This is a genomic window from Cellulomonas sp. P2_F12 (assembly GCF_056403775.1).
Map to the genome: position 1 here is coordinate 509,508 of NZ_JBFUEV010000001.1, position 457,247 is coordinate 966,754.

The window sequence follows — 457,247 nt, forward strand, 5'->3', positions numbered from 1 at the left end:
TCGAGCAGCTGGCGCTGCAGGTCGCTGATGTGATGTCCCAGGTCCATGGCACCAGCATGACACCACGATGGTGTCACGTCAACACCATGTGGTGTCGCGGCGGTGCGCCGCCGACACCAAGCTCTTTCAGGCCGAGCGGACGGCCCCACCCGCGACGTGCGCGGGCCCGAGCAGGCGCAGCACCGACGTCCCGTACTCGTCCTGGTGCTCGAGGCTCACCGAGAGCACGCGGCCGCGTTGCCGGCTCCGCGCCCACTCGACGACGTCCTCCACGTCGACGGCGTCGAGCAGCCGCCAACGTTCGGCGGGACCGCCGTGGGTCCAGAGCTCGACGACGTAGACGGGCTCGGCGACGGACGTCCACGAGTAGTGCGCGAGGGCACGTTCGACCCGCACGGCAAGCTCCCTCCAGCAGGATGCGCCGCCATCGTGGTCGGCCTGCGTGAACGCGTGGAGGATGGCCGGCGACGCCCGCGTGACCGGCACCGGGCCGCGCGTGGTCGAGGGGCTCAGGCCGAGCGCAGCACCAGAAGGAACTGCCCGCCGCCGGGCTCGACGTCCGCGGTCACCCGCAGGTCGGGCGCGAACCGCGAGAGCCGGTCGACCAGCCAGGCCGCGGCCTCGTCACCGTCCGACCGCGTGGGGCAGCGCGCCACGACCTCGCGGCCGCTCTTGCGGGTCAGCCGCTCGACGGTCGCGACGATCGGGGCCGGGTCCACGACGAACAGCGACGGCGACCACGCCACGACGGGCTTGACCGCGCCCTTACGGGTGTTGCACGCCCGGTGCGCGAGCCGCTCGGACCCCGGGGCCGGCTTCTTGCCCTTCGGTGCGGCGCCGCCGTCGATGCTCGGGCCGCGGTCGGAGTTGACGGACGCGTCGGGGTCGACGGGCTCGTCGCACAACCAGCATCGCCACGCGTCGCGCTCGCCGACCTCGTCCAGGGTGCTCATGCCCGGAGCCTACGGGTCAGGCCGTGCCCAGCTTCTCGTCGAAGAAGTCCAGCACCCGGAGGACCGCCGTCTCGTCGCGGTGCTCGGTGAGCGTGGCGTGCTGCGAGCCCGGCAGGTCGACGGCGAGGAAGTTCTCCCCCAGAGCGTGACGCAGGGTGTCGAACCGCGTCCCGACCGCACGGTCGTCGACGTACCGGACGCCGAGCACCTGGCAGCCGGCCGCGACCTTGGCGCGCACCGCGGCGACGTCGCCGGGGCTGAGCCCGAGGTCGGCGGCGCGGCGGCGGCCGACCGGGAACGGGGACGCGGGCTGCGCCAGCACCGGCGCGGCGATCGGGGCGTCGGCCAGCATCGCCAGCGCGAACCCGCCGGTGAAGCACATGCCGACCGCGCCGACCCCCGGCCCGCCCAGCTCGTCGTGCAGGTCACGGGCCAGGGACCGGAGCCACCCCGCCACCGGGCTGGTCCGACCGAGCGCGAACGCGTGGAACTCGCGGCTGACGCACACGGTGGCGAGCGAGCTCGCGATCGCCCTCGCCGAACCTGGCTCCCCCGGCGCCCCGAAGAGCACCGGCATGACGACGGTGTGACCGCGCGCCACGATCTCCTCGCCGAACCGGATGCACGCCGGCGTCAGGCCCGGGAGCTCGTGGATCATGACGACGCCCGGACCCGTCCCGGCGCGGTACGTGGGGTGCGTGACGCCGTCGGCGGTGTGCTCACCGGCGACCCAGCCGTCGAGGTGTCTCATGCCCGCACAGTAGGCGCGCCCGAGCCATGGCGTCGGGCGCGTGGCGCGGCGTAGCGTCGCTGAGGTCAGGAACGAGCGGGCGGGGAACGAGGGCGGAGACCACCGATGAGCATGATGGCGGACATGATGAAGACGATGCCGATGTCGGGCACGACGGGCATGGACATGTCGATGATGCAGGGCTGCATCGAGGCATGCTCGGCGGCGTCGATGGCGGCCACGATGTGCGCGGACGCCGACAGCGGCGAGGGCATGGGGCGATGTGCGTCCATGTGTATGAACACCGCGGACGTCGCCATGACGATGATGCGGATGATGATGCGGCCGGCCGGCTACGACATGGCCGTGATGACCTCGATGATGACGGCGTGCATGGCGATGGGCGAGGCCTGCGCGACCGAGTGCGAGATGCACGCCTCCATGTCCGAGCACTGCCGCATCTGCGCCATGGCCTGCCGCGCGATGGTCGACTCGTGCAGGTCGATGATGGCGGGGATGCAGTCCGCCTAGCCCTCCAGGCGGCGCGCCGAGTACCAGGCGCCCCCGATCGCGACGACACCGGCGACGGGGTGCACTGCGACGGGCTCGCCCGGCTCGGGTGAGGCCGACGTGGTCAGGACCGAGACCTGGCCGTCGAGCAGGACGACGGTCAGCTCGTCGGCCTGCCGGGACGCGACCAGGCCGTCGAGCCAGGCGCTCGGAGAGGCGGTCGCGACGATCTCCTGGATCGGGAGGACATCGATTCGGGTGCGGTTCAGCACGTCAGCTCCATCGGTCGTTCTGCGAATGCGTCTGGTCCGCACCGGATCCCGGACGACTTCCGAGACCCGCGGTAGCGGGCTGCGCCGCGTGGCGGCGGGACGGGTCCCCACCCACGGACCAGGCGGATCGCCTGCGGGGAGCTCCTCAGAGCTGCGGGGACGGGGACGACAGGGTCGTCAGCGACACATTCGACAGAGGCACCGGTGCGTCGACGTCACGTCGACGGAACCCGCGTGACGCGGGTCCACGGGCACGGGCCGGGCGATGGACATGCCACGAGTGTGCGCAAGGCGTCCACATGCTGTCAAGGGATCTCACATCGCGGACGGGCGATGTCCGTGGGCCGCCCCCCTTGCCGCGGCACCGTCCGCGGTCGACAGTGAGCGCATGGACGACGCGCTCTCGGCCGAGCTGCACCACAGCCAGATCATCGACCTGACGACGACCGGTCGCCGGAGCGGCGAGCCGCGACGCATCGAGATCTTCCTGCACGAGCTCGACGGTCGGCTGTTCATCTCCGGCACGCCCTTCCCGCAGAAGCGGGCGTGGCTGCGCAACATCGAGGACGACCCGCACGTCACCATCCACCTCAAGCAGCACCGCGCGGTGGACGTCCCGGCGACCGCCCGGGCGATCGACGACCCGGCCGAGCGCCGGCCGTTGATCGAGGCGGCCGCGCGTCGCTGGAGGCGGGACGACCTCGACGACATGATGGCGATGAGCCCGCTCGTCGAGGTGTTCCCCGACCCGTCGTGACCCGCCGCGCAGCTCGTCGCGCGCTCGCCGCGTATCTCGGAGACACGCCGTCAGGACACGTGGGATCATTTGCTGCTCGGGGCATCTGTCGCGGCGGACGAAAGGCTTGATCGGGTGCGACGTTTCACCGTTCACGGGGCGCGCGGGCTGCGCGAGCTGGCGGTGCTCGTGCTGCTGTGGATCGGCTACACCGTCGTGCGGGCCTCGGCCGGGACGGACGTCGACGCCGCGAACCGGTCGGCCGTCGGGATCCTGCACCTCGAGCGGACGCTGCACATCGACGTCGAGCAGGCGCTCAACCAGTGGGCCGTCAGTGTCCGGGGCATCGAGGTGGTCGCCTCGTTCTGGTACGCGTCGCTGCACCTGGTGGTGACCGGGACGGTGCTGCTGTGGCTCTACCTGCGGCACCCCGACGCCTACCGTCCGCTGCGCACGGCCCTCGTCGTCGCCACCGGGTTCGCCCTCGCCTGCTACCTCGCGCTACCGACAGCTCCGCCCAGGCTGCTCCCCGGGTACACCGACGTCCTGCAGCACACCGCCGACGTCGGCTGGTGGCCGGGCTCCGGCGGGACCGGCGCCGTGCCGACCAACGAGCTGGCCGCCTTCCCGTCGATGCACGCCGGCTGGTCGCTGTGGGTCGGTGTCGCCGTGGTGGTCGCCGCACGCAGGCCGGTGGTCCGGTGGCTCGGCGCCTGCTACGCGCTGGGCACGGCCGCGGTCGTCGTGCTCACCGCCAACCACTGGGTGCTCGACGTCCTGGTGGGCTGGGTCGCGGTCGCCGTCCCCGCGATGTGGCTCCTGCACCGCGCAGCCCGGCCGACGGCCCTGTCACGGGACACGTCGACGGGGCCGCGCGAGAACGAGGAGCTCGTCCCGACCACGTCGTGACCCTCAGGACGTCGTCGTCAGCGTCTGCACCGGGCCGTACGTCGTGCCGAGCGCGTTGCGGGCGACCACGCGGTACGAGTACGTCGTCCTCGCGGTCAGCCCCGTCAGCCGGATCGTGGAACCGCGCTCGTAGGAGGCCGCGGCCATCGGCACGTCGACGCTGCGCTGGGCGAGACCCGGTCCCCACTCGACCCACGACGTGGTGTCCAGCAGGTGCGGGTGCACGCGGAGCTTGGCCGTGGCGGCCGTCCGGGTGATCTCGACGGCGGGCGCCGTCCGGACCGTCGGCGGTCCCGGGGTACCGAACGTCCGCGTGAGCACGGTCGAGCCGGCGGCGCTGGTCGCCGTCACCGTCCAGGTGTACTGCGTGCCCGGCGCCAGTCCCGTGACGGCCTGCGTGAGCTTCTGCGTCGAGGTCTGCGCGCCCACGGCGAGGTCGACGGCGCCGCTGCCTGGCTTCCCCGCCTCGGCGGCCCACGCGATCCGGACGCTGGCGGCCAGCCCCTGCGGTCCGACCCACGTCTGCAGCGTGGCGGACGCACTGGTGACGTCGCGCTCCCCCGCCGTGACCGAGGGCGCGCCGGCGGCGCGGACGGGGCGCGAGTCGACGGCCGTCGCGCCACCCGCATCCGTGACCGTCAGCCGCGGCGTGAACGTGCCGGCCCGGTACGTGTGGGTGACCTTGCCGGGCTGCCCGGTGCCCGTCAGCACGGCGCTCCCGTCGCCCGGGTCGAGCTCCCAGCGCACGATGCCCGAACGGTTCACCGACGAGGCCCCGGTGCTGCGCCCCATGTCGAACGTCACCGGGAGCGGGGCGGCCCCGACCTTGGTCGACGGGATGAGCCAGGCCGACGGCCGGGCGTGCGCGGTCGGGTCCGACGCGGCCTTCGCGAACGCGGTCGTCGCCGGTGCCGAGCTGGTGACCGACCAGGGGCAGGTGCCCGTGCCCTGGTAGTACACCGCGGCCTCGAGCTCCGGCCACGAGCGGAACAGGGCGAACGCGTCGGTGAGCCAGGTGGCCTTGCGACCCGGGTCGGCCGCGTCCTCGACCGTGCCGAACTCGGCCAGCAGCGGCGTCTTGCCGCGCGCCTTCGCCCAGGCCCGGAACGCCGACGTGATGGTGTCCAGCGAGCGCCAGTCGGTGATCTTGTTCACCGAGCAGGCGTTCCAGTTGTACGCGTTGAGCCCGACCCGGTCGACCACGTCGTCACCCGGGTAGTAGGCGTCGGCGCCGGCCGTGGAGACCATGCCGTAGCTGCCCGTGGTGGTGACGAAGGTCCAGAGCGCGTTGGTCGCCCCCGCGGCGCGGGACACCTCGACGTAGTGGCGCCACGCCGCCTGGAACTCGGCGGGCGTGCCCCAGGACCTCGAGGTGTCCATCTCCTGGTGGAACGCCACGTACACCGGCACCTTGAGGGACGCGATCCCGGTGGCCTGCGCGCGGATCTGCGCATCGGCGTCGCCGCGTGCGATCGCCGCCCAGGTGACGATCGTGTCGTCCTTCTTCTTGGGCCAGATCGAGAGCAGCGGGGTGCGGCCGCGGGCGACGGCCTGGACCACCGGGGTGACCGGCTGCACGTCGTCCCACCGCGAGTACCACCGCTCGACGTCGAGGCGTCGGTCCAGCGTGCCCTCGAATGCCGTGATCGCCGACTCCGCGTCCGGCTGCGAGCCGGTGGTCACGTGCGCACCGAGCAGCACGGCGCCGGCGTCGGCCCGCAGGGTCACGGCCGGGTCGGGACCGTCCGCGACGGCGGGTGCGGCACCCGCCAGGAGGGTGCCGACGAGCACGGCCGCGACGGCCACCCCCCGGGTGCGGGCATGGGCGAGCAGACGTGACGGCACGGACGAGACCCCCTGGGCGACGATGGAGCGCGACGGACCCGGTGCAGGCACGGGTGCGTCCTCGGGCGCCCACTCGGCGCCCGCTCTGCCCTATCGGTCGATCAGGCCCTCCACATGACATTTCCGGAGAACGTCCTCGAACCGTGCGACTCGGGCTCCGTTCGCCGACAGTCAAAGGCTCCTCCCAGGTGCGGGCCGTACCGTGCACGTGACCAGCCACGACGTGCGGAGGAACCCATGTCATCCGACCCGACCCCCGGCGCCGCCGCCCCCGAGCCGTCGGCGGCCCCCCTGCCTCCGGCCGCACCCGCGGCCGTGCCCGTGATGGCACCCCCGCCTCCGCCCCGTCCGACGATGACGTCGGCGCCCGTCGGCTGGGTCATCGCGGCCATGCTCCTGTTCTGGCCGACCGGCATCCCCGCCCTGCTCGCCTCCCACCGCGCCGCCCGCGCGTTCGGCGCCGCCGACCTCGAGGTGGCCGTCCGGGAGTCCGCGACCGCGCGGCGCTGGGGCATCATCAGCGTCATCGTCGGGGCCGTGCTGATCGTCATGTCCGTGCTCGCGTCGATCGCGTGGTTCCTCGTCGTCGCGTTCGCGGTGCACTCCGGCTTCCGCGACGGAGAGTGGAGCCGCGCACCCGGGTACTCGCACGTGCAGCCGTTCGGCGGCTCCGACCGGCCCGGCATGCCGGACCGCCAGGGCTCCGACGGGTAGACCCCGGACCCCGGTCCAGCATGCGAGAGCACGGCACCCGACCCTTGACCGGGCGGCGGGACCGTGCTGCCCTGTGCCCCTCGACGCCCGGTCGAGCACCTCTCGGCGCGCAGGAAGGGAGCATCCGATGATCCACGTCCCCCCGCTCCCCTGCCCGCTGTCGCCCCTCTCGCTGTCACCTTTCTCGCTGTCACCTTTCTCGCTGTCACCTTTCTCGCTTCGCTCCTGTCCGGCCTGCTGTCAGCAGCACTGACGTCCCACCCGGCTGACGCCGGGAGCAGGCCCGTCCGACCGCGCCCCCTTGATGGCTGAGCGCCGTCGGTCCGCAGACGCACCCGAGAGGCACCGCCATGACCGTCGACCTGTCCCACCGCACTGACACCGTCCTGGGTGTCGACGAGCTGAGCGCCCTGACGCGCTCGATCGCCGCCCGCACCGAGCTCTGGCAGCCGCTGGTCCGCTTCCAGCAGAGCGGTCGCTGGTGGACCCGCCTCGACGGCCCGCCCGGCGTCGACGTCTGGCTGCTCACCTGGCTGCAGTCGCAGGGCACGGAGCTGCACGACCACGGGCTCTCGTCGGCCGCGTTCACCATCGCCGCGGGGACGCTGACGGAGATCCGGCCGGACGGGCACGGGCGGCTGGTGCCGCAGCAGTTCCGCGCCGGCCAGACCCAGACGGTCGACCCGGGCGACCTGCACGACGTGGTCAACACGTGGTCGGAGCCGGCCGTGAGCATCCACGCGTACTCGGTGCCGCTGACCCGGATGACGTACTGGGCGCGCGACGCGGACGGCGCGCTCGTGCCCAGCCGCACCGTCGAGACCGACGAGCCGGAGAGCGAGGGATGAGCGCCGTGCGTCGCCGGACCATCGACGACGTGCTGGCCGAGGCACGCGAACGCCTGCAGCGGCTGTCCCCGCGCGAGGCCTGGGACGCCGTGGAGCAGGGCGCCCTGCTGGTCGACATCCGCCCGGCCGCGCAGCGCGCGCTCGAGGGCGAGGTGCCGCAGGCCGTCGTGATCGAGCGGAACGTCCTCGAGTGGCGGCTCGACCCGGCCAGCGACCACCGGATCCCCGCCGCGACCGGCTACGACCTGCAGGTGGTGGTGCTCTGCTCCGAGGGCTACACGTCCAGCCTCGCCGCTGCCGCGCTGGCCGACCTCGGCCTGGACCGGGCGACCGACGTGGTCGGCGGGTTCCACGCCTGGTCCGCGGCCGGGCTGCCGGTCGCCGGGGCGGTGCTGGTCTAGAGACCGATCGTCGCCAGGACCGGCCGGTGGTCCGAGCCGGGCTTGCCGCGGCGCGCGTTCGGGTCGTCGCCGATCGACGGGACAGGCCCGGCGTCGTTGGTGACGACGCCTCCGTCGGCCACCAGCGTGACCAGGACGTGGCTGACGAGGATGTGGTCGATCAGCTCGCGCCGGCCCTGGTACTCGCGGCTGAACCGCTGCGCCTCCGGGATGCGGGCGGCGAGGTTCCACAGCCGCTGCCGGTCGCCCTTGTCGGGATGGTCTAACCCGCCCGTGCCGATCTCGGAGCCGGTCGGCCCCAGCAGGATCTGCGTCGTCGCCGCCGTGGCCTCGTCGTTCAGGTCCCCCAGCACGACGACCGCGGCGCTCGCGGCCTCGGCCAGCCGGTGGGTCGCCGCCGAGCGCACGGTGACCGCCTCGGCCGCGCGACGGCTCAGCGCGTAGGCGCCGAACCGCGCGCGCTCGCCCTCGTCGTCGGTGGAGAAGCGGCCGCCGGGGAACGTGAGCAGCTTCGACTTGAGGTGGCAGGCGATCACGTCGACCGGGCGACCGCCCACCTCCACCTGCACCTGCAGCGCGGACCGGCCCATCGACGACAGCCTCTCGCCGGCGTCCGAGACCTGGATCGGGCGCAGCCCCGCGGGGAAGTGGCTCCAGTGCCGCACGTGGGTCAGGGGCAGCCGGGACAGGAACCCGACCCGGATCCCCCGCTCGTCCGGGTCGGCCGTCTCGAGATGCCACCCGCCGCCGGCCCGGTCCGCCAGGTCGGCGAGCGCGGCGACCTCGCCGACCTCCTGCACCCCCAGCACGTCCGGGGCCATGGCCTCGATGACGCCGGCCAGCGCGGCCAGCTTCGCCTGGTACTCGGCGTCGGTCCGCGGACCGAACTGGCCGCCGGGAAGGAACAGGTTCTCCAGGTTCCAGGTGCCGATCCGCACCATGGCGACCACCCCCACGAGTCCCCTCGTGTCTACTCCCCCGACGAAACCGTGGGCAAGGGAGCCGCCATGGCCGCGCCCACCTGGTCGGCCAGCAGCACGACGACCCTGCGCTGCTCGAGGCTCGGCCGGGCCACGCGCGTCGAGGCCGTGAGCACGAAGCGTCCGAGCCGGACGCCGTCGTGGCGGACGTCGAGCGCGATCCGGTCGTCCGAGGGCAGCCCGTAGCGCTCGACGTCCACGGCCTGCCCACGCTGGGTCACCGTGCCGTCGGGGCCGAGGACCGTCGTCGAGCGGGACTCGGCCCCGGGCGCCTCGAACCGGCAGTCGTCGATGTCGAGGATCTCCACGATCTGCCGCCCGACCCGCTGGACGAGGGCGCCCGCCTCGGTCGGCCGCGCCGCGACGAGCTCCGCCGTGCTGAGCACGCCGTCGAGGTAGCCTGCGCGCCGGCTCGCGCGCGCCTGCTGGCGGCGTCCCCACAGGGCTATCTCGCTGACCGCCACCCCGACCACCAGCAGCAGCACGGTCGCCTGGATGTCGTCCCGGTCGGTGACCTTGAAGCTGCCGTGGGGCTCCGTGAGGAAGTAGTCGAACCAGGCACCGGCAGACAGTGCGGCGACGATGCCCGCCGAGCGCACGCCGGTCGCGGCCGCGCTGACGACCAGCAGCACGAGCACGAGCGCGGCCGTGGTGGGCGTGACCGCGTCGCCGAGCGCGTGCAGGGCGGCCGCCACGACCAGCGGCGCGACCAGCGCATACCCGATCACCACGGACGGGTGCGTCCGGACGTACGACATGCTGCCCACTCCCCTTCGCTGCTCCCTCTCGAGCATGCGACCGAGGGGCGGCGGTGCGAAGGTCCGGCTGCGTCAAGAACGGGGGTCGGACCGTCAGGGTGTCGTCAAGAGGCGCGCTGCAGCAGCTCGCTCATCGCCTCCAGGGTCGCGGTCGCGGCGGGCAGGCCCGCGACGTTGAGGTGGCCGTGCGGGGCGCCCGCGACGTCGTCCTCGACGACGGTCACGCCGCTCGACCGCAGGTCGGCCAGGAGCCGCTCCCCGGACGGCCTCAGGTCGTCGTACTCGCACACCGAGACGAGCGTCGGCGGGAGTCCGTCGAGCCGGCCGAGGCCGGGGAACGCGTACGGGACCGTCGACGGGTTCGACCCGAGGTAGTTCTGGTTGAGCCACCGGGTCGACTCCGCCGTGAAGCGCAGGACGGACGGCATCGAGGCCATCTGCTCCTGCTGCTCGGGCGTCCCGAAGGGCACCGGGTCGTGCGCCACCGGGTAGGCGAGCAGGACGGCCGCAGCGTCCGGGCCGTCCTCGTCGCGCAGGCGCTGCGCGACCCCGAGCGCCAGGTTGGCGCCGGCGCTCGCGCCGCCGATGGCCCACCGCGACCCCGCCGGCGCCGGGCCCGCTGCCGACGCGGCCCACACGAACGCCGCGTGCACGTCGTCGTGCGGCACCGGGAAGTGCACGCCGCCGTTGCACAGCCGGTAGTCCACCGAGACGACCGTCGCGCCCGTGCGGGCTGCCAGCTCGCGCGCCACGACGTCGGCCTCGGGCATGTCCAGGTGGCCGGTGACGAACGCGCCGCCGTGCATCCAGACCACGCCGAGCGGCTCGGCCGGCCGGTCGACGGGCCGGTAGACGCGGACGTGGACCGGACCGTGCGGGCCCGGGACCTCGAGCTCCTCGACGTCGGCAGGCGGAGCCGTGTAGTCGCCGACGGGCGCGAAGAAGCGGTCCATGCGCGCGATGTCCTCGGGGGCCGGGGGCGCGCCGCCGAGGTCGGACAGTCCCTCGAGCAGCGGGAGGCGGGCGGCGAGCTCGGCGTTGAGGGGCATCAGACCTCCAGGGTGTTCGCGCGGGCGATGGACGCGTAGACGCCGGCGCTCGGCTTAGGTGTGCGGACGAAGGTCTCGCGGTCGACGGAATGGAGCCCCAGCTGCTGGCCGTAGCCGAAGATCCACTCGAAGTTGTCCATCAGCGTCCAGTGCGTGTAGCCCAGGATCGGGACGCCGTCCTCGATCGCGTCCAGCAGACCCGCGAGCGAGGGAGCGATGAAGGCCGCGCGGAACGCGTCGTCGCGGGTGGACATGCCGTGCTCGGTGACCAGGACCGGGACGCCCGCCACCTCGTAGGCGTAGCGCACCGAGCCGGCCAGCGAGAGGGGCTCGATCGCCGAGCCCATGTCGTTGGTCGGCGTGCCCTCGGGGAGCGGCGCGCGGCCGCTCGCGTCGTAGACGACCCGCTCGTAGTTCTGCACGCCGACGAAGTCGTCGTCGCGGGCCAGCTCGAGCCACCGCGCGTACACCTCGGCGCGCTTGCGGTCGCGGACGGAGGCGTCGTCGCCGGCCACCACGTCGTCGACGATCGCGATGCTCAGCCCGACCGGGAGGTCGTGGCGGTGCGCCTTGATGGCCTCCCGTGCCGCGCGGTGACCCGCCGCCATGCCGTCGGCCATGGCGTCCATCTCATCGGGGACCATCACGTTGCCCAGCCGGTAGCGCGGGACGCCTGCGGCCGCGCTCGCGGCGGCCAGGGTGGCTCGCTCCAGCTCCCGGACGACCTCGGGCAGCCCGATCCACGTGAGCAGACGGGCGAGGTTCGGCTCGTTCATGGTCACCGCGTACGCGATGCGGTCCCCGAACGCGGCCATCACGGCGTCGCAGTAGCGCGCGAACAGCGCGGGCGCCTCGGGGTTGAGCCAGCCACCGGCGGCGGCGAACCAGTGCGGCGAGGTGAAGTGGTTGAACGTCACCACGGGGGCCAGACCGAGCTCGAGGCAGCGGTCGACGATGGCCTCGTAGTGGGCGAGCGCGCCGTCGTCGACCTCCCCCTCGACGGGCTCGACCCGCGCCCACTCCACCGAGAACCGGTAGGCGTTCAGGCCCATGCCCGCGACCAGGTCGAGGTCCTCGCGCCACAGCTCGTAGCCGTTGCAGGCCTTGCCGGACGGCTCACGGAACACGGTGGGGCTGACGTTCTCGGCGAACCACGTGTCGCTCGTCGTGTTGTCGCCCTCGTTCTGGTGGCCGGCGCTCGCCACCCCCCAGACGAAGCCGTCGGGGAACTCTCGCGCGGTCATGTGGTCCTCCTCGTGTCGGACGGGTACGGGTCGACGGGATCCGGCGTCGGACGCCGGAGCAGGTGCAAGAGCAGGGGGCCGGCCAGCGCGCTGACGGCGACGACGGCGACGAGCGACCACGGCGAGCCGCCCGCACCGGCCAGCGGGGCGGCGACGGCGCCGACGGTGAACTGGCAGATGCCCAGGACGCCCGACGCGGAGCCGGCGCGACCGGTGGCAGCCGCCATCCCCAGCGTCGTGGCGGCCGGGATCACCAGGCCCAGGCTGGCCACCGCGAGGAACAGGCCGGTCATGACGAGCGGCAGGCTGTGCAGGCCGACGCCCACGCCGAGCACGACCGCGCCCGCGCCGGAGGTCAGGTGCCCGCTCGTGAGCAGCCGGGACGAGCCGGACCTACCGACCAGGTGCCGGCTGAGGTTCGACGCGACGAAGATGCCGACGGCGTTCAGGGCGAACACGAGGCTGTACTGCTGCGGCGACAGCCCGAAGGAGTCCTGCAGCACGAACGACGACGCGCCGATGTAGCCGAAGAGGATCCCGCCGAACGCCGCGGTCGCCGCGAGGTAGGCGAGGAACGTGCGGATCCGCAGCACCGACCCGAGCCCGGCGACGACCGCGCCCAGGTGCGGCGGGATCCGGCGCTCGCGGGGCAGCGTCTCGGGCAGGGCGCGCCAGCTGACGGCCGTGAGGACGGTGGCCGCGACGGCCAGCACGACGAACATGCCCCGCCACGTCATCACGTGCGCCAGGAGGCCACCCGCGACCGGCGCGACGACCGGCGCGATCGCCGTGACGGCGCTCAGCGTGGCGAACGCCTTGGCGGCGGCAGCCCCCGGGTACGCGTCCGCGACGACCGCGCGCGTGACCACCAGGCACGCGGCCGTCGCCAGTCCCGCGAGCACCCGCAGCCCGAGCAGCACGCCGATCGACGGCGCCAGCGCGCTGAGCAGGTGCGCGACGGCGTACCCCAGCCCGCCGAGCAGCAGCGGGACCCGACGGCCGACGGCATCGCTCAGCGGCCCGATGACCACCTGGCCGACCGCGATGCCGACCAGGACCGCGGAGACCGTCGCCGCCGCCGCCGCGCTGGTGGTGCCCAGGTCCGTCCCCAGCTGCGGCAGGACGGGGAGGTAGACGTCGGTGGTGAAGACCACGAGGGACGTGAACGCGGCGAGCAGCGGGACCAGGTGCCGCGGCACGACCACCGCCGGGGACGTCACGCGGCGCCGCCCGACCGGTCGAGCAGCTCGACGAGGTTGCCCTCCGGGTCCGCGACGAACGCCATGCGGACCCCGGGCTCGGGCGACTGCTGCGGCGCCATCACCGCCCGGGCACCGAGCGCGAGCAGCCGGTCGTACGTCGCGTCCAGCGGCACGACGTCGAACGCGAGGTGCCCGAAGCCCTGCGTGAGCGCCGCCTGCCCGGGGTCGGCGGCCCGCAGGCCCGGGCGCGACCCGGAGCGGTGCAGGAGCTCGAGCCGGCCGCCGTCCGTCGGGTGCACCAGCATGACGATGTCCAGGTCGACGGCGTCGACGCGCGCCTCCAGCTCCGTCGCGTAGCCGAACGCGGCGCAGTACCAGGCCTGCGCCGCCGCCAGGTCGGCGACGTTGAGACCGACGTGGTCGAGTCGCTCAGGCACGGGCGTTCAGCCCGGCCCGGTCGGCCGTGAGGTAGGAGGCGATGCGCCCGTCGGGGTCGTGCTCGGCGCGGACCGCCTCGAGCCGCGCGAAGTTCTCGGGCGTGAGGAACCGGTCCTGGCGGCGCGTGAAGTCGGTGTCGCCGAGGTACACGCCCACGCCGCCCTGGCGGGCGATCGCGGCCGTCTGCTCGTGCACCCGGGTGCGGTACCGCTCGTCGTCGGCCTCGTCCGTGTAGATCAGGTACGTCGCCACGTACACCTGGCCCTCGACCGAGAACGCCATGTCCGGCAGGGGTCGCGTCGGGGCCCAGCCGTACCAGATCGAGAACGAGTGCTCGGTGTCCAGCCCGCGCCAGACGTCGAGCAGCAGCGGGGCCAGCACGTCCGCGGGGGCGTCGGTCCACGCGCAGTCGACCGCGTAGCGGTGGCCCTCCGGGTTCTGGCCCGTCTGCGCGACGCTCTCGTCGGCCACCGACGTGGGACCCGTGACGTGGCCGAGCTCGCGCCCGAGCACCGGGCACTCCCCCAGCGCCGCGAGCAGCGCGAGCGCCTCCTCGTCCGAGTCCGCCATGCACGTGGTGTGCAGCAGCAGGAGCGTGCCCCCGGGGTGCGGCACGCCGTCGTACAGCGGCACGTCCGGCAGCCGGGTGGCGGCCATGACCGGTTCGACGCGTCGATCGAGCCCGGGGAGCACCGCGTGCAGCCAGTGCACGACCGCCTCCGCGTCGTCCAGCCGGAACGTCCAGGTGTCCTGCCACATCACGGGCGGCTCGGGGTAGGTCTGCAGGTGGAACCGGGTCACGATGCCGGGGAAGCCCGGGCCGGCCCCGCGGGCCGCCCAGTACAGGTCCACGTTCTGGTCGGCGTCGGCGCGGACCAGCGATCCGTCGGCCGTGACGACGTCGACGGCGACGATCCCCTCGCACGCCCAGCCCCGCGCCCGACCGTTCCAGCCCTGCCCGCCCTGCAGGAGGAACCCGCCGATGCCGACGGTCGCGCAGTGGCCCACGGGGAACGCGCGGCCGCGCTCGGCCAGGAACGGCGCCAGCTCGAGCGCGCCCGTGGTGGCGGGGCCGGCCGAGACCACGCCGCTGCCCTCGTCGTACGAGATCGACCGCAGCGCACCGAGGTCGACCAGCAGCACGTCGTCGCGCACGCTCCACGCCGCCCACGAGTGGCCGCCCGAGCGCACGCTGACCCCCCAGCCGCGGTCGATCGCCAGCCGCACGCCCGCGACGACGTCGTCCTCGTCCAGGGCCTCGAGGATGGCCGCGGGGTACCGGTCGGGGCGGCGCGCGTTGAACACCCGCCCGACCCGCGCCTCCTCGTACCCCTCCTCGCCCCGCAGGACGAGCCGGCCCCTCATCCGACGACCGCCGCACCGCCGTCGACCGGGATGTTCGCCCCGGAGACGTGCGACGACTCGTCGCTCGCTAGGAACAGCACGGCGTTCGCCACGTCCTCCGGCTGACCCCACCGGCGCAGCGGCACCCGGGACAGGATCTGCTCGGCAGGCCCGTCGGGGTCACGCAGCATCGCGTCGGTCTGCGGGGTCTGCGTCATCGCCGGGCTGACCGCGTTGACGCGGATGCCGTGCGGACCTCCCTCGACGACCAGGTGCGAGGTCAGGGCCAGCACCCCGCCCTTCGCGGCGCCGTGCGCGTTCTGCGGCTCGAACCACGCGCCGCGCGACCCGCTGATCGAGCCGATGTTGACGATCGACCCGCCCCCGCGGGCGACCAGGTGCGGCCAGGCCGCCCGGGTCACCAAGAAGACGATGTCGAGCTCGTTGCGCATGGTGAACGACCAGTCGGCGTACGTGAGCCGGTCGATCGCGCCGAACCGGATCGCCGACGCGTTGTTGACCAGCACGTCGACGCCTCCGGCCAGCGCGACGGCCTGCTCGACCCACGCTCGCGCGCCGTCCTCGGTGGCCAGGTCGACCGGCGCGACCGCGTCCATCCGGCCGCCGGCCGCCCTCACCAGGTCGACCGTCTCCTGCGACGGCCCGGGGTTCAGGTCGCACCCGACCACGTGGGCGCCCTCCCGCGCGCAGAGCAGCGCCGTGGCCCGGCCGATGCCGCCGCCCGTGCCCGTGACGAGGACGACCCGGCCTGCCAGCCGCCCCGTCACCCCGCCTGCCGATCCCCGGTCGTCTCCGCCAGCGCGCCGCCGCCGAAGTTCTTGTCGTGCTCCACGGTCATGCGCAGGATCGGGTACGCGGTCGCGCGCATCGTCGCCTCGTAGGCGCCGATCGCGTCGGTGAGCTCCGCCTCGCCGCGGGCGACCCGGTCCAGCTGGTCGACGAGCAGGGCGGCGTCGTTCAGCGCGAGGTTGGCGCCCATGCCGAGGGTCGGGAGCATGCCGTGCGCCGCGTCGCCGATGATCGTCACGCGCGACGGCTCCCAGCTCTCGGCCGGCTCGAGGAAGCCGAACGGGATCGCGAACATGGACGCCGGGTCCATGTTCGCGACGAGCGCCGCCGCCGCAGGGTGCCACCCGTCGATGGCGGCGAGCATGGAGTCGCGCAGGTCGAGCGCCGTCTGCTCGGTCCACTCGCCGGCCGGCGGCACGTCCGTGCCGGGGGCGAGACTGCAGCTCACCATCGCGTAGGCGGGCACAGGGTCGAGCGAGATGTCCGGGGTGAGCTCGTCGGCAGCCTCGTCGGCGGGCTGCCGCGGCCGGAAGTTGGCGACGAGCAGGCGGGACCCCTTACGGTCCACGGCGATGAGGACGCCCTGGTCGAGGATGTTCGGCAGGACCGCGTCGAGCTCCGGCGTGAGCAGCGTCCGGCCGTAGACCCCGATGCCGCGGATGCCCGTCGGGATGACCGGGACCTCGGGCAGGAGCTGGCGGCGGACCGCGGAGCGGATGCCGTCGGCGCCGACCAGCACGTCGCCCCGCGCGGTGCTGCCGTCGGCGAGCGTCACCGTGACGCCGTCGGCGTCCTCGACGTACGACACCACGGGCGCACCCGTGCGCATCGAGTCCCCGAGGCGGCCGGACAGGATCTGCCGCAGCGTCCGACGGTGCACGCCCGTGTGCGGGACGGGCCCGTCGTTGGGCGGCCCCATGTGCGGCTGGGAGCTCAGCTCGTTCAGCTGGTTGTCCAGCACGATCGACTCGGGCCGGTCGTAGCTGCGGCGCGAGGTCTGCTGGTAGAGCGCGTACAGGTCGTCGGGCAGGCACCGGTGCAGGGCCTCGCCGCCGATCGCGTTGAAGTGCAGGTAGTAGCCCTGCTTGCGGTCGAGGTCGGCGTCCCGCTCGAACACCTCGACGGTGTGGCCGGACTTGCGCAGTCCCTGGGCGGTGGCGAGGCCGGCGAGGCCACCACCGGCGATGAGGACGTGCAACGGTCGGGGATCGGTCACGGCGGCACTCCCTTGTGCAAGGCGACACTTTCGTCCTGTGAAAGCGACTTTCGCATCAAGGATATAGCGCGTCCGGCCAGGAATCCAGCACCCTCAGCCCTGCATCGGCCGGCGGGTGTCGCGACCGTCCCAGCCTGCCGCGAGAGCCGTCAGTCGACCGTGCATCCCGAGGATCGGCGCGCCGGCGCGGTGCACCTCGACCGGGTGCGGGAACAGCGCCCCGCCGTCGTGCCACGCGACGGACACCGCCCCCGAGCTCGCCGTGTGGATCAGCCGGCAGCCCTGCTCCTCCAGCCGCGCCGACTCCGCCTCGAGGTCGTCGACCACCCAGCTGACGTGCCCCAGGCCTGGCGAGCCCAGGCCGTAGGCCGCGGCCAGCCACGGGTCGACCGCGTGCACGACGGCGAGCTCCAGCACGACCGGGCCCCAGGAGGCGAACGCCGCCGAGTGGTCGAAGTAGGCGGGGTCGGCCACCGCCGTCCCGTCCGCCAGGGTGAACGTCTCGAAGCGGACGTGCTCGTGGACCAGGAAGGGGCCGACGCCGAGCGTGCGGACCGCGCGGTCGATCCCCTCGTCGAGATCCTCGACCCAGTACCCGAGGTGATGCAGCGGACTCACGGCGTCTCCCGTTCTGTGGAAGTCATGTTCTGAGAGTGAGAGCATGGGGCCATGCAGCTCACCCACCTCGGCCACGCCTGCCTGCTCGTCGAGACCGACGGGGCCCGGCTCCTGCTCGACCCGGGCACCATGTCGACCTTCGAGGACCTGCGCGACCTCGATGCCGTGCTGGTGACCCACCAGCACCCGGACCACGTCGACGCCGGCCGCCTGGGTGCGCTGCTCGCGGCGAACCCGGGAGCCACGCTCGTCGTCGACGCCGACACCGAGGCGGCCGTGTCGGGCCTCGCGGCCACCGTTGTCGTCGCCCGGCCCGGCGACCGCCTGACGTTCGGCGGCTCGGTGGTCGAGGTGCTGGGCGACCTGCACGCACCCGTGTACGCCGACGTGCCGGGGTGCACCAACGCGGCGTACCTCGTCGACGACGGCGCCCTCCTGCACCCGGGCGACTCGTTCGTGCTGCCGGGCCGGGCCGTCGACGTGCTCGCCGTGGCGATCGACGGCCCGTGGCTCAAGCTGGCCGAGGCCGTCGAGTACGTCCGGGCGGTCGCCCCGCGGGTGGCCGTGCCGATCCACGAGGGCGAGACGACGGACCCCGGCAAGTACGCCGGCATGCTCGCCGCGTTCAGCCCCGAGGGAGTCGTGCGGCGGCTCGTCACGGGCGAGGCCACGACCCTGTGACCCGCCGGTGGTGCGGGCCCGGCCCGACCTCCTCGGTCGACCCGTCGGGCAGCACCACCTGCGCGGACGTCCCCGGCGGCACCTGCACGTCGAGCTCGAAGGCGTCGTCGTCGATCCGCCAGGCCACCTCGATCGGGCCGAACGGGCTGTCGTGCCGCAGCGTCGCCCAGGTCAGCCCGCCGCCGGGCAGCGGCCGGACCTGGAACGTGCGGTAGCCCGGCGCGGTCGGCTGCAGGCCGGCGACGTGCCGGTGCAGGAACGACGCCACCGCGCCCTTGCTGTAGTGGTTCAGGGAGCCGTGGGCGTCCCCGTGCTGGTCGACGCCGTCCCAGCGCTCCCAGACGGTCGTCGCGCCGCGGTCGATCATGGTCAGCCACGAGGGCTCGGTGTCCTGGAGCAGCAGCGCGTACGCGGTGTCGACGCGGCCGGCCTCGGCGAGGGTCGGCAGCAGGAGCCCGGTCGACAGGAACCCCGTGCCCAGGTGGCCGCCGGCCTCGGCGACGAGCCCCACCAACCCGTCGGCGACGGCCGGGCGCAGCCCGTCGGGCACCAGGTCGAACGCCAGCGCCCGCACGTGCGAGGCCTGCGTCTGCACCCGCAACGTCCCGTCCGGTCGGACGAACTCCGCCTGCCAGGCGGCTCGGGCCCCGTCCGCGACCCTGCGATACCGGGCGACGTCCTCGCCCAGGAGCTCGCCGATGCGGACCATCGTCGCGGCGGAGCGGTGCAGGTACGCGGTCGCCACCTCGGACTTGTCGGCGCCGACGAACGCCCGGAAGTCACCGACCTCGACGCCGGGCTCGAGCCACTCGCCCCAGTGGAAGCCGGTGTCCCACAGGAACTCCTCGTGCGGCGCCGCATCCGGGCGCCGGGCCGCACGGTCGGGGTGTCGTCCACCTGAGGCGCCGCGGATCGCGAAGTCCAGCCAGCGCGAGGCGGCGGTCCACGACTCGCGGAGCAGGGAGATGTCGCCGTAGGCCTGGTAGAGGTCCCACGGCGTGGCCACGACGACGTCGCCCCAGCCCGCGGAGCCGTTGAGGAACCCGATCGGGCCGTCGAAACCCTCGGCGGGCGGGCACGGCGACATGTTCGCCACGCACCCGTCGGCGCGCTGGTCGAGCGCGACGTCCCGCAGCCACCTCCGGCTGAACCCGAGCACGTCGAACAGCACCGCGGCCGTCGGCGCGAAGACCTGCCAGTCCCCGGTCCAGCCGGCGCGCTCGCGCTGCGGGCAGTCCGTCGGGATGTCGCACACGTTGCCGCGCAGCGACCACACGACCGCGTCGTGCAGGCGCTGCACCCGGTCGTCGCTGCAGGCGAACCAGCCCGTGCGGCGCAGGTCGGAGTGCACGACCACGCCGGTGACGTCGTCGGGCGTCAGGGTCCGCGGATGGCCGTCGACCCGGACGTAGCGGAACCCGTGGGTGGTGAACCGCGGCTCGAACACGTCCCCGGGCGTGCCGGCCGAGGTCACCGAGTCGACCTGACCGAGCGGCAGCGGCTCCGGGAGCATCGGGAGGTCGACGTCGAGGTGGGCGGTCGTGAGGTCGGGGGTGTGGTCGACGTGCTCGCCGTGCCGCAGCACGAGCATGGTCCCCGCCGGCCCGAGATCCGTGACCCGCGTCCACCCGTTGATGTTCTGGCCCAGGTCGACCAGCGACGCGCCGTCGGCGAGCCGGGTGACCGCGACGGGTCGGAGCTCCTGCGTCCGGCGCACGGGCGGCGCGACCGCGCCGACCACCACGACGTCGACGTCACGGACGACCGCCGCGGTCCAGCCGGGCAGCTCGACCGCGGTGTGCACGGCCGCGTCGACCAGACCGCGGTCCTCGCGCTGGCCCCCGATGAGGTCCGCGGCCAGCACGTGCGACGGTCCCGTGCGCCAGTGCTCCCCCGTGGCCGCAACCGTGGTCCACGCTCCGCCGTCCAGGACCTCGACCTGCAGCCGCAGGGCCGTGTCGGTGCCGAACTCGTCGGCGGCGCGCGGCGCGCCCACCTGACCGCGGAACCAGCCGTCGGCGAGCAGCACCGCGACGGCGTTCGGCCCGGGTCGCAGGAGGTGCGTGACGTCGAAGGACTGCCGCTGGACCCGTCGCGCGTACTGCGTGTAGCCCGGGGCCAGCTCGACGTCTCCCACGCGCGCACCGTTGAGGAACACCTCGTACAGGCCGAGCGCGGTGACGTGCAGGCGGGCGTCCGAGGGCTCCAGCTCGACCACGGTGCGCAGCCACACGGCCGGCCGCGAGGCCTTCGGCGCGGGCGTCGGCTCGTCGGCCCCGATCCACCGGGCGGACCAGTCGGCCTCGGCGAGCAGACCGCTCTCGAGCAGGACCGGTTCGCTCCAGTCGCTCTCCCCCAGGTCCGTCCGCACCTGGACGCGGGCGTGACAGCTGCGCCGCGACCGGTCGAACACGGGGACCTCGACGTACGACTGGCGGTCCGACCCGACGACCCCCGAGTCGTACCCGTCGTCGGTGACCACCCGGTAGGCGCCCTGCCGGGTGGCCCCCTGCGGGAGCCACCACGACAGCGCCGGGCGGTCGCCCACCCCGAGGGCGTCGCCGCCGACGACGTCGACCCGGACGGCCCGGGGAGCGGCGGGCACGTCAGACGAACATCGAGGCGCGGGCCCCGGTGATCCACCCGACGAGCTGGTCGTTGTCCGTCTCGGCCGTGGGGAGGTCTGCCACCTTGCGGCCGCGGTTGAGCACCGCGATCCGGTGGCACACCGACGTCGCCAGCGGGAGGTTGTGGGTGACCAGGACGATCGCGATCCCCTGGTCCGCCATCCGCCGGATGAGCGCCTCCACCACCTGCGTCTGCTCGTAGCCGAGGGCGGCCGTGGGCTCGTCGAGCAGCAGGATGCCGTTCTGCTCGCCGGACACGCGCGTGGCGCTGCGGGCCAGGGCGACGACCTGGCGCTGACCGCCGGAGAGCATCTCGACCGGGCGGGTCATCGCCGCCGTCCGGACGCCCAGGCGGTCGAGCTCGGCCTCGGACCGGCGACGCTGCGCCTTGTGGTCCACGAAGCCGATCGTGCCCAGCAGACCCTTGCGGAGGATCTCGCGGCCGATGTTGAGGTTCGTCGCGATGTCCAGCGGCTCCACCAGGGCGAGGTCCTGGTAGACCATCTGGATCCCGGCCCGCGTGGCATCGCTGGGCGCGTGGAACTCGACCTCGGTGCCGTGCACCCGGAGCGTGCCGCCCGAGGGCCGGTGCGCTCCGGACATCACCTTGAGCAGCGACGACTTGCCGGCTCCGTTGTCGCCGAGCAGGCCGACGACCTCGCCCTGCCCCACCCGGAAGTCGATCGAGTCGAGGGCCCGGACGTAGCCGTAGTGCATGTCGACGGCCTCGAGCTCGAGTGCCGGTGTCTGGTCGGTCATGGCGTTCACCGCGTTCCCGTGTGGACGGATGCCTGCGCCGTGGCCATGAGCCGGCGCGAGACCGTCATGGAGATCCAGCGCTCGAGGGCGAGCGAGCCGAGCAGCAGCAGGCCGGTGACGCCCGTCGCCCAGTACGGCTGCACGCCCTTGATGGTCAGGCCGTTGGAGATCGTCGCGAGCACCAGCGCGCCGACGAGGACGCGGGGCAGGCTGCCCCGGCCGCCGACGAGCGAGACGCCGGCGAGGGCGACGGCCGTCAGCGCCGTGAAGATGATGCCCGGGCTGGCCGAGGGGCTGGCCTCGGTGACCGTGGCCGCGGTGACAAGGCCACCGAGGGCCGCGCAGCCGCTGCTGATCATGAACGCCAGCACGCGGTACCGGTTGCTGTGGATGCCGGACCGGCGCACGGCCTCGGCGCTGCCGCCGACCGCCATCAGCCGGATGCCGTCCCGGGTCCGGGTCAGGAAGACGGTGCCGACCAGGAACAGCACGGCGACGATCCAGACCGGCGCCGGCACGCCCAGGTAGCGCTGGGTGCCCATGAAGTCGAGGGCGTCGAGCCCGGGGATCGTGTAGCCGCCTGCGATGATGGCGGCGGCCGCGGACGTCAACGAGAGCGTCGCGATGGTCACGATGATCGGGTTGAAGCCGCGCAGCGAGACGAGCCCGTTGAGCAGACCCACCAGCGGCCCCACGGCCAGACCGGCCACGAGGGCGAGCCAGACCGGCGCGCCGTTGATCATCAGCCAGCCCGTCAGGCAGCTGGCCAGTGCGGCGACGCCCGGGATCGAGAGGTCGAGCGCCCCGCAGATGATCCCGACCGCCACGCCCGCCGCGAAGATCGCGCTGATGGCCGCCGCGTTGGCGATGAGGATCGCGTTGTTCAGGCTCGCGAAGTAGGGGCTGCACCAGAAGCTGAACGCGACGATCAGCAACCCCCACAGCACGAAGATGCCGCGGTCCCGCAGGAAGATCAGGCCGCGCACCCCCGCGCTGTCGCCGACGGGCGACGGTGCGGGTGCGGGCGGGGCAGGCTGTGCCGGCACGGTGGCCCCCGGCTCGTCGGGGGCCACCTGGCCGTGCGCCTCGGTGGGCAGGCTCATCGTCACGTCTCTTCCCTCACGCGTCCGGTCAGCTGCCGGCCGTGATGACCTTCTGCGGAACCGTGAGCATCGGGCCGACGGCGGTCGGGTCCTTCTGCATCTCGACCAGCGTGTCGAACGACTGGGTCATGTCGTCGCCGAACTGCAGGGCGACGGATGCGTAGATCGTGCCGTCCTTGACCAGGCCGAGGACCTCGTCGTTGCCGCCGAACTCGACGATGCAGGGCAGCTCCTTGCCCGCCGCCTTGAAGGCGCCGATGGCGCCGAGCGCGCCCTCGTCGTTCGTCGCGGCGACCGCGTTGGCGTCGGGCTGGCCCTGCAGGATGTTGCCGACGTCGGTCTGCGACGCGGCGCGGTCCGAGATCGTCCAGCTCTGCACGATCTTCGCGTCCGGAGCGGTCTTGGCGAGCGCGTCCTTGAACGCCTTGTCGGACTCCTCCTTGCCGGCCGTGCCGGCCGCCGACTCGCCGTACAGGACGTTCGCGGTCCCGCCCATCTTCTCGTTGATGCACTTGCCCAGCTGCTCGCCGACGGCCGTGCCGCCCGCCGCGTAGTCGATGGTGTCGAACGAGATGCCCGCCTGCGGGCCGTCGAAGCCGTAGTCGGCCGGCACGCCGTTGATCAGCACCGGGATGCCGCTCGACTGCGCCTTCTTGAGCACGTCGCTCATCGACTTGGGGGCGATCGCGATGATCCACGCCGCGCCTGCGCGGCCGGAGTCGAGCACCTCGGTGACCTGCTGGACCTGCTTGGTCGGGTCGAGGCTCGGGTCCTGGACGATGACCTCCCAGCCCTGCGACTTCCCGTACCCGGTCACGCCCTCGGACAGCCCCTTCATCGCGGGGACCTGCAGGCCGATGGGCGAGAACGCGAGGGTCTGCGGCAGCGAGGAGGCGGCCGAGCTGCCGTCCGTGGACCCGGACGTCGCGGCCGTGTCGTCGCTGCCGGAGCCGCTGCACGCGGCCAGCAGGCCGACAGCGGTGGCGAGCGCGAGGCCCGACATGGTGCGTGTGTAGTGCCGGCGGGACAAGCTCACGGGGATCTCCTTTGATGTCCGCGGTGTTATATCGCTCTCACATCGTGAAAGTGACTTTCCAACTAGCGACAACGGTAGTTCGGCGACCGCGCGTTGTCTACGTCCCGCGCGGTCGTGACTCAACTGTGACCGCGCTCAGGCGTCCGGACGGGTGACGGGGAACGCCGCGTAGGCCCGCGCGCGCTCGTCGATCAGGTCCCGCTGGGCCGCGTGCCGCTGCGCGGTCTCGACGATCTCGACGTAGTGCGCCCGCTTCTCCTCCAGGGAGATCACCGACGTCGTGAGGTCGGTCCACTCCACGGCGAAGTCCTCCCCGAGCCGACCCCTGGCCCCGCACGTCGCGCACTCGACGTCCCTCCCGGCGAGCACGACGACGTCGAGCCGGCACATCGGGCACGCTCCCGGCGGACCGAGGTACTCCGCCGCCTGCCAGTCGCGGCCCAGCTGGCTCGCGACGTGGCGGCCCAGGTCGGCGGCCCGGAGGACCGCGTCGGGGTCGAGCACCACCGACTGCGGCGTCCCGGCACCCTCGACCACCATCTGGTCGACGACCTTGATGTGCATCGAGAAGGCCAGCGTGTGCATGACCGGCAGCGCGAGCGCCTTCCACTGCGACGTCAGCGATCCCCCGCACGCGATGAACCCGGCGACGCGCGGCTTGAGCACGCGCTCGTCGACGCGGAACGGGACGTCCGGTCCCTCCCCCGCACGCCGGGCGGCGAGGATGCCCTCGATGATCGCGGCGTCGGCGTTGGGCCCCAGCAGCAGGTCCGCCAGAACCTTGAGGCGACCGGGCACGGTCCGGCTGATGATCGGCGCGCTGACGATCCACCCGTCGCACGCGACGAGCCGCTCCCAGAACCAGTCGGCGGCGTCGGGGGCGTCCAGGTCGCCGAGCCGCACCAGCTCCACGGACGCACCGTCGGCCTGGGCGGCGCGCAACGCCTCGATCAGCAGGATCTCGGCGCTTCCCCCCGGCACCCCGCTGGACAGTCCGAGCACTCGACCAGACATGGCGGTGGTCCTTCCGGGGATCAGTGCGGCGAGTCGACCGTCCACGAGCTCTCGAGCCCGTGGACCAGCGCGACCATGGCGTCGTGCAGAGGCGTCGCGACGCCCACCCGTGCGCCCTCGAGCGCGATGCCGCCGTTGAGGACGTCGACCTCGGTCGCCCGGTGGGCCAGGACGTCCTGCAGCATCGACGGCTTGTGCCAGAACGCCTCGTCGATCGCCTCCCGCACCGACTCGGCCGGCTCCCGGAGCAGCACGATCCCGGCGGCCGCGCACACCGCGAGGGCCTCGTCGATCAGGGCGTCGACCTGGGCACGCAGGCCGGGGTCGGTGCAGACCTGCCCCACGGTCAGCCCGGTGAGGGCCGCGAGCGGGCTGGTGGCGGCGTTGAAGACGACCTTCGTCCACTGCGGGCCGCGCGCGTCGGCCAGCGCGTGGGTGCGCAGGCCGCCCTCCGTCAGGAGAGCGGCGAGGCGCTCGATCTCGCCGGCGGTGGCGGGGCTCGGCTCGAACGGGCCGAACCACGAGTCGCCGGGGGCGTCGTACCGCACGGTCCCCGGCGCCGTGACTGCTCCGGCGGTGATGATGCTGCCGCGCACGACCCTGGGCAGGACCTCCGCGACGACCTCCTCGTTCCCGATCCCGTTCTGCACGCTCACCACCGCGGCATCGCGGAGCGCGTGCCGCGCTGCCTCGACGGCGGCCCGGGTGTGCAACGACTTGGTGGCGACGATCCCGAACGCGCAGTCCGGCAGCCGGGCGGCGTCGGTCACCGCGCGCACCGGCGCGACGAAGTCGGCGTTGCCAGTGACCCGCAGCCCGTCGCGCTCGATGGCCGCGACGTGCTCGGCCCAGGGATCGACGGCCCAGACCTCGACGTCCGGGACCCGGGCCAGGTGGGCCGCGTAGAGGCTGCCGATGGCACCGCAGCCGAGGACGGCGACGCGCACGGTCACCGGGCCGCCACCTCGGCGGCGATCTCTGCGCACGTCACCGGGTCCGCGCCGCCCACGCCGAGCGCGCCGACGACGCGCCCGTCCACCACGAGCGGTACTCCGCCGGGTGCCGCGAGGAACGGCGAGGGCGACAGCGTGCCCAGCGCGTTCGCGGCGGGTCCGAAGTCCGTCGGCAGCTCGCCGCTGGGCCGCCCGAAGCGCGCGGCGGCCGACGCGGTGGCGAGCGCGACGTCGACGCCGCCGGCGACCGCGTCGTCCATCCGGTCCTGCTGCACGGGGTCCCCGCCGCGGTCGACGACGGCGACGGACACGAGCACCCCGCGCGCCCGGGCGCGATCCATCACGGCGTCGCAGAGGGCGAGTGCCCAGGTCAGCTCGTCCTGGGCGCTCGCGCGGGGCGCGTCCTTCATCCCGAGGCTGGCCTCGGGCAGCACCACGAGGTCCCCGAACCGGGCCTCCCACCTCGCGCGGTCGTCGCCGTGCTGCCCGACGTAGCGGCCCGTGCCGAGCGCGTAGGCGATGAGCAGGTCCTCGGGGTTGGCGGGATCGCCGTCGGCGCTCACCACCTCGGGCGCCACGCCGGTGGGCAGGAACGGGCTGACCGTCGCGCCGGACGCGGCGACCCCGCCGACGACGACGTCGTCGCGGAGCACGGGCATGCCCCCGGCCCCGGGGAACACGGCCTCGGGCGAGGCGGCCACGAAGCCGGTCGAGATCGGTGCCGGCAGGTGCGTCATGCGCTGGAGGTGCTCGGCGCTCGGGATCTGCTGGGTGGCCGAGATCCACGCCTTGGACCGGGCCCGCGCCATGCCGCCGGGGCCGCCGTGGTCGAGTCGCGACGCCGTGACCAGCGCGCCGCTGGCCCCGACCACCGCGATGCCACCCCGCAGGCCGAGCTGCTCGGCCTTGTCGACCGCGCGCTGCACCAGCGCGCGCGCCTCGGCGAGCGGGAGGTCGCGCGGGTGGGTGCTCACGCGCCGACCATGTTGTAGCCGCCGTCGGCGACCATGTAGGTCCCGGTGATGTGCGCCGCGTCGTCGGTGGCGAGGAACAGGGCCGCCCCCGCGATCTCGGCCGGCCCGGGGATGTGCCCCATCGGCGTCAGCGACCGCAGCTGGTCGCCGCGGCCCGACTGCCAGTCCTTGCGGCCCAGCGTCGCCTCGGTCTCCATGAACCCGGGCGCGAAGATGTTGACGCGCACGGTCGGCGCGAACGCGTGGGCGTAGGACTTGGTGGCGCCGAGGAGCCCGTACTTGGCCGCCGCGTACTGCGGGGCACGCGCGCTGCCGCGGACGATGACGGTCGAGCCGATGTTGACGATGCTGCCGTGCCCCTGGTCGAGCATCCGCTGCCCGAACTCGTGGATGCACGCCATGGTGCCCTTGATGTCGACGGCGAGGACGTGGTCGATCGACTCCTCGGTGATGTCGCGCCACGACATCTGCTCGCGCGCGACGTCGCCCACGTTGTTGATCAGCACGTCGACCTGGCCGAGCGCCTCGAACGCGGCGTCGGCCATCGCGGCGACCTGCGCCCACTCCACGATGTCGGCCTGGAGCAGGACGGCCTCGGCGCCCTCGGCGCGCACGCGTGCCGCGGTGGCCTCCGCGCCGGCGGCGGAGCTGCGGTAGTGGATGCCCACGGCGCGGGCGCCCTCCTGGGCGGCGCGGACCGCGATCTCGGCGCCGAAGCCGGTGCCGGCTCCGGTGACGACGACGGTGCGGCCCTCGAAGCGCCGCGGGACGGGGAGGGGAGCGAGAGGCACGGCGGTGTGTCCTTTGCGTTCGAACGGATCGGTCGGGTGGCGGTCAGACCAGCGTGCGGCCGCCGTCGATGTAGAGGCACTGCCCGGTGATGAACTCGGCCCGCTCGGAAAGCAGGAACGTCACAGCGTCGGCGACCTCCTCGGGGCGGCCCAGGCGGCGCGCCGGGACGAGCGACTCGAGCTCCTCGCGGTGCCCGTCGCGTGCGAGGTAGGTCCGCGTCAGGTCGGTCTCGACGTACCCGGGACCGACCGCGTTCACGCTGACGCCGTAGGGCGCCCACTCGCGGGCCATCACGCGCATCAGCTGGTTGATGCCGCCCTTGGTCGCCGCGTACGGCGCGTGGTTGGCGTGGGCCAGGAGCGCCGAGACGGAGGAGACGAAGACCATGCGGCCCGTCCCTGCCGCCACCATGCGCCGGCCGACCTCCTGGCCGAGCCACCACGCGGTGGACAGGTTCAGGGTGAGGATCGACTGCCAGTCGTCGTCCGCGAGCTCCAGCACGGGCCGGCGGTCGTTGCGCCCGACGGCGTGCAGGAACAGCTGCGGCGTCCCGACGAGCTGCGCGGCCTCCTCGACCACGGCGCGGGACGACTCGGGGGTGGCCACGTCGGCCTGCACCGTGACGACCTCGACCCCCTGGTCCTTCGCGGCCCGCGCGACGGACTCCAGGGCGTTCCCGTCCCGGTCCGCCACGACGACCCGCGCGCCCTGCACGGCGAGGCTCACCGCGCTCGCCCCGCCGAGGCCACCCGCGCCGACGACGAGAGCGGGCCTGCCCCCTAGACCCAGCCATTCCCCCATGGACTCCGGTGTCCCTTCACTCTCGCATCATGAAAGTCGCTTTCGGATAGGCTACGGTAGACACCGCGAGCCTGTCCAGGCGTCGCAGAGCGTTCCCCCTAGGCTGACGCCGACGAGCCGGGACGACGAGCACGGAGGACATGGATGCCCCCCAAGAACAAGGTCGCCACCGCAGCCGACCCGTCCGACGCCGGGACGGCCGAGAAGCGCGAGTACCGCGTCGAGGCCCTGGCGAAGGGGCTGCGGATCCTCAGCCTGTTCGACGAGCAGCGGCCCGCCTGGCGGGTCACGGACCTCGCGACGGCCGCGGGCCTGCCGATGCCGACCGTGTACCGCGTGGTCCAGACCCTCGCCTCCGAGGGCTACCTCGACCACCTGCCCAACGGCGACTACCGGCCCGGCGTGCGCACCCTGACCCTCGGGTCCGCGGCGCTGCGCAGCCTCGACCTCGTCGGCGTCGCGACCCCCAAGCTGCAGCACCTGGGCGAGAGCACGGGCGAGACGGTCAACCTCGCGGTGCTCTCCGGGGACCACGTCCTCTACCTCGTGCGGCTGCGCAACTCCGACCTCGTCACCGCGAACATCCAGGTGGGCTCGACGCTGCCGGCCGTGACGACGTCGATCGGCAAGCTCCTGCTCGCCCACCTCGACGAGGACGACCTGGCCTCGCGGATCACCCCGGAGTCGTTCGCGGCGCAGCACGGCCCGAACGCGAAGGTGTCGCTGGACGAGCTGCGGGCCGAGCTCGAGCAGATCCGGCAGCAGGGCTGGGCGATGCAGGACGAGGAGCTGGCGTACGGCCTGCGCTCGGTCGCCGGTCCCGTCACCGGCGCCGGCGGGCGCGTCGTCGCGGGCGTCAACCTGGCGGTCCAGGCGCGCGACTGGTCGACGCAGCGCATCGTGCGCGAGCTGCGGCCGACGCTGCTGGACACCTGCGCGGAGATCTCCGCGCTGCTGTCCGGCGGCCACGCGTGACCCGCGCCCCGCGTCTCGACCCGGCGTCGCTCGACGAGGCGCAGCGCGCCGTGTACGACGCCGTCACCGGGGGCCCGCGCGCCCAGGGACCGGCCCTCTTCCGCCTGGTCGACGACGACGGTGCGCTCGAGGGCCCGTTCAACGCCTTCCTCCTGCAGCCCGGCGTCGGCATGGCGCTGCAGGAGCTCGGCGCGGCCGTGCGGTACCGGACGACGTTCTCGGACCGGGCCCGGGAGATCGCCATCCTCGTGGTCGCCGTGCACCGCGACTCGGACTTCGAGTGGTACGCCCACGAGGCCGTCGGGCGCCACGCGGGCCTGACCGACGCCGAGCTCGAGGCCCTGCGCGAGCACGACTACGACGTCCTGACGACGGAGGCGGAGCGCGTCGTCGCCCGCACCACCCACCTGCTCCTGACCGCCGGCGACCTCGACGACGAGGCGTTCGCGCAGGCCAGGGACGTGCTCGGCCTCCCCCAGCTGTTCGAGCTGCTCACGCTCGTCGGCTACTACGACACGCTGTCGCTGCAGCTGCGCGTGCTGCGCGTCGCCGCTCCCCCGCACTGACCGCCGCGTCGCTTGACACGCGGACCGCCGCGTCATCAGAATTGTGAAACTAACTTTCGTAGAGTGAAAGAGGGTCGAGCGATGAAGCTCGTGACGTTCAACGAGGGCCTCGTGGGGTATCTCGACGGTGACGAGGTCGTGGAGCTGGGCGTCGGCTCGACCCGGGAGTTCTTCGAGCGGGGAGGCGCCGCGGGTGACGTCGGCGAGACGGGCCGCCGGTTCGCCCTCGACGCGGTCCACCTGCGGGCGCCGATCGTCCCCAAGAAGTTCTTCCACACGGCCGGCAACTTCGCGGCCCACCACGAGGAGCTCGCGGCGGTGAACTGGTCGCACCCGGTGCACAAGGGCATCGTGTTCTTCCAGAACGTCGACGCGATCATCGGTCCGGACGACGCGATCGTGTACCCCGAGGGGCTCACGCGGGAGATGGACTACGAGCTCGAGCTCGGCGTCATCATCGGCAAGAGCGGCAAGTTCTTCGGGCCCGAGGAGGCCGAGGACTACATCGCCGGCTACCTCGTCTTCAACGACATCACGGCCCGCGACATCCAGCGCCGCGAGATGCAGTCCGGCGTCTTCTCGTTCTCCAAGGGCATCGACACGTTCTGCCCGATCGGCCCGTGGATCGTCACCAAGGACGAGATCCCGGACGCGCAGAACCTGCGCATGGAGCTGCGGGTCAACGGCGACGTCCGCCAGCAGGGCAACACCTCGGACATGATCATCTCGCTGCCCCACCTGGTCGCGTACCACTCGGCGCAGGGCTACAGCGCGGGCGACATCATCACCACCGGCACCATCTCCGGGGTCGCGGCGATCCAGCCCAACCCGTTCGACTTCTACCTGCAGCCGGGCGACCGGATCGAGGCGGAGATCGAGGGCGTGGGCATCCTGCGCAACCACGTCGTGCCGTGGAGCGCCGCGCACGACACGGAGCCGTACACGACCGACCTCTACTCGCCCACCAACGGCTGACGCGATGAGGTTCGGCACCCTCGACGGTCGGTTCACCCTCGTCCGTGGCGACCAGGCGCTCGACGTCGCGACCGCGTCCGGCGGCGACCTGCCGGCGGACCCGGTCGCCGCGCTCGAGCGGTGGTCGGACGTCGTCGCGTGGGCGCCGGGTGCCGACTGGTCCGCCGCGGCGACCGTGAGGGCAGACGAGCTCGGTGCACCGGTGCCGGCGCCGCGCCAGGTCTTCGCGATCGCGCTGAACTACCGGCCGCACGCCGCCGAGGCCGGGTTCGTCGCGCCGGACGAGCCGCTGGTGTTCACCAAGTTCCCCAGCAGCATCGCGGGTCCGGTGACCACGGTCGCGCTGCCCGAGGGGCACGTGGACTGGGAGATCGAGGTCGTCGCGGTGATCGGGCGCGGCGGCTACCGGATCCCGCGCGAGGACGCGTGGGACGCCGTCGCCGGGCTCACGGTCGGTCAGGACCTCTCGGAGCGGGTGCAGCAGCTGCGGGGCACGCCGCCGCAGTTCTCGCTGGCCAAGTCCCACCCCGGGTTCGGGCCGATCGGACCCGTCGTCGTCACGCCGGACGAGCTGCCCGACCGCGACGACGTGGGCTTCGAGTCCCGCATCGGCGACGAGGTGATCCAGCACGGGCGCACGAGCGAGCTCATCTTCCCGGTCGACGACCTCGTCGCGCGCCTCTCGGCGGTGTGCCGGCTGCTGCCGGGCGACCTGATCTTCACCGGCACGCCCGCCGGCGTCGGCAACCGCCGCACGCCGCAGCGCTTCCTGCAGCCGGGCGAGACGCTGGTCAGCACCGTGGACGGCATCGGGGAGATCCGCCAGACCTTCGTCGCCCGGCCGTGAGCCCGACCGTGCAGCAGACGACGAGCGTCGCCATCGTCGGCGCCGGGCCCGCAGGCCTCACACTCGGCCACATCCTCGCCCAGGCCGGTGTGCCGTTCCGGATCCTCGAGGCCACCACGCGCGAGCACCTGCTGGGCCGCGTCCGCGCCGGGGTGCTCGAGCAGGGCACGGTCGACCTGCTCGCGTCGCTCGGGATGGACGACGACCTGCGCCGGCGCGGCCTGACCCACCACGGGATCTACCTGCAGTACGAGGGCGAGCGGCACCACCTCGACTTCCCCGAGCTGGTCGGGCGGACGGTGACCGTCTACGGGCAGCAGGCGCTCGTCGCGCACCTGCTCGCCGAGCACGAGCGCGCCGGATCCGACATCGTGTTCGAGGTGGCCGACGTGCAGGTGCACGACGTGACCGGGAGCAGCCCGAGCGTGCGCTACCGCGACGGGGACGAGGAGGTCGAGCTCGCGTGCGACATCGTCGTCGGTGCGGACGGCTACCACGGCGTGTGCCGGCGGTCGCTGCCCCCGCAGGCCCGGGAAACGTGGGAGCGGTCGTACCCATACGCGTGGCTGGGCATCCTGGCCGACGTGGAGCCCTCGACGGACGACCTCGTCTACGCGCTGCACCGCGACGGGTTCGCGATGCACTCCATGCGGTCGCGGCAGGTCTCGCGCCTCTACCTGCAGGTGGCCGCGGACGAGACGATCGACGGGTGGAGCGACGAGCGGATCTGGGACGCGCTGCAGACGCGCCTCGGCATCGACGGCTGGACCCTGGCGCAGGGCGCGATCACCGAGAAGTCGGTCACCCCGATGCGCAGCTTCGTCGCCTCGACCCTGTCGCACGGCCGCCTCTTCCTTGCGGGCGACGCGGGCCACATCGTGCCGCCGACCGGGGCGAAGGGCCTGAACTCCGCCGTCGCGGACGTCGCGCTGCTGGGCCAGGCGCTGCTCGACCACCGGGCCGGGGACGACACGGGCCTGGAGAGGTACAGCGAGCGCGCCCTCGCCCGGCAGTGGAAGGTGCAGCAGTTCTCGCAGTGGATGACCGAGATGCTGCACGTGCACCACGACGAGCCGGACGCCTCGGCGCGCGGGTTCCGCTACCGCAGCCAGGTGGGCCAGCTGGAGTACGTCACCCGGTCCCTCGCGGCCCGGCAGAGCCTCGCCGAGCAGTACGCCGGCCTGCCCTTCAGGGAGTGAGCATGTCCGAGCTGAGCCAGGAGACGATCTCGGCCGAGATCGCCGACCGTCACGCGCGCGAGCAGGGCAGCACCGCTGTGCACCCGCACCGCGACTTCGCGCCGTACCGGTCGACGGTCCTGCGCCACCCGACGCACGAGCTGGTCCGGGCCGACCCCGAGGAGATCGAGCTGGTCTCCCCCGCGTTCGGGCACACGGACGTGGCCGCCCACGAGTCGGACCTCACCATCCAGCACGCCGGCGAGCCGCTGGGCGAGCGGATCATCGTCACCGGCCACGTGCTCGACGGCGAGGGGCGGCCGGTCCGCAACCAGCTGATCGAGGTCTGGCAGGCCAACTCCTCCGGGCGCTACGTGCACAAGCGCGACCAGCACCCGGCCCCGCTCGACCCGAGCTTCACCGGCGTGGGTCGGGTGATCACGGGCGACGACGGCTCCTACCGGCTGACGACGATCAAGCCCGGCCCCTACCCGTGGCGCAACCACCGCAACGCGTGGCGGCCGGCGCACATCCACTTCTCGTTCTTCGGCACCGCGTTCACGCAGCGGCTGATCACGCAGATGTACTTCCCGGGCGACCCCCTGTTCGGCCTCGACCCGATCTACCAGTCGATCACCGACCCCGCGGCCCGCGCCCGGCTCGTCGCCACCTACGACCACGACGTCAGCGAGCCCGAGTGGGCGCTCGGCTACCGCTGGGACGTCGTGCTGACCGGCCCCCGGGCGACGTGGACCGAGCCCGAGGACGCCGACCATGCCTGAGCAGACCCCGAGCCAGACGGTCGGCCCGTTCTTCGGGTACGCGCTGCCCTACCCGGGCGGCCCGGACGTGCGGGCGCCGTGGCAGCCGGACGCGGTCCGCCTGCACGGCGTCGTCCTCGACGGCGCGGGCGACCCCGTCCCCGACGCGGTCGTCGAGCTGTGGGGAGCCGACGCCGAGGGTCGCGCGTCGACGGAGCGCGGGTCGTTCGACCGCGACCCCCACGGGTTCACCGGCTTCGGCCGGGCCGCGACCTCGGCCGACGGTGCCTTCTCGTTCAGCACGGTCAAGCCCGGGCCCGCCCGATCCGGGTCCGCGCCCTACGTCGTGCTGGCCGTCTTCGCCCGCGGCCTGCTGCACCACCTGCTGACGCGGTCGTACTTCGGCGACGAGCCCGAGGCGAACGCGGCCGACCCCCTCCTGCAGCGGGTCGACGTCGACCGCCGCGGGACGCTGGTCGCCGCCGTGGACGGCCCGCGGTCCTACCGGTTCGACATCCGCCTGCAGGGTGCCGACGAGACAGTCTTCCTCGACTACGGCACGCCGCGATGACGCCAGGCGACTGGGGGCTGCTGCAGCCGGCGACCGCCGGCACCCGCGACGCCGCGGGCGACGACCAGGTGCTCACCGCGATGGTGCAGGCGGAGGCGGCCTTGCTGCGCGCCTGGGCCCGGCTCGAGGGCACGTCGTACGAGGCGGCCGCCCGCGTGCTCGACGCGGTCGCGGCCGACCCGGGCGCACTCGACCGCGACACGCTCGTGGACGGCGTGGCGCGGGACGGTGTCGCCGTCGTCGCGCTCGTCGAGCTGCTGCGCGGGACGCTCGAGGCGGCCGGGGCCGACGCTCGGCGACTGCACGCGGGTGCGACCAGCCAGGACATCCTCGACACCGCGCTCATGCGGGTCGCGGCCTCGACGTTCGACCAGCTGCGGGTGCGGCTCGTGGCCGCCGGCACGGCGCTGGCGGTCCTGGCCGACGAGGAGCGGGACTCCGTGCGGGTCGGGCACACGCTCGGCAGGAACGCCGCGGCGACCACGCTCGGCGTGCAGATCGCCGGGTGGCTCGACGGGATCAGCTCGGCCGTCGCCGTGGTCGACGGCACCCGCTTCCCGGTCCAGCTCGGCGGCGCCGTCGGCACCGGCGAGCAGGCGGACCGCGCGGCTGGGTGCCCCGGCACGATCACCGTGCTGCGCTCCGGCTTCGCGTCCGCCCTCGGACTCGACGACCCCCGCCGCTCGTGGCACACCGAACGGACCCCGGTCCTCGCGGTCGCCACGGCGGCCGCCGCCGTCACGGCCGCGCTCGGTCGCATCGGCCGCGACCTCGTCATGGGCTCCCGCGAGGGCGTCGACGAGCTGGCGCTGGCGGGTGGGGGCGCCTCGTCGGCGATGCCGCACAAGCGCAACCCCGTCGGCCCGGTCGTCATGAGCGCCGCCGCGCTGCAGGCCCCCGGGCTGCTGTCGACGGTGGCCCGCGCCGCGGTCTCGGTGGACGAGCGTCCGGCGGGCGAGTGGCACGCCGAGTGGGCGGCGGTGCGGGACCTGGTGCGGCTCGCGGGCGGCTCGGCCGACGCGGCGGCGCGCACGGTCGCCGGCCTGACCGTCCATCGCGACGCCGCGGCGACGAACCTGCGCGACTCCGGCGTGCCCGCCGCCGACGACGTCACGCTGGCCGCGTGCGGCCTGGTGGTGGACACGGCGATCACCCGGTTCCGGGACACGCTCGACCAGGGGCCCCGCCCGTGAGCGTCCCGCGCCTGCGCGGCGCCTTCGCACCCGGCGCGGTCCCGGCCGCCCACCAGGACCTGCTCGTCCTGCTGCCCTCGCTCGGGACCACCACCGCTCTCTGGGACGGCGTCGTCGCGCACCTGCGCGCGGACCCCGCGACGGCCTCGCTCCGCGTCCTGCGGCTCGACCTGCCGGGGCACGGTGCGGGTCCGGCGGCGCACGAGCCGTTCACCGTCGCCGAGCTGGCCGCGGCCGTGCTCGACGTGGTCGACGAGGCCGGCGGCGGGGCCTTCCACGTGGCCGGTGTCTCGCTCGGCGGCGCGATCGCGCTCGAGCTCGCGGCGGCGCACCCGGAGCGGGTCCTCACCCTGACCCTGTGCTGCAGCGGCGCCCGGATCGGCACGGCCGACGGCTGGGGGCAGCGCGCGGCCGCGGTCCGCTCGGGCGGGACGGCATCCCTCGTGGCCGGCAGCGCCGCCCGCTGGTTCGCGCCGGACTTCCTCGCGAGCGGCGCCCGCGCCGGCGCACGGGCCTTGGACGCGCTGCTGGACGTCGACGACGAGTCGTACGCACGGTGCGCCGAGGCGCTCGCCACGTTCGACCGGTCCGGGAGCGTCGCCGACGTCCCGGTCCCGACGCTGCTGATCAGCGGCGCGCACGACGAGGTGACGACGCCGGGGTCGATGCAGGCGCTGGCGGAGCAGCTCCCGCGAGCGGTGCACGCCACGATCGGGACCGCCGGCCACCTCGCCGTGCTCGAGGAACCCGCGATCGCCGCGGGCCTCCTGCGCGGCCACCTCGCGGGCGACGACGTCGGCGCCCGCGGCATGCGGGTCCGCCGCGAGGTGCTCGGCGACGCCCACGTCGACGCGGCGATCGCCGCGACGACCCCGCAGACGGCCGCCTTCCAGGACTTCCTGACGCGGTACGCCTGGGGCGAGGTCTGGTCGCGCCCCGGTCTGTCGCGGCGGGAGCGGTCGATCGCCACGCTGGCCAGCCTGGTCACCGGCGGCCACCAGGCGGAGCTGCGGATGCACGTGCGCGCCGCCCTGCGCAACGGACTCACCCCGGACGAGGTCGCCGAGGTCGTCCTGCACACCGCGTTGTACGCCGGGCTCCCGCCCGCGAACGCCGCGATGGCGATCGTCCGCGAGGTCGTTGCCGCCAGCGAGAGTCAAGGAGAAGATCATGGACAAGACCGTCGCGACGGCTGACGAGGCCGTCGCCGACATCCCGTCGGGCGCATCGCTCGCGGTGGGCGGCTTCGGCCTGTCCGGCGTGCCCATCGCGCTCATCCGCGCGCTGCTGGCCCACGGGGTCGACGACCTCGAGGTGGTGTCCAACAACTGCGGGGTCGACGGCTGGGGGCTCGGTGAGCTGCTCTCGGCCGGCCGGATCCGCCGGGTGGTGGCCAGCTACATCGGGGAGAACAAGGAGTTCGCGCGGCAGTACCTCGGCGGCGAGGTCGAGGTCGAGCTGACGCCGCAGGGCACGCTGGCCGAGCGGCTGCGCGCGGGCGGCGTCGGCATCCCCGCCTTCTACACGGCGGCCGGGGCCGGCACGGCGGTGTCCGACGGCGGGATGCCGCTGCGCTACGCGCCCGACGGCTCGGTCGCGCTGGCCAGCGGACCCAAGGAGCTGCGCCCGTTCGCGGCGTTCGGCCGCACCCGCGAGTACGTGCTCGAGGAGGCCATCACCACGGACTACGGCCTGGTCCGGGCGGCCGTCGGGGACCGGCACGGCAACCTGCGGTTCGAGAAGTCGACCCGCAACTTCAACCCGCTGGCCGGGATGGCGGGCCGGATCACGATCGCGGAGGTCGACCGGCTGGTCGAGCCGGGCGAGCTCGATCCCGACGACATCCACCTGCCCGGCATCTACGTCGACCGCGTCGTGCTGCTCACGCCCGAGCAGTCGGCCGACCTGCCGATCGAGAAGACCACCGTCCGGCCGCGACCCTCCGTGGAGATCTGATGCCGCTCACCCGTGACGAGATGGCCGCCCGCGCCGCCCGCGAGCTCGAGGACGGCTCCTACGTGAACCTGGGCATCGGGCTGCCGACGCTCATCCCCAACCACCTGCCTCCCGGCGTCGAGGTCGTGCTGCACTCCGAGAACGGCATCCTCGGCGTCGGCCCGTACCCGTGGGAGGGCGAGGCGGACCCCAAGCTCATCAACGCGGGCAAGGAGACGGTCACGGTGCTGCCCGGCGCCGCGTACTTCGACTCGTCCGCCAGCTTCGGCATGATCCGCGGCGGCCGCGTCACGCACGCCGTGCTCGGCGCCATGCAGGTCTCCGCCACGGGCGACATCGCGAACTGGGCCGTGCCCGGCAAGATGGTCAAGGGCATGGGCGGGGCGATGGACCTGGTCAACGGCGCGGCCCACGTGCTGGTCGTCATGGAGCACGTGGCCAAGGACGGGTCGGCCAAGATCGTCCAGCAGTGCACGCTGCCGCTGACGGGCCGGTCCTGCGTCGACCGGATCATCACCGACCTGGCCGTCCTGGACGTGACTGACGACGGCCTGCGGCTCATCGAGCTGGCCCCCGGCGTCACCGTGGAGCAGGTGCGGGACGCCACCGGGGCGCCGTTCGACGTCGCGCTGGCGGATCCCGCATGACCGAGCTGCGCGAGGTCGTCCTCTGCGCACCGGTGCGCACGCCCGTCGGCCGTTTCGGCGGCGCGCTCGCGCCGCTGGACGCCCGGTCCCTCGCGGTCGCGGTGCTGCGCGGGCTGGTCGACCGGACCGGCCTCGACGTCGCGTCGGTCGACTCCGTCATCGCGGCGCAGGGCTACCCGACCATGGAGTCGCCCGCGTTCGGCCGCGTGGCCGCGCTGGACGCCGGCTTCCCCGTCACGACGACCGGCTACCAGCTGGACCGGCGCTGCGGCTCGGGCCTGCAGGCCGTGCTGAACGCCGCGATGGAGGTGCAGACGGGCGTCGCCGACGTGGTCGTGGCCCTCGGCGTCGAGTCCATGTCCAACGCGCCGCTCTACACCGAGCAGGGCCGACGCGGGCTCCCCGCCGGTGGCCTGCTGCTGCACGACGCGCTCGCCCGGGGCCGCGTGACCGTCGGCGGTACCGGCTACCCGACTCCCGACGGCAACGTGGGCACGGCGGAGGTTCTGCGTGCCGAGTACGGGATCAGCCGTCAGGACCAGGACGCACTCGCGCTGCGCTCGCACCAGCGCGCCGTCGCCGCCCAGACCTCCGGGGCCTTCGACGCCGAGATCGTCCCCGTCACCGTGCCGGGCCGCCGCGGGACCGTCGTCGTCGACCGCGACGAGCACCCCCGCGCCGACTCCTCGCTCGAGGTGCTCGCCGCCCTGAGGCCCGTGCTGATCGCCACCGACCCGGACGCCACGGTGACCGCCGGCAACTCCAGCGGCCAGAACGACGCCGCCGCCGCCTGCGTCGTCACCACCCGGGAGCACGCCGACCGCCTGGGCCTGACGCCCGTGCTCCGCCTATGCTCCTGGGCCGTCGCCGGCGTCGACCCCCGCCGGTTCGGCATCGCCCCGGTCCCCGCCGCGCACCTGGCCCTGGCCCGCGCGGGCGCGACCCTCGACGACGTCGACGTCCTCGAGCTCAACGAGGCCTTCGCGGTCCAGGTGCTCGCCTGCCTGGCCGACTGGGACATCGATCCCGAGGACCCCCGCGTGAACCCCCGCGGCAGCGGCATCTCCCTCGGGCACCCCATCGGCGCCACCGGCCTGCGCATGCTCGCCACGCTCGCGCACGAGCTGCCCGCCCTCGACGGCACCCTCGCGCTGGAGACCATGTGCATCGGGGGCGGCCAGGCCCTCGCGGCGGTGCTCGAGCGCGTCTGACGCCGCGCGAGGACGATGGGGTCGACGTCCACGAGCCGACCCCGGGAGCGACGATGACCCGTCACAGCGTGCACACCGACGACGCGCCCGCCGCCCTGGGCCCGTACAGCCAGGCGATCGTCGCGGGCGGCTTCGTCTTCTGCTCGGGGACCGCGGGGATCGACCCGACGACCGGTGAGATCCCGGACGGGATCGAGGCCCAGACGGAGCTGGCGCTGCGCAACGTGGCCGCGACCCTCGACGCGGCCGGCTCCTCGATGGCCCACCTGGTCAAGACGACGATCTTCTACGCGGACGTGGCCGACTTCGCCGCGCTCAACGCCGTCTACGCGCGCCACATGCCGGACCCGCCGCCCGCGCGCTCGGCGCCCGGCAACGTGGTGCTGCCCCGCGGGCTGCTCGTCTCCATCGAGGCGATCGCCCTCCTGCCCGAGGCCTGACCGAGGCCGGCGAGGATCGGGGGCGGACGGCCCTCGCGGCGGTGCTCGACCGCGTCTCATGGCCTCTCACGAGCGGGTCGCGGTCGACCACCCGAACGACGAGCCGAACCGTGTGCCCAGTGCGGTGCGCTCCCGCAGCCAGGTCAGGGTCCGGACCTCGAGCTCGCCCTCGGCGCCCGCCTGGACCAGCGGGTAGATGTTCCCGGTCGACGCGAGCGCCCGGTAGGCGGTCTCGGGGTCGGCGAACGTGGTCGCCGCATCGAGGTGGCCGTCGTCGACCGGCGTGAAGCCGGCGCCGGCCAGGGCGGCCGCACGAGCGCCGGGGTCGGCCATGCGTAGGGGGACCGCGGCGAGGTCGTGGGTGACGTACGGCTCGAGCGCGGCGCCCAGCTGGCTCATCGGCCAGGCGAAGTCACCCGCGTCGGTCCAGTAGCCCAGGCCGAGGGTGCCGGACGGGCGCAGGACGCGCCGGGCCTCCACGAGCGCCCCGTCGTCGGCGTACGCGAAGCTGTTCACGCCGACCACGGCGTCGAACGACGCGTCGGGCCACGGCAGTGCCAGCATCGTGCCGTGCCTCAGGTCCGCGTCCGGGACCCGCGCGCGTGCGAGGTCCAGCAGACCTTGCGCGGCGTCGATCCCGGCGCATCGGGCGCCGTGGTCCGAGTACACCGAGAGGCCCAGCCCGGCTCCGCACCCGACGTCCAGCACCCGCATCCCCGGGCGGACCGGGAGGGCGGCGGCGAGGGCGGCGTAGAGCGGTCGGAAGTGCGGTTCCATCAGGTCGGCCCAGTCCGAGGCTCGCGCGCTCCAGGCGGTTCCGGCGTCCTCCCAGCCCATGGGTGTCTCCTTCGACACCACCACCCTAGCGGCGGGTCGGAGGACAGCCTGATCGGTTGGAAACATCGCTATTGACTCGTGTCACTTGTCGCAATAACGTGGGCCCCGCGAGAGCGCCCGATCACCGCGATCGCCTGTGTCGACAGTGTTGTCCACCCACCCGCGCTCGGCGCCGAGCGCCCTTCTCGAGCACTCCCCGAGCTGCTCGACATGCGCCATGCCGACGACGTCCGGCGCTCCTGTGGCGCGCCCACCGACGGCCCGGCGCCCCGACCGATCACCCACGTTCATCCGCGAAGAGGTGCATTGCCATGCCCACGCCCCACTCCCCCGCGCGCCGCCGTCGGCTGTCGCGCCTCGCGCTCGTCGCCGCCGGCCTCGCTGCGCTCGCGGTCGTCGGCGCCGGCCCCGCCACCGCCGCCGTGCCGCCCACCCCGTCCGGCTGGACCCAGCAGTTCGCCGACGACTTCAGCGGCGCCGCGAACACGGGCGTCAGCACGTCGAGCTGGCTCTACGACCTGGGCACCGGCTACCCGGGCGGCCCCTCGGGCTGGGGCACCGGCGAGATCGAGACCATGACGAACAGCACCGCGAACGTCTACCAGGACGGCGCCGGGCACCTGGCGATCAAGCCGATCCGCGACGGGGCCGGGAACTGGACCAGCGGTCGCATCGAGACCCAGCGCACCGACTTCGCCGCGCCCGCCGGCGGAAGGCTGCGGTTCGAGGCCTCGCTCCAGCAGCCGAACGTCAGCGGCGCCGCGGCCGCCGGGTACTGGCCGGCCTTCTGGTCGCTCGGCTCCGCGGCACGCGGGACGGCTGCCTCCGGATGGCCCGGCATCGGCGAGATCGACATCATGGAGGACATCAACGGGCGGAGCTCGGAGTTCGCCACGCTGCACTGCGGCGTCTCCCCCGGCGGCCCGTGCAACGAGACCACGGGCATCGGCAGCGGCGAGCGGGCCTGCGCCGGCTGCCAGACCGGGTTCCACACGTACGCGATGGAGCAGGACCGCAGCGTCTCCCCCGAGCAGATCCGGTTCTACCTCGACGGCGCCAACTTCTTCACCATCAACGCCAACCAGGTCGACGCCACGACCTGGAACAACGCCACCCACCACGGCTTCTTCCCGATCCTCGACGTGGCCATCGGCGGCGGGTTCCCCGCGGCGTTCGGCGGCGGTCCCACCAGCGCGACCCAGTCGGGCGTGCCGATGCTCGTCGACTACGTCGCGGTCTACACCTCGGGCGGCGGCACCACGACGCCCCCGCCGGCATCGGGCGGTTCCCTGACCAACGCGAACGGCCTCTGCCTGGACAACAACGCCCAGAGCACCGCCAACGGCAACCAGATCCAGATCTGGGGCTGCAACGGCAGCGTCGCGCAGAAGTGGACCTTCGTGCAGGCCGGCACCACGTTGCACGTCCAGGGCAAGTGCCTCGACATCGCGGCCGGCGGCACCGCCAACGGCACCAAGGTGCAGCTCTGGGACTGCAACGGCACGGGTGCCCAGGTCTGGATCCCGCAGAACGGCGGCTACTACAACCCGCAGTCGAACCGGTGCCTCGACGACCCCGCCGCCTCCACGACCGCCGGCACGCAGGTCCAGATCTGGGACTGCAACGCCAGCAGCGCCCAGAGGTGGACCCTGCACAGCTGACGTGAGGCCGTCCGGCGCGGGCTCCACCCCGTGCCGGACGGCGTCAGGGGCCCGCAGTGATCGCCGCGAGCAGCTCCGGCACGTCCACCAGGGCCACCCGGATCGCTGCGTCGCTGCAGCCGTACGGCAGGACGAGCGTGTCGCCGTGCAGCAGGGCGCCGCACGAGTAGACGACGTTCGGCACGTAGCCGTCGCGCTCGTCGGCCGACGGGACGAGCAACGGGGTGGCCAGGCTGCCCAGCACCTGGCGCGGGTCGTCGAGGTCGAGCAGCATGGCGCCGATGCTGTACAGCCGCATCGGGCCGACGCCGTGCGTGAGCACCAGCCAGCCGGCCGCCGTCTCGATCGGCGACCCGCAGTTGCCCGCCTGGATGATCTCCCAGGCGCGGTCCGGGGCGCTGAGGGTGCCGAGGTCGTCCCAGTGCCGCAGGTCGCTGGAGCCGGCCAGCGAGTTGCTCTCCCGGTCCCAGCGCGACAGTGCGAGGTACTGCCCGCCCACCCGCCGCGGGAACAGCGCCATGCCCTTGTTCTTCGCCCCCGGGCCGGTGAGCCGGCTCATGCGGAACGTCGTGAAGTCGTCCGTGGCGAGCAGGTGCGGCGCGACCGACTCCCCGTCGAAGGCCGTGTAGGTGCCCAGGTAGCTGCGTCGGCCGTCCGCGCCCTCGACCTCGACCAGGCGCAGGTCCTCGATGCCGTGGCGCTCGGCAGGGCTGGACGGCAGCAGCACCCGGGAGTCGATCGCGCTGCCCGGCGGGAACGCGACCGTGTAGGTGCAGGCGGCGAGCCACTCCAGGCGGGGGCTCCCCTCGACGGACCCCCGCGGGAAGGACTCCGGCAGGGCGCGCAGCAGCGTGTCGGCCTCCTCGTGGTCGCCGCCGAGCTCGCCGTTCTGCAGCCGCAGGTCGTCGCGTGAGTAAAGGGTCGGCTGCGAGCGGGGCACGGTGGTCGTCGGCCCAGGGACGTCGAACGTGACCGCGTCGGCCCCGTCGACGACCCCGGTGCGCAGCTCGACGCACGAGATGTGCCCCTCCCCGACGCCCCGCACGCTCATCACGAACCGCGTGCTGCCGGCCGGGAGCCCGGACTGGTCGGGGTGGGCGACGAGGGACGGGTTGAACAGCGCCGCCGACTCGATCGCGTACTCCTGGCTCATGCACGCGCCGATGAGCCGGCGGCGCTCGAGGGAGAGCTGCCCAGCGCCCTCGATGTGCCGCTCGACCAGGGCGAAGCGCTCGTCGAGCAGCCCGACCAGGTCGTCGTACCGGGTGCTGAACCACGTGAGGACGTCGATCAGCGCCGCGTCCACCTCGGCGTCGGGCAGCGCCAGCAGCCGTGCGAGGACGACGGCCCGCCGCGAGACGCCCGCGCCGTGGATCTCCTCGCCGGGCAGGAACGGGGTGCTGACCACCCGGGTCGCGTCGGGCCGGAGCACATGGTGCGTGCGGCGGACGAGCGTCACGCGACTGCTTGCACGAGCGCGAGCCGCCCGAGCTGCAGGGTCGACAGGGCCGCCAGCGTCGACTCGGCACCCTGGTTCTGGTTGACCCCGAGCGCGTGCAGGCCGTCACTCCCGCCGCCGGAGACGTCGTCGTAGAGCACCATCCCGGTGTCGTTGTCGCCCAGGAACCAGCCGACGCACCGGTCGAGGTACGTGAGCCAGACCTCGTGCCGCGTCGCCCGGAAGGCGCGCCAGCACGCCTCGGCCAGGGCCGCGACCTCGATGGGCTGCTGGTCGAATCCGGGACGCTCGTCGCCCTCCACCCGTCCGCCCACCGGGGTCATGGAGAGGTGTCCGTCGTGCGTCTCCTGCGCGACGAGCCAGTGCAGGAGGTCCAGGCCGGCGCGCAGCGTGCCGTCGTCGCCGAGCGCCGTGCCGATGGCGACGAGCGCCTCGGGCAGGACGGCGTTGGCGTAGCTCAGCCGGGCGTCCGGCCACGGCCACGACGGATCCGTCGGCTGTGCGAGCAGGGTCCGGGCGTCCGCCAGCATCCCGAGGGCCGCGCGGCTCCCGGGTTGCAGCTCGAGCACCTCGGCCGCGCCGAGCGCCGCGTACGCCATCGCGTGCCACCAGGGCGAACGCCTCTGCAGACCGACCCCGGCCGCATCGAGGGCGGCGCGGCGCACGCGGGGGTCGCCGGTCGCGCGCGCCGCGGTGCCGAGGGCCCACAGCGCCCGGCCCCAGTGGTCCTCGACCGTCGCGCAGTCGGTCCAGCGGCCGGTCTGGTCGCGCCGGTTGTGGAACCGCCCGAGACCGTCCTGGGCGAACAGGGTGAACCGCAGGTACGTCTCCGTCAGGGCCTCGACCTCGGGCGTCGGCCGCGGCTGGCGCGTGGTGACGACGAGCCCCCGCGCGACGTCGTCCAGGCAGTAGCCGTGCTCGGGCCGGGGCTCGGTGAGCAGGGCGTGCTCGAACAGCCCGATCGGGGTGCTCAGGTGCACCAGGTGGTCGAAGACCGGCTCCGGGTACATCAGGCCACCGACAGCGAGCGCGTGTGCAGCAGGCCGGCGCCGAGGCCCACGTACTGCTCGGCCACCGCGGTCCACAGCAGGCTCGGCGCCACGGCGCGGGAGGCGGCCGCCATCGAGGGCGCGAGACCGGGCTCCGTGAGGACGCGGCGCAGCGCGTCCCGGATCGCTGCGGGGTCGCGGCGCGGCACCAGGATCCCGGCGCCGCCGGACAGCAGCTCCACGGCGTGCGGGAAGGCGGTGGAGACCACGGGCTTGCCCGCGACCACGGCCTCGGTCAGCACGCCGGAGGTCACCTGGTCCGGGGAGTCGTACGGCAGGAGCACGACGTCGGCCGAGCGCACGATGCGCTGCAGCGTCGGGACGTCGAGGTACCGGGCGTCGAACTGCACCATCGACCCGATGCCCAGGCGGTCGACCAGGCGCTCGAGACGGTGGCGGTACGCCTCGCCGTCGCGCTCGAGGACCTTCGGGTGGGTCTCGCCGACGATCCGGTACGTGGGCCGCGGGTGCAGGTCGCCCAGGCCGGCGAGCGCCTCCAGCGCCCACTCGATGCCCTTGCCCTCGCCCAGCAGCCCCCACGTCAGCACGGTGGGTGCCGTGCGCGGCGGGGTGACGGTCTCGTCCGGTCCGCGGTTGTCCCGCGCGCCGTGCGCGATCACGGTGACCGACGCGGGGTCGACGCCCCAGCCCTCGATCAGCCGCTGCCGCCCGGCCTCGGTCATGGTCACGGTCATGGACGACGCGGCGACGACCCTGGCCAGCACCTCGTGCTGGTGCGGCGTCGGGTGCGCGAGGACGGTGTGCAGGACCGTGATGACGGGCACGCGCACGCGCGCCAGGACGTCGAGCACGTCGGCGCCGTCGCGTCCGCCGAAGATGCCGTACTCGTGCTGGACCAGCGCGACGTCGCACGCGTTGAGCGCCGCCGCGGCGGCCCGCGCCTCGTCCGGGGCACCGGTCACGAGCTGGTGGGTGACGAGCGGCACGGCGGGCTGCAGGTCGTCGACGACCCGGACGACCGACACGTCCGCGCCGGCCTCGACCAGGTGGGTGGCCAGTGCCGACGAGAACGTGGCCAGGCCGCACTGCGTGGGGGGGAAGGTGGAGAGGACGCCGAATCTGATGGCCACGGAGGCCCTTCGCGCTGGTGATGCTTCGCAGCGGAGTGCGCTACCGACCTCGGGCGGGGCCTGATCGACATCCCCGGGCGTCCTGACCCGCTGGAACCTGTCCGCAGCCGGGCCCGGCACCGCATGGCTAGGCTACCAGTCGCGGTCGGGAGCCTTCCGGGACCTTCCGCCGCGCCAGCCGTGGAGGCACCCCGTCAAGATCGCCGTGCTCGCCTCGATCGCCCACCGGACGCCACCCCGCTCGTACGGTCCCTGGGAGCAGGTGGCGTCGACGCTCGCCGAGGGCCTGGTCGCCCGCGGCCACGACGTCACCCTGTTCGCGACGACCGACTCGCAGACCACCGCCCGCCTGCACGCCGAGGCGCCGACGGGCTACGAGGAGGACCCGACGATCGACGTCAAGGTGTGCGAGTCGCTGCACATCGCGGCGGTCTTCGAGCGGGCGGCGCACTTCGACGTGATCTCCAACCAGTTCGACTTCCTGCCGCTGACGTACAGCCGGCTGACGCCGACGCCCGTCGTGACGACGATCCACGGGTTCTCGTCGGACCGCATCGTGCGCGTGTACCGCGCCTACGACGACATCGCCCACTACGTGTCGATCAGCGACTCCGACCGGCACCCGGACCTCACCTACGACGCGACGATCCACCACGGCCTGGACCTGGCGCAGTTCACCCCCGGCGCCGGCGACGGCGGCTACCTGCTCTTCCTCGGCCGCATCCACCCGGACAAGGGCACGCACCTCGCGATCGAGGTCGCCCGACGCTCCGCGCTGCCGCTGGTGATCGCCGGTGTCGTGCACGACGAGCAGTACTTCCGGACGCTGGTCGAGCCGCACGTCGACGGCTCGCGGGTGCGGTTCGTCGGCTCGGTCGGTCCGGCCGAGCGCGACCGACTCCTCGGTGGCGCGGCCGCCCTGCTGCACCTCATCGACTTCGAGGAGCCGTTCGGACTGTCGGTCGCCGAGGCGCTGGCGGCGGGCACACCGGTCGTCGCCACGCCGCGGGGCTCGATGCCCGAGCTCGTCCGCGACGGCGTGACCGGCTTCCTGGTCGCCGACGAGGACGCCGCCGTCGCGGCCGTCGGCCGGCTGTCGACGATCGACCGGCTCGCCTGCCGGCGCGAGGCCGAGACCCGGTTCAGCGCGGACCGCATGGTCGACGACTACGAACGGCTCTTCGCGTCGATCTCCGACCGGGCCACATCGCGCGAGCGGTGACACAGTGGCGGTATGGCCCCGACCGGAGCGGCTCGGGGCCACGGCGGACGCCACCCCCGACGCCCCGCCTCCGGCACGGCACCAGCACCACCGAGGAACACGCCATGACTGACGAGTACACAGACCCTGAGACCACCGACGCGACCAAGATCCGGGCCGACGGGCTCCCGGCGACGCCGGACGTCCCCGACGTCACCACGGACGCGGAGAAGATCGAGGCCGACGGGCTCCGCGGCCCCGGCACGGGCACCCACGTGCACACCACCGAGGCCGAGGAGATCGAGTCCGACGGCCTGCGCGGCCCCGGGACGGGCACCCACGTGCACACCACCGAGGCGGAGCGGATCGAGTCCGACAAGCTGCGCTGACCCCACCTGTCGAGGGCCGCGCCGGGCGACCGCCGCGGCCCTCGGCATGCCGGGTGGCGCCGGCGCACCGGTGACGCATGATGACGGCAGGGGCATCGCGCGGAGCTCAGACGGAGGCAGCCGTGGACATCCACCTCATCACCGACGACGGCGTGCGCGAGGGCACCGTCGACGAGCTCCCCGAGCTGCTCACCGGGCGGCACGGCATCGTGTGGGTCGACATCCCGCAGTGGGACGCGCAGGCCGCCGACGTCCTGACGAACGTGTTCGGGATGCACCCGCTGGCCGTGCACGACTGCGAGGTGCGCAACCGGCTGCCCAAGCTGCACGCCTACCCGAGCTCGCTGTTCCTGGTCCTGCACGCCCCCGAGCGCGGCACCGCCGGCCACGTCCACCACGTGGAGCTGGACCGCCTGATCGGGCCGCGCTACCTGGTCACCGTGCACGGTCCGGTCAACCCGGCGGTCGCGCCCGACGTCCCCCTGCGCGACACCCGGGAGGTGCTCGAGCGCATCCGGTCCGGTCGCCTGAAGCCCCGCACGTCCTTCGACATCTCGCACGCGATCGTCTCGGCGCTGACGCGCCGCATGGAGAAGTTCGTCGAGGAGCTCACGGCGAACGTCTGGGACCTGGAGCGCCGCGTGACCGACGGCGCGTACGACGACCCCGAGAAGTTCCTCGACGAGATGTTCCGCGTCCGGCACGGCCTGCTGGCCGTCAAGACGATCGCTGCGCAGACCGCCGAGATCTACCGCCGCCTGGTCGGGCTGCCCCGCGCCGTGCCCGAGGAGAGCCGGCACCTGGTCGCCGACCTGGTCTCGCAGTTCGACCGGATCGCGGGGCTGGCCGGCGAGGAGAAGGACTACCTCCAGGGCGTGATCGAGTTCTACCGGACCCGGACGGAGACCAAGATGACGATCGCCGCCGAGCGGCTCGCCGTCATCGCCGTGGTGACGCTGCCCATCACGGCCCTCGCGTCGGTGCTCGGCATGAACATGATCGTGAACAGCCACACGGTCCCGATCCCGTTGAGCATCGCCCTGACGGTCATGGTCGCGATGTCGGCCGGCCTGCTGTGGTGGGCCAAACGCCAGGGCTGGTGGTGACCCGGGAGTCAACGCGCCCGTCACTCGTTCGAGGTGTCGATGTCACCCGAGAGGGGTACCGTGCCCGCTGCACCGCAACCCGGTGCAGAACCGACAGCACGGGAGGACTCCGGCATGGGTATCAACGTCCTGCAGCGCGGCAGAGGCCGGGCGGGTCTACGGGCGGGCACGGTGGCGGCAGCCACGGTGCTCGTCGTCGCCCTCGCCTCACCGGCGATGGCCGGCAACGGGCACGGGAACGGCGGGTCGAACGACTTCCGCCTCACGGTCATGGGCACCACGGACCTGCACGGCAGTGCCCTGAACTGGGACTACTTCAAGAACGCCGAGTACGACGACAGCGCCCACAACGACGTGGGCCTGGCCAAGGTCTCCACCCTGGTGAACCAGGTCCGCGCGGACCGCGGGGACCGCAACACGCTCCTGATCGACGCGGGCGACACCATCCAGGGGACCTCGCTGGCGTACTACTACGCCAAGGTCGAGCCGATCTCGACGCAGGTCGAGCACCCGATGGCGGCCGCGATGAACGCGATCGGCTATGACGCCGCCGCGGTCGGCAACCACGAGTTCAACTACGGCATCCCCTACCTGCGCACCTTCGAGAAGCAGCTGGACTTCCCGCTGCTGGCGGCGAACGCGCTCGACGACGGCACGGGCAAGCCCGCGTTCAAGCCGTACGTCATCAAGACGGTCAAGCCCGCGCACGGCAAGCCGATCCAGGTCGGCATCCTCGGGCTGACCAACCCCGGCATCGCGATCTGGGACAAGGCGAACGTCGAGGGCAAGATGCACTTCGACGGGCTGGTCGAGCAGGCCAAGAAGTACGTGCCCGAGATGAAGCGCGCGGGGGCCGACGTGGTCATCGTCGCCGCCCACTCGGGTGCCGACACCTCGTCGTCGTACGGCGACACGCTGCCGTTCCCCGAGAACGCCTCGACGCTGGTGGCGCAGCAGGTGCCGGGCATCGACGCCATCCTCGTGGGCCACGCGCACCAGGAGATCGCCTCCCGGACCGTCACCAACACGCAGACCGGCAAGCCGGTCGTGCTGTCCGAGCCTCTGAAGTGGGGTGAGCGGCTGTCGGTCTTCGACATCGACCTGTCGTTCGCCCGCGGCCACTGGGGTGTGCAGTCGGTGGGCGCCCAGGTGCTCAACTCGAACACCGTCCCGGAGGACCCGAAGATCGTCAGCCTGCTCCAGGCCGACCACCAGAAGGTCGTCGACTACGTCAACGGCGTGATCGGCACGTCCACCGAGGCCATGTCGGCCGCCACCGCGCGCTACGAGGACACGGCGGCGCTCGACTTCATCAACTACGTGCAGGCGGGCGCGGTGAAGGCCGAGCTCACGGGGGCCGACGCGGCGCTGCCGGTGCTGTCCATCGCGGCGCCGTTCAACAAGGACGCGGCGATCCCCCAGGGCGACGTCTCCGTGCGGGACATCGCCGGGCTGTACATCTACGACAACACGCTGCTGGGCATCAAGCTCACGGGCGCGCAGGTCAAGGCGTACCTGGAGAAGTCGGCGGAGTACTTCAAGCCGGCCGCGACGCCGGGCACGTACGCCGCGGCGGACCTCACCAACGCGGTCACCCCGACGGCGCCCAACGGGACGCCCGACTACAACTACGACGTCATGGGCGGCCTCGACCAGCCGCTGACCTACGACATCGACCTGGCGCAGCCCGTCGGCAGCCGGGTCACGGGGCTCGCCTACGGCGGCGTCCCCGTGACGGACACCCAGGAGTTCGTCGTCGCCATCAACAACTACCGGCAGTCGGGCGGTGGCAACTTCCCGGGCGTGGTGGGTGCCCCGGTCGTCTACAACCGGCAGGTGGAGATCCGGCAGCTGCTCATCGACTGGGTGACCGCCCACCAGGTCATCGACCCGACGGTGTTCTCGTCGACCAACCCCGACTGGCAGCTGACGTCCGGCGGCACGCCGCTGACCGTCACGCCGTAGCACCGCACACGGGCGCCGCACCTCACGGGGTGCGGCGCCCGTGCCGCGTCACGCCCGCGCCACGGCCGCCCGGCCCGCCTCGAGCCGGGCGATCGGTACGCGGAAGGGCGAGCAGGACACGTAGTCGAGCCCCACGTCGTGGAAGAAGTGGATCGACTCCGGGTCTCCGCCGTGCTCGCCGCACACCCCCAGGTGCAGGCCCGGCTTCGTCGCGCGACCGCCCTCGACGCCCGCGCGCACCAGCGCGCCGACCCCGTCGGCGTCCAGCGTCTCGAACGGGGAGATCGTCAGCACGCCGTTCTGCAGGTAGTCCGCGAAGAAGGCGCCCTCGACGTCGTCGCGCGAGAACCCCCACGTGGTCTGCGTGAGGTCGTTGGTGCCGAACGAGAAGAAGTCGGCCTCCTCGGCGATCCGGTGCGCGGTCAGCGCCGCGCGCGGCAGCTCGATCATGCAGCCGATCGGCACGTCCAGGGGGACGCCCGACTCCTCCGACACCTGCGCGAGCACCCGCTCGGCCTCCTCGCGGACCAGCTGCAGCTCCCGCACCGAGCCCACCAGCGGCACCATGATCTCCGGCCGCGGGTCCCGCCCCGCCTGACGCAGCTGCACGGTGGCCTCGGCGATCGCCCGCACCTGCAGGGCGAACAGGCCCGGCAGCGTGAGCCCGAGGCGGACCCCGCGCAGCCCCAGCATCGGGTTCTGCTCGTGCATCCGCCGGACGGCGGCGAGGACCTTCACGTCCTGCGGGTCCGGCTCGGCCGCGACCGCGACCCGCACCGCGAGCTCCGTGAGGTCGGGCAGGAACTCGTGCAGCGGCGGATCGATGAGGCGGATGGTCGTCGGCAACCCGTCCATCGCCTCGAGCAGCCCGACGAAGTCCTCGCGCTGCATGGGGAGCAGGGTGTCGAGGGCGGCCTGCCGGGCGTCGTCGGTGTCCGCGAGCACGAGCCGCTCGATGTACTGGCGCCGCTCCCCCAGGAACTGGTGCTCGGTGCGGCACAGGCCGACCCCCTCGGCCCCGCGGTCGCGGGCCCGACGGGCGTCCACGGCGGTGTCGGCGTTGGTGCGCACCTCCATCCGGCGGACCGAGTCGGCGTGGCGCAGCACGCGGTCGACGGCCGTCACCAGCGCCCTCGCCTCCGGGTCGCCCGCGGCCGCGAGCCCGGCGTCCAGCCCGTCGGAGACGTAGACCATGACGGGCGAGTCCACCACCGGGACGGACCCGCGGAACACCTCTCCCGTGGAGCCGTCGATCGCGATCGTGTCCCCGGCGTGCAGCACCTGGTCGCGGACGCGGACCTCCCCGAGGACCGGGTCGACCAGGAGCTCCTCGGCGCCGACCACGGCGCACGTGCCCATCCCGCGGGCCACCACGGCGGCGTGCGAGGTCTTGCCGCCACGCGCGGTCAGCACCCCGTCGGCGACGATCATGCCCTGCAGGTCGTCGGGGTTGGTCTCGCGCCGGACCAGGATGACGTGCGCGCCGGCGGCGGTCCGCTCGAGCGCCTGGGCGTTGTCCAGCACGATCTCGCCGACGGCCGCACCCGGGGACGCCGGCAGCGCCCGCGTCAGCAGCTGCTTCGCCGCTGTGGGGTCGAACTGCGGGAACAGCAGCTGGCTGAGCTTGTCGCCCGTGCACCGCGTGATCGCCTCGTCCATCGTGATGAGGCTCTCGTCCACCAGCTCGGTGGCGATCCGGAAGGCCGCGGCGGCGGTGCGCTTGCCCACCCGGGTCTGCAGCAGCCACAACCGGCCGCGCTCGATGGTGAACTCGATGTCGCACAGGTCCCGGAAGTGGGTCTCGAGGCGCCGCATGGCCTGGCGCAGCTCGCCGTACGACACCGGGTCGAGCAGCTCCAGCTCCGCCAGCGGCAGCGTGTTCCGGATCCCCGCGACGACGTCCTCCCCCTGCGCGTTGGGCAGGTAGTCGCCGTAGACCCCGGACTCGCCGGTGGACGGGTCCCGCGTGAAGCAGACGCCCGTGCCGGAGGACTCGCCGAGGTTGCCGAACACCATGCTCACCACGTTGACGGCCGTGCCCAGGTCGTTCGGGATGCGCTCGCGGCGGCGGTAGAGCCTCGCGCGGTCGGTGTTCCACGAGTCGAGGACCGCCTCGATCGCCATGTCGAGCTGCTCGCGCGGGTGCTGCGGGAACTCCCGCCCGGTCTGCTCGACGACGATGTCCTTGAACGTCTGCACCAGCACCTGCAGGTCCTGCGCGCCCAGGTCGACGTCCGTCGCGGCACCGACCGCGGTCTTGCGCTCGTCCAACGCCACCGCGAACAGGTCGGAGTCGATGCCCAGCACGGTCTTGCCGAACATCTGGATGAGCCGACGGTAGGAGTCCCACGCGAACCGCTCGTCGCCCGAGAACTCGGTGAGCCCCTTCACGGACGCGTCGTTGAGCCCGATGTTGAGCACGGTCTCCATCATCCCGGGCATGGAGAACTTGGCGCCGGACCGCACCGAGACCAGCAGCGGCTCGTGGAAGTCGCCCAGCCGCCGGCCGATCGTGTCCTCGATCTCCCGTACCGCGAGCGTCACCTCGACCCGCAGCTCGGGCGGGACGCGCCCGTCGCGCATGTACGCCCGGCACGCCTCGGTCGTGATGGTGAACCCCGGCGGCACGGGCAGGTCGAGGTTGGTCATCTCCGCCAGGTTGGCGCCCTTGCCACCCAGCAGATCCTTCTGGTCCTTGTCGCCGTCACTGAAACGGGAGACGTAGCTGGCCATGTCGGGCTCCTTCATCCAGGGCGGGATTGTTCGCTTCCTTCAGCATCCGGCCCCGCCTGGCCCGGATTCAACGATATGCGCGCGCAAAGAACGGTTGTTCTTGCTCTACTGTCAACGCCATGGCGATGAGCTCCCTCCGACCCGTCATCGACCTGCCCGCGGACCCGCGCGGGTCGGCGACGCCCGGCAGCCGGCTGCTCATGCTCGGCCGGCGCATCCGTCACGCGCGGACGGAGCGCGGGCTGACGCTCGACGAGCTCGGTCGCCAGGTGGGCAGCACGGCGAGCCAGCTCTCCCTCGTCGAGAACGGCCGGCGCGAGCCGCGCCTGAGCCTGCTGCAGTCCCTCGCGGACGCGCTGGGCACCACGACGACGGACCTGCTCGACAGCACGCCGCCGTCGCGCCGCGCGGCGCTCGAGATCCAGCTCGACCAGGCTCAGGGCTCCGGCGCGTACGCGGCGCTCGGGTTGCCGACCGTCCGGGCGGCGAAGAACCTGCCGACCGAGGCGCTCGAGGCGCTCGTCGGCCTGCACCGCGAGCTGGCCCGGCGGGACGACGCCGCCATCGCGACGCCCGAGGAGGCCCGCCGCGCCACGACGGCCCTGCGCCTGTGGATGCGCGAGCGGAACAACCACCTGCCCGAGATCGAGGAGGCGGCCGAGGACCTGGTCCGGCGGGCCGGCTACACCACGGGTGCCCTCACCCACAGCGCGGTCGCGCAGATGGCCGCGGACCTCGGGTTCTCGCTGCTGCACGTCGACGACCTGCCGCACTCGACCCGCACGGTCACGGACCTGGCCAACGGCCGGATCTACCTGCCGCCGGCCTCGATCCCCGGTGGGCACGGCCTGCGCTCGCTCGCCCTGCAGGCGATCGCCCACCGCGTGCTCGGCCACTCCACGCCGCGCAGCTACGCCGACTTCCTGCGCCAGCGCGTCGAGATCACGTACTTCGCGGCCGCGTGCCTCATGCCCCGCACGGCGGCGGTGGCCCATCTCAGCGCGGCGAAGAAGCGCAAGGAGCTCGCGGTCGAGGACTTCCGGGACGCGTTCGGCGTGACGCACGAGGCCGCCGCCCAGCGCCTCACCAACCTGCTCACCGAGCACCTCGACATCCGCCTGCACTTCGTCCGTGTCGCCGACGACGGCACGCTGTTCAAGGGCTACGAGAACGACGCGGTCCGGTTCCCCGCCGACGGCACCGGCGCGATCGAGGGCCAGGTCGTGTGCCGCGAGTGGGCCGCCCGGTCGGCGTTCACCCGCCGGAACCGGGCCACGGAGTACTACCAGTACACCGACACGCCGGAGGGCACCTTCTGGTGCACCACGCAGACCGGCTCCACCTCGGCGGGCGGCTTCTCCATCACGGTCGGCGTGCCGTTCACCGCGGCCAAGTGGTTCCGCGGCCGGGACACGTCGACCCGACGCGTGTCCCGCTGCCCGGACCCCTCCTGCTGCCGGCAGGCCGACCCCGCGCTCGCCGCCCGGTGGGCACCCCACGCCTGGCCGAGCGCGGCCGTGCACGCGCACGTGCTCTCCCCGCTGCCCACCGGATCGTTCCCCGGCGTCGAGGACGCCGAGGTCTACGCGTTCCTCGACCGGCACGCCGGTGGCCACACAGCGGCCCCGACGGGTGCACAGTGACCTCATGGCGGTGATCCGGGTGTTCGTGCTGGACGACCACGAGGTCGTGCGCCAAGGGCTGCTGCGCCTGATCGACGCCGACCCGCAGATGACGGTCGTCGGCGAGGCGGCGACCGCGCAGGAGGCGCTCGCCCGGGTACCGCACGCCGACGCCGACGTCGCGCTCCTGGACGTGCGGCTGCCCGACGGCAGCGGCGTGGAGGTCTGCCGCGAGCTGGCGTCGTCGGCACCGCGGGTCCGCTGCCTCATGCTCACCTCCTACGAGGACGACGAGGCGCTCCTCGCCTCGATCACCGCCGGCGCGGCCGGCTACGTGCTCAAGGAGATCCGCGGGCCCCAGCTCCTCGACTCCATCCGGCTGGTCGCCGCCGGGCGGGACCTGCTCGATCCCGCCACCACGCGTCACGTCCTCGAGAGACTGCGGGAGTCACGGCGGCACGACGCCCGGCTCGACCTGCTCACCGCGCAGGAGAGCGCCGTGCTCGACCTCATCGGCGAAGGGCTGACCAACCGGGAGATCGCGGACCGCATGTTCCTGGCGGAGAAGACCGTGAAGAACTACATCTCGAGCCTGCTGGCCAAGATCGAGGTCCGCGGGCGGACGCAGGCGGCGCTGTTCATCGCGGAGCAGCACCGCCAGCACCCGGACCCCCCGAGGCTCAGCGAGTCGTCGCCCTGAGCTGACCGGGGTCGATCGGGCGAAGGCCCAGCAGCAGCCCGGTGAGACCGATCCCCCAGGCCCGGGCCCGGTCCTGCTCGCCGTCGCGCAGGGGCCCCTTGATCCCGGTGACCCAGAAGCTCTCCGCCTCGGCCGCGACCTCGAACCCGGCACGGCTCAGCACCCGCCAGGCGCCGACCGCGGCCGAGCCGGGCACGTGCGGGCTGTGGATCCGGGTGTCGAACGTGGCCGCGTGGACCGGCCGGTCGGGCGGCTCGAGCGCCGAGAGCCACTCCCGCACGCCGACCGTCGCCTCCGCGGCCGTCGCGCCCGCCTGCACCTGCGCGTCCGCCCGTGTGGCCGGCCTGCTCATGCCGAACGCCTGGGTCGGGGCACCGACCACCAGCAGCTCGAGCTCGGGCGGCAGCCGCAGCGGCGCCGAGCCGACCTCGAGGAGGGCGACGTCCTGCATCCGGCTGAACATTCCCTCCCAGACCGCCTGCGCGACCAGACCCGTGTTCCCGAACGACGACTCGTACACCACCAGTGCCCGCATCGTCCCCACCTCCTCGTGCGTCTCGTCCGTCTTGTCCGTCTCGGTACAGCTCCAGGATTCGGGGGCGTGATCCTGCTGCCCAGGGCCGAAGGGCCCTGATGCGCTGCGGGGTCGCACGGCGCACCTATGCTCCGTGCATGCGGTCGGACGGGAGTGGCACGGAGCACGACGACCGGCTCGAGGAGCTGCTGGGCGCGGTCGCGTCCGTGTCCGAGGAGCTCGACATCGCGACGGTTCTCGAGCGGCTCGTCGCGGCTGGGTGCCGGCTGACCGGGGCCCGCTACGGAGCCCTCGGGGTGCTCGGTGAGCACGGCGGGCTGCAGGAGTTCGTGCATCAGGGCATCGACGACGAGACGGCCCGGCTCATCGGCCACCTGCCTGAGGGCAAGGGCGTCCTCGGGCACATCGTGACGAGCCCGCACCCGCTCCGCCTGCACGACCTCGCCGACCACCCCTCGTCGGTCGGGTTCCCCGCGCACCACCCCCCGATGCACACGTTCCTCGGCGTGCCCGTGCGCGACCGCGGCGCGGTGTTCGGCAACCTCTACCTCACCGACAAGGTGGACGCCGACGGCGCCGGGCTCGACTTCACGGCGCGCGACGAGCAGGTCGCCATCGCCCTGGCCGCTACCGCCGGTGTGGCGCTCGGGCACGGGCGCGCCTACCGCCAGGCGCGCGACCACGAGCGATGGCTCGAGACGGCGGCGGCCACCACGGCGCTCCTCACCAGCGGCCGGCCGAAGGACGAGGCCGTGCCGGCGGTGCTCGCCCTCGTGCGGGAGCGCGCCGGGGCGACGGCGTCGACCCTGTACGGGCTCGACGACGGGCTGCCGCTCCCCCTCGCCGAGGACCTCACGGGCCCGTCGCCCGTCCTGCGTCGGGTGGACGGCGCCGAGGTCGACCAGCCCGGCCCGACGTGGGTGCTCGCCCTCCCCCTGCGCAGCGGCGAGCGCTGGGTCGGCGCCCTGGCGGTCCTCTGGCCCGAGGGCGAACCGCCGGCGGAGCCGCAGCTGGACCTGTCGAGCCTCGCGGGCTTCGGGGAGCAGCTGGCGCTGGCCCTCGACGTGGCGGACGCACAGGCCGACCGCGCGCGGCTCGCGGTGCTGGAGGAGCGCGAGCGGATCGCGCGGGACCTGCACGACATGGTCATCCAGCGGCTGTTCGCGATCGGGCTCGACGTGCAGGGTGCCGCGCAGGACGCCGTGCGGCCCGAGGTCGCCCGCCGGCTCGAGGGCGCGGTCGACGACCTCGACGAGACCATCAAGGACGTGCGCACGACGATCTTCCGGCTCGGCGCCCGGGGCGGCACCACCGGCACGGGGCTGCGGCACCGGATCGACGCCGAGGTGGTGAACTCGCGCCACAGCCTGGGCTTCCTTCCGCGCCTGCGCACGGACGGCGTCACCGCGACGGTCCCGGACGACATCGCCGAGGACGCAGTCGCGGTGGTCCGCGAGGCACTGTCCAATGTCGCCCGCCACGCCCACGCCCACGAGGTCGTCGTCCGCATCGACGTCGGCCTGGACCTGCTGGTCGAGGTGCAGGACGACGGGATCGGGATCCCGGCCGACGTCCCCGCGCGCAGCGGCCTGGCGAACCTCGAGCAGCGCGCGACCCGGCGCGGCGGCGTCCTGCACGTGGTCGCGCTGGACCAGGGCGGCAGCCACCTCCAGTGGTCGGTGCCACTGGGCTGAGGGCCGTCAGCCCTGGTCGTGCACCACGAGCACCGGGCCGGTGGCCTCCCGCACGACCGCGCTGCTGATCGATCCGAGCAGCATCCCGCGGAAGCCACCCAGCCCCCGCGACCCGACGACCACGAGCGCCGCGCCGCGGCCGAGGCCGACGAGGGCGTCGGCGGGGTGGTCGTCGACGAGGGCCAGCCTGACGTCGAGGCCGGCGTTCTCCTCCCGGAGCGCGTCGGCCACCACCTGGGCGGCCTTGTGGGTCGGATCGTTCTCGTCGCCGGTCGCCAGCGGCGGCACGCTGCCGCTGCCGAACGGGTCCGGGATCGTCGGGCGGGCGTGCACGACGACGAGCGGCCGCCCGCGCATCCACGCCTCGTGCGCGGCGACGTGCGCCGCGGCCAGCGAGGCCGACGAGCCGTCGACGCCCACCACGACAGGTGCGTCCGGCTGCAGCGGGTGCCCGGCGTCGGCACGGACGACCGCGACCGCGCAGCGCGCGTGGGCGGCGAGGTGGGAGCCGGTGGCACCCGTGCGGGCGCGGCCGTACCGGGGACGTGCGCCGACCACGAGCAGCTGGGCGTCCACGCTCAGCTCGCGCAGGGCCGGGACGACCTGACCGTGCAGCACCCGCACGCGAGCCTTCACACCCGGGTGGAGCTCGTGCACGCGGGTCAACTCCGCCGCGAGGAACTCCTCGACCTCCGCGTCGACGTCGTCGGTCCCGATGACGGGGTACCAGCTCCACGCCATGACCTGCCAGGCGTCGTCCACCACGCGGGTGAGCAGGACGTCGGCGCGACGCCGCACGGCTTCGGCGACGCCCCACTCCAGGGTGTGCGCGCTGTTGGGTGAGCCGTCGAGCGCGACGACCACCGGTCCGTCGGTACGCATGAGATGCCTCCTCGCTCCTCGCGCGCGGCCTGGCGCGAGCCGGTCCGCACACCTCCAGCGTCGACCCGGCGCCGGCCCGGCGTCCCGGGACCTGGGTCCCTGATCCGCCCCGCGCAGGGGGACCTTCGGCCCTGGGGACGACCGCCCGGGCGGAGCAGCGTGGCGTCAACAGAGCCTGACCTACCCGGTCCCAACGGTGGGACCTCGCACGGAGGAGACAATCGACATGGCAACCATCCATCCCGAGACCACGACATCGACCCACCCGGCCGTGCTGGTCGAGGACGACGTCGTCACGCACGCGACGGGCCGCCGCTGGCTCGCCGTCACCCGGCTCGCCACGGGCTTCATCTTCCTGTGGGCGTTCCTCGACAAGGCGTTCGGGCTGCACTACGGCACCGGCGCCGCCGTGGCCGAGGGCGAGCCGGCGCAGGCCTGGATCAACGGCGGTACGCCGAGCCAGGGCTTCATGCAGTTCGCCACCGTCGGCCCGTTCAAGGGCACGTTCGCCTCGATGGCGAGCGTCGGCACCGACTGGCTGTTCATGCTGTGCCTGCTCGGCGTCGGCGTGGCCGTCATGCTCGGCATCGGGCTGCGCATCTCGGCGGTCGCCGGCTCGCTGCTCATGGCCCTGATGTGGACGGCGGAGTGGCCGCTCCTGCAGGGCTCGACCAACCCGCTGGTCGACTACCACGTGATCTACGCCCTGGTGCTGATCACGTGTGCCGTCCTCCTCGCCGGAGACACCTGGGGCCTCGGCCGCCGGTGGGCGCGGATCCCCCTGGTGCAGCGGTTCGGCTGGCTGCGCTGACCAGCAGGTCGCACCATCAGAGCGCCGCCTCGACCACGAGGCGCCGCTCTGACACTATCTGCGGGTGGCGGACATGGACCCCGGCTGGACCGAGAGCACGCTCGACGTGGAGGGCCACAAGGTCTTCTACAGGTTGAGCCCCGCCGTGCCGGGCGCCGTGCCGATCGTGCACGTGCACGGGTTCGGCATCTCGGGCACCTACCTGATGCCGACGGCCCGCCTGCTCGCCGAGCGGGCCATGAACGTCGTGCCGGACCTGCCGGGGTACGGCAAGAGCGAACGCTGGGGCTACACCCTCGGCATCCCCGCGCTGGCGATCGCCCTCCTGAAGATGCTCGACGACGCCGGGCTGGAGAAGGTCGTCCTGGTGGGCAACTCGATGGGGTGCCCCGTGAGCCTCGAGGTGGCGCACGCGGCACCGGACCGGGTGGATCGGCTCGTGCTCGTCTCGCCCGCGGGCGGGGTGCACAACCAGGGGCTCGGCAAGGCGATCCGGCAGCTGGCGCGGGACGGCGCGCGAGAGAGCCCGCGGATGGCGCGGGTGGCCGTCCCGGACTACCTCAGGTTCGGCCCGATCAACACGTGGAACATGTTCGCCGAGCTCACCAGGTTCCCGTCCCTGGAGCGGCTGCTGAAGGCGACCGTGCCCACCCTGGTCGTCATCGGGAGCAAGGACCCGCTGATGGCGCCGCCGCACCGGGTGCGGGAGATCGCCCGCCTCGCGGGCCCCCAGCTCACCGTCGCCCTGATCGAAGGGGCCGCCCACGCGATCAACTTCAGCCACCCGGGCGAGCTGTCGCACGTGATCGGGTCCTGGCTCGACGGCGACGAGATCGTCGACGACCCCGACTCCCCCGGGTTCACCCGGGTGCTGCAGCTGCCCCGGGGCTGAGCAGACGCTCGAGCAGCAAGGCCTCGAGGACCGGGTCCGCCAGCGGCCGGAAGTGCCCCGGTGTCGACAGCACCACGTTCTGCGCCCCGTCGAGCGCGCTGCCGGCCGGGATGTGCGGGTCCCAGTCGCTGTGCACCGAGGTGATCCGGGCGTTCACGGCCCGCTCGCCGGCGAGCGACACGATCGTCGCGTCGTTCGGGATGAAGGCGCGCACCGCCGGCGCGAGGAACCAGCGCGCGTGGGCCGAGCCGGAGAACGGCGTGTTGACCGCGATCATCGAGTCGATCCGCCGGTCGGGGTCGCGCACCATGGCGAGCTTGCCGATGAGCCCGCCCTTGCTGTGCGCCACGAGGACGACGTCCCGCAGGTCGTGGTCCACGAGGTACCTGGCGAGCACCTCCGCCCCGTCCGCGACCGGCCGCCGGTTGGTGCGCAGGTGGGGCAGCACGTGGACCCGGACGCCGTGCCCGTGCAGGAACGTGGCGATCGGCAGCAGGAAGTGCCACGACTCGTAGACGCCGGGCAGGAGGACCACGGGCGGACCGACCGGCTGCTCGGGGTGGCGCAGCTGCTCGGGGTCCACGCGCGACACGATGCCCTCGGCCTGCCACCGGAGCACCGTCGCGTAGTCGCGAGCACGCCACCACGTCTGGCGGAAGAGGCGGCCGGGCTGGCGCGACGCGTCGGGCATGCGGTCATCGTTGCGCACGATCGCTCGCTCGTGTCCGATCTGGCCCCTATGTTGAGCGGGTGCAGCAGAGCGACCCCCTCGAGACCGCGTGAACATCGTCGTCGGCGCGATCATCACGATCGGCGTCACCGCCCTCACAGTCACCGCGATGCTCCTGGTCAGGCGCCGCGCGCCCGAGGGCAGCTACTTCAGCGACGGCGACCGCGCCTCGGGGGTCTTCGGGGTGCTGGCCACGGGCTTCTCGGTGCTCCTGGGCTTCATCATCTTCCTGGCGTTCCAGTCCTACGACGAGGCCCGCTCCGGAGCGGAGACCGAGGCCGTGATCGTCGCCCAGCAGGTGCAGACGGCCCAGTACCTCCCCGCCGACGTGCGCGACGAGCTCACCGGTCAGCTGGTCTGCTACGCCCGGGCGGTCGTGGGCGTCGAGTGGCCGAAGATGCAGTCGGGGACGCTCGGCGACTCGTTCAACCCGTGGGCCGTCGGCCTGTTCCGCACGGTCCACCCGTTCGAACCCCAGACCGACGTCGAGCAGTCGGCCTACGACCGGTGGATGGACCAGACGGCCCAGCGCGAGCAGGCCCGCATCGACCGCGTCCACGGCGCCGAGGGGCTGATCCCGCTCCCGCTGTGGCTGGTGCTCTTCTTGATCTCGGGCGTGATCTTCGTCTACGTGCTGTTCTTCGCGGACTCGTCCGAGGGGGTCGTGACCCAGGGGCTGCTCATGGGCAGCGTGACGGTCGTCATCACCCTGCTGCTCCTGCTGCTCGCGTTCTTCGACCACCCGCACGGCAACGACGTGGGAAAGCTGCAGCCGGTGGCGATGCAGCGGACCCTGCGCCTGGTCGATGCGGAGCTGCACGAGCTGCAGCTCGACGTCACGATCCCGTGCGACGAGGCGGGCGTGGCGAGCTGAGGCCGCGCACCGGCGCCGCCTCGAGCGGGTCGTCGGGCCAGGCGTGCTTCGGGTACCGCCCGCGCAGCTCGGCGCGGACCTGCGGGTAACCGTTCCGCCAGAACGACTCCAGGTCCGCGGTGACCGCGGCCGGGCGTCCCGCCGGGGACAGCAGGTGCAGCAGCACCGGCACGCGCCCGTCGGCCAGGCGCGGCGTCGCCCGCCAGCCGAAGGTCTCCTGCAGCCGCACGGCCAGCACGGGCTGGTCCGCGGAGTAGTCGACGCGCACGCTCGAGCCGCTGGGCACGGTGAGCCGCTCGGGAGCCAGCTCGTCGAGCCGCGCGGCGTCGGGCCAGGGCAGCAACCGGCGCAGCGCCTGGAGCACGTCGACGCGTGGGAGGTCCCGCGGCCCACGGACCCCCGAGAGGTCGAGCCAGGCGTCCTGGTCCGCCAGCAGGGCGTCGTCGGACACGTCCGGCCACGGCGAGCCCAGCGCGGCGTGGAGGAACGCGAGCCGCCGGCGCAGCGCGGTGGCGGCCTCGGACCAGCGCAGCATCGACAGGCCCTCGCGCGCGAGACCCTCGTACACCGCAGCCAGGACGAGCTCGCGGGGCGGGTTCGGGAGCGGCACCGACGTCAGCTCGATCGCGCCCAGCCTGCGCACGCGCCGCGCGACGACGGCGCCCTGCACCCACGCGACCGTCTCCTCGTCCCGCAGCAGCGCCGGCGCGGCCTCCGTCGCCAGGTCGAGATCGAGGGGCGCCGCCGAGCGAATCGTCGCGTCGCGGCGGCCGGCGCCGCGGTCGGCGTCGGCGACCGCGAGCCACGGCAGACCGACGAGCGCCGAACCCGGGGGCAGCGCGGCCCCGGTGCCGGACGTCATGAGGTACGTCGAGCCGCCCGGGCGCAGCCGCGCGATGCGGTCGGGGTGCGCGAGGGCGACGACGAGTCCCACGGCGAGGTCGTCGGTGAGGTCCTCCAGGCCGGGCACGCCCCGTCCCTCCGACGGCGCGGACGATCGCAGCCTGGCGACCTGCGCGCGCCAGCCCGACGCCTGGGGTCCGCCGCGCCGCACCGCCCGGAGTGCCGCGACGAGGTCGCCGCCGGGCGCGCGGGCGTCGTCGGACAGCAGGGCGACAACCTCGGCAGCCCGCCGGGCGCCGACCAGCCCCGACCCGTCCAGCAGCGCCCGGGCCAGGCGCGGGTCGGCCGGGACGGCGGACACGGCCCGGCCCCGGGCGGTCGGACGTCCGTCCGGCCCGACCGCGCCGAGGTCCGCGAGGACCTCCTGCGCCGCGGCCATGGCCGCCTCGGGCGGGGCGTCCAGGAGCGCCAGCCCGGCACCGTCCGGGCTCCCCCAGCACGCCAGCTCGAGCGCGAACGCGGTGAGGTCCGCCGTGAGGATCTCCGGCTGCGGGTGCGCCGGCAGCCGGGCGTCGTCGGCCGCGGACCAGCAGCGATACACCGCTCCGGGCCCCTCCCGGCCCGCGCGCCCGGCCCGCTGCTCCGCGGCCGCCCGGCTCACGCTCACGGTCACCAGGCCGGCGAGGCCGCGTCGGTGGTCCGTCCGCGGCTCGCGCGAGAAGCCCGCGTCGACCACCACCCGGACCCCGGGCACCGTCAGCGACGACTCGGCGACGGCGGTCGACACGACGACCCGGCGCCGCGCGCCCGGGGTGAGCGCGAGGTCCTGCTCGCGCGCCGGAAGCCGCCCGTGCAGCGGACGCACGGCCACGTCGAGGCCCGAGAGCCGTCGCGCGACGCCGTCGACCTCACCGGCCCCGGGCACGAAGACGAGGACGTCGCCGGTGCGCTCCGTCAGGGCCCGGCGCACGGTCACGGCGACGTGGTCGAGGAACCCCGGGGTCACGCCACGCTCGTCGGTCCGCGCGACCCGCGGCGGAGGCGGGCTCTGGACGACGTCCACCGGGAAGAGCGCGCCGGCGACGCTCACCACGGGCGCTCCGCCCAGCAGGGCGGCCGTGCGCTCCGCCTCCACCGTCGCGGACATCGCCACCAGCGCGAGGTCCGCGCGCAGGTTCGCCCGCACGTCGACCACCAGGGCGAGCGCGAGGTCGTCGTCGAGGTGCCGCTCGTGGACCTCGTCGAGGACCACCGCGCCGACACCGGGAAGCTCCGGGTCGCGCTGCAGGCGTCTGACCAGCACGCCCGTGGTCACCACCTCGATGCGGGTCGCGGCGCTCACCACGCGCTCGCCGCGCACCGAGAACCCGACCGTGGCGCCCACCGGCTCCCCCAGCAGGTGCGCGAGCCGGCGCGCGGCCGCACGCGCGGCGATCCGGCGCGGCTGGGTCACGATCACCCGGCCGGTCACCGCCGCCGCGACGGCCGGTGGGACGAGCGTCGTCTTGCCGGTGCCGGGCGGCGCCTGCACGACCGCGGCGCCGCCGGCCCGGAGCGCCGCGACGACGTCCGCCAGGCCGTGCCGCACCGGCAGGTCGGGCGGGTCGGCCAGCAGCCGGCCGATCGGGTCGTCGTCCACGGGTGGAGTCTGCCGTGAGCGACCAGGATGTCCACATGACGACGCTGCCGCTGACCCCCGACGAGCTGCTCACCACGACCCGGTCCGTCCGCAAGCGCCTCGACCTGACGCGCGACGTCCCGCTCGAGCTGGTCCGCGAGTGCATCGAGATCGCGCTGCAGGCGCCGTCGGGCTCGAACCGGCAGGGCTGGCACTGGGTCGTCGTCACCGACCCGGACCTGCGGCACGCCGTGGGTGACGCGTACCGGCGGGCCGTCGACGACTACGTCGCCGCCCCGGGGTACGCGGGGCGGCTGTTCCAGGACGACCCCGGGCGCGCCGGGGTGCAGCAGCGCGTGGGCGACAGCGTCGAGTACCTCGGCCGGCACATGGGGGACGCGCCGGTGCTCGTCCTGCCGTGCCTGACGGCTCCGCGGCTGTCGAGCGGGAGCCAGGCGGGCCTCTGGGGCTCGCTGCTGCCCGCCGCCTGGAGCTACATGCTCGCCGCGCGGGCGCGGGGGCTCGGGACGGCGTGGACCACGCTGCACCTGGCGCACGAGCGGGAGGTCGCCGAGCTCCTGGGGATCCCCGCCGACGTCCGTCAGGGCGCGCTGATCCCCACGGCGTACTACACCGGCCACACGTTCCGGCCGGCCCCGCGCCAGCCGCTCGAGGAGGTCTGGCACCTCGACGGGTGGTGAGTCAGGACCGGTCCTTCGCCGACTCCACGGGCAGCAGCACCGCGCCGAGCAGGAAGCACACGGCGCCGAGGAACGTGCCCAGGTTCACGAGCGCCAGGTTGGCCAGCTCCCCGGTCGAGCGCAGGTAGCGGGCGGCGATCGCGGAGACGCCGAACGCGATGGACCCGACCATGTTCAGCGCGGAGATCCGCCACCCGATCGACCGGTCCGAGCGGGGCAGGATCCCCCGGTTGACCTCGGAGTAGGCCAGCCAGCTGGCGACGAGGAAGCAGATCGAGCCGAGCACGTCGGGCGCCCAGACCAGCCGCTTGGCCTGCTCGGTCGTCAGGTCGCTCTGGATGGCGGCGAAGGTGCTGATGTTGAAGAACACGGTGCCGACCAGCTGGACGAGCACGGCCCAGAAGTCGATCCGCCGCGGCTTCCACCCGACCAGGGACGCCAGCGGCCTCGGCCGCGTCGACTCCGCCAGGACCCCTCCGGGCGCCCGCAGCACCTCGTGGAACTGCAGGTACCCGGCGCTGGTGAAGAAGATCGAGCCGACGAAGAAGGTGCCCGCGACGATCCCGGGGTCGACGGTGTCGAAGTACGCCGGCACGGACCCGAGGGCGAAGCAGACCGAGCCGATCGCGAAGAGCGAGCCGATCCACCAGCTCATCGCGCTGGCCCGGCCGCCCTCCGCGCGGACCCCCGCCAGCCGCAGGCCGAGGCCCTTGCGGTGCCGCCTCGACGTCCACTCGACCTCGGTGCCGTCCGGGCGCGCGAGGACCGCGTGCGTGACGAAGCCGGCCGGCCCGCGGGTGCGCAGGACGCGCCAGCCCGCGGGCAGGTCCGGGACGGTCGAGGTCACTGCCCCAGGCCGGTGCGCGCCTTGCTCTTCGCCGCGGCATGACCGGGTGACGTCCACAGGTCGGGCTTGGCCCTCGGCCGCTGCACGGGCTGCTCGGCGACGAGTGCGTCCCACGCCGCGTGCAGGTCTCGCAGGAGCTGCTCGATCATCAGCCGGCTCAGGTCCAGACGGACGACGACGCGCATGAGGTGCACGTCCTCGGCGTCGGGCGGCAGGCTGTACGCCGGCACGATCCAGCCGTCCTCCCGTAGCCGCGCGGACAGGTGGTAGACGTCGAACCCCGGGTCCCCCTTGATCGTGAACGTCACCACCGGCTCGGCAAGCCCCGGGTTGAGGATCTCGAACTTGCCGCTGGCCTCGAGGCTCTCGTTGAGAAACCTCGCGTTCGCCAGCATGGTCTGGACGATCGACGTGTACCCGCTGCGTCCTAGCCGCAGGAAGTTGTACATCTGGGCCTGGATCATGGCCGAGCCGCGGGAGAAGTTGAACGTATAGGTGGGCTGCGCGCCGCCGAGGTAGTTCACGCTGAACACCAGGTCCTCGGGCAGCCGCGAGGCGTCGCGGAAGATCAGCCACCCGACGCCCGGGTACACCAGCCCGTACTTGTGCCCGGAGACGTTGATCGACGCCACCTGCTCGAGCCGGAAGTCCCACAGCAGGTCCGGCTCGCTGAACGGGGCGATGAACGCGCCGCTGGCCCCGTCGACGTGCAGCGGGATGTCCCAGCCCTTCTCGGCCTTGATCCGCACCAGCAGGTCGTTGATCTCCTCGATCGGGTCCGCCTCGCCGATGTGGGTGGTGCCCAGCACGGCCCCCACGGCGATCGTGTTCTCGTCGATGTGCGCCTCGACGTCCTCGGCGCTCAGCACGAACCGGTCCCGCTTCATCGGGATCTTGCGCATCTCGACGTCGAAGTAGTTGGCGAACTTGTCCCACACGACGTGCGTCTCCGCTCCGAAGACCACGTTCGGCCGGTCGGTGGGCTGTCCGGCGGCCCGCCGGCGGTCGCGCCAGGCCCGCTTGTGGGCGAGCAGGCCGAGCATGATCGCCTCCGACGAGCCGATCGTCGCGACGCCCACCACCTGGGTCGAGTCCGGCGCGTTGAACAGGTCGCCCAGCATGTGCACGCAGGCTTCCTCGATCAGCGACGCCGCCGGGTACTCCTCGTGGTCGATGTGGTTCTTGCGGATGGTGTCGTGAATGAGCCGCTCGGCCTGCGGCTCCATCCAGGTGGTCACGAACGACGCGAGGTTCAGCGTCTCGCGCCCGTCGAGCATGAGCCCCGTGTGCAGGAGCTCGTAGGCCTCGTCGGGCTCGAGCCCGTGCTCCGGGAACGTGCCGCGGTCGATGTGCTCCCGGAAGCTGGGCCGCCCGTGGATCGGGCCGTAGGGGTCGGGCGTCTCGCTCACTGTGCTCCTCCAGTTCATCCGTCCGGAGCTGTGGCTGACTGCCGTCCCCGGCGGGCACCTGCGTGATCGAACCTATCCTCGCCCGGGCCGATCTGTCCGGTTTGTCTTGCGACCCATCCGCGTCGGGCCGCGCTCCGAACCTCACCGGTCAGGCCGCCCCCGCACGGGGACGGCCACGAGACCCAGGAGGTCCTCCGTCATGAAGGCACGCACGCGCTTCGCACTGGCCGCACCCGCACTCGGGTTGGCGACGATGATCGCCCTGGCCGTACCCGCCTCGGCCGCCGACGGATCGGCGCAGGGCACGCTCGCCCCGGTCGCGCTCAACGGTGTCCAGGGCGGCGGGACGGCGATGGCGACCGTCTCCGGCACCACGCTCACCGTCGACCTCGCCGCCTACGGCCTGCTCCCGGACAACCCGCACGCGGCGCACATCCACTTCGGCGCCGACGCGCGGCACGAGTGCCCGGCCGCGAGCGACGACAAGAACGGCGACGTCGGCCACCTCAACACGACGGACGGCGGCCCGGCGTACGGCGACATCGTCGTGTCGCTGACCAAGACCGGCGACACCTCCCCCGCGTCCGGCCTCGCGGTCGACCGGTTCGACACCGCGCCCGGCGGCAAGCTCAACTACGAGCGCGGCTCCATCACGATCGCCCCCGAGGTCGCGGACGCCATCGTCTCCGGCAAGTCGGTCGTGGTCATCCACGGCGTCGACTACAACAACGACGGGAAGTACGACGGGGACACGAAGTCCGACCTGGACCCGTCGCTGCCCACCGAGGCCACGGACCCGGCCCTGTGCGCGGTCCTGGCGTCCTCGCAGATGTCGACCATGCCCGCCGGCGGCGCGCAGACCGGCAGCGGCTCCACGGCCGGCGTCCAGGACGCCGGGCTGCTCGCGGCCGGTGGCATCGCGCTGCTGGCCGGGACCGGTCTGCTGGTCCGCCGTCGCACCGCGTCGGCGACGGCGACGCGCTGATGGCCGACGACGCCCGGTCGGACGGCCCGGGGCCGACGGCCGGGCGTCGTCCTGCGCGCTGGTGGGCGGCGGTCGCCGGTGCGGTCCTCGTCCTCGGCGGCGGCGCCGCGCTCGCCGTGGGGCTGCACGCGCAGCAGCCGGACCCTCCCCGGCCGGTGGCCGTCGCCACGGCGCGCCCGACGCCGGCAGCGAAGGTCCCGGCACCGGCGCCGACGACGGCCGTGCCCGAGCAGCCGCTCCCCGTGCAGGTGAGCATCCCGTCGCTCGGGATCGCGTCCGACCTGCTGACGGTCGGCGTGCAACCCGACGGCACGCTCGAGGTCCCGCCGCCCGGCCCGGACTACGACAAGGCGGCCTGGTTCGACGGCTCACCGCGCCCGGGTGCGGTCGGCCCGGCGGTGATCGAGGGCCACGTCGACGGCGTGCACGGTCCGTCGGTGTTCCACGAGCTCGGACGGCTCGCCGCCGGGGCGCAGGTGCTCGTCACGCGCGCCGACGGCACCACCGCGACGTTCGTCGTCGACAGCGTCCGCGCGTTCCCGAAGGACGACTTCCCGACGCTCGAGGTCTACGGCAACACGGACGGTCCCGAGCTGCGGCTCCTGACGTGCGGAGGGCGGTTCGACCGGAGCACCGGGCACTACACCGACAACACGGTGGTCTTCGCGCACCTGAGCGCCTGAGCGTCGCCCCGGTACCGTCGACTGGTGGACTGGTACGACCAGACGTTCGTGCAGACCGGACGCTCGCCGGCGCTCTGGGCACTGGTCGGGTTCCTGGTGACGTTCGCGCTGGTGCGGACGATCACCCGGCGGATCCACGCCCGGCAGGCGGCGCAGGCCGCCGCGTCGGGACCGGTCAAGGACATCTACATCGGCGGCGTGCACGTGCACCACCAGGTCTGGGGCATCCTGCTCGTCCTGGTGAGCGGCCTGCTCGTCCTCCGGTTCACGCCGGCCTCGCCGTGGATCGACCTCCTGGCCGTCGGCTTCGGCGCCGGCGCGGCCCTGACGCTCGACGAGTTCGCGCTCTGGTTCCACCTGGACGACGTGTACTGGTCGACGGAGGGCCGCAAGTCGATCGACGCGATCCTGGTCGGCGCCGCGCTGGGCGGCGCCATCCTGCTCGGGGTCTCGCCCGTCGGCCAGACGCGCACCGAGGGCACGCCGGGATGGATCTACACCGCCGTCGTCCTGTCGCACATGGCCGCCGCCGCCGTCTGCATCCTCAAGGGCAAGCTGCCCACCGGCGTCCTGGGCATCGTGGTGCCGGTGATCGCCTGGACCGGCGCGGCACGGCTCGCCAAGCCGACGTCCTGGTGGGCGCGCCGGCGCTACCGCGGCACGAAGCTGGCGCGCGCCGAGCACCGGTTCGACGCCGACTACACGGCGCGGCACAACCGCTGGCGGGATCTGCTCGGGGGCACCCCCGTCGAGGGTCCCGCGGGGTCCCCCGGGGCCGACGGGTAGAATCGACCGATCCCCGCGCGCCCGGCTCTCGTGCTCCCCTGCCCGTCGGCCACTTCTCTGACGACCAGCTAGGACACCCGCACGATGACTGCCCCCACGCTCACCAGCCCGCAGACCACCGACGGCGTCGACCCCGCCGAGCTCGAGGTCTTCCTCCGCGTCGCCGAGCAGATCAGCGTGCTCCCCTCGGACCACCCGCACCTCGCGCTGGCCCGCCGCGCGACGTCCGCGCTGTTCAAGGCCGCGAAGAAGCAGCGCCGCGCGGAGAAGCGCGACGCCATCAGTGCCGCGGACCGCGCCGTCATCCACGCCACGGCCACAGGCAGCCCGGGCCGCATCGACGACGAGACGCAGGGCATCCCGCTGGTGTCCAGCGTCCAGGGCGCCAGCGCCGGGACGCTACTCAAGGCCCGGCCCTGCTACATCTGCAAGGAGCCGTACGTCGACGTCGACGCGTTCTACCACCAGCTGTGCCCGGCGTGCGCGGCCCTCAACCACGCGAAGCGGGACGCGCGCACCGACCTGACCGGCAAGCGCGCGCTGCTCACGGGCGGGCGGGCGAAGATCGGCATGTACATCGCCCTGCGCCTGCTGCGGGACGGTGCGACGACGACGATCACCACGCGGTTCCCGCGCGACGCCGCGCGCCGGTTCGCCGCGATGCCGGACAGCGCCGACTGGCTGGACCGCCTGAGCATCGTCGGCATCGACCTACGCGACCCCGCCCAGGTGGTCGCGCTCGCCGACACCGTCGCCGCGCAGGGTCCCCTCGACATCCTCATCAACAACGCCGCGCAGACGGTCCGGCGCTCCCCCGGTGCCTACACGCACCTCGCGGACGCCGAGCTCGAGCCCCTGCCCGACCGCCCGCTGCCGCAGATCACCACGTTCGGCCGCACCAGCAGCGCCCACCCCGTCGCGCTCGCCGGGTCGGTCACCGAGCTGACCAGCATCGCGGCCGCCCCGGGAGTCGACGCGCTCGCGCTCAGCGCCGAGCACGCCTCGCTCGAGCGGCTCGTCGCCGGCACCGCGATCGACGCCGGCGGCCTGGTGCCCGACACGGCGGAGACCAACAGCTGGGTGCACACCGTGGACCAGGTCGACCCGATGGAGCTGCTCGAGGTGCAGCTGTGCAACCAGACGGCGCCGTTCATCCTGGTCAGCCGCCTGCGGGGCGCCATGCGGGCGACCGCAGCCGGCCGCGCGTACGTCGTCAACGTCTCCGCGATGGAGGGGGTGTTCTCCCGCGGCTACAAGGGTCCGGGCCACCCGCACACCAACATGGCGAAGGCCGCGCTGAACATGCTCACGCGCACCAGCGCCACGGAGCTGGCGACCGACGGCATCCTCATGACCAGCGTCGACACCGGCTGGATCACCGACGAGCGGCCGCACCCGACCAAGGTGCGGCTGGCGGAGGAGGGCTTCCACGCCCCGCTCGACCTGGTCGACGGCGCGGCCCGCGTGTACGACCCGATCGTGCGCGGCGAGGCCGGCGAGGACCTGTTCGGCTGCTTCCTCAAGGACTACGTGCGCTCCGCCTGGTGACCCGATTTGTCATCCTTGTCGAGGCGTGATCCACGCGCGCATCATCGAGTCGGGGGTCGGCGTCGACGATGACGCCGCTCCCCCACCAGGGGGCGCGACATGGGCACGTCGGTGTGGATGTTCAGCGGGACCAGCACGATCCGGTACGACCGCGGGGACGACGCCGCGGGCGCGGGGGCGGTGGCCGCGGACGAGTGGCACGGCTTCGCGGAGGCGGGCTTCGCGGACGGCGTCGACGCGGCCGTGAACTGGCAGAACGGGCGGATCTACTTCTTCCGCGGCGACCAGTACCTGCGGTACGACCTGGAGCCCGACCGGGTCGCCGACGGGTACCCACGTCCGATCGCCGGCAACTGGCCGGGCCTCGCCGAGGCGGGCTTCACGTCCGTCGACGCCGCCATGAACTGGGGCAACGGCAAGGCGTACTTCTTCCGCGGCGACCAGTACGTGCGGTACAGCCTGACCGAGGACAAGGTCGACGGCGGCTACCCGCTGCCCATCGCGGGCAACTGGCCCGGGGTGGCCGAGGCGGGCTTCGACGGGGTCGACTCCGCGATCGCGTGGGGCAACGGCAAGGCGTACTTCTTCCGTGGCGAGCAGTACGTGCGGTACGACCTCACGGACAAGAAGGTGGACGACGGCTACCCGCTGCCCATCGCCGGGCAGTGGCCGGGGCTGGCGGAGGCGGGGTTCGTCGGCCCGCTGAAGGCCGTCGTCGACACCTGCTCCGTCGGCGAGGTCTGGCTCCCCACCGCCGAGAAGCGGCCCGCCACCGTCGCGGGACCGGCCTACGTCCCGATGCCCTGGCGCGGGGTCCTGCACACGACCGAGGGAGGCACGATCGCCGGAGCCCTGGCCACCCTCGACGAGAAGAAGTTCTGGCCCACGCTGACCATCGAGCCGCTGACCGGCAGGATCGTCCAGCACTACTCCCTGGCCACCGGGGCGCGGTCGCTCGGCGGCGCCAGCCCGACCCTGGTCAAGAACGCGGCCCGCTGCGTGCAGATCGAGATCGTCGGCAAGGCCGCGGAGACCCCGGGGTGGGCGCCGGCGCAGCTGGACTTCATCCGCGGCGTGCTGCGCTCGATCGAGGCGCTCGTGCCGATCCCGCGGCGGTCGGGCCGGGACTTCCTCGACCTCGCGGGCGTCAACGCCACGCCGGCCAACCGGATGACGGTCGACGAGTGGAACCGGTTCTCCGGCTGGTGCGGGCACCAGCACGTTCCCGCCGAGACTCACTGGGACCCCGGCGCCCTGGACATCGCGACCCTGCTCGCCTAGCAGCCCGACGGGCGCGCGGCCCGGTTCTCCACCACGATGAGCGCGTGCATCGCGACCTCACCGCCCACCTCGCCCTCGACGTCACCTCTCCCGCGACCCTGGCCTTCGAGCTCGCCGTCTCCTCGCAGATCGCCGTCCGGGAGTCGCTGCGCATCACGCTCGACGGCTCGCCGGTCGAGGCCACCGAGGTGCCGGACCACCACGGGACCCGCCTGCACGTCGTCAAGGCGGAGGTCGGGCGTCTCGTCCTCGACTACTCGGCGTCGGTCGACGGGCGGGCCGCCCCCGTGGCCTCCGAGGACTCCGACCTGCTGCGCTACCTCCGCCCGAGCCGGTACTGCGAGTCCGACACCCTGGGGCCGACCGCGTATGCCGAGTTCGCGGGCCTGCACGGGTACGACCTGCTCGCCGCCGTGAGCTCCTGGGTGGGCTCGCGGCTGTCGTACGTGCCCGGGTCCAGCCTGCCCACGGACGGCGCGGTGCAGACGTTGTTGGCCCGCGAGGGCGTCTGCCGGGACTACGCCCACCTCGTCATCGCCCTGCTGCGCGCGCTCGACGTCCCCGCCCGGCTGGTCTCCGTGTACGCGCCGGGGCTCTACCCGATGGACTTCCACGCGGTCGCCGAGGCCAACATCGACGGGCAGTGGTACGTCGTGGACGCCACGACGCTCGCGCCGCGCACCAGCCTGGTCCGCATCGCGACCGGGCGCGACGCCTCCGACACCGCCTTCCTCAACGTCCACCACGGCTACGCCGACCTCGCCGAGCTCGAGGTCACCGCCGTCGTCGACGTCCTGCCGAACGACGACGTGCGGGACCTGGTCACGCTCGGCTGAGCCGGCCGCTGCTAGCCTCCGCAACGTGACGGAAGAGGACGAGGCGGGCACGGACCCGCGGCCCCGCCGGTCGTTCTTCGCCCGCCGGTTCGGCGAGGACGACTTCGGCATCGTGCTCAGCCTGCTGGTCACGGTCTACGTGCTCTACGCGCTGAGCTCCGAGCTCTGGGTACAGCTCACGGTCATGGTGCTGTACCTGTTCACCCTCGGCCTGGCGGTCCGGACCTCCCGGCCGATGCCGGCCCAGAAGCGGTTCGTGCGCATCGTGCTCGTCGCCTCGGCCGTCGTCGCCCTCGTCGCGCTCCTCGTGCTCCCGCGCGACGTCTCCGACGGCGTGCTCGACGCCGTGGTGTGCGTGATCCTCATGACGACGCTCGTGGTCATCCTCGACCGGATCCTGCGGCGCACGGCCGTCACGGTGCAGTCGCTCGCCGGCGCCCTGAGCGCGTACCTGCTCATCGGCATGTTCTTCGCCAGCCTGTTCGGCGTGATGGCCTCGCTGAGCGCCGAGCCGTTCTTCGCCTCCGGGGCGGCCGCCAACCAGCGCTCGTTCCAGTACTTCAGCTACACGACGCTGACCACGCTCGGCTACGGCGACTACACGGCGGCCGCGTTCCCCGGCCGCAGCATCGCGACGTTCGAGGCGATGGTCGGCCAGGTCTTCCTGGCCGTCCTCGTCGCCCGGCTCGTGGCCTCGTTCCGCGGTCGGTCCGAGGCGATCATGCCCGAGCGCCACGACGAATGACGTGACCGGTGCCGGGCGTCCGCTCAGGCCGTGATGCCGCTCGTCGACGCGACGACGTCACCGATCTTGCGCGACAGCGCCTCGTAGAACATCGACAGCGGGAACTCGTCGTCCAGCACCGCGTCGGTGAAGCCCTTCGGCGGACCGTCCAGCGGCAGGTCGCCGCGCGCCCACGCGGAGGCCGGGTGCGGCGTCACCGTGCCGGACACCAGCGCGTAGGCGGCAAGCCAGTGCGCGGCCTTGGGGCGGTCGATCGAGCGCCAGTACAGCTGCTCGATCTGCTCGGCGAGCGCGATCACCGCGTCGGGCACCTGCGGCCAGTCGATGGTCAGCCGCGAGTCCGTCCAGTGCAGCACGTGGTGCTGGTGCAACCAGGCGAACAGCAGCTGGCCGCCGAGCCCGTCGTAGTTGCGCACGCGCGTGCCGGTCACGGGGAACCGGAAGAGCCGGTCGAACAGGATGGCGTACTGCACGTAACGGGCGTGCGGGACGCCCTCGGTCTCGAGCCGGACGGCCGCGCGGAACGCGGTGAGGTCGCAGCGCAGCTCCTCGAGCGAGTACAGGAAGTACGGCATGCGCTGCTTGATCATGAAGGGGTCGAACGGCAGGTCGCCGCGCATGTGCGTGCGGTCGTGGACCAGGTCCCAGAGGACGAACGTCTCCTCGGCCAGGTGCTGGTCGGTCAGCAGCCGGGCGGCGTCGGGCGGCATGGCCAGGCGCGTGGTCTCGGCGGCGGCCTGCACGACACGGCGGAACCGAGCGGCCTCGCGGTCGGCGAAGATCGCGCCCCACGTGAACGTCGGGACCTCGCGCACCGCCACCGTCTCCGGGAACAGCACCGCGGAGTTCGTGTCGTAGCCGGGCGTGAAGTCGAGGAAGGTCACCGGCACGAACAACGCGTTGCTGAACTGCTCGGCCTCGAGCCGCGCGACCAGGTCCGGCCAGCGAACCTGCAGCAGCACGGCCTCGACCCGGCGGTCGGTGCTGCCGTTCTGCGTGTACATCGGGAACAGGACGAGGTGCGGGAGCCCGTCGACGCGCTGCTGCTCGGGGTGGAACGCGACCAACGAGTCGAGGAAGTCGGGCACCTCGAACCCGGCGTCGGCCCAGCGGGTGAGGTCCTTGCCGACGGCGGTGAGGTAGTCCTCGTCGTGCGGCAGCGACGGCGTGAGCTCGTGCAGCGACAGCCCGATCGCGTGCACCAGCCCGCGCGCCCGCTCGTGCTGCTCGGTGTCCGGGACCGAGCCGTCGCGGACCTGCATCTGCTGCAGCTCGGTCACGTCCCGCTTGAGCCGAGACCATGCCGGGTGCGCGACGAGGTCCGAGGGGCCGGCGGTTCGGGCGTCGGCGAGGTTCGGGCGCGCGGCCCAGATCAGCGCGTTGAGCAGCACCTCCGCGGACCCGGTGACGTCGACGCCGAGCGCCAGGACGGCTCCCTGGGAGTCGCGCTGCCCGGCCGCGACCACCGGACCGGGGGCCTGGCTCCCGGTCGAGATCCGCAGCAGCGCCGAACCGGGGGCATCGAGGGTCGCCCGCACCGGCAGCACCGGGTCCGTGGTCCACGCGAGGAGGTCGTCCCCGGTGAGGTCCGCCGGCACGAGGGCGGTCGGCTCCCCTGCGGGCGCCCGGTGGACCACGATGCCGCGGGCCGCCAGCAGCTCGGTCGTCGCGGCGTGCTCGGCCCCGGTGACGAGGACGACCACGCCGGCACCTGCCACGGGGGCGGTCCCGGGGAGCACGAGCACGACGTCCGGATCGTCGTCCGGGCCCACGAACGTCAGGCCGTGGCCCTCGAGGTGGGTGCGGTGCGAGGCCGGGAGATCACCGGTCGCGTGGACGGTCGGGAACAGGCTCATGTGTCATCTCACCATTCGGACGGCAGCGTTACTGCACGGTACGTTCCGCGCGCAGTCCGGTCAACGGTCGTCGCTCCCCCGGCGGCGCCGCGAGACGACCGGACGCCGTCAGTCGCCCCGTCGCCCGACCAGGAGGTGGTGGGGGTGCACCCGCCGCGCGTCCAGGCGACGCAGCTCGACGGTGAGGCCCAGGTCCGTCAGCCAGCGAGCCATGGTGCGCGGGTCGACGAAGTCGAAGCTCGAGCCCTCCGTGATCCGCAGGATCTTGACCGACACGGTCTCCTGGAACGTGTTCCAGCGGACCTTCCAGCGCGGCTCGGTGCCCATCTCCTTGACCACCACCCGCCCGCCCGGCGCCAGCTGGGCCACCGCCTCCGCGAGCAGGCGCCGCTGCTGGTCCGCGCCGAGCAGGTACAGGACGTCGACGAACACCACGGCGTCCCAGGGACCCGCGGGGACGGCCCCGTCTGGGGCGCGCCGGAGCTCCAGCCGCTCGACGCCGCGCGCGGCCACGGCGCCGGCCGCGATCTTGTCGCCGTCGATGTCGACGCCGAGCACCTCCCGCTCCGGGTCGAGCAGGGCGGCGTAGGCGCTGAACAGCCCGTGACCGCAGCCGATCTCGAGCACGCGGCCGGCCGGTGGCAGGGCGGCCGCGACGGCGGGGAACGGCGCCGTGAACCACCGGACGGTCACGTGCGCGCGGACGCCGAGGGACGCCGACCGGTACAGGGCGAGCGCCCGGCGGCCGGCCGCGTCGGGCCGCCGGCCGGTCACGCCGCACCCCCCAGGGCCAGGGCGCCGAACCCGCCGAGCCGGTAGCCGGCCGCGGCGACCGCGCCACGGGTGGCGGGGTCGACGAGCATCGCGAGCTCGTCGGCCCAGCGGTAGTCCCAGCCGAAACGCCCCAGGTCCGGGTCGTCCGGCTCGGCCGGGTGGCAGTTGACCTCCAGGGTCGCGGCGGCCCGCCGGGCCGCGTCCGCCAGGGTCCGTCGGAAGCGTGCGCCGTCGAGCCGTCCCGCCTCGTCCAGGCCGGCGTAGTCCGCCGTCGTCGTGCGGCCGGCGGCCCGCAGCGTGGACCGGGTGCGGCGCGCGAGCGCGCGGACCCCGAGCCCGACCGGACCGTGGCCGTGGCTGCCGGGCAGCCGGACGGCGGGCACACCGGCCGTGCGGGCGAGGTCGGCGACGACCCGGCCGACGGCGGGCCAGAGGTGCGTGTGCTGGTGCGTGTCGACGTGGGTCACCGGCACCCCGACGCCCAGGACGCGCTGGAGCTGGGCGTCGAGCTCGCGGCGGACGTCGTCGGGGTCGATGCGCCCCAGGATCCCGCGCCGCACCACCGTGCGGTAGCTCAGGGGGAACGCACCGGACCGGTCGACCAGCGTCGGGATCTCCCGGGCGGACAGCAGCGGGGGGTCCTCTCCGACCAGCGCGAGGTGGGCCCCGAGCTCGAGCGTCGGCACGCCCCGCAGCATCGCGGCGGCGTCGTCGAACTCCCGCCCGACCGCGAGCAGGGACGTCGCGGTCACCACGCCGTCCTCGTGCCCACGGCGAACGGCGGCGTTGACGCCACGGGTCAGGCCGAGGTCGTCGGCGGTGACGATCAGCAGCCGGCTCATGACCCGCCGACGGGTTCCACGTGCTTGAGCTCGCCACGCAGCTGCAGCATCTCCCGCACCATCGTGCGGATGACGGCGAACGACGAGAGCGTCGAGACGCCCCGGGTGCGCGGGAAGTAGTCGACGCCGATCTGCAGGATCTGGAACCCCGAACGCTGCGCGCGGATCACCAGCTCGGCGTCGATGAACGACCCCTCGCTCTTGAGCGTCACGTGGTCCAGGACCCGGCGGCGGCACAGCTTGAACGCGAAGTTGATGTCCCGCAGGCGGGTGCCGAACAGGAGCCTGATCAGGCCGTTGTAGAAGAACGAGTAGACGGCCCGGCGCGGCCCCTCGCCGGTGCGGTCCAGCCGGTACGCGCTCACCACGTCGACCTCGTACATCTGCAGCACCCGCAGCGCGCGGGCGACCTCCGTCATCTCGAACGGCAGGTCCGCGTCGGTGTAGAGCACGACGTCGCCGGTGGCCGACGCGAAGCCCGTCTTGATCGAGCCGCCGAGCTTGCGGTTGACCGGGTGGTGCACCACGCGGACGTGCCGGTCGGCCGCGGCGAGCCCGTCCGCCAGCTCGGGCGTCGAGTCGGTCGACGCGTCGTCGACCACGATCAGCTCGTAGTCGAGGATCCGACCGTCGGCGACCAGGTCCTCGCAGACCGCCCGGGCCGCGTGGACCGCGCGGTGGATGTACTGCTCCTCGTTCCACATCGGGAAGAAGATCGAGAGCTTCTCGAACGCGTCGGGGGTCTGGGGAGCGACGGTCATGAGACCTCCACCGATCTGCCGTAGAGGTACGTGAGGACGAGCAGGAGCCCGGCCATGAGGACGAGCACCGCGACGCGGATCCACCGGTGCCGCAGCCCGGCGAGGAAGTCGCCCGCGGCGGCCATCACCGGGAACGCGACGAGCACGTACCGCCCGGTGCCCATGAAGTCCTTGGTGCCCAGGAGCGGGATGAGCAGCACGACGACCGTGTACGCGGTGTACCCCCAGCCGAACCGCAGCCACACCCGCCGCACCAGCAGGACCGCGCACAGGCACGCGATCGCCTGCAGGGTGAGCAGCGCGGCGATGTCCCACGGGCCGTGCAGCAGCGTGCCGGCGTACACGAGCTTGAACCACGTGCGCGGCCCGACGCCCTGGTTCCAGCCCGGCGACGACTCGGTCTCGATCCACGCCAGCGGGTGGCCGAACGTCACCCCGAGGTACACGCACCACGCGATCACGCCGAGGACCGACGCGAGCACGCCGACCTGCCGCAGCCGGACGTCCCGCACGGCGCCGACGACGTCGCGCCAGCCGACCCGGGCCGCCCGCTCCCCGCGGTCCTCCGCCAGGAGCTCGAGCGTGCGGACCACCAGCCCGACGGCGACCGCGACGCCCACCGGCCGACCCGCCGTGGCGAGCGCTCCCACCAGTCCCGCGGCGAGGTACCAGCGCCGCTCGAGCAGCAGGAACGCCCCGATCGCGCACAGCAGGAACAGGGAGTCGGCGTACATCGCCCCGTAGAGGAAGAACGAGTACGGGTAGAGCATCAGGACCGCGATCGCGAGCACCGCGGACCGCCGCGGCAGCCGCGCCCACACCCACCGGGCGAACAGCAGGACGGCCGCGAGCCCCGCCAGCATCCCGAGCACCGAGCCCGCCAGCTGGACGTCGCGAAGCACGTCGCCGAGCCCCCGGACCCCGAGCGGGTAGACGGGGAAGAACGCGATGGACGACTGGCTGCCGGGCGTGAAGAAGTACCCGTCGGTGGCGATGCCGTAGTACCAGCCCGAGTCGCCCTGGAACCAGCCGTCGAGCCACGAGGGACCCTGCAGGACCGGCGTGCCGGCGGTGTCGCGGTACGCGTTGGTGAGCCCGAGAAGCACGGAGAGGAGCACCGCGACGGCGACGAACGCCGCGGCGACCACGCCCCAGCGCAGCCGGGCCTGCCGGCCCGTCACCTCGTCGTGCACGTCTGCCCCCTGCGCGCTTCGCCCGCACAACTCCGCGTGGAGCATAGGGTGCCTCCGGCGTGCTCGGAGCGGCTGACACGCGCCGCGGGACGACGGGGGGTCGACGGGTGGGGCTCGCGCTGCTGTGCGTCGCCGCCGCGGCCGTGTGCTCGGGCACCGCGGTCGTGCTCCAGGCGTCCGCGGTCCGGCACCTCCCGGCCGACGTGCGCCTCGGCAGGTCGCTGGTGAGCGGCCTCGCCCGCAACCGTGTCTACCTCGTGGCCCTGGTGCTCGTCGCGCTGGGCGCGGGCCTGTCGTTCGTCGCGCTGCGCACCCTCCCGCTGTTCGCCGTGCAGGCCGGCCGGGCGTCCAGCCTCGCGGTCTCCGCGATGCTCTCCGTGGTCTTCCTCGGCGCCCGGCTGCGCTGGACGGACTGGCTTGGCCTGTCGGGCCTCGGGGTCGGACTGGTCGTCCTGGCGCTCACCGTCGAGCCCGAGACCGCGGCCGCCGTCACCGACGGCACCACGTGGCTGGTGGTCGGGGCCACGGTGGCCATCGGCGTCCTCGCGGCGGTCGTCGCGGCGGGCCGGCCGACCCGGTGGCGCGGTCTGGTGCTCGCCGGTCTGGCCGGCACGGCCTTCGGCGTCACCGCGCTGGGCGCCCACGTGGTGCGGATCAGCAGCGTAACCGGCGTGCTCACCGACCCCGTCGCCTGGTGTGCCGGGCTGTGCGGGGTGCTCGGCCTGGCCGTCGCCGCGCTCGCCCTGCGCCGCGCGCCCGTGGTGCCGGTGACCGCCCTCATGGTCGGCATCGAGACGGTGACGGGCGCGGCGCTGGGCATCGCTCTCGCCGGCGACCGACCCGCGGCCGGCGCCGGCCCGGCCTCCGCTGCCGCGTTCGCGCTCGTGCTCGGCGGCGCCCTCGTCGTCGCGCGCTTCGGCGCCCCGGAGTCCGTGCAGGCCGAGGCGCAGCTCCCGGACTAGCGGGTGCGCCACGCCTCCCATGCGCTCGACACCACCTCGGCGCACCCGAGCTCGGCCACCCAGCCGAGGTCGTCCCGGATGCGGTCCACGACGGCGACCACGGCCGCGGGGTCGCCGGCACGTCGCGGGGCGGCGACGGGGGTCGCGTCCCGCCCCGTCACCTCGCCGATCCGTGCCAGGACCTCGAGCACGGTCGAGCCGCGGCCGGTCCCGACGTTGTAGGTGTCCCCCGGCAGGTCCCCGGACTCGAGGGCCGCGAGCGCCGCCACGTGCGCCCGGGCAAGGTCGAGGACGTGCACGTAGTCCCGCTCGCAGCTGCCGTCGCGGGTCGGCCAGTCGGTGCCGAACACCCGGGGCTGCTCGCCGCGGGCGAGGCAGGCCAGCGCCTGCGTGACCAGGTTGAGCTCGCCGGTGTCGCCCAGCTCGGGCCAGCCGGCGCCCGCCACGTTGAAGTACCGCAGCGAGACGGCGCGCAGGTCGCTCGACCGGGACACGGCACGCACCAGCTGCTCGCCCGCCAGCTTGGTCCGGCCGTACGGGCTCAGGGGCACGGTCTCGTCCTGCTCGCTCACCAAGGGGTGGTCCGGGCAGCCGTAGACGGCGGCGGACGACGAGAAGAGGAACGGTTCCACGGCGGCCGCCAGCGTCGCCCGCAGCACGTTCCCCAGGCCCTCGACGTTCTGCGCGTAGTACCAGAGCGGCCGGGCGACGGACTCGTCGACCCGCTTGCGCGCGGCCAGGTGGATCACGGCGGTGACCCCGTGCTCCACGCAGGCGTCCGTCAGCGGCCCCACGCTCGCGGCGTCGGCGAGGTCGAGCCGCACCAGCGGCACGCCCGGCACCCGCGAGGCGGACCCCGTGCTGAGGTCGTCGACGACGAGCACCTCGCGGCCGGTCTGCCGCAGCAGTCGGACCACGTGTGCTCCGATGTAGCCGGCCCCCCCGGTCACCAGCACTGTCACGGCCTGGACACTAGCGGTTCACAGCGTGCTGACAGCGTCATTTGGTAGAGCGCGGTCCGCGTCGAGGTCCCCCACACTGAGCCGATGCGGACGGTCGGTGTCGAGGAAGAGTTCCTGCTGGTCACGCCCGAGGGCAGGCCGACGTCGGTCGCGGTCGCGATGCTGCGGCTCGCCTCGGCGGACGGGCCGACGGGTGGCGACGAGCCGGGCGGGGACGTCGAGAAGGAGTTCAAGCAGGAGCAGATCGAGACGTCGACGCACCCGTGCACGGACCTCGGCGCGCTGGCAGACGAGATCCGGGAGGGGCGGTCGCGCACGGACCAGCTGGCCCGCCGGGCGGGGGCGCGCATCGCCGCGCTGGCCACCGCCCCGCAGGAGGTCGAGTCGACGGTCCTGCCCGACCGGCGCGCGCACGCGATCCGCGCGGAGTTCGGCCAGACGGCCCGCGACCAGCTCACCTGCGGCTGCCACGTCCACGTCGAGGTCGCCAACGACGAGGAGGGCGTCCGGATCCTCGACCACCTGCGGTCGTGGACGCCCGTGCTGCTGGCGCTGAGCGGCAACAGCCCGTCGTGGCAGGGCACCAGCACCGGCTACTCGTCCTACCGCTCGCAGGTGTGGGGCCGCTGGCCGACCGCGGGACCGACCGCGCCGTTCGGCGACGCGGCGGGCTACCGCGCGGTCGTCGACGACCTCCTGCGCTCGGGCGCGATCCTCGACGAGGGGATGGTCTACTTCGACGCGCGGCTCTCGTCGCGCTACCCCACCGTCGAGGTCCGCGTGGCCGACGTGTGCCTCGACGCAGACGACGCGGCCCTGCAGGCGGCGCTCGTGCGGGCCCTCGCGGAGACCGCGGGCACCGAGCGGGTCGCGCAGCCCCGCACGGAGCTGATGCGGGCGGCGACCTGGCGGGCCGCCCGCTCGGGCCTGACGGGCGACCTGGTCAGCCCCCTGTCGGGCAAGCCCCTGTCGGCCGCCGAGGTGGTCGCGCAGCTGGTGGAGCACGTCCGCCCTGCGCTCGCGGAGTCCGGCGACCTGGCCTGGGTCGAGCGACAGGTGGCCACGGTCCTGCGCCGCGGCAACGGCGCGATCCAGCAGCTGGGCTGGCGCGCCGAGGGCGCCGACGACGACGGGGTGGTCCGCCGGGCCGCCGAGCGCACCCTCGGCTAGGGCAGCAGGTCCGCCAGGGGGACGTCGGGGTCCGCCAGCCGGTCATGGTCGATCACCGCGCCCGAGCGGATGAGCGCCTGCACGTCGTCGACCACGTCCCACACGTTCACGTTCATCCCCGCGAGCACGCGGCCACCGCGCCGCCAGAACGCGATGAGCTCACGGCCCTGCAGGTCGCCACGGATGACGACCTCGTCGTACCCGTGCGACCCCACGTGGCCGGCGTACTCCATGCCGAGGTCGAACTGGTCGGTGAAGAAGTACGGGAGCGCGTCGAACGGCTCGTCGGCGCCGACGATCGTCGCCGCCGCCGTGGCCGGCTGGTTGAGCGCGTTCGCCCAGTGCTCGACCCGGACGTGCGTCTCCAGGAACGGGTGGTAGGCCCGGGCGATGTCGCCGACCGCGAGCACCTGGCGGTGCGACGAGCGCAGGTGCGCGTCCACGACGACACCGTCCTCCACGTGCAGCCCCACGGCCTTTGCCAGCTCCACGCGCGGCGCGGCGCCGATGCCGACGACGACCAGGTCGGCGTCGACCAGGGTCCCGTCGGCGAGCTCGACGGCGCCCACGTGCGTCCCGTCGCCGGCCGCGACGATCTCGGAGATCTCGGTACGGGTCCGCAGGTCGACGCCGTTCTCCCGGTGCAGGTCGGCGAACATCGCCGCGAGCTCCGGTCCCAGGACCCCGAGCAACGGCAGCGGGTCGCGGACCAGCACGCTCACGCTGCACCCGGCGGCCCGCGCCGCGGCGGCGACCTCGAGCCCGATCCAGCCCCCGCCGACGACCACGACGCGCAGGCCTGCGGCGAGCCGGGCCCGGAGGCGGTCGCTGTCGTCGAGGGTCCGCAGGTACACGACGCCGGTCAGCCCCGCGCCGGGCACGTCGAGGCGGCGCGGCGCGGACCCGGTGGCGAGCACGAGGTGGTCCCAGCCCGTCCGCGTGCCCGAGCCGTCGATGACGTCGTGCGAGCCGAGGTCGATCGAGGTGACCGTCGTGCCCAGGCGCAGGTCGACGTCGTGCTCCGCGTACCAGCCGGCGGGGTGCACGAACGCGCCGTCGCGCTCGTCGCTGCCCTGCAGGTAGCCCTTCGAGAGCGGGGGCCGCTCGTACGGGCGCTCGGTCTCGGTGCCCAGCAGGACGACCCGTCCGTCGTACCCACGCCCACGCAGGCCCTCGACGGTCTTGGCGCCCGCCAACCCTGCCCCCACGACCACGACCTGACCGCTCACGGCTGTCCTCCACCTCGTCGGCCCGCCGGCGGGCACAGGGGTGCCGCCCAGCGTCGGCCGAGTGCCGAAGGCCAGCGCACCAGGTCGTACGCCCCGGCGCAACGGGTGGCGGTGTGTCGAAGTCCACCCGAGGTTCCTCGTCGCACCACGCGCCAGATGGACGGCTGACTGGCACGCTGGCATGCATGCTGATGTGGCCGGGACGCCCCTACCCGCTGGGCGCCACCTACGACGGGACCGGGACGAACTTCGCCCTGTTCTCGGAGGTGGCCGAACGAGTCGAGCTGTGCCTGTTCGCCGACGACGGCACCGAGTCCCGGGTGAACCTGACCGAGGTCGACGCGTTCGTGTGGCACGGGTTCCTGCCGGCGATCGCCCCCGGGCAGCGCTACGGCTACCGCGTGCACGGTCCGTACGACCCGGCGCAGGGCCAGCGCTGCAACCCGAACAAGCTGCTGCTCGACCCCTACGCCAAGGCGATCGACGGACAGATCGACGGCGACCCCTCGCTGTACTCGTACCGGTTCGACGCGCCAGACGCGCGCAACGACGACGACTCCGCCGGCCACACGATGACCTCCGTCGTCATCAACCCGTACTTCGACTGGGGCCACGACCGCCCGCCGCAGCACGAGTACCACGAGTCGGTCATCTACGAGGCGCACGTGCGCGGCCTGACGATGCAGCACCCGGCCGTCCCCGAGGAGCTCCGCGGCACCTACGCCGGCATGGCGCACCCCGCGGTCATCGAGCACCTCACGTCGCTCGGCGTGACGGCCGTCGAGCTCATGCCCGTGCACCAGTTCGTCAACGACCCGTCGCTGGTCGAGAAGGGCCTGTCGAACTACTGGGGCTACAACACCATCGGGTTCTTCGCCCCGCACAACGGCTACGCCGCGTTCCAGCACGCCGGCCAGCAGGTGCAGGAGTTCAAGGCGATGGTCAAGGAGCTGCACGCCGCCGACATCGAGGTCATCCTCGACGTGGTCTACAACCACACCGCCGAGGGCAACCACATGGGCCCGACGCTGAGCTTCCGGGGCCTGGACAACGCCAACTACTACCGGCTCGTCGACGAGGACCAGGCGCACTACTTCGACACCACGGGCACCGGGAACTCTCTGCTCATGCGGTCGCCGCACGTGCTGCAGCTGATCATGGACTCGCTGCGCTACTGGGTTCTGGAGATGCACGTCGACGGCTTCCGCTTCGACCTGGCGGCCACGCTCGCCCGGCAGTTCCACGAGGTCGACCGCCTGTCCGCGTTCTTCGACCTCGTGCACCAGGACCCGGTGGTCTCGCAGGTCAAGCTCATCGCCGAGCCCTGGGACGTCGGCGACGGCGGCTACCAGGTGGGCGGGTTCCCCCCGCTGTGGTCGGAGTGGAACGGCAAGTACCGCGACACGGTCCGGGACTTCTGGCGCGGCGAGCCGTCGACGCTCGGCGAGTTCGCCAGCCGCCTGTCGGGGTCCTCGGACCTGTACGAGCACACCGGCCGGCGCCCGATCGCGAGCGTGAACTTCTTCACCGCGCACGACGGCTTCACGCTCACGGACCTCGTGTCCTACAACGAGAAGCACAACGAGGCGAACGGCGAGGGCAACAACGACGGCGAGAGCCACAACCGGTCCTGGAACTGCGGCGTGGAGGGACCCACGGACGACCCCGCGATCACCGCTCTGCGCGCGCGTCAGCGCCGGAACTTCCTCACCACGCTGCTCCTCTCGCAGGGCGTCCCGATGATCGCCCACGGCGACGAGCTGGGCCGCACCCAGCAGGGCAACAACAACGTCTACTGCCAGGACAGCCCGCTCTCCTGGGTCGACTGGGACCTCAACCAGGACAAGACCGACCTGCTGGAGTTCACTCGTCGGCTCGTGCGGCTCCGTCAGGACCACCCCGTGTTCCGACGCCGTCGCTTCTTCGCCGGCCAGCCCGACCTCTCGGACCAGTCCGACCTCCTGGACCTGGCCTGGCTCGCGCCCGACGGCCACCACATGCGCGACGAGGCCTGGGGTGCGGACCACGCGCGCGCCGTGATGGTGTTCCTCAACGGTGACGCGATCGCCGAGCCCGACCTGCGCGGCCAGGAGATCGTGGACGACAGCTTCCTCGTCCTGTTCAACGGGCAGCCCGACGCCGCCACGTTCACGCTCCCGCAGAGCCAGTTCGGGGACGTGTGGACGGCGGTCGTGGACACGGACTCGCAGATCGAGGCCGGGAGCACCGTCACGGCGGGCACCACCCTCGAGCTCCGGGAGAAGTCGATCATCGTGTTCACCCGTCCCTCGATCCTCCCGTCGCCGACGTCGTCGGGCATCGGCGCGGTGGCGACGGCGGCGAGCGAGGCGGCCAAGCAGACCAGGGGCCGCAAGCACGCCGAGTCGGCGGACGAGAAGCCGAAGCGACGCACCACCCGGCCGCGCCCGTCCGCATGAGCGACCCGCGCCCGACGCCCACCCGCCGGCTGCCGACGGCGGGCCGGCCCGTGCCGACGTCGACCTACCGGGTCCAGCTGGGCGAGGACCTCACGCTCGACGACGTCGCGGGGCGGGTGCCGTACCTGGCGTCGCTCGGCGTGACGCATGTGTACCTGTCGCCGATCCTGCGCGCCGCGCCCGGCTCCACCCACGGGTACGACGTCGTCGACCACGACGAGATCGCGCCGTCGCTGGGCGGGCTGCCCGCGTTGCGCCGGCTGGCCGACGTCGCCCACGACGCGGGCCTCGGCCTGGTGCTCGACATCGTGCCCAACCACATGGCCGTGCCCACGCCGGTCTGGCACAACCGCGCCCTGTGGTCGGTGCTCGCCGAGGGCCCGGACTCCCCCTACGCCGACTGGTTCGACGTGGACTGGTCCGCCGGCGACGGCGCCGTCCTGATGCCGGTGCTGGGCGACCGGATCGGGGCCGTCCTGGGGCGCGACGAGCTGCAGCTCGACGAGGTCGAGATCGAGGGCGACGGCGAGGGCACCCGGACCGTGCTGCGGTACCACGACCACGTCTTCCCCGTCCGGCCCGGCACCGAGTCCCTGCCGCTCGGCGAGCTGGTCGAGCGCCAGCACTATCGCCTGGCGTACTGGCGGGTCGCCGACGAGGAGCTCAACTACCGGCGGTTCTTCGACGTCGGCACCCTGCTGGCCGTCCGCGTCGAGGACCCCGCGGTGTTCGACGCCACGCACGCGCTCGTGCTGTCGCTGCTGGCCGACGGGACCATCGACGGGCTGCGGATCGACCACCCGGACGGCCTGGCCGACCCCGCCGGCTACCTGGCGCGGCTGCGGGAGGCGAGCGGCGGAGCCTGGGTGGTCGTCGAGAAGATCCTCGAGGGCGACGAGACGCTCCCGCCCGACTGGGAGACCGCCGGCAGCACCGGGTACGAGGCCCTCTGGCGGATCCAGGAGACGTTCGTCGACCCCGGCGGCGCGGCGGTCCTCGGCGCGGTCATGCACCGGCTCACGGACGACACGTCCGACGCGTTCCCGGCGATCGCCGAGCAGGCCAAGCGGGAGATCGTCGACGGCCCGCTGTACGCGGAGGTGCACCGGCTGACGTCGTTGGCAGCGGACATCTGCCGCGCCGACCTGCGCCTGCGCGACCACACCTGGCGCGCGCTCGAGGACTGCCTCATCGAGCTGCTCGTCGCGTTCGACCGCTACCGCGCCTACGTCGTGCCCGGCGAGACCGTGCACCCCGAGTCGCTCGAGGTGCTGCAGACGGCCGCCGTGCACGCGCGTGCCCGGCTCTCGCCCGAGCGCAGCGCGACCATGGACGTCGTCGTCGACCTGCTGCTCGGCCGCGAGGTGGGCAGCGCCGGGCGCACGCGCGGACCCCGCCGGGACGAGCTGGTGGTCCGGTTCCAGCAGACCTGCGGCGCCGTGATGGCCAAGGGCGTCGAGGACACCGCGTTCTACCGCTGGACCCACCTGACCGGCCTGTGCGAGGTCGGCGGCAACCCGGAGCAGTTCGCGCTGACCCCCACCGACCTGTCCGCGTGGGCCGCCGAGATGCAGGTCTCCGCGCCGCTGGGGATGACGACGCTGTCCACGCACGACACCAAGCGCGGCGAGGACACCCGGTCGCGCCTCGGCGTGCTGAGCGAGCTCCCCCGCGAGTGGTCGGTGCTGGTCGACGCCCTGCGGGCCACCTCGGCCCCCTACCGCAGCGCGCTGCTCGACGGCCGGACCGAGTACCTGCTGTGGCAGACGCTGGCCGGCACGTGGACGGACGAGGGCCCGATCACCGAGGACCGCCTGGTCGAGTACCTCACCAAGGCGATCCGCGAGGCCAAGAACCGGACGACGTGGACCGCTCCCGACGAGGCCTACGAGCGCGCGGTCCTCGACGCCGCGCGGCAGGCGCTCGTCGACCCCGTCGTCGCCAGCCTGCTCGGCGACTGGGAGGTCCGCACGCGGCCCGCGGTCCGGGCCACGACGCTCGGCACCAAGCTCGTCCAGCTCACGCTGCCCGGGATCGCCGACGTCTACCAGGGGACCGAGGTGCCGAACCCGGTGCTCGTGGACCCGGACAACCGCCGGCCCGTCCCGCTCGAGCCGCTGGTGGCCCGGCTCGCCCGGCTCGACGACGGCGCCGGACCGCGGGACCTCGCCGACGAGAAGCTCCTGGTCACGTCCCGGGCGCTGCGCCTGCGCCGGTCGCTGCCGGAGGCGTTCGTCGGACCCGACAGCGGCTTCCTGCCGCTCGCCCACTCCTCCGGGCACTCGCTGACGTACGCGCGCTCCGTGGCCGGCGAGGCCCGGGTCGCCGTCGTCGCCACCCGCCTCGCCGCGTCCGTCGACCGGCTCGGCGGCTGGGCCGACCACACCGTCGCGCTGCCCGACGGCGACTGGCACGACGTCCTCACCGACCGGCCCGTCGCCGGCGGCGTCGTGGACGTCGGTCCCCTGCTCGACCGGCTGCCCGTCGCTCTGCTGGTGCGGGCCGAGGGCTGAGCTCGTGATCCCTCGTGTCTGGGCGCCCGCTGCGGCGCGCGTCGACCTCGTGCTGGGCTCGTCGCGGGTCCCGCTGTCCGCCGAGGACGGCTGGTGGTCCGTCGACCGCGACCTGCCGCACGGCACCGACTACGCGTACTCCGTCGACGGCCGCGACCCGCGCCCGGACCCGCGCAGCGCCTGGCAGCCCGCCGGGGTGCACGGCCCGAGCCGGGTGTTCGACACCTCCCTGTTCGGGTGGACGGACGCGGGGTGGTCCGGGGTCGACGCCCGCGGCCACGTGACGTACGAGCTGCACGTCGGCACCTTCACGCCCGGGGGCACGCTCCTGTCGGCGATCGAGCACCTCGACGAGCTCGCCTCGCTGGGCGTCGACCTGGTCGAGCTCCTGCCGGTCGGGCCGTTCAGCGGCGTGCACGGCTGGGGGTACGACGGCGTCGGCACCTTCGCCGTGCACGAGCCGTACGGCGGGCCGGCGGCCCTGCAGGCGTTCGTCGACGCCGCCCACGCCCGCGGCCTGGGCGTCTGCCTCGACGTCGTGCACAACCACATGGGCCCGTCCGGCAACTACCTCGGGGAGTTCGGCCCGTACTTCACCGACGACCACCAGACGCCGTGGGGCTCCGCGATCAACCTCGACGGCGACGGGTCGCCCGAGGTCCGGCGGTGGGTGTGCGACAGCGTGCTGCGCTGGTTCCGCGACTTCCACGTCGACGCCCTGCGCCTGGACGCCGTGCACGCGCTGATCGACTTCTCGGACCGGCACCTGCTCGCGCAGCTGGCCGACGAGGTCGCCGCGCTGTCCTCCGCCCTGGGTCGCCCGCTGTCCCTGGTCGCCGAGTCCGACCTCAACGACTCCGTGGCGGTGACGCCGACGGCCCTCGGCGGCTGGGGCATGACGGCGCAGTGGGACGACGACGTGCACCACGCCATCCACGCCCTGGTCACCGGTGAGCGGCACGGCTACTACGGCGACTTCGGTGCCCCCGAGACGCTGCACAAGGCGCTGACCAGCGTGTTCGTGCACGACGGCGGCTGGTCGTCCTTCCGCGGCCGCGACTGGGGCCGCCCCGTGCCGCCCGGGACCGACGGCCACCGGTTCGTCGTCGCCGCCTCGACCCACGACCAGGTGGGCAACCGCGCGCTCGGCGACCGCCCGTCCGCCCGCCTCGACCCGGGCCGCCTCGCCGTCGAGGCCGCCCTCGTCCTGCTGTCCCCGTTCAGCCCGTTGCTCTTCATGGGCGAGGAGTGGGGCACCCGGACCCCCTGGCAGTTCTTCACCGACCACCCGGAGCCGTCGCTGGCCGCCGCCGTGCGCGACGGCCGGCGCCGCGAGTTCGGCGGCCACGGCTGGGACGTCCTCTACGGCGGGGACATCGAGGTCCCGGACCCGCAGTCCCCGGCCCCGTTCCGCGGCAGCATCCTCACGCGCGAGGAGCTCGACGACCCTGCCCACCCCGAGCACGCCCGCCTGCGCGACTGGTACCGGGAGCTCATCGCGGTCCGCCGGGCCGTCCCGGACATCGCGTCCGGCGACCTGTCGGCCACCGACCTCGTCTGGGGCGGCGCCTCCGAGCGCGACCAGGAGGACGTGCCGTGGGACGGCTGGATGGTGCTGCACCGCGGGTCCGCACGCGTGGTGATCAACCTGTCCGGCGAGGAGGTCGCCGTCCCGGTGCACACCGACGACCCGCTGGACGTGGTGGCGGCGTGGGACCCGGCCGCCGTCGAGGCGACCCCCGGAGGCGCGCTGGTGCTGACGCCGCCGCGCTCGGTCGTGGTCCTGGCCTGAGCTCGGCGCGTCAGGCGACGAGCGCGGCTCCGTCCGCGGCGAGCGAGCCCAAGCGCGAGAGCGCGCGGTAGTACTTCTTGCGGTACCCGCCGGCGAGCATCTCGGGCGAGAACAGGTCCTTCTCCCCCGCGCCGCCCAGCAGGACGGGCACGTCCCGGTCGTAGAGCCGGTCGACCAGCACGACGAGCCGCAGCGCGACGTCCTGGGTCGGCACGGGCCGCACGCCGGTGAGGGCGACCAGCCCGATGCCGTCGAGGAGGGCGCCGTACCGGCTCGGGTGCACGGTCGACAGGTGCGCGAGCAGGTCGCCGAAGTCGTCGAGCGTCGCGTCGGTGCGCGCGGCGGCCGCGGCGGCCACGGCGTCCTCGGACAGCCCGTCCGCATCGGTCACCACGGACCGGTGCCGGTAGTCGTCGCCGTCGACGCGCAGGACCTCGAACCGGGCCGCGAGCGCCTGGATCTCGCGCAGGAAGTCCTCGGCCGCGAACCGGCCCTCGCCCAGCGAGCCGGGCAGCGTGTTCGACGTGGCCGCGAGCGCCACCCCGCGGTCGGCGAGCTCCCGCAGCAGGCGGGACATGAGGACGGTGTCGCCCGGGTCGTCCAGCTCGAACTCGTCGATGCAGACCAGGCGCCGGGTGGCCAGGGCCTCGACGGTCGGCAGGAAACCGAGGGCGCCGACCAGGTTGGTGTACTCGACGAACGTGCCGTAGGCCGCGTCCGAGACCCCGACCGCGTGCGCGAGCGACGTGAGCAGGTGGGTCTTGCCGACGCCGAAGCCGCCGTCGAGGTAGATCGCCACCGGGGTCGACCTGCCGCGCTTCAGCCACGAACGGGACGGGCCGCGCCGGATCTCCTCGGCCGCGGCGGACAGCCGCGCGACGGCCGCGGCCTGCGACGGGTGCGCGGGGTCCGGTCGGTAGGTGGCGAAGGACTCGTCGGCGAAGTGGCGGGGCGGCACGAGCTCGGCCAGCAGGCGGTCCGGGGGGACGACCGGCCGGCGCTGCGTGAGGCTGGGGGTGCCCGTCGACGCCAGCACGGGGTCCGGGGAGGTCACGATCGAGCAGCCTACGTCGCTCCCGCCGGGCCTCCGAATCACGACCGGATCGGTCCGCTTATCGCGTTCTGGACGCCCGTGCCACATATCGACCCGAACATCTCATGATCCGGACACCCTCTCCCGAGTTCCACGCTCACGTGACAACCTCGTCGGGTGATCGCCCCCCGGTTCCGCCAGTCGTGTCGGTGCATGTGCACCGTCGCCGCGGACCCGTGCGTGTGCTGCTGTCCGCGGAGCAACTGACCCCGCCCCTCGTCCCCCCTCGGGCGCGCGGTCTGCGTCCAGAGAACCGCGTCCCCAGCGGTGGGTGCAGGCGCACGTCCACGTTCTTCCGGAGATAACGCCCCTATGGCGCACACCAGGATCGCCCCGCCCGCTGCTCGTGCCGAGGGTCAGTGGGCGTTCGGCCAGACGGAACCGCTGAACGGCAACGAGCTGTTCAAGCAGCAGGACGACGCCCTCAACGTCCGCCAGCGGATCGAGGACGTCTACTCCCGCGAGGGCTTCGCCAGCATCGCGCCCGAGGACCTGCGCGGACGGATGCGCTGGTGGGGGCTCTACACGCAGCGCAAGCCCGGGATCGACGGCGGCAAGACGGCGACGCTCGAGCCGCACGAGCTGGACGACGAGTTCTTCATGCTCCGCGTCCGCTGCGACGGCGGCGCCCTGAGCCTGCAGCAGCTGCGCACCATCGCGGACATCTCGGTCGAGTTCGGCCGCGGCACCGCGGACGTCACCGACCGGCAGAACATCCAGCTGCACTGGATCCGCATCGAGGACGTCCCGGAGATCTGGCGCCGGCTCGAGGCCGTCGGGCTGAGCACCCAGGAGGCCTGCGGCGACTGCCCGCGCGTCGTCCTCGGGTCCCCCGTCGCGGGCGTCGCGGCCGACGAGATCATCGACGGCACCCCGGCCGTGCGCGCGATCGTCGACAACTACATCGGCGACCCGCGCTTCTCGAACCTCCCGCGCAAGTTCAAGACCGCGATCAGCGGCTCGCCGCACCACGACGTCGCGCACGAGATCAACGACGTCGCGTTCGTCGGCGTGGTGCACCCCGAGCTCGGCCCGGGCTTCGACCTCTGGGTCGGAGGCGGCCTGTCCACCAACCCCAAGCTCGGCGTCCGGCTCGGCGCGTTCGTGACGCTGGAGCAGATCCCCGACGTGTGGGTCGGCGTCGTCAGCATCTTCCGCGACTACGGCTACCGCCGGCTGCGCACCCGTGCCCGCCTGAAGTTCCTGGTGGCCGACTGGGGTCCCGAGCTGTTCCGGCAGGTGCTGGAGGGCGAGTACCTCGGCTTCACGCTGGAGGACGGCCCCGAGCCTCCCCCGCCGCCCACGGGCCGACGCGACCACGTCGGCGTGCACCCGCAGAAGGACGGCAGCTTCTACGTCGGCATGGCGCCCACGGTCGGCCGCATCTCGGGCGAGCTGCTGCAGCAGCTGGCCGATCTCGTCGAGACGGCGGGGTCCGACAAGGTCCGGCTGACCGTCGAGCAGAAGATCGTCGTGCTCGACGTCGCGCCGGCGAAGGTCGACCCGCTGGTCGAGGGGCTCGAGGCGCTGGGTCTCCCGGTCCGGGCGGCGAGCACGTTCCGCCGCGGCACCATGGCGTGCACCGGCATCGAGTTCTGCAAGCTGGCCATCGTCGAGACGAAGGCGCGCGCGACGCACCTGATCGGCGAGCTGGAGGACCGGCTGCCGACGTTCGACCAGCCGATCACCATCAACCTCAACGGCTGCCCCAACTCGTGCGCCCGCATCCAGACGGCCGACATCGGCCTCAAGGGAGCGCTCGCCGGCGGCGAGGACGGCTACCAGGTGCACCTCGGTGGTGGCCTCGGGCTGACCGGCGGGCTCGGCAAGACGCTGCGTGGCCTGCGCGTCCCGGCCGAGGAGCTCCCCGACTACATCGAGCGCGTGACGCGCAAGTTCGACGAGCAGCGCACCGAGGGCGAGCTGTTCGCCCAGTGGGCGCACCGGGCCGACGAGGAGGACCTGCGATGAGCGGAACGTCAGGCGAGCGGGCCGTCCCCTACTACTGCCCGTTCTGCGCCAGCGAGGACCTGTGGCCCGCCGGCGAGACCCACGGCCAGTGGGAGTGCCGCTCCTGCACCCGCGCCTTCGCGCTGAAGTTCGTCGGGCTGGTGGCGCGCTCATGATCACCACCGACCTCCAGCAGCTCGCGGAGCAGGCGGGCCGCGACCTCGACGGTGCCCACCCGGCGGAGATCCTGCGCTGGGCCGCCGAGACGTTCGGCACCGACCTGGTCCTGGCGTCCTCGATGGGCGACGAGGTGCTGGTGCACATCGCCGCCGAGGCCGTGCCGGGCATCGACGTGATCTTCCTGGACACCGGCTACCACTTCGCCGAGACGCTCGGGACGCGCGATTACTACGCCGAGTTCACGGACATCTCACTGCGCACGATCCTGCCGCTGCGCACGGTCGCCGAGCAGGACGCCGAGCACGGCCCGAAGCTGCACGACCGCGACCCGAACCTGTGCTGCGCCCTGCGCAAGGTGGAGCCGCTGGAGCGCGGGCTCGCGCCGTACACCGCCTGGGTCACCGGCATGCGCCGCGAGGACGCCCCGACCCGCACGGACATCGCCGTCGTGGGCTGGGACGCCAAGCGCGGCAAGGTCAAGCTCAACCCGTTGGCCGCGTGGACGCAGGCGGACGTGGACGCCTACGTCGAGGAGCACCAGGTGGTCCTCAACCCCTTGCGCCAGGCGGGCTACGCGTCCATCGGCTGCGCCCCCTGCACGCGTGCCGTCGCCCCCGGCGAGGACGCGCGCGCCGGACGCTGGTCAGGTACCTCCAAGATCGAATGCGGGTTGCACACATGACGGGCACGACCACCCTCACGCAGCTGGACGCCCTGGAGTCCGAGGCCGTCCACGTCATGCGCGAGGTCGCCGGCGAGTTCGAGCGTCCCGTGCTGCTGTTCAGCGGCGGCAAGGACTCGATCGTCATGCTGCACCTGGCCCGCAAGGCGTTCTGGCCGGCCGCCGTGCCGTTCTCGCTGATGCACGTCGACACCGGCCACAACTTCGCCGAGGTCATCGAGTACCGCGACCGGGTCGTGGCCGAGCACGGGCTGCGGCTCGTGGTCGCCAGCGTGCAGGACGCCATCGACGACGGCCGCGTCGCCGAGCGTGCCGACGGCTCGCGCAACGCCCTGCAGACCGTCCCCCTGCTCGACGGCATCACCGCCCACCGGTTCGACGCGGTGTTCGGCGGCGGGCGTCGCGACGAGGAGAAGGCGCGCGCCAAGGAGCGGGTGTTCTCGCTGCGCGACGAGTTCGGCCAGTGGGACCCGCGCCGCCAGCGGCCCGAGCTGTGGGACCTCTACAACGGTCGGCACCGGCCCGGCGAGCACGTGCGCGTCTTCCCGTTGTCCAACTGGACCGAGCTCGACGTGTGGCGCTACATCGAGCGGGAGCAGATCGAGCTGCCCTCGATCTACTACTCCCACCGGCGCGAGGTGTTCCTGCGCGACGGGATGTGGCTGGCGCCCGGGGACTGGGGCGGCCCCCGCCCGACCGAGACGCTGCAGGTCCGCACGGTCCGCTACCGGACGGTCGGGGACATGAGCTGCACCGGCGCGGTCGAGTCCGAGGCGTCGACGATCCCCGAGGTGATCGCCGAGGTCGGTGCCAGCCGCCTCACCGAGCGGGGCGCCACGCGCGCCGACGACCGCGCGTCCGAGGCCGCCATGGAGGACCGCAAGCGCGAGGGCTACTTCTGATGGGCGCCGCGACCAGCCAGCTCGAGCCGACTGAGGAGATCCACCACGTGACCGAGCACGCGACGCGGGACCTGCTGCGCCTGGCCACGGCGGGGTCCGTCGACGACGGCAAGAGCACCCTGATCGGCCGCCTGCTCTACGACACGAAGTCGGTGCTGGCCGACCAGCTGAGCGCCGTCGAGGCCGCCACCCTGGCCCGCGGCGGCGGCGACGTCGACCTGGCGCTGCTGACGGACGGCCTGCGGGCCGAGCGCGAGCAGGGCATCACGATCGACGTGGCGTACCGCTACTTCTCGACCGCCACGCGCGCGTTCGTGCTCGCCGACACCCCCGGGCACGTGCAGTACACCCGGAACATGGTGACCGGCGCCTCGACCGCCGAGCTCGCGATCGTGCTGGTCGACGCCCGCAAGGGCGTGCTCGAGCAGACCCGTCGGCACGCCACGATCACGGCCCTGCTGCGCGTGCCGCACGTGGTGCTCGCGGTGAACAAGATGGACCTGGTCGACTTCGACGAGCCGACGTTCCGCTCGATCGCCGACGAGTTCACGGCGTACGCCCTGAGCCTCGGCATCGAGGACGTGACCGCGGTCCCGCTGTCGGCGCTCGCCGGCGACAACGTGGTGGACCGCTCGACACGGACGCCCTGGTACGACGGCCCGACGCTGCTCGAGCACCTCGAGTCGGTGCCGGTGGGCCGCGACGCGCTCTCCGAGCCGTTCCGGTTCCCCGTGCAGGTGGTCATCCGCCCGCGCACCGCGGAGCACCCTGACTACCGCGGGTACGCGGGCCGGGTCGCGTCCGGGGTGGTGTCGGTCGGCGACGAGGTCACCGTCCTGCCGTCCGGCAAGCGCAGCACGGTCGTCGGGATCGACACGTTCGACGGGCCCCTGACCGAGGCGCACGCGCCCCAGTCGGTGACGCTGCGGCTCGCCGACGACGTCGACGTGGCCCGGGGGGACGTCCTGGTCCCGACCGCCGAGACCGTCGAGGTCGGCTCGGACCTCGAGGGCACCGTGTGCTGGCTGGCCGAGAAGCGCAGCGTCCTGGGTGCTCGCCTGCTGGTCCGGGTGGGCACGCGCACGGTCCGCGCGCTCCTGCGGGAGGTCAACGCGCGGCTGGACGTCGACGCGCTGACGGTCGACGCGTGGGACGGGATCGACACGCGCTACGCGGTCGACGCGACCGACACCTCCTCCGACATCCCGCCGCGCGCCCTCACGCTCAACGCGATCGGGCGGGTCAAGATCCGGCTCGCCGAGCCGATCGTGCTGGACCCGTACGCCACGCACCGGCGGACCGGCGGGTTCCTGCTGGTCGACCCGGCGGACGGCACCACGCTCGCCGCAGGGATGATCGGCCCCACCCTGCTCGACCGGCTCACCCCCGCGCCGTCGGCGCAGGACGACGACGACTGGTTCGCCGGGTCCGGCATATGAGCGCGCCGCAGCACGCCCTGCTGCTCGACGTCCGCGGCCGTCGGGTCGTCGTCGTCGGCGGCGGCCCGGTCGCCGCCCGGCGGGCGACCCGACTGGTCGAGGACGGCGCGGACGTGCTGGTCGTCGCGCCCGCCCTGTGCGAGGACCTCGCGGAGCACGTCGCCGCGGGCCGCGTGACCTGGCGCGCGCGGGACTACCTGTCCACCGATCTCGACGGCGCCTGGCTGGTCCACACGGCGACCGGCGAGCGCGCGGTCGACGACGCCGTCGCGGCCGACGCCGAGGCCTCGCGGCTCTGGTGCGTGCGCGCCGACGACGCGAGCGCCTCGACGGCGTGGACGCCCGCCGTCGCCCGGTCCGGCGACGTCACGGTGGCGGTCGGCGCAGGCGGGGACCCGCGCCGGGCCGCCGCTCTGCGGTCCGCGATCGCGCTCCTGCTCGACACGGGCGCGCTGCCCCTGCGCCACCACCGACCCTCGACGGGCCGCGTGACCCTCGTCGGCGGCGGACCCGGCGACCCCGGGCTCATCACGACCCGCGGCCGGCGTGCCCTCGCCGAGGCCGACGTCGTGGTGGTCGACCGGCTGGCCCCCCGCGCCCTGCTGGCCGAGCTCGACCCCGCGGTCGAGATCATCGAGGCCGGCAAGTCCCCGCACGCGCACACCCTCACGCAGACCGAGATCAACGCGGTGCTCGTCGAGCGCGCCCGCGCCGGACACCGGGTGGTCCGGCTCAAGGGCGGCGACCCGTTCGTGCTCGGCCGCGGCGGCGAGGAGGTGCTCGCGTGCCTCGAGGCCGGGGTGCAGGTCGACGTCGTCCCCGGCGTGACCAGCGCGCTCGCCGTGCCCGCCGCCGCCGGCATCCCTGTCACGCACCGCGGCCTCGCGCGCCAGCTGACCATCCTGTCGGCGCACGACACCGCGCCCGACTGGCCCACGCTCGCCCGCCTCGAGGGCACCCTGGTGCTGCTCATGGGCGTGGCGCAGCTGCCCGGTCACACCCGCGCGCTGCTCGCGCACGGCAAGGACCCGGGCACGCCCGTCGCGATCGTCGAGAACGGGACCCTGCCGTCGCAGCGGACCACCGTCGGCACGCTGGCGGACATCGCGGACCTCGCCCGCGAGCGCGGCGTCGGCAACCCGGCCGTCGTGGTGATCGGCGACGTCGCGGCGCTGGCGGACGTCCTGTCCTAGGTTGGCAGTCGTGCCCGACCTCCCCGCGCTCGACGTCCTGCTCCCCCTCGACGCGACCGTCCGGCACCTGGTTCCGCGCGCCGACGAGGCCGAGCTGCTCGCCCTCTTCGCCGACGTTCCCGCCGCGGGCGTCCACGTGCGGGCCAACATGGTGACCACGCTGGACGGGGCGGCCACGGGCGCGAACCACGTGAGCGGCTCCATCAACGGCCCCGCCGACTTCCGGGTCTTCCGCGTGCTGCGCGCCCTCGCGGACGTCGTGCTCATCGGCGCCGGTACGGCCCGGGGCGAGCGCTACACCGCCCTGGACGTCCCCGAGGAGCTGCGAGAGGCCCGGGCCGCCCTCGGCCTGCCGGAGACCCTCGAGCTCGCTGTGGTCACCGCCTCGGGCGAGCTCCCCCTCGAGCTGCTCGACTCCGAGCGCCCGCCGATCGTGCTCACCACCGGCACCAACCCGTCGCTGGGCGCGCTGCGGGAGCGGATCGGCGCCGACCACGTCGTCGTGGCCGACAGTGGGATCCCGGGTGCCGTCGACCCCCGCGCCGTCGTCGCGGCCCTGGCCGACCGCGGTCTCGTGCGCGTCCTCGCCGAGGGCGGCCCGACCCTCCTGGCCCAGCTGCTCGACGCCGACCTGCTCGACGAGCTCTGCCTGACCTGGAGCCCGCAGCTGGTGGGCGGACCCGCGGGGCGCATCACGCACCTGCCCACCTGGTTCGAGCCGCCGCGCGCGCTGACGCCGCTGCACCTGCTCCACGCGGACGGCGTGCTGCTGGGACGGTGGCGGGTGGCTAGGCTCGGCGCGTGACCGACACGATCATCGTCCTCACGGAGGACACCCTCGCCAGCGCCGACGTCGAGAAGCTGCTCGCCCTGCACGAGGGCGAGACGTACGCGTACCGCGTGCTCGTCCCGGCGGACACGGACCGACCGCTCGTCTCCACGATCATCGACAACCTCAGCCTCGGCGAGCTCAAGGAGGCCTGGCACCGCGCGCTGGGCAAGGAGCCGTCCACGCCCGAGGCGAAGGCGACGGCCGACGAGCAGCTGGCCGGCAGCGTCGCCGCGTTCGTCGCCGCGGGCCGCGAGGCGACCGGCACGGTCGTCGACGACGACCCCCTGCCCGCGCTCAAGGCCGCGGTCGCCGACGGCGACGTGGTCGAGGTCGCCGTGGTGACCTACCCGCACGCCGTCGAGGACACGTTCCACCGCGACTGGGCCTCCCGGGCGCGCGAGGAGCTCCAGGTCCCCGTCCTGCACCTGTACTCGGGCACCAGCGAGATCGGCTGACGGACGACGAAGGGCGGCACCCGCGGGGTGCCGCCCTTCGTCGTGTCCTAGAACCCGGTCTGGGTGACCTCCGGGTACCACCGGCGGAACTTGCGGACCTGGTTGACCAGCGCCATCGCGACGTACAGCCGACGGCGCGGGGAGGCGTCCTTCGCGTACCTCAGCGGGTGCGCCACGGCCTTCGCCTTCACCAGGCGACGCACGCGCGCGTGGAGGTCGGGATCCAGGACGTACCTCAGGAGCAACCGGTGCGGTACGACCGAGTAGAGGATCTCCTTGTCGACGACGACCGGCGGCACCGACCGACCCTCGACCGCGTCCTCGACCACGAACCGCATCGGGTTGGCTCCCGCGGCGGTCACGTAGTAGTTGTTGCGGCCGATCCGCGGGTTGACCTCGAAGAACCGGAACGCCCCGGTGCGCGGGTCCACCTTGACGTCGAAGTTGGCGAACCCGCGGTACCCGGTCGCGGACAGCAGCGTCCGCGCCTGGTCGAGCATCGCGTCGTCGCGCGTGGTGATCATGGCCGCGGGGTTACCCAGCCCGGACGGCGTGTGCTCCTCGAGCAGCACGTGCGCCGAGCAGAGCAGCGTGATCGCCCCGTGCGAGTCCACGTACGCGGTGATCGAGCGCATCTGCGTGTCGTCGCCGGGCACCAGCTCCTGGACGACGAACCGCCCGTGGAAACCGGCACCGCGCAGCGACTCCCAGAGCTGCGCCAGCTCCTCGGGGGTCGCGATCTCGAAGACCTTCTTCTTGCCCTCGAACTCGACGTCCTGGTAGTCGGCGCTGCTGGCCGCCTTCGCGATCAGCGGGTACTCGAGGTCGACCGGGGCGGCCTCCCACGACGAGCCGCCGGAGAACTCCTGCACGATCGTGCGCGGGACCGAGATGCCGAGGTCCGTGCAGATCTCCGCGAACGTCGCCTTGTCGGAGATCCGGTCGAGCAGGTGCTCCGACAGGAACGGGACCACGTAGTACTGCTCGAGCAGCGCGCGGTGCTGCACGACGACCCGGACCAGCCAGTCCGAGTTCGCCATGAGGAGCAGGCGCTTGTCGGGCATCCCCTGCGCGACGGTGACCAGGCGGTCCACCAGCTGGCGGGCGTCGTGGCCGTCGGCGACGATCTCGTGCCGCACGATCTTCGAGTGCGCCACGGGACCGAGCGCCGCCCCGGCGACGACCACCGACGTGACGCCGTAGGCCTCGTGGAACGAGCGGGCCAGGGCGTACACGCCGATGTCGGCGCCGAGGATGACGGGCTGCAGGGCGGTTGTGCTCACGCGGTCTGCTCGGTGCGGTCGCCCGACCACAGCGTGTGGAACGTGCCGTCCTTGTCGGTGCGGCGGTACGTGTGCGCGCCGAAGAAGTCGCGCTGCGCCTGGATCAGGGCCGCGGGCAGCCGCTCCGCACGGACGCCGTCGTAGTACGACAGCGACGACGAGAACGCCGGCGTGGGCACGCCGTGCAGCGCGGCCCCGGACACGATCCGGCGCCAGGACTCGACGCCGTTGCCGACCGCGCCCGTGAAGTACTCGTCGGCCAGCAGCAGCGGCAGGTGCGCGTCGCGCTCGTACGCCTCGGTGATGCGGTTGAGGAAGCGCGCGCGGATGATGCAGCCGCCGCGCCAGATGCGGGCCATGGCGCCCCGGTCGATGTCCCAGCCGAACTCGGCGCTCGCGGCGGCGATCTGGTCGAAGCCCTGCGAGTACGCGACCACCTTGGAGGCGTACAGCGCGAGCCGGACGTCCTCGATGAAGGCGTCGCGGTCGGTGACCTCCCACGGGGTCGTGTGTGCGGGGAGCACGCCCAGCGCGGCCGTCCGCTGCGGGACCGAGCCGGACAGGGCGCGCTCGAACGTCGCCTCCGCGATGCCCGTGATCGGCACGCCGAGGTCGAGGGCGTTCTGCACGGTCCAGCGGCCGGTGCCCTTCTGCTCCGCCTGGTCGAGCACGATGTCGACGAACGCCGACCCGGTCTCGGCGTCGACGTGCTGCAGGACGTCCGCGGTGATCTCGATGAGGAACGACTCGAGGTCGCCCGTGTTCCACTCGGCGAAGATCTGGCCGATCTCCGCGGCCGAGGCACCCAGCCCCTGGCGCAGGAGGTCGTACGCCTCGGCGATGAGCTGCATGTCCGCGTACTCGATGCCGTTGTGCACCATCTTGACGAAGTGGCCGGCGCCGTCGGGGCCGATGTACGTGCAGCAGGGCACCCCGTCGACCTTGGCCGAGATCTTCTCGAGGATCGGGCCGAGCGACTCGTACGACTCCTTGGTGCCGCCAGGCATGATCGACGGGCCCAGCAGCGCACCCTCCTCGCCGCCGGACACGCCGGACCCGACGAAGTGCAGCCCCTTCTCGCGCAGCGCGGCCTCCCGACGGATCGTGTCCGGGAAGTGCGCGTTGCCGGCGTCGACGACGATGTCGCCCTCCTCGAGGAACGGCACCAGCTCGTCGATGACCGCGTCGGTGGGGCCGCCCGCCTTCACCATGACGACGATCTTGCGGGGCCGGGCCAGGGACGCGACGAAGTCCTCGACGGACTCGGACGGCACGAAGGCGCCCTCGTCGCCGTGGTCCGCCACCAGCGACTCGGTCTTGGCGTACGACCGGTTGTGGATGGCCACCGTGTAGCCGTTGCGCGCGAAGTTGCGGGCGAGGTTGCGGCCCATCACCGCCAACCCCGTGACGCCGATCTGCGCGGTTCCGGTGGCAGTTCCTGAGGCGACCATGCGGGAGAGCTCCTTCGATCGACGGCCGGCACGGGCCGCGACCACGACGGCGCGGTGCAGGTGCGGGGCACGTGCAGGCGCAGGTCGGGTGGGGCGACGTCCGGGGGTGCTGGGTGCGCGCGTCAGCCTAGTCCGGTGCGACGGAGACGGGAGCGGCGGGCCGGACATCGAGACGCGGTCCGAGCGTGAACGGGCGGCGGCGTGCCGGACACCCGTTCAGGGCACGCCGTGCGTACGCTCCACCACGTGACACCCGCGGGTCCAGAGGACGTCCCAGTCGAGTTCGTCAGCGCGCTGCGCTCGCTGCGCAAGGTGACGGTCCGCCCGGAGGTGATCCTCGACGAGGTGCCCGGCCCCGCCCGGATCGCCCCGTTCTCGGCCGCGCTCACCGCCGAGGTGCGCACGGCACGCCGGTCGGTCGCGGCCGAGGAGCTGGCGTCGGGCCGGTTCGTCGTCCTCTTCGACCCCGCGGGCCAGGAGGCCTGGGACGGCCACTTCCGCCTGGTGACGCTCGTGCGCGCCACCCTGGAGGCCGAGGTGGGCGCCGACCCGATGCTCGCCGAGGTGGCGTGGACGTGGTTCACCGACGCGCTCGAGGAGTCCGGGCTGGACGCCCACGCGGCCGGCGGGACCGTCACGCGGGTGCTGTCGCAGAGCTTCGGCGCCCTCGAGCGCCGCTCGGAGCAGACCGAGCTCGAGATCCGTGCGTCCTGGACCGCGGCCGACGAGGATCTGGGCCCCCACCTGCAGGCCTGGGGCACGCTGCTGTGCACCGCGGCGGGTCTCGAGCCGCTGCCCGACGGCGTCGTCGCCCTCGGCCCGAGGCGCTGAGCGCAGCTCGCCAGGCTGCGTCAGGCCGTCGACCTCAAGTCCCGAGGCCTCGGTGCCGATGACTGGCACGTGACCATCGAGCCCCTGCGACGAGACCTGGCCCCGGCCCGGAGGCCCGAGCTCAGGCCCGCCGTGCCCAGCTCGCGCACCACCGCACCTCCGTCGACCCAGCAGATGTGCGTCGTCGTGACCGAGGTGGCCGACGGCGACGGCGCTCCCCTGGTCCGTAACCTGCGTCGCCGCGGTGCGCCGCGCGTCGTCGTGCTCACCCGCCGCGCCAGCCGCCCCGAGCTCGCCGTCCTCCTGCAGGGCGGGCTGCGCGGCGTCGTCGCCGGAGCCACGGCACCCAGCCTGCCGCGTGCGGTCGTCGCCGCCGCTCCCCCGCCTCCGCTGCCGGACCTCACCGCCCGGGAGATCAGCGTCCTGCGCCTGGTCGCCGACGGCCGGACCAACCGGCTCATCGGCGAGGAGCTCGGCCTGTCCGCGCTCACCGTCAAGAGCCACCTCGCCCGCATCTCGCGCAAGCTGGGCACGGGCGACCGCGCCGAGCTGGTCGCCATCTCGATCCGCGGCGGCGTCCTGTCCTGAGCCGGGCCGGGCACCCGTCCGAAGCCTGAGCCGAACTGCGCGCCACCCGCGCGGCCTGCACAGATGCGTCCGCGTCGTCGCTTACCGTTGACCACATGCGACCTGAGGCGACCCCCGGCGCCCTGGCCGGGGCATCCGAGCCTGCCGGGACCCCCGAGCCCGACCCGACGGTCGAGGCCGCCCCCGAGGTCGTCATGCTGACCGAGCCGGCCGAGGGCATCCCGCCCGTCGTCGAGACGCCCGAGGCCCTCGCGGCGGTCGTCGCGGCGTTCGGCGCCGGCACCGGACCGGTCGCCGTGGACGCCGAGCGGGCGTCCGGCTACCGCTACGGGCAGCGCACCTACCTGGTCCAGATCCGGCGCGAGGGTGCGGGCACCGCGCTCATCGACCCCATCGCCGTCCCCGACCTCTCCTCGTTGTCCGACGCCCTGGTCGGCGTCGAGTGGGTGCTGCACGCCGCCTCGCAGGACCTGCCCGGGCTGGCCGAGCAGGGGATGCGGCCCAGCCGCGTCTTCGACACCGAGCTGGGCGCCCGGCTGCTGGGCCTCGAGCGGGTCGGGCTGGCCGCCGTCGTGGCGGACGCGCTCGGCCTCGGACTGGCCAAGGAGCACTCGGCGGTCGACTGGTCCACCCGCCCGCTGCCCACCGAGTGGCTCCGGTACGCGGCGCTCGACGTCGAGGTGCTGGTCGAGCTGCGCGAGGTGCTGGCCGAGCGGCTGGCGGTCGCCGGCAAGGCCGAGTGGGCTGCTCAGGAGTTCGAGGCGGTCCGCACGGCTCCCCCGCCGGCGGCCCGGGTCGAGCCGTGGCGCCGGGTGTCGGGGCTGCACGCCATCCGCGACGCCCGCCGGCTCGCCGTGGTCCGCGAGCTCTGGCTCACCCGGGACCAGAACGCCCGGACGCGCGACATCTCGCCCGGCCGCGTCCTGCCCGACCACGCGATCGTCGCGGCGGCCCAGGCGCTCCCCCGGTCGGTCCCCGCGCTCACCGCGCTGCCCGCCTTCGCCGGCAAGGGCACCCGACGCCGCGCCGCGCTCTGGCAGCAAGCCGTCGACCGCGGCCTGGCCACGCCGGACGACCAGCTCCCGTCCGTCCGCGGACCCAAGAGCGACGCCCCGCCGCCGCCCCGCGCCTGGGCGGAGAAGGACCCCGCGGCCGCCGCCCGGCTCGTGGCCGCCCGCGAGGTGGTCACGGACCTGTCGAGCACGCACGACGTGCCCGCCGAGAACCTCCTGCAGCCCGACCTGCTCCGGCGGCTGTGCTGGACCCCACCCGAGACGCTCGACGCCGACGGGATCGGGGAGTTCCTGCGGGCCGGGGGCGCGCGGCCGTGGCAGATCGAGCTCGTCGCGCAGCGGCTCGCCGACGCGTTCGAGGCTCTGCCCGGCGACTGAACGCCGGTGTTACTCTTCGGTAACTTACGGCTGGCACGACCGGGACCACCCCGGTAGCGTCGGCCGTCGCGGGCCCGCTGTCGCGGAGCCTGTCGGACACTGCCGTCCCGCCTGGAGGATCGATGCCCACCGCATCAGCCCGTCCCGCGTCGCTCGTCCGCCGCGTCGTCTTCGTCGACGGGGTCCGCACCCCGTTCGGCCGCGCGCGCAAGGACGGGTTGTACGCCCACACCCGTGCCGACGACCTGTCGGTCAAGACCGTCCGCGAGCTCCTGCGCCGCCACCCCGAGCTGCCGCCCGAGCGCATCGACGAGGTCGCCATCGCCGCGACCACGCAGCAGGGCGACCAGGGCCTGACGCTCGGCCGCACCGTCGGCGTGCTGGCGGGCCTGCCCCGCTCCGTCCCCGGGTACGCGATCGACCGCATGTGCGCCGGCGCGATGACCGCCGTCACCAACACGGCCGCCGCGATCGGCGTCGGTGCGCAGGACATCGCGCTCGCCGGCGGCGTCGAGCACATGGGCCACCACCCGATGGGCTTCGACGCGGACCCGAACCCGCGCTTCCTTTCCGAGCGCCTGGTCGCCAACGACGCCCTCAACATGGGCGTCACCGCCGAGAACCTGCACGACAAGTTCCCGGCCCTGACCCGCGAGCGGTCCGACGCGTACGGCGTCGCCAGCCAGGACAAGTACGCCGCCGCGCTGGCCGCCGGCAAGATCGAGCCCGACCTCGTCCCCGTCGCGCTGCGCGACCCCGAGAACGGCTGGGGACTGGCCACCGCCGACGAGCCCCCGCGCCCCGGCACCACCGTCGAGGCGATCCAGAAGCTGTCGACGCCGTTCCGCGCGGGCGGTCGCGTCACCGCCGGCACCGCAGCCCCGCTCACCGACGGCGCCGCCTCGTGCCTGCTCGCCGCCGAGGACACGGCCGCCGAGCTGGGCCTGCCCACCCGGATGCGCATGGTCTCGTTCGCGTACGCCGGCGTGGAGCCCGAGATCATGGGCATCGGCCCGGTCCCGGCTACGGTAAAGGCCCTCGACCGCGCCGGCCTGTCGATCGAGGACATCGGCCTGTTCGAGATCAACGAGGCGTTCGCCGTCCAGGTGCTCGCCTTCCTCGACGCCTTCGGCATCGCCGACGACGACCCGCGCGTCAACCAGTACGGCGGCGCGATCGCCGTGGGCCACCCGCTGGCCTCGTCGGGCGTGCGCCTGATGACGCAGCTGGCCCGACAGTTCGAGGAGAACCCGGACGTCCGCTACGGCCTGACCACCATGTGCGTGGGACTGGGCCAGGGCGGGACCGTCATCTGGGAGAACCCGCACCACGCCGACTACGAGCCCTTCGAGGGGGACGCCAAGTGAGCACGACCACGGACCTGCGCCCCGAGCGCGTCAGCCACGCGATCGCCCGCGACGTCACCCTGCCCGGAGGCGCCGGCACGCTGGCGCTCGTCACCATCGACAACGGCCTGGACCACACGAAGCCGACCACGTTCGGCGCCCAGGGCATCGCCGAGCTCGCCGCGACGCTCACCGCCGTGCAGGCGCGTGTCGCGGCCGGCGAGATCGTCGCCGTCGCCGTCACCGGCAAGCCGTACTACCTGGCCGCCGGCGCCGACCTGACGCAGATCGGCACCATCCCGGGGCGCGAGACCGCGCTCGGGCTCGGGCAGGGCGGTCACGCGGCCTACGAGCTGCTGCACACCATGGGCGTCCCGACGTTCGCGTTCGTCAACGGCGTCGCCCTCGGTGGCGGCCTCGAGCTGGCGCTGAACTGCGACTACCGCACCGTCGCGTCCGACGTCCGCGCGCTCGCCCTCCCCGAGACCGGCCTCGGCCTGGTCCCCGGCTGGGGCGGCGCGTACATCGTGCCGCGGCTCGTCGGGGTCGAGAAGGCTCTCGACGTCATCCTCACGCGCCCGGCGGCCAACAAGCCGTTCGCCGCCAAGGAGGCCGCGCAGATCGGCCTCATGGACGTCGTGCTCGACCCGGCCGACTTCCTCGAGGAGTCGATCCGCTGGGCCGCCCGCGTGGTGACCGGCGAGGTCGTCGTCGAGCGCCGCGAGCTCGACTCCGCCGAGGTCTGGGACGGCGTCGTCGCCGCCGCGCGCCAGCGGCTCGACGCGGTGATCAACCGCTCGCGCCCGGCGCCGTACCGCGCGCTCGACCTGGTCGCGGAGGCCCGCACGGCGACCCGCGCCGAGGCGTTCGAGGCGGAGGACGAGGCGCTCGCCGACCTGATCATGAGCGACGAGATGCGCGCGTCCGTCTACGCGTTCGGGCTGGTCTCCGGCGGCAAGAAGCCGGTCGGCGCGCCCGACCGCGGCCTCGCGCAGCCGGTCACGCGCGTCGGCATCGTCGGCGCGGGGCTCATGGCCGCGCAGATCGCGATGCTGTTCGCGCAGCGCCTCGGCGTGCCGGTGGTCATGCGGGACCTCGACCAGGAGCGCGTCGACAAGGGCCTGGCCGCGGTCCGGTCCTCGGTCGAGCGCCTCACGTCGACGGGCCGGATGAGCGAGTCCGCCGCCTCCCGGCTGATCGGGTCGATCCACGGCACGACGGACCTGGCCGAGTTCGCGTCGTGCGACCTCGTCATCGAGGCCGTCACCGAGATCCTCGACCTCAAGAAGAAGGTCTTCGCCGAGCTGGAGACGGTCATCGCCCCGACGGCGATCCTGGCGACGAACACGTCGGCGCTGAGCGTGAGCGCCATGGCCGCCGACCTGCAGCACCCCGAGCGCGTCGTCGGTCTGCACTTCTTCAACCCCGTGGCCGCGATGCCGCTGGTCGAGGTCGTGCAGGCCGAGCGCACGTCGCTCGAGGCGCTGGCCACCGGGTTCGCCGTCGCCGCCAAGCTGCGCAAGACGGCCGTCCTGGTGGCGGACCGCCCGGGCTTCGTCGTCAACCGGCTGCTCGTCCTGCTGCTCGGCGTGATCGTCGACGCCGTCGAGAAGGGCACGCCGGTCGAGGTCGCGGACCGCGCGCTGCGGCCCCTCGGCCTGCCGATGCCGCCGTTCGAGCTGTTCGACCTGGTCGGACCCGCCGTGGGCCTGCACGTGCTCACGTCGCTGCGCGAGGAGCTGGGCGACCGGTTCCCGCGCTCCCCCGGCCTGGAGAAGCTGGTCGCCGACGGCACCACCGTCGTCCTGCCGGCGAAGGCCAAGGGTCTGCCCAAGCCGGTCGACCCCGCCATCCAGGCCGTGTTCGACGCCTCGGGTACCGGCGGCACCCCGCTCGACGAGGCCGGCGTGCTCGACAGCGTCCTGTCGGCCCTGACCGTCGAGGTCGGGCACATGCTCGAGGAGGGCGTCGTCGCCACCCCGCAGCAGATCGACCTCTGCATGATCCTCGGCGCCGGCTGGGGCTTCCACCTCGGTGGGCTCACGCCGTACCTGGACCGCACGGGCTACTCCGAGCGCGTGCTCGGTCGGCGCATCCTGCCGGACGGCGTCGCGAACGTGCCCGCCGTCTAGGGGTCAGTAGACGCTCAGCCCTCGGTCCCGGAACGTCGCGCGCACGCGCTCGACGAGCTCCGGGGTCGGGGGCTGGGTCGTCTCCAGCTCGTACCGCATCCCGAGCTCCTCCCACTTGTCCCGACCCATCTGGTGGAAGGGCAGCACCTCGACGCGGTCGACCACGTCGCGGATCGCCTCGACGTGACCCGCGACCGCCTCGACGTTCTCGGGCGCGTCGGTCAGGCCCGGGACCAGCACGAAGCGGACCCAGATCCGGACGCCACGGTCCCGCAGTCGGGCGGCGAAGTCGAGCGTGGGCTGCAGCGCACGACCGGTCACCTGCCGGTAGGTCTCGGGCAGGCCGGACTTGATGTCGAGCAGCACCAGGTCGACGTCGTCGAGCATCTCGTCCGTGCAGTGCGCGCCCAGGAACCCGGACGTGTCCAGCGCGGTCGGCACGCCCATGGCCCGGGCGCCGCGGAGCAGGCGCGCCACGAAGGCGGGCTGCATCAGGGGCTCGCCGCCCGAGATCGTCAGGCCGCCGCCCGTCGCCGCGAACACCCCGCGGTAGCGCTTCACGCGGGCGAGGATCTCGTCGGCCGTCACGTCCGTCCCACGCCGCATCTGCATGGTGTCGGGGTTGTGGCAGTACAGGCAGCGCAGCGGGCAGCCGGCCAGGAACACCGTGAGCCGGGTGCCGGGACCGTCGACCGCCGTCACCAGCTCCCACGAGTGCACGGACCCGAGCTCGCCGGACCGCAGCGCCTTCACGCGTGCCGCGTGGTCGAGCTCGACCGTGGAGAGCCCCTCGGTGCCGCGCCGGGACCTGGGCATGCCCAGGTGCACGGCCGGCAGCGGCGCCGGCTCGTGCACCTGGGTGGTCATCGTCGCACTCACACGGAGCCGTGGAAGGTGCGCGACAGCACGTCGAGCTGCTGCTCGCGCGTGAGCCGCACGAAGTTGACCGCGTACCCGGACACCCGGATGGTCAGCTGCGGGTACAGCTCGGGGTGCTCCATGGCGTCCTCGAGCGTCTCGCGGTTCAGCACGTTGATGTTCAGGTGGTAGCCCGAGGACATCATGTACGCGTCGAGGAGGCCGACCAGGTTGGTCACCTGCTCGTCGCGGGTGCGGCCGAGGCCCGTCGGGACGACGGACGACGTGAGCGAGATCCCGTCCATCGCGTCGGCGTACGGCAGCTTCGCCACGGAGAGCGCGGAGGCCAGCATGCCGTGCGCGTCGCGCCCGTTCATCGGGTTGGCGCCGGGCGCGAACGGCTGACCGGCGCGCCGACCGTCGGGCGTCGAGCCCGTCGACTTCCCGTAGACCACGTTGGACGTGATCGTCAGCACGGACTGCGTGTGCACGGCGTCGCGGTAGGTGGGCGTCTGGCGCAGCTTGGTCATGAACGTCTGCACCAGCCACACGGCGATGTCGTCGGCGCGGTCGTCGTCGTTGCCGTAGGCCGGGTAGTCGCCGTCCACCACGTAGTCGGTGACGAGCCCGTCGACGGTCCGCACGGGGTGGACCTGCGCGTAGCGGATGGCCGAGAGCGAGTCGGCGACCACGGAGAGGCCGGCGATCCCGCAGGCCATGGTCCGCAGCACCTCGCGGTCGTGCAGGGCCATCTCGAGGCGCTCGTACGCGTACTTGTCGTGCATGAAGTGCACGCAGTTGAGCGCGTCGACGTACGTCTCGGCCAGCCAGTCCAGCGTGCCGTCCAGCTTGGCGACGACGTCGTCGTAGTCGAGCACGTCGCCGACCACGGCGGCGGCCGGAGGGGCCACCTGCTTGCCGGTCAGCTCGTCGCGCCCGCCGTTGATGGCGTAGAGCAGCGCCTTGGCCAGGTTGACCCGCGCGCCGAAGAACTGCATCTGCTTGCCCACCCGCATCGGCGAGACGCAGCAGGCGATCGCGGCGTCGTCGCCCCACGACTCACGGATGAGGTCGTCGGACTCGTACTGCAGCGCGGAGGTGTCGACGGAGACCTGCGTGCAGAAGCGCTTGAACCCGACCGGCAGGCGGTCGCTCCAGAACACGGTCAGGTTCGGCTCGGGAGCCGGGCCCAGGTTGTAGAGCGTCTGCAGGTACCGGAACGAGGTCCGGGTGACCAGCGGGCGGCCGTCCTGGCCCATCCCGCCGATGGCCTCGGTGACCCACGTCGGGTCGCCGGAGAACAGCTCGTCGTACTCGGGCGTGCGCAGGAACCGCACGATGCGCAGCTTGATGACCATGTCGTCGATCAGCTCCTGCGCACCCTCCTCCGTCAGGCACCCGGCGGCGATGTCCCGCTGCAGGTAGACGTCGAGGAAGGTCGAGGTCCGGCCCAGCGACATCGCCGCGCCGTTCTGCTCCTTCACCGCGCCCAGGTAGGCGAAGTAGAGCCACTGCACGGCCTCGCGCGCCGTCACCGCAGGACCCGAGATGTCGTAGCCGTAGGACGCGGCCATGACCTTGAGCTCCTGCAGTGCGCGGATCTGCTCGGCGTTCTCCTCGCGGTCCCGGATGATGCCCTCGGACGAGCGCCCGCGGTCCAGGTCGGCGCGGTCCTCGCGCTTGGCGGCGATGAGCGCGTCGACGCCGTACAGCGGGACGCGACGGTAGTCGCCGATGATCCGGCCGCGGCCGTACGCGTCCGGCAGGCCCGTGATGAGGTGCGCGGAACGTGCCGCGCGCACGGCCGGCGGGTAGACGTCGAACACGCCGTCGTTGTGGGTCTTGCGGTACTTGGTGAAGATCTCGCCGACGATCGGGTCGGGCGCGACCCCGTAGGTCTCCAGCGCCTTCTCGACCATCCGGTAGCCGCCGTTGGGCATGATCGCGCGCTTGAGCGGCGCGTCGGTCTGCAGGCCCACGATCAGCTCGTGGTGGCGGTCGATGTAGCCCGGCTCGTGCGAGGTGATCGACGAGGGCGTGTGCGGGTCGATGTCGTAGACGCCGCGCGCGCGCTCCGCCGGGAACATCGCGGTCAGCCGCGCCCAGAGGGCCGTCGTGCGGTCCGTCGGGCCGGCGAGGAACTCCGCGTCACCGGTGTACGGCGTGTAGTTGCGCTGGATGAAGTCCCGCACGTCGATCCGGTCCGTCCACGGTCCGGTGGCGAAGCCGTACCAGGCCGGGTTCGAGGATGACTCGTGGCGCTGGTTCGCGGACAGTGTGCTGGTGGACATCTCGTGCTCCTCCGACGTAGTCGATGTCTCCACGCTACGAAGTCCCGGGGCCAGAAGCACGGGACCTAAGGCCTCGCCGTGGTCAGGTCGTTCGTCCTAGGGCGGCAAGCGTGTCGCGCGCGATGTCCGCCGGGTGCAGCCTCAGCTCGGTCACCAGCTGCTCACGGGTCGCGTGGTCCAGGAACGCCCGCGGGATGCCGAACGCCTCCACCGGGGTCCCGATGCCGGCCTCGCGGGACCGCTGTGCGAGGTGCGAGCCGAGGCCCCCGTCGATGACGCCGTCCTCGATGGTGACCACGTGGTCGTGGTCGCCGACGAGCTTGGTGAGCGCCCCCGAGACCGGCATGACCCAGCGCGGGTCGACGACCGTCACCCGCAGGCCGTGCGCGGCGAGCAGCTCGGCGGTCTCGAGCGCGGTCGGTGCCATGGCGCCGTACCCGATGACCAGCACGTGCGGCGCGTCGACGGGGCCGTCGTGCCGGGCGAGCACGTCGATGCCGTCCAGGTGGTCGATGGCCGGCACGGGGTCGACCAGCGCCCCCTTGGGGTAGCGCACGACCGTGGGGGCGTCGTCGACGTCGACCGCGGTGCGCAGGGCGTCGCGCAGCGTCTCCTCGTCGCGCGGGGCCGCGAGCCGCAGGCCGGGCACCACGCCGAGCATGGCCATGTCCCACATGCCGTTGTGGCTCGCGCCGTCGGAGCCGGTCAGCCCCGCGCGGTCGAGCACGAACGTGACGCCGGCCTTGTGCAGCGCGACGTCCATGAGCACCTGGTCGAAGGCGCGGTTGAGGAACGTCGCGTAGACGGCGACGACGGGGTGCAGGCCGCCGAACGCCATGCCGGCCGCCGACGTCGCGGCGTGCTGCTCGGCGATGCCGACGTCGAACACGCGCTCGGGGAACTCGGCGGCGAACGGCGCGAGCCCGACCGGCTGGAGCATCGCCGCCGTGATGGCGACGACGTCGGGGCGTCGGCGCCCGATGCGCAGCAGCTCGTCGGCGAACACGCTGGTCCACTCGAACCGCGACGGCGCCACGGGCAGACCGGTCTCGGGGTGGATCTTGCCGACCGCGTGGAACCGGTCCGCGACGTCCTGCTCGGCCGGGACGTACCCGCGGCCCTTCTCGGTGATGACGTGCACGATCACGGGACCGCCGAACGCCTTCGCGTTGCGCAGCGCCCGCTCGACCGCCTGCACGTCGTGCCCGTCGACGGGGCCGACGTACTTGATGCCGAGGTCCTCGAACATGCCCTGCGGGACCAGCACGTCCTTGAGGCCCTGCTTCATGGCGTGCAGCGCGTCGTACGTCATCCGTCCCGGCGGTCCCGACTTCCGCAGCGTCCGCTTGCCCCACGACAGCACGTTCTCGTAGCCGCGCGTGGTGCGGAGGGTGTCGAGGTGGTGGGCGAGCCCGCCGATGGTCGGCGCGTAGGAGCGGCCGTTGTCGTTGACGACGACGACGAGCCGGCGGTCCTGGCCGGCGGCGATGTTGTTCAGCGCCTCCCAGGCCATGCCGCCCGTCAGAGCGCCGTCGCCGATCACCGCGACGACGTGCCGGTCCGCACGGCCCTGCAGCTGGTTCGCCTTCGCGATCCCGTCGGCCCAGCTCAGGGCCGTCGACGCGTGCGAGTTCTCGACGACGTCGTGCTCCGACTCGGCGCGGCTGGGGTAGCCCGAGAGGCCGCCCTTGCTGCGCAGCCGGGAGAAGTCGCGGCGGCCCGTGAGCAGCTTGTGCACGTAGGCCTGGTGGCCGGTGTCGAACACCATGGTGTCCAGCGGCGACTCGAAGACCCGGTGCATCGCGATCGTGAGCTCGACGACGCCGAGGTTCGGACCGAGGTGCCCACCGGTGCGCGAGACCTGGTCGACCAGGAACGCGCGGATCTCGGCGGCGAGGTCGTCGGCCTGGCGCGAGGTGAGCCGGCGCACGTCGTCCGGGGAGCTGATGTGGTCGAGCTGACCCATGGTGGTGCCACCTCCTCCGGTGTGCGGCGACGATGCCGCACGGTGCGGACGCCGAAAGCTGTGCCCACACTGTAGGCCGACCCAGCCTCCGGCATCCTCTCGTGCAGGTCAGGCCCGTGTGGAGGCCCCGTGAAGAGCCGCCCCCGAGCGACTACCATGGACCGGAAAGGGGAACACCCATGCGCTTCCTGCCTGGCCACGCGGCCACCTCAGACCTCACCTACGGAGACGTATTCCTCGTCCCGTCGCGTTCCGAGGTCGCCTCCCGCTTCGACGTCGACCTCACGGCCGTCGACGGGACCGGCACCACCGTCCCGATCGTCGTCGCCAACATGACCGCCGTCGCCGGCCGTCGGATGGCCGAGACGGTCGCCCGTCGCGGCGGCATCACCGTCCTCCCGCAGGACGTGCCCACCGACGTCGTGGCCGAGGTGGTCTCGTCCGTCAAGGCGCGCCACACCGTGATCGAGAGCGCCGTCGTCGTCAGCCCGCACGACACCGTGCACACCGCGCTGACGCTCATCGGCAAGCGCGCGCACGGCGCCGCCGTCGTGGTCGAGGACGGCAAGCCGGTCGGCGTGGTCACCGAGGCCGACTGCGGCGGCGTGGACCGCTTCACCCAGGTCTCCGAGGTGATGAGCGCCCAGCCCAGCACCGTCGACCTGTCCGTGGTCGAGCAGGGCGGCCTGCGTGGCCTCGAGGCGGCGTTCGAGCAGCTGCACGCCTCGCGCCGCAAGTTCTCCCCCGTCGTGCGCGACGGCGAGCTGGTCGGCGTGCTCACGCAGGTCGGCGCGCTGCGCTCGTCGATCTACCAGCCGGCCGTCGACGCGGACGGGCGCCTGCGCGTCGCGGCGGCCGTCGGGATCAACGGCGACGTCAAGCAGAAGGCCCTCGAGCTGCTCGAGGCCGGGGTCGACGTGCTCGTCGTGGACACGGCGCACGGCCACCAGCGCAAGATGCTCGACGCGCTCGGCGCGGTCCGCTCGCTCGACCCGCAGGTGCCGGTCGTGGCGGGCAACGTCGTCACCGCCGAGGGCACGCGCGACCTCATCGCCGCCGGCGCGGACATCGTCAAGGTCGGCGTCGGCCCCGGCGCCATGTGCACCACGCGCATGATGACCGCGGTGGGCCGCCCGCAGTTCTCCGCCGTGCTCGAGTGCGCGGCCGAGGCCCGCCGCCTGGGCAAGCACGTGTGGGCCGACGGCGGCGTGCGGCACCCGCGCGACGTCGCCCTCGCGCTGGCCGCCGGCGCGTCGCAGGTCATGGTCGGCTCGTGGTTCGCGGGGACGCACGAGTCCCCCGGCGACCTGCACGAGGACGGCAACGGCCGGCTCTACAAGGAGTCGTTCGGCATGGCGTCGGCGCGTGCCGTGGCCGCCCGCACCCGCGGCGGCTCGGCGTTCGACCGGGCGCGCAAGGGGCTGTACGAGGAGGGCATCTCGTCCTCACGGATGTTCCTGGACCCCCGCCGGCCCGGCGTCGAGGACCTCATCGACACCATCACAGCGGGCGTCCGCTCGGCGGCGACGTACGTCGGCGCGACGTCGATCGACGAGCTCCACGAGCGCGCGGTCGTCGGCATCCAGTCGGCCGCGGGCTATGAGGAGGGGCGTCCGCTGCCCGACGGGTGGTGAGCGCGATGCGTCCCGTCCTCGTGGTCACGCACGCGCCGCACGAGGGCCCGGGCCTCATCGCCCGCGGCCTCGACGCGCCGATTCGGGTCCGCACGGTGATCGACCTCGACGACGCGCGGCTCCCGTCGCTCGACGAGATCTCGGGCGTCGTCGTCATGGGCGGCCCGATGGACGCCGACGACGTGCCTGGTCACCCGGGGCTGGCTGCCGAGCGCGCGCTGCTCGCGGCCGCGGTCGACGCCGACGTCCCGGTGCTCGGCGTGTGCCTCGGCATGCAGCTGCTCGCGCTCGCGCTGGGCGCCCGGCTGCACCTGCGCGCCGCCACCGAGATCGGCTTCGCGCCCGTCGACATCGACGTGGAGGACCCGGTGCTCGGCGCGCTGGGCACCCGGCCGACCGTGCTGCACTGGCACTCCGACGCCGTCGACCTCCCCCCGGGCGCGACGCTCCTGGCCTCGACGGAGGCGACACCCGTGCAGGCGTTCCGCGCCGGCAGCGCGCTCGGACTGCAGTTCCACCCCGAGCTCGACGCCGGGATGCTCGACCTCTGGCTCTCGACGCCGGACATGGTCGCCGAGCTCGGCGAGGACGAGATCGAGGAGATCCGGGCCGCCGGGGCCCGTCACCTGCCGGGGCTGGTCCCTGCCGCCGAGAAGATGTTCGCCGGCTTCGGGGAGCTCGTCCGGGCCCGCGGATGACCGACCCGACCCCGGAGCAGCCTGGGGCGCGCGCCGAGCTGGTCGACCTGTGCACGCGCGGGATCGACTGGCGGATGGACCCGGCGCGCGTGCTCGAGGACCCCTCGACGGCCCGACCGGCCGCGGTGCTGGTGCTCTTCGGCGTGCTGGACGCGCTGCCCGCGCGCGCCGACACCCCCGCGGTGGCCGGCGACCTCGACGTGCTGCTCCAGCGCCGCTCGGGCACGCTCGGCCACCACGCCGGGCAGATCGCGTTCCCCGGCGGACGCCTGGAGCCGGACGACGCCGGGCCGCGCGAGGCCGCCCTGCGGGAGGCGGTCGAGGAGGTCGGGCTGGACCCGTCCGGCGTCGACGTCCTCGGCACCCTCCCGCCGCTGCCCGTCCCGGTGAGCAACCACCTGGTCACCCCCGTGCCGGCCTGGTGGACGAGGCCGTCGGTGGTCGCCGCGGTCGATCATGCCGAGACGGTCGACGTGTTCCGCGTCCCCGTCGCGGACCTGCTCGACCCCGCCCACCGCGCGAGCGTCGAGCACACCCGCTGGGGCCGCGTGGTCCGGACGCCGGCGTTCACCGTCGACGGCCTGCTGGTCTGGGGGTTCACCGGGATCGTGCTGGCGCGCATGTTCGACGCGCTCGGCTGGTCCGTGCCGTACGACGTGCACCGCATCGTCTCGGCCCGCTGAGGTGGTCCATCCCGTCCCCGAGATCGAGGTCACGGAGCAGCTGGCCCGCGCCCTCCTGGCCGAGCAGCACCCCGACCTGGCCGACCTGCCCCTGACCTGGGCCGGCACCGGCTGGGACAACGCCCTGTGGCGGCTGGGCGACCACCTGGCCGCCCGGTTCCCCGTCCGCGAGATCGCCGCTCCCCTGGTCGCCCACGAGCAGCGCTGGCTGCCGGTCCTGGCGCCGCGCCTCCCGGTCGACGTGCCCGTCCCCGTCCGCGTCGGGCTGCCGTCGGCCACCTACCCGTGGTCGTGGAGCGTCGTGCCGTGGTTCGAGGCCGTGGCCGCGCACCGCACCCCCGTGCCCGGTCGCACGCCGTGGGCGACGCACCTGGCCGACGTGTTCGTCGCGCTGCACCGTCCCGCGCCCGACGACGCGCCGGTCAACCCGTTCCGCGGCGTCCCGATCGCGCCCCGCGAGCCCGCGCTGCGCGAACGGCTCGACGCCCTCGCCCTGCCCGACGGTGACCGGATCCTCGAGACCTGGCGTTCGCTGGCAGCCACGCCCGACTGGGACGGGCCGGCCCTCTGGCTGCACGGCGACCCCCACCCGGCGAACCTGCTGGTCCACGACGGCCACCTGCGGGCGGTCATCGACTTCGGGGACGTGACCTCCGGCGACCCGGCGTCCGACCTGTCGACCGCGTGGCTGACGTTCGACGCCGAGGGACGGGCGGCCTTCCGGGACCGGCTCGCGTACGACGACGCGACGTGGCGCCGCGCACGGGCCTGGGCGCTGCACATGGCGGCCATGCTGCAGATGCACCCGGTCGACCACCCGACCCTCGCGGAGATCGGCCGGCACGGGATCGCGCAGGCCCTCGCCGACGGGTGAGTCGGCCTAGGCTCGCACCGAGGGAACGGAGCCGGTCGTCATGAGCACCGCGTTGATCGTCGTGGACGTGCAGAACGACTTCTGCGAGGGCGGCTCGCTGGCCGTCACGGGTGGGGCCCAGGTCGCCGCCGACATCTCCGGGTACCTGAGGGCGAACGCAGACGACTACGAGCTCGTCGTCGCCACCCGCGACTGGCACGCTCCGCTGCCCGACACCAACGACGGGCACTTCGCGGCCGACGGCGTCGAGCCCGACTACGTCCACACCTGGCCCGTGCACTGCGTCGCGCACACCCGCGGCGCCGAGTACCACCCGGACCTCCGGCTGCCGGCCGAGAGCCTGGTCGAGGTGGTCAAGGGCGAGTCCCGCCAGGACTACTCGGGGTTCGAGGGGCGCATCCTCGGCGCCGGGCAGGACACCGCGGACCTGGCGACGACCCTGCGCCGGCACGGGGTCGACAGCGTCGACGTCGTCGGCCTGGCCACCGACTACTGCGTCCGCGCGACGGCGCTCGAGGCCCGGGACGCGGGATTCGGCGTGCGCGTCCTGACCGACCTCGTCGCCGGTGTGGCACCTGACTCCTCGGCCGCCGCCCTCGACGAGCTCGCCACCGCCGGGATCGCCGTGGTGCCGGCCCAGCCCGAGGACTGAGGCCGTGGCGGACACCCCGAACAAGACGACGGCCACCGACGCCGACGTCGCCGCGTTCATCGCGGCGGTGGACCACCCGGTGCGACGGCGGGACGCGGAGCGCCTGGTGGCCCTCATGACCCGCGTGACGGGGCAGCCGCCGCGGATGTGGGGCCCGAGCATCATCGGCTTCGGCACGTACCACTACCGCTACCCGTCGGGCCGCGAGGGCGACATGGCCGCGGCGGGGTTCTCGCCACGCAGGGGTGCGACGTCGATCTACCTCCCCGACGGCGTCGACGCGCACGCCGACCTGCTGGCGGCCCTCGGGCCGCACACCCTCGGCAGAGGCTGCCTCTACGTCAAGGACCTGGACACGGTCGACCTGGCCGTCATCGAGGAGGTCGTGCGCCGCTCGTACGCCACGGTCACGGCAGGCGGGTTCGGCACCCGGCTCTCCTGACGGCCGCGGCGTCGCACCTCGCTCGCTACCCCACCGCGACGGAGACGACGACGTCGTCGACGCCGGCGACGACGCTGACGTCGGTGACGGACACGCCCGCCGGGAGCAGGGCGGCGAGGTCGATCCTGCGGCCTGCCACGGCCGCGATCCTCGATCGGAACGGCGCGACGAGCGCGCTCACGATCGGGTTGCTGCTGGAGATCTCCGCGTCGCGGACCGAGAGCACGAGCGCGTCGTCGATCCGGGCCTCGGCCGTCACCTCGACCGCGGCGCGCACGACGCTCTTCCTCACCGTCGCCTCGGCGCGCACGGACAGCGCGCGCGGCCCGAGGTTCTCGAGCTCGATGTCGAGGGCGGTCAGCGTGAACCCTCGCTTCCTGAGCTCGTCGCCGAGCATCGCCCGCGCCGCGGCCTCGATGTCCTTCCGGGGCGCGGAGAACCGGGCCGTACCCACCACCGGGGCGCTCTGGGACGGTGGCTGCACCTCGATGACCAGCTCGTCCTTGGAGCTGGTGGCCCAGGCGAAGGGCACCTCGCTCATGACGATGTCGACGTCCACGGGAACAGCCGCGACGGACACCGGGTGGGCGGCGACCTCGAGCCTGTGGAGGACCGCCGGCTCGCGGTGCGCGACCTCGACGGCGGAGGGGCGCACGGGGTGCGGTCCGTCGAGATCGATCGCGACGCCGGAGGCATCGACGACCAGTGCCGAGATGTCGGCGCCGTCGAGCGACGCGGTGACGACCACCTGGTCCAGCCCGCGAGCACCGGGCTCGCCGAGGGTGGAGAGGAGCTCTCGGACCCGGCCGGCGATCTCCGCGTCGCTGGTGGGCCGCGGGGCCGGACCGAACGGGACCTGGCGCTCATCGGTCATCCCGCGAGGCTAGGCCGCGCCGTCCGCCCTCACAACGCGTGGCCACCCGTGCCCGAGCACGCCGCGAGCCCGGCCCGACCGGGACCGGGCTCGCGGACGAGTGCGTCAGGCCTTGACGAGCGAGCGCAGGACGTACTGCAGGATGCCGCCGTTGCGGTAGTAGTCCGCCTCGCCGGGGGTGTCGATGCGGAGCACCGCGTCGAAGGCCACGACCGTGCCGTCGGCCTTCGTCGCCGTCACGGCCAGCGTGCTCGGCGTGGTGCCCTCGTTCAGCGCAGTGACGCCGGTGATGTCGAACGTCTCGGTGCCGTCCAGGCCGAGGGAGTCGGCCGACTCCCCCTCCGGGAACTGCAGCGGGAGCACGCCCATCCCGATGAGGTTGGAGCGGTGGATCCGCTCGAAGCTCTCGGTGATGACCGCCTTGACGCCCAGCAGGCTGGTGCCCTTGGCGGCCCAGTCGCGCGACGAGCCCGAGCCGTACTCCTTGCCGCCCAGGACGACCAGCGGGATGCCGGCGGCCTGGTAGGCCTGCGAGGCGTCGTAGATCGACGACTGCTCACCGGTGAGCAGGTTCTGCGTGAACCCGCCCTCGACGCCGGGGACCAGCTGGTTGCGCAGGCGGATGTTGGCGAACGTGCCGCGGATCATGACCTCGTGGTTCCCGCGGCGCGAGCCGTAGGAGTTGAAGTCGCGACGACCCACGCCGTGCTCGGCCAGGTACAGGCCCGCGGGGCTGTCTGCCTTGATCGAGCCGGCCGGGCTGATGTGGTCGGTGGTGACCGAGTCGCCCAGCTTGGCCAGCACCCGCGCGCCGTGGAAGTCGACGACCGGCGCGGGCTGCGCCGGCATCCCGTCGAAGTAGGGGGGCTTGCGCACGTAGGTCGAGTCCTGGTCCCACTCGAACGTGTCGCCCTCGGGCGTCGGCAGCGCGCGCCACCGGTCGTCGCCCGAGAACACGTCGGCGTAGTCCTTGGTGAACATCGCGCGGTCGATCGAGGCGTCGATCGTGGACTGCACCTCGTCCGGCGTCGGCCAGATGTCCCGCAGGAAGATCGGCTGCCCGGCCTCGTCGCGGCCCAGCGGGTCCGACTCGAAGTCGAAGTCCATGGTCCCGGCCAGGGCGTACGCGATGACCAGCGGCGGGGAGGCCAGGTAGTTCATCTTGATGTCGGGGTTGATGCGACCCTCGAAGTTGCGGTTGCCCGAGAGCACGGCGGCCACGGCGAGGTCGTGCTCCTGCACGGTCTCCGAGACCTTCTCGTCCAGCGGGCCCGAGTTGCCGATGCACGTGGCGCAGCCGTAGCCGACCAGGTGGAAGCCCAGCTTCTCGAGGTACGGCCAGAGGCCCGCCTTCTCGTAGTAGTTGGTGACCACCTGCGAGCCGGGCGCCATCGACGTCTTGACCCACGGCTTGGCCGTCAGGCCCTTCTCGACGGCCTTCTTGGCGACGAGCGCCGCGGCGATCATCACCGACGGGTTCGACGTGTTGGTGCAGCTCGTGATCGACGCGATCGCGACCGCGCCGTGGAACAGGTCGAACGAGCGGCCCTGCGTGTCGGTCGTCGGGTACACGCGCATGGCCGACGAGGTGATCGCAGGCGAGTCCGACGCGGGGAACGACTCGCGCTCGGCCTCGTCGACCCCGTTGGTGACCTCGGGGGCGTAGGTGGGCAGGTCGCGCTGGAACTGCTCCTTGGCCCGCGACAGCTCGATGCGGTCCTGCGGCCGCTTCGGGCCGGCGATGGACGGGACGACCGTCGACAGGTCGAGCTCGAGGTACTCGGAGAACACCGGCTGGACGTAGCTGTCCAGCGTCGGGTCCAGCCACATGCCCTGCTCCTTGGCGTACGCCTCGACGAGCGCGACCTGCTCGTCGGAGCGCCCGGTCAGGCGCAGGTACTCGATCGTCACGGAGTCGATCGGGAAGATCGCGGCGGTCGAGCCGAACTCGGGGCTCATGTTGCCGATGGTGGCGCGGTTGGCGAGCGGCACGGCCGCGACGCCCTCGCCGTAGAACTCGACGAACTTGCCGACGACGCCGTGCTGGCGCAGCTTCTGCGTGATGGTGAGAACGATGTCGGTTGCCGTGACGCCCAGCGGGATGGTGCCGGTCAGCTTGAAGCCGACGACCCGCGGGATGAGCATCGAGACGGGCTGGCCCAGCATGGCCGCCTCGGCCTCGATGCCGCCGACGCCCCAGCCCAGCACGCCCAGGCCGTTGACCATCGTGGTGTGCGAGTCGGTGCCGACGCAGGTGTCGGGGTACGCGCGACCGTCGCGGACCATGACGACGCGGGCCAGGTACTCGATGTTGACCTGGTGGACGATGCCGGTTCCCGGCGGGACGACCTTGAAGTCGTCGAACGCCGTCTGGCCCCAGCGCAGGAACTGGTAGCGCTCGCGGTTGCGCTCGTACTCCAGCGCCACGTTGCGCTCGAACGCGTCGGCGCGGCCGGCCACGTCGATCTGCACGGAGTGGTCGATGACCAGCTCGGCGGGCGCGAGCGGGTTGATGCGGCTGGCGTCGCCACCCAGGTCGACGACGGCCTCACGCATGGTGGCCAGGTCGACCACGCAGGGCACGCCGGTGAAGTCCTGCATGATCACGCGGGCCGGCGTGAACTGGATCTCGGTGTCGGGCTGGGCGTCCGGGTCCCACTCGGCGAGCGCGCGCACGTGGTCGGCGGTGATGTTCGCGCCGTCCTCGGTCCGCAGGAGGTTCTCGGCGAGCACCTTGAGGCTGAACGGGAGCTTCTCCACCCCCGGCACGGCCGAGAGGCGGTAGACCTCGTAGGAGGCGTCACCGACCTCCAGTGTTCCCTTCGAACCGAAGCTGTCGACGCTGCTCACGGGGGCTCCTTCGCTGGCGAGTCTGCCGGTGGTGCTGCCGGGGATGGGGGTCACCCGGGCCGCTGGGCGGTGCGACCTCCCAGCCTACGGGGGCCGGGGTCGCGAACTATCTCGACATCAAGATACATGCTCGCGGGCCCCCGCGCACGCGCGTCCACGTCGGCGTGGCGCGCGCCCGCGGGGGCCCGGCGGCGTGCGTCGGTCGTGCTCAGTGCTGGGCGGCCTGCTCCGCGTCGACCGCGTCCTGCGCCTTGCGCTCGGCCTCGATCGCGCGCTGGTGCGACCGCGGGTCGTAGTCGGGCGTGCCCTGCTTGTGCAGCTCCTGGGTGACCAGCCGCTTGGCCTCCGCCAGCCGGCTCACCGCATCCTTCTCGCTCACCGTGCCGCTCCCCTCTGCCGGGCCGCGCGGTCCGGCGTCTCCTCCCACGCTAGCCCGCTGCACCACCGCCCGCACCCACTCATCGGGTCAGGACAGCGACCGCCTCGAGGTGGTGCGTCATCGGGAAGAGGTCGTACGCCTGCAGGTCCGCCAGCGCGTACCCGGCGTCGGCGAACAGGGCGATGTCGCGGGCCAGGGCCGCCGGGTCGCAGGCCACGTAGACCACGCGCTCGGGGCGCAGCTCGGTGATGCCGGCGACCACCTTGCGACCGGCTCCCGTCCGGGGCGGGTCCAGGACGACGGCGTCGGCGTGCACGACGTCGGAGTCGGAGTCCACCCGGCCGGAGAGCACCTGGGCGACGTCACCGGAGTGCAGCTCGACGTTGGCGCGGGAGTGCAGGTTGCGGCGTGCGTCCTTCACGGCGCGTGCGTCACCCTCGACCGAGACGACCTCGCCGGTCTCGCCCACGGCGTCGGACAGCGGCGCCGTGAACAGCCCGGCGCCCGAGTAGAGGTCCAGCACGGCCGCACCGTCGACGTCCCCGAGCCCGGCGAGCACCGCGGCGACGAGCAGGTCCGGCGCCTCGCGGTGGACCTGCCAGAAGCCGGCGCCGGCCACGCGGAAGTCGTAGCCGACCTCGCCGGACTGGACGTGCTCCTTGACGGCCGTGCGGGCGTTCGGGCGCCCGTCCATGCGCCCGCGGCCCACGTCGAAGGGCGCGCCGTCGACCAGGACCAGCGGCGCGTCACCGCTCGACGGCGCGATCGCCTCGACGCGCGCGCCACCGGACCAGCGGCGACCGAACAGGTCGAGCGCCGCGATCGCCTCGTTGGCCAGCGGCATCGAGTCGAGCAGGTGGATGTCGTGCGACCGGAAGCCGTGCATGCCCGCGCGACCCTCGGCGTCGGTCACCAGGTCGATGCGCGTGCGCCAGCCCAGCCCGCCGCGCTCGTCGTCGCCGGGCGCGGCCTGCACCGGGACCTCGAGGTCGAGCTTGGCCAGCCGCCGCAGCTGCTCGGCCAGGACCGCCGCCTTCCACGCCCGCTGCGCAGGCAGGGCCACGTGCGCCAGCTCTCCCCCGCCGACGCCGCCGGGACCCGCAGCCGGCCACGCCGACTCGACCCGGTCCGGGGACGCCTCGAGGATCTCCACCGCATCGGCGCGCCAGAACTTGGCGGTGTCCCCGGCGTCCGTCAGACGCGCCCGGACGCGCTCGCCGGGCAGGGTGTGCCGGACGAAGATCACGCGCCCGTCGTGCCGAGCCACGCAGTGCCCGCCGTGGGCCACCGGCCCGATCTCGAGCTCGACGAGGTCGAGCGAGCGGTCGTCTGCAGTCTCAGTAGCCACGCGGAACGGTACCCCGGACGGGGTCCTCGAGCCCCGTCTGCCCCTCGGAGGACGCCAGCTGCCACGGCACCGAGGCCACGACGACGCCCGGCGTGAACAGCAGCCGGCCCTTGAGCCGCAGCGCGCTCTGGTTGTGCAGCAGCTGCTCCCACCAGTGCCCGACCACGTACTCGGGGATGTAGACGACCACCAGGTCCCGCGGGCTGTCCCGCCGGATCGAGCGGACGTACGTCAGCACGGGCCGCGTGATCTCGCGGAACGGCGAGTCGAGCACGCGCAGCGGCACGGGGATGCTGAGGGCCTCCCACTGCTCGCGCAGCGCGACGACGTCCTCGGGATCCACCCCCACCGTGACCGCCTCGAGCACCTGCGGCCGGGAGGCCCGGGCGTAGGCCAGCGCCCGCATGGTCGGCCGGTGCAGGTGCGAGACCAGCACGATCGCGTGCACCCGGCTGGGCAGGGCCCGGGCCGACTCGGCGTCGGCGCCGAGCGCGAGCTCCTCGCGGACCCGCGCGTAGTGCCGGTGGATCGACTGCATGAGCACGAACACGACGACCATCGCCAGGATCGCGATGTACGCGCCGTGCGTGAACTTGGTGATGAGGACGACGACGAGCACCGTCGCGGTCATCACCAGGCCGACCGAGTTGATGATGCGCGAACGCTTCATCTGCGCGCGGGTCGCCGGGTCCGGCTCGGTGCGCAGGTGCCGGGTCCAGTGCCGGACCATGCCCAGCTGGCTCACCGTGAACGACACGAACACGCCGACGATGTACAGCTGGATCAGGCGCGTGACCTCGGCGTCGAACGCGATGATCAGCACGATCGCGACCAGCGCGAGGGTCACGATGCCGTTGGAGTACGCCAGCCGGTCGCCGCGGGTGTGCAGCTGCCGTGGCAGGTATCCGTCGCGCGCCAGGATCGAGCCGAGCACGGGGAAGCCGTTGAACGCGGTGTTGGCCGCGAGCACGAGGATGAGACCCGTGACGATGGCGACGAACACCGCCATCCACGGGACGCTGTGGAACACGGTGGACGAGAGCTGGCTGATCACGGGGTGCTGCACGTAGGACTCGCCGACGGGCACGCCGTTCTCCAGCAGCTGCGTCTGCGGGTCGTCGGCGAACATCACGCCCGTCGCGCGCGCCAGCAGCAGGATCGCCATGATCATCGTGATCGAGAGCCCGCCGAGCAGCGCCAGGGTGGTGGCCGCGTTCTTGGACTTGGGCTTCTTGAACGCCGGCACGCCGTTGCTGATGGCCTCGACACCGGTCAGCGCCGCACAGCCCGACGCGAACGCGCGCAGGATCAGGAAGAAGCCGGCCAGGCCCGTGAGGCCCTGGTCGAAGGCAGCGGACGGCGCCAGCTCGAACTTCGCGCTCTCCGCCATCTGCAGGTTGCCCGTGAACAGCTGGATCGCGCCGACCAGGGCGACGGCGCCGATCGCGAACATGAACAGATAGACCGGGATGGCGAAGAGGCTCCCCGACTCCTTGACGCCCCGCAGGTTGGCGACCGTCAGCAGGACCACCAGCCCCACCGCGAACGCCGCCTCGTGCCCTCTCAGCGGCGGGAACGCCGTGGCGGCGTACTGGGCGCCCGACGAGATCGACACGGCCACCGTGAGCACGTAGTCGACCAGCAGCGCGCTGGCCACGGTCACGCCGGCGTTCGGGCCGAGGTTGGTCGTGGCGACCTCGTAGTCACCGCCGCCGGAGGGGTACGCGTGCACGTTCTGCCGGTACGACGCGACGACGACCACCATCACGAAGACCACCGCGAGACCGACCCACGGCGAGACGACCAGAGCGGCCGCACCGGCGAGGGAGAGCGTCAGCAGGATCTCGTCGGGCGCGTACGCCACCGACGAGAGTGCGTCCGACGCGAACACCGGCAGCGCGATGCGCTTCGGCAGGAGAGTGTGGCCGAGCAGGTCACTGCGGACGGGACGTCCGAGCAACAGGCGTTTGGCGGCATCCGAGAGGTCCGACACGATGCGCAATGCTAGGCCCGCCGGGAGCCCACCACACCACACGCACCGGCGAGCCCCGTCACGGTATAGCGTGCCGCACTGTGCACTTCGTGATCATGGGATGCGGCCGGGTCGGGGCGACCCTCGCCAAGAGCCTCGAGGACAACGGACACTCCGTCTCGGTCATCGACCAGAACCCTGAGGCGTTCCGACGCCTGGTCGACTTCGGCGGGAACAAGGTCACCGGCCTCGGTTTCGACCGCGACACGCTCACGCAGGCCGGCATCGAGGACGCGTTCGCCTTCGCCGCCGTCTCGGACGGCGACAACTCGAACATCCTGGCCGCGCGGGTGGTGCGCGAGACGTTCGGCATCGAGAACGTCGTCGCCCGGATCTACGACCCCCACCGCGCCGAGATCTACCAGCGGCTCGGCATCCCCACCGTGGCGACCGTGACGTGGACGGCCCACCAGGTCCTGCGCCGCCTGCTGCCCATGGGCGCCTCCGACGAGTACCGCGACGCGTCCGGCCAGATCCAGCTCTCGCAGATCGACATCCACGAGGGCTGGGTGGGCAAGCCGCTGCGCACCCTCGAGGAGGCCAGCGGCGCCCGCGTCGCGTACGTCACCCGCTACGGCGACGGCATCCTGCCGACGTCCACCACCGTCCTGCAGGAGAACGACACCGTGCACGTGCTCATGCGGGCGGACTCGTCCGCCCTGGTCGAACGCGTCCTCACCACACCCCCGGCGGTGGAGGCATGAGGGTCGTCATCGCGGGCGCCGGCTCGGTCGGCCGCTCGATCGCACGCGAGCTGCTCGGGCACGGCCACGAGGTCACGCTCATCGACCGCCAGCCGTCCGCCATGCGGGTGTCGCAGGTCGCCGACGCCGACTGGCTGCTGGCCGACGCGTGCGAGCTCCCCACGCTCCGCCAGGTCAAGGCCGAGGACGCCGACGTGGTGGTCGCTGCGACCGGCGACGACAAGGCGAACCTGGTCATCTCGCTGCTGGCCAAGACGGAGTTCGGCGTCCCCCGCACGGTCGCGCGCGTGAACAACCCGAAGAACGAGTGGATGTTCGACGAGGCCTGGGGCGTGGACGTCGCCGTGTCGACGCCGCGCATCATGACGGCCATGGTCGAGGAGGCCGTGACCGTCGGCGACCTGGTGCGGATCTTCACGTTCCACCAGTCCCGCGCGGACATCCTCGAGCTCACGCTGCCCGAGGACTCGCCGCTCGCGGGGGTCCGCGTCGGTCAGATCGAGTGGCCGGCCGACACCGTGCTCGCGTGCATCGTGCGTGACGCGCGACCGATCGCGCCCAGCGCCGACGACACGCTCGAGGGCCGGGACGAGCTGCTGTTCGTCACGGCTCGGGAAGCGGACGAGGCTGAGCTGGAAGCGCTGCTGACCCGCGGACCACGAGCCAGCTGACCCAGAGCGCCAGCGCGGTCCCCGGCAGGCCCATGACCAGCTTGGCCGTGCCCAGCCACGTGACCTCGGAGCTGAGGTACAGCGGCAGCTGGACGGCCAGGCGCAGGCCGAAGAGGGCGACGAACGGCAGCGTCGCGAGCGCGTAGCGCCTGCGCAGCGGTCGGTCGTGCCGCCAGGCGACGGCCCCCGCCCACGAGCCGCCGTCGTTGAGGGGGCCCGCCTTAGAGAAGAGCCCGACGACGAGGCCGACCAGCGGCCAGCCGACGAGCACGGTGAGCAGCGTCCCGAGGAACCACGAGACGTTCACCCACAGCCCATAGGCGAAGAAGTCCTTCGCGTTGCCGGTCTTCCACGCCCAGAACACGCCGATCGCGACGCCGAGGAAGCCGCCGAACGCCATCGTCGGGGGCTGGCGCTGCACGAGCCGCACGACGACTGTGATCACCGCGGCCGCCAGGGCGACCACGAGCGCCGGCGCGAGCCGCTGCCCGGCCGCGACGAACACGACGACGAACAGCAGGCCGGGCGCGACGGACTCGACGATCCCCCGCGTGCCGCCGACGGCGTCGGAGGCCGAGAACGTGTCCGACGCCAGCACGCGCATGCCCCGCACCGGGCCGTCCTGCGGGTCGACGACGTCGTCCACGGCCTCCAGGAGGCGTTCCGCGTCGTCCGGCTCCCGCGGGTCCCCGGTCCCGGGCTCACTCACCGGGACGCGGCCGCAGCTCGTATCGCGGGTTGAACACGGTGCGCCGGCCGTCGATGAGACACACGAGGCCCTCGATCTTCAGGCGACGGCCGGGCGTGACACCGGCGATCTCGCGGCGGCCGAGCCAGACCAGGTCCAGCGAGCCGCTGCCGTCGTACAGCTCCGCCTCGAGCGCCGGGACGCCCTCGCGCGGGCGCAGCGTGACGGACCGGATGACACCGGAGACGCTCGCCCGCGAGCGGTCCGTCAGCTGGTCGACCGGCGTGCAGCCGACCGAGCGGTGCGCGTCGGCACGCTCCTCGTCGGCCTCGATCTCAGCCTGGGAGGCGACCGCCTTCTTCAGGCGTTCCTTGAGGCTCATCGGATCTCCGTGATCTCGGGGCCGCGGGTCAGCGGGTCGAAGTCCGGCGTCGCGGGCGTGCCCTCCGACGGGGCGGCGGGCTCGAGGTTCGGCGTCCCCGGACCGGGGAGCCGCAGCGTCAGCAGGTCACGCGGCGGGCGGGCGTCCGTGCCGCGCACCACGACGATGCCGGCGAAGAGCTGCTCGAGGGCGGTCGCGGCGGCGGGCTCCACGGCCGCGCGCCCGGTGATCACGCCGCGCACGAACCACCGGGGGCCGTCCGCGCCGATGAACCGGGCCGGCCGGTGGCCGGTGCGGCCCTCGGGGGTGCGAACCGGCAGCCGGGCCAGGAGCTCGCGGCCGAACGGCCCGGGCAGGTCGTCGGCCGAACCACCCTGCTGGGTGACGGACTCGGCGATCTCCGCGCGGATCTCGTCCCAGATGCCCTCGGTGCGGGGCGCGGCGAACGCCTGCACCTGCAGCGAGGAGCCGTCGAGCAGGATCGACGCCGCGGAGACGACGTCGGTCGCCTTGTCGATCTCCATCCGCAGCTCCATGCCCTGGAGCCCCGGCAGCAGGATCGCCCCGAGGTCCACCCGCGGGAGGTCGTCGTCGACCTGCGAGGAGTCCCAGGGGCCGCCCGTGCGTGCGACGGGGGCGGGCGGCTCGACGTCGGTCTCGTCGTCGACCGTGCTCGTCGCGTCGACGTCCTCGGCCTCGGTCACCGCGTCATCGGTGGCGGGATCCTTCCCACCACGCCGGAACAGCGCCACGTGCTCACTCCTCTTCGACGCGCTCGCGCGCATCAGTTGCCTACGTCTCGACAGTAGTCCCGACCTACGCGGTCGGTGCAGCCTTCCAGCCGCCGCTGGAGCCGAAGCCACCCTCGCCGCGGTGCGACCCGGGCAGCTGCTCGACCTCCACGAAACGCACCCGCTCGACGCGCTGGACGACCAGCTGCGCGATGCGGTCGCCCCGGTGCAGCTCGAGCGCGTGCTCGACGTCCGTGTTGAGCAGGGTCACGGCGATCTCGCCGCGGTACCCGGCGTCGACGGTGCCGGGCGCGTTGACGATCGTCAGCCCGTGCCGCATGGCCAGGCCCGAGCGCGGGTGCACGAACGCCGCGAACCCGTCCGGCAGCGCGATGGCCACGCCCGTGGGCACGGTCACCCGGCCCTGCGGCGGGATGACGACGTCGATCCTGGAGACCAGGTCGGCGCCGGCGTCACCGGGGTGCGCGTACGCCGGTGCGGGCAGGTCGGGGTCGAGGCGCAGCAGGAGCACCTCGGTGCTGGGGTCGGCCGTCACGGGGCCAGACCCTACCCGCCGGATGGGATGCTGGGTGCATGCCCCCCGCGCACACCACCGCACCCCCGTACGCCGAGCGGCTGTGGCTCGGTCCGCTCGGCTGGGTGCTGCTCGTCGTCTTCGCGCTGATGATGTCGATCGCGTTCATCCCGGTCGACGTGCGGCTCGCCGCCGTGATCGGGCTGGCGGTCGTCGGCGTCGGCGCTGCGGTGCTCGTCGTCGCCGCTCCCCGGGTCGAGGTGACGGACGGGACGTTCCGCGCGGGCTCCGCACGCATCCCCGTGAGCCTGCTCGGCGCGGCGGTCCCGCTCGACGCCGCCGCCACCAAGGCCGAGCTGGGGCCACGCCTCGACGCCCGCGCCCACCTGGTGCTGAGGGGCTGGATCCACACGGCCGTGCGCGTGGAGCTCCGGGACCCGCAGGACCCGACGCCCTACTGGGTCGTCTCCACCCGCCACCCGGCCGAGCTCGCCGCAGCCCTGCACGCCTGAGGGCCGGTCACCCCGTCGTGCGGGATGACCGGCCCTCAGGTCAGTCGTGGTTCGGTGGAGCTGCTCAGGCGGCGCACTCGGAGCAGACGGGTCGACCGTCGCGCTCGTAGGCGAGCTGGCTGCGGTGGTGCACCAGGAAGCAGCTCGAGCAGGTGAACTCGTCCGCCTGCCGGGGCAGGACGCGCACAGAGAGCTCCTCGCCGGACAGGTCCGCGCCCGGGAGCTCGAACCCTTCGGCCGCCTCGGTCTCGTCCTCGTCCACCACGCCCGAGTTCTTGTCGGAGCGCCGAGCCTGGAGCTCCTGGAGCGAGTCCTCGCTCAGGTCCTCCTCGGTCTTGCGCGGGGCGTCGTAGTCGGTAGCCATGTGTGGCGTCACACTCCGTGTCTGGATGGAATCTCGTACGCGGATCAATGCAGGCGACGTGCTTTTTGTTCCCGCGCGGTGGGATTCTGCACCACTTTCGAGCCACGAGCGAACCGGACGCGCGACCATTTTCGTCACACCTGCCGTGGGAGCGTTTTCAGGCGTCGGAATCGGCGCCGAGGCCCTCCAGGAGGGCGATCAGCTCCGTCACCCGTTCGGCCGAACCGGCCACGGTCATGGACTCCTGCGCCGGCTGCCCGCGCAGGCCCGTGACCTGCGCACCTGCCTCCTGGGCGACCAACGCGCCGGCGGCGAGGTCCCACGGCTGCAGACCGCGCTCGAAGTAGAGGTCGAGCCCCCCGGCCGCGAGGGTGCACAGGTCCAGCGCGGCCGATCCGACGCGACGAATATCACGTACCTGCGGCAACAGTTCTGAGACGATCCGGGCCTGCGACCGCCGCCGGGCGGCTGTGTATCCGAAACCCGTGCCCACCAGGGAGTCGATCAACGGTCGCGCCGGGTTCGCGTGCAGCTCGCGCCCGCCGAGCCGCGCCCCGAACCCGCGCCCCGCGGTGTACGACCGACCGTCCTCCGGGGCGAACACGCAGCCGGCCACGACGGTCCAGGATGCGGGCTCCGGAGGGCCGACGACCGCCGCGACCGACACGGCGTACGCGGGCAGCCCGTAGAGGTAGTTGACCGTCCCGTCGATGGGGTCGACCACCCAGGTGATCCCGGAGGTGCCGCTCTCGAAGCCCTCCTCCTCGCCGAGGATCCCGTCGTCGGGGCGCAGATCGGCGAGCCGGCGACGCAGCAGCGCCTCGGACGCGAGGTCCATCGCCGTCACCACGTCCTGGGCGCTGGACTTGGTCGCCGCGACCGACACGTGCTGCCGCCGGCCCTCGAGGATCAGTGCGCCGGCCTCGCGGGCCAGGGTCTCGGCCACGGCGACGAGCGGGCGGACCTGGTCGGGATCGTCGGGGTTCACCCGCTCATCCTGTCAGCGGACGGTGCCGCGCCACGGACCGGGAGCCTTGAGCTGGTAGCGCAGGGCGAGCACCCGCAGGGCGAAGATGGCGACCACGACGGTGACGCTCGTCGCGGTGGTCAGCGCGCCCTGCCACCAGAGGACGGCCGTCGCCGTCGAGCCGAGCAGGGCCGGGATCGCGTACAGCTGTCGGTGGTGCAGCACCACGGGGACCTCGCCCGACAGCAGGTCGCGCAGCACTCCCCCGCCCACCCCGCTCATCACCCCGACGATGACGGCCGCGGTGAGGGTCGTGCCGTACTCCAGCCCCTTGGTCGTCCCGACGACGCTGAACAGCGCGAGCGCGCCCGCGTCGAGCACCACGATGAACCGCCGCGCGCGCTCGAGCCGCGGGTGGAAGAAGTAGATGAGGGCCGCGCCGGCGACGGCGGTGACGATGAAGCGCCAGTTCGAGATGCCGACGGGCGGCACCGCCCCGATGAGCACGTCCCGCAGGATGCCGCCGCCCAGCCCCGCCGCCCAGCCGAGCACGAGGATGCCGAAGACGTCGAACTGCTTGCGCACGGCGGCGAGCGCGCCGGACATCGAACCGACGAAGACCCCGACGAGCTCGAGGACCGGTTCGAGGGGGATGTCGGTGTCCACGCGGGGAATCATCGCAGCGACGGCCCGGCAGCCGATGCGCGGCGCACCGTCCGGGGTGCGCGCCGTCGCGGCCGATCGGTGGCAGGCTCGTGCCGAGTTACCGGGAGGTCGCATGGGTGAGCTGGAGCTGGTGGGTCTGCACGAGGACGGGGAGCATCTCGTCCTGGTGGCCCCGGACGGGGCGCGTTTCCGCCTGCGCATCGACGAGCCGCTGCGGGCCGCCGTGCGTCGTGACCGACCGCAGCTCGAGCAGCTGCGCGCGGAGAGCGCCGGCACGCTCAGCCCCCGGGAGATCCAGGCGCGCATCCGCGCCGGCGCCACGACGCAGGAGGTCGCGGACGACGCGGGCCTGCCCATCGAGCGCGTGCGGCGGTACGAGGGTCCGGTGCTGGCCGAGCGCGAGCACATCGCCGAGCAGGCCCGGGGCACGCGCGTCGGTCGTGACATCGGCGCGCCGACGCTCGGCGACCTGGTGACGGACCGGCTCGCTGCGCGCGGCGTCGACCTCGGATCGCTCGCCTGGGACGCCGCCCGCGACGCGTCCGGCCCGTGGGTCGTGCTCGCGCGGTTCGCCGTCGGCGACGCCGAGCACGAGGCCCGCTGGACGTTCGACCCGGCCAAGCGCACCGTCGTGGCCGACGAGGACGAGGCCCGCTGGCTCTCCGAGACCGAGATCGCGGACGAGCCCGTCTCGCGGCGACACCTCGCGGCGGTCCGCGACGTCGTCTTCGACTTCCAGGGCGACGTCCCGACGCTGCGCCAGGACGACAACGAGCCCGTGGAGCCCGTCGAGCCGACGCCCGACCCGCACGAGGAGACCGCGTCCCTGCTGGACGACCTGCGCAGCCGCCGCGGCGTCCGCCAGGCCGTCGAGCTCGGCGACGAGGACGACGACGACGCCGAGGCGTTCGAGGGGTTCGGCCCGCAGCACGCGTTCGACTTCGGCCGGCTGGACAGCTCGGTACCGGGCGCGCACCCCGTCGACGCCCCCGACGAGGCCGTCGTCTATCCCCCGCCGGCTGCCGTCCCCGCGCCGGTCACCACGCCCGCCGCGCCCGCGGCCGAGCACGACGAGACCGAACGGCCCCGTGGCCGGCGCGGCCGCGCCAAGGTGCCCAGCTGGGACGAGATCGTCTTCGGCGCGAAGCCCGAGTAGGGCTCAGGGCTCCAGCGGCTCAGCGGCTCAGCTCGACGCTGGTCGACGACGACGCGCGGGCGGCCGCGGCCGTCATCCGACGCATGTGGTGCCGGCGGCACAGGACCTCGTAGGCGACCTCGTCGGCATCGGCCTCGACGTCACCGACCACCACCTGGGCACCCTCGACGACCATGGTGCCGCCGATCGTCCGGGCGTTGTGCGTGGCCCGAGCGCCGCACCAGCACAGCGCGCGGACCTGCAGGATCTCGACCCGGTCGGCCAGCTCGACCAGCCGGGCGGCACCGGGGAACAGGCGGGCCCGGAAGTCCGTCGAGATGCCGAACACGTAGACGTCGACCGCGAGCTCGTCGACGACGCGGGCCAGCTGCTCGACCTGGGCGGCCGTGTAGAACTGCGCCTCGTCGCCGATGAGGTAGTCGACGGGCTGCCCGTGCGTCCGCCGCGAGATGACGTCCGACCAGAAGTCGGTGGTGTCGTCGACCTCGTGGGCGCTCTGGGTCAGGCCGAGCCGCGAGGAGATGGTCGCGGCGCCGGCCCGGTCCTGCCGGGTGAACAGCACGCCGTCCCGGCCCCGGGCCGCGTGGTTGTGGTGCATCTGGAGCGCGAGCGTCGACTTGCCGCTGTCCATGGTGCCCGAGAAGAAGACGAGCTCGGCCATCAGGCGACCACCACGCACGGGACGAGCATCTCGAGGCGGGTCAGGGACCCGTGCACGCCGACGAGGTCGAGCGAGGCCGGCGTCTGGGTCCGCGAGTCCACGACGGTCGCCCGGCCGGTCATCGCGACGACCACGTCGCCGATCACCGGCCGCACGTGCGGGGAGATCTCCCCGAACCACGACTCGGCAGCAGCCTCGGCCCGCGTGACGACGACGGCCGACCCGCCCAGCACGTCGCGCCAGCGGTCGGCCACGGTCACCGGGTCGACACCGCGTGCGAGGTGCAGGTGCAGCGCGCGAGGCTCACCGGCGACCAGCTCGACGCCCTCGCCCAGGGCCCGGTCCGTGGCGACGTCCCAGCGCTCCGCGCGGTCCACGTCGACCATGCCGTGGTCGGCGGTCACCAGCAGCACGGTGTCGCGGGGCAGCATCCGCGCGAGCCGCCCGAGCTCGCTGTCGAGCGCGGCGAGGGCGTCGCCCCACTGCCACGAGCCCCAGCCGTGGTGGTGGCCCGCCTTGTCGACGTCCCCCCAGTAGAGGTAGGCGACGCCCGGCTTGCGCAGCGCGTCCACCGTCGCGTCCACGCGGGCCTCGAGGGACTCGGCCGCCCGGTAGGTCGGGCCGCGCAGGGCGGCCTCGGTCAGCCCCGAGCCCGAGAACCGCGCCGGACCGATGCTGGTCACCGTGGTCCCCGCCGCGACGAGCTGCTCGAACACGGTGAGCTCGCGCTGCCACTCCCGGGCCGGGGGCAGTCCCGTCCAGCTGACCAGGTTGCCCAGCTCGCCCGTCGCGGGGTCCCGGACGGTGTAGCCCAGCATCGCGGTGCGACCGGGCGGCAGCGCGACGCCGAAGGTGCCCATCGCGGTCGCCGTCGTCGACGGGAACGTGCTGGTCAGCGGTGTGGAGTCCCCCAGCCGTCGGCGCAGGAAGGGGGCGTGGCCGGCGCGCTCGGCGAGGTTCGCGTGGCCGAGCCCGTCGACCAGGACGACGCACACCCGGGAGGCCGACGGGAGGCTCAGCATCGCCTGGGACAGAGCGGCGTCCGGCACGGAGTCGACGCCGATCGCGCCGGCGACGGCGGGCAGGACGCGACCGAGGCACGGGTAGAGCGAGTTCGGCGCCACAAGATCGGCAGCCGCGAGCTCCGCACGCAACCGTGGCGACGTGGAGGTCAGCGACGTCGGCGCCTCGAGGTCCGTCATCGCGCCCGGGCGCTCGCCGCCGACAGCTGCCGGGCGAAGGCCGTGGCCGCGCGCACCGAGTCGACCCCCTCGGCCGCGGAGCTCACCCGGACCACGACGTCGTCGGGCGCGAGCGTGCCGGTCAGGCCGTGGTCGGCGTCGCAGCTGGGGTCGCCGCAGGTGGCCGGCTCCAGGTCGACGCGGGAGACGGCACCCCAGCCGATCACGAGCGTGAGCTCCTGGGCGGGCTGGCCGGGCACGTGCTTCTCGGGCAGCGGCACCACGTGCGTCAGCGCCACGGACGTCAGCTCGGCCAGCGGCACGGCCTCGGTCGTCGCGGACGCCGACGCCGACGGGTGCTCGGAGTCGGCCGGGTGGTCGTCGACGTGGGCGACGACGAGGCGCGTGGGCGTCAGGACCAGCACGGTGACGTGGCGGCGCACCTCGGCGGCGTCGAAGGTCGTCTCGGGATGGACCAGGTGAGCCACGATCTCTTCGTCGGCGAGGGCTACGTCGAGCACGTCGACGACGAGCTCCGGGTAGTAGCCGGCACGGTGGAGATCGTGGTGCAGGGCGGGAGCAGCAGCGGGCACCCGCCCATCCTCCCACCTCAGGGGCCGACTCCTGCGAGTTCGCACGGCGTCACACCCTCGACAGCCGTCGGGTGGCGTCCGCACGGTCCGCCCGGGACACGGCAGCGCGGGCGCCGAGCACCACGACACCGTGCTCCCAGACCACCACGGGATTGAGCTCGAGCGAGCGCAGCTCGGGCAGATCGTCGGCGAGGACGGCGACCCGGGCGACCAGGTCCTCGAGCGCGGCGACGTCGAGGGCCGGCAGTCCGCGATACCCGAAGAGCCGGGGCGCGGCCCGGGCCGTGCGGATCAGCTCCGCGACGTCGACGTCGGTCAGCGGCGGCACGCCGTACGCGATGTCGCCCAGCAGGTCCGAGGCGTCGCCGGCGAGCCCGAAGCTGATGATCGGGCCGAACAGGGGGTCCTCGACGCTCCGCACGACGCAGGCGGAGCCGCGCGGCGCCATCACCTGCACCTCCAGCGGCTCGTCGTCGTCGGCGCCCTGGTGACCGGCCGCGAGCGCGAGCACCTGGGTGACGTCGGTGCGCAGCTGGGACTCGTCCGCGATGTCGAGCCGCACGCCGCCCAGGTCGGCCCGGTGGCGCAGAGCCGGGACCGTCGTCTTGAGGGCGACTGGCCACCCGAGCTGCTCGGCGGCTGCGACGGCCTCGTCCGCGTCGTGCACGCGGGTGCTCGGCAGCACGGACACGCCGACCGCCGCCAGGAGCTCGGCCGTCCGGGCGCTGTCGAGCGCGAGCGCCTGCCCCGGCTCCTCCGCGGCCAGCCAGCCCGCCACCAGCCGGCGTGCGACGCGCGTCTCCGCACCGGCCGGGTGCAGCGGCCGACCGCGGTCCCCGGCGCGCCACCCCGCGTACCGCGCGGCGTGTCCCAGCGCCAGCGCCGCGTCCTCGGGGGTGCTGTACGCCGGCACGGTCCACTGCCGGCCGTCGTCGTCCGCCGCGGTGAGCTCCGGCGTGAGCCCGTGCAGGTCGTACATGCAGGCGACGGTCGTCCGCCCCGACCGCGCCGCCGCGCGCGCCACGGCCTCCTGCAGCGCGACGTCCGGGCCGCCGACGGTCGGGATCCGCACCACGACGACCACGTCGCTGTCCTGCGTCGCGTAGAGCTCCTCGACGGCCGCCCGGACGCGGTCCGGCGACGCGTCCTCGGGCAGCAGCTGGACGTGCCCGCTGACCACCAGACCAGCGGCCGCCACGGCCTCGGCGACGAGCGCCGCGACGGACGCGGAGCTGGCCAGGATCGCCGTACGCCGCCCCGCCGGCAGCGGCTGGTGCGCGAGGACCTGGGCGACGTCGAGCATCTGGTGCGTGTTCTCCACCCGGACCACGCCCGACTGCCGCAGCATCTCGGCGAGCGTGCGGGGCGGGGCGTGGGTCGGCCGCACCGCGTGGCCCGGCGGCACGACCTGCCCGGAGCGACCCGCCGTGACCACGATCACCGGCTTGATCAGCGAGAGCCGCCGCGCGACGCGGGAGAACTTCCGCGGGTTGCCCAGGGACTCCAGGTACAGGCCGACGACCTCCGTGCCGTCGTCGTCGGCCCAGAACTGCATGAGGTCGTTCCCCGACACGTCGGCGCGGTGCCCGGCCGACACGAACTGCGACAGCCCGATCCCCCGTCGTCGGACCGCCGCCAGCACCGCGACGGCGAGCGGCGCCGACTGGCAGAACAGGCCGATCCGGCCGGGCGCCGGCGGCGTGCTGGCCAACGACGCGTTGAGCTGCAGGCCGCCGGACCGCGTCGAGACGATGCCGTACGAGCCGGGCCCCACCACCCGCATGCCCGCGCCGTGGGCCGCCCGCAGGAGCGCGCGCTGCCGGTCCAGGCCGTCGGGCCCCTCCTCGGCGAACCCGGCGGTGAGCAGGACGACCCCGCGCACGCCGAGCCGGGACAGGCCGCGCACCACGTCCGTCGCCTCCTCGGCGGGGACGGCGACGACGGCGAGCCCGACCGGCCCGGGCACGTCGGCGAGGCGCAGGTCCGAGGCCGTCCCGTGAACTCCCACTGCGTGCACGGCGACCGACGGGTCCCCCGCGAGCAGGTCGGCCAGGACGCTCGCGGCCAGCCGCCCTGCGAACGTCTCCGCCCGCTCGGCGCCCGGCCCCACGACCACCACCGAGTCCGCGTGCAGGAGGTCCCGCATCGAGCGCGCCTCGGCCCGGTGCTCGCGGTCCGCCATCACGGCGAGCGACCGGTCCGTCGGGTCGATGTCGAACCCGACGGCGACGATGCCGTCCTCGGTGACCTGGCGGACCTCGTAGCCCGCCTCCCGGAACACCCCGATCATGCGGCCGTTCTGCGGCAGCACCTCCGCGACGAACCGGCGCACGCCCCGCTCCCTGGCCGCCGCGGCGAGGTGCTCGAGCAGCACCGACCCGAGCCCGCGCCCCTGGTGCGCGTCGGCGATGTTGAACGCCACCTCGGCCTCGTCGTCGCCGATCCGGTCGTACCGCGCGACCCCGATGATCTGCTCGACCGCGTCCGGGTCGGCCCCGCTGGAGACCGCCACGAGCGCGACGCGGTCGACGTGGTCGACGTTCACCAGTCGCTCGAGGTCCCGCTCGGGGAGCCGCTCGAGCGGGGCGAAGAACCGCAGGTAGGTCGACCGCTCGGACTGCGCGACGTGGAACGCCTGGAGCGCGTCGGCATCGGTGGGTCGCATGGGTCGCACGTGCGTGGTCGACCCGTCGTGCAGCACGACGTCCGCCTCCCACGAGGCCGGGTACGCGGGCACCGGTCGCGGGAGGCCGTCAGCCGTGACGTCCGCCATGAGAGTCACGCTAGTGCGGCGTGCCGCCCCCCGTGGCCTCAAGTCAGCGCGCCGCGGCCCGTCGGAGCGCCGGCACGGTCCACAATGGTCGCCGCACCGCAGACCGGCCCCCGAGGAGCAGCACCCATGGCGCGTCGCCCCGCGACCCCCGACCTCCCGCCCGAGGACCTCGTCGAGCGCATCGTCGACATCGACGTCGCCGCCGAGATGGAGGGCTCGTTCCTCGAGTACGCCTACTCGGTCATCTACTCGCGCGCGCTCCCCGACGCCCGCGACGGCCTGAAGCCCGTGCAGCGGCGCATCCTCTTCCAGATGTCCGACATGGGCCTGCGCCCCGACCGCCCGTACGTGAAGTCGGCGCGTGTCGTCGGCGAGGTCATGGGCAAGCTCCACCCCCACGGCGACGCGGCGATCTACGACGCGATGGTCCGCCTCGCCCAGCCGTTCTCGCTGCGCCTGCCCCTGGTCGACGGCCACGGGAACTTCGGCTCGCTCGACGACGGCCCCGCCGCGCCCCGGTACACCGAGGCCCGCATGGCGCCCGCGGCACTGGCGATGACCACGGGGCTCGACGAGGACGTCGTCGACTTCGTGCCGAACTACGACAACAAGCTGACCCAGCCCGAAGTGCTGCCCGCCGCGATCCCGAACCTGCTGGTCAACGGCGCGGCCGGCATCGCCGTCGGCATGGCCACCAACATGGCGCCGCACAACCTGGTCGAGGTGATCGCCGCCGCCCGCCACCTGGTGATGCACCCCGCCGCGACGCTCGAGGACCTGCTGCGGTTCGTGCCGGGCCCCGACCTGCCGTCCGGCGGCAAGATCGTCGGCCTCGACGGCGTCCGCGAGGCGTACCGCACGGGCCGCGGCGCGTTCCGCACCCGGGCGACCGCCCGCATCGAGAACGTCACGCCCAAGCGCAAGGGCATCGTCATCACGGAGCTGCCGTACACGGTCGGCCCCGAGAAGGTCATCGAGAAGATCAAGGAGGGCGTCCAGAACAAGAAGCTCTCCGGCATCTCCGACGCCGTCGACCTCACGGACCGCCAGCACGGCCTGCGCCTGGTCATCGAGATCAAGACCGGCTTCCACCCCGAGGCCGTCCTCGAGCAGCTCTACCGCTACACCCCGCTCGAGGACTCGTTCTCGATCAACAACGTCGCCCTCGTCGACGGCCAGCCCCGCACGCTGGGCCTGCGCGAGCTGCTCGTGGTCTGGGTGGAGCACCGGCTCGTCGTCGTCCGCCGGCGGTCCGAGTACCGGCTGGCCAAGCGGCTCGAGCGTCTGCACCTGGTCGAGGGCCTGCTCGTCGCGATCGTCGACATCGACGAGGTCATCCAGGTGATCCGCACGTCGGACGACGCCGACACCGCGCGGGCCCGGCTGCGCACCGTGTTCGACCTCTCCGAGCCCCAGGCCGAGTACATCCTCGAGCTGCGCCTCCGCCGGCTGACACGGTTCTCCCGGATCGAGCTGGAGAAGGAGCAGCAGCAGCTGGCCGAGGAGATCGCGGAGCTGCGCGAGATCCTCGGCGACGACGTCCGCCTGCGTGCGCTCGTCTCGGACGAGATGGCCGAGGTGGCCGCGACCTACGGCACGCCGCGGCGCACGATCCTGCTCGAGTCCGCCGGCGGCACGTCCGTCACCGGTGCACCGGCCGCCCGAGGAGCCGCCGCACCGCTCGAGATCGCCGACACCCCCTGCTGGGTGCTCCTGTCCGGCACGGGCCTGCTGGCTCGGACGGCGTCGGAGGACCTGCCGGCCCGCGTCGAGGGCGCCCGCCGCGCCAAGCACGACGTGGTGACGTCGTCGGTGCCGGCCACCGCGCGCGCCGAGATCGGCGTCGTGACGTCCCAGGGCCGCATCGTGCGCGTCTCGGTGCTGGACCTGCCGGGTCTGCCCCCGACCGACGGCGCGCCGTCCCTGTCCGGCGGCGTTCCCCTGGGCGAGGTGGTGACCCTCCTGCCCCGCGAGCGTGTGGTCGGCCTGACCTCGCTCGCCGCCGACGCGCCGACGCTCGCCCTGGCCACCGTGCAGGGGACCGTCAAGCGGGTCTCCTCGGGTGACGTGCCCGGGAACCGCGACGCGTGGGAGGCGATCTCCCTCAAGGACGGCGACGAGGTGGTCGGCGTCGCCGCGGTCACCGACACCGACGAGCTGGTGCTGGTGGCCTCCGACGCGTCCCTGCTGCACTTCCCGGCCTCCGCCGTGCGCCCCCAGGGGCGGGCAGCGGGCGGCATGGCCGGCATCAAGCTCGCCGCCGGTCAGCGCGTCGTCGCCTTCGGCGCCGTGGGGGCCGACGACGTCGACTCCGCGGTGGTCGTCACCGTCGCCGGCGCGTCCGCGGCGCTGCCCGGCACCCAGGCGGGCTCCGCGAAGGTCACCCCGTTCGAGGCCTACCCCGGCAAGGGGCGCGCGACGGGCGGGGTGCGGGCACACCGGTTCCTGCGCAACGAGGACGCGCTCATCCTCGCCTGGGTCGGTGCCGCACCGGCCTGGGCGACGGGCTCGGCCGGACAGCCCGTGGAGCTGCCGCCCCTCGATCCCCGCCGCGACATGTCCGGCACGGCGCTCGCCGCGCCGGTGCAGGCGATCGGCTGATCAGACCAGCGCGACCACGTTGTCGGGCACGGGCCGGCGCTGCGCCACCACCCGGACCGGCCGCGGCGCCGGGGCTCGGCGCTCGGCGCCGTTGCGGACCACCACGGCCGCCGCCAGCAGGCCCTGGCCGACCACGTAGGTGAGCATGACCCAGAAGCCCTGCCCGGCGAGGTCCCACGAGGGCACGAACGCGTCGAGGGCGATGAGGCTGTCGCTCAGCAGGAAGATCGCCCCACCGATCGTGGCGAGCCGGCCCAGCCCCGTGGCGAGCACGGCCATCGCGGTGAGCACGCCGCCGTACAGGGCGACGGGGACGAGCAGGCTGCCTGCACCCGGGGCGCAGAGGGCGACCAGCCCGACCAGCACCGCGGCGTAGGGCAGCAGGAGCAGCGGGTGGCGGTAGACCACGGAGCGCCGCACGTGGGGGGCGAAGGCCACGACGTAGGAGACCTGCGCCAGCATGAAGAAGCCGACCATGACGAGGAACGACGCGTCGTCGCCCACGAACGACGGGACCAGATCGCCCAGCCACGAGAACCCGAGCGCGACCAGCACCCACGTCACCAGGTGACCCCGGGGCCATCGGGTGGCGGACGCGACCACCGCGGCCAGCGTCGGCATGAGGAGCCACTGGGCCACCCGGGCGACCTCCTCGGCTCCCGTCCACTCCGCGGTGAGCTGCACGAGCACCACGACGACGAAGACCGCGACCCACGTGCGCGCGGCCATGGACAACGTGCGTCCCACGGCGACCTCCTCGGGGCCGGACACCCTCGTCCGGCGACAGAAAACGGCCGGACACCGTCGTCCCGCCGCGCCGATGCTAACCCGGCCGGGGGCGTGCGCGAGGCGCTTCGACGCGCGTCCTCAGAGCTCGATCGAGAACATCGCCGAGCTGTGGAACACCGCGTAGCCCAGACCCTCGTAGAGCCGGTGCGCCCCCGATTGGTTCGCGGTGTCGACGCCGAGTTCGGCCATGTCCATCCCGTCCGCCCGGTACGCCGCCATCACGGTCGCGAGGAGCGCCGGGGCGAGCCGACGACCACGCCACGCGCGCCGCACGCCGAGCAGGTCGGTGTAGCCCGCCTTGTAGCCGATGACGGGCCAGTCCTGCTCGTACCGTCCCGACACGAGGTACCCCGCCACCTCGTCGGTCGCCTCGTCCACCGCGACGAAGCTCCACGCGGGGGCGAACATGCTGCGGCCCTGCGCCCAGTCCTCGGCGGTGCGCGGCTCGCTCCCCCAGTGGTCCGCGAACGCCTCGTTGTGCGCGAGCCGCACCTGGTCGTCCCGCTCGTCGGCCCACGGCTCGATCCGCACGCCGTCGGGGACCTCGATCGCCGGCAGCTCGACGTCCAGCGGCCGGCGCATCTCGGCGTAGAACCGCATCGGCGCGAACCCGGCGGCCCGGAGCAGCCGCGCGGTGGCGTCGGCCCCGTCGTCCGTCTGGGAGGCGAGCCGGGCGGGGAGCTCCTTGCCGGACGCCGCGAGCACCTGCCGACCCCGCGCCACCTCCCAGGCCAGCACCTGCCGACCGATCCCCCGCCCGCGCCACTGCGGGTCGACGGCTCCGTCGAGGAAGGCACGGACCACCCGCGTGTCCCCCGGCGGCTGGTTGACGCGCGCGTACGCCCTGATCACGCCGTCGGGCTCGACCCCGGCGAGCGTGTCGCGTGCGTGGTCCTTCCAGTCGCCGTCGAACTCCTCATCGATCTCCTCGGCCGACGTGCGGTACGGCGCGCCGTCCGCCTCCTCGACCGCCGTGACGAGCCTCGTGAGCGCCGCGACGTCGTCCCGTACGAGGGGCCGCCACGTGAGGCCGGGCGTCCCGGTCGGCAGGGGGACGTCCGCGGGCGCGGCGGCGCGGACGGCGATGGGCGCGAGGTCGGTGGTGGTCACGACGGCCACGATCCCCGCCGCGGCACCGTCACGGCAACCGAAAAGACGCTGTGCACCGCCGCCCGGAACCGGCACGATGGCCCGCGTGTCGACCTCATCGCCGCGGCTGGTGCTGATCTGCGGGCTGCCGGCCTCGGGCAAGTCCACGCTCGCCCGCCGGCTGGCCACCCAGCTGCCCGCGATCAGGCTCGACAAGGACGCGTGGGTGGAGCGACTCGGCGGCGACCTGTGGGACGACGACTTACGCGAACGCGTGGAGGGGCTGCTGTGGGACCTCACACTGGAGCTCCTCGAGCAGGGTCAGAGCGTCATCCTGGAGTGGGGACACTGGGCCCGGGCCGAGCGGGACGAGAAGCGGCTCGGCGCGCGCGCTGTCGGGGCGGACGTGGAGCTGCACTACCTGTCCGCGCCGATCGACGAGCTCGTCGATCGGGCCGAGCGACGCACCGCATCGGGCGAGTGGACCGCCGCACCGATCACGCGGGAGCACGTCGAGACGTGGGCCCGGGTCTTCCAGGCGCCCGACGAGGACGAGCTGCGGTTGTACGACGACCCGGCCTCGTGAACGACGCCTCTCGTCCTCAGGCGTCGATGCGGCTGCGGTCCAGGCCCTCGGCGCCGGCCACGATGAAGTCCTTGCGCGGCGCGACGTCCGAGCCCATGAGCAGCTCGAAGATCTCCTCGGCCCGCTGGGCGCCCTCGGCCGTCACCCGGCGCAGCGTGCGGTGGCGCGGGTCCATGGTCGTCTCGGCCAGCTGGTCGGCATCCATCTCGCCCAGGCCCTTGTAGCGCTGGATGTCGTCCTTGTAGCGCTTGCCGGACCGGTCCAGCTTCTTGAGCGTCGCCGCCAGCTCGGCCTCGGAGTACGTGTACACGTACTCGTTCTTGCGCCCGCCTCCGGCGATCACCTCGATGCGGTGCAGCGGGGGCACGGCGGCGTAGACCCGCCCGGCCTCGACCAGCGGCCGCATGTACCGGAACAGCAGCGTGAGCAGCAACGTGCGGATGTGCGCGCCGTCCACGTCGGCGTCCGTCATCAGCACGATCTTGCCGTAGCGCGCGGCCTCCAGGTCGAACGAGCGACCCGACCCGGCACCGACCACCTGGATGATCGCCGCGCACTCGGCGTTCTTCAGCATGTCCGTGATGGACGCCTTCTGGACGTTGAGGATCTTGCCGCGGATGGGCAGCAGCGCCTGGAAGTCCGAGCTGCGCGCCAGCTTGGCCGTGCCGAGCGCGCTGTCGCCCTCGACGATGAACAGCTCGCTGCGCTCGACGTCGTCGGACCGGCAGTCGGCAAGCTTGGCCGGCAACGAGGACGTCTCCAGCGCGTTCTTGCGCCGCGAGATCTCCTTCTGCTTGCGCGCCGAGAGCCGCGCGCGCATCTCCCCGACGACCTTGTCCAGCAGCAGCGACGAGTGCGCCTTGTGGTCGCGCTTGGGCGAGACGAAGATCGCGCCGAGCTCGGTGTCCAGGACCTTGGCGACGATGGCGCGGACCGGCCCGGTGCCCAGCACCTCCTTGGTCTGCCCCTCGAACTGCGGCTCGGCCAGCCGGACGGTCACCACGGCGGTCATGCCCGCGAGCACGTCCTCCTTCTCGATCCGCTCGGAGGTGTCGCGCGCCGAGATCTTCAGGCGCCGCGCGTTCGCGTCGACCGCCTTGCGCATGGTGCGCAGCAGCCCGGCCTCGAACCCGGCCAGGTGCGTGCCGCCCTTGGGCGTCGAGATGATGTTGACGAAGCTGCGGACCTCGGTGTCGTACCCGGTGCCCCACCGCAGCGCGATGTCGACCTCGCAGGTGCGGGACACCTCCTGCGCCGTCATGTGCCCGCGGTCGTCCAGCACCGGGACCGTCTCGGTGAACGCGCCCGACCCGGTCAGGTGCCACGTGTCGGTCACGGCCGTGTCCGGCGCCAGGTGGTCGACGAAGTCGACGACTCCCCCGCTGTGCAGGAACGTCTCCTCGTGCGGGCCGTCGGCGCCGGGGGTGCCCGCGATGCCGCGCTCGTCGCGGACCGTCAGGGTCAGCCCCGGGACCAGGAAGCTGGTCTGGCGGGCGCGGGTGACCAGCTCGTCGTAGGCGAAGACCGCGGTCTTGGGGAAGATCTGCGGGTCCGCCCAGTACCGGACGCGGGTCCCGGTGCGGGCCCGGGCGACCTTCGCGCCGACGGCCAGCTCCGAGCCGGAGACGAAGGGCTCGAACGGGTTCTCGGGGCCGATCACGCCGCGGTCGTCGAACGTGCCGGGCTCACCGCGGTGGAACGTCATCCGGTGCGTGCGGCCGCCGCGGTCCACCTCGACGTCGAGCCGGGCCGACAGCGCGTTGACCACCGAGGCGCCGACACCGTGCAGACCGCCCGACGCCCCGTAGGAGCCGCCGCCGAACTTGCCGCCGGCGTGCAGCTTGGTGAACACGACCTCGACGCCCGTCAGGCCCGTCTTCGGCTCGATGTCCACCGGGATGCCGCGGCCGTTGTCGCGCACCTCGACCGAGGAGTCGGCGTGCAGCACGATCTCGATCCGGTCCCCGTGCCCACCCAGGGCCTCGTCCACCGAGTTGTCGATGATCTCCCACAGGCAGTGCATCAGGCCGCGGCTGTCGGTGGTCCCGATGTACATGCCGGGCCGCTTGCGCACCGCCTCGAGGCCCTCCAGCACCGAGAGGTGCCGAGCCGTGTAGCCGGACTGCGAGGAGGTCGTCGTCACGGGCCGATGGTAGTCGCCGGGGCCGACAGGCCGTCGACACCATGCCGCCGGGCACGGCTGTGTTGCGGGCCGGTTACAGTCCACTACGCGGTGAGCGAACCACCCGCTCCGAGTGCTGGCGAATGGCGGCCGGGATGGTTCTATGGAGTCGTGACCGGGACCATGACGCATCCACTGACCGCGGCCGACCGCTGCGACCGCTGCGGCGCACAGGCCTATGTCCGAGTTGTCCTCCCGGTGGGAGAGCTCCTCTTCTGTGCGCACCACGCGCGCGAGCACGCACCGAAGTTCGCCGAGCTGGCCACCCACGTGCAGGACGAGACCGACCGCCTGCTCGCTGAGCACGGAGCCGGCGCGGGCGCCGCGAGCTGACGCTCCGGCATCACCCACGACTGCGACGAGGCCCGGACCGGATGGTCCGGGCCTCGTCCGTCCTGCCGTCTCAGCCCAGCACGTCCGCCCAGGCGTGCACCCGATAGGCCTGCACGACGCCGTGCACCACGAACGGGTCCGTCGCAGCGAACTCCTCGGCGGCCTCGCGGCTGACCAGCACGCACATCGACCCGTTCACCTCGGGCTGCTCGAACGTGCCGATGCCCGTCAGCAGGCCTCGCGCGGCGAAGTCCTCGTAGTGCGCCGTGTGCTCCGCCATGTGCAGCGGCGCGAGCGCGAGCACGTCCGGGCCGGACTCGTACAGCACGACGTACCTGGTCACGCTCACGGTGCGGACGCCTCGACGTGGTCGACCAGCCGGGCGAAGATCATGCCCCAGCCGCGCACGTACGACCCGCCGCGGTAGCCCTCCGGCAAGGCGCACGCGCCACCCAGCTGCTCCTCGGTCATGCGTTCCCACCCGCGGTGCTCGACGGAGACGCGGGTGAGCCGGGGCCCGAGCGCGCGGAAGGTCAGCTCCACCTCCGTCGGCTCCGGCGTGAGCAGCCACGACATGGTGAACCCGTGCGGCGGGTCCCACGCGACGAGCTGGCCCCACACTCGGGTCGTCCCGTCGTGCCAGGTCTCGACGACGGCGCCGCCGAGCCGGCGCTCCATCGTCACGTCGCGCACCCGGTCCCCGCCGGCGGAGAACGGTTCGACGGGCCACCACGCCCCGATCTCGCGGACGAACACGTCGAACGTCCTGGTCACGTCCGCGCGCACGGTCGTGGCCTGGCGCACCGGCGGCGCGGCGAGGGCGAGCTCAGGCCGACGCACGGTCGTCCCTCTCGGCCCCGTCCGCGTCGACGACGCCGACCTCCGCCTCGACGAGCCGCCGGGCCGAGTCCAGCGACGCCGCCCACGTCTCGTCGAGATAGGCCCGCAGTCCGGCCAGCCCCTCGGGCCGCGACCGGTAGAAGTTCCGCGTCCCCTCGGTCCGGCGGGTCACCAGGCCGGCGTCCTCGAGAACCCGCAGGTGCTGGCTTACGGCGCTCCGCGTGACGTCGAACTCCGCGGCCAGACGCCCGACCGGGACCTCGTCGTGCGCCAGGAGCGTGAGGATCTCCCGGCGCCGGGGTTCGGCCAGCGCCCGGAGAACGGTGTCGGTATCCCTCACGCCCACAGTCCTACCGCATGCCCGTCGGGGTCGGCGAGGACCGCGATGCTGCCGTTGTCGGCCGGGAGCTTCGTCGGCGGGGTCACGGTGGACCCGCCGAGCTCCTGCGCCTGGGCCAGGGTCGCGCCGAGGTCCTCGACCCGGACGTACAGCAGGATCCCCGGCGGCATCCCGTCGGGGTCCGCCGCGCCGATGCCGCCGCCGACCGTCTCCGCCGGCGACCCCGTGTCGAGGAGCGTGTAGCCGCCCAGCTCGGGGGGCGCCTCCCCCGTCCAGCCGAACAGCTGCGTGTAGAACTCGCGTGCGCGGTCGGGGTCCGTGCTGGTGATCTCGAACCACATGACGGGACTGCCCATGATCCACCTCCGGTCGGCCGTTCTGACCGGACAATCGTCAGTCCTGACTAACCGTTAGTCAAGACTGACGGTGCGTCGCTCAGATGAAGTAGCCCATGAGATCGAGCACGACGTGTGTCCGGGAGTAGGCGTAGAGGGACAGACCGCTGGCCGAGAACGACCCGATGGCCGCGTTCGCGGCGGTCTGCCCGGGCGCGTAGTTCACGGACGAGGACGCACCGACCGTGCCGGTCACCGAAGGCAGCAGCTGGAGGTAGCCCGCTGCCGACGCCTCAGTCGCAGTGACGTTGAGGAAGACGGCCGAACCGCCGCCGACGGGAACCTGCGGCGACATCCGTCGGTCGAGCATCGTCAGCGACCTGTCACCCAACGCCGTACTGGACCGCGTGTCGAGCACCCGCTCCGGCAGCACCGGAACGAAGAGACCGGTCGCAGTGGTCGGCGCGGTCGCGTCCGTGAAGTACCCCACGACGTCTGCGATCAGATGCGTCCCGCCCGAGGTGTACAGCGAGATCGCGCCGTCCGGACCGACGGGAACGATGGCGAGGTTGGCCACCGTCTGCCCGGCACCTGTGAGGTTCACGTTCGACGTCTGACCGAACGTGGTCGTGCCACCCGGCACCACCTGGACGAAGCCCGCCCGGGCCGATTGGGTTGCCGTGACCGTGAGCGCGACTGCCGACACGCCCAGGGGAAGAGGGGCGTGGCCTCGCATCGGGAGCGTGACGAACGTCCCGGCCGCGGGCATCGGGTTGTGGTCGTAGGGCGCCTGCGGCGCCTTGGGGGCGTTGGCGAACCACTCACACGGGATCAGGTCATCGTCAGTGTCCAGTCGGCCGATGTCACCGAAGTACGGGTAGTAGTCCCAGAACCACTTGTTCGCGGCCTCCCAGCTGCCGGCGAAGTCACCACAGTCGAGGTCCCGGGGCCGCGCCGGCGCGGGGCCACTCGCGGTCGGCAGCGTGGCGGGCGGAGCGACCGGGGTGAGGCCTGTGCGATCGCGCGAGTCGAGCACCCGCTTGGGCGCGGACAGCGCCGTGTAGCGACCGGCCGCACTCTGCGACGTCTCCAGGAAGTAGCCCGACACGTCGACCACGAGGTGCCCGCCCGCCATGTCGTACAGAGTGATGCTGCCCCCGGCGCCCACCGGGACCGTGATCAGGTTCGTCGCCGTCTGACCCGCCGTCACGTTGATGTTCGACGAAGCGCCGGGCGTCCCACTGCCGGTGGGCAGGGCCTGGACGTATCCGTCGCGCCGGGCACCGGTCACCACGACATTGACAACGACTGCCGTGACTCCGACCTGGGGGATTCCGCGCTGGCCGGCGATCGGGACGTCGACGAGAGCTCCGACGGCGGGGGTTGCCGCGGCGGCTCCGTCCACCACCCGCGTGTCCAGGAACCGCACGGGAGACATCGAGACGTACGCCCCTGCGCCGTCGGCGGCCGCCGCTGTGGCCGATGAGGGCGCTACGGCGACGACGGTCACCGCTGCCACGGCGACCAGGACGAGCCGCGCGACGGCGCGCGCGTAGGGAATTGCCTGCATGGGGATGTGCTCCGGGGGTCGGTCGATCACCGGCCACGACGGCGGCCGAGCGCGAGCGGGCGACACTCGCCGGTGGGAAGCGTACGGGCGTACCGACCCGGAGCGGTGGGACGAACGTCCCGGGTGACGGCGCGCAGGGACGACGGCGACGCCCGGCCTGCCGGCCCGGGCATCGCTCGCTCGACCCGCTCGTCTGTGCGCCCCTACGAGGCGACCGGCAGCGCCGCGACCCGGTCGGCGGTGAGCTCGGCCCAGTCGGCCGACGCCGCCAGCGTCCGCGCCCGGTCGACCGCGTCGGCGATCGCCGCGGCGCGCAGCACGGGCGACGCGTCCATCGGCTGGGCGCTCACGAACTCGACGTCGGTGATGCCGATGAAGCCGAAGATCGCGCGCAGGTACGGCTCCTGGAAGTCGAACGCGTGCATCGGACCGCCGGCCGAGTAATCACTGCCGCGCGAGGACGTCACGACCATCTTCTTGCCCAGCACCAGCGGCATCACGTGCCCGGTCTCGTCGTAGCGGAACGAGTAGCCCGGCTGGACGATGCAGTCGATGTAGTACTTCAGCGCGTACGGGATGCTCAGGTTCCACATCGGCGCGCTGATCAGGTAGGCGTCGGCCGACAGGAAGTGGGCGATCACCGCCTCGACCTGCGCCCAGGCGTCGGCGTGCGCCGGGTCGATCGGGCGGCCGACCATCAGGCTGTACTTCGCCTCGATGTTCTCGCCCTCGATCGCGGGCAGGTCGCGGTCGTACAGGTCGACGACGTCGACGGTGACGTCCGGGTGGTGCTCGCGCAGGCTGGCGATGAACGCGTCCGACGCCTTGAGGGTGTTCGACACCTCATGACGGGGAGAGGCGATGATGTGCAGCAGCTTCATGTCGGAACCCCAGAGCCTCGAAGTGACGTGACGGGCCGTTCCACCGACGAGCTGGTGGTCGGTCACGACGTCGGGACGGACCACCTCTCGTTTCGGACATTACGGACAGCATGTTTCCGACTGGGGTCGCATCGTTTCCGCCGCGTGAACTCGCGCGGGACGCGACTGGCTCCCGTGGGACGCGACTGGCTCCCGTGGGACGCGACGAGGCCCGGACCACCTGGTCCGGGCCTCGTCGTCGTTCGTCGGGATTGCTCGTCAGTCGAGATAGTCCCGCAGGACCTGCGAGCGCGACGGGTGGCGCAGCTTCGACATGGTCTTCGACTCGATCTGGCGGATCCGCTCGCGCGTGACCCCGTAGACCTTGCCGATCTCGTCGAGCGTCTTGGGCTGACCGTCGGTCAGGCCGAACCGCATCGACACCACGCCGGCCTCGCGCTCCGAGAGCGTGTCGAGCACCTGGTGCAGCTGCTCCTGCAGGAGCGTGAAGCTCACGGCGTCCGCGGGGACGACAGCCTCGGAGTCCTCGATGAGGTCACCGAACTCGCTGTCACCGTCCTCGCCGAGCGGCGTGTGCAGCGAGATGGGCTCGCGGCCGTACTTCTGGACCTCGACGACCTTCTCGGGGGTCATGTCGAGCTCCTTGGCGAGCTCCTCGGGCGTGGGCTCGCGGCCCAGGTCCTGGAGCATCTGCCGCTGGACGCGGGCGAGCTTGTTGATGACCTCGACCATGTGCACCGGGATACGGATGGTGCGGGCCTGGTCGGCCATCGCGCGGGTGATCGCCTGCCGGATCCACCACGTGGCGTACGTCGAGAACTTGTAGCCCTTGGTGTAGTCGAACTTCTCGACAGCGCGGATCAGACCGAGGTTGCCCTCCTGGATCAGGTCCAGGAACAGCATGCCGCGGCCGGTGTAGCGCTTGGCCAGCGAGACGACGAGGCGCAGGTTGGCCTCGAGCAGGTGGTTCTTGGCCCGACGACCGTCGTTCGCGATCCACTCGAGCTCGCGCTTGATCTTGGGCTCCATCGTGATGCCCGCGTTCAGCCGCTCCTCGGCGAACAGGCCGGCCTCGATCCGCTTGGCGAGGTCCACCTCCTGCTCGGCGTTCAGCAGCGCGACCTTGCCGATCTGCTTGAGGTAGTCCTTGACCGGGTCGGCCGTGGCGCCGGCGGTGACGACCTGCTGCGCCGGGGCGTCGTCGTCGTCGGCGTCGGAGTAGACGAAGCCGCTGTCCTCGGACTCCTCCTCCTTGGCCGCCGGCTTCTTCTCGTCGCCGTCCTCGGAGTCCTCGTCGTCGGCGTCGGCCGCGTCCTCGACCACCTCGACGGCCTCGACGACGACCTCCTCGATGGCTTCGATGTCGATCTCCTCGCCCTCGACGACCTCGTCCTCGACGGCCTCAGCGGCGCCGGGAGCGGTCGCGGCCTTCTTGGCGGCGGCGGTCTTCGCTGCGGCCGGCTTGGCCGCGGCAGTCTTGGCGGCCGTGGTCTTGGCGGCGGTGGTCTTGGCGGCCGTCGCGCGAGCGGTCGCGGGCTTGGCCGGAGCCGCAGCCGCGTCGTCGGTGGTCACGACGGCCTTGGTGGACGGGCGCGCCTTGGCGCTCGTCGCGGCGACGGCTCGAGCAGGAGCGGCAGCGGCGGCAGGCTCGCGGACGCCGATGCCGGCGGTCGCGAGGCCACGGACGACGGCGCGCAGACGCTTGGCGTCCTGGACGTCCGCCTGCTCGCACGCGGTGCGCAGCTCCTCGGCGCCCACGGTGCCGTGGGTGCGCCCGCGCAGGACGAGGTCCTGGAGGGCAGGGTGCTCGAACTCACGCGGAAGAGCGGGATGCGGGGTCTGGGACGACACGAACGACCTTTCGGCAGCGCGACACCCGGAACGGGGCCGGGAGGTAGATAGACATTGTACCGACCCCACGGGCCGCTCGGCGCTACCACGGGCACGACGACACGACCGTCAGGGACGGCTCTCAGGGGGTCCTCGTGCTCAACGAACGGGGCGCGCGAGAGATTCCCGCCCGTTTCTCGGGTGATCGGCGGGTCGGACCGTGAGACGGTCCGAGCGCCGTCGGGGTCTTCCGTCCGGTCAGGCCGGACCCGGTTTGACCGTCAGGACCGGGCACGGGGCGTCGAAGAGCACGCGCTGGGCGTTGGCGCCCAGGATCAGCTTGCCGACCGGGCTGCGCCGTCGCAGGCCGAGGACGACGAGCTGGGCGTCGACCTGCTCCGCCGTGGCGATCAGGTCGTCCGCGACGTCGCCCCCTCGCAGCAGTCGCACCTCGTGGTCGACGCCCGCCGCGACCAGCTCGGCCCGGACCCGGTCCAGCTCCGCCTCGACAGCGCTGCGCTGCTCCTCCGGCTCGTCGGGTCGCGCACTGACGACGACCACGACGCGGGTGTCGCGCTGCCGCGCCTCGTCGATCGCCGCCCCGAGAGCCGCCCGACCTTCCGGAGTGGCCAGATAGCCGACCACGATGCCCATCGGTCCTCCCCTCGTCCGGCGGCAACACCGCCGTGACCGTGACGCTACCGGAGGCTGCGGGCGGCGACGAGCGCACCGCGTGGGATCTCACCGCAGGTCAGTCGACGTGCCGGACCCAGCCGGGCGGGATGGCGGCGCGGAGCGTGTCGTCGAGCAGCTCGGCCAGCCGGTACCCGGGCTCGGCGTCGAGGGCACCGTCGAGCAGCACGCGTGCACGAGCCCCGTCCCCGCGCCACCACGCCAGCAGGGCCAGGAGCGTCAGCGCCGGCGCCTGCGCCCCTGTCCGCCCGCGGGCGACCATCGCCTCGAGCACCGCCTCGTGCACCGCCGTGGCCCGCTCCGGCGGGACGACTCCCCGGCGCGGGTCGATGATCATCGCCATCGCCCCCGAGAGCGCCGCGTCCAGCTCCGGCGTCGCGTCCTCGCCCCGGACGCACTGCTCCGGGAGGTCACCGGTCCCGGGCACCAGCGACACCAGGACCGCGTCGCGGACCGGCTTGTCGGCGATGCCCACCTCCAGGCGGCCCCACGGCGCGCCACCCGACCCGGGCCCGTCGGTGGCCACCAGCGCGACCGCCGCCCGCCAGGCCGCGAGCGACTCCTCCCGCCACCTCGTCACCTCGTCAGGACCTGCGGCAACGGCGTCCTGCCGGCGCCGCTCCCACCGGCGGCGCACCCGGGCGACCGACCGACGGATCTCCCCGTGCGCCGGGTGGATCCGGGCGATGTCCTCCCGCGAGTCGGCGACGGCCGAGCCGGCCAGCACCAGCGTGGCGCCGACCTGGGTGCTCTCGAGGTCACGGAGCGGCCGGCCGCCCGGCGGGCAGCAGTCGTCGTGGCAGTCGAGCGCGAAGTAGCCCTCCGGGGTGACGACCCAGACGTGGATGTCGCCGAGCGCCTTGCCCGCGGCCTCGCGGAAGTGCCGGGTCGCCCGCTGCTGGGGCCCGTCCTCGCCCCGCGGGTCATGGTCGGTGTAGAGGACGAGGATGCCCCGCCGGGCGGCATCACGGTCCAGGAGCGAGACGAGCGACCGCGCGAGCAGCGGCCCGTCGGACTCGTCGGCGAGGTGCACCAGGTCGACCCGCACGACGAGGCCGACCACGCCGCGGGGTGGCCGGAGGCTGACCGCGACGGCGCTGTCGCGCGGGCGGAAGCCGAGCCGGTGCGGCACGAGCGCGAGGATCTCCCGGGGCTCACTCACCCGGAGCGTGGTGGTCTGCATGGCGCCAGCCCACCCGAGCCGGCGCTCTCGCAGGCCCGTCGCCGACCGATCTGTGCACGAGCCCGTCGGCCGCGGGGCTTGTGGGCGGCTCACCACCTGGGTCGGGCCGCTAGCCTGTCCCGATGCCCAGCCCTGCCGCGATCTCGACGCGCGCCCGATACGGCCTCACGGCCGTCGTCGTGGCGCTCGCCGTCTGCGCGTCGAGCGCTGCGTGCTCGACCAGCGGCCCGGGTCGGGAGTCACCCACCGGCAGTGCGGTCGCCGTCGCGACACCGGCGCCGAGCCCGACGGAGGCCCTCTTGCCCGACGGGACGGACAGCACGAGCTCGGCGGTCGGCGAGCTCGCCGCCGGCTTCCCCGTCACGCTCGTCCCGGTGCCGGAGGGCGCCGAGGTGCTCGTCTCGTCGGCGGAACCGGTCGAGGGGACGGACCTCACCGAGATCAGCCTCAACCTGCGCACCGGCCAGGACGCGGCCGGCCTGCTCGCCGCGGTGAGCGCCCCGCTCGTCGCCGCGGGGTTCACGGAGGGCACGCCGCCCGCGGCGGAACCGGGCCTCGCGGCGCAGTCGACGTTCTCCCGCGGCGACGGCTCGGAGCTGCTCGTCGTGGGCATCCTCGACCGCGACGGCCAGCGCACCCTCACCCTCGGGGGGCGGGTGCGTCTCCCGGCGCCGTAGGCTGCCCCGCGTGAGCGCAGCAACCCCGGCCCTCGTCGACGTCGAGGACGTCCGCACCCGCATCGACGAGCTGCTGACCAGGCACGTTGCCCAGCTGCGCACCGTCCTGGCGGCGGCGAGCGACGACGCCGACGTGCTGGCCGACGCCGTGGCGCAGATGCTCACGGGCGGCAAGCGGCTGCGCGCGGCGTTCTGCTACTGGTCGTGGCGGGCGCACGGCGGCATCCCCGGCACGCCCGAGGCGGACGCGGTCCTCCGTGTCGGGGCGGCGCTCGAGCTGTTCCAGGCCGCGGCCCTGTTCCACGACGACGTGATGGACGACTCCGACACGCGACGCGGGTTCCCCGCCGCGCACCGCGCCTTCGCGGCCGTGCACGACCGGCACGGGCTGACGGGTGACGCCGAGCGGTTCGGGATGTCGGCCGCCATCCTGCTCGGGGATCTCACCCTCATCGCGAGCGAGCAGGAGTTCGCGGGAGCCCTCGCGCTGCAGCCGATCCCCCGCGCGGAGCGCGCGCGGGTCGTCTTCGACCTGATGCGGACCGAGGTCACGGTCGGTCAGTACCTCGACGTGCTGGCGCAGGCCCTGCCGTGGGGCGACGACCCGGCTCGCGACGAGACCCGTGCGCGCGAGGTCATCCGGGCCAAGGCCGCCCGGTACAGCGTGGAGCACCCGATCGTGCTCGGCGCCGCGCTCGCGGACGCCGACGAGGCCGAGCTCGAGGCGTGCCGCGCGCTGGGCCTGCCGCTCGGCGAGGCGTTCCAGCTCCGCGACGACCTGCTCGGGGTGTTCGGCGACCCCGCGACCACGGGCAAGCCCGCGGGGGACGACCTGCGCGAGGGCAAGCGCACAGTGCTGGCCGCGCGGGCGGTCGCCCGGGCCCGCGCCGTCTCCGACGACGCCACCGTGCAGCTGCTGCGCGAGCGTCTCGGCGACCGGACGCTCACCGAGGCGGACGTCGCCGTCCTTGCCGAGGCGATCCGGCGCACCGGGGCTCCCGACGACGTCGAGACCCTGATCGACGACCTCGCCGCCCGCGCGTTCGCCCTGATGGACGGCCGCCCCTGGCGCGAGCCGGCGCGCGCGCAGCTGATCGGCCTCGCGCACGCCGCGGTCGACCGCCGCGCCTGAGCCTCAGAGCTCGGCGGCGGCCCGTCGACGGATCTCGGTCTTGCGGCCCGCGCGCAGCGCATCGATGGGCGAGCCGGGCAGCGAGTCGTCGGGCGTGAAGAGCCACTCGATCGCGGCCTCGTCAGAGAACCCGGCGTCGGACAGCACCGTCAGCGTGCCCTGCAGGGACGCGAGGACCGTCCACGGCTGATCGTCGTCGGGATGCGTGGGCTGAGCGGGGTTGGCCAGGTGGCCCGGGACGAGGAATGCGGCCGGGATCGAGAACACCCGGGGGTCTCCGCGGCGCATGCCGACCAGCTTGCGCTCCTGCACGATCCGGCGGACCTTCGACGCGTCGAGGCCGATCCGGTCGGCGACATCAGGGACGGTGAGCCACTCGTCGACCAGTCGGTCGAGGGCATCTGAGGAATCGTTCACCCGACAAGAGTACGCATCCGGGAATTACACCGGCGCAATTCCCCCACGCGCTTTCGCCCCTTGCGGTATTCGGATACGTTCACATTCTGTCACACCAGTCACACAGGCCACATCCGTTCACTTTCGCACCACGAGGTAGGTCCCATGTCGCAGCACGCCACCGCCCGCGCCGACGGGCTGCGTCGCGTCGCCACCGGCACCGGTGCCACGCTCGCGCTCGCCGCGGTCGCCGTGACCGCGACGGGGGGCGCCGCCCAGGCCGACGACAGCTACACCGTCCGCACCGGGGACACGGTCAGCCACATCGCCGCCCGCAGCGGCACCACCGTCGCCGCGATCACCCGGGCCAACGCGCTCGCGGACGCCTCGCGGATCCGGATCGGCCAGGTGCTCACGATCCCGTCGGCGTCGTCCGCCGCCCCCGCCCCGGCAGCCGCGCCCGCCGCCCCCGCGCCGGCCGCCGGCTCCTACACCGTCGTCTCGGGCGACACCGTGAGCCACATCGCGGTCAAGCTCGGGACGTCCGTCCAGGCGATCGTCGCCGCCAACGGGCTCGACTCGCGCGCGCTCATCCGGATCGGGCAGACGCTGTCGGTCCCGGGCGGCGGGGGCACGTCGTCGGCGCCGGCCCCGGCCGCAGTGGCCCAGGCGACCTCCTCCGTGGCCTACACGGTGCGCTCGGGCGACACGGTCACGGGAATCGCCGCCGCGAAGGGGACGACGGTCGCGGCGATCGTCGCGGCGAACGGCCTGGGCGCGCGCGCCATGATCAAGATCGGCCAGACGCTCACGGTGCCCGTCCCGGTCGCCGCCCCGTCGGCCGTCGGCAGCACCTTCGCCGGCCGCACGTATGCCGACTCGGTGGTCGCGGCAGCCAACGCGAACCTCGCGACCCTGCGCGGGTCGGCCGTGCCCTCGAAGTCCGAGATGCAGGCCAAGGTCGCCGCGACGGCACGGGCGATGGGCGTCGACGCGGCGCTCGCCCAGGCGGTCGCGTTCCAGGAGTCGGGGTTCAACCACGCGGTCGTCTCCCCCGCCAACGCCATCGGCACCATGCAGGTCATCCCGAGCTCGGGCGCGTGGGCGTCGGACCTGGTCGGCCGGCAGCTGAACCTCGTCGACCCGGACGACAACGTCACCGCCGGCGTCGCGATCCTGCGGGCGCTCGTGCAGAACGCCCCCGACCTGCCGACGGCGATCGCCGGGTACTACCAGGGCGCGTCATCGGTGCAGCGCAACGGCATGTTCGCGGACACGCGGCGCTATGTCGCCAACGTCCAGACCCACATGACGCGCTTCCACTGAGGCCCCGCCTGCGGGACGCGCCGCACTCCCGACCGTAGACTCCCTGCCGTGGGAGCCACCGTCACCGATCCGCTCGTCGGCCGCCTGGTCGACAGCCGGTACGAGGTCGTGTCCCGCATCGCCCGCGGCGGCATGGCGACCGTGTACCTCGCGGTCGACCGGCGCCTGGACCGCGACGTCGCGCTGAAGGTCATGCACGCCCACCTGGCCGAGGGCACGTCCGGCACCGACTTCGTCGCCCGCTTCCGCCGGGAGGCGCGCACCGCTGCCCGGCTGACGCACCCCGGGCTGGTCGGCGTGTACGACCAGGGTGTCGACGGCGAGACCAGCTACCTGACGATGGAGTACATCGACGGGTCCAACCTGCGCCGCTACCTCGGCGAGCGGGGGGCGTTGACCGTCGGCGACGCCCTGCGCATCGGGGAGAACGTGCTCGACGCGCTGGCCGCCGCGCACCGCGTCGGCCTGGTGCACCGGGACATCAAGCCCGAGAACGTGCTCCTCGCCACCGACGGCCGCGTGAAGCTGGCGGACTTCGGGCTCGCGCGCGCGGTCACCGAGGTCACCTCGACCACCACCGGCACGGTGCTCGGCACGGTCGCGTACCTGGCTCCCGAGCTGGTCGTCCGCGGCGTCAGCGATGCCCGGACCGACGTGTACGCGTGCGGCATCCTTCTGTTCGAGATGCTCACGGGCCGCCAGCCCTTCACCGGCGAGACGCCGATCCAGGTGGCGTTCCAGCACGTCAACAACGACGTACCCGCGCCGTCGGAGCAGGCCGACTGGCTGCCCATCGAGATCGACGACGCCGTGCGCGCGCTCGCCGCGCGCGACCCCGACGACCGCCCGGTCGACGCCGCCGCCGCGCTGGCCCTCCTGCGCCGCACCCGCGCCGCGCTCGACGAGGAGACCCTCGCCCGGCACGCCGACGTCGCCCCCTCCATCGTGCTGCCCGCGGCCACCGACCCGGCCGAGACGGATCTCGACACGGAGGCCCCGGAGGGCGACGAGCCCGTCGACGAGCTGGCCGAGCCCGACATCGACGAGCGGTCCGACCCGGACCAGGACGAGACCACGCTGATCGAGACGGGCGACGGCCGCGGCACCACGGTCGCGCTGCCCATCGGCCTCGGCGTCAGCGCCGAGGTGCTGCGCACCGGCCCCCACGACGCGCCCCCGCCGGTCCGGCATCACCGCGCCCGCTGGATCGTCCTGCTCGTGCTCCTGGCCGCTCTGATCGGCGGCGGCGCCTGGTGGTACCTGCAGCAGGGTCCGGGCGCCTACACGACCGTGCCGACGATCATCGGCCAGGACGAGGCGCACGCGACCGGGATCCTGACGCGCGCCGGGCTGGGCGCGAAGGCCACCTCCGACTTCGATCCCACGGCCCAGGCCGGCCTCGTCTTCGTGGCCGACCCCGGACAGGGCGAGCGGATCCGCAAGGACGGCACGGTCACGTTCACCATCTCGAAGGGACCGGACTACGTGCAGGTCCCCGACGGGGTGGTCGGGCAGATGCAGGCCGCCGCCGACGCCACGCTGCGGGCCGCCGCCCTGGAGCCCGTCTACACGGACCCGGCCACCAGCGACACGGTGGAGAACGGGAAGGTCATCAGCGCCACGCTGCCGAGCGGAGCCCCGGCGGACCCGGGGGCGCAAGCGCTGCGCGGGGACAAGATCACGCTAACGGTCTCCAGCGGACGCGCGCCGGTCACCATCACCTCCGTGGTCGGTGCCTCCGTCGAGGACGCCACGAACCAGCTCGCGCCGGACGCCCTCACGCTCGCGCCGACCGAGGCGTTCAGCGACACCGTCGGCAAGGGCCTGATCATCGACCAGAACCCGGCCGCCAACACCGCCGGTCACCGCGGCGACGTCATCGCGGTGACGGTGAGCAAGGGTCCCGAGCTGGTGACGGTGCCCGACGTCGTCGGGAAGAACGGCGCCGGCGCCAAGCAGGCGATCGAGGCCGCCGGCCTGGTCTACAAGGCGCAGAAGTACCTGGGCGGCATCCTCGACCGCGTCCGGTTCCAGGACACCGCCGCGGGCTCGCAGGCGCCCAAGGGCAGCACGGTCACCGTCACCATCTGGTGACGACGACGCCCCGGCAGCTCGGGGCGGCCGGGGCGTCGTCGTACGTGCGTCAGCTCGCGCGGAGCAGTTCCACCACCTGGAACGCCATCTCGAGTGACTGCTGGTGGTTCAGGCGCGGGTCCACGAGGGTCTCGTAGCGACGGGCCAGGCCCTCGTCGTCGATCTCCTCGGTGCCGCCGAGCACCTCGGTGACGTCGTCGCCGGTGAGCTCGATGTGCAGGCCGCCGGGAACGGTACCCAGGCCGCGGTGCACCTCGAAGAAGCCCGCCACCTCGTCCATGACGTCGGAGAACCGGCGGGTCTTGTAGCCGGACGCGGACGTGATCCCGTTGCCGTGCATCGGGTCGCACACCCAGGTGACGGGTCGACCGTCCGCGGCGACCTTCTCGACGAGCGCGGGCAGCAGGTCCCGGACCTTGCCGGCGCCCATGCGCGTGATGAAAGTGATGCGACCGGCCTCGCCCTGCGGGTTCAGCTTGTCGATGAGCGCGAGCGCGTCGTCGCCGGTGGTCGTCGGACCCAGCTTGATGCCCAGCGGGTTCTGCACGCGCGAGAAGTAGTCCACGTGCGCCCCGTCGAGCTGCCGGGTCCGCTCCCCGATCCACACGAAGTGGCCGGAGCAGTCGTACGGCAGCCCGGTCCGCGAGTCGATGCGGGTCAGCGGGCGCTCGTAGTCGAGCAGCAGGCCCTCGTGGCTGGAGAAGAAGTCCACCGAGCGCAGCGCGTCGAAGTCGGCGCCGCACGCGGCCATGAACCGGATCGCGCGGTCGATCTCGGCCGCGATCTCCTCGTACCGGGAGTACGCCGGGTTCGCCATGAAGCCGCGGTTCCACTCGTGCACGCGCAGCAGCGACGCGAAGCCACCCGTGGTGAACGCCCGGATCAGGTTCAGCGTCGACGCGGACGTGTGGTACGCCTCGAGCAGGCGCTGCGGGTCCGGCGTGCGGGCCTCGGGCGTGAACTCGTAGCCGTTGATGATGTCGCCACGGAACGCCGGCAGGGTGACCCCGTCGCGCGTCTCCGAGTCGGAGCTGCGCGGCTTGGCGTACTGCCCGGCCATGCGGCCCATCTTGATGACCGGCAGGCTGGCGCCGTACGTGAGCACGACGGCCATCTGCAGGATCGTCTTGATCTTGTTGCGGATGTTGTCGGCGGTGGCCTCGCCGAAGGTCTCGGCGCAGTCGCCGCCCTGGAGCAGGAACGCCTCGCCCCGGCCCGCCGCGGCGAGCTGGGCGCGCAGGTGGTCGGCCTCGCCGGCGAACACCAGCGGCGGCAGCGTGGACAGGCGCGTCGTGACGGCGTCGAGGGCGGTCGCGTCCGGCCAGTGCGGCTGCTGCACGGCCGACATCGAACGCCAGGCGTCGAGCCCTGCGACGACCTGGGGGTCCGGCTCGACGCTCATGAGTGGCTGGCCGGGACGAGGGGCTGACCGATGTCCGCCAGGAGCGCGCCGAACCAGGGCTGCGACACGTCGAACGCCTTGCCACCGGCGATGCGCGGGAACTCGATGGCACGCAGCACGTCGCCCTGCTCCTCGTCGTGCCCGATGACGCCCGACTCCCCGCGCAGCGCGCACTCGACGGCCAGGTCGGTCATCGACTTGATGAGTCGCAGGTCCTCGGCGTTCGCCGCCGCGGCGCGCGAGTAGTAGCCGGACTTCTGCACCATGACCTTCTCGGCGCCCAGCTTCTCGGCGAACTGCTTGGCGAACCACTGGCCCGGGTTGATCGTGTCCAGGCGCACGTGCCCGAACGCGTCGCGCAGCACCTCGGTGCCGGACGACTCGAGCTGATCGACGATCTCGTGCATGCCCGCGCCCTCGGACAGGAAGATGTTGACGTTGCCCTGCTCGTCCATGATCGTCTTGAGGCGCGCGGCCTCGGCGTCGATGTCCAGCGCCAGCTCGGGCAGGAAGACGGCGTGGATGTCCCAGCGCTCGCGCGTGAGGCCGATGCCGGGCACCCACTCCTGCGTGTCGAGCCACTTGCGGTAGTCGGCCGCAGCGGCGGCGGTCAGCCACCCGCAGTGCCGCCCCATGACCTCGTGCACGATGAGCATGCGCGGGCCCGAGCGGTGCTCGCCGATGATGTTCGCGGCGAAGCCGGCGGCCTCCTCGGCCGCGGTCCACGCGCCGAGCGACTGCTTGATGGGCACCACGTCGTTGTCGATGGTCTTGGGCAGGCCCACCACCGTGAGCTCGTAGCCGTTCTCGTGCAGGTAGGCGGCGAGGTCGGCCGCGGTGGTGTTCGTGTCGTCGCCACCGATGGTGTGCAGCACGTCCACGCCGTCCGCCTTGAGGCGCTCTGCGGCCACCTGCAGCGGGTCCTCGCCCTCCTTGACCAGCCCGCGCTTCACGCAGTCAGCCGCGTTGGTGAGCTTGACCCGCGAGTTGCCGATGGGAGACCCGCCGAACTTGTGCAGGATGCCGGCCTTCGCGCGCGTCTCGTCGTCGATGACGATCGTGTCGCCGCGCAGCAGCCCGTAGTAGCCGTGCTCGTACGCGATGATCTCGATGTCGGGAGCGATCTCCGTGTACCGCTCGATGAGCCCGCCGACGGCGGACGACAGGCACGGGGCGAAGCCACCTGCGGTCAGGAGGGCGACGCGACGAACCGACATGAGAAACACCTCTCGTTGACACCGTCGGCGCGCACGTTGCGGCGGCGCGCCCCAAAGTCGGCGCTCAGGCCGACCGCGTCATCCTACTGACGTCTCGGACTCGCCCTCGGGCGGGACCGGAACCTGGACGTCCGGCACGGGACGACCGCCGGGGGCCGCGGGGAGGTGGTCGGCCGCGTCGCCGGCGACGGCCGGGTGGCCGGTGGCGATGCGCGCCTTCTGCGTGGCCGCGTACACGTCGACGTACTCCTGGCCCGACAGGCTCATCACGGCGTACATGATCTCGTCGGTGACCGAGCGCAGGATGAACCGGTCGTTCTCCATGCCCTGGTAGCGGCTGAAGTCGAGCGGCTCGCCGATGACGACCCCGATGCGCATGACCTTGGGGATCCGCCGACCGGGAGGCTGGGCCTCGTCGGTGCCCACCATGGCCACGGGGATGACGGGGGCACCGGACTCGAGCGCGAGCCGCGCGATACCCGTCTTGCCGCGGTAGAGCCGCCCGTCGGGGCTGCGCGTGCCCTCGGGGTAGATGCCGAACAGGTCGCCGTCCGCCAGCCGACGCAGGCCGGTCCGTAGCGCGGCCTCGCTCGCCTTGCCGCCCCCGCGGTCGACCGGGATGGTGCCGACTCCCCGCATGAACCCCGCGGTCAGTCGGCCCTTGACGCCCGAGCCGGTGAAGTACTCCTGCTTGCCGATGAACACCAGCTCGCGGTCCAGCACCAGCGGCAGGAAGAACGAGTCGATCACCGCGAGGTGGTTGCTCGCCAGGATGGCAGCGCCCTCCTCGGGCACGTTCTCGGCCCCGCGCACCCACGGCCGGTAGACCAGGTGCAGCAGCGGACCCACGAAGACCCGCTTCATCAACCAGTAGAACAACGGTTCACCTCTCGACCCGACACACGGACTGTCCGTCCACCCGAGCCCTGTGCTCGCACCCGACATCCCCCTGCGGCAGGCGGAGCCGAGCACGAGCCACCCCGACTGCTCGGTCCGACTCTAGAGTGCTCCTATGGCACCTCGCCCCGACGAGCCCGACGACGGCGTCCAGCCGGCCGGCGCGGACGTCCCCCCGCCGTCGTCCGACGGCGAGCCCGATCACGTGGGACCCACGGACGAGGAGGCCTGGGCGTCGATCGTCGCGCAGCTCAGAGAGCTCGACGGGTACGACGGCACCGAGGATCCGCCGGAGCCCGAGGCCACGCCGGCGGCCGACCCCCCGAGCGGGCTGACGTTCCCCGTCGCCCCCTGGGTGGCCGAGCGGCGCGTCGTGCGACCCGCCCAGGAGGCTGCGCCGGAGCCCGAGCTGAGCGGCCGCGACTGGGACGGCACCTCGCAGTACGACGGCGCGGAGTCGGCGGTCGACGCGGAGGAGCACTTCGTGCCGCCGGACCCGGGCCCTGTGCTCGGCGGCGACCCCCTGCTCACCATGGCGTGGTTCGCCGCGGCGGGCATGCCGCTGTTCCTGCTCGTGGTGCTGGTGGCCTGGAAGGACGCTCCCGCCGCGCTCGTGCAGGCGGCCGCCGTCGTCTTCGTCATCGGCGTGGGCGTGCTCGTGTGGCGGATGCCGCACCGGCGCGACCCCGACGACCACGACTCCGGCGCGGTGGTCTGACCGGCCCGCACCCCCTGGTCAGAGGCGCGCGAGGTCGGCCGCACCGACCATCCCGGCGTCGTTGCCCATCGACGCGACGACGATCGACGCCTCCGGGCGGTGCCCGCGTCCGGAGAGCTGCTCGGCGAAGCCGTTCCGGGCGGACGCGAGCAGCAGGTCGCCGGCGTCCGCGACGCCGCCGCCGACGACGATCAGCGCGGGGTCGAGCAGCGCGGTCGCGGAGGCCGCACCCTCGCCCACCCAGCGACCGAGCTCGGCCAGCAGCTCGACGGCCAGCGGGTCGCCCTCCTGCGCCGCCTGCGTGACCTGCGGCCCGGTGAGCTTGTCGACGTCGCCGCCCGCGAGCTCGAGCAGTCGGGTCGCGCGCTCCGGCTGGATGATGACGGTGGCCTGGGCGTCCCGCACCAGCGCGCTCCCGGACGCGTACTGCTCCCAGCAGCCCTCGTGCCCGCAGCCGCAGTAGTGCCCGCCGGGGACCACGCGCATGTGCCCGATCTCCGCCGCGACGCCCCAGGCGCCGCGGACCAGCTTCCCGTTGGACACGATCGCGCCCCCGAGCCCGGTCCCGACGGTGAGCATGAGCATGTCGTCGACGTCGCGCGCCGCGCCGAACCGGAACTCGGCCCAGCCGGCCGCGTTGGCGTCGTTCTCGACGACGATGAGGACGTCGTCGTCCCCGAGGATCGCCTGGACCTTCTGACGCAGCGGGTAGTCGCGCCACGCGATGTTCGGCGCGAAGAGGACGGAGGAGCGGTCCGCGGACACGAACCCGGCGGCGGCGACTCCCATCGCCGCGACCTCGTAGGACCCGCTGAGCTCGGTGTAGACCTCGGCGATCGCCCGGTCGATACCGGCGACGTCGTCGGGAGACGTGTCACGACGAGTCTGCGCGAGGATCGTGCCGTCCTCGTCGACGACCCCCGCAGCGATCTTCGTCCCGCCGATGTCCACACCGATGGCGTGCATGTTCGTGTGTGCTCCTACGCGCTCGTACCGTGCTCGCTACCGTCCGGTGCGGGCTCCCACGCTAGCCGCCTGCGCACGCCCCTGTGCTCACGTCTGCTCACGTGCCCACGGACGTCGCACCCGGTCCGCCGCAGAGCGTACCCATTCGGGCGCTGCCTTCGGGGCCCCCGAAGTCCCGTATCCTCGGGGCACACTTCGCCCCTCTGTCACTGGAGCCAGCATGGACGAGTTCCACACGCCGTTGCGTCTCGAGGTCGACCCCTCGAACAATCTCAACGACCTCCTCGCCGAGCGTGTCGCCGGGACCCCCGACAAGGTCGTCGTCGAGCTCAAGACGCAGCAGGACGGCCCCTGGATCCCGCTCACCGCTCGCGAGTTCGACGCAGAGATCGTGTCCGTGGCCAAGGGCCTCGTCGCGCGCGGCGTGCAGCCGGGCGACCACGTCGGCATCATGAGCCGCACCCGCTACGAGTGGTCCCTGCTGGACTGGGCCGTCTGGGCCGCCGGCGCCGTGCCCGTGCCGCTGTACGAGACGTCGTCGGCCGAGCAGGTGCTCTGGATCCTCACCGACGCGGACGTGTCCCTGCTCGTCGTCGAGACGGACACGCATGCCGCCGTGGTCGACGAGGTCCGCGCCGAGACGCCGCACCTGCGCGAGGTCCTGATCCTCGACGACGGCGCGATCGACACGATCGTGGCCGCGGGCGCCGACGTCCCCGACGAGGAGATCACGCGCCGCCGCGGGCTCTCGACGCTGGCCGACGTCGCCACCGTCATCTACACCTCCGGGACCACCGGCCGCCCGAAGGGCGTCGAGCTCACGCACGGCAACTTCTACGAGCTGACCGTCAACGCGGTCGCGGACCTCGACGAGGTGTTCGCCGAGCCGAACGCGCGGACGCTCCTGTTCATGCCGCTCGCGCACGTGTTCGCGCGCTTCATCGAGGTGCTCTGCATCCCGGCCGGAGCGGTCCTCGGTCACAGCCCCAGCACGACGACGCTCGTGGAGGACCTCGGGTCGTTCCGGCCGACGTTCATCCTGGCGGTCCCCCGCGTGTTCGAGAAGGTCTACAACTCGGCCGAGCAGAAGGCCGCCGCGTCCGGCAAGGGCGCGATCTTCCAGCGGGCCGCCAAGACGTCGATCGTCTACTCGCGCGCGCTCGACAACCCGCGCGGGCCGAGCCCCTGGCTGCGCCTGCAGCACAAGGTGGCCGACGTCCTCGTCCTGCACCGCCTGCGCAACGCCCTGGGCGGTCAGGCGCGCTGGGCCGTCTCCGGCGGTGCCCCGCTGGGCGAGCGGCTCGGTCACTTCTACCGCGGGCTGGGCCTCAACGTGCTCGAGGGCTACGGCCTGACCGAGACCACGGCGCCCGCGACGGTCAACCGCCCCGGCCGCGGCACGAAGATCGGCAGCGTCGGTCTGCCCCTGCCGGGCAGCGGCGTCCGCATCGCCGCCGACGGCGAGATCGAGGTCAAGGGCGTCCAGGTCTTCCGGGGCTACCACAACAACGACGCCGCGACCGCGGAGTCGCTGCACGACGGCTGGTTCCGCACCGGCGACCTCGGCTCCCTCGACGACGAGGGCTACCTGCGGATCACCGGGCGCAAGAAGGAGATCATCGTCACCGCCGGCGGCAAGAACGTCGCGCCCGCCGTGCTGGAAGACCGTCTCCGCGCGCACCCGCTGATCAGCCAGGTCGTCGTCGTCGGAGACCAGCGCCCGTTCATCGGTGCGCTGGTCACGCTCGACCCCGAGGGCGTGCCCGGCTGGCTCTCGGCGCACGGCAAGCCGGAGATGACCCTGGCCGAGGCGGCCAAGGACGCCGACGTCCTCGCGTCGCTCGACAAGGCCGTGGAGAAGGCGAACAAGGCGGTCTCGCGGGCCGAATCGGTGCGCAAGTACCGGATCCTCGACACGGACCTCACCATCGCCAACGGCTTCCTCACGCCGAAGCTGAGCATCCGTCGGGCCGAGGTCCTCAAGGCGTTCGCCGGCGAGATCGACGCGCTCTACGAGGGCCCGTCGCGCGACTGACGGCTCACACCGCGCGCACCAGACGCAGGGGCGGGACGAGACCCGACGCCGCGAGCACGCCGATGGCGTGCTGCTCCGCGGCATCGAGCTCGACCGCCCCTGCGGCGGTCCCGTCGGCGACGACCACGGGTTCGGGCGTGGACGCGCGGACCGGGATGGTCAGGAACGTGACGACGCAGTCCGCGCACGCGGCCCCGCGCTGGGTGCAGGTGTCGCAGTCGATGATCATGTCGCGGACGCTAGCGACGACCACCGACAGCCACCCTCAGAGGTGCTGCAGCCGCGCGACGAGCGTGCTCGACGGCACCACCCACGCACCGTCGGCCTCGACGTCGCGCACGATCTCCTGGTCGCTCGTCACGACGACCAGCACCCGGCCCGGCGGCTCCGCGTGCACGAGCCGCCGGATGAGGTCGTCGGCGATCTCCCCGACGGCGAAGAGCACGCGGACACCCCGCGCGTACCCGCCCGGCGGTCCCTGCTGCCCCTCCTTGCCGTCGAAGCAGCACGTGACCTCGGCGCCGGTCCGGGCGGCGACCCAGGCCAGCCCGTCGACGAGCCGCCGGCGCTGCTCGGCCAGCGAGAGCTCGCCGAACCCGGACTTCGAGACGTTGTACCCGTCGACCACCAGGTGCGCCCACGGCTGTCGCAGCAGCTCCTCGAGCAGCGCGGGGTCGTCGACGGACCGGCCGCGCGACCCGGGCCTCACGGCGGGCTGCTCCCCCGACGACCCGACCAGGTCGGCGGGGAGGTCCGCGATCGGGGGCAGGGCCAGCTCGGAGCGCAGGCCGCTCGCGGCGTCGACGATCGTGTCGAGCAGCAGGCGCACCCGGACGTCGGCAAGCTTGCGGGCGGCGCGGAGCTCCGCCCGGGCCGCGGTGCGCTCCGCCTGCGAGGCACGCCGCTCCTCCAGGGCGGTCCGCAGGTCGTCCTCGGCACGCGCCTGAGCGAGCTCGGCGGCATCCAGCACCGCGCGCGCCTCCTCGGCCGCCCGGCGTCCTTCGCTGCGGGCCCGGTCGGCGTCCGACCGCAGCCGGCGAAGCTCGCGCTGGAGCGCACCGAGCTGCTCCTGGGCGCTGCGCGCGTCGTCGCGGGCCGCCGCGACGTCGGCGCGCAGCCGGTCCGCCTCGACCTGCGCGCGCTCCAGCCGAGCACGCGACTGGGCGGCGTCCGCGTCGGTGGCGACCTCGACCGGCGGCAGCATCTCGCGCCAACCGGGCGCCTTGAGGAGCCAGGCGCCGACGGCAGCAGACAGAGACGGCTCGGGGAGCTTCTGCGAGTCGGGTCCGACGTCGGCCGCCAGGTCGGGGTTCGCCTGCGCCCAGACGCGGGCCACACGGGCACGGAAGGAGTCGTCCTGCAGGGCCGCCCAGAGGGGACCGGCGCCGGCCGACGCTCGCCGGCGGGGGGCGAACCGGTGGACGGCGCGCAGAGACGGGGGGACCTCCGCGGGCTCGGCAGCGCCCAGCGCGTCGGCCGCGACGGCGACGAGGGCGGTCCGCAGCGGTGCCGGCACGTCGACGGCGTCGTCGCCGGTCCCGTCCACGCTGCGCATGCCCAGCACCCTAGGCGGTCGGTGGGTGCTCCCGGCCGGCGCGCGCCGTGGGCGGGTCTGCGACGCACCGGGCGAGGAGCGGGGTCGTGTCGGTGGGCGTAGGTAGCGTCCCAGCCATGTCGCCCGTCCGCCGCCTGCGCCCCGTCTGGGCGGACGCCACCCCCGACCCGGCGGCGCGCCCCGTGCAGCCGAGCCTGGACGACCTGGGAACCCCGTTGTCGGACGTCGTATTCGTCGTCGTGGACCTGGAGACCACCGGCGGCACACCGGCGGACTCGGCCATCACCGAGATCGGCGCGGTCAAGGTGCGCGGCGGCGAGGTGCTCGGCGAGTTCCAGACGCTGGTCGACCCCGGCGGTCCCGTCCCCGCCTTCATCCAGGTGCTCACGGGCATCACCTCCACGATGCTCATCGGCGCCCCGCCCATCGAGGAGGTGCTGCCCAGCTTTCTCGAGTTCTCCCGCGGCGCCGTGCTCGTCGCGCACAACGCCCCGTTCGACATCGGGTTCCTCAAGGCCGCTGCCGCACGCACGGGCCACGCCTGGCCGGGCAACAAGGTCGTCGACACCGTCCGGCTCGCCCGCCGCGTGGTCACGCGCGACGAGGCGCCGAACCACAAGCTCTCCACGCTCGCGGGCCTGTTCCACGCCACGGTGACGCCCAACCACCGGGCGCTGTCCGACGCCCGGGCGACCGTCGACGTGCTGCACGCGCTGCTGTCGCGGATGGCCCCCCTCGGCATCACGCACCTCGAGGACCTCGCCTCGGCCACGGACCCGGTCCCGGACGACGTACGGCGCAAGCGCACCCTCGCCGACGGCCTCCCGGACGGCCCGGGCGTGTACCTGTTCCGCGGACCCGGCGACGAGATCCTGTACGTCGGCACGTCCACGACGTCGCTGCGCCAGCGGGTGCGGTCGTACTTCACGTCGGCCGAGAAGCGCAGCCGGATGATCGAGATGGTGCGCGTCGCCCACCGCGTCGACCCGATCCCGTGCGCGACGCCGCTCGAGGCCCGCATCCGGGAGCTCCGGCTCATCGCCGCGCACTCCCCCCGCTACAACCGCCGGTCCCGGTTCCCCGAGCGCATGCCGTGGGTGCGCCTGACGTCCGAGCCGTACCCGCGTCTGTCGGTGGTGCGCGACGTCAAGGACGAGGTCGGCGCGACGTACATCGGTCCGTTCTCGTCGGCGTCGACCGCACAGCTGGCCGTCGATGCGCTGCACGAGTCCTTTCCCATCCGGCAGTGCACCCGCCGACTGCCCCTGCTCGCACCCGCCGGCGCGTCCGCCTGCGTCCTGGCCGAGATGGGCAAGTGCGGCGCCCCGTGCACGGGCCACCAGTCGCCGGTGGACTACGCCGACGTCGTCGACCGCGTCCGGCACGCGATGCTCGCGGACGCCACCCCCGTGGTCGAGGCGCACGCCGACCGGATCGCCTGGCTCGTCGCGCAGGAGCGGTTCGAGGAGGCCGCGATCGTCCGGGACCGGCTCGGTGGGTTCCTGCGCGGCGCGAGCCGGGCGCAACGGTTCGCCCCGCTCGCGGCGTGCCCCGAGCTCGTCGCGGCGCTGCGTGCCGACGACGGCGGCTGGGAGCTGGTGCTGGTGCGCTACGGCCGGCTCGCCGGGACCGCACGGGTCGACCGGCGGACCGACCCCCGGCCGGCCATCGCGACCCTGCAGGCCACGGGCGAGCAGGTCGAGGCCCCGGTCGCCCCCGCGCCCGCCGCGCACCCGGAGGAGACCGACCTGGTGCTCGCGTGGCTGGAGAAGCCCGGCGTCCGGCTCGTCGCCGTCGACACGCCCTGGGCCTGCCCGGTCCGCGCCGCCGAGTCGCTCGGCGACCCGGCGACGGCCGTCGCGGCGCTGGTCAGGCCCCACCTCGCCGCTGAGGGTGGCCGGCTCATCCGGCTGGTGACAGCCTCCGCCGAGCGGGAGCTGGACATCGCCGAGGCCCGCCCCGTCACCCTGGAGACCGACGACGCGCGGGTGATCCCGATCGGCATCCGCGCGCCCCGCACGGCATGATGACGAGCATGCTGACCGCCATCGTGCTCATCGACTCGGACGCCTCGCGGATCCCGGAGGTCGCCGCCGCGATCGCCGACATCCCGGGCGTCAGCGAGGTCTACTCCGTGACGGGAGAGGTCGACCTCATCGCCATGGTCCGCGTGCGCGAGCACGACGAGCTGGCGGACGTCATCGCGGACAAGGTGAGCAAGATCGAGGGCGTCCTGCGCACCCAGACCTACATCGCGTTCCGCACGTACTCGCAGCACGACCTGGAACAAGCCTTCGCCCTCGGGCTGGAGGACTGATCCCTAGTGCAGCGAAGGTCGAGGGGCGCGGAGCGTCGCTCGGCCGCAGCGGAACGAAGGATCACTCCGACCTTAAGCACAGGGACTGACCTGCAGGGCAGCAAAGGGTGAGGGGCGCGGAGCGTCACTCGCCCGCAGCGGAGCGGAAGGTCAGCCCGACCACAAGCACAGGGACTGACCCGCAGCGCAGCGGAGGCTGAGGCCCTACGCGCTGCTGGCGGCCCGCCAGCGCGCCAGGACGTCCGCGGCGGCTCCGCTGTCCAGCGACCGACGTGCGTGCTCGCTCCCGGCGGTCAGGCGCTCGACGAGGCTGCCGTCCGCGGTGCCCGGCAACGTGCCGTCCGCGACCAGCGCCGCAGCGGTGTTGAGCACCACGGTCTCGCGCACCGCTCCGGCGCGTCCGGCCAGGAGCTGCCGAGCGACGTCGGCGTTGTAGTCGGCCTTGGCGCCGCGCAGCTCCGCGAGGTCGATCCGCGCGACGCCCAGCTCGGCCTCCCAGTCGACGACGGACTCGGTCACGCCGCCGTCGCGCACCTCCCAGATCCGCGTGGGACCGGTCGGCGCGATCTCGTCGAGGCCGTCCTCGCCGCGGAACACCAGGGCGCTGGCCCCGCGCTGCGCGAGGACCCCGGCCATGAGCGGGGCCATCCGGGCGTCGGCGACACCGATGGCCCCCGAGCGGGGCTGCGCGGGGTTGGTCAGCGGGCCGAGGAAGTTGAAGGCCGTCCCGATGCCCAGCTCGGTGCGCGCCGCGGCGGTGTGCCGGAACGACGGGTGGAACACCTGCGCGAAGCAGAACGTGATGCCGACCTCGGTGGCCAGCTCGGCGACGCGGGCGGGCGGGTGGTCCAGGCGGATGCCGAGCTCCTCGAGGACGTCGGCGGACCCGGACGAGGACGACGCAGCGCGGTTGCCGTGCTTGACCACGGTGATCCCCGCGCCGGCGACCACGAGGGCGGACATGGTCGAGATGTTCACCGTGTGCGAGCGGTCCCCACCGGTGCCGACGATGTCGAGGGTGCGACCGGGCACGGTGATGCGGACGGCGTGCTCGAGCATGGTGTCGGCCAGGGCCGTGAGCTCGGCGACGGACTCGCCCTTGGTCTTCAGCCCGATCAGGAACGCGGCCACCTTGGGCGTGGAGGCCGCGCCGCTCATGATCTCGGCCATGGCCCACGACGTCTGCGCGACCGAGAGGTCCCGCCGGGCCGTGAGCGTCGCGAACAGGTCGGGCCAGGTGGGCGCCGCCGGCGCGTCGGTCATCGGGTGACGGCCTGCGCCTCGACGAGTGCCGCGACGGCCCCGTGCAGCTCGACCGGGTCGAGCGGGCGGCTGACGACGGCGTCGGCGTTGGACCACGAGGCGAGCCACGCGTCCTGCGGGCGGCCGGTGAGCACCAGCGTCGGCGGGCAGCGGAAGATCTCGTCCTTGAGCTGGCGCGCGAGCCCGAGGCCACCGACCTTGTCGGCCTCGCCGTCGAGGATCAGCAGGTCCAGCCCGCCGCCCTCGGTGGTCGCGATGACGGCCGCTGCGGTGGCCACCTCGACCCACTCGATGTCGCCGGCACCGCGCCGAAGTCGTCGGCCGACGGCGAGCCGCACCTGTGCACGGGCGTCGACGTCGTCGCTGTACAAGAGGATCCGCGGGCCGGGGGTGGCCGCTGCGGGACCGGGCTGGGCCGTGCTGGTGGAGCTCATGGAGAGGCGTCCTCACTCGTCGTCGACGTGCGTCCGAGGGCATCTTGGCACGGCTCGTCCCGGCTCGGCGGGGAGGCCCGCGATCGGGTCGCCCGGACGCATAGCACGCAGGCCGCGGCGCGCCGCACGCAGCGACGCGTCGACGGGTCGCGACGGGCTCGTCGACACGCCCGGACGGGCGGCCGTTCCGCATGATTCCCGGCCGTCTTCTCGCGCGCGCGGCCGCCGATCCTGACGGTGTGACATTTACCTGTGGCCACACTGAGGGTCCAACGTCCCATGCGGGGTCGTCATCAGCCATAATGACGAACGTGTCGACCGCAACGGCTGCCCCGCGCACCAGCCCCCACGTGAGCGTCAACCGACCGAACCCCGTCTCGGTGGGGACGATCGTCTGGTTGGCCAGCGAGCTCATGTTCTTCGCAGGCCTCTTCGCCATGTACTTCACGCTTCGTGGAGCGGCGCCCGAGGCCTGGGCGGAGAACACCCCGAAGCTCAACGTCACCTTCGCGGCGATCAACACCACCGTCCTGGTCCTGTCATCGGTGACGTGCCAGATGGGCGTGTGGGCCGCCGAGCGGTTCCAGCCCGTGCGGACCGGATCGATCTTCCAGGTGAACCGCTGGGGCATGAACGAGTGGGTGACCCTGACCTACCTCATGGGTGCCTTCTTCATCGGCGGCCAGATCTACGAATACGCCGGGCTCGTCAGCGAGGGCCTGACCATCTCGTCCAGCCCGTACGGCTCGGTCTTCTACCTGACGACCGGCTTCCACGGCCTGCACGTCGTCGGCGGTCTGCTCGCCTTCCTCTTCCTGCTCGGTCGCTCCTTCAGCGCCAAGCGCTTCGGCCACCACGAGGCCACCACCGGCATCGTCACGTCGTACTACTGGCACTTCGTCGACGTCGTGTGGATCGCGCTCTTCGCGGTCATCTACCTCTTGAAGTAAGGCGTGCCGGGCGGCCTCGCCCGACACTCCCAGACCCCCATCCCCCATGTGCGAGACGAGGATCGATCCGTGAAGGCACTCGCAGCCCGCAGGCAGGACCGGCGTGCGCCGATCGTGCTGCTCCTGCTGGCGCTGCTGCTCACCGGCGGCCTGTACGCGGTGCTGGCACCGACGTCGGCCGACGCGGCGCCCGTGAAGGCGAGCACCGACGACATCGCGACCGGCGAGAAGCTGTTCCAGGCCAACTGCGCCACGTGCCACGGACCGACTGCGTCCGGCACCGACAGCGCCCCTTCCCTCATCGGCGTGGGCGCCGCCGCGGTCGACTTCCAGGTCGGCACCGGGCGGATGCCCATGCAGATGAACGGCCCGCAGGCGCAGGTCAAGCCGGTGCAGTTCAGCCAGGACCAGATCAACCAGCTCGCCGCGTTCGTCGCGTCGCTGGGTGCCGGCCCCGCCATCCCGACGGCGGAGCAGGTCGACCCGAGCCTCGGTGACCCGGCCAACGGCATGGCGATCTTCCGCACCAACTGCGCGATGTGCCACAACGCCGTGGGTGCCGGCGGTGCCCTGTCCCAGGGCAAGTTCGCCCCCAACCTCTGGGCGACGACGCCCACCCACCTGTACGAGGCCATGCTGACCGGCCCGCAGTCGATGCCCGTGTTCAACGACGCGAACATCACCCCCGAGGAGAAGCGCGACATCATCGCGTTCATCGACCTGCAGGGCGGCGCGTCCCCCGGCGGTCTCGACCTCGGCGCCCTCGGCCCGGTGAGCGAGGGCCTGTGGGCCTGGGTCGTCGGCATGGGCCTGCTCATCGGCGCAGCAGTCTGGATCGGAGCGAAGTCCTCGTGAGCAACCACGAACCCGGCCACGAGGCCAGCAACGAGATCACCACCCACGCCGCGGGCACGCTGCCCGACCGGTTCGAGGACCCGGGCCACCCGGAGCACCACGACCGCCTGGGTGACAACGACCCGAAGGCGAACAAGAAGGCGGAGCGGCAGGTCGTCTTCCTCTTCGCCATCTCCGTCATCGCGACGATCGGCTTCCTGGTCGCGTACTTCGCGTTGCCGCCGGGCGAGACCGTCGAGTCGATGCGGCGCTCGAACCTCGCCCTCGGCATCGGGCTGGCGCTCTCGCTCCTGGGCATCGGCTTCGCGGCCGTGCACTGGGCCAAGGCGCTGATGAACGACCACGAGAAGTCCGAGGAGCGTCACCTCCAGCGCAGCGACGACGAGACACGCGTCGCCGCCGTCGAGGTGCTCAAGGAAGGTGCTGCGGACTCGGCCATCGGCCGGCGCGGCGTCCTGCAGGGGGCCATGATCTCGGCGCTGGCGCTGTTCCCGCTGGCCATCATCGTGCCGCTCATCGGCAGCGTCGGTGAGGACTGGAACGTCTCCAAGTTCCGCCACACCATGTGGAAGAAGGGGACGCGCCTCGCGACGGACCCGACGAACCGCCCGATCAAGGCGGCCGACGTGACCATCGGCTCGGTCTTCCACGTGATCCCCGAGGGGCTCGAGGAGGCTGAGTTCCCGCTGGACGAGAAGGCCAAGGCCGTCGTCCTGCTGGTCCGCCTGGACCCGTCGGAGCTCAAGGAGTCCGAAGAGAAGAAGTCTTGGTCCTACAACGGGATCGTCGCATACTCGAAGATCTGTACCCATGTGGGTTGTCCGGTCGCGCTGTACGAGCAGCAGACCCACCACCTCCTGTGCCCGTGCCACCAGTCGACGTTCGACGTGGCGGACGGAGCGAAGGTCGTGTTCGGACCGGCGAAGCGGCCCCTGCCGCAGCTGCCGATCACCGTCGATGACGAGGGCTACCTGATCGCGCAGAGCGACTTCAACGAGCCCGTCGGCCCGAGCTACTGGGAGCGTCTGACGAAATGACGACGACAGCCACCCCCACCCCCGTCGAGAAGCTCGCCGCGGGCACGGCGGACTACCTGGACCAGCGGACCGGCGTCGGCACCGCGGTCAAGACGTTCGCGCGCAAGATCTTCCCCGACCACTGGTCGTTCCTGCTCGGTGAGATCGCGCTCTTCAGCTTCATCACGATCCTGATCTCGGGCGTGTTCCTCACGATGTTCTTCGTGCCGAGCATGAACGAGGTGCACTACGACGGTCCGTGGGCCGCCCTGCAGGGCGTGCAGATGTCCGAGGCCTTCTCCTCGACGCTGCGGCTGTCCTTCGAGGTCCGCGGCGGCCTGCTGATGCGGCAGATCCACCACTGGGCCGCGCTGATCTTCATGGCCGCGATCGTCACGCACATGATGCGCGTGTTCTTCACGGGTGCGTTCCGCAAGCCTCGCGAGGTCAACTGGGTCGTCGGCTTCCTGCTGATGATCCTCGGCCTGGCCGCCGGCTTCTCGGGCTACTCGCTCCCCGACGACGTGCTCTCCGGCAACGGCCTGCGCATCACGGACGGCGTCGTCCGGGCCATCCCGATCATCGGCAGCTACACGTCGTACTTCATCTTCGGCGGCGAGTTCCCCGGGCAGGACCTGATCCCCCGCCTGTTCACGGTGCACATCCTGCTGGTGCCCGGGATCATCCTGGCGCTCATCGGCCTGCACCTGTTCTTCGTCGTGCTGCACAAGCACACGCAGTACCCGGGCTCGGGGCGGACGAACCAGAACGTCGTCGGCTACCCGCTGTTCCCGATCTACGTGGCGAAGGCTGGCGGCTACTTCTTCACCGTGTTCGGCGTCATCGCGCTGATGGCGGCGACGATGACGATCAACCCGGTCTGGAACTACGGACCGTACGACCCGTCGCCCATCTCGGCGGGCGCGCAACCCGACTGGTACATGCTGTTCCTCGAGGGATCTCTGCGCCTCATGCCAGGGTTCGCCGAGGTCGTGATCGGCCACTGGACGCTGTCGCTCAACGTGATCATCCCGGCCATGGTCGTGCCGGGGATCCTGTTCACGCTGCTCGCCGCGTACCCGTTCATCGAGGCGGCGGTCACGGGCGACCGGAGCGAGCACCACGTGCTCGACCGTCCGCGCAACCGGCCGTTCCGCACCGCGTTCGGCGTCTCGCTCCTGACGGCCTTCTTCATCCTGGTGCTGGCGGGCTCCAACGACCTGATCGCGACGCACTTCCACCTGTCGATCAACGACATCACGTGGGCGTTCCGGGCACTGATCTTCCTCGGCCCGTGGTTCGCGTTCTGGGTGACCAAGCGGATCTGCCTCGGCCTGCAGCGCAAGGACCGCGAGCTGGTCCTGCACGGCCACGAGACGGGACGCATCGTGCGCTTCGCCAACGGTGAGTACATCGAGGTGCACAAGCCGCTGGACGCCCACGAGCGCTGGCTGCGGGTGCAGCACGACGCGATCCGTCCGCTGGAGATCGAGCCGGCGGAGGACTCCCGGGGCGTGCGCCGCAAGGGCTATGCGCTCGACCGGATGCGGCAGCGCCTGTCGCAGACGTTCTACGAGGACCGCGTCGAGCCCGTCACTCCGGCCGAGCTGGCGGCGTCGCACTCGCACGGCGAGCACGACGCCATCGGGACCGGCGAGGAACACGCGCCGGCCGAGCTGGCGGGCGCGGTCGGCGGCGGCCAGCACCTGGTGGATCCGCAGGATGAGACGGCCCCCGACGGGCGGAATCGCTGATCCTGAGCAAGAGTTGACCGTGGAGCCGGGCGGCTCGCCTTCGCGGCGGGCCGCCCGTTTCTTCGTACAGAGCGGGCCGCAGCACGCGGTCCTGGACCGACGCAGGAGAGGTGTACTCACGCATGGCTGACTACTCGCTTCCGGATCTGCCCTACGACTACGCGGCCCTCGAGCCGCACATCTCGGGTCGCATCATGGAGCTGCACCATGACAAGCACCACGCCGCCTACGTGACCGGGGCCAACACGGCGCTCGAGAAGCTCGCCGCCGCCCGCGCGGCCGACGACTTCGCCGCGGTGAACCTGCACGAGAAGAACCTCGCGTTCAACCTCGGCGGCCACGTCAACCACTCGGTGTTCTGGCAGAACCTCTCCCCCGACGGCGGCGACAAGCCGACGGGCGAGCTGGGCGCGGCGATCGACGAGTTCTTCGGCTCGTTCGAGGCCTTCCAGAAGCACTTCGCCGCCAACGCGATCGGCATCCAGGGCTCCGGCTGGTCGATCCTCGCGTGGGACTCCATCGGCCAGAAGCTCGTCATCGTGCAGCTCTACGACCAGCAGAGCAACATCGCGCTGGGCCTGGTCCCCGTCGTCGTCCTCGACATGTGGGAGCACGCCTTCTACCTCGACTACGTCAACGTCAAGGCGGACTACGTCAAGGCGTGGTGGAACATCGTCAGCTGGGCGGACGCTGCTGCCCGCTTCGACCGCGCGCGCACGCAGACGGCCGGGCTCATCGTCGCCGTCTGACGCACGTCATGCCGAGGGCCGGCACCCCGACGGGGTGACCGGCCCTCGGCATGCCCGGCTACTTCGTCTTCTGCAACGTGCCGATCGTCTTGCCGCCGTCGTCCAGCACGGTCATCTCGTCCCCGGACACGGTGGCCGACGTGGCGCTGGAGAGCCACGTGTCGACGTCCGCGCAGGCCATCATCGTCGCCGCGAAGGGCCCGAACTCGATGGTCGAGCCGTCGATCTTCCACGTGCCGTTCATCTGGTTGCAGCCGTCCGACCCGTTGAGCTTCCCGCTCTCGATCAGCTGGAGGTAGACGAGCGGCGCCGACTTCGGCTGGGACCACTCCCCCGTGACGTCCTTGGAGGACAGCGGGGCGGCCGAGCCCGAGTCGTCGGAGCTGCTCGCACAGCCCCCGAGCAACGCGACTGCCAGCGCTGCGAGAAGGAGGGGTCGAGTCACGAATGCTGACGAAAGGCTCATTCCGCCGACGCTAGCGCAGACGACGCAAGAACGCCCCCACCGGGACCGGCGGGGGCGTTCTCGTGATGTCGTCAGTGCGCGTGCTGCCCGCGGGAGAACTCGAACACCCAGCCGACCAGGCCGATCACGCCGAACGCGATCCCGATGTACGAGAGCCACCACCCGACGGCGAGGCCGGCGAACGTGATCGCCGCGGACACCCCGAGCACCAGCGGCCACCAGCTCCAGGGGCTGTACACGCCCTGGTCGCCGGCACCCTGCTCGATCTCGCCCAGCGGGTCGTCCTCGGGACGCTCGTCGATGCGGCGCGCGAGCAGCGCGAAGTAGGCGCCGATCATGCCGACCAGGCCACCGACCAGCGGGATGCCGACGGTGCCGACGGGCTCGCCGTGGCTCCAGGCCGCGTAGATGAGGCCGACGGGGACGAAGAACAGCACCCCGTAGAGGAAGAGCTTGGTCTCGAACTTCATCGCGTGCCCTCCTCGTCCGTCTCCGGACGGTCCTCGACGATCGTCGCGGTCGACTGCTCGGGCTCACCCGTGCCGTTCACCACGCGCTCGGTTGCCGTGCCGGTCTCCCCGCGACGGTCGGCCTCCCAGTCGAATGCTCCGGGATTGGGCTCGACATGATCCATGGCGGCGACCTCGGGGTGGTGCAGGTCGAACGCGGGGCGCTCCGAGCGGATCCGGGGCAGCGACGTGAAGTTGTGCCGCGGCGGCGGGCAGCTGGTGGCCCACTCGAGCGAGGCCCCGTAGCCCCACGGGTCGTCCACCGTGACCAGCGGCGCGTTGCGCCACGTCGTGTAGACGTTCCAGAGGAACGGCAGCGTCGAGGCGGCGAGGATGACCGCGCCGATGGTCGACAGCTGGTTCATCCATGTGAAGCCGTCGTCGGGCGAGTAGTCGGCGTACCGACGTGGCATGCCCTTGACGCCCAGCCAGTGCTGGATGAGGAACGTGGTGTGGAAGCCGATGAACAGCATCCAGAAGTGGACCTTGCCCAGGCGCTCGTCGAGCATCCGGCCGGTCATCTTGGGCCACCAGAAGTAGAAGCCCGCGAACATGGCGAACACGACGGTGCCGAACACCACGTAGTGGAAGTGGGCGACCACGAAGTACGAGTCCGACAGCGAGAAGTCGAGCGCCGGGCTGGACAGGATGATGCCGGTCAGGCCGCCGAAGAGGAACGTGACCAGGAAGCCGATCGTCCACAGCATCGGCGTCTCGAACGTGAGCTTGCCGCGCCACATCGTGCCGATCCAGTTGAAGAACTTCACACCGGTGGGCACCGCGATGAGCATCGTCATGAATGAGAAGAACGGCAGCAGCACCGAGCCGGTGACGTACATGTGGTGGGCCCACACGGTCACGGACAGGGCGGCGATCGCGATCGTCGCGTAGACCAGGCCCTTGTAGCCGAAGATCGGCTTGCGGCTGAACACCGGCAGGATCTCGGTGATGATGCCGAAGAACGGCAGCGCGATGATGTAGACCTCGGGGTGCCCGAAGAACCAGAACAGGTGCTGCCAGAGGATGGCGCCACCGTTCTCCGGGTTGAACACCTGGGCTCCGAGGCGCCGGTCCGCACCGAGCGCGAACAGCGCGGCGGCCAGGGGCGGGAACGCCATGAGCACCAGCAGCGACGTCACCAGGGTGTTCCAGGTGAAGATCGGCATGCGGAACATCGTCATGCCGGGCGCGCGCATGGTGACGATCGTGGTGATGAAGTTGACGGCGCCGAGGATGGTGCCGAAGCCGGCGAGCGCGAGGCCGAAGACCCAGAGGTCACCGCCGACGCCCGGCGAGTACACCGTGTTGGACAGCGGTGCGTAGGCGAACCAGCCGAACGACGCGGCGCCCTGGGGCGTGAAGAACCCGGCGCCGGCGATGGTCCCGCCGAAGAAGAACATCCAGTACGCGAGCATGTTGAGCCGCGGGAACGCGACGTCGGGCGCACCGATCTGCAGCGGCATGATCACGTTGGCGAAGCCCGCGAACAGCGGCGTCGCGAACAGCAGCAGCATGATCGTGCCGTGCATCGTGAACGCCTGGTTGTACTGCTCACGGGACTGGAAGATGTCCATGCCCGGCGCGAACAGCTCGGCGCGGATGAGCAGCGCCAGGATGCCGCCGACGGCGAACCAGACGAACGACGTGATCAGGTACAGGTACCCGATGGTCTTGTGGTCGGTCGAGGTGATCCACTTGATCACCGTGCGGCCGAGGGTCTGGCGCGAGGGCGCCAGTCCGGGGATGTGCTCCGCGACGGCGGCCATCACTTATCGCCTTCCTTCGGAGCGCTGTCCAGGTCCTGCTGGCGGCTGTACTCGAGTCCGAGCGAGCCTTCCTGGCCCTTGGCCTTGAGCTCCTCGATGTGCGCGTCGTAGTCCTCGCGTGACACGACCTTGACGTTGAACAGCATCGACGAGTGGTACTCGCCGCAGAGCTCGGCGCACTTGCCCAGGTAGTCGCCGATCTGCGTCGGCGTGACCTGGAACGTGTTCGTCTTGCCCGGGATCATGTCCATCTTGTAGAGGAACGCGGGGACCCAGAACGAGTGGATGACGTCGCGGGAGTCGAGCGTGAACTCGACCCGCTCGTTCACCGGGAGGTAGAGCGTGACCTGGTCCTTGAGGACGCCCGTGCCGGCGCTGCCCACGTTCTGCGCGTGCTGGCCGGTGTCGTAGGCGTCGTCGTCGAGGTAGTTGAAGTCCCAGCTCCACTGCTTGCCGATGACCTGGACGTGGACGTCCGCGTCGGCCGCGGTGTCCTGGATCGCGGTCGTGTCGCGGTTCGTGTAGTAGAAGAGCACCCCGACCATGATGATCGGCAGGATCACGTACATGATCTCGAGCGGCACGTGGTACCGGAGCTGCACGGGGAGGGTGTCGTCACCCTTGCGCTTCCGGTAGACCGCGACGCACCACAGGATCAGGCCCCAGGTGATGAGGCCGACGACGAGCGCGGCGATCCACGAACCGACCCAGAGGTTGGTGATGCGACCGGTCTGGTCGGTGATCTCGGCGTCGGAGTTGCCGGGGAGCCAGCCGCGCTGCACCTCGGCGGAGCATCCGCTGAGCGCGACGGCGACGACGGCAAGCAGGCCGGCCAGCAGCAGGGCTGGTCGTCGCGTGCGACGGGGGGTGTCCGGGTGCAACGGGGGGACCTCTCACTCGCGTCCCGGCGCCGCCCTGCGTTGCTGCAGGCACCACCCGGGACCTTCGTCCTCGACGTGTGCAGCCTAGCGCGCCGTCCCCGTCCTTTCGTCCTGACGACACCCCTTGACGACACCGTGTCAGCACCATCACACCGCTGCTCCTTCACACGACCCGACGGTGCCGAGCGGCCGCTGGGCCCGTCGTCCCGCGCCTGGTCACGGCTCCACGGGGTTACGGTGCCCCGGTGAGCAGCCAGCCCGACCGTGGTCCCGCCGACACCGGGGCAACCGATCCTGTGACGCACGCCACTGCCCGTCGGGTCGTCCTCGACGCCGGCGGCCGCGCGCCCCTGCTGCCCGAGGCCCGCACGGCGTTCCTCGAGGCCCTCGACCAGGGCTGGGCAGACCCCCGCCGCCTGCACGCCGAGGGCCGCCGGGCGCGGATGCTGCTCGACGGCGCCCGCGAGGCGATCGGCGCCGTCGTCGGCGCTCGGACGCAGGAGGTCGATCTCGCCCCGTCGCACACCGCGGCCCTGCACGGCGCGGTGCGGTCGGTGGCACGCGGCCGACGGCGCAGCGGCGCCGACGTCGTCGTCGGCGCGGTCGAGCGGGCGGCCGTGCTGAACGCCGCCGACTTCGCGGGGAACCGGGTGACCGTGCCGGTGGACGCGCTCGGGCGGGTCGACGGTGAGGCCTTCGCCGCCGCGCTGGCACGGCCCGGAGTGGTCGTCGCGGCCCTGCAGCACGCGAACGGCGAGGTCGGCACGCGCCAACCGGTGGCAGCCGCGCACGCGGCCGCCCGTGCGGCCGGGGTCCCGCTGCTGGTCGACGCCGGCGCCAGCCTGGGCCACGTCGACGTCGGGGACACCTGGGACCTGCTGGCCGCGGACGCCGGCGACTGGGGCGGCCCGGGCGGCCTCGGGGTCCTGGTGACCCGCTCGGGGGTCCGCCGCTCGCCGGACTGGCCCGAGGACGAGGACCGGTGGTTCCCGGGCGGGGTGAGCGTCCCCGCGGCGCTGGCCGCGGCCGTGGCTCTCCAGGTGGCGACGTCCACCCGCGCGGCCGACGACGACTCCCGGCGGCGGCTGGTCGACCGGGTCCGGGCGCGGGTGGCCGCCGAGGTGCCCGACGTCGACGTCGTCGGCGACCCGGTGGACCGGCTCCCCCACGTCCTGACGTTCTCCTGCCTCTACGTCGAGGGCGAGGCTCTGCTGACCGCGCTGGACGAGCGCGGGTTCGCGGTGGGCTCGGGGTCGGCGTGCACGTCCAGCGCCCTGGAGCCCAGCCACGTGCTGGCGGCCATGGGCGCGCTCACCCACGGCAACATCCGGCTCGCGCTCCCCCGCGGCACCACGACCGAGGACGTCGAGCGCTTCCTGGACGAGCTGCCGGGGATCGTCGCCGGCGTGCGTGAGGCCTGGGGGGTCGGCGGCCTGTGACCACGGTCGACGCCCGAGGGCTGCGCTGCCCGGCCCCGGTGATCCGGCTGGCCCGCGCCGCCGCGGACGCGCCGCCCGGGACCGAGCTCACGGTGCTCGCGACCGACCCCGCGGCCGTGCACGACGTGCCCGCCTGGGCGCGGATGCGGGGTCACGAGATGGTCGGCGCGACCGAGCACGACGGCGTGCACGCGCTGACGGTCCGGACGCACGCATGACACAGGCCCGGCCCCTGGTGAGGGAACCGGGCCTGCGGAGGTCAGATCAGCTGAAGGAGCCGCCGCACGCGCAGGCGCTGCCGGCGTTCGGGTTGTCGATGGTGAAGCCCTGCTTCTCGATCGAGTCGGCGAAGTCGATCGTCGCCCCCTCGAGGTAGGGCACGCTCATGCGGTCGACGACGACCTCGACACCGTCGTAGTCCTTGAGGGCGTCGCCGTCGAGGACCCGCTCGTCGAAGTACAGCTGGTAGATCAGGCCGGAGCAGCCACCGGGCTGGACGGCGACGCGCAGACGCAGGTCGTCGCGGCCCTCCTGCTCGAGGAGGCTGCGGACCTTCGAGGCGGCGAAGTCGGTGAGGAGCACGCCGTGGGTCTCGGTCGCGGTCTCGGTCGCGGTGGTCTCGCTCATGGGATCTCCTGGGTGCTCACTGGACGGTGCAATCGCTGCGTCAACTCGGTCGTCAACCTCGAGCAACAGCACCGGGCCTGAGGTTGTTCCCGTCCAGGGTACGACTCCTGGGGCGACATCCCCGTCAACGTGACCAGGTTCTCGCCACGCGTGCGGCGCGGGCCGCCAGGCTCCCGGCGGGGTCGGCCAGGGCGGCGGCCACCTGCTCGGGGGTCTCGCCCACGGCGTAGGCCGCGGTGATCCCGGCGGCGGACAGCTCGCGGCGCCCGACCAGCACCTCCCCGGCGAGGACCACGGTGGGCACGGCGTGCGCCAGCGCGCGCGACGCGACCTCCGCGGCGACCTTCCCGTGCAGGGACTGCCAGTCGAACCGCCCCTCGCCGGTGACGACGACGTCGTGGTCGGCGATCAGGTCGTCCAGGCCGACGGCGTCGGCGACCACGACCGCGCCGGGCACCAGCCGGCCGCCGAGCAGCGCGAGCCCGAAGCCGAGACCTCCCGCTGCGCCGGCACCGGGCGCGGCCGTCAGCCGCGAGGTCGCGGAGGCGGTGCGTGCCCCGGCGAGCAGGTCGGGGCGGACCGCGTCGCCGAGGGCGGCGGTCGCGGCGTGGGCGAAGCGCCCGAGCGCGCGCTCGAGGTCCTGCGCCTGCTCCGGGGTCGCGCCCTTCTGCGGAGCGAACCCCGCGCTCGCCCCGTGCAGCCCGAGGAGCGGGACGTCGACGTCCGTGGCCACGACCAGCTCGGTCCCGCGCAGCCGGTCGCGCAGGTCCCGGAGGCCGACGAGGTCCTCGGGCGTGACCGCGCCGAGCGCCCCGCCCCCGGCGTCGAGCAGGTCGGCCGGTCCGTCGAGGCCGAGCGCGCGCGCCAGTCCGACGAGCGCACCGGCACCGCCGTCGTTCGTCGCCGAACCGCCCAGGCCGAGGACGACCCGACGGGCTCCCGTACCGAGCGCCGCCGCGAGCAGCTCACCGGCTCCGCGGCTCGACGTCCGGGTGGGGTCGCGCCGGTCGGCCGGCACCAGGGGCAGGCCGAGCGCCTGCGCCGTCTCCACGTACGCCGTCGTCCCGACGACCAGGACCACCGCGGGCGTCGGGACGCCGACCGGCGACGTCACGGTGACGGGGACCAGCTCACCCCCCAAGGCCGAGTGCAGCGTGGCGACGAACCCCGGGCCGCCGTCGGACAGCGGGCACGCCGTGACCTCGTCGTCGGGCGCGGTGGCCCGCCAGGCGCCGGCGATGGCGGCCGCGGCCTCGGCGGCCGTGAGGCTCGAGCCGAAGCTGTCCGGGGCGATGAGCACGCGCACGGCGTGCATCGTGGCACGAGCAGGCGGGCGACCGTGTGAAAGGATCGCCGCGTGAGTGTGAGCACCTTCTCCGAGCCGGCTCCGTCGGCACTCCTGCTGCTGGGACGCGGCGTCGACCTGGCCTCCGAGCGGGGCGTCGAGTGCGTCGGCGACCTGCCCGCCCCGAGCGACCCGGATCTCGTCGAGCGCGCCCGGGCAGCCCGCGCCGCGCTGGGCTCCCGGGCCTTCGTCCTGGGCCACCACTACCAGCGCGACGAGGTCATCGAGTTCGCCGACGTCACGGGCGACTCCTTCAAGCTCGCGCGCGAGGCGGCCGCCCGGCCCGAGGCCGAGTTCATCCTCTTCTGCGGCGTGCACTTCATGGCGGAGTCGGCCGACATCCTGACGTCGGACCACCAGCAGGTGATCCTCCCGGACCTCGCCGCGGGCTGCTCCATGGCGGACATGGCCGCCATCGACCAGGTCGAGGACGCCTGGGACGTGCTGGTGGACGCCGGGGTCGCGGAGTCGACGGTGCCGGTGACCTACATGAACTCCGCGGCGTCGATCAAGGCGTTCACCGGGCGGCACGGCGGCACCATCTGCACGTCGTCGAACGCGCACGTCGCCCTGCGGTGGGCCTTCGACAAGGTCGGCGGCGTCGACGGCACCGGCAAGGTGCTCTTCATGCCCGACCAGCACCTGGGCCGCAACACCGCGGTGCAGCAGCTCGGGCTCTCGCTCGACGACTGCGTCGTGTTCGACCCGCGCAAGCCCGGCGGCGGCCTGACCACCCAGCAGCTGCGCGACGCGCGGATGATCCTGTGGCGCGGCCACTGCTCGGTGCACGGACGGTTCTCGGTGCGCAACGTCACGGACATGCGCGCGGCCGTCCCGGACGTCACCGTCATCGTGCACCCGGAGTGCCAGCACGAGGTCGTCCTCGCGGCGGACCTGGTGGGCTCGACGGAGTACATCGTCAAGGCGCTCGACGCCGCCGCGCCGGGCAGCTCGTGGGCCGTCGGCACGGAGCTCAACCTGGTGCGTCGCCTCGCGGCGGCCCACCCCGACAAGAACATCCACTACCTCGACTCGACGGTCTGCTTCTGCTCGACCATGAACCGCATCGACCTGCCGCACCTGGTGTGGGCGATGGAGTCCCTGGTGGCGGGCCGGCCGGTCAACCGCATCGTCGTCGACGCCGACGACGCCCACTGGGCCCGGGTGGCCCTCGACCAGATGCTCGCGCTGCCGGGGTACTGAGCATGTCGACCGGGCACCATCTGCGCGTCGGCATCTTCGTCTTCGACGACGCCGAGGAGCTCGACGTCGTCGGGCCGTACGAGGTGCTCTCCTACTGGGCGAACACCTCGGACCTGCGTCCCGAGGTCATGACGTTCTCGGTCGACGGCTTCGGGGTGCGCTGCGCCAAGGGTCTGCGGCTCGTCCCGGACCTCAGCGCGGACGAGCTGGGTCCGCTGCACGTGCTCGTCTACCCGGGCGGCTTCGGCACCCGCGCGCTCCTGCGCGACCCCGAGCACCTCGAGTGGGTGCGCGGCATGCGCGCCGCGACCCCGCTGATGACCAGCGTGTGCACGGGCGCCCTCGTGTACGCCGCCGCGGGCCTGCTCTCCGGGCGACCGGCCACGACCCACTGGGGCGCCTTCGACGAGCTGGCCGTCCTCGACCCGAGCATCCTGGCGGACACCGAGGCGCGGTTCGTCGACGACGGCGACGTCGTCACCTCCGCGGGGGTGTCCGCGGGCATCGACATGGCGCTGCACCTGGTCGCCCGGCTCGAGTCCGTCGACGCCGCGAAGGCCGTCCGGCGCGGCATCCAGTACGACCCCGAGCCCCCGGTATGACGGGACCGCTCGACGCCCCCGTGCTCGAGCACGCCCTGCTGCCTGTCCGGGCGGGCCAGGAGGACGCGTTCGAGCGGGCCATTGCCGACGCCACCCCGCTCGTCGCGAGCATCCCGGGCTTCCGCGGCATCCACGTCTCCCGCGGTGTCGAGACCCCGGGCACGTACCTGCTGCTCATCGGCTGGGACTCGGTCCAGGCGCACGAGGTCGGCTTCCGCGGGTCGCCGCAGTACGTGCGCTGGCGCGAGCTGCTGCACCACTTCTACGAGCCGTTCCCCGTGGTCGAGCACTTCGTTCCCACGGAACCTACCCGCGAGTAACATCGCCGCCGTGACCCGGATGATCCAGCTCGCACTGGCCACCACCCGCCCCCGAGCCGCCGTCCCGGGCCGCGGGCTCTTCGACCCGTCGGTCACCTCCATGCGGGTCCACCCGGGCGACCTGGACTTCTACCGGCACGTGAACAACGGCGTGTACCTGCAGATGATGGACGTGGCGCGCAGCAACTTCCTGGCCGACCTCGGCGCCTTCGGTCCGCTGAAGGAGCACGGCTGGTACCCCGTGGTGGCGTCGTCGACGATGTCCTACCGACGCTCGCTCACGCTGGGCCAGCGCTTCGAGATCTCCACCCGCCTGCTCGGCTGGGACCAGCGCTGCGCCTACCTGGAGCAGACCTTCCGCCGGGGCGGCGAGCACGTCGCGCGCGGGGTCGTCGCCGGGCGGTTCCTCGGCCGGGACGGGTCGCGCATCGCCGCGCCCGACGTCATCGACCTGCTGGGCACCCACGACGGCCCGTCGCCCGAGCTGCCCGACGACGTCCGCGCCTGGGCCGAGGCCGTCGGCGTCGCGCACCGCGGGAGCGCCTGAGGCGCCTCAGCGGGCCGCGAGACGCTCCAGCAGCAGCGCCTCGGCCAGCACGACCTTCTCCAGCTCGCCGAGGTGCACCGACTCGTTCGCGCCGTGCGCGCGGCCGTCCGGGTCCTCGACGCCGGTGACCAGGATCGAGGCGTCCGGGAAGACCTCGAGCAGGTCGGCGATGAACGGGATCGACCCGCCGACCCCGATGTCCACGGGGTCGGTCCCCCACGACTGCGCGAACGCCCAGCGGGCGGCCTGCATGGCCGGGGAGTCCCGCGGCGCCTGGAACGGCTTGCCCTGCTCGCCGTCGGTCACGGTCACGCGCGCGCCGAACGGGGCGTGGTCGACCAGGTGGGTGCGCAGCGCGGCCATCGCGGCGGCGGGGTCCTGGCCCGGGGCGAGCCGGACCGAGAGCTTGGCCGAGGCCCGCGGGGTGATCGTGTTCGAGGCGCTGGCCACGCGGGGCGCGTCGAAGCCGATGACGCCGATCGCGGGTCGCGTCCAGAGCCGTGCGGTGATCGGTCCCGTGCCGGCCAGGCGCACACCGTCCAGCACGCTCGCGTCCGCGCGGAACGTCGCCTCGTCGTAGTCGACGCTCGGGTCGGGCGCGTGGACCAGGCCCTCGACCGCGACGTCGCCCTGGTCGTCGTGCAGCGTCGTGATCAGCCGGGCGAGCAGGGTCGGCGCGTCAAGGATCGCCCCGCCGAACATGCCGGAGTGCACCGCGTGGTCCAGGACGGCGACCTCGACGACGCAGTCCACGAGCCCCCGCAGCGACGTCGTCAGCCCCGGGACGCCGATCGCCCAGTTCGACGAGTCCGCGACCACGATGACGTCCGCCTCGAGCAGGTCGCGGTACGCGTGCAGGAACGCCGTGAAGGTGGGCGAGCCGATCTCCTCCTCGCCCTCGACGAAGACCGTCACGCCCACGCCGAGCTCGTCGCCGAGCACCCGCAAGGCACCGACGTGCGCGATGACGCCCGCCTTGTCGTCGGCCGCACCGCGCCCGTAGAGCCGTCCGCCGCGCTCGGTCGGCTCGAACGGCCGGCTGTCCCAGTCGGCGTCGTCGCCGGGCGGCTGCACGTCGTGGTGCGCGTACAGCAGCACGGTCGGCGCCCCCTCGGGGGCGAGCCGGCGGCCCACCACGGCGGGCGCGCCGCCGGGCACCGACAGCACCCGGACGTCGTCGAGCCCGGCGCCCCGCAGCAGCGCCGCGACGGCGTCGGCGCTGGCGGCCACGTGCGCCTGGTCGAACTCCGCGTTCGACACGCTGGGGATGCGGACGAGGGCCTCGAGGTCGGCGCGCAGCCCACCGAACGCGGCGGCGGCTCGCGAGCGGAGCGCGTCCGTGCGGTCGCCGGGAAGGATGGTCGGGTGCGAGGAGGCGTCGGTCACGGACAAGCACGCTACTCGACTACCCTGGCGGGGTGTTCGGACGCAGCAACGACCCCCAGCCCGTGACTCCCGCCCTGAGCGAGAGCGCACCGCCGCCCACGGACGCGGGCAAGGGCCGTCCGACGCCGAAGCGCAAGGTCTCCGAGGCGGCGAACAAGCGCCCGCTGGTGGCGCCGACCAGCAAGCGGGCCACCCGTGAGCAGGCCAAGACCCAGCGCGACATCGAGTACCGGGCAATGCAGACCGGCGACGAGCGCAACATGCCCGCCAAGGACCGCGGCCCGGTCCGGCGCTACATCCGCGACTCCGTCGACGCCCGCTGGAACCTCGGTGAGTTCTTCCTGCCGATGGCGGCAGTCTTCCTGGTCGCCCAGTTCGCGCTGGCCAAGACCGCGATCGCCTTCTTCGCGATCCTCGCGCTCTACGTCTACATCATCGCCGCGTCCATCGACGCCTGGCTCATGTGGCGCAGCCTGAAGAAGCGCGTGGTCGCCAAGTTCGGGGCCGCCCAGATCCCGCGCGGGGTCGCGATGTACGCCGTCCTGCGGGTGTTCCAGATCCGCCCGGCGCGGCTGCCGAAGCCCCAGGTGAAGCACGGTCAGCACCCCTCCTGAGCCCGCCGTAGGGTTGCGGGCATGGTTTCCTACCGCTACCTGGGCCGTTCCGGCCTGAAGATCACCGAGATCACCTACGGCAACTGGCTCACGCACGGCTCGCAGGTGGAGAACGACACCGCGAAGGCCTGCGTGCGCGCCGCGCTCGACGCGGGGATCACGTCGTTCGACACCGCCGACGTCTACGCCAACACCAAGGCCGAGACCGTCCTGGGCGAGGCCCTGAAGGGCGAGCGGCGCCAGTCGCTCGAGATCTTCACCAAGGTCTACTGGCCCACCGGACCCGGCGGCGCCAACGACATGGGCCTGTCGCGCAAGCACATCCTCGAGTCCATCGACGGCTCCCTGGAGCGCCTCCAGACCGACTACGTCGACCTCTACCAGGCGCACCGGTACGACGAGTCGACGCCGCTCGAGGAGACGATGCAGGCGTTCGCCGACGTGGTCCGCGCGGGCAAGGCGCTCTACATCGGCGTCTCGGAGTGGACCGCGGACCAGATCCGCGCCGGCCACGCCCTGGCCAAGGACCTCGGGTTCCAGCTCATCTCCAACCAGCCGCAGTACTCGGCTCTCTGGCGGGTCATCGAGGGCGAGGTCGTCCCGACGTCCGAGGAGCTCGGGGTGTCGCAGATCGTCTGGTCCCCCGTGGCCCAGGGCGTGCTCACCGGCAAGTACAAGCCGGGCCAGGCGCCGCCCGAGGGGTCGCGCGCGACCGACGAGAAGGGCGGCGCCCGGTTCATCGGCCGCTTCCTCGAGCAGCCCGACGTGCTGCAGCGGGTGCAGGACCTCACGCCGGTCGCGGACGAGCTCGGCCTGTCGCTGGCCCAGCTCGCCGTGGCGTGGGTGCTGCAGAACCGGAACGTCGCCGCGGCGATCATCGGTGCCTCTCGGCCCGAGCAGGTCACGGAGAACGTCAAGGCGTCCGGCGTGACCATCCCGGCGGAGCTGCTGGCCCGGATCGACACGATCCTGGGCGACTCCGTGGTGTCCGACCCGGCCGAGACGGCCAAGAACGCGCCGCCGGCGCGCTGACGCGACGGTCCGGCCCCGGTGCACCCGGGGCCGGACCTCGTCAGACGGCGACCGGCTCCTTCACCTCGGCGGGCACGGTCAGCCGGGGCAGGAACACGTGCACCAGCGGACCGATCGCCAGGGCGTAGGCCAGCGTCGCGAACCCGACGGTGCCGCCCAGCAGCCAGCCGACGGAGACGACCGCCACCTCGATGCTCGTCCGGACGAGCCGCACCGAGCGCCCGGTCCGGCGCACCAGGCCCGTCATGAGGCCGTCGCGCGGGCCCGGTCCGAGCCGGGCGCCCACGTAGAGCCCGGTCGCCAGGCCGTTGAGCACGATGCCCCCGGCGGCGAGCGCGATGCGGACGCCCATGGCGTCGGGCAGCCCGTCGAACAGCGCGAGGAACGGGTCGACCAGGATGCTGATGACGACGACGTTGGCCACCGTGCCCACGCCGGGACGCTGGCGCAACGGGATCCAGCAGGCGAGCACGACGAGGCCGACCAGCAGCGTCACCATCCCGAACGACAGGCCGGTGCGGAGCACGATCCCCTGGGTCAGCACGTCCCACGGCATGCTCCCCAGACCCGCGTCGACGAGCATCGCGATCGAGACCGCGTAGAGGACGAGGCCGACGAGCAGCTGCCCGCCCCGACGCACAGGGCGGGCGTCAGAGGTCCTCCACGACCGCACCGCGCGAGCATACGCACGGGCCGTCACGTGAGCTGCTCGAACCAGTCGCGGTGCGACGCCGGCGGCGGCCGGTGACCGAGGCCGTCCGCCCGGACGGCCCGCACCAGGGCCACGACGATGCCCGCAAGGACTCCGACCGCTATCAGTAGCCATATCCACGTGCTCATGGGAAGCAATGCTGGCTCGTAAGTGGCATCGCCCGGAATAGCCACTTCTGGCATAGTGGCCTCATGGCGACGACAGAGCTCCCCGCGGACCGCCGGATCGGCGGCCACCGCCTGGGCACGGTCCTCGGCGCGTGGCAGAGGCCGGGACCCGCGTACGTCGCCCTCGCCGACGCCCTGCGGGCCGCGATCCTCTCGGGCGCCGTGCCGCTCAGCACCCGCCTGCCCAGCGAGCGAGAGCTCGCCGACGCCACGGGCGTGTCCCGCACGACCACCACCGCGACGTACGGGCTGCTGCGCGACGAGGGCTACCTGGTGAGCCGGCGCGGCTCGGGCACCGTCACCACGCTCCCGGCCGGTCCGGGTGCGCGGTCGTCGATGGCGGGGTCGGTCGGCGACGAGCCCGGCATCGTCGATCTCGCCGTGGCGGCACCGTCGGCCCCGTCCTCCCTGCACGGCGCCTACCTCGCCGCACTCGAGGCCCTCCCCCGGCACCTCACGGGGACGGGCTACGCGCTCCTCGGCGTACCTGTCCTGCGGGAGGCGATCGCGCGCTGGTACACGCTGCGGGGCACACCGACGACGCCGGACCAGGTGCTGGTCACCACGGGTGCACAGCAGGCCATCCACCTGCTGGTGGCCTCGCACGTCGGCCCGGGCGACCGCGCGGTCGTCGAGCACCCGACGTATCCGCACGCCATCGACGTGGTGCGGTCGGTCGGCGCCAGGCCCGTCCCCGTACCGTCGGGCGAGGACGGACTGGACATCGACCTGCTCGAGTCGACGCTGCGGCAGGTCGCGCCGCGACTCGTCTACCTCATCCCCAGCCACCGGAACCCGACGGGCACCAGCATGAGCGACGAGGACGGCGCGCGGGTGCGTGCGCTGGCCCGCCGGTACCGCACCGCGATCGTCGGCGACGAGGTGCTCGCGGAGCTGACCATGGACGGGCCGGCCCCCGGCTCGTTCGCGGGCGACGGCACCGCGGCCGCCTACGTGATCTCCATCGGGTCGGCGTCGAAGAGCTACTGGGGTGGCCTGCGCGTCGGCTGGGTCCGGGCGCACCCCGACCTGGTCAACAGGCTGGCCACGACCCGCGCGCACGTCGACCACGGCACTGCGGTGCTCGAGCAGCTGGTGGTCGCGGAGCTGCTCTCCCAGTCGGAGGATCTGCTCACCGGCCGCCGCGAGGCACTGCGGGACCGCCGCGACCTGCTCGTCGGCCTTCTGCTGGACCAGCTGCCGTCGTGGCGGTTCGAGGTCCCCGCCGGTGGCCTGTCGCTGTGGGCCGACCTCGGCGCCCCCGTGTCCAGCGCGCTCGCGGCGATCTCGACGCGGCACGGCGTCCGGGTGGTCCCCGGCACCGCGTTCGGCGTGGACGGCAGCTTCGAGCGCAACCTGCGCCTGCCGTTCAGCACGACCGCCGAGAACCTGCGCCGGGCCGTGACAGGGCTCGCCGATGCATGGGCAGGCCTGGGCATCACGGAACCGGCCCCCGGACCCGCCCGGGTCCACGCGCTGGTCTGATCAGATCAGCGGGAGCGCGAGCGTGGGCGTGGCCTGCGCGCCCTCGTGCAGCAGGCCCACCGCGTGCACGCCCTGCGCGGCGAGCGTGCGCCAGTGCTCGCCGAGCCACTGCTCCGCGTCGTACTGCGTGGTGAACACCGGGCTCACGGGCCGGTCGAGCGCGAGTCCGTCCGGGCCGTCGAATCGCCACTCCCACTGCGGTCGCAGCACCATCAGCGCACCACCGTCCGTCGGGCCGAGCCACGCAGCGCCTGGTCGGCCGCCAGCGCGCGGGCGATCCGCGACGGGTACGCGGGCCCCTCGTAGATCAGTCCCGTGTAGCCCTGGACGAGCGTGGCGCCGACGGCGACGTACTCGCGGGCGTCGGCCGGGGTGGTGATGCCGCCGACCCCGATGATGACCGCGTCCGGACCGAGGCGGCTGCGCAGTCTGGCCACCACGTCCAGGCCCCGGGCCAGCACCGGCGGACCGGAGAGGCCGCCGGGTCCCAGGTCGTGGCCGATGGTCGTGTTGACCGCGACGATCCCGTCCAGCCCCAGCTCGGCGGCCAGCTCGGCGACCGCGTCGACGTCGTCGTCGGACAGGTCCGGCGCGATCTTGACCAGCAGCGGGACGGTCGCGAGCCCCGCGGTCGCCGTCGCCTCGTCGGCCGCCACCCGGGTGGCCTCGAGGATGGGCCGCAGCGCCTCGACCGACTGCAGGTCCCGCAGGCCCGGGGTGTTGGGGGACGACACGTTCACGACAAGGTAGTCGGCGTAGGGCGCGAGCCGGCCGGCGCTGGTCGCGTAGTCGGCGGGCGCCTGCTCGGCGGGCGTCACCTTCGTCTTGCCGATGTTGACGCCCACCACGAGCCGACGACCCGCGGGCGTCGCGCGCAGCCGACGCAGTCGCGCCGCCACCGCCGCGGAGCCCTCGTTGTTGAAGCCCATCCGGTTGCGCAGCGCCCGCTGGTCGAGCACCCGCCACAGGCGGGGAGGCTCGTTGCCCGGCTGGCCCTGCGCGGTCACGGTGCCCACCTCGACGAACCCGAAGCCGAGCATGGTCAGCCCGGCGACGCCCACGGCGTTCTTGTCGAACCCGGCGGCGAGCCCGAAGCGCGACGGGAAGCGCCGCCCCCAGACCTCGACGCCACCGTCCGGCGACGAGGCGAACAACCGGCTCACGACGTCCCGCAGCACCGGGACCTGCGCGACGACCCGGATGAGCCGGAACGCGACCTCGTGCGCGCGCTCGGGGTCCATGCGGCGGAACACGAGGTCGAAGAGCAGGCGGTACACGCTGTTCACCCTAGGTCGTCGGGGGCGGACCGGCCCGTGCGCCACAGCCAGAGCAGGCCGAGGAACGGGAGCACCAGCGGCACGTACCCGTAGCCCTGACCGAACGCCGACCACACCGTCTCGTCGGGGAACTCCCCGACGTCGACCAGCGACAGCACCCCGACCGTCAGCACGCCGGCCAGCTCGATCGAGACCGCCCACCACGCGAGCCGCCGCCAGTCCTTGGCCAGCGCGATCGTCGCGACGACGTAGACGAGTCCCGCCGCGAGGGACAGCAGGTAGGCGACCGGTGCCTCGTCGAGCTTGGTCGTCACCTGGTAGATGCCGCGGGCCGTGGCGGCGAGCGCGAGGATGCCGTACACCGCCACGAGCAGGCGGCCGGGGCCGCTCCCCGTCGATCGATGCCCAGCCGGTCGGTCGGTCACACGGTCCCCCAGATCTGGAGCAGTCGGAGTTCGAGGAACGCCACGGTCAGCGCGGCGACGAGCAGGACCACCGAGCTCCACCGGGTCCGCTCGGCGAACGCCCACGCGGCGGCGATGGGCAGGATCAACAGCTGGGTGATGACGTAGCCCCACAGGAGCACGCCGTCGACGTCGGGGCTGCCGGTCGCCGCGAGCACCCCGGCGACCATGGCCTGGACGAGAAGCACGGCCTCGATGACCGCCCCGCCCCAGAGCTGGCGCAGGATCACCGCGCGGTCCCGCACGACGAACCAGAGCGCCCAGCCGCCGAGCGCGAGGCACAGCGCGGCCACGAGCAGCGCGAGGGGCACGATCACGGTGCCCCACCGTACCGGCGGTGACCGGGCGACCCGTCCACCGTCCGGAACTATCATCGGTCCGTGACCGTCTCGCTGACCTCCCACGACCCTGCCCGCCTCGCCGTCGACGCCCTGGTCGTCGCGGTCGCCCAGCAGGACGGCGAGCCGGCCGTCCTGGGCGCCGAGCGCCTGCCCAAGGACCTGCGCGCCCAGCTCGCGGACTCCGCGGCGCTCGGGATCACGGGCGCGGCCGACGAGGTCCGCCGGCTCCCCGGCACCGGCCTCGTCGCGAAGGTGCTCGTGCTCACCGGCGTCGGACCGGCCGACAAGGTCACCCCGGAGGCGCTCCGCCGAGCCGCCGGTGCCGCGACGCGCGAGCTCGCCGGCGTCGCGACCGTGGGGATCGCGTTCCCGGCCGACGACGTCGCCTCCGTGGCCGCGGTCGCCGAGGGCGCCCTCTTCGGTGCGTACTCCTACACGCGCTACCGCGCCTCCGAGGCCGCCAAGCAGGCGCCGGTCGGCGCGATCCAGGTGGTCACGGCCCACCCGCGCGACCGCGCCGCACTGGCGGCCGTCGCCCGCGCGGAGGTCGTCGCCGCGGCGATCCACGGCACGCGCGACCTGGTGAACGCGGCCCCGAACGACCTGTACCCCGCCGCGTTCGCCGAGCTGGCGAAGACGGCCGCGAAGGACTCCGGCGCCAAGGGCCTGAAGGTCACCGTGCTCGACGACAAGGCGCTCGCGGCGGGCGGCTACGGCGGTCTGATCGGCGTCGGCCAGGGTTCCGTCCGCGGCCCCCGCCTGGTCAAGGTCGCCTACTCGCCGTCGCGGCCCAAGGCCAAGGTCGCTCTCGTGGGCAAGGGCATCACCTTCGACTCGGGTGGCATCTCCATCAAGCCCGCCGCCGGCATGGAGGCCATGAAGTCCGACATGGCCGGCGCCGCCGCGGTGCTGCACACGGTCCTCGCCGCCGCGCGCCTCGAGCTGCCCGTGGCCGTCACCGGCTGGCTCTGCCTCGCGGAGAACATGCCGTCCGGGACCGCCCAGCGCCCGTCCGACGTGCTGACGATCCGCGGCGGCAAGACCGTCGAGGTGCTCAACACCGACGCCGAGGGCCGCCTGGTGATGGCCGACGGCCTGGTCGCCGCGGTCGAGGAGAAGCCGGACGTCGTCATCGACATCGCCACCCTGACCGGGGCCCAGCTGGTCGCGCTCGGGCACCGCGTGTCGGCCGTGATGGGCACCGACGACGTGCGCGGCGAGGTCGTGGCCGCGGCGGAGACCAGCGGCGAGCTGTTCTGGCCGATGCCGCTGCCGGCCGACCTGCGCGCCGGGCTCAAGTCGAAGGTGGCCGACCTGGCGAACATCGGCGACCGCTTCGGCGGCATGCTGACCGCCGGGATCTTCCTGCAGGAGTTCGTCGGCCAGACGCCGTGGGCCCACCTCGACATCGCCGGGCCGGCCTACAACGAGCGGACCGCGCACGGCTACACGCCCGTGGGCGGCACCGGCGTCGGGGTGCGGACGCTGCTGGCCCTGATCGAGGGCCGCGCGCCCGCCGCCTGAGGCGGGGCCGGTCGGCCGCTAGGCGTGCTTGCGCTTCTTCGCGAGCCGCTGCCGCGAGTTCCAGTCCCGGACCCGCTGCGGGTAGCCGGTGCGCTGCACGTCGTACACGGGGATCGCCATGTCGCGCGCGAGCTGCCAGGCGGTCTCGGGGTCCGGCACCCGGCGGCGGGTCCACTCGCCATCCGTGGCGACGAGCATCATCGTCGTCGGCGTGTCGTTGGTCCGGGGCTCCACGTAGGCCTCGACGCCGACGCGCGTCGCGACGAAGTCCTTGAGGTGCGCGAGCGTCGCCTCACGCGCGTCGCGATCCGTCGGCGCGTCGGTGGCGGCCGGCTTGCGGCGCGAGAACAGGCCCATGGCGCACGAGAGTAACCTGCGAACCTGCCGGTCGTCGGGGTGTGACCGAGCAGACGGAACACCAGTCATGGGACGACTGTTCTGCTCATCACATGAGCGCGCGCGGCGTCCGGGTCGTTCCAGGCCTGTGGGGATGACAGGATGGTCGGCGAGCTCGAGACCACCAAGTCTGCGTATGAGGAGTCTGCACGTGGCCGACACGAACGGCACCGCTTTCGACATCGTCGTCCTGGGCGGAGGTAGTGGCGGCTACGCCGCTGCGCTGCGCGCCGCACAGCTGGGCAAGTCCGTCGCCCTCGTCGAGGCGGACAAGGTCGGCGGCACCTGCCTGCACGTGGGCTGCGTGCCCACCAAGGCGCTGCTGCACGCCGCCGAGCTGGCGGACAACGCCCGCGACGGGGCCCACTTCGGGGTGCACACCAGCCTCGACCACATCGACATGAACGGCGTGAACGAGTACAAGGCGACGGTCATCGGCCGCCTGTACAAGGGCCTGCAGGGGCTCATCAAGTCCCGCAAGATCACCGTGTTCGAGGGCTACGGCAAGCTCGTCGCCAAGGACGCGGTCGAGGTCGACGGCCAGCGCATCACCGGCGAGTACATCGTGCTCGGCACCGGTTCGTACGCGCGCTCGCTGCCCGGTCTCGAGATCGGCGGCCGCGTGATCACGTCGGACCAGGCGCTCCAGCTCGACTGGGTGCCCAAGTCCGTGATCGTGCTCGGCGGCGGCGTCATCGGCTCCGAGTTCGCCAGCGTGTGGAAGTCCTTCGGCGCGGACGTCACCATCATCGAGGCGCTCCCCCACCTGGTCGCCAACGAGGACGAGGCGCTGTCGAAGGCGTTCGAGCGCCAGTTCCGCAAGCGCGGCATCAACTTCAACCTCGGCGTCCGCTTCGGCGGCGTGACCCAGGACGACAACGGCGTGCACGTCACGCTCGAGGACGGCAAGACGTTCGACGCCGACCTCCTCCTCGTCGCCGTCGGCCGCGGCCCGCGCACCTCCGGCGTCGGCTACGAGGAGCAGGGCATCACGCTGGACCGCGGCTTCGTCATCACCGACGAGCGCCTGCACACCGGCGTCGGCAACATCTACGCGGTCGGCGACATCGTCCCCGGCCTGCAGCTCGCGCACCGCGGGTTCGCGCAGGGCATCTTCGTCGCGGAGGAGATCGCGGGCCTCAAGCCGGCGGTCATCGTCGAGTCGGGCATCCCGCGCGTGACGTACTCCGACCCCGAGGTCGCCTCGGTGGGTCTCACGGAGGCGCGCGCCAAGGAGGTCCACGGGGCCGACGGCGTCGAGACGCTCGAGTACAACCTCGGCGGCAACGGCAAGAGCCAGATCCTCGGCACGCAGGGCTTCATCAAGCTCGTGCGCCAGAAGGACGGCCCCGTCATCGGCGTCCACATGATCGGTGCGCGCGTCGGCGAGCTCATCGGCGAGGGCCAGCTCATCGTGAACTGGGAGGCCTACCCCGAGGACGTCGCCTCCCTCGTGCACGCCCACCCCACGCAGAACGAGGCCCTCGGGGAGGCGCACCTCGCGCTCGCCGGCAAGCCGCTGCACGCCCACAACTGACCTCACGAATCGAAGGAGACACGAGCGGTCATGTCCGACAACGTGCAGCTGCCCGCACTCGGTGAGTCCGTCACCGAGGGGACCGTCACCCGCTGGCTGAAGAACGTGGGCGACACGGTGGAGGTCGACGAGCCGCTGCTCGAGATCTCGACCGACAAGGTCGACACCGAGATCCCGTCGCCGTTCGCCGGCGTGCTCGAGCAGATCCTGGTGCAGGAGGACGAGACCGTCGAGGTCGGTGCCACGCTCGCCGTCATCGGGTCCGGCCAGGGCGGCGGAGACGCCGCTCCCGCAGCCGAGGCGGCGCCCGCCGAGGAGGAGAAGCCTGCTGAGCAGGAGGCTCCCGCACAGGAGCAGGCCCCCGCCGAGGAGCCGGCCGCCGAGGCAGCGCCCCAGGAGCAGTCCGTCGAGTCGCACGAGGAGCCCGCCGCTGCGCCGGCCGCCTCGGGCGACGGCGGGGCCAGCGAGAACGTCACGCTCCCCGCGCTGGGCGAGTCCGTCACCGAGGGCACCGTCACCCGCTGGCTCAAGGCCGTGGGCGACGACGTCGCGGTCGACGAGCCGCTGCTCGAGATCTCCACGGACAAGGTCGACACCGAGATCCCGTCGCCGTTCGCCGGCACGCTGCAGCAGATCCTGGTGCAGGAGGACGAGACCGTCGAGGTCGGCGCCGTCCTCGCCGTCATCGGCTCCGGGGCGGCGCCCGCCGCTGACGCTCCCGTTGCCGAGCAGAAGGCGCCCGAGGCCGAGCAGAAGGCCCCGGAGCCGCAGACCGCGCCGGAGCCCGCCGCCGAGCAGGAGTCGGCCGCGGCCACCCCCGCGCCGGTCGCGACCGCGACGCCCGTCCCGGCGACGCCCGCGCCCGTGCCCGCCACCCCGGCTCCGGCCGCGGCTCCCGCGCCGGCGCCCTCCGCGTCCGGCACGTACCTGACTCCGCTCGTGCGCAAGCTCGCGGCGGAGAAGGGCGTCGACGTCGCCGCACTCGTCGGCACCGGCGTCGGCGGCCGTATCCGCAAGGAGGACGTGCTCGACGCCGCGGCGAAGGCCGAGGCCGAGAAGGCCGCCGCCCAGGCCGCGAAGGCCCAGCCGGCCGCCGCACCCGCCGCCGCCTCGGCACCGAAGGCTGCCTCCGTCCCGGCGGTCTCGCCGCTGCGGGGCACCACCGAGAAGGCCAGCCGGCTGCGCCAGATCATCGCCGAGCGCATGGTCGACGCGCTGCACTCGCAGGCGCAGCTCACCACGGTGGTCGAGGTCGACGTGACCAAGGTCGCCCGGCTCCGCGCGAAGGCGAAGGAGGACTTCAAGGCACGCGAGGGCGTCAACCTCACGTTCCTGCCGTTCTTCGTCCTCGCCGCGGTCGAGGGGCTCAAGGCGTTCCCGAAGATCAACGGCGTGCTCGAGGGCAACCAGATCACGTACCACGCACAGGAGAACGTCGGCATCGCGGTCGACACCGAGAAGGGCCTGCTCGTCCCGGTGATCCGCGACGCGGGCGACCTGAACCTCGCCGGCATCTCACGCAAGATCGTGGACCTGGCCGGTCGCACCCGCCAGAACAAGGTCACGCCCGACGAGCTCAGCGGCGCCACCTTCACGGTGACCAACACGGGCTCGGGCGGCGCGATCATCGACACCCCGATCGTCCCCGGCGGCACGTCGGCGATCCTGGGCACCGGTGCGATCGTCAAGCGCCCGGTGGTCATCCAGGACGCGGACGGCGCCGAGGTCATCGCGATCCGGTCGATGTGCTACCTGTCGCTGTCGTACGACCACCGGCTGGTCGACGGCGCCGACGCGTCGCGCTATCTCATGGCGGTCAAGAACCGCATCGAGGAGGGCGCGTTCGAGTCCGAGGTCGGCCTCTGACGCACGGCAGCACCTGATCGTCCGACGGCCCGGCTTCCCGCGAGGGGTGCCGGGCCGTCGACATGTCGAGCGGGGAGCCCGACCGTAGGGTGAGCGCCATGCACGTGGTCATCGCAGGGTCGCACGGCTTCATCGGCAGCACCCTCGTCCCGCACCTGCGGGCCGCTGGGCACGACGTCACGGTCCTGGTCCGGGGTGACGCCCACGGTCCCGACGAGATCGCCTGGGACCCCGCCGCCGGACGGCTCGACCCCGGCGCGATCGCGGGAGCGGACGCCGTCATCAACCTGGCCGGCGTCAATCCCGGGTCGCGACCCCTGACGGCGGCCCGCAAGCGCGAGGTGCTGTCGTCGCGCGTGCTCACCACGCGGCTGCTCGCCCGCACGCTCGCCGGGCTCGACGACGGCCCCCAGGTGCTCCTGCAGGCGTCGGGGATCGGTGCCTACGGGTCCCGCGGCGACGACGTGCTGGACGAGGACGAGCCGATCGGCACCACGTTCTTCGCGAACGTCGTGCGGCAGTGGGAGGCGGCCACCGCGCCCGCCGCCGAGGAAGGCGTCCGCGTGGTGCTCCTGCGCACGGGGATCGTGCTCGGGCAGGGCGGCGGCGCGCTCGGTCCGCTGCTGCCGGTGCTGAAGGCCGGGGTCGGGGGGCGGCTCGGGTCCGGGCGGCAGTTCTGGCCCTGGATCACGCTGCTGGACGAGGTCCGTGCCATCGAGCACCTGCTCACGGCCGACGTGCACGGCCCGGTCAACCTGGTGACCGCGCCCGCGAGGAACGCCGAGGTGGTCGCCGCGCTGGCCAGTGCGTTCCACCGGCCCGCGACGATCCCGGTGCCGTCCTTCGCGCTGCGGCTCGTGCTCGGCGACTTCTCGTCGGAGGTGCTCGGGTCCATCCGCGCCGTCCCCGCCGTGCTCGACGCCAGCGGCTTCGTGCCGGTGCACCGTGATCTCACGACCGCCGCTGACTGGGTGGCGCACGGCGCCTGAGCTCACGGCGCGGCCACGTCCCACACGCGCCAGCCGTCGTCGGTCCAGCGCAGCCCGAGGACGACGGTGCGGGCCGGCGCGGGGGCCCGGGTGGAGGATGACATGACGGCCGTCACCGCGACGTCGGTGGTGCTGCCGCGGCTGCCGTCGGCGGCGACCGACCAGGCGTCCTGCACGTCCACCACCAGGCCGTCCACGCGTGCACCGGCGCGCTCGTGGAGCAGCGCGACGTCCGCGGTGTGCGCCGGACCGCCGGGCACCTCGACCGCATCGAGCGCCGCGGCGTCCCCCGCCCCGACGGCCACGGCCCGCAGCCTGCTGAGCTCGGAGGCGGCGGACACCGGGTCGCCGCGGTCGCGGACGGCGCTCGCCGACGCGGGCGGTGTCGCGAGCAGCTGGCGCCCGGCGAGGAACGCCACGACGACGGCGAGCACGGCCAGGGTCATGCGCAGCCCTCGCCGCCGGGGTCGGACCCGCCGTGCGCGCCGCGAGGGCTCCCGCGCGGCCGCTCCACGCGCCCCGGCCGCGAGGGCCGACGACGCCAGCGTCCCGGCGTCCGGCAGCCGGACCGGCGACGGCTCGGCCTCCCGGTAGCAGCGGTCCACGACGTGCGCCGCCCCGAGCCCGGGCACGGCGAGCAGGTCGACCAGTGCCCGGCGCAGGGAGGTCTCGCCCGCCACGTCGACGTCCTCGCCGGGCAGCTGGGCGAGGACCGTGGTGACCAGTCGCCGCACGTCCGCCTCGGGCTCCCCGGCGCCGAGCACGGCGCCGTGCAGGTCGGTGAGCACGGGCCGTCCGTCGGGCCGGACGACGACGGCCGACGCCGTCACCGCGGAGTGCGTGAGTCCCACGTCGTGGAGGGCGCCGAGCGCGCCCGCGACGGGGATCGCGACGGTGGCGGCCTCGCCGGCCGCCAGCGGCGCCCTCGCTGCGCGGATCTGCGCGAGCGTGGGCCCGTCCACGTGCTCGACCACCAACCCCAACCGGCCCGGCGACAGCTCGGTCAGGTCCAGGAGCTGCGCGAGGTGCTCGTGCCGGACCCCGCGCAGCCGGGCGACCCGCGCCACCAGCTCGTCGTCGGCCACCGCGGGAACGACGTGCAGCTCGACCAGCCGCCCGGAGGCGTCGGCCGCCAACCAGCCGGCGCCGACCACGTCGACGCACCGGAACCCGGCCCGGTCGAGGGCCGCCTGCACGTCGGCCGGCACGAGGAACCTGTCCATGCCGGACATCCAAGACCGCCGGGCGGCAGCCCGTCGGCGGTCGTCCACAGGCCCCTCAGGCCAGGAGGACCACCCGGCGCTCGGCGGCGGACACCAGCGCGGCGTCCAGCACCCGGGCGGTCCGCGCCGCATCGGCGGGGTCGACGGGCGGAGGTCCGCCGTCCACCACCCACCGGACGACCGCGCGGTAGAGGTCGGCGTGCCCGCCGGCGGCCCGCGGGACCGGCCGACGCTCGGCGCCACGGACCAACCAGCCCTCGTGCACCGGCTCGCCGGGTCGACGGGTCTCCTCGTAGGCGTCGTCGAGGGCACCGAACGGCGTCGGCTCCCCTTCGAAGCTGGTCACCAGGAACGCGCCGCCGTCTCCCAGCACGCGCGTGCGCGGGCCGGGCGCCCCGACGACCGAGCCCGCCTGCAGGTGGCTGACCACGCCGTTGTCGGCGTGCACGAGGGCGAGGAACACGTCGTCGACCGCCGGGGTGCTGCGGGCGTGCAGCTCGGCGTAGACCTGGGTGACCGCGCCGAACAGCTGCACCGCCGAGTCGACCAGGTGGGCGCCGAGGTCGAGCAGGAGGCCGCCGGACTCGGGGTCGTTCTCCTTCCAGCGGTCCTGCGGCACGGGCCGGAACCTCTCCCAGCGGCGCTCGAACCGGTGCACGGTCCCGAGCTCGCCGCTCGCGAGCACGTCGAGCAGGGTGAGCTGCTCGGGGTCCCACCGGCGGTTCTGGAAGACCGTGAGCCGGCCGTCGGCCCGATCGGCCAGCGCCTGGGCGTCGGCGGCGCTGGTGGCCAGGGGCTTGTCGACGAGCACGTGCAGGCCGGCGTCCAGGGCGGCGGCGACGTGCGCGACGTGCTCCCCCGTCGGGCTGGCGACGACGACGAGGTCGAGCTCGTCGGCGTGCGCGAGCAGCGACTCCAGATCGGGGACGACGAGGGCGCCGGGCCAGTCCTGCTCGACCTGGGCCGCGCGGCTGCGCGTGACCACGCAGGTCACCTGCTGTCCCGCCTCGCGCAGCAGCCGGGCGTGGATCCCCCGCCCCGCTCCCCCGTACCCGACCAGTCCGACGCGAAGCGACTCCATGCGGCTCACTCTAGGTCGGCCGCGGGCTCCGGCTTGCGGGACAGCTTGCTGGGCCACCACGTGGGGCGCCCGACGTCGTGGACCAGGGCGGGCACCAGCAGGCTGCGCACCACGAGCGTGTCCAGCAGCACTCCGAACGCGACGATGAAGGCGATCTGCGCGAGGAACAGCAGCGGGATGACCCCCAGCGCGGCGAACGTCGTGGCCAGCACCACGCCCGCGGACGTGATGACGCCGCCGGTCACGGCGAGCCCCCGGACCACACCCGCCCGGGTGCCGACCTTCTCCGACTCCTCCCGGACCCGCGTCATCAGGAAGATCGAGTAGTCGACGCCCAGCGCGACGAGGAAGACGAACGCGAACAGCGGCACGACGGGGTCGGCGCCGGCGAAGTGGAACACGTGGTTGAAGAAGATCGCGGCCACCCCGAGCGACGCGGCGAACGAGAGCACGTTGGCCACGAGCAGGAGCGCCGACGCGACGATCGACCGCAGCAGGAACATGAGGATCAGGCCGATCACCAGCAGCACGACCGGCACGATGACACGCAGGTCCCGCTCGCTGGCCAGCTGGGTGTCGAGAGTCTCGGCGGCGGCGCCACCGACAACGACGGTCGGGCTGACCTCGTGAACGGCGGTCCGCAGGTCCTCCACGGTCGCGACCGCCGCCTGGGTGTCCGCGGACGCCGTGGTCGTCACGTCGAGGCGCACGCGCCCGTCGACCACAAGCGGCGGCGCGTCGGTGGCCGGCGCGCCCGACGGAGCGCCCGTGTAGGGCGTCACGGTGTCCACACCGTCGACCCCCTCGGCGGCCGCGGTCACGGCGTCCACGTCGGCCTCGTCGACGATCACGATCGCGGGCTGCACCGCGCCGGCCGGGAAGTGGTCGGCCAGGACGGCCTCGCCCGACACGGCGTCGACGTCGGTGAGGAAGATGTCGACCTGACTGGTCCCGGACGCGTTCAGTGTGGGGAGGAACGCAGCCCCGGCGGCCAGGACGAGCGCCGTGACCACCCAGACCGTCCGATCGCGGCGCCCGACGAAGCGCGCGAGCCGTGCCCAGACGCCGGTGCCCGCGGCGGGGTCGAGCACCTCGGTCGCGGTGACGGCGTCGGCGCGCGGGGCCCGGGGCCAGAACAGGACGCGGGAGTGCTTGCCGAACACCAGCAGCAGCGCCGGCAGCAGGGTGAGGGCGCCGAGCAGGGCGGACGCGATGCCGATCGCCGCCACCGGGCCCAGGCTCCGGTTGGACCCGAGGTCCGACAGCAGCAGGCAGAGCACACCGGCGATGACCGTGCCGGCGCTGGCGGCGATGGGCTCGACGCACGCCCGCAGCGCGCGCCGCATGGCCGCCGCCGGGTGCTCGACGTGGTGGAGCTCTTCCCGGTAGCGCGCGACGAGCAGCAGGGCGTAGTCCACCGAGGCGCCCACCACGAGGATCGACAGGATGCCCTGCGACTGCCCGTTGAGGACCAGCGTGCCGTTCGCGGCGAGGTGGTAGATCACCAGCCCGGCGAGGCACAGCGCGAACACGGCCGTGAGGATGACGACGAACGGCAGGAACGGCGACCGGTAGACGATGGCGAGGATGAGCAGCACGGCGCCGAGCGCGACGAGCAGGAGCACGCCGTCGATGCCGCCGAAGGCCGTGACCAGGTCGGCGACGAACCCTGCCGGACCGGTCACCCACGCGTTCAGCCCGAGGTCACCGGCGGTCGTGGCCGTCGCGCCCAGGTCCTCGTCGAGCGACGCCCGCAGCGCGAGCACGAACGAGTCGGTCACGCCCTCGTCGTCGGCCAGCAGCTGGTCGGCCTTGGCGCCGTCGAGCGAGAAGGCGACGAGGATCGCCTGCCCGTCCTCGGCGGGGACGACCGCCGGCTGACCCACGAGGTAGTCGGACCAGGTGCCCTCGTTCCCGGGGGGCAGCGCCTGGTCCGGCACACCCACCGCCCACTCCTGCACGGCGGCCAGCTGCTCGGGCGTGACGTCGCCGCCGTCCTCCGGCTGCAGGACCACGAGCGCCGGTAGGGTCTCGGTGTCGACGAAGCCCTTGCTCTCCTGCGCGGCCTGGGTGGACTCGGCCGACGAGGGAAGGAACGCCGAGGCGTCGTTCGTCTGGACCTGCGAGAGCTTGCCCTGCGCCATCCCCCCGACCGCGCCGATGCCCAGCCAGACCACCAGGGCGACGGCGACGAGGACGGAGCGGACGATCGTCGCGCGGCGATTACTCAGCATGCTGAGTATCATTGGGGAGGAAGCTCCGAACAGCAAACGGGAGGCGGGATCGTGGAGCACGAGGATCGACAGCCCGCCCTCGATCCGGCCTCGTCCGATCCCGCACAATGGCCCGTCGGCCGCCTCCTGTCCGCCGCGGCCCGCCGGGTCGAACGGGACTGGAACGCCCACCTGGCCACCTGGGACCTCAACCACGCGAGCCTGCCCGTCCTGGTGCACCTGATCCGGTCCCCGATGTCCCAGCGCGAGCTCGCCGCCGCGTGCGGCGTGACCGAGCAGACGATGAGCCGCGTCCTGGCGCGGATGGAGCGCACCGGCTACATCACGCGCACCCCGCACGCCGAGGACCGCCGTCGCCACGTCATCACGATCACCGACGCCGGCCGCGCCGCCCTGGCCGTCGCGGCCGACCGCGAGCTCGCCGAGGCGCTGGTCACCCGGGGGCTCACCGCCGAGCAGACCGAGCAGCTGCGCCGGCTGCTCGCGCTCGTGGCCCGCCCCGACCAGGACGCGGGCTAGCCTGGCGGGCATGCGGTTCGACGAGCTGGACCTCGGCACACGCCTGCTGCCCTACGAGCCCACGTGGCAGCTGCAGCGCGAGGTGCACGCCGCCGTCGCGGACGGCACGCGCGAGGACGTCGTGCTGCTGTGCGAGCACGAGGACGTCTACACGGCCGGTCGCCGGACGGCGTCGTGGGACCGCCCGGTCGACGGCACCCCCGTGGTCGACGTGGACCGCGGCGGCCGCATCACGTGGCACGGGCCGGGACAGCTGGTCGGCTACCCCATCGTGAAGCTGGCGACTCCCATCGACGTCGTCCGCTACGTGCGGGTGCTCGAGGAGGCGCTGATCCGGACGTGTGCCGACCTCGGACTGACGGCGGTCCGCGTGGACGGCCGCAGCGGCGTCTGGTTCGCGGCCGACGAGGAGCGCGGGCTGCGCGAGCGCAAGGTCGCGGCGATCGGCGTGCGCGTCTCGCGGGGCGTGACCATGCACGGGTTCGCGCTGAACTGCGAGCCCGACCTTGCCGCGTTCGACCGCATCGTGCCCTGCGGGATCACCGACGCCGACGTGACGTCCCTGTCGGTGGAGACCGGCCGACGGGTCACCATCGCGGAGGTCACTCCCCTGGTCCGCGCGCACCTGGTCGACACGCTGGTGCCGATCGTGCAGGTGCGGTCGGCCGTCGCCACGGTGTGACGAGCGACTCCCCCCGCCGCCGACGCGCCCCGCGCGGGTTAGTCTGACCGGCGTGACGATCGCAGCCGATGGCCGCCGCATGCTCCGCATCGAGGCGCGCAACGCCGAGACCCCGATCGAGCGCAAGCCGGAGTGGATCCGCACGCGCGCGACGATGGGCCCCGAGTACACCGAGCTCAAGGGCCTGGTGAAGCGCGAGGGCCTCAACACGGTGTGCGAGGAGGCCGGCTGCCCCAACATCTTCGAGTGCTGGGAAGACCGCGAGGCCACCTTCCTCATCGGCGGCGACCAGTGCACCCGCCGCTGCGACTTCTGCCAGATCGACACGGGCAAGCCCGCCGCGTTCGACGCCGACGAGCCCCGCCGTGTGGCGGCGTCCGTGCAGGCCATGGGCCTGAAGTACTCGACCGTCACGGGCGTCGCGCGCGACGACCTGCCTGACGGCGGGGCGTGGCTGTACGCCGAGACGGTCCGCCAGATCCACGCGGTGAACCCCGGGACCGGCGTCGAGCTGCTCATCCCCGACTTCAACGCGACCCCCGAGCTGCTGGCCGAGGTCTTCTCCTCGCGGCCCGAGGTGCTGGCGCACAACCTCGAGACCGTGCCCCGGATCTTCAAGCAGATCCGCCCCGGCTTCCGCTACGACCGGTCCCTGTCGGTCATCACCGCCGCGCGCGAGGCCGGCCTGGTCACCAAGTCCAACCTCATCCTGGGCATGGGCGAGACCACCGAGGAGGTCGTCGAGGCCCTCGGCCAGCTGCACGAGGCCGGCTGCGACCTCATCACGATCACGCAGTACCTGCGCCCGTCGGTGCGGCACCACCCGGTGTCCCGCTGGGTGCGGCCGGAGGAGTTCGTCGAGCTGTCGCAGGAGGCCGAGCGCCTCGGGTTCCTGGGCGTCATGTCCGGCCCGCTGGTCCGCTCGTCGTACCGCGCCGGTCGCCTGTGGGGTCAGGCGATGCGCCGCTACGGCCGCCCGATCCCCGAGGCGCTGGCCCACTTCGCCGAGCCGACGACGTCCCGCCAGGAGGCGGCGAGCCTGCTCGCCCGCTGAGCGTCAGAACGACGCTGCCGGGTCGGTAGACTTCGGGCCCATGGCCCGTGACAACACCCCCGACGCTGCACCGACCGGCAAGGTCAAGAAGACTCGCTGGTACCACCAGGTGTGGCAGGCGTACCAGATGACCCGGAAGAACGACCCTGCGGTCACGTGGATCGTGCTGGCGGTGTTCTTCGGCATCATCGTCGTCGGGCTCGTCATCGGCCTGCTGATCAACCACTGGGTGTACGTCCTGCTGCTCAGCATCCCGTTCGCGGCGCTGGGCGCGATGTTCATCCTGGCCCGCCGGGCCGAGACCGCCGCGTACACCCAGATCGAGGGCCAGCCGGGTGCCGCGTTCGCCGCGCTCGGGACCATCCGCCGCGGCTGGACGTTCACGCAGGAGCCCGTCGCCGTCGACCCGCGCACGCAGGACATGGTGTTCCGCGGGGTCGGCAAGCCGGGCGTCGTCCTGGTGGGCGAAGGCCCCCCGGCGCGCATCGCCAAGCTCCTCGAGTCCGAGCGCAAGCGCACCGCCCGCGTCATCTCCGGCGCCCCGATCACCCTGATCCAGGTGGGCGACGGCGAGGGCCAGGTGCCGCTGCGCAAGCTGCCGCGCGAGGTCCAGAAGCTGCGCGGGAAGCTCACCAAGGCGGAGATCTCCGAGGTCAGCAAGCGCCTCACCGCGCTCGGCGGCATCAAGCTCCCGGTGCCCAAGGGCGTCGACCCGATGCGCGCCCGCCCCGACCGCAAGGGCATGCGCGGGCGCTGACGTCCTGCCGTGCCGGACAGGCGCTGGAACCACAACACGCACTATCACCGCCTCGCGCTCGAGCGGGCGCCCGGTGCGCGGACGGGGCTCGACGTCGGCTGCGGCGAGGGTCTGCTGACCCGCGAGCTGCACGCGGCCGGCGTCGGCGCCGTCACGGGCCTGGACGTCGACGGCTCACAGGTCGCCCGCGCCCGGGCGCTCGGGGGCGACGACGAGGGGCTGCGGTACGTGGTCGGCGACGTCCTCCACGCGCTCGCGGGCGAGCGGTTCGACCTGGTCACCTGCTACGCCACGCTGCACCACCTCGACCTCGAGGCCGGGTTGCGCCGCCTCCGCGACCTCATGGCCCCCGGCGGCCACCTGGTCGTCGTCGGCCTCGCCCGGGTCGCCGGCCCGGTCGACGCGGCCTTCAGCCTGGCGGCCGTACCCGCGGCCGCCGTCGCGGACAGGGTGCGCGGCCACTGGGAGCACGGCGCACCCGTGCGGGATCCCGAGCACACCTACGCCGACGTGCGCACGACCGCGGCGTTCGTCCTTCCCGGAGCACGCTGGCGCAGGCGGCTGTACTGGCGCTACAGCCTGGTCTGGCGCGCGCCGGCCTGACGGTTCAGCGCCGGACGATGGCCGTCCCGGCGACCCGGTCGTGCAGGCCGCGCCCGTCGGAGTCCCAGACGACCGCGGGGATCACCAGGCACAGCAGGACGGTGCGGACGAGGGCGCTGAGGAAACCGGGCGCCGCGGTCGCCCACACGGGATCCGCCTGCTGCGCCGGGAATACCCGCCGCACGCGCAGGCCCAGCAGGCGGTGGCCGAGGGTGAACCCGATCGAGCCCACCAGCAGCACGTTCTCGAGCGCGAAGATGCCCAGCGTGGCCAGCGAGTTGCCGCGGGTCAGGAGGAACGCGTCGGGGTCGGCACCGAAGAACGCCCCGGAGATCAGCAGGCACGCCAGCCAGTCGATCATGAGGGCGACGACGCGCCTGCCGAGCGGCGCGAGCGAGCCGCGGCCGGAGGGGCTCAGTCCGAGCCTGGTCCCCCGGTCGGGTCCGCCCGGGGTGCCCTCGAGCCACGAGCTGATGTCCCGACGATCTGCCACCCGAGCAGGGTAGGCGACCAGCCCGCCGCATCATGCACAGCAAGCCGGAGCGAGACAGCAATGCACCGGAAACATGCCCGGCATCGCGGGTTCGTAGGTTGACCCCACTTGCTCCGCTGATCCACGCCGGAGCGTCGAGCCGTCTGCCCGAGGGGTCTTCATGAGCGGGAACGCTGTGCGTCGCGAGGCGATCTGGAACGTCGAGGCCTACGTCCCCCCGGCCGTCAGCTTCAGCGAGGCCGAGGCCCCCGGCGAGATCTTCGGCCAGAACGTCTTCAGCAAGTCGGTCATGCAGAAGAGGCTCCCCAAGCTGGTCTACAAGTCGGTCATCGCCACGATCGAGCACGGCGCCACCCTGGACCCGGCGGTCGCCGACGCGGTGGCCTCGGCGATGAAGGACTGGGCGCTGGAGAAGGGCGCGACGCACTACGCGCACGTCTTCTACCCGCTGACCGGCCTCACGGCGGAGAAGCACGACAGCTTCTTCGAGCCGGTGGGCGACGGCACGTCGCTGGCCGAGTTCGCCGGCAAGACCCTGGTCCAGGGCGAGCCCGACGCGTCGAGCTTCCCCAACGGCGGCCTGCGCAACACGTTCGAGGCCCGCGGCTACACCGGCTGGGACGTCACCAGCCCTGCGTACATCCTAGAGAACCCCAACGGGAACACGCTGTGCATCCCGACGGTGTTCGTCTCGATGACGGGCGAGGCCCTCGACCACAAGACTCCCCTGCTCCGCTCGCAGCAGGCCATGGGCGAGCACGCGGCGCGGATCCTGGCGCTGTTCGGCCACGAGAACCAGAAGGTCGTCGCGTTCTGCGGGCCCGAGCAGGAGTACTTCCTGGTCGACCGGCACTTCTTCCTGTCCCGCCCGGACCTGCTCAACGCCGGCCGCACGCTGTTCGGCACCAAGCCGCCGAAGGGCCAGGAGTTCGACGACCACTACTTCGGGGCCATCCCGGACCGCGTGCTGGGCTTCATGATGGACACCGAGCGGGAGCTGTTCAAGCTCGGCATCCCCGCCAAGACCCGCCACAACGAGGTCGCCCCCGGGCAGTTCGAGATCGCGCCCATGTTCGAGCGCGGCAACCTCGCGGCCGACCACCAGCAGCTGCTCATGACGACGTTCAAGACGATCGCCAAGAAGCACGGCATGGAGTGCCTGTTCCACGAGAAGCCGTTCGCGGGGGTCAACGGGTCGGGCAAGCACGTGAACTTCTCGCTCGGCAACAGCGAGCTCGGGTCGCTGCTGGTGCCCGGCGACACCCCGCACGACAACGCCCAGTTCCTCGTCTTCTGCGCCGCCGTCATCCGCGCCGTGCACAAGTACGCGGGCCTGCTGCGCGCCTCGGTCGCATCGGCGACGAACGATCACCGCCTGGGTGCCAACGAGGCTCCCCCGGCGATCATCTCGATCTTCCTCGGCGACCAGCTGGCCGACGTGTTCGAGCAGATCGCCAAGGGCGCGGCCACGTCGTCCAAGGGCAAGGGCGTCATGCACATCGGCGTCGACACGCTCCCCGTGCTGCCGACCGACCCGGGCGACCGCAACCGGACCAGCCCGTTCGCCTTCACCGGCAACCGGTTCGAGTTCCGCGCGCCGGGCTCCATGCAGACCGTCGCCGGACCCATGACCACGATCAACACGATCATGGCCGACTCGCTCGACTACGCCGCCACCGAGCTCGAGGCCGCGGTCGCCGCCGGCACCGACTTCGACCAGGCCGTCCAGACCCTGCTGACCGACATCATCACGGACCACGGCAACGTCGTGTTCAACGGCGACGGCTACTCCTCGGAGTGGCCCATCGAGGCGGAGCAGCGCGGCCTGGCCAACCTCAAGACCACGCTGGACGCGCTGCCCGAGCTCATCACCGAGCCGGCCATGGAGCTGTTCGAGAAGTACGGCGTCTTCAACCACCGGGAGATGCACAGCCGCTACGAGATCGGGCTCGAGCAGTACGCGCTCACCATCGGCGTCGAGGCCCGGCTCGCCCTCGAGATCGGGACCACGGCGATCCTGCCGGCCGCCGTCCGGCACCAGACCGACGTCGCCCTGAACATCGGCGCGCTGAAGTCCGTCGGCGTCGACGTCGACATGGCCCCGCTGGACGAGGTCAGCACCCCGGTCGCCGCCCTCCGCGCCGGTCTGACCACGCTGCGAGAGGCCCTGAAGGCCGACGTGGGCCACTCGGCGCTGGCCGAGGCCGAGCACGCCCGCGACGCCCTGCTCCCCGCGATGGCGGAGGTCCGGGCGGCCGCGGACGCCCTCGAGGAGATCGTGGCCGACGAGCTGTGGCCCCTGCCGACCTACCAGGAGATGCTCTTCATCCTCTGACCGTCCTAGGGCCGGGCACCCTGACGAACCGGCGCTCCGGGGGCATAGGGTCCAACAGTCGTCACACGGGGTGCGAGTTCGTAACGCCGTCGAAACACTTGGTACACGACGGAGAAACGGCCTGCTCGTAACCTCACCTTGCCCGACCCCACGGGTACCACCGACCGAGGAGCAGCGGATGTTCAGCAAGCCAGAGGAAGTCCTGGCGTTCATCAAGAGCGAGGACGTGAAGTTCGTCGACGTCCGGTTCTGTGACCTGCCCGGCACGATGCAGCACTTCAACGTCCCGGCCTACTCGCTGGAGCTGGACTTCTTCACGGACGGCCAGATGTTCGACGGGTCCTCGATCCGCGGATTCCAGGCGATCCACGAGTCGGACATGAAGCTGATCCCGGACATCAGCACGGCTTACATCGACCCCTTCCGGGTCGAGAAGACGCTGAACATCAACTTCCACATCGTCGACCCGTACACCGACGAGCCCTACAGCCGCGACCCGCGCCAGGTCGCCGCGAAGGCCGAGGCGTACCTGAAGTCGACCGGCATCGCGGACACGGCGTTCTTCGCCCCCGAGGCCGAGTTCTACATCTTCGACGACGTCCGCTTCCACACGAAGCAGAACGAGTCGTTCTACTCGATCGACTCCTTCGAGGCGGCCTGGAACACCGGCCGCGAGGAGGAGGGTGGCAACCTCGGCCACAAGATCCCCTACAAGGGCGGCTACTTCCCCGTCCCGCCGGTCGACGGCTTCTCCGACATCCGCGACCAGATCAGCCTGCAGCTTGACGCCCTCGGCCTCGGTGTCGAGCGTGCCCACCACGAGGTCGGCACCGCCGGCCAGCAGGAGATCAACTACCGCTTCGACAAGCTCGCCATCTCGGGCGACAAGGTCATGCTCTTCAAGTACGTCGTGAAGAACGTGGCGCACGAGAACGGCAAGACGGCGACCTTCATGCCGAAGCCGCTCTTCGGCGACAACGGCTCGGGCATGCACGTCCACCAGTCCCTCTGGAAGGACGGCGAGCCGCTGTTCTTCGACGAGAAGGGCTACGGCGGCCTGTCCGACCTGGCGCGCTGGTACATCGGCGGCCTGCTCAAGCACGCGCCCTCGCTGCTGGCGTTCACCAACCCGACGGTGAACTCCTACCACCGCCTGGTCCCCGGCTTCGAGGCCCCGGTCAACCTGGTCTACTCGGCCCGCAACCGCTCCGCGTGCATCCGCATCCCGGTCACCGGTTCGAACCCGAAGGCCAAGCGCATCGAGTTCCGCGTGCCGGACCCGTCGTCGAACCCCTACCTGGCGTTCGCGGCCATGCTCATGGCCGGCATCGACGGCATCCAGAACCGGATCGAGCCGCCGGACCCGGTGGACAAGGACCTCTACGAGCTGCCCCCCGAGGAGCACGCCCTCATCCAGCAGGTCCCGGGCTCGCTCGGCGAGGTGCTGGACAGCCTCGAGGCCGACCACGACTTCCTCACGGCCGGCAACGTCTTCACGCCGGACCTGATCTCGACGTGGATCGACTACAAGCGCAACGCCGAGGTCGACCCGATCCGTCTGCGCCCGCACCCGCACGAGTTCGAGCTCTACTACGACGTCTGAGTTGTCCGCTCTCCCCTACGAGAAAAGCCGCTGGTCGCTGCTCCGACCAGCGGCTTTTCTGTGCTCTGAGCAGACGTCGGGGCCTGAGGACGATCAGGCCGGACGATGCGCTCCAGCTATGCATCACGCTCGACCGATCGCCCGGATGGCCGGGCAAGGACAGCCCAGCCACCCCCTGCGATGGCTGGGCCGGCGCTCGTGCGGCGACAGCGATCAGACCGCGCAGAGGAACCGTGAGCAGCGGGTCGATGGGCGCTCGGGCGAGTGCACCTGGCTGACGGTGGGCGGGCCCCCCGGCGACGAATGGGACTGGACGGTGCTGCAGGCGCTGAGCCCAGCCGTGAACACGAGCGCGACGAGGAAGCTGATGCCCTTCTTCATGATGCCCTCCGAGGTGGTAAGCGCCACCGAGTACGGCGCTGGTGACCGTTGTCGTCCACGCCGGTAACACGGCGCCGGGCAGCGGTAACACGGCGGTATCGCGGCCGTTGACCGGCCGGAACCCAGGGCGGACAGTCGGACGGTGGGCATCCAGGTGCTCGGTCCCCTCGCCGTCGGCGGCTCCGACGGCTACGGCCTGCGCGATCGCGTGGTCCTCGAGGTCCTGGTGGTCCGGGCCAACGCGGCGGTCGACACGGAGGTCCTCGCGGACGCTCTCTGGGCGCAGGCTCCGCCTGTCACCTGGCCGAAGGTCGTCCAGGGGTGCATCAGCAGGCTGCGGAAGCAGCTCGGCCCGGACGCGATCGAGACCACCGCCTACGGCGCCTACGTGCTGCGCGTGCACGAGGACCAGATCGACAGCCGGCGGTTCGAGCGCCTGCTGGGCCGGGCGCGCGACCATCTCGCCGACGGGGACCCGGACCGGGCGTCCTACGTGCTCGACGAGGCGCTGTCGCTCTGGCGGGGCCGGGCCCTGGCCGACCTCGACGAGTGGGAGCCCGGCCGCACCGAGGCGGAGCGGCTCGACGGCCTGCGGATGGAAGGCCAGGAGCTGCGGGTCGAGGCCGAGATCGCCGCCGGTCGCGCACGGGCAAGGCTGGACGACGCGCGGGCGCTGGTCAGAGAGGCGCCATTCCGTGAGCGACGGTGGGCGCTGTTCGCCCGGGCGCTCTACCAGTCGGGACGACAGACCGAGGCCTTGGACGTGCTGGGTCGAGCCAAGCGGATGCTGCGCGAGGAACTCGGGCTGGACCCCGGGACGGAGCTGCTGACCCTCGAGGTTGCAATCCTGAGACAAGACCCGGACCTGGATGGTGCGGAGTCGCTGACCACGAGCCTCGTCTGCCCATACCGAGGGCTGCTGCCCTACGAGAGCGAGGACGCGGAGACGTTCTTCGGCCGAGAGGTAGACGTGGAGTCGTGCCTCTCCCGGCTGCGTGAACGCGGGGTGCTCGCGGTGGTCGGTCCGTCGGGGACGGGCAAGTCATCCCTGGTCCGTGCCGGTGTCGTCGCCGGCCTCCGAGCCGAGGGTGTGGCGGTCGTCGTGACGACTCCGGGGAGCCGGCCGCTCGACTCTCTCGCGGCCCTGGCGGCTCGGCCACCGTTCCCGGTGCTCGTTGTCGACCAGGCCGAAGAAGCGGTGACCCTGTGCACTGAGGCGACCGAGCGGACGGCGTACCTCGACCGTCTCGCGGCGTACGACGCTCCGGTGGTACTCGCCCTGCGCGCGGACCGGCTGGGCGAGCTCTCGACGCATCTGGGGTTCGCCCGGCTCGTCGAGAAGGGTCTGTACCTGCTCTCTCCGATGAGCGAGACCAACCTCAGAGCCGCGATCGAGGGTCCGGCCCGGCAGGCGGGGCTGCGCCTCGAGCCCGGACTCGTCGACCTGCTTGCGCGCGAGGTGGAGGGCGAGCCGGGCGCGCTGCCGATCCTGTCGCACGTCCTGCGGCAGACCTGGGAGCGCCGGGAAGGGCCGACGCTCACGGTCGAGGGCTACCGCGCCACCGGCGGTATCCGGGACGCCGTCGCCCAGTCAGCGGAGAACCTCTACAACGGGTTCGACGAGCACCAGCAGGCCCAGGTCCGGGGAATGTTCCTGCGTCTCGTCGCACCCAGCAGCAACGACGGCGCGCCGATCCGCGCACGCGTGCCTCGGGACAGGCTGGCGCTCGACGCGTCTCACGAGCGGCTCATCGACCTCCTGGCTGCAGCCCGCCTGGTCAGCAGCGACGAGGGTGATGTCCAGATCGCCCACGAGGCTCTCGCGCGGGAGTGGCCGCGACTGCGCGGCTGGCTGGAGGACGACATCGAGGGCCAGCGCGTCTTCCGCCACCTCACGGGTGCCGCCGAGGCGTGGGACGTCATGGAGCGCCCCGACAGCGAGCTCTACCGGGGCGTCCGGCTGGCCGCCGCCACCGAGTGGGCCGACCGGCACCACGGGGAGCTGACGGAGACCGAGCAGTCGTTCCTGGACGCGTCAGGGAGGAACGCCGAGCGAGAGCTCCGGGCGAAGGCACGCAGCAACCGTCGGCTGCGGCTCGCGCTCGCGGGCGTCGCCACGTTGCTGGTCGTCGCGCTCGTCGCCGGAATCACCGCGCTCGGTGCGGCCCGCCGGTCCGACGACCAAGCTCGGATCGCCGACTCGCGCCGACTCTCGGCCGAGGCCCTGACCACGACCGAACCCGATCTCGCCGCGCTGCTCGGCGTGCAGGCCGTGCGGCTCGACGACTCCGTCGCGGCACGCTCGGCGCTGCACGACATTCTCGAGCGGACCGGTGACCTGGTCGCCGTCACCCGGGGAGCCGGCAGGTATCTGGACGTCAGCCCCGACGGGCGAACCGTAGCCGTGACCAGCGCATTCGGTACCAGCGAAGCGGGTCAGACGACCTTCGACGCGCAGGACCTGACGAGAACGGGCGCACGGCCGGACCTGCGCACGTTGTCCCTCACGTACTCACCGGACGGCGCGAGCCTCGCCGTTGCGGTCGTCGACCCGGACCCGTCGGGGACCGACGTCGAACTGCCCGACCCGCACCCCGTCCGCATCCTCGACGCGCGGACGCTCGAGGAGAAGGAGACCCTGGGCGGCTTCCCCGAGGGCGCCTGGGTCGATCGGGATGCCCTGGTCTTCAGCGCGGACGGTTCACGGATCGCGGCCGTGACCTGGCGTGACAACTGGACCGACGAGGCCGTGGTCTGGGACGTCGCCCGGCCCGCCGAACCGATCCTGCGCATCGCCATGCCGCAGATCTACGGCCGCGTCCTGCTCAGCCCGGACGGGCGGACTGTCTACGTCATCCAGAGGTACGGCACGGACAGTCTTCGCGCGTTCGACGTCGACTCCGGCAGGCTGCTGCTGGCCAGAACCCCCGAGTACCGGGGCGAACGGGAGGCGGTCATCGCCCTGAGCCCCGACGGCTCGACGCTGGTCCACTCCGACGCCGACGGGGTGGTGGTCCTCGACGCCGCGACGTTCGAGCCGCGGTTCACCCTCGTCGGCGAGTCCGAGGGGGTCAACGCGCTCGAGTTCGGTCCGGACGGCAAGCGGCTCGCGGCGGGCTACACCGACGGGAAGATCGTCGTCTGGGACCTTCCGACCCGTGGTCAGGCGCACGACTTCCTGGGGCACACCAAGGAGGTGACGGACCTCGCCTTCAGCCCCGACGGGGGCACCCTGTACTCCGTCGCACCGGACCAGATGCTCCTCGCGTGGGACCTGGACGGGACAGGCGGGTTCCCGGGGTGGCGTTCGTTCCCGACAGAGCCAGAGGGGATCGACCTCGCGCGCAGCATCCCGTCGCCGGACGGGACAAAGGTCATGTACCAGTCGTACGGCAACGGCCTGGAGGGCCAGTCGATCCAGTTTCGCGACCTGGCCACGGGGGACCTCACCCCGCTCACGGAGGTGAGCTCCGTGGGGCCGGCCCTGTTCGTGTGGAGCCCCGACTCGAGCATGATGCTGTCCGCGGACACCGACCCTGGGACGGGTACGCCCTGGCTGGAGCTGTGGGACCCCGAGACGGGAACGTCGATCCGGCGCAACGACCACGCGCCTGGAAACGCCGTGACCTTCACGCCCGACGGGCAGAAGATCGTCGCGATGAGCGTCGAATCCGTCTGGATGATCGATCCGACGACGCTCGCGGTAGATGAGCAGCCCGTCGCGCTGCCGGCGCTGAACGCCGAGGAGTGGGATGTCCCGGCGCTCAGTCCCGACGGCCGCACCTTGCTGGCGCGTCGATGGAGCGTCAACAAGACGCTCGCGCTGGTGGACCTCGCGACCGGTTCGAGCCGCGACGTCCTGCTCGACGGCTACGCGGACACGGTGGCCTTCTCCCCCGACGGCACCAGGCTCGTCGTCTACTACGGCATCGAGAGCCTGTGGGCCGTGATCGACGTCGCGGCCCTCCGCGCAGGACGACTCGAGTACGTCGTCGACAAGACCCGCTTCCCGAACAACCACGTCTGGGAGATGACCTACAGCGCCGACGGCTCGCAGATCATCACGGCGGGCAATGGCGTGGTGGACCTCTGGGACGCGAGCACGCTCGAGCCGCTGGGCAGCCTCACTGCCGGGAGCCCTGACGACGTCGCGATGGCACGACCGATGAAGGACGGGCACACCATCGTCATCGCTCAGCCGCGGGGAAAGGTGCTCACTTGGGACTCCCGGCCGCAGCACGTGATCGACATCGCCTGCCGCCTCGCAGGCCGGAACCTCACGCAGGCCGAGTGGAACCGGTACGTGGTGAACCGCGACTACGAGCCCACATGCCCCCACGTCGAGTAGCGGCCAGTTCGGCAGCCGGAGCCGTGGCCCGAGGGTCCGCCCGCGACCGCCCGGGTCGCCAAGCCCTGCCGACGTTCCAGGGCGCTGCTCCGCGAGATCATCGACCCCCACGCGTGAAGACCGGCGTCATCTGCTGTTCGCCTCCAGCTCGCCGCGGCCGAACCGTTCGACGATGAGGCCGTGCCGCAGTCCGCGGTCGCTGACGGTCAGACGATCCATGCCGAGCTTGTCCATGACGGTGCGCACGATGCAGGCGCCGGCGAGGATCACCTCCGCGCGCTTGGGCTGCAGCCCGATGATCGACCGGCGTCCCTCGGCGTCCTGGGTCCGGTACAGCTCGATCTGCCGGTCGACCTCGGCGCGCTCGAGGACGGAGCCCTGGACCGCGTCCGCGTCGTACGTCTCGAGGCGCAGCGTGACGGCGGTGAGGTTCGTCATCGCGCCGCCCATGCCCACCAGGACGTCCGGGGTCGACCGGTCGTCGAGCCGTTCCAGGTCGTCGCCGATCGCGGCCAGCGCCGCCTCGAGCGTCTCGCGGGTGACCTGTCCGTCGAGCCCGAAGCGCTCGGTGTAGCGGGCGGCTCCGACGTCGACGCTGAAGCGCTCGTCGACGGCCGTGCCCTGGCCGAAGGTGAACTGGGAGCTGCCCCCACCGGTGTCGAAGACCACGATCGAGCCGTCGGACGCTCCGAGGCCGGCGAGCGCGGCGACGTAGGCCAGCCGGCTCTCCTCCTCGCCGGAGATGACCTCGATGGACACCCCCGTCTCCGCGTGGATGGCCTCCAGGACCTCAGCCCGGTTGCCGGCGATGCGCAGCCCGGCGGTCCCGACGGCGGCGATCTCCCTCACCAGGTGCCTGCGGGCCTCCTCGACCATCCCGCGGATGGCCTGAGCCGTCCGTTCGAGCGCCTCGGGCGAGATGCTGCCGGTCTGCGCGAGGCCCGCGCCGAGCTGGGTCACCTCGGCGCGGTCGACCAGCGTCTCCCACCCGCCGTCCGCGGCCGGCTGGCCGACGTGGAACTTCACGGAGTTGGTGCCGACGTCGATGGTCGCGTAGCGGGGCGGCTCCCCGTCGAACAGCGCACCCATGCCGCGCGGGTAGCTGGTGTTGACCCGGTTGCCCAGTCCGACGGCTCGGACGGCGGCCACGACCGCGTCGAGGTCCTCCGACTCGATCGCGATCGTCCTGGTCGCCCACTCGCCGAGCTCGACCTCGGAGAGCTCGCCGATGCAGCCTTCGACGGTGTACCGGACGCGCCGCTTGTGGACGGGCACCGCGCGCACGCCCGGGTGGGGGTCCACGACCTCGCGGAGGAGCTCCTCGAGGCTGTACGTCTCGCGCGTCAGCTCGGGCACGGGCTCGCGCAGTGCCGCGAAGACGGCGTCGATGTCGCCGCGGCCGAGCGGGAACGCCGCCTTGAGGACCGGTTCCCACCGCTCCAGGCCGGCGGTACCGACCTCGCGGAGCAGCTTGATGTCCATGAGCCCGTCGCGCACCTTGACGGTGTCGCCGCCCACCGACAGGAGGTAGAGCTCGTCGCTCTCCTTGCTCCCCGTCGGTGTCAGGCGGGCCAGGTAGTCCTCCGCGGGGCCGAACTGGACGCCGAACGTCCGCCACTCCCACCGCGGGATGATCTCAGTGCTCGTCATCGGTCACCGGCTTGGCCTGCAGCTCCGCGGAGAAGAACTCCAGGGCGGTCTTGGTCTTGGTCTGCTGCGCCCCGGTGAGGTCGACGCCCTTGTCGGCGAGGAGCCGCCGCAGCTCGGCGGTGACGCCGAGCGCCTCGCCCGGGAGGCACTTGGTCGACAGCTCCAGGATGCGGGAGCCGTCCGGGTAGAACCACATCTCGGCGACGAGGCTGCGGTGGAACGTCTCCGGCACCACCTTCAGCTTGAGCACGAAGATCGGGCCCAGGACCGCCAGGTCGTCGATCGTCAGACCGTCGGGGGCGTGCTCGGCGAAGAACGCCCGCTGCTCCTTGGAGAACAGCTTGCGCAGCGGCTGCTCACCCGACACCGCGGAGCGCACCGCCGTCGGCGGGAGCTTGCCCTTCAGCGACGCGGAGCACACGTAGCTGCCCGGCACGATGTCGACCTCGACGTTGAAGTTCGGCGACTTGCGGATCTCCCTGGGGAGGTCGGTGGGGACCACGGGCCGCAGCTTCACGACCGAGTCGTTCCCGCGCCCCTGGATCCGCCGCGCTCGCACCACGACACCGGCCTTGCTGAGCCGGAGATCAGGGGTGTCGAAGAAGTACACGTGGCGGATCTGGGCGTCGAGCGGGTCCAGCCCGAGGGTCGCCGTCGTCGATCGATGGGAGATCTCGGGCACCGTCAGCTTGAGCTCGACGCTGTCAGCGCCCTGGATCAGCTCTCGGAGCCGAAGCAGGTCGTCCGACAGCAGTGGCAGGCTCCCCGTCGCAGTCACGTCACTCGCTCTCCGCCCGCGCCGCACGGGGCGCTCCGACACTTCGCAATCTACGCCCGCCGACAGTAAGAAACGGGTCCTGACGTGGCCCGATACGCCCGTGTCATGCCGGCCCGCCGCTCAACCCTCGGGCGTCGCCCATCCCAGGTCGTCGCAGGTCTCGAGGAACTCCGCCGACGCCTTCCGGCGAGCCTCCGCGTCTCCGGTCGCGGCGGCCTCGAGGGAGCCGATCGCGGCCTCGAGACCGTGCTCGTCGCTCCGACCGGCGTGCTCGCGGGCCGTCGCCACGGCGGCCGGGTACGCCGTCGTCCTCCTGGCCGCTGATCACCCACACGAAGACGTCGTGACACGCGTCGGGCACGAGGGCGAGACAGCCGCGGCCGCGGCGGCCGTCACGCACGGCGACGCTCGGCTGCGTCGCGGGAGAACTGCCAGCCCTCCGGAGCCGGGGGCCAGCTCGGGTCGGGTTCCCACCCCGGCGGGGGTGTCCATCCGGGCGGCGGTGGGGGCCACCCCGGCGGCGCCACGAACACCGGTCGTCGCCGCGGGGTTGCGGCGAAGACGACCAGCATCACGAACGATGCCGGCGCGACGAGCACGACCGCCAACGTGGCCAGCGAGGCGGCCTGGATCCAGGTGTCCGACGCCACGCCCGCGACGCCGAGGTTGTTCGGCAGGACCGCACCGGCCCGGAGCACGACCAGCACGGAGACGGCCAGCGCACCGGCGGCCAGGATCACCGCGCGGGCGCGACGGCGCCGACGGACGTACGTGACGACGGACCAGACGAGCAGCGCGAGGGCCAGCCCGGTCAGCAGCACCGCCATGACCCCGAGCCAGGGTGCGGGCGACATCACGAGCTCGCCGTACGGCGCCGTCGTTCCGTCGGTGATCCCCCACCATGCCCACGTGGACTCGTCCTCCCCACGGGACGGGGTCCACGACGAGGTCAGCGGTACCCGGGGCGAGTCGATGGAGACGTCGACGACGTCCACGCCGTCCGGGCCGTCGGCCAGCAGCCACGTCACGGCATCGCGGGTGTCGAGCGAGACCTGGGGCTGCGGCCCTGGCTGGTACAGGTCCTGCGCGTCCACGACGACGAACGGGTACCCGCCACCGTTGGGGTCGACGCGGACCGTGCGCGACGACGCCGACGGGAACAGGCGTGTGCCGACCTCGTCGCCCCAGGCGCGCAGCTGCGCGTCGCTGCGGACGGTGGTGTCGTCGAGGTACAGCTCCGCCGTACCGGAGCCGTCGGCGTTGACGACGACGTCGAGCTCGGCCCCGTTCGTCTCGCCGGACGGCATGGCGGGGTCGCACGCCGACAGCGCCAGCGCCACGACCGTGGCCAGGGCGGCGGCAACCCATCGCTTCACGCTCGCACTGTGCCAGCCCGCGACCCGTGGCGGACTCCCGAGCCGACGATGTTGCGATTCTGTGACTCAGTTCAGCGACGCGTCCTCGGCGAACGTCGAGACGATCGCCAGGTCGCCGCCCTGCCGTCGCAGCACCCGCCGCCACAGCTGCTCGGGCTCCGGTGTGAGCAGGTCGTCGGGCAGCGCGTCGAGCAGGTACCACGAGCGCTCGGCGAGCTCGCCCTCGAGCTGCTCGTCCCCCCAGCCCGCGTAGCCGGCGAACACACGGACCCCCACGACGTGCGGCTCGATCTCCTCCGGCGCCGCATCCAGGTCGACCAGCCCGAACGGGCCCGTCAGCGTGTCGACGCCGGGCGACCCGCCGGCACTCCCCGCCAGGACGGCCACCCCCATCGCCGTGTCGGGACCGACGGGTCCGCCGACGAACAGCCGCGCCGGGTCGGTGACGTGAGCGTGCCACTCGGGCAGGACCGCGCCGACGTCCACCGGCGACGGGCGGTTGAGCACGACCCCGAGCGCACCGTTGGCGCCGTGGTCGAGCAGCAGGATGACGGTCCGGTGGAACGCGGGCTCGCGCAACGCAGGGGCGGCGACCAGGAGGTGGCCTCGCAGCTCCGGGCGGTCCGACATGTCCCCATCATCGCCGAGACTTCCCGCAGCGCCCGGGTGATCCGCCCCGCGCCCCGTATCTCCCCCTCGGCGCACCCCTCCTGATGAGCAGGCGGGCACACCGACGTGCCGGCCACTCATCAGGGGGTGGGCACGGTGGCATACGAGATTCGCGGGTCCTTGTGGGGCACGCTGTGTCACGACGTCCGGGAGCCGCTCGCGGGCCTCGAGCTGCGGGCGTACCGGTCGACGGGTGATCGGGCCACGGAGCAGGCGGTCGCGGCCGAGAAGGAGACGTTCCGCGAGGTGGCCGAGGGCGAGCGCACGGGTGCGCCGCTCGCGGTGGCCCGCATCGAGGAGTCGGGGAAGTACGTCCTGACGATCGACGACGTGGTGTACGACGGCGGCGCCCTCGACCTCGACCTGTTCGTCGGCACACCGCCGCGCCCGAGGCACGAGCCGGGCGCGAAGGCCCGACAGCTCGCGGTCACGACGCTCCAGCCGCGGTGGCGGCAGCGGGAGGACGCGTACCTCGCGGTGTGGGAGTACGCGATCCCGAACCGCTTCTGGTGCCACATCCTGGCGCTCTTCGGCATCTGGACCATCAGCGGCCGGATCACCACGTGCGACGACCACACGCCGATCCCGGGCGCGGTCGTCACGGCCTTCGACGCCGACTGGCTGCAGGACGACGCCCTCGGCACGGCCACGACCGACGGGTCCGGCCACTACGTCCTCACCTACCTCGCGTCCGACTTCCGCCGCACGCCGTTCTCTCCGTTCATCAACGTCGAGCTGACCGAAGGCCCCGACGTCTACGTCACGGTCACGCTCGGCGGGCAGCCGATCGTCACGGAGACCCAGTCGGACGGGCGCAGGACGGGCCGGCAGAACGTCGGGCACTGCTTCTGCCTCGACCTCTGCACGGACAAGGTCATCGGCGACCCGGAGACGACGCCGCACTGGCAGCAGGTCGAGGTGTTCGACATCCACCCCGGGAACGGGCTGCCGGGCTCCACGTTCGACTCTCTCGGCTACGCCGACCCGGCCGGCGGCGCGTACGTCTTCGGCGGCTCCGTGCGGCTGCGCGGCAACTGCCCGCTCACCGACGTCGGCACCGGGCACGCGCTGAAGTACCGGTTCCTCGTCGGCGAGTACACGTGGACGGGCGGCACGGAGGACCCGACCAACCCGCCGACGGTCGCCCCCGCCACGCTCACGCCGGTGACGACGCAGGTCACGGGCACGCACGTCGGCTACCTGTTCTACACGGACGGCAACGGCGCCACGCAGTCCGCCCCGGTCGTCGTCACCGCGGCCGACGTCGCACCCGACGGCTTCGTCACGGTCGACGGCCTGCAGGTGACCGTGCCGATGTACAACCCGCCGGGCTCGACCGCCGTGATCCCCGTCGACCCGTCGCACTTCCTGCGGACGTTCGACCTGCTGAACCTGAACACGGCGGCGTTCACGGCCCTGCACCCGCCGAAGAAGCCGGGCGGGCTGCCGAAGGCCCAGGCCGGCGAGACGCTCCCGGTCAACGAGCGGGAGCCGGTGCGGCGGTACCAGGTGCGGTTCGAGGTCCGCGACGCCAGCAACGACAACCCGCTGTTCGCCGACCAGCTCGACGCGATCATCTTCGACAACTCGGCGGTCGTCGCCACCCTGGACCTCGAGGAGCTCCGCCTCAACGGCTGCAACCCGCTGTCCGGCGCGACGACGATCCACCTGCTGCACACGGTCGACCACCCGCACCTGTCGAGCTTCTCGGTCTCGATCGCCAACAACGGCGGCACGGTGCACGCACCGCCGCAGACACCGTCGGGGGCCTTCACGACGGGGGCCTACTCGTTCCGGGGCGGGGCGTCCGGCCCGCACAACGGCACGAACACGGGCGGCATCCCGATCGACGTCTCCGCCGACCCGGCTTGCGCCTACTCGGTGAACCTCGGGTGGGTCACGCGCCGGTACGGCGACACGGGTCAGTCGCTCCAGCGGCTGTACTGCCACTGACCGCCGGCACGGAGGGCGTCGGATGACGCCCTCCGTGCCCGTCAGGAGACCCGGCCCAGAGCGATCGCCGCGTACATCAGCGCCGCCACGGTCTCGCCGTCGGTGATGGTCCCGTCGGCCACCAGCCCCAGGACCTCGGACCACGGCACGCTCCGCACGGCGGTGATGCCCTCCTCCGCCTGCTCCGTCGGCTCGTCGGCCGGGCTCAGCCCGCGGGCGAGGAAGACGTGCTCGGGGGCGCGGGCGATCCCGTTGAGCGCGAACATCGACCCCAGCAGCTCCCAGCGCGCCGCGACCAGCCCGGTCTCCTCGCGCAGCTCCCGGCGCGCCGCGAGCACCGGGTCCTGCCCGTCGGAACCGCCGGCGGGCACCTCGAGCGAGAGCTCGCCGGTCGCGTACCGCGCCACCTCGACGAGCACGACCTCGTCGTCGTCGGTGAGGGGGACGACGAAGACGGCATCGTGCCGGACCTCGACGACGCCGTAGATCCCCGGGGTGCCGTCCGGGCGGTCGACCTGGTCCTCGCGGACCCGGATCCAGGGGTTCTCGTAGACGGTCGTCGTGCTGCGGGTGTGCCACGGGCTCATGGCGACCACCCTGGCAGAGCACCGGTCGCGGTCGCGTACGGCCGCCTGTGTGCGGGCTGGGCAGCAGTTGTGCGCGGATCGTCGGCCGCTGCACACAACGTGCACGAGACCCCCGCCGCAAGTCTCTGACGTGCAGGGACGCCGATCCTTAGCGTGGCGCTCATGAGCGACTCCGGTGCACCGACGCCCCCGTCCACCCCCTCCCGTCCCGCTCTCCCCGGCCCGCCGCCCTCCTGGGTGGCGGGCCGTCCTGTGGCGGTCCCCCGCGAGCCCGGCCGGCTCGCCCGGGTGCTCGTCCCGTTCTGGGCGGAGCGTCGACGACCGATCGCCACCCGCACGATCGTCCTGTGCGTGACGGCCGGGGTGCTCGGCGGTGCGCTGCTCGTCGGTCACCGGCCGGGCCTGGGTGCGGCCCTCGTCGGCCTGCTGGTCTGGGTGGCCGCCGCACCCGCCCTCGTGCGCCGACGGGACGTCGACGACCTCGCGACGGCCGTGCTGTCGATCGGGCTGCTCGCCGTGGTCGCGTTCCGGGACGCCGGGTGGGTGGTCGTGCTGTGCGCGCTGGTGGCCGCGTGGGCCGGGGTGGTCGCGGTGACGTCGTCGAGGTCCGCACCGGCCGCCGTGCTCGCCCCGCTCAGCTGGGCGGCCGGTGCGGTCCGCGCGCTGCCGTGGGTGGCCAAGGGCATCGAGACGCGGCTCGGCGAGCGCCGCGGGCAGCTGCTGGTGGCGCTGCGCAGTGTGGCGATCACCGTCGGGCTGCTGCTCGTGTTCGGGCTGCTGTTCGCCAGCGCGGACCGCGTCTTCGCCAGCTACCTGCCGCACGTCCAGGCCGACCTGCTCCCCGGCCAGGCCGTCGTCGGCCTCCTGGTCGCGCTCGTCGCGGCGAGCCTGGCGCACCTCGCGATCGCCCCGCCCAGCTGGTCCGACGCACGCCTCCCCGAGAAGGCGCCCGCGCGGCGAGCCGAGTGGCTCCTGCCGGTGGTGGCCCTCGACGCGATGGTGCTGGCGTTCGTCGCCGTGCAGGTGGGTGCGCTGCTCGGTGGGCACCGCCACGTGCTGGAGACGGCCGGCCTCACCTACGCGCAGTACGCCCGCGAGGGCTTCGCGCAGCTGGTCGTCGTCACCGCGCTGACGCTCGTCGTCGTGGCTGTCGCCGCCCGGCGCGCACCGCGGCAGACCCCGCGGGACCGCGTCCTGTCCCGGATCGCCCTCGGGGTGCTCTGCCTGGGCACGCTCGGGGTGGTGGCCTCGGCCCTGCGCCGGATGGACCTGTACGTCGACGCGTTCGGCCTGACCCGCCTGCGCGTGTTCGTCGCGGTCGTCGAGGTGACGCTCGCGGCGGTGTTCCTGATGGTGATGGCCGCGGGCGTGCGGTGGCGCGGCCGGTGGCTCCCGCGCGCGGTCGTGCAGGTGGTCGCGGTCGCGATGCTGGGCCTCGCGCTGGTGAACCCCGACGCCCAGATCGTCCGGCACAACACGACCGCGGACCTCGTCAACGGCGTCGACGTCGGGTACCTGGCCGGACTGTCCGCCGACGCCGTGCCGGCGGTCGACCGGATCGAGGGCGATCCCGTCCTGCGCCGGTGCCTGCTCGGCTCGGCCGACGTCACCGCGGCGACCGGCCTGGCCGACTGGAACCTCGGCCGGCAGCGCGCAGCGCAGGTGCTGGCCGACGCAGACGTCCGGCAGACCTTCCCGTGCGGCAGCGGGCGGTGACCCGCCCTCACACCAGGACGGGCGGTTCCTCCTCGACCTCGGCCTCGACCTCGGCGGTGCTGCGCGGACGGGCCGCCAGCGTCGCCAGACCGAGGACCACGAGCGCGATCACGAAGACCGTGATCACGTACGCGGGCGTGAGCATGTCGGCCAGCACGAGCGCGAGAGCGGCCAGCGCGATCACGACGACCCGCACGAGCGTGCGCTGCTCGTCGAGCCAGACGCCCACCGGCCCGGTGGAGATGCCCCGACGGTCGCCCGCGTTCCGCAACCAGCTCGAGGCCTGCGACGACGACGCGCGCAGCTGGCGGGCCGCCGTCGTGCCGCCGGCCGCGAACGCGATGATCGCGACGAGGAGGCCGAGGACCAGTCCGACGCGCAGCTCGACGCGCAGCAGCGAGATGACCTGGTCGTAGATGGACACCGCGGTGTCGACCCGTTGCACGGTGGGCGGCAAGGAGTTCGCGTACAGCGAGCGACCGATGGTCAGCGCCGCGCCGAGCAGCACCATCGCCCCGGCCAGCGAGAGGCCGGCGACGACCAGGGCGCGGGACCGGCGCTGCGCCAGGAGCACGCCGGCGCCGAGCAGGGCCAGGGACAGGTACGGCAGGATCCCGCCGACGATGTCGATCAGCCGGTAGGCGTTCTGCAGCCGCACCAGGTCGGCGCTGGACGCGATCGGGAACGTCACCTTGATGTCCGGGATGCGGCTCACCAGCCCGAACCCGGCGTCCTCCAGCGACGTCTTGACCTGCTCGATGATCGGCGTGATGTCGAGGGTGAGCACCCCGCTGTCGCTGATGCTGGCGAGCGCGTCCGGGTCCCCGCGCAGCGTGGCGACGATCTGCTCGTGCGCCACCTTGTTCGCCTGCTCCCAGGTGTTCGAGAACGCGTCGGAGCTCACCACCTTGGTGACCTGCTTGTGGATGAAGTTGGTGATGGCGTCCTGGAGCGGCGCCTGGAGCGACTGGACGGCGGTCGAGATGAGCGGCGGCAGGTTCAGGTTCGCCACGGCATCGGTCGCCTGCGTGGTCAGCTCCGGGACGTTCAGCGCGTCGACCACCGCCGTGGTGACCCGGTTGGTCACCGCCGACTGGACCAGCGGGTCGTCGGCGATCGGTGCCACCGTGTTGACGTACCGGTCGGTGTCGACCACGAGGCCCCGCGCCCAGCTGCCGACCACCGCGATCGGCGCGAGCAGGGCGCCGATGAGGATGAGGATCACCGCACCCGTCGACCGGCCCCACTTGCGGCGCGGGCGCGGCGGCGGCTGCATCACGACGACCTGCGGGGTCGCGGACGCCGAGCGCAGGCGCGCGTTCTCGGTCTCCAGCAGCTGGAGGCGTGCGAGCAGGACCGCCGTCTCGTCGGCGGCAGTCGACGCGGGGACCTCGACGTCCAGGGTGTCGGGGAGCTCCGAGGTGTCGAGCGGGAGCGTGTCGTTCTCCGCCGGGCTCGCCGCGTCGTCGGCGGCGGCCTCGACGGACGGCGTCTCCTCGTCCGCGGTCGCCGCCTCCGACGTCGCCTCGGCCGCGGTCGTCTCCTCCGCAGTCGCGTCCTCCGGGGTCGCCTCCGCCGGGGTCGCCTCGTCCGGCGTCACGTACGGCGAGGTCGTGTCGGGGGTCTCCGGCGTCTCGTCCACGGCCTGCGCGTCCGCCGCCCCAGGGTCCGGCGCCGCGGCCGGCGGCTCGGCAGGAGCCCGCCGGGGCTTGCGGGGCGACGGATTGTTCTCGACCACGGGATACCCCCATATGTCCGGATTCACGACGACCACCCGAGCATGTCAGTTCCGCAGGTCAGAGCGCGACACCGACCGCCGGGCGAAGTGTCCGAGTTGCGCGACGGACCGCGCCGGACCGCGAGAAGGCACTGCCCGGCCGGTACCGTGCGACTCGAGCCGAACGTCGCACGCGAGCCCGCTCGCCCACCCTTCCGGGGGACCCTGATGCCGAAACGAACCGTCGCCGGTCCGGTCGTCCTGGCCACCGGCGACCCGCGCAAGCCGCCTCAGTGGCTGCCGCGCGCCCTGCTCATGGCGGCCGTCGCGGTCTTCCTCGGCCTCTTCGCGTGGAAGGCGCTGGCCCAGCTGGGCAACGTCATCTTCATCATCGTCATCTCGTGGTTCCTGTCGCTCGCCATGGAACCGCTGATCCGCTGGCTGGTGGCGCGCGGGCTGCGGCGCACGCGGGCCACCGGCGTCGTCATGTCGGTGTCGCTGCTGGCCATCCTGGCCGTGATCGCGCTGTTCGGGGGCCTCTTCATCACGCAGCTCGTCGAGCTGGTGCAGTCCCTGCCCGAGTACTACGCGCAGTTCGCCGACTGGGTGACGACGACCTTCGCGGTCGACATGCCCGAGGCCGACGACCTGCTGATCAACCTCAGCGCGCACTGGCAGGAGCTCGCTCCGGGGCTCATCGGGCTCGGCTCGTCGATCGTCGGCGGCCTGTTCACCGCGAGCTCCGTGCTGCTCGTCGTCTACTACATGGCGAGCGCCGGACCTCGGCTGCGCGCGGCGATCTGCCGGATGCTGGCCCCGGCCCGGCAGCGCGAGGTGCTGCGGCTGTGGGAGGTCTCGCAGGAGAAGGTCGCGGACTTCATCAACTCGCGGATCGTGCTCGCCGCGCTGTCGACGGCGTTCACGTTCCTCTTCCTGAGCCTGCTGCACATCCCCTACGCGCTCCCGCTGGCCGCGTTCACCGGGGTGGTCTCGCAGTTCGTGCCGACGATCGGCACGTACATCGGCGGTGCGCTCCCGGTGGCCGTCGCCCTCGCGATCGACCCGGTCAAGGGGCTCCTGGTGCTCGCGTTCATCATCGCGTACCAGCAGGTGGAGAACCTCGTGTTCTCCCCCAAGGTGTCCTCGCGGTCGCTCGAGATCAACCCGGCCGTGTCGTTCCTCGGGGTCATCGGGTTCGGCGCGGTGTTCGGGCCCATCGGGGCGTTCCTCGCCCTCCCGGTGGTCGCGACGGTCCAGGCCGTCTCCTCGACCTATATCCGCCGGCACGACCTGATCGACGACGAGCTGCTCAAGGAGGACGAGGCCGCCCTGCGCCGCCAGCGCGGCTGGGTCGAGGTGCCCGAGGAGTCCCCCGGCGAGCCGGATCAGCCGTAGAAGACGCGCTCCACCACGGCGCGCGCGCGCCGGGCCGTGCGCAGGTAGTCCTGCTCGAGCTCGCCCCCGGAGCCCGCCGGGTACCCCACGACCCGGGCCAGCCCGGCCAGCGCCTGCCGGTCGTGCGGCAGCACGTCGGCGTGCGACCCACCGCGGCCGCTCCACAGCACGTTGGCGTCCCGGAGACGGCTCGCCAGCAGCCACGCCTCGCTGAGCACCCGGGCGTCGTCGGCGTCGAGCAGTCCGGCGGCCGCCGCGGCGTCGAGCGCCTCCAGCGTCGCCGTCGTGCGCAGCGCGGGCACCACGTGGGCGTGCTGGAGCTGGAGCAGCTGTGCCGTCCACTCGACGTCCGAGATGCCTCCCCGACCCAGCTTGAGGTGCCGGGCCGGCTCCACCCCGCGCGGCAGCCGCTCGGACTCGACGCGCGCCTTGATCCGGCGCACCTCCCGCTCGGCGGCCGGGTCGACGCCGCCGGCCGGGTACCGCAACGGGTCGATCAGCCGGACGAAGCGCTCCCCCAGCTCGTCGTCGCCCGCGACCGGTCGGGCGCGCAGGAGCGCCTGGCTCTCCCACGTCGACGACCAGCGCTCGTAGTACTCCGCATAGGCGTCGAACGACCGGACCAGCGGACCGTTGCGACCCTCGGGGCGCAGGTTGGCGTCGACCTCGAGCGTCGGCTCGGGTCCGACGGTCCCCAGCAGCGACCGCAGCGACATCGTGACCTGCAGCGCGAACTCCTGCGCCGCGACGGGGTCGGCACCCTCGACCGGGTCGTGCACGAACAGGACGTCGGCGTCGGACGAGTACCCCATCTCCCCGCCGCCCCAGCGGCCCATCGCCACCACCAGCAGCCGGGTGGGGCTCTCGGGCAGGCCGCGCTCCCGGCGCGCCTCCCACTCCGCCACCCGCAGCGCACCGACGAGCACCACGTCGGCGGCCGCGCTCAGGCTGCGGGACGCGCGCTGCCCCGTGACCACGCCGAGGACGTCGGCGGCGGCCGTGCGGGACAGCTCGCGGCGGCGCAGCCCGCGCAGCGCCGTGACCGCGGGCACGGGCTCGTCGGACCGGGTGAGGATCGCGTCGGCCTCGGCGGTCAGGCGCTCGAACGTGCGCGGCACCAGGTCCGCGTCGTCGGCGAGCCACGTGACCGACTCCGGCGAGCGGGCGAGCGCGTCGGCCACGTAGCGGGACGTCGAGAGCACGCGCGCCAGCCGCCGGGCCGCCGTCCCGGAGTCGCGCAACAGCTTGAGGTACCAGTGGGTGGCGCCCAGCTCGTCCGACAGCCGACGGAACGCGAGCAGCCCGCCGTCAGGGTCGGCGCCGTCCGCGAACCAGCCGAGCATCACCGGCAACAGCTGGCGCTGGATCGCCGCGCGGCGGGAGACGCCCTCGGTGAGGGCCGCGATGTGCCGCATGGCGCCGGCGGGGTCGGTGTAGCCGATGGCCGCGAGCCGGGCCTTGGCAGCCTCCGGCGCGAGGCTCGCCTCCTCCGTCGACAGCTGGGCCGTCGCCGGGAGCAGCGGGCGGTAGAACAGCTCCTCGTGCAGCCCCCGGACCTCGCGGCGGGCGGCGCGCCACCGCTCGAGCAGCCCCGCGGCACCATCGGCCCGCATGCCGATCGACCGGGCGAGCCGGCGCAGGTCGGGCTCGGAGGTCGGCATGAGGTGCGTGCGCCGCAGCCGGTGCAGCTGGATGCGGTGCTCGAGCACCCGCAGAAGGCGGTAGCAGACGGCCAGCTGCGCGGCGTGCGACCGGCCGACGTACCCGCCGGCGGCCAGCGCGGCGAGCGCGGTCAGCGTGCTGGGGCTGCGGATCGACTCGTCGGCCCGGCCGTGCACCAGCTGGAGCAGCTGGACGGTGAACTCGACGTCCCGGAGCCCTCCGACGCCCAGCTTGAGCTGCCGGTCGGCCTCCGCGGCGGGCACGTGGCTCTCCACCCGTCGACGCATCGCCTGCGAGTCCTCGACGAAGTGCTCGCGCGTCACGGCGCTCCACACGAACGGCTGCGTCATCTCGACGTACTCGGCCCCGAGGGCCTGGTCGCCCGCGAGCGGGCGCGCCTTGAGCAGCGCCTGGAACTCCCAGGTCTTGGCCCAGCGCTCGTAGTACGCCTTGTGGCTGGCCATCGTGCGGACCAGGGGCCCGTCCTTGCCCTCGGGCCGCAGGGCGGCGTCGACCGGCCACAGCGCGGGCTCGGCCGACGGGGTCGAGCACGCCCGCGCCAGGCCGGCCGCCAGGCGAGAGCCTGCAGCGAGGGCCTCGGCCTCGTCGACGCCGTCGACGGGCTCGGCGACGTAGATGACGTCGACGTCGCTCACGTAGTTGAGCTCGCGGCCGCCGCCCTTGCCCATGCCGATGACCGCCAGCCGGACCCCCCGACCGTGGTCGTCCAGGTCCGCCCGGGCCAGGGCGAGGGCCGCCTCGAGGGCCGCGCCGGCGAGGTCCGCCAGGGCTGCCGCGACGCCGGGCAGCCGGCTCAACGGCTCCGAGCTGGTCAGGTCGGTCGCGGCGATCCGCAACAGGCGGGACCGGTAGGCCAGCCGCATCGCGTCCGTTCCGGCGGCGCCGACGATCGTCGCGACCGGCACGTCGGCCTCCACGTCGGCACCGACGGCCGCCAGCAGCTCCGCACGCACCGCGGCGACCGGCACGCCCGTGCCCGCGGTGTCGTCGAGGATCACCCGGAGGTTCTCCGGGTGCGCCACGAGCGTGTCGCCGAGCGCCACCGACGCCCCGACCACCGCGAGCAGCCGCGCCCGCGGCGGGCCGTCCTCCTCGAGGATGCCGCGCAGGACACCGAGCAGCTCGGGGCTGCCGACGACGGCACCCGCGAGCTTCGCGAGCGCGAGCAACGCCTGGTCGGGGTCCGCCACCTCGGCCAGCGGCGCGATCAGCAGCTCGGTCGGAGCCTCGACGACCCGCAGCAGCGCCGGGTCGGCCAGGAGCTTCTCGGCCCGGGCGGCGTCCGAGACCCCGACGCGGGTGAGCCGGCCGGCCAGCGACGTCCCGCGACCGGCCGTGCGGCCCTCCGGAACGCTCACAGGACCGGCAGGAACCGCCGGAGCTCGTACGGCGTCACCTGAGCGCGGTAGGCCTCCCACTCCTGGCGCTTGTTGCGCAGGAAGTAGTCGAACACGTGCTCGCCGAGCGTCTCAGCGACGAGCTCCGAGCGCTCCATGATCGAGATCGCGGCCTCGAGCGACGACGGCAGCGGCTCGATGCCCAGCGCGCGACGCTCCGCGTCGGTCAGCTCCCACACGTCGTCCTCGGCACCCTCGGGCAGCTCGTAGCCCTCCTCGACGCCCTTGAGGCCGGCGGTCAGCAGCAGCGCGAACGCGAGGTACGGGTTGGTGGCGGAGTCGATCGCGCGGTACTCGATCCGGCTCGAGTTCCCCTTGCCGGGCTTGTACATGGGCACGCGCACGAGGGCCGACCGGTTGTTGTGGCCCCAGCAGACGTAGCTCGGCGCCTCGGCGCCGCCCCACAGCCGCTTGTACGAGTTCACGAACTGGTTGGTCACGGCAGTGATCTCGGGGGCGTGCTTCAGCAGGCCCGCGATGAACGAGCGCGCGGTCTTGGAGAGCTCCAGGTGCCCGCCCGCCTCGTGGAACGCGTTGCGGTCGCCCTGGAACAGCGACAGGTGCGTGTGCATGCCCGAGCCGGGCTGGTCGGCCAGCGGCTTGGGCATGAAGCTGGCGAAGACGCCCTGCTCGAGCGCGACCTCCTTGACCACGGTGCGGAACGTCATGATGTTGTCCGCGGTGGTCAGGGCGTCGGCGTAGCGCAGGTCGATCTCGTTCTGGCCCGGACCGGCCTCGTGGTGGGAGAACTCCACCGAGATGCCCATCGACTCGAGCATCGTGATCGCGGCGCGGCGGAAGTCGTGGGCGGTGCCGCGCGGCACGTGGTCGAAGTAGCCGCCCTGGTCGACCGGCACCAGCGGCTGGGTCGGGTCCGCGGGGGCGTCGAACAGGTAGAACTCGACCTCGGGGTGCGTGTAGAAGGTGAACCCCTGGTCGGCGGCCTTGGACAGCGCGCGCTTGAGCACGTTGCGCGAGTCCGCCAGCGACGGCTCCCCGTCGGGCGTCAGCAGGTCGCAGAACATGCGGGCCGTGCCGTGCCGCTCGCCCCGCCACGGCAGGACCTGGAACGTCGACGGGTCGGGCTTGGCGATCATGTCCGCCTCGTACACCCGCGTCAGGCCCTCGATCGCGCTGCCGTCGAAGCCGATCCCCTCGGAGAAGGCGGCCTCCAGCTCGGCCGGGGCGACCGCCACCGACTTCAGGATCCCGAGCACGTCGGTGAACCAGAGACGGATGAAGCGGATGTCCCGCTCCTCGACCGTGCGGAGCACGAACTCCTGCTGCCTGTCCATGCGGTACATCCTGCCTGATGAACGGCGTCGCCGAGGGTCACTGACCGAGGTGCGTCGGCGCCGGCTTTGCGCACGCGCGCACCGGCCCGTTCCCGCAGGCGGGCGCGCTGACACATCGGAGCGATGGTTAGGCTCGACCCCATGCCTCACCCCCGCATCGCGCTCGCGCAGATCGACACGCGCGTGGGCGACGTCGACGCGAACGCCCTGGCCGTCCTGGACTGGGCCCGCACCGCCGCGCACGCCGGCGCGGACCTGGTCGTGTTCCCCGAGATGACCCTGACGGGCTACCCGATCGAGGACCTCGCGCTGCGGGCGTCGTTCCGGCGGGGCGCCGAGGCCGCGCTGCAGAGGACGGCCGCCGCGCTGGCCGACGAGGGTCTCGGGGAGCTCGCCGTCCTGGTCGGCACCGTCGGGGAGCGGTCGGTCACCCCGGTGCACGAGCCCGGTGCGCCCGAGGGGCCGCGGCGGCCCACCAACCAGGCGGTCCTCCTGCAGCACGGCCAGGTGCAGGTGCGGTACGACAAGCACCACCTGCCCAACTACGGCGTGTTCGACGAGTACCGGATCTTCGCGGCCGGCGACGACGTCTGCGTGATCGACGTCCAGGGCCGCCGGGTCGGGGTGGTGATCTGCGAGGACATCTGGCAGGACGGCGGCCCGGTCTCGCAGATGGACGAGAACGAGGTCTCGTTGCTCGTCGTGCTCAACGCCTCTCCCTACGAGGAGGGCAAGGGCTACCAGCGGGTCGAGCTGGCGGCCCGGCGGGCGCACGAGGTCGAGGCGCCCGTCGCCTACGTCAACCTCGTCGGCGCGCAGGACGACCTCGTCTTCGACGGCGGGTCGTTCGTCATCGCCCCCGACGGCACGGTCCTGACCCGCGCGCCGCAGTTCGAGGAGCACCTGCTGGTCTGGGACCTGGTGGCCGACGACGACGCCCCGGCGACCGGCCCGGTCGCGCAGCCGCTGGCGCCCGACGAGGAGGTCTACCGCGCGCTGGTCACCGGGCTGCGCGGGTACGTGACCAAGAACGGGTTCCGCTCGGTGGTCTTCGGGATGTCGGGCGGCATCGACTCCGCGCTGGTGGCGGCCATCGCCGCCGACGCCATCGGGGGCGAGAACGTGGTCGGCATCTCGATGCCGTCGGTCTACTCCTCGGAGCACAGCCTGGACGACGCCGCGGACCTGGCCAAACGGATCGGCGCCGACTACCGCGTGCAGCCGATCAAGCCCATGGTCGACGCGTTCGAGGGCTCCATGGCGCTCGACGGGCTGGCGGCCGAGAACCTGCAGGCGCGCATCCGGGGCGTCATCCTGATGGCGCTGTCCAACTCCGAGGGCCACCTCGTGCTGGCGCCGGGCAACAAGACCGAGCTGGCGGTGGGCTACTCGACGATCTACGGCGACGCCGTCGGCGGGTTCGCGCCCATCAAGGACATCGACAAGTCGCGGGTCTGGGCGCTCGCGCGGTGGCGGAACAACGCCGCGCTCGACGGCGTCTTCGGGCCCGACGAGCTGCCCCCCATCCCCGAGTCGTCGATCACCAAGCCGCCGTCCGCGGAGCTGCGGCCCGGTCAGGTCGACCAGGGCTCGCTGCCACCGTACGACCTCCTCGACGAGGTGCTGGACGCCTACGTCGAGAACGCCGAGGGCCGGGCCGAGCTGCTGGCCCGGGGCTTCGACCCCGCGGTCGTCGACAAGGTCCTCGCGCTGGTCGACCGGGCCGAGTGGAAGCGGCGCCAGTACCCGCCGGGCACCAAGGTGACCGCACTCGCGTTCGGCCGCGACCGCCGCCTGCCCATCACCACCCGCTGGCGCGAGCCGTGAGCACCCCGACAGGAGCATCAGCAATGACCCAGAGCCCGAAGCGCGTCCGCGTGCACCACCTGCGCGAGGCCAAGGAGCGCGGCGAGCGGCTGACCATGCTCACGGCCTACGACGCCGTCACCGCGCGGATCTTCGACGAGGCCGGCATCGACATGCTGCTGGTGGGCGACTCGATCGGGAACACGATGCACGGTCACACGACGACCCTGCCGGTCACCGTGGACGACCTGATCCCCCCGGCCCGGGCCGTCGCGGGGGCCGCGAGGCGCGCGTTCGTCGTCGCCGACCTGCCGTTCGGCTCGTACGAGGCGGGACCGGCGCAGGCGCTGGAGACCGCGGTGCGGATGATGAAGGAGACGGGCGTCGCCGCCGTGAAGTTCGAGGGCGGCAAGCGGGTCACCCCGCAGATCAGGGCGCTGACCGACGCCGGCATCCCCGTCGTGGCCCACCTCGGCTACACCCCGCAGTCGGAGAACCTGCTGGGCGGGCCCCGGGTCCAGGGTCGCGGCGACCTCGCGGCGGAGCTGCTCTGCGAGGACGCCGTCGCGATCGCCGAGGCCGGAGCCGTCGCCGTCGTGCTCGAGATGGTGCCCGCCCCCGTGGCCGCGCGCGTCACCGAGATCCTGCACATCCCCACCATCGGCATCGGCGCGGGCTCGCAGTGCGACGGGCAGGTGCTCGTCTGGGTCGACATGGCGGGCATGACCGACTGGTCCCCCCGGTTCGCCAAGCGGTTCGGCGAGGTGGGCGCAGCGCTCAAGGCCGCGGCGTCGGCCTACGCCGACGAGGTGCGCGGCGGCACGTTCCCGGACGCGGACCACCAGTTCGACGCGTGACCGCAGCCGCGCGAGTCCTCGTGTGGGTCGTCGCGGCCGCCGTCCTCGTCGCGCTCGTCGCGCTCGCCGTCCCGGTCGCGTCCGGGGTCTACCTCGTCGCGCAGGTGGTCTCGTTCCGCGCGCTTCTCGCCCTCGGCGCCGCCGGAGCCGCCGCCGCCCTGCTGGTCGTCCCCGCGACCCGGCGCCCGCTCCTGCCGCTCGCGGTCGCGTTCGCGGTCGGGGCCGTCGCGCAGGCGGTGGTGCTCGTCGAGCGGTCCGTGCCGCAGCAGGTCGCCGCGGCCTCGCCGGACGACCAGCTGGTGGTCCTGTCGTTCAACACCCTCGACACCGTGGACGCGTCCGTGCTCGCCCCGCTGGTGCTGGACCACGACGCCGACGTCGTGGTCCTGCCCGAGACGTCGGACTACACGGCCCGGATGACCGCCAAGCGGCTCGCCGCGGCCGGCCACCCGATGCAGCTGCTCACCGCCGAGGGGCACACGTCGTTCATCGCCGGGACCGCCCTGCTCGTGTCCGCCCGGGTGGGCACGTACCCGACCGCGGTCCCCCTGCCGACGAGGCTCGGGACCTTGCGGGCCGACCCGACGGATCCGGCCACCTCGCCCGTGCTCGTCGCGGCCCACCCGATCTCGCCGGTGGGCCGACGCGCGATGCCCGAGTGGCGGGCGGAGACCCGGCTGGTCGCGGACACGTGCGGCGCGACGCCCGGGGTGATCGTGGCGGGCGACCTCAACTCGACTCTCGACCACCCCGGTCTGCGGGACCTCGGCCCGTGCGTCGACGCGGCCCGAGCCGTCGGGGCCGCGGCGCTGGGCACCTGGCCGGCGAGCGCTCCCCGGTTCCTCGCCGCACCCATCGACCACGTCCTCGTGGACGGCCGGGCCTGGCGCGTGGTCGGCTTCCAGGTGCTCCCGCGCACCGGCGGCAGCGACCACCGCCCGATCCTGGCGACGCTGGCGCGGCGCTAGGACTTGTCCTCGTCCTCGGCGTCCCAGTCCTGGTTGCGCTTGCGTGCCTTCTCCAGCGCGTGCGTCGCCTCGTCGCGTGTCGCGTACGGACCCATCAGCTTGGTCCAGTCGCTCTGGCGCCCCTCCTCGACCTCGTGGGTCTCGGTGTTGAACCAGTAGTCGCCTGCCATCGCGCGCTCCCTTCGTCGAGGCACCGGCCCTGACCGGCCACGATGCCCTCCAGTCCGTAGACTGCCAGGTATGTCGACCGTGCACGCGCCACGAGGCGCCCTCGTCCCGGGCACGCAGAGCCCCCGCCGGCCGGTCCCGTCCTCCATCGCCCGGCCCGAGTACGTCGGTCGGCCCGGCCCCGCGCACTGGTCGGGCAGCAACGTCCTCGAGCCCGAGATGATCGAGCGGATCCGGGTCGCCGCGCGCATCGCCGCCCAGGCCCTCGAGCTCGTCGGCAGCCACGTCGCGCCGGGCGTCACCACGGACGAGCTCGACGCCATCGGCCACGAGTTCCTGGTCGACCAGGGCGCCTACCCGTCGACGCTCGGCTACCGCGGGTTCCCGAAGTCCCTGTGCACCTCGATCAACGAGGTCATCTGCCACGGCATCCCCGACTCGACCGTGGTCGAGGACGGCGACATCGTGAACATCGACGTCACGGCCTACATCGGCGGCGTGCACGGCGACAACAACGCGACCTTCCTGGCCGGCGACGTCGACGACGAGTCGCGGCTGCTGGTCGAGCGCACGCGTGAGTCGCTGAACCGGGCGATCAAGGCGGTCGTCCCGGGCCGGGAGATCAACGTGGTCGGCCGGGTCATCGAGAAGTACGCGGCGCGGTTCGGGTACGGCGTCGTCCGTGACTACACGGGGCACGGCGTCGGGCCCGCGTTCCACACGGGGCTCGTCGTCCCGCACTACGACGCCGCGCCGGCCTACGACACCCTGATCGAGCCGGGCATGGTGTTCACAATCGAGCCCATGCTCAACCTGGGGACCCCGGACTGGGTCATGTGGGACGACGACTGGACTGTCCTGACGGCCGACGGACGGCGCAGCGCGCAGTTCGAGCACACCCTGCTGGTCACCGACACCGGAGCGGAGATCCTGACCCTGCCATGAGCGACCACAAGCACTCCAAGTCCCCCCAGACCGCGTTCGGCATCGACATCGGCGGGAGCGGCATCAAGGGCGCCCCCGTGTCGCTCCAGGACGGCGAGTTCGCCGCCGACCGGCTTCGCATCCCGACCCCGCAGCCCTCCACGCCCGACGCCGTGGCGGAGACGGTCGCGAAGGTCGTGGACTCGTTCCACCTGGACAAGGACGTGCCGATCGGCGTCACGTTCCCGGCGGTGATCCTGCACGGAGTCGCGCAGTCCGCCGCCAACGTCGACAAGTCCTGGATCGGCACCGACGTCGAGAAGGCCGTGCAGGACACGACAGGACGCCGGGTGCTCGCCGTCAACGACGCCGACGCCGCCGGGTACGCCGAGGTGCTCTACGGCGCGGCCAAGGACGTCGACGGCGTCGTCCTCGTGGTGACGCTGGGCACCGGCATCGGCTCCGCGCTGATCGTCGACGGGCACCTGGTGCCCAACACCGAGCTCGGCCACCTCGAGATCGACGGGTACGACGCCGAGTCGCGGGCCGCCGAGAGCGTGCGCGACCGGGACGGCCTCGACTGGGCGCAGTGGGCCGAGCGCCTGCAGCGGTACTTCACGGTGGTGGAGAACCTCTTCTGGCCCGACCTCATCGTGGTGGGCGGTGGCGTGAGCAAGCACCACTCGGACTTCCTGCCGCTGCTCGACCTGCGCACGACGATCGTGCCGGCGCAGCTGCGCAACGCGGCCGGCATCGTCGGAGCGGCCGCCCTCGCCGCCGAGGCCCGCGGCTGACACCGTGCGCGACCTGGTGGAGGTCGCGCCGGGTGTACACGTCGCGACGAGTCAGGTGTACACGACGACCTCGACGGTCGTCGTCGGCGCGGACGGGACCTGCCTGGTGGTCGACCCGGCTGTCACGGCCAGCGAGGTCGACGGGCTCGCGGACGCGATCCGGACGCACGGCTGGACCCCCGTCGCTGTGTGGTCGACCCACGCGCACTGGGACCACGTGCTCGACGGTCGGGGGCTGACCGGGCTCCCCCGCTGGTCGGCCGGCGCGTCGGGCACCGATGCGGAGACCCTGGCCGCCGAGAGGGACGCCGACCCCGAGCTCGCCCGGACCGGGGAGGCACCGGCGCCGATCGCTGCGCTGGTGGCGCCGTACCCGCAGCGCACCGCCGGGGTGCTCGACTGGGCCGGACCGCCGGTGCACGTGCTCCAGCACTCCGCGCACGCAAACCCGCACACGGCGCTGCACCTGCCCGACGCCGGCGTGCTCGTCGCGGGCGACATGCTCTCCGACGTCGAGATCCCGTTGCTCGACCTGTCCGCCGACGACCCCGTCGGCGACTACCTCGCCGCGCTGGACCTGCTCGCGTCCGTCGACGCGACGGTCGTCGTCCCGGGGCACGGCCGCGCCGGGAGCGCGGACGAGCTCCACCGACGGCTCGTCGCCGACCGCGCCTACCTGGCCGCGCTGGTGTCCGGCGACGGCCGCCCCGACGAGCGCCTCGCTCTGCCGTGGACGGTGGCCGCCCACGCCGCTCACGTCGCGGCCGTGGGACCCTGAGCGACATGGGATGGGTCGTCGCGGGAAGCGTCGTCGCCGTCGCGCTCGTGCTGGTCGCGGTCGACCGCATGGTCGCGCGCGGGTGGTTCGACCGCCGACGCCCGCGCGAGCGCCCGTCCGGCGAGGGCGTCGGTGCCAGCGGCATGCTGGGCGACTTCATCGAGGTGTTCCAGCCCAACCGGGTGCACCTGACCGCCGAGCAGGAGCGACAGAAGCTCGACATCCACCAGACCGGCGACGCCGCTCCCCCGCTCGACCTCGACTCCGGCGTCGTGCGGATCGACCCGAGATAGGGCTCGCGCCCGTCGGCGGCTGCCTCTAGCGTGCCGAGCATGACGATCGCCGTGTCGCACCTGACCATCGACTGCGCCGACCCGCACACCCTCTCTCAGTGGTGGTGCGACGTGCTCGGCTGGAGCTACGTCTGGCCCCCGTCGGCCGACGACGAGGAGATCGGCATCGACCCGCCCGAGGGCGGCGCGACCGGCTGGCTGTTCATCAAGGTCCCCGACGCGAAGGTCGTGAAGAACCGGCTGCACGTCGACCTGCGGCCGGCCAACGGCTCCGACCAGGCCACGGAGCTCGAACGGCTCCTGTCTCTCGGCGCCACCCGCGTCGACATCGGCCAGCAGGACGTCCTCTGGCACGTGCTGGCCGACCCCGAGGGGAACGAGTTCTGCCTGCTGCGCCGGACGCCCGAGCAGGCCGCCGCGGCCCTCGCGGAGGAGCTCGCCGCGCTCGCGGAGGGCTGACCGGAACCACTCGCACGGGTGACAGGTGCGCGCCGGGCTCGACATCCCGCAGGGTCACCTGGATGCGCCTGTGGACGTCGCGGGACCTCGACAGCGACGCGCAGATCCAGGACCCGTCCGCGTGGCTGTTCAACCTCGCGTTCTCGGCGAGCGACCTGGGCCTGCACGTCCGCGACACCTACGCGTTCGACGGCGACCTGCGGTTCTTCGACCGGGACGGCTCGTGGCTCGTCGTGATGCCCGAGCCGCCCCTGCCGTGGACGAGCGACGTCGCCTCGGTGCTGGCGGGACGGTCCTACCAGCGCCTCGACGCCACCGTCAGCTGAGCGCCGCGCGCACCAGCGTCGACAGCTTCTTGCCGTCCGCCGACGCCCCGGCCCGCGCCGTGGCCTCCTTCATGACCGCGCCCATGTCCCGCACCGATGTGGCACCGACGTCGTCGATGACGGACGACACCAGCGCCGCGAGCTCGTCGTCCGACAGCTGCGCGGGCAGGTACGTCTCGATGAGGTCCGCCTCCGCCGTCTCGGTCGCGGCCCGCTCGGGCGCGTTGGCGTCGGCGTAGATCTGGGCGGAGTCGCGCCGCTTCTTCACCTCGCGCGCCAGGATCTTGAGCACCTCGTCCTCGGACAGCTCCTTCTCGACCGTCCCGGCCTTGGCCTCGAACCGCACCGCGCCGATGATCTGGCGCAGGATGCCCGTGCGGTCCGTGTCCCGGGCCTTCATGGCGGTGGTCAGGTCGGACGTCAGCTGGTCGAGGGTGCTCATGGGAGCCATCGTGCCCCGCCGACGTGGATCGGCGCAGTCGGAATGTGCGCAGCGGACAGTGGTGCGGGACCCTTCGCAGGCGCCGCACCACTGACCGTGTGCTCAACGACCGCACCCACGCAGGCGTGTGGTCACGACCCTCAGCGCGTGCCCCGCCGACGGATCACCGTCAGGCCGAGGCCGGACAGCCCGAGGATCAGTGCTGCACCCAGCGTGATCGCCACGCCGTCGCTCCCGGTCTGCGCGAGCTCAGCCGCGGCAGGGTCCTCCGCAGCGAGGACCTGGGAGTAGAACCCGGCCGGCACGGATGCGTCCGCGGCAAGGACCTCGTCGACCAGGGCCGGGTCGGTCGGAACCACGGCCGGGTCGGTCGGGACCCCGGCCGGGTCGGTCGGAACACCGGGCTCGCCCACGAGCGGAGCCAGGGACGCGAACGGCTGGGTGTGGCAGCCGACGTCCTGGCTGCCGACGACCGCCGACTGGCCCTCGTTGACATAGATGCGGAGCGACCCGACGATCGGGTCGACCAGAGCGTCAACGGCCACGTCGTTCGACTCGTAGTAGCCGCCCTTCAGCGTGGCGTCCGGGAAGATGCCCTGCTGCGAGGTCCAGAAGCGCCCGTCGCTGTCGTAGTGCAGCTGCGCGCTCAGGTCACCACCGTCGAGGATCACGCCTCCCCACCAGATGCCGGACGACGCGACCAGGTCGGTGCCCAGCCCGCCGGCGATGTCGGACAGGTGCGTCCCCGCCGGGAGGTCGAGACGAGCCCAGGCCGAGCCCGCACCCACCGTGCCGTCGAGGCGCAGACCGCCCTCGACGTACGCGGAGCCGCTCTCGGGCTTGAGGACCCAGCCCCGCGTGTCGACGTCGGTGCTGACCGGCAGGATGTCGTGCTGCTCGCACGTCGTGACGGTGATGCCGGGAGGTGCCACCGGCGCGGCGCAGTCCTCGTCCGTGAACGCAGCCGGCATCCGGAAGTCGACCAGGGTCGTGTGGTCCTGTCCGAACGAGTAGCCGGGGTCGGCCGCGTACGTGATCCGGTAGTGACCTGCGAGCGGTCCGGGGTAGTCGCCCGAGTAGAACAGGCCGAACTCAGCCGGGGTCATCGGGACGTCGTCGAACACGGCGTCGGTGATGTGCGCGCCCTTCCACGTCAGGCTCGCGGCGCCGTCGCGGTCCGTGCACGACGGGGCGACCGTGACGTGGAAGTCGACCGAGGCCGCATCGCAGGTCACCGCCGGGACGGCGTCGTGGCCCGGGACGTCCACGACGCGGATCGTGGGCTCACCCCGAGCGGGCACAGCCGGGATCGCCGGCGTCGCGGGCACCGCCGGAGCCCAGGTCCCGGTCCAGAGGAACCAGCTGCCGTTCCCCTCCCCCGTCTGGTACGGGACGTTCGGGTGCAGCTTCCCCTCCTCGTGCTTCTGGCCGTTCGGGTCGCTGCCGGGAGCGTGCCAGGCGGGGTCGTCGAGCGGCGGCTGGCCGGAACCGTCGTAGTTGCCCGTGTAGTTGTGCCAGACGAGGTCGTTCCAGCGCGCGTCCACACCGGGTGTGCCGGGGACAGCAGGCGTGGACGGCACGTAGTCCGGGTTCGGGACGTCCTTGTACGTCGTCTCGACGGCGGCGGATCCCTCGGACGGGATGCAGATGTCCGGTGGCGAGTCCGGCGCGCGCTCGTCGGCGAGCGCGGCAGCCCCCGTGCCGAGCACGAGCGCAAGGCTCGCCCCCAGCGCGATCAGGGTCCTTCTGAGCATGTCGTTCCCTCTCGGCGTGTCCGCTGGGCGCGGACGATCAACGCTGCCCAGGAACGCGGTGCCTGTTCTCGAGCAGTCACGGGTACACCCGTCCGGCATGTCGTGACCGGGATGCTGGGAGTTCGTGGATGAACGCCATGACGAGCCGCAGGGACTCGCAGGAGCTCGGGTGCCGGCACGAGGACGCAGCACACCGACGGGCTGCGGTCCGCCGAGTGGTTCCGGCCTGCGCAACAGTCCCAGCAATGGGTTATGTCAATTGTGCGCGAGCGCTGCGTGCCCCACCTGGGCCCAAGGTCCACCACGGGACGGGGCGCTCTCGCGCGGGAATCGAGGCTTCCGTCGAGCGTCTGTGCAGGTCAGAGCCGTAAGGGCGGATGAGTCAGTCGATACGCCGGGTTCTGTCCTCGCGCGCGGTTGCCCGCAGCTGCGCGAGTGGCGGCCATCCCTCTACGACGTACGTTGCCGCACGCCTCCAGCGGCCTACCCGGGAGCTCGGGCGAGCAGCCCTCGAACGCTCCCTGTCTGACCTTGCTCCGGGTGGGGTTTACCAAGCCGCACCGGTCACCCGGCACGCTGGTGGTCTCTTACACCACCGTTTCACCCTTACCCGACCGGCGGACCGGTCGGGCGGTCTGTTCTCTGTGGCACTGTCCCGCGGGTCACCCCGGGTGGGCGTTACCCACCACCCTGCTCTACGGAGCCCGGACGTTCCTCGGCGAGCCCGAGGGCTCGACGCGGCCGCCTGACTGACTCATCCGCGGCGACAGCCTACCGGGCCGAACGTTCGGCGAACTTCACCCATCCGTCGTCCCCACCGCTCCGAACCACGGGTATGGAGACCACACACGGACTGACCCGGCGCGAGCGCGTGATCCTCGCCCACCTGGCCCTGCCCCTCACGCTCGGCGAGATCGCCGCGTCGTTGTTCGTCACCCGGAACACGGTGAAGTCGCAGGTCCGCTCGATCTACATGAAGCTCGGCGTCGCCGACCGCGAGTCGGCGCTCTCGGTGGGACGCGCGCGTGGGCTGGTGCCGGCCGACCTCGGGATGCCCGAGGTGGACGAGGCGCGGCGACGCCGGCCGATGGACGTACCGGTGCCCGCGGTTCAGACGTCGACGCGATAGGTCAGCGGCAGCTCGTCGCCCGAGACCCCGCGGATGCCCCAGTTCTCCGGCGGGCTCTCGATGATGATGACCTCCAGGTCGTCGGCGGACAGGCCCAGCGTGGGCGCGACGTCGTCGAAGAAGGCGGCGATGAGCGCGCGGCGGGCCTCCCGGCTGCGTCCGGTGAAGCAGAGGATCTCGACCACCAGGTAGTCCTTGCCGCGAGGCGCCACGAGGTCGTCGCCGTCGAGGAGCAGGAAGCGGTGGAACCGCTTGTCCTGGGGCAGCCCCCACGTGCCCGTGATGACGCGGTGGATCGCGTCCGACACCGAGCCGCGGCGGTCCTGCCAGACGTCGCGGCGGCCGTAGATCTTGACGTGCGCCATGCGGTCCTCCTCGCGCTCGGGCGTCGCGCGGAGCCTACAGTTCAGGCGTGCTCGTGCTCCTGCCGCCCTCCGAGGGCAAGACGCCGCCGCGCGCCCGCGGCCCCCAGCTCGATCTCGACGGCCTCTCCGCGCCCGGGCTCACACCCGTCCGCGAGAAGGTCCTCGACGCGTTGATCGAGGTCAGCGCCTCGCCCGACGCGATGCAGGTGCTCGGCGTGGGTGCGAGCCTCGCCGACGAGGTCGCGCGCAACACCGGGCTGCGGGCGGCTCCGACGGCCCCCGCGAAGCGCGTGTACTCCGGCGTGCTCTACGCCGCGGCCGGCCTCGATCGCCTCACGCCGACGGGCCGGGCGCGTGCGGCGGAGAGCGTCCGGATCGTGTCGGGCCTGTGGGGGCTGGTGGCGCCCGACGACCAGATCCCCGCGTACCGACTCTCCATGGCCACGCACCTGCCGGGCATCGGCCATCTCCCGGGTGCGTGGCGCGACCCGCTCGGCGTGGAGCTCACCGGCCGGCCCGAGGGTGAGCTGGTGGTCGACTGCCGGTCTGCGACCTACCTCGCGGCGTGGCACCCGCCGGCGTCGGCGGACTGGGTGGCCGTCCGTGTGCTGCGCGAGCTCGACGGGCAGCGGTCCGTGGTCTCGCACAACGCCAAGCACACCCGCGGCGTGCTCACACGGCACCTGCTGACGCGGCGCGGCCGAGCACCGCACGACGCGGCGTCCCTCGCTCGGGTCGCCCACGAGCTGGTGGGCACCGACCTGCTGGCGGTCGAGCTGGGCCCGCCGGCGCGCGGTGCCCGCACCCTCTCGCTCGTCGTGGCCTGAGTGGCACGCCGCCGGCACGTGCCCTGGTGGCTCGTCGCCGTCGTCGTGAGCACGGCGGCGGTCGCGACGGGCGCGCTGCCCGCCGACGATGCCCGGGCCCTGGCCGAACGGACGCTGCCGGTGCTCGTGTTCGTCGCCGGCCTCACGGTCGTCGCCGAGATGTGCGCGGGCGCAGGGCTCTTCGACTTCGCCGCCGGGCTGGCGTCCCGCCTCGCACGCGGCCGCCGCTGGGCACTGTGGGGTCTGGTCGTGGTGCTCGCGACGGTGAGCACGGCCGTGCTGTCGCTCGACACGACCGCGGTGCTGCTCACGCCGGTGGTCATCGCGCTCGCCCGACGCACGCACACGCCGCCGCTGCCGTTCGCGCTCGCCGTGCTGGCGCTGGCCAACACGGCGTCCCTCGTGCTCCCCGTGTCCAACCTGACCAACCTGCTGGCCGACCACAACCTGCGCCAGGCCGGCGTCGGCTACCTCGGGCTGATGTGGGCCCCCGCGCTCGCGGCCATCGTCGTGACCCTGCTCGTCCTGGCGATCCGGGACGGACGCTCGTTGGCCGGCCACTACGACTCGCACCCGCCGCGCCCACCGCGGGACCGCGTGCTGCTCGGGCTCTGCGCGGCCGCCGTCGGAGTGCTCGCCGTCGCCTTCGTCGTCGGCGCCCCGACCGCGCCGACCGCCGTCGGCGTCGCGGTCGTGCTGCTCGCCGCGACGCTGCTGCGGCACCAGAAGCTGCCCGTCGCCGCGCGCGACCTCGTCCCGTGGCGGACGCTGCTGGTCGTCCTCGGGCTGTTCGTCGTGGTCGAGACGGCGCACGCCCACGGCCTCGGCACCCTGCTCGCGCACGCGGCCGGGACCGGCGGCACGGCGGGCGACCTGCTCCGGCTGGCCGCCGTGGGCGCGCTGACGTCGAACGCGATCAACAACCTGCCCGCCTACCTGGCGCTCGAGCCCGCCGCCGCGACCGACCCGGTGCGGCTCGCCGCGCTGCTCATCGGCACCGGCGTCGGCCCGCTCCTCACGCCGTGGGGCTCCCTGGCGACCGTGCTGTGGTGGCAGCGGTGCCGGACCGTGCTGCTCGACGTCCACGCCGGGACGATCGTGCGACAGGGGCTCGTGCTCGCGCCGCTGGCGGTCGTCGCCGCCACGCTGGCGCTCGTCGCGAGCAGCTGACTCAGCCTCGCGACGACCAGCCCTCGCTCGGCACGCCGACCACGGCGATCTCGTCCCTCCGGTCCGCGAACAGCCGCACGATGCTCACCGACGCCGGCGCCACCCGCAGCTGGCTCCACGACGACGGCTGGGCGCCCATGGTCACGCCGAGCGCCGCCCGGATCGACACGGCATGGCTGACGACGACCACGGTCCGGTCGACGCCGCCCGCCAGCAACCCGTCCAGGCCGGCCTGCAGGCGGCGACCGACGTCCTCGATCGACTCTCCGCCGGGCGGCCGCACGTTCGCCCTGGTGTGCCACGGCTCGAGCTGCCCCGGCCACCGCTCCTCGATCTGCTCGGCGGTCAGCCCCTGCCACTCGCCGAAGTCGGCCTCCTGGAACGTCGCGTCCGTCCGGACCGCGAGGCCCAGCCGCTCGGCGATGATGGCGCTCGTCTGCTGCGTGCGCACCATGGGTGAGGCGATGACCTCGGTGGGGTACGGGATGTCGCCCCAGAGGTCACGGCCGACGCGGTCCACCAGGTCGGCCGCGTCGCGCGCCTGCCGCAGACCGGTCTCGTCTAGGGGCGGACCGGGCTCGCCGGACCCCGAGTACCCGCGGGCGACGGTCATGGTCGTCTGGCCGTGCCGGACGAGCACCACCGTGACGGGCTGCTCCTGGTCGAACCGGACGCCGGCCCCCGACGGTCGAGGGGCGCGGCCTGGTGAGCTGGGCGAGGCGACGTCGGTCACGATCGCAGTCTTGCCCTCACGGCCACGATTGGCGACCCGGTCAGCCCCGGGCGGGCTCCGGGAGCCGGACCAGGATGCGCCCGCACTCCTCGCACCGGACCACCTGGTCCTGCGGTGCGTTGACGATCGCCTCCACGTCGAGCGGGTTCAGCTCGAGCCGGCAGCTCTCGCACCGCCGCCCGCGCAGCGCGCCGGCTCCCTTGCCGCCCAGCTGGGCGCGCAGCTTCTCGTAGAGAGTCACCAGCCCGGCGTCCAGGCCCTCGACCGCCTTCGCGCGCTCGGCACGCACCGAGTCGGCGTCCGCGTCGAGCGCCGCGAAGGCAGCATCGCGCTGCGCCACGACCTCGGCCCGGTTGCCCGCGAGCGACCCGTGCGCGGTGGTCACCTCGGCCAGCGCGGTCTCGTGCGCCTCGAGCCGCTCCATGACGTCGAGCTCGACCTCCTCGAGCTCCGACTGCCGACGACCCAGCGCGACGAGCTCGCTCTGCAGCGCCTGGAGGTCCTTCGGGCTGCCCTGACCGGAGTCGAGCCGGGCCTGGTCGCGCGCCGCGCGGACCCGCACCTGCTCGACGTCGGCCTCTGCCTTGGTGAGCTCGCGCCGCAGGTCGCTCACCGCGGTCTGCGAGGTCACCAGCGCCGTGTGCAGGTCGGTGACCTGGGAGTCCAGCTCGATCAGCCGGGCCAGCTCGGGCAGCGTGCGCTTCTTGTGGGCGATCTGGTCCAGGCGGGTGTCGAGCTCCTGGACGTCGAGCAGTCGGCGCTGGTCCGCTGCGGGGGCTGTGGTCACGTGTGTCCTTCGGTCGAAGCGTGTGGTGCGGCCGGCTCGGGGCTCGCGACGCGACCCGTCCACGGGTCGGTGCGCAGCGTGCTGACGCGCGTCTCCACCGTAGTCCCCGCGGCCGTGAGGTCGGCCTCGAGCGCGCGGGCGGCGTGGGCGAGCCACGGCCACTCGGAGGCGAAGTGGGCGACGTCGACGAGGTATGGCGTCGCGGCACCCTCGAAGGCCGCCCGCTCCCGCAGCTCGGACGTCGGGTGGTGGCGCAGGTCGGCGGTGACGTAGGCGTCGACCCGCGCCGCGCGCACGGCGTCGAACAGCGAGTCGCCCGATCCGCCGACCACGGCGACGCGCTGGACCCGACCGTCGGGGTCGCCGGCGAAGCGCACGCCCTGGACGGTCGCGGGAAGGGCAGAGGCCACGGCCGTGGCGAAGTCGCGCAGCGTCGTCGGCCGCTCCAGCGTGCCGACCCGGCCGGTCCCCGTGTCCCCGGGCCACGTCGCCAGCTCGAGCACGTCGAACGCGGGCTCCTCGTAGGGGTGCGCCGCGCGCATCGCGGCGACGACCGCACCGCGCAGCCGCCGCGGCGCCACCATCTCCACGCGCGCCTCGACCACGCGCGACACCTGTCCGGCGGACCCGAGCGTGGGAGAGGCGTCCGACGACGGCGTGAACGTCCCCTCGCCCGTCGACGTCCAGGCGCACCGCGAGTACTCGCCGATCGCGCCGGCGCCGGCCGCGGCCAGCGCGTCGACCAGCCGTTCGGCGCCGTCGACCGGGACGAACACGACGTGCTTGTCCAGCGGCGCGTCCGGGGCCGGGTCCAGGGGCACGGTGCCGACGAGCCCGAGGGCCTCGGCGAGCGCGTCGGCGACCCCGCCGGTCGCCGCGTCGGCGTTCGTGTGCGCCGTGAAGAGCGCGGTCCCCGAGCGGACGAGCCGGTGCAGCAGCGCCCCCTTGAACGTCGTCGCGGCGATCGAGTGAACCGGTCGCAGCAGGAGCGGGTGGTGCGTCACGACGAGGTCGGCCTGCCACTCCACCGCCTCGTCGACCACCGCTGCGACGGGGTCGACGGCGAACAGCACGCGGCGGACCGGCTGGTCCGGGTCGCCCGTCACGAGCCCGACGGCGTCCCAGGACTCGGCAGTCGCCGGGGGGTACCGGCGCTCGAGCAGCGGCAGGACGTCGGCAAGTCGGGGCGCGCTCACGTCCCGCACGCTACCTGCCGGCTCATCGCACCTCGACGGCATCGCCGACCGCGACGTTCCCCGTCCGCACGGGGACCATCTGGATGCCGAACCACAGCTCGCCGTCCCAGCGGCGGTGCCGGGCGAGCGTCACGAGCGGCTCGCGCCCCTTCACCTGCGTGTCGGGGTCGATCGTCGTCATCACGCACCGCCCGCACAGGTCCGCGAACCGCAGCTCGACGTCGCCGACGACCAGGGTGGACCAGCGGTCCTCCGCGAACGCCTCGAGGTCGCCGTCGACCACCAGGTTGGGCCGGAACCGCCTCATGTCCAGCGGCTGACGCGGCCCGGGTGCGGCCTCGCCGCGCCTGAGCGCACGCTCCACGCGCTCGTCGTGCACCTCGGACGCCCAGGCGTCGAGCCGGGCCAGCGAGGCCGTGGTGGTCACGTGCAGCGGGCCGCTGTCGTTGAGGGACATCGGGTCGTCCAGGGTGCCGCCGTGCTTCTCCGCCATGCCGCGCCGGGCCGGGTCGTCCAGCCAGAGCAGCCGCGCGGGGCGACCCAGCAGCGCGGTGCACCACGCGTCGGCCTCGGCACCGGCGCCCGTGGCGGTCTCGATGCGGCTCATCCGCACGGGCACGTCGGCCCGCCCGCTCGGCTCGGGCACCACCATCGGTCCGCGTCCCGGGGCGGTGAGGAGCACGCCGCCGTCGACCGTGGTCGCGCGAGCCCCGAGCATCACCGGGTGCTTGCGCGCGGTGAGCGTCTCGCCGGACTCGTCGACGAGCATCCACCGGCGGTCGCCGCGCGGCCCGGAGGTGTCGACGCTCATCGCGTCCAGCGGGGTCCCCGCGAGGGACTTCACCGGGTAGACGGTGAGGGCGGAGACGAAAGGCATGGCCGGACCTTAACAACGGCCGGCGCTGCCGACGGTGACGTGCGGGGTGGGCCCGGCCGGTTTCGAACCGGCGACCTCCGCGGTGTAAGCGCGGCGCTCTGACCAGCTGAGCTACAGGCCCCGACGGGCGCCCGGCTGGCGGGCGTCTCGACGGGCGCTCAGCCTACCGGCGCGCCCACCGTCAGGCGGCGAGGTCCGCGAGGGCCGCACGGTAGGACGAGAAGTCCCGCGCACGCCCGGGAGGGTTGACCACGCTCCAGCGCAGCACGCCCTCCGCGTCCACGAGGAAGCTCCCCCGCACGGCGAACCCGCGGGAGTCGTCGAAGACGCCGTACGCACGCGCGACCTCGCCGTGCGGCCAGAAGTCGGACAGCAGGTCGAACCCGAATCCCTCCTGGGCTGCCCACGCGCGCAGCGAGTGCCCCGGGTCGCAGGAGACGACGAGGACGTGGACGCCGGCCGCCTCGAACTCGCTGATGTTGTCCCGCAGCTCGCACAGCTCGCCGGTGCACGTCCCCGAGAACGCGAACGGGACGAAGACGATCACGACGGGTCCGCCGCGCAGCCCGCTGAGGGTCACCGGGGTGCCGTGGGTGTCGCGCAGGGAGAAGTCGGGGGCCGGGGCGCCGAGCGCCGGGGTGCTGTCTGCCATGCCGCGGACTGTAACAACTGCGGACCACTCTTTCGTGGCGAGCCGAATGTCCACATCGTGGACACGGCCCTCGTCGACATCTGACCGCTCTCCGTTGACGCGGGCACGGTCGCCGTGCTCCCCCCGTCGTCACGCGTCTCACCAGGCGTTCTATAACGGTTAGGTCACGACGTACCACGCCATGACACCCGGTTTCAGGGCCAACCGGGTGAACCCGACACGAGCGGCGCAAGTGGGCGACCTGGACATCCGATCTACTCGTGGGCACCATTCTTCCCAACTCGCGCGCAGGACGGCCGTCCAGCCGTTCGGCGCGGTCGGGAAGAGATGCCAGAACGACGCCCGTCCCACCGCCTGGCGGGGTCCGCCGCCATGACAGAGGAATGTGCATGCTGACTCGCTTCCGCAAGACACTCGTTGCCGCCGCCCTCGCCGCCGGCCTGCTCGCGATCCCTCTGGCCCTCCCGCAGATGGCCCAGGCAGACACCCAGGCGTGCGCCCCATCGCGAAGCGATCGGCTGATCCCGGGTGAGAGCCTCGCGGCCGGCCAGAAGATCACGTCGCTGAACGGCAAGTACACGTTCGGCCTCGAGACCGACGGCACCGTGGCGATCCGGACGGCCGCGGGCGGTGCCCTGTGGAAGAAAGGTCCGTTCGGCAGCGGCTCGACCCTCGCCGTCGAGGCCGGCAGCGACCTGGTCCTGCGCGACAAGGCCGACGTCGTCCGCTGGCACACGGGCGTGCTGTCCGACTGCGCCGCCGTCGTGATGCTCGGCGACGGGCGGGTCGTCCTGGCCGAGAACACCACGGAGCTGTGGAGCGTCCCCGCGTCCCGCCCCAAGAGTGTCTCGGTCGAGGGCTGGGACCCGACCAAGCCGCCGACGGCGACGTGCTCCCCCGTGGCCGCCGACCGTCTCGTCCCTGGCCAGAGCCTCAAGGTCGGCCAGCAGATCTCGTCGTCGGGGGGCAAGTTCGCCTTCGTCCTCGATGCCAACGGCGACCTGATCATCCGGACGGCAGCCGGCGGGTCGATCTGGAAGAAGTCCGGCGGCGCAGGCGCGCACCTCGACCTCACGACCAGCGGTGACCTCCGGCTCCTCAAGGCCGACGGCACGCTCGTCTGGCACAACGAGGTGGCCTCCAGCTGCGCACCGGTCGTCGTCCAGGACGACGGACGCGTGGTCGCGATCTCCGGCGGCGCCGTCGTCTGGGCGATCCCGACCAACCGGGGCACGGCGACCGCGACCCCCTCCGCGACCCCGACGCCGGTCCCCTCGGTGACCGCGAAGCCGGCGCCGGCCCCCACGGCCACGCCCACCGCCACGCCGAAGCCGACGCCCACGCCGACGCCCACCGCGACGGTCAAGCCGACCCCGACCCCGACGCCCACCGCGCCGGCGGCGCCGGCCCAGCCGGGCACCCGCGACGCCACGTACTACCCGTTCTCCTCGAACGCACCGTGGAACATCGCCATCGGCTCGGGCGCGAAGTACGAGTCCGTGACGGCTCCCCGCACGCACGACTTCCTCGCCGAGACCTCCGTGGTCAACTCGGTGCGCTGGTCGATCGCGGTGAAGGTGGCCACGTCCGCCGACCCGATCGCCACGGTCACCAACCTCTCCAACGGCGCCGTCTACAAGGTGCGGGTCCCCCGTGACACGCAGCCGACGTACGGCACGGACATGCACGTGGGCGTCATCCAGCCCGACGGCATCACCGGCTGGGAGTTCTACAAGTTCACCAACGTCGGCACCGACAAGTGGACGACGACCCGCGCCGTGCAGACCGACCTGCGTGGCGACGGCATGGTCGACGGCGCGCGCGCCTCGGGCATCTCCTTCTACATCGGCCTGATCCGCGAGAAGGAGCTGAAGGCGCTCTCGATCAAGCACGTGCTGGCCATCGGGCTCCCCGACGAGCTGCTGAAGGACGGGCCGGTCTGGCCCGCCCGGACGCAGGACTCCAACGGCTCCACGGCCTACTCGGGCAACGTGCCGATGGGGACCATGGCGGCGATCCCGCCGTCGGTCGACATCGACTCGATGAAGCTGAGCCCCGAGGGCAAGGCGCTCGGCCACGCGCTGCAGGACTACGGCGCACTCGTGCTGGTGCGCTCGGGAACGGCGTCCCTGTTCTGCGAGCAGTCGTGCGACCCCGCCCAGGCGACGGCCGCGAACAACGACTTCCGCCAGCTGTACCCGCTGATGCGCGTGGTCACCAACAACACCGCGGCGACCCCGGGTGGTGGCGGCACGCCGCGCCAGCCGGCCCTGCCGGGCGTCAAGTGACGGTTCGCCGCACCTGACACGAGCAGAGGGGGTCCCGGCCGATTCGGCCGGGACCCCCTCTGTCGTCGTCTGCGTGCGGTCAGCGGCCGCGGCCCCGTGCACCGAGCCGGGTGGCGGACCAGTCGGGCGCGATCGAGAACGTGCTCATCGCGTGCAGCCCCGAGGTGGTCGCGGCCTCCTCGATGTCGCTGTGCGAGACGTGCCCGGACCGTCCGGCCTTCGGCGTGAGGACCCAGATGGGGCCGCCGTCGTCGAGCACCGTCATCGCGTCCACGAGCGCGTCGGTGAGGTCCCCGTCGCCGTCGCGGAACCAGATCACGGCGCCGTCGGTGACGTCGTCGAACTCCTCGTCGACCAGCTCGGTGCCGGTCACTGTCTCGAGGCCGGCGCGCAGCTCGTCGTCGACGTCGTCGTCGTAGCCGAACTCCTGGATCACCTGACCCGAGGAGAAGCCCAGGCGGGCGGCCGCCTGCGACGCGCCTTCGTCCGCGGTGGATGACACGTCCGGACCGCTCCCTTCCGTCTGTGCGGCCCCCGTCGGGGACCACCTGCTCATTGCCGCACACGCTAGCCCACCGCACAGGGACGGGCGCACGCAAGACCTGCAGAGATGATGGTGTCGGGACCCCCCCGGCCGCTATGTTCGAGCTCCGCCGACACCCTGGAGGCCCGATGCGCCCCGAAACCCTGTGGTGGATGTCGTGCCGCCTTCACCGGAGCCGCCTCACGCCGCTCGCGCGGGTGCTCAAGGCCGTCAACTTCCTCCTCTTCCACGCGGTCCTGCCGTACGAGTGCGACGTCCCCCGGGACGTGACCCTCTGGCACCACGGGCTGGGCACGGTGGTCCACCCGAACACCCGGATCGGTCGCCGGGTCAAGATCGGCCACAACGTGACCATCACGGCCGGGTCGCAGGCGGCCGGCTCGGACCTCGCGGTCGTCCTCGGCGACGACGTCGTCATCGGGACGGGGGCGCTCGTCAAGCCGCGCCGGGGTCACCGGCTCCTCGTCGGCGACGGCGCCCAGGTCGGCGCGCACGCCGTCGTCGTGGACGACGTGCCGGCGGGGGCCCTGATGCTGCCGCCCGTGGCGCAGCGGCGCGAGAGGACGGCACCGGAGGCCTTCGCGGAGGCGGAATGACCGCACTGTCATGGACGTCACGTGGAGGTTCTCGGTACTCGGTGTGACTTTCAGGCCCTCGGGGTCCGAGAATGGGTGGACTACCCGCACCCCGTCGCAGAGCGCCTACCCAGGCGTGTCCGGCGGGGCACGGAACAGATGCGCCGCCGATGCCGACCGGGCTCGTGCGCGCGGACGAGACGCAAGGAGCGCAGGTGGCTTCGATCGACGAGACGGGACCGCTCATCGGCGGCCTGCTCAGCCAGGTGCCGGACATCGATCCGGACGAGACCGGCGAGTGGGTGGAGTCCCTCGACGGACTCATCGACGAGAAGGGCGGCCCGCGCGCGCGTTACGTGCTGCTGAGCATGCTGCGGCACGCGCGCCAGCGGAACGTGGCCATCCCGGCCTCGCTCAACACGCCGTACGTCAACACCATCGCGGTGGACGACGAGCCGTACTTCCCCGGTGACGAGGCCCTCGAGCGGCGCTACCGCTCGTGGATCCGCTGGAACGCCGCCGTCATGGTCACGCGCGCGCAGCGCCCCGGCGTCGGCGTCGGCGGGCACATCTCGTCGTACGCGTCGGTCGCGACGCTCACCGAGGTGGGTCTCAACCACTTCTTCCGCGGCAAGGACCACCCCGGCGGCGGCGACCAGGTCTACTTCCAGGGTCACGCCTCCCCCGGCGTCTACGCCCGCGCCTTCCTCGAGGGCCGCCTGAGCGCCCACCAGCTGGACGGGTTCCGCCAGGAGCTGTCGCACCCGGGCGGCGGCTTGCCGTCGTACCCGCACCCGCGCCTGGCGCCGGACCTGTGGGAGTTCCCGACGGTCTCGATGGGCCTCGGCCCGTCGTCGGCCATCTACCAGGCCTGGACCAACCGGTACCTGCACCTGCGCGGCATCAAGGACACCAGCCAGCAGGACGTCTGGGCGTTCCTGGGCGACGGCGAGATGGACGAGCCCGAGTCCCGCGGCATGCTCCAGCTGGCCGGCCAGCAGGGCCTGGACAACCTCACGTTCGTCGTCAACTGCAACCTGCAGCGGCTCGACGGCCCCGTGCGCGGCAACGGCAAGATCATCCAGGAGCTCGAGGCGCAGTTCCGCGGCGCCGGCTGGAACGTCATCAAGGTCGTCTGGGGCCGCGAGTGGGACGCCCTGCTCCAGGCCGACAAGGACCGCGCGCTCGTCAACCTGATGAACACGACGCCCGACGGCGACTTCCAGACGTACCGGGCCGAGAACGGCGCGTTCATCCGCGAGAACTTCTTCGGCCGCGACCCGCGGACCAAGGCGCTCGTGGAGCGGATGACGGACGACGAGATCTGGGCGCTCAAGCGCGGCGGGCACGACTACCGCAAGATCTTCGCCGCCTACAAGGCCGCCCGCGAGCACACGGGCCAGCCGACCGTCATCCTGGCGCACACCATCAAGGGCTACGGGCTGGGCTCAGGCTTCGCCGGGCGCAACGCGACGCACCAGATGAAGAAGCTCAAGGGCGACGACCTCAAGACGCTGCGCGACTCGCTGCGGATCCCGATCACGGACGAGCAGATCGACGAGAACCCGTACCTCCCGCCGTACTTCCACCCGGGCGCGGAGGACGAGGGCATCCAGTACATGCTCGAGCGTCGCCGCCAGCTGGGCGGGTTCGTGCCGGAGCGCCGGACGACGCACAAGCCGCTGACGCTGCCGGACGCCAAGGTCTACGAGGGCATGGCGAAGGGCTCGGGGCACCAGGAGGTCGCCACCACGCAGGCACTCGTGCGCCTGTTCAAGGACCTCGTGCGGGACAAGGAGTTCGGCCACCGCCTGGTTCCGATCATCCCCGACGAGGCCCGCACGTTCGGTCTCGACTCGATCTTCCCGAGCGCCAAGATCTTCAACACGAACGGCCAGAACTACATGGCCGTGGACCGCGAGCTCATGCTCTCCTACAAGGAGTCCGAGTCCGGCCAGATCATGCACACGGGCATCAACGAGGCGGGGTCGGCATCGGCCTTCCAGGCCGTCGGGACGTCCTACGCGACGCACGGCGAGCCGCTGATCCCGTTCTACTTCTACTACTCGATGTTCGGGTTCCAGCGGACCGGCGACCAGTTCTGGGCCGCCGGCGACCAGATGGCCCGCGGCTTCCTCATCGGCGCCACGGCCGGCCGGACCACGCTGACCGGCGAGGGCCTGCAGCACGCCGACGGCCACAGCCCGCTGCTGGCGGGCACCATGAGTCACGTCGTGCACTACGACCCGGCCTACGGGTACGAGATCCGGCACATCGTCAAGGACGGCATCGAGCGGATGTACGGCGAGGGCCACGACCGTGACCGCGACGTCATCTACTACCTCACCGTCTACAACGAGCCCATGCACCAGCCGGCGGAGCCCGAGGGCGTCGACGTCGAGGGCATCCTGCGCGGGATCCACCTGGTGGCGCCGGCCGGCGGTGACGGGCCGCGCGCCCAGATCCTGGCGTCGGGCGTGGCGGTGCCGTGGGCGCTCGAGGCCAAGAAGCTGCTGGCCGAGGACTGGGGCGTCCAGGCCGCGGTGTGGTCGGTGACCAGCTGGAACGAGCTGCGTCGCGACGGCCTCGCCGCCGACCAGCAGGCCTACCTGCACCCCGGCGAGGAGGAGCGCGTCTCCTACCTCACGCAGAAGCTGCAGGGGGCCGAGGGTCCGTTCGTCGCGACGACGGACTTCGACCACCTCGTCGCCGACCAGGTGCGGGCGTGGATCCCCGGCACGTACGCCACGCTGGGCGCCGACGGCTTCGGCTTCTCGGACACGCGTGCGGCGGCCCGGCGCCACTTCAAGATCGACGGGCCGTCGACGGCCGTGCGCGTCCTGCAGCAGCTCGCGCGCACGGGTGCGGTGAGCAAGGAGGCGCCCGCCCAGGCGATCGAGCGCTACCGCCTGTACGACGTCACGGCCGGCACGTCCGGCAACACGGGCGGCGACAGCTGATCCGAGTCGTCACGGCATGACGAAGGCCCGGGCTCCTGGAGCCCGGGCCTTCGTCGTGCCCGGCTGTCAGGTGCCGGGGATGGTCTGCTCGGCGTGCGCGACGTCGCGGGCGAGCTCGCTCTTGAGGTCCGCGACGGCCTTCTGGTCCGGGTAGAGGTCGAGGGCGGCGATGTGCTGCTTGGCCTCCAGCGGCCGGCCTGCCTCGATGGACGCGAGGACCAGCTGGCGGGCGACCTCGGGGTCGTGCTCGCGCGGACGCCAGTGGCCGACGCCGAGCCCGAGGGCGTCGACGGGGAGCCCGGCGGCCCGCAGCAGGGCCAGCGCCTCGACCAGTGCCCGACCGGACGGGTCGCGCTCCGCGCCCGTGGTCAGGCGGCGCACGGTCCCCTCGTGGTCGTCGTGCACGGAGAGCCGTGCGACCTCGATGAGCGGGTACCAGGCGCGCGGGTTGCCCGCGAGCTCCTCGCCGAGCGCCCACACGGCGAGGTCCGCGGCGCGCTGCCGCTCGGTCTCGTCCGGGGGGGCCGCCAGCGGGTCGCCGTCGGCCGCGGTGGACTCCGCCGCACGACGCCGCACGATCTCGGCGAGGGCGATGAACGCCCGCTCGTTGTTCGGGTCGTCGCTCAGCATGGAGCGCAACGCGTCCTCGTGGAGCGTGTCGCCACGGCGCGCAGCCTTGGTCGGCCGACGCGCGCCGACACGCGAGGCCGAGCTCGGCCGTCGCATGAGCTGTCGCAGTCGGGGCAGGAGTGCCATGACGCGACCCTATCCGGTAGCGACCGAGCACACCCGGCTGGGGACATTCCTCACACACCGTACGAGGGCGCGTCCGACCCTCGTTTGTCGACTTCCCACAAGGCCGGACCCTATGCTCGGCAGCATGTCCAGCACCGCACACGGGACAGGCACCGCCGCCGCCCCACCCGACGAGCCGGCTGCACCGCGTGCCCGGCGGTCCACCTCGTCCCGCAGCCGGGTGCCCGTGCTGGAGGCTCGCGGCGGTCCGGAGACCCAGCGCCGCGTGCGGGACTCCGCCGGCCTGCTGTCCGCGGCCGCGATGCGCCGGCTCGACGACGACCTGGACTGGTACCGGGCCCTGCCCGCCGAGGACCGGTCGTGGGTGGGCCTCGTCGCCCAGGCGGGCATCACCGCGTTCGTCACCTGGTTCGCCGAGCCGACGCGCCCGCCGCACGGCGTCGGCGACATCTTCGCCGCCGCGCCGCCGGAGCTGACCCGGTCGATCTCGCTGCAGCACACGCTCCAGCTGGTGCGGGTCGTCGTCGACGTCGTCGAGACGCACAGCGACCGGCTGGCCGCGCCGGGCGACGAGCGCGAGGTCCGCGAGGCCGTGCTGCGCTACTCGCGCGAGGTCGCGTTCTCGGCCGCGGAGGTCTACGCGCGGGCCGCCGAGGTGCGCGGCGCCTGGGACGCCCGCCTGGAGGCCCTCGTCGTCGACGCGCTGGTGCGGGGCGACGTGGACGACGCCCTGCGCTCGCGCATCGCCGCGCTCGGCTGGAGCGGACGGGGATCGACGCTGGTCATGGTCGGCACGACGACGTCCGCGCTCGACGACGTCCGCGCCGCCGAGCTGCGCCGGGCCACCCGCCGCGCCGCCGACGACGCCCTGGTGGGCATCCAGGGCGACCGCCTGGTGGTGTTCCTCGGTGGCGAGGGCGACCTGCGCGTCGCGGCGAGCACGCTGCTGCCGCGGTTCGGTCCGGGTCCCGTGGTCATCGGGCCGGTGGTCGGGGACCTGACGGACTCGGCACGCTCCGCACGGGCGGCGCTCTCGGGGCTCGTCGCGGCTCCGGCCTGGGAGCAGGCACCCCGTCCGGTGCAGGCCGACGAGCTCCTGCCGGAGCGCGTGCTGATCGGCGACGTCACCGCGCGGCGCACGCTCGTCGCGCAGGCGTACGCGCCCCTGGCGGCCAGCCAGGGCTCGCTGCTCGAGACGCTGTCGGCCTACCTGGGCACGGGCCGGTCCCTCGAGGCCGCCGCCCGCACGCTGTACGTGCACCCCAACACGGTGCGCTACCGCCTGCGCCGCGTGTCCGACGTGACCGGCTGGGACCCGCTCGACGCCCGCGAGTCCTACGTCCTGCAGACGGCGCTCGCACTCGGTCGCCTCGACGCCGCCGAGGCCGCGCCCACCGTGAGCGCGCGCTGACGTCGTTGTAGGAGTCGTACAAGGGCGTCCGAGAAGGTTGGTGCACGCCGTGAGGCGGGCGGACGCGCCCGGCCAGGCAGAGTGGTCGGGTGCTCGCAGTCGTCTGCCCCGGTCAGGGCGCCCAGTCCCCCGGCATGCTCGCCCCGTGGCTCGAGCTGCCGTCCGTCGCCGAGTCGATCGCGCGGGCCTCCCGCACGACCGGCCTCGACCTCGTCGCCCACGGCACCACGTCCGACGCCGACACCATCCGTGACACGGCCGTCGCCCAGCCGCTCCTCGTGGCCGCCGCGCTGGCGAGCCTGCGGGCCGTGCTGGACCTCGACGCCGACGACGCCCTCGCGGTCGCCGCGCAGAAGGTGGTCGGAGTCACCGCCGGTCACTCGGTCGGCGAGCTCGCCGCGGCCGCGATCGCCGGTGTGCTGACCGACGACGAGGCCCTGCGCCTGGTCGCCGTCCGCGGTGCGGCCATGGCCCGCGCCGCCGCCGCGACCCCCACCGGCATGTGCGCGGTCCTGGGTGGCGACGCCGACGAGGTGCTCGCCGCGCTGGCCTCGCACGGCCTGGTCCCCGCGAACGTCAACGGCGGCGGGCAGGTGGTCGCCGCCGGCACCCTCGACGCGCTGGCAGCCTTCGCTGCCGCTCCCCCGGCCCGCGCCCGCGTGGTCGCCCTCCAGGTGGCCGGTGCGTTCCACACCGAGCACATGGCGCCGGCGGTCTCCGAGCTGCGGGCGGCCGCCGACGACGTCAGCCCCGGCGAGCCGCAGGTGCGGCTGCTCACCAACTCCGACGGCACCGTGACCGCCTCCGGCGCGCGGGCCCTCGAGCTGATCGTCGCGCAGGTGGCCAACCCGGTCCGCTGGGACCTGTGCCAGGCCACCCTGCTCGAGCTGGGCGTCACCGGGCTCCTGGAGGTCGCCCCGGCAGGGGTGCTCACCGGCCTGGCCCGGCGTACGCTTCCCGGGGTCGAGACGGTCGCCGTCAAGACCCCCGCCGACCTCGACGCCGCACGTGATCTCGTCCGTCGGCACGCCGGAACCCCCGCAGATCACCAGGAGAACCCGTCGTGACCCGTCCTACCCTCACGCAGGCCACCGGACCGGCGCACACCCGCATCCTCGGCCTCGGTGGCGTCCGCGGCGAGCGGATCGTGCCCAACGACGAGCTGGTCGAGGCCATCGACTCCTCCGACGAGTGGATCCGGCAGCGCACCGGCATCGTCACCCGGCGACGCGCCGAGGCGGGCACCGACGTGCTCGACCTGGCCGAGGGCGCCGCGCGGCAGGCGATCGCGAACGCGGGGCTGACCGGCGCGGACATCGACGTCGTCATCCTCTCGACGGTCACCTACTTCCACCAGACGCCCGCCGGCGCCGCGATCATCGCGGACCGCATCGGTGCGACCCCGGCGGCCGCGTTCGACATCTCGGCCGCCTGCGCCGGCTACTGCTACGGCATCGGCCAGGCGGACGCGCTGGTGCGCGCCGGCACGGCCCGCCACGTGCTGGTCATCGGCGCGGAGAAGATGAGCGACTTCATCGACCCCACCGACCGGTCCATCTCGTTCCTGCTGGGCGACGGCGCCGGCGCGGTCGTCATCGGCCCGTCGGACACCCCGGGCATCGGCCCGACCATCTGGGGGTCCGACGGCAGCCAGTCGCAGGCCATCCGGCAGACGCACTCGTGGCTGGCCACGCGCGACGAGGGCCTCGGCTGGCCGACGCTGCGCCAGGAGGGCCCCAGCGTCTACAAGTGGGCGGTCTGGCAGATGGCGCCGGTCGCGCAGAAGGCCATGGACGCCGCGGGCGTGACCGCGGACGAGATCGAGGCCTTCATCCCGCACCAGGCGAACATGCGGATCATCGACCAGATGATCAAGACGCTGAAGCTCCCGGACACCGTCGTGGTCGGCCGCGACATCGCCGACACCGGCAACACGTCCGCCGCCTCGATCCCGCTGGCCGCCGAGCGGCTGCTCCGCGAGGGCCAGGTGCCCAGCGGCGCGCTCGCCCTGCAGATCGGCTTCGGGGCCGGTCTGGTCTACGCGGCACAGGTCGTCGTCCTGCCCTGAACCCTGAGGTACGACCCCACGGTTGTACCGTTCGTCCGACCCCACACCGCACGAACCAACACGAGGAGATACCGATGGCGTACAGCGAGCAGGAGATCCTGGCCGGACTGGCCGAGATCGTCAGCGAGGAGACCGGGCTGCCCACCGACTCCGTCCTGCCCGAGAAGTCCTTCACCGACGACCTCGACATCGACTCGCTGTCGATGATGACGATCGTCACGCTCGCCGAGGAGAAGTTCGACGTCCGCATCCCCGACGACGAGGTCAAGAACCTCGCCACCGTCGGCGACGCCGTCACCTTCATCACGGGCGCGCAGGCCTGAGCCTGTCCCGCCGGGTCGGTCCCGGGCCTCGCCGCCCGGGACCGGCCATCCTCTCGACAGCCGACCTGGAGCACCGATGAGCCACGTACCTGACGTCGTCGTCACCGGACTGGGAGCCACGACGCCCCTCGGCGGTGACGTCCCCAGCACCTGGGCCGCCGCACTGAACGGCGAGTCGGGCGCGCGCCGGTTCGAGAACGACTGGGTCGAGCGCTTCGGCCTCCCCGTCGAGTTCGCCGCGACCATCAAGGTCGACCCGAGCGAGGTCCTGACCCGCCCCGAGCAGAAGAAGATGGACGTGTCCGCGCAGTACGCGGTCATCGCCGCCCGCGAGGCCTGGGCCGACGCGGGCTCGCCCGAGGTCGACGGCGACCGGCTCGGCTCGGTCGTCTCGTCCGGCATCGGCGGCATCCGCACGATCCTCGACGCGTGGGAGGCCCTGCTCTCGCACGGCAGCGCGCGTCGGGTGCTGCCCATGACGGTGCCGATGCTCATGCCCAACTCGCCGACGGCCTACGTGTCGCTCGAGTTCGGCGCCCGTGCCGGTGCGCACGCGGTCGTGTCCGCCTGCGCCTCGGGCGCCGAGGCCATCGGCTACGCGGCCGAGATGATCCGCACCGGTCGCGCGGACGTCGTCATCGCCGGCGGCACCGAGGCGTCGATCCACCCGATGAACGTGGCCGCGTTCGCCGCGTCCCGCACGCTCTCGCTGCGCAACGACGACCCCGAGCGGGCCTCGCGCCCGTACGACCTCGACCGCGACGGCTTCGTGATGGGCGACGGCGCCGGGGTGGTCGTGCTGGAGAGCGCCGAGCACGCCGCGGCCCGCGGCGCCCGCGTCTACGCCCGCATCGCCGGCGTCGGCCTCTCCGCCGACGGGTACCACATCACCTCTCCCGAGCCGTCCGGCGAAGGCCAGATCCGCGCCATGCGCTCCGCGCTCGACGCGTCCGGGATCGCCCGCATCGACGTCGTGCACGTCAACGCGCACGCGACCTCGACCGTGGTGGGCGACCTCATCGAGGCCCGCTCGATCCGCGGCCTGCTGGGCGACGAGGCCGACCACGTGGCCCTCTCGGCCACCAAGTCGATGACCGGCCACCTGCTGGGTGGCGCGGGCGCGCTGGAGACGATCTTCACGATCCTCGCCCTGCGCGACCGCCTCGCCCCGCCGACCATCAACGTCGACAACCCCGACCCCGAGCTGGTGCTCGACCTGGTCCGTGACAAGCCCCGCGCGCTGCGCGACGGCGACATCGCGGCGATCAACAACTCGTTCGGGTTCGGCGGTCACAACGTGGCGCTGGTCGTCGCCTCCGTCTGACGCGACACGACGGCCCGCCCCCACAGTTCCGGGGGCGGGCCGTCGGCGTCCTGTCGTCAGCCCACGCGGTGCAGCCACCGGACGGGCGCTCCAGCGCCGGCGTACCGGAACGGCTCGAGTTCGTCGTCCCACGCCTGCCCCAGCGCCAGGTCGAGCTCGGTGCGCAGACGCGCGGCGTCCCCGGCGTGCTCCAGGGCGGCACGGATGCGGTCCTCGGGCACGACGATGTTGCCGTGCACGTCGGTGGCGGCGTGGAAGATCCCGAGCTCGGGCGTGTGGCTCCAGCGGGACCCGTCGACCCCGTGGCTCGCCTCCTCGGTGATCTCGTACCGCAGGTGGGCCCAGCCCCGCAGGGCCGACGCGAGCCGCGCACCGGTGCCCTGGGGCCCCTGCCACGAGTGCTCGGCGCGGTAGAAGCCCGGACCGGCCGGCTGCGCCGTCCAGTCGAACGAGGCGCGCGTGCCCAGCACGTTGCCCGCCGCCCACTCCACGTGGGGGCACAGCGCACGCGGTGCAGAGTGCACGAAAAGTACACCGCGGGTGATTGCACCTGCCATGTCGTCCTCCTGATCGGGCTCGAGGTTCGCCTTCCCCAACGACCTCAGTCACGAATCAGCAGTACGCACGGTCTCGCGGCGTGCTGGGGACAGCATGCCCGACGGCGCCCCGGGGCGCCAGCCGCTCAGAGCGTGTCGCGGATCGCGCGCATCGCCTTCTTGCGCACGGACCGCTCCAGGCGGTCGAGGTAGAGCATCCCGTCGAGGTGGTCGACCTCGTGCTGGAGGCACCGCGCCATGAGCTCGACGCCCTCGACGACGACCTCCTTGCCGTCGAGGTCCGTCCCGACCACCCGGGCGTACCAGGACCGGTGCGTCGGGTACCAGAGCCCGGGCACCGACAGGCAGCCCTCGTCGCCGTCCTGGTACTCGTCCTCCGACAGCTCGACGATCACGGGGTTGAGCACGTAGCCCACCTCGTCGTCGATGTTCCACGAGAACGCCCGCAGGCTGACACCGATCTGGTTCGCGGCCAGGCCGGCACGCCCGTCGGTGTCCACGGTCTCGAGCAGGTCCTCGACGAGTCCGCGCACGCGGTCGTCGATCGTCGTGATCGGGTCGCAGGGTGTGCGCAGGACGGGGTCTCCGACAGTCCGGATCTCTCGCATCGCCATGCGCCGATCCTCGCACGGCGGACCGGTCGGCGAGGCGGACACGGCCCCGACCGGCGCCGTCCGGGTCCCCAGTGTGAGGAGAGCGACACCGCGAGCCCGAGACCCCGGTCGCCGAGCGGCGTAGTCTTTGTACTGACCAGTCAGTCTAGATTGGAGCTCGCGATGCTCGCAGGACCCGAGACCCTCGCCCCCGAGGTGGACGTCGCCGTGCAGCCGCGGCCCGCCGTCGTCGCCCGCGGGCTGCAGCTGCACGCCGACCGCGGTGCCGTCTACGGCCCCGTCGACCTCGAGCTGGAGGCCGGCGCGCTCACCCTGATCCAGGGGCCGCAGGGCGCCGGTCGCTCGAGCCTGCTGCTCACGCTCGCCGGCCGGATGGTGCCCGACGCGTCGACCGAGCTCATCGTCCTCGGGCACCGGCTTCCGGCGCAGCGCGCGCTGGTGCAGCGCGAGGCGGCTCTCGCCGGGTTCGCCGGCATCGACGACCTCGACGACTCGGTCACGGTGGGCGACCACGTCCGGGAGCGGCTCGCGTGGCTGTCGCCCTGGTACCGCCGGGCCCGGCGGGCCGACCAGGTGCTCGTCGACACGGTCCTCGGGCCGGTCTTCGGCGGACGCCCCGTCCCGGACGCGGGGACCGTCGTCTGGCACCTCGACGAGGTCGACGCCCTGCTGCTGCGGATCGCGCTCGCGATGGCCCAGCGCCCCGGACTGCTCGTCGTCGACGACGTGGACCAGGTGCACGACCGCGCCCGACGCCGCCTCGTCTGGGACCGCCTCGAGGCGCTCGCCGCCACGGGCGTCACCGTCGTCGCCTCGTGCGCGGCCGCCGACGAGGCCGCGGGCACCGCCTGGACCGTCGTGCCCGTCGCCGCCCCCCTCCCCCTCACGGACTGAAGGATCGTCATGCTCTCGCTCACCTCCGGCACCGAGCTCCGCCGGTTCCGCCGCGGTCGGCTCCCCCGGCTCGCGGTCGCCGCGATGCTGCTGGTCCCCCTGCTGTACGGCGCGCTCTACCTCTGGGCGTTCTGGAACCCGTCCGGGCACCTGGACGCCATGCCGGTCGCCCTGGTGAACGCCGACGCGGGCGCGGACCGGGACGGCTCGCGCGTGACCGCCGGGCAGGACCTCACCGACGAGCTCACCGACGGCGGCGCGCTCGACTGGGTGGTCACGGACGCTGCCGACGCCGCGGCGGGCGTGCGCGACGGCGACTACTACTTCGCGGTCACCATCCCGACCGACTTCTCCGCCGACCTGGTCTCCGCGGGCGGCGACGACCCGACCGCGGCGCAGATCGACGTCACCTACAACGACGCCAACTCCTTCATCGGCACGACCCTCGGGCGCTCGGCCATGGACCACGTGCGCGACGCGGTCGCCGCGACCGCCGGCGAGGAGGCCGTGGACCAGGTGCTGGTCGGGCTGGGCTCGGCGCGCGACGGCATGCTGCAGGCTGCCGACGGGGCAATCTCCCTGCGGGACGCGTCGACACAGCTGAGCGACGGCGCGCAGCAGGTGGCCGACGGTGCCGCCTCCGCCCACGACGGTGCCGCGCGGCTCGCCGACGGTGCCGCGGCGCTCGACGACGGCACCGGGCAGGTGGCCTCCGGCGCAGCGACACTGGCGTCCGGCGCCTCGCAGCTGTCGACCGGCGCGCGGACCGCGGCCGACTCGAGCTCCACGCTCGCGGCCGGCACGCAGTCGGTCGCCGACGGTGTCCACACCGCCACCGAGCAGGTCGACGCCCTCACCGGTCAGCTGCCCGCACTGACGACCGGGCTCGACCAGGTCACGGGCTACCTCACGGCCCGCGCCTCTGCCGGGGACCCCGACGCGGCCGCGCTGCTCGCCGGGCTGGCGGGCACCACGCTGCCGTCCGCCGACGAGGTCGCGACGATGACCGGCCGGCTGCACGCGCTCGACGCCGGCGCGTCGCAGACAGCCGCCGGAGCCCGGAAGCTCAGCACCGGGCTCGGCACGCTCGCCGACTCCTCCGACACCCTGTCCTCCGGCGCGTCCTCGCTGGCCACGGGCGCACAGCAGGCTGCCGACGGCGCCGCTGCGCTCTCCACCGGCGCGTCCACCCTGGCGACCGGTGCCGCGACGCTCGCGGACGGCGCCGCGCAGGTGGCCGACGGGTCCGGCGCGCTGGGCGGCGGCGCTCAGCAGCTGGCCGACGGGCTGACCGACGGCGCCTCCCAGATCCCCGACGACACCGACGCGCAGCGCACCGCCCGCGCCGACGCGCTGGCCACCCCTGTCGCGATCGACGACGAAGACGTGGCCCCGGCGGCGAGCCTCGGCGAAGGGTTCGCTCCCCTGTTCATCCCGCTCGCCCTGTTCGTCGGCGGGCTGATCACCTGGCTGCTGCTGCGGCCGCTGCCCACCCGCGCGCTGGCCACGCCCGCGTCCGGCCTGCGGGTCGCGCTCGCCGGCTACCTGCCGTCGCTGGTGATCGGCGCCGGCCAGGTCCTGCTGCTGCTCGGCGTGGTCGGTCTCGGGCTCGGCCTGGGCATCGGGCACCCGGTGGGCACGGTCGCGTTCCTGCTGCTGGTCGCCGCGACGTTCCTCGCGGTGCAGCAGATGCTCATCGCCGTGCTCGGGTCGGCCGCCGGCAAGGTGGCGACGATCGCGCTGCTCATGCTGCAGATCACCTCGGCCAGCGGTACGTACCCGGTGGAGACCACGCCCGCGTTCTTCCAGGCGATCCACCCGTTCCTGCCCATGACCTACGCGGTCGAGGGGCTGCGCGACCTCATCACCGGCACGCCGGACGCCCGCCTCGGGATCGCGGTGGCGTACCTGGTGGGGCTGACGCTGGCCTCGCTCGCCGTGACGTCGTGGAAGGCCGGACGGCTGCGGACGTGGACCGTGGCGCGCCTGCACCCCGCGCTGAGCATCTGAGAGGCTGACGCCCATGCGCACGTCGGCCACCAGGGAGCACATCGTCGAGGCGGCGCTCGCGCTCGTCGCGGACCGCGGCTTCACGGCCACGTCCGTCGACGACATCGCCTCCGCGGCGGGCGTCGCCAAGGGCAGCGTGTTCTACAACTTCGGCTCCAAGTCCGGGCTGTTCGAGGCGATCATCACCGAGGGCGTCACGCGCCTCACCGCCGCCCTGCGCGGCGCCGCGGACGGCCTGCACGGCCGCGACGCGCTCGAGGCGCTGGTCACCGAGCTGCTCGGCCAGGTCCGGGCGCACCCGGACTTCGCCAAGCTCATGGTCGCCGAGACGTTCCGCACGGGCCGCAGCTGGCAGGACTCGATCCGCCTGGTGCGCGACGAGTCGATGGGGACGTTCGCGACCGTCGTCGCCGAGACCTGGCCCGAGCGGGACGCCTCGCTGACGGCCGCGGCCCTGTTCGGCGCGACGCTGCTGGCCGGCCTCGAGTGGCTGGTCTTCCAGCCGGACCGCTCCCTCGACGAGGTCCGCGCCGCGGTGCTGGGCACGCTGCACTGAGCCCCACCGCGGACCCGGGGCTAGGGTCGAGCGAGGTCGCCCCGACGTCAGCTGGAGGATCCGCGATGCCGACCGACCCACCCGCGAACGGCGTCCACTCCGAGGTCGGCCGCCTGCGCAAGGTCCTCGTCTGCGAGCCCGGCCTCGCGCACCGGCGCCTGACGCCGACCAACGCGGCCGACCTGCTGTTCGACGACGTGCTGTGGGTGGAGAACGCGATCCGCGACCACCGGGCGTTCGTCGCGGAGCTGCAGGCCCGCGGCGTCGAGGTGCTGGAGCTCCACGAGGTCCTGGCCCGGACGATGACCGTGCCGGGCGCGCGGGACTGGCTGCTGGACCGCAAGATCGTGCCCGACGACGTCGGCCTGGAGCTGGTCGACGACGCCCGGGAGTTCCTCGAACGCCTGGAGCCCCACCGGCTCGCCGAGTTCCTCATCGGAGGTCTGGCGACGAACGACGTGACCGGCGGGTTCGACGACGGGCACTTCGCGCTCGCCGAGTACTCCCCGGACGCCCGCGAGTACGTCATGCCCCCGCTGCCCAACACCCTCTACACGCGCGACACGACGTGCTGGCTGTCGGGCGGCGTCACGCTCAACCCGCTCTACTTCCCGGCCCGGCGCGACGAGACGCTGCTGATGAAGGCCGTCTACCGGTTCCACCCCGACTTCGCCGGCTCGACCGTCCTGTGGGGCGACCCGGAGCGCCACTGGGGCCGCGCGACGATCGAGGGTGGCGACGTGATGCCCGTCGGCCACGGCACCGTCCTGGTCGGCATGAGCGAACGCACGTCCCGCCAGGGGATCACCCAGCTCGCGGCCGCGCTGTTCGCGCAGGGGGCGGCCGAGCGCGTCGTCGTCGCGGGGATGCCCCGGCTGCGCTCGGCGATGCACCTGGACACCGTGTTCACGTTCGCGGACCGGGACGTGGTGACGCTCTACCCGAAGATCGTCGACGAGATCCACGCGTTCACCCTGCGACCGGCCGACCGCGGGCAGGTGCACATCACCGACGAGGGCACCGCGCGGTTCGTCGACGTCGTCGCCCGCTCGCTCGACCTGCCGGAGCTGCGGGTCATCGAGACCGGTGGGGATGCCTACGCGTCCGAGCGGCAGCAGTGGGACAGCGGCAACAACGCGGTCGCGGTCGAACCGGGCGTCGTGTTCACGTACGACCGGAACACCACGACGAACGCCCTCCTCCGGGCCGCGGGGATCGAGGTCATCGAGATCCGCGGGGCCGAGCTGGGCCGCGGGCGGGGCGGCGGCCACTGCATGACCTGCCCGATCGTCCGTGACGCCTGACCTGACTGACCCCTGACCTGACCCCTGAGCATGAGAAAGGCCCCTGCCCGTCATCGGGAGGGGCCTTCTCGTGACTAGCTGAGGAGCGAGGTCACTCCGCCGCGCGCTGCTGGGGCACGCCGGTGAGGAGCTGACGCACCTCGGACTCGTGGAAGCGGCGGTGGCCGCCCAGGGTACGGACGGCCGAGAGCTTGCCGGCCTGGGCCCAGCGCGTGACCGTCTTCGGGTCGACGCGGAAGAGCACGGCAACCTCGCCCGGCGTGAGCAGAGCGCCCTGCGAGAGGGGTGCCTCGGTGGTGGTGACAGCCATGATCGTTCTCCTGTCGTTCGGTAGCTCGGCTGGCCCTGTGGGCCCCGTGGCTTTGCGTCCCCGCCTTGCGGCGGGTTTGCCGTTGTCGCTGACGAAGGGAACTATGCCCGAAACTGGACAACTGTGCAACAAGCGCCGCCGCACGTTTCGCGCGCAAACGGGTGATTTATATCCGGCCATACCGGGCGCGGACGAACGAGTAGATGCCGTAGGCGACAAACCCGAGGGCGACGATGACCAGCAGGGCGACCCCCGCGGGCTGGTCCCGGAGGGTGTGCAGGGCTCCGTCGAGGCCCGTCGCCTTCGACGGGTCGGCCTGCGCGGCGGCAGTGACGAAGAGCACTCCGACGATCGCGAGCGCGACCCCCTTGAGCACGTACCCCGCCACGCCGAGGCGCCGGACCGCAGGCCCGGCGACGCCGGAGGGCAGGCGGTGGAGGTCCTCGAGGAACTTCTTGGTCCACCCCTTGTAGACGTGGTAACCGCCGACGGCGACGATCGCGACCCCCACGGCGGCGACCAGGATCCGACCACCGGGCGCACCCATCAGCTTCGCCGTCAGGTCGGCGGTCTGCTGCGAGCTGGACGTCCCACCGCCGCGCGCGAAGCTGAGGGCCGCGAACGCGAGCGCGAGGTAGACCACCGCGCGGCCGATCGCCTTCGCCCGGTCCCCCGCACCGGTGGCGCCGGAGCCCGACGAGGTCGGCGAGCCACCGTGGAACGCCTTCGCCACCTGCCAGGCGCCGAGCGCGAGGAACGCCAGGACCGAGAACCACAGGACGACCCCGCCGAACGGGGTGCTCGCGATCGCGCCCAGGGCACCCGACTGGTCGGCCTGCTGCGTCCCGTTGCCGAAGGCGACCCGCAGGGCCAGCAGGCCGATGAGCACGTGCAGCACGCCGCTCACCGCGTACCCCGCCCGTGCCGCCAGCTCCCAGGACCGCTCCGCGCTCGCCGTTGCGCTCGTCGCCACCACGTCTGCTCCTTCGTCGGACCGAAGCAGAGATCGTGGCAGGAGCCAGGCGGTCGTGCGACCGGAGCGCGGCGGGCCGGATGGACTCGGGGGGCCGGCCCCGGCTACCGTCCGCCCGTCGGCGCCCTGCACGACGGATCGCCGCCACGCCTGGAGTGCCCTGTGAACGAGAAGCGACTGTCGGCCCTCGACGGCCTGCGTGGGATCGCCGCGCTCGGCGTCGCCATCTTCTGGCACTACCAGCACTTCGCACCGGCCAGCTACCCGTTCGCGGCCAAGGCGTACTGGCTCTACCACTACGGCGAGAGCCTTGTGGACCTGTTCTTCGTGCTCTCGGGGTTCATCTTCTGCCACGTCTACAAGCAGCGGATCCTCGACCGGAGCATCGCGTTCGGCACCTTCGCGACCCTCCGGCTCAGCCGCCTCTACCCGCTTCAGCTGGTCACGCTCGCCCTGGTCGCGGTCCTGCAGAGCGTGCGGCACCTGACGCAGGGATCGTTCTTCGTCTACCAGTCGAACGACGTCTACCACGTCATCCTCAACGTGCTGTTCATCCAGAACGGCTGGCTGGGGACCGACTACTCGTTCAACGCCCCGTCGTGGTCCGTCGCTGTCGAGATCATGGCGTACCTGGTCTTCTTCGCGATCCTGTTCGCCCTGCGCAACCGCACGGCGTACCTGTTCGGCTTCGCCCTCGTCGCGGTCGGTGCCCTCGCCGTGCGGACCTCGCAGATCGACGGGCCGCTGCTGAACGGCCAGACGTCGCGCGCGCTGATCGGCTTCTTCGTCGGCTGCCTGGCCTTCGAGCTCTACACCGCCGCACGGCGCGCGAACCGCACCACGACGCTCGCCTGGGGCGTCGGCGCCGCTCTGGCCGCGATCATCGGCGTCGGCGTGGTGTTCGGGCAGGAGGCGCTCGGCGACTGGCACAGCGTCTACCTGCTCGGCGTGTTCCCGCTGACGGTCCTGGCCGTCCTCACCATCAAGCCGCTCGGAGCCCTCTTCTCGATCCGCCCGCTGGTGTACCTCGGCGCGATCTCCTTCTCCGTGTACCTCCTGCACTTCCCCGTCCAGCTGGGGATCGAGCTGGCGGACCAGCTGCTGCCCATCGACCTCAACTACGCATCGCGGAAGTTCTTCGTCGCGTACGTGCTGCTCGTGATCGGCGTCGGCGCACTGAGCCACCGGTTCCTCGAGCTGCCGATGCAGCGACGCATCCGGCAGCGGTACCTGCCCGCGAAGGCGGAGACGCCGGCTCCGGCGCCGGCCGTCCCCGAGCTGGCGCCCGTGGGCTGATCGGTGGGGCAGGTGGGGCTTGAACCCACGACCCACGGATTATGAGTCCGCTGCTCTGACCGGCTGAGCTACTGCCCCGAGGCACCGCACACCCTACCGAGGCTCACTCGGGTGCGTTGTCGGCCCCGCCGCCCAGCACGTACGGGTCGGTCACGCCCGTGTACGCCAGGTGCGCCACGAGCCCCTCCTGCGCGTGCGGGAGGTTGTGGCAGTGGTCCATCCAGACGCCGGGGTTGTCGGCGACGAACGCGACCTCGTACGTCTCCCCCGACGACATCTCGAGCGAGTCCGTCCACCACGGGCTCCCCGTGGACGGCTGCCCGTCCCGCGACAGCACCAGCAGGTGGTGCCCGTGCAGGTGCATGGGGTGCGGCTGGCCGGAGGCGTTGCGCAGCGTCATGCGCACGACGTCGCCCTCGCTCACCATGAACATCGGGACGTTCGGGTAGGTGTGCCCGTTGATCGTCCACTGCAGGCCGGGCCGACCGTCGACGAACCCCGGCCGCCGGCCGATCGCGTAGGTGAAGTGCCGGTCGGCGGCGCGAGGGTCGAAGCCGACGTCGGTGGGCGTGCCGTAGGTGAGCAGGTCGAGCGCCGCACGCGGGTCGTCGCCGTCGGCGGCGTCGTCCGAGGGTCCGACGACGACCGACTGCGAGCCGAGCCGCACGCGCACCGACGAGCCGTCGGACGGCACGGTCACCTCCAGGTCGCCCCGTCCCCCGCCGCCGAGCACGACGGCCTGCCCGCTCACCGCGCCGGGCTCGTGCACCTCCCGACCGTCGACGGCGAGCAGCCGGAACTCGGCGCCGGGGACCCACGCGCGCAGGACGCCCGACCCGGTGTTGACCACCCGGACCCGGACGCGATCGCCGGCCGCGGCGTCGGCACGCAGGTCGTCGGCGGACCCGTCGATGGTGGGCGTCGACGCGTAGGTGTGCACGGCCGCGACCACGTCGGCGTCGTCGTCGCCGGTCGCGGGGTGCACCACGAGCACACCGAAGAGCCCGCCGCGCACCTGCGCGTGCGAGACCTGGTGCGAGTGGTACCAGAACGTCCCCGCGTCCTGCACGACGAACCGGTAGACGTGCGAGCCGCCGACGGGGACCGCGTCCTGCGTGACGCCGGCGACGCCGTCCTCGGCGTTCGGGACGTCGACCCCGTGCCAGTGCAGCGTGGTGCCGTCAGGGACCGACTTGTTGACCAGCGTGACCTGCACGAGGTCGCCGACGACGGCCTCGATCGTCGGTCCGGGCGAGGAGCCGTTGAGCGTGAACCCCTCGATGGACCGGCCGCCGCCGACCTGGACACGTCCCGACTCGGCGGTGAGCGTCACGTCGACGTCGGGGGTGCCCGTCGACGGGCCGGTGAGCGAGGAGACGCTCACGGTCGGCCCGTCGACGGTCCCGTGGTCATGGGGGCTCGCCGACGCCGTCGGGCCGCCACCCGCGTCGGGGTACCCCATCTCCATGACGGACGCGTTCGCCGGCACCAGGCTGGTCCACCAGAACCAGGCGAGCGGGCCGAGGACGAGGACCGAGGCGGCCACGGCCGCCACGATCCGACGTCGCCGACCCAACGCCTCCCGCTCGGTCATCGGTCAGGCGGTCGCCGGGGCCGCGTCGGTGCTCGCGGTCGCCGTCGCGCCCCTGGGCACCCGTGAGGCCGCGGTGATGCTCACCCCGAGCAGGACCAGGGCGTTCAGACCGTGCAGGGCACCGACCGCGGGCGCGCCGAACGCGACGAACGCGAGCGTGATCTGCAGCGCGACCAGCCCGAAGATGATGAGGGCGTACCGCACCGCGCCGGTGAACTTGGCGAAGAACGAGACGATGAGCAGGGCGATCGCGAGGATCGGGATCACCATCGTCCCGACCGTGCCGTGGATCGAGTGCCCGATGTTGCCCTCGTAGTTCGAGTCGATGACGGCTCCGTCGTCGAGCTCGTGGATGGTGGTGAACCAGCCGAGCGCGATGGCGCCCGCCTGGACGAAGACTCCGGCTGCCACCAGGTAGGCGAGCACCCGATACGTAGCTTTCATGGCGTGCCTCTCTCGATCCGTCGCGCCCCGCAGACGCGGTCGGGGCGACCGCGCCTGTCCTCCAGGATCCTCCGGCGGGCAATCTGATACACCTTGCCCCGTTTCGTCCCTCTGACGGGTGAATCGGGGCGGACGTGACCCCCGGGTACCGTGACCCGGTGGCCCTGTTCTCCCGTCGCCGTCTCCCGGCCGCCGCCCGCACCCGGCTCGACCTGCGCCCCGGCGACGCGATCCTCGTGAGCACCGAGCTCACGGAGGACCGCTGGGCCGTCGCGACCCGACGGGCCCTGCACCTGCTGGGTGCCGACGGGTCCGTGGTGCGGCACCCGTGGTCCGATGTCGACCATGGCTCGCTCGACCCCGCGACCCGCACGATGACCCTGCGCTGGGTGTGGGGCGACACCGAGCGCCTGACCTTCGCCGAGGTACCCGGGTCGTTCGCGTTCTCCCAGACCTTCCGCGAGCGGGTGCAGCAGTCGGTCGTCCATGCGGTGTCCGTCACACTCCCCGGCGGCCACCGGGCGCGGGTCGTCCTGCGCCGCGACGAGGTCGGCGAGCTGTTCACGCAGGTCCTCGGCGATGCGTCCATCGACCTGTCCGACCCCGCCGTCGCGGCCGTCGTCGACGCCGCCGAGGACGAGGTCCGCGACGCCGTCGGACTCCCCCGCTGAGCGTCCGGGGCACCCCCGAACGGCTGCTAGAGTTTCTTCCCGCACGATCCCTCGTAGCTCAATTGGCAGAGCATCCGACTGTTAATCGGACGGTTACTGGTTCGAGTCCAGTCGAGGGAGCCAGCAGACGGGCCCCTGATCAGCGCATGCGTTGACGGGGGCCTTTCTCGTGCCCGCCGACGGCGATCGGCGTGCGGTCCGACGGCCTCGTCCGACGTCGCAGCCCGGGCACCAGGGCCGGCACGCGGGCGGCGTAGGCGTCGTAGTCGCGACCGAACGCGCGACGCAGGTCCCGCTCCTCGAACCTGATCCCGATGCCGATGTAGGCGCTCATGGTCACGGCGAACAGAAGGTGCGACGCACCCATGTGCGGGGTCGCCCAGAAGGCCAGCAGCAGTCCGGTCATCAGCGGGTGCCGCACCACGGCGTGCAGTCCGTCGACCTTCAGCCCTCTCGTCCCGGCAGCGTCCCGCGTCGAGGCCCAGCCGGCCTGCCGGAGCCCGGTGAGCTCCAGGTGGTCGACCGCGAACGTCGCCGCGATGGCCAGGAGCCAGCCGGCGGCGCAGAGAGCCCACAGGGCGATGCTCGCAGGACCGTCGACGTGCCACACCGGGCCGCCCCAGGGCTGCCACAGCGCCAGCAGCAGCACGAGGCACACGTCGGTGGCGAGGACGTACGACGTGCGTTCCAGCGCCGCCGGGACCCGTCGGCGCAGCAGCGCCTTGACCTGGGGCCGCGCCATCATCGAGTGCTGCACGGCGAACAGGAGCAGGAGCGTCAGGTCGATCATGACCGCGACCGCAGCGGATGTAGGCGGCGGTCCGTCGACGGTCGGCGAGACGACGACGTCGGCGAGGAACGCGACGGTCCACAGAGTGACGACGACGAACCCCGCCCACGCGGCGGCGGACAGGGCCATGAACAGGGGGTTGCGGGTCATGGACCGATGCTCGGGGACCCGCCGGCTCGGCACAGCCGTGGAACTACCTCACTTGACCGGCTCGCTCGCGACGTACCAGGCAGCGACCTGCGCACGCGACCGGAACCCGAGACGCAGCCGGATGCGCTCCACGTGCGACTCGGCCGACCGCTCCGTGATCCCGAGGCGCTCGGCCAGCTCGCGGTTGGTGAGGCCGTCGGCGACGAGGGCCGCGACCTCCGTCTGGCGAGGGGTGAGCCCCGTCGGCACGGCCCGTCGCAGCCGGGGCAGACCCAGGAAGCGGCGCAGCTCCTCGACCAGCGCCTGCGCGTCGCCCGAGGCCGGGAGGTGCGACCGGCCCTCGAGCTCCACCAGCCGAGCGCCCGGGATCGCGTCGGCCAGCGCCCGGCCCTCGGCCACCGGGACGGCGCGGTCCCCCCGCCGGTGCAGCACGAGCGTCGGCGCCGAGATCCGCGGCAGCGCGGGCCGCACGTCCAGGTCGTACGCCAGGCCGAGGAGCGCGACCGCCGTCTCGGCCGAGGAGGCGGCCCGCTGGTAGCGGGCAAGCGCCCGACGGGTCCCCGCATCCGCGTCGGGAGCGAAGATGTCGGTGAGCAGGTCCGATCCGAGCCCCCAGTGGGTCGCGAGCAGACCGAGGACGTGCCGCCGGCTGTCCTCGTCCCCGAGGGCGGCACCCGCGGCCCAGCCGCCGTAGAGGACGAGCCTCGACACCGTCTCGGGCCGTTCCGACGCCCACAAGGCCGCCACCGGCGCCCCCAGCGACCAGCCGAACAGGTCGACGTCCGCCGCGCCGAGGGCCTCGAGCACGGCCCGGATCGTGGCCAGCTCCAGCGCCATCGTCCGAGCCCCCTCGTAGGGATCGGACAGGCCGCAGCCCGGGCGGTCGTAGCGCACGAGCGTCCGGCCGGACGACAGCGCCTGGTGGACCATGCGCTCGGACGGGATCGACCAGCCGAGCTCGAGGTGGCTCAACCAGCCCGGCACCTCCAGCAGCAGCGGACCGCTGCCGGTCAGCGCGAAGGCCACCTTCCCGCCACCCTCGAGGTGCGCCGTCCCCCAGCGCTGCTCCCGCACAGCCACGAGACCAGTGAACAGCACGAACGCCGCTCGTCGGCCCGCGCGGGACGACGTCGTCACCCCGCGTCGATCACCGCCATCGTGCACCGGGCGATGCACGCGAGCCTGCCGTCGTCGTCCACGATCCGGACCTCCCAGACCTGGGTGCGACGGCCCAGAGCGACCGGGCGGGCCGTGCCCGTGACCCAGCCGGAGCGGACCGGTCGCAGGTGGTTGGCGTTGATCTCCATGCCGACGCACGCGGTGCCGGGCGCGGCGACGAACGTGGCGGCGCAGCTGACCAGGGTCTCGGCCAGCAGCACCGACGCGCCACCGTGCAGGATCCCGAACGGCTGACGGGTCCGGCTGTCGACCGGCATCCGTCCGCTCAGGTGGTCGGCGCCGAGCTCGGTGAGCTCGATGCCGAGGTGGCCGATGGCCGACGCCGCGCCCATCGCGTTCGCCTCGTCCAGGTCCGGGGTGCCCTGCCAGATCGGGGCGAGGGCGGGGTCACGGGTTCGCTGCATGCACTCCATCGTGGCGATCGGACCGCACCGACGCAGCCGTGGAACTACCTCACATGGTCAGCGCCGTCAGGCAGCGCCCGGCACCCCTCCGGTACCGGGCGCCGCCCGACGGGCGCGGCTCAGCGGACCTTCGCCGCGACGATCGACCCGTCACCGAAGACGTTCGTCGAGATGTACAGGCGTCCGTTCTGCCACTCGATACCGGCCGGCTGCGTGAACGCCCCCAGCGGGGTGACCGTCCCGTTGCGGCTGACGGTCGAGACCTGGTTCGCGTACAGCTCGGCGACGAACACGGTGCCGTCCGGCGAGACGGCCACGCCGGTCGCCCCGGCCAGACCCGTGGCCAGGAGCTTGACCGCTCCGGTGCGGGGGTTGACCTTGTACACCGAGCCGAGGTTGCCCAGGCTGCCGTCCTCGGGGCCGCCGGGCAGCGACGTGACGTACAGCCACCCGTCGGGGCCGAGCTCGACATCCGTCGCCACCGGCTCGAGGTTGACGGTCGCCCCGACCACGCAGTCGGGCAGGCCGATCCCCGCGGCGGCCTCGGCGGTCGCGACGAAGGCGGCCGGCGGCAGGACGGCGACCGTGCGCACGGTGCCGTGCCGGTCGACCGACAGGACGTCGTTGCCGCCCGCGTCGGCGACGTAGGTGATGCCGGGCAGCATCAGGGAGCCGTACCCGTGCGAGTCGACGCCGCCGGGCGCGGGCGCCAGGAACGGCGGCACCATCGCCAGGCACTCGGGCGTGAGCCCCTCGAAGCCGTACGTGTTGACCGCATCGGGGTTGTTCGCCTGCTCGTAGGCCAGCAGGTCGGCGACCTGGGTGACGGTCCCGTTCGGGGAGCGGCGCATCAGCAGCGAGGACGAGACCGACTCGAAGTCACCGACGCGGGTGGCGAACGTCGTGGACCCGAGCAGGGACGACACCGCGGCGAGGTCCGTGCCGAGGGGCTCCTCGACCAGGGTCGTCGGTGCCTGCCCGGGCTTGACGGAGGACAGGAGGCTCGGGACGTCCGGGGAGGGTGACACCTGGCCGACGACGAGGCTGCCCCACGGGTTGACGTCGAACGTCAGCGGGCCGGTCAGGTGCTCGGCGACGGTCGTCGTCGACCTCAGGACCGGTGGCTTGTTGTGGCCGTGACCGGGATGCCAGGACGACGACAGGTCGTCCACACCATGACGACCCCAGTCGTCCTGCCCGTGCGCGGAGGCGGGGATCGACCCGGCGACCAGCAACCCTGCTGTCGCCGCGGCTGCCCCGAGAGTACGCAGACGCATCTCCAGGAACCTTTCGCTCAGTCGGTGGGTGTCCCGCTGGGCACCGTCGCCCGACAAGCCCGACAAACTGGACATCTGACTATGGCCCGACTGTGCGTTCCCTGTACAGATGACCCGACGAACCGGAACGGTCAGTCCTGCCAGGAACCCATCCACTCGTCCCACTCGGGCCCCTCGCCGAGCGCGATGCCGGCGCGCGCCTGCTCGTGGAGCCCGCGCACGGCGAGCTCGAGGTAGCGGAGGTGGAGCGCGTCCGCGTGCGCCCGGGGGAACGGGAGCGCCGGGCGCAGGTGCAGGAGGAGCTGCATCACGTCGGCCGTCGTGAACCCCGGGGGCAGCAGACCGTCGGCCTGGTCGCGCGCGACCAGCCGCTCGAGGTTCGCGCGCAGCTCCTCGGACGCCTCGGCGAGCTCCGCCGAGATCGGGTTGCCCGCGCCCGGGGGCTGCAGGATCGGACCCGTGGCGCCGGTGATCTGCCGGGCGAGGAACGTGGCCACGGCGCCACGAGGTGCCGCATCGGAAGGCCCGCCGTCCGGGGCGGCCCCGACCTCGCGAGCAAGTCCGGCCGCCTCGGTCACAGCGTTCACGCGCAGCGCCTCGACCAGCGCCTCCTTGGTCGGGTACCGACGGTAGATCGATCCGACGCCGACGCCCGCGTGACGGGCGATCTCGGCCATCGACGCGTCGTGCCCTCGGGCGGAGAACACCTCGCGCGCCGCCGCGAGCACCGCCGAGTCGTTCGACCGGGCTTCTTCCTGCCGGCCCGGCAGGCGGCGGTCGGGGGCGCTGGGATCCGGCATGGGCCCAGTGTAGGAGGGTGATAAGGTGGAACGGAAGTTCCGTTCCGTTCCAATCACCCAGCAAGGCAGAGAGCGAGCACCACCCATGCCCCCCGCGATCACCATGACGGAGGCCGCCGCGCCGAGCACCCTCGGCGCCCCCGGAACCAGTGCGGACCGAGGAGTGCCCGGCTCCCCCGGACTGCGCCGGCCCGGCCTGTTCACGTTCGCGCTCAGCGCGGCGGTGTTCGCGTTCTCGCTCATGCAGACGCTCGTGGTGCCCGCTCTGCCGACCATCGGGCACGACCTCGGCGCGAGCAGCCTCGGTACGGGCTGGATCCTCACCGCGTTCCTGCTGGCCGGTGCCGTGTTCTCACCGGTGGTCGGCAACCTCGGTGACCGGTTCGGCCACCGCCGGGTCATGCTGACGGCGATGCTCGTCTTCGCCGCCGCGACCCTCGCCGCTGCCGCCGCGCCGAGCCTGGGCGTGCTGCTCGCGGCGCGGGTCGTGCAGGGCGTGAGCACCGCGACGTTCCCGCTCGCCCTCGCGCTCACCCGGTCCCGGCTGACCGGGCCGCGGCTCGCGGCGGCCTTCGGCTGGATCCCGGGCATGATCGGGCTCGGTGCCGGTCTCGCCCTCGTGGTCGGCGGGGTCGTCGTCGACGCCCTGTCGTGGCGGTGGATCTTCGTCATCGGCGCGGCCCTGATCCTGGTCGCGGTGGCGATGGTGGTCGTGTGGGTGCCCCGCGGCGCCGCGGCGAGCGCACCCCGGTCGACCGACTGGCCGGGCATCCTGCTGCTCGCGGGTGGTCTGGTCGGCGTGCTGCTCGCGGTCTCGCAGGGCCGGGTGTGGGGCTGGACGTCGCCGTTGACCGTCGGCGTCGGCGCGGCCGGCGTCCTCCTGCTCGTCACCCTCGTGCTCGTCGAGCTGCGCACCGCCGCTCCGGTGGTGGACGTGCGGACCTTCCGCCACGGGCCCATCGCGATCCTGAGCCTGCTGACCGTCGTCGTCGGCTTCGTCCCCTACGTCTGCTACGTGGCCCTGCCCCTGCTCATGCAGGCCCCCACGAGCACGGGCTACGGGTACGGCATGAGCGTGACCGTCTCGGCGCTGGCCCTGCTGCCGAGCGCGATCCTGGTCTTCCTGGGCGGCCGGCTCACGCCGGTTCTGGTCTCGCGGCTGAGCGGCGGCGGCACGGCCGTCGTGGCGGCGGCCGTGATGGGCATCGGCTCGGTCGTCCTGGCGCTGTGGCCGACCACGCCGTGGATCGTCATCGTGGGCTTCGCGGTCCTCGGCCTCGGCAACGGCATCGGCTATGCCATCTGCGCCCAGCTGGTCGTCACCTGGTCACCGGCGAACGAGACCGGCGCCGCCACCGGCCTGAACGGCGTCGTCCGGACGATCGGCTCGGCAGCCGCGGCACCGGTCGTGACGGCACTCCTGACGGCGGGCATGGCCTCGGCTGCGGACCCGGCGCTCGCGTACTCCCTCATCTTCTGGGTCGCAGCCGGTGCGAGCGTCGTCGGCGCGGCCGCCTCGATCGCCCTGGTCGCCAAGGCGCGTCGCGCCGGCTGAGTCGGCGGTGGGCGACGGGCTATCGGCGCGCCGCCCAGACGAGCACGCCGGACCCGTCGACCGCGTGCAGCTCGACGACCGGACCGCCAACGCGTGTCGCCAGCACGTCGCCGGCTTGCGCCGTGCCGACCTCCCAGGTGCCGTCCGGCCCCTCGTAGGTCAGCGCGGGACCCGGGCCGGCGTCGGACGGCAGCGATGCCGTGCCGCCGCCGGCCTCCAGGCACACCGACCCGTCGCGACCCGCGTACGCGCTGGCGCCGCCGGGCAACGAGGTGACCGCGCCGACGGGTGGCTCGTCGCACGCGTGCACGACGGGCCGCGCGGGGGGCGTGGTCACCGTCGCGACGACCGCCCACGCGACCAGCGCGGCGGCGAGCGCGCCGGGCACGAGCCGCCGGGCCGGCGGCATCGAGGGTCGTTGCACGACCGCCAGCACGGTCGCCGTGACGGCGAGCCCGAGCAGTCCGCCGATCGTGTTGAGCAGGAGGTCGTTGACGTCGAACGCGCGCCACGCCCACCCCACCGCGGCCGAGACCAGCAGCTGCGTCGTCTCGATCACGAGGGTCACGGCGACGCAGGCGAGCACGAGCGCCTCGTACCGCCATCGCACGACGAGCGGCAGCAGGATCCCGAACGGGATGGTCATGAGGACGTTGCGCTGCACCTCCCACCCGGCGAGCAGGTCGGGCCGCCGGAGCACGAGGTCGTAGGACGGACCCGTGCCGCGCTCGACCTGCCCGAACGGGAGGGGCAGGAACGCCGCGCCCGCGAGCGCGACCAGGTACACGACGAACGCGACGGTGGCTGCTCGGTGGAGGGCGGGGGCGCGCTGGTCGGTCACCGCACCAGGGTGTCCGTGCGGCGTGGGCCGGCGCGTCCGCCGGGAGCCGGACCGCGGGTCAGCCCAGGGTCGGACCTCGGAGCCGCTCCGCGCATTGTCGCGCCGGAGCGCCACGGCTACCGTCGCGAGATGGGCGATCGGGAACTCGTTGTCGACGGCTATCGGATCGAACCGCTCAGTCCGCTGACCTGGGATGCGTTCGCGGACCTGGCGGAACGCCACAACGGCGTGTGGGGCGGCTGCTGGTGCACGTACTTCCACCTCTACCCCGACCCCACGGAGGAGCGCCGGGAGCTCGGCCACCGCGAGTTCAAGCGACGGCTCGTCGAGGCCGGTCGCGCGCACGCGGCTCTCGTGTTCGACGGCGACGTCGCCGTGGCGTGGGCCCAGTACGGCACGGTCGACGAGCTGCAGAACATCCACCACCGCAAGGAGTGGGAGCAGGGTGTCCCGCGCAGGCCGGACTTCCGGATCACCTGCCTGTTCGTGGACCGCGACTACCGCCGCAAGGGGATGGCATCGGTCGCGGTCCGCGGAGCGCTCGCGCTGATCTCCGCTGCCGGAGGTGGCCTGGTCGAGTCGTATCCGCACGACCTGCCACCCGGTAAGAAGACCTCCGCGTCGTTCCTCTACAACGCCACGCGGACCATGTACGAGCAGCTCGGCTTCACGTTCCAGCGGCCCAAGGGCAAGGGCAACTGCGTGATGACCACCGAGGTCCCGGCGGACACGCGCGCGTCAACCTGACCGTCAGTCGTCGAGCAGCCGGCGCCGCATCGCGAAGTTCACCAGCTCCACGCCACGCAGCACCGGGTGCTGCTCTCGTTCGACGACGAACCCCTGCGCCTCGAAGAACGGCCGTGCCGTGACGCTGGCGTTCGTCGTGAGCGCGGGCGTGCCGTCCTCACGAGCCGTGTCCACCACCCAGCCGAGCAGCGCCGTGGCGACGCCCTGCCGACCGTGGTCCGGGTCGACGAAGAGCATGTCCACGTAGCCGTGCTCGTCGACGTCGGTGAAGCCCACGACTCGGCCGTCCACGCCGGCGACGCACGTGCGGCTCGCGGCGCGCCGGGCGCCCCACCGGTCCACGTCCGGGACGTCGGGCGCCCATGCCGCGATCTGCTCGGGCGAGTAGTCGCGGCTGGCGGTCCCGCGGACAGCCCTCAGGAAGACGTCGAGCGTCGCCGAAGCGTCGTCTGACGTGTACGGACGCACGATCACGTCTCGAGCCTATCCACGGGCACGACGCTGTCCGGCTCGGGACCATCGGCCCTGGCAGGCGACCGCCGCTACGCCGACAGTGCTTGCAGCCGGAGACCCCGGCCCCGTCCGGACACAGAAGAGGTGGAGACCCCACATGAATCCAGAGCTGATCCTCGTCGAGTACCACAACAGGGAACGCGAGCTCGCCATCGAGGCCGAGCACCGACTGGCGTGCGCCGCCCGCCCGCAGAGCACACGCCCGACGCCCCGCAACAGGCTCCTGCGTCGTCTGCTGACCGCAGCGACGCACTGAGCCGCCCACAGACGAGGGCCAGTCCGCCCGGGCTGGCCGTCGCTGTCCCGGAGGCCTCAGAGCGAGCGCGCGACCCCCGCACGCCAGACGGTGCGCAGCGCCAGCGTGTCGGAGATGTCGGCGGTGGGGTCGCCGTCCACCAGCAAGAGGTCCGCGCGCAGGCCGGGCGCGATCCGGCCGCGGTCGTCGAGCCCGAAGCGGCGCGCGGGCACCGAGGTGGCGGCCCGCAGCGCCTCGATCGGGGTCAGGCCGGCACGGACGAGGAGCTGCAGCTCGTGGTGCACGCTCGCGCCGTGGGCGACGCCGCCGAGGTACGGGACGGGCACGGACGCGTCCGAGCCGACGAGCAGGTCCACGCCCGCGCGGTGCAGCGCGGCGACAGAGGCGAGGACGTCGTCGAGGTTGCCCGCGGCGTAGCGGGCGATGCTCGACCTGAGGGCGGCGAGCCAGGCGGGGTCGAGGCGCGAGGAGACCCGGGGATCGTCGGCGAACGCCTCCCCGGTGAGCCCCATCATCGACGCGTCGAGGACGATGCACGGCACGACGAAGGCGTTCGCGGCGGCGAGGGCAGCGACGACCTCGGGAGTGTGCGGTCGGTCCATGAACACGTGGGTCAGCCCGTCGACGCCCGCCTGCACGGCAGACATCGTCGCGTCGACGGTCAGCGCGTGCGCGACGACGATCCGGTCGAGCCGGTGCGCTTCGGCGACGGCCGCGTCCACCGTCGCCTGGTCGAGGCACGGCAGGCCGGGGTGCCCCTCGACGGTCCCGTCGTCGATCATGACCTTGATGTAGTCCGAGCCGGCCTCGACCAGTCGCGGGATCCAGGCGACGGCCTCCTCGGGCGTCGTCACGAAGGGCATGACCGGGGCGGGTCCGTCACCACGCGGCGGGCCGCCGGGGCGCTCGCCGGCGGGGAAGAGCTCGGACGGGTGCCCTCCCGGGGGCGTGAGGGCGAAGCCCGACGAGCGGACGTCGGCCAGTCCGGGGTCAGCCCCGACTCGGCGCTGCGCGTCGCCCGTCATGGCGCCCTGCATCTCGAGCTCCGTCGTGACGCCGAACCGGAGCGCCTGGGCGAGCGCCGGCGCGGACGTGTGCACGTGCGCGTCGATGAGGCCGGGCAGGAGGGTGCCGCCGCGGGCGTCGACGACCTCGGCGTGCGACGGGACCGCGCCGCCGACGTCGACGATGCGGTCGCCCTCGAGGGTGACGGTGGTCGCGGCGAGGACCTGGTCTCCGTCGAAGACGCGGGCGTTGACGAGCGTGGTGATCACGGGAGCCTCCTGGGTAGATGCATGACGATATGCACATATGTGCTTCCATGCAACTATCGAGGTATCGTCGTGCCATGGAGAGCCACCGCGACGCCGGACCGCCGCCGGAGCAGGACGTGTGGGACGAGGACCAGCTGCTGGACGAGGTGGGGGCCGCGTTCTCCCGGCTGCGTCGACGGACCACCCAGGTCAGCGTCGACACCGCGCCCAGCCGCAAGGACCTCAGCCGCAACCTCGTCCTCAACATCGTCGACGAGGGATCCGGCGAGATGACGGTCGGCGGCGTGGCCGAGCAGCTCGGCATCGACCCCTCGGCCGCCAGCCGGGCCGTCTCCGACTGCATCGGGGCGGGGCTGCTCGAGCGTCGCGCGTCGCAGGTCGACGGCCGACGCACGGTCCTGTCGATCACGGCCGAGGGCGACGCCCTGCGCGCGCGGTTCCGGCGCCAGCAGAGGTCCGCGTTCGTGCAGATCACCGGCGACTGGTCCGACGAGGACCGCCTGACGTTCGCGCGGCTGCTCGTGCGGTACGACCGGGCGACCGCGCACCTGACCGACTAGCGCGCCCCGTCACCGGGGCGCCGACGACGGCTCGACATGCAGCAATCCGCCTGGCGGGTGAGCATGCGTGCATGCACGTCGTCCGGGTGTCCAGCGCGCTGGTCGTGCTGCTCGTCGCCGGCTGCGCGGTCGGCTCGTCGGCGACCCAGGCCGACGAGGCGCGCGCGCTCACCGACCCCGTGACGCAGGCCGCCTCGGCAGTGCAGACGTCGCTCCTGTCCGTACAGCTCCTGGGTGACGACCGGGTCACCGCCCCCGTCGCAGACACCTCGCTCCTGGACTCGATCGCCGTGCTGGCCGAGGCGGCGGACGCCGTCACGACCTTCGTGCCCGCCGACCCGACCGGGTCCGGCTGGCAGTCTGACGCCCTCGAGGCCGTGCAGGCGGCGCAGGTCGCCGTGGCCGATGCTCGGGCCTGGGCCAACGGCGCGACGGGCAGCGAGGAGGCCGCGGCCACTCGCCTGCGCGACAGCGCCCACGCGCTCGATGCGATGAGCGCGGAGCTCGAGGCGGCGGGCGGCTCGTGAAGAAGCTCCTCGGGCTCGCGCTCGGCATCCTCACCGCGATCGGCGGGTTCCTCGACATCGGGGACCTGGTGACGAACGCCGTCGTCGGGTCGCGGTTCGGCCTGTCGCTCGCGTGGGTGGTCGCCGTCGGCGTCGTCGGCATCTGCCTGTTCGCCAGCATGTCCGGGCGGGTGGCCGCGGTCAGCGGTCGCGCGACCTTCGAGATCATCCGCGAACGGCTGGGCCCGCGCGCGGCCGGGGCCAACCTGGCGGCCAGCTTCCTCATCAACCTGCTGACCCTGACCGCCGAGGTCGGCGGCATCGCGCTGGCGCTGCAGCTGGCCAGCAGCGTCGAGCCGCGCCTCTGGATCCCCGTCGCCGCCCTCGCGCTCTGGCTGGTGGTCTGGCGCACGAAGTTCTCGATCATGGAGAACGTCACCGGGCTGGTCGGGCTCACGCTCGTCGTGTTCGCGGTCGCCGTGTTCCTGCTAGGCCCCGACTGGAGCACGCTCGCCGAGCAGGCGTTCCATCCCCGCGTGCCCGCCGACGAGGGGCACGCGGTGTACTGGTACTACGCGATCGCGCTCTTCGGCGCGGCGATGACCCCGTACGAGGTGTTCTTCTTCTCCTCCGGCGCGGTCGAGGAGAAGTGGACGGTGAAGGACCTCGCGCAGTCGCGGTTGAACGTGCTGGTCGGGTTCCCGTTCGGCGGGGTGCTCTCGGTCGCCATCGCCGCGTGCGCCGCGATCGTGTTCCTGCCCGCCGGCATCGAGGTGTCGTCGCTCTCCCAGATCGTGCTGCCGGTCGCGCTCGCCGGCGGCAAGCTCGCCCTGGCCGTCGTCATCGTCGGCATCGTCGCAGCGACCTTCGGCGCCGCCCTCGAGACGTCTCTGTCCAGCGGCTACACGCTGGCCCAGTTCATGGGCTGGTCGTGGGGCAAGTTCCGCCGTCCCGCGCGGGCGGCTCGCTTCCACCTGACGATGATCGTCTGCATCCTGGTCGCCGTCGGCGTGCTCATGACCAGCGTCGACCCGATCGCGATCACCGAGTTCTCGGTGGTCTTCTCGGCGATCGCGCTGCCTCTGACGTACCTGCCGATCCTCGTCGTCGCCAACGACCCCGAGTACATGGGCACCCACGTGAACGGACGGGCCACCAACGGGTTGGCGCTCGTCTACCTGGTCATCATCGTGGCGGCATCCGTCGCTGCGATCCCCCTCATGATCGTGACGGGAGCGGGCTCATGACCCTGCCGCAGGACGAGCACCCGCCCGGCCTGGTCCTCGACGCGCGCCTGCACCTGCTCGACCGGCAGGTCCTCGACGTCGACGGCGTGCCGGTGTGCACGGTGGACGACCTCGAGGTCCGCGGCGTCGACGGGAGCGACCTGCCCGACGGCAGCCAGACAGCCGTCGTCACGTCCCTGCTGTCCGGCGCCGTGCTGGCCACGCGCATCTTCGGCGGCCGGCCGCCGTCGTCCCGGTGGCACCGGATCCGCTGGACGCACGTGGCCGACGTCGGCACGACAGTGAAGCTCGGGCTCCACGGGGCCGAGCTCGACGTCACGTGGACCGAGCGCTGGGTGCGCGACCACGTCATCGCCCGCATCCCCGGAGGCAGCCATGATCCTGGGTGACCTGCTCGACTCCCCCGTCCGCGACGCCGACGGCGTCCGCCTCGGCTACGTCGTCGACGTCCGCTTCGCGCTCGACGGCCCGGTCGACGGGCTCCTGGCGGCGCCCCGCCTGCACGGGCTCCTTGTCAGCCCTCGCACCGGCACGTCGTTCCTCGGCTACGAGCGCAACGGCGTCGACGCGCCCGCCGTCCTGGCCCGCTGGTTCGCCTGGCGGCACCGCGGCACGTTCCTGGTGCACTGGACCGACGTGCACGCGGTGACGACCGACTCCGTCGCCTTGCGGCCCGGCTTTTCCCGCTGGGCGGCCGACCTGCCGGGCGCGACGGCCCAGCGCCCGTGACCGTCCGCATCGGCACGTCCGGGTGGTCGTACGACCACTGGGACGGCGTGCTCTACCCGCACGCCATGCCCGCAGCGGAGCGGCTCGGGCGCTACGTGCAGGAGTTCGACACGGTCGAGCTCAACGCCAGCTTCTACCGGTGGCCGCGGGACGCCACGTTCGCCGGGTGGCGGCGTCGGCTCCCACCGGGCTTCGGCATGTCGGTCAAGGCGCCGCGCGGCCTGACCCACGCCAAGCGCCTGTACGCGCCCGAGGTCTGGTCCGACCGCATCGCCCGCTCCTGGCACGAGCTCGGACCGAGGCGCGAGGTCGTCCTGGTCCAGCTGCGCCCCGACCAGGAGCGTGACGACGCCCGGCTCGACTGGTTCCTGCGGTCCGTGCCCGACTGGGTCCGCGTCGCCGTCGAGCTGCGCCACCCGTCCTGGCAGGTGGACGAGGTGTTCGCGCTGCTGGAGCGTCGCGGGGCGGCCTACTGCGTGCTCAGCGGCGCCCACCTGCCGTGCATCCTGCGAGCGACGGCGCCGGTCGTCTACGTCCGGATGCACGGCCCCGACCACGACCACCTCTACGCCGGCTCGTACTCCGACGACGACCTGCGCTGGTGGGCCGACCGAGTCCGCGAGTGGTCCGGCACCGGGCGCGACGTGCTCGTGTACTTCAACAACGACGGAGGCGGCAACGCGGTCCGCAACGCCCGCACGCTGAAGGGGATCCTCGGCGCCTGACCGGCGCTCTGCCCGCCGCTGTCGGAGGCCGCTCGTAGCCTGGAGCGATGGATCAGGACCGCACGTATCCGCAGGGTGTCACCTCGTGGGTGGACATCGAGCAGCGTGACGTGGAGGGCGCGAAGGCGTTCTACCGCGCCGTCCTCGGCTGGACGTTCCGCGACGCCACGCCGCCGGGCACGCCGTCGCGCTACGTGATCGCGCAGGTCGGCGGTCGTGACGCCGCGGGCATCGGCGGCCCTGCCGACCCGTCCGACCAGGGTCCCGACGACCCGTCGTGGCACACGTACGTGGCGGTCGACGACGTGCAGGCCGCGCTCGAGCGCGTCACCGCGGCGGGCGGCACGGTGACAACCGGCCCGACCGTCGCCGGCGAGGGCGGGACGTGGGCGGCCGTCACCGACGAGCAGGGTGCGGCGATCCGGCTGTGGCAGGCGAAGCGTCGGCCCGGCGCCCAGGTCGTCAACGTGCCCGGCGCCTGGAACTTCAGCGACCTGCACACCAGCGACCCGGCGTCGGCGGTCCGCACGTACTCCCGGGCCTTCGGGTGGGACGTCGTCGACGTGGGGTTCGGCACCCTGATCCGGGTGCCCGGCTACGGCGACCACCTGGCCGCGACGGTCGACCCCGGCATCCACGAACGGCAGGCCGGCGTCGCGGCTCCCCCGGGGTTCGCCGACGCGATCGGCTGGGTGGTGCCCGTCCGGGACGGCGAGGACCCGCACTGGCACGTGTCGTTCACGGTCGCCGATCGGGACCGGACCGCCCAGCTCGCGGGCGACAGCGGCGGGGAGGTCCTCGCGACCGAGGAGACCGGCTGGACCCGCACGGCGCTCATCCGGGACCCGCAGGGCGCCGAGTTCACCGCCAGCCAGTTCACGCCGCTGGCCTGACGAGCCAGAGCCCTGGTGGACCGGCACTAGGGTCGGTCGATGGCGTTCGACGTCTCCCCGGAGGCCTACGGGCGGTTCATGGGCCGGTACTCCGAGCCGCTCGCGGTCCAGTTCGCCGCGAGCCTCGACATCGTGCCCGGCAGCCGCGCGCTCGACGTCGGCTGCGGTCCGGGAGCCCTGACCGCACAGCTGGTCGCCCTCCTCGGGGTCGACGCGGTCGTGGGCGTCGAGCCGTCGGAGTCGTTCGTCGTGGCCGCCCGGGCCCGGCTGCCCGGCGTGCGGGTGCTGGTCGGCGCGGCCGAGTCGCTGCCGCTGCCCGACGACGCCGTCGACCTCACGGTCGCGCAGCTGGTCGTCCACTTCCTCGCCGACCCGGTGGCGGGCCTCCGGGAGATGGCTCGGGTGACCCGGCCCGGTGGTGTCGTCGCCGCCAGCGTGTGGGACCACGCCGGCAGCAGCGGCCCGTTGGAGCCGTTCTGGCGCGCGGTGCGTGACGTCGACCCGTCGGCACCGGGCGAGTCGGCGCTCCCGGGCACGCGGGAGGGACAGCTCGCGGAGTTCCTCCGTGCGGCCGGCCTCGAGGACGTCGAGCCGTGGACCGAGACGGTCCGCTCCCGCTACGGGACGTTCGACGAGTGGTGGGAGACGTTCACGCTCGGGGTCGGACCCGCGGGCGACTACGTCGCCGGCCTGGGCGACGCCGAGCGGGAGGCGGTGCGTGCGCGGAGCGCACAGCTGATGCCGACCGGGGCGTTCGAGATCAGCGCCGTCGCGTGGTGCGTGCGCGGGACCGTTCGCTGACCGACCGGCTCAGCGGGCGTCGTCGACTGACCCCGACCGCCGTGCCCGGTAGGCGGCGACGTGCGCGCGGTTCGCGCAGCCGTTGACGTCGCAGAACCGGCGCGAGCGGTTGCGGGACAGGTCGACCAGGACGGCCTCGCAGTCGTCGGCCTCGCAGGTCTGCAGGCGGTCGTACTCGTTGCTGCGGACCACGTCGACCATCGCCATGGCGGTCTCGACGAGCATCACCGTGCCCAGCGGCGCGTCCGGCACGGTCCCGTGCAGGTGCCAGTCCAGGCTGTCGTGCCGGGCGAGGTACGGCACAGCTCCCCCGCTCCCGAGCATCCCGTTGAGCACGCCGGCCGCGGTGTCCCGGTCGACGTCCCACAGCCCGGCGATCCGGCCGCGCGCGTCGCGGACCGCGTCCAGCTCGGCCGCGTCGCCGTCGTGCCGGGCCGTGTAGCCCCACCGGGCGTAGAACTCGGACACGTCGTCGGTCGTCGCCATGGCGTCGTGCCCGTCCCGGCGGCGAGCGGTGTTGACCAGCTCGACGGCCGCGGCGATGTTCATCTCGGTGTCAGGTGCGAAAACCACTTTGACTCCTGTCGGCGGGCGGCGCTACTGTCACGAGTCTAGGGGGATTTCACTCATGACATCCCTGTTCACGGCGGGAGGGCGGCGATGTCCAACCGCGCGCCCGGCATCGTCGCAGGCCTGGTCGCCGCCGTCGCCTTCGCCACCAGCGGCCCGGTCGTCAAGCCGCTCCTGGTCGCCGGGTGGTCGCCGGGCTCCGCGATCCTCGTCCGGCTGTCGGTCGCCGCGCTGCTGCTGGCCGGTCCGGCCGCCTGGGCCCTGCGCGGCCGGTGGTACGTGCTGCGCGACGAGTGGCGCACGGTGCTCGGCTTCGGGGTGCTCGGAGTCGCGACCGCGTCGACCATGTACTACCTCGCGGTCGACCGGCTCCCCGTGGCCGTCGCGCTGCTCATCGAGTACACCGGACCGTTGCTGCTCGTCGCGTGGCGGTGGGCCCGCCAGGGCCAGGCCCCGACGCGGGCCACGCTCGCCGGCGCCGCGCTGGCCACAGGAGGGCTGGTCCTCGTGCTCGACCTCACCGGGAAGCTCGAGCTCGACCCGGTCGGGCTCGCCTTCGCGCTGGTCTCCGCCGTGGGGAACGCCGCGTACTTCGCGCTCAGCGGCCGCCGGACCGATCTCCCGCCGATCAGCCTGGCGGGCGCGGGCATGGCCGTCGGCGCGCTGACCGTCGCCGTCGTCGCCGCGGTCGGCGTGCTCCCCCTGGCCGCCCCCGACGTGCGCGTCGACCTGCTCGGTGCGCACGTGCACTGGATAGTCCCGCTGCTGATCGTCGCCACCGTGCCGACCGCCTTCGCCTACGGCGTCAGCGCACTGTCCGTCCGCCTGCTCGGCGAGCGGCTCGCGTCGTTCCTCGCCCTGTCCGAGGTGCTCGTCGCCGTGCTGCTCGCCTGGGCCCTGGTCGGCGAGGTGCCCGGCGCGGTGCAGCTGGCGGGGATGGTGCTCGTCGTCGCCGGGATCGCCCTGGTCCGGCGCGGGACGGACGTCCCCGAGGTCGTCGTCGTCGCCCCGCCGGCGCGAGCCGCCGTCGACGTCCGCGCCTAAGGGCCCGATCGCCTCCAACCATTGCGCTCCCGGCGGCACCCGGAGCATTGTCGACGGAGCGCCGCAGCGCCGCGGTGCGGGAGGGTCCACGGTGATCCAGATGCGTCGGCCGGTGTTCGTCGTCCTGCTCGCGTTCCTGCTGTCCGCTCTCACGGTGACGGCAGCGCCACCCGCGTCGGCGGCCGTGATCACCGGCTTCAGCGACACGCTGGTGGCCACCGTCATCTCCCCGACCGCGCTCGCGTTCACGGCGGACGGCCGGATGCTCATCACGGACAAGGGCGGCCGGCTCCGGGTGCGGACCGCCGCCGGCGCGCTGCTCGCGGCGTCGGCCCTCGACATCAACTCGCGCATCTGCATCGGCTCCGAGCGAGGACTGCTGGGCGTCGCCGTCGACCCCGACCCGACCACCAAGGCGATCTACCTCTTCTACACGGCCCGCGGCACCGACGCGACGTGCCCGACGAGCACCACGGGCAACCCCGCCGGCGCACCCCGGAACCGGGTGTCGCGGTTCGTCCTCGGCGACAACAACGTGGTCGACCCCGCGAGCGAGACCGTCCTCCTGGACGGCATCTACACGCCGGCGGGCAACCACAACGCCGGGGACCTGCACGTCGGCAAGGACGGCTACCTGTACGTCTCCACCGGCGACGGCGGCTGCGACTACGCGGGCAACAGCGGCTGCGGCGGCGAGAACGACGCCACCCGGGACCGCAACATCCTCAACGGCAAGATCCTGCGGGTCGTCCGGACCACGGGCGCCCCGGCTCCCGGCAACCCCTTCCTCGGTGCGGGGTCCGCCAGCTGCCGGCTCGCCCCCGCGGCGGCCGGGTCCATCTGCCAGGAGACCTTCGCGTGGGGTCTGCGCAACCCGTTCCGGTTCGCCTTCGACCCGGACGCGGCCGGCACGGTGTTCAACATCAACGACGTGGGCCAGAACGTGTGGGAGGAGATCGACCGGGGCGCCGGCGGGGCGGACTACGGCTGGAACGTCCGCGAGGGGCACTGCGCGCAGACCGGCGTCGCGACCGACTGCGGCGCGGCCACGCCCGCCGGCATGACCGACCCGATCTTCGACTACGGCCGCGACGCCGGGTGCGGCTCCATCACCGGAGGCGCCTTCGTACCCAACGGCGTCTGGCCCGCCGCCTACGACACCGGCTACGTGTTCGGCGACTACGTCTGCGGCAAGATCATGATGCTCAACGGAGGCACCAGCACCGACCTGGCGACCGGCCTGGGTGGAGCGGTGCACCTGGAGTTCGGCCCCTACGGGAGCACCCAGGCGCTGTACTACACGACCTTCCTCAACGGCGGGGAGGTCCACCGGATCGCCTACACCGGGACGGCGAACCGCACGCCTGTCGCGGCCCTGACCGCGTCGCCCTCGAGCGGCGCGGCCCCCCTGACGACGACGCTGAGCGGGACCGGCAGCAGCGACCCGGACGGCGACGCGCTCACGTACCTGTGGACCTTCGGCGACGGCTCCCCGGGCGCGACGACCAGCACCCCGACCGTCTCGCACACCTACACCGCCGGCACGTGGACGGCCGGCCTGCAGGTGCGCGACCCGGGTGGAGCCCTGTCCGCGCTGGTCAACGTCACGATCAGCTCGGGCAACACCGCGCCGACGCCCACGATCACGTCGCCGGCCGCGGGAGCGACGTTCACGGTCGGCGGCAGCTACCAGCTGACCGGCTCCGCCACGGACGCGCAGGACGGCTCGCTGGCGCCGGCGCGGCTCAGCTGGACCGTGGTGCGGGTGCACGACCAGCACACGCACCCGTTCCTCGGGCCGGTCACGGGGACCGGCATCGCCTTCACCGGACCGGGGCCGGAGGACCTGGCGGCCGCCGCGAACAGCTTCCTCCGGGTGAGCCTGACCGCGACCGACTCCGGCGGGGTCTCGACGACCGTGACCCGCGACTTCCTGCCCGCCAAGGTGGCCGTCACGCTCGACACGCTGCCGACCGGCCGGCAGCTGTCCGTGAACGGGCAGACCGTCACCGGGCCCACCACCGTCACCTCGTGGGCCGGGTTCGCGCTGCAGCTCGCGGCGCCGACCCAGACGGACGCGGCGGGACGGGTCTACGGCTTCAACCGCTGGTCCGACGGCTCGTCGTCGGCAACCCGCACCTGGACCACCCCGACCGTCCCGACGACGCTCACCGCGACGCTGGGGCTGCGCGGCCTGCAGGGCACGTACTTCAACAACCAGGACTTCACCGGCGCCACGGTGAACCGGCTCGACCCGACCATCGGCTTCAGCTGGGCGACCGCATCGCCCATCGCCGGCATCGGGGCGGACACGTTCTCCGTCCGGTGGACCGGCGCCGTCATCCCGCGGTACTCGCAGACGTACACGTTCTCGACGACGTCCGACGACGGCGTGCGCCTGTGGGTCAACGGGACCCGCGTGATCGACCAGTGGAACGCGCACTCCAGCCGGGTGGACAGCGGCACCGTCGCGCTCACCGCCGGCGTCCCGGTGCCCATCGTGCTCGAGTACTTCGAGGGCACGGGCAACGCGGTCGCGCAGCTGCGCTGGTCGAGCTCGTCCCAGGCGCAGGAGCTGGTCCCGACCGACCGGATGCGCCCGTACTACGCCGTGAACATGCAGCCGGCCGGCCGGCCGGTGCCCGCGGGGTACGCGCCCGACACGGGTGCCGTGCTCGCCCAGCGGGCGTCCGGCCTGACGTACGGCTGGAACGCCGACACCTCGGTAGCGACCCGCGACCGCGACTCGGCCGTCTCCCCTGACCAGCGGTACGACACGTTCACGTTCATGCAGATCGCCCCGAACACCGACGCGCGCTGGGAGCTCGCCCTGCCCAACGGCACCTACAGCGTGCGGCTGGTGGCGGGCGACCCGACCTCGTTCGGCACCATCCGGATGGCCGCCGAGGGCGTGCTCGTCGCGAGCGGCACGACCAGCGCGGCGAAGCCCTGGATCGACGCGAGCGCTCCGGTCACCGTCACCGACGGACGGCTGACCATCTCCAACGCGGCCGGCGCCTCCGGCAACAGGCTCGCGTTCCTCGAGGTCCGCCTGCTGTAGGGCCCGCTACGCGGCGATCCCGTAGGCGCTGTGCCCGCGTCGCGCGACCACGGCGCCGTCCCGGACCACCTGGTCCGCGGCGACGAGCGCCCGCGGCTCGATCACGACCGACTCCCCCACGCGGGCACCCGAACCGATCCGGGCCCGCGCACCCACGCGCGTCCCCCGGCCGAGGTGGGCGTTGCGGTCCACGACCGCGCCGGCGCCGAGCACGACGTCGACGTCCACCCAGCTGCCGGGTCCCACCCGTGCGCCGTCGTGCACCACGGCACCCGCCTCGACGTAGGACGTCTCGGCCAGCCAGGCGCGCTCGTGGACCCGGGCGGCCGGCGAGACCAGCCCGCCGCCGTTCGGGTGCCGTCCGTAGCGGACGATCTCGCCGCGGTCGTCCTCGAACTCCACCTGGCCGGTTCTCCGTCGCGTCATGGTGCTCCTCACCGTCTGCTCATCCTGGTTCTCGGATGACATAACGAACGAGGGGTCGCCGGGATTCCAGGCCGGTCAGGCCCCCGGGAGCACCACGCCGAACCCGCGGCGGGCGAGGGTGATCAGGACGGGTCCGGGGGCCACGAGGTCCCGCACGCGGTCGGCGCACAGGGCCTCCAGCTCGGCCAGCACCTCCGCGTACCGCCCCTCCCGCCGAGCCCGGTCCAGCACCGCCGCGTTGCGCCAGACCTTGCCGCGGGCCTCGGCCAGGAACCGCCGGCTCGCCGCCCGGTTCGCCGGCCGCAGGAGCCGGTCGAGCAGCGTGACCCGGGACACCGCCCCGAGCTCGTCGTCCTCCGCGCCGACCCGCGCCTGGAGCACGGTGTCGAGGTGGAGGTGGTCGGCGGCTCGGCTGCGGACGAGCTCGGGGTCGTCGAAGTCCGACGCGCTGATCACGGCGACCAGGGCCTGCGGGAGGTCGTAGTTGATGTGCGCGTTGAGCCCTAACAGCACGTGGCGCAGCGGCGGGAGGTCCGGCGGGGCACCGAAGGCCACCGTCCACGGACCCGAGACGGCCAGCCCGGCCCGGTCGGCCGCGAGCGCGTCGAGGTAGAGCTCCGCGAACACCAGGTCCCAGCGGGTGACCCACGCGGCGTCGGCGAACCCGCCGGCGTCGATCTCGGCGGCCACCGCCTCCGTCGTGCGCAGGTACGTGGCGTGAAACCAGCGCCGCACGTCGTCGCCGAGCAGTTCGAGCTCGGCGCGCATGCGCTCGAGCAGCGGGTCCAGCCCGGCCTCCGTCACCGCGAGCGCCGTTCCATCCGCGCGTACAGGGCCACGGTGAGCGCCGTGAGGCCGACGAAACCGACGACGACCAGCCAGGTGAGCGGACGGGCCGGGTCCAGCTCGGCGCGCGCTCGCACGCCGGCCACCAGCAGGAGCACCAGCATCACCAGGGCGACCTGCACGGGGATCCGGGCGCTGCTCCAGCGCCGCTCGCGGAACGCGCCGATCCCCGCCGAGCCCAGGCAGAAGACGGCGCCCATCACCCGCGCGGTCAGCGGCGTCAGGGGCCACGGCCAGATCGTCACGGCCGCCGCGGGGACGACGAACAGGAACAGGCCGGTGACCAGTGCGAGCGCGCCCACGGCGCCGATCGCGCCGGCGGCCGGACCCGGCAGGAGCAGGTCGGTCTGCGAGGCCGGGGCGTCGTGGAGCCGGTTGCGCCACCACACCCAGGCGATGAGGAACGGCGTCGTGAGATAGAGCAGGACCCACAGCCAGAACGCGACGTGGTCGTGGCTGAACGTGTCCCAGTGCAGCACCGTCGCGACGCCCATGAGCGTGGCGAACAGCCCGACCGGTGGGAAGCCGGCCTTGATCGTGTGCCATCGCGACGCCCGCGCGGCGCGGACGAAGAAGTACGCGCCGCCCACGTACGCGGAGCCCAGGACCATGGCCGTCAGGGACGACGCGATCGTCCACGCGAAGAGCCGGTCGGTGTCACCGGGCCACGGGTACAGCACGGCCCAGGCCAGGAGCAGGAACGGGACGATGATCGCGGACACCACTCGCGTGGCGCGCAGGACGCGGTCGTCCGGCGTCGTCGTGCGCAGGACCTCGGCCGCCACCCAGACCTCCGGGCCGGACGGCGTGGGCGGCCTTGTGGGCGTCCGTCGGCTCGCGTCCCGACCCGGTCCCGCGGGCGCTTCGCAGTCTCGTCCCCCACGCAGGGGCCGTCAACGGCCAGACTGCGGACCATGATCGAACGGGTGCTGCCCGACGGGGTCGAGGCGGCCGAGCACGCCGGTCCCCCGCTGCCCGCGCCCCTGTTCCCGGCGGAGGAGCCGGGCGTCGCGAACGCCGTCCCCGCCCGCCGGGCCGAGTACGCGGCCGTCCGCGACTGCGCCCGCACGGCCCTGCGGCGGCTCGGCCTCGACGACGTCGCGGTGCCGGCCGGGCAAGATCGCGCACCCGTCTGGCCCGACGGCATCGTCGGCAGCATGACGCACTGCGACGGCTACCGCGCTGCCGCCGTCGCGACGTCCCGCACCTGGCGGGGCATCGGTATCGACGCCGAGACCCGGGCCCCGCTGCCGCCCGAGGTCCTCGACCTCGTGCTGAACCCCGCGGAGCGCGCGGCCCTCGAGCGCACGGACCCCGCCCTGTGCCTGGACCGGGTCGTGTTCTCCGCCAAGGAGTCCGTCTACAAGGTCTGGTACCCGCTGACACGCTCATGGCTGGGGTTCGAGGACGTGGACGTCCGGCTCGGCGACGGCACGTTCGTCGCCCACCTCGTGCCCTCGGGGCTGGGCACGCGCGTGCTGCACGGCCGGTGGGCGGCCGGCTCGGACCTCGTCGTCACCGCGGTCGCGCTGCCCCGGCCCGGCTAGAACGCGACCGTCCAGCCCTCCCGGTGCGCGTCCGCACCCGTGTACGCCACGCCGTCGACCTTCAGGCCCGCCGGGTCGAGGACGCTCACCAGCCCTCCGCCGTTGCCCAGCTGCACCGGAGGCGCCAGCGGCACCCGGGCCGCCTCCCCCGGCCCGAGCACGGGCCCCGTCAGGACGATCCGGTGCTTCGCCGCGTCGGCGACCGCCCACCCCGACAGGTCGATGGGCGCCGCCGTGACGTTGACCAGCGTGACGGTCTCCTGCTCCGGCGCCGCCCCGGGCCCGTTGACCATCGACGCGACCACCCGGACCCGGCGATCGGTGATGACCGGCTCGGTGTCCCCCGGGAGCACGAGCGACTCGAGCGCGTGGCCGGTGGCGTCGTCGGTGTGCCAGGCCTGCGACTGGAACGCCAGGAACACGGCCACCCACTGGTCGGCGCCGGCATGGTGGATCAGCAGCGCGCCGTCCTGCCACGGCCCGTCGTCGTCCTCGAACCGTCCGCCGTTGCCCTGGTTCATGTGGATGTCGTGCACGCCGGCGCCCGGCAGGAACCCGAACGCCTTGTCGGGCTTGTCCGTCTCGGGTCCCCACGGCTCCCCGAACAGGTACATCCGCGACTGCGGGTCGCGGATCGCCCGCCCGACGTGGTGGTCGAGGGCGTCGGCGAGGTCGTTGTCGGCGTCGGGCAGGTCGGGCGGCAGCAGGCGCATCGCCGCACGGTCGAACAGGTTGCCCCGGATGAAGTCGATGCCGCCGCCGTCGGGTCCGGGCGCGATCGGCGACCAGCCGCTGGGCCGCGCCGCAAGCCCGGCGGTGACCGGGTGGTGGAAGTCCTCCGAGACGAACGTGAGCAGCTCGGACGGCGTCTGCTGGGACTTGACGTTGATCGAGGCGCGGTAGTGCACCCCCGCGTCGTCGGCGAGGTGCACCTGGAAGTGCGGGGTGTCGGGGTCGGGCTCCCGCACGCTCGCGAGGGCTCGGCCGGCGAGGACCCCGTAGGCCTTGAGGGGCATGGCGGTCTCCGGTTCGGTGGATGGGTCAGGCGAGCAGGGCGCGGACCGCCTCGGGCAGGTCCGCGGAGTCGGGGGCGAGCACGACGCCCGGGACAGAGCCCTCCAGGACGACGATCCGGTCCTGGAGGAAGCGCATCTGGGCGTCGGTCAGGTCCCTGACCAGCGTCGACGTGGGCACGCCGGCCGCGGCCGCGACCGAGCTCGCGTACGAGACGGGGTCGTTGCCGTCGCTCGCGGGGGCGTACTTCTGGAACGCCGCCGTGATCGACAGGTCCCGGTATCCCCCGCCGCGCAGGAACGCCGCGATCGCGTCGTAGCCCGCCTGGTACGTGGGGAAGATGAGGAACTGGTGCCAGTTGAACTTGTCGCGGTACTGGCCGTAGTCGGTGCCCCCGGCGACGCCCGTGAGGTTGCCGGGGTTGTTGTTCAGCCACGCCTGCGAGCCCTCGCGGCTGCGCATCTGCGGACGCCCCCGACGGATCTCCCCGCCGGCGTGCACCACAAAGTTGAAGATCTCCTCGCCGTGCCCCTGGTAGTCCGTCGCGGAGGCCGAGCCGGGGAACCAGGCCTGCCGGGGGATGTCCTGCGCGGTCGACACCTGGCCGTTCCAGTACCAGACGTGGTCGCCGGGCCCCAGCTTCCCCGACGGCGTCGTGCCGGCCGTCGCGCCGAGCTTGATCCACAGCGCCTGCACGGTGTCCCCGAACCCCGCGTCCCCGAGCCCGGCCCACCCGCCGGCGATCGGCTGCGGGTACCCCGCGTCCACGGCGTCTCCGGCCACGTCGTAGCGCACGTAGGAGTCGCCCCTGAAGAAGTAGACCTTGCCGTTGTTCCACACGACCGCCGCGTCGAGCCCGTCGGCGAACCCGGCGTCGGCCAGGCCGGTCCAGCTGTCGGCGATCGAGCGCGGGTAGCCGTCGTCGGCGCGGTCGGCCGCGATGTCGTAGCGCAGGTAGGAGTCGCCCCGGAAGAAGTACGCCTTGCCGTTCCCCCAGTTGACCGACGCGTCGAGCGACTCGGCGAACCCCGCGTCGGCCAGCCCCGGCCACTGCTCGCCGATGCTGCGCACCGGGCCGTCCACGGCGTTGCTCACCTGGTCGACGCGCACGTACCCGTCGCCCTTGAACAGGTAGACGCGGCCGGTGCCGAGGTCGAGGGCGGTGTCGAGGTCCGTGTCGAACCCGACGTCCGTCAGACCGGACCACCCCGCGCCGATCGCCCGCGGGTAGCCGGCGTCGGCCGCCTTCGCGTCCACGTCGAACCGGACGTACTGGCCGCCCCGGAACACGTACGCCTTCGTCATGCTGTCCCCCCTGCCTTCTTCCACGTCAACGTCACCTTGAAGTTCGCCGCCGAGCTCGCGCCCGCGACGAACGCCCCGACCTCGGCGCTCATCTGGATGCCGAACTCGACCTCGATCTCGTCGGGGGTGTCGACCGGGGAGCGCAGCTGCGCCAGCATCGAGCGGACGGCCGGCTGCACGCGGGCCAGCGCGTCGTCGAAGGACTGCTGGACGCGTTGCACGACCTGCGAGTCGCCCAGGCCACGGGTGACCATGCCGGGCACCCCGGCGTCGTCGTCCACCTGCACCACCACGTCGGCCCCGTCGGCCGTGCTGAACGTCACCAGTCGCGTCATCGTCGTCTCCTCACGAGCCCGGTCGCAGCGTGATCGTCGCGCCGAACGCGCCGCTGTTGCCCTCGAGCCCGATGTCGTTCACGCCGAGGAACACCTCACCGTCGGTGGTGCAGACGTACGTCGTCCCGGTGCCGACGAAGAAGGGCTGCTGGGGGTCGACGTGGCCGATCAACCCGGCGGTCGGTGCATCGGGCAGCCCGACGACGTTGTACGCGTGGTAGGCGGGGTTCGTGAGGCCCTCCGGCCCCACCTGCCCGCTGGCCGACTGCTCGTGCATGATCGTGCCGCCGCCGACGATGTCCAGCGTGTCGCCCGTCAGGCACGCCAGCCCCATGTCCGTCCACTGCTGCGTCGCCGGCACCTCGTGCTGCACGGTCACGGTCTCGCGCACCGGCACTGCCGGGGTCGAGGCCTGCGCCGTGGTCGAGGTGGACGGCTGGTCGGTCGTGCCGGTGTCGCCGTTCGGCAGCAGGGCCAGGACCGTCGCGATGCCGCCGGAGGCGACGAACGCCGCGATGCCGCCGCCGATGAGGCCGCGGTGCGTGCGCTTCTTCGGCTCGGGGTCGACCGCGTCCGGGAGTACCGGCGGAGGTGGGGGCGGCGGGGGCGGCGGCGGAGGCGGGGGCGGTGTCGGCACCGCGGTCGCGTCGATCTCGAACAGCCGCGTGTCGCCGCCGCGGACGTAGAGGACGGGCGTGACCCACTCGAGCGTGCCGCGACCCGTGCCCAGGATCCCGATGCGCCCGCTGCGGACCGCCTCGTCGACGCTGCGCCCCTGCGCGATCGCCATGTAGAACGACCGCGCGAACGCGACCGCTGCGACGTCGCTGACGGCGAACTGCATGGCGGCGACCGCGTGGATCCCGCTGCGCACCAGGGCCGCCGCGGTCCCGGAGAACGGGTCGACCGCCCCGACCGCTCCCGACTGGCACGAGTTGAGCACGACGAGCTGCGGGGTCACCTCGGCCTCGTCGAGCAGGTCCGCGAGGCTGCTGGCCTCGACGTAGTCCGCGCGGCCGTCCTTGCCGACGAAGGCGAGCACCCCCTCGTCGGTCTCGGCGTCGTACCCGCCGTGGCCGATGAAGTGCAGCACGTGCCAGCGCCCCTGCAGCAGCGCCGCGTGCACGCCGTCCCAGGACACGTCATCGAGCCACGTGAGCTCGACCCGGCCGGACGCGACGTGGGGCCCCAGCGCCTCCTCGAGCCGCTGCCGCTCGTCGTCGACCTCGAGCCGCGCGAGCCCGGAGGGCGACGACACCATGCCCAGGATGCGCAGCGGCGGCTGGAGCAGGAGCGTGTCCGGCTTGAACGACGACGGCGCCGGCACGTGCCGGACCAACGGCTCCTTGCGGCAGACGTACGCGCCGGCCTCCGGGTCGAACAGCGTCTCCCACGGCACGCCCGCCAGCCCGGGAGCGGTCAGCCGCAGGAGCACCTGCAGGTCGTTCCCGCGCTCGCGGGCCACCCCGAGGCTGGCGCGGTACGCACCGCCGACGCCGCCGGCGAAGACGGACTCGAACAGCTGCGTACCCATCGCGCGCAGGGGCGCCTCCTTGTCCCCCACGACCCGCCGGGCGGCCACGGCCGACGCGAGCACGGTCGCCTCGAGCAGCGGCAGGCCGGCCAGCAGGGCGGGGACGTCCAGCGTCATCGTGCCCTGCGGCTCGCCGCCCGACACCGAGCGCAGCACCTGGACCGAGTAGGTCCCGGCCTCGGGTCCCTGCTCGATCTCCAGCTCGATGACGTCGTCCACGGCATGCCCCCGTGCCGGTCGGTCGCGCCTGACAGCACGCCCGGTTCGCGGCTTTTGTCCAGCCCGTCCTCGACGCTACGCCCGGGACCTCGGGGGGTCTACGACATTGGCCAGAGTTCCCCCGCTCCCCGACCGGCGTCGGGACCGGTCTACTCGCCGGTAACCCGCGCCGGAACGGCCCTCCGCGAACCCCGGCCGCACGCCTGTGACCTGCGCTTTTACCGGGGTCTGTCCGCTGGCTGGACGGATCGCCCCGCGAGCCTCACACTTGCGCCTGCCCCCTCTGATGGTCCGGCCGCCGATGGCCGGGAAAGGACCCCCGGCCGTGCTGCGCACCGTGACTTCGCACCTGTCTCTCGACGTGCGCAACCCGCTCGAGATCCTGCTCTCCGTGGCCGTCGCCGACGGCGCCTACGACCGCTCCGAGATCTTCTCGGTGAGGCACGAGGACGGCCCCCTGGACGTCGCCGAGATCAAGATGGCGCACGGCGGCCGGATGCACCGCGTGCTGGCCCCCGCGGGCCGCCTGGTCGTCGACTACCAGGCCACCATCACCGGTCAGGCGGACCTGCCGGCCATCGAGGACGTCGACCTGGTCGAGTACCTGCGGCCCAGCCGCTACGCCGACTCGGACCGCCTCCTGGCCTTCGCCCGCGACCAGTTCCGGACCCTCGAGGGCGCCGAGCTGCTCGACGCCGTGGTCGCCTGGGTGACCGGCCACGTCACGTACCTCTCGGGCTCCAGCCTGCCGACGGACGGCGCCACCGACACGCTACTCAAGCGCCGCGGCGTCTGCCGGGACTTCGCCCACCTGGTGGTCGCCCTCCTGCGCGCCAAGGATGTCCCGGCCCGCCTCGTCTCGGTCTACGCGCCCGGGCTCAAGCCGATGGACTTCCACGCGGTCGCCGAGGCGTACGTCGACGGCGCCTGGCACGTGGTCGACGCGACCCGGCTGGCCCCGCGCGAGTCGCTGGTGCGGATCGCCACCGGCCGCGACGCCACCGACACCGCGTTCCTGTCCTACTACGGCGGGCAGCTGTCCATCCGGGCCATGACCGTCACCGCCGCCGTGCACGCGGTGCTCCCGGCCGACGACGGCACGGGGCTCGTCCCGCTGCGCTGAGCCGGGTCAGACCGACAGGCCGACCAGGGCGCCGACGCCGAACGTCACGGCCATTGCGACCGAGCCGCCCAGCACGTTGCGCAGGACCGACCGGCGCGGCTCGGCGTCGCTGAACCGGGCCGCGACGAGCCCGGTCACCACGAGCGCGAGCAGGACGGCGGCGAACGTGGCCGGGACGCGGGCGGCGCCCCAGGGTGCCAGCACCACGAGCAGCGGCATCAGCCCGCCGACGAGGAACGACGCGAACGACGCGATCGCCGCGTGCCAGGGGTTGGTCACCTGCTCCGGGTCGTCCGAGACGACGAGGGTCGGCAGGACCCGGCCGCGGCGCAGTGCCGCCCGCTCCGCGTCCCGCTGGCTGCTCACCGACACGTACTCACCGGCGGCCATCGACAGGGCTCCCGCGACGAGGGCGGCGATCCCGGCGACCGCGATGGTGCCCACCGCCGTGGCCGCACCCGCGACGCCGAGCACCGTGGCCGCCACCGACACGATCCCGTCGTTGGCGCCGAGCACCCCCGCACGCAACCAGTTCAGGCTCGCGAGCGTGGGCGCCGGACGTTCGACCGTGGTCGTCATACCGCCACGCTAGGCCGCGTCCGCGATCCTGTCACCGAAGCAAAGCCTGCCCTGACCTGCGACGATGCAGGACAGCCTCACCTATGTCAGGCGCTCTCGCGCAGGTTGCGGCGGCGACCCTCGACCTCGACCAGCTCGGCGAACGCGGCCTGGTAGGCGGCCGGGTCGGCCTCGGCGTCCATGCGCTGCAGGCGACCGCGCAGGTCGGCGATGTGCCGCGTGAACCCGATCTCGACCAGCCGCAGCACGACACCCTTGACGTACCCCTCGAGCGACTCGGGGCGGTCCTCGGGCAGCGGCGCGACCGCGAGCTCCGTGACCAGGGGCCGGACGGGCTCGGCGGCCTGCTCGATGACCGCGCCGACCCAGCCCGTCGAGCCGCCGGACGACTGCAGCAGCGGGCGGGCGACCGCCAGCCCGCCGGCCGCGCGGATGGCCTCGTGCACCGCGCGGTAGGCGGGCGCCCCGAAGGCGTCGGACGGCAGCTCGTCGAAGTCGGCGGCCACGAGGTCGGGGCGCTGGAGCACCACCTCGAGGGCCGTCCGCTCGATCTGCGCGACGGGGTCGCGGCGGTCCGGGACGGGCATCCGCACCACCGGGACGGGCACCGGCTCCGACGACGGGACCGACCGCTCGGCGCGGGGCGCGGCGGGCCGCGTCGACGCGCCCTGCACGGCCCGTCGCACGGAGTCCTGGTCGTCGATGCCGAGCCAGCCCGACAGCAGCCGGGTGTACTCGGGCCGCAGGGCGGCGTCACGGATGCCGGCGACGATGGGCGCGGCGGCGCGCAGGGCGCCGATCCGGCCCTCGGCCGTGCGCAGGTCGTAGGACGCCAGCGTCGAGCGGATGACGAACTCGTAGAGGGGGGTGCGGCCGGCGACGAGCGCGCGCACGGCGTCGGGACCCTTGGCCTGCCGCAGCTCGCACGGGTCCATGCCCGAGCGCTCGACGGCCACGAACGTCTGCGCGGAGAACGACTGGTCCTCCCCGAACGCCCGCAGTGCGGCCTTCTGACCTGCGGCGTCGCCGTCGAACGTGAAGATGATCTCGCCGCCGACCGACGCCCCGGACGCCAGCTGGACGCCGCCCGACGACCCCGAGTCGCCGATCAGGCGCCGCACGATGCGGGCGTGGTCGGACCCGAACGCCGTGCCGCAGGTGGCCACCGCGGTGCCGACGCCCGACAGGTGCATCGCCATGACGTCGGTGTACCCCTCGACGACGACCACCCGCTTGTCCCGCTGCAGGTCGCGCTTGGCCAGGTCGATGCCGTAGAGCACCTGCGACTTCTTGTAGAGCGGCGTCTCGGGGGTGTTGAGGTACTTGGGCCCCTGGTCCTCCTCGAACAGGCGGCGGGCACCGAAGCCGACGGTCTCCCCCGTCAGCTCACGGATGGGCCACACCAGCCGGCCGCGGAACCGGTCGTACACCCCGCGCTGCCCCTGGCTGACCAGGCCCGACAGGCTGAGCTCGGCCTCCGTGAACCCGCGGCCGCGCAGGTGACGCATGAGCGAGTCCCACCCCTGCGGCGCGAACCCGACGCCGAAGTCGGCCGCGGCAGACCGGTCGAAGCCGCGCTCCGCGAGGAACTGCCGGCCCGCGGCGGCGGCGGGCGTGCTCAGCTGCTCGCGGTAGAACTCCTCGGCGACCTTGTGCGCCTCGATGAGCCGGCGCCGCTTGCCCGGCTCCTCGCCGGGGCGCGGGGCGCCGCCCTCCTCGTACCGGAGCTGCAGCCCGACCTTGCCGGCCAGGTACTCGACGGCCTCGGAGAACCCCAGCCCGTCGACCTTCTGCACGAAGTCGATGACGTCGCCGCCCTCGCCGCAGCCGAAGCAGTGGTAGCGACCCACCTGGGGACGGACGTGGAACGACGGGGAGCGCTCGTCGTGGAACGGGCACAGGCCCTTCATCGACCCGACGCCCGCGGACCTCAGCGTGACGTGCTGCCCGACGATGTCCTCGATGTGGGCACGCTCGCGGACCGCCTCCACGTCCTCCCGCCGGATGCGTCCTGCCACGCGAGGAGTCTAGGCGTCGGGGCGGACGCACCGGACCGGGTTCACACGAAAGCCGCGGGGCCGCCGTGCCGGGGCGGGTGCACCAGGCGCGCGTGCAGGTCCGCGGCGGAGACGTCGGTGAGGGACGCCACCTGGTCGATCACGACGCGCAGCCGTGCGGCGTCGTCGGCGGCCTCCTGCCAGTCCGCGGCGAAGGGCGGCTCGAGGGCGATCGGCGCGCGCTCCGAGAGCACGTGCACCAGGTCGACCAGCACCTCGCGCTGCCGGTGGTAGAGCGGCTCGAGCTCGCGCGGCGCCATGACGTAGGCGACCGCCAGGCCCTTGAGCACCAGGATCTCGGCGAGGGTCTCGTGCGGCACGATCAGGTCGGCGGCGTACCGGGTGAGCGGACCCGAGCCGTACGCCTCCCGGGTGGCCAGCTGCGACGCCTTGGCGAACCGGCCGATGAGCTGGCTGGTCGAGTCCTTGAGCGAGGCCAGCGCGGCGCGGGACCCGTCGAACCCCGGACGCCACAGGTCGGCCGCGACCAGCCGGTCCATCGCGTCCTGCAGGCCGTCCGCACTCACCGCGTCGCCGTACCAGGTCTGCACCGCCTCGACCACGCGGTCGCGCTCGACGGGGACGCCCAGCACCTCGAGGTCGAGCCGCCCGCCCACGACCGCGTCCTCCACGTCGTGCACCGAGTACGAGATGTCGTCGGCCAGGTCCATGACCTGCGCCTCGAGGCACTTGCGGCCGTCCGGAGCCTGGTCGCGCAGCCACTGGAACACCGGCAGGTCGTCCTCGTAGACGCCGAACTTGTGCGTCGGCTTCCCGCTGGCCGCGCTCACCGGCCCCTGCAGGTGCCGCCACGGGTACTTGACCGACGCGTCCAGGCTGGCCCGCGTGAGGTTGAGCCCGACGGCCCGACCGTCGGGGGCGACGACCTTGGGCTCCAGCCGCGTGAGGAGCCGCAGCGTCTGCGCGTTGCCCTCGAACCCGCCGATGCCCTTGGCCAGCTCCGCCAGCGCGCGCTCGCCGTTGTGGCCGAACGGCGGGTGCCCCAGGTCGTGCGCGAGGCAGGCCGTGTCGACGATGTCGGGGTCGCAGCCCAGCGCCTTGCCGATCTCGCGGCCCACCTGTGCGACCTCGAGCGTGTGCGTCAGCCGGGTCCGCACGAAGTCGTCCGACGACGGCCCGAGCACCTGCGTCTTGGCGCCCAGCCGCCGCAGCGCCGAGGAGTGCACCAGGCGCGCCCGGTCCCGCTCGAAGGCGGTCCGCTCGCGCGACTTCGGCGCTTCCGTGACCCAGCGCTCCCGGTCGGCGTCGACGTACCCGTCGAGGTCGAGGGACTGGTCCAGTGCGGTCACGGGGCCAGCGTAACGATCACGCGAGTCGCCAGACCTGCACCCCTGGTCCGTCGCCGGGCAGCACCAGGCGGTCCGGGTGCACCTCGAGGTCGCCTCCGCCGTAGAGGTTCGACGGGTCCGCGCCGGGAGCCAGCAGGCGGCGGGGCAGGTCGGCGCCCTCCCACGGCGCGCGCGCGACCAGCACCAGCACCCGCTCGTCGACCGTCTCCCGCAGGTACGCGACCGCGTCGGGGCTCACGACCGCCCAGCGCATGCCGCCCTCGCGCAGGGCACGGGAGCCGCGCCGGACCGCGATGAGCGACCGGTAGACCTCGAACGTCGCGGCGTCCCAGCGCGCTCCCCCGCCGGCGTCGATGTCGTCCCACGGCATCGCGACCCGGGAGTGCTCGCCGTTGGTGCCCGTCAGGCCGCCCTCGTCGCCCGCGAACATCGCCGGCGTGCCCGGGTAGGTGAACAGCAGGCCGGCGGCCAGCTCCACGCGCTCGCGCGTGCCGACGACCGTGCGCAGGCGGGCCGTGTCGTGCGAGCCGAGCATGTTCCACTGGTGGGTCGTCACCGCCCACGGGACCGTCGAGTCGAAGTCGCGCATGGTGTCGACCATCGAGACGCCGTCGCGGCGCGGGATCGGCACCGGCATGCCGAGGAACCCGAGGTCGAGCTCCGGGTCCACCAGCCACGTCCACACCGGCCGCGTGAACGCCGAGTAGTTCATGTTCGCGTGCCAGCCGCCCGCCGCCAGGTCCGTGCCGGCGTCGTGGAAGTGCTCCGAGACCAGGACGGCCTCGGGGTTGAGGGCGTGCATCGTGGCCCGGATCGTGCGGGCGACCTGCAGCGTCAGGTCGTCGTCGGCGTAGCGGCCGGTCATGTTGGCGACGTCGATGCGCCAGCCGTCCAGCGAGTACGGCTCGACCAGCCAGCGCCCGATGACGGAGTCGGGCCCGTCGACCATGCGGCCGGCCAGGGCCGGGGCGTTGTAGTTGAGCTTCGGCAGCGACGCGTGCTCCAGCCAGCCGACGTACCCCGGGTCGGTGTCGGTCCAGTAGTAGAAGGACGCCTCCTCGCCGGCCCGGTCCGCCCGCGCCCGCGCGAACCACTCGTGCCCGGCGCCGGTGTGGTTGGTCGTCAGGTCGCCCAGGATCCGCATCCCGCGGCCGTGCACCGCGCGGCTCAGGGAGGCGAAAGCCTCGTCACCGCCGAGCAGGGGGTCCACCCGGTCGAACGTGCTCGCGTCGTACCGGTGGTTGGACCGGCCGGGGAACACGGGCGTCAGGTACAGGGTGTCGACGCCGAGACGCTGGAGGTGGTCGAGCCGCTGCTCGATCCCCGCCAGGTCCCCGCCGAAGTACTGCTGTGCCACCCCGCGGCCGGCGCCGATCGGCTCGTCGTCCCACTGAGCCGGCAGGGCCCAGTCGGGCAGGGGCCCGTGGTCGTTCCCGGACCGGGCGAACCGGTCGGGGAACACCTGGTAGACGACGGACGTGTCCATCCAGGCCGGTGCCGGGTCGTGCACGGTGAGCCGGAAGTCGCCCGCGTCGGGCACGTCCCGCGCGTGCAGGCCGCGCCCGTTGAGCCAGCGGTAGCCGCCGGGCTCGTCGAGCAGCACGCGGTAGCCCGCCACGGGGTTGTGCACGGGCACCTCGCCGACGTACCAGCGGGCGTCGTCGTCGGTCCGCTCGAGGCGCGTCGGCACCATGCGCGGCTCGGCGTCGCGGACCGTGCGCAGCCACACGGCCCGCTCCGTGCCCGAGACCGGCACCCGGATGCGCACCGGGACGACGTCGCCGAGCCGCGGCGTGGCACGCCGGACGTACAGCTCCGACCCGTCGTGGTGCGGCTGGTCGAGCAGGTGGCGCACCCGGCTCATCCCTTGACGGACCCCGCGGTCAGCCCGCCGACGATGTACCTCTGCAACAGCAGGAACAGGACGACCACGGGGACAGCCGCGACGACGGCACCGGCGGAGAACAGGCCCCACGGCGCCGTCCGCTCGTCGGCAGCCCACGAGTACAGGCCCAGCGCGACGGTGTACTGCTCCTGCCGCTGCAGCACGACCTTGGCCAGCAGGAAGTCGCCGAACGCGCTGATGAACGACAGCAGCCCGACCACCGCGAGGATCGGCATGACCAGGCGCAGGATGATCGTCCAGAAGATCTGGGCGTGCGAAGCGCCGTCGATCTTGGCGGCCTCGTCGAGCTCGCGCGGGACCGTGTTGAAGAAGCCGTACATGAGGAACGTGTTCACCCCGAGCGCGCCGCCCAGGTACACCATGATCAGGCCGAGCAGGCTGTTGAGCCCGAGCGGGGGGAACACCTTCCCGAGCGTGAGCAGGATGAGGAAGATCGCGACGAACGCGAGCGTCTGCGGGAACATCTGCGCCAGCAGCAGCCCGGTGAGCGTCCCGCGCCGGCCCCGGAACCGGAACCGTGAGAACGAGTAGGCCGCCGCGGCGCCGAGCAGGACGGTGCCCACGGCGGTGACCGCCGAGACGACCAGCGAGTTGCGGAACCAGCTCCAGTACGGCCGGCTGCTGAGGTCGGCGTAGTTCTCGAAGCTGATGGTGCGGAACAGCTCGTTCGACCCGGTGAGGGTGCCGCCCGGGTTGAGCGACGCGGACAGCACGTACAGCAGGGGGACGCTGATGACGACGATGACGACGACGCCGACGATGTGCCGCCAGCCGACCTCTCGCCACCACCGGGCGCCGGTGACGGCTGTGTGCTGCTCGAGCGAGGTGGCGGCCATCAGATCTCCTCGAGGGAACGGGTCCGCCGGAAGCCCCACCAGGAGATGGCGCCGACGATGATGAAGATGAGGATGGTGAGCGCGCTGGCGAAGCCGTACTGCCGCTGACCGCCCTCGAACGCGACGGAGTACACCAGCGAGATGAGGATGTCGGTGTGCCCGACGGGTATGGGCGCGCCGGGGAAGTTCGGACCGCCGCCGGTGAGGTTGTAGATCAGCACGAAGTTGTTGAAGTTGAACGCGAACGACGCGATGAGCAGCGGCGCCACCGACACCATCAGCAGCGGGATGACGATCGCGCGCTGGATCCGGAACGGGCTCGCGCCGTCCATCCGGGCCGACTCGAGGACGTCACCGGGGATCGACTGCAGGGCACCCGTGCAGATGAGGAACATGTACGGGAAGCCGAGCCAGAGGTTGACGATGAGGATCGACACCTTGGCCAGCGTCGGGTCGTCCAGCCACGGGATCGACGCCCCGCCCAGCAGCGTCTGGTTGATGAAGCCGAACGTCTGGTTCATCATCCCGCGCCAGACCAGAGCGGCCAGGAACGCGGGGAACGCGTACGGGAGGATCAGCAGCGACCGGTAGATCTTGCGGCCGCGGACCCGGGGGTCGTTGAACACGACCGCGAGGAAGTACCCGACGACGAAACAGGTCGCCACGGACAGGAACGCGAACGCGAACGTCCACCAGAGCACCTGGAGGAACGGCCCGCGGATCTCGGAGTTGGTGAATGCCTTCGTGAAGTTCTCGAAGCCGACGGTCACGCGCCACCCGGGCTGCAGGACCGTGCCGTCCTCGGCGACGAAGTTGCCGCGGTCGTTCGGGGTGTAGACGGTGCCCGTCGACGGGTCGGTCATCGTGTCGGCCGCCTCGTCGTAGACGAGCGACGACGTGAACACGTACCCGGTCGAGCCGTCCTGCGTGCGGATCGACCCGTCGTTCGGGTCGTCGCTCACCGCGACGCGCAGCGTGGTGATCGCTTCCTGGTTCTGCGCGATCGCCGCGAAGTTCAGCACGTCCCAGCCGCGCACGGCCGTGACCTTGCCGTTCTCGATGGTGGCGTCGGGGGCCGGCTCCATGGGCTGCTCGGCCCAGCCGAGCTCGGCGTCGCCGTCCGCGTTGACGATCGCGAAGCCGAGAGTGTTCGCCCGCTGCACGACGGTCAGCGGGTAGGCGGCCGAGCCCTCGACCCGCTTCTCGTTCTGCGCGAGGATCGCGCTGATCGCGTCGGCCTTGTCGGAGTTGTGACCGTCGCCGTAGTTGGTGAAGGCGATGAACGCCGTGTAGAGAGCCGCCGACACGACATAGGCGAAGAGTAGGATCATGCCGGGCACGAGGTACTTGGCCGGCAGCGCCCGCCGCGAGAAGTACGCCCAGTTGATCGCGAGGAGCGCCAGCGCCAGGAAGCCGACGATGACCCACGACCGCTGGGTCGCTGCGGCGACGATGCCGAAGACGCCGAGCGCGTCGACCGCTGCGACGAGGATCAGCTTGACGAAGAACCCCGGCCGGATCGAGCGGGCGGGCGAGTGGTCGGGCGACCCCTTGCCGCGGCCCGGTGGTGGTGCGGGCGGCTCCCCCGCCTCGACGTCGGAGTCGACAATCTGCTGCGTCATGGCGGCGACCTCCTGGGCGGCGGGCGCCACGGTGCGCCCGTCTTGTCAGCAATGTGGCACTGCGGGGGGCGCACCGCACGACAACGCTCTGCGGGTGCTGCCGGGAACTGCGGAGAGCACCCCGCCGCCGACACGTGGGCCGGCGGCGGGGTGCTCCCGCACTCAGCCGATCTTGCTCTGCATGTTGGCGACCATCGTGTTCCACGCGGCCACCGGGTCGGCGGCTGCGCCGCTGATGATCTGGACCTCGGTCGAGCCCCAGAACTCCCACATCGCGTCCATCTCGGGGATCGTCGGCAGCGAGACGCCGGTGGAGCCGACCTCGTTGAAGCCCTTGAGGATCGGGTCCTCGACCTTGTCGGCCGCGGCCGTCAGGGCCGGGTTGCGGCCGCCGGACTTGTAGAGCTCGGTCTGCACCGCCTCGGTCGTGAGGAAGTTCGTCACGAACTCGTTCGCCAGGACCTGGTTCTTCGACTTCGCGGAGATGTAGGCGCCCTGGACACCGACGAACGGCTTGGCCTCGGAGCCACCGGCGCTCGGGATCGGGATGACGGAGATGTCCATGCCGGCCTTGGTGAAGTCCGTGGTGTACCAGGGGCCGGTCACGATGTACGGCGACTTGCCGTCGAGGAACGCCTGCTTGGCGATGTCGGCCGTGATCTGCGGGTCGAGCACCTTCTCCTGGCCGAGCTTGGCCAGGTAGGTCGCGAACGCCTGACCCTCGGGGCCGCCCAGGCCGAGCTCGGCGGTGTACGAGCCGTCCGACGACTGCTTGAAGATGGGGGCGTTGAACGACATCTGCAGCGGGTACAGGTGGTAGGCGTCGCCCGTGTCCGGACCCTGCTGGATGAGGATCGGGTACTGGGTGCCGGCGGTCTTGGCCTCGGTGATGAGGTCGTCGAACGTCGTGGCCGTGGTCTCCGGCTGCAGCTTGTTGTTGCGGACCAGCGCGATGTTCTCGATCGCGTACGGGACGCCGTACTGCTGGCCGTCGTAGGCGAACGCCTGGATGGCCGACGGGGCGAAGCCGTCCGTCTTGTCGCCGAGCTCGACCGGGGCGACCACGCCGTTGGTGACGAAGCCACCGAGCCAGTCGTTGGCGCCGATGACGACGTCGGGGCCGGTGCCGGTCGGCACCTGCGAGATGAAGTCGTTCTTGATGTCGGCGGAGATCTTCTGCACGAGGTCGACGGTGACGCCCGTCTCGGCCTCGAACTCCTTGACGATCGGCTTGAACGAGTCGATGCGGGTCTCGTCGACCCACATCGTCATGGTGCCCGAGGCTGCGGCCGAGGTCTCGCCGCCCGAGGTCGGTTCGTCGCTGCCGCCGCCCGAGCCCGAGCACGCCGTGAGCGTGAGGGCGAGGCCGGCGACCGCGGCAAGGACAGGGATGCTCCGTCGCATCGTCATCTCCAAGGAGGGTCTGTGGGGTGTGCCGGCGTGCGGCGGGATCCCACCGACGCTGGCCTGATATCGCCGAAGTTAGCGTCGTTGCGGCGGCGCTTGCAAGTCGTTACGGTAACTTTCAGGCAACGGTTCCAGCGGGTGCTCGACACGCCCCGGGGGGACCTTCATGAACGACTACGGACGAGGAGGTCCGGTGTCCCCTACGCTGCCGCCTGTGCGCACCCGTCTGACGGATCTGGCCGAGCAGGCCGGCGTCAGCACGGCAACGGTGTCTCGGGTTCTCAACGGCAAGCACGGCGTGTCGGCCCAAGCGCGTCAAGCCGTGCTGGCGGCCCTCGACGTGCTCGGTTACGAGCGGCCAGAGAAGCTGCGCACCCGCTCGGCCGGCCTGGTGGGCCTGGTGGTCCCCGAGCTGTCGAACCCCGTGTTCCCGGCGTTCGCGCAGGTCATCGAGACGATGCTGACCGAGCGCGGGTACACGCCGCTGCTCTGCACGCAGTCTCCGGGCGGCACCACCGAGGACCAGTACGTCGAGATGCTGCTCGAGCACGCGGTCGACGGCATCGTCTTCGTGTCCGGGCTGCACGCCGACACGACGGCGAGCAAGGAGCGCTACCACCGCCTGCGCAGCCGTGGGATGCCGATCGTGCTGGTGAACGGGTTCGCCGAGGGCGTCGACGCCCCGTCGGTCTCCACGGACGACTCGGCGGCGCTGGACCTCGCCTTCCGCCACCTGGTCTCGCTCGGGCATCGCTCGATCGGCCTAGCCATCGGGCCCGAGCGCTTCGTGCCCGCCGCCCGCAAACGGGTGGAGTTCGCGGTCAACCTGCAACGCCACCTGGGCGTCACCGAGCCCGACGGCCACGTGGTCACCACGCTGTTCACGGTCGAAGGTGGCCAGGCCGCCGCTCTCGAGCTCATCGACTCCGGCCACACCGCGATCATCTGCGGCTCGGACCTCATGGCGCTCGGCGCCATCCGAGCGGCCCGCTCGCGAGGGCTGTCCGTGCCGGGCGACCTGTCGGTGGTCGGGTTCGACGACTCCCCGCTGATCGCGTTCACCGACCCGCCGCTGACCACGGTGCGCCAGCCCGTCCTGTCGATGGGCCACGCCGCCGTCTCGGCGCTGGTCTCGGAGATCAACGGGGCACCCGCGTCCCGCACCGAGCTGAAGTTCCACCCGGAGCTCATCGTGCGTGGTTCGACGGGGGCCGCACCCGCGCTGACCTCGGCCGCTGTGACCTCTCAGGCTCCCGCCGTACTCTGACCGGACTTCGAGCGCTCGACGCTCGCTGCCCGGCAACGGCGCCTCCCCCCTAGTGCGACCCCCCGAAGTGAGGCATGCCCGCATGACGACGACCGACACCCGACCCCTGCGCACCGTGGTGCATGCCGCCGGATCCCCGGACGGCGAGTGGTGGCGGGATGCCGTGATCTACCAGGTCTACCCCCGCTCGTTCGCGGACGCGTCCGGCGACGGGATCGGCGACCTGCCCGGCGTGACCTCGCGCCTGGACCACCTGGCCGAGCTCGGCGTCGACGCCGTCTGGCTCTCGCCGTTCTACCGGTCCCCGCAGGCCGACGCCGGCTACGACGTGGCCGACTACCGCGACGTCGACCCCCTGTTCGGGACGCTCGCCGACTTCGATGCGATGCTCGAGCGCGCGCACGGCCTCGGCCTGCGCGTGATCGTCGACCTGGTGCCCAACCACACCTCCGACGAGCACGAGTGGTTCCAGGCGGCGATGGCCGCCGGGCCCGGGTCGCCCGAGCGCGCGCGGTACCTGTTCCGCGAGGGCCGCGGCGTCGACGGCACCGAGCCGCCCAACAACTGGCAGTCGATCTTCGGCGGGCCGGCCTGGACCCGGACCACGAACGACGACGGCACGCCGGGCGAGTGGTACCTGCACCTGTTCGACTCCCGGCAGCCCGACCTCAACTGGGAGCACCCCGAGGTCCGCGCCGAGTTCGAGGACGTCCTGCGCTTCTGGCTCGACCGCGGGGTCGACGGCTTCCGCATCGACGTCGCGCACGGCATGGTCAAGGCACCCGGCCTGCCGGACTGGGAGGGGCACGTCTCGATGATCGAGGGGTCGGACGACGTGGAGCCGACCGACACCGTCTCGGGCGCCGGCAACCAGGGGCCCATGTTCGACCAGGACGGCGTGCACGACATCTACCGCGCCTGGAACCGGGTGCTGGCCGAGTACGACGGCGACCGCGCGCTGGTCGCCGAGGCCTGGGTGGAGCCCCTGTCCCGGCTGACCCGCTACATCCGGCCCGACGAGATGCAGCAGGCCTTCAACTTCGCGTTCCTGGCCACGCACTGGGACGCCCCGGCACTGCGCACGGTCGTCGAGGCCTCCTACCGCGCCGCGGACGTCGTCGGCGCCCCGACCACGTGGGTGCTGTCCAACCACGACGTCGTCCGGCACCCGTCCCGCCTTGGCCTGGCCGAGCCCGGCACGCGGCCCAACGGCATCGGGCACGGCGACGAGCAGCCCGACGAGGCCCTGGGCCTGCGCCGCGCCCGCTGCGCCTCGCTGCTCATGCTCGGGCTTCCCGGCTCGGCGTACCTGTACCAGGGCGAGGAGCTCGGGCTGCCCGACCACACCGCGCTCGACGACGACCTGCGCCAGGACCCGGCCTTTTTCCGGACGGGCGGCGCCGAGCGCGGTCGCGACGGCTGCCGCGTGCCGCTGCCGTGGTCGTCCGACGAGGCCGGGTTCGGGTTCTCCCCCACCGGCGTGACCTGGCTCCCGCAGCCCGAGGCCTGGGCGTCCTACGCCCTCGACGCCCAGCGCGGCGTCGCCGGCTCCACGTACGAGACCTACCGTGCGGCGCTCCGGCTGCGCCGGGAGGCGGACATGGGGTCCGGCGGGATGGAGTGGCTGCATGGGCTGGGCGACGATGTCATGGCGTTCGTCAACCGGGACGTGCTGGTCGTCGCCAACCTGGGTGCCCAGCCGGTCGCGCTGCCCGCGGGCGCCGAGGTGCTGCTGGCGTCGATCGACCCCGCCGTCGAGGCGGACGGGTCCGTGCTGGTGCCCTCCGACGCGACCGTCTGGGCCCGCTTCACGGCCTGACCTGCAGGAACGGCCCCGCTGCGGCGGGGCCGTTCCGCTCAGGGTCGGTGCACGACGTCCCACGCCTGGGCCGCGCGGGCCGGGACGACGACGGTGAGCTTTCCGTTCTTCACCGTCGACGACGCGCACTCCTGCGTCGACAGCACGTCGCAGTAGTCGCCGTCCGGCAGGCTGGTCGCCAGCTCCGTGCGCAGCTCCGCGTCGCCCGCGTTGACGACGACGAAGCCACGCTCCCCGCGGCCGAGCGCGACGGCGTCGCCGTCGGACCACTCGTCGACCGTGGGCGCGTCGCCGACCACGTTGCGCCAGCCGACCATGCCCTCGATCTGCGGCCAGCGGTGCTGGCAGACCCAGTCGCCGTCCGACAGGTCGGCGTCCGGACCGGAGGCGTCGCCGCACGCGGCGTCGAGCACGCGGCCGTCCGCGTCCTGGGGCGCGCCGGCGTCGCGGTCGGAGAAGGCGTAGCCCGTGTAGACCGCGGGCGTCCCGTAGCTGCTCGCGAGCATGAGCACGTTCGCCAGCGCGTACTGCGCGCCGTCGGCGTAGCTGAGCGTCGAGCCGTTGCGCTCGGTGTCGTGGTTGTCGACGAAGACGATCGCGTCGTCGGACGGGAGGTAGGCCCCCGTCGTGCCGAGGTCGAGCGCGAGCCGGGGCGACCCGGCGAGGACCCCCTGGACGTCCTTGCCCCAGGCGAACTCGTAGACCTTCCCGTTGCCCGTGTACTGCTCCGGGGTGATCGGCTCGCCGCCGCCACGGATGACCTCCTGCGCAATGCCGGTGCCCTCCGGCAGCTGCGCGACGATCGCGGCGATGTCGGCGGGCGGCATGTGCTTGGCGGCGTCGATGCGGAAGCCGTCGACGCCGAGCGAGACCAGGTCCTGCAGGTAGGCGACGATCGTGGACCGCACGTGGTCCGTCTCGGTGGCCAGGTCGGCGAGGTTCACCAGCTCGCACGTCTGCACCTGGGCGGCGTTCTTGTAGTCGACGATGTCGTCGTTCGCCGTCAGCCCGCAGTGGTGGAAGTCGGCGTCGGTGTAGATCCCGGGGTAGTCGTAGTGCGAGTACGACGAGCCCGCCCAGCCCGTGCCCGGGGAGTCCTGGCCGGTCATGTGGTTGATCACCGCGTCGGCCCACACGTCCACACCGGCGTCGTGACACGTCTGCACCATGGCCGCGTACTGCTCACGCGTGCCGAGCCGCGACTCCACCTGGTAGCTGACGGGCTGGTACGCGGTCCACCACTGATCCCCGAGGATGTGCTCCTGCGGCGGGCTGGTGAGCACCCACGCGTACCCCGCCGGCCCGAGGTGGTCCGTGCACTCCGTCGCGATCGAGTCCCACGTCCACTGGAACATCTCGACGCCGACGTCGTGACCGCCGCCGTCGGGCGGGGACGCCGACGGCTCGGGTGTCCCGCTGCACGCCGCGACGAGGAGCAGAGCGCCGACCAGGGCGGTCGCTCGAGCGGTCAGGTGCGTCATCGTCACCATCCGGGGCGGGCTGCAAAGCATTGCAGCAACTTGCAGGACGCCACACCCTAGAACGTGACGGTCGTTCCCACCAGCACCAGCTCGGACGTGTGCGACCCCTCGATGCCGACGCCGGACGGTCGCGGCCGGAATCCGGGCAGGTCCTCGAGCCCGTCGCTGCCGTCGGCGACCCGCAGCTCGGCGTCCTTGTCGGCGTCCAGGGTGAGCGTGACGTGCACACCGTCCTGAGGCGGCGCGTTGAACACCACGTCGAACGTGCCGTCGGAGACCGGCACGTCACGGCCCTCGACCTCGGCCGTCCGCACCCCCGCGTCGGCCATGTGCATCCCCACCAGGCGGACCTGCCGCTGCGGCACCACGGTCAGCTCGAGCGTCCGGACCCCGTCCGCGGTGGTGTCGGAGTCCGTCGTGACCTCGGGCGCCGGCAGGTCCGCGGCCTCGGCTGCCCCGGTCCAGACGCCCGTGCCGAGCAGCGGGAACGTCGTGTGGACGTCCTGGTGCTCCGAGACGAACTGGCTGGTCCAGTCGCTCGGGCTGACCTCGGAGCTGACCCACCAGGCCTGCCCGGAGTCGGCGTCGAGCGCGTACATCAGCTGGGTGGGCAGCGGGTGCTTCGCGTCGAAGGTGTCGACGACCAGGCCCGCGCCGACGCAGACGATCGCGAGCGCACCGGCGACGAGCGCGGGGAGCAGAGTGCGGCGGCCGCTCGGCACCAGCCGGTCCACGACGGGCAGCAGCGCCAGCCCCAGCAGCACGGCGAACAGGGCGGGCGCCGCACCCGTCGCCAGCCCCAGCGCGGGCAGGAAGAGCAGCACGATGGGCGCCAGCACCACGACGGCGACCGCGCCGACGACGGTGGCCGTCACGACCCGGCCCGTGTCGCCGAGGCGCAGCGCGACGATCCCGCCGACGCCGCCAGCGAGGGCAGGCAGGGCCGCGAGGTACGAGCCCCCGGGCGTGACCGCGGCCAGCACCAGCCCGAGCACCGCGAGCCACCCGAGCGCACCGATCACCAGCGCCGGGGCACCGAGTCGCCCGCGCAGCGCGCCGAACCAGAGCAGCAGCACGGTCGCGACGAGGGCCATCAGCGCCGCGCGGAACCACCAGGGCCGCCAGGGGTCGAGCATCTCGCCGTACCCGGGCCGCAGCGCGACCAGCAGCATCCAGAACAGCTGCGCGACGACGGCGGCCGCCACGATCGGCCCCAGCGCCCAGGCGAACCCGGCAGCCAGCCGACGTCCGCGCAGCAGACCGGCACGGACCGAGAGCCAGCCGAGGGCGGCCACGGCGAGCGCCGCGAGGATCGCGACCGGCCACACGAGCCAGCCGGGGTACCGCGCGAGCTCCCCGAGCACCAGGAAGTACGTGGCGTCGTCCGCGGACGGGACGCTCAGTGCGGCGAGGTCGTCGTTCCCCAGGTGCCGGGCCAGCGCGAGCGCGTTCGAGCCGTGGTGCTGGAGGCTCGCGAGGTCCAGGTACTCCGGCCGGTCCTCCGGCGAGTGGTAGACGGCCGAGCCGTCGATGTAGGCCGAGTTGAGGCCGGTGAACCGGTCCTGCTCGCGGAACGGCGTGAAGTCCGTGTCGTTGGGCAGGATCCGGTAGACCTCGACCGCCATGCTGCTGCCGACCGGGTGCGGCACGGTCGAGTAGACGTCGACCAGGGCGGCGTTGCCGCGGGACGTCTCGAACATGATCGCCGGGCCCGACGCGCCGCGGGCCTCGAAGTTGAGCACCACGCCACCGTCGGCGCCGAGCGGGTCGTCGTGCACGAACGCCTCGGCGCCGCACAGGCACGCCTCCTCGGCGTCCGTGAACACGAGCACGACGTCGTTCTTCAGCGCCGGCCCCTCGCGCAGGGCGCGGACCGTCTCGAGCAGGGTCGCGGTGCCGGCGCCGTCGTCGTTGGCGCCGTAGGACACCTGCACCGAGTCGTAGTGGGCCACCATGAACAGCCGGCCGGTCGAGTCCGTCCCGGGCAGCACGACGACCACGTTCTTCACGGCGGCGAGCCCGTACCCGCTGCCCAGGGCGCCGGTCGCGCCGACACCGTCCACGACCTCCGGGTCCAGGCCGAGGTCGGTGAGCGTGTCGACGATGTGGGCGCGGACGTCGCCGGCCGCGTCGCTGCCGGCCGGGTGGACCTCCTGGCCGATCGCCTGCACGTGCTCGAAGGCGCGCCGCGCGCTGAACTCGTCGGCGGGGGCGTCCGACGGGGCGGGCGCCGGTGGCCAGACGGTCCAGAGGCTGATCACGGTCAGCGCGACGAGGACCAGAAGGCTCAGCAGGGAGAGGCCACGGGACCTCGTCGTCACGTTCACGGGCCTCATGATCCCTGCTGTGCCGTCGCGCTCGGCACCACCACGCCGCTCCTAGGGTGGGGTCCGTGCCTCGCGTCCTGGTCAACGGTCCCGCGTCCTGGAACACCCTCGTCCGGCTCCCCGCCCTCCCCGAACCACGGTCGCAGACCCTCTTCGCGAGCGGTCACCACGACGGCCTCGGCGGGACGTCGGCCGGCAAGGCGCTGACGCTGGCGGCGCTGGGCGTCGACGTCACGCTCCGCACGGTCCTCGGCGACGACCGGGAGGGTGGGCTCGTCCGCGCGGCGCTCGCGCACCCGCGGATCGCCGTCGTCGCCCAGCCCGTCGAGACGACCGAGCGGCACGTCAACCTCATGGCCGAGGACGGGTCGCGCGTCTCGATCTACCTCGAGCTGCCCGCGCCGGCGCCCGGGCCGGTGCCGTCGTTCGACGGGATCGACGTCGCCGTCCTCGACCTGGCCGACCACAGCCGCCCGCTCCTGCCCGCCGCCCGGGCGGCCGGCGTGCCGGTGTGGTGCGACGTGCACGACGACGACGGCATTGCCGACTACCCCCGCGACTTCGTGGCCGCCGCGGACGTGCTCCTGGTGAGCGCAGCCCGGCTGACCGACCCGCGGGCCTACGTGCGCGACGCAGTCGCCCGCGGGTGCCGGCTCGCGGTGTGCACCGACGGCGGCGCGGGCGCGCTCGCGCTCGACGCCGACGGGTGGATCGAGGTGCCGGCCGCGCCGGTGGACGAGGTCGTGGACACCAACGGCGCGGGCGACGCGTTCCTCGCCGGCCTGCTCAGCGGGGTCCTCGACGGGCTGCCGGTGGAGGCGTGCCTCGCGCGCGCCTCGGCGACCGGGGCCCTGGCCGTCACGACCCGGGACCTCGGGGCGCCGTCCGCCGACCGCGAGGCCCTCGACCGGGTCGCGGTGCAGGTCCGGCGCGTGTGAGGCGTCAGCCGCCCGAGACGCTCAGCTCGGCCTCGTGGAGCGCCTTGGCGAACTCCTCCGACAGCTCGCGCGAGTCGAGCCAGCCGTACGGCAGGAGCGGTCGCTTGGGCGAGCCGGCGCGGCCGCGCTGGCCCTCGGCACCGGCGCCCGGGTAGCCCTGCTCGAGGTCGAGCCGGCCCAGGCGCTCGTCGAGCTCGGCCATGGTCGACACGAGCCCGAGCGCGGCGCGCGTCTCGCCGCCCACGACGTAGCCCTTGAAGTACCAGGCCATGTGCTTGCGCATCTCGCGCAGCGCCTTGCCCTCGTCGCCGAAGTGCTCGACCATCAGCTCGGCGTGGCGGCGGACGATCGTCGCGACATAGCCCAGGCCGGGCTTGATCCGCTCGTCGGACCCCGCGAACGCGGCCGCGAGGTCGGCGAAGAGCCACGGGCGGCCCTGGCAGCCGCGGCCGACGACGACCCCGTCGCAGCCGGTCTGCGCGACCATCTCGAGCGCGTCCTCGGCCGACCAGATGTCGCCGTTGCCCAGCACCGGGATCTCGGTGACGGCCTGCTTGAGCTGCGCGATCGCGTCCCAGTCGGCCGTGCCCGAGTAGTAGTCGGCGGCGGTGCGGGCGTGCAGAGCGACAGCCGCGACACCGACCTCCTGCGCGACCAGGCCGGCCTCGAGGTAGGTCAGGTGGTCGTCGTCGATGCCCTTGCGCATCTTCACGGTGACGGGCACGCCGTACGGGCTCGCCGCGTCGACCGCGGCCGTGACGATGTTCCGGAACAGGTCCCGCTTCCAGGGCAGCACCGCTCCCCCGCCGCGGCGCGTGACCTTGGGCACCGGGCAGCCGAAGTTCAGGTCGACGTGGTCGGCGCGGTCCTCGGAGGCGATGAGCCGGACCGCGGCGCCCACCGTCGCGGGGTCGACGCCGTACACCTGGACCGAGCGCGGACGCTCGTCGGGCTCGTGCGAGATGATCCGCATCGACTCCTCGCCGCGCTCGACCAGGGCGCGGGACGTCACCATCTCGGCGACGTACAGACCGGCACCGGACTCGCGGCACAGGCGCCGGAACGCGGCGTTGGTGACACCGGCCATAGGCGCCAGGACGACCGGCGTGTCGATCGTCAGCGGACCGATGCGCAACGGCGGCAGGACGGCGCCGGGGCGCGCCGGAACCGCAGGAGTCGTCAGGGTCATGCCCCTAGTGTCCCTCAGCCGAGCAACCAGCCATATTCCTGCGCCAGCCGGACCGCCTCGGCACGCGTCCGGGCGCCGGTCTTGCCCATCGCGGCCGACAGGTAGTTGCGCACCGTGCCCTCCGACAGGAACGTCTCGCGGGCGATGTCCGCGACCGTCCCGCCGTTCGCCGCGGCGACGAGCACGTCCCGCTCGCGGTCGGTCAGCGGGCTCGTGCCGACCGCCAGCGACTCGACGGCCAGGTCCGGGTCGACCACCCGCAGGCCCCGGTGCACGCGCCGCACGGCGTCCGCCAGCTGCTCCGCCGGGGTGTCCTTGACCACGAACCCGCTGGCCCCGGCGTCGAGCGCGCGCCGGACGTACCCGGGGCGGCCGAACGTGGTGACGATGAGCGAGCGGCACGTGGGGAACCGGGCCTTGAGCTCGGCGGCGGCCGTGATGCCGTCCATGCCCGGCATCTCGACGTCGAGCAGGGCGACGTCGGCGGCGTTCTCGCGGGCGGCGTGCACCACCTCGTCGCCACGGCCCACCTGCGCGACCACCGTGAGGTCCGACTCGAGGTCGAGCAGGGCGGCCAGGGCTCCGCGGACCAGGGCCTGGTCGTCGGCCAGCAGCAGTCTGATCACCGAGCACCGTTCTTCGTCGTCACCAGCAGCTGGTAGCCGCCCAGCGGGCTCGCGGACACCTCGACGTGCGCGCCGACCTCTCGCGCGCGCTCCGTCAGCCCGCGCAGCCCGTTGCCGGGCACCACCTCGGTGGTGGCCGGCCCGAAGCCGTCGTCCTCGACGACGAGCGTGTCCGCGGTCATCGTGACGCGCACCCGCGACGCCGCCGAGTGCCGGATGACGTTCGTCGTGCCCTCCCGCAGCGCCCAGGCGAAGAGCTCGCGCAGCGCCTCGGGGACCTGGTCGACCGTGCCGGGCACGTCCGCCTCGACCCCCGCGGAGTCGAACGCCTGCCGCGCGCCGGCCAGCTCGCCCGCGAGCGTCACCGCGCGCGTGGCCGAGACCATGCCGCGCACGTCCGCGAGCGCGGACCGGGCCAGCGCCTGCACCTCGGCGATCTCGGCCCGTGAGCGGTCGGCGTCGACGTCGAACAGCTTCCCGGCCAGCTCCGCCTTCACCGCGATCACGGTCAACGAGTGACCGAGGATGTCGTGCATGTCGCGCGCGATGCGCTCGCGTTCCCGCTCCACGGCCAGCACCGCGACCTCGTCCTGCGCGAGCGCGAGCTGGCGGTTGCGCTGGACCAGCTGCGTGAACCCGTACACCGCGACGGAGGCGAGGATCACCGAGATCACGAGGTCGTCGATGGTGTCCCAGCCCGGCACCAGGCGCGGGACCACGAGGATGAGCACGCACGAGAACACGGCGACCAGCAGGGCCCGCGGGTCGCGCAGGAGGAAGATCGCGGAGACGCAGACGAAGACGAGGCCGACCAGCCCCTGCTCCTCCGCGGCCAGGGTCGAGACGCCCACGAGCACGACCTGGCCGACCAGCACCACGCCGGTGTGCGGGTGCGGCAGCCGGCTGCCGTGCGGCCCGGCCCGGGTGAGCACCACCCAGGCGAAGCTCGCCGCCAGGCCCGCGATCGCCACGAGCGACAGGGTGCGCTCGATCCCGGGCGACGCCGCCCACGCGGCCTGCCACGGCTGCAGCAGGAACACCGCCCAGACGATGCCCATGGCCGGGCCGACGACGCGCATCACCTTGCGGGTGCGCGGCCGGGCGATGCCGTCCGCCTCCGAGGCGTACGCGAGCCGGCCGCCCCAGCTGGGCCACTCGTCCTTGGGCACGGAGATGCCGTCACCCGGCTCCGCGCGACGCCTCACGGCGCCCACGCTAGCCGGGTGACGGTCACCGGGATCCGTCGCCGTGCGGGTCACACCCGCGCCGTGTCGCGGCGGAACCGCCAGGCCGCTCCGCCGACGAAGACCGCCGCCCAGCCGACCACGTTGACGACGGCCCAGATGCTCGGCGTCTCACCCGTGAGCGGCGCCCGCACGATCTCGGCCAGGCCGTAGGTGGGGACCACCTTGGCGATGTCGGCGAACAGCCCGTCGCCGAGCGGGACGAACAGGCCGCCCGCGAACGCGAGGAGAGCGAGCACCGGGCCGAGGATCTGCATGACGTTCTCCGCCGGCAGCAGGTACCCCATGAACAGCCCGAAGGCGGCGAAGACGACCGAGCCGACCCAGGCCAGCCCGAGGGAGGCGACGAGCGCGCTGGTGTCCCCCGTCGCGCCGCTCAGCAGCCCGACGGCGGCCACGACGACGACCGCCGCGAGCCCCATCACCATGGCGACCGCCACTTTGGTGAACACGTACGTGGCCGGCCGCAGCGGCGTGAGCCGCAGCTGACGGGTCCACCCCTGCGAGCGCTCGACCGAGACGCTGGCGCCTCCGCTGGTGGTGGCCAGCATCGCGCCGTAGAGCGCCATCGACACCATGATGAACGCCGTGACGTTGGCGTTGCCCACCGACTGGGTCGTGTACGCGTCGGCCGTGCCGAAGATGAGGAAGAACGCCGGCGGCATGATCAGCGTGAAGATGACCGTGCGGCGGTTGCGCAGCAGGCGGCGCAGCTCGATGGACACGAACGGTCCGTTGATCAGTCCCGTGCGGGGCGCACGGTCCGTCGCGCGGGCGGTGGCGACGGTCGTGGCTGCGGCGCTCATGCTGCACTCCCAGGGGTGTGGTTGTCGCCGGTCAGGGCGAGGAACGCGTCCTCGAGCCCGCGGGCGGTGATCTCGACGTCGCTCGCCGCGGTGGCGGTGAGCAGGTGGCGTGCGACGCCGTCGGAGTCCGACGTGTGCACGAGGACGCGGTCGCGGCGCAGCTCGACGGACTGCACGCCGGGGATCGCGTGCAGGGCGGCACTCTCGGCGGGGCTGAGGTCCGGCAGGGTCGCGGTGACCAGGCGGCCCGAGGCCATGTTCTTGACCTGCGCGGCCGACCCGTCGGCGACGATCCGCCCGTGGCTGACCAGCACGATCCGGTCGGCGTACGCGTCGGCCTCCTCGAGGTAGTGCGTCGCGAACAGGATCGTCCGGCCGCGGGAGGCGTCCGCCCGCAGGGCCGTCCAGAAGTCGCGGCGCCCCTCGACGTCCATGCCGGTGGTCGGCTCGTCGAGCACCAGGACGTCCGGGTCCGGCAGGAGCGCGAGCGCGAACCGGAGCCGCTGCTGCTGCCCTCCGGAGCACTTGCCCACCCGGCGGTCGGCGATGTCGGCGATCCCCGCGCGGCCGAGCACCTCCTGCGCGGTCCGGGACGACCGGAAGAAGGACGCGGTCAGCTCGACCGTCTCCCCCACCGTGAGGTCCTTGAGCAGGCCGCCCGTCTGCATGACGGCCGAGACCCGGCCCTCGGCGATCGCGCGGCTGGGGTCGAGCCCGAGCACCGACACCGAACCCGCGTCGGGCTGGGCCAGGCCGAGGAGCATGTCGATCGTGGTCGTCTTGCCGGCGCCGTTGGGGCCGAGGAACGCGACGACCTCACCCGGCGTGATCGCCAGGTCGATCCCGTCGACGGCACGCACGGTGCCGAAGGACTTGTGCAGACCGCGCAGCTCGATCGCCAGCGGTCCCGAGCCGGCCGGGGCCGGTGTGGGAAGGGTGTCGGTGAAGGTCATGGCTCGATCCTGGCCGACGGGCGCGGGCCGCTCCCCCGCCGACCGTCACGAGCCGGGCATGACGGATGTCATGCGGATACGACGACGCCCGCCCCGCGCGAGCGGGACGGGCGTCGTCGGTGTGGTCGGACGCGTCAGGCGCCGACGAGGTGCTGCGCCAGGTAGCCGGTGACCTTGTCCAGGGCCACGCGCTCCTGTGTCATGTCGTCGCGGTGCCGGATGGTGACGGCCTGGTCGTCGAGGGTCTCGAAGTCGACCGTGATGCAGAACGGCGTGCCGATCTCGTCCTGGCGGCGGTACCGGCGGCCGATCGCGCCGGCGTCGTCGAACTCGACGTTCCAGTTCTTGCGGAGCTCGGCGGACAGGTCGCGGGCCTTGGGCGACAGCGACTCGTTGCGGGACAGCGGCAGGACCGCGGCCTTGACCGGGGCCAGGCGCGGGTCGAGCTTGAGCACCGTGCGCACGTCGACCCCGCCCTTGGTGTTGGGCGCCTCGTCCTCGGTGTAGGACTCGACGAGGAACGCCATGAGGCTCCGCGTCAGGCCGGCGGCGGGCTCGATGACGTACGGCACGTAGCGGGTGCCGGTCGCCTGGTCGAAGTACGAAAGGTCCTGGCCCGAGTGCTCGGTGTGCGTCTTGAGGTCGAAGTCCGTGCGGTTGGCGATGCCCTCGAGCTCGCCCCACTCGCTGCCCTGGAAGCCGAAGCGGTACTCGATGTCGACGGTGCGCTTCGAGTAGTGGGACAGCTTCTCGGCCGGGTGCTCGTAGAGCCGCAGGTTGTCGCGGCTGATGCCGAGGTCCACGTACCAGTCGGTGCGCTGATCGATCCAGTACTGGTGCCAGGTCTCGTCGGTGCCGGGCTCGACGAAGAACTCCATCTCCATCTGCTCGAACTCGCGCGTGCGGAAGATGAAGTTGCCCGGCGTGATCTCGTTGCGGAACGACTTGCCGATCTGGCCGATGCCGAACGGTGGCTTCTTGCGGCTCGTCGTCGACACGTTGGCGAAGTTCACGAAGATGCCCTGCGCGGTCTCGGGCCGCAGGTAGTGCAGGCCGGACTCGTCCTCGACGGGGCCGAGGTAGGTCTTGAGCATCATGTTGAAGTCGCGCGGCTCGGTCCACTGACCGCGCGTGCCGCAGTTGGGGCACGCGATGTCCGCCAGGCCGTGCTCGGGGGCGCGGCCCTTCTTCTCCTCGAACTCCTCCAGCATGTGGTCCTCGCGGAACCGCTTGTGGCAGTTCAGGCACTCCGTCAGCGGGTCCGTGAAGACGCCGACGTGGCCGGAGGCGACCCAGACCTGGCGGGGCAGGATCACCGAGGAGTCGAGGCCGACGATGTCGTCGCGGCTGGTCACCATCGTGCGCCACCACTGGCGCTTGATGTTCTCCTTGAGCTCGACGCCCAGCGGTCCGTAGTCCCACGCCGAGCGGGTACCGCCGTAGATCTCGCCGCTCGGGAAGACGAACCCGCGCCGCTTGGCGAGGGAGACGACGGAGTCCAGGCGGGAGGGTGCAGCCACGATCGATCACTCCAGGGTGGTGGCGCCCGCGGCTGGGTGTCGCGGGCGGATGGACCGCAGCGGCGTCGCCGCGGTTGAGCAAGAGTCGAGCGCAGCCCAGGCTACCGGTCATCCGGCGGGGTCGTTTTGACAATGGTTCTCGTCCAACTGAGAATGATCGTCATGTCCATCGTGTCCCGACGAGCCCGGTTGCTCGCCCCGGTCGCCCTCGTCCCGCTGCTGCTGGCGGGGTGCGCGAGCGATTCCGGCGTCGCCGAGGGCACGGTCGACGTGATGGCGTCCTTCTACCCGCTGCAGTTCGTGGCGCAGCAGGTGGGCGGCGACCGGGTGACTGTCCGCTCGCTCACACCCCCCGGGGCCGAGCCGCACGACGTCGAGCTCTCGCCCGCCCAGGTCTCCCGGATCGACCGCGCCGACCTGGTGGTGACCCTGTCCGGCTTCCAGGCCGCCGTCGACGACGCCGTCGCGCAGACCTCGCCCGCCCACGTCGTGGACGCGGCGGACGACACGACCCTGATGACGCCCGAGCAGGAGCACGGGCACGAGGACGGGGCCGACGAGGGGCACGAGCACGGCACCCTCGACCCGCACTTCTGGCTCGACCCCAGCCGGCTGCCGTCGGTCGTCGACGACGTCGCGGAGCAGCTCACCGCGATCGACCCCGAGGGCGCGTCCGAGTACGAGGCGAACGCCGCGGAGCTGAACCAGAAGCTCGCCGACCTCGACGCCGCGTACTCCAGCGGGCTGGCCGCGTGCGAGACCCGCACGTTCGTCACCTCGCACGACGCGTTCGGGTACCTCGCGGACCGGTACGGCCTGTCCCAGGTGGGGATCTCCGGGATCGACCCCGAGGCCGAGCCGTCCCCCGCCCGGCTCGCGGCGGTGGAGAAGCTCGTCCGCGACCAGCACGTGAGCACGATCTTCTTCGAGAGCCTGGTGAGCCCGAAGGTGTCCGAGACGCTCGCCGACGACCTCGGCATCGACAGCGCGGTGCTCGACCCCGTCGAGGGGCTCGCGGATCCCGCCGACGACTACTTCTCGATCGCCGAGCGCAACCTCGACGCCCTCCGCGTGGCATTGTCCTGCTCGTGAGCGCACCCGTGATCGAGGCCTCCGGCCTGGGCGTGACCCTGGGCGGGCAGCCGATCCTCGACGGCATCGACCTCACGGTCCCCGCCGGTGAGGTCCTGGCCCTGCTCGGCGCCAACGGGTCCGGCAAGTCGACGCTCGTGCGCACCCTGCTCGGCGTGATCCCGCGCACCGCCGGGACCGTGAAGCTGTTCGGCACGGACCTCGGGCCGACCGCCCCGTGGGACCGTGTCGGCTACGTGCCGCAGCGCCTCCCGGCCGCCGCGGGCGTCCCGGCCACCGCGTACGAGGTGGTGACCTCCGGGCTGCTGCACGGCCGGTCGCTGCGCCCGCCGCGGGGGCACCGGCGCCGGGCCCTCGACGCGCTCGCCGACGTCGGCCTCGGAGACCGCACCCACCAGCGCGTGCAGGAGATGTCCGGCGGGCAGCAGCAGCGCGTGCTCATTGCGCGCGCCCTGGTCCGCGACCCCGACCTGCTCGTGCTGGACGAGCCCACGTCGGGGATCGACATCCCCACGCAAGCCACGTTCGTCGACACCGTCAGCCGCCTGCACGACGCCGGCACCACGGTGGTCGTGATCCTGCACGAGCTCGGCCCGTTCGCGCCGCTCATCGACCGGGCGATCGTGCTCCGGCACGGCCGCGTCGCGCACGACGGCGCACCGCCCCGCGCCCGCGGCGAGCACGCCGGCGAGTGGCACGACCACACACACGCGCACTCCGACCCCGAGGTGCCGCCCAGCGGTCCGTCCCTGTCCGTGGAGGTGAACCCGTGACCGCGTGGGACCAGGTGGTCGAGCTGCTGACGTCGCCCCTGATGCAGCGGGCGCTGATCGCGGCGATCCTCGTCGGGGCCTGCGCGCCCGTCGTCGGGACGTTCCTCGTGCAGCGCCGCATGGCCCTCATGGGCGACGGCATCGGGCACGTCGCGCTCACCGGCGTGGCGCTCGGCTGGCTCGTCGGCAGCTGGGCCGGGCTGGTGCCGCAGGACGCGCTCGCCGTGCCCGGCGCCGTCATCGCCGCCATCGTCGGCTCCGTCGTCATCGAGCTCGTGCGCGAGCGTGGCCGGACCAGCGGGGACCTGGCGCTCGCGCTCATGTTCTACGGCGGCATCGCGGGCGGCGTGCTGCTCATCAAGGTCGCGGGCGGCACCAACGCCAACCTCATCAGCTACCTGTTCGGCTCCATCTCGACCGTCTCGACCACGGACCTGTGGTGGACCGTCGGGCTCGCCGCCCTGGTGCTGAGCGTGGGCATCGGCCTGCGGACCGCCCTGTTCGCGGTCAGCCACGACGAGGAGTTCGCGCGAGCCAGCGGGTTGCCGGTGCGCTTCCTGTCGATGATCGTCGCCGTCATCGCCGCCCTCACGGTGACCATCGCGATGCGCGTCGTCGGCCTGCTGCTGGTCAGCGCGCTGATGATCGTGCCCGTCGCGATCGCGCAGCTGTTCGCGCGGTCGTTCAGCAGCACCATGACGCTGGCCAGCATCGTCGGCGTCGTCGTCAGCGTCGCCGGGCTGGTGCTCACGTACTGGCAGGACATCCCGCCGGGCGCCACCATCGTCGTGCTCGCGATCCTGGTCTACGCCGTCGCCGCGAGCCTGAAGCCCGTCCTCTCGCGCCCGCAGCCCCCGCGCGACCCGCACCCCGACATGGTGGACGACGTGCTGCTGGTCGACGACGTGCACGATGTTAGGCCTACCTCACCTGCACCGTAGGATCGCCCTGTGACCCACGTGCGCGACGCCTATGGCCTGGGAGGCGTCTCCCTCGGCATCGCCGTGGTCGTGCTCTTCGCCATCGTCCTCGCGCGCTCGCACGCCACCTACTGGGCCGGCCGCGGCGTGGTCCGGGGCGCGCAGGCCGTGCACGAGACCGAGGCCGCCCCCGGGTGGTGGCACGCCACGATGCTGCGGCTCGAGGCCTGGACCGACACCCGCACGGCGCAGCGCGGCCTCGACCTGGTGCGTCGGTGGGGTGCCATCGCCGTCACCCTCGCCTACGTCACCGTCGGGCTCCAGACGGCGATCTTCGCGTCGGCCGGGCTCATCAAGATGCCCTACCTGCGCTTCTCGCTCGCCTCGATCCCCGGCGCGCTGGTCTGGGCGGTGGTGTGGGCGACCGTCGGGTTCGGTGCCGTGTGGGGCGCGCTGGCGCTGTTCGCGCAGTCGCCCTGGGCCCTGCTCGGGGCGGCCGTCCTGCTCGTCGCCGCGATCGTGTGGTTCGTGCGCCGCCGACTGCTGCGCCGGGCGCGCCTGGCGCAGACCCAGGAGCCCGCTCAGGCCGAGGTCTGACCCGGCTTGTCGACCGCCCCGCCGTACCGCCGGTCGCGGCGCGCGTACGTCTCGACCGCCCGCCACAGGTGCCGCCGGTCGACGTCGGGCCACGGCTCGTCCAGGAAGACCAGCTCGGCGTAGGCCGCCTGCCAGATCATGAAGTTCGACGTCCGCTGCTCACCCGACGAGCGCAGGAACAGGTCGACGTCGGGCAGGTCGGGCTCGTCGAGGTAGCGCGCGAACAGCTTCTCGTTGACCTTGTCCGGCCTCACGCGGCCGGCCGCGACGTCCCTCGCGATGGCCTGCGCGGCGTCGGCGATCTCGGCCCGTCCGCCGTAGTTCACGCACATGGTGAGCGTGACGGTCGAGTTGTTCTTCGTCAGCTCCTCTGCGGTCTCGAGCTCGTTGATCACCGAGCGCCACAGCCTCGGCCGCCGACCCGCCCAGCGCACCCGCACGCCCCACGAGTTCATCAGGTCCCGCCGCCGCCGCAGCACGTCCCGGTTGAAGCCCATGAGGAAGCGGACCTCGTCGGGCGACCGCGACCAGTTCTCCGTGGAGAACGCGTACGCCGACACGTACTCGACGCCGACCTCGATCGCTCCCGCGACGACGTCGAGCAGCGAGGCCTCCCCGGCGGCGTGCCCGGCGGTCCGCGGCAGCCCGCGGGCGTTGGCCCAGCGGCCGTTGCCGTCCATGACGACGGCGACGTGCCGCGGCACGAACTCCTTCGGGATCGAGGGAGCGCGCTCGCCGCTCGGGTGCGGCGGGGGTGGGACCGGCATTCAGACCCTCTCGACCATCGGCAGCGAGCGCAGCTGGCGCTCGAGGTGGAACTGGCAGAACGCGGCGACCAGACCGTTGCCCTCGCCACGATGCCGCTCGGCGCTGGCGTCGGCGACGGCCCAGTCTCCCCCGAGCAGCGCCGCGAGCAGCTCGAACGTCTCCGGCGCCGGCGCCGCCGCGCCCGGGGGCCGGCACGCGCGGCACACGGCCCCGCCCGACGCGACCGCGAAGGCGGTGTGCGGACCGGGCTCGCCGCAGCGCGCGCAGTCCGTGAAGCTGGGCGCCCACCCGGCCATGGCGAGCGCCCGCAGCAGGTACGAGTCGAGCACCAGACCCGGGGCGTGGTCGCGATAGGCCAGCGCCTTCACCGCGCCGACCAGCAGCCAGTACTGCTGCAGCGACGGCTCGTGCTCGGCCTCGACCAGGCGGTCCGCCGTCTCGAGCATCACCGTGCCGGCGGTGTAGAGCGTGTAGTCCTCGCAGATCCGCCGCCCGAACGGCCCCAGCGTCTCGGCCTGCGTGACGATGTCGAGGTTGCGGCCCGTGCTCAGCTGCAGGTCGACGTACATGAACGGCTCGAGGCGCGACCCGAACTTGGAGCTGGTGCGGCGTACACCCTTGCCGACCGCACGGACCTTGCCGTGCGACCGGGTCAGGAGGGTGACGATGCGGTCGGCCTCCCCCAGCTTGTGGGTGCGCAGCACGATCGCCTCGTCGCGGTAGAGGCTCACTGCGCCATTGTCCCCCGCACCACCGACAGACCACGTCGGCGCGCGGGTGCGAGCGGCGCCGATCAGGCGGCGAAGTCCGCGTACTCGGCGGTGAGCGCCGAGAAGCACGCGTCGATCACCGAGCGCCCGTCGCGCTCGCGTGCGGCCGTACCGATCGCCGGGCGCCTTTCGCGTGCAACGTTCGCGGATCGCCCGTCTCGCCCGCGGACGTCCGCGGCGATCGCCGAAGCCCCGCTCGTACCCTCGACCGACCGACGGCGGGGTGGCACTCGCACGCCGGCGCCGGAGCTCGACCGGCTCGGAAGCGGCGGGCTCGGGGCTCGACTGAGGTACTGGTGACCGGTGGGCGTCGTCGTCAGCACCGTGTGGCCAGGTCCGGCCCGCTGGACCGGCCGGCGCGACCACCCCGGCGCCTCCTTCGCCAGGTTGCAGGCGACACAGAGGCCTTCGCCATTGTCGGCAGTGGTCGCCCCACCGGAGGCGGCCGGGACGATGTGGTCGATCTGCCGGCCGGGTGCACCGCAGTAGGGCGTTCGGCAGATCCCCTGGTCGCGGATCCGTAGGAACTCGGCCAAGCCGTCAGGATGGAACCGCGAGCGGGAGGTCATCGCGACCAGGTCACCACCGGGATCGGCGTACAACCGTCGCAGCCAGGCCGCGTCGGCGTCGATCCCGGCGGCCACGAGCTCCCTGGCCACCTGCGCGGGCACCGGGCCACCACCGGGCAGGTGCGCGGACTCGTGCCCGGTGCCGAGCAACGCCGAGTCACTGAGCACGAGGTTCACCGTGATGGGCACGGCCGACGCGCTCGACTGACCCGTGACCAGCTCCACCAGGGTGTCCGCCATGATCTGCCCGCGACCCCGGCGCGCTGCCGCCCGCCCGACCTGGTTCCCCGCGTCCGGTGGGTCCTCCGGGACGCCGGCGGCAACCGCCGCGTCGGCCGCGCGACAGAGTGCCGCGTAGACCGCCACACCTTGCGCCACAGGAAGCAGCGCCGTGAGGTACGTCATCGTGTCCGGGGCCGGCCGCAACGTCACGCAGCGCTCCGACGCCGCGCGCCGGGCTCGCCGCACGACGGCGGACGGATCGAGACGCGCCGCGTGCCCCCGCGCCGAGGCCACGAGCTGCCGGGTCCCGACACCCACCAGAGCCGAGGGATCGGCGCAGAGCAGCGCATCGACCTCGCGGCGATCCTCGACCTCCAAGCAGGCGGTCTCCTGGACCAGCAGCATCGCGGCGTGCTCCGAGAGGCAGCCCGCGCGCAGTGCTCCGAACGTGTGCGGCATCTCCGAGAGCCACGCCTTCGCGGCTCCGAGCAGAGCCGCGCCGCGGTGGGGCGACTCGCGCCGCGCCAGGCCCACCTGCGCGGCGATTCCCAGTCCCCGCCGCCTCGTCGGCACGCCGGCGAGCGCCTGTCGCTCTCGCTCCGCACGGTCGAGCGCGGCCGCCGCCTCCGCCTGGAGCGCGCACGCCGCCGCCTTGAGGCGCTCCAGCCCGGCAATCAGGTCCACCAGCGCCGCGCTCGGCTCCGCGGCACCACCGCCCACGTCGCTGCCGCCCTCCGGGAGGTCGATGCCCTCCTCGATGCCGTCGAGCCCTCGCATGAGCTCGCGACGCCATCGCCCTACCTCGATCGCGTCGACGGGTGCGGGGCGACCTGCGGCATCCGGGGTGGCCGCGGCGGAAGAGGAAACCGCGAACGCCGCCACGTCGACACCGAACCCGGTAGCGACACTCGCGCCGAGCGCCGTGGTGTGGCGCGCCGTCGCTGCACACGCGCACGCACCGCCGACCGACGCGATGGCCGCGCGCGTCGTCTCGGCCGGAGTGGTTGTCACACGACGATCGTATCGAACATGCGTTCGATTCGTCGGAGCTGTCCACAGCCTGAAACCGAGCCGCGCAACGAAAGCCGAGATCAGAACCCGAAGGTCATGACCACCGGCACGCCGCCGTGCGCGAGCGCGTCCAGCACCGCCCGCTCGTGCGGCACGACGGGGTCGGGCAGCGCGTCGAGGGCGAACCACCGCAGGTCAGCGGCCTTGTCGGGCTCCTGCAGAGCAGGGGCGCCCGTCCATCGGCGGCACTCGAAGAACCAGTCCACGCGCTCGTCGATCGGGTCGCCGGTCCCGTTCGACCGATGCATGCCTGTCAGCCCGACGAGGTCGGCGGGATCGACGTCGATGCCGAGCTCCTCGCGCGCCTCGCGGACCGCGGCGGCGACCACAGACTCGTCGCGCTCGACGTGCCCGGCGGCCGCACACGCCCAGTGCCCGTCCATGTAGCCGGTCCCGCGCCGCAGCTGGAGCAGGACCTGGTCGTCGCGACGGAGGACGACGTAGGCGGCGGGGACGACCTGGAAGCGCACGGCAGCCACCGTAGACCGGACCGGCGAGACCGGAGGCCCGACCCGGCCGCGCCGCCGACACCTCGTCGCCCCGCATCCGTCGAGGGTGGTGACGGGCCAGCGGGCGAGGGTCGGCGGCGCGAGCGGTCGCGCGGCCGTCGTCGGGGTCGCCGACGGACGGCCGGGCGCGCCCCGGGGCGGCAGGCGGTGTCGCGGCCGCGGGGCAGGGCCAGGAGGTCAGTGCTGCGAGGTCAGCGCTCGTGCCGGTTGACGGCCGAGATGATCGCCTTCAGCGACGCTGTCGTGATCGAGGGGTCGATGCCGACGCCCCAGAGGATCTCGTCGCCGATCGCGCACTCGACGTAGGCGGCGGCCGTGGCGTCGCCGCCCGACGAGAGGGCGTGCTCGGCGTAGTCCAGCACGGCCACGTCGACCCCGAGGGTCTTCACGGCCGCGACGAACGCGGCGACCGGACCGTTGCCGGAGCCCTCGAGCGTGCGCCGGACGCCGCGGTCGACGAGGTCGACCTCGAGGGTGTCGGGACCGTCCTCGACGCTGGTCCCCCGCGTGCCGCGCAGCGAGAACCGGCCCCACGGCGCGAACGGGCTGCCCGGCTCGACCGGGAGGTACTCGTCGTTGAAGATGTGCCACAGCTCGTCGGCCGTGACCTCGGTGCCGTGCTGGTCGGTGTGCTTCTGCACGACCTGCGAGAACTCGATCTGCAGCCGGCGCGGCAGGTCCAGGTCCTTCTCGGACTTCATCAGGTAGGAGATGCCGCCCTTACCGGACTGCGAGTTCACGCGGATGATCGCCTCGTACGACCGGCCGACGTCCTTCGGGTCGATCGGCAGGTACGGCACGGCCCACACGACGTCGTCGACCGTCTTGCCCTGGCGCTCCGCGGACTCCTCGAGGGCCGTCAGACCCTTCTTGATCGCGTCCTGGTGCGACCCGGAGAACGCGGTGAACACCAGGTCCCCGCCGTACGGGTGCCGCTCGTTGACGGGCAGCTGGTTGCAACGCTCGACGGTCCGCCGGATGTGGTCGATGTCCGAGAAGTCCAGCTGCGGGTCCACGCCCTGGCTGAACAGGTTCATGCCCAGGGTCACCAGGCAGACGTTGCCGGTGCGCTCGCCGTTGCCGAACAGGCAGCCCTCGATGCGGTCGGCCCCGGCCAGGTAGCCCAGCTCGGCGGCGGCGACGGCGGTGCCGCGGTCGTTGTGCGGGTGCAGCGACAGCACGACGCTCTCGCGGTAGCGCAGGTTGCGGCTCATCCACTCGATCGAGTCCGCGTAGACGTTGGGGGTCGCCATCTCGACCGTGGCCGGCAGGTTGATGATCACCTTGCGGTCCGGCGTCGGCTCCAGGACCTCGAGCACGGCGTTGCAGATGCGCAGCGCGTACTCCAGCTCGGTGCCGGTGTACGACTCGGGCGAGTACTCGTAGTACACGTCCGTGTCCGGGACGAGCTCCTCGTACTTCTTGCAGAACCGGGCGCCGGAGACGGCGATGTCGACGATGCCGTCCTCGTCCGAGCGGAACACGACCTCGCGCTGCAGGGTGGACGTCGAGTTGTACAGGTGCACGATCGCCTGCTTGGCGCCCGCGATCGCCTCGTACGTGCGCTCGATGAGGTGCTCGCGCGCCTGTGTCAGCACCTGGATGACGACGTCGTCGGGGATGCGGTTCTCCTCGATGAGCATCCGCACGAAGTCGAAGTCGGTCTGCGAGGCGGACGGGAAGCCCACCTCGATCTCCTTGAAGCCCATCTGCACCAGCAGCTCGAACATCTCGAGCTTGCGGGCGGGGTTCATCGGCTCGATCAGCGCCTGGTTCCCGTCGCGCAGGTCCACGGCGCACCAGCGAGGTGCCTGCGTGACGCGCTTGTCGGGCCAGCGGCGGTCGGGCAGCTCGACACGGATCTGCTCGTGGAAGGGGCGGTACTTGTGCACCGGCATCGACGACGGCTGCTGTGCGCTCGTCTCCAGGTAGGTCATGGTCTTCTCGTCCTTCGGGCGGTTCGGCGGGGAGTCAGCCGGCACACACGACACCGCGACGAGGATGCGGCCTAGAGGGCCTCGTCGCGGCAGCGAAGAAGGAGGGTGACTGCGAGCACGAAGTCACCGTACCCCCACACGCGGGGCCCGGTGCAAGCCGGTCTCACCGCAGCGCCACCAGCGTGTCGTCGCCCAGCGCGTACAGGTGGGAGCCCAGCCGGACGGCGCGCGAGGTCCCGATCGGGAACACCATGTCCCACTCGTCGGTCCCCCGGTCGAGCGAGACGGCGGTCAGGACCGGGGTGCCGTCGGCCGTCTCGTGCTCGACGACGACGCGCCGCCCGTCGGTGAACGTCCGCCGCACCGACGGGCCGAACGACAGCGCCCAGACCTGCGACCCGGTCGCCGCCTCGAGGCCGACGAGGTGGCTGCCGCCGCGCAGCACCACCCGGTCGGCGGCGTCCACGGCGACCTCGGAGGCCGGTGCGTCCGCGAGCCAGACGGCCTCCCCGGTCGCCCGGTCGTACGCGCGGACCCGACCTCCCTCCGTCTGCGCCGCCAACCCGCCCGCGCCGAACACCAGGCCCGACGTGCCGTCGCTGGCGGCCGGCGCCGCGAGCACCCCCTGCACCGTGGCCCACGTGGCGCCCTTCCCGGTCGACAGCTCCGAGACGGCGTCCACGCCGGCGTCGCGAAGCCGGTAGCGGGTCCGTACGAGCGTCCCGTCCTCGAGCAGCCGGGTCTGGTCCGCGACCGTCGCCCCCGCCGGCCGAGGGAGCCGCTTGCCCGTGACCGCGTCGAGCACCAGGGTCACGTCGTTCCCCGCGGCGAAGACGAGCCCCGCGGCGGCCGTCATCGAGACCCGCCCGTTCGACGCCGACTGGAAGGTGGACCAGCGCTGGGTCACCCACCGGGCCTCCCCGGTCGCCGGGTCGATCCGGCGGACCGTGAGCATCCCCCACGCGTAGGTGGCGACCACGAGGTCGGTCCCGGCCTGGGCCGTGGCGACGATCCACCCGGGCGTCGTGCTGCGGGACAGCACGGTCCCGTCGCTCGGGTCGACGACCAGGACCGCGGCCGCGCCCTCCTCACCGGTGGCGTCCGGCGGCTCGAGGAGCTGCTGGTCGGTGGGGGGCGCCGGACCGACCACGCACGCGAGCAGGCCGTCGAGCGGTCGGCACAGGACGTTCTCCGGGACGGGCGTCGCGGGCAGGGCCAGGGACCACAGCGGCTGGCCGGCCACGACGTCCAGGCCGACGAGCCGGCGGTCCTCTCCCTGCGCCCCGGCGGTGGCCACGATGACGTCGCCGACGAGCACCGGCGTGACGGAGCCGTCGACCGCCGTCGACCAGCGTGCGCGCGGCGCGTCCTCGAGCGCGCGGACGGCACCCGGGAACGCAGCCTCGCCCAGGACCTCGGCACGCTCTCGTCCGGCGGACCAGCGCGGGACCCCGACGAGCGCCGTCGCCAGCACGACGACCACGGCGACGGCCACCGCGACAGCCCGTCCGGGCCGACGACCCACCCAGCCCCGCAGTCGCTGCGCGCCCGAGGGCAGCGGCTCGACGACCGCGGCCTCGTCCTCGTCGAGACGCACCCGCTGCATCGGGGTCTTGAGCCCGCTCGTCGCCACCGCGGTCAGCCGTACACGATCAGGTCGTTCGCGGTCCGCACGACCACGTGGCCGCCGACCGCGTCGACGTGCTGCACGTGCTCGGGCAGCGGGACGGCCCAGCTGCGCACGCCGTCGTCGAGCGCCAGCCCCCACAGCTCCGGCCGCCCGTCCGGAGAGCTCCCCGGGCCGATGACCAGCGTGCCGTCCGAGAGCGGCGACCAGACAAGCAGATCACCGGTGTCCACGGACCACAGCATCCTGCCGTCGCCCGCATCCAGCACCCCGTAGCTGCCCGCGCCGGACGCCACGAGCCGGTGCCGCACCAGCACGTTCGGGTCCAGGATCGTCGGTGTGCGCCAGACGTCGGCCCCCGACGACAGGTCCACGGCCGCCACCTGCGGTCCCTCGTCCACGACCGCCAGGGTGGGCTCCGAGCCGTCGTTCGCGGCCAGCTGGACCGGCAGGCCCGCCACCGGGTAGAGCGCGGCCCCGTCGGCGCCGTGCATCAGCCCGCCACCCACGGGCGCCCACGTCGCGAACCGGTCGCCGACGCTGCCGATCTCGAAGCTGCTGAACCTGGCGCCCTCGAACACCGTGCGTCCGCCCGCGGCGTCGAGCACGATCGTGGACTCGCCGTCGAGCACGACGAACGGCGGGGTGACCGTCACGGACGCGGACAGCAGCTGGGCCATCACCCCGGGCGAGACGTAGGACCACACCACCGCGCCCGAGCGACCGTTGCGACGCTCCACCTTGAGGTGCCCGTCGTCCTGCAGCTCGCCGATCACCAGGTCGTCGTCCACCCGCTCGACCCCCACGACCGCCCCGCGGATCTCCCACCCGCCCGTCCGCGTGCCGTCCCGTGCGGACAGCGGGAGGACCGTGATGTGCGGCGCCTCCTGGATCGAGGCGTCGGCGGAGTACACGACCTGCGGCTCGCGCACGAGGCAGAGCACGAGCGAGCCGGCATCGGAGCTCTGCGCGGGACAGAGGACGGCCGCGCTCTCGAAGCCCGAGCGGGGGGCCGGCGCCACCGGCACGCTCCACCGGGTCGCCCCCGTCGTCGGGTCGTGCGCCGTGACGTCCCACGAGTCCTCGCCCTCCGCGAGGACGACGAGCGACCCGTCGGCGGCCAGCACGGTGCCGTTGATCGTGCGACCCTCGACGTCCCAGAGCCGCGTGGGCGCCGAGTCCAGCGGCCGCACCATCCCCGGCACGGCGGCGATGCGGGCGACGAAGGCACGGTCCCGCGCGGACGCGACCATGGCCGCCGCGACCAGGCACAGCACAGCGAGCACGGCGACGGGCCACCAGCGCCGCAGAGGGTGCTCACCGGCGGGCGGGAGGCCTGGCGGCGGCTCGTCGTCGGGATGGCGCGGCCGAGGCGTCGTGGTCGAGGCGTCCTCGATCTCGACGAGCTGCATCCGTGCAGCCAGGCGCCGGTCCGCCATGCCCCCGACTCTAGGACACCGGCTGCGTCCCCGGAGCCCGGACGAGGCGCAGCGCGCAGTCGCCGAACGTGACCGTGGAGCCGACCCGCAGGCGCACCTGCTGGTCGACGCGGCACACCACCTGGCCGCCGTCCGGCAGCGTGACGACCGTGCCGTTGGTCGAGCCGCGGTCCGCGACCCAGACGCCGCCGGGCTCGACCCCGATCTGCAGGTGGGTCTTGGAGACGGACCGCCCCGGGTCCACCACGCGGACCAGCTGGACGTCCGCGTCCGACGCCGGGTTGCGCCCGACCAGCGCGGTGCGCTCGATGATGATCCGGCGACCGTCCAGGAGCTCGACCTCCGCCACCGCCCGGTCGACCGCGACCGAGTCCACGGGCAGCGCGAGCAGGTCGTCCCGAGGGCCCGCCGGACGGGTCATCTCGAGCTCGGGCGCGAGGCCGTAGCTGAGGCCGACCTGCCGGACGACCGGCGTGGCCCGGGTGTCGAGGTCGGGCCCGCTGCGCTGCGGCGAGACAGGTGCGAGGACGAGCCCCGCGGGCCGGCCCTCCTCCAGGAGGACGTCGAGCAACGCGGTCCCGGCGTCGGCCGGCGGTGCGGCGACGGCCCACCCCGGCACGGCCGTCACGCGACGCGGCGGGGCAGCCGGGACGGGAACGGGGGCGCGCTCGGCGCGCGGGAGCTCGGCCACCGGCTCGAGGGGCGCCGACCGGACGTCGAGGACCTCGTCCCCGGCAGCCAGGTCGTGCCACCCTCGCCGACGGCCCGTGCGGTCGAACGTCGGCGAGACCAGCACGAGCAGCACGCCCACGCCCAGCGCCAGCAGACCCGCGGCGACCACGAGCCCGCGCAGCAGCACCCGCGCCATGCCGATCGGACGACGGGTCTCCACGTCGAGCGTCCGGATCCCGGTCGCTCGCCGCCCGACGGTCCACCCCAGCCGGCCGTGGAGCACCCACTGGACCACGACGACGACCAGCGCGAGCGCGGCCGCGGCGACCACGAGCAGCCGCTCGTCGGCGAGCAGGCCGAGCGTCAGGACCGCGACCAGCAGCACACCGTCGATCAGGCCGGCGGCGAACCGCCGGCCCAGGGTCGCGGGCGGAGCCTCGTGGCCGTCGGCGACGTCGAGCTCGGGCACCCGGCCTCCCTGGCTTCTCATCAGGTTCCCTTCGGACGTCGTCGGCGACGGTCTCGCAGCGACGCGGTCGACACGCGGGCCCGCACCCGGCGACGCCAGCCGACGCTGTGCGCCATGGCGTCCACCGTCACCTGGACGTCCGCCCAGTATGCGGTGGCCTGCGCGGCGCTCGGAGCGCCGGGGCTGAACACCGCCTGATCGGCGGAGCGCGCCAGCGCACCCACCCGGGCGGCGACCACGGCTCCGTCGGGGGCATCGGCGAACGACGCGGCCAGCGTGCGAGCGGACTCGTTGCGCGTCGCCAGCCGGCCGGCCGGGCGGCGCAGGTCCCGCGCGGCGTCGAGGACCTCGTCCCAGCCGCCGGCCACGCGGACCACGGGATCGGCGCTGCGGCGGCGGCGACGACGACGGCCGGCCTTGAGCGCGACGATGAGCACCAGCGGGGCGGCCAGCAGCACCAGCGGGATGCTGACGACCCCCGCCACGCGGGCGATCCGCCACCACAGGGCGTTGGCGTCGTCGCCCGTGTCGGGGTCGTCCGTCTGCGGCTGCTCGGTGTCCTCGTCCGGGGGCGTGACCGCGGCGGGCGGGGGCGGGGGCGGCTGGACGACCTGCGGGTTCGGCTCGGAGGGCTTGTGCTGGTCCTCCTGCTGCGGCGTCTGCTCCGGCGGCGGCGTCGGGTCGAACGGCACCCAGCCGTAGCCCTGGAACGCGACCTCGACCCACGCCTGGATGTCCTTGCCGGTCACCGCGACGGGACCGTCGCCGGCGCTCTCCCCCGTGCCGGCCTCGGGCACGAACCCCAGGACCACCCGGGCCGGCAGGCCCATCCCGCGCACCATGAGGGCCATCGCAGCGGCGTACTGCTCACCGTCGCCCACCATGAGGTCCCCGCCCAGCAGGGTGGTGATCCGCGCGGCGCCGTGCCCGGACAGCGACTCCGTGCCCGACACCTCCATGCCGTGGCTGAAGAAGCCCTCCTCCGAGAGCCAGGTGGCCAGCGCCCGGCTGATCTGCACGGGGCTGCCGGCGTCCCGGGCGACGTCCGCGGCGGTCACCGCGGCGATGTCCGGCGCGCCGGTCAGCGCCGGCTGGGCCATGTCGGACGCGGGTGCCCGGCCGATCTCGGCGTCGTCGGGGTCCCGCGGCACCACGACGTCGACGCCGTACTGCAGGCCGTGCCGCACGCCGCCGGTCAGCACGGCCGCACCGGTCGCGTCGTTGTAGCGCAGGGCACTGGCCGCGTCCGGGTCGGGGACGTCGAACGACGTGGCCTGGCCGACCGTCGGCAGCCACACCCCGCTCAGGGCGTCGATGGTGAACTCGACGTGCGCCTGGTCGCCCCGGACCGTCGTGTCGATCTGGTCGCCGACGCGGCGGAACTCGCCCGACGCCTCCGCGGACCCGTCGCCGGCCACGTTCCAGACGACCCCGTCGTACCGGTCCATCGTGGCCAGCCGCACGCGGGCTCCCTGGGGCAGCCCGGACACCGTGAAGAGGGTCGTGTCGGCCTCCTGCTTCACGAACTCGCGGAAGGCGGACAGCGGGCTCGGGTAGTCCCGCGGGTCGAACGGCGGGACGATCTCGTCGCGCACCACGAGGCGGTCGGTGCCGCCGGCGACCACCGGCGCGCCGAGCACGCCGGCGCCCACCGCGACCACGGCGAGCAGGCCCGTGGCGATGACGCGCCGGGCACGCAGCAGGCCGGCGCGCCAGGACGCCCAGGGCAGCAGCACGACGACGAGGACCAGGCCGGTGAGCACGGGCGGGACGGTCGGGCGACGGGTGCCCAGCACGATCACCGCGATCGTCACGGCCACGGGCACCAGAGCCGCCGACGCGGCCGTCGCGCCGTTGCGGAGCCGGAGCGCCAGCGAGACGGCGAGCGCCGACCCGACCAGGGCGAGGAAGTACATCGCGACCAGCAGCGTGCCGCCGGAGCCGACGGGTGGCTGCAGCGTGAGCACCTGCTTCCACGTCGACGCCGCACCCCGGGCGAGCTCGAGCGCGGTCTGCGGCGTCGGCACGATCCCCGCGATCGTCGTGCTCGGCGCGGCCAGCGCACCGCCGGCCAGCACGTAGACGACCACGAGCACCGCGACGACGGTGATCGCGGACCAGCGGCGGGCTGCGCCGAGCGCCGAGACCGTGGCGCCCAGCAGGAGCCCGCCCACGAGCGCCGGCAGGGCGGTCGTGCCGCCGTACACCTCGAGCAGCGGCGTCAGGGCCACGGCCAGGGTGCCGACGAGGCAGGCGACGTCGACGGCCGCGCGACCGGGCGACCGGGTCATGCCGTCACGCGCCGCAGGAGCCGGGGCAGGTCGTCGAGGCGGCCGATCGTCGCGAGGCTCAGCGAGCCCTGCGTGCGGACGGCGACGTCGGCGCCGGGCGTGCACCGCACGACGACCGTCCGCGTGCCGACGGGCACGTGCCGGGCGCCGAGGCGTAGGTCGGTGTCGCTGGGCACGGAGCCCGTGATGAGCATGGCGACGGACGCCTCCGGCGCCTCCCGGACCACGCGCCGACCGAGGAGCGTCGCACCCGCCCCGGACGCCGCCAGCGCGATCCCCGAGCAGTCGTCCAGCAGGAGGGGCGGGGTCTCGACCCGCAGCCGGCCCGGGCCGGCCAGCACCACGAGGTCACGCTCCTCGCGGATGGTCTGCACGCCGACGGACGCGAGCACCGACACCGCGAGCTCGAGCTCGTCGTCCGAGGCGTAGTCCCGGGGGTCGGTGGCCAGCGCCAGGGCGGTCGTGGTGCGCCGCGTGTCCTCGAACTGCTTGACCATGAGGCTGCCGCGGCGGGCCGTCGTCCGCCAGTGGATGTACCGGCGGTCGTCGCCCGCCACGTAGTCGCGCAGAGCGTGGAAGGACAGGTCGGAGTCGGACAGGTCGCGCGTCGCCTGCCCCTCGAGGTCGCGCAGCAGGCCCGCGCTCGCGCCCGCCAGCGAGACCAGCAGCGGGTGCACGAACAGCTCGACCGGTCGCGTCCAGCGCACGCTGCGTCGCGCGAGACCGAACGGGTCGCCGCGGACCGACCGCACCGGGCCTACGACGATCACCGCGCGGCGGGCGGTCGGGATGGCGAACAGGTCGTCGTGCGTGGCGTCCGGGCTCAGCGCGGGCACCCCGAACTCGGCCACCGCGGCACCGACCGGCAGCTCGACGCGCGACGGCAGCGACCGGCGACGGGCCACGTTGCGCACCTCGAGGCGGCCCAGGGCGCGCTCCCCCACCTTGACCCGGCGGTCGGCCATGTCGAGCGTGATCGCGTACCGGGCCCGACCCGCCGTCATCAGCAGCGACACCACCAGCACCGCCGTCAGCGCGGCGCCGACCGCCGCGAGCTCCAGCCACCCGGTCCACCGGCCCAGCACGAGGCCGAGGGCCGCCAGCGCGGCGACCCCCCACCCGATCGGCGAGACCCGCAGACCCACGATCAGCCCACCCGCAGGGCCGGCGGTGCCGTGGTCTCGAGGATCCGGGCGAGGATCTCGGTCGCGGTGACGCCGGCGAACTCGGCCTCGGTGTCCAGCAGCAGGCGGTGCGCGAGCACGGGCTGGGCGAGGTCCTTCACGTCGTCGGGGATGACGTACTCGCGGCCCGCAGCTGCGGCCCACACCTTCGCGGTGCGCACGAGCGCCAGACCGCCGCGCACGCTGGCGCCGATCGCGGTCTGGGAGTCGTCGCGCGTCGCCTCGGTGAGCCGCGCGACGTAGTCGAGGACGACCTCGTCGATGTGCACCGTCTGCGCCATGTCCGCCATCGTGCCGACCGCCTGCGTGGTGATCCGTGGGGTCAGGTTCGTCGTGCGGTCCTTGGCGCCGGCGAGGATCTCGATGGTCGACGCGCGGTCCGGGTAGCCGAGCGACGTCTTGATGAGGAAGCGGTCCAGCTGCGCCTCCGGCAGCCGGTACGTGCCGGCCTGCTCGATCGGGTTCTGCGTCGCGATGACCATGAACGGCCGACCCACCGGGTGCGTGACGCCGTCGACGGTGATGTTGCCCTCCTCCATGACCTCGAGGAGCGCGGCCTGCGTCTTGGGCGAGGCGCGGTTGATCTCGTCGGCCAGCACCACGGACGCGAAGATCGGACCGGGGTGGAACTCGAACCGGTGGGTGCTCTGGTCGTAGATCGTCACGCCCGTCACGTCCGACGGCAGCAGGTCCGGCGTGAACTGGATGCGGTGGTGGCTGCCCTGCACGGTCGCCGCGAGGGCCTTGGCCAGCGACGTCTTGCCCGTGCCCGGTGCATCCTCGAGCAGCAGGTGCCCCTCGGCGACCATGGCGGTGAGCGCGAGCCGCACCGTGTGCTCCTTGCCGAGCAGCGCCAGACCGACGTTGGACACGAGTGCGTCGAACGTCTCGGCGAACCAGATGCTCTGCTCGGGGGTCATTGTGTGGGTCTCTCCGTCTCGGTGCTGCGAGGTCGATGGCACGGTCGGTGGCCTGGTCGGTGGCGGGCGGTGCTAGGGCACGGTGTAGGTCAGCGTGGTCGTCGCGCCCACACCCTTGCCGTTGATGGCGGCGACCGTCACCGTCACGGTGGCCCCCGAGACCGCACCGGGCATGCTCACCAGGGTTCTGTCGGCGCTGCGGGCCTTGTTGTTGAGGTCCGAGCCGCAGTCGGCGGGGTCCGAGCCGGCCGCCCAGCAGACGCGGTACCCCGAGATGTTCTGGCCGCCGTCGTCGGTGGGCGGGTCCCAGGCGGCCGTGAGGGTGGTCGGTGCCGCGGCGTCGTCGGCCGTCAGCGACGGGTTCGCCACCGCGCCCGGCGCCGCTCCCCAGCCCCAGACGGCCGACTGGCTGTCGGCCCCGCTGGACAGGGTGCGGCCCGTGCCCGTGGTGGTCGCCGTGACCGTGAGGGTCACCGTCGTGCCGCCCGGGGAGATCCAGCCGTTCACGTCCACGTCCGCGCTCAGGCCCGTCGTCGTGCCCTGGACGTTGTGGCCCGGGGCGCTCAGCCGGTACGAGTACGTGACCGTGCCGCCGCCGCCGTCCGTGGACGCGGCCCAGCCGATCGCCGCGGTCGCGGGCTCGCCCCACGGACCGGTGGTGGACGACACCGCGAGCGTGGTGATCTGCGGCTGCGTCGGCGGCGTGGTCGCGGTCGCGCTCGCCGCGGGGCCCCACCCGCTCGACCCGGCCGCGTTCACCGCCCGGACCTGGAACGTGTAGCCGACGCCGCCGGTCAGGCCCTGGACCGTGTACGACAGACGGTTGCCCACGTCGGACTCCGACCCGTCGGGCATGCGGATCACGTAGGCGCGGACGGGCGAGCCGTTGTCGTCCGCCGCGGACCACCGCAGGTCGATGCTGCCGTCGCCCGCGGGCGCGTTCGCCGTCAGGGTGGTCGGCGCGCTCGGCAGGCCGAACGTCGACGCGGTGACGGTCCCCGGGTCGCCCCAGCCCGCCTTGTTCTTGGCCCGAACCGACACCCGGTACGGGTACTTGGTCTGCGCCTGGTCGAACGTCAGCGTCTGCGTCCCGGCCGCGACCGGGAACGTGGCACCGTTCGGCCCGTCCACGACGACCTCGTACTGCGCGACCGCGTCGCCGTTGTCCTTGGGCGCCGTCCACGCGATCGCGATGACCCGGCCGAGGGTCGAGTCGGTGGGCGTCGCCGTCACGTCCGGCGCGTCAGGAACTCGCGCGGGGACCATCGGCTGCGACGACGGGGACCATCCGCTGGGGTCCGGGGCCTTGTTGTGCGCCCGCACCCGCACCGAGTAGGCGGTGCCGTTGCGCAGGCCGGTGAACGTGTAGCTGGTGGTCGCGGAGGTCACCGAGGCCGGACCGGTCAGCGGCGCGGGCGAGATCTCCAGCGTGTAGCCGGTGACCGGCGACCCGGTCGAGGCCGGCGCGGCCCAGGTGGCCTTGACGGAGCCGTCGCCGAAGTCGAGCGTCGGCGCCGCGGGTGCGTCCGGGACGGCGTCGGGCCGGGCCGTGGCGGACGGCAGGCTCGGGTCCGACCAGTCGACGTCGTTCTGCGCCGCGACCGTGAACGTGTACTCCACGTCGTTGGTGAGGTTGTCGATCGTGCACGTCGTGCTCGCGCACTGCCGGACGATGTTCCCGGGGTTCGCGACGACGCGGTAGCCCGTGATCTGCGCCCCGCGGTTGTCGGGGGCGTCCCAGGACAGCACCACCGTGCGGTCCCGGACTTCGCCGACCCGCGGCGCGCTCGGGGTGGCCGGCCGGCCGCGCACCACGACGGTGATACGGCCCTCGACCTCGCGGTCCGGGTCGCCCGTGACGTCCCGGACCCGGTACCGGGTGACCATCTGGCCGATGAAGCCCTCGGCCGGCCGCACGCTGACGGAGTCCGCCGACGCACCCGCCGTGCCCGCGCCCGGGGTCTCCACGGTGGCACCGATGACCGTCATCGGGGAGTCGGGGAACGGGTTGAACGCGCCGGCGAGCACGTCGACGGTCACCTGCCGCCCCTCCACGCCGTTCTCGATCGTGCGGTCCACCAGCCGGATCTTGGGCCGCGTGCTCGCCACCACGCGGACGTCGATGGTCTGGTCGAACGACCCCGTCCGGCCGTAGCCGATCCGGACCCCGAGCTTCTCGGTGCGGCCCTTGGGGGTCGTCTCGTCGGCCGCGATGCTGAGGATGCCCTTGTCGATGCCGCCCGTGAAGCCCGCGGGGATCGCCGAGATCAGCTGGTAGGAGTAGCGGTCGTCCGTCGGCGTCGCGCCCTCCGGGCCCGTGGTGAACGCCCGCAGGTCCACGGTGAGCGGGTCCTCGCCGGGTGACACGTCGATGACCGACGGGGTGAACGTCGGCGGGTGGTCGTCGACCGCGTAGACGGTGATCTGCAGCGTGATCACGGAGGTGCGCGCGGACGTGTCCCCCGGGCCGGACGCGTCGGTGACGGGCACGGTGATCGAGGCCGGGCCGGCGTACCCGGGCGCCGACGTGAACTGCAGGGTCGTCGGGCTGCGCACCGGGTCCGTCTGGTCGGACTTCGTCGCGGTCACGCCGAGCGGGTCGGCGATCGTCGCGACGCGGCCCGGTGCCACCTGGACCTGCTCGTCGAGCGGGATGACGAGCTGCTCGCCGGACGCCACCCGCAGCTCGGGCGCCTTCGGCCTCGGGGTCGGCGGGAAGAAGCCGAGCGCCGGCACGGTGATGAACGCGTACGAGGCCGCGGTCCCGGCGGGGACGGTCGTGTTGGTGAGCAGGTACGGGAGCGTCTGCGCGTGGTCGACCAGCGTCACGACGACGTCGCCCCGCTCGGTCACCCGCGCGACGTCCGACTGCGAGCCCGGGACGGACACCGCGAGGTCGCTCAGGGGGCCGCTCGGGTTCTGCGCGACCGCGAGCACGTCGACCGAGACCTCGGTCCGGCCCAGCGTGTCCAGGGCGGGGACGACGACGTCCCGCGCGATCGGCGGCAGCACCGGGGCGTTGGCCACCACGGTCACGGTCAGCACGGCCGTGTCGTGCCCGCCGCGGTCGTTGGAGACCGTGTAGGCGATCTGCAGCACCCCGGGGGTGTCCGGCGCGCGCACGACGATCCGGCGGCCCGAGACGGTCGCGTCCGTCTCGGCGGGCTGCAGGACGAGCTCGGGGTCGAGGGTGAGCTCGCCGCCGCTGGAGTCCACGTCGTTGGCCAGCACGCGCACCTCGACCCGCTGGCCGGGGTTCACGGTCACCTGGTCGTCGCGCGCCACCACGGGCGCCGAGCCCGTCGGCCGCGGCACGATCCCGACCCGGATCGTCGCCACCGCGCGCTGCCCGACCCAGTCCTCGACCGCGTACGTGAACTCGACGGTGCCCAGGTCGCCCGGCACGGCCTCGAACTGGATCCAGTCGGGCCCACCCGCCTTGGCGATGCCGTGCGCCGGACCCGACGCGATCCCGAGCAGGGTCACGCCGTCGCCGTCGGGGTCGATCCCGACCAGCGGGACGTCGATGCGCACCGTGTCGCCCTCGAACACGCGGGCCACGATGTCGACGGGGCGGGGCGGTGCCTTCGCGCCGGCATCCGACGCGTGCACGTGCACGGTGACGGTCGCCGCGGTGCGGTTGCCGGTGGCGTCCTGCACCTCGAACGTCGCGTGCGCGGTCATCGCCGTGGCCGGCGCCTGGTACCGGAGCACGTCGCCGGACACGAAGAGCAGCCCCTCGCCCTCCCCCAGCGGCTCGACCAGCTGGGGCACCAGCGTGATCCGGTCGCCGTCGGGGTCATAGGCGCCGTCGAGGACGGGGATCGTCACCACGCCGCCCGTGCGGACGCTCGCCTCCGCGTTGGGGACGACCGGCGGCTGCGACGTCGCGGACGGGGGCACCGGGTGCACGACGATCTCGCCGACGGCGCTGAGGGCCCCGTTGGTCACCGTGTACCTCAGCACCGCGGGCGCCGTGAGCGTGCGGTCGGACTGGATCTGCACCAGGTGGTGCTCGAGGACGGCGACGCTGAGGCCCGACCCCTCGACGGCCTCCACCGACTGCAGCACGAGCACCCGGCCGGCCGGGTCGCTGTCGTTCTCCAGCGGGTCGACGGTGACCTCGCCACCGGCGGGGAGGAAGGCCTGGTCCCGCACCGCGACGGGTGGCTCGGCGGTCTCCGGCCACTCACGCACGTCGACGCGGGCCAGGCCCGTGACCTGCTGCGGGGCGGCCGTGATGAGGAACGTCACGTAGTACGTGCCGGCGCGCGCGGCGCTGAACGTGAAGGTGCCGCCCTGCAGGTCGCTGGTGATCGTGGCGCCGACCACGTCGTCCACCCCGGCCAGGCGCGGCGGCTCGGTGGACGCGCTGCGGACCGCGTCCAGCGGGTGCAGCGTCACGGGCTGGCCCACGTACGTCACGGCGTGCACGGGGTCGATCTGCGGCGCGAGCGATCCCGCGGGGCGGACGTCCACGTCGAGGACGCCCTCCGTCGTCGACGTCCCGTCGGAGACCTGCAGCGTCACCTGCGTGCGCCCGAGGGACGCACCGTCGGCCCGGAACGTGAGCGAGCCGTCCTGCCGGAAGCGCACGGAGCCGGCCGCCGGGTCCGCCACCGCGCCGACCAGCAGCAGGTCGTCACCGTCGGGGTCCATGAAGTCGGCGAGCACCAGGTGGTCCGCCTGGCCACCCTGCTCCACCTGCAGCGACCCCGTCCGGACCTGGACCGGTGCCGCGTCGACCGCTCCGTCGTGCACCGAGAGCCGGACCGACGCGGTCGACGTCGCGCTGGTCCCCCGGCCGTCCGAGATCGTGTACGTCAGCGTGGCCGACCCGCTCGCGCCGTCGGCCACGGCGACCTGCAGCGCGCGTCCCCCGTAGATCGCCTCGACCCGGCCGAACTGCTCGGGGATCGGGTCGAACTCCGAGATGACCAGGATCCCGCAGTCCGACGAGGAGTCGTTGTCGATCACCGGCAGGATCGTGGTCCGCCCCGGGCGCACGCCGAACTCGTCGTCCGCGGCCGTGGGCGGTGCGGAGTCGCCCGTGCACTCCGTGACCAGGTCCTGCGTGGTGTCCGACGTCTCGGTCTGGTCCTCCTGCTGGTCGGGCTGCTCCTCCGGCTCGACCTGCGTCCAGTCGGGCACCCGCAGGTCCGTGTCCTGCAGGGGCATCCAGAGGCGTCCGCGCAGGGTGTCGTTGAGCACGACGACCTGCCGGTTGACCCGGAACGCGAGCACGTCGGAGCTCGACATGTCCTCGAGGTTGCTGACCTGGGCGTCCGCGCCGTCGCAGAGCTGCAGGTAGGAGCCGACGGCCGACGCCCACGCGCCGTGCGCGCACCGACCCACCTGCACCGGCGCGGCGGGGCGGCCCGACCCCTGGGTGACGTGCTCCGTGACCGAGCCGCCGCCGAGGGGGACCTCCAGGAGCGCCGTGCGGCTGGCGACGAGAGCGCGGGAGGACTCCGGACCCGGCTCCTGCAGCACGAGGTCGTCGCCGTCGACGTCCGTCGACCCGCCCAGGGTGCGGACCGTCGACCCCGAGAGGACCACCGGCTGGTCACCGACGGCCGAGAGCGTGTCGACCGGCCCGGCTCCGAGGCTGCCGAGCGACGTCGTGCGCGGGGCCCCGTCGACCAGGTCGATCCGAGTCACGGCACCGTCCTTCGGCGCCACCCCGAGCACCGCACCGCTGCGGGTGACGACCGCGGCCCCGCCGTCGCCGAGCTCGAGGTCGGGCGGGTCCGTCGAGATGTGCAGCGACTCCAGCCCGCCGAGCGTCCGCACCCAGACGTTGCCGTCGCCGTCGACCAGCGAGACCACGCCGGCCGCCATCGACGCCGTGGCCCCGGGCACGGCGACCGTCGCGGAGGCCGTGACCGTCGCCGGGTCCACCACCGAGACCGTGCCGGGCTCGACCAGCAGCACGTCGCCGGCGTCCTGGAGGACGTCGAACGTGCTGCCGGAGGCCGCCAGGCCGCCGTTGAGCTCCTCGACCTGCGCGTTGTAGCGACCGAGCTGGAGCGTGCTCGTGGCCGTCAGCCACACGCCACCGTCGTTGAGGTCGAGACGCGCCAGCGGGAAGCCGTGGTCGAGCAGCGCGAGCACGAGGACGAGCACCGGCACCGTCACGACGGCGGCGGCGGTCGTCGCGCGTGCGCGGAGCGACCCTCGGCTCATGGCGTGCAGCCCTGGGCCGGGTCGTCGGAGACGCGGCGGTCGGCACGGACGATCGCGACCTCGACGCAGACCTGGGCCGCGGCAGCCTGGTCCGCCGGCACCGTCACGGTCGCCACGTCGACCAGCGCGAGCTGCGGCTCACCCGTCGCCTGCAGCACGCCCCACAGGTAGTGGTCGCCGTCCTGCGGGTCGGGGTTCTCCCACGTGAACACGACCGAGCCGTCGGGCTGACGGGTGCCCTGCAGCGAGTGCGGCGCGGGCACCGGTTCGGCGATCCCGGTCGGGTCCGCGTCCTGCGTGAAGTCTGTCGACGACGGCCCGCCGCCGGGTGTGTCCCCGCTCCGCAGGGCCGCCGCGCCGATCGCCACGACGGCGGCGAGCACGACGACGCCCGAGACGATCCCGGCCACCAGCCGCGCGCGGCTGCGACCCGCCGTCTCGGCGGCCTCGGGCGCGACCGGCTCCGGGGGCGCGACGAACACCGGCCCGGACCGACTGGGGGGCGCGTCGGGCGCGACCGCCGTCACGCCGCGGTGGCGGGTGGGCTCGTCGGCGCCCGGTGGGACCGGGTCGGCCGGGCCGGCCTGCTCGCCCGGAGCGGCAGGGGCGACCGAGACGATCGAGCGCAGGCGCGTCGCGTCCTCCCGGCCGCCGTCGGGCGAGGCGGCCGGCGCGTCGCGGGACTCGCCCGCGTCGGGCTCGTCCGTCAGGTCCAGCGGCGTGATCGGCAGGCGCAGGTCGGCCTCGACCTGCTGCAGCGCGCGGGCCACCGCGGCAGCGGACTCGAACCGGCGTGCGGGGTGCTTCGCCATCGCGCGCTCGAGGAGGTCCTGCAGTCCCCAGGGGACGTCGTCGCGACCGGTCGGGGGCAGCGGCGACCGCTCGATCCGGGAGACCAGCTGCTGCGCGGTGTTCTCGCCGCCCGGCACCTCGAACGGGGTGCGCCCGGCGAGCAGGGAGTAGATCGTCGCGGCCAGCGAGTAGACGTCGGAGCGCTCGTCGCCCGTCGGGTGCTCCCCCAGCAGCTCGGGCGGCGACCACGGGATCGACATCCCGACGGTCGCGCCGGCGCCGTGGCCCGTGGTCGCGGCGATGCCGAAGTCGGTCAGCGCCGGCCAGCCGAAGTCGGTGGTGAGCACGTTGGCGGGCTTGATGTCGCGGTGCAGGATGCCGGCCCGGTGCGCGGTCTCGACCGCCGACGCCAGCCGCACGCCGATGCGCAGGGCCTCGGCGACGGAGATCCGCTCGTGCCGGTACCGCTCGGCCAGCCCGGGGCGCGAGCAGTACTCCATGACGAGGAAGGGCCGGCCGTCGGCCGCGATGGCCGCGTGGTAGATCGTGACGATCGAGGGGTGGTGCGACAGCTGGGCCATGAGGTTGGCCTCCTGCTGGAACCGCGCGCGCACCTCGTCGTCGAGGCTCCCCGCCAGCAAGACCTTGACTGCCACCTCACGCCGCGGGAGCTCCTGCTGGTACAGGAAGACGTCCGCGAAGCCGCCGAGGCCGAGGACCCGCAGGTACTCGTAGCCCGGCAGGCGGGGCGGGGTCGATGCTTCGCGGCGTGCGGTCACGAACCCCGCTCCACCGAGAACGTCACGCCGTCGCCGAGGTCGACGACCTCGTCGACGCCGACGACGCTGGGCTCGCCCGGGTGCAGCCGGCGAGCGCCCTCGCCGGGCCGCGCGACGTGGACGCCGTTGGTCGAGTCGAGGTCGGTGACCACGACGTGGTCGCCCTCGACCCGCACCTCGGCGTGCGTCCGCGAGATGTCCTGCTGCGGGCTCGGCACGGTGATGAGGCGCGGCAGCTCGCGGTTGGTCACGCGGGCCACCTGCGGCGCGCGGCCGAGCAGCACCGCGCGGTCCAGGGGAACGACGAGGCCGGTCGACAGCACCAGCCGCGCCGCCGTCTGCACCGCCGCGGGCACCCGGAACGGGCCGGGGACCTCGTCCGACGCCCACGACGGGAGCTGCTCGCGGATCTCGGCCAGGTCCGTCGACAGGATCGTCAGGCCGTCGTGGTCGTCCAGCGAGGCGCCGCCGACCGGGACGGGCGCCGACGGAGCCTCGACGGTCTCCGCCGCGGTGGCCCCGAACGCCGGCCACGAGAGGAAGGACTCGGCCGCGGCGACGACGCCCGACGGGTCGGCGTGCTCGTCCTGCTCGGCCTCGACGTCGGACTGGGCCTGGCCCTCGAGGGGCACCAGCTCCACGGTCGTCGGCTCGTCCCACACCGCGTCGTCGACCGGCTGGGGCGTCGCGTCCGCGTCCGCCACCTCAGGCTCGACGGGCTGCTCCGCGTCGGCGGCCTCGGCGACCGGCTCGAGAGCGACCGGCTCGAGATCGACCGGCTCGAGATCGACCTCGACCGGCTCGACGGGCACGTCGGGCTCGACGGCGACGGGCTCGACCGGCTCGGTCTCGACGGCAGGCTCGGAAGCCGGCGCGACCGCGGTCTCGACGACGTCGTCGCGCGTGGTCAGCCCGACGTGCACCCGCGACGCCAGCACGACCCCGTCGGCCAGCGGCAGGCTCCCGGCGTCGACGGCCGGGCCGTCCACCTGCACGACGACGTCGGAGACCCCGTCGAGCACACGCTCGGTCCAGGTGCTGACCTCGCCGGAACGCCAGACGTCGCGCCGGCCGCCGACCTCGACGACGACCTCCACGTCGCCGCGCAGGGCGGCGTGGACGCGCTGCCCGTCGACCGACACGACGGCGAACGGCGGCAGGCCGCCGAACCCGTCGCGGGCCAGCAGGGCGAGCGCGGAGAAGACACCCTCGCCGGTCTCGTGCCACAGGGCACGCACGGTCGAGGCGGCCGTGGTTGGGCCGAGCAGCGCCACGAAGCCGGGCCGGACCACGGCGGTCCAGCCGCCGGCGGAGTACTCGGGCACGCTCATGACGGCTTCTCCTCGTTCGGTGTCCTCGCGCCGCGCGCGCCGGGGTCGGTCGTGGGCACCGAGCGGCGCGGGACCGTGGCGCCGTCGAGCATCTCGTCCCACACGTGCTGGCCGAGCTCGGCGCCGGTGCGCGGGACGGTGATGTGCACGTCGTCGTGGGCGCCGGCCGCCGTGGCGACGTCGACGACGACCGCGCTCACGTTGTCGCGCGCGCCGTGCTCGAGCGCGAGCCGGACCAGGTCCGCGGCGGCGTCCTGCGGATCGCCGACGCCGGCCAGGACCCGGGCGAGGACGTCGTCGTCCAGCTCCCGTGTCAGTCCGTCCGTGCAGATCAGCAGGCGGTCGTGCAGCCCGGCGGGCAGGAGCCAGTACTCGGGCTCGGGCGGGTCGCCGGTGCCGAGCGCGCGGGTCAGGACGTGCCGGTCGGGGTGCGTCGCCGCCTCGGCCAGGTCGATCTCGCCCAGGTCCAGCAGCTCCTGGACCACCGAGTGGTCCACGCTCACCTGCTCGAGCTCGTCGCCGGTCCACAGGTACACGCGCGAGTCGCCGACGTTGAACACCAGCCAGTAGGAGCCGCCGTCGTGCTCGGTGACGGCGACACCGGCGACGGTGGTGCCACCCTGGCGCCCGCCGGTGAACTCGGTCCGGATCCGGGCCGCGGTGCGGTCGAAGCACGCGTGCACGTCGTCCGCGGTGGCCGCGGCCTGCCCGGCCAGCTGCGCGAACTCCTCGACGGCGATCCTGCTGGCCAGGTCACCCGCGTCGTGGCCGCCCATGCCGTCCGCCACGAGGAACACGGGCGGATACGCCAGCAGGGCGTCCTCGTTGACCTCGCGGACCAGGCCGCGATCGGTCGCCGACCCCCACGACGTGCGCACGCGACCCCCTCGTCCTCGGCCAGGCCCCGGAGGGTGCCTCACTCCATCATCGGCGCACATCGTGCCGCACGTGAGTGCTTCGTACACAACGCGCCCGTTCCGTGATCAGATCCCGAGCTGGAAGACCCCCCAGTACGCGAGCACGACGAGGAGCACCACCGAGCCGACGACACCGGCCCACAGGACCGCGGCCCGCACGACGCCCGGCGCGGGGTGCCCGCCGTCGTGCCGGACCCGGCGGCACCGGCGCAGCAGGAGGACGCCGACGACGACCACCGCGATGCCGAGCACGCGCACGGCGAGCCAGCCGCCCTGCACCACGAGGTCGTTGCGCTGGTAGTCGAGTGCGAGGCGGGCGACCGACACGATGTACCAGACGAGCCCGACGACCGTGAGGATCGCCCCGAACCCGAGGGCGACGAGCATGGGCAGGACGCCGCGGGCGAACCGGGGCCCGGGGACCGTGACGGCGGCCCCGCGTCGACGTCGGACCTCGCCGGTCCCCGCCTCGACGCCGCGCGCCACGAGCAGCGCGAGCGGCCCGAGCACGATGAGCGCCACCGCGGCCACGGCGAGCGCGACGACCATGTCGCCGTTCCCGAACCACCGGGGCTCGGGCACGGGCGCTGCCACGTACGTCTGCACGGGCTGCGCGCCGGCGATCCGGGGCGCCGCGTCGGCGGTCGCGTGCATGCCGAGCACCCAGCCGGACAGGTCCGTCAGGAAGTCGGGGTCCACCTCGCCGTCCACGCGGATGCCGTGGTTGGCGCCCTCGTAGTACCGCACCGTCACGTCGCCGTTCCCGGCGATCGCTGTGTCCCGCAGGACCTGCTCGGCGCCCTGGATGGTGGGCATCGAGGCGTCGCCGGTCCCGTACACGACGAACACCGGCTGGCGCATCTGCCGCTGGTACGGGGTCACGTCGAAGTCGGCGTACTCGAACCCACCGCCGGGCAGCGACATGCCGACGGCCCGCGGGATCGCCCGGAACACCCCGTGCGGGACGCCGGTGTTGCGCAGGTAGGAGTCCACCGCGAAGGCGGCCTGCTCGCGCGGCGGGACCACCGGCGAGGAGACCAGCACCACGAAGGCGATCGACGGGTCCTGCGCGCCCATGATCGGGGCGATCCAGCCGCCCTCGCTCTCGGCGTAGATGCCGACCCGGTCGGGGTCGACACCGGCGCGGGACTGCAGGAGCCGGACCGAGGCGTCGTAGTCGGCGGCCATGAGCGGGTAGTCCCGGTGCCGCGTGGTGTAGGTGTCCAGCCGCTTGTTGGGCACCATCGCGACGATCCCCGACGCCGCCAGCGCGTGCGCCTGCGCGAGGAACGCGGTGTCGTACCGGCCCGTCCCCGCGCCGTGCACGAACACGACCCCGGGCAGCGGTCCCTCGGCCCCGATCGGCTCGCTGATCTGCGCATCGACCGTCGTGCCGTCCAGCTGCACCGTGACGATCGACGTGCGCACCTCGTAGGTGGGCACCGCCGGCGCGTTCCCGATCGCCGTGGACGTCGTCTCGACCGTCAGCGGGTCGGACAGAGGGACGGGGTCCCACTGCGGGCCCATGACCGCCCCGAGGATCGCGAGCAGGAGGACGCCGACGGCCGTGCTGGCGACGACGCGGTACCACCGGCCGACGTGCCGCTCGACGTCCGGTGTGCTGGCGCGCACGGGGGTGCGCTCGTCCGACCTCAGCATCCTCAGAAGCCCAGCTTTCCGAGCTGCTTGGGGTCGCGCTGCCAGTCCTTCGCGACCTTGACGTGCAGGTCGAGGTAGACGCGCGCGCCCAGCAGCGCCTCGATGCCACGGCGCGCCTGGCTGCCGACGTCGCGCAGCCGCGCGCCGCCCTTGCCGATGATGATCGCCTTCTGGCTGTCCCGTTCGACGAACAGGTGCACGCGCACGTCGAGCATCGGCACGCCGTTCGCGGCCGGCTCGTCGCGCTCCACGATCTCGTCGACGACCACGGCGAGCGAGTGCGGGAGCTCGTCGCGCACGCCCTCGAGCGCGGCCTCGCGGACCAGCTCGGCGACCATGACGGACTCCGGCTCGTCGGTGAGCTCGCCCTCGGCGTACAGCGGCGTGCCCTCCGGCAGGTGCCCGATCAGCACGTTCTCCAGCACGTCCACGTTGTACCCCGACGTCGCGGAGACGGGGACGATGTCCGCCCACTCCCCCAGCGCCTGCACGGCCATGAGGTGCTCGGCGAGCTTCCCCTTGCCCACGAGGTCCGCCTTCGTCACGACGGCGACCACGGGGGTGCCGCGACCGTCGCGCGCCAGCTCCGTCATCTGCTCCGCGATGAACCGGTCGCCGGGGCCCACGCGCTGGTCCGCCGGCAGGCAGAAGCCGACCACGTCGACCTCGGTGAGGGTGTCCTTGACCAGGGCGTTGAGCCGCTCGCCCAGCAGGGTGCGCGGCCGGTGCAGCCCAGGGGTGTCGACGAGGATCAGCTGCGCGTCGGGCCGGTGCACGATGCCGCGCACGGTGTGCCGGGTGGTCTGCGGGCGCCCGGACGTGATGGCCACCTTCTGACCGACGAGCGCGTTGGTCAGCGTCGACTTGCCGGCGTTCGGCCGCCCGACGAAGCAGGCAAACCCCGAGTGGAAGGTGTGGAAGGCGGTCATCGGGTGGCTCCGTGGGTATCGGTCGGTACGGGGGTGTCGGCGTCGACCACGCTGACCAGGACGGTGGCGAGCCGGCGGCGCCGGCCCTCGACCCGGTCGGCGACCAGGTGGAGCCCGTGGATGTCTCCGACGGACCCGGGCAGCGGGACCTTGCCGAGCGCCTTGGCCAGCAGCCCGCCTGCGGTGTCGACGTCCTCGTCGTCCACCTCGAGGTCGAACAGCTCGCCCAGCTCGTCGCGGCCCAGCCGGGCGGGCACGCGGAACACGCCGTCCCCGAGGTCCTCGACGACGGGTGCGGTGGGGTCGTGCTCGTCGGTCAGCTCGCCGACGATCTCCTCGAGCGCGTCCTCGATGGTGACCAACCCGGCGATGCCGCCGTACTCGTCGACCACCATGGCGATGTGCGACGCGCCGTCCTGCAGCTCGCGCAGGAGCTCGTCGACGGGCTTCGACTCCGGCACGAACACCGCGGGCCGGGCCAGGGAGGAGGCCGGTGCGTCGAGCATCGCCTCCTGCTTCTGCCGGTCCGAGCGGCCGGCCGGCGCGATCGGCAGCCGACCGACCACGTCCTTGAGGTAGAGCACCCCGCGCAGGTCGTCGACGGACTCACCGGTCAGCGGCACCCGGGAGAACCCGGACCGCAGGAGCAGGGCGAGCGCCTTGCGCAGCGGGGTGTCCTCGGGCGCGGTGACCATGTCCGTGCGCGGGACCATCACCTCGCGCGTGAGGGTGTCGCCCAGCTCGAGCACGGACCGGAACATCTCCCGCTCCTCGTGCTCGATCGCCTCCGACTCGCTCACCCGCTGGACCATGTCCCGCAGCTCGTCCTCGTCCTCGGCGGCCGACCCGGCCCCCGGCCGCCCGACGGCGCCCAGACCCCCGGCGACCGCGGTCACGGCGACCAGCGCCCGGGACAGCCGCGTCACGGTGGCGACCGGGTGCTGCCGACCGATCGTGCGCGGGCTGACCCGGACCAGCAGGAACGCCACGAGGCCGCAGACCGCGAGCGCCACCAGGAGCACCGCCCACCACACCAGCCCGGTCGAGCCGACGGTGATCGTGATGCAGACGGTCGCCGTCATCTCGGCCAGCAGCCGCACGAACGCCGCGGCCGAGGCCACCCGCGTGGGGTGCTCGGTCAGGGCGCGCACGCGACCGGCCGCGGGGTGCCGCTCGGCCAGCAGCTCGGCCACCGACGCGCGCGAGATCCGCACCACCGCCACCTCGCCGGCGGACAGCGCTGCGGCCGTGGCGATGCCGAGGACGGCGACGACGATGAGCAGCGCGGCGGGGATGTCGGTCATCGCGACGCCAGGAACGTCAGCAGCAGCCGACGCTGGAGCGCGAACATCTCCTTCTCCTCCTCCGGCTCCGCGTGGTCGTAGCCGAGCAGGTGCAGGATCCCGTGCGTGGTCAGGAGCAGCAGCTCCTCCGCCGTCGAGTGACCGGCGGTCCGGGCCTGCTGGGCTGCGACCTCGGGGCAGAGCACGACGTCGCCGAGCAGACCGGCCGGCGTCGGGTCACCCTCGCGGCCCGGTCGCAGCTCGTCCATGGGGAACGACAGCACGTCGGTGGGGCCGGGCTCGTCCATCCACTTCACGTGCAGGTCCGTCATGACGTCGGTGCCCACCAGCAGGATCGACACGTCCGTCTGCGGGTGCACGTGCATCTCGTCCAGCACGTAGCGCGCGAGCGCGGCGAACTCCGCCTCGTCGACGTCGTAGCCCGACTCGTTGTTGACCTCGACGCTCATGGCCGCCTCAGCTCCTGTCCCAGCGCGCGTACGCGTCGATGATCTCGCTGACCAGGCGGTGCCGGACCACGTCCGACGACGTCAGGCGGCAGAACGCGACGTCGTCGACACCCGCCAGGATCTGCTCGACCACGCGCAGGCCCGAGGTCTGCGACGACGGCAGGTCCACCTGCGTGACGTCCCCGGTCACGACGACCTTGGAGCCGAAGCCGAGGCGGGTCAGGAACATCTTCATCTGCTCGACGGAGGTGTTCTGCGCCTCGTCGAGGATGATGAACGCGTCGTTGAGGGTGCGGCCGCGCATGTAGGCCAGCGGCGCCACCTCGATGGTCCCGGCCTCCATCAGCCGCGGGATCGACTCGGCGTCCACCATGTCGTGCAGCGCGTCGTAGAGGGGCCGCAGGTACGGGTCGATCTTGTCCGACAGGCTGCCGGGCAGGAACCCGAGCCGCTCGCCCGCCTCGACCGCGGGACGCGTCAGCACGATGCGGTGCACCTGGCGGTCCTGCAGCGCCTGCACGGCCTTGGCCATCGCCAGGTACGTCTTGCCGGTGCCGGCCGGACCGATGCCGAACGTCACCGTGTGCCGGTCGATCGCGTCGACGTAGTCCTTCTGGCCGGCCGTCTTGGCGCGGATGGTGCGGCCGCGGCCGGTGAGGATGTTGAACGAGAGGACGTCGGCGGGGCGGGCGGTCGACGCCGCCGTGAGCATCGCGACGGACCGGGTGACGACGTCGGGGGTCAGCGGGGTGCCGCCTGCCGCCATCTCGACCAGCTCGTCGACCAGCCGGGACACCAGGGCCACGTCGCCGACCGGGCCGGCGAGCCGCACCTCGTTGCCGCGCACGTGGATGTCGACGGTGGTGAACCCCGACTCGATGGTCCGCAGCACCTCGTCGCGCAGGCCGAGCAGCTCGACCATCGAGACCTCGGACGGGACGCTGATCCTGTGCTCGACGCGCGCGGGTGCGCCGGTGGGACGCGCTGCGGATGTGGACTCGGCCATGTGCTCGGCGTGCGCCGTGCGCTCCTTAGGTCAGGTGCGGGTGTTCCGGTACGCGGTCAGTCTACGAGTCCGCGCCCACAGCAATCTCAGCCCCAGCGACCGAGCCGCTCGGCGAGCAGCGCGAGCGCGACCGGTCCGGCCGTCGACGTCCGCAGCACGTGCGGTCCCAGCCGGACGGCGCGCGCGCCCGCGTCGAGCAGCCGCCCGAGCTCGACGTCGCCGATCCCGCCCTCGGGCCCGACCAGGACGAGGCACTCGCCGGCGTCGGGCAGCGCCGTGGCGGCGATGGCGTCGGTCGCGTCCTCGTGCAGCACCAGGGCGACCCCACCGGCGCCGACCACGCCGCGGACGCGCTCGACCAGGCCCTTCGCGTCCAGCGCGACCTCGACGTCGGGCACGCGAGCGCGCCGCGACTGCTTGGCGGCCGCCCGGACCGTGCCCACCCAGCGGGCGCGGCTCTTCGCGGCCCGGTCACCGCGCCACACGACGATCGAGCGGTCCGCCTGCCACGGCACCACCGCGTCGACTCCCACCTCGGTGGCCGCCTCGATCGCCATCTCGTCGCGGTCGCCCTTGGCGAGGGCCTGCACCAGCACCAGGGTGACGGCGGGTGCGGGCTCGACGACGCGCTGCTGCACCTGCACCAGCACGCCGTCGCCGGTCACCGTGCCGACCAGGCCGACGAGCCGCACGCCCGCGCCGTCGACGACGTCCACGCGCTCCCCCGGCCCGCGGCGCTGCACGACGCCCGCATGGCGCCCCTCGGTGCCGGCGAGCAGGTAGGTGCCGCCGTCGACGACCGCGTCGAGCGAGCCGGGCTCGGCCAGGAAGACGGGCGCGCTCATGACGCGGCCGGCGCCGTCATGCTCAGCGGCCCGAGAGCTTGTCGCGGAGCTTCGCGAACACGCCGGTGTTCGACGCCGCGAGCCGGGCCTCCGGACGCTCCTCGCCGCGCAGGGTGGCCAGCCGCCGCAGCAGCTCGGCCTGCTCGTCGTCCATCGCCGTCGGCACGTGCACCTCGACGTGGACGTGCAGGTCACCGCGGCCGGAGGCGTGGAGGTGACCGACGCCGAGGCCCTTGATCGTGACGACCTGCGCCGGCTGCGTGCCGGGGCGCAGATCGACCTCGCGCGCACCGTCGAGGGTGTCCAGGGTGAGGACGGTGCCGAGCGCCGCCGCCGTCATGGGCACCTCGAGGGTCGCGTGCAGGTCGTCGCCGCGCCGCACGAACGTGTCGTGCTTGCGCTCGCGGACCTCCAGGTACACGTCGCCCGCGGGGCCACCGGCCGGACCGACCTCGCCCTGGCCCGTGAGCTTGATCCGGGTGCCGGTGTCGACGCCCGCCGGGACGTCGACGCTCAGCGTGCGGCGCGAGCGGACGCGGCCCTCGCCCGAGCACTCGGTGCACGGCTCGGGGATGACGGTGCCGAACCCGTGGCACGCGGCGCACGGCTGGGTCGTCATGACCTGGCCGAGGAACGAGCGGGCGACCCGCTGGACCGAGCCCCGACCGCCGCAGACCTCGCAGGTGCGGGGCGACGTGCCGGGCCGGCAGCACGAGCCGCTGCACGTCGGGCAGACGACGGCCGTGTCGACCGGCACGTCCTTGTGGATCCCGAACGTGACGTCGGCGAGGTCCAGGTCGAGGCGGACGAGCGCGTCCTGCCCGCGGCGGGCGCGCGGGATCGGTCCCCGCTGCGCCGCGGCGCCGGTCGCGGCGCCGAAGAACGTCTCGAAGATGTCCTGGAAGCCGAAGCCGCCGCCCATCCCGCCGCCGGGCGACGACGGGTCGCCGCCCAGGTCGTACGCGCGCCGCTTCTCGGGGTTGCCCAGCACGTCGTACGCGCGCGAGACGTCCTTGAACCGGTCCTCGGAGCCCGCGTCCGTGCCCGCGACGTCCGGGTGGTGCTCGCGCGCGAGCTTGCGGTAGGCCTTCTTGATCTGCTCGGGGCTGGCGTCCCGCGGGACGCCGAGGACCTCGTAGTAGTCGGTCACGGGAGGGGGTGCTCACTTCCAGCTGTCGTTGACAGGGTCACGGAGGGGGTCTCGTGGCGGGTCATTGGGCGAGGATGCGCGTCAGGTAGCGGGCGACCGCGCGGACCGCGGACATGGTGCCGGGGTAGTCCATCCGGAGCGGGCCGATCGAGCCCACGCGGGCCACCGAACCTCCGCCCTCGTCGCCGTAGCCGGTGGTCACGAAACTCGTCTCGAACAGCCCGTCGTGCTGGTTCTCGCGACCGATGCGCACCGACACTGTCGCCGAGTCCTCGGCCATCTCCGAGAGCAGCCGCAGCAGCACGACCTGCTCCTCGAGCGCCTCGAGCACGGGGCCGATCGACCGGACGTCGGTGCCCCCGACGCGCGCGAGGTTCGCGGTGCCGGCGAGCACGACGCGCTCCTCGCTCTCCTGCGCGAGCGTCTCCTCGACGACCCCGACCACCGCGCCGACGAGCCCCTGGTCGCCGGGCGCGAACCCGTCGCTCAGCTCGCCCAGCGCCACCGGCAGCTCGGAGAGGCGCCGGCCGGCGGCGCTGACGTTGAGGCGCGAGCGCAGCCGTGCGACGACCGCCTCGTCGAAGTCCGAGCCCAGCTCGAGCGTCCGCTGCTCGACACGCCCGGTGTCCGTGATGAGGACGACCAGCAGGTGGCGGGCGCCCACGGGCACCAGCTCCACGTGCCGCAGCGCGGAGCGCCGCAGCGACGGGTACTGCACGACGGCGACCTGGTGCGTCAGCTGCGCGATGAGGCGCACGGCGCGGTCCACCACGTCGTCGAGGTCCTGCGCGCTCTCCAGGAAGGCGCCGATGGCGCGGCGCTCGGGGCTCGACAGGGGCTTGACGGTGGAGAGCCGGTCGACGAAGAGCCGGTAGCCCTTGTCGGTCGGCACGCGACCGGCCGAGGTGTGCGGCTGGGCGATGTACCCGCCCTCCTCGAGCGCGGCCATGTCGTTGCGGATGGTCGCGGGTGACACGCCGAGCGAGTGGCGCTCCACCAGCGCGCGGGAGCCCACGGGCTCCTTGGTGGCGACGTAGTCCTCGACGATCGCCCGCAGCACGTCCAGCCGTCGGTCCTCGCTCATGTCGCCTCCTCCGTCTGGTCGTCCGCGTACGCGCACCGGGTAGCACTCCCCGCACGGGAGTGCCAATGCTACGCCGCGGACGCGACACCCACGGGGCGGCTGCGGCCCGTCGCGGAGATGCGCCTCTACGCTGCCCGGGTGAACGACGACCGCTACGGCTCGGACGTGCTCGGGGGCTCCGGCTCGACGCACCACCGGCCCACCCGCACCAGCCGCCCGCAGGCCGCCGAGACCGGCCTCGTCGTCGAGGAGGTCACCACCGGGTGGGTCGGCGCCGTCGTGCGGGTCGAGAAGTCGGGCGGCCAGCACGTGGTCGTCCTCGAGGACCGCCGTGGCCGGACGCGCACGTTCCCGCTCGGACGGGGCTTCTGGCTCGACGGCGAGCCCGTGGCCCTGACCGCCCCCGTGCGCGCCCCGGCACCCGCGAAGCCCACCCGGACCGCCTCGGGCTCGGTCGCCGTCCACGACGCCCGCGCCCGCATCGCCCGCGGCAGCCGGATCTGGGTCGAGGGCAAGCACGACGCCGAGCTGGTGGAGAAGGTCTGGGGCGACGACCTGCGGCTCGAGGGCGTCGTGGTCGAGCTGCTCGACGGCGTCGACAACCTGGCCGAGGCCCTGCGCGACTTCCGCCCCGAACCGGGCCGGCGCGTCGGCGTGCTCGTCGACCACCTCGTCGCCGGGTCCAAGGAGAGCCGGATCGCCGCCGACGCCGTCCGCGGCCACCCCGCCGGCTCGGTCCTCGTGCTGGGCCACCCGTACGTCGACGTGTGGCAGGCCGTCCGCCCCGAGCGCATCGGGCTCGCCGCCTGGCCCACGATCGAGCGCGGCACCGAGTGGAAGCACGGCATCCTGCGCGAGCTGGGGTGGCCGGCCGACGAGCAGGCCGACGTCGCCCGCGCGTGGCAGCGCATCCTGCGCTCGGTGCGCAGCTACGCCGACCTCGAGCCCAGCCTCCTGGGCCGCGTGGAGGAGCTCATCGACTTCGTCACGACGTGACGAGCCCCGGCCCGCCGGAGGGCGGACCGGGGCACCGAGCGTCGTGCGTCAGAGCGTGGGCGGCGCGATGGGGTCGCCCAGCAGCCGACGGAACAGGAAGGCCGTGGCGATGAGCACCACGGGGATGGCGACGAAGAGGCCGAGGCCGCACAGCAGGGCGCCGGCGAAGATGATGACGAGGCTGAGCAGGTAGAACAGGATCGTCGTCGACAGGTTCGCGGTGATGAGCTGCACGCTCGAGCGCAGCGCGTCGATGGGGTTGATGTGCTTGTCGATGACGAACCAGAGCGTGAAGAACAGCAGGAAGTTCACCGCGATCGAGATCAGCCAGCCGATGACGGGGATCCAAGAGACGAACCCGACCACCAGGTTGATGCCGGCGAGCAGCAGGGCGGTCAGCAGGATCGGGCCGACATCGGTGAACGTGAAGAACGTGCCGAGCTTGACCTCGCGCCCGTCCGTGATGCCGAGCGCCGCGCGGATGAACGCCGCCTCGATCAGGTACCCCACCAGGGCGAGCGCCGCGTAGAGGATCACGGTCACGAACGAGAACCCGACGCCCATGAGGCCGCCGCCGTTGCGGTTGGGGTCGGTGAGGCTCGCGCCCCCGATGAGGATCCCCCAGAGGATCGCCGCCACGGCGGCACCGACGATGAGCCAGATCAGCGTCGCCAGGATGAAGAGCCCACCCGACCGCGTGAAGCCCTTCCACCCGTAGGAGTAGGCCTCGCCGATGGGTGATGCCGGCACCGGAGCGCCGTAGCCGCCCGCGGGCGGCGGGTATGCACCGGGAGCTGCCGAGGCGTAGCCGGCCGGGGGCGGGTAGCTGCCGGGCGCGGGCTGGCCGTACTGCGGCTGCCCGTAGTCCGGGGCCGGCGGCGGGGGCGGAGGCGGCGGGTATCCCGCACCGGGCGCCGGCGGAGCGGGCGGGGCCGGCGGAGCGGGCGGAGCGACCGGGGGCGCGACGGGCGGGGCCGGGGGCGCGACGGGCGGAGCGGGCTCGGGTGCGGGCGGCGCCGGCGGTGCCGCCTCGGCGGCGGGCTCCTCGACGGGGTCGGGCACGACAGGGGGTGTCTCGGGCACGACAGGCTCAGGTGCCTGCGCGGGATCGTCGTCACGCGGCGGGGTACCGCCGGGGTTCTCGCTCATGCGTGGCCTCCCTGGTCACAGGGCGTTCGTCGCCCAGGCCTGAGCGAACCGAAGCCGGGGGCACGTGTCAAGGAATCGGGTCTACCGGGCATGTCGGACCGCCCGACGCGACGCCGGCACCGTCGGTAGGCTGCGCGTGCCGTCAGGTCGACGGCCCCCGGACGAGGAGCGAGCCCGATGTCGTACGAGCACCCGCAGAGCCCGCCGCCGAGCAGCGCGGACCAGACGAGGAACCTGGGCATGCTCGCCCACCTCGGCGGGATCCTGGCCTACCTCTACGTCGGCTGGGTCCCTGCGCTGGTGATCTGGCTGGTCAACCGCGAGAAGGGCACCGCCGACGAGGCTCGCGTGGCGCTCAACTTCCAGCTGACCGTGCTCATCGGCCTGGTGGCGTGCGCGATCGTCCGGGCGATCCCCGTGCTCGGCTTCATCGGCTGGATCGGCTCCGTCGCGCTCGGCATCATCAGCCTGGTCCTGAGCATCCTCGCCGCCGTCGCCGTGCAGCGCGGCGGCTCGTACCGGTACCCGTTCAGCCTCGAGCTGGTGCGCTGAGGCCTCAGCCGACGAGGGTGCGGACCACGGCGTCCGCCAGCAGCCGACCGCGGCGCGTGAGCACGATCCGCCGGCCCGCGACCGCGGCGCGGCCGTCGACCAAGCCGTCGGCCACGAGGCCCGCCACCGACGGGCGCGCCTCGGTCGGCAGGTCGTCCAGGGCGAGCCCCGAGGCCAGCCGGACGCCGAGCATGAGCCGTTCCAGCACGGCCCCGTCGCCCGTGACGGTCTCCCGCCCCGCCGCGGGGCTCAGACCGCGGTCCAGCCGGTCCGCGTACGCGCGCGGGTGCTTGACGTTCCACCAGCGCACCCCGCCGACGTGGCTGTGCGCCCCGGGACCGATCCCCCACCAGTCGTCGCCGCGCCAGTAGCTGAGGTTGTGCCGGCAGGCGTCGGCGGGCGTCCGCGCCCAGTTGCTCACCTCGTACCAGCCGAGCCCGGCGGCCTCGAACAGGTCGTCCGCCAGCTCGTACTTCGCGGCCTGGTCGTCGCCGTCGGGCAGCTCGAGCTCGCCGCGCCGCACCTGGACCGCCATCCGCGTGCCGGGCTCGACCACCAGCGCGTACGCGGAGACGTGGTCGACACCCGTGGCCAGCGCCGCCTCGACGCTGGTCCGCCAGTCGTCGAGCGACTCCCCCGGCGTCCCGTAGATGAGGTCGAGCGACACGGCCAGGCCGGCCTCCTGCGCCCAACGCACGACGTCCGGGATCCGACGCGGGTCGTGCGTGCGGTCCAGCGTTGCCAGCACGTGCGGCACCGCCGACTGCATGCCGAACGACACGCGCGTGAACCCGGCGTCCGCCAGCGCGGCCAGCGACCCGGGCGTCACGGAGTCGGGGTTCGCCTCCGTGGTGACCTCGACGTCGTCGGCGAGCCCCCAGGCGTCCCGCACCCCGCCGAGCATCCGCGCGAGGTCCGGCACCGACAGGACCGTGGGAGTGCCGCCGCCGACGAACACGGTGCTCACCGGGCGGGCGGGCAGGTCCTCGAGCACCCGGGAGGCCAGCTCGATCTCGCGCAGAGCCGTGTCCGCGTAGGCGCTCTGGCTCGCGCCGCCGCCCAGCTCGGTCGCGGTGTAGGTGTTGAAGTCGCAGTACCCGCAGCGGACCGTGCAGAACGGCACGTGCAGGTAGAGGCCGAACGCGCGGTCGTCGGCGCCGATGAGCGCCGACTCCGGCAGGCGGCCGTCGTCGGGCGCGACGTCTCCCTCCGGGAGCGCCGGACTCACTTCTTCTTCGCGTCCTTGCCGCCGGCCGACCCGGCGGGCTCGCTCGAGAGCGCGGCGATGAAGGCCTCCTGCGGCACGTCGACCCGACCGATCGTCTTCATGCGCTTCTTGCCCTCCTTCTGCTTCTCGAGGAGCTTGCGCTTGCGGGTGATGTCGCCGCCGTAGCACTTGGCCAGGACGTCCTTGCGGATGGCCCGGATGGTCTCGCGCGCGATGATCCGGGCGCCGATGGCGGCCTGGATGGGGACCTCGAACTGCTGGCGGGGGATGAGGTCCTTGAGCTTGGCGGTCATCATGACGCCGTACGCGTAGGCCTTGTCCTTGTGCACGATCGCGCTGAACGCGTCGACGGTCTCGCCCTGCAGCAGGATGTCGACCTTGACCAGGTCGGCGACCTGGTCGCCGATGCGCTCGTAGTCGAGGCTCGCGTAGCCACGGGTCTTGGACTTCAGCTGGTCGAAGAAGTCGAAGACGATCTCGGCCATCGGGAGCACGTACCGGAGCTCGACGCGGTCCTCGGACAGGTAGTCCATGCCCTGCAGCTCGCCGCGCTTGGTCTGGCAGAGCTCCATGATCGCGCCGATGAACTCGCTCGGGGACAGGATCGTCGCCTTGACCATCGGCTCGTTGACGTCGCCGATCTTGCCGGCGGGGAACTCGCTCGGGTTGGTGACCGTGACCACCGTCTTGTCCTCGAGCGTGACCTCGTAGACGACGTTGGGGGCGGTCGAGATCAGGTCCAGGTCGAACTCGCGCTCGAGCCGCTCGCGGACGATCTCGAGGTGCAGCAGGCCGAGGAAGCCGACCCGGAACCCGAAGCCGAGCGCCACCGACGTCTCGGGCTCGTAGTTGAGCGCGGCGTCGTTGAGCTTCAGCTTGTCCAGGGCGTCGCGCAGGATCGGGTAGTCGGTGCCGTCGATCGGGTACAGGCCCGAGAACACCATCGGCTTGGGGTCGGAGTACCCGCCCAGGGCCTGCGCGGCGGGCTTGCTCGCGTTGGTGACCGTGTCGCCGACCTTGGACTGGCGCACGTCCTTCACGCCCGTGATCAGGTAGCCGACCTCGCCGACGCCGAGGCCCTTCGTGGGCACGGGCTCCGGGGAGATGACGCCGATCTCGAGCAGCTCGTGCGTCGCGCGCGTCGACATCATGACGATCTTCTCGCGTGGGTTCAGGTTGCCGTCGATGACGCGGACGTAGGTGACGACGCCGCGGTAGGTGTCGTAGACCGAGTCGAAGATCATCGCGCGGGCGGGCGCGTCCGCGTCGCCGGTGGGCGGCGGCACCAGCTCGACGATGCGGTCCAGCAGCTCGACGACGCCCGCGCCGGTCTTGCCGGACACCCGCAGGCAGTCCTCGGGTTCGCCGCCGATGAGCTTGGCCAGCTCCTCGGCGTACTTCTCGGGCTGCGCGGCGGGCAGGTCGATCTTGTTGAGCACCGGGATGATGGTGAGGTCGTTCTCGAGCGCCAGGTACAGGTTGGCCAGCGTCTGGGCCTCGATGCCCTGCGCGGCGTCGACCAGCAGCACGGCGCCCTCGCAGGCGGCCAGCGACCGCGACACCTCGTACGTGAAGTCGACGTGCCCGGGCGTGTCGATCATGTTCAGCGCGAACGCCTTGTCGTCCACGCCCCACGGCATGCGCACGGCCTGCGACTTGATGGTGATGCCACGCTCGCGCTCGATGTCCATCCGGTCGAGGTACTGCGCGCGCATGGCCCGCGAGTCGACGACGCCGGTGAGCTGCAGCATGCGGTCGGCCAGCGTGGACTTGCCGTGGTCGATGTGCGCGATGATGCAGAAGTTGCGCAGCAGCTCGGGCGCCGTCGCCGCGGGGTGGATGCGCGACGCGAGGGCTGCACTCGGGATCGGGGACAAGCGGACTGCTCCTGGCGCTGGAGTCGGACGGCGCGGGGTGGCGCCATCCCGACGGACGGTGACGGCTGTCAGCCTGTCGGCTGTCAGTGGTCGGTCCCACCATGGTCCCATGACGACGGACCGTGCCGACGCCCCGAGCCTCCTCGACACCCTCGGCGCCCTGCAGGACCAGTTCCTCGCGACGATCCCGCAGGTCGACCCGACCACCCCCGTGCCCTGGTGCGGCCGCTGGCGCGTGCGGGACCTCGTCGTCCACCTGTCCCGGATCCACCACTGGGCCGCCGGCCAGGCCGGCCGCAAGCAGGAGACGCCGCTCGGGCGCGGCCCGTTCGTGCTCGAGGAGCTCTATGCGGCCTGCGCGGCGGAGCTGCGCGAGACGTTGGCGGCCCTCGGACCGGACGCCCGCGCGTGGACGCTGGTGGGCGACGGACCGGCGTCGTTCTGGCACCGCCGCCAGACGCACGAGACCCTCGTGCACCTGTGGGACCTGCGCACCGCCGGTGGCCTCGGGCTCGACGCCGAGCCCGCGCTGTGGGCGGACACGGTCGACGAGGTGGTCACGGTGATGCAGCCGCGGCAGGAGCGGATGGGTCGGATGGAGCCGCTCGCGGCACCGGTCGCGCTCGTGGCCGACGACGCCGGCCGCTCGTGGCTGCTCGGCGCCCCGACCGTCCCCGACCCGTCCGTCACGGTCACCGGGGCCGCCGACGCCCTCGCCCTGCTCCTGTGGGGCCGGACCACGCCGGAGGACGCGCGCCTCACCGTGACCGGCGACGCCGCGGCCCTCGTCGACGCGCTGGGCCGCCGGCTCACCCCGTGACGGTCAGGCCTCGCGCGTGATCCGCACCTGCACCTCGGCGTCCTGCGTCCCGGCGCCGGCGTAGATGCCGCGCAGCGGGGGGACGTCGTCGTAGGACCGGCCCCTGGCCAGGACCACGTGGTGGTCGCCCGCGATGACCCGGTTGGTCGCGTCGTAGGCGAACCACTCGCCCACCCACCACTCGACCCACGCGTGCGAGTCGCCCAGCACGGTCGTACCGAGCTCGGCCTCCGAGTCGGGGTGCAGGTAGCCGGAGACGTACCGCGCCGGGATCCCGATGGACCGCAGCGCGCCGGTCACCAGGTGCGCGATGTCCTGGCAGACACCGGCCCGGGCCGTCCACGCCTCGGAGGCCGGGGTGTGCACCGTGGTGACACCGGGGATGTACTCCATCTCGTCGCGGAGCGCGTTCGCCACGGCGAGCGCCGCATCGGCCGGCTCCAGGTCGGCGGCGACCCGCCTGGTCAGCTCGACCACGTCCTCGGGGGGCGCCGTCGTCGGCGTGTCGGCGAGGAACTCCGCCAGCCGGTCGCGCAGCTCGGCGCCCCGCAGCGTGTCCCAGCCGGCCGGCGACCGCAGCGGCGCGCGCTGCGCCACCTCGACCAGGTGCTCCGCCGTGATCACCATCGACTCGTGCGGCGTCAGCACCTCGAACGCGGTGACCGCCGTACCCCAGTAGTCGCGGTACTCGTGCCAGCCGGTGTGCGGCTGCACGTCGACCTTGGTCTCGAGCACCGTCTGCCCGTGCTGCGAGACCGGCGTCATGCGCGCCTCGTTGTACGACGCCAGCACCGCGCTCCCGTACCGGAACGTCGACGTGTGGACCACTCGCAGCCTGCTCACAGTGCCTCTCCTACCCAGTTCGTCGACGACGAGCTCGGGAAGTACCGACCCCGGATCGCGTCCGAGGCCGCCGAGCACGCGCGCTGCACCCGTTCCATCTCCTTGGGGAGCTTGTCGAGCACCTCGATCAGCGGGCGGTACTCGAGGTTGGTGCGGACGAAGCCGATGTGACGGCGCGCGTCGTCGACGGCCGAGCGGTCCGACGTGCCCTCGAGGGCGGCCAGGCAGCGCTCGGCCTGGTTCAGCGCGAACACGATCGACCGGGGGAACAGCTGGTCCGTGAGCAGGAACCCGGCGGCCCGCTCGTCGGACGCGGCCCCGCGGTACATCCGCAGGAACGCCTCGTGCGCGCCGCAGGAGCGCAGCAGGGTGGTCCAGCTGGGGCCCGCCGAGCCGGCGAGCGCCCGCGTGGTCAGCAGCCGCGCGGTCATGTCGGCGCGCTCGATCGACCGGCCGAGCACCATGAAGTTCCACGTGTCGTCGCGGGACGTCGCGGAGTCGGTGATGCCCGACACCACCGCGGCCCGCTCGCGCACCCACGTGAAGTAGTCGTGCGGCCGCGCGGGACGCATGTGCGACGGCAGCTGGTTCCAGGTCGCGTTGAGGCTCTCCCACAGCTCGGTGGAGATGGTCTCGCGCGCGCGGCGGGCGTTCTCCCGGGCCGACACCAGGGACCCGGCGATGGACGACGGCGCGAACCGGTCGTACGCGAGCATGTCCAGCACGTACTCCCGGCCGACCTCCACGTGCACCGGCGGGGCCGCGCGGTCCATCACCGACAGCAGGGACCGGCAGGCCAGGTCCTCCTCGGCCCAGGGGTCCTCGAGCAGGATCTGCACGTGCACGTCGAGCAGGCGGGCGGTGTCGTCGGCGCGCTCGACATAGCGACCGATCCAGAACAGCGACTCGGCGATCCGGCTCAGCACGGGGCACCTCCGGCGGGGATCGAGCGACCCTGTTGCTGCTGTTGCTGCATCACCTGGGCGCGGACGTCGTTGGGGTTGGACTCGATCGGCACCGCCGAGTCCTGCGGGACGGCCTGCGGGCTGTCGGACTCGTGCCGCACGGCCCGGCGCGGCACCGCACCGCCCAGCACCCACGTGTCCTTCGACCCGCCGCCCTGCGACGAGTTGACGACGAGCTCGCCCTCGGGGAGCGCGACCCGGGTCAGGCCGCCCGGGAGCACGAACACCGACTCGCCGTCGTTCACCGCGAACGGTCGCAGGTCGGTGTGCCGGGGCCGCAGCGAGTCGTCGATGAGCGTCGGGATGGTGGACAGCTGCACCACCGGCTGCGCGATCCAGCCGCGGGGGTCGTCGCGCAGCCGCACCTTGAGCTGCGCGAGCTCGGCCGTGGACGCCTTCGGCCCGACGACGAGCCCCTTGCCGCCCGAGCCGTCGACCGGCTTCACGACGAGCTCGTCGAGCCGGTCCAGCACCTCCTCGAGCGCCTCGGGCTCCTCGAGCCGCCACGTGTCGACGTTGCGCAGGATCGGCTGCTCGCTCAGGTAGTACCGGATGAGGTCGGGCACGTAGGTGTAGACGAGCTTGTCGTCGGCGACGCCGTTGCCCACCGCGTTCGCGATCGTCACGGTGCCGTTGCGCGCGCAGGTCATGAGCCCCGGGCTGCCGAGGTAGGAGTCGTTGCGGAACACCACCGGGTCCAGGTAGTCGTCGTCCACGCGGCGGTAGATGACGTCGACCCGGCGCCGGCCCTGCGTCGTGCGCATCCACACCCGGCCGCCCGAGCAGAACAGGTCGCGCCCCTCGACCAGCTCGACGCCCATCATCCGGGCCAGCAGCGAGTGCTCGTAGTAGGCGCTGTTGAAGACGCCCGGCGTGAGCACGACCACCGTCGGCTCGTCGACCCCGGACGGGGCCGCGGCCGTGAGCGCGGCGAGCAGGCGGCGCGGGTAGTCGGCCACGGGCCGGATCCGCAGCGCCGCGAACAGCTCCGGGAACGTCTGCGCCATCGCCCGCCGGTTCGACAGCACGTAGCTCACGCCGCTGGGCACGCGCACGTTGTCCTCGAGCACGCGCCAGCCGTCGAGGTCGTCGCGGATCAGGTCGATGCCCGACACGTGCACGCGGACGCCGTTGGGCGGGTTGATGCCCCGCGCGGCGCGCAGGAAGTTCGTCGACGACAGCACGACGCTGCGCGGGATCACGCCGTCGGCAATGGCGCGCTGCGGACCGTAGATGTCCGCCAGGAAGGCCTCGAGGGCCCGCACCCGCTGGGCGACGCCCGGCGCGACCTGCTCCCACTCGTCCCCGGCCAGCACGCGCGGCACCACGTCGAGCGGGAAGGGCCGCTCCTCGCCGGCGAAGTCGAACGTCACCCCCTGGGCGAGGTACGACCGGGCGAGCGTCTCCGCCCGGGCCCTCAGCTCACCGGCGCTCAGCTGGGCGAGAGCACGGTGCAGGCCCTTGTAGGCCGCGCGCGAGCCGCCACCGTCGGGATCGATCATCTCGTCCCACGCCGGTCCGGTCGGGTAGTCGTCGAACAGGTCCGCCATGATCCGGACAGTATCTGCCCGGTGATAACGCCGCGTTACGTGGAGCGGCTCCGCGGCGCTGATCAGCCGTCCGGCCCTCGACCTGCGGACCGGTGCCCGGGGGCGCTCCCGGGTACGGTCTGCGCGTGACCACCTCGGCCTGGGCCCGCCTGAGTTCCACGGTCCGCGCCGCCTTCGCGCGACTGTCCGGTTCCCGCGCCCCGACGCCCACCCGCGAGACCCTCCCGGACCACCGCGGCCGGGTCCGCATCGAGTACAGCCCCCGGCTCGACGGCGACGCCGACCCCGGGGAGATCGTCTGGGCCTGGGTCCCCTTCGAGGACGACCCGAGCCAGGGCAAGGACCGGCCCGTCCTCGTGATCGCGCGCGACGGCGCCAACGTCCTCGGGCTCATGCTCACCAGCAAGGACCACAGTCGCGACGCCGCACTCGAGGCGAGGCGCGGGCGCGTCTGGATGGACATCGGCACCGGGCCGTGGGACTCGCAGCGCCGCCCGAGCGAGGTCCGCCTGGACCGGGTGCTCCGCCTGCCCCCGTCCGCCGTCCGTCGCGAGGGGGCCGTGGTGGACCGGGCGCTCTTCGAGCAGGTGGCGACCGCGACGCGTCGCGCCCACGGGTGGTGAGCCCCGTCACGGGGTTCGGCTTCAGGCCTCCCGCCTGCTAACATAGGGATTCGCGTGTCCGCCCGGGTCGGCGGGCACAAGCCCAGTTCCTCTCCGCGGGTATCCCCACGCCCATGTCCCGGAGCTGTGCGCGCCCTCTAGACCTGTCAGATCGCTTCGGCGAACGCACAAGAGAGTCCACACGTGGCCAACATCAAGTCCCAGATCAAGCGCATCACCACCAACGAGAAGGCGCGTCTGCGCAACAAGTCGGTGAAGTCCGAGCTCAAGACGCACATCCGTCGCGTCCGCGAGGCCGTCGCCGGTGGCGACAAGGACGCCGCGTCGGTCGCCCTCGTCGAGGCGTCGCGCAAGCTCGACAAGGCCGTCTCCAAGGGTGTCATCCACGAGAACCAGGCCGCCAACAAGAAGTCGGCGCTGGCGAAGTCGGTCGGCGCGCTCTGAGCCACCCCTGAGCTGGTCCCGGCCATGCCGTGACCGCCAGGAGGCCGGCCAGGCCCCCACGTGAAAGGCGTCACCCCACCCGGGGTGGCGCCTTTCGTGTACCTCGCGCCGTTGGTGCACCTCAGGTCGGACTCCGCACGACACTGAAGGCGTCACCCCCCCTGCGGGGTGACGCCTTCAGTGTTCTCCGGCCACGATCGATCAGGTCAGCGACCAGGTCTCCCAGGTGCTGAGCGGGATCGTGGGACGGAAGCCTGCCTCGCGCAGCGCACGGTCGTACGCCTGCGCCGCCGCCGCGCTGTCGCCGTGCATGGCGTACCGGTCGCCCAGGTCGCGCCAGGCCGACGCGGACTGCCGCGACGCCGACATCATGCCGAGCAGGTCGGCCGCGGACTCGTACGCCCGTGCCGCACCGGCCGTGTCGCCGCGCGCGTGCAGCGCGTCCCCGCGGGACACCTGCGCGAACGCCGTCTCGAGCCGCGGCGGGTCGCCGAGCCGCTCGAGGGCCGCCGACGCGAACCTCTCGGCCGCGTCGATGTCCCCGAGCAGGAGGTAGGCACGCGAGCTCTCGACGTCGACGCGGGCGAGGTCGAGCTCCGAGCCGAGGACCGCCATGTCCGGGGCCGCACGCTCGATCTGGTCGAGTGCCGCCCGCGGGTCGACCGGGTCGGAGCGCAGCAGCAGCCACGCGTAGTTGAGCCGCAGCCGCGGCAGGTCGCGGTCGGCCTCGCCCTCGGACAGCAGGGCAAGGGCGCGCTCGGTGTAGCGCTGCGCCAGCTCGTAGTCGCGGCGCTGCTCGGCGACCAGGGCGGCGTTCCAGTAGACGCTCCCCCGACCCCGCGGCGTGCCCAGCGACTCCGCCAGGCGGACCAGCTCCGCGGCCCGGTGGGTGGCGTACAGCAGATCGCCGCGCTCGACGTAGGCCCACAGGACCGTCGACGCCAGACGCAGGTGCTCGTCCGTCCCCGTGAGGTCCGCCGCCTCGAGCTCCCCGAGCGTCCGCTCGCCGACCTCGACGCTGCGGTGCAGGTCGCCGGCCTCGAGGTAGGACGCGACGAGCGCGTTGGCCAGCTTGGCGGACTCGACGTGGTGGGCGCGCGCCCGGGAGTCGGCCAGCAGCGGTTCGAGGATCGCCACCGAGGACTCGAGGTCGCCCAGCACCTCGAACGCGTGCGCGAGGGTGGTCAGGGCTTCCACCCGGACGTTCGGCGACACGATCTCGAGGTCGAGCGCCTCGAGCCGCCGACGAGCGCCGGCGGCGTCGCCCTGCGTCATGTCCAGCTTGGCGTAGTCGATCTCGAGCCGCGTGCGCGCCTCGTTGGGACCGTCTTCGCCGTGCTTCAGATATTCGAGGGTCGTGCCCAGGCGGGTGGCCAGCACGGCGAGCGCGGAGTCGGTCGGTTCACGATGACCCGCCTCGATCAAAGAGATGTAGCTGGGTGAGAAGGCGGATCCGGCAAGCGCTGTCTGGGAGAGCCCAGCCGCGAGCCGGGCGTCGCGTACCCGGTCAGCAATCGTGGTCATGGTCAGTCATTGTATGTGTGACGTCCCCCGGATGCACCACCCCCCGCAGAGGCGGCGTGTCCGGACCCCCGCTGTTCACCCGGAGCCGCCCGTCAGTCGAGGATCGTCCGGCAGCACCCGCTGGCGCCGCCGGTGTTGGTGCTGTCGATCGGACCGTCGGCGAGCGCGTTGCCCGGCGAGAGGGCCAGGGAACCGAGCACGGCGAGGACGACGAGGGCCGACTTGAACGGTCTGGACATGTGAGTGCTCCTTCTGCGGTCATCCAGCGATCCGGGTGGTGCCCCATGATGACGTGCCCGGCGCGTCACGTCTCCCACTTCCTACCGGTCCGCCCCTGATCGGGTGAATGTTCCGGCCAGGATCCCGCCCCGAGCAGGGTCAGCATCGCCGTCACAGAATTCCACCCGCAAGTCGGCGGTTCACAGCGCCGAAGATGTGGTGTCATAGATGCCATGACACCGGACGACGCCGACGGGCGGCTCGCGTATCTCGCAGCCGCAGTGGAGGACGCCATCCCGAACGCCCTCCGGCAGGAGTGGGCGCAGCGGATCTCCCACGAGCCGGTGCTCGTCGCGCGGCAAGGCATCTTCTCGGAGCACGGCCGTCCGTTCGCCTACCAGCTCTCCTTCCGGTCGCCGGACCAGCACACCGCGACCGCGTTGTCCTGGAGCTCTCACCAGCACGAGCGCGCGACCGCCCACGTCCTGGGCGCCACGTTCGGCCGCGCGGACCTCGAGCACGTCGCCCACGGTCGGCTGCTGTTCGTCCGCTGCCCGCGCGCCTACCTGGTCGGTGACCTGCCCATCCCTCGCCGCCCGGACCGGCTCGTCATCGAGATCAATGACGCCGTCACCATCGACGCCGCCGTCCTGGCCGGCGTCCGGCGGCTGCGGGAAGAGGGTTTCCGCATCGCGGTCCCGGCGTTCGTCAGCAACCCGAACCAGCGCCGCCTGCTCCCCCACGCGGACTTCGTGAAGATCGACGTCCGCGATCTCGACGTCGAGGGCCCGCCCGTCGTGCACCTGGCACGGTCGTACGGCGCCCTGCTCGTCGCCGAGTACGTCGAGAGCCCGGACACCCTGCGCCACGCGCGCGACCTGGGGTTCACGCTGTTCCAGGGCAACCTGCTCGAGCGCGCCGGCGTGCTCGACCGCGCGGGCGCGCGGCGCGTCAGCCTGTAGGGCGCAGTCGCCACGGGCTCGGCCCTCCTGTGCTGTCCGACGTGTCCGGTCACAACCCGTTGGTCCGGTCGGGTGAACGGCGTCATAGACCGCCACCACGCCCCTCTCATCCGGTGTGACCGTGCCCGCCATCTCCCCCGCCGTACCTGCTCGGCTGCCCATCGCGCGCCAGCCCATCTGGACCGCGGGCGGTCAGCTCTACGGCAACGAGTTCCTCTACCGGTCCCGCGACGGCCTGCCGGCACAGGTCGACCGCTGGGGCTCCGACCGCCAGGACGTCGCGACGGCCTCGGTCCTCGACGTCCTCTTCGGCGACGGACCGCCCACCAGCAGCACGCTCGCCTTCGTCAACGTGACCCGCTCGTTCCTGGTCGACGACCGTCCGCTCCCGGCGCACGCCGGTCGGCTCGTGCTCGAGGTCGTCGAGTCCGTCGCGGCGGACGACTCGGTGCTCGCGGGGCTCGAGCGGCTGCGGTCCCGCGGGTACCGCATCGCGATCGACGACTTCGCGGCCGAGCCCGACCAGCTGGCGATGATGCCGTACGCCGACTTCGTGAAGATCGACTGTCGCGACGTGCACCGGCTCGGTGACGGTCTGGTCCGGCTGGCCCGCACGTACGGGGCGACGCTCGTCGCCGAGCGCGTCTCCGACACCGAGCTGGTCGAGGAGTGCCGCACCCTCGGGTTCGAGCTGCTCCAGGGCGACGTCCTCGGCCCGGCCGTGACGCTCGGCGCGTAGCCGTCAGGAGCCGACGGCGCCCGCGACGCGCAGGACGGCCCGCTCCACCGCGAACTGGGGGTCGCGGCCCTCGCCCTTGACCTCGGCGTCTGCCTGCGCCACCGCGGCGATCGCGCTCGCCAGGCCCTCGGGCGTCCACCGGCGCAGGTCCGCCATCGCCCGGTCGGTCTGCCACGGCGCGAGGCCGAGGTCCCGGAGCGCGCCCGCCCCGCGTCCGCGCACCGCCGCGACCTTGGCCAGCACCCGCAGCTTGGCCGCCAGGGCGGCGACCACCGGCACGGGGTCGACACCGGTCGCGAGCGCGTGCCGCAGGAGCGCCACCGCCTGGCCCGACTGACCGGCGACCGCGGCGTCGGCCACGCGGAACCCCGTCGCCTCGATCCGGCCGCCGTAGTACCGCTCGACCACCTCGGGGCCGATCAGGCCGGTGGTGTCCGCGACGAGCTGGCCGCACGACGCGGCGAGCTCACGCAGGTCGCTACCCACGGCGTCGACCAGCGCGCGCACGGCCTGGGCATCGGCGCGGCGCCCCGCCCGGCGCAGCTCGGCCGTGACGAAGGCACTCTTGTCGCCGTCCGACTTGATCGCGTCGCACGCCACCGTGGGCACACCCGTCGAGCGCAGGGTGTCCAGGAGCTTCTTGCCGCGCTGCCCGCCGCCGTGCCGGAGCACGAGCACCACGTCGCCCGGCGGCGCGGCGATGTACTCGGTCACGTCGTTCAGCAGGTCGTCGCTCGCGCGCTCGAGTCCGTCGACGACCACGACCTTGTCCTCGGCGAACAGGCTGGGGCTGGTGACCACGCCAAGCGTGCCCACCGTGTACTCGGCGGCGTCGAGCCGGGTCACCTCGACCCCGGCGTCGGCGGCACGTGCCAGCGACACGACCCGGTCGACCGCGCGATCGGCGAGCAGGCCCTCGGTGCCGCTGACCAGCAGCACGGGGGCGAGCTCGACTGCCTCCCACGAGACGCCCGCGGTGCGGGTGGCTGGACGGCGGGCTGCGGGAGGCACGGGCACAGCCTGCCAGACGTCACCGACGCTCTCGCGCGGTCCCTCGGACCACGGCCAGCCGGATCACGCACGCACCGGCCACGGTGAGCACCGCGACGCCCGCCCAGCCGGGCAGCCACGCCACCTGCGCGCCCGGTGCCGCGGCCGCCGTGCGCGCGACGGCCCCGATCCACCAGCACGCGGCCCCCGAGCCGAGGGCGAGCAGGTGCGCCGCCGCCGGCCACCACGGGGCGACCCCGCCGGCTGCGATGCCGAGCACCGTGGCGGGCGCGAGCGCCGGGGCGACCAGCAGGTTCGCCGGCACGGCGTAGAGGGCGACGGTGGGCGTCGCGACCAGGATCGCGGGCGCGCAGACCAGCTGCGCCGCCACCGGCAGGGCCAGCGCGGTCGCGATCGGACGTCCGCATCGCGCGGACCAGCGCTCGGCGAGCGGTCCGCCGACGAGGACGAGTCCGCCCGTGGCGAGCACCGAGAGCACGAACCCGAGCTCCCCGGCCAGCCACGGGTCGGCGATCAGGAGCAGCACGACAGTCCCCGCGAGCGCCGCAGGCGCCCGGTGCGGGCGACCGAGCAGCACCCCGAGCACGGCCACGAGGCCCATCGCCGCTGCGCGCAGGACGCTCGGCGACGGGTGGACGAGCAGCACCATCGCGGCCATCGCCAGCGCGGTCAGGGCCACCCGGGCGGCGCGGGGCAGGCGGACCGCGGACGCCAGCGCGAGGACGAGGGCGGCGACGAGCGAGAAGTGGGCGCCGGACACCGCGGTCACGTGCGTCAGACCGGCGGTGCGCATCGCCGCCGTGAGGTCGTCGGGGACCGCGCGGGTGTCGCCCACGCTCACCCCGGCGAGCAGCGCGCCCGCATCACCGGGGAGCTCCGCCGCCAGGCCGCGCACCCCGTCGCGGAAGGCGGAGGCCGAGGCGTCCCAGGGCGGCGGCGGCCCGAGCACGTCCGGCGCGGCCCCGGTCAGCAGCACCGCGACGACCCGGCTCCCGGCCTGCCCGGCGCGGACTCCACCGACCGCACCGACCCGGGCTCCGAAGGGAACCGTCATCCAGCTCGACGGACCGAGCACCAGGACCCGACCCGTCGCGCCGGAGGTCCGCCCGCCGGCCGCCGCGCGGTCCGCCGCCAGCACGATCCGCACCCGCTCCGGCGCGCCCGGCCAGGCCGGTGGGACCAGGGTCGGCTCCACGACGACCACGCCCTCGACCCGGCCGACCACCTCGTCGCGCGCGAGCTCGGGAAGCAGGCCCCGACCGCGCGCGGCCGTCTGGCTCGCTCCCGCCGCGAGCACGCCGGCCACCACGACGAGGGCGAGGCACAGCACCGGGACGACGGCCGCGCGGACCGGTGCGCCGGGCACGTGCTCGGGGGCGCCCGCGCAGAGCCGGAGCCCGACGGCCGCGACCGCCAGGGCGGCGATGGCGCAGGTCAGCGCGACGAGTGCCGGCATCCTGACCACGGCCAGCGCGGCGAGCCACGCGGCCGCCGCGGCCGGGAGGAGCCGGACGTCGACGGTCGTCGGCGGGTCGCTGTCGTCAGCCGGCGGGATCGGGCCAGTGCCCGGCGGGATGCGTTCGACAGGAGGCAGGGCGCGGGCCGCGGGCGGTTCGCGGGATACGCGCCGGTGATCGATCGGCGGGATCGGCATGCGAGCGGTCATACGCGGAAGAGGTCGCGGAGGCGTTCGAGCAAGGTCGGGCCGATCCCCGGGACGTCCGCCAGCTCGTCGACGCTCGCGTACGGGTGGTCCTCGCGGTGCGCGACGATCCGGCCGGCCAAGACCGGGCCGATGCCGGGCAGGGCGTCGAGGGCGGCCGCGTCCGCGGCGTTGAGGTCGACTCGCTCGTCGCCGCCCGCCGCCGACGACGGACCGGCCACGGCCGCCGCGTCCCCCGCGGCCGGGACCACGACCTGCTCACCGTCGACCAGCAGCCGCGCGAGATTCAGTGCTCCCAGCTGTGCGTCCGCGGTGGCGCTCCCGGCAGCCGCGATGGCGTCGACGACGCGGGAGCCCTCCGCGAGCCGGACGACGCCCGGGGCCGCGACCGCCCCCACCACGTCGACGACGACCTGGGCAGTCGGTGGTGCTGTCGATCCCCCGGCCTGTGCGGGGGTGACGCTCTGCGCCGGGACGGGCAGCTCCACCGCCGGCCCCGGCGAGAGCGACGCGGCGCGCAGAGCGACACCGCCCCCGACCAGCAGCAGCACCGCGCCGGCGCCCGCGGCGAGACGCGACGAGACCGCCCACCGCCAGCGGCGGCGGGGACCCGGCACGGGCGCGACCGAGGCACCGTGCGCGGCGGTGTAGCCCGCAGCGGCGCTCTGGAGCGCCGTGCCGGTGCGCGTCGGCGTGCTCGCGGGGTCGGGGCTGGGCTCCGGCACCTGGACCGTGGGGCCCGCAGGTTCAGGCGCGGGTGTCACGCCGCGCTGCCGGTCCGGACTGTCCATGCGCACTGGCGCGGGCACTGCCGCCGGGCCCGCCTCCGGGATCGGAACGTCCGGACCCGCTGGCGCTCGGTCCGGCGTCCAGCCCGCGCCCGGAGGAGCCGCTGGCTCGAAGAACCGCGCGAACGAGGCAGGAGGACCGGCGTGGGGGTCCGTGCTCGGGATGGGGTCGAAGGTGCGCGCGGAGTGGCGTGAGGGCGAGCGGCGGGGGGTCGTGAGCGCGGTGAGCCGGGCGGTCCGGGAGAGGTCGCGGTCACGGCGTGGCACCCGGTGAACCTACGGTCGAGGCGGCGGCGGGATCGACGGACGTCGGCGATCGCTGGGTGACGATCGTCGATGCCCGGGGCTGTGGGCGGCTCGGTCAGGCGTCGGCGACGACGATCGCGAGCAGGCCCGGTCCCGCGTGAGCCGCCAGCACCGCGCTCGACTCGCAGACCGCCGTCTCGACGAGCCGGTCGGCGGCGGCCTCCGCCAGCTCGGCCGCGAGCGCCGCGGCGACGTCCGGCTGGCCGAGGTGATGGACCGCGACCCGGGCGGCCGGGCGGCGCAGGACGTCCTCGAGGGCGAGCGCCACCAGGCGTTCGCGGGCGGCTCGTCGCGTGCGCACCTTCTCGAGCACGTCGATGCCGCCGTCGTGCAGCGTGAGGATCGGGCGCAGACCCAGCACGATGCCGATCGCCGTCGCCGGGACGCTCAGCCGTCCGCCGCGGCGCAGGTGGTCCAGCGAGTCGACCAGGAACCAGACCCGGGTGGACGCGGCGACCGCGCGCGCGTGGTCGGCGACCTCCTGGCCGTCGGGCAGTCGCGCGTCGGTGTGCGATCGGGCGTGCCACCAGGCGCGGGCCGCCCCGAGCGGTCCAGCTGGCGCGGGCTCGGTCGCTGGCGTCTCGGGGCCGATCGAGAAGCGTGCCGCGTCGACGACCGCGAACCCGAGGGCCATCGCGACCGCCCCCGAGTCGACGACGTGCACGGGGACGGGCGACGTCTCCGCTGCGAGCTGCGCGGCGCGGACGGTGCCCGACAGGTCGCCCGAGAGGTGGATCGACACGATCTCCCGGGCACCCGACGCCGCCGCCCGCTCGTACGCGGACGCGAACGCGGCGGGCGGGGGCTGCGACGTCGTGACCGTGACGCCCTTGGTCAGCGCGCCGAGCAGGGCGCTCGGGGACAGGTCGACGCCCTCCACGTGGCGCTCGCCGTCGACGACCACGTCCAGCGGGACGACGCCGATGCCCCAGCGCTCGGCCGCGCCCTCGGGCAGCGAGGCCGTCGAGTCGGTGACGATCGCGACCGACGGCTGCTCGGGCCGGCGACGGCCGGGCACGGCGATCAGGCCGGGACGACGTTGACGAGCTTGGGCGCCCTGACGACGACGGTCCGGATGCCGCGGCCGTCGAGGGCGCGCTGCACACCGACGTCGGCCAGGGCCAGCTCGCGCAGGTCGTCGTCGGAGATCTCGGGCGAGACCTCGGCGCGACCGCGCACCTTGCCCTGCACCTGGAAGATGCACGTCACCGTGTCCTCGACCAGGTACGCCGGGTCCGCCACCGGGAACGGCTCGTGCGCGAGCGAGCGCTCGTGGCCCAGGCGGGACCACAGCTCCTCCGCGACGTGCGGGGCGACCGGGGCCGTCATCAGCACGAGGGCCTCGACAGCGGCGCGGGGCGTCGTCGGCAAGGTGGTGAGGTGGTTGTTCAGCACGATCAGCCGCGAGATCGCCGTGTTGACCCGCATGGCCGCCATGTCCGCGGTCGTGTCCGCGATCGCCCGGTGCAGCACGCGCAGGGTCTCGTCGGACGGGGCGTCGTCGGACACGACGGTCGCCCCGGTTCCCTCGTCGACCACGTTGCGCCACAGCCGCTGCAGGAACCGCTGCGAGCCGACGACCGCGCGGGTCTCCCACGGCCGGGACAGGTCCAGCGGGCCCATCGACATCTCGTACACGCGCAGGGTGTCGGCGCCGTACTCCGCGTACATGTCGTCGGGCGTCACCATGTTCTTCAGCGACTTGCCCATCTTCCCGTACTCGCGGTTGACGGGCCGGCCCTGCCAGCTGAAGCCCGTCGCCGACGCCGTGTCCTCCACGACCTCCTCGGCGGGCACGTGCACGCCGCGCTCGTCGGTGTAGGCGTACGCCTGGATGTAGCCCTGGTTGAACAGCTTGTGGAACGGCTCCCCGCTGGAGACGTGCCCGAGGTCGTGCAGGACCTTGTGCCAGAACCGGGCGTACAGCAGGTGCAGCACCGCGTGCTCGACGCCGCCGACGTACAGGTCGACGCCGCCGATCGAGCCGGGCTGCTGCTCCCCGTGGCCGGGTCCCATCCAGTACTGCTCCAGCGCGGGGTCCACCAGCACCGTCTCGTTGGTCGGGTCCAGGTAGCGCAGGTAGTACCAGCAGGAGCCGGCCCAGTTGGGCATCGTGTTGGTGTCGCGGCGGTACTGCTTGGGGCCGTCGCCCAGGTCGAGCGTGACAGCGACCCAGTCCTCGTTGCGGCCCAGCGGAGGCTCCGGCGTGGAGTGCGCGTCGTCGGCGTCGAACGTGCGCGGCGAGTAGTCCGGCACGTCCGGCAGGTTCACCGGCAGCGCCGACTGCGGGACCGCCAGCGGCAGGTCGTGCTCGTCGTAGACGATGGGGAACGGCTCTCCCCAGTAGCGCTGGCGGCTGAACAGCCAGTCGCGCAGGCGGTACGTGATGGTGCCCTCGCCGACGCCCTTGGCGGTGAGCCAGTCGGTGATCGTCGCCTTGGCGTCGGCGACCGACAGCCCGTCCAGGCTGACCTCGTCGTTCGACGAGTTGATGGCCACGCCGTCGCCGGTGCGCGCACCGGGCTCGGTGCCCTCCGGGGCGTCGATCGTGTAGACGACCGGCAGGTCGAAGGCCTCGGCGAACGCGAAGTCGCGCTCGTCGCCGCCCGGCACGGCCATGATCGCGCCCGTGCCGTAGCCCATGAGGACGTAGTCGGCGGTGAACACCGGCAGCAGGTCGCCGTTGACCGGGTTCTGCGCCAGGTGGCCGGTGAACACGCCGGTCTTGCGGCCCGCGTCCGCCTGCCGCTCGACCGCGGTCTTGGCGGCCGTCTCCGCGCGGTAGGACGCGACGGCGTCGACCGGGGTGCGGTGGCCGCCCGTCCAGATGTCCTTGGTGCCGTCGGGCCACGCCGTGGGCACCTGGTCCAGCAGCGGGTGCTCCGGGGCGACGACGACGAACGTGGCGCCGAACAACGTGTCGGGGCGGGTGGTGAACACCTCGACCTGGTCGCCGCCCTGCACGGCGAAGCGGACCCGGGCGCCCGACGAGCGGCCGATCCAGTTGCGCTGCATCGCCTTGACCTTGTCGGGCCAGTCGATGTGCTCGAGGTCGTCGATCAGGCGGTCCGCGTAGGCCGTGATCCGCATGTTCCACTGGCGCAGGCTGCGCTGGAACACCGGGAAGTTGCCGCGCTCGGAGCGGCCGTCGGAGGTGACCTCCTCGTTGGCCAGCACCGTGCCCAGTCCGGGGCACCAGTTCACCGGCGTCTCGGAGACGTAGGCGAGGCGGTGCGTGTCCAGGACGCGACGACGAGCGACCTCGTCCAGCCCGGCCCACTCGGCTCCGCGCAGTCCGGCGTCGTACTCGGCGACCAGCTCCGCGATGGGACGGGCCCGGCCGACGCCGCCGTCCGGCCGCGGCGCGGTCTCGTCGTACCAGGAGTCGAAGATCTGCAGGAAGATCCACTGCGTCCAGCGCACGTAGCCCGGGTCGATCGTCGCGAACGTGCGACGCGGGTCGTGGGCCAGGCCGAGCCGACGCAGCTGGCGCTGCATGATGACGATGTTCGCCTCGGTGGTGGTGCGCGGGTGCTGCCCGGTCTGCACGGCGTACTGCTCCGCGGGCAGGCCGAACGCGTCGAACGCCAGCGCGTGCAGCACGTTGTCGCCCTGCATCCGGCGGAAGCGGCCGACGACGTCGGTGGCGATGTAGCCCAGCGGGTGGCCGATGTGCAGGCCGGCGCCCGAGGGGTACGGGAACATGTCCATGACGAAGAACGCGGGCTGCGCGGGGTCCGCGTGCTTCCCGTCGCCGTCGGTGAGCCCGCCCGTCGGGTTGGCGGCGAAGAATGTGCCGCGGTCAGCCCACTCGTCCTGCCAGCGCAGCTCGATCTCCCGCGCGAGCTCCGCGGTGTAGCGGAACGGCACGTCGTCGGTGGCGGTGGGCGTGGGGGAAGCGTCCTGCGAGGTCACCCGGCGAGTTTACCGACCGGTGGTGCTCCCCCCGCACCCGGCCGGGTGCGGTCGGACCCGCCGCCGTATGCTCCGGACATGTCGGACAGCACGCCACCGTCGGCAGCCGGCTCGTCCGCCGCCGACCTCGCCGCCCTCCGCGCGGCCGCCGCGCAGGCGGCGGCCGAGGCCGCCGAGGCGAAGGCCCAGGCCGCGGCCGCCGCGCTCGCCGCCGCGGAGGCCGTCGCCGCGACCCCCACCGCGCCGCCGCCGGCCGCGGCCTCCACCCCCTCGGACCACGCGGCCGAGATCATCGCCGGCTACACGTTCAGCGGTCCGGTGCTGCCGCTCGGCGCCCTGGTCGAGGCCGACGTCCCGGTGCCCGGCGCGGTCGTCGGGATCCCGCTCGGCATGATGAACCGGCACGGCCTCGTGGCCGGTGCGACCGGCACGGGCAAGACCAAGACGCTGCAGGTGCTCGCCGAGGGCCTGTCCGCCGCGGGCGTGCCGGTGTTCGTCGCGGACATCAAGGGTGACCTCTCGGGGCTGGCCGTGGCGGGCGCGCCGAACGAGAAGCTGCTGGCCCGCACGGCGAGCCTCGGGCAGGAGTGGGTCGCGACGTCGTCGACGGTCGAGTTCCTCAGCCTCGGCGGGCTGGGCGAGGGCACGCCGGTGCGCACCACCGTCACCGACTTCGGCCCGCTGCTGCTGGGCAAGGTGCTCGGCCTCAACGCCACGCAGGAGTCGAGCCTGGGCCTGCTGATGCACTGGGCCGACACCCAGGGGCTCGCGCTGCTGGACCTCAAGGACCTCCAGGCCACCATCGCGTACCTGGTCAGCGACGAGGGCAAGCCGCAGCTCAAGGGCATCGGCGGGCTGTCGGCGGCGACCGCGGGGGTGATCCTGCGGGAGATCGTCGCGCTGCAGGCACAGGGGGCCGACGCCTTCTTCGGCGAGCCCGCCTTCGCCGTGTCCGAGCTGCTGCGGACCGCCCCCGACGGACGCGGCGTGATCAGCGCGCTCGAGCTGCCCGCGGTGCAGGACCGTCCCGCGCTGTTCTCCACGTTCCTCATGTGGCTGCTGGCGGAGCTGTTCCAGGAGCTGCCCGAGGTGGGCGACCCCGACAAGCCGCGGCTCGTGTTCTTCTTCGACGAGGCGCACCTGCTGTTCACGGGGGCGTCGGCGGACTTCCTCACGCAGGTCACGCAGACGGTCCGGCTGATCCGGTCGAAGGGCGTCGGCGTCTTCTTCGTCACGCAGAGCCCCAAGGACGTGCCCGCCGACGTGCTGGGCCAGCTGGGCAACCGCGTCCAGCACGCGCTGCGAGCGTTCACCCCCGACGACGCGAAGGCGCTGCGGGCCGCGGCGCGCACGTTCCCGACCTCGCCCTACGACCTCGAGCAGCTGCTCCAGTCCCTGGGGACCGGCGAGGCCGTGGTCACCGGGCAGTCGGAGCGCGGCACGCCGACGCCGGTGGCGTGGACGCGCCTGCGCGCGCCGCAGTCGTCGATGGACCCGATGCCCGCGGCGGACCTGGCCGCGGCGGTCGCGGCATCGCCGCTGTCGGTCCGCTACGGCGCGGCCGTGGACCGCGAGTCGGCGTACGAGCTGCTCGCAGTCCGGGCCGAGAAGGCCCAGGAGGCCGCCCGGCGCGCCGACGAGGCGGAGCAGGCCGCCGGCGAGGCGGAGCGCAGGGCGAAGGAGGCCCGGCAGGCCGCTCCGCGCCGGTCGACCAGCAGGACGAGCCCGCTGGACAGCCTGCTGCGGTCAGCGGGTACTCAGCTGGGGCGTGAGATCACGCGCTCGATCTTCGGCACCCGCCGCCGCTGAGGGGACCGGCAGCACGGGCACCGGTCCACGCCCGACCACCAGCACGACGACCAGCCCGACCGCGGTGAGCCCGGCGCCCACCCAGGCGGGCGCGAGGTAGCCGAAGCCACCGGCGATGACCAGCCCGCCGACGAACGCGCCGGTCGCGTTGCCCAGGTTGAGCGCGGAGTGGCACAGGGCCGCGCCGAGCGAGGGCGCCGCGGGCGAGACGTCCATCAGGCGCGTCTGCAGCGACAGCCCGAGCACCTGGGAGGTGACCCCGAGCAGGACGAGCGCGAGCACGGCGGGCACCGGGTAGGAGCCCACGAGCGCGATGGAGACCAGGACCACGATCGTGGCGATCATGGACCCGATGACCGTGCCCATCACCGACCGGTCGGCCAGCCGGCCGCCGACCACCGTGCCGATCGTCATGCCGATCCCGTACAGCGCGAGCACCAGCGGCACGAGCGCGACGCCGAGGCCGGTCACCTCCGTGAGCAGCGGCTTGACGTAGGAGTAGACGGCGAACATCCCGCCGAACCCGACCGCGCCCGCGCCGAACGCGATCCACAGCCGCCGGTTGCGCAGGGCCGCCAGCTCGGTGCGGACGGTCGTGCCGGGCGCCGACGGCAGGGACGGCGTCCACGCGGACAGCGCCGCGAGCGTCACCAGCCCGAGCGCCCCGACGCCGACGAAGGACCAGCGCCAGCCGACCGCGTGCCCGACGATCGCGGTGAGCGGCACCCCGACGGCGCACGCGATGGTCAGACCGGCCATCATCGAGGCGACCGCGCGACCGCGCCGCTCCGGACCCACGACCGCGGTGCCCATCACCGCGCCGACGCCGAAGAACGCGCCGTGCGGCAGGCCGGCGAGGAACCGGGCCAGCACCAGCCAGCCCATGCTCGGCGCGAACGCGGACAGCACGTTGCCGATGGTGAAGGCGACCATGAGCAGCAGGAGCAGCCGCCGCCGGTCGAGCCGGGCGCCGAGGGCGGCCAGGGTCGGAGCGCCCACGACGACGCCGAGGGCGTAGGCCGTGATCGCGTTGCCGGCCGTCGGGATGGAGACGTCGAAGCCCGACGCGATCTCGGGCAGCAGCCCCATCGTGGCGAACTCGGTGGTGCCGATGCCGAACCCGCCGAGGGCGAGGGCGAACAGCGCGGCGCGCGAACGCGCGGGCGTGAGCGTGACCAACGACGTGCCCTCCGGACGAATCGATTCGATCTCGGTGCGGAGTACGTCGTCGTCAGCTCCGGTGGATGGCGCTCAGCGTACGTCAGGCGGCGGGGACCAGCCAGATCGCCCGCGCCGCGACCTCGCCGAGGTCCACGGTCCGCGGGCCGACGCGCACCGAGATGACGCCCGCGACGGTGCGGCGCTCGACGACGGTGACGGCGGCGTCGAGGAGCAGGTCGACCGACTCCAGGTAGCGCAGCAGGCCCGGGTCGGCGTCGGAGATGCGGGCGACGGCCCACTCCCCCGGCTCCACGTCCCAGAGCACGCTCGCCGCGGGGACGTCGAGCGAGCCGTCCGCACCCGGGATCGGGTCGCCGTGCGGGTCCCGGCGCGGGTGGCCCAGCTGGGCGGAGACGCGCTCGACGAACAGGTCCGAGACGGCGTGCTCCAGCACCTCGGCCTCGTCGTGGACCTCGTCCCACCCGTAGCCCAGCACCTCGACCAGGAAGGTCTCGATGAGGCGGTGCCGCCGGACGACCGCGAGCGCGTGCCGCTCGCCGTCCGCCGTGAGCTCGATCGCGCCGTAGGGCTGATGGGTCACCAGACCGGCGTCGGCGAGGCGGCGGACCGTCTCCGAGACCGTCGACGCGCCGACGCCCAGGCGCGTGGCCAGCATCTTGGTGGTGACGGGCTGCTCCGACCACTCGCGGGCGGACCACACGACCTTGAGGTAGTCCTGCGTGACGGCGCTCAGCTCGGGTGTCGTCGGCGTGCTCACGCCGTCCAGACTAGGGCGCGCCCGCTCACCAGCCGTCGACGCTCCAGTGCCAGGGCTCGCTCGGCAGGTTCTGCAGGCCGTAGTCGGCGGCGTGCTCGGTGAGCCAGGCGAACGCCGGCGACCCGGCCCGCAGCACCGCGCCGCCGACCGTGAAGTCGAGCGCGAGGCCCCGCTCGTGACGGGACGTCCCCGGCGGCGCCGTCTGCGGCCGGCACGTGACCACGGTCGGGTCAGGCTCGGTCGGGCTGCAGTTAGCCGCCCGCAGCGCGATCTGCTGGCTCGCGCTGCGCCAGCCCCAGGCGTGCAGCTCGATGCCGTCTCCGAGCGCCGCGGTCATGAGGGCGTCGAGCGAGTCGGCCAGGCAGGGGTGGACGCGGACGCCGAACGCCGTGACGACCGTGTCCGCCTCGGGCACCGGCGCGTCCACGTCCGCGCAGTCGGTGGCCACGCGCCCGCTGGTCATCAGCTCCGCCGGGACGTCGACACGCCAGAGCTCCTGGCCCGTGGGGGCCCGCAGCAGCAGCGCACCCTCCTCGAGCTGCAGGCTCGCGCCGTGGTTGCCGGGCGTGGCGCTGTCCCACAGGACCGAGCCGTCCGCCGCGGTGAGCACCACGTCGCCGTCGTCCCGGACGGCGAGGGCGGCGGCACCCGCGACCGGCGCGCTCCACACGGCGGTGCCGTCGTAGGCGAGCGTGAGGCCGTCCGCGCCGAGCGCCAGCCGGAGGTGCCCGTCGGGCGAGCCGAGCTGCTGGCCCACCGCGAGCGGAACGCCGACGACCAGCGACGACGGGCCGATGACCGTCCCCGTCGACCACACGACCGCGCCCGTGGGGTCGTAGAGCACGAGATCGCCGTCGTCCTGCAGGACCAGCGACGCACCGGGGTGACCGGCCGTGCGGCTGCGCCAGGTCCGGTTGCCGTCGGCGTCGGTGACCACGAGGTTGCCGTCCTCGCGCAGCGTGAGCGTGGAGCCCGGCCGGTCCGTGCCGGTGGACCAGCGCGTCGCGGCGTCGGGACCGAGCAGGGCGACGTCCCCGTCGTCGAGCACGACGAGGATCTGGCGTCCGTCCGGCGACGAGAGCGCCTCGCCCGGCGCCAGGCTCGAGCCGGCGGCGAGGATGGACGGCCGCACGGCGGTGCCCGAGTCCCACAGCTGCGTCCCGGCGGGGTCGAGCACGACGACGTCGCCGTCGTCCTGCAGGACGAGTCGGGACCCGGGGGTCGCGGTCAGGTCCGGACGCCAGCCGACCGTGCCGTCCCGAGACGTCAGGGTGATGTCGCCGTCGACGCCCACCACCAGCTGCGACCCGGGGAGCGCCGGACCGGCGACCCATCGTGGGTCGGGGTCGTCGCCGAACAGCGCGAGGCCGCCATCGGCCTGGACCACGAGCGTCTGCGAGCCGTCCGGCGAGACGAGCGCCTGCCCGACCGCGAGCACCTCGCCCGGGCGCAGCTCGCCCTCCCCGGCGGCCGCGCTCGCGCCGGGGGCGACCAGGACGGTGCCGGCGAAGACGAAGGCGCTGGTCAGCGCGACGCGGAGCGCGAGGTGCGCGTGCACACCTCGTGCCGGGCCGACCGCAGAGCCACGTCGGGACACCCTGCCCACTCCTTCATGGGCGCGGGCGGGGCCGACGACGGCCCCGGTCCGCGCGCACGTCCACTTTAGGCCGGTATGACCGGGATCACACGGGTGAAGGCGTGGCGCCGGAGGTCGGGGGCTCGACGGGCGTGGGCGGCCAGCTCAGCCGACCGCTGACGCTCGCGGTGGTGTCGGGGCGGACCTGCACGAGCTGGTAGTCGACGAACCGGCGCGAGGCGGGGTCCCAGCGCAGCACGGTCATCTCCGCGATGCCGTTCAGCGGCCCGACCGTGGGCTGGCCGAGCGTCGCGCCCGCCGTGCTGGAGCTGATGTAGCGCACACCGAGCCCCTCGCGCTCGGGTCCGTACCGCTTGTGCAGGTGGCCCGAGATCTGCGCGGGGACGCAGCCGCTCTCGAGGGCGGGCTGGCCCACCGCCGGCGTGTGGATGAGCAGGAGGTCCACGCCGTCGGAGTCGTCGCACGCGACCTCGGCCAGCCGGTCGGCCTCGTCGTCGGCCGACTCCTTGCCGGCCAGCGCCGTGCCGCCCGCCCCGACCCGCGTCTCGTTGGGGTCGCGGTCGCCGAGGATGCGCAGGCCGTCGACCTCGACCACCTTGCCGCCCAGGACGGTCGCGCCCGCCTTCGCATAGTTGGTCGAGGTTTGCTGCGAGTCGTGGTTGCCCGGCGACGTCACCAGCTCGACGCCGTCCGGGATCGCCCGGGCGAACGTGGTGACGCAGTACTGCTCGACGGACGTGCCGTTGAGGGTGGTGTCGCCGGCGTCGAGCACCAGGTCCGCCTTCGACCGGAGCGCGAGGGTACGGATGAGGGGGGCCATGCCGACGTTGCAGTGCAGGTCGGAGACCAGGACGACCGTGACCAGGTCGGACTCGTCGACGGCGGTGGGGGTCGGGGTCGGACTCCCGCTCTCGCTCCCGCTCGGGCTCGGGTCCGGGGTCGCGGTCGGCTGCGCGTCCGCCCACGCGTCGAGGGTCTCCTGCCGGTCGTCCCACGCCACCTTCAGCGATGCGTTCGCCTCGTCGTAGAACTTCTGGTTCTTGCGCAGCTCGGCGACGACCTGCCCGCCGTAGGTGTCGATCACGCCGCCCAGCCGGCCCGTGACGCGCGCGCCCTCGAGCGGGGTGCCGTCGAACACCGCCGACGCCGGTGCCGAGTCGGTCGGCTGGTCGCGCTGCCCGAGGCTCGACGTCGTGACGGTCCCGACGAGCACGACGGCCACCACCCCGACGGCCACGGGCCGCGCGTACGGGTGCAGGCGGACCCGGAGCTCCTCGCGCCGGACCGCGCCGAGGAGCCCGCGCGCGAGGAACCAGGCGCCGAGCAGGACCACGAGCGCCAGCGCGGTCCGCTCCAGCGCGTCGGTGACCAGCGCCCGGGCGACGTCCTGCACGGTCGCCTGCGGCCCTGAGAAGAACTGCAGGTAGCTCTGCAGGTCACCGCTGAGCGCCTGGAGGGTCCGCGCCTGGTCGAGCTCGGTGACGGCGGCCGGGATCTCCTGCACCGTGACGCGCACCCCGAGCGTGAGCGGGAGCGGCGAGTCGATCTGCAGCGTCCCGAGCGGCCCGAGGTCGACGGTCACCGTGTCGTCCGTCGTGACGTCGTACCGCGCCTCGTGCGGCCCGAGGCTGCCCTCGACCGACGCGGTCGTGATCCCGAAGACGAGGGCGACGAGCACGGCACCGACCGCGAGGAGGGCGCGCGGCCACCATCGACGCTCGACGCCCGGTTCCAGGCCGCTCGGGTGGCTCATCGCCCCCGAGCCTATGCGGGGCGGGCCGGATCAGGACTGAGCGTCGCGCCAGGCCACCCACTCGGCGGCCAGCGAGAGGTCGTAGTCCGGACCGCTGGCGCCGATCGTGAACAGCGTCGCCCCGGCGGCGACGAGGGCGTCGGCCACCTTCTCGGGCGAGACCCCGACCCCGACCGACCGCTCGACCAGCGAGCCCGTGTCGCGGCCGACCTCGGCGCCGTGCTCGTCGAGGATCGCGCTCTTGCGGGTCAGCGTGCCGACGTCCCCGAACGAGTGCCACACGTCCGCGTGCTCCGCGACGACACGCAGGGTCTTGCGCTCGCCGCCGCCGCCGATGAGCACCGGGATCTCCCGCGTCGGGGTCGGGTTGGACGCCGCCCAGCGCGCCTTGATCCGCGGGAGCGCCTGCGCCATGTCCGCGATCCGCGCGCCCGCGGTACCGAACTCGTAGCCGAACTGGTCGTAGTCCTTCTCGAACCAGCCGGCGCCGATCCCGAGGATCAGCCGGCCGCCGCTGATGTGGTCGACGGTCCGGGCCATGTCCGCCAGCAGCTCGGGGTTGCGGTACGAGTTGCACGTGACCAGCGCGCCGATCTGCACGGTGCTCGTCTGCTCAGCCCAGGCGCCGAGCATGGTCCAGCACTCGAAGTGCTTGCCGTCCGGGTCCCCCGAGAGCGGGAAGAAGTGGTCCCAGTTGAAGATGATGTCGACCCCGAGGTCCTCCGCGCGGCGGACCGCGTCGCGGATCTGGGTGTACTCGGCGTGCTGGGGCTGGAGCTGGACTCCGATGCGGAAGGGGTGCGTCATGGTGTCGAGCCTACGGACGGGTCCGGGATCGGGCCGTGCGAGAAGCGGTCAGGAACTGACCTGTTCCGCAGGGATGCTGGTGTTCACGCCGATACAAGGAGGTCCCCATGGACATGAAGCTCGAGCTCGTCTCCGTCCCCGTCAGCGACATCGACCGCGCGAAGGCGTTCTACGTCGACCAGGTCGGGTTCGTCGCCGACCACGACGTCACCGTCGACGAGACGCTCCGGTTCGTGCAGCTGACTCCGCCGGGCTCCGCCTGCTCGATCGTGCTCGACGTGACCATGACGTCGATGCCGCCCGGCGCGCAGCAGGGGCTGCAGGTGGTGGTCGACGACGCCGACGCCGTCCACGACCTCCTGGTCGCTCGCGGCGTCGAGGCCGAGCCGGTCGTGGAGTTCCCGTGGGGACGGTTCACGTTCTTCACGGACCCCGACGGCAACCGCTGGGCCGTGCAGCAGATGATCCGTACCTCCTGATCAGCGCGCGTCCGCCGTCGCGGCGATGAGCAGCCCCGCCGCGGCGCGGACCTGCTCGATCTGCTCGAGGGTCAGGCCGAGCCCGTCGACCATCGCGGCCGGGATGCCGACGGCGTCCTGCCGCATCGCGCGGCCGGCGTCGGTGACGACGATGTCGAGCGCGCGCTCGTCGTCGGCGGACCGCTCCCGGCGGACCAGGCCCATCGCCTCCAGCCGCTTGACCAGCGGCGACGCGGTCGCCGGCTCCAGGTGCAGCAGCGCGGCGAGCTCCTTGAGCGAGAGCCGCCCGTACTGCCAGAGCGCGAGCATCGCGAGGTACTGCGGGTGCGTCAGCCCGAGCGGCTCGAGCAGGGGCCGGTAGAACGCGACGAGGCTGCGGGCCGCCGCGGAGACCGTCAGGCACACCTGGGCCTCGACGGCGAGGGGATCGTCCATGCCCGCATGGTAGATCGTGTGCATATAGTTAGGGCACGAACTACCAAGGAGACACGAGTGCCGAAGAAGCGTCGCCGCGACGTGACCGAGTGGTTGGTCACCTACCTCGGCCCCGCGCAGGTGGGCAACATCCGCGGGCCGCGCAAGGCCCTCACGGACGACGAGCGCGCCCGTGACGCCGAGCTGCAGCAGGGGTTCGAGCGCGTCGTCGACGCGAACGGCCGGTCGTTCCTGGTGCAGCGCCCGGCCGCCGGGGCCTGACCCTCAGCCGCCGGTTCCGCCGCTCTCCTGCACCGGCACCACGTGCCAGAACCTCCAGCCCGCAGGGACGACGTCCCAGGACGGGTCCGGCCGGAACCGGGGCGTCGGCTGCCACCCGGGCGGCGGCGCGGGCCAGGTGGGCGGCACGCAGAACTCCGTCGCCACGTGCTCCGGGAGCTCCCCGCGCTCCCACGACTCCCCGTACAGCCCGACCCGCTCGTTCGCGATCTTCTGCGCCAGGGCACCGGAGATCCCGACGGCCAGGGCGAGGGCGGTGGACGACACGAGGATCGTGTCGTCGTCGTCGGAGACCCACCAGACGGTCAGCGCGATGGTCCACGCGACGACGCCCAGCACGGCGACGACGATCCTTGCGATGCCGACCCGGGCACGGCCGGCGTGCGCGCGGACGGCTCGGCACGTGAGCACCGCGACGACGACGGGGGTCGCGATCCCGGCCGCGACCGCCACGCCGGCGAACGTGAAGGACCGGTACGGGTGGTGCCTTGCCGCGAGCGCCCGGGTCTCGCCCTCCGCCTCCGCGTCGGTGATCTGCGACCACAACCGGTAGAAGACGACCGGGATCACCAGCCACCCGACCATGACGAACGACGTGGCCACCAGCCACCCGAACGTCTCGAGGGGCGAGCGCTGGTCGACCAGCCGGGCGGTCGCCGGGAGCACCCGCACGGTCGGCAGCGCGCCGTGTGGGCTGCCCGCCCGCCGCGATCGCATCGCCCGGACCAGCCACGCCGCACGGGCGGCCGCGAGCAGCACGGTCAGCGCGATGAAGCCGTAGTCGCTGGGCAGCGCCCCGCCGGACAGCAGCAGCCGGCCCGTGTAGGGGTCGAAGGCCCAGAGCCGCAGGAAGAACGCGCAGACGAGCAGGACCCCGAGCATGCTCAGCGCCAGGTCCAGCGCGGTCTCGGTGGGCTCCGCGCACCCGGCGTCGCGGAACACCACCCGCTCGCGGGCGTAGATGCCGGTCGCCCGCGGGACGTGCCAGGTGGACGTGGTCCGCCTCAGGTCGGGCGCGTCGCAGAGGTTGAAGAGCATCCGCTTGACCCGGAACACCGTCGACATCGGCCTCAGCACGACGTACGCCGCGAGGAGCATCAGCATGGCGAGCACGAGCAGCCCCGAGAGGCCGACGTCCCGCGCCGCGGTCACCTGGTCGACCAGGCCGGCGGGAGACAGCGTCGTCGAGAAGGAGAGCAGCCGGTCGACCATCCGCGTGAGCGCCTGCTGCTGCTCCCCCTCGAGCGCGTTGACGTTGAGGATGTACGCGACGACGTCGGCGCTCGCCCCGACCAGGACCCGCGTGACCAGCAGCCCGGCGATCGCGGACAGGACGAGGACCGACTTCCAGGGGATCGGCTGGAGCGCGGCCCGGTAGTCGGCGATCATCTGGCGGGTCCGCAGCCCCTGCTCGTCGAGCTCACCCAGCGCGGCCTGGCGCGCGTACGTCCGGGACAGCGCGTCCACCGACCGGGTCACGTGCCGGACCACCAGGATGCGCAGCCCGAGGGTCGGCCGCGGGAGCCGCCACCAGCTCGCGCACGGTGCCGATCCCGGTGGACGGGTCCGGACCCAGACCAGCCCGTGCAGCTCCTCGGCCGCCCGCACCACCCGCGCGTACTCGGCGAGGAGCGCGCGCACGTCCGCGTGCCGGGCATCCGACGCCGTCCGAACGACGTCCTGCGCGTCGAGGACCATCCGAGCACCCCCTGCGGATCGACCCGTCCGGGCGGCGACGACGCCACCTGGACTCATCTCAGGAGCGGCGCACGTCGCCGGAGATACCGGTGGGTGGCCGTACGGGCGGCGCGCCGCGCGGCAGACGTGGGCGGGCACGGCCGGAGCGTGCCAACCTCGACCCATGGCATCCGGCGAGACCGCAGGTCAGGTCGTGCAGGCGTACGTCTCCGTGCAGGTCGAGCACCTCCTGGCCGCCGTGCCCGGGCTCCGTGACGAGGACGACGAAGCGGTGCACGCCGCCCGGGTGTCCACCCGCCGGCTCCGCGCGGCTCTGTCCGTCTACCGACCGGCGCTGGACCGGACCGTCACCGACCCGCTGCGGGTCGAGCTGGCGGACCTCGGGCACGTGCTCGGCGCGGCCCGGGACGCACACGTCGTCCAGCAGGTCCTCCTGCGCCGGATCCTGCGCGAGGACCCGGGTCTGGTGCTCGGGCCCGTCCTCCAGCGCGTGGACGAGGACCGCGCCGCGGCGCGACAGCTCGCCTTCGACGAGCTCGAGACGTGGCTGGCGTCGGAGCGGTTCGGTGCGCTGATCGAGGGTCTCGGCGGCGAGCTGGCCACCGGGCCCCGCGCGGACGAGCCCGGCGCCCGGCTCGTCCGCCGGCGTGCGCGCCAGGCCTGGGCCGGCCTCGACCGCGCGGTCGCCGCAGCCGAGGCCGCACCGGCCGGCGACGAGCGCGACGACGCCCTGCACGAGGTCCGCAAGGCGGCACGCCGGGCCAGGTACGCCGCCGAGATCGCGCAGGAGTACGTCGGCAAGCCCGCGCGGCGCAGCGCCCGGCGCGCACGCGACCTGCAGGACCGGCTCGGCGCCCAGCATGACGGGGTGGTCCGGCGGGAGACGCTGCGCCGGCTCGCCCTGCAGGCGGAGCTCGACGGCGAGAGCACGTTCACCTACGGCCGGCTGCACGCCCTCGAGCAGGTGGCCACCGACGAGGCAGAGCTGGCGGCCGGGATGTCGGTGGACCGGGCGACCGCGCGCCGGCACCGCCGCTGGATGGACTAGGCCGGTCCGGCGTCGCCCGGGCGGTGGTTGTGGCCCAGGCTCTGCAGGAACTTGGGGCCGGTGCGCGCCAGCTCGGCCTCGTACGCCGCGGACCAGGTGCCGTACGGCGAGCCCGCCAGCGCGTCGTTGGAGAACCGCGGGTCCGACGTCAGCTCGGTGACGCAGAACTCCGGGATGGTCAGGTCGGTCACGGGGCCGCCGCGCTCGACCTCGGCGACCACCAGGGGTGCGTTCGCGCCGGCGAAGGTGTCGACCACCCAGCCGTCGTCGCCCAGCCACACCGAGTGCCGCGTCTTGGCCACGCGCGAGCCCCCGCGGCGGACCAGCTCGAGGCCCACGGAGACGTCCAGCTCGCGCTCGGCCTCGTAGCGGGTGCCCTCGTTCATCGGCCCCTTGACCGTGATCGCGCAGAACTCCATCTGGTCCGCGTACCGCTCGAGGATCTCGAGCTCGTCCAGCCCCGGCTCGAGCACGAGCCCCGCGACGGTGGCCTGCACCCGCACGCGGATGGCGAAGCCGCCGTCGGCCAGCACGTAGCTCTGCACGATGAGCGCCGGGGAGGCGTCCAGCAGGTCGGCGGGTACGTCCCGCGCCCAGAAGCGACGCTCGAACTCGAAGTCGCCGTACCCCGTGTCGCTCACGCTCCGAGGTTATCGGTCAGTCGGTGGTCACGGCCTCGAGCACGGGCAGACGCGCCGCGCGCACCGCGGGCCACAGGGCGGCCACGACGCCGACGACCACCGCGAGGGCGAGCATGAGCGCCAGGCTCGACCAGGGGATCGCGAGCGTGCGCAGCCCGACGTCGGCGAAGACGGTGGGCAGCGTGGCCGCGAGCGCGACCCCCAGCACCAGCCCGACCGAGGTGCCGAACACCGCGGTCAGCACCGACTCGAGGGTGATCGTCGTGCCCAGCTGCAGCCGACCCAGCCCGACGGCGCGCAGCAGCCCGATCTCCCGCGTCCGCTCGATCACCGACAGCGCGAGGGTGTTGATGATGCCGAGCACCGCGATGACGATCGACAGCCCGAGCAGCGCGTAGAGGATGACGAGGACGCGGTCGACCTGCGCGGCGAGGTCCGAGACGAACTCCTCGCTGTCCATGACGGAGACGACGACGTACGGGCGGACGACCTGCGTGAGCTCGCCCCGCAGCGCCGCGACGTCGGCTCCGGCGGCCGCGGTGACGAACACCGTGGTCACGCGCTGCTCGTCGGGCGGCAGCAGCTGGTCGAGCACCGCCTGGGACACGACGAACGGCACGCCGAACGCGGGCGAGTCGATGACCGCCCCGATCGGGAGCGTCTGCGCGCCGGTCGAGCCGACCAGCGTCAGCGTCTGGCCGAGCACCCAGTCCTCGTCGTCCATCGTGGTCCGCTGCACCGCGAGCTCGCCCGCCGCGAGGGCGTCGGCGAACGAGCCCTCGACCACCCGCGTGCGGATGCTGCGACCGACGGCCGTCGGATCGATGCCCGTGACCACGAACGGGTCGCCGTGCACGAGGACCGAGCCGGTGGCGAACGTGTCCGCCGCGCGGACGTCGGGCAGCGCCCGGACGTCCTCGACCGCCTGCGCCGGGACGGTCCCCTGGGCCGCGCCGCGCAGGATGTAGTCGGTGGTGGCCTCGCGCGAGACGATCGCGCTGGTGGACGCCTGCGTCGTGGCGGCGATGACCGCGGCGGCGCCGACCAGCGCCATCCCGATCATCAGCGCCCCCGCCGTGTTGGCGGTCCGGCGCGGGTTGCGGGTGACGTTGCCGCGCGCCAGCGGGCCGACCGGCCGCCACCGGACGACCGGCACCGAGAGCACCCGGAGCATGCCGCGCGCGAGCACCGCGGACGCGGCGAGCACGCCGAGGACCACCCCGGCCGCACCGAGGCCCAGCAGCGCGCCGGCGTGGTCGGCGGTCGGGTCGACCATCGCGACGGCGATGGCGGCGCCGCCCACCAGCACGAGGACGCAGCCGACGACGGCCCGCCGGCGCAGCGGTCGCTCCGGCACGGACACCTCGTCGCGCAGAGCCTCGACCGGGGGCACCAGCGCGGCACGACGTGCCGGCAGGGCGGCCGCCAGCACGCTCACCAGCGTGCCGACCAGCACCGACACCACCAGCGTGAACCCGTCCAGCGGCACCCGGCCGGTCAGCTGCATCCCGACGCGGCCGAGCACGGAGCGCAGGAGGACGACCAGCCCGAGGCCGCCCGCCACGCCGAGCACGGACCCGACGACGCCGACGATGGCGGCCTGCAGCACGATCGAGGAGAACACCTGCAGAGGCGACGCACCGACGGCCCGCAGCAGCGCAAGCTCCCTGGTCCGCTGCCGCACCCACATGGAGAACGTGTTGGCGATGATGAAGCCGCCGACGAACAGCGAGATCCCGGCGAACACCAGCAGGAACGTCGTGATGAACCCGAGCACCGTGAGGATGTTCGCGGTGGCCTCCTTGCGCACCTCGTCGCCGGTCACGGCCTCGGCGGGGGTCGACGACGCCGCGGCGACGGGCCGGATCCGGTCGACCAGCTGCTGCTCGGTGAGCCCGTCCCCCGCCTGCACGGAGATGGTGGCGACCGTGCCGTCGGGCGCGTAGGCCGCGACCGCCGTCGCGGGGTCGACGAAGACCACGGTCGCGCCCGCCAGCGCGGCGCCCAGCCCCATCTCGCCGACCACCGTCACGGGCCGGACCTCACCGCCGATCACCACGCTGGTCGCGTCGCCGATCGACAGCCCGGACGCGCGCAGGGTCGCGGACTCGACGGCGATCTCCCCCGGCCCATGCGGCGCACGCCCCGCGACGACGTGCGCGGCCCGGTCCCGCGGGTCGTAGGCGAACCCGAAGCTGGGCGCCTGGGTGCTCTGCACGGCGGTGCCGTCCGCGCCGACGAGCACGAGCGGGCCCTGCACGTCCGGCAGCGCCGCCGCGACGCCGTCGACCGCCTCGAGCTGGTCGACGAGGGTCAGCGGGACCGGGTTGCGGGTCACGGGGCTGATCCGGTCGGGCCCTCCCGTGCCGCCGGCGGGCTCGGCGCCACGGACGTAGGCGTCGCCCAGCGTCGTCGTCGCGATGATGTCCGTGAACGTGGACCCGAGCATCGTGCGCAGCGCGAAGGTGCCCGCCACGAAGGCGACCCCGAGCGCGACCGCCAGCACCGAGAGGCAGAACCGTACGAGGTGCGCCCGGACCCCGCGCAGGGCGACGCGGACCATCAGGACGAGCGTCTCGAGGTGAGCGCCGTCAGCGCCGCGAGCACCGTCTCGGCCGTCGGGTCCCGCAGCTCGCCCACCAGCCGGCCGTCGGCGAGGAACAGCACCCGGTGCGCGTACCCGGCCGACGTCGCGTCGTGCGTGACCATGACGACGGACTGGCCGAGGTCGTCGACGCTGCGCCGCAGGAACCCGAGCACCTCGGCGGCCGAGGAACTGTCGAGGTTGCCGGTGGGCTCGTCCGCGAAGACCACCGCCGGTCGCGCGACGAGGGCCCGGGCGCAGGCCACCCGCTGCTGCTGCCCGCCGGAGAGCTCGCTCGGCTTGTGGTTCAGCCGGTCCGTCAGCCCGAGCGTCTCCACGACCAGGTCGAGGTGCGCCCGGTCGACGCTCCGGCGCGCGATGTCGAGCGGCAGGGTGATGTTCTCCAGCGCGGTCAGCGTCGGCACCAGGTTGTAGGCCTGGAACACGAACCCGACCCGAGTCCGCCGCAGGGCCGTCAGCCGCCGCTCGGACAGGCTGCTGACCGTCACGCCGTCCACCACGACGGTGCCCGACGTCGGCCGGTCCAGGCCCGCGAGGCAGTGCATCAACGTCGACTTGCCCGAGCCCGACGGCCCCATGATCGCCGTGAGCTCGCCGCGGACCAGGTCGACGTCGACCCCGTCGAGGGCCCGCACGCTCGTCGTGCCGGCGCCGTAGACCTTGACCAGGTCGCGGGCGGAGGCGATCGCACCGACGGTCGCGGGGATGGTCATCGGGGGTGTTCCTCCAGGTAACGGCGTCGGTTGCGTCCGATCGTCCCCTGTGACGCTCACCACCGCGAGCCCTCTCGCGGGGTCCGGTGTGAGAGGGTAGGGACACCAAGGGCTGCGCGAACCTGCGCGCCCCGCGTCGTGGAGGTCCCCCGGAGCACCAGCTCTGGTTGCTCTGGCGGCGGACCCCGACCAAGCCCGAGAGGCTCTATCTGTGACTTCCTTCGCCGACCTTGGCGTGCCCTCTGCCCTGTCCGCCGCACTGACGGCCCAGGGCATCACCTCCCCCTTCCCCATCCAGACCGCGACGCTGCCCGACTCGCTGGCCGGCCGTGACGTGCTCGGCCGTGGCCGCACCGGCTCCGGCAAGACCCTCGCGTTCGCCCTCCCGCTGGTCGTGCGGCTCGCCGCCACGGCGGGCAAGGGCAAGGCCCCCCGTCGGCCCCGCGCCCTCGTGCTGGCCCCGACCCGCGAGCTCGCGTCGCAGATCGACGCCACCATCGCCCCGCTGGCCAAGGTGATGGGCCTGAACACGACCGTCATCTTCGGCGGCGTCTCGCAGGGCAAGCAGGTCTCCGCGCTCAACGGCGGCATCGACATCGTCATCGCCTGCCCGGGCCGCCTCGAGGACCTGCTCAACCAGAAGGCGCTCACGCTCGACGGCGTGGAGATCACCGTGCTGGACGAGGCCGACCACATGGCCGACCTCGGCTTCCTGCCGGGCGTCAAGCGGATCATGGACAAGACCCCGAAGGTCGGCCAGCGTCTGCTCTTCTCGGCCACCCTGGACAACGGCGTCGACCAGCTGGTCAAGCGGTACCTGACCTCGCCCGTCGAGCACTCCGTCGACAGCGCCGAGTCCCCCGTCGCCGCCATGACGCACCACCTGTTCGAGGTGCGCGACGCCGACGCCAAGAAGCTGGTCGTCCACCACCTGGCCTCCGGCACCGGCCGCCGCGTGCTGTTCATGCGCACCAAGCACCAGGCCAAGAAGCTGGCCAAGCAGCTGACCATGGACGGCATCCCCGCCGTGGACCTGCACGGCAACCTCGCCCAGGGCGCCCGCGAGCGCAACCTCGAGGCGTTCTCGTCCGGCGCCGTCCGCGTGCTCGTCGCCACCGACATCGCCGCCCGCGGCATCCACGTGGACGACATCGAGCTAGTCGTGCACGTCGACCCGCCGGCCGAGCACAAGGCGTACCTGCACCGCTCGGGCCGCACCGCGCGCGCCGGGTCCGGCGGCGACGTCGTCACGATCGTCCTGCCCGAGCAGCGCGGCGACGTCCGCCAGCTCACGCGTGCGGCCAAGATCACCGCGACGCCGAAGCCCGTCTTCCCCGGCGACGCGACGCTCACGCGCCTCGTCGGCGAGGTCGCCGCACCCGTGAAGTACGTCGCGCCGCCCGTGACCGCCTCCAACGGCGGCGGCAACGGTGGCGGCGGTGGTGGTCGCGGCCGTGGTCGCGGTCGCGGCGCGGCCCCCGCCGCAGCCGGCGCGCCCACGTCGGCCTCCGGCCAGCGTCGCCGTCGTGGCGGCAGCGGCCGCGGCAGCAGCGGCGGCGGCGCCGGCGCGTCGAGCTCGGGCGGCCCCCGCGTCGTCTACTCGCGCGGCTGACGTCCCCGCAGATCAGAGGCCGGTTCGACACCCGTCGAGCCGGCCTCTGGCGTATCCCGGGACCGTGGCACCATGATGGGCGGAGCGTCTCCGACCCCCCGGGAGTGACCATGCCCGACCGTTCGGCCGCCTGATGGCGATCATCTCCCGCGGGTTCCGCGGCAAGCGCGAGGCGGACCCTCGCATCCCGCCCGGCCAGTACCTCGAGCGCGGCTTCCCGGTCCTGTCGGCAGGCCCGACGCCCCGCGCCGACCTGTCCACCTGGACGTTCTCGATCACCTCCGGCGGAGCGACCCGCAAGACCTGGACGTGGTCGGAGCTCACTCACCTGCCGCACGACGACATCGTCAAGGACATCCACTGCGTCACCAAGTGGACCAAGCTCGACTCGGCGTGGCGCGGCATCTCGCTGGACACCCTGCTCGAGGGCGTCGAGATCGACCCGGCCGAGCAGTACGCGATGGCGCACTGCGACGGCGGATACACGACGAACGTGCCGCTGGTGGACCTGCGCGACGGGAAGGCCTGGATCGCCTACCAGTACGACGGCGCTCCCCTGCCGCCCGAGCACGGCGGACCGGCCCGGCTGCTGATCCCGCACCTGTACTTCTGGAAGTCCGCGAAGTGGGTGCGCAGCCTCGACCTCATGACCGAGGACACCTGGGGCTTCTGGGAGCGGCTCGGGTACCACGCGTACGGGGACCCGTGGAAGGAACAGCGGTACTGGGGTGACTGAGACCCTCTACGCACTCCCCTGGATGGTCGCCACCCTGGTCGCCCGCACCGCCGAAACCCCCACCGCGATGACCCTCGAGCTCGACGTCCCCGGCTGGCGCGGTGCCCTGGCCGGTCAGCACGTCGACGTCCGGCTCACCGCCGAGGACGGGTACTCGACCCAGCGGTCCTACTCGCTGGCGTCGGCCGGCACCATGGGGCTGCCCGGGATGCCCCCGGACCCGACGGCGCACGACCCGCGCATCGCGCTCACGGTCCAGGTGGTCGACGACGGCGAGGTCTCCCCCTACCTGACCGAGGACCTGCAGGTCGGCGACGAGGTCGAGCTCCGCGGACCGGTCGGGAACTGGTTCGTGTGGCAGCCCACCGACCCGCACCCCGTGCAGCTGGTCGCGGGCGGGTCCGGGCTGGTCCCGCTCATGTCGATGCTCCGCACCCGGCGCCTCGCGGGCAGTGTCGCGCCGTTCCGGCTGGTCGTCTCCGTACGGTCGCCGCGCGACGCCATCTACGCCGACGAGCTCGAGGCGCTCGGCGCGGACGTCGAGATCACCCGGGTGTGGACCCGGGAGGGACCGCCGGGCTGGACGGGCCGGCTCGGGCGGGTCGACCCCGAGCTGCTGACGACGGCCTGCTTCCCTCCGGACGAGCGCGCGCACGTGTTCGTCTGCGGGCCGACGCCGTTCGTCGAGCTGGTGGCGGACACCCTCGTCGACCTCGGCCACGACCCCGAGCGCATCCGGACCGAGCGGTTCGGTCCGACAGGGCCGTAGGCCCCGCGGGGTTCGTCAGCCGGTGTTCTGGAGCCCCGCCGCGACGCCGTTGACGGTGAGCAGCAGCAGCCGGCGGAGCTCGTCGGCCTGCTCCGGGGCGTCGCCCGTGCGCAGGCCACGCAGCGCGCGCAGCTGGAGCAGCGACAGGGCGTCGACGTACGGGCTGCGCAGCTGGACGGCCCGGCCCAGGATCCGGCGGCGGGACAGGATCGCGTCGCTCTCGGTGATGGCCAGCACCCACTCGCGGGTCAGGGCCATCTCCTCGAGCACCAGGTTCGCGAGGTCGTCGCGGTCGCCGAGGGCGAGGTAGCGCTCCGCGATGCGCTCGTCCGTCTTGGCCAACGACATCTCGACGTTGTCGATCATCGTGGCGAACAGCGGCCACTGGGCGTAGGCCTCGCGCAGCTCGGTCAGGTCGTCGACGGCCGCAAGCGCGGTGCCCAGGCCGTACCAGCCGGCCAGGTTGATGCGGGCCTGCGACCAGGAGAACACCCACGGGATCGCGCGCAGGTCGTCCAGGGACTCGACCGAGAGGCCGCGTCGGGCGGGCCGCGAGCCGATCGGCAGCATGCCGACCTCCTCGAGCGGCGTGACCTCGGCGAACCACTGCGGGAACCCCGGAGCCTTCACCAGCTCGTGGAACCGGACCCGCGACGCCTCGTCGAGCTGCGCGAACAGCGGGGCGAACCGCTCCGTCGCCGCCGCGTTGTGCCGCTCGACGGACGGCGCACCGGCCAGCAGCGTGGCCGCCGCGACCTGCTCGATGTGCCGCGCGGCGATCACCGGGTCGCCGTACCGGGCGAAGATGACCTCGCCCTGCTCGGTGAGCTTGAACCGGCCGTCGACCGAGCCCGGGGGCTGCGCGAGGAGCGCGCGGTTGGCCGGGCCGCCGCCGCGGCCGAGCGCGCCGCCGCGGCCGTGGAACAGGGTCAGCACGATGTCGTGCCGCTCGGCCCAGTCGGTGATACGGCGCTGGGCCGTGTCCAGGGTCAGCGTCGCGGAGACGGGTCCGACGTCCTTCGAGGAGTCGGAGTAGCCGAGCATGACCTCGACGCGGCGGCCGTTCTCGGCGAGCCGGCGCTGCACCTGCGGGAGCGCAAGGGCGCCCTCGAGGATGTCCACCGACGCCTCGAGGTCCGCGAACGTCTCGAACAGCGGGATCGCGTCGATGACCGGCGCGTCGACGCCGGCGAACGCGATCTCGGCCAGCTCGTAGACGGCCGCGAGGTGCTCGGCGGACTGCGTGAACGACACGATGTAGCGCCGCGCGGCCTTGATGCCGAACCGGCGCTGCACCGTCCCGATGGCGCGGAACGTGTCCAGGACCTCGACCGTGCGGGGCTCGAGCGTGCCGTCAGCGCCGTTCTTCGCGAGGTCCGCCAGCGCGCCGGCGTGCACCTGCGAGTGCTGACGCACCTCGAGCTCGGCCAGGTGGAACCCGAAGGTCTGCACCTGCCAGATCAGCCGCTGCAGGTCGCCGTACGCCGACCGGGGCGCGCCCGCGGCGGCCAGCGAGCGCTGGACGACGTCGAGGTCGGCCTCGAGCTCGCTCGCGGAGCCGTAGCCGAGGTCGGCGTTGCGGGTCCGCGTGGCGGCGATGCGCTCGGCCAGGAAGTAGACGACCCGGCGGTGCGGCTCGTTGGGCGCGTCGCCGGCGATGCGGGCGGCCAGCGACGCCGACAGGCCGCGCTGCTTCTGCCACAGCGCGCTGAGCTCGGGCGACGCCGGGGTGCCGGACGCGGCGAGCGTGAGTCCGTGGGCGGTCTTGCGCGCCGACGACTCGAGCTCGATCAGCGCGTGCTCGGACGCCATAGCCGCGGCTTCCTCGGTGATCTGCGCCGTGACGTTGGGGTTGCCGTCGCGGTCGCCGCCGATCCACGTGCCCAGGCGGGCGAACGACCGCACGGCCGGCGCGGTAGTGCCCGCGGCGTCGGCCAGCAGCCAGTCGTCGAGCCGGCGGTACACCGCGGGCAGCACGTCGGCGAGCGTCGACTCGAACACGTTGATCACGGTCCGGACCTCGTCCAGCACCGACGGCTTGGCCTCGCGCAGCGGCGCGGTCCGCCAGAGCGTGTCGATCTCCCCCAGCAGGCGCCGGTCGTTCTCCGCGAGCGACATGCCGCCGATGTAGCGCAGGTCGCGCTCGGCGACGAGCTCCGCGATCCGGCGGATCGCACCGGAGACCGCGCGGCGGCGGGCCTCGGTGGGGTGCGCGGTGAACACCGGGCGGAACTCGAGCTCCGCCAGGCGCTGCCGGGCCACGTCCTCGCCCACCTCGTCGGCCAGCTGGGCCACGGCGGCGGGCAGCGAGTCGTCGGGCGCCAGGTGGTGCGGCAGCAGGCTGGCCTCGCGCTCCCGCAGGACGCGGACGCGGTGGTACTCCTCCGCCGTGTTGGCCAGGTGGAAGTAGCACGTGAAGGCCCGCGCGACCTCTTCGGCCCGGGACATCGTGAAGCCGGCGACGAGCGCCTCGGCCTGGGCCAGCGCCTCCGCGTCGGGACCGTTGTGCGCCCGGATGGCGAGCTCGCGCAGCGCCTCGACGTCGGCCAGCAGGTCGTCGCCGCCCGCCTCGCGCAGCACGCGGCCGAGGAACTCGCCCAGGACACGGACGTCGTTGCGGAGCGGCTCGGGAACCTCGTGGCTCGCGAGGCTCTGCGCAGTGGTCTGCGTGGCGTCGCTCGGGGGAAGAGGTGCGGTCACGGGCCAAAACTAGGGCACGCAGCCGGATCTGGTCCCGTGCGTCCAGGCGATGGGCAGTGTGACGTAGTCGACCCCGCCGCGGCGGGTACGGTCGGGCCATGGCAAAGACGCCGCAGGAGACCGACGCCGCATGGCATGCCGCCTGGTCGGCCCGGGACGTGGAACGGGCCGCCGCGCTCTTGCATCCCGAGTACGCCCTCGTGCTCGTGCACCCCGCCCCCGCGCGCGTCGCCCGCGCCGAGTGGCTGGCCACGCTGCCGGTCTACGTCGTGACCGGGTGGGACACCCTCGAGTCGGCGTGGGACGTCCGCGACGACGTCGCCGTGCATCTGCAGAAGGTGGACATGGTCGCGTCCGTGGACGGCGTCGACCGCAGCGGGATCTTCGTCCTCACCGATACCTGGCTGCGCACGTCCGACGGCTGGCAGGTCTGGCGTCGGCACTCGACGCCCCTCCAGGCCGGCGTGATGCCGCGGCCGGAGGCGGGCAGGTCGTCCTGACCCGCCCGCCCCGGAGCCGTCAGCAGAATGTGTACACGTACCCGCTGGTGCCCTTCGGCACGACGTCGCGGTCGCGGTAGATGACGCTCGTCGACGCCCCGCGCGCGGCGCAGGCCCTGGTGAAGTTCGCGGTGCCGCCGTTGTCGGTGTACTCGATCTCGTACACCTGCGTGCCGTACACCGACGTGAAGTCGTCGCACTCGTCGTAGACCTGGCACTCCTCGACGACGGCGAAGTCGAACCCGATGGCCTTGCCCTTCGACGCCAACGACGAGTCGTTCTTCTGCGCGATGGCCAGGCCGTCCGCGTGCGCCCTCGTGGCCAGCAGCCGGGCGAAGTCGATGTTGTTCTGCTGCGTCAGCCGCTTGCCGCTGCGGCTGTAGCTGTCGAGGTTGTCAGGCTCGACCGCGTTGAACCCGTCGGCCTTGCAGCCGTCGATCCAGCCGCCGACGACCGCCAGCAGCTTCGTCCGCTTCGCCGCCGTCGACGTGTCCAGCAGCATCTCGTCCCAGGCGCTGTCGATCACGTACGACCCGTTCGCCTTCTTCAGCAGCAGGTCGTCGTGGTGGGTCTTCCACCAGGTCGCGTCGTCGGGCTGCGTCTGGAACGCGTTCACGTAGCAGACGTTGTACGAGCCGGACGCGGGCGCGTCGAGTCGGTCGCGGTCGACGATCCTCACGGTCGACGACGGCGTGTAGGCGCCGCCGATCTGGTAGTCGAACTGCCCGTTGGCCGGCGGCAACGGGACGGACGCGGCCGAGCCGGCCGACGCGCACGCGCCGACCAGGAGGGCCGCGCCGGACAGGATGGCGACGGCGAGGCGCCGCACAGGGGTGCTCATCGGAGACCTCCAGGGAGTCGCGGCGCTGTTCGTCACTCGGCCGGCGCCCCTCGGCGTCCCGGACGTGGCTCGGCGTCCCCGCCGGCCAGCAACCACGGTCGAGAACGTTGTAGCGCACGCCTCCTGCGGTGGCGCAAGAGGTGCGCAGAACGGCTGCGCGTTTGCCTCACCCGCGCACCGCGAGCGCGAACGGCAGGACGGCGGACGCCCCGGCCCGACGCAGCTCGCGCGCGGCCACGGTCATCGTCCAGCGGCTGTCGACGAGGTCGTCGACCAGGAGGACAGGACCCGCCGGGAGCGCGAGCGCGCTCGCGTCGAACTGTTCCCAGACGCTCGCCAGCCGGAACGCGCTGTTGCCCCCGGGCTCGCCGCGCGGGCCGTCGTCGCGCAGCGCGAGAGCGCCCGCGTACGGCAGCCGGCCGATCTCGGCGAGCCCCCGCGCGAGGGAGTCGACGAGCTGGGGGCGCCGGCGGGATGGCAGGGCGACGACCGCCACCGGCCGCTCGTCCCAGCCCCACTGCGCGAGCACGCGGACGCAGCCGTCGAGCATCGCGCGGGTGACCGGCGCGTCCCCGGCGCCGGCCGCGAACACCTCACGCAGCGCGGTCCCCCAGCCGAGGTCGGTGAGCCGCGCGAGCGCGCGCCCCTCGAGAGCCCGCTCCTGCTCCGCGATGCGACCGCGCACCGGCAGGCCCAGGCGGTCCGCACCGACCGGCCACTGCACCCGCGGCTCGATCGGCACGCCGACGCGGTCGAGCGACCGGTCCGCCGACGCGGCCGCACCCGCCACCACGTCCCGCGGGTACCAGGCGCCCGCGCAGCTGTCGCAGCGCCCGCACGGCGCGGCCGTCTCGTCGTCCAGGGTGCGCTGCAGGAACTCCATCCGGCAGCCGTCGGTGCGCTCGTAGTCGAGCATGTGCTGCTGCTCCGCCTGGCGTGCCGCGGCGATGCGCTCGTAGCGCTCGGTGTCGTACGTCCACGGTCGCCCGGTGGACACCCAGCCGCCCTGCACGCGGCGGACCGCGCCGTCCACGTCGAGCACCTTGAGCAGCAGCTCGAGCGGCGTGCGGCGGATGTCCACCAGCGCCTCGAGCGCCGGGGTCGACAGGGGCCGGTCCGACAGCTCCGCGATCACCCGTTCCGCCCGGTCCTGGCTCGGCATCGATGCCGTGGCGAAGTACCGCCAGATGTCCGGGTCCTCCGTGCCGGGCAGCAGCAGGACGTCGGCGCTCGCCGTCGCTCGGCCCGCGCGTCCGACCTGCTGGTAGTAGGCGACCGGGGACGACGGCGCCCCGAGGTGCAGCACCCAGCCGAGGTCCGGCTTGTCGAACCCCATGCCGAGCGCGCTCGTGGCGACCAGCGCCTTGACGGTGTTGGCCTTGAGCGCGGCCTCGGCGTCCTCCCGGTCGGCCGGGTCCGTCTGGCCGGTGTAGGCGCGCACGTCGTGGCCCGCCTCGCGCAGCAGCCGAGCCGTGTCCTGGGCGGCGGCCACCGTCAGCGTGTAGATGATCCCCGACCCCGGCAGGTCGCCCAGGTGGCTGAGCAGCCAGCCGAGCCGCGTCCGCGCGTCGGGCAGGCGGAGCACCCCGAGCCGCAGGGACGCACGGGCCAGCGGTCCGCGGATGGTGAGCACGTCGACGGCGCCGTCGTTGCCCAGCTGCTCGGCGACGTCCGAGACCACCCGGCTGTTCGCGGTCGCCGTCGTCGCCAGCACCGGGACGCCGGGCGGCATCGTCGCGATGAGGTCGCGCAGCCGCCGGTAGTCGGGGCGGAAGTCGTGACCCCAGTCGCTGATGCAGTGCGCCTCGTCGACCACCAGCATCCCGAGCCGGCGCACCAGTGCCGGCAGCTGGTTCTCGCGGAACGACGGGTTGTTGAGCCGCTCCGGCGAGACCAGCAGCACGTCCACCTCGTCGGCGGCGAGCCGGGCCAGCAGCTCGTCCCACTCGTGGGCGTTGGTGGAGTTGATGGCGACCGCCCGGACCCCCGCGCGCTCGGCGGCGGCGACCTGGTCGCGCATCAGCGCCAGCAGCGGCGAGACCAGCACCGTCGGACCGGCGCCGCGCTCGCGCAGCAGCATCGTGGCGACGAAGTACACGGCCGACTTGCCCCAGCCCGTGCGCTGCACGACGAGCGCACGCCGGTGCTCGTCGACGAGCGTCGCGATCGCCTCGTACTGACCCTCGTGGAAGTCGGCCGCGTCGTTGCCGACCAGGCGGTGGAGCACGGCGAGGGCAGCATCACGGGTGGGTGGGGTCACGCGCCCAGCCTGCCAGCGCCGGCCGACACCCGGCGCCGGTCGATCCCTGGCCTGTGCATGCCCGGGTCCCCGGCACGAACTAGGGGGGTGCCCTGATTCCGCGACGGGCGGGTCGCAGGAGGTTGGACGTATCAGAACCGCACCGAGTGGCTCCACTCCTATAGCTCCACCAGCACGACCCCGCACAGCCCGAAGGACCGCGTCATGCCCACCGCGACCGCACGCCGCCGAGCCCACCTCGAGACGGTCATCGAGTTCGAGATGGAGCCCCACCCGGTCGACCTTCCCTCGCACGACCTGGGCGCGCGAGCGCTGCGCGTCCGCCGCCTGCTCGGGATCTCGGGCGCCGTCATCGGTGTCCTCGTCGCCGGGGTCATGGCCGCGGGCATCGCGTCGTCACCCGCGACGACCACGCCCCCCGCGACGGCGCACACCCTCGAGGCGAGCCGGACGCCTGGCGGGACGTCCTGCGTCCTCACCGCCGCCACCCCGACACGCCCCGGGGAACCGCACCTGCGGTGCGCCGTGCCGACCCCGGGCTCGTCGTCGGCCGAGGTCGCCATGCGCGCCGCCGACGACGCGGCGGCGGCCCGAGCCCGGGCGTGGGCGCAGACCCACGGTCCCGGCACGGGCACGAGCCGCCGCGGGAACGACCTCAGCTGGCCCGCGTCGAGCCAGCGCCTCTGGGTGCCGTGAGCGGCTGGGCCGACCGAGCGCCCCGCTCGGCGGGCGACCACCCGAGGTATCAGGGGGCGGCCCCGGGGGTCCTCTCCTACGACGGGGGGCGACCGGCGTCATCCCGACGAGTATCCAGAGGGAGAGTCATGGCTGCCCGATCGACGCGAGTCCGCCTGGAGAACCGCACAGGCCACCCGTTCAACCTTCAGCTCGTGACCGCGGGTCTCAGCCACGGGATCTGGGTCACCGAACCGCCCACGATCATCGGTGACTACGGGCTGTGGGAGTCCGAGTCGAGCGGGCTGTTCACCGGCACCGAAGGGCACGCGACGTACCAGATCGAGACCGTCGACGGAGACGTGCTGGGCAGCCTGTCACTGTCCTGGGACAACCCCTACGTCGGTTCCAACTCGTACGCCAGCACCCCGGTCCCGCAGGCGCAGTACGGCAGCACAGACGGTTTCTCGTCCGGGCACGTCCACGGTGAGGGCGACAACGCGAGCGTCACCTTCGTGCTGCTCACCGGCTCGTGCCAGGTTGACGCCACCACAGGCGAGGTTGTCTGCACCGTCTCCGAGGGCCTGACCCCGCCGAAGCCTGCGCGCCAGCACGTGACGCTGTTCCCGCGTGAGGCGACCGAGGCGACTACGGTGCGCCGCATCATCGACCCTCGCCCGTAGCAGCGGACGGGACCCTCGAGACGAGGGAGGTCCGCCAGCGCGGCGACGCGTGCGTCACGCACCGAGCCTGTCCGGTTGGCAGTGCGGACCTTCGGGTGCCGGCTGCGGCCCCTGTGCTGTGCATATCGTGAGCCCCCTGTCGGCGCCCTCCCCTACGGTGACGGCTCCACCGCACACCCGGGAGCCCCGATGCCGAAGTCCGCCGACGAGACGCTCGCGCTGATCCGCACGCTGCTGGCGATCGCCGACGGCGGCTCACCGCACGAGCCCGAGCGCGAGCTCGCCCGGACCCGCGCCGAGAAGCTGATGCTGCGCCACAGCATCGACGAGGCAGCCGTCCGGATGACGAGCGAGCGGGCGCGGGAGCCGGTCCGGGAGGACGTCCCGGTCACGGGCTCGTGGGTGGCGGACCGGATCGAGCTGCGCAACGCCGTCTACGGTGCGTTCGGCTGCCGGCCCCTGCGGGTGCGTCGCGGCAACGGCACCGAGTTCGTCGCGTTCGGGTTCGCGGCGGACATGTCGATGGCGGCGGTCCTGGCGGCGTCGCTCGAGCCGCAGATGTTGGCCGAGATGTACGCCCACGGCGGCACCGCGAGCGACAAGCGTGCGTTCGCGGCCGGCTTCGCCGCGATCGTCGCGGGCCGCCTGCGCCGGTTCTACGCCGAGGTGCTCACGGAGGCCGAGACCGAAGGCACCTCGAGCGAGCTGGTACTGGCTGCGCGGGACCGCGACGTCGACGCCGCCGTGGCGGACGCGTTCCCCCACGTGCGCCGCACGACGCGTCGCCTCTCCGGCCGTGGATGGGCCGCCGGCGCCGCGGCCGGCGCGCGTGCGGACATCGCCGTCTCGGACCGCACGATGTCCTCCGCCGGGAGTCGCGCGCTCGGACGGTGAGGGACTCGATCACCCTGGACACCTGTCGTGGGCAGGAACAGACTGCAAAGAGACGAGCCGAGGGGGCGGATCCATGAGTCGCGGCATGTGCGCCATCGCGCTCCCGAACGGCAAGGCGTACCTGTTCCAGGACGGCACCTACACCCGCCTCGACTTCCTCAGCGGCCTGCCCGAGCAGAACGACCTGCCCATGACGAACTGGCCGGGGCTCCGGCCCGAGGTGGCCGATGCCGCCGTCTACTACGGGTTCGGGAAGGCGTACTTCTTCTACGGCGACGAGTACGTCCGGTACGAGACCGGCAGCAACGGCCCGGAGGGTGTCGAGGCCGACTACCTGCCCCCCCACACCCCGTTCACCACCTCGCAGTACTGGCCGGGCGTCGATGCCGCGCAGATCGACGCGGTCCTGAACTGGGGCACCGGCAAGCTCTACTTCTTCTGCGGCCCCGACTACCTGCGCTACGACATCACGCTCGACCGGGTCGACGACAACTACCCGCGGCCGATCGCCGGCGCGTGGCAGGGCCTGTGGGACGACGGCGTCGACGCGGCGCTCTACCAGGGCGGGACGTACGCGTACTTCTTCAAGGGGTCGGAGTACCGCCGCTACAACGTGGACACCGACGCCGTGGACGGCCAGGGCTCCATCGGCACCCTGCAGCTCGAGCCCGTCCCGGCGGCAACGCTGACGGCGGCGCGCGACCTGACCCTGCCCGAGGCCAACACCGTCATGGGCTACCTCATCCAGGCCGGCAAGGTCGCGCTGAGGGCGGCCAGCACGCCGTACTCCGGGGACTGGCAGACGGGGATCGCCACGCCCCAGCCGGCCACGCACGTGGTCGTCCAGCCGACGACCATCGGAGGGATCGCCTACCAGTACGTGGGCGGCGCGCAGACGCTCATCGACAACGTCGACCAGCGGATGCTCGTCGCGCTGTACCGGCTGACCCGGTGGCTGAACTCGTCGCCCCCGGACGTCTCCGCGATCCTGCACATGGGCATCGGCCACGGCAGCGGGACGCCGAACGACTGCCACAACCAGGGCCGGGCGCTCGACTTCGCGGGGGTCCAGGGCACGCTCGACGGCGTCGCGTTCGACAAGCGGGTGCTGGCGGACTGGGGCAACCGGCCCGTCGTCGCCGGGTCGGCCGAGCGGCTCGATCCCGCCGTGGACGCGCTGGCCAACCTGCTGTTCCGGACGGCCCTGTGCTTCGCCACGTTCGAGTGCGAGTGCAACGGGATCGGCCCGGCCAACAAGTGGCCCCGCACGCGGATCGGCGACCTGGGCGGCTACGTGATCCACCCCGACTACATCGACGGTCCCGGCGGGACGCTCCGCTCCCACCACCAGGAACACATCCACATGCAGGTGGGCAAGACGAGGATCTAGCCACCCACCTGCGGGGCGTGGCGGTCGAGGAACGCGTACACCTCGCGGGCGTCGACGCCCGGGAAGGCCCCGGTGGGCAGCGCCGTGAACACCTGCTGGTGGATCCGGGCGCTGGGCCACGACGCGTCCTGCCAGCGGGCGGCGGCGCTCTCCGGCGGGCGGCGGCAGCACGCCTCGTCGGGGCAGGTGGACTGGTGGCGGACCTTGGTGTCGCGGCCCCGGAACCACGTGGCCGACGAGAAGGGCACCCCGACCGTGAGCGCCAGCTGGCCCGTCGCGCCCGAGCCCGTCTGCGTGGAGCACCAGAACGTGCCCGCCGGGGTGTCGGTGTACTGGTAGGACTCGGACGTGCGGTCGCGCCGGGTCAACGCGCGGCGCACCCCCCAGCTCCGGCACACGAGCTGCCCCTCGATCGCACCCGTCACGTCGGTCGGCAGCGGCAGCCCGTCGTTCGCGTAGGCGCGGTAGATCGCGCCGTCGCCGCCCAGCCGTACGAAGTGCACGGGGATGCCGAGGTGGTGGGTCGCCAGGCTGGTGAACCGCTGCGCCGCCGCCTCGTGCGTCACGCCGAACGCGTCGCGCAGGTCCTCGATCGCCAGGTCCTTCTCCTTCTTGGCCTGCTGGAGGTGCTGGACGGTGGCGGTCTCGGGCATGAGGCAGCAGGACGCGAAGTAGGTGGTCTCCATGCGCTGGCGCAGGAAGTCGTCGTACGACGTCGGGCGGCGGTGCCCGAGCACGCGGTGCGCGATGGCCTGCAGCGCGAGCGACCTGAGCCCGTGGCCGCCGGGGGTCGACGCGGGCGGCAGGTAGACCCGGCCGTGCTCGAGGTCGGTGACTGTCCGGGTGGAGCTGGGCAGGTCGTCGACGTGGATGATCGCGAAGCCGAGCTGCTCCGCCATCCGGGACACCGCCCGGTGCGTGAGCGCGCCCGACGTGTACCCGGCCTTGCGCGCCATGGTCTCGGCGAGCCGCTCGATCTCGGGCAGGTAGTTGTCGCGCTGCTGGCGCTCGAGTCGGATCTGCGTGTTGGCACGGCGGGCCTCCTCGGGGGTCGCGACCGCCTCGAGGTCGCGCCGGGCCAGCTCGGCGTGCAGGCCGACGATCTGCTCGAGCACGGGCAAGGGCAAGGACCGGCCCGGGCGCACGGCGGGCAGCGAGAGTCGCTCGAAGCCCGCCGACCGCTGCGCGCGGTCCAGCGCGATCTCGAGCGCGGCCCGTCGCGACGGCGGCTCCGCGTCGAGCAGGTCGGCGACCGTCACGTCGAGCGCGGTCGCCAGGCTGCGCAGCAGCACGAGCCGGGGCTCGCGCCGACCGTTCTCGAAGAGGGAGAGCAGGCTGGACGTCACCCCGACCTGCCGGCCGAGGTCGTCGAGGGTCATCCCGCGTGCCTTGCGCAAGTGCCTTAGCCGGCGGCCGAGCGTGAGGGCGTCGGGTGCACCCGTCGCGTCGATGTTGTCCACGTCACTGTCCTGTGCGGCCACAACGTGACTCTATGTCAAGAAGTGGCGAACTTGACGTCTCTACCTGCCCGGAGACCTCTGCGGCTTGACGACACGATGGACAGAACGAAGCGAACGGGCCGACGAGGGCCCGCCGAAGGAGACCGAAGACGATGACCATGCTGGCCGAACAGCCCGTCACCCTCCAGACCGGCACCACGACGGTCCCCGACGTCACGTCGGCCGCGGTGCTCGGCGACGTCCACGCGTGGGTCGACGCCGTCGCCGGGCTCACCGAGCCCGACGCGGTGGTCTGGTGCGACGGTTCGGACGAGGAGCGCGACGCACTGGTCGCCCAGATGGTGCGCACCGGCACGCTCCTCCCCCTGGACCCCGAGCTGCGCCCCGGCAGCTACCTCGCACGGTCGGACCCCGACGACGTCGCCCGCATCGAGTCGCGCACGTTCGTCTGCCCGGTCGAGGAGTCGGACGCCGGGCCGACCAACAACTGGCGCGAGCCCACGGCAATGCGCGCCGAGCTCGACGGGGTGTTCGCGGGCAGCATGCGCGGGCGGACCATGTACGTGGTGCCGTTCTCGATGGGACCCGTCGGCGGACCGCTGTCGCACGTGGGTGTGCAGGTCACCGACTCGCCCTACGTCGTCGTCAGCATGCGCGTGATGACCCGGGTGGGCCGCGACGTGCTCGACCTGGTCGAGGCCGGCACCCCGTTCGTCCCCGCGGTGCACTCGGTCGGTGCGCCGCTCGAGCCCGGCACCGCGGACGTGCCGTGGCCCTGCAACGCGTCGAAGTACGTCGTCCACTTCCCCGAGACCCGCGAGATCTGGTCGTTCGGCTCGGGCTACGGCGGCAACGCGCTCCTCGGCAAGAAGTGCTTCGCCCTGCGCATCGCCTCGGTGATCGGCCGAGACGAGGGGTGGCTGGCCGAGCACATGCTGCTCATCCGGCTCACGTCGCCGCACGGTCGCCGGTACCACGTCGCCGCCGCGTTCCCCTCGGCGTGCGGCAAGACGAACCTCGCCATGCTGCGCCCCACGCTGCCGGGCTGGCGGGTGGAGACGATCGGCGACGACATCGCGTGGCTGCGGCCGGCGGCCGACGGCTCGCTGCGGGCCATCAACCCGGAGGCCGGCTTCTTCGGGGTCGCGCCGGGCACGGGCCCGACGACCAACCCGGCGGCCATCGAGACGCTGAGCCGCGACACGATCTTCACCAACGTCGCGCTCACCGACGACGGTGACGTCTGGTGGGAGGGCCTGACCCCCGAGCCGCCCGCGCACCTGGTCGACTGGACCGGGCAGGACTGGACGCCGCAGTCCGGTCGCCCCGCCGCGCACCCGAACTCCCGGTTCACCGTCGCGGCCGCCCAGTGCCCGACGATCGCCGACGGCTGGGACGACCCCGAGGGCGTGCGGCTGGACGCGATCGTCTTCGGCGGGCGCCGCGCGACCAACGTGCCGCTGGTGGCGCAGGCGGAGAGCTGGGAGCACGGCGTGTTCATGGGCGCCACGATCTCCTCCGAGCGCACCGCCGCCGCCGAGGGCCTGGTGGGCGAGCTGCGCCGCGACCCGTTCGCGATGATGCCGTTCTGCGGCTACGACATGGCCGACCACTGGGCGCACTGGCTGCGGATCGGCGCGGCCCTCGACCGCGCGCAGCGGCCGCTCGTGTTCCAGGTGAACTGGTTCCGCAAGGACGACCAGGGCGACTTCCTGTGGCCCGGGTTCGGCGAGAACTCCCGGGTGCTCGCGTGGATGGTCGACCAGGTGGACCGCGCCCGCGGCCTGCGCACCGACCACGGCGCCGTGCCCAGCCCCGTCGGTCTGCTGCCCTCGCCGGGCGCGCTGAACCTGGACGGCCTCGACATCGACGACGACGCGCTCGCGCAGCTGTTCGCCGTCGACGCCGACTCGTGGACACGGGAGGCCGACCTGACCGAGGAGTTCTTCGCGCTGTTCGGCGACCGGGTCCCGCCCGCGCTGCTCGACCGGCTCGCCCGGCTCCGCGCCGCGCTGCTGCGCGGCCGCTGACCGAGCGCCGTCAGGCCGCGGAGGCCGCAGCGACCCGCGGCCTGCCGGCCGTGATCACGCGTGCGGTCACGGCGAGGCCGACCGCCACGCCGGCGCCGACGAGGTAGACGCCGGCCAGGCCGATCCCGGTCAGGCTCTCGAGGGGTGCGACGCCGAACGCCGCGACGCCGTAGCCCACCTGGTAGGCCGCGATGAGCTCACCCGACGACGTGGCGCCCAGCCGCGGGAACTCCTCGCCGGCCAGGCTCAGGTTGAGCGGGAGCATCGCGGAGCAGGCGAACCCGGCGGCGGCGAACGCGAGGACCGCGACCACCGCGCTGTGCGCCGAGGACACGGCGAGGTTCGTGGCGGCGATCAGCACCGGCAGCACGACGAAGACCACGGTCGGCGGGACGCGCGTGGTGAGCGCGGCGACGATCACGCGGCCGAGGGTCACGCACGCCCAGAACGCGGCCAGCGCGAGTGACGCGACCTGCGCCGAGAGCGCGCGCTCGCCCGTGAGGTACACGCTCGACCAGTTGCCGAAGAGCGTCTCGCACACGCCGTAGAGCACGGCAGCAGCGGCGTACCACCAGAACCGGCCGGGCAGCTTCTGCCGGGCGCCCGTGCGCTCCGGCTTCGGGCCGGCGTCCAGGGTGGTCCGCACGGCGAGGACGAGGAAGACCCCCAGCCCCACGGCGGCGAGCACCGGCAGGAGCCACCAGGCGCCGAGCGCGAGGAACAGGGCGATGAGCAGCGGCGCCAGCGCGGTGCCCGTGCCGAGCAGGGCGTTCAGGGTGAGGATCGAGCGGTCCTGGTTCGACGGGGCCAGCCGGGCGGCCAACGTGTTCAGCGCCGGGACGGTGGTACCGAACCCGAACCCCAGCGCTCCGGTGGCGCAGAGCAGCACCGGGTACGCGGCGGGCGACGTCGACACCGCCTGGCTGAGGACCAGCAGCAGCATCGCGAGCAGGTTCGAGACCAGGCCGACCTGCAGGACGCGCTGCAACGACCAGCGCGCCGCCAGGAGCGGGGAGGTCGCCGCCCCGGTGATCGCCAGGACGACCTGCGGGACGAACATCAGCCCGTACTGGGTGGTGCTCAGGTCGTAGCCGGTGGGGCTGATGAGGATCGAGCTCGCGGCGGGGAACGAGACGAGCGCCAGCCCCTGGACCAGCCCTGCGCCGTAGACGAGGACCGATCGCGCGCGGGGGGCGGCGTCGACGGTCCTCATCCCACCGAGAGCCCCCACGACCCGCTCCAGGACTCCCCCGGTGCCAGCGTGAGCAGGTCCGCCCCGGACCGGAACGCGTGCGGCGGGCAGGTCATCGGCTCGACGGCCATCGCACGGCGGCGCCGCTCCGCCGGGAGCACGCCGTCGGCCGAGTAGACCATGAGGTATGGGAACGCCTCGTCGACCCAGAGCCGGACGCTCCGCCCGTCGGCGGGGTCGATCAGCTGGGCGACGGCCCGACCGTCCTGGCCGCGCACCAGGTCACCGAAGACGGTGTCCAGCACCTCCGGTCCGACGGCCCGCGGCGCCCGGAAGTCGAGGTGCGACCCGGTCACGTCGACCGGGGTCGGCCGCTCGTCGCGGTCGGCCGGCACCGGGGAGTGGCTCTCCGCGGGCACGAGCAGCTCCAGGCCCTCGAGCGCGGCGCCGAGGCCCAGGTACGGATGGAACCCCATCGCGAACGGGGCCGGCTCGCCACCGGAGTTCCGTGCCGACGCGACAACGGTGAGCCCGTCGACGGAGAGGTGGTAGCCCACCTGCAGGCTGAGCTCCCACGCGTAGCCGGGCTGCGGGCGCAGGACGCACGCGAGCACGACGTCGTGCTCCGTGAACGAGACCTCCGACCAGTCCAGCCAGCGGACCATGCCGTGGATCGCGTTGCCCTTCTCCGGCTCGTCCATCGCGACCTGGCACGTGCGTCCACCGAAGGTGTAGCGGCCGCCGGCCAACCGGTTGGGGAAGGGCGCGAGCACCTGGCCACGTCCGTCGGGCGCCCGCTCGTCGACGCCGAAGCCGTCGAGCACCGCCCGGGCGTCGAGCACGCACTCCCGGAGCGTCGCGCCGACCTGCGTGACGACCGCCTCGTGGTCGCCCGCCATGATGACGTACTGCCGCCCCGAGGGCGGGGCGGCGCTCATGACGTCACGTCCTGCGGCTCTCTGATGTCCTCCACGAGTGTTCCCCTCAGCGTCGAGCCCATGGACGACCCCGACGATGCCACCGATCACCGCCGTCAGGCCACCTCCCCTTTCATCCCGACGGGATGATGCTCGGCCGCTGAGCCGGGTGCGACGCTCGACCGGTCGGTAGGCGTCCGCGCGTGTCTCTCGAGCGATGGGGGGAGGTCGGGTGTCTGACCTGGACCTGGCCCGTCTGCAGTTCGCGTCGACGAGCATCTACCACTTCCTCTTCGTGCCCATCACGATCGGGCTGGGGTTCCTGGTCGCGGTCCTCCACACGATGTGGTTCCGGTCCGGCAACCCCGACCACAAGCGGCTGACCAAGTTCTTCGGCACGCTCCTGCTGATCAACGTGGCGGTCGGTGTGGTGACCGGCCTGATCCAGGAGTTCGAGTTCGGCATGAACTGGTCGGCCTACTCCCGGTACGTCGGCGACGTGTTCGGGGCGCCGCTCGCGATGGAGGGGCTAGCCGCCTTCTTCCTCGAGTCGACGTTCATCGGGCTGTGGGTCTTCGGCTGGAACGTGCTCCCCCGCGGGATCCACCTGCTGACCGTGTGGCTCGTGGCGCTGGGGGCGGCGGGCTCGGCGGCGTTCATCATGGCCGCGAACTCGTGGATGCAGAACCCGGTCGGGTACACGGTCGACCAGTCGACGGGCCGGCCCGAGCTCTCGGACATCGGGGCGGTGATGACCAACCCGGTCTTCCTGTGGGGGTACGCGCACGTGCTCACCGCGTCCCTGGTCACCGGGTCAGTGCTCATGCTCGGCGTCTCCGCCTGGTACCTGCGTCGCAAGCACCACGAGGAGGTGTTCCTGCGCTCGGCGAAGGTGTCGATCGCCGTCCTGCTGCCGTCGATCCTGCTGGCGCTCGGGGTCGGCAGCCACCTCGGAGTCATCGAGGCGACGTACCAGCCGATGAAGATCTCCGCGGCGGAGGCGCAGTGGGACACGTGCCAGCCCTGCTCGTTCTCCGCGTTCCAGATCGGCGGCGGCAACAACGACCAGGACCCCACCAAGATCATCGAGATCCCCCACCTGCTGTCGATCCTCGCGACCGGGACGTGGGACGGCGAGGTGCAGGGTCTCAACGAGCTCAACGCGCAGTACCAGGAGCAGTACGGCCCGGGGAACTACGTGCCGAACGTCTTCGTGCAGTACTGGTCGATGCGGGTCATGGCGTACCTGGGCTCCCTCGCCGCGCTCGTCGCGCTGTGGGGGCTGTGGCTGATCTGGCGACGACGACTACCGACGGCGCGCGTGTTCCTGTTCGTCGCGACATGGGCCGTGGCGGCTCCGTTCCTCATGAACACGGCCGGCTGGATGCTCACGGAGAACGGCCGCCAGCCGTGGATCGTCCAGGGCCTGATGAAGACGTCCGACGGGGTCTCGCCGTCGGTCGGCACGACGGAGCTGGTGATCAGCCTCGTCGTCTTCTACGGCGTCTTCCTGCTCCTCGGCGCGGTCAACGTGTACCTGATGATGCGGTTCGCCCGCCGCGGGCTGGAGCTCGAGGAGCCGGACGAGCCCGAGCACACCGGTGACAGAGGGCAGCCGCGCGTCCCGGCCCTGACCTTCTGAAGGAGGAGTCACGATGACGTTGCCCGACCTGTGGTTCCTCGTCGTCGCGTTCCTCTGGACCGGCTTCTTCGTGCTCGAGGGGTTCGACTTCGGCGTCGGCATGCTGCACAAGGTCGTGGGACGCACCGACACCGAGCAGCGCGTCGCGATCAACACGATCGGCCCGTTCTGGGACGGGAACGAGGTCTGGCTGATCGTCGGCGCGGCCGCGATCTTCGCCGCCTTCCCCAGCTGGTACGCCACGTGGTTCTCCGCGATGTACCTGCCGCTGGTGGTGCTGCTCGTCGCGCTCATCGCCCGCGGCGTCTCGTTCGAGTTCCGTGGGCGCATGGAGGCGACCCGGTGGCGCCAGACGTGGTCGTGGAGCCTGACGATCGGCAGCGCGCTGTGCCCGCTGCTGCTGGGCGTCGCGCTCGGCAACCTCCTGGCCGGGATGCCCGTGGACTCCTCCGAGGAGTTCACCGGCTCCGTCGTCGACTCGATCACCGGGTACGGCCTGCTGGTCGGCATCACGCTCGTCGCGCTGTGCCTGCTGCACGGCGCCACGTTCCTGGCCCTGCGCACCGACGGCGACGTGCGTCGTCGCGCCCACCGCGCGGTCGCCGTCACCCACGTGCCGGCCGTCCTGCTGCTGCTCGGGCTGGCGGTGTGGACGCCGTCGGTGTCCGACGCACCCGCGGTCCGCGGTGTCCTGCCGCCGGTGCTCGCGGTCGTCGCCGTGCTGGTGGCCGGCGCCCTCTCGCGGGCGCGCCGTGAGGGCTGGGCGTTCACCTCCACGGCGCTCGGTATCGCGCTGACGGTCGTGACCCTGTTCGCCAACCTCTACCCGAACGTCCTGGTGTCGAGCACGTCGGCGACCGACAGCCTCACCGTGACCGGCACCGCGTCGGGAACGTACGCGCTGCAGGTGATGAGCGTCGTCGCGCTGGTCCTCGTGCCCGTCGTCCTGCTCTACCAGGGCTGGACGTACGTCGTCTTCCGTCGGCGGGTCATCGGCCCGCCGACGTCCGCACCACCGGACCCGTCGACGGGCCCGTCCGCACCCCTCGACGAAGGAGCACTCACATGAGCCTGCACGGGAAAGTAGCGGTCGTCACCGGAGGCAACAGCGGCATCGGGAAGGCCGTGGTGCTCGCCCTGGCCGAGGCCGGCGCGAACATCGTCATCGACTTCGTCGCGCACCCCGAGGCGACGGAGGAGCTGGAGAAGCAGGTGCACGCCCTGGGCGACCAGGCGATCGGGGTCGACGCCGACGTCAGCAAGGTCGCGGACCTCGAGATGCTGGTGGCCCGCACCGTCGAGGCGTTCGGGCACCTCGACATCATGGTCAACAACGCCGGGATCGAGACGCGCACGTCCGTGCTGGACACCACCGAGGCGCAGTACGAGCGCGTCATGGACATCAACCTCAAGAGCGCGTTCTTCGGCACCCAGATCGCCGCCAAGCAGATGATCAAGCAGGGCACGGGCGGCCGGATCATCAACATGACCTCGGTGCACGAGGACTGGCCGATGCCGGGGAACACCGCGTACTGCCTGTCCAAGGGCGGCATGCGGATGCTCACCCGGACGGCGGGCGTCGAGCTCGGCCCGTACGGCGTGCAGGTGGTCGGGGTCGGACCCGGCGCGGTGGCGACGCCGATCAACACGGCGACCATGAACGACCCCGAGAAGATGAAGACGCTCGACGCCGCGATCCCGCTGGGCCGGATGGCGCAGCCGGAGGAGATCGCCAGCCTCGTCGCCTTCCTCGCCGGCGACGGCGCCAGCTACCTCACCGCCACGACGGTCTTCGCCGACGGCGGCATCATGCACAGCAGCCCTGGTCTGTGAGGCGGACGAGATGACCGAGCACTACGACGTCGTCATCATCGGGTCGGGCGCGGGCGGCGGGACCCTCGCGCACCGCCTGGCCCCGTCGGGCAAGAAGATCCTGATCCTCGAGCGCGGCGACTGGCTCCCGCGCGAGCTGGAGAACTGGGACGCGACGGAGGTGTTCGTCAAGAACCGGTACATCTCCAAGGACACCTGGTACGACCACGAGGGCAGGTCGTTCCAGCCGCAGGTGCACTACAACGTGGGCGGCGCGACCAAGTTCTACGGCGCCGCGCTCTACCGGCTGCGCGAGAAGGACTTCGGCGAGCTGCAGCACCACGGCGGCATCTCCCCCGCATGGCCGGTCGGGTACGACGAGTTCGAGCCGTACTACACCCAGGCCGAGGAGCTGTACCAGGTGCACGGCGCGCGCGGCGAGGATCCCACCGAGCCTCCGGCGAGCGGCCCCTACCCCTACCCGCCCGTCTCCCACGAGCCCCGCATCCAGCAGCTCTTCGACGACATGGGCGCGATCGGTCTGCACCCGTTCCACTCCCCCTCGGGGATCATGCTCAACGAGGCCAACCCCGCCTACAGCCCGTGCATCCGCACCGCCACGTGCGACGGGTTCGCGTGCCTGCTGCACGCCAAGTCCGACGCCGAGGTCATCGCGGTGCGGCCCGCCGTGGAGCACGCCAACGTCACGCTGGTCCGCAACGCCGAGGTGCGCCGCCTGGAGACCGACGACTCCGGGCACGCCGTCACCTCGGTCGTCGCGGACGTCGACGGTGTCGAGCAGCGGTTCTCCGGCGACGTCGTCGTGGTCTCCGCGGGCGCCGCCAACTCGGCGAAGCTGCTGCTCGCCAGCGCCAACGACCGGCACCCCAACGGGCTCGCGAACGGGTCCGACCATGTCGGCCGGCACTACATGTTCCACAACAGCCGAGCGTTCCTGGCGGTCTCGATCGAGCGCAACGACACCCGGTTCCAGAAGACCCTCGGCGTCAACGACTACTACTTCGGCGACGAGCACTTCGCGTTCCCGATGGGCAACGTGCAGATGGTCGGCAAGTCGTCGGCCCCCATGTACCGCGGCGAGAAGCCCATCGCGAAGCTCGCGCCGCTGTTCGCGCTCGGCGAGGTGGCGGAGCACGCGGTCGACTTCTGGCTGTCGGCCGAGGACCTGCCCGACCCCGACAACCGCGTGACGCTGGGCAACCACGGCGACATCGTGCTGACCTACACCCCGAACAACCGGCAGCCGCTCGAGGAGCTCTACAGCCGCGTGAAGGGCAACCTCGGGCACCTCGGCATGCACCCGCACCACCTGGTCCCGCGCGACATGTACATGAAGAACGACATCCCGGTCGCGGGCTGCGCCCACCAGGCCGGCACCGTCCGGTTCGGCGCCGACCCCGCGACGTCGGTGCTCGACCGCGACTGCCGCACGCACGAGGTGGACAACCTCTACGTGGTCGACACCAGCTTCTTCCCCAGCATCGGTGCCGTGAACCCGGCGCTCACCGCCATGGCGAACGCGCTGCGCGTCGGCGACCACCTGCTCGCCCGGCTCGGCTGAGACCCACCCGAGGAGACCCCCATGGACTCGAACAGCCCCGACTCGCCCTTCCCTCCGATCGCGCAGTACGCCTTCCTCTCCGACTGCCACACCGGGGCGCTCGTGGCGCCAGACGGGTCGATCGACTGGCTGTGCGTGCCCAGGTTCGACAGCCAGAGCGTGTTCGGCAGCCTGCTCGACCGCGGCGCCGGCTACTTCAGGTTCGCGCCGTACGGGATCAACGTGCCGACGTCGCGCGCCTACGACCCCGGGACCAACGTGCTCGTCACCACGTGGCACACGCCGTCGGGCTGGGTCGAGATCCGCGATGCGCTCACGATGGGCCGGCGCGAGGGGCCCGACGAGACGACCCCGCACACGCGCCCGCCGGCCGACGACGACGCCGAGCACGTGCTGGTGCGGACCGCCACGTGCCTCGAGGGCTCGGTGCGGATCGAGCTCGTCTGCGACCCGGCGTTCGACTACGGCCGGAGCCGGGAACCGTGGTCCCTGGATGCGGCGGACGGCCACACCGCGGACATCACCGGGGGCGGCGTGACGATGCGGCTGCACTCGGACCTGGCGCTCGGCGTCGAGGGCGACTCGTTGCGCGGCCGGCACGAGCTCTCGGCGGGCGAGACCGTGTTCTGCTCGCTGTCGTGGGCCGCCTCGTTGGACGGCCCGACCGATGCGCAGGACGCGGTGGCGCGCATCGCGGCGACGCGGGACTTCTGGCGCCGCTGGCTGAGCCGGGCCCTGATGCCCGACCACCGCCTGCGGCCCTACGTCGAGCGCTCCGCCCTGGTGATCAAGGGTCTGACCTACATGCCGACCGGCGCCACGGTCGCGGCGCTGACGACCTCACTGCCCGAGACCCCCGGCGGCGAGCGCAACTGGGACTACCGGTACACCTGGATGCGCGACTCGACGTTCACGCTGCAGGCGCTGCACTACCTGCGGCTCGACTGGGAGGCCGACGAGTTCATGCAGTTCGTCGCCGACATCGAGCCCGACCAGGACGGCGCGCTGCAGATCATGTACGGCATCGACGGCCGGCGCGATCTCACCGAGAGCACCCGCGACGAGCTGACCGGATACCAAGGGGCGCGGCCGGTCCGCCTCGGGAACGGTGCCTTCGACCAGAAGCAGAACGACGTCTACGGCTCGGTGCTGGACTCGATCCTGCTGCACACGCGGCGCAGCGAACGCCTGCCCGCGCGGCTCTGGCCCATCGTCAAGGCCCAGGCCGAGTGCGCGGCGGCCGTCTGGCAGCAGCCCGACCAGGGCATCTGGGAGGCCCGCGGCAAGCCGCAGCACTACGTCTCGTCGAAGATCATGTGCTGGGTCGCCATGGACCGTGCCGCCCAGCTCGCCGGCATCCGCGGCGAGCCCGACCTGCAGTCGAGCTGGGCCGCGACCGCGGCGGAGATCAAGGCCGACATCCTCGAGCACGGTGTCAGCGACCGGGGCGTGCTGCGGCAGCACTACGACACGGACGCGCTGGACGCCTCCAACCTGCTCGCGGCGCACTTCGGGCTGCTGCCCGGGACCGACAAGAGGCTGCACGCGAGCGTCCTGGCCATCGCCGACGAGCTCTCCGAGAACGGCTTCGTACTCCGGTACAAGACGGACGAGACCGACGACGGCATGTCCGGCAAGGAGGGCACGTTCGTCATCTGCTCGTTCTGGCTGGTCTCCGCCCTCATGGTCGTGGGCGAGAAGCAGCGGGCCCTCGACCTCATGGAGCGGCTGCTGCGGATCGCCTCCCCGTTCGGCCTGTACGCCGAGGAGTTCGAGGTCGACGCCGCACGCCACCTGGGCAACATCCCGCAGGCGTTCTCGCACCTCGCGCTCATCGAGGCCGCCGCCCGGATCATCCTCGCCGAGCGCGTCCAGGAGATGTCGCTGTGACGGACGTGATCGTGCTCGGGGGTGGGCTGGCGGGTGTCGCCGCCGCCCAGACCCTGGGCGAGGCGGGCGTCCACGTGACGTTGGTCGACCGCGCCGACTACCACCAGTTCCAGCCGCTCCTCTACCAGGTGGCCACGTCGCAGCTGCCGGCCGAGGACATCGCGCGGCCTCTGCGGACCATCTTCGCCGAGGTCCCGTCGGTCGACGTGGTCGTCCAGGGCGTCGCGCAGGCCTCGCTCGCGGACGTCACCCTCGTCCTCGACGACGGCCGGTCGCTGTCCGCGGACCACCTCGTGATCGCCGCCGGCGGGCGACCGAACTTCTTCGGCGTCCCCGGCGCGCGGGAGCACGCCTTCCCGCTCTACTCGGTCGCGGACGCCGAGCGCCTGCGCCGCCACCACCGCGCGCTGATGGTCGAGGAGAGCGTCCACGCCAGCGGGCCGCACGCGCGCGACGTCGTCGTGGTCGGCGGTGGGCCGACGGGGGTCGAGGTCTCCGGGGCCCTCGCCGAGCTGGTCGCCGCGCTCAAGACGCAGGGCCGGGTGCCCGACGACGTCCGCGTGCACCTGGTCGACCGCGGGCAGGCCGTGCTCGGTCAGTTCTCCGAGCACGCGCAGAAGTACGCGCACCACCACCTCACCAAGGGCGGGGTCGAGCTCCGGCTGGGCACGGGGGTCGCGGCCGTCCACGCCGACCGTGTCGAGCTCGACGACGGGACCACCCTGCCCACGGCGACGGTCATCTGGGCGGGCGGCGAGTCCGCCTCGGTCATCGCCCAGGACGCGGGCGAGAGCACGGGCCGCGGGGGGCGGATCGACGTCCGGCCGGACCTCGGCGTCGAGGGCTTCCCCGGCGTGTGGGCCGTCGGCGACGTCGCGAACATCCCGTCGGGTCCCAAGCACGGGGCGCCGACGCTCCCCCAGCTCGGCTCGGTCGCCCAGCAGTCCGGCCGGTGGGCGGCGCAGAACATCCTGCGCTCCGAACAGGGCGACCGGCTCGCGCCGTTCCACTACAAGGACAAGGGCATCATGGCGATGATCGGCCGCAACGCCGCCGTCGCCGAGGTGGGCGCGCACCGGCACGAGGTGGACGGGCCCCTCGCCTTCGCCGCCTGGCTCGGGGTGCACGCGATGCTGCTGAGCGGCGTGCACAGCCGTACCGACGCGTTCCTGAGCTGGGCGTGGGACTACTTCGACCGCGACCACGCCGCGACCGTCGAGTCGCACGACGCCCCCCGACGAATCGCCTGGGGCGACGACAGCGACGACGTCCCGCACATCGACCTCGACGGTCCCCGTCCGGAGTGACGGCCTTCGCCAGTCCGACCGGAGGGGTTGCGGCGCCCGCGGGGCGGGGCTGTAACGTGCCTTGCGTGGGGGAACGTCACGTTCGGACCGGTTTGTCCGCCGTGGGGAAGTCATCGACCCCCCGGCGTGCGGCGGAGTCCCTCAGCCGTCGGCGTGCGGGAGTCGGGCTGATCCTCCGCAGCACGCTCGTCGACTCCCTCACCAGCTCGACCGCCGGGGTCGTCGCGATCGTCGCCGGGCCGGGGTACGGCAAGTCGGCGCTGCTCGGCCAGTGGGCCGACCGGGTCGGCGACGCCGCCGCGTGGCACACCTGCACGGGCGACGACAACGATCCCGCGATGCTTCTCGCCGCCCTCGGCCGGGCCGCGGGCGCCGGAGCCGTGGTCGACAGCGTCGCCGGCCTCGTCGCTGCTGTCGGCGGGAGCCCGTCGCGGACGCTCCTGCTCGACGACGTCCAGACGATCACGCGCGCGGGAAGCCTGAACGTGCTCACCGACGTGATCGACCGCCTGCCGGGAACGTGGCGCGTCGGGCTGGCCTCGCGCGCGACGCCACGGTTGCCGCTCGCCCGGCTGCGCGCCTCCGGCGACCTGCTCGAGGTCGGTCCGACCGAGCTCGCGCTGCTGCCCGACGAGGAGGTCGAGGTCCTGGCACGCTCCGGGGTGCGGCTCACCGCCGAGGAGGCGGCGTCGCTCCATGAGAACACCCTGGGCTGGCCCGTCGCCGTGATGCTCGCCGGCATGGCGATCCACGACCACGGCGTGCCTCTCTCGTTCACGGGCAACGACAAGTTCATGCGCGACTACCTGCGCAGCGAGGTGCTGGCGGGGGTCGGGGCGCGCGAGAGGGCCCTGCTGGTCCGCTGCTCCATCCTCGACGAGCTCTCGGGCCCGGTCTGCGACGCGGTCCTGCAGACCCGGTCCTCCGGCACAGCGCTCGAGCACCTCGAGGCGCACGGGGTCATCGAGGCGGTGGACCGGGACGGCGAGCTCTACCGGTGCCACCCGCTGCTCCACCAGCTCCTGAGCGGCGATCTGCACCGCAAGGAGCCCACGCTGGTCCCCGAGCTGCACCAGCGCGCGTCCCGCTGGCTCGCGGGCAACGGTGAGCCCGACCTGGCCATCGAGCACGCGCACGCGGGCGGGGACGTCCCCGAGCTGGCACGCCTGGTGCTCGACCGGGCCCAGGCGACGTGGGCGAGCGGTCGGATCGAGTCGGTCGAGCGCTGGATGTCGTGGCTCGAGGAAGCCCGGGACGTGCGCACCTTCCCGGCGATCGCGGCGCACGCCGCGCTCACGTTCGCGCTGCTCGGACAGCCGGCGCGCGCAGAGCAGTGGTCCGCGATGGCGACGGCGACGTCCCGGACGGGCACGCTCTCGGACGGCTCGACGGTCGCGGGCACGCTCGCGTACCTGCGCGCGATCGAGGCGCGCAGGGGGACGGCCCAGATGCAGCTCGACGCACGGGAGGCATGGGACGGACTGTCGCCCTCGAGCCCCTTCCGGGCCACCATGCGGCACACCGAGGGGCTCGCGGCTCTGCTCGAGGGCGACCCCGACCGGGCCGACGACCAGTTCCTCGACGCCCTCGAGGCCGCCGAGCTCGCCGGGATCCATCCCGTCGTCGCGATGGTGCTCTGCGAACGGGCGACCGTGGCCGTCGAGCGCGGCGACTGGACGTCGGCGGTGCCCGACGTCCGTCGGGCCTCCGCCATCGTGGCCGCCGGACGGTACGGCTCCTACTGGACCAGCGCGCTCGTGCACGCCTGGGCGGCGCGCACCGCGGTCCACCTCGGGCTGCGACAGGACGCCGTCGTTCACCTGCGCGATGCCGTCGCCCTGCGACCCCTGCTGACGTATGCCCTGCCTGTCGTCTCGACGCAGGCGCTGCTGACCATGGGGCAGGCGCTGCTGGGCGTCGGCGATCTCCACGAGGCGTCGGCGGTCGTGCGGCAGGCGCAGGAGATCCTGCACCGACGACCCGGGCTGGGCGACCTACCCGAACGTGCGGCCACGCTCGACGCCCAGGTGCGCGACGCCGCCTCGAGCGGTCGCCCCGACGCCCTGACTCCCGCCGAGGTGCGCCTCATGCCGCTCCTGGCTACGCACCTCACGTTCCCCCGCATCGCCGAGCGCCTCGGCGTCTCCCGCAACACCGTCAAGACGCAGGCGATCTCGAGCTACCGCAAGCTCGGCGTCTCCTCCCGCAGCGAGGCGGTCGCCCAGTGGGAGCTGCTGGACGGCACGAGCTCGTAGGCGTCCGTGAGCGAGTCCGCGTACGCACCGCTCAGCGCCCGCCTCGCCCCCTTGAGCGCGGTCGCCGTGGCCGTTCTCGCCCAGGTGCTGATGCGCGACCGCATCGTGCTCGGCCCCCTGCTCCTGGTGCCGATCATCGAGGTCGCCCTCGCGGTCGCGATCATCGTCGCCGACGGCGTCCTGCAGGCGCGCAGGCGGGTGGACCCTCTGCGCTACGCGCTCGCGCTCGTGCTCTGCGTCTCGGGGACCTCCTCGGCGGCACTGCTCATCACGGACGTGATCTCGGTCCGGCCCGTCAGCGTCCAGCAGCTGCTCGCCGAGGGCGCCCAGATCCTCGTCGTCATGACGGTCGGGTTCGCGCTGCTGTTCTGGCAGCTCGACCGGGGCGGCCCCAACGGCCGCGCGCAGCCGGACGTCGAGCGGATGTCGTTCTGGTTCACGCAGGACGCGATCCGCGAGTACTCCGACCAGTTCGACAGCTGGCAGCCGCGGTTCCTCGACTACCTCTACGTCGCGATCACCAACCTCGTGGCGTTCTCGCCGACGGACACGATGCCGCTGAGCAGGACGGCGAAGATGCTGATGGCGTGGGAGTCGACCGTCGCGCTCGCCACGTTCGCCGTCGTGCTGGCGCGGGCGGTGAACATCCTGACGTGACCGGGTGGTCGACGCACTGATCCGTGTTCAGGTCGGAAGGTCCTCGGCTCGGACACCGCCGGGACACCGCGCGCTACCGTGGACGACATGCCTCGGCCCGCCCGGCGCATCCTGATCTCGGGCGCCAGCGTCGCGGGCCCGATGGCCGCGTACTGGCTCAACCAGCGCGGCTTCGACGTGACCGTCGTCGAGCGGATGCCATTGGCCCGAGTGAGGACGAGCGGCCACGCCGTGGACCTGTTCGGGCCGGCGATCGATGTCGCCGCGTGGACGGGCGCGCTTCCCGCGATCGACGAGGCACGCACCCGGACCGATGTCGTGTCGTTCCAGCGTCACGGCCGGCGCGAGATCGACATCCCGATGAGCCACCTCGTCGCAGGGATCTCCGGGCGGCACGTCGAGATCATGCGCGGCGAGCTGGCCAGCATCCTCTACCAGGCGACGCGAGACGACGTGGACTACGTGTTCGAGGACTCGATCCGATCGATCCACGACGAGCCCGACGGCGTCGACGTGACGTTCGAGCACGGGCCCACCGCCCGGTTCGACCTCGTGATAGGAGCCGACGGGCTCCACTCGATCGTCCGCGGACTGGTGTTCGGGCCCGAGGGACAGTTCCGTCGATTCCTCGGGGGCTACCTCGCCTTCGCGGCGATCCCCAACTACCTCGACCTGGACGGACGCATGCTGGTCTGGAACGCACCTGGCCGGGTCGCCGCGGTCTACCCCGTCCACGGGACGACGTCGGCCAGAGGCGGCTTCCTGTTCCGGCGCGACGCCGAGCTCGAGCTCGATCACCGCGACGCCGAAGGACAGCGGCGGGCGCTGCACCAGATCTATGCCCACGACAGCTGGGAGGTCCCTCGGCTGCTTGCCGAGATGGATACCGCCGAGGACTTCTACTTCGACTCGATCTCCCAGATCGTGATGGACACCTGGACGAACGGACGGGTCGCCCTCGTCGGTGACGCCGGCTACTCGCCAGGCCCAGCCGTGGGCGGGGGCACCAGCGTCGCCCTGGTCGGCGCCTACGTCCTCGCGCAGGAGCTGGCGCAGGCGCGCCACCACCACGAGGCAGGTCTGCGCGCCTACGAGGAACGCATGCGCGAGCTCGCCGAGAGGTCACGCGCCATCGGCCCGACGATCATGTCGACCCTGATCCCCCGTACCCGCATCCAGGTCCGGCTCCTGCCGGAGCTCATTCGCGTGGTGGCACATCTGCCTCCGACCGTGCAGCGCCGCCTCTTCCAGCTGCAGGCGACGCCGGCCCGGGCGCTCAGCTCGATCCACCTCACGCTCGACAGCTGAGTAGTGCCGCGCCACCTCCCGCTCCCGTGCGGCGGGCCGCTGGATCACGGCCCTGCCGACGGTCGGCTGGTCGCGGCTCGGCTCCCCTGGATGTCGGCGCATCTCGGCGGCATCAGGTCTCCTCGGGCGTGCCCTCCCACGAGCGCGGGCCCAGGTCCGGGCGGGTGTTCTCGTAGTCGCCGGACAGGAGCGGCGACGAGATGATCATGTCCGCCGTGGAGACGTTGCATGCCATGGGCACGTTCCAGACCGTCGCGATGCGCAGCAGAGCCTTGACGTCCGGGTCGTGCGGCTGCGGCTCGAGCGGGTCCCAGAAGAAGATCAGCATGCTGATGGTGCCCTCGGCGATCCGTGCGCCGATCTGCTGGTCGCCGCCCACCGGACCGGACAGGAAGCGGTGCACCGGGAGGCCCAGCTCGTACTCGAGCATCGTGCCGGTGGTTCCGGTGGCGTAGAGCCGGTGCTGCGCGAGCGTCCCGCGGTTGTACTCGGCCCAGCGCAGGAGCTCGACCTTCTTGTTGTCGTGCGCGACGAGCGCGATGTCGCGCGGACTGCTCGTTCCGTTCATGGCACCTCCAGGGCGCAGATCGGCTCCACCAGGCGACCCGGCGGAGGACGTGCCCACGTCACGGGCCGCGTCCAGCGTACGAGGGCGCCGCTGCTCGGTGCATGGTGCACGGCGTCCTCCGAGCCTCGATCGGCGGCGTGACGCCCTGGACGTCTGACCTGCACGTGTCACCTGTTCGAGCGCTCCCGGCACCGCCGAGCGCGAATCTCAGGCTCCGCACATGGTGGTCAGCAGAGCGCACACTCCTGGCCGCGGCCGACGAAGTTCGTCCAGACCACGAGACCACCGCGCCGATGGCGTAGAGGTCACGCCACGGCCGCTGGTACCCGGCCACGTCGCGATCAGGAGCCGGGAACGTCCTCGCCCTCGGCGGGTTCGCTGGCGTGCCGGCGGTCGTCGACGTCGTCCACCGGTGCGCCGGCGACGTCACCTTCCGCCGGTTCCGTGGCGTGCGCCCGGGTCTCGTCGTCGGGGACCTGGGGGGTGTCGGTGTTCATGCGTTGCTGTCTCCTTCGTCAGCGCGGACGGTCGCCGTCCTCTCGCTCTCGACCGTACGTCCGACCGGCCGATCCGGCCGGTCGAGACCTCGGAGCACGGGCTTGCCGCCGGTGACTCGAGGAGGTCCCGGACAACGCCGTCACGGGGGCAGATTGGATCTAGGCTCTTTGGTGACAATCGACGGTGATCTGTCGGAACTTCTCCCGGGTTCAGGACCAGCCCCGGGGCGCAGGAGTCCCGGTCACCGGCGGGTTCGAGGTGAGTTCGATGAGCGCGTCGACGACGCGGGCGGGTCGTTTCCGGTTCACACCGACCGCGGACCGCTGGTGGTGGTCCGACGAGATGTTCCGCATCCACGGCATGCGGCCGGGTGACGTCGTGCCGACGACCGGGGTGTTCTTGTCCCACGTCCATCCGGAGGACAGAGCGGTCGTGACCGACGCCGTCGAGACGGACGGCGATCTCGAGGCGCGCAGCTGCGAGTACCGGCTCGTCGACACCCTGGGTTGCGAGCACCGCGTGTCGCTGGTCCTCGCCAACGAGGGGCCGGCGGGCATCATCGGGACGTCCGGCTTCGTCGTCGACGGCTCACCCGGCCGCGAGAGCGCGGTGGCAGCCCTCGTCAACGAGCAGCTCGCCATCGCCCTGGAGTCCCGCGCCGCGATCGACCAGGCCAAGGGCGTGCTCATGGTCGCCTACGGCGTCGACGACGCCGCCGCGTTCGACATGCTCCGATCCAGCTCGCAGCAACGCAACGTGCGACTTCGCACGCTCGCCACCCGCATCGTCGCGTCCGTCGGGGCCGGGCTCGACGGCCGTTCCCGCGAGCTCATCGACGAGTCGGTGTGCGCCGCGCTCTCCGGCACCGCGGGCCCGCTCCCGTGTCCGTCCGGCGGAACACCGCTCGGGATCCACCTGGACGACCGGGGTGACACCCCGACGCTCCGCGTCACCGGAGCCGTCGACCTGTCGAACCGCGACGAGCTGGCTGCAGCCATCGCGATGCTCCTGCGACGCGGCCGTGGCGACCGCGTCGTCGTCGACCTGCGTGGCGCCCACCGCATCGGCCCCGCTGCCGCCGAGGTCATCGTGGCGACACTTCGACGTGCTGCAGAACAGCACGTCTGCGTCACGATCGTCGGAGGTCCGGGCGGCGGGACTGCCGGCGGCCGCGAGCCCGCCTCGGCGGCGCGGTCGCCACTCGCCGCCCACCGCTGAACCCGGTCGCGGGTCGGCGGCGAGCGGCGCATGATCAGATCTGGCGGAGCGCGACGTCGCGCCCGCGCCACCAGGGCTCGAGCAGCGCGGTCCACAGCCAGCACCCCCTGGAGAGCACGATGAGCGAGACCACACCGGACCCCGTCTCGGGTCACGACGACCCGTTCCGTTCGGACGACGACCAGCGCGACGACCGCGTTCCCGACGACGACGAGCGCATCGGCTTCGGCATCCCCCTGGTCGGCGACGACGACCGCGTGCCCGATCGCGACGAGCCCGGCGACCTTCGTTAGGCCTCGACCCGGGCGGGGCGATGCCCCGTCCGGGTCCTGTCAGCACGGCGCCGCCCGTCCGGGCGGCTGAGCGAGGAGGTCAGCGATGCCCGGACACAGCCCGACCATCTCGCGTCTCGCCCACGCGATCGCCGCCCTGTGGCGTTCGCAGAGCATCCGCTCGGTGCGCTGGAGCCGGCGCGGCGCGCGATAGCGGCCTACTCGGGCTTGTACTTGAACGACAGCTGGATGCGGGTGCGGAACAGGAGGTCCCCGGCGTCGCCGACGACGACGTCCTGCTTGGTCACCTCGGCCACGCGAAGGTCGTGCAGCGACCCGCCCGCCGTGCTGATCGCCTCCTTGGCCGCCTCCTCCCAGGACGACGTGCTCGTCCCGATGACGTCGATCACGCGATACACGCTCATGGTCATGGCCCTCTCGTAGCCCGGTACCGACCACTCCATACTCGTCGCGGTCGGGCGCCACCACCATGGTCTGGAGCGACGCACCGGCCGAGGCGTCTCACCGGAGCATCGAACGCGCGCGGCCCGCCGTCCGCTCGATCGTGCGCAACAAGCGCGACCCGAACGTCGAGCCCTCGGTCCGGCGCTCGATCCGCTCCGCCAGCCGACGCGCGACCGACGCCGCGACCGGCAGGACGATCGCGATGACGAGGAACAGCCGGACCCGCCGGAAGAAGAATGCCCACACGGTGACCTCCACCCGAGCCGCACCTGGCGGATCAGAGCTCGGCGCACACTGCAGGACGCCCGGTCCATCGTGCGGCGCCCCGCCGGGCAGCGCACGCCGGAACGAGTGCACGTACGGTAGCGACGTCGCGCGATGTGCACGCACGCCGGGGACGGCTGATGGCCGGACCGCATGGTGCGGAGCTCCGGCTTCCCCGGTGCGAGCAGCGCGTCAGGCGACGTAGGCGAGCACGACGGGCGCGTCGACCCCCGACCACGTGCCCGTGAGGGTGGACTCGTGATCGGCGGGAGTGGCCTGCCGGTCGAGGCGACGGCAGACGACGAGGCGCAGGCCTCCCGCCAACTCCAGCACGGTCGTCGAGCCGTCCGAGGACGCGATCACGTCGTCGACAGGCGGGACGGCACGCGAGCCAGAGCCGCTCGCGGTCACGCGCACGCTCGGCTCGCGGGGTGCGTCGGCGCCCTCGACGAGCTCCTCGGCCTGACGGGCGCCCCCCAGCAGCACCGACGCGAGCACTCGCGCGTAGACGGGGTCCCCGGGCGCGTCGTAGATCCACCGTCGCCCGAGCACCGAGTGCTCCATGGTGCAGACGAGAAACTGGTCCGCTCCGTCCAGCGGCGCGCCGCGATAGGTCAGCGGGGCCTGGAGCAGGTGCCCGTCGGCGGTCGACAGGACGTGCGTCTCGATGCCGACCTCGCCGTCCGGGTCGTCGAACCGGTACGCACCGACGAGCGTGAGCTCCCGCTCACCCCAGGGCTGAGTCGGAACCCAGTCGGCGAGCAGCTCGGCCTTGGTCGGACGGATGGAGGCGCGATGGATCAGGGCCATCGGCCGACCCTAGCGCCGACGAGCCCGAGTCTCAGCGCTCGTGCTCGAGCACGAAGCGGTCGTCGACACCGCCTAGCAGTCGCCGGTCGTCCAGGCCGTCGTAGATCGTGTCCACGACCGGGGTCAGCTCGACGAGGGTCACCTCGTGCTGCGACAGCGACAGGCGCAGGGTGACGCGTCCGTCGTCCACAGTCAGCCGGGTGTGTTCCAGGGCGGGGGTCGCGCACGACTGCAGGTCGTCGAGCTGCCGGACGGTGGGTGACGCCGGTCGGCCGAGCTCGCGCCATGCGGTGAACGCGTTGCCGGCCGTCTCGTTGACCCTCTCGCGCCGGACGAACATGCCGGACCCGTCGGGCAGCGGAGACCCTGAGGACCTGCACGGGACCGACAGGGTCAGCTCGTGGCTGTCGGCCGCTGGTCCGTCGCCGGCGCCGACGGGTTGCCAGGCCAGGACCGTCAGTCGACCGTCCGGATCCGTGCACACCAGGTGGTCCTCGCCGCGCGCGAGCACCTGGGAGGCCAGACGAGCCATGAAGGCGTAGAGGTGGAAGGTCGGCTTGGCGATCTGACGGTGCGTGAGCAGGCCGAAGCCGCCGTGGAAGAACGAGGTCGGGATGTTCAGCTCTTCGAAGACGTCACTGAAGGTCCAGTAGGAGAAGGAGTCGACGAGATCCCCTCCCGCGGCCAGGACGGGCGCCAGGTAGGCCGCGTTGTAGGCGGTGTCGTGGATCGGGTTGTCGGGCCGGTACGAGGTGTTGAACTCCGTGATGTGCACGGGCAGGTCCGCGAGGCGGGTTCCGGCGAGGTGCACGCGGGGCTCGGCGAACTGATCCAGCAGAGCCGAGGGTGGCATGAGCCTCTGGTAGGTGCCGAAGGGGATCTCCGCAGGCTCGTACGAGGAATAGGCGTGCCTGCTCACGAAGTCGACCGGCACGTCGTGGCGTTCGACGAACGCGGCGAACGGCGACCACCACGCGTCGCAACCCGGCGCCAGGGCCGGCCCGCCTATCTGCAGCGACGCGTCGACGTCCTTGACCGCCCGGGCGGTCGCCGCGTAGAGCCGGAAGTAGGCGTCCTGGTCGGCGTCCTTCCAGAAGATGTCGAGGTTGGGCTCGTTCCACACCTCGATGGGCCAGGTCCGGACCTCGTCGATGCCGTAGCGGTCGATCAGGTGGCGGAGCAGGGCCTGCACGAGGTCGGTCCACGCGTGCACGTCGGCAGGCGGTGTGATGTTGCCCTTCCACCAGAAGACGGTCTCCGGCCCGGAGGCGAGAGCCGAGGGCATGAACCCGAGCTCGAGGAACGGCTTGATCCCGAGCGACAGGAAGTAGTCGTGGACCTGGTCGACGTAGGTGAACGAGTATCGGCGGTGAGAGCGACCGCCGACGTCGTCCGTCCGTAGGAGTCCCATGTCGTCGCTGAGCAGCCCGTGCCCGCGGATGTGGGTGAACCCGATCTCCCGTTGCACCCGCGCGAGCGAGGCCTGGTAGTCGGCTCGGAGGGCGAGGTTCATCCGTCCGGTGCCGATGCAGCGACGCCAGGCGTCGGGCATGGGCCCGAGCGGTGACGCGGGAACGATCACGGTCTCTGTCATGCGGTTCCTCCCGGCCAGCGCTCGAGCGTGAGCACGGTCCAGCTGACGGGCGGCAGCTCGAGCGTCACGATGCCGCCCTCGATGCGCGGCGTCGGATTCACGGTCGGCCCGACGCGGGTCGGGTCCTGCAGATCGTTGACCGCACGCACGTCGGCGTCGTGCACACCGTGGCACTCGTCGACCCGGAGGTCCCCGAAGCCCGAGACGTCGATGGTCACGGTCGTCGGCGCGTCCTGTGCGCGGTTGACGAGGAAGACCGAGACGCGCCCCGTGGCCTCGTCGTAGGTCGCGGTCGCGTCGAGCAGCGGAGCACTTCCGTGCCGGGCCGTCGGGTAGGAGCTGACGTCGATCGTGGTGGCGAGCGTGACCCCGTGGGCGAGGCGCGAGGTCAGCGCGAACGGGAAGAACGTCGTCTGGCGCCACGACGGGCCACCCGGCTCCGTCATGATCGGGGCGATCACGTTGACCAGCTGGGCCAGGCTCGCCGCCGTGACCCGGTCGGCGTGCTTGAGCAGGGAGATCAGCAGGCTCCCGAGCACCACCGCGTCGGCCACCGTGTACCGGTCCTCGAGGAGCCGAGGGGCGACCTGCCAGCGTCCGGTCCGCTCCTTCTCGGCCGCCTGGTGCTCCTCGAAGTACCAGATGTTCCACTCGTCGAACGAGATCTGGATCGTCTTGTCGCTCTTGAGCTCGGCCTTCACGGCGTCCGCGGTGGCGACGACGGACTCGATGAAGAAATCCATGTCGACCGCGGACGCGAGGAAGGAGCCCAGGTCGTCGCCGTGCAGCTGGTAGTAGGCGTGGCACGAGATGTGCGAGACGTCGTCGTACGTGTGCCGCAGCACCGTGCGCTCCCAGGACCCGAAGGTCGGCATGGCCGAGCCCGACGAGCCGCAGACGACGAGCTCCAGGTCCGGGTCGAGCTGCCGCATCCCCTTGGCGGTCCGGGCGGCCAACGAACCGTAGTCGTCGGCGGTGCGGTAGCCGAGCTGCCAGTCGCCGTCCATCTCGTTGCCCAGGCACCACATGCGCACGTCGTGCGGCTCGCGCGACCCGTTCGCGACCCGGCGGTCCGAGAGAGTGGTGCCGGACGGGATGTTCGCGTACTCCAGGACGTCGAGCGCCTCCTCGATGCCGCGCGTACCGAGGTTGACCGCGTACATGAGCTCCACGTCCGCCGTGCGGCACCAGCGCGCGAACTCGTCCAGCCCGACCTCGTTGGTCTCCAGCGAGTGCCACGCGAGGTCGAGCCGGCGGGGCCGCGCGCTGCGGGGGCCCACACCGTCCTCCCAGCGGTAGCCCGAGACGAAGTTCCCGCCGGGGTAGCGCACGGTCGTCACGCCCAGCTCCTGGACGAGAGCGAGCACGTCGGCGCGGAATCCGTCGTCGTCGGCGAGCGGGTGCGTCGGCTCGTACAGACCCTCGTAGACGCAGCGTCCGAGATGCTCGACGAACGATCCGAAGAGACGGCGGTTGACCGGCCCGACCGTGAACCGGGGGTCGATGACGACGTGGGCGTTGCTCATGGGCTTCCTTCGCGGGTCGGGCGGCGAGAAGCGGTACCAGCGAGAGACGGTCGGCGCCGACCAGCGGGCGGCGCCGACCGGCGGCTAGCCGATCTCGGTCACGGTCCACCGGGCCGACGCCGACGACACCAGGTGCACGTCACCGACGAACGTCGTGCGGGCGACGGTGTCGCGGTGCTGGCTCGTCCCGACCCACAGGTCGACGTCGCCCGGCTCGACGACCCGGCGCATGGTCCGGTCGGCGAACGCGAGGCGCGTCGTCGGGACCGCGAACGTCACGGTCACGGACTCTCCCGGCTCGAGACGCACGCGTCGGTACCCGACCAGCTGCGCGACGGGGCGCGTGACCGATCCGATGAGGTCACGCCCGTACAGCTGGACGACGTCGTCACCCGCCACGGTCCCGGTGTTCGTCACCCGGACCTCGGCAACGATCGAGCCGTCCGTCGCCACCTCGGCAGGAACCGTGAGGTCCTCGTGCGCGAACGTCGCGTACGACAGTCCGTGCCCGAACGGCGCGGCCGGGGTCGAGGCCAGGTTGGTGACCTCACGCCCCTCGCCCAGCGGCGGGTGCAGGTAGGAGTAGGGCTGCGCCCCGGCGGAGCGCGGGAGGCTCACCGGGAGCTTGCCCGACGGGTTGACCCGCCCGGACAGCACGCCGGCGATCGCGCCGGCCCCCTCCTCCCCGGGGAAGAAGGCCTGGACCACGGCCGCGCACCGTTCGATCGCCCAGTCGATCGCGTACGGCCGGCCCGTGACGAGCACCAGCACCACGGGCGTCCCGGTCGCCAGGACAGCCTCGACGAGCTGGCGCTGGACGCCGGGCAGCTCGAGGTCGTCCCGGTCGCAGCCCTCGCCGGACGTCCCGCGACCGAACAGGCCGGCGTGGTCGCCGACCACCAGGACGGCGAGGTCGGCCTCCGTGGCCGCGGCGACCGCGGCGTCGAATCCGGAGCGGTCGTCGTCGTCCACGGCGCAGCCGGCCACGGACCGAACGGCGGCACCGGGAAGGTCGGCGCGGATCGCCTCGACGATGGTCAGCGCGTCGAGCTCGGCGTCGAAGCCGGGGTGCTGAGCGAGGACATGGTTGACGAACGAGTAGCAGCCGTACAGAGCGTCGGTCCGGTCCGCGTTCGGGCCGATGACCGCGAGCCGCGAGACACCACGCACGGGCAGCGTGCCGTCGTTCGAGACGAGCACCACCGACTCCTCGGCGAGGCGCCGCGCGAGCTCTCGGTGCTCCGCGGGGTCGAGGTCGATGTCCGTCGGCGGCGCGTCGTCGAACGTGGCGTCGAGCAGCCCGAGCTCGTCCTTCTGCCGCAGCACGCGCAGCACCGCTCGGTCGACGAGGGCCTCGTCGACCTCGCCGGACCGGATCCGGTCCGCCAGCGGCCGTCCGTAGGCGTCACCGGTCGGCAGCTCGATGTCGACGCCCGCCTCGAGCGCCTGCCCGGCGGCGTCGCCCAGGTCACGGGCGACGTGGTGCAGGAGGTGCAGGAAAGCGATGCCGAAGTAGTCGGCCACGACCGTGCCGTCGAACCCCCACTGGTCCCGCAGGATCCCCGTGAGGATCGCCGGGTCGGACGCGACCGGCACGCCGTCGATCTCCGTGTAGGCGTGCATGACCGAGCGCGCGTTGCCGTCGAGGACAGCCATCTCGAACGGGAGGAGCAGGACGTCGGCGATCTCCCGCGGACCTGCGTGCACCGGGGCGAAGTTGCGGCCCGACTGGGAGCCGGAATAGCCGACGAAGTGCTTGAGGGTCGCGTGCACCCCGCGCGACTGCAGGCCCCGGACGTAGGACGTGCCGAGCGTGCCGACCAGGTAGGGGTCCTCGCCGATGCACTCCTCGACACGCCCCCACCGCGGGTCCCGCACGACGTCGAGCACGGGCGCGAGGCCCTGGTGCACGCCGAGGACCCGCATGGAGTCGCCGATGGCGGCGCCCATCTCCTCGACCAGCTCCGGGTCGAACGCTGCGCCCCACGCCAACGGCGTCGGGTACGTCGTGGCCCCCCACGCCGAGAGGCCGGTGAGGACCTCCTCGTGCACGATCGCCGGGATGCCGAGGCGCGTGCCGTTCACGAGTCCGCGCTGGAACTCCCACAGCCACGCCGCGCGCTCGGCGGCCTCCACCGGACGGGTGCCGTAGGGGCGGGTCAGGTGTCCGAGCCCATGGCGCGCGAACTCATCGAGCACTGCCGGCGCGGCGAACTCGCCCTGCAGGGGCGCGACCGACTCTCCGTCGGCCTTCTCCCAGAAGCCCACCACCTGGGCGAGCTTCTCCTCGAGCGTCATCCGACCGAGCAGGTCGAGCAGGCGCACCTCGTCGACCGCTCGCGCGGCGTCGGAGGAAGCGCCCGTGGGCGCGAACGTACGAATCTCCGTCATGGCGGGTTCCCCTCAGCCCTTGACCGCGCCCTGGAGTCCGCCCACGATCCGCCGCTCGAACAGCGAGAAGAACACCAGGGCCGGAATCATGGACAACGACGTGAACGCGAGCACCTTGGCGGTGTCCACTGAGTACTGCGACGAGAAAGCCTGCACACCGAGGGGCAACGTGAACGTTCCTTGGTCGTTGAGGATGAACAAGGGCAGCAGGTAGGCGTTCCAGCTGCCGACGAACGCGAGGATGCCGGTCGTGATGACGCCCGGCAGCGACAGCGGGAGCACCATCCGGAAGAAGAACCCGAGCTTGCTGGCGCCGTCGATCGAGGCGGCCTCCTCGATCTCGTCCGGGATCGCCCGCAGGAACGGGACCAGGATGATGATCGTCGTCGGGAGCCCGAAGCCGATCTGCGGCAGGATCACGCCGCCGAGGTTGTTGATGAGCCCGAAGTTGCGGACCAGGATGTACAGCGGCGTGATGGCGACGGTGATCGGGAACATCAGGCCGGCGGCGAACAACGCGTAGAGCGCGCCCCGGCCCCTGAACTGGTACCGCGCCAGGACGTAGCTGCACATGAGCCCGAGAGCGACGACCGCAGCAGCGGTGAACAAGGCGACGATCGTCGAGTTGCCCACCTCGCGCCAGAACGTCGAGTTGGTCAGGACGTCGACGTAGTTCGTCAGCTTCCACGGCGACGGAAAGCCCGCGGGGTCGGTGGTGATCTGCGCGTTCGTCCGGAAGCCGCCGATGATGATGTAGAGGATCGGCACGAGCATCACCGAGACGAGCAGCAGCGCGATGAAGTACGTCGCGGGGCCTGCACCACCCCGGCTCCGGGAGTTCACGCCGGGCCGCCGGGCGGGCGGCTTCGGTGCCGGCAGCTGGATGGTCGAGGCAGTCATCGTGTGGCCTTGTCCGTGAGGGCGCCGGCCGTGTCGCGGCGCAGCACGAAGCGCTGGTAGACGAGCGCGATGATCAGGGAGATGACGAAGAGGACCACGGCGACGGCACTGCCGTACCCGAAGTTCCCGGCAGTCCGGCCGTACTGGACCATGTAGGTCGCCATCGTCGAGACGCCTGCGGTGCCCGCCACGTACTGACCCCAGATGATGTACACGAGGTCGAAGAGCTGGAGCGACCCGATGATCGACAGGAACGCCCAGATGCGCAGGGTCGGGCCGAGGAGCGGCAGCGTGATGCTGCGCTGGATCTGCCAGTAGCTGGCGCCGTCGATGGAGGCCGCCTCGAAGAGCTCCTGCGGGATGTTCTGCAGCGCGGCCATGAACAGGATCACCGCGAACCCGATGTACTTCCACGAGATGATGACCATCAAGGTCCAGATCGCGATGTCCGGGTTCGACAGCCACTCACTCGCCAGCGCGCCGAGCCCGACCTTGTTGAGCAGGCCGTTGAGCGCGCCGTCGCTCTGGAGCATGAGGCTCCAGCCCGTCCCGACGATGACCTCGGAGACCACGTACGGGACGAAGATCAGCACCCGGATGAGCGAGCGGGCGCGCATCGGCCGGTTCAGCAGCAGCGCCAGCCCGATGGCGATCGGGCCCTGGATCAGCAGGGACGCAACGACGATGAACAGGTTGTGCGACAGCGCCGCATGGAACTCGGGGTCCGTCAGGATGATCTTGTAGTTGTTCAGCCCCACGAAGTCGGTCGGCTTGCCGTAGCCCTTCCAGCGGAAGAAGCCGTAGTACGCGGCGAGGCACACCGGCAGGATGACGAAGCCGACGAACACGAGGACGGCTGGCCCGGAAAGAATCGCGATCTCGAAGCGCTGACGCCAGCCCACACCACGTCGGCGCGGCCGGGCGGCGGCCGGGGCCGGCGAGCTGCCGACCCCGACCGCCGAGCGGTCGATCTGCGAGTTCTTCACGGCCAACGGGTTGACCGGTGAATCGCTCATGACGTCCTAGCTATCCCTTGGCCGACGAGGTGTTGACCGCGTTGATGATGTCCTCGACCGAGCCCTGGCCGGCGAGGAGGTTCACCACCGCGCCGTTCAGCGCGTTGCCGACGTTCTGGCCGTACAGGGTGTCGAGCCACTGCGACGCGTAGGGCGCGTCGTTGAACGCGGCGATGACGTCCTTCAGGTACGGCTCGGTGACGACAGCCTGCGCGTCCTTGTTCACCGGGGGGGCGTTGAACGCCTTGTAGTAGGCCTCCTGGACGTCCTTCGACGTGAGGTAGTTCAGGAAGTCGGTGCAGGCCTTCTTCGGGGCCTTGGCCGAGCAGGAGTAGCCGTCGACGCCACCCATGATCGCCTTGGGGTCACCCTTGCCGCCGGGGACGGAGACGAAGGGGTAGAAGCCCAGGTCAGGCAGCGGCTTCGCGTCGGGCGTGAGCGACCCGATCACGCCCGGGTCCCAGGCGCCCATGAGCTCGGCGCCGGCCTTGTGGTTGGCGATGAGACCGGCGGACGAGCCGGCACCCTGCTGCGCCGACGTCGAGAGGAAGCCCTCGTTGAAGTTGCCACCCTTGGCGAACGCGTCCAGGTCCTCGCCGGCCTTGGTCCAGCAGTCGTCCTCGAACTGCAGCGACTTCGCGGTCTCGTTCAGGACGTCCTCGCTGCACTCGCGCAGCGCGAACCAGTAGTACCAGTGCGCGGCAGGCCAGGCGTCCTTGCCACCGAGCGCGATCGGCGAGACGCCGGACGCCTTGAGGGCCTTGTTCGCGGCGACCAGGTCGTCGAGCGTCTTGGGCGGGGTCGTGATGCCGGCAGCCGTGTAGAGGTCCTGGCTGTAGAAGAAGCCGCCCGGCAGGGTCGCGACGGGCATGGCGTACGTCTTTCCGTCGATCGACTCGGCCTTGAAGGCGCCCTCGCCCACGCCGGCCTTGGTCTCGTCCGTGATCGAGTCCGTGATGTCCATGAGCTGGCCGGCGTCGACCATCGCGGCCATCTTGCCGCCACCGCGCTGCAGGAAGATGTCCGGCGCGTCGCCCGAGTTCAGCGCCGTCTGCAGCTTGCCGTCGAGGTCCTCGTTCTGGACCGTCTGGATCTTGATCGTGACGCCGGGGTTCGCGGTCTCGAAGCTCGCGACCGTGTCCTTGAAGAACTGGCCGCCCGGTCCGGTCGTGGCGTTGGTCCAGAGCGTCATCTCGACCGGGTTGGAGGCGTCCGCGGTGCTGTCGTCACCGCTGCCGTTGTCGGAGCTGGAACATCCGGCGACCGCGAGCGCGATGCCCGCACCCAGTGCGACCAGGGCCGCACCTCGCATCTTCCTTGCCATGAAGGGAACTCCTCTGTCGTCGTTGACGGGTAGGTCGAAGCCTGGCGATGGAGATTCTGCGACGAGTGTCACGGTCTCGTCAATCGTTATCGATAACGGTTTCGACACGATCGGGCTCCGTCTATGATCGCTCCGTGGAGTTCCTGCCTCGCGTGAAGATGGCCGACGTCGCCCGCGACGCGGGCGTCTCGGTCGCGACCGTGTCGAAGGTGGTGAACGGGCGGTACGGGGTAGCCCAGAGCACCGTCGACCACGTCCAGGAGGTCATCGAGCGGCTCGGTTACTCCGCGAGCCTCGGGGCGCAGAGCCTGCGCAGCCATCGCACCAACGTGCTCGGCATCCTCGTCGCTGAGTTCGAGCCCTTCTCGACGGAGCTGCTCAAGGGCGCGTCCGCCGCAGTCGCCTCGACGGGCTACGAGCTGCTGGCCTACTCCGGCGGCGGCCGCGGTGGCGACGTCGGATGGGAACGACGCTACCTGTCGCGGCTCTCGGGCACGCTCATCGACGGCGCGATCATCGTCACCCCGACCGTCGGCGTGACCAACCACGGGGTCCACGTCGTCGCCGTCGACCCGCACACCGGGCCGTCGGAGCTGCCGACGGTCGACTCGGACAACTTCGCCGGCGCGGTGCTCGCCACCACCTACCTGCTGTCCCTCGGGCACCGACGGATCGGATTCCTCGGCGGCCGTGGCGACCTCGAGTCCGCCCGGCTGCGCGAGGCCGGGTTCCGGCAGGCGATGGCCGACGCGGGGGTCACCGTGGACGACGACTCCGTGCGTGTCGGCGGATACAAGACGGAGACGGCGAGGGAGCCGGCGCGCCAGCTCCTGACGCAGGACCCCCGTCCGACCGCGATCTTCGCTGCGAACGACCTCTCGGCCATCGCCACGCTGGAGGTCGCGCGCAGCCTGGACCTCCGGGTGCCCGACGACCTGTCGGTCATCGGCTTCGACAACGTGCCCGAGTCCGCGCTCACCTCTCCCCCGCTGACCACGATCAACCAGCCGATCCAGCGCCTCGGCTCCGAGGCCCTGAATCTGCTGGTGGATCTCATCGACGGCGTCGAGCGGGACGTGCACGTGCGGCTGCCGACGGAGCTGGTCGAGCGGGCGTCCTGCCGCGCACTCTGAGGTCAGCGACGACCTGCTCGACGCAGAGCGTGCGCGTCAGACGATCCCGAAGCCGCCGGTCCACGCGATCTTCTCGCCGACGGCCAGGACGAGCTGCTGGAAGCCGATGGCCTCGAGCTCGTGGGCACGCGCGAGCGACCCGGCGTCGAGCCCCTTGACCCCGCCGGCCTCGACGGCCGAGATCAGCGCCGCCTTGGCGTCGGCGTCGTCGCCCGCCACCAGGACGGACGTCGGCACTCCCCCGACCTGCTTGGACGACAACGTCGCGGCGAACGTCGTGTTGAACGCCTTGAGCACCGTCGAGGACGGGAGCTTCGCGGCGATCTGCGCCGCGGCCGAGCTTCCGGCCGGCACCACGAGGGAGTCGAACGTCGCGAAGTCCAGGGGGTTGGTGATGTCGACGACGGTCTTGCCGGCGAGCTGGTCGCCGTAGCTCTCCACGATGCCGTCCACCGCGGCGTACGGCACGGCGAGGATCACCGTGTCGTTCAGGGGCGCCGTACCGACGTCCTCGCGCGTCACGTACGCGACGTCGTTGCCGCCGTCGGCCAGCACGCCGCCGATCGCGTTCGCCATGCTGCCGGTGCCGATGATGCTGAAGTTCGCCACGGTGCTGCTCCTCGCTGATGGGATTACTTGTACCTACAAGTAATCACCGTACTCGCGAATAGTTGACGCTACAAGTAATCGTCAGCGATGTGACGTGACTCACAGGTCGGATGCCGCGCCACAGGACGCCCGGGCCGACGTTGGATTCCGCCCGCGACTCGACCGGTCATGCGTCACGCCGTTGCCGGCGGGGCACAGCGCTGGATGAACTCGAGCGCGGTCTGCGCGACGTCCTGCCACCCGTGATCGATGGTCAGGGAGTGGCCACGGCCTTCCATCTCGACGAACTCCGTGACGGCGGGGTTCTTGCTGTGCTTCTTGTAGGCGGCGTAGGAGATCGCGTGCGGCACCGTGTGGTCCTTCTCGCCGGACACGACCAGCAGGGGTCCCCTCTGCGGTGCCTTGTAGGCCACCCTCGCCTCGCTGAAGGGGTTGAGGTTGGCCGCGGCAGCCTGGAAGATCGGCACGCCCGACGCGGCCACGTGGAACTCCTCGTACAGCTGCTTGGCCTCGTCCTCGTCGAGGTTGTTGGCCCAGCCGTACAGGAACTCGTCGAACGTCAGGGTCACCGCGCGGCGGGAGTTCGCCGGGTTACCGAGCACAGGTGAGCCGGCCTTGAGCGCAGAAGCGGGCAGCGGGAGGACACCTCGACCCGGAGCAGGGTCGATCGTCACGGTCGCCGCGGCGACCTCCTCGCCCGCCATCTTCTGGACGATCAGGCCGCCGAAGGAGTGACCGACGATGGCGGGCTTCCTGGTCAGCTCGCGGACCGCCTCGAGGTAGTGGTCGGTCACGGCCTGCACCATCTTGTGCGCGAACGCCTCAGGATTCGCCCGCGCCTCGGCCACCGTGTCCGGGTCGTCGGGCCATCCCGGAGCCACGGTTGCGTAGCCGGCCTCCTCGAACAGGGCACGCCAACGGTCCCAGCTGCTGGACAGCAGCCACAGCCCGTGAACGAACAGGACCGGTTGACGGCCCGAGTCGTTCGCGATCCGCAGCTCGGCGAGCTCGCGCTCCGTCAGGGTCTGTCGCGGGGAGTCGCTCATGACGTCATCGCCTTCCTGTCGATCGTGCGGTGGATGTCTGGAGACGTTAGGTCGGGGCGCCACCGGTGCGTTGGTCCAGGCTGCGCGAATCTGTGCCGTGCGTGCACGCGTCGACGGCCGACCTGGCGCGGTCGGCCAGCAAGCGCCGCGCCCGGGACGACCTGGCCGACCAGATATGTGCTGACCGTGCACGGTTCGTTGCCGTTCCTGCGTGCCGTCCCGACGGGGTTGTGCGCCGACGGGACCGTGACCATGCTGGACGGACGTGGCCGCCCGGCCGCGACGACGAAGCTCACGTGCAGGCATGGAGCGAGGGCATGACGACCGTCTGGAGTGCTGCCGAGGCGCCAGGAGTCGATCGCGCTGCCGCAGTCCGGGAGGCGGTCGGCAGCAACGTCGTACGCGTCGACATCGACCTCCCGGAGGATCCTCGCCACATCGACGTCGAGCTCGCCCTCTCCGTTGCGGGCCCGGTGCAGGTGCTCACGGTGCGGTCGATGGCGACCACGGTGACGCGGAGCCCACGACTCGCTCACGACGGGTCCGAGCCGCAGCTGTTCCTCACGCTGCAGGGCGCCGGCGGTTCGGCGATGGCGCAGCACGGCCGGCACACCCAGCTGCGCACCGGCCAGTTCGCCGTCTACACGACGACCAGCCCGTACACGCTGATGTTCGACGGTGGCCTGGACGCGCACTTCTTCCGCATCCCTATCGCCGAGCTTGCCCTGCCCGACTCGGCGATCCGGGAGGTGTCGTCGCGTGCACTGGGCAGCAACGACCCGGTGGCAGCGCTGGCCTCCACCTATCTGGGCCAGCTCGCCATCAGCCCTGGACTGCGAACCCGGGCGGTCGCCGACAACCTGGCCCAGCCGACGATCGACCTGGTTCGCGCCGCCCTCGTCTCCAGCCTCGGCGACCCGGCCCTCGGCAAGGAGTCCCTTCAGACCACCCTGGAGATGCGACTCCTGGAGTACCTGCGATCGCACCTCGCCGACGACGATCTCACTCCGGGAAGGGTCGCGGCAGCGCACAACATCTCCGTCCGGCACCTCTACACGGTCCTGGGCCGCGCGGGAGTGAGCTTCGGGGACTGGGTCCGTACGCAGAGGTTGGAGGCGTGCCGCCGCGAGCTCGCACACTCGAACGCCCGGGCGCGCACCATCGCCTCCGTCGCGCGCCAGTGGGGGTTCCCGGACGCGACGCACTTCAGCAGAGTCTTCCGCGAGGCCTACGGCGTCACACCCCGGGAGTGGCGTGACCTCAAGGCGACCCAGCCGCCATCCAGACTCTCCTAGGCCCCGGACGCCCCGTCAGGACGGGGTCTGCGGAACCGCTCCGGTGCTGGCGCGCACGACGAGCGAGGTCGGCAGGGTGACGGCCGCCGGCTCCCCGCCCTCGACCAGCTCGATCAGCAGGCGCACCATCTCGCCGGCGATCTGGTCGAGCGGCTGCCGGATGGTGGTGAGCGGCGGGTCGAGCGTCGCGGCGAGCCCGGAGTCGTCGAAGCCGCCGACCGCGACGTCCTGCGGGACGCGTCTGCCGGCCTCGCGCAGCACCTGCAGGGCGCCCGCAGCCATCAGGTCGGAGCCCACGAAGACCGCGTCGAGGTCGGGTCGGCGCTCGAGGAGCGTCCGCATCCCCACCGCGCCACCGTCGCGCGAGTAGTCGGCGTGCGCCACGAGCGACTCGTCGTAGAGCGACCCGAGCTCGTCGCGGTAACCCTCGAGCCGGAGCCTGCCCCCGGGGGTGTCCAGGGGTCCCGTGATCGTCGCGATCCTGGTGCGGCCGATCTCGAGCAGGTGCCGCGTCATCCGCCGCCCGCCACCGAGGTCGTCGGCGGCGACGTAGCCGACGCTGCCCTCGAAGCCGAGCGGGATGCCGCAGGAGATCATCGGGATGCCCTGCCGCACCAGCGCGTCGAGCAGGGCGTTGCCGCTGTGCGACGAGATCGCGAGGACACCGTCGACGTGCCCGGCGCCGACGTAGGACGAGACCTGCTTCTGCTCGTCGGGGGTGCCCGCGACCATGAGCAGGAGCGGCATCCGGCGTACGGCCAGCGCCTCGGCGGCTCCCCGCAGGAGGATCGAGAAGTTCGGGTCTTCGAAGAGCAGGTGCTGGGGTTCGGTGAGCAGGAACGCCACCGAGTTCGACCGTCCGGTGACCAGGCTGCGCGCGTGCGGGTTGGCGGAGTAGCCGGTGGTCCGGATCGCCTCCTCGACGGCCGCGAGCGAGTCCGGGGACACCCAGTGCCCACCGTTGATGACGCGCGAGACCGTGCCCCGGGACACGCCGGCCGCAGCCGCGACGTCACGGATCGTCGGGCGTCTGCGCGGCGCGGTCGTCGGTCCCATCGCAGGTGACTCTAGGGGAACGAGCGCACCGATCGGCTCAGTCCTCGCGGACGACCACGACGCCCCATGCCGGGACGTCCGCCCCCGCCTCGTGACGTCGGTCGGCCACGAGGTCGTGCCCGGAGACGTGCAGAGGCAGGTCCGTGCCGGTGTGGTTGAGCGCGAACAGCCAGCTCCCGGTCGTCGTCGTCCGACGGACGACCTCCAGGCCACCGGGCGACGGGACGAGGGACGACACGCCGGCCGCCGCGAGCACGCGACCGAGCAGACCGGTGAGGGACGAGTGGTCGAGGCGGGTCGACAGGTACCACGCGGCGCCGCCCGCCCGGGTGGTTCGCCGCGTGACCGCGGGACCGCCCGCCGACGGTCCGTCGACGTACGTCGCCAGGACCTCAGCGCCGGTCGACGTCATCCGCTCGGTCCAGACCTCCCCCGTGCTCCCGTCGCTCAGCGTCGTGGTCCCCTCAGCCGGCAAGGGCGCGAACTCCTCCACGCGCACCCCCAGCAGGTCCCGGAACGCCCCGGGGTAGCCGCCCAGGAGGACTCGGTCCTGATCGTCGACGATTCCCGAGAAGTAGGAGACGAGCACGTGCCCACCCCTGGCGACGACCGCGGTCAGGCGGTCGGACAGGCCCTCGGGTGCCAGGTAGAGCGTGGGCACGAGGACGACGTCGTACCCGTCCAGCGACGCGGCGGCGGGCAGGACGTCGACCGTGACGCCGGCGTCGAGCAGCGCACTGTGCATGCGCTGGGCGAGATCCAGGTAGCGCAGGTCGACGGTGGGGCGGGCTTCGAGCTCGGCCGCCCACCACGCCTGGGTGTCCCACAGCAGGGCCACGCGTGCCTGCTCGACGGTGCTCCCCCGCACCTCGGCCAGCCGACCCAGGGTCGCCCCCAGCTCGGCGACGTCCCGGAACAGCTGAGAGTCGCGCCCGGCGTGCGGGACCATCCCCGAGTGGTACTTCTCCGCACCGGCGCGCGACTGGCGCCACTGGAAGAACAGCACGCCGTCGGAGCCTCGGGCCACGTGCTGCAGCGAGTTGCGCAGCATCTGCCCGGGCTCCTTGGCGATGTTGCGCGGCTGCCAGTTCACCGCACTCGTGGAGTGCTCCATCAGGATCCACGGGTCGCCGCCGGCCAGCCCGCGCGTCCGGTCGGCGCTGAACGCGAGCTCCGCCCAGCCGCGGGGATTCTCCGACCACAGGTAGTGGTCGTTGGAGACGATGTCGACCAGCGGCGTCGTCTGCGTGTAGTCGATCTGGTGGAAGTCGCCCATGACCATGTAGTTGGTGGTCACCGGCAGGTGCGGCGTCACCTCGCGCAGCACCGCCGCCTCGGCCTCGAGGTGCGCGACGAACGCATCGGAGGAGAACCGCTCGAACGCGAGCCGCTGCCCCGGGTTCGGGATCGTGGTGGAACGTCGCGGGGGCAGGATCTGCTCGAAGCTCGCGTAGCGCTGCCCCCAGAACGCGGTCCCCCACGCCAGGTTGAGCGCGTCGACGTCCGCGTACTCCTTGCCCAGCCAGTCGCGGAACGCCGCCGCGGACACGTCGCAGTAGCAGCGGCCGTTGTGGCAGGCCAGCTCGTTGGAGACGTGCCACATCTTGACTGCGGGGTGGTGGCCGTACCGCTCGGCGACGACCCGGGCGATCCGCTTGGCGTGGTGCCGGATGACCGGCGAGCTCACGCACCACGACTCGCGGCTGCCGTGCGTGAACCGCATGCCGTCGGCGTCGACCGGCAGCATCTCCGGGTGTTTCAGGTGCAGCCACACCGGCGGCGCGGCGCTCGGCGTCGCCAGGTCCACCCCGATGCCGGCCTCGTGCAGCAGGTCGAGGATCCGGTCCAGCCAGCCGAAGTCGAAGACGCCCTCCTCCGGCTCGAGCTGACCCCAGGAGAAGATCCCGACGCTCACCAGCGTGACGCCGGCCTCCCGCATGAGCGCGATGTCGTCGGCCCAGACCTCCTCCGGCCACTGCTCCGGGTTGTAGTCCGCTCCGAACGCGATGCCGTCGGAGGGCCACGGGCCCGTCCAGCGCGCGCTCACCGGGTCACCGCCACGAGCACGTCCCACGCGCCGAGCGTGACGGTGTCGCCCGCGGCGAACCGCACCGGGGTCGGCGAGGACCCGTGCGGCGCCGCGATGACGTCGAGGTCAGCAGGAACGGTTACCACGGTGGCCTCCCAGGACCAGTTGTGAACGACGTGCACACGCGCGCCGTCGGGTCGGGTCGAGCTGTGGACGGTGACGCTCGGTGGCAGGTCGGACCATCCGGCGAGCGGTGTCGGTACCAACCAGTGCGCGAGGCTGCGGGCGAGCGTCAGGTCCGGGACGGTGCCGACGACCGTCACCCGACCGGCGCCGAACGCCCGCGTGGTGACGGCCGCCCAGGCTCCCAGGTGCGGGTGGTCGTAGGTGGCGAGGACGTCGGCGCCGTCGGCGACGAGGCACTCGGCCCAGGCCGTCGCCGCGGCGCCCTCCTCGAGCGGGAACGCGTCGGACCCGCGCACCGGGACCGGCTCGTCGAGGTTCGCGAACTCGTCGTACCAGGCTCCGGCAGGCCCGGACAGGCGCGCAGGCTGGGTCTCGGCCCGTGCGCGCGCCTCGTCGTCCGCGTACCCGGTCCGGGGTCCGACGACCAGGTGCCCGCCGGCCTCGGCGTACCGGCGCAGCCAGTCGAGGTCGCGGTCGGAGGCCGGGTAGTAGCCCGCTGCCACGAGGACCGGGTGCGTGCGGGCGGCCTCCGCCGGCGCGTCGTCGAACAGGTAGCGGGGGCGCACCAGGCGCACCTGGAGCCCGGCATCGAACGCGCCCCGGTAGAAGGACGCGACGATCCGGGGGTAGCTGTTGCGGTCCCCCGTGCCGTCGGCGAGCTGCAGCGGCGGCTGGGCGGCCAGCGCGAACCGCGCCTTCGTCGAGGACAGGATCGCGATGTCGGCGTCGGGCGTCGCATCGGCGATCGCGCCGCCCGCCCGGGAGAGCTCAGCACCGAGCCGGGCGATCTCGCCGTAGGCCCGGCCCGGCCGCCCGCTGTGCGGCAGGACGCCGCCCCAGTACGTCTCGGTCCCGTAGTGCAGCGTGTGCCAGTGCCAGTACTCGACCATCCGCGCACCCCGCGCGACCAGCGCCCAGGCCGCCTGACGCCACTGACCCGGGTAGGCCGGGTAGTTGGTGCTCGGCCCGCCGATCGCCTGGGCGTCCGTCTCGGTCACCAGGAACGGCTCGCCCCGACTGGAGAACATCGCGTCGCCCGACTGGAACACCGTCCACGTGCCGGTGGTCGTCCAGTACTGCGGCACGACGGCCGCGCTGGGGTGCGCGAGCCCGTCCTGCATGCGGTAGTAGGGGTTCCCGCTCGTGACGTCCAGGACGGCGGCGAGATCGGCGTCCTCGAGGGCCGGGCGCTCGTAGGAGATGCAGGTGGTGACGAACTGGTCGGACCGGGCGAGCTCACGGACCGCTCGGGCCTGCCAGTCGATCATCTCGGTCGTCAGGCCCGCCTGGAACTCGCGCCAGGCGAGGTCGTACTGCGGCTGGGCATTGCCGTCCGGGGTCCACAGGTCCGCCCACGACGACAGCCGGTGCGACCAGTAGACCAGCCCCCACTCCCGGTTCAGGGTCTCCACGTCGCCGTACGTGTGCCGAAGGTGGTCGACGAACCGCTGGAACACCCCGTGGTTGTGCAGGAGGTGCAGCCCGGGCTCGTTGTCCACCTGGAACCCGATCACGGCCGGGTGGTCGCGGTAGCGCTCGACGATCTTGCGCAGGATCCGGTCGGCGTGGAACCGGAACACGGGGTGCGTGAAGTCGGCCTCCTGCCGGGCTCCCCAGCCCATCGGGCTGCCCGTGCGGTCCTCACCGGCGACCTCGGGGTAGCGCCGGACCATCCACAGGGGCAGCGCGTAGGTCGGCGTGCCGATCACCACGTCGATCCCCCGGGCCAGGGCCCCGTCGAGGACGGGCTCGAGCCAGTCCAGCTCGAACCGGCCCTCGTCGGGCTCCCACGTGGACCAGACCGACTCCCCCACCCGGATCACCGAGAACGCCGCGGCCTGCATGAGGTCGAGGTCGCGCTCCAGCGTCGCGGGCTTCGGGTCCTGCCCCGGGCCCGCGTACTCGTAGTAGTACGCCGCGCCGAATCGCACTCGGTCGTGCTGCACAGCCATGGTCGTCTCTCCGTGGTGGTGGAAGCTGCGGGTGCAGCGGGCGACCGACCTCGGCCGCCGTGAACCGGTGGCCGACGGGAGTGCAGGCACTCCCGTCGGCCACTCCGGGTCGGGCCTAGAGGAGGCCCCGGAAAGCGAACCGGAACGTCAGCTCGGTGTCCGTCGGCAGGCGGTACTCGGGATGGGTCTGAGCACCCCAGGAGTCGTCGCCACCGACCCCACGCCGCTGGAGCGCCGGACGCAGGACCGTCTGGTAGATCGGCGGCAGCTCGGTGTGGTGCGCGGCGTTCTCGATCTCGAACGGCGTCCACGGCAGGGCCGACAGCTCCATGCCCTGGTCCGACTCCAACCGCAGGCCCGCACCGCGCTCGTCGGTCACGGTCGCCCAGCGCACGCCGGTCCGGCTGCCCGCCTCCTGCGGACGCAGGTACGGCGTGAGCGAGGTGCGGACGTCGGCCTCCCACACACCCACCCGCGCGCCGGCCCGACGGTCGACGTAGGACTCCTCGGGGCCCTCTCCGTACCAGCGCAGGTTGCGGAACGCGGGGTCGGTCGTCAGGAGGAGCCCGAGCTCCGGCATGTCCGGCAACCCCGCGCCCGGTGTCACGGTGAGGGTCACCTCGACGCGACCGTCACCGTCCACGAGGTACGAGAGCTCGCACTCCCCCCCCTGTGCGGGCAGCTCGTACCGGAAGTGCACGAGAACGCCGGCGTCGGTCTGCTCGACCGCGGGCTGCTCGGGACCCCGGACAGCCGTCGCGTACCGGCTGGCGAGCAGCCAGGCGGCGTCCTGTGCAGGGCCGCCCCACCCGCGCTCGTTGGAGGTGGGCGCGTGCCAGAAGCTCGGCTGGGGCACCGAGCGCAGCAGCTCGCGGCCGCCGTCCGGCGTCAGCCCGTAGCGGTACGAGACCAGCCCCCCGTGCAGCCGCGAGAACAGGGCCGTGAAGTGCCGGCCCCGCACGCCCACGTTGTGGATGCCATGGACGACCTCCGGCGCGACGACCCGGCGGGTCGGAGCCGAGGCCGAGGCCGGGACGACCACGACCGCCTGCTCGTGGGCCACCTCGTGCCCGGCCGACGCCCAGCGCGTGGTGCGACGCAGCCGGAAGGACACGTCGACCGTGTACTCCCCGGGTGCGGCCGGCACCGTGACGGGGAGCGCGTAGATCTGCGAGCCCCCAGGGGCCACGGCAGTCTCGAGCACCTCCTCCTGCAGCACCCGGCCCTCCCGGGCGAGGGTCACGACGCACTCGTGGACCGACGACGGGGTGGCGAGGTGACGGTTCTCGACCGTGACCTTGTCGCTGCCCACCGAGAGCCGGTAGCCCTGGTAGAGGTAGCGCACCTCCTGCGTGAGGGGCTTCAGGGTGCGATCGGCGAAGACGATGCCGTTGCCGCTGAAGTCGGAGTCGTGCGGCGCGTCCCCGAAGTCGCCGCCGTAGCCGAAGTACTCGCGTCCGGTGGGATCGGTGAGCCGCAGCGCCTGGTCCGCGAAGTCCCAGATGAAGCCGCCCTGGAACAGCGGCTCACGGTAGGCGAGGTCGATGTACTTGTGGACCGCCCCGAACGAGTTGCCCATCGAGTGGGCGTACTCGCACATCAGGTAGGGCTTGTCCCGGTGCGTCGCGAGGAACTCCTCGACCTCGGCGGCCGGCGCGTACATCCGCGACACGACGTCGGTGGTCTGCGGGTACCGGGTGTCCCAGTGGACGCCCTCGTAGTGCACCGGCCGGGAGTCCGCGCGACGGAAGTACTCCGCGACCTCGAGGATGTCCCTGCCGCCGAACGACTCGTTGCCGCACGACCACATGACGACGCTGGGGTGGTTCTTGTCCCGCTCCAGCATGCTCTCGGCGCGGTCGAGCAGGGTGGGCAGCCACTCGGGACGGTCCCCGGGCAACGCCACGTCGATCTCGGCCCCGGCGAACCTGACCAGGTCCCACATGGCGTGCGACTCGAGATTCATCTCGTCGATGACATAGAGCCCGTACTCGTCGCACAGCTCGTAGAAGAACGAGTTGTTCGGGTAGTGGCTGGTCCGCACGGCATTGATGTTCAGCCGCTTCATGAGCTGGATGTCGGCCTCGGTCTGCTCGCGGGTCATCACACGACCCTGGAGGCCGAACTCGTGGCGGTTGACCCCGTTGAAGACCACGCGGGACCCGTTGACCTTGAGCAGGCCGTCCTCGATGCCGAACCGGCGCACACCCACCTGGACGGGGACGT

418 protein-coding genes, 3 tRNA genes, 1 other RNA gene and 1 riboswitch (2 of these 423 cut by a window edge) are annotated in these 457,247 nt (G+C 73.0%); of the genes, 189 read left to right on the forward strand and 233 right to left on the reverse strand.

Features of this window, described 5'->3' with window-relative positions; genetic code table 11:
- The 4 genes from AC1DWH_RS02330 to AC1DWH_RS02345 all read right to left on the reverse strand — a co-directional run.
- On the reverse strand, positions 1-47 hold the 5' end (the start) of the coding sequence (locus AC1DWH_RS02330) for a histidine kinase (RefSeq protein WP_477092303.1). It extends 442 nt beyond the left edge of the window; 47 of the gene's 489 nt are visible here — the first part of the coding sequence; it begins with the start codon at positions 45-47; its stop codon lies beyond the left edge, outside the window.
- Between the two features lie 79 nt (positions 48-126).
- Positions 127-396, reverse strand: coding sequence for a hypothetical protein (locus tag AC1DWH_RS02335; RefSeq protein ID WP_477092304.1), 270 nt, complete (start codon positions 394-396; stop codon positions 127-129).
- Positions 397-509: 113 nt separating this feature from the next.
- The gene (locus AC1DWH_RS02340) at positions 510-953 is read right to left on the reverse strand and encodes a hypothetical protein (RefSeq protein WP_477092305.1); all 444 of its coding nucleotides are present in this window, start codon (positions 951-953) and stop codon (positions 510-512) included.
- 16 nt (positions 954-969) lie between these two features.
- On the reverse strand, positions 970-1,704 hold the full coding sequence (locus AC1DWH_RS02345) for a dienelactone hydrolase family protein (protein WP_477092306.1): 735 nt from the start codon (positions 1,702-1,704) through the stop codon (positions 970-972).
- Between the two features lie 105 nt (positions 1,705-1,809).
- Here AC1DWH_RS02345 and AC1DWH_RS02350 point away from each other — a divergent pair, with 105 nt between their 5' ends.
- The gene (locus AC1DWH_RS02350) at positions 1,810-2,214 is read left to right on the forward strand and encodes a four-helix bundle copper-binding protein (RefSeq protein ID WP_477092307.1); all 405 of its coding nucleotides are present in this window, start codon (positions 1,810-1,812) and stop codon (positions 2,212-2,214) included.
- Here AC1DWH_RS02350 and AC1DWH_RS02355 read toward each other — a convergent pair.
- A complete protein-coding gene (locus tag AC1DWH_RS02355; RefSeq protein WP_456843732.1) occupies positions 2,211-2,465 on the reverse strand; it encodes a nuclease in 255 nt (84 codons plus the stop codon). The two genes, AC1DWH_RS02350 and AC1DWH_RS02355, sit on opposite strands and share 4 nt — an antisense overlap.
- Before the next feature lie 388 nt (positions 2,466-2,853).
- On the opposite strand from AC1DWH_RS02355, the gene AC1DWH_RS02360 reads away from it, so the two are divergent.
- The gene (locus tag AC1DWH_RS02360; RefSeq protein ID WP_477092308.1) at positions 2,854-3,222 is read left to right on the forward strand and encodes a nitroreductase family deazaflavin-dependent oxidoreductase; all 369 of its coding nucleotides are present in this window, start codon (positions 2,854-2,856) and stop codon (positions 3,220-3,222) included.
- A 114-nt stretch (positions 3,223-3,336) separates the two neighbouring features.
- Entirely contained in the window at positions 3,337-4,110 is a 774-nt protein-coding gene (locus tag AC1DWH_RS02365) for a phosphatase PAP2 family protein (protein ID WP_477092309.1), read from the forward strand.
- A 3-nt stretch (positions 4,111-4,113) separates the two neighbouring features.
- Here AC1DWH_RS02365 and AC1DWH_RS02370 read toward each other — a convergent pair whose 3' ends face one another.
- Positions 4,114-6,006 carry a glycosyl hydrolase gene (locus tag AC1DWH_RS02370; RefSeq protein ID WP_477092310.1) on the reverse strand — a complete coding sequence of 631 codons (1,893 nt, stop codon included), beginning with the start codon at positions 6,004-6,006 and terminating at the stop codon, positions 4,114-4,116.
- Positions 6,007-6,192: 186 nt separating this feature from the next.
- Here AC1DWH_RS02370 and AC1DWH_RS02375 point away from each other — a divergent pair, with 186 nt between their 5' ends.
- From AC1DWH_RS02375 to AC1DWH_RS02385, 3 genes are all read left to right on the forward strand, one after another.
- Positions 6,193-6,669 carry a CD225/dispanin family protein gene (locus AC1DWH_RS02375; protein WP_477092311.1) on the forward strand — a complete coding sequence of 159 codons (477 nt, stop codon included), beginning with the start codon at positions 6,193-6,195 and terminating at the stop codon, positions 6,667-6,669.
- A gap of 350 nt (positions 6,670-7,019) precedes the next feature.
- Complete coding sequence (locus AC1DWH_RS02380; protein ID WP_477092312.1) at positions 7,020-7,517, forward strand: cysteine dioxygenase; 498 nt, start codon at positions 7,020-7,022, stop codon at positions 7,515-7,517.
- Positions 7,514-7,918 carry a rhodanese-like domain-containing protein gene (locus AC1DWH_RS02385; protein ID WP_477092313.1) on the forward strand — a complete coding sequence of 135 codons (405 nt, stop codon included), beginning with the start codon at positions 7,514-7,516 and terminating at the stop codon, positions 7,916-7,918. The genes AC1DWH_RS02380 and AC1DWH_RS02385 overlap by 4 nt, the downstream gene beginning before the upstream one ends.
- Here AC1DWH_RS02385 and AC1DWH_RS02390 read toward each other — a convergent pair.
- From AC1DWH_RS02390 to AC1DWH_RS02435, 10 genes are all read right to left on the reverse strand, one after another.
- Positions 7,915-8,859 carry an endonuclease/exonuclease/phosphatase family protein gene (locus AC1DWH_RS02390; protein ID WP_477092314.1) on the reverse strand — a complete coding sequence of 315 codons (945 nt, stop codon included), beginning with the start codon at positions 8,857-8,859 and terminating at the stop codon, positions 7,915-7,917. The genes AC1DWH_RS02385 and AC1DWH_RS02390 overlap by 4 nt on opposite strands.
- A 29-nt stretch (positions 8,860-8,888) precedes the next feature.
- Positions 8,889-9,656, reverse strand: a complete 768-nt coding sequence (locus AC1DWH_RS02395) for a DUF4118 domain-containing protein (protein WP_456843724.1) — start codon at positions 9,654-9,656, stop codon at positions 8,889-8,891.
- A 104-nt stretch (positions 9,657-9,760) separates the two neighbouring features.
- Positions 9,761-10,705 (reverse strand): alpha/beta hydrolase, encoded by a 945-nt coding sequence (locus AC1DWH_RS02400; protein ID WP_477092315.1) that lies wholly within the window; start codon positions 10,703-10,705, stop codon positions 9,761-9,763.
- Positions 10,705-11,949 (reverse strand): glycoside hydrolase family 1 protein, encoded by a 1,245-nt coding sequence (locus AC1DWH_RS02405; RefSeq protein ID WP_477092316.1) that lies wholly within the window; start codon positions 11,947-11,949, stop codon positions 10,705-10,707. Before AC1DWH_RS02405 ends, AC1DWH_RS02400 begins: the two co-directional genes overlap by 1 nt.
- Entirely contained in the window at positions 11,946-13,169 is a 1,224-nt protein-coding gene (locus AC1DWH_RS02410) for a multidrug effflux MFS transporter (protein ID WP_477092317.1), read from the reverse strand. The genes AC1DWH_RS02405 and AC1DWH_RS02410 overlap by 4 nt, the downstream gene beginning before the upstream one ends.
- On the reverse strand, positions 13,166-13,588 hold the full coding sequence (locus AC1DWH_RS02415; RefSeq protein WP_456843720.1) for a VOC family protein: 423 nt from the start codon (positions 13,586-13,588) through the stop codon (positions 13,166-13,168). The genes AC1DWH_RS02410 and AC1DWH_RS02415 overlap by 4 nt, the downstream gene beginning before the upstream one ends.
- Positions 13,581-14,954, reverse strand: a complete 1,374-nt coding sequence (locus AC1DWH_RS02420) for an FAD-binding oxidoreductase (RefSeq protein ID WP_477092318.1) — start codon at positions 14,952-14,954, stop codon at positions 13,581-13,583. Before AC1DWH_RS02420 ends, AC1DWH_RS02415 begins: the two co-directional genes overlap by 8 nt.
- Positions 14,951-15,721 (reverse strand): SDR family NAD(P)-dependent oxidoreductase, encoded by a 771-nt coding sequence (locus AC1DWH_RS02425; RefSeq protein ID WP_477092319.1) that lies wholly within the window; start codon positions 15,719-15,721, stop codon positions 14,951-14,953. Before AC1DWH_RS02425 ends, AC1DWH_RS02420 begins: the two co-directional genes overlap by 4 nt.
- Positions 15,718-16,959, reverse strand: coding sequence for an FAD-dependent oxidoreductase (locus tag AC1DWH_RS02430; RefSeq protein WP_477092320.1), 1,242 nt, complete (start codon positions 16,957-16,959; stop codon positions 15,718-15,720). The genes AC1DWH_RS02425 and AC1DWH_RS02430 overlap by 4 nt, the downstream gene beginning before the upstream one ends.
- A 93-nt stretch (positions 16,960-17,052) precedes the next feature.
- Positions 17,053-17,577, reverse strand: a complete 525-nt coding sequence (locus tag AC1DWH_RS02435; RefSeq protein ID WP_477092321.1) for a VOC family protein — start codon at positions 17,575-17,577, stop codon at positions 17,053-17,055.
- A 51-nt stretch (positions 17,578-17,628) separates the two neighbouring features.
- On the opposite strand from AC1DWH_RS02435, the gene AC1DWH_RS02440 reads away from it, so the two are divergent.
- Positions 17,629-18,258: an MBL fold metallo-hydrolase gene (locus AC1DWH_RS02440; protein WP_477092322.1), complete on the forward strand. Its 630-nt coding sequence runs from the start codon at positions 17,629-17,631 to the stop codon at positions 18,256-18,258.
- Here the strand turns inward: AC1DWH_RS02440 and AC1DWH_RS02445 are convergent.
- The 9 genes from AC1DWH_RS02445 to AC1DWH_RS02485 all read right to left on the reverse strand — a co-directional run bounded on the left by AC1DWH_RS02445 (position 18,233) and on the right by AC1DWH_RS02485 (position 28,317).
- A complete protein-coding gene (locus AC1DWH_RS02445; protein ID WP_477092323.1) occupies positions 18,233-20,863 on the reverse strand; it encodes a family 78 glycoside hydrolase catalytic domain in 2,631 nt (876 codons plus the stop codon). The two genes, AC1DWH_RS02440 and AC1DWH_RS02445, sit on opposite strands and share 26 nt — an antisense overlap.
- A gap of 1 nt (position 20,864) precedes the next feature.
- Positions 20,865-21,644, reverse strand: coding sequence for an ATP-binding cassette domain-containing protein (locus tag AC1DWH_RS02450; RefSeq protein WP_456843713.1), 780 nt, complete (start codon positions 21,642-21,644; stop codon positions 20,865-20,867).
- A 5-nt stretch (positions 21,645-21,649) separates the two neighbouring features.
- Positions 21,650-22,747: an ABC transporter permease gene (locus tag AC1DWH_RS02455; protein ID WP_456843712.1), complete on the reverse strand. Its 1,098-nt coding sequence runs from the start codon at positions 22,745-22,747 to the stop codon at positions 21,650-21,652.
- A 28-nt stretch (positions 22,748-22,775) separates the two neighbouring features.
- Positions 22,776-23,783 carry a sugar ABC transporter substrate-binding protein gene (locus AC1DWH_RS02460; RefSeq protein ID WP_477092324.1) on the reverse strand — a complete coding sequence of 336 codons (1,008 nt, stop codon included), beginning with the start codon at positions 23,781-23,783 and terminating at the stop codon, positions 22,776-22,778.
- A gap of 135 nt (positions 23,784-23,918) precedes the next feature.
- A complete protein-coding gene (locus AC1DWH_RS02465; protein WP_477092325.1) occupies positions 23,919-24,797 on the reverse strand; it encodes a flavodoxin family protein in 879 nt (292 codons plus the stop codon).
- 20 nt (positions 24,798-24,817) lie between these two features.
- Positions 24,818-25,750, reverse strand: a complete 933-nt coding sequence (locus tag AC1DWH_RS02470) for a ketopantoate reductase family protein (protein ID WP_477092326.1) — start codon at positions 25,748-25,750, stop codon at positions 24,818-24,820.
- Complete coding sequence (locus AC1DWH_RS02475; RefSeq protein WP_477092327.1) at positions 25,747-26,724, reverse strand: GlcG/HbpS family heme-binding protein; 978 nt, start codon at positions 26,722-26,724, stop codon at positions 25,747-25,749. The genes AC1DWH_RS02470 and AC1DWH_RS02475 overlap by 4 nt, the downstream gene beginning before the upstream one ends.
- Complete coding sequence (locus tag AC1DWH_RS02480; RefSeq protein ID WP_456843707.1) at positions 26,721-27,515, reverse strand: SDR family NAD(P)-dependent oxidoreductase; 795 nt, start codon at positions 27,513-27,515, stop codon at positions 26,721-26,723. The genes AC1DWH_RS02475 and AC1DWH_RS02480 overlap by 4 nt, the downstream gene beginning before the upstream one ends.
- 43 nt (positions 27,516-27,558) lie before the next feature.
- Entirely contained in the window at positions 27,559-28,317 is a 759-nt protein-coding gene (locus AC1DWH_RS02485) for an SDR family NAD(P)-dependent oxidoreductase (RefSeq protein WP_477092328.1), read from the reverse strand.
- A gap of 144 nt (positions 28,318-28,461) precedes the next feature.
- On the opposite strand from AC1DWH_RS02485, the gene AC1DWH_RS02490 reads away from it, so the two are divergent.
- The 13 genes from AC1DWH_RS02490 to AC1DWH_RS02550 all read left to right on the forward strand — a co-directional run bounded on the left by AC1DWH_RS02490 (position 28,462) and on the right by AC1DWH_RS02550 (position 39,637).
- On the forward strand, positions 28,462-29,292 hold the full coding sequence (locus AC1DWH_RS02490) for an IclR family transcriptional regulator (protein ID WP_477092329.1): 831 nt from the start codon (positions 28,462-28,464) through the stop codon (positions 29,290-29,292).
- Positions 29,289-29,858 carry a carboxymuconolactone decarboxylase family protein gene (locus AC1DWH_RS02495; protein WP_477092330.1) on the forward strand — a complete coding sequence of 190 codons (570 nt, stop codon included), beginning with the start codon at positions 29,289-29,291 and terminating at the stop codon, positions 29,856-29,858. The genes AC1DWH_RS02490 and AC1DWH_RS02495 overlap by 4 nt, the downstream gene beginning before the upstream one ends.
- 81 nt (positions 29,859-29,939) lie before the next feature.
- Positions 29,940-30,833 (forward strand): fumarylacetoacetate hydrolase family protein, encoded by an 894-nt coding sequence (locus AC1DWH_RS02500; protein ID WP_477092331.1) that lies wholly within the window; start codon positions 29,940-29,942, stop codon positions 30,831-30,833.
- A 4-nt stretch (positions 30,834-30,837) separates the two neighbouring features.
- Positions 30,838-31,680, forward strand: coding sequence for a fumarylacetoacetate hydrolase family protein (locus tag AC1DWH_RS02505; protein WP_477092332.1), 843 nt, complete (start codon positions 30,838-30,840; stop codon positions 31,678-31,680).
- Positions 31,677-32,879 (forward strand): 4-hydroxybenzoate 3-monooxygenase, encoded by a 1,203-nt coding sequence (locus AC1DWH_RS02510; RefSeq protein ID WP_477092333.1) that lies wholly within the window; start codon positions 31,677-31,679, stop codon positions 32,877-32,879. Before AC1DWH_RS02505 ends, AC1DWH_RS02510 begins: the two co-directional genes overlap by 4 nt.
- Before the next feature lie 2 nt (positions 32,880-32,881).
- Complete coding sequence (gene pcaH / locus AC1DWH_RS02515; RefSeq protein WP_477092334.1) at positions 32,882-33,640, forward strand: protocatechuate 3,4-dioxygenase subunit beta; 759 nt, start codon at positions 32,882-32,884, stop codon at positions 33,638-33,640.
- Positions 33,633-34,190: a protocatechuate 3,4-dioxygenase subunit alpha gene (pcaG, locus tag AC1DWH_RS02520; protein ID WP_477092335.1), complete on the forward strand. Its 558-nt coding sequence runs from the start codon at positions 33,633-33,635 to the stop codon at positions 34,188-34,190. Before pcaH ends, pcaG begins: the two co-directional genes overlap by 8 nt.
- Complete coding sequence (locus AC1DWH_RS02525; RefSeq protein ID WP_477092336.1) at positions 34,187-35,383, forward strand: lyase family protein; 1,197 nt, start codon at positions 34,187-34,189, stop codon at positions 35,381-35,383. The genes pcaG and AC1DWH_RS02525 overlap by 4 nt, the downstream gene beginning before the upstream one ends.
- On the forward strand, positions 35,380-36,579 hold the full coding sequence (gene pcaDC / locus AC1DWH_RS02530) for a bifunctional 3-oxoadipate enol-lactonase/4-carboxymuconolactone decarboxylase PcaDC (protein ID WP_477092337.1): 1,200 nt from the start codon (positions 35,380-35,382) through the stop codon (positions 36,577-36,579). The genes AC1DWH_RS02525 and pcaDC overlap by 4 nt, the downstream gene beginning before the upstream one ends.
- Positions 36,554-37,339 (forward strand): CoA transferase subunit A, encoded by a 786-nt coding sequence (locus AC1DWH_RS02535; protein ID WP_456845296.1) that lies wholly within the window; start codon positions 36,554-36,556, stop codon positions 37,337-37,339. Before pcaDC ends, AC1DWH_RS02535 begins: the two co-directional genes overlap by 26 nt.
- Positions 37,339-37,986: a CoA transferase subunit B gene (locus AC1DWH_RS02540; RefSeq protein WP_477092338.1), complete on the forward strand. Its 648-nt coding sequence runs from the start codon at positions 37,339-37,341 to the stop codon at positions 37,984-37,986. The genes AC1DWH_RS02535 and AC1DWH_RS02540 overlap by 1 nt, the downstream gene beginning before the upstream one ends.
- Complete coding sequence (locus AC1DWH_RS02545) at positions 37,983-39,197, forward strand: acetyl-CoA C-acetyltransferase (RefSeq protein ID WP_477092339.1); 1,215 nt, start codon at positions 37,983-37,985, stop codon at positions 39,195-39,197. The genes AC1DWH_RS02540 and AC1DWH_RS02545 overlap by 4 nt, the downstream gene beginning before the upstream one ends.
- A gap of 53 nt (positions 39,198-39,250) precedes the next feature.
- Positions 39,251-39,637 carry a RidA family protein gene (locus tag AC1DWH_RS02550; protein WP_477092340.1) on the forward strand — a complete coding sequence of 129 codons (387 nt, stop codon included), beginning with the start codon at positions 39,251-39,253 and terminating at the stop codon, positions 39,635-39,637.
- A gap of 66 nt (positions 39,638-39,703) precedes the next feature.
- On the opposite strand, the gene AC1DWH_RS02555 is transcribed toward AC1DWH_RS02550, so the two are convergent.
- Positions 39,704-40,474: a class I SAM-dependent methyltransferase gene (locus AC1DWH_RS02555; protein WP_477092341.1), complete on the reverse strand. Its 771-nt coding sequence runs from the start codon at positions 40,472-40,474 to the stop codon at positions 39,704-39,706.
- A gap of 311 nt (positions 40,475-40,785) precedes the next feature.
- On the opposite strand from AC1DWH_RS02555, the gene AC1DWH_RS02560 reads away from it, so the two are divergent.
- A complete protein-coding gene (locus tag AC1DWH_RS02560; RefSeq protein WP_477092342.1) occupies positions 40,786-42,135 on the forward strand; it encodes a ricin-type beta-trefoil lectin domain protein in 1,350 nt (449 codons plus the stop codon).
- A 43-nt stretch (positions 42,136-42,178) separates the two neighbouring features.
- On the opposite strand, the gene AC1DWH_RS02565 is transcribed toward AC1DWH_RS02560, so the two are convergent.
- The 3 genes from AC1DWH_RS02565 to AC1DWH_RS02575 are packed head-to-tail and all read right to left on the reverse strand — an operon-like array spanning position 42,179 to position 45,734.
- Positions 42,179-43,594 carry a glycoside hydrolase family 130 protein gene (locus AC1DWH_RS02565; protein WP_477092343.1) on the reverse strand — a complete coding sequence of 472 codons (1,416 nt, stop codon included), beginning with the start codon at positions 43,592-43,594 and terminating at the stop codon, positions 42,179-42,181.
- On the reverse strand, positions 43,591-44,604 hold the full coding sequence (locus AC1DWH_RS02570) for a glycosyltransferase (protein WP_477092344.1): 1,014 nt from the start codon (positions 44,602-44,604) through the stop codon (positions 43,591-43,593). The genes AC1DWH_RS02565 and AC1DWH_RS02570 overlap by 4 nt, the downstream gene beginning before the upstream one ends.
- Positions 44,604-45,734, reverse strand: coding sequence for a glycosyltransferase (locus AC1DWH_RS02575; RefSeq protein ID WP_477092345.1), 1,131 nt, complete (start codon positions 45,732-45,734; stop codon positions 44,604-44,606). The genes AC1DWH_RS02570 and AC1DWH_RS02575 overlap by 1 nt, the downstream gene beginning before the upstream one ends.
- A 205-nt stretch (positions 45,735-45,939) precedes the next feature.
- Here AC1DWH_RS02575 and AC1DWH_RS02580 point away from each other — a divergent pair, with 205 nt between their 5' ends.
- The 4 genes from AC1DWH_RS02580 to AC1DWH_RS02595 all read left to right on the forward strand — a co-directional run bounded on the left by AC1DWH_RS02580 (position 45,940) and on the right by AC1DWH_RS02595 (position 50,395).
- A complete protein-coding gene (locus AC1DWH_RS02580) occupies positions 45,940-46,956 on the forward strand; it encodes a glycosyltransferase family 4 protein (protein WP_477092346.1) in 1,017 nt (338 codons plus the stop codon).
- 104 nt (positions 46,957-47,060) lie between these two features.
- The gene (locus AC1DWH_RS02585) at positions 47,061-47,324 is read left to right on the forward strand and encodes a hypothetical protein (RefSeq protein ID WP_477092347.1); all 264 of its coding nucleotides are present in this window, start codon (positions 47,061-47,063) and stop codon (positions 47,322-47,324) included.
- Between the two features lie 122 nt (positions 47,325-47,446).
- Positions 47,447-48,430, forward strand: a complete 984-nt coding sequence (locus AC1DWH_RS02590) for a magnesium transporter CorA family protein (protein WP_456845307.1) — start codon at positions 47,447-47,449, stop codon at positions 48,428-48,430.
- Between the two features lie 114 nt (positions 48,431-48,544).
- Positions 48,545-50,395: a bifunctional metallophosphatase/5'-nucleotidase gene (locus tag AC1DWH_RS02595; RefSeq protein WP_477092348.1), complete on the forward strand. Its 1,851-nt coding sequence runs from the start codon at positions 48,545-48,547 to the stop codon at positions 50,393-50,395.
- A gap of 48 nt (positions 50,396-50,443) precedes the next feature.
- Here AC1DWH_RS02595 and ppdK read toward each other — a convergent pair whose 3' ends face one another.
- Positions 50,444-53,128 carry a pyruvate, phosphate dikinase gene (ppdK, locus tag AC1DWH_RS02600; RefSeq protein ID WP_477092349.1) on the reverse strand — a complete coding sequence of 895 codons (2,685 nt, stop codon included), beginning with the start codon at positions 53,126-53,128 and terminating at the stop codon, positions 50,444-50,446.
- Positions 53,129-53,328: 200 nt separating this feature from the next.
- Between ppdK and AC1DWH_RS02605 the strand changes: the two genes are divergently transcribed.
- Positions 53,329-54,771, forward strand: a complete 1,443-nt coding sequence (locus AC1DWH_RS02605; protein WP_477092726.1) for a helix-turn-helix domain-containing protein — start codon at positions 53,329-53,331, stop codon at positions 54,769-54,771.
- 4 nt (positions 54,772-54,775) lie between these two features.
- Positions 54,776-55,450, forward strand: coding sequence for a response regulator (locus tag AC1DWH_RS02610; protein ID WP_477092350.1), 675 nt, complete (start codon positions 54,776-54,778; stop codon positions 55,448-55,450).
- Here the strand turns inward: AC1DWH_RS02610 and AC1DWH_RS02615 are convergent.
- Positions 55,431-55,985 (reverse strand): flavodoxin family protein, encoded by a 555-nt coding sequence (locus AC1DWH_RS02615; protein WP_477092351.1) that lies wholly within the window; start codon positions 55,983-55,985, stop codon positions 55,431-55,433. The genes AC1DWH_RS02610 and AC1DWH_RS02615 overlap by 20 nt on opposite strands.
- Before the next feature lie 137 nt (positions 55,986-56,122).
- Here AC1DWH_RS02615 and AC1DWH_RS02620 point away from each other — a divergent pair, with 137 nt between their 5' ends.
- On the forward strand, positions 56,123-57,679 hold the full coding sequence (locus AC1DWH_RS02620) for a GAF domain-containing sensor histidine kinase (protein WP_477092352.1): 1,557 nt from the start codon (positions 56,123-56,125) through the stop codon (positions 57,677-57,679).
- Between the two features lie 6 nt (positions 57,680-57,685).
- Here AC1DWH_RS02620 and AC1DWH_RS02625 read toward each other — a convergent pair whose 3' ends face one another.
- On the reverse strand, positions 57,686-58,561 hold the full coding sequence (locus tag AC1DWH_RS02625; RefSeq protein ID WP_477092353.1) for a universal stress protein: 876 nt from the start codon (positions 58,559-58,561) through the stop codon (positions 57,686-57,688).
- Positions 58,562-58,787: 226 nt separating this feature from the next.
- Here AC1DWH_RS02625 and AC1DWH_RS02630 point away from each other — a divergent pair, with 226 nt between their 5' ends.
- Together AC1DWH_RS02630 and AC1DWH_RS02635 are read left to right on the forward strand one after the other, a co-directional pair.
- Complete coding sequence (locus AC1DWH_RS02630; protein ID WP_477092354.1) at positions 58,788-59,372, forward strand: DoxX family protein; 585 nt, start codon at positions 58,788-58,790, stop codon at positions 59,370-59,372.
- A gap of 73 nt (positions 59,373-59,445) precedes the next feature.
- Positions 59,446-60,264: an alpha/beta fold hydrolase gene (locus AC1DWH_RS02635; protein ID WP_477092727.1), complete on the forward strand. Its 819-nt coding sequence runs from the start codon at positions 59,446-59,448 to the stop codon at positions 60,262-60,264.
- On the opposite strand, the gene AC1DWH_RS02640 is transcribed toward AC1DWH_RS02635, so the two are convergent.
- Positions 60,233-60,955 (reverse strand): esterase/lipase family protein, encoded by a 723-nt coding sequence (locus AC1DWH_RS02640; RefSeq protein WP_477092355.1) that lies wholly within the window; start codon positions 60,953-60,955, stop codon positions 60,233-60,235. The genes AC1DWH_RS02635 and AC1DWH_RS02640 overlap by 32 nt on opposite strands.
- Positions 60,956-61,043: 88 nt before the next feature.
- On the opposite strand from AC1DWH_RS02640, the gene AC1DWH_RS02645 reads away from it, so the two are divergent.
- Complete coding sequence (locus AC1DWH_RS02645; protein WP_456847227.1) at positions 61,044-61,868, forward strand: bestrophin-like domain; 825 nt, start codon at positions 61,044-61,046, stop codon at positions 61,866-61,868.
- Here the strand turns inward: AC1DWH_RS02645 and hrpB are convergent.
- On the reverse strand, positions 61,831-64,350 hold the full coding sequence (gene hrpB, locus AC1DWH_RS02650) for an ATP-dependent helicase HrpB (RefSeq protein ID WP_477092356.1): 2,520 nt from the start codon (positions 64,348-64,350) through the stop codon (positions 61,831-61,833). The genes AC1DWH_RS02645 and hrpB overlap by 38 nt on opposite strands.
- A gap of 14 nt (positions 64,351-64,364) precedes the next feature.
- Between hrpB and AC1DWH_RS02655 the strand changes: the two genes are divergently transcribed.
- The gene (locus tag AC1DWH_RS02655; protein ID WP_477092357.1) at positions 64,365-65,030 is read left to right on the forward strand and encodes a nitroreductase family protein; all 666 of its coding nucleotides are present in this window, start codon (positions 64,365-64,367) and stop codon (positions 65,028-65,030) included.
- Position 65,031: 1 nt separating this feature from the next.
- On the opposite strand, the gene AC1DWH_RS02660 is transcribed toward AC1DWH_RS02655, so the two are convergent.
- Positions 65,032-65,877 (reverse strand): hypothetical protein, encoded by an 846-nt coding sequence (locus tag AC1DWH_RS02660; protein WP_477092358.1) that lies wholly within the window; start codon positions 65,875-65,877, stop codon positions 65,032-65,034.
- Positions 65,874-67,286: a glutamate decarboxylase gene (gene gad, locus AC1DWH_RS02665; RefSeq protein WP_477092359.1), complete on the reverse strand. Its 1,413-nt coding sequence runs from the start codon at positions 67,284-67,286 to the stop codon at positions 65,874-65,876. The genes AC1DWH_RS02660 and gad overlap by 4 nt, the downstream gene beginning before the upstream one ends.
- A 199-nt stretch (positions 67,287-67,485) precedes the next feature.
- Between gad and AC1DWH_RS02670 the strand changes: the two genes are divergently transcribed.
- The 7 genes from AC1DWH_RS02670 (at position 67,486) to AC1DWH_RS02700 (ending at position 74,150) form a co-directional block, all read left to right on the forward strand.
- The gene (locus AC1DWH_RS02670) at positions 67,486-68,271 is read left to right on the forward strand and encodes a hypothetical protein (RefSeq protein WP_477092360.1); all 786 of its coding nucleotides are present in this window, start codon (positions 67,486-67,488) and stop codon (positions 68,269-68,271) included.
- Positions 68,271-68,954 carry a class F sortase gene (locus tag AC1DWH_RS02675; protein WP_477092361.1) on the forward strand — a complete coding sequence of 228 codons (684 nt, stop codon included), beginning with the start codon at positions 68,271-68,273 and terminating at the stop codon, positions 68,952-68,954. Before AC1DWH_RS02670 ends, AC1DWH_RS02675 begins: the two co-directional genes overlap by 1 nt.
- Before the next feature lie 24 nt (positions 68,955-68,978).
- Positions 68,979-69,740, forward strand: a complete 762-nt coding sequence (locus AC1DWH_RS02680) for a hypothetical protein (RefSeq protein WP_477092362.1) — start codon at positions 68,979-68,981, stop codon at positions 69,738-69,740.
- A gap of 84 nt (positions 69,741-69,824) precedes the next feature.
- Entirely contained in the window at positions 69,825-71,288 is a 1,464-nt protein-coding gene (locus AC1DWH_RS02685; RefSeq protein ID WP_477092363.1) for an SDR family NAD(P)-dependent oxidoreductase, read from the forward strand.
- Positions 71,289-71,387: 99 nt separating this feature from the next.
- Positions 71,388-72,569 (forward strand): hemopexin repeat-containing protein, encoded by a 1,182-nt coding sequence (locus AC1DWH_RS02690; RefSeq protein WP_477092364.1) that lies wholly within the window; start codon positions 71,388-71,390, stop codon positions 72,567-72,569.
- 44 nt (positions 72,570-72,613) lie between these two features.
- Complete coding sequence (locus AC1DWH_RS02695; RefSeq protein WP_477092365.1) at positions 72,614-73,405, forward strand: transglutaminase-like domain-containing protein; 792 nt, start codon at positions 72,614-72,616, stop codon at positions 73,403-73,405.
- Positions 73,406-73,430: 25 nt separating this feature from the next.
- Positions 73,431-74,150 carry a potassium channel family protein gene (locus AC1DWH_RS02700; RefSeq protein WP_477092366.1) on the forward strand — a complete coding sequence of 240 codons (720 nt, stop codon included), beginning with the start codon at positions 73,431-73,433 and terminating at the stop codon, positions 74,148-74,150.
- Between the two features lie 23 nt (positions 74,151-74,173).
- Here AC1DWH_RS02700 and AC1DWH_RS02705 read toward each other — a convergent pair whose 3' ends face one another.
- The 5 genes from AC1DWH_RS02705 to AC1DWH_RS02725 form a co-directional block, all read right to left on the reverse strand.
- Positions 74,174-75,526 carry a DUF6421 family protein gene (locus AC1DWH_RS02705; RefSeq protein WP_477092728.1) on the reverse strand — a complete coding sequence of 451 codons (1,353 nt, stop codon included), beginning with the start codon at positions 75,524-75,526 and terminating at the stop codon, positions 74,174-74,176.
- Between the two features lie 588 nt (positions 75,527-76,114).
- On the reverse strand, positions 76,115-76,780 hold the full coding sequence (locus tag AC1DWH_RS02710) for a class I SAM-dependent methyltransferase (protein WP_477092367.1): 666 nt from the start codon (positions 76,778-76,780) through the stop codon (positions 76,115-76,117).
- The gene (locus AC1DWH_RS02715) at positions 76,777-77,622 is read right to left on the reverse strand and encodes a ChbG/HpnK family deacetylase (RefSeq protein ID WP_477092368.1); all 846 of its coding nucleotides are present in this window, start codon (positions 77,620-77,622) and stop codon (positions 76,777-76,779) included. The genes AC1DWH_RS02710 and AC1DWH_RS02715 overlap by 4 nt, the downstream gene beginning before the upstream one ends.
- The gene (locus AC1DWH_RS02720; RefSeq protein ID WP_477092369.1) at positions 77,619-78,383 is read right to left on the reverse strand and encodes a glycosyltransferase family 2 protein; all 765 of its coding nucleotides are present in this window, start codon (positions 78,381-78,383) and stop codon (positions 77,619-77,621) included. Before AC1DWH_RS02720 ends, AC1DWH_RS02715 begins: the two co-directional genes overlap by 4 nt.
- Positions 78,380-79,576: a hypothetical protein gene (locus tag AC1DWH_RS02725; protein ID WP_477092370.1), complete on the reverse strand. Its 1,197-nt coding sequence runs from the start codon at positions 79,574-79,576 to the stop codon at positions 78,380-78,382. The genes AC1DWH_RS02720 and AC1DWH_RS02725 overlap by 4 nt, the downstream gene beginning before the upstream one ends.
- Before the next feature lie 107 nt (positions 79,577-79,683).
- On the opposite strand from AC1DWH_RS02725, the gene AC1DWH_RS02730 reads away from it, so the two are divergent.
- Positions 79,684-80,538 carry a hypothetical protein gene (locus AC1DWH_RS02730; protein WP_477092371.1) on the forward strand — a complete coding sequence of 285 codons (855 nt, stop codon included), beginning with the start codon at positions 79,684-79,686 and terminating at the stop codon, positions 80,536-80,538.
- Here AC1DWH_RS02730 and galE read toward each other — a convergent pair.
- Entirely contained in the window at positions 80,535-81,500 is a 966-nt protein-coding gene (gene galE / locus AC1DWH_RS02735) for a UDP-glucose 4-epimerase GalE (protein WP_477092372.1), read from the reverse strand. The genes AC1DWH_RS02730 and galE overlap by 4 nt on opposite strands.
- Positions 81,501-81,584: 84 nt before the next feature.
- Here galE and AC1DWH_RS02740 point away from each other — a divergent pair, with 84 nt between their 5' ends.
- Positions 81,585-82,670: a carboxylate-amine ligase gene (locus AC1DWH_RS02740; RefSeq protein ID WP_477092373.1), complete on the forward strand. Its 1,086-nt coding sequence runs from the start codon at positions 81,585-81,587 to the stop codon at positions 82,668-82,670.
- On the opposite strand, the gene AC1DWH_RS02745 is transcribed toward AC1DWH_RS02740, so the two are convergent.
- Positions 82,667-83,899 carry an NAD(P)/FAD-dependent oxidoreductase gene (locus AC1DWH_RS02745; protein ID WP_477092374.1) on the reverse strand — a complete coding sequence of 411 codons (1,233 nt, stop codon included), beginning with the start codon at positions 83,897-83,899 and terminating at the stop codon, positions 82,667-82,669. The genes AC1DWH_RS02740 and AC1DWH_RS02745 overlap by 4 nt on opposite strands.
- A gap of 185 nt (positions 83,900-84,084) precedes the next feature.
- Here AC1DWH_RS02745 and glgX point away from each other — a divergent pair, with 185 nt between their 5' ends.
- From glgX to treZ, 3 genes are read left to right on the forward strand one after another with little or no spacing between them, the layout of a single operon-like run.
- The gene (gene glgX, locus AC1DWH_RS02750; RefSeq protein WP_477092375.1) at positions 84,085-86,337 is read left to right on the forward strand and encodes a glycogen debranching protein GlgX; all 2,253 of its coding nucleotides are present in this window, start codon (positions 84,085-84,087) and stop codon (positions 86,335-86,337) included.
- Positions 86,334-88,850, forward strand: coding sequence for a malto-oligosyltrehalose synthase (gene treY / locus AC1DWH_RS02755; protein WP_477092376.1), 2,517 nt, complete (start codon positions 86,334-86,336; stop codon positions 88,848-88,850). The genes glgX and treY overlap by 4 nt, the downstream gene beginning before the upstream one ends.
- A gap of 4 nt (positions 88,851-88,854) precedes the next feature.
- Complete coding sequence (gene treZ, locus AC1DWH_RS02760; protein ID WP_477092377.1) at positions 88,855-90,642, forward strand: malto-oligosyltrehalose trehalohydrolase; 1,788 nt, start codon at positions 88,855-88,857, stop codon at positions 90,640-90,642.
- A gap of 10 nt (positions 90,643-90,652) precedes the next feature.
- Here treZ and zapE read toward each other — a convergent pair whose 3' ends face one another.
- Positions 90,653-91,696: a cell division protein ZapE gene (gene zapE / locus AC1DWH_RS02765; RefSeq protein ID WP_477092378.1), complete on the reverse strand. Its 1,044-nt coding sequence runs from the start codon at positions 91,694-91,696 to the stop codon at positions 90,653-90,655.
- Positions 91,697-92,047: 351 nt separating this feature from the next.
- Between zapE and AC1DWH_RS02770 the strand changes: the two genes are divergently transcribed.
- Genes AC1DWH_RS02770 through AC1DWH_RS02805 form a run of 8 tightly spaced genes read left to right on the forward strand, consistent with a single transcriptional unit; the run spans position 92,048 to position 99,368 of the window.
- Entirely contained in the window at positions 92,048-93,706 is a 1,659-nt protein-coding gene (locus AC1DWH_RS02770; RefSeq protein ID WP_477092379.1) for a nitrite/sulfite reductase, read from the forward strand.
- Entirely contained in the window at positions 93,703-93,861 is a 159-nt protein-coding gene (locus tag AC1DWH_RS02775) for a hypothetical protein (RefSeq protein WP_456787299.1), read from the forward strand. Before AC1DWH_RS02770 ends, AC1DWH_RS02775 begins: the two co-directional genes overlap by 4 nt.
- Positions 93,858-94,547: a phosphoadenylyl-sulfate reductase gene (locus tag AC1DWH_RS02780; protein WP_456847590.1), complete on the forward strand. Its 690-nt coding sequence runs from the start codon at positions 93,858-93,860 to the stop codon at positions 94,545-94,547. The genes AC1DWH_RS02775 and AC1DWH_RS02780 overlap by 4 nt, the downstream gene beginning before the upstream one ends.
- Positions 94,544-95,449: a sulfate adenylyltransferase subunit CysD gene (gene cysD, locus AC1DWH_RS02785; RefSeq protein WP_477092380.1), complete on the forward strand. Its 906-nt coding sequence runs from the start codon at positions 94,544-94,546 to the stop codon at positions 95,447-95,449. Before AC1DWH_RS02780 ends, cysD begins: the two co-directional genes overlap by 4 nt.
- Positions 95,449-96,888 (forward strand): sulfate adenylyltransferase subunit 1, encoded by a 1,440-nt coding sequence (locus AC1DWH_RS02790; RefSeq protein WP_477092381.1) that lies wholly within the window; start codon positions 95,449-95,451, stop codon positions 96,886-96,888. The genes cysD and AC1DWH_RS02790 overlap by 1 nt, the downstream gene beginning before the upstream one ends.
- Positions 96,885-98,081, forward strand: a complete 1,197-nt coding sequence (cobA, locus tag AC1DWH_RS02795; protein WP_477092382.1) for a uroporphyrinogen-III C-methyltransferase — start codon at positions 96,885-96,887, stop codon at positions 98,079-98,081. Before AC1DWH_RS02790 ends, cobA begins: the two co-directional genes overlap by 4 nt.
- A gap of 10 nt (positions 98,082-98,091) precedes the next feature.
- Positions 98,092-98,886, forward strand: a complete 795-nt coding sequence (locus AC1DWH_RS02800) for a dihydrofolate reductase family protein (protein ID WP_477092383.1) — start codon at positions 98,092-98,094, stop codon at positions 98,884-98,886.
- The gene (locus tag AC1DWH_RS02805; RefSeq protein ID WP_477092384.1) at positions 98,883-99,368 is read left to right on the forward strand and encodes a hypothetical protein; all 486 of its coding nucleotides are present in this window, start codon (positions 98,883-98,885) and stop codon (positions 99,366-99,368) included. The genes AC1DWH_RS02800 and AC1DWH_RS02805 overlap by 4 nt, the downstream gene beginning before the upstream one ends.
- A 47-nt stretch (positions 99,369-99,415) precedes the next feature.
- On the opposite strand, the gene AC1DWH_RS02810 is transcribed toward AC1DWH_RS02805, so the two are convergent.
- The gene (locus tag AC1DWH_RS02810; RefSeq protein ID WP_477092385.1) at positions 99,416-100,651 is read right to left on the reverse strand and encodes a carboxylate--amine ligase; all 1,236 of its coding nucleotides are present in this window, start codon (positions 100,649-100,651) and stop codon (positions 99,416-99,418) included.
- On the reverse strand, positions 100,648-102,102 hold the full coding sequence (gene gndA, locus AC1DWH_RS02815; RefSeq protein ID WP_456845844.1) for an NADP-dependent phosphogluconate dehydrogenase: 1,455 nt from the start codon (positions 102,100-102,102) through the stop codon (positions 100,648-100,650). Before gndA ends, AC1DWH_RS02810 begins: the two co-directional genes overlap by 4 nt.
- A gap of 246 nt (positions 102,103-102,348) precedes the next feature.
- On the opposite strand from gndA, the gene AC1DWH_RS02820 reads away from it, so the two are divergent.
- From AC1DWH_RS02820 to AC1DWH_RS02840, 5 genes are all read left to right on the forward strand, one after another.
- Complete coding sequence (locus AC1DWH_RS02820; protein WP_477092386.1) at positions 102,349-102,933, forward strand: DUF3000 domain-containing protein; 585 nt, start codon at positions 102,349-102,351, stop codon at positions 102,931-102,933.
- 69 nt (positions 102,934-103,002) lie between these two features.
- On the forward strand, positions 103,003-103,521 hold the full coding sequence (locus tag AC1DWH_RS02825; RefSeq protein ID WP_477092387.1) for a helix-turn-helix transcriptional regulator: 519 nt from the start codon (positions 103,003-103,005) through the stop codon (positions 103,519-103,521).
- A 95-nt stretch (positions 103,522-103,616) separates the two neighbouring features.
- A complete protein-coding gene (locus AC1DWH_RS02830) occupies positions 103,617-104,912 on the forward strand; it encodes an HRDC domain-containing protein (protein WP_477092388.1) in 1,296 nt (431 codons plus the stop codon).
- 122 nt (positions 104,913-105,034) lie between these two features.
- Entirely contained in the window at positions 105,035-106,279 is a 1,245-nt protein-coding gene (locus AC1DWH_RS02835) for a thiolase family protein (protein WP_477092389.1), read from the forward strand.
- Entirely contained in the window at positions 106,276-108,390 is a 2,115-nt protein-coding gene (locus tag AC1DWH_RS02840) for a 3-hydroxyacyl-CoA dehydrogenase NAD-binding domain-containing protein (protein WP_477092390.1), read from the forward strand. The genes AC1DWH_RS02835 and AC1DWH_RS02840 overlap by 4 nt, the downstream gene beginning before the upstream one ends.
- A 3-nt stretch (positions 108,391-108,393) precedes the next feature.
- Here AC1DWH_RS02840 and pflA read toward each other — a convergent pair whose 3' ends face one another.
- The 3 genes from pflA to dxs all read right to left on the reverse strand — a co-directional run bounded on the left by pflA (position 108,394) and on the right by dxs (position 113,505).
- Entirely contained in the window at positions 108,394-109,257 is an 864-nt protein-coding gene (pflA, locus tag AC1DWH_RS02845; RefSeq protein ID WP_477092391.1) for a pyruvate formate-lyase-activating protein, read from the reverse strand.
- Between the two features lie 8 nt (positions 109,258-109,265).
- Positions 109,266-111,539 carry a formate C-acetyltransferase gene (pflB, locus tag AC1DWH_RS02850; protein ID WP_477092392.1) on the reverse strand — a complete coding sequence of 758 codons (2,274 nt, stop codon included), beginning with the start codon at positions 111,537-111,539 and terminating at the stop codon, positions 109,266-109,268.
- A gap of 82 nt (positions 111,540-111,621) precedes the next feature.
- The gene (gene dxs / locus AC1DWH_RS02855; protein ID WP_477092393.1) at positions 111,622-113,505 is read right to left on the reverse strand and encodes a 1-deoxy-D-xylulose-5-phosphate synthase; all 1,884 of its coding nucleotides are present in this window, start codon (positions 113,503-113,505) and stop codon (positions 111,622-111,624) included.
- Positions 113,506-113,684: 179 nt separating this feature from the next.
- On the opposite strand from dxs, the gene AC1DWH_RS02860 reads away from it, so the two are divergent.
- From AC1DWH_RS02860 to AC1DWH_RS02885, 6 genes are read left to right on the forward strand one after another with little or no spacing between them, the layout of a single operon-like run.
- Positions 113,685-115,139 carry a GuaB1 family IMP dehydrogenase-related protein gene (locus AC1DWH_RS02860; protein WP_477092394.1) on the forward strand — a complete coding sequence of 485 codons (1,455 nt, stop codon included), beginning with the start codon at positions 113,685-113,687 and terminating at the stop codon, positions 115,137-115,139.
- 5 nt (positions 115,140-115,144) lie between these two features.
- Positions 115,145-115,837 (forward strand): type 1 glutamine amidotransferase, encoded by a 693-nt coding sequence (locus AC1DWH_RS02865; RefSeq protein WP_456843930.1) that lies wholly within the window; start codon positions 115,145-115,147, stop codon positions 115,835-115,837.
- Positions 115,834-116,520, forward strand: coding sequence for an NUDIX hydrolase (locus AC1DWH_RS02870; protein WP_477092395.1), 687 nt, complete (start codon positions 115,834-115,836; stop codon positions 116,518-116,520). Before AC1DWH_RS02865 ends, AC1DWH_RS02870 begins: the two co-directional genes overlap by 4 nt.
- A 1-nt stretch (position 116,521) precedes the next feature.
- The gene (locus AC1DWH_RS02875; RefSeq protein ID WP_477092396.1) at positions 116,522-117,394 is read left to right on the forward strand and encodes an aminoglycoside phosphotransferase family protein; all 873 of its coding nucleotides are present in this window, start codon (positions 116,522-116,524) and stop codon (positions 117,392-117,394) included.
- A 40-nt stretch (positions 117,395-117,434) separates the two neighbouring features.
- The gene (locus AC1DWH_RS02880; protein ID WP_477092397.1) at positions 117,435-118,046 is read left to right on the forward strand and encodes an isochorismatase family protein; all 612 of its coding nucleotides are present in this window, start codon (positions 117,435-117,437) and stop codon (positions 118,044-118,046) included.
- A 4-nt stretch (positions 118,047-118,050) separates the two neighbouring features.
- Complete coding sequence (locus AC1DWH_RS02885) at positions 118,051-118,488, forward strand: DUF1801 domain-containing protein (protein ID WP_477092398.1); 438 nt, start codon at positions 118,051-118,053, stop codon at positions 118,486-118,488.
- Positions 118,489-118,513: 25 nt separating this feature from the next.
- Here AC1DWH_RS02885 and AC1DWH_RS02890 read toward each other — a convergent pair whose 3' ends face one another.
- The 5 genes from AC1DWH_RS02890 to AC1DWH_RS02910 all read right to left on the reverse strand — a co-directional run bounded on the left by AC1DWH_RS02890 (position 118,514) and on the right by AC1DWH_RS02910 (position 125,932).
- Positions 118,514-119,362 (reverse strand): hypothetical protein, encoded by an 849-nt coding sequence (locus AC1DWH_RS02890; protein ID WP_477092399.1) that lies wholly within the window; start codon positions 119,360-119,362, stop codon positions 118,514-118,516.
- A gap of 105 nt (positions 119,363-119,467) precedes the next feature.
- A complete protein-coding gene (gene acnA / locus AC1DWH_RS02895; protein WP_477092400.1) occupies positions 119,468-122,212 on the reverse strand; it encodes an aconitate hydratase AcnA in 2,745 nt (914 codons plus the stop codon).
- A 208-nt stretch (positions 122,213-122,420) separates the two neighbouring features.
- Positions 122,421-122,591, reverse strand: coding sequence for a translation initiation factor 2 (locus tag AC1DWH_RS02900; protein ID WP_477092401.1), 171 nt, complete (start codon positions 122,589-122,591; stop codon positions 122,421-122,423).
- Between the two features lie 79 nt (positions 122,592-122,670).
- Entirely contained in the window at positions 122,671-123,939 is a 1,269-nt protein-coding gene (locus AC1DWH_RS02905) for a class I SAM-dependent RNA methyltransferase (protein WP_456843922.1), read from the reverse strand.
- Positions 123,929-125,932 carry an APC family permease gene (locus tag AC1DWH_RS02910; protein WP_456843921.1) on the reverse strand — a complete coding sequence of 668 codons (2,004 nt, stop codon included), beginning with the start codon at positions 125,930-125,932 and terminating at the stop codon, positions 123,929-123,931. Before AC1DWH_RS02910 ends, AC1DWH_RS02905 begins: the two co-directional genes overlap by 11 nt.
- Before the next feature lie 95 nt (positions 125,933-126,027).
- Between AC1DWH_RS02910 and AC1DWH_RS02915 the strand changes: the two genes are divergently transcribed.
- Both AC1DWH_RS02915 and AC1DWH_RS02920 read left to right on the forward strand, forming a co-directional pair.
- A complete protein-coding gene (locus AC1DWH_RS02915; RefSeq protein ID WP_456843932.1) occupies positions 126,028-126,675 on the forward strand; it encodes a potassium channel family protein in 648 nt (215 codons plus the stop codon).
- The gene (locus tag AC1DWH_RS02920; RefSeq protein WP_477092402.1) at positions 126,672-127,346 is read left to right on the forward strand and encodes a potassium channel family protein; all 675 of its coding nucleotides are present in this window, start codon (positions 126,672-126,674) and stop codon (positions 127,344-127,346) included. Before AC1DWH_RS02915 ends, AC1DWH_RS02920 begins: the two co-directional genes overlap by 4 nt.
- Here the strand turns inward: AC1DWH_RS02920 and AC1DWH_RS02925 are convergent.
- The 4 genes from AC1DWH_RS02925 to dut all read right to left on the reverse strand — a co-directional run bounded on the left by AC1DWH_RS02925 (position 127,279) and on the right by dut (position 129,703).
- Positions 127,279-128,055, reverse strand: coding sequence for a DUF3159 domain-containing protein (locus AC1DWH_RS02925; protein ID WP_477092403.1), 777 nt, complete (start codon positions 128,053-128,055; stop codon positions 127,279-127,281). The genes AC1DWH_RS02920 and AC1DWH_RS02925 overlap by 68 nt on opposite strands.
- Entirely contained in the window at positions 128,048-128,416 is a 369-nt protein-coding gene (locus tag AC1DWH_RS02930) for an OB-fold nucleic acid binding domain-containing protein (RefSeq protein WP_456843918.1), read from the reverse strand. Before AC1DWH_RS02930 ends, AC1DWH_RS02925 begins: the two co-directional genes overlap by 8 nt.
- Positions 128,413-129,168, reverse strand: coding sequence for a DUF3710 domain-containing protein (locus AC1DWH_RS02935; protein ID WP_477092404.1), 756 nt, complete (start codon positions 129,166-129,168; stop codon positions 128,413-128,415). The genes AC1DWH_RS02930 and AC1DWH_RS02935 overlap by 4 nt, the downstream gene beginning before the upstream one ends.
- A 64-nt stretch (positions 129,169-129,232) precedes the next feature.
- The gene (gene dut / locus AC1DWH_RS02940) at positions 129,233-129,703 is read right to left on the reverse strand and encodes a dUTP diphosphatase (protein ID WP_456843916.1); all 471 of its coding nucleotides are present in this window, start codon (positions 129,701-129,703) and stop codon (positions 129,233-129,235) included.
- A 38-nt stretch (positions 129,704-129,741) separates the two neighbouring features.
- On the opposite strand from dut, the gene AC1DWH_RS02945 reads away from it, so the two are divergent.
- The gene (locus tag AC1DWH_RS02945) at positions 129,742-130,194 is read left to right on the forward strand and encodes a DUF3093 domain-containing protein (RefSeq protein WP_477092405.1); all 453 of its coding nucleotides are present in this window, start codon (positions 129,742-129,744) and stop codon (positions 130,192-130,194) included.
- Between the two features lie 64 nt (positions 130,195-130,258).
- On the opposite strand, the gene AC1DWH_RS02950 is transcribed toward AC1DWH_RS02945, so the two are convergent.
- From AC1DWH_RS02950 to AC1DWH_RS02960, 3 genes are all read right to left on the reverse strand, one after another.
- Positions 130,259-130,558, reverse strand: a complete 300-nt coding sequence (locus AC1DWH_RS02950; RefSeq protein ID WP_056090713.1) for a DUF4193 domain-containing protein — start codon at positions 130,556-130,558, stop codon at positions 130,259-130,261.
- Positions 130,559-130,715: 157 nt separating this feature from the next.
- Positions 130,716-131,546: an inositol monophosphatase family protein gene (locus AC1DWH_RS02955; RefSeq protein ID WP_477092406.1), complete on the reverse strand. Its 831-nt coding sequence runs from the start codon at positions 131,544-131,546 to the stop codon at positions 130,716-130,718.
- Between the two features lie 12 nt (positions 131,547-131,558).
- Positions 131,559-132,191 (reverse strand): trimeric intracellular cation channel family protein, encoded by a 633-nt coding sequence (locus AC1DWH_RS02960; protein WP_456843913.1) that lies wholly within the window; start codon positions 132,189-132,191, stop codon positions 131,559-131,561.
- A 112-nt stretch (positions 132,192-132,303) separates the two neighbouring features.
- On the opposite strand from AC1DWH_RS02960, the gene sepH reads away from it, so the two are divergent.
- A complete protein-coding gene (gene sepH / locus AC1DWH_RS02965; RefSeq protein WP_477092407.1) occupies positions 132,304-133,347 on the forward strand; it encodes a septation protein SepH in 1,044 nt (347 codons plus the stop codon).
- Positions 133,348-133,366: 19 nt separating this feature from the next.
- Here the strand turns inward: sepH and AC1DWH_RS02970 are convergent, their stop codons facing one another.
- The 4 genes from AC1DWH_RS02970 to AC1DWH_RS02985 are packed head-to-tail and all read right to left on the reverse strand — an operon-like array spanning position 133,367 to position 138,555.
- Positions 133,367-134,008 carry a thymidine kinase gene (locus AC1DWH_RS02970; protein ID WP_477092408.1) on the reverse strand — a complete coding sequence of 214 codons (642 nt, stop codon included), beginning with the start codon at positions 134,006-134,008 and terminating at the stop codon, positions 133,367-133,369.
- Positions 134,008-135,210 (reverse strand): alkaline phosphatase family protein, encoded by a 1,203-nt coding sequence (locus AC1DWH_RS02975; RefSeq protein WP_477092409.1) that lies wholly within the window; start codon positions 135,208-135,210, stop codon positions 134,008-134,010. The genes AC1DWH_RS02970 and AC1DWH_RS02975 overlap by 1 nt, the downstream gene beginning before the upstream one ends.
- Positions 135,207-135,782 (reverse strand): DUF5998 family protein, encoded by a 576-nt coding sequence (locus AC1DWH_RS02980; protein WP_456843909.1) that lies wholly within the window; start codon positions 135,780-135,782, stop codon positions 135,207-135,209. The genes AC1DWH_RS02975 and AC1DWH_RS02980 overlap by 4 nt, the downstream gene beginning before the upstream one ends.
- Before the next feature lie 49 nt (positions 135,783-135,831).
- Positions 135,832-138,555, reverse strand: coding sequence for a GNAT family N-acetyltransferase (locus AC1DWH_RS02985; RefSeq protein WP_477092410.1), 2,724 nt, complete (start codon positions 138,553-138,555; stop codon positions 135,832-135,834).
- Between the two features lie 126 nt (positions 138,556-138,681).
- Here AC1DWH_RS02985 and AC1DWH_RS02990 point away from each other — a divergent pair, with 126 nt between their 5' ends.
- Complete coding sequence (locus AC1DWH_RS02990) at positions 138,682-141,156, forward strand: DNA gyrase/topoisomerase IV subunit A (RefSeq protein ID WP_477092411.1); 2,475 nt, start codon at positions 138,682-138,684, stop codon at positions 141,154-141,156.
- On the opposite strand, the gene AC1DWH_RS02995 is transcribed toward AC1DWH_RS02990, so the two are convergent.
- Entirely contained in the window at positions 141,157-141,903 is a 747-nt protein-coding gene (locus AC1DWH_RS02995) for a lysoplasmalogenase (RefSeq protein WP_477092412.1), read from the reverse strand. It abuts the gene before it with no gap.
- A 120-nt stretch (positions 141,904-142,023) separates the two neighbouring features.
- A complete protein-coding gene (locus tag AC1DWH_RS03000) occupies positions 142,024-143,055 on the reverse strand; it encodes a GNAT family N-acetyltransferase (protein WP_477092413.1) in 1,032 nt (343 codons plus the stop codon).
- Between the two features lie 85 nt (positions 143,056-143,140).
- Here AC1DWH_RS03000 and AC1DWH_RS03005 point away from each other — a divergent pair, with 85 nt between their 5' ends.
- Entirely contained in the window at positions 143,141-143,620 is a 480-nt protein-coding gene (locus tag AC1DWH_RS03005; RefSeq protein WP_477092414.1) for a P-loop nucleotide/nucleoside kinase family protein, read from the forward strand.
- Between the two features lie 16 nt (positions 143,621-143,636).
- Here the strand turns inward: AC1DWH_RS03005 and AC1DWH_RS03010 are convergent, their stop codons facing one another.
- Entirely contained in the window at positions 143,637-145,763 is a 2,127-nt protein-coding gene (locus tag AC1DWH_RS03010) for a DNA gyrase/topoisomerase IV subunit B (RefSeq protein WP_456843903.1), read from the reverse strand.
- A gap of 162 nt (positions 145,764-145,925) precedes the next feature.
- On the opposite strand from AC1DWH_RS03010, the gene AC1DWH_RS03015 reads away from it, so the two are divergent.
- Positions 145,926-146,135, forward strand: coding sequence for a DUF7455 domain-containing protein (locus tag AC1DWH_RS03015; protein WP_315096168.1), 210 nt, complete (start codon positions 145,926-145,928; stop codon positions 146,133-146,135).
- A 70-nt stretch (positions 146,136-146,205) separates the two neighbouring features.
- Here the strand turns inward: AC1DWH_RS03015 and AC1DWH_RS03020 are convergent, their stop codons facing one another.
- From AC1DWH_RS03020 to AC1DWH_RS03060, 9 genes are all read right to left on the reverse strand, one after another.
- Entirely contained in the window at positions 146,206-146,484 is a 279-nt protein-coding gene (locus AC1DWH_RS03020) for a YciI family protein (protein WP_477092415.1), read from the reverse strand.
- The gene (locus AC1DWH_RS03025) at positions 146,481-146,975 is read right to left on the reverse strand and encodes an SRPBCC family protein (RefSeq protein WP_477092416.1); all 495 of its coding nucleotides are present in this window, start codon (positions 146,973-146,975) and stop codon (positions 146,481-146,483) included. Before AC1DWH_RS03025 ends, AC1DWH_RS03020 begins: the two co-directional genes overlap by 4 nt.
- On the reverse strand, positions 146,962-147,315 hold the full coding sequence (locus AC1DWH_RS03030; protein ID WP_477092417.1) for an ArsR/SmtB family transcription factor: 354 nt from the start codon (positions 147,313-147,315) through the stop codon (positions 146,962-146,964). Before AC1DWH_RS03030 ends, AC1DWH_RS03025 begins: the two co-directional genes overlap by 14 nt.
- Positions 147,312-147,671: a VOC family protein gene (locus AC1DWH_RS03035; RefSeq protein WP_477092418.1), complete on the reverse strand. Its 360-nt coding sequence runs from the start codon at positions 147,669-147,671 to the stop codon at positions 147,312-147,314. The genes AC1DWH_RS03030 and AC1DWH_RS03035 overlap by 4 nt, the downstream gene beginning before the upstream one ends.
- A 79-nt stretch (positions 147,672-147,750) precedes the next feature.
- Positions 147,751-149,220, reverse strand: coding sequence for a hypothetical protein (locus AC1DWH_RS03040; RefSeq protein ID WP_477092419.1), 1,470 nt, complete (start codon positions 149,218-149,220; stop codon positions 147,751-147,753).
- Positions 149,221-149,423: 203 nt separating this feature from the next.
- On the reverse strand, positions 149,424-150,101 hold the full coding sequence (locus tag AC1DWH_RS03045) for an FMN-dependent NADH-azoreductase (RefSeq protein WP_477092420.1): 678 nt from the start codon (positions 150,099-150,101) through the stop codon (positions 149,424-149,426).
- A gap of 258 nt (positions 150,102-150,359) precedes the next feature.
- Positions 150,360-151,952, reverse strand: a complete 1,593-nt coding sequence (locus tag AC1DWH_RS03050; protein ID WP_477092421.1) for an RNA polymerase sigma factor — start codon at positions 151,950-151,952, stop codon at positions 150,360-150,362.
- 237 nt (positions 151,953-152,189) lie between these two features.
- Positions 152,190-152,585 (reverse strand): universal stress protein, encoded by a 396-nt coding sequence (locus AC1DWH_RS03055; RefSeq protein ID WP_456843896.1) that lies wholly within the window; start codon positions 152,583-152,585, stop codon positions 152,190-152,192.
- A 97-nt stretch (positions 152,586-152,682) separates the two neighbouring features.
- Positions 152,683-153,807 carry a DUF4192 domain-containing protein gene (locus AC1DWH_RS03060; RefSeq protein ID WP_477092422.1) on the reverse strand — a complete coding sequence of 375 codons (1,125 nt, stop codon included), beginning with the start codon at positions 153,805-153,807 and terminating at the stop codon, positions 152,683-152,685.
- A gap of 122 nt (positions 153,808-153,929) precedes the next feature.
- Between AC1DWH_RS03060 and AC1DWH_RS03065 the strand changes: the two genes are divergently transcribed.
- Both AC1DWH_RS03065 and AC1DWH_RS03070 read left to right on the forward strand, forming a co-directional pair.
- On the forward strand, positions 153,930-154,484 hold the full coding sequence (locus AC1DWH_RS03065; RefSeq protein WP_477092423.1) for a hypothetical protein: 555 nt from the start codon (positions 153,930-153,932) through the stop codon (positions 154,482-154,484).
- Between the two features lie 10 nt (positions 154,485-154,494).
- On the forward strand, positions 154,495-155,616 hold the full coding sequence (locus AC1DWH_RS03070; protein ID WP_477092424.1) for a polyprenyl synthetase family protein: 1,122 nt from the start codon (positions 154,495-154,497) through the stop codon (positions 155,614-155,616).
- A gap of 3 nt (positions 155,617-155,619) precedes the next feature.
- On the opposite strand, the gene AC1DWH_RS03075 is transcribed toward AC1DWH_RS03070, so the two are convergent.
- Positions 155,620-156,033: an Rv2175c family DNA-binding protein gene (locus AC1DWH_RS03075; protein ID WP_477092425.1), complete on the reverse strand. Its 414-nt coding sequence runs from the start codon at positions 156,031-156,033 to the stop codon at positions 155,620-155,622.
- Positions 156,034-156,177: 144 nt separating this feature from the next.
- Between AC1DWH_RS03075 and AC1DWH_RS03080 the strand changes: the two genes are divergently transcribed.
- On the forward strand, positions 156,178-157,338 hold the full coding sequence (locus AC1DWH_RS03080; RefSeq protein ID WP_477092426.1) for a LysM peptidoglycan-binding domain-containing protein: 1,161 nt from the start codon (positions 156,178-156,180) through the stop codon (positions 157,336-157,338).
- A gap of 48 nt (positions 157,339-157,386) precedes the next feature.
- Positions 157,387-159,432: a Stk1 family PASTA domain-containing Ser/Thr kinase gene (gene pknB / locus AC1DWH_RS03085; protein ID WP_477092427.1), complete on the forward strand. Its 2,046-nt coding sequence runs from the start codon at positions 157,387-157,389 to the stop codon at positions 159,430-159,432.
- A gap of 49 nt (positions 159,433-159,481) precedes the next feature.
- Here pknB and AC1DWH_RS03090 read toward each other — a convergent pair whose 3' ends face one another.
- The 3 genes from AC1DWH_RS03090 to AC1DWH_RS03100 all read right to left on the reverse strand — a co-directional run bounded on the left by AC1DWH_RS03090 (position 159,482) and on the right by AC1DWH_RS03100 (position 162,915).
- Entirely contained in the window at positions 159,482-160,834 is a 1,353-nt protein-coding gene (locus AC1DWH_RS03090) for a class II 3-deoxy-7-phosphoheptulonate synthase (protein WP_477092428.1), read from the reverse strand.
- Complete coding sequence (locus tag AC1DWH_RS03095) at positions 160,831-162,051, reverse strand: pyrophosphate--fructose-6-phosphate 1-phosphotransferase (RefSeq protein WP_477092429.1); 1,221 nt, start codon at positions 162,049-162,051, stop codon at positions 160,831-160,833. The genes AC1DWH_RS03090 and AC1DWH_RS03095 overlap by 4 nt, the downstream gene beginning before the upstream one ends.
- 78 nt (positions 162,052-162,129) lie before the next feature.
- On the reverse strand, positions 162,130-162,915 hold the full coding sequence (locus tag AC1DWH_RS03100) for a lysophospholipid acyltransferase family protein (protein WP_477092729.1): 786 nt from the start codon (positions 162,913-162,915) through the stop codon (positions 162,130-162,132).
- A gap of 148 nt (positions 162,916-163,063) precedes the next feature.
- Here AC1DWH_RS03100 and AC1DWH_RS03105 point away from each other — a divergent pair, with 148 nt between their 5' ends.
- Positions 163,064-163,666: a hypothetical protein gene (locus AC1DWH_RS03105; RefSeq protein WP_477092430.1), complete on the forward strand. Its 603-nt coding sequence runs from the start codon at positions 163,064-163,066 to the stop codon at positions 163,664-163,666.
- Positions 163,667-163,684: 18 nt separating this feature from the next.
- On the opposite strand, the gene AC1DWH_RS03110 is transcribed toward AC1DWH_RS03105, so the two are convergent.
- A complete protein-coding gene (locus tag AC1DWH_RS03110) occupies positions 163,685-164,632 on the reverse strand; it encodes an ROK family glucokinase (protein WP_456847365.1) in 948 nt (315 codons plus the stop codon).
- Positions 164,633-164,852: 220 nt separating this feature from the next.
- On the opposite strand from AC1DWH_RS03110, the gene AC1DWH_RS03115 reads away from it, so the two are divergent.
- Positions 164,853-166,667 (forward strand): AMP-dependent synthetase/ligase, encoded by a 1,815-nt coding sequence (locus AC1DWH_RS03115; RefSeq protein ID WP_477092431.1) that lies wholly within the window; start codon positions 164,853-164,855, stop codon positions 166,665-166,667.
- Positions 166,668-166,671: 4 nt separating this feature from the next.
- On the opposite strand, the gene AC1DWH_RS03120 is transcribed toward AC1DWH_RS03115, so the two are convergent.
- Positions 166,672-166,896 (reverse strand): hypothetical protein, encoded by a 225-nt coding sequence (locus tag AC1DWH_RS03120; RefSeq protein ID WP_456847363.1) that lies wholly within the window; start codon positions 166,894-166,896, stop codon positions 166,672-166,674.
- Between the two features lie 36 nt (positions 166,897-166,932).
- Positions 166,933-168,222, reverse strand: a complete 1,290-nt coding sequence (locus AC1DWH_RS03125; protein WP_477092432.1) for an NYN domain-containing protein — start codon at positions 168,220-168,222, stop codon at positions 166,933-166,935.
- 116 nt (positions 168,223-168,338) lie between these two features.
- Here AC1DWH_RS03125 and AC1DWH_RS03130 point away from each other — a divergent pair, with 116 nt between their 5' ends.
- Positions 168,339-170,249, forward strand: coding sequence for a DEDD exonuclease domain-containing protein (locus AC1DWH_RS03130; protein ID WP_477092433.1), 1,911 nt, complete (start codon positions 168,339-168,341; stop codon positions 170,247-170,249).
- 8 nt (positions 170,250-170,257) lie between these two features.
- On the forward strand, positions 170,258-170,539 hold the full coding sequence (locus AC1DWH_RS03135) for an Lrp/AsnC family transcriptional regulator (RefSeq protein WP_477092434.1): 282 nt from the start codon (positions 170,258-170,260) through the stop codon (positions 170,537-170,539).
- A gap of 204 nt (positions 170,540-170,743) precedes the next feature.
- Here AC1DWH_RS03135 and trpD read toward each other — a convergent pair whose 3' ends face one another.
- Positions 170,744-171,802: an anthranilate phosphoribosyltransferase gene (gene trpD / locus AC1DWH_RS03140; protein WP_456846148.1), complete on the reverse strand. Its 1,059-nt coding sequence runs from the start codon at positions 171,800-171,802 to the stop codon at positions 170,744-170,746.
- Positions 171,799-172,236: a hypothetical protein gene (locus AC1DWH_RS03145; RefSeq protein WP_477092435.1), complete on the reverse strand. Its 438-nt coding sequence runs from the start codon at positions 172,234-172,236 to the stop codon at positions 171,799-171,801. Before AC1DWH_RS03145 ends, trpD begins: the two co-directional genes overlap by 4 nt.
- Before the next feature lie 302 nt (positions 172,237-172,538).
- Between AC1DWH_RS03145 and ctaE the strand changes: the two genes are divergently transcribed.
- The 5 genes from ctaE to AC1DWH_RS03170 all read left to right on the forward strand — a co-directional run bounded on the left by ctaE (position 172,539) and on the right by AC1DWH_RS03170 (position 177,560).
- Positions 172,539-173,186, forward strand: a complete 648-nt coding sequence (gene ctaE, locus AC1DWH_RS03150; RefSeq protein ID WP_456846150.1) for an aa3-type cytochrome oxidase subunit III — start codon at positions 172,539-172,541, stop codon at positions 173,184-173,186.
- A 69-nt stretch (positions 173,187-173,255) separates the two neighbouring features.
- Complete coding sequence (gene qcrC / locus AC1DWH_RS03155) at positions 173,256-174,041, forward strand: cytochrome bc1 complex diheme cytochrome c subunit (protein ID WP_477092436.1); 786 nt, start codon at positions 173,256-173,258, stop codon at positions 174,039-174,041.
- The gene (gene qcrA, locus AC1DWH_RS03160) at positions 174,038-175,078 is read left to right on the forward strand and encodes a cytochrome bc1 complex Rieske iron-sulfur subunit (protein ID WP_477092437.1); all 1,041 of its coding nucleotides are present in this window, start codon (positions 174,038-174,040) and stop codon (positions 175,076-175,078) included. The genes qcrC and qcrA overlap by 4 nt, the downstream gene beginning before the upstream one ends.
- Positions 175,075-176,811 carry a cytochrome bc1 complex cytochrome b subunit gene (gene qcrB / locus AC1DWH_RS03165; RefSeq protein WP_477092438.1) on the forward strand — a complete coding sequence of 579 codons (1,737 nt, stop codon included), beginning with the start codon at positions 175,075-175,077 and terminating at the stop codon, positions 176,809-176,811. The genes qcrA and qcrB overlap by 4 nt, the downstream gene beginning before the upstream one ends.
- 122 nt (positions 176,812-176,933) lie before the next feature.
- Positions 176,934-177,560, forward strand: coding sequence for a superoxide dismutase (locus AC1DWH_RS03170; RefSeq protein WP_477092439.1), 627 nt, complete (start codon positions 176,934-176,936; stop codon positions 177,558-177,560).
- Between the two features lie 58 nt (positions 177,561-177,618).
- Here AC1DWH_RS03170 and AC1DWH_RS03175 read toward each other — a convergent pair whose 3' ends face one another.
- From AC1DWH_RS03175 to ctaC, 4 genes are all read right to left on the reverse strand, one after another.
- Positions 177,619-178,005, reverse strand: coding sequence for an META domain-containing protein (locus AC1DWH_RS03175; RefSeq protein ID WP_477092440.1), 387 nt, complete (start codon positions 178,003-178,005; stop codon positions 177,619-177,621).
- Between the two features lie 92 nt (positions 178,006-178,097).
- Positions 178,098-178,496 (reverse strand): cytochrome c oxidase subunit 4, encoded by a 399-nt coding sequence (locus AC1DWH_RS03180; RefSeq protein WP_456846156.1) that lies wholly within the window; start codon positions 178,494-178,496, stop codon positions 178,098-178,100.
- Positions 178,493-180,301 carry an aa3-type cytochrome oxidase subunit I gene (ctaD, locus tag AC1DWH_RS03185; RefSeq protein ID WP_456846157.1) on the reverse strand — a complete coding sequence of 603 codons (1,809 nt, stop codon included), beginning with the start codon at positions 180,299-180,301 and terminating at the stop codon, positions 178,493-178,495. The genes AC1DWH_RS03180 and ctaD overlap by 4 nt, the downstream gene beginning before the upstream one ends.
- A complete protein-coding gene (gene ctaC, locus AC1DWH_RS03190) occupies positions 180,301-181,182 on the reverse strand; it encodes an aa3-type cytochrome oxidase subunit II (protein WP_477092441.1) in 882 nt (293 codons plus the stop codon). Before ctaC ends, ctaD begins: the two co-directional genes overlap by 1 nt.
- Positions 181,183-181,427: 245 nt before the next feature.
- Here ctaC and AC1DWH_RS03195 point away from each other — a divergent pair, with 245 nt between their 5' ends.
- Together AC1DWH_RS03195 and AC1DWH_RS03200 are read left to right on the forward strand one after the other, a co-directional pair.
- Positions 181,428-182,621, forward strand: a complete 1,194-nt coding sequence (locus AC1DWH_RS03195) for a cysteine desulfurase family protein (protein WP_477092442.1) — start codon at positions 181,428-181,430, stop codon at positions 182,619-182,621.
- On the forward strand, positions 182,618-182,839 hold the full coding sequence (locus AC1DWH_RS03200; protein WP_456847167.1) for a sulfurtransferase TusA family protein: 222 nt from the start codon (positions 182,618-182,620) through the stop codon (positions 182,837-182,839). The genes AC1DWH_RS03195 and AC1DWH_RS03200 overlap by 4 nt, the downstream gene beginning before the upstream one ends.
- Before the next feature lie 46 nt (positions 182,840-182,885).
- Here the strand turns inward: AC1DWH_RS03200 and erpA are convergent, their stop codons facing one another.
- Both erpA and AC1DWH_RS03210 read right to left on the reverse strand, forming a co-directional pair.
- Entirely contained in the window at positions 182,886-183,248 is a 363-nt protein-coding gene (gene erpA / locus AC1DWH_RS03205) for an iron-sulfur cluster insertion protein ErpA (RefSeq protein WP_370503438.1), read from the reverse strand.
- 124 nt (positions 183,249-183,372) lie between these two features.
- Positions 183,373-184,563 (reverse strand): glycerate kinase family protein, encoded by a 1,191-nt coding sequence (locus AC1DWH_RS03210; RefSeq protein WP_477092443.1) that lies wholly within the window; start codon positions 184,561-184,563, stop codon positions 183,373-183,375.
- A gap of 42 nt (positions 184,564-184,605) precedes the next feature.
- Between AC1DWH_RS03210 and nadA the strand changes: the two genes are divergently transcribed.
- From nadA to AC1DWH_RS03230, 4 genes are read left to right on the forward strand one after another with little or no spacing between them, the layout of a single operon-like run.
- A complete protein-coding gene (nadA, locus tag AC1DWH_RS03215) occupies positions 184,606-185,796 on the forward strand; it encodes a quinolinate synthase NadA (RefSeq protein WP_477092444.1) in 1,191 nt (396 codons plus the stop codon).
- 2 nt (positions 185,797-185,798) lie between these two features.
- Positions 185,799-186,398, forward strand: a complete 600-nt coding sequence (locus AC1DWH_RS03220) for a DJ-1/PfpI family protein (protein ID WP_477092445.1) — start codon at positions 185,799-185,801, stop codon at positions 186,396-186,398.
- Positions 186,395-186,718: an antibiotic biosynthesis monooxygenase family protein gene (locus tag AC1DWH_RS03225; protein WP_477092446.1), complete on the forward strand. Its 324-nt coding sequence runs from the start codon at positions 186,395-186,397 to the stop codon at positions 186,716-186,718. Before AC1DWH_RS03220 ends, AC1DWH_RS03225 begins: the two co-directional genes overlap by 4 nt.
- Positions 186,719-186,737: 19 nt before the next feature.
- A complete protein-coding gene (locus tag AC1DWH_RS03230; RefSeq protein WP_456847173.1) occupies positions 186,738-187,265 on the forward strand; it encodes an acyl-CoA thioesterase in 528 nt (175 codons plus the stop codon).
- A gap of 6 nt (positions 187,266-187,271) precedes the next feature.
- Here AC1DWH_RS03230 and AC1DWH_RS03235 read toward each other — a convergent pair whose 3' ends face one another.
- A complete protein-coding gene (locus AC1DWH_RS03235; RefSeq protein WP_477092447.1) occupies positions 187,272-188,657 on the reverse strand; it encodes a M20/M25/M40 family metallo-hydrolase in 1,386 nt (461 codons plus the stop codon).
- A gap of 26 nt (positions 188,658-188,683) precedes the next feature.
- Here AC1DWH_RS03235 and AC1DWH_RS03240 point away from each other — a divergent pair, with 26 nt between their 5' ends.
- The gene (locus AC1DWH_RS03240; protein WP_477092448.1) at positions 188,684-189,265 is read left to right on the forward strand and encodes a DUF3043 domain-containing protein; all 582 of its coding nucleotides are present in this window, start codon (positions 188,684-188,686) and stop codon (positions 189,263-189,265) included.
- Positions 189,266-189,286: 21 nt separating this feature from the next.
- Positions 189,287-190,297 (forward strand): aldo/keto reductase family protein, encoded by a 1,011-nt coding sequence (locus AC1DWH_RS03245; RefSeq protein WP_477092449.1) that lies wholly within the window; start codon positions 189,287-189,289, stop codon positions 190,295-190,297.
- Positions 190,298-190,337: 40 nt separating this feature from the next.
- On the opposite strand, the gene yczE is transcribed toward AC1DWH_RS03245, so the two are convergent.
- Both yczE and AC1DWH_RS03255 read right to left on the reverse strand, forming a co-directional pair.
- Complete coding sequence (yczE, locus tag AC1DWH_RS03250) at positions 190,338-190,970, reverse strand: membrane protein YczE (RefSeq protein WP_477092450.1); 633 nt, start codon at positions 190,968-190,970, stop codon at positions 190,338-190,340.
- A gap of 23 nt (positions 190,971-190,993) precedes the next feature.
- The gene (locus AC1DWH_RS03255) at positions 190,994-191,137 is read right to left on the reverse strand and encodes a hypothetical protein (RefSeq protein WP_477092451.1); all 144 of its coding nucleotides are present in this window, start codon (positions 191,135-191,137) and stop codon (positions 190,994-190,996) included.
- A gap of 63 nt (positions 191,138-191,200) precedes the next feature.
- Here AC1DWH_RS03255 and yczR point away from each other — a divergent pair, with 63 nt between their 5' ends.
- Complete coding sequence (gene yczR, locus AC1DWH_RS03260; protein ID WP_477092452.1) at positions 191,201-192,661, forward strand: MocR-like transcription factor YczR; 1,461 nt, start codon at positions 191,201-191,203, stop codon at positions 192,659-192,661.
- Here the strand turns inward: yczR and AC1DWH_RS03265 are convergent, their stop codons facing one another.
- Genes AC1DWH_RS03265 through AC1DWH_RS03280 form a run of 4 tightly spaced genes read right to left on the reverse strand, consistent with a single transcriptional unit; the run spans position 192,662 to position 194,719 of the window.
- Positions 192,662-192,874: a hypothetical protein gene (locus AC1DWH_RS03265; protein WP_456846246.1), complete on the reverse strand. Its 213-nt coding sequence runs from the start codon at positions 192,872-192,874 to the stop codon at positions 192,662-192,664. It lies immediately after the preceding gene.
- Entirely contained in the window at positions 192,874-193,938 is a 1,065-nt protein-coding gene (locus AC1DWH_RS03270; RefSeq protein ID WP_477092453.1) for a quinone-dependent dihydroorotate dehydrogenase, read from the reverse strand. Before AC1DWH_RS03270 ends, AC1DWH_RS03265 begins: the two co-directional genes overlap by 1 nt.
- Before the next feature lie 5 nt (positions 193,939-193,943).
- A complete protein-coding gene (locus AC1DWH_RS03275; RefSeq protein ID WP_456846248.1) occupies positions 193,944-194,363 on the reverse strand; it encodes a hypothetical protein in 420 nt (139 codons plus the stop codon).
- Positions 194,360-194,719 carry a hypothetical protein gene (locus AC1DWH_RS03280; protein ID WP_477092454.1) on the reverse strand — a complete coding sequence of 120 codons (360 nt, stop codon included), beginning with the start codon at positions 194,717-194,719 and terminating at the stop codon, positions 194,360-194,362. Before AC1DWH_RS03280 ends, AC1DWH_RS03275 begins: the two co-directional genes overlap by 4 nt.
- 63 nt (positions 194,720-194,782) lie before the next feature.
- Between AC1DWH_RS03280 and AC1DWH_RS03285 the strand changes: the two genes are divergently transcribed.
- Positions 194,783-196,267, forward strand: coding sequence for a leucyl aminopeptidase (locus tag AC1DWH_RS03285; protein WP_477092455.1), 1,485 nt, complete (start codon positions 194,783-194,785; stop codon positions 196,265-196,267).
- Positions 196,268-196,285: 18 nt separating this feature from the next.
- On the opposite strand, the gene AC1DWH_RS03290 is transcribed toward AC1DWH_RS03285, so the two are convergent.
- Complete coding sequence (locus AC1DWH_RS03290; protein WP_456846251.1) at positions 196,286-196,624, reverse strand: oxidoreductase; 339 nt, start codon at positions 196,622-196,624, stop codon at positions 196,286-196,288.
- Positions 196,625-196,799: 175 nt separating this feature from the next.
- On the opposite strand from AC1DWH_RS03290, the gene lpdA reads away from it, so the two are divergent.
- From lpdA to AC1DWH_RS03305, 3 genes are all read left to right on the forward strand, one after another.
- Positions 196,800-198,200: a dihydrolipoyl dehydrogenase gene (lpdA, locus tag AC1DWH_RS03295; protein WP_477092456.1), complete on the forward strand. Its 1,401-nt coding sequence runs from the start codon at positions 196,800-196,802 to the stop codon at positions 198,198-198,200.
- A gap of 30 nt (positions 198,201-198,230) precedes the next feature.
- Positions 198,231-200,066: a 2-oxoglutarate dehydrogenase, E2 component, dihydrolipoamide succinyltransferase gene (gene sucB, locus AC1DWH_RS03300; protein ID WP_477092457.1), complete on the forward strand. Its 1,836-nt coding sequence runs from the start codon at positions 198,231-198,233 to the stop codon at positions 200,064-200,066.
- 98 nt (positions 200,067-200,164) lie between these two features.
- Positions 200,165-201,055, forward strand: a complete 891-nt coding sequence (locus tag AC1DWH_RS03305) for a TIGR01777 family oxidoreductase (protein WP_477092458.1) — start codon at positions 200,165-200,167, stop codon at positions 201,053-201,055.
- A gap of 2 nt (positions 201,056-201,057) precedes the next feature.
- Here AC1DWH_RS03305 and AC1DWH_RS03310 read toward each other — a convergent pair whose 3' ends face one another.
- The 3 genes from AC1DWH_RS03310 to AC1DWH_RS03320 are packed head-to-tail and all read right to left on the reverse strand — an operon-like array spanning position 201,058 to position 205,593.
- Entirely contained in the window at positions 201,058-202,278 is a 1,221-nt protein-coding gene (locus AC1DWH_RS03310) for a protein kinase family protein (RefSeq protein WP_477092459.1), read from the reverse strand.
- 55 nt (positions 202,279-202,333) lie between these two features.
- Positions 202,334-203,359, reverse strand: a complete 1,026-nt coding sequence (locus AC1DWH_RS03315) for a Gfo/Idh/MocA family protein (RefSeq protein WP_477092460.1) — start codon at positions 203,357-203,359, stop codon at positions 202,334-202,336.
- A gap of 5 nt (positions 203,360-203,364) precedes the next feature.
- On the reverse strand, positions 203,365-205,593 hold the full coding sequence (locus AC1DWH_RS03320) for an MMPL family transporter (protein WP_477092461.1): 2,229 nt from the start codon (positions 205,591-205,593) through the stop codon (positions 203,365-203,367).
- Between the two features lie 51 nt (positions 205,594-205,644).
- Between AC1DWH_RS03320 and AC1DWH_RS03325 the strand changes: the two genes are divergently transcribed.
- The 5 genes from AC1DWH_RS03325 to AC1DWH_RS03345 are packed head-to-tail and all read left to right on the forward strand — an operon-like array spanning position 205,645 to position 209,208.
- Complete coding sequence (locus AC1DWH_RS03325) at positions 205,645-206,112, forward strand: MarR family winged helix-turn-helix transcriptional regulator (protein WP_477092462.1); 468 nt, start codon at positions 205,645-205,647, stop codon at positions 206,110-206,112.
- Positions 206,113-206,122: 10 nt separating this feature from the next.
- Positions 206,123-206,794: a lipoyl(octanoyl) transferase LipB gene (gene lipB, locus AC1DWH_RS03330; protein ID WP_477092463.1), complete on the forward strand. Its 672-nt coding sequence runs from the start codon at positions 206,123-206,125 to the stop codon at positions 206,792-206,794.
- A 52-nt stretch (positions 206,795-206,846) separates the two neighbouring features.
- Complete coding sequence (gene lipA, locus AC1DWH_RS03335; RefSeq protein ID WP_477089306.1) at positions 206,847-207,848, forward strand: lipoyl synthase; 1,002 nt, start codon at positions 206,847-206,849, stop codon at positions 207,846-207,848.
- A gap of 40 nt (positions 207,849-207,888) precedes the next feature.
- Entirely contained in the window at positions 207,889-208,605 is a 717-nt protein-coding gene (locus tag AC1DWH_RS03340) for a DUF4191 domain-containing protein (RefSeq protein WP_477092464.1), read from the forward strand.
- 9 nt (positions 208,606-208,614) lie between these two features.
- Positions 208,615-209,208: a class I SAM-dependent methyltransferase gene (locus AC1DWH_RS03345; protein ID WP_477092465.1), complete on the forward strand. Its 594-nt coding sequence runs from the start codon at positions 208,615-208,617 to the stop codon at positions 209,206-209,208.
- Positions 209,209-209,212: 4 nt separating this feature from the next.
- On the opposite strand, the gene AC1DWH_RS03350 is transcribed toward AC1DWH_RS03345, so the two are convergent.
- Entirely contained in the window at positions 209,213-209,701 is a 489-nt protein-coding gene (locus AC1DWH_RS03350) for an RDD family protein (RefSeq protein WP_477092466.1), read from the reverse strand.
- 160 nt (positions 209,702-209,861) lie between these two features.
- Between AC1DWH_RS03350 and AC1DWH_RS03355 the strand changes: the two genes are divergently transcribed.
- The 3 genes from AC1DWH_RS03355 to AC1DWH_RS03365 all read left to right on the forward strand — a co-directional run bounded on the left by AC1DWH_RS03355 (position 209,862) and on the right by AC1DWH_RS03365 (position 218,368).
- Positions 209,862-212,036 carry a glutamine synthetase III family protein gene (locus AC1DWH_RS03355; protein WP_477092467.1) on the forward strand — a complete coding sequence of 725 codons (2,175 nt, stop codon included), beginning with the start codon at positions 209,862-209,864 and terminating at the stop codon, positions 212,034-212,036.
- A gap of 178 nt (positions 212,037-212,214) precedes the next feature.
- Positions 212,215-213,639: a type I glutamate--ammonia ligase gene (gene glnA / locus AC1DWH_RS03360; protein WP_456843934.1), complete on the forward strand. Its 1,425-nt coding sequence runs from the start codon at positions 212,215-212,217 to the stop codon at positions 213,637-213,639.
- 523 nt (positions 213,640-214,162) lie between these two features.
- Entirely contained in the window at positions 214,163-218,368 is a 4,206-nt protein-coding gene (locus AC1DWH_RS03365; RefSeq protein ID WP_477092468.1) for an nSTAND1 domain-containing NTPase, read from the forward strand.
- 126 nt (positions 218,369-218,494) lie between these two features.
- On the opposite strand, the gene AC1DWH_RS03370 is transcribed toward AC1DWH_RS03365, so the two are convergent.
- The 5 genes from AC1DWH_RS03370 to AC1DWH_RS03390 all read right to left on the reverse strand — a co-directional run bounded on the left by AC1DWH_RS03370 (position 218,495) and on the right by AC1DWH_RS03390 (position 222,802).
- On the reverse strand, positions 218,495-220,018 hold the full coding sequence (locus AC1DWH_RS03370; RefSeq protein ID WP_477092469.1) for a Ppx/GppA phosphatase family protein: 1,524 nt from the start codon (positions 220,016-220,018) through the stop codon (positions 218,495-218,497).
- The gene (locus tag AC1DWH_RS03375; protein WP_477092470.1) at positions 220,005-220,796 is read right to left on the reverse strand and encodes a CYTH domain-containing protein; all 792 of its coding nucleotides are present in this window, start codon (positions 220,794-220,796) and stop codon (positions 220,005-220,007) included. The genes AC1DWH_RS03370 and AC1DWH_RS03375 overlap by 14 nt, the downstream gene beginning before the upstream one ends.
- 120 nt (positions 220,797-220,916) lie before the next feature.
- Positions 220,917-221,084, reverse strand: coding sequence for a hypothetical protein (locus AC1DWH_RS03380; RefSeq protein WP_477092471.1), 168 nt, complete (start codon positions 221,082-221,084; stop codon positions 220,917-220,919).
- A 104-nt stretch (positions 221,085-221,188) separates the two neighbouring features.
- Entirely contained in the window at positions 221,189-222,172 is a 984-nt protein-coding gene (locus tag AC1DWH_RS03385) for a hypothetical protein (protein WP_477092472.1), read from the reverse strand.
- A gap of 66 nt (positions 222,173-222,238) precedes the next feature.
- Positions 222,239-222,802, reverse strand: coding sequence for a YqgE/AlgH family protein (locus tag AC1DWH_RS03390; RefSeq protein ID WP_477092473.1), 564 nt, complete (start codon positions 222,800-222,802; stop codon positions 222,239-222,241).
- A 135-nt stretch (positions 222,803-222,937) separates the two neighbouring features.
- On the opposite strand from AC1DWH_RS03390, the gene AC1DWH_RS03395 reads away from it, so the two are divergent.
- Positions 222,938-224,794 (forward strand): carboxypeptidase-like regulatory domain-containing protein, encoded by a 1,857-nt coding sequence (locus AC1DWH_RS03395; protein ID WP_477092474.1) that lies wholly within the window; start codon positions 222,938-222,940, stop codon positions 224,792-224,794.
- A gap of 41 nt (positions 224,795-224,835) precedes the next feature.
- Here AC1DWH_RS03395 and AC1DWH_RS03400 read toward each other — a convergent pair whose 3' ends face one another.
- Entirely contained in the window at positions 224,836-225,381 is a 546-nt protein-coding gene (locus AC1DWH_RS03400; RefSeq protein WP_477092475.1) for an NUDIX domain-containing protein, read from the reverse strand.
- A 162-nt stretch (positions 225,382-225,543) separates the two neighbouring features.
- Between AC1DWH_RS03400 and AC1DWH_RS03405 the strand changes: the two genes are divergently transcribed.
- Complete coding sequence (locus AC1DWH_RS03405) at positions 225,544-227,097, forward strand: DUF4153 domain-containing protein (protein ID WP_477092476.1); 1,554 nt, start codon at positions 225,544-225,546, stop codon at positions 227,095-227,097.
- A 7-nt stretch (positions 227,098-227,104) separates the two neighbouring features.
- On the opposite strand, the gene AC1DWH_RS03410 is transcribed toward AC1DWH_RS03405, so the two are convergent.
- Positions 227,105-228,835, reverse strand: a complete 1,731-nt coding sequence (locus AC1DWH_RS03410) for a hypothetical protein (RefSeq protein ID WP_477092477.1) — start codon at positions 228,833-228,835, stop codon at positions 227,105-227,107.
- A gap of 207 nt (positions 228,836-229,042) precedes the next feature.
- Here AC1DWH_RS03410 and AC1DWH_RS03415 point away from each other — a divergent pair, with 207 nt between their 5' ends.
- Positions 229,043-230,209 carry an AI-2E family transporter gene (locus tag AC1DWH_RS03415; protein WP_456843945.1) on the forward strand — a complete coding sequence of 389 codons (1,167 nt, stop codon included), beginning with the start codon at positions 229,043-229,045 and terminating at the stop codon, positions 230,207-230,209.
- Here AC1DWH_RS03415 and AC1DWH_RS03420 read toward each other — a convergent pair.
- On the reverse strand, positions 230,200-233,250 hold the full coding sequence (locus AC1DWH_RS03420) for a bifunctional [glutamine synthetase] adenylyltransferase/[glutamine synthetase]-adenylyl-L-tyrosine phosphorylase (RefSeq protein ID WP_477092478.1): 3,051 nt from the start codon (positions 233,248-233,250) through the stop codon (positions 230,200-230,202). The two genes, AC1DWH_RS03415 and AC1DWH_RS03420, sit on opposite strands and share 10 nt — an antisense overlap.
- Entirely contained in the window at positions 233,247-234,584 is a 1,338-nt protein-coding gene (gene glnA / locus AC1DWH_RS03425) for a type I glutamate--ammonia ligase (protein ID WP_456843947.1), read from the reverse strand. The genes AC1DWH_RS03420 and glnA (AC1DWH_RS03425) overlap by 4 nt, the downstream gene beginning before the upstream one ends.
- Positions 234,585-234,725: 141 nt before the next feature.
- Between glnA (AC1DWH_RS03425) and AC1DWH_RS03430 the strand changes: the two genes are divergently transcribed.
- The 3 genes from AC1DWH_RS03430 to AC1DWH_RS03440 are packed head-to-tail and all read left to right on the forward strand — an operon-like array spanning position 234,726 to position 238,215.
- On the forward strand, positions 234,726-236,411 hold the full coding sequence (locus AC1DWH_RS03430) for an NAD+ synthase (protein ID WP_477092479.1): 1,686 nt from the start codon (positions 234,726-234,728) through the stop codon (positions 236,409-236,411).
- Positions 236,412-236,434: 23 nt separating this feature from the next.
- Positions 236,435-237,247 carry a 3-methyl-2-oxobutanoate hydroxymethyltransferase gene (gene panB / locus AC1DWH_RS03435; protein WP_456843949.1) on the forward strand — a complete coding sequence of 271 codons (813 nt, stop codon included), beginning with the start codon at positions 236,435-236,437 and terminating at the stop codon, positions 237,245-237,247.
- Positions 237,244-238,215 (forward strand): endonuclease/exonuclease/phosphatase family protein, encoded by a 972-nt coding sequence (locus AC1DWH_RS03440; protein WP_477092480.1) that lies wholly within the window; start codon positions 237,244-237,246, stop codon positions 238,213-238,215. Before panB ends, AC1DWH_RS03440 begins: the two co-directional genes overlap by 4 nt.
- On the opposite strand, the gene AC1DWH_RS03445 is transcribed toward AC1DWH_RS03440, so the two are convergent.
- On the reverse strand, positions 238,212-238,385 hold the full coding sequence (locus tag AC1DWH_RS03445) for an SPOR domain-containing protein (RefSeq protein WP_456843951.1): 174 nt from the start codon (positions 238,383-238,385) through the stop codon (positions 238,212-238,214). The two genes, AC1DWH_RS03440 and AC1DWH_RS03445, sit on opposite strands and share 4 nt — an antisense overlap.
- Before the next feature lie 70 nt (positions 238,386-238,455).
- Between AC1DWH_RS03445 and map the strand changes: the two genes are divergently transcribed.
- From map to AC1DWH_RS03475, 6 genes are all read left to right on the forward strand, one after another.
- Entirely contained in the window at positions 238,456-239,328 is an 873-nt protein-coding gene (gene map, locus AC1DWH_RS03450) for a type I methionyl aminopeptidase (protein WP_477092481.1), read from the forward strand.
- Positions 239,325-240,101, forward strand: a complete 777-nt coding sequence (gene ppgK / locus AC1DWH_RS03455) for a polyphosphate--glucose phosphotransferase (RefSeq protein ID WP_456843953.1) — start codon at positions 239,325-239,327, stop codon at positions 240,099-240,101. Before map ends, ppgK begins: the two co-directional genes overlap by 4 nt.
- A gap of 4 nt (positions 240,102-240,105) precedes the next feature.
- The gene (locus tag AC1DWH_RS03460; RefSeq protein ID WP_477092482.1) at positions 240,106-240,879 is read left to right on the forward strand and encodes an MBL fold metallo-hydrolase; all 774 of its coding nucleotides are present in this window, start codon (positions 240,106-240,108) and stop codon (positions 240,877-240,879) included.
- 5 nt (positions 240,880-240,884) lie between these two features.
- The gene (locus AC1DWH_RS03465; protein ID WP_477092483.1) at positions 240,885-241,172 is read left to right on the forward strand and encodes a DUF6191 domain-containing protein; all 288 of its coding nucleotides are present in this window, start codon (positions 240,885-240,887) and stop codon (positions 241,170-241,172) included.
- A 39-nt stretch (positions 241,173-241,211) separates the two neighbouring features.
- Positions 241,212-241,631, forward strand: a complete 420-nt coding sequence (locus AC1DWH_RS03470) for a VOC family protein (protein ID WP_477092484.1) — start codon at positions 241,212-241,214, stop codon at positions 241,629-241,631.
- Positions 241,632-241,693: 62 nt separating this feature from the next.
- A complete protein-coding gene (locus AC1DWH_RS03475) occupies positions 241,694-241,957 on the forward strand; it encodes a hypothetical protein (protein ID WP_477092485.1) in 264 nt (87 codons plus the stop codon).
- Here the strand turns inward: AC1DWH_RS03475 and AC1DWH_RS03480 are convergent.
- From AC1DWH_RS03480 to rnpB, 3 genes are all read right to left on the reverse strand, one after another.
- On the reverse strand, positions 241,950-242,399 hold the full coding sequence (locus AC1DWH_RS03480) for a GatB/YqeY domain-containing protein (protein ID WP_477092486.1): 450 nt from the start codon (positions 242,397-242,399) through the stop codon (positions 241,950-241,952). The two genes, AC1DWH_RS03475 and AC1DWH_RS03480, sit on opposite strands and share 8 nt — an antisense overlap.
- A gap of 140 nt (positions 242,400-242,539) precedes the next feature.
- On the reverse strand, positions 242,540-244,153 hold the full coding sequence (locus AC1DWH_RS03485) for a hypothetical protein (RefSeq protein WP_477092487.1): 1,614 nt from the start codon (positions 244,151-244,153) through the stop codon (positions 242,540-242,542).
- A 374-nt stretch (positions 244,154-244,527) separates the two neighbouring features.
- An RNA gene (gene rnpB / locus AC1DWH_RS03490) (RNase P RNA component class A) lies at positions 244,528-244,910 on the reverse strand.
- Between the two features lie 78 nt (positions 244,911-244,988).
- On the opposite strand from rnpB, the gene AC1DWH_RS03495 reads away from it, so the two are divergent.
- Positions 244,989-245,282 carry a LuxR C-terminal-related transcriptional regulator gene (locus tag AC1DWH_RS03495; RefSeq protein WP_456843959.1) on the forward strand — a complete coding sequence of 98 codons (294 nt, stop codon included), beginning with the start codon at positions 244,989-244,991 and terminating at the stop codon, positions 245,280-245,282.
- Here AC1DWH_RS03495 and AC1DWH_RS03500 read toward each other — a convergent pair.
- Positions 245,264-245,647, reverse strand: coding sequence for a tautomerase family protein (locus AC1DWH_RS03500; protein WP_477092488.1), 384 nt, complete (start codon positions 245,645-245,647; stop codon positions 245,264-245,266). The genes AC1DWH_RS03495 and AC1DWH_RS03500 overlap by 19 nt on opposite strands.
- Before the next feature lie 47 nt (positions 245,648-245,694).
- Between AC1DWH_RS03500 and AC1DWH_RS03505 the strand changes: the two genes are divergently transcribed.
- Complete coding sequence (locus AC1DWH_RS03505; protein ID WP_456843961.1) at positions 245,695-246,474, forward strand: YaaA family protein; 780 nt, start codon at positions 245,695-245,697, stop codon at positions 246,472-246,474.
- A complete protein-coding gene (locus AC1DWH_RS03510) occupies positions 246,475-247,644 on the forward strand; it encodes an SLC13 family permease (RefSeq protein WP_477092489.1) in 1,170 nt (389 codons plus the stop codon). It abuts the gene before it with no gap.
- A gap of 1 nt (position 247,645) precedes the next feature.
- Here AC1DWH_RS03510 and AC1DWH_RS03515 read toward each other — a convergent pair whose 3' ends face one another.
- The 6 genes from AC1DWH_RS03515 to AC1DWH_RS03540 form a co-directional block, all read right to left on the reverse strand.
- Positions 247,646-248,377, reverse strand: a complete 732-nt coding sequence (locus AC1DWH_RS03515; RefSeq protein WP_477092490.1) for a histidine phosphatase family protein — start codon at positions 248,375-248,377, stop codon at positions 247,646-247,648.
- A 40-nt stretch (positions 248,378-248,417) separates the two neighbouring features.
- On the reverse strand, positions 248,418-249,164 hold the full coding sequence (locus AC1DWH_RS03520; RefSeq protein WP_477092491.1) for a zinc ribbon domain-containing protein: 747 nt from the start codon (positions 249,162-249,164) through the stop codon (positions 248,418-248,420).
- Positions 249,161-250,360: a Nif3-like dinuclear metal center hexameric protein gene (locus tag AC1DWH_RS03525; protein ID WP_477092492.1), complete on the reverse strand. Its 1,200-nt coding sequence runs from the start codon at positions 250,358-250,360 to the stop codon at positions 249,161-249,163. Before AC1DWH_RS03525 ends, AC1DWH_RS03520 begins: the two co-directional genes overlap by 4 nt.
- A gap of 22 nt (positions 250,361-250,382) precedes the next feature.
- Positions 250,383-251,237, reverse strand: a complete 855-nt coding sequence (locus AC1DWH_RS03530) for an MOSC domain-containing protein (protein WP_477092493.1) — start codon at positions 251,235-251,237, stop codon at positions 250,383-250,385.
- Positions 251,238-251,284: 47 nt separating this feature from the next.
- Positions 251,285-251,358 (reverse strand) — tRNA-Val (locus tag AC1DWH_RS03535).
- 60 nt (positions 251,359-251,418) lie between these two features.
- The gene (locus AC1DWH_RS03540) at positions 251,419-251,889 is read right to left on the reverse strand and encodes a peroxiredoxin (protein WP_477092494.1); all 471 of its coding nucleotides are present in this window, start codon (positions 251,887-251,889) and stop codon (positions 251,419-251,421) included.
- Positions 251,890-252,278: 389 nt separating this feature from the next.
- Between AC1DWH_RS03540 and AC1DWH_RS03545 the strand changes: the two genes are divergently transcribed.
- The gene (locus AC1DWH_RS03545) at positions 252,279-254,177 is read left to right on the forward strand and encodes a hypothetical protein (RefSeq protein WP_477092495.1); all 1,899 of its coding nucleotides are present in this window, start codon (positions 252,279-252,281) and stop codon (positions 254,175-254,177) included.
- 79 nt (positions 254,178-254,256) lie between these two features.
- Here the strand turns inward: AC1DWH_RS03545 and AC1DWH_RS03550 are convergent, their stop codons facing one another.
- On the reverse strand, positions 254,257-254,679 hold the full coding sequence (locus AC1DWH_RS03550) for a DUF3052 domain-containing protein (protein WP_456843968.1): 423 nt from the start codon (positions 254,677-254,679) through the stop codon (positions 254,257-254,259).
- A 170-nt stretch (positions 254,680-254,849) separates the two neighbouring features.
- Here AC1DWH_RS03550 and AC1DWH_RS03555 point away from each other — a divergent pair, with 170 nt between their 5' ends.
- Both AC1DWH_RS03555 and aceE read left to right on the forward strand, forming a co-directional pair.
- Positions 254,850-255,317 (forward strand): LbetaH domain-containing protein, encoded by a 468-nt coding sequence (locus AC1DWH_RS03555; protein WP_477092496.1) that lies wholly within the window; start codon positions 254,850-254,852, stop codon positions 255,315-255,317.
- 194 nt (positions 255,318-255,511) lie between these two features.
- The gene (aceE, locus tag AC1DWH_RS03560) at positions 255,512-258,256 is read left to right on the forward strand and encodes a pyruvate dehydrogenase (acetyl-transferring), homodimeric type (RefSeq protein WP_477092497.1); all 2,745 of its coding nucleotides are present in this window, start codon (positions 255,512-255,514) and stop codon (positions 258,254-258,256) included.
- A gap of 66 nt (positions 258,257-258,322) precedes the next feature.
- Here the strand turns inward: aceE and AC1DWH_RS03565 are convergent, their stop codons facing one another.
- Positions 258,323-259,012 carry a hypothetical protein gene (locus AC1DWH_RS03565; protein WP_456846908.1) on the reverse strand — a complete coding sequence of 230 codons (690 nt, stop codon included), beginning with the start codon at positions 259,010-259,012 and terminating at the stop codon, positions 258,323-258,325.
- A gap of 124 nt (positions 259,013-259,136) precedes the next feature.
- Here AC1DWH_RS03565 and AC1DWH_RS03570 point away from each other — a divergent pair, with 124 nt between their 5' ends.
- From AC1DWH_RS03570 to fabF, 5 genes are all read left to right on the forward strand, one after another.
- Positions 259,137-260,423 (forward strand): PucR family transcriptional regulator, encoded by a 1,287-nt coding sequence (locus tag AC1DWH_RS03570; protein ID WP_477092498.1) that lies wholly within the window; start codon positions 259,137-259,139, stop codon positions 260,421-260,423.
- 89 nt (positions 260,424-260,512) lie between these two features.
- Complete coding sequence (locus AC1DWH_RS03575; RefSeq protein WP_477092499.1) at positions 260,513-261,490, forward strand: ACP S-malonyltransferase; 978 nt, start codon at positions 260,513-260,515, stop codon at positions 261,488-261,490.
- Complete coding sequence (locus AC1DWH_RS03580; protein ID WP_477092500.1) at positions 261,487-262,491, forward strand: beta-ketoacyl-ACP synthase III; 1,005 nt, start codon at positions 261,487-261,489, stop codon at positions 262,489-262,491. The genes AC1DWH_RS03575 and AC1DWH_RS03580 overlap by 4 nt, the downstream gene beginning before the upstream one ends.
- Before the next feature lie 74 nt (positions 262,492-262,565).
- On the forward strand, positions 262,566-262,814 hold the full coding sequence (locus AC1DWH_RS03585; RefSeq protein ID WP_055913595.1) for an acyl carrier protein: 249 nt from the start codon (positions 262,566-262,568) through the stop codon (positions 262,812-262,814).
- 76 nt (positions 262,815-262,890) lie between these two features.
- Complete coding sequence (fabF, locus tag AC1DWH_RS03590) at positions 262,891-264,138, forward strand: beta-ketoacyl-ACP synthase II (RefSeq protein WP_477092501.1); 1,248 nt, start codon at positions 262,891-262,893, stop codon at positions 264,136-264,138.
- 56 nt (positions 264,139-264,194) lie between these two features.
- On the opposite strand, the gene AC1DWH_RS03595 is transcribed toward fabF, so the two are convergent.
- Positions 264,195-264,695, reverse strand: a complete 501-nt coding sequence (locus AC1DWH_RS03595; protein WP_456846913.1) for a DUF3145 domain-containing protein — start codon at positions 264,693-264,695, stop codon at positions 264,195-264,197.
- A 125-nt stretch (positions 264,696-264,820) separates the two neighbouring features.
- On the reverse strand, positions 264,821-265,309 hold the full coding sequence (def, locus tag AC1DWH_RS03600; protein ID WP_370504120.1) for a peptide deformylase: 489 nt from the start codon (positions 265,307-265,309) through the stop codon (positions 264,821-264,823).
- Between the two features lie 162 nt (positions 265,310-265,471).
- Between def and AC1DWH_RS03605 the strand changes: the two genes are divergently transcribed.
- The 4 genes from AC1DWH_RS03605 (at position 265,472) to AC1DWH_RS03620 (ending at position 270,073) form a co-directional block, all read left to right on the forward strand.
- Positions 265,472-266,203: an ATP-binding cassette domain-containing protein gene (locus AC1DWH_RS03605; RefSeq protein ID WP_477092502.1), complete on the forward strand. Its 732-nt coding sequence runs from the start codon at positions 265,472-265,474 to the stop codon at positions 266,201-266,203.
- Positions 266,204-266,212: 9 nt separating this feature from the next.
- Positions 266,213-268,213 (forward strand): YhgE/Pip family protein, encoded by a 2,001-nt coding sequence (locus tag AC1DWH_RS03610; RefSeq protein WP_477092503.1) that lies wholly within the window; start codon positions 266,213-266,215, stop codon positions 268,211-268,213.
- Between the two features lie 13 nt (positions 268,214-268,226).
- On the forward strand, positions 268,227-268,769 hold the full coding sequence (locus AC1DWH_RS03615) for a TetR/AcrR family transcriptional regulator (RefSeq protein WP_477092504.1): 543 nt from the start codon (positions 268,227-268,229) through the stop codon (positions 268,767-268,769).
- A 65-nt stretch (positions 268,770-268,834) separates the two neighbouring features.
- Entirely contained in the window at positions 268,835-270,073 is a 1,239-nt protein-coding gene (locus AC1DWH_RS03620) for an arginine deiminase (protein WP_477092505.1), read from the forward strand.
- Between the two features lie 91 nt (positions 270,074-270,164).
- On the opposite strand, the gene AC1DWH_RS03625 is transcribed toward AC1DWH_RS03620, so the two are convergent.
- Both AC1DWH_RS03625 and AC1DWH_RS03630 read right to left on the reverse strand, forming a co-directional pair.
- The gene (locus AC1DWH_RS03625; RefSeq protein ID WP_456846142.1) at positions 270,165-270,383 is read right to left on the reverse strand and encodes a BldC family transcriptional regulator; all 219 of its coding nucleotides are present in this window, start codon (positions 270,381-270,383) and stop codon (positions 270,165-270,167) included.
- 16 nt (positions 270,384-270,399) lie between these two features.
- Positions 270,400-270,474: riboswitch (cyclic di-GMP riboswitch) on the reverse strand.
- 75 nt (positions 270,475-270,549) lie between these two features.
- Entirely contained in the window at positions 270,550-271,356 is an 807-nt protein-coding gene (locus AC1DWH_RS03630) for a DUF1206 domain-containing protein (protein ID WP_477092506.1), read from the reverse strand.
- Between the two features lie 162 nt (positions 271,357-271,518).
- Here AC1DWH_RS03630 and AC1DWH_RS03635 point away from each other — a divergent pair, with 162 nt between their 5' ends.
- Positions 271,519-272,652: an acyltransferase family protein gene (locus tag AC1DWH_RS03635; protein WP_477092507.1), complete on the forward strand. Its 1,134-nt coding sequence runs from the start codon at positions 271,519-271,521 to the stop codon at positions 272,650-272,652.
- Positions 272,653-272,656: 4 nt separating this feature from the next.
- On the opposite strand, the gene AC1DWH_RS03640 is transcribed toward AC1DWH_RS03635, so the two are convergent.
- From AC1DWH_RS03640 to AC1DWH_RS03650, 3 genes are all read right to left on the reverse strand, one after another.
- Positions 272,657-272,730 (reverse strand) — tRNA-Ile (locus tag AC1DWH_RS03640).
- A 25-nt stretch (positions 272,731-272,755) separates the two neighbouring features.
- Positions 272,756-274,198 (reverse strand): multicopper oxidase family protein, encoded by a 1,443-nt coding sequence (locus AC1DWH_RS03645; RefSeq protein ID WP_477092508.1) that lies wholly within the window; start codon positions 274,196-274,198, stop codon positions 272,756-272,758.
- A 51-nt stretch (positions 274,199-274,249) separates the two neighbouring features.
- On the reverse strand, positions 274,250-274,690 hold the full coding sequence (locus AC1DWH_RS03650; protein WP_477092509.1) for a hypothetical protein: 441 nt from the start codon (positions 274,688-274,690) through the stop codon (positions 274,250-274,252).
- 158 nt (positions 274,691-274,848) lie between these two features.
- Here AC1DWH_RS03650 and AC1DWH_RS03655 point away from each other — a divergent pair, with 158 nt between their 5' ends.
- Entirely contained in the window at positions 274,849-275,361 is a 513-nt protein-coding gene (locus AC1DWH_RS03655; RefSeq protein WP_477092510.1) for a hypothetical protein, read from the forward strand.
- Positions 275,362-275,408: 47 nt separating this feature from the next.
- Positions 275,409-275,484, forward strand: a tRNA-Asn gene (locus AC1DWH_RS03660).
- A 16-nt stretch (positions 275,485-275,500) separates the two neighbouring features.
- Here the strand turns inward: AC1DWH_RS03660 and AC1DWH_RS03665 are convergent.
- The 5 genes from AC1DWH_RS03665 to AC1DWH_RS03685 all read right to left on the reverse strand — a co-directional run bounded on the left by AC1DWH_RS03665 (position 275,501) and on the right by AC1DWH_RS03685 (position 279,961).
- A complete protein-coding gene (locus AC1DWH_RS03665; RefSeq protein ID WP_477092511.1) occupies positions 275,501-276,301 on the reverse strand; it encodes a methyltransferase family protein in 801 nt (266 codons plus the stop codon).
- Between the two features lie 48 nt (positions 276,302-276,349).
- Entirely contained in the window at positions 276,350-277,438 is a 1,089-nt protein-coding gene (locus tag AC1DWH_RS03670; protein WP_477092512.1) for an alpha/beta fold hydrolase, read from the reverse strand.
- Positions 277,435-277,884 carry a hotdog fold thioesterase gene (locus AC1DWH_RS03675; protein ID WP_477092513.1) on the reverse strand — a complete coding sequence of 150 codons (450 nt, stop codon included), beginning with the start codon at positions 277,882-277,884 and terminating at the stop codon, positions 277,435-277,437. The genes AC1DWH_RS03670 and AC1DWH_RS03675 overlap by 4 nt, the downstream gene beginning before the upstream one ends.
- Positions 277,885-278,003: 119 nt before the next feature.
- The gene (locus AC1DWH_RS03680) at positions 278,004-279,161 is read right to left on the reverse strand and encodes a ScyD/ScyE family protein (RefSeq protein ID WP_477092514.1); all 1,158 of its coding nucleotides are present in this window, start codon (positions 279,159-279,161) and stop codon (positions 278,004-278,006) included.
- A gap of 131 nt (positions 279,162-279,292) precedes the next feature.
- Entirely contained in the window at positions 279,293-279,961 is a 669-nt protein-coding gene (locus AC1DWH_RS03685) for a TetR/AcrR family transcriptional regulator (protein WP_477092515.1), read from the reverse strand.
- Between the two features lie 85 nt (positions 279,962-280,046).
- Between AC1DWH_RS03685 and AC1DWH_RS03690 the strand changes: the two genes are divergently transcribed.
- Entirely contained in the window at positions 280,047-281,516 is a 1,470-nt protein-coding gene (locus tag AC1DWH_RS03690; protein WP_477092516.1) for an MFS transporter, read from the forward strand.
- Between the two features lie 19 nt (positions 281,517-281,535).
- On the opposite strand, the gene AC1DWH_RS03695 is transcribed toward AC1DWH_RS03690, so the two are convergent.
- Complete coding sequence (locus tag AC1DWH_RS03695) at positions 281,536-282,357, reverse strand: VanZ family protein (protein WP_477092517.1); 822 nt, start codon at positions 282,355-282,357, stop codon at positions 281,536-281,538.
- A gap of 129 nt (positions 282,358-282,486) precedes the next feature.
- Here AC1DWH_RS03695 and AC1DWH_RS03700 point away from each other — a divergent pair, with 129 nt between their 5' ends.
- Positions 282,487-283,104 carry a GNAT family N-acetyltransferase gene (locus AC1DWH_RS03700; RefSeq protein ID WP_477092518.1) on the forward strand — a complete coding sequence of 206 codons (618 nt, stop codon included), beginning with the start codon at positions 282,487-282,489 and terminating at the stop codon, positions 283,102-283,104.
- Between the two features lie 3 nt (positions 283,105-283,107).
- Here the strand turns inward: AC1DWH_RS03700 and AC1DWH_RS03705 are convergent, their stop codons facing one another.
- Positions 283,108-283,578 (reverse strand): GNAT family N-acetyltransferase, encoded by a 471-nt coding sequence (locus AC1DWH_RS03705; protein ID WP_477092519.1) that lies wholly within the window; start codon positions 283,576-283,578, stop codon positions 283,108-283,110.
- 136 nt (positions 283,579-283,714) lie between these two features.
- Between AC1DWH_RS03705 and AC1DWH_RS03710 the strand changes: the two genes are divergently transcribed.
- Positions 283,715-283,873, forward strand: coding sequence for a hypothetical protein (locus AC1DWH_RS03710; protein ID WP_456846314.1), 159 nt, complete (start codon positions 283,715-283,717; stop codon positions 283,871-283,873).
- Positions 283,874-283,929: 56 nt separating this feature from the next.
- On the opposite strand, the gene AC1DWH_RS03715 is transcribed toward AC1DWH_RS03710, so the two are convergent.
- Positions 283,930-285,147, reverse strand: a complete 1,218-nt coding sequence (locus AC1DWH_RS03715; protein ID WP_477092520.1) for an amidohydrolase family protein — start codon at positions 285,145-285,147, stop codon at positions 283,930-283,932.
- A 74-nt stretch (positions 285,148-285,221) separates the two neighbouring features.
- Here AC1DWH_RS03715 and AC1DWH_RS03720 point away from each other — a divergent pair, with 74 nt between their 5' ends.
- From AC1DWH_RS03720 to AC1DWH_RS03755, 8 genes are all read left to right on the forward strand, one after another.
- Positions 285,222-285,707: a MarR family winged helix-turn-helix transcriptional regulator gene (locus tag AC1DWH_RS03720; protein WP_477092521.1), complete on the forward strand. Its 486-nt coding sequence runs from the start codon at positions 285,222-285,224 to the stop codon at positions 285,705-285,707.
- A 71-nt stretch (positions 285,708-285,778) separates the two neighbouring features.
- Positions 285,779-286,234, forward strand: a complete 456-nt coding sequence (locus AC1DWH_RS03725; protein ID WP_477092522.1) for a hypothetical protein — start codon at positions 285,779-285,781, stop codon at positions 286,232-286,234.
- The gene (locus AC1DWH_RS03730; protein WP_477092523.1) at positions 286,231-287,460 is read left to right on the forward strand and encodes an NRAMP family divalent metal transporter; all 1,230 of its coding nucleotides are present in this window, start codon (positions 286,231-286,233) and stop codon (positions 287,458-287,460) included. Before AC1DWH_RS03725 ends, AC1DWH_RS03730 begins: the two co-directional genes overlap by 4 nt.
- Positions 287,457-287,849, forward strand: coding sequence for a hypothetical protein (locus AC1DWH_RS03735; RefSeq protein WP_477092524.1), 393 nt, complete (start codon positions 287,457-287,459; stop codon positions 287,847-287,849). The genes AC1DWH_RS03730 and AC1DWH_RS03735 overlap by 4 nt, the downstream gene beginning before the upstream one ends.
- Positions 287,836-288,189 (forward strand): PRC-barrel domain-containing protein, encoded by a 354-nt coding sequence (locus tag AC1DWH_RS03740; RefSeq protein WP_477092525.1) that lies wholly within the window; start codon positions 287,836-287,838, stop codon positions 288,187-288,189. Before AC1DWH_RS03735 ends, AC1DWH_RS03740 begins: the two co-directional genes overlap by 14 nt.
- Positions 288,186-288,914 carry a DUF72 domain-containing protein gene (locus tag AC1DWH_RS03745; protein WP_477092526.1) on the forward strand — a complete coding sequence of 243 codons (729 nt, stop codon included), beginning with the start codon at positions 288,186-288,188 and terminating at the stop codon, positions 288,912-288,914. The genes AC1DWH_RS03740 and AC1DWH_RS03745 overlap by 4 nt, the downstream gene beginning before the upstream one ends.
- Positions 288,915-288,961: 47 nt before the next feature.
- Positions 288,962-289,807: a VOC family protein gene (locus tag AC1DWH_RS03750; RefSeq protein WP_477092527.1), complete on the forward strand. Its 846-nt coding sequence runs from the start codon at positions 288,962-288,964 to the stop codon at positions 289,805-289,807.
- A 39-nt stretch (positions 289,808-289,846) separates the two neighbouring features.
- Positions 289,847-290,608: a class I SAM-dependent methyltransferase gene (locus AC1DWH_RS03755; protein WP_477092528.1), complete on the forward strand. Its 762-nt coding sequence runs from the start codon at positions 289,847-289,849 to the stop codon at positions 290,606-290,608.
- A gap of 9 nt (positions 290,609-290,617) precedes the next feature.
- On the opposite strand, the gene AC1DWH_RS03760 is transcribed toward AC1DWH_RS03755, so the two are convergent.
- Positions 290,618-291,181 (reverse strand): CGNR zinc finger domain-containing protein, encoded by a 564-nt coding sequence (locus AC1DWH_RS03760; RefSeq protein ID WP_477092529.1) that lies wholly within the window; start codon positions 291,179-291,181, stop codon positions 290,618-290,620.
- Positions 291,182-291,268: 87 nt separating this feature from the next.
- Here AC1DWH_RS03760 and AC1DWH_RS03765 point away from each other — a divergent pair, with 87 nt between their 5' ends.
- Positions 291,269-292,222: an EamA family transporter gene (locus tag AC1DWH_RS03765; protein ID WP_477092530.1), complete on the forward strand. Its 954-nt coding sequence runs from the start codon at positions 291,269-291,271 to the stop codon at positions 292,220-292,222.
- 100 nt (positions 292,223-292,322) lie between these two features.
- The gene (locus AC1DWH_RS03770; protein ID WP_477092531.1) at positions 292,323-295,283 is read left to right on the forward strand and encodes a PA14 domain-containing protein; all 2,961 of its coding nucleotides are present in this window, start codon (positions 292,323-292,325) and stop codon (positions 295,281-295,283) included.
- A gap of 6 nt (positions 295,284-295,289) precedes the next feature.
- Here AC1DWH_RS03770 and AC1DWH_RS03775 read toward each other — a convergent pair whose 3' ends face one another.
- The 3 genes from AC1DWH_RS03775 to AC1DWH_RS03785 form a co-directional block, all read right to left on the reverse strand.
- The gene (locus AC1DWH_RS03775) at positions 295,290-295,709 is read right to left on the reverse strand and encodes a transferase (RefSeq protein WP_456846980.1); all 420 of its coding nucleotides are present in this window, start codon (positions 295,707-295,709) and stop codon (positions 295,290-295,292) included.
- A 75-nt stretch (positions 295,710-295,784) separates the two neighbouring features.
- Positions 295,785-296,513: a DUF5995 family protein gene (locus tag AC1DWH_RS03780; RefSeq protein ID WP_477092532.1), complete on the reverse strand. Its 729-nt coding sequence runs from the start codon at positions 296,511-296,513 to the stop codon at positions 295,785-295,787.
- Positions 296,510-297,340 (reverse strand): hypothetical protein, encoded by an 831-nt coding sequence (locus AC1DWH_RS03785; RefSeq protein WP_477092533.1) that lies wholly within the window; start codon positions 297,338-297,340, stop codon positions 296,510-296,512. Before AC1DWH_RS03785 ends, AC1DWH_RS03780 begins: the two co-directional genes overlap by 4 nt.
- 129 nt (positions 297,341-297,469) lie before the next feature.
- Between AC1DWH_RS03785 and AC1DWH_RS03790 the strand changes: the two genes are divergently transcribed.
- Positions 297,470-298,102, forward strand: coding sequence for a 4'-phosphopantetheinyl transferase family protein (locus AC1DWH_RS03790; protein WP_477092534.1), 633 nt, complete (start codon positions 297,470-297,472; stop codon positions 298,100-298,102).
- On the opposite strand, the gene AC1DWH_RS03795 is transcribed toward AC1DWH_RS03790, so the two are convergent.
- Genes AC1DWH_RS03795 through AC1DWH_RS03810 form a run of 4 tightly spaced genes read right to left on the reverse strand, consistent with a single transcriptional unit; the run spans position 298,099 to position 302,509 of the window.
- Complete coding sequence (locus AC1DWH_RS03795; RefSeq protein WP_477092535.1) at positions 298,099-299,118, reverse strand: DUF2278 family protein; 1,020 nt, start codon at positions 299,116-299,118, stop codon at positions 298,099-298,101. The two genes, AC1DWH_RS03790 and AC1DWH_RS03795, sit on opposite strands and share 4 nt — an antisense overlap.
- Before the next feature lie 25 nt (positions 299,119-299,143).
- On the reverse strand, positions 299,144-300,421 hold the full coding sequence (locus tag AC1DWH_RS03800) for a hemopexin repeat-containing protein (protein ID WP_477092536.1): 1,278 nt from the start codon (positions 300,419-300,421) through the stop codon (positions 299,144-299,146).
- Positions 300,418-300,756, reverse strand: coding sequence for a CU044_2847 family protein (locus tag AC1DWH_RS03805; RefSeq protein WP_456846974.1), 339 nt, complete (start codon positions 300,754-300,756; stop codon positions 300,418-300,420). Before AC1DWH_RS03805 ends, AC1DWH_RS03800 begins: the two co-directional genes overlap by 4 nt.
- Positions 300,757-300,766: 10 nt before the next feature.
- Positions 300,767-302,509: a CHAT domain-containing protein gene (locus AC1DWH_RS03810; protein WP_477092537.1), complete on the reverse strand. Its 1,743-nt coding sequence runs from the start codon at positions 302,507-302,509 to the stop codon at positions 300,767-300,769.
- A gap of 325 nt (positions 302,510-302,834) precedes the next feature.
- Between AC1DWH_RS03810 and AC1DWH_RS03815 the strand changes: the two genes are divergently transcribed.
- Entirely contained in the window at positions 302,835-303,632 is a 798-nt protein-coding gene (locus AC1DWH_RS03815) for a transglutaminase-like domain-containing protein (protein WP_456845472.1), read from the forward strand.
- Between the two features lie 6 nt (positions 303,633-303,638).
- Here AC1DWH_RS03815 and AC1DWH_RS03820 read toward each other — a convergent pair whose 3' ends face one another.
- From AC1DWH_RS03820 to AC1DWH_RS03850, 7 genes are all read right to left on the reverse strand, one after another.
- The gene (locus tag AC1DWH_RS03820) at positions 303,639-304,211 is read right to left on the reverse strand and encodes a VIT1/CCC1 transporter family protein (RefSeq protein ID WP_456845473.1); all 573 of its coding nucleotides are present in this window, start codon (positions 304,209-304,211) and stop codon (positions 303,639-303,641) included.
- Between the two features lie 86 nt (positions 304,212-304,297).
- A complete protein-coding gene (gene dnaG, locus AC1DWH_RS03825; protein WP_477092538.1) occupies positions 304,298-306,229 on the reverse strand; it encodes a DNA primase in 1,932 nt (643 codons plus the stop codon).
- Between the two features lie 41 nt (positions 306,230-306,270).
- On the reverse strand, positions 306,271-307,578 hold the full coding sequence (locus AC1DWH_RS03830; RefSeq protein WP_456845475.1) for a deoxyguanosinetriphosphate triphosphohydrolase: 1,308 nt from the start codon (positions 307,576-307,578) through the stop codon (positions 306,271-306,273).
- 16 nt (positions 307,579-307,594) lie between these two features.
- Positions 307,595-309,442, reverse strand: coding sequence for a glycoside hydrolase family 13 protein (locus AC1DWH_RS03835; protein WP_477092539.1), 1,848 nt, complete (start codon positions 309,440-309,442; stop codon positions 307,595-307,597).
- Positions 309,439-310,320 (reverse strand): sugar ABC transporter permease, encoded by an 882-nt coding sequence (locus AC1DWH_RS03840; RefSeq protein ID WP_456845477.1) that lies wholly within the window; start codon positions 310,318-310,320, stop codon positions 309,439-309,441. The genes AC1DWH_RS03835 and AC1DWH_RS03840 overlap by 4 nt, the downstream gene beginning before the upstream one ends.
- Positions 310,320-311,942 carry an ABC transporter permease subunit gene (locus tag AC1DWH_RS03845; RefSeq protein WP_477092540.1) on the reverse strand — a complete coding sequence of 541 codons (1,623 nt, stop codon included), beginning with the start codon at positions 311,940-311,942 and terminating at the stop codon, positions 310,320-310,322. The genes AC1DWH_RS03840 and AC1DWH_RS03845 overlap by 1 nt, the downstream gene beginning before the upstream one ends.
- A gap of 162 nt (positions 311,943-312,104) precedes the next feature.
- Positions 312,105-313,352 (reverse strand): sugar ABC transporter substrate-binding protein, encoded by a 1,248-nt coding sequence (locus tag AC1DWH_RS03850; protein ID WP_456845479.1) that lies wholly within the window; start codon positions 313,350-313,352, stop codon positions 312,105-312,107.
- A 163-nt stretch (positions 313,353-313,515) separates the two neighbouring features.
- Here AC1DWH_RS03850 and AC1DWH_RS03855 point away from each other — a divergent pair, with 163 nt between their 5' ends.
- Both AC1DWH_RS03855 and AC1DWH_RS03860 read left to right on the forward strand, forming a co-directional pair.
- On the forward strand, positions 313,516-314,616 hold the full coding sequence (locus AC1DWH_RS03855; protein ID WP_477092541.1) for a LacI family DNA-binding transcriptional regulator: 1,101 nt from the start codon (positions 313,516-313,518) through the stop codon (positions 314,614-314,616).
- Positions 314,617-314,698: 82 nt separating this feature from the next.
- Positions 314,699-316,435 (forward strand): glycoside hydrolase family 13 protein, encoded by a 1,737-nt coding sequence (locus AC1DWH_RS03860; RefSeq protein ID WP_477092542.1) that lies wholly within the window; start codon positions 314,699-314,701, stop codon positions 316,433-316,435.
- 38 nt (positions 316,436-316,473) lie between these two features.
- On the opposite strand, the gene AC1DWH_RS03865 is transcribed toward AC1DWH_RS03860, so the two are convergent.
- Both AC1DWH_RS03865 and AC1DWH_RS03870 read right to left on the reverse strand, forming a co-directional pair.
- Complete coding sequence (locus AC1DWH_RS03865; RefSeq protein ID WP_477092543.1) at positions 316,474-317,916, reverse strand: alpha-amylase; 1,443 nt, start codon at positions 317,914-317,916, stop codon at positions 316,474-316,476.
- A gap of 56 nt (positions 317,917-317,972) precedes the next feature.
- Positions 317,973-320,243 carry a M28 family peptidase gene (locus tag AC1DWH_RS03870; RefSeq protein ID WP_477092544.1) on the reverse strand — a complete coding sequence of 757 codons (2,271 nt, stop codon included), beginning with the start codon at positions 320,241-320,243 and terminating at the stop codon, positions 317,973-317,975.
- A 65-nt stretch (positions 320,244-320,308) separates the two neighbouring features.
- Here AC1DWH_RS03870 and AC1DWH_RS03875 point away from each other — a divergent pair, with 65 nt between their 5' ends.
- Positions 320,309-321,181: a carbohydrate kinase family protein gene (locus tag AC1DWH_RS03875; protein ID WP_477092545.1), complete on the forward strand. Its 873-nt coding sequence runs from the start codon at positions 320,309-320,311 to the stop codon at positions 321,179-321,181.
- Between the two features lie 4 nt (positions 321,182-321,185).
- On the opposite strand, the gene dusB is transcribed toward AC1DWH_RS03875, so the two are convergent.
- From dusB to AC1DWH_RS03905, 6 genes are all read right to left on the reverse strand, one after another.
- Entirely contained in the window at positions 321,186-322,370 is a 1,185-nt protein-coding gene (gene dusB / locus AC1DWH_RS03880; RefSeq protein ID WP_477092546.1) for a tRNA dihydrouridine synthase DusB, read from the reverse strand.
- A gap of 14 nt (positions 322,371-322,384) precedes the next feature.
- Complete coding sequence (locus AC1DWH_RS03885) at positions 322,385-322,996, reverse strand: response regulator transcription factor (protein ID WP_477092547.1); 612 nt, start codon at positions 322,994-322,996, stop codon at positions 322,385-322,387.
- The gene (locus tag AC1DWH_RS03890) at positions 322,993-324,201 is read right to left on the reverse strand and encodes a sensor histidine kinase (protein WP_477092548.1); all 1,209 of its coding nucleotides are present in this window, start codon (positions 324,199-324,201) and stop codon (positions 322,993-322,995) included. The genes AC1DWH_RS03885 and AC1DWH_RS03890 overlap by 4 nt, the downstream gene beginning before the upstream one ends.
- Positions 324,202-324,251: 50 nt before the next feature.
- The gene (locus AC1DWH_RS03895) at positions 324,252-325,046 is read right to left on the reverse strand and encodes an ABC transporter permease (protein ID WP_477092549.1); all 795 of its coding nucleotides are present in this window, start codon (positions 325,044-325,046) and stop codon (positions 324,252-324,254) included.
- On the reverse strand, positions 325,043-325,999 hold the full coding sequence (locus AC1DWH_RS03900) for an ABC transporter ATP-binding protein (RefSeq protein ID WP_477092550.1): 957 nt from the start codon (positions 325,997-325,999) through the stop codon (positions 325,043-325,045). Before AC1DWH_RS03900 ends, AC1DWH_RS03895 begins: the two co-directional genes overlap by 4 nt.
- A 134-nt stretch (positions 326,000-326,133) precedes the next feature.
- Positions 326,134-327,519 (reverse strand): glycine--tRNA ligase, encoded by a 1,386-nt coding sequence (locus AC1DWH_RS03905; RefSeq protein WP_456846820.1) that lies wholly within the window; start codon positions 327,517-327,519, stop codon positions 326,134-326,136.
- Positions 327,520-327,681: 162 nt separating this feature from the next.
- On the opposite strand from AC1DWH_RS03905, the gene AC1DWH_RS03910 reads away from it, so the two are divergent.
- The 4 genes from AC1DWH_RS03910 to AC1DWH_RS03925 are packed head-to-tail and all read left to right on the forward strand — an operon-like array spanning position 327,682 to position 330,901.
- Complete coding sequence (locus AC1DWH_RS03910; RefSeq protein WP_477092551.1) at positions 327,682-328,611, forward strand: metal ABC transporter substrate-binding protein; 930 nt, start codon at positions 327,682-327,684, stop codon at positions 328,609-328,611.
- Entirely contained in the window at positions 328,608-329,384 is a 777-nt protein-coding gene (locus AC1DWH_RS03915) for a metal ABC transporter ATP-binding protein (protein WP_477092552.1), read from the forward strand. Before AC1DWH_RS03910 ends, AC1DWH_RS03915 begins: the two co-directional genes overlap by 4 nt.
- A complete protein-coding gene (locus AC1DWH_RS03920; RefSeq protein ID WP_477092553.1) occupies positions 329,381-330,325 on the forward strand; it encodes a metal ABC transporter permease in 945 nt (314 codons plus the stop codon). Before AC1DWH_RS03915 ends, AC1DWH_RS03920 begins: the two co-directional genes overlap by 4 nt.
- A gap of 9 nt (positions 330,326-330,334) precedes the next feature.
- Positions 330,335-330,901 (forward strand): DedA family protein, encoded by a 567-nt coding sequence (locus AC1DWH_RS03925; RefSeq protein ID WP_477092554.1) that lies wholly within the window; start codon positions 330,335-330,337, stop codon positions 330,899-330,901.
- Here AC1DWH_RS03925 and AC1DWH_RS03930 read toward each other — a convergent pair.
- From AC1DWH_RS03930 to hrcA, 23 genes are all read right to left on the reverse strand, one after another.
- A complete protein-coding gene (locus tag AC1DWH_RS03930; RefSeq protein WP_477092555.1) occupies positions 330,886-331,668 on the reverse strand; it encodes an isoprenyl transferase in 783 nt (260 codons plus the stop codon). The two genes, AC1DWH_RS03925 and AC1DWH_RS03930, sit on opposite strands and share 16 nt — an antisense overlap.
- Entirely contained in the window at positions 331,669-332,400 is a 732-nt protein-coding gene (recO, locus tag AC1DWH_RS03935; protein ID WP_477092556.1) for a DNA repair protein RecO, read from the reverse strand.
- Between the two features lie 62 nt (positions 332,401-332,462).
- Positions 332,463-334,430: an HNH endonuclease gene (locus AC1DWH_RS03940; protein WP_477092557.1), complete on the reverse strand. Its 1,968-nt coding sequence runs from the start codon at positions 334,428-334,430 to the stop codon at positions 332,463-332,465.
- Positions 334,322-334,771 carry an NUDIX hydrolase gene (locus AC1DWH_RS03945; RefSeq protein ID WP_477092558.1) on the reverse strand — a complete coding sequence of 150 codons (450 nt, stop codon included), beginning with the start codon at positions 334,769-334,771 and terminating at the stop codon, positions 334,322-334,324. Before AC1DWH_RS03945 ends, AC1DWH_RS03940 begins: the two co-directional genes overlap by 109 nt.
- Before the next feature lie 230 nt (positions 334,772-335,001).
- A complete protein-coding gene (gene leuA, locus AC1DWH_RS03950) occupies positions 335,002-336,747 on the reverse strand; it encodes a 2-isopropylmalate synthase (protein WP_456845513.1) in 1,746 nt (581 codons plus the stop codon).
- A 163-nt stretch (positions 336,748-336,910) separates the two neighbouring features.
- Positions 336,911-338,380: an outer membrane protein assembly factor BamB family protein gene (locus AC1DWH_RS03955; RefSeq protein ID WP_477092559.1), complete on the reverse strand. Its 1,470-nt coding sequence runs from the start codon at positions 338,378-338,380 to the stop codon at positions 336,911-336,913.
- A 5-nt stretch (positions 338,381-338,385) separates the two neighbouring features.
- On the reverse strand, positions 338,386-339,813 hold the full coding sequence (locus AC1DWH_RS03960; RefSeq protein ID WP_477092560.1) for an outer membrane protein assembly factor BamB family protein: 1,428 nt from the start codon (positions 339,811-339,813) through the stop codon (positions 338,386-338,388).
- Between the two features lie 10 nt (positions 339,814-339,823).
- Positions 339,824-340,954 carry an RDD family protein gene (locus AC1DWH_RS03965; protein WP_477092561.1) on the reverse strand — a complete coding sequence of 377 codons (1,131 nt, stop codon included), beginning with the start codon at positions 340,952-340,954 and terminating at the stop codon, positions 339,824-339,826.
- Positions 340,955-340,974: 20 nt separating this feature from the next.
- Complete coding sequence (locus tag AC1DWH_RS03970; RefSeq protein ID WP_477092562.1) at positions 340,975-343,245, reverse strand: transglutaminase TgpA family protein; 2,271 nt, start codon at positions 343,243-343,245, stop codon at positions 340,975-340,977.
- Positions 343,242-344,390, reverse strand: a complete 1,149-nt coding sequence (locus AC1DWH_RS03975; RefSeq protein WP_477092563.1) for a DUF58 domain-containing protein — start codon at positions 344,388-344,390, stop codon at positions 343,242-343,244. Before AC1DWH_RS03975 ends, AC1DWH_RS03970 begins: the two co-directional genes overlap by 4 nt.
- Before the next feature lie 2 nt (positions 344,391-344,392).
- Positions 344,393-345,349 (reverse strand): AAA family ATPase, encoded by a 957-nt coding sequence (locus tag AC1DWH_RS03980; RefSeq protein WP_477092564.1) that lies wholly within the window; start codon positions 345,347-345,349, stop codon positions 344,393-344,395.
- A gap of 72 nt (positions 345,350-345,421) precedes the next feature.
- Entirely contained in the window at positions 345,422-351,535 is a 6,114-nt protein-coding gene (locus AC1DWH_RS03985) for a fibronectin type III domain-containing protein (RefSeq protein ID WP_477092565.1), read from the reverse strand.
- Entirely contained in the window at positions 351,532-353,106 is a 1,575-nt protein-coding gene (locus AC1DWH_RS03990) for a serine/threonine-protein kinase (protein WP_477092566.1), read from the reverse strand. Before AC1DWH_RS03990 ends, AC1DWH_RS03985 begins: the two co-directional genes overlap by 4 nt.
- Positions 353,103-354,437, reverse strand: a complete 1,335-nt coding sequence (locus AC1DWH_RS03995) for an FHA domain-containing protein (RefSeq protein ID WP_477092567.1) — start codon at positions 354,435-354,437, stop codon at positions 353,103-353,105. Before AC1DWH_RS03995 ends, AC1DWH_RS03990 begins: the two co-directional genes overlap by 4 nt.
- On the reverse strand, positions 354,434-355,315 hold the full coding sequence (locus AC1DWH_RS04000) for a PP2C family protein-serine/threonine phosphatase (RefSeq protein ID WP_477092568.1): 882 nt from the start codon (positions 355,313-355,315) through the stop codon (positions 354,434-354,436). The genes AC1DWH_RS03995 and AC1DWH_RS04000 overlap by 4 nt, the downstream gene beginning before the upstream one ends.
- Positions 355,316-355,420: 105 nt before the next feature.
- A complete protein-coding gene (locus AC1DWH_RS04005; RefSeq protein WP_456847122.1) occupies positions 355,421-357,013 on the reverse strand; it encodes an alpha/beta hydrolase family protein in 1,593 nt (530 codons plus the stop codon).
- A gap of 2 nt (positions 357,014-357,015) precedes the next feature.
- Positions 357,016-357,942: a GTPase Era gene (era, locus tag AC1DWH_RS04010; RefSeq protein WP_477092569.1), complete on the reverse strand. Its 927-nt coding sequence runs from the start codon at positions 357,940-357,942 to the stop codon at positions 357,016-357,018.
- Positions 357,939-359,246, reverse strand: a complete 1,308-nt coding sequence (locus tag AC1DWH_RS04015; protein ID WP_477092570.1) for a hemolysin family protein — start codon at positions 359,244-359,246, stop codon at positions 357,939-357,941. Before AC1DWH_RS04015 ends, era begins: the two co-directional genes overlap by 4 nt.
- Positions 359,243-359,695, reverse strand: a complete 453-nt coding sequence (gene ybeY, locus AC1DWH_RS04020) for an rRNA maturation RNase YbeY (protein WP_370505340.1) — start codon at positions 359,693-359,695, stop codon at positions 359,243-359,245. The genes AC1DWH_RS04015 and ybeY overlap by 4 nt, the downstream gene beginning before the upstream one ends.
- Positions 359,696-359,702: 7 nt before the next feature.
- The gene (locus tag AC1DWH_RS04025) at positions 359,703-360,701 is read right to left on the reverse strand and encodes a PhoH family protein (RefSeq protein WP_477092571.1); all 999 of its coding nucleotides are present in this window, start codon (positions 360,699-360,701) and stop codon (positions 359,703-359,705) included.
- Between the two features lie 86 nt (positions 360,702-360,787).
- Positions 360,788-361,546 (reverse strand): 16S rRNA (uracil(1498)-N(3))-methyltransferase, encoded by a 759-nt coding sequence (locus tag AC1DWH_RS04030; protein WP_477092572.1) that lies wholly within the window; start codon positions 361,544-361,546, stop codon positions 360,788-360,790.
- Positions 361,547-361,568: 22 nt separating this feature from the next.
- On the reverse strand, positions 361,569-362,696 hold the full coding sequence (gene dnaJ / locus AC1DWH_RS04035; RefSeq protein WP_477092573.1) for a molecular chaperone DnaJ: 1,128 nt from the start codon (positions 362,694-362,696) through the stop codon (positions 361,569-361,571).
- 61 nt (positions 362,697-362,757) lie between these two features.
- A complete protein-coding gene (gene hrcA, locus AC1DWH_RS04040) occupies positions 362,758-363,780 on the reverse strand; it encodes a heat-inducible transcriptional repressor HrcA (RefSeq protein ID WP_477092574.1) in 1,023 nt (340 codons plus the stop codon).
- A 138-nt stretch (positions 363,781-363,918) separates the two neighbouring features.
- On the opposite strand from hrcA, the gene AC1DWH_RS04045 reads away from it, so the two are divergent.
- Positions 363,919-364,776 carry a DUF3097 domain-containing protein gene (locus AC1DWH_RS04045; RefSeq protein WP_477092575.1) on the forward strand — a complete coding sequence of 286 codons (858 nt, stop codon included), beginning with the start codon at positions 363,919-363,921 and terminating at the stop codon, positions 364,774-364,776.
- A 48-nt stretch (positions 364,777-364,824) separates the two neighbouring features.
- Here AC1DWH_RS04045 and AC1DWH_RS04050 read toward each other — a convergent pair whose 3' ends face one another.
- The gene (locus AC1DWH_RS04050; protein WP_477092576.1) at positions 364,825-365,925 is read right to left on the reverse strand and encodes a DUF2189 domain-containing protein; all 1,101 of its coding nucleotides are present in this window, start codon (positions 365,923-365,925) and stop codon (positions 364,825-364,827) included.
- A gap of 177 nt (positions 365,926-366,102) precedes the next feature.
- Between AC1DWH_RS04050 and AC1DWH_RS04055 the strand changes: the two genes are divergently transcribed.
- Positions 366,103-366,477, forward strand: coding sequence for a DUF4870 domain-containing protein (locus AC1DWH_RS04055; RefSeq protein WP_456847273.1), 375 nt, complete (start codon positions 366,103-366,105; stop codon positions 366,475-366,477).
- 4 nt (positions 366,478-366,481) lie between these two features.
- On the opposite strand, the gene hemW is transcribed toward AC1DWH_RS04055, so the two are convergent.
- Together hemW and lepA are read right to left on the reverse strand one after the other, a co-directional pair.
- Positions 366,482-367,705, reverse strand: coding sequence for a radical SAM family heme chaperone HemW (gene hemW / locus AC1DWH_RS04060; protein WP_477092577.1), 1,224 nt, complete (start codon positions 367,703-367,705; stop codon positions 366,482-366,484).
- Complete coding sequence (lepA, locus tag AC1DWH_RS04065; RefSeq protein WP_456847271.1) at positions 367,702-369,582, reverse strand: translation elongation factor 4; 1,881 nt, start codon at positions 369,580-369,582, stop codon at positions 367,702-367,704. Before lepA ends, hemW begins: the two co-directional genes overlap by 4 nt.
- 109 nt (positions 369,583-369,691) lie before the next feature.
- Here lepA and AC1DWH_RS04070 point away from each other — a divergent pair, with 109 nt between their 5' ends.
- Complete coding sequence (locus AC1DWH_RS04070) at positions 369,692-370,402, forward strand: maleylpyruvate isomerase family mycothiol-dependent enzyme (protein WP_477092578.1); 711 nt, start codon at positions 369,692-369,694, stop codon at positions 370,400-370,402.
- 3 nt (positions 370,403-370,405) lie between these two features.
- On the opposite strand, the gene AC1DWH_RS04075 is transcribed toward AC1DWH_RS04070, so the two are convergent.
- The 3 genes from AC1DWH_RS04075 to AC1DWH_RS04085 are packed head-to-tail and all read right to left on the reverse strand — an operon-like array spanning position 370,406 to position 373,760.
- Positions 370,406-371,245 (reverse strand): transglutaminase family protein, encoded by an 840-nt coding sequence (locus AC1DWH_RS04075; RefSeq protein WP_456847269.1) that lies wholly within the window; start codon positions 371,243-371,245, stop codon positions 370,406-370,408.
- Positions 371,242-372,171, reverse strand: a complete 930-nt coding sequence (locus AC1DWH_RS04080; RefSeq protein ID WP_477092579.1) for an alpha-E domain-containing protein — start codon at positions 372,169-372,171, stop codon at positions 371,242-371,244. The genes AC1DWH_RS04075 and AC1DWH_RS04080 overlap by 4 nt, the downstream gene beginning before the upstream one ends.
- Positions 372,165-373,760, reverse strand: a complete 1,596-nt coding sequence (locus AC1DWH_RS04085; RefSeq protein ID WP_456847578.1) for a circularly permuted type 2 ATP-grasp protein — start codon at positions 373,758-373,760, stop codon at positions 372,165-372,167. Before AC1DWH_RS04085 ends, AC1DWH_RS04080 begins: the two co-directional genes overlap by 7 nt.
- Positions 373,761-373,885: 125 nt before the next feature.
- Between AC1DWH_RS04085 and AC1DWH_RS04090 the strand changes: the two genes are divergently transcribed.
- The gene (locus tag AC1DWH_RS04090; RefSeq protein WP_477092580.1) at positions 373,886-374,383 is read left to right on the forward strand and encodes a type II toxin-antitoxin system PemK/MazF family toxin; all 498 of its coding nucleotides are present in this window, start codon (positions 373,886-373,888) and stop codon (positions 374,381-374,383) included.
- A 183-nt stretch (positions 374,384-374,566) separates the two neighbouring features.
- Positions 374,567-374,827 carry a 30S ribosomal protein S20 gene (gene rpsT, locus AC1DWH_RS04095; RefSeq protein ID WP_456847455.1) on the forward strand — a complete coding sequence of 87 codons (261 nt, stop codon included), beginning with the start codon at positions 374,567-374,569 and terminating at the stop codon, positions 374,825-374,827.
- Between the two features lie 201 nt (positions 374,828-375,028).
- Here the strand turns inward: rpsT and AC1DWH_RS04100 are convergent, their stop codons facing one another.
- Together AC1DWH_RS04100 and AC1DWH_RS04105 are read right to left on the reverse strand one after the other, a co-directional pair.
- The gene (locus AC1DWH_RS04100; RefSeq protein WP_477092581.1) at positions 375,029-376,351 is read right to left on the reverse strand and encodes a helix-turn-helix domain-containing protein; all 1,323 of its coding nucleotides are present in this window, start codon (positions 376,349-376,351) and stop codon (positions 375,029-375,031) included.
- A 92-nt stretch (positions 376,352-376,443) separates the two neighbouring features.
- Positions 376,444-376,590 carry a hypothetical protein gene (locus tag AC1DWH_RS04105; protein ID WP_477092582.1) on the reverse strand — a complete coding sequence of 49 codons (147 nt, stop codon included), beginning with the start codon at positions 376,588-376,590 and terminating at the stop codon, positions 376,444-376,446.
- Between the two features lie 213 nt (positions 376,591-376,803).
- On the opposite strand from AC1DWH_RS04105, the gene AC1DWH_RS04110 reads away from it, so the two are divergent.
- Entirely contained in the window at positions 376,804-377,532 is a 729-nt protein-coding gene (locus tag AC1DWH_RS04110; protein ID WP_456847458.1) for an EAL and HDOD domain-containing protein, read from the forward strand.
- A gap of 121 nt (positions 377,533-377,653) precedes the next feature.
- A complete protein-coding gene (locus AC1DWH_RS04115; protein ID WP_477092583.1) occupies positions 377,654-378,271 on the forward strand; it encodes an EAL domain-containing protein in 618 nt (205 codons plus the stop codon).
- A gap of 3 nt (positions 378,272-378,274) precedes the next feature.
- On the opposite strand, the gene holA is transcribed toward AC1DWH_RS04115, so the two are convergent.
- The 5 genes from holA to leuS form a co-directional block, all read right to left on the reverse strand.
- A complete protein-coding gene (holA, locus tag AC1DWH_RS04120) occupies positions 378,275-379,282 on the reverse strand; it encodes a DNA polymerase III subunit delta (protein ID WP_477092584.1) in 1,008 nt (335 codons plus the stop codon).
- Between the two features lie 19 nt (positions 379,283-379,301).
- Positions 379,302-380,936 carry a ComEC/Rec2 family competence protein gene (locus AC1DWH_RS04125; protein WP_477092585.1) on the reverse strand — a complete coding sequence of 545 codons (1,635 nt, stop codon included), beginning with the start codon at positions 380,934-380,936 and terminating at the stop codon, positions 379,302-379,304.
- 8 nt (positions 380,937-380,944) lie between these two features.
- Positions 380,945-381,670 carry a ComEA family DNA-binding protein gene (locus tag AC1DWH_RS04130; RefSeq protein WP_477092586.1) on the reverse strand — a complete coding sequence of 242 codons (726 nt, stop codon included), beginning with the start codon at positions 381,668-381,670 and terminating at the stop codon, positions 380,945-380,947.
- Between the two features lie 424 nt (positions 381,671-382,094).
- The gene (locus AC1DWH_RS04135) at positions 382,095-383,057 is read right to left on the reverse strand and encodes a DegV family protein (RefSeq protein WP_477092587.1); all 963 of its coding nucleotides are present in this window, start codon (positions 383,055-383,057) and stop codon (positions 382,095-382,097) included.
- 5 nt (positions 383,058-383,062) lie between these two features.
- Complete coding sequence (gene leuS, locus AC1DWH_RS04140; protein WP_477092588.1) at positions 383,063-385,954, reverse strand: leucine--tRNA ligase; 2,892 nt, start codon at positions 385,952-385,954, stop codon at positions 383,063-383,065.
- A 78-nt stretch (positions 385,955-386,032) separates the two neighbouring features.
- Between leuS and AC1DWH_RS04145 the strand changes: the two genes are divergently transcribed.
- Complete coding sequence (locus AC1DWH_RS04145) at positions 386,033-387,763, forward strand: helicase HerA-like domain-containing protein (RefSeq protein ID WP_477092589.1); 1,731 nt, start codon at positions 386,033-386,035, stop codon at positions 387,761-387,763.
- Here AC1DWH_RS04145 and AC1DWH_RS04150 read toward each other — a convergent pair.
- The 5 genes from AC1DWH_RS04150 to AC1DWH_RS04170 all read right to left on the reverse strand — a co-directional run bounded on the left by AC1DWH_RS04150 (position 387,701) and on the right by AC1DWH_RS04170 (position 393,859).
- Complete coding sequence (locus AC1DWH_RS04150; RefSeq protein ID WP_477092590.1) at positions 387,701-388,942, reverse strand: MFS transporter; 1,242 nt, start codon at positions 388,940-388,942, stop codon at positions 387,701-387,703. The two genes, AC1DWH_RS04145 and AC1DWH_RS04150, sit on opposite strands and share 63 nt — an antisense overlap.
- 82 nt (positions 388,943-389,024) lie before the next feature.
- Positions 389,025-389,702: a metal-dependent transcriptional regulator gene (locus AC1DWH_RS04155; protein ID WP_456846543.1), complete on the reverse strand. Its 678-nt coding sequence runs from the start codon at positions 389,700-389,702 to the stop codon at positions 389,025-389,027.
- Positions 389,703-389,727: 25 nt separating this feature from the next.
- On the reverse strand, positions 389,728-391,299 hold the full coding sequence (locus tag AC1DWH_RS04160; RefSeq protein ID WP_477092591.1) for a D-alanyl-D-alanine carboxypeptidase family protein: 1,572 nt from the start codon (positions 391,297-391,299) through the stop codon (positions 389,728-389,730).
- Between the two features lie 85 nt (positions 391,300-391,384).
- Positions 391,385-393,052 carry a metallophosphoesterase family protein gene (locus AC1DWH_RS04165; RefSeq protein WP_477092592.1) on the reverse strand — a complete coding sequence of 556 codons (1,668 nt, stop codon included), beginning with the start codon at positions 393,050-393,052 and terminating at the stop codon, positions 391,385-391,387.
- A gap of 30 nt (positions 393,053-393,082) precedes the next feature.
- Positions 393,083-393,859, reverse strand: a complete 777-nt coding sequence (locus tag AC1DWH_RS04170; RefSeq protein ID WP_456847463.1) for an LLM class F420-dependent oxidoreductase — start codon at positions 393,857-393,859, stop codon at positions 393,083-393,085.
- A gap of 107 nt (positions 393,860-393,966) precedes the next feature.
- On the opposite strand from AC1DWH_RS04170, the gene AC1DWH_RS04175 reads away from it, so the two are divergent.
- Positions 393,967-394,338, forward strand: a complete 372-nt coding sequence (locus AC1DWH_RS04175; protein WP_477092593.1) for a VOC family protein — start codon at positions 393,967-393,969, stop codon at positions 394,336-394,338.
- On the opposite strand, the gene AC1DWH_RS04180 is transcribed toward AC1DWH_RS04175, so the two are convergent.
- Positions 394,339-394,773 carry a MarR family winged helix-turn-helix transcriptional regulator gene (locus AC1DWH_RS04180; protein WP_456847461.1) on the reverse strand — a complete coding sequence of 145 codons (435 nt, stop codon included), beginning with the start codon at positions 394,771-394,773 and terminating at the stop codon, positions 394,339-394,341. It lies immediately after the preceding gene.
- A 57-nt stretch (positions 394,774-394,830) separates the two neighbouring features.
- On the opposite strand from AC1DWH_RS04180, the gene AC1DWH_RS04185 reads away from it, so the two are divergent.
- Positions 394,831-395,034 carry a hypothetical protein gene (locus AC1DWH_RS04185; RefSeq protein ID WP_477092594.1) on the forward strand — a complete coding sequence of 68 codons (204 nt, stop codon included), beginning with the start codon at positions 394,831-394,833 and terminating at the stop codon, positions 395,032-395,034.
- A gap of 3 nt (positions 395,035-395,037) precedes the next feature.
- On the opposite strand, the gene AC1DWH_RS04190 is transcribed toward AC1DWH_RS04185, so the two are convergent.
- On the reverse strand, positions 395,038-396,750 hold the full coding sequence (locus tag AC1DWH_RS04190) for a hypothetical protein (RefSeq protein WP_477092595.1): 1,713 nt from the start codon (positions 396,748-396,750) through the stop codon (positions 395,038-395,040).
- 163 nt (positions 396,751-396,913) lie between these two features.
- Between AC1DWH_RS04190 and AC1DWH_RS04195 the strand changes: the two genes are divergently transcribed.
- The gene (locus tag AC1DWH_RS04195; protein ID WP_477092596.1) at positions 396,914-397,798 is read left to right on the forward strand and encodes a CHAD domain-containing protein; all 885 of its coding nucleotides are present in this window, start codon (positions 396,914-396,916) and stop codon (positions 397,796-397,798) included.
- Here the strand turns inward: AC1DWH_RS04195 and AC1DWH_RS04200 are convergent.
- Genes AC1DWH_RS04200 through AC1DWH_RS04210 form a run of 3 tightly spaced genes read right to left on the reverse strand, consistent with a single transcriptional unit; the run spans position 397,795 to position 401,757 of the window.
- Complete coding sequence (locus AC1DWH_RS04200; protein WP_477092597.1) at positions 397,795-398,439, reverse strand: CYTH domain-containing protein; 645 nt, start codon at positions 398,437-398,439, stop codon at positions 397,795-397,797. The two genes, AC1DWH_RS04195 and AC1DWH_RS04200, sit on opposite strands and share 4 nt — an antisense overlap.
- A 16-nt stretch (positions 398,440-398,455) precedes the next feature.
- Positions 398,456-401,002 (reverse strand): ABC transporter permease, encoded by a 2,547-nt coding sequence (locus AC1DWH_RS04205; protein ID WP_477092598.1) that lies wholly within the window; start codon positions 401,000-401,002, stop codon positions 398,456-398,458.
- Entirely contained in the window at positions 401,002-401,757 is a 756-nt protein-coding gene (locus tag AC1DWH_RS04210) for an ABC transporter ATP-binding protein (protein ID WP_477092599.1), read from the reverse strand. The genes AC1DWH_RS04205 and AC1DWH_RS04210 overlap by 1 nt, the downstream gene beginning before the upstream one ends.
- Before the next feature lie 211 nt (positions 401,758-401,968).
- Here AC1DWH_RS04210 and AC1DWH_RS04215 point away from each other — a divergent pair, with 211 nt between their 5' ends.
- The 3 genes from AC1DWH_RS04215 (at position 401,969) to AC1DWH_RS04225 (ending at position 404,874) form a co-directional block, all read left to right on the forward strand.
- Positions 401,969-403,369, forward strand: coding sequence for a DEAD/DEAH box helicase (locus AC1DWH_RS04215; protein WP_477092600.1), 1,401 nt, complete (start codon positions 401,969-401,971; stop codon positions 403,367-403,369).
- A gap of 133 nt (positions 403,370-403,502) precedes the next feature.
- On the forward strand, positions 403,503-404,105 hold the full coding sequence (locus AC1DWH_RS04220; protein ID WP_477092601.1) for a sulfite oxidase-like oxidoreductase: 603 nt from the start codon (positions 403,503-403,505) through the stop codon (positions 404,103-404,105).
- On the forward strand, positions 404,098-404,874 hold the full coding sequence (locus AC1DWH_RS04225) for a ferredoxin reductase (RefSeq protein ID WP_456847260.1): 777 nt from the start codon (positions 404,098-404,100) through the stop codon (positions 404,872-404,874). The genes AC1DWH_RS04220 and AC1DWH_RS04225 overlap by 8 nt, the downstream gene beginning before the upstream one ends.
- Positions 404,875-404,889: 15 nt before the next feature.
- On the opposite strand, the gene AC1DWH_RS04230 is transcribed toward AC1DWH_RS04225, so the two are convergent.
- Positions 404,890-407,574, reverse strand: a complete 2,685-nt coding sequence (locus AC1DWH_RS04230; protein ID WP_477092602.1) for a phosphoenolpyruvate carboxylase — start codon at positions 407,572-407,574, stop codon at positions 404,890-404,892.
- 98 nt (positions 407,575-407,672) lie between these two features.
- Between AC1DWH_RS04230 and AC1DWH_RS04235 the strand changes: the two genes are divergently transcribed.
- Positions 407,673-408,074: a YybH family protein gene (locus AC1DWH_RS04235; RefSeq protein WP_477092603.1), complete on the forward strand. Its 402-nt coding sequence runs from the start codon at positions 407,673-407,675 to the stop codon at positions 408,072-408,074.
- 19 nt (positions 408,075-408,093) lie between these two features.
- Here the strand turns inward: AC1DWH_RS04235 and AC1DWH_RS04240 are convergent, their stop codons facing one another.
- Together AC1DWH_RS04240 and AC1DWH_RS04245 are read right to left on the reverse strand one after the other, a co-directional pair.
- A complete protein-coding gene (locus AC1DWH_RS04240) occupies positions 408,094-408,915 on the reverse strand; it encodes an endo alpha-1,4 polygalactosaminidase (protein ID WP_477092604.1) in 822 nt (273 codons plus the stop codon).
- Positions 408,916-409,081: 166 nt separating this feature from the next.
- On the reverse strand, positions 409,082-411,175 hold the full coding sequence (locus tag AC1DWH_RS04245) for a DEAD/DEAH box helicase (RefSeq protein ID WP_477092605.1): 2,094 nt from the start codon (positions 411,173-411,175) through the stop codon (positions 409,082-409,084).
- A gap of 204 nt (positions 411,176-411,379) precedes the next feature.
- On the opposite strand from AC1DWH_RS04245, the gene AC1DWH_RS04250 reads away from it, so the two are divergent.
- From AC1DWH_RS04250 to AC1DWH_RS04265, 4 genes are all read left to right on the forward strand, one after another.
- The gene (locus AC1DWH_RS04250) at positions 411,380-411,871 is read left to right on the forward strand and encodes a hypothetical protein (protein ID WP_477092606.1); all 492 of its coding nucleotides are present in this window, start codon (positions 411,380-411,382) and stop codon (positions 411,869-411,871) included.
- Positions 411,872-411,999: 128 nt separating this feature from the next.
- Positions 412,000-412,533, forward strand: a complete 534-nt coding sequence (locus AC1DWH_RS04255) for a hypothetical protein (RefSeq protein WP_477092607.1) — start codon at positions 412,000-412,002, stop codon at positions 412,531-412,533.
- Between the two features lie 189 nt (positions 412,534-412,722).
- The gene (locus AC1DWH_RS04260; RefSeq protein ID WP_477092608.1) at positions 412,723-413,427 is read left to right on the forward strand and encodes a DUF7168 domain-containing protein; all 705 of its coding nucleotides are present in this window, start codon (positions 412,723-412,725) and stop codon (positions 413,425-413,427) included.
- Between the two features lie 73 nt (positions 413,428-413,500).
- Entirely contained in the window at positions 413,501-414,817 is a 1,317-nt protein-coding gene (locus AC1DWH_RS04265; RefSeq protein WP_477092609.1) for a hemopexin repeat-containing protein, read from the forward strand.
- Here the strand turns inward: AC1DWH_RS04265 and AC1DWH_RS04270 are convergent.
- Positions 414,814-416,298: a helix-turn-helix domain-containing protein gene (locus tag AC1DWH_RS04270; protein WP_477092610.1), complete on the reverse strand. Its 1,485-nt coding sequence runs from the start codon at positions 416,296-416,298 to the stop codon at positions 414,814-414,816. The two genes, AC1DWH_RS04265 and AC1DWH_RS04270, sit on opposite strands and share 4 nt — an antisense overlap.
- Before the next feature lie 131 nt (positions 416,299-416,429).
- On the opposite strand from AC1DWH_RS04270, the gene AC1DWH_RS04275 reads away from it, so the two are divergent.
- A complete protein-coding gene (locus AC1DWH_RS04275; protein ID WP_477092611.1) occupies positions 416,430-418,307 on the forward strand; it encodes a phosphoenolpyruvate carboxykinase (GTP) in 1,878 nt (625 codons plus the stop codon).
- Between the two features lie 10 nt (positions 418,308-418,317).
- Here the strand turns inward: AC1DWH_RS04275 and AC1DWH_RS04280 are convergent, their stop codons facing one another.
- Positions 418,318-419,520 (reverse strand): MFS transporter, encoded by a 1,203-nt coding sequence (locus tag AC1DWH_RS04280; RefSeq protein WP_477092612.1) that lies wholly within the window; start codon positions 419,518-419,520, stop codon positions 418,318-418,320.
- The gene (locus tag AC1DWH_RS04285) at positions 419,517-420,437 is read right to left on the reverse strand and encodes an aldose 1-epimerase family protein (protein ID WP_477092613.1); all 921 of its coding nucleotides are present in this window, start codon (positions 420,435-420,437) and stop codon (positions 419,517-419,519) included. Before AC1DWH_RS04285 ends, AC1DWH_RS04280 begins: the two co-directional genes overlap by 4 nt.
- A 211-nt stretch (positions 420,438-420,648) precedes the next feature.
- On the opposite strand from AC1DWH_RS04285, the gene AC1DWH_RS04290 reads away from it, so the two are divergent.
- The 9 genes from AC1DWH_RS04290 to AC1DWH_RS04330 all read left to right on the forward strand — a co-directional run bounded on the left by AC1DWH_RS04290 (position 420,649) and on the right by AC1DWH_RS04330 (position 432,869).
- On the forward strand, positions 420,649-422,058 hold the full coding sequence (locus AC1DWH_RS04290) for a cytochrome ubiquinol oxidase subunit I (RefSeq protein ID WP_477092614.1): 1,410 nt from the start codon (positions 420,649-420,651) through the stop codon (positions 422,056-422,058).
- Positions 422,059-422,071: 13 nt separating this feature from the next.
- The gene (gene cydB, locus AC1DWH_RS04295; protein ID WP_477092615.1) at positions 422,072-423,127 is read left to right on the forward strand and encodes a cytochrome d ubiquinol oxidase subunit II; all 1,056 of its coding nucleotides are present in this window, start codon (positions 422,072-422,074) and stop codon (positions 423,125-423,127) included.
- Positions 423,124-423,891, forward strand: a complete 768-nt coding sequence (locus tag AC1DWH_RS04300) for a glucose 1-dehydrogenase (protein ID WP_456845215.1) — start codon at positions 423,124-423,126, stop codon at positions 423,889-423,891. The genes cydB and AC1DWH_RS04300 overlap by 4 nt, the downstream gene beginning before the upstream one ends.
- A gap of 10 nt (positions 423,892-423,901) precedes the next feature.
- Positions 423,902-425,452, forward strand: coding sequence for a GMC oxidoreductase (locus AC1DWH_RS04305; protein WP_477092616.1), 1,551 nt, complete (start codon positions 423,902-423,904; stop codon positions 425,450-425,452).
- 21 nt (positions 425,453-425,473) lie between these two features.
- Positions 425,474-427,342: a glycoside hydrolase family 15 protein gene (locus tag AC1DWH_RS04310; protein WP_477092617.1), complete on the forward strand. Its 1,869-nt coding sequence runs from the start codon at positions 425,474-425,476 to the stop codon at positions 427,340-427,342.
- Complete coding sequence (locus AC1DWH_RS04315; RefSeq protein ID WP_477092618.1) at positions 427,339-428,649, forward strand: NAD(P)/FAD-dependent oxidoreductase; 1,311 nt, start codon at positions 427,339-427,341, stop codon at positions 428,647-428,649. Before AC1DWH_RS04310 ends, AC1DWH_RS04315 begins: the two co-directional genes overlap by 4 nt.
- Positions 428,650-428,750: 101 nt before the next feature.
- Positions 428,751-430,904 (forward strand): winged helix-turn-helix domain-containing protein, encoded by a 2,154-nt coding sequence (locus AC1DWH_RS04320; protein WP_477092619.1) that lies wholly within the window; start codon positions 428,751-428,753, stop codon positions 430,902-430,904.
- A gap of 6 nt (positions 430,905-430,910) precedes the next feature.
- The gene (locus tag AC1DWH_RS04325) at positions 430,911-431,561 is read left to right on the forward strand and encodes a hypothetical protein (RefSeq protein WP_477092620.1); all 651 of its coding nucleotides are present in this window, start codon (positions 430,911-430,913) and stop codon (positions 431,559-431,561) included.
- Positions 431,562-431,648: 87 nt separating this feature from the next.
- Positions 431,649-432,869 carry an FAD-dependent monooxygenase gene (locus AC1DWH_RS04330; RefSeq protein ID WP_477092621.1) on the forward strand — a complete coding sequence of 407 codons (1,221 nt, stop codon included), beginning with the start codon at positions 431,649-431,651 and terminating at the stop codon, positions 432,867-432,869.
- A 112-nt stretch (positions 432,870-432,981) separates the two neighbouring features.
- On the opposite strand, the gene AC1DWH_RS04335 is transcribed toward AC1DWH_RS04330, so the two are convergent.
- Both AC1DWH_RS04335 and AC1DWH_RS04340 read right to left on the reverse strand, forming a co-directional pair.
- Entirely contained in the window at positions 432,982-433,437 is a 456-nt protein-coding gene (locus AC1DWH_RS04335; protein ID WP_477092622.1) for a methylglyoxal synthase, read from the reverse strand.
- Positions 433,438-433,778: 341 nt separating this feature from the next.
- The gene (locus AC1DWH_RS04340) at positions 433,779-433,934 is read right to left on the reverse strand and encodes a hypothetical protein (RefSeq protein WP_477092623.1); all 156 of its coding nucleotides are present in this window, start codon (positions 433,932-433,934) and stop codon (positions 433,779-433,781) included.
- Positions 433,935-434,202: 268 nt separating this feature from the next.
- On the opposite strand from AC1DWH_RS04340, the gene AC1DWH_RS04345 reads away from it, so the two are divergent.
- Positions 434,203-435,153 carry an ANTAR domain-containing protein gene (locus AC1DWH_RS04345; RefSeq protein WP_477092624.1) on the forward strand — a complete coding sequence of 317 codons (951 nt, stop codon included), beginning with the start codon at positions 434,203-434,205 and terminating at the stop codon, positions 435,151-435,153.
- Positions 435,154-435,272: 119 nt separating this feature from the next.
- Entirely contained in the window at positions 435,273-435,446 is a 174-nt protein-coding gene (locus tag AC1DWH_RS04350; protein WP_477092625.1) for a hypothetical protein, read from the forward strand.
- A gap of 197 nt (positions 435,447-435,643) precedes the next feature.
- Here AC1DWH_RS04350 and AC1DWH_RS04355 read toward each other — a convergent pair whose 3' ends face one another.
- From AC1DWH_RS04355 to AC1DWH_RS04395, 9 genes are all read right to left on the reverse strand, one after another.
- Positions 435,644-435,856 carry a dodecin family protein gene (locus tag AC1DWH_RS04355; RefSeq protein ID WP_456847133.1) on the reverse strand — a complete coding sequence of 71 codons (213 nt, stop codon included), beginning with the start codon at positions 435,854-435,856 and terminating at the stop codon, positions 435,644-435,646.
- A 91-nt stretch (positions 435,857-435,947) separates the two neighbouring features.
- Entirely contained in the window at positions 435,948-436,148 is a 201-nt protein-coding gene (locus AC1DWH_RS04360) for a hypothetical protein (protein WP_477092626.1), read from the reverse strand.
- 198 nt (positions 436,149-436,346) lie between these two features.
- Complete coding sequence (locus AC1DWH_RS04365) at positions 436,347-436,964, reverse strand: CG0192-related protein (protein ID WP_477092627.1); 618 nt, start codon at positions 436,962-436,964, stop codon at positions 436,347-436,349.
- A gap of 31 nt (positions 436,965-436,995) precedes the next feature.
- Positions 436,996-438,558 (reverse strand): GH39 family glycosyl hydrolase, encoded by a 1,563-nt coding sequence (locus tag AC1DWH_RS04370; protein ID WP_477092628.1) that lies wholly within the window; start codon positions 438,556-438,558, stop codon positions 436,996-436,998.
- Complete coding sequence (arfA, locus tag AC1DWH_RS04375) at positions 438,555-440,084, reverse strand: arabinosylfuranosidase ArfA (protein ID WP_477092629.1); 1,530 nt, start codon at positions 440,082-440,084, stop codon at positions 438,555-438,557. Before arfA ends, AC1DWH_RS04370 begins: the two co-directional genes overlap by 4 nt.
- Before the next feature lie 84 nt (positions 440,085-440,168).
- Entirely contained in the window at positions 440,169-442,475 is a 2,307-nt protein-coding gene (locus tag AC1DWH_RS04380) for a beta-xylosidase/alpha-l-arabinosidase (protein WP_477092630.1), read from the reverse strand.
- A 12-nt stretch (positions 442,476-442,487) separates the two neighbouring features.
- The gene (locus tag AC1DWH_RS04385) at positions 442,488-443,375 is read right to left on the reverse strand and encodes a carbohydrate ABC transporter permease (RefSeq protein ID WP_477092631.1); all 888 of its coding nucleotides are present in this window, start codon (positions 443,373-443,375) and stop codon (positions 442,488-442,490) included.
- Entirely contained in the window at positions 443,372-444,391 is a 1,020-nt protein-coding gene (locus AC1DWH_RS04390) for a carbohydrate ABC transporter permease (protein ID WP_456847478.1), read from the reverse strand. The genes AC1DWH_RS04385 and AC1DWH_RS04390 overlap by 4 nt, the downstream gene beginning before the upstream one ends.
- Before the next feature lie 10 nt (positions 444,392-444,401).
- Positions 444,402-445,715 (reverse strand): ABC transporter substrate-binding protein, encoded by a 1,314-nt coding sequence (locus tag AC1DWH_RS04395; protein WP_477092632.1) that lies wholly within the window; start codon positions 445,713-445,715, stop codon positions 444,402-444,404.
- Between the two features lie 158 nt (positions 445,716-445,873).
- Between AC1DWH_RS04395 and AC1DWH_RS04400 the strand changes: the two genes are divergently transcribed.
- A complete protein-coding gene (locus tag AC1DWH_RS04400; RefSeq protein ID WP_477092730.1) occupies positions 445,874-446,848 on the forward strand; it encodes a LacI family DNA-binding transcriptional regulator in 975 nt (324 codons plus the stop codon).
- Positions 446,849-446,884: 36 nt separating this feature from the next.
- Here the strand turns inward: AC1DWH_RS04400 and AC1DWH_RS04405 are convergent, their stop codons facing one another.
- Together AC1DWH_RS04405 and AC1DWH_RS04410 are read right to left on the reverse strand one after the other, a co-directional pair.
- Positions 446,885-447,457: an NADPH-dependent F420 reductase gene (locus tag AC1DWH_RS04405; RefSeq protein WP_456844740.1), complete on the reverse strand. Its 573-nt coding sequence runs from the start codon at positions 447,455-447,457 to the stop codon at positions 446,885-446,887.
- A gap of 173 nt (positions 447,458-447,630) precedes the next feature.
- Complete coding sequence (locus AC1DWH_RS04410; RefSeq protein ID WP_477092633.1) at positions 447,631-448,503, reverse strand: alpha/beta hydrolase; 873 nt, start codon at positions 448,501-448,503, stop codon at positions 447,631-447,633.
- A gap of 317 nt (positions 448,504-448,820) precedes the next feature.
- Here AC1DWH_RS04410 and AC1DWH_RS04415 point away from each other — a divergent pair, with 317 nt between their 5' ends.
- Complete coding sequence (locus tag AC1DWH_RS04415; protein WP_477092634.1) at positions 448,821-449,798, forward strand: helix-turn-helix domain-containing protein; 978 nt, start codon at positions 448,821-448,823, stop codon at positions 449,796-449,798.
- 15 nt (positions 449,799-449,813) lie between these two features.
- On the opposite strand, the gene AC1DWH_RS04420 is transcribed toward AC1DWH_RS04415, so the two are convergent.
- The 4 genes from AC1DWH_RS04420 to lacZ all read right to left on the reverse strand — a co-directional run.
- Positions 449,814-450,854, reverse strand: coding sequence for a LacI family DNA-binding transcriptional regulator (locus AC1DWH_RS04420; protein ID WP_477092635.1), 1,041 nt, complete (start codon positions 450,852-450,854; stop codon positions 449,814-449,816).
- A gap of 37 nt (positions 450,855-450,891) precedes the next feature.
- On the reverse strand, positions 450,892-452,901 hold the full coding sequence (locus AC1DWH_RS04425; RefSeq protein ID WP_477092636.1) for a beta-galactosidase: 2,010 nt from the start codon (positions 452,899-452,901) through the stop codon (positions 450,892-450,894).
- Positions 452,898-455,021 (reverse strand): beta-galactosidase, encoded by a 2,124-nt coding sequence (locus AC1DWH_RS04430; protein ID WP_477092637.1) that lies wholly within the window; start codon positions 455,019-455,021, stop codon positions 452,898-452,900. Before AC1DWH_RS04430 ends, AC1DWH_RS04425 begins: the two co-directional genes overlap by 4 nt.
- 115 nt (positions 455,022-455,136) lie before the next feature.
- On the reverse strand, positions 455,137-457,247 hold the 3' portion of the coding sequence (gene lacZ / locus AC1DWH_RS04435) for a beta-galactosidase, LacZ type (protein WP_477092638.1). 898 nt of this gene lie beyond the right edge of the window; the window shows 2,111 of its 3,009 coding nt (coding positions 899-3,009); the start codon falls outside the window, past its right edge — the gene reads right to left on this strand; its stop codon occupies positions 455,137-455,139.

Excerpts from the sequence above, each read along its gene's own strand:
- AC1DWH_RS02340 (WP_477092305.1), bottom strand. The coding sequence starts at position 953 with ATGAGCACCCTGGACGAGGTCGGCGAGCGCGACGCGTGGCGATGCTGG.
- AC1DWH_RS02345 (WP_477092306.1), bottom strand. The coding sequence starts at position 1,704 with ATGAGACACCTCGACGGCTGGGTCGCCGGTGAGCACACCGCCGACGGC.
- AC1DWH_RS02350 (WP_477092307.1), top strand. The coding sequence starts at position 1,810 with ATGAGCATGATGGCGGACATGATGAAGACGATGCCGATGTCGGGCACG.
- AC1DWH_RS02360 (WP_477092308.1), top strand. The coding sequence starts at position 2,854 with ATGGACGACGCGCTCTCGGCCGAGCTGCACCACAGCCAGATCATCGAC.
- AC1DWH_RS02375 (WP_477092311.1), top strand. The coding sequence starts at position 6,193 with ATGTCATCCGACCCGACCCCCGGCGCCGCCGCCCCCGAGCCGTCGGCG.
- AC1DWH_RS02380 (WP_477092312.1), top strand. The coding sequence starts at position 7,020 with ATGACCGTCGACCTGTCCCACCGCACTGACACCGTCCTGGGTGTCGAC.
- AC1DWH_RS02385 (WP_477092313.1), top strand. The coding sequence starts at position 7,514 with ATGAGCGCCGTGCGTCGCCGGACCATCGACGACGTGCTGGCCGAGGCA.
- AC1DWH_RS02390 (WP_477092314.1), bottom strand. The coding sequence starts at position 8,859 with ATGGTGCGGATCGGCACCTGGAACCTGGAGAACCTGTTCCTTCCCGGC.
- AC1DWH_RS02395 (WP_456843724.1), bottom strand. The coding sequence starts at position 9,656 with ATGTCGTACGTCCGGACGCACCCGTCCGTGGTGATCGGGTATGCGCTG.
- AC1DWH_RS02400 (WP_477092315.1), bottom strand. The coding sequence starts at position 10,705 with ATGCCCCTCAACGCCGAGCTCGCCGCCCGCCTCCCGCTGCTCGAGGGA.
- AC1DWH_RS02405 (WP_477092316.1), bottom strand. The coding sequence starts at position 11,949 with ATGACCGCGCGAGAGTTCCCCGACGGCTTCGTCTGGGGGGTGGCGAGC.
- AC1DWH_RS02420 (WP_477092318.1), bottom strand. The coding sequence starts at position 14,954 with ATGAGGGGCCGGCTCGTCCTGCGGGGCGAGGAGGGGTACGAGGAGGCG.
- AC1DWH_RS02440 (WP_477092322.1), top strand. The coding sequence starts at position 17,629 with ATGCAGCTCACCCACCTCGGCCACGCCTGCCTGCTCGTCGAGACCGAC.
- AC1DWH_RS02450 (WP_456843713.1), bottom strand. The coding sequence starts at position 21,644 with ATGACCGACCAGACACCGGCACTCGAGCTCGAGGCCGTCGACATGCAC.
- AC1DWH_RS02455 (WP_456843712.1), bottom strand. The coding sequence starts at position 22,747 with ATGAGCCTGCCCACCGAGGCGCACGGCCAGGTGGCCCCCGACGAGCCG.
- AC1DWH_RS02465 (WP_477092325.1), bottom strand. The coding sequence starts at position 24,797 with ATGTCTGGTCGAGTGCTCGGACTGTCCAGCGGGGTGCCGGGGGGAAGC.
- AC1DWH_RS02485 (WP_477092328.1), bottom strand. The coding sequence starts at position 28,317 with ATGGGGGAATGGCTGGGTCTAGGGGGCAGGCCCGCTCTCGTCGTCGGC.
- AC1DWH_RS02490 (WP_477092329.1), top strand. The coding sequence starts at position 28,462 with ATGCCCCCCAAGAACAAGGTCGCCACCGCAGCCGACCCGTCCGACGCC.
- AC1DWH_RS02500 (WP_477092331.1), top strand. The coding sequence starts at position 29,940 with ATGAAGCTCGTGACGTTCAACGAGGGCCTCGTGGGGTATCTCGACGGT.
- AC1DWH_RS02505 (WP_477092332.1), top strand. The coding sequence starts at position 30,838 with ATGAGGTTCGGCACCCTCGACGGTCGGTTCACCCTCGTCCGTGGCGAC.
- pcaH (WP_477092334.1), top strand. The coding sequence starts at position 32,882 with ATGTCCGAGCTGAGCCAGGAGACGATCTCGGCCGAGATCGCCGACCGT.
- pcaG (WP_477092335.1), top strand. The coding sequence starts at position 33,633 with ATGCCTGAGCAGACCCCGAGCCAGACGGTCGGCCCGTTCTTCGGGTAC.
- AC1DWH_RS02525 (WP_477092336.1), top strand. The coding sequence starts at position 34,187 with ATGACGCCAGGCGACTGGGGGCTGCTGCAGCCGGCGACCGCCGGCACC.
- AC1DWH_RS02535 (WP_456845296.1), top strand. The coding sequence starts at position 36,554 with ATGGACAAGACCGTCGCGACGGCTGACGAGGCCGTCGCCGACATCCCG.
- AC1DWH_RS02540 (WP_477092338.1), top strand. The coding sequence starts at position 37,339 with ATGCCGCTCACCCGTGACGAGATGGCCGCCCGCGCCGCCCGCGAGCTC.
- AC1DWH_RS02545 (WP_477092339.1), top strand. The coding sequence starts at position 37,983 with ATGACCGAGCTGCGCGAGGTCGTCCTCTGCGCACCGGTGCGCACGCCC.
- AC1DWH_RS02550 (WP_477092340.1), top strand. The coding sequence starts at position 39,251 with ATGACCCGTCACAGCGTGCACACCGACGACGCGCCCGCCGCCCTGGGC.
- AC1DWH_RS02555 (WP_477092341.1), bottom strand. The coding sequence starts at position 40,474 with ATGGGCTGGGAGGACGCCGGAACCGCCTGGAGCGCGCGAGCCTCGGAC.
- AC1DWH_RS02560 (WP_477092342.1), top strand. The coding sequence starts at position 40,786 with ATGCCCACGCCCCACTCCCCCGCGCGCCGCCGTCGGCTGTCGCGCCTC.
- AC1DWH_RS02570 (WP_477092344.1), bottom strand. The coding sequence starts at position 44,604 with ATGTACCCGGAGCCGGTCTTCGACCACCTGGTGCACCTGAGCACCCCG.
- AC1DWH_RS02585 (WP_477092347.1), top strand. The coding sequence starts at position 47,061 with ATGACTGACGAGTACACAGACCCTGAGACCACCGACGCGACCAAGATC.
- AC1DWH_RS02595 (WP_477092348.1), top strand. The coding sequence starts at position 48,545 with ATGGGTATCAACGTCCTGCAGCGCGGCAGAGGCCGGGCGGGTCTACGG.
- ppdK (WP_477092349.1), bottom strand. The coding sequence starts at position 53,128 with ATGGCCAGCTACGTCTCCCGTTTCAGTGACGGCGACAAGGACCAGAAG.
- AC1DWH_RS02605 (WP_477092726.1), top strand. The coding sequence starts at position 53,329 with ATGCTCGGCCGGCGCATCCGTCACGCGCGGACGGAGCGCGGGCTGACG.
- AC1DWH_RS02610 (WP_477092350.1), top strand. The coding sequence starts at position 54,776 with ATGGCGGTGATCCGGGTGTTCGTGCTGGACGACCACGAGGTCGTGCGC.
- AC1DWH_RS02615 (WP_477092351.1), bottom strand. The coding sequence starts at position 55,985 with ATGCGGGCACTGGTGGTGTACGAGTCGTCGTTCGGGAACACGGGTCTG.
- AC1DWH_RS02620 (WP_477092352.1), top strand. The coding sequence starts at position 56,123 with ATGCGGTCGGACGGGAGTGGCACGGAGCACGACGACCGGCTCGAGGAG.
- AC1DWH_RS02625 (WP_477092353.1), bottom strand. The coding sequence starts at position 58,561 with ATGCGTACCGACGGACCGGTGGTCGTCGCGCTCGACGGCTCACCCAAC.
- AC1DWH_RS02630 (WP_477092354.1), top strand. The coding sequence starts at position 58,788 with ATGGCAACCATCCATCCCGAGACCACGACATCGACCCACCCGGCCGTG.
- AC1DWH_RS02635 (WP_477092727.1), top strand. The coding sequence starts at position 59,446 with ATGGACCCCGGCTGGACCGAGAGCACGCTCGACGTGGAGGGCCACAAG.
- AC1DWH_RS02640 (WP_477092355.1), bottom strand. The coding sequence starts at position 60,955 with ATGCCCGACGCGTCGCGCCAGCCCGGCCGCCTCTTCCGCCAGACGTGG.
- AC1DWH_RS02670 (WP_477092360.1), top strand. The coding sequence starts at position 67,486 with ATGAAGGCACGCACGCGCTTCGCACTGGCCGCACCCGCACTCGGGTTG.
- AC1DWH_RS02675 (WP_477092361.1), top strand. The coding sequence starts at position 68,271 with ATGGCCGACGACGCCCGGTCGGACGGCCCGGGGCCGACGGCCGGGCGT.
- AC1DWH_RS02685 (WP_477092363.1), top strand. The coding sequence starts at position 69,825 with ATGACTGCCCCCACGCTCACCAGCCCGCAGACCACCGACGGCGTCGAC.
- AC1DWH_RS02690 (WP_477092364.1), top strand. The coding sequence starts at position 71,388 with ATGGGCACGTCGGTGTGGATGTTCAGCGGGACCAGCACGATCCGGTAC.
- AC1DWH_RS02715 (WP_477092368.1), bottom strand. The coding sequence starts at position 77,622 with ATGAGCCGGCTGCTGATCGTCACCGCCGACGACCTCGGCCTGACCCGT.
- AC1DWH_RS02720 (WP_477092369.1), bottom strand. The coding sequence starts at position 78,383 with ATGACCGTCGCTCCCCAGACCCCCGACGCGTTCGAGAAGCTCTCGATC.
- AC1DWH_RS02740 (WP_477092373.1), top strand. The coding sequence starts at position 81,585 with ATGCGGACGGTCGGTGTCGAGGAAGAGTTCCTGCTGGTCACGCCCGAG.
- glgX (WP_477092375.1), top strand. The coding sequence starts at position 84,085 with ATGCTGATGTGGCCGGGACGCCCCTACCCGCTGGGCGCCACCTACGAC.
- treY (WP_477092376.1), top strand. The coding sequence starts at position 86,334 with ATGAGCGACCCGCGCCCGACGCCCACCCGCCGGCTGCCGACGGCGGGC.
- AC1DWH_RS02770 (WP_477092379.1), top strand. The coding sequence starts at position 92,048 with ATGGCGCACACCAGGATCGCCCCGCCCGCTGCTCGTGCCGAGGGTCAG.
- AC1DWH_RS02775 (WP_456787299.1), top strand. The coding sequence starts at position 93,703 with ATGAGCGGAACGTCAGGCGAGCGGGCCGTCCCCTACTACTGCCCGTTC.
- AC1DWH_RS02780 (WP_456847590.1), top strand. The coding sequence starts at position 93,858 with ATGATCACCACCGACCTCCAGCAGCTCGCGGAGCAGGCGGGCCGCGAC.
- cysD (WP_477092380.1), top strand. The coding sequence starts at position 94,544 with ATGACGGGCACGACCACCCTCACGCAGCTGGACGCCCTGGAGTCCGAG.
- AC1DWH_RS02790 (WP_477092381.1), top strand. The coding sequence starts at position 95,449 with ATGGGCGCCGCGACCAGCCAGCTCGAGCCGACTGAGGAGATCCACCAC.
- cobA (WP_477092382.1), top strand. The coding sequence starts at position 96,885 with ATGAGCGCGCCGCAGCACGCCCTGCTGCTCGACGTCCGCGGCCGTCGG.
- gndA (WP_456845844.1), bottom strand. The coding sequence starts at position 102,102 with ATGGTCGCCTCAGGAACTGCCACCGGAACCGCGCAGATCGGCGTCACG.
- AC1DWH_RS02830 (WP_477092388.1), top strand. The coding sequence starts at position 103,617 with ATGCGACCTGAGGCGACCCCCGGCGCCCTGGCCGGGGCATCCGAGCCT.
- AC1DWH_RS02835 (WP_477092389.1), top strand. The coding sequence starts at position 105,035 with ATGCCCACCGCATCAGCCCGTCCCGCGTCGCTCGTCCGCCGCGTCGTC.
- pflA (WP_477092391.1), bottom strand. The coding sequence starts at position 109,257 with ATGACCACCCAGGTGCACGAGCCGGCGCCGCTGCCGGCCGTGCACCTG.
- pflB (WP_477092392.1), bottom strand. The coding sequence starts at position 111,539 with ATGTCCACCAGCACACTGTCCGCGAACCAGCGCCACGAGTCATCCTCG.
- dxs (WP_477092393.1), bottom strand. The coding sequence starts at position 113,505 with ATGGGTCAGCTCGACCACATCAGCTCCCCGGACGACGTGCGCCGGCTC.
- AC1DWH_RS02860 (WP_477092394.1), top strand. The coding sequence starts at position 113,685 with ATGCGCTTCCTGCCTGGCCACGCGGCCACCTCAGACCTCACCTACGGA.
- AC1DWH_RS02865 (WP_456843930.1), top strand. The coding sequence starts at position 115,145 with ATGCGTCCCGTCCTCGTGGTCACGCACGCGCCGCACGAGGGCCCGGGC.
- AC1DWH_RS02870 (WP_477092395.1), top strand. The coding sequence starts at position 115,834 with ATGACCGACCCGACCCCGGAGCAGCCTGGGGCGCGCGCCGAGCTGGTC.
- AC1DWH_RS02880 (WP_477092397.1), top strand. The coding sequence starts at position 117,435 with ATGAGCACCGCGTTGATCGTCGTGGACGTGCAGAACGACTTCTGCGAG.
- AC1DWH_RS02890 (WP_477092399.1), bottom strand. The coding sequence starts at position 119,362 with ATGACCGATGAGCGCCAGGTCCCGTTCGGTCCGGCCCCGCGGCCCACC.
- AC1DWH_RS02915 (WP_456843932.1), top strand. The coding sequence starts at position 126,028 with ATGGGATGCGGCCGGGTCGGGGCGACCCTCGCCAAGAGCCTCGAGGAC.
- AC1DWH_RS02920 (WP_477092402.1), top strand. The coding sequence starts at position 126,672 with ATGAGGGTCGTCATCGCGGGCGCCGGCTCGGTCGGCCGCTCGATCGCA.
- AC1DWH_RS02930 (WP_456843918.1), bottom strand. The coding sequence starts at position 128,416 with ATGAGCCTCAAGGAACGCCTGAAGAAGGCGGTCGCCTCCCAGGCTGAG.
- AC1DWH_RS02945 (WP_477092405.1), top strand. The coding sequence starts at position 129,742 with ATGCCCCCCGCGCACACCACCGCACCCCCGTACGCCGAGCGGCTGTGG.
- AC1DWH_RS02950 (WP_056090713.1), bottom strand. The coding sequence starts at position 130,558 with ATGGCTACCGACTACGACGCCCCGCGCAAGACCGAGGAGGACCTGAGC.
- sepH (WP_477092407.1), top strand. The coding sequence starts at position 132,304 with ATGGGTGAGCTGGAGCTGGTGGGTCTGCACGAGGACGGGGAGCATCTC.
- AC1DWH_RS02970 (WP_477092408.1), bottom strand. The coding sequence starts at position 134,008 with ATGGCCGAGCTCGTCTTCTTCTCGGGCACCATGGACAGCGGCAAGTCG.
- AC1DWH_RS02975 (WP_477092409.1), bottom strand. The coding sequence starts at position 135,210 with ATGACGGACCTCGAGGCGCCGACGTCGCTGACCTCCACGTCGCCACGG.
- AC1DWH_RS02985 (WP_477092410.1), bottom strand. The coding sequence starts at position 138,555 with ATGGCGGACGTCACGGCTGACGGCCTCCCGCGACCGGTGCCCGCGTAC.
- AC1DWH_RS02990 (WP_477092411.1), top strand. The coding sequence starts at position 138,682 with ATGGCGCGTCGCCCCGCGACCCCCGACCTCCCGCCCGAGGACCTCGTC.
- AC1DWH_RS03015 (WP_315096168.1), top strand. The coding sequence starts at position 145,926 with ATGACGCATCCACTGACCGCGGCCGACCGCTGCGACCGCTGCGGCGCA.
- AC1DWH_RS03035 (WP_477092418.1), bottom strand. The coding sequence starts at position 147,671 with ATGGGCAGTCCCGTCATGTGGTTCGAGATCACCAGCACGGACCCCGAC.
- AC1DWH_RS03040 (WP_477092419.1), bottom strand. The coding sequence starts at position 149,220 with ATGCAGGCAATTCCCTACGCGCGCGCCGTCGCGCGGCTCGTCCTGGTC.
- AC1DWH_RS03045 (WP_477092420.1), bottom strand. The coding sequence starts at position 150,101 with ATGAAGCTGCTGCACATCATCGCCTCTCCCCGTCATGAGGTGTCGAAC.
- AC1DWH_RS03055 (WP_456843896.1), bottom strand. The coding sequence starts at position 152,585 with ATGGGCATCGTGGTCGGCTATCTGGCCACTCCGGAAGGTCGGGCGGCT.
- AC1DWH_RS03060 (WP_477092422.1), bottom strand. The coding sequence starts at position 153,807 with ATGCAGACCACCACGCTCCGGGTGAGTGAGCCCCGGGAGATCCTCGCG.
- AC1DWH_RS03065 (WP_477092423.1), top strand. The coding sequence starts at position 153,930 with ATGCCCAGCCCTGCCGCGATCTCGACGCGCGCCCGATACGGCCTCACG.
- AC1DWH_RS03080 (WP_477092426.1), top strand. The coding sequence starts at position 156,178 with ATGTCGCAGCACGCCACCGCCCGCGCCGACGGGCTGCGTCGCGTCGCC.
- AC1DWH_RS03090 (WP_477092428.1), bottom strand. The coding sequence starts at position 160,834 with ATGAGCGTCGAGCCGGACCCCCAGGTCGTCGCAGGGCTCGACGCCTGG.
- AC1DWH_RS03095 (WP_477092429.1), bottom strand. The coding sequence starts at position 162,051 with ATGTCGGTTCGTCGCGTCGCCCTCCTGACCGCAGGTGGCTTCGCCCCG.
- AC1DWH_RS03100 (WP_477092729.1), bottom strand. The coding sequence starts at position 162,915 with ATGAAGCGGGTCTTCGTGGGTCCGCTGCTGCACCTGGTCTACCGGCCG.
- AC1DWH_RS03105 (WP_477092430.1), top strand. The coding sequence starts at position 163,064 with ATGGCACCTCGCCCCGACGAGCCCGACGACGGCGTCCAGCCGGCCGGC.
- AC1DWH_RS03110 (WP_456847365.1), bottom strand. The coding sequence starts at position 164,632 with ATGCACGCCATCGGTGTGGACATCGGCGGGACGAAGATCGCTGCGGGG.
- AC1DWH_RS03115 (WP_477092431.1), top strand. The coding sequence starts at position 164,853 with ATGGACGAGTTCCACACGCCGTTGCGTCTCGAGGTCGACCCCTCGAAC.
- AC1DWH_RS03120 (WP_456847363.1), bottom strand. The coding sequence starts at position 166,896 with ATGATCATCGACTGCGACACCTGCACCCAGCGCGGGGCCGCGTGCGCG.
- AC1DWH_RS03125 (WP_477092432.1), bottom strand. The coding sequence starts at position 168,222 with ATGCGCAGCGTGGACGGGACCGGCGACGACGCCGTCGACGTGCCGGCA.
- AC1DWH_RS03130 (WP_477092433.1), top strand. The coding sequence starts at position 168,339 with ATGTCGCCCGTCCGCCGCCTGCGCCCCGTCTGGGCGGACGCCACCCCC.
- AC1DWH_RS03135 (WP_477092434.1), top strand. The coding sequence starts at position 170,258 with ATGCTGACCGCCATCGTGCTCATCGACTCGGACGCCTCGCGGATCCCG.
- trpD (WP_456846148.1), bottom strand. The coding sequence starts at position 171,802 with ATGACCGACGCGCCGGCGGCGCCCACCTGGCCCGACCTGTTCGCGACG.
- AC1DWH_RS03145 (WP_477092435.1), bottom strand. The coding sequence starts at position 172,236 with ATGAGCTCCACCAGCACGGCCCAGCCCGGTCCCGCAGCGGCCACCCCC.
- ctaE (WP_456846150.1), top strand. The coding sequence starts at position 172,539 with ATGACGAACGTGTCGACCGCAACGGCTGCCCCGCGCACCAGCCCCCAC.
- qcrB (WP_477092438.1), top strand. The coding sequence starts at position 175,075 with ATGACGACGACAGCCACCCCCACCCCCGTCGAGAAGCTCGCCGCGGGC.
- AC1DWH_RS03170 (WP_477092439.1), top strand. The coding sequence starts at position 176,934 with ATGGCTGACTACTCGCTTCCGGATCTGCCCTACGACTACGCGGCCCTC.
- AC1DWH_RS03180 (WP_456846156.1), bottom strand. The coding sequence starts at position 178,496 with ATGAAGTTCGAGACCAAGCTCTTCCTCTACGGGGTGCTGTTCTTCGTC.
- ctaD (WP_456846157.1), bottom strand. The coding sequence starts at position 180,301 with ATGGCCGCCGTCGCGGAGCACATCCCCGGACTGGCGCCCTCGCGCCAG.
- erpA (WP_370503438.1), bottom strand. The coding sequence starts at position 183,248 with ATGAGCGAGACCACCGCGACCGAGACCGCGACCGAGACCCACGGCGTG.
- AC1DWH_RS03210 (WP_477092443.1), bottom strand. The coding sequence starts at position 184,563 with ATGCACGCCGTGCGCGTGCTCATCGCCCCGGACAGCTTCGGCTCGAGC.
- AC1DWH_RS03220 (WP_477092445.1), top strand. The coding sequence starts at position 185,799 with ATGTCGACCGGGCACCATCTGCGCGTCGGCATCTTCGTCTTCGACGAC.
- AC1DWH_RS03225 (WP_477092446.1), top strand. The coding sequence starts at position 186,395 with ATGACGGGACCGCTCGACGCCCCCGTGCTCGAGCACGCCCTGCTGCCT.
- AC1DWH_RS03230 (WP_456847173.1), top strand. The coding sequence starts at position 186,738 with ATGATCCAGCTCGCACTGGCCACCACCCGCCCCCGAGCCGCCGTCCCG.
- AC1DWH_RS03245 (WP_477092449.1), top strand. The coding sequence starts at position 189,287 with ATGGTTTCCTACCGCTACCTGGGCCGTTCCGGCCTGAAGATCACCGAG.
- AC1DWH_RS03255 (WP_477092451.1), bottom strand. The coding sequence starts at position 191,137 with ATGAGCACGTGGATATGGCTACTGATAGCGGTCGGAGTCCTTGCGGGC.
- yczR (WP_477092452.1), top strand. The coding sequence starts at position 191,201 with ATGGCGACGACAGAGCTCCCCGCGGACCGCCGGATCGGCGGCCACCGC.
- AC1DWH_RS03265 (WP_456846246.1), bottom strand. The coding sequence starts at position 192,874 with ATGGTGCTGCGACCGCAGTGGGAGTGGCGATTCGACGGCCCGGACGGA.
- AC1DWH_RS03290 (WP_456846251.1), bottom strand. The coding sequence starts at position 196,624 with ATGGGCCTGTTCTCGCGCCGCAAGCCGGCCGCCACCGACGCGCCGACG.
- lpdA (WP_477092456.1), top strand. The coding sequence starts at position 196,800 with ATGAGGAGTCTGCACGTGGCCGACACGAACGGCACCGCTTTCGACATC.
- sucB (WP_477092457.1), top strand. The coding sequence starts at position 198,231 with ATGTCCGACAACGTGCAGCTGCCCGCACTCGGTGAGTCCGTCACCGAG.
- AC1DWH_RS03305 (WP_477092458.1), top strand. The coding sequence starts at position 200,165 with ATGCACGTGGTCATCGCAGGGTCGCACGGCTTCATCGGCAGCACCCTC.
- AC1DWH_RS03310 (WP_477092459.1), bottom strand. The coding sequence starts at position 202,278 with ATGGACAGGTTCCTCGTGCCGGCCGACGTGCAGGCGGCCCTCGACCGG.
- AC1DWH_RS03315 (WP_477092460.1), bottom strand. The coding sequence starts at position 203,359 with ATGGAGTCGCTTCGCGTCGGACTGGTCGGGTACGGGGGAGCGGGGCGG.
- AC1DWH_RS03320 (WP_477092461.1), bottom strand. The coding sequence starts at position 205,593 with ATGCTGAGTAATCGCCGCGCGACGATCGTCCGCTCCGTCCTCGTCGCC.
- lipB (WP_477092463.1), top strand. The coding sequence starts at position 206,123 with ATGCGGTTCGACGAGCTGGACCTCGGCACACGCCTGCTGCCCTACGAG.
- AC1DWH_RS03340 (WP_477092464.1), top strand. The coding sequence starts at position 207,889 with ATGGCCCGTGACAACACCCCCGACGCTGCACCGACCGGCAAGGTCAAG.
- AC1DWH_RS03355 (WP_477092467.1), top strand. The coding sequence starts at position 209,862 with ATGAGCGGGAACGCTGTGCGTCGCGAGGCGATCTGGAACGTCGAGGCC.
- glnA (WP_456843934.1), top strand. The coding sequence starts at position 212,215 with ATGTTCAGCAAGCCAGAGGAAGTCCTGGCGTTCATCAAGAGCGAGGAC.
- AC1DWH_RS03370 (WP_477092469.1), bottom strand. The coding sequence starts at position 220,018 with ATGACGAGCACTGAGATCATCCCGCGGTGGGAGTGGCGGACGTTCGGC.
- AC1DWH_RS03390 (WP_477092473.1), bottom strand. The coding sequence starts at position 222,802 with ATGTCGGACCGCCCGGAGCTGCGAGGCCACCTCCTGGTCGCCGCCCCT.
- AC1DWH_RS03400 (WP_477092475.1), bottom strand. The coding sequence starts at position 225,381 with ATGAGCCCGTGGCACACCCGCAGCACGACGACCGTCTACGAGAACCCC.
- AC1DWH_RS03405 (WP_477092476.1), top strand. The coding sequence starts at position 225,544 with ATGAGCGACTCCGGTGCACCGACGCCCCCGTCCACCCCCTCCCGTCCC.
- AC1DWH_RS03415 (WP_456843945.1), top strand. The coding sequence starts at position 229,043 with ATGCCGAAACGAACCGTCGCCGGTCCGGTCGTCCTGGCCACCGGCGAC.
- glnA (WP_456843947.1), bottom strand. The coding sequence starts at position 234,584 with ATGGACAGGCAGCAGGAGTTCGTGCTCCGCACGGTCGAGGAGCGGGAC.
- AC1DWH_RS03430 (WP_477092479.1), top strand. The coding sequence starts at position 234,726 with ATGCCTCACCCCCGCATCGCGCTCGCGCAGATCGACACGCGCGTGGGC.
- panB (WP_456843949.1), top strand. The coding sequence starts at position 236,435 with ATGACCCAGAGCCCGAAGCGCGTCCGCGTGCACCACCTGCGCGAGGCC.
- AC1DWH_RS03445 (WP_456843951.1), bottom strand. The coding sequence starts at position 238,385 with ATGGCAGGCGACTACTGGTTCAACACCGAGACCCACGAGGTCGAGGAG.
- map (WP_477092481.1), top strand. The coding sequence starts at position 238,456 with ATGTCGACCGTGCACGCGCCACGAGGCGCCCTCGTCCCGGGCACGCAG.
- ppgK (WP_456843953.1), top strand. The coding sequence starts at position 239,325 with ATGAGCGACCACAAGCACTCCAAGTCCCCCCAGACCGCGTTCGGCATC.
- AC1DWH_RS03465 (WP_477092483.1), top strand. The coding sequence starts at position 240,885 with ATGGGATGGGTCGTCGCGGGAAGCGTCGTCGCCGTCGCGCTCGTGCTG.
- AC1DWH_RS03470 (WP_477092484.1), top strand. The coding sequence starts at position 241,212 with ATGACGATCGCCGTGTCGCACCTGACCATCGACTGCGCCGACCCGCAC.
- AC1DWH_RS03475 (WP_477092485.1), top strand. The coding sequence starts at position 241,694 with ATGCGCCTGTGGACGTCGCGGGACCTCGACAGCGACGCGCAGATCCAG.
- AC1DWH_RS03480 (WP_477092486.1), bottom strand. The coding sequence starts at position 242,399 with ATGAGCACCCTCGACCAGCTGACGTCCGACCTGACCACCGCCATGAAG.
- AC1DWH_RS03485 (WP_477092487.1), bottom strand. The coding sequence starts at position 244,153 with ATGCTCAGAAGGACCCTGATCGCGCTGGGGGCGAGCCTTGCGCTCGTG.
- AC1DWH_RS03495 (WP_456843959.1), top strand. The coding sequence starts at position 244,989 with ATGGAGACCACACACGGACTGACCCGGCGCGAGCGCGTGATCCTCGCC.
- AC1DWH_RS03500 (WP_477092488.1), bottom strand. The coding sequence starts at position 245,647 with ATGGCGCACGTCAAGATCTACGGCCGCCGCGACGTCTGGCAGGACCGC.
- AC1DWH_RS03530 (WP_477092493.1), bottom strand. The coding sequence starts at position 251,237 with ATGCCTTTCGTCTCCGCCCTCACCGTCTACCCGGTGAAGTCCCTCGCG.
- AC1DWH_RS03540 (WP_477092494.1), bottom strand. The coding sequence starts at position 251,889 with ATGGCAGACAGCACCCCGGCGCTCGGCGCCCCGGCCCCCGACTTCTCC.
- AC1DWH_RS03545 (WP_477092495.1), top strand. The coding sequence starts at position 252,279 with ATGCTGACTCGCTTCCGCAAGACACTCGTTGCCGCCGCCCTCGCCGCC.
- AC1DWH_RS03555 (WP_477092496.1), top strand. The coding sequence starts at position 254,850 with ATGCGCCCCGAAACCCTGTGGTGGATGTCGTGCCGCCTTCACCGGAGC.
- AC1DWH_RS03565 (WP_456846908.1), bottom strand. The coding sequence starts at position 259,012 with ATGGCACTCCTGCCCCGACTGCGACAGCTCATGCGACGGCCGAGCTCG.
- AC1DWH_RS03570 (WP_477092498.1), top strand. The coding sequence starts at position 259,137 with ATGTCCAGCACCGCACACGGGACAGGCACCGCCGCCGCCCCACCCGAC.
- AC1DWH_RS03585 (WP_055913595.1), top strand. The coding sequence starts at position 262,566 with ATGGCGTACAGCGAGCAGGAGATCCTGGCCGGACTGGCCGAGATCGTC.
- fabF (WP_477092501.1), top strand. The coding sequence starts at position 262,891 with ATGAGCCACGTACCTGACGTCGTCGTCACCGGACTGGGAGCCACGACG.
- AC1DWH_RS03595 (WP_456846913.1), bottom strand. The coding sequence starts at position 264,695 with ATGGCAGGTGCAATCACCCGCGGTGTACTTTTCGTGCACTCTGCACCG.
- def (WP_370504120.1), bottom strand. The coding sequence starts at position 265,309 with ATGGCGATGCGAGAGATCCGGACTGTCGGAGACCCCGTCCTGCGCACA.
- AC1DWH_RS03605 (WP_477092502.1), top strand. The coding sequence starts at position 265,472 with ATGCTCGCAGGACCCGAGACCCTCGCCCCCGAGGTGGACGTCGCCGTG.
- AC1DWH_RS03610 (WP_477092503.1), top strand. The coding sequence starts at position 266,213 with ATGCTCTCGCTCACCTCCGGCACCGAGCTCCGCCGGTTCCGCCGCGGT.
- AC1DWH_RS03615 (WP_477092504.1), top strand. The coding sequence starts at position 268,227 with ATGCGCACGTCGGCCACCAGGGAGCACATCGTCGAGGCGGCGCTCGCG.
- AC1DWH_RS03620 (WP_477092505.1), top strand. The coding sequence starts at position 268,835 with ATGCCGACCGACCCACCCGCGAACGGCGTCCACTCCGAGGTCGGCCGC.
- AC1DWH_RS03625 (WP_456846142.1), bottom strand. The coding sequence starts at position 270,383 with ATGGCTGTCACCACCACCGAGGCACCCCTCTCGCAGGGCGCTCTGCTC.
- AC1DWH_RS03650 (WP_477092509.1), bottom strand. The coding sequence starts at position 274,690 with ATGAAAGCTACGTATCGGGTGCTCGCCTACCTGGTGGCAGCCGGAGTC.
- AC1DWH_RS03665 (WP_477092511.1), bottom strand. The coding sequence starts at position 276,301 with ATGACCCGCAACCCCCTGTTCATGGCCCTGTCCGCCGCCGCGTGGGCG.
- AC1DWH_RS03675 (WP_477092513.1), bottom strand. The coding sequence starts at position 277,884 with ATGCAGCGAACCCGTGACCCCGCCCTCGCCCCGATCTGGCAGGGCACC.
- AC1DWH_RS03680 (WP_477092514.1), bottom strand. The coding sequence starts at position 279,161 with ATGCGTCTGCGTACTCTCGGGGCAGCCGCGGCGACAGCAGGGTTGCTG.
- AC1DWH_RS03685 (WP_477092515.1), bottom strand. The coding sequence starts at position 279,961 with ATGCCGGATCCCAGCGCCCCCGACCGCCGCCTGCCGGGCCGGCAGGAA.
- AC1DWH_RS03690 (WP_477092516.1), top strand. The coding sequence starts at position 280,047 with ATGCCCCCCGCGATCACCATGACGGAGGCCGCCGCGCCGAGCACCCTC.
- AC1DWH_RS03700 (WP_477092518.1), top strand. The coding sequence starts at position 282,487 with ATGGGCGATCGGGAACTCGTTGTCGACGGCTATCGGATCGAACCGCTC.
- AC1DWH_RS03710 (WP_456846314.1), top strand. The coding sequence starts at position 283,715 with ATGAATCCAGAGCTGATCCTCGTCGAGTACCACAACAGGGAACGCGAG.
- AC1DWH_RS03720 (WP_477092521.1), top strand. The coding sequence starts at position 285,222 with ATGGAGAGCCACCGCGACGCCGGACCGCCGCCGGAGCAGGACGTGTGG.
- AC1DWH_RS03725 (WP_477092522.1), top strand. The coding sequence starts at position 285,779 with ATGCACGTCGTCCGGGTGTCCAGCGCGCTGGTCGTGCTGCTCGTCGCC.
- AC1DWH_RS03735 (WP_477092524.1), top strand. The coding sequence starts at position 287,457 with ATGACCCTGCCGCAGGACGAGCACCCGCCCGGCCTGGTCCTCGACGCG.
- AC1DWH_RS03740 (WP_477092525.1), top strand. The coding sequence starts at position 287,836 with ATGATCCTGGGTGACCTGCTCGACTCCCCCGTCCGCGACGCCGACGGC.
- AC1DWH_RS03750 (WP_477092527.1), top strand. The coding sequence starts at position 288,962 with ATGGATCAGGACCGCACGTATCCGCAGGGTGTCACCTCGTGGGTGGAC.
- AC1DWH_RS03755 (WP_477092528.1), top strand. The coding sequence starts at position 289,847 with ATGGCGTTCGACGTCTCCCCGGAGGCCTACGGGCGGTTCATGGGCCGG.
- AC1DWH_RS03765 (WP_477092530.1), top strand. The coding sequence starts at position 291,269 with ATGTCCAACCGCGCGCCCGGCATCGTCGCAGGCCTGGTCGCCGCCGTC.
- AC1DWH_RS03770 (WP_477092531.1), top strand. The coding sequence starts at position 292,323 with ATGCGTCGGCCGGTGTTCGTCGTCCTGCTCGCGTTCCTGCTGTCCGCT.
- AC1DWH_RS03775 (WP_456846980.1), bottom strand. The coding sequence starts at position 295,709 with ATGACGCGACGGAGAACCGGCCAGGTGGAGTTCGAGGACGACCGCGGC.
- AC1DWH_RS03790 (WP_477092534.1), top strand. The coding sequence starts at position 297,470 with ATGATCGAACGGGTGCTGCCCGACGGGGTCGAGGCGGCCGAGCACGCC.
- AC1DWH_RS03795 (WP_477092535.1), bottom strand. The coding sequence starts at position 299,118 with ATGCCCCTCAAGGCCTACGGGGTCCTCGCCGGCCGAGCCCTCGCGAGC.
- AC1DWH_RS03800 (WP_477092536.1), bottom strand. The coding sequence starts at position 300,421 with ATGACGAAGGCGTACGTGTTCCGGGGCGGCCAGTACGTCCGGTTCGAC.
- AC1DWH_RS03805 (WP_456846974.1), bottom strand. The coding sequence starts at position 300,756 with ATGACGCGACTGGTGACGTTCAGCACGGCCGACGGGGCCGACGTGGTG.
- AC1DWH_RS03820 (WP_456845473.1), bottom strand. The coding sequence starts at position 304,211 with ATGACGACCACGGTCGAACGTCCGGCGCCCACGCTCGCGAGCCTGAAC.
- AC1DWH_RS03835 (WP_477092539.1), bottom strand. The coding sequence starts at position 309,442 with ATGAGCCGGGTGCGCCACCTGCTCGACCAGCCGCACCACGACGGGTCG.
- AC1DWH_RS03840 (WP_456845477.1), bottom strand. The coding sequence starts at position 310,320 with ATGGCCGCCACCTCGCTCGAGCAGCACACAGCCGTCACCGGCGCCCGG.
- AC1DWH_RS03845 (WP_477092540.1), bottom strand. The coding sequence starts at position 311,942 with ATGACGCAGCAGATTGTCGACTCCGACGTCGAGGCGGGGGAGCCGCCC.
- AC1DWH_RS03850 (WP_456845479.1), bottom strand. The coding sequence starts at position 313,352 with ATGACGATGCGACGGAGCATCCCTGTCCTTGCCGCGGTCGCCGGCCTC.
- AC1DWH_RS03855 (WP_477092541.1), top strand. The coding sequence starts at position 313,516 with ATGAACGACTACGGACGAGGAGGTCCGGTGTCCCCTACGCTGCCGCCT.
- AC1DWH_RS03860 (WP_477092542.1), top strand. The coding sequence starts at position 314,699 with ATGACGACGACCGACACCCGACCCCTGCGCACCGTGGTGCATGCCGCC.
- AC1DWH_RS03865 (WP_477092543.1), bottom strand. The coding sequence starts at position 317,916 with ATGACGCACCTGACCGCTCGAGCGACCGCCCTGGTCGGCGCTCTGCTC.
- dusB (WP_477092546.1), bottom strand. The coding sequence starts at position 322,370 with ATGACCCTGACGACTCCTGCGGTTCCGGCGCGCCCCGGCGCCGTCCTG.
- AC1DWH_RS03895 (WP_477092549.1), bottom strand. The coding sequence starts at position 325,046 with ATGAGCGCCGCAGCCACGACCGTCGCCACCGCCCGCGCGACGGACCGT.
- AC1DWH_RS03900 (WP_477092550.1), bottom strand. The coding sequence starts at position 325,999 with ATGACCTTCACCGACACCCTTCCCACACCGGCCCCGGCCGGCTCGGGA.
- AC1DWH_RS03910 (WP_477092551.1), top strand. The coding sequence starts at position 327,682 with ATGTCCATCGTGTCCCGACGAGCCCGGTTGCTCGCCCCGGTCGCCCTC.
- AC1DWH_RS03930 (WP_477092555.1), bottom strand. The coding sequence starts at position 331,668 with ATGCCGGTCCCACCCCCGCCGCACCCGAGCGGCGAGCGCGCTCCCTCG.
- leuA (WP_456845513.1), bottom strand. The coding sequence starts at position 336,747 with ATGACCTACCTGGAGACGAGCGCACAGCAGCCGTCGTCGATGCCGGTG.
- AC1DWH_RS03960 (WP_477092560.1), bottom strand. The coding sequence starts at position 339,813 with ATGGCGGACCGGCGCCTGGCTGCACGGATGCAGCTCGTCGAGATCGAG.
- AC1DWH_RS03970 (WP_477092562.1), bottom strand. The coding sequence starts at position 343,245 with ATGACCCGGTCGCCCGGTCGCGCGGCCGTCGACGTCGCCTGCCTCGTC.
- AC1DWH_RS03980 (WP_477092564.1), bottom strand. The coding sequence starts at position 345,349 with ATGACCCCCGAGCAGAGCATCTGGTTCGCCGAGACGTTCGACGCACTC.
- AC1DWH_RS03985 (WP_477092565.1), bottom strand. The coding sequence starts at position 351,535 with ATGAGCCGAGGGTCGCTCCGCGCACGCGCGACGACCGCCGCCGCCGTC.
- AC1DWH_RS03995 (WP_477092567.1), bottom strand. The coding sequence starts at position 354,437 with ATGAGCGTGCCCGAGTACTCCGCCGGCGGCTGGACCGCCGTGGTCCGG.
- AC1DWH_RS04005 (WP_456847122.1), bottom strand. The coding sequence starts at position 357,013 with ATGCTGAGGTCGGACGAGCGCACCCCCGTGCGCGCCAGCACACCGGAC.
- era (WP_477092569.1), bottom strand. The coding sequence starts at position 357,942 with ATGACCGCCTTCCACACCTTCCACTCGGGGTTTGCCTGCTTCGTCGGG.
- AC1DWH_RS04015 (WP_477092570.1), bottom strand. The coding sequence starts at position 359,246 with ATGACCGACATCCCCGCCGCGCTGCTCATCGTCGTCGCCGTCCTCGGC.
- ybeY (WP_370505340.1), bottom strand. The coding sequence starts at position 359,695 with ATGAGCGTCGAGGTCAACAACGAGTCGGGCTACGACGTCGACGAGGCG.
- AC1DWH_RS04025 (WP_477092571.1), bottom strand. The coding sequence starts at position 360,701 with ATGGCCGAGTCCACATCCGCAGCGCGTCCCACCGGCGCACCCGCGCGC.
- AC1DWH_RS04030 (WP_477092572.1), bottom strand. The coding sequence starts at position 361,546 with ATGAGCGCGCCCGTCTTCCTGGCCGAGCCCGGCTCGCTCGACGCGGTC.
- hrcA (WP_477092574.1), bottom strand. The coding sequence starts at position 363,780 with ATGAGCGAGGACCGACGGCTGGACGTGCTGCGGGCGATCGTCGAGGAC.
- AC1DWH_RS04050 (WP_477092576.1), bottom strand. The coding sequence starts at position 365,925 with ATGAGCGAGAACCCCGGCGGTACCCCGCCGCGTGACGACGATCCCGCG.
- AC1DWH_RS04055 (WP_456847273.1), top strand. The coding sequence starts at position 366,103 with ATGTCGTACGAGCACCCGCAGAGCCCGCCGCCGAGCAGCGCGGACCAG.
- AC1DWH_RS04070 (WP_477092578.1), top strand. The coding sequence starts at position 369,692 with ATGACGACGGACCGTGCCGACGCCCCGAGCCTCCTCGACACCCTCGGC.
- AC1DWH_RS04085 (WP_456847578.1), bottom strand. The coding sequence starts at position 373,760 with ATGGCGGACCTGTTCGACGACTACCCGACCGGACCGGCGTGGGACGAG.
- AC1DWH_RS04100 (WP_477092581.1), bottom strand. The coding sequence starts at position 376,351 with ATGACCACGATTGCTGACCGGGTACGCGACGCCCGGCTCGCGGCTGGG.
- AC1DWH_RS04105 (WP_477092582.1), bottom strand. The coding sequence starts at position 376,590 with ATGTCCAGACCGTTCAAGTCGGCCCTCGTCGTCCTCGCCGTGCTCGGT.
- AC1DWH_RS04110 (WP_456847458.1), top strand. The coding sequence starts at position 376,804 with ATGACACCGGACGACGCCGACGGGCGGCTCGCGTATCTCGCAGCCGCA.
- AC1DWH_RS04125 (WP_477092585.1), bottom strand. The coding sequence starts at position 380,936 with ATGCCGATCCCGCCGATCGATCACCGGCGCGTATCCCGCGAACCGCCC.
- AC1DWH_RS04145 (WP_477092589.1), top strand. The coding sequence starts at position 386,033 with ATGTCGGACAGCACGCCACCGTCGGCAGCCGGCTCGTCCGCCGCCGAC.
- AC1DWH_RS04165 (WP_477092592.1), bottom strand. The coding sequence starts at position 393,052 with ATGAGCCACCCGAGCGGCCTGGAACCGGGCGTCGAGCGTCGATGGTGG.
- AC1DWH_RS04170 (WP_456847463.1), bottom strand. The coding sequence starts at position 393,859 with ATGACGCACCCCTTCCGCATCGGAGTCCAGCTCCAGCCCCAGCACGCC.
- AC1DWH_RS04175 (WP_477092593.1), top strand. The coding sequence starts at position 393,967 with ATGGACATGAAGCTCGAGCTCGTCTCCGTCCCCGTCAGCGACATCGAC.
- AC1DWH_RS04180 (WP_456847461.1), bottom strand. The coding sequence starts at position 394,773 with ATGGACGATCCCCTCGCCGTCGAGGCCCAGGTGTGCCTGACGGTCTCC.
- AC1DWH_RS04190 (WP_477092595.1), bottom strand. The coding sequence starts at position 396,750 with ATGGTCCTCGACGCGCAGGACGTCGTTCGGACGGCGTCGGATGCCCGG.
- AC1DWH_RS04195 (WP_477092596.1), top strand. The coding sequence starts at position 396,914 with ATGGCATCCGGCGAGACCGCAGGTCAGGTCGTGCAGGCGTACGTCTCC.
- AC1DWH_RS04205 (WP_477092598.1), bottom strand. The coding sequence starts at position 401,002 with ATGGTCCGCGTCGCCCTGCGCGGGGTCCGGGCGCACCTCGTACGGTTC.
- AC1DWH_RS04210 (WP_477092599.1), bottom strand. The coding sequence starts at position 401,757 with ATGACCATCCCCGCGACCGTCGGTGCGATCGCCTCCGCCCGCGACCTG.
- AC1DWH_RS04220 (WP_477092601.1), top strand. The coding sequence starts at position 403,503 with ATGGCGATCATCTCCCGCGGGTTCCGCGGCAAGCGCGAGGCGGACCCT.
- AC1DWH_RS04235 (WP_477092603.1), top strand. The coding sequence starts at position 407,673 with ATGGCAAAGACGCCGCAGGAGACCGACGCCGCATGGCATGCCGCCTGG.
- AC1DWH_RS04240 (WP_477092604.1), bottom strand. The coding sequence starts at position 408,915 with ATGAGCACCCCTGTGCGGCGCCTCGCCGTCGCCATCCTGTCCGGCGCG.
- AC1DWH_RS04250 (WP_477092606.1), top strand. The coding sequence starts at position 411,380 with ATGCCCACCGCGACCGCACGCCGCCGAGCCCACCTCGAGACGGTCATC.
- AC1DWH_RS04255 (WP_477092607.1), top strand. The coding sequence starts at position 412,000 with ATGGCTGCCCGATCGACGCGAGTCCGCCTGGAGAACCGCACAGGCCAC.
- AC1DWH_RS04260 (WP_477092608.1), top strand. The coding sequence starts at position 412,723 with ATGCCGAAGTCCGCCGACGAGACGCTCGCGCTGATCCGCACGCTGCTG.
- AC1DWH_RS04265 (WP_477092609.1), top strand. The coding sequence starts at position 413,501 with ATGAGTCGCGGCATGTGCGCCATCGCGCTCCCGAACGGCAAGGCGTAC.
- AC1DWH_RS04275 (WP_477092611.1), top strand. The coding sequence starts at position 416,430 with ATGACCATGCTGGCCGAACAGCCCGTCACCCTCCAGACCGGCACCACG.
- AC1DWH_RS04280 (WP_477092612.1), bottom strand. The coding sequence starts at position 419,520 with ATGAGGACCGTCGACGCCGCCCCCCGCGCGCGATCGGTCCTCGTCTAC.
- AC1DWH_RS04285 (WP_477092613.1), bottom strand. The coding sequence starts at position 420,437 with ATGAGCGCCGCCCCGCCCTCGGGGCGGCAGTACGTCATCATGGCGGGC.
- cydB (WP_477092615.1), top strand. The coding sequence starts at position 422,072 with ATGACGTTGCCCGACCTGTGGTTCCTCGTCGTCGCGTTCCTCTGGACC.
- AC1DWH_RS04300 (WP_456845215.1), top strand. The coding sequence starts at position 423,124 with ATGAGCCTGCACGGGAAAGTAGCGGTCGTCACCGGAGGCAACAGCGGC.
- AC1DWH_RS04305 (WP_477092616.1), top strand. The coding sequence starts at position 423,902 with ATGACCGAGCACTACGACGTCGTCATCATCGGGTCGGGCGCGGGCGGC.
- AC1DWH_RS04310 (WP_477092617.1), top strand. The coding sequence starts at position 425,474 with ATGGACTCGAACAGCCCCGACTCGCCCTTCCCTCCGATCGCGCAGTAC.
- AC1DWH_RS04330 (WP_477092621.1), top strand. The coding sequence starts at position 431,649 with ATGCCTCGGCCCGCCCGGCGCATCCTGATCTCGGGCGCCAGCGTCGCG.
- AC1DWH_RS04335 (WP_477092622.1), bottom strand. The coding sequence starts at position 433,437 with ATGAACGGAACGAGCAGTCCGCGCGACATCGCGCTCGTCGCGCACGAC.
- AC1DWH_RS04340 (WP_477092623.1), bottom strand. The coding sequence starts at position 433,934 with ATGAACACCGACACCCCCCAGGTCCCCGACGACGAGACCCGGGCGCAC.
- AC1DWH_RS04345 (WP_477092624.1), top strand. The coding sequence starts at position 434,203 with ATGAGCGCGTCGACGACGCGGGCGGGTCGTTTCCGGTTCACACCGACC.
- AC1DWH_RS04350 (WP_477092625.1), top strand. The coding sequence starts at position 435,273 with ATGAGCGAGACCACACCGGACCCCGTCTCGGGTCACGACGACCCGTTC.
- AC1DWH_RS04355 (WP_456847133.1), bottom strand. The coding sequence starts at position 435,856 with ATGACCATGAGCGTGTATCGCGTGATCGACGTCATCGGGACGAGCACG.
- AC1DWH_RS04365 (WP_477092627.1), bottom strand. The coding sequence starts at position 436,964 with ATGGCCCTGATCCATCGCGCCTCCATCCGTCCGACCAAGGCCGAGCTG.
- AC1DWH_RS04370 (WP_477092628.1), bottom strand. The coding sequence starts at position 438,558 with ATGACAGAGACCGTGATCGTTCCCGCGTCACCGCTCGGGCCCATGCCC.
- arfA (WP_477092629.1), bottom strand. The coding sequence starts at position 440,084 with ATGAGCAACGCCCACGTCGTCATCGACCCCCGGTTCACGGTCGGGCCG.
- AC1DWH_RS04380 (WP_477092630.1), bottom strand. The coding sequence starts at position 442,475 with ATGACGGAGATTCGTACGTTCGCGCCCACGGGCGCTTCCTCCGACGCC.
- AC1DWH_RS04385 (WP_477092631.1), bottom strand. The coding sequence starts at position 443,375 with ATGACTGCCTCGACCATCCAGCTGCCGGCACCGAAGCCGCCCGCCCGG.
- AC1DWH_RS04390 (WP_456847478.1), bottom strand. The coding sequence starts at position 444,391 with ATGAGCGATTCACCGGTCAACCCGTTGGCCGTGAAGAACTCGCAGATC.
- AC1DWH_RS04395 (WP_477092632.1), bottom strand. The coding sequence starts at position 445,715 with ATGGCAAGGAAGATGCGAGGTGCGGCCCTGGTCGCACTGGGTGCGGGC.
- AC1DWH_RS04400 (WP_477092730.1), top strand. The coding sequence starts at position 445,874 with ATGGCCGACGTCGCCCGCGACGCGGGCGTCTCGGTCGCGACCGTGTCG.
- AC1DWH_RS04410 (WP_477092633.1), bottom strand. The coding sequence starts at position 448,503 with ATGAGCGACTCCCCGCGACAGACCCTGACGGAGCGCGAGCTCGCCGAG.
- AC1DWH_RS04415 (WP_477092634.1), top strand. The coding sequence starts at position 448,821 with ATGACGACCGTCTGGAGTGCTGCCGAGGCGCCAGGAGTCGATCGCGCT.
- AC1DWH_RS04420 (WP_477092635.1), bottom strand. The coding sequence starts at position 450,854 with ATGGGACCGACGACCGCGCCGCGCAGACGCCCGACGATCCGTGACGTC.
- AC1DWH_RS04430 (WP_477092637.1), bottom strand. The coding sequence starts at position 455,021 with ATGGCTGTGCAGCACGACCGAGTGCGATTCGGCGCGGCGTACTACTAC.